At 44.2% G+C, this 401,671-nt stretch carries 334 protein-coding genes, 5 tRNA genes, 1 pseudogene and 2 riboswitches; of the genes and pseudogenes, 198 read left to right on the top strand and 142 right to left on the bottom strand.

All coding sequences use genetic code 11. The features are described from left to right. Positions 1–956: flagellin (locus tag CWO27_RS03525; RefSeq protein WP_107898540.1), on the top strand; the 956-nt coding region annotated here is incomplete at its 5' end. Positions 957–1,515: 559 nt separating this feature from the next. On the opposite strand, the gene crr is transcribed toward CWO27_RS03525, so the two are convergent. The 5 genes from crr to cysZ form a co-directional block, all read right to left on the bottom strand. After that, on the bottom strand, positions 1,516–2,025 hold the full coding sequence (crr, locus tag CWO27_RS03520) for a PTS glucose transporter subunit IIA (RefSeq protein WP_004737851.1): 510 nt from the start codon (positions 2,023–2,025) through the stop codon (positions 1,516–1,518). 106 nt (positions 2,026–2,131) lie between these two features. Next, positions 2,132–3,856: a phosphoenolpyruvate-protein phosphotransferase PtsI gene (ptsI, locus tag CWO27_RS03515; RefSeq protein ID WP_048660880.1), complete on the bottom strand. Its 1,725-nt coding sequence runs from the start codon at positions 3,854–3,856 to the stop codon at positions 2,132–2,134. A gap of 136 nt (positions 3,857–3,992) precedes the next feature. Continuing rightward, positions 3,993–4,250, bottom strand: coding sequence for an HPr family phosphocarrier protein (locus CWO27_RS03510; RefSeq protein WP_004734263.1), 258 nt, complete (start codon positions 4,248–4,250; stop codon positions 3,993–3,995). A 302-nt stretch (positions 4,251–4,552) separates the two neighbouring features. Further along, positions 4,553–5,521: a cysteine synthase A gene (cysK, locus tag CWO27_RS03505; RefSeq protein WP_107898539.1), complete on the bottom strand. Its 969-nt coding sequence runs from the start codon at positions 5,519–5,521 to the stop codon at positions 4,553–4,555. A 237-nt stretch (positions 5,522–5,758) separates the two neighbouring features. Continuing rightward, positions 5,759–6,517, bottom strand: coding sequence for a sulfate transporter CysZ (gene cysZ / locus CWO27_RS03500; protein ID WP_048660878.1), 759 nt, complete (start codon positions 6,515–6,517; stop codon positions 5,759–5,761). Between the two features lie 229 nt (positions 6,518–6,746). On the opposite strand from cysZ, the gene zipA reads away from it, so the two are divergent. The 5 genes from zipA to cueR all read left to right on the top strand — a co-directional run bounded on the left by zipA (position 6,747) and on the right by cueR (position 12,964). After that, positions 6,747–7,790 carry a cell division protein ZipA gene (gene zipA, locus CWO27_RS03495; protein ID WP_107898538.1) on the top strand — a complete coding sequence of 348 codons (1,044 nt, stop codon included), beginning with the start codon at positions 6,747–6,749 and terminating at the stop codon, positions 7,788–7,790. Between the two features lie 92 nt (positions 7,791–7,882). After that, the gene (ligA, locus tag CWO27_RS03490) at positions 7,883–9,895 is read left to right on the top strand and encodes an NAD-dependent DNA ligase LigA (protein ID WP_107898537.1); all 2,013 of its coding nucleotides are present in this window, start codon (positions 7,883–7,885) and stop codon (positions 9,893–9,895) included. Positions 9,896–10,420: 525 nt separating this feature from the next. Beyond that, positions 10,421–11,575: a porin gene (locus tag CWO27_RS03480; protein WP_107898536.1), complete on the top strand. Its 1,155-nt coding sequence runs from the start codon at positions 10,421–10,423 to the stop codon at positions 11,573–11,575. A gap of 99 nt (positions 11,576–11,674) precedes the next feature. Beyond that, the gene (locus CWO27_RS03475) at positions 11,675–12,478 is read left to right on the top strand and encodes a DUF2057 family protein (RefSeq protein ID WP_107898535.1); all 804 of its coding nucleotides are present in this window, start codon (positions 11,675–11,677) and stop codon (positions 12,476–12,478) included. A gap of 93 nt (positions 12,479–12,571) precedes the next feature. Next, positions 12,572–12,964, top strand: coding sequence for a Cu(I)-responsive transcriptional regulator (gene cueR, locus CWO27_RS03470; protein ID WP_048660873.1), 393 nt, complete (start codon positions 12,572–12,574; stop codon positions 12,962–12,964). Positions 12,965–13,028: 64 nt separating this feature from the next. Here the strand turns inward: cueR and CWO27_RS03465 are convergent, their stop codons facing one another. The 6 genes from CWO27_RS03465 to CWO27_RS03440 form a co-directional block, all read right to left on the bottom strand. Beyond that, positions 13,029–13,208, bottom strand: a complete 180-nt coding sequence (locus CWO27_RS03465) for a hypothetical protein (RefSeq protein WP_017061927.1) — start codon at positions 13,206–13,208, stop codon at positions 13,029–13,031. A gap of 319 nt (positions 13,209–13,527) precedes the next feature. Then, positions 13,528–13,977 carry an NfeD family protein gene (locus tag CWO27_RS03460; protein ID WP_048660872.1) on the bottom strand — a complete coding sequence of 150 codons (450 nt, stop codon included), beginning with the start codon at positions 13,975–13,977 and terminating at the stop codon, positions 13,528–13,530. Positions 13,978–13,980: 3 nt separating this feature from the next. Beyond that, positions 13,981–14,910 (bottom strand): SPFH domain-containing protein, encoded by a 930-nt coding sequence (locus CWO27_RS03455; protein ID WP_017063395.1) that lies wholly within the window; start codon positions 14,908–14,910, stop codon positions 13,981–13,983. 210 nt (positions 14,911–15,120) lie between these two features. Beyond that, on the bottom strand, positions 15,121–15,975 hold the full coding sequence (locus CWO27_RS03450; protein WP_107898534.1) for a co-chaperone YbbN: 855 nt from the start codon (positions 15,973–15,975) through the stop codon (positions 15,121–15,123). Positions 15,976–16,373: 398 nt separating this feature from the next. Continuing rightward, positions 16,374–17,201 carry an SDR family oxidoreductase gene (locus tag CWO27_RS03445; protein ID WP_048664658.1) on the bottom strand — a complete coding sequence of 276 codons (828 nt, stop codon included), beginning with the start codon at positions 17,199–17,201 and terminating at the stop codon, positions 16,374–16,376. Between the two features lie 43 nt (positions 17,202–17,244). Next, positions 17,245–18,159: a TIGR01777 family oxidoreductase gene (locus CWO27_RS03440; protein WP_102479481.1), complete on the bottom strand. Its 915-nt coding sequence runs from the start codon at positions 18,157–18,159 to the stop codon at positions 17,245–17,247. A gap of 288 nt (positions 18,160–18,447) precedes the next feature. On the opposite strand from CWO27_RS03440, the gene CWO27_RS03435 reads away from it, so the two are divergent. From CWO27_RS03435 to yfcE, 5 genes are read left to right on the top strand one after another with little or no spacing between them, the layout of a single operon-like run. Then, positions 18,448–19,182, top strand: coding sequence for a DUF1538 domain-containing protein (locus tag CWO27_RS03435; protein WP_048660868.1), 735 nt, complete (start codon positions 18,448–18,450; stop codon positions 19,180–19,182). Then, a complete protein-coding gene (locus CWO27_RS03430) occupies positions 19,179–19,973 on the top strand; it encodes a DUF1538 domain-containing protein (protein WP_102479480.1) in 795 nt (264 codons plus the stop codon). Before CWO27_RS03435 ends, CWO27_RS03430 begins: the two co-directional genes overlap by 4 nt. Then, positions 19,963–20,313, top strand: coding sequence for a P-II family nitrogen regulator (locus CWO27_RS03425; RefSeq protein ID WP_048660866.1), 351 nt, complete (start codon positions 19,963–19,965; stop codon positions 20,311–20,313). Before CWO27_RS03430 ends, CWO27_RS03425 begins: the two co-directional genes overlap by 11 nt. After that, positions 20,310–20,717 carry a CBS domain-containing protein gene (locus tag CWO27_RS03420; RefSeq protein WP_102432775.1) on the top strand — a complete coding sequence of 136 codons (408 nt, stop codon included), beginning with the start codon at positions 20,310–20,312 and terminating at the stop codon, positions 20,715–20,717. Before CWO27_RS03425 ends, CWO27_RS03420 begins: the two co-directional genes overlap by 4 nt. A gap of 47 nt (positions 20,718–20,764) precedes the next feature. Further along, positions 20,765–21,310: a phosphodiesterase gene (gene yfcE / locus CWO27_RS03415; protein ID WP_102432776.1), complete on the top strand. Its 546-nt coding sequence runs from the start codon at positions 20,765–20,767 to the stop codon at positions 21,308–21,310. A gap of 25 nt (positions 21,311–21,335) precedes the next feature. Here yfcE and CWO27_RS03410 read toward each other — a convergent pair whose 3' ends face one another. The 3 genes from CWO27_RS03410 to CWO27_RS03400 form a co-directional block, all read right to left on the bottom strand. After that, positions 21,336–21,647, bottom strand: coding sequence for a SelT/SelW/SelH family protein (locus CWO27_RS03410; RefSeq protein WP_048660863.1), 312 nt, complete (start codon positions 21,645–21,647; stop codon positions 21,336–21,338). 134 nt (positions 21,648–21,781) lie between these two features. Continuing rightward, entirely contained in the window at positions 21,782–22,297 is a 516-nt protein-coding gene (locus tag CWO27_RS03405) for a regulatory protein ToxS (RefSeq protein ID WP_017066005.1), read from the bottom strand. 1 nt (position 22,298) lies between these two features. Further along, positions 22,299–23,210, bottom strand: a complete 912-nt coding sequence (locus CWO27_RS03400) for a transcriptional regulator (RefSeq protein ID WP_048660862.1) — start codon at positions 23,208–23,210, stop codon at positions 22,299–22,301. A gap of 272 nt (positions 23,211–23,482) precedes the next feature. Here CWO27_RS03400 and htpG point away from each other — a divergent pair, with 272 nt between their 5' ends. The 3 genes from htpG (at position 23,483) to hemH (ending at position 27,663) form a co-directional block, all read left to right on the top strand. Beyond that, positions 23,483–25,387, top strand: a complete 1,905-nt coding sequence (gene htpG, locus CWO27_RS03395; RefSeq protein WP_048660861.1) for a molecular chaperone HtpG — start codon at positions 23,483–23,485, stop codon at positions 25,385–25,387. A gap of 389 nt (positions 25,388–25,776) precedes the next feature. After that, positions 25,777–26,421 carry an adenylate kinase gene (gene adk / locus CWO27_RS03390; RefSeq protein WP_048660860.1) on the top strand — a complete coding sequence of 215 codons (645 nt, stop codon included), beginning with the start codon at positions 25,777–25,779 and terminating at the stop codon, positions 26,419–26,421. Positions 26,422–26,700: 279 nt separating this feature from the next. Beyond that, a complete protein-coding gene (gene hemH, locus CWO27_RS03385) occupies positions 26,701–27,663 on the top strand; it encodes a ferrochelatase (protein WP_102479478.1) in 963 nt (320 codons plus the stop codon). 105 nt (positions 27,664–27,768) lie between these two features. On the opposite strand, the gene CWO27_RS03380 is transcribed toward hemH, so the two are convergent. Further along, complete coding sequence (locus CWO27_RS03380; protein ID WP_017629610.1) at positions 27,769–29,163, bottom strand: peptide MFS transporter; 1,395 nt, start codon at positions 29,161–29,163, stop codon at positions 27,769–27,771. A 503-nt stretch (positions 29,164–29,666) separates the two neighbouring features. On the opposite strand from CWO27_RS03380, the gene rfaH reads away from it, so the two are divergent. Further along, a complete protein-coding gene (rfaH, locus tag CWO27_RS03375) occupies positions 29,667–30,173 on the top strand; it encodes a transcription/translation regulatory transformer protein RfaH (RefSeq protein ID WP_102479170.1) in 507 nt (168 codons plus the stop codon). 81 nt (positions 30,174–30,254) lie between these two features. Here the strand turns inward: rfaH and asnB are convergent, their stop codons facing one another. The 4 genes from asnB to nagA form a co-directional block, all read right to left on the bottom strand. Beyond that, a complete protein-coding gene (asnB, locus tag CWO27_RS03370) occupies positions 30,255–31,925 on the bottom strand; it encodes an asparagine synthase B (protein WP_017062196.1) in 1,671 nt (556 codons plus the stop codon). Between the two features lie 235 nt (positions 31,926–32,160). Beyond that, positions 32,161–33,747, bottom strand: coding sequence for a cation:proton antiporter family protein (locus CWO27_RS03365; protein ID WP_065675885.1), 1,587 nt, complete (start codon positions 33,745–33,747; stop codon positions 32,161–32,163). A gap of 84 nt (positions 33,748–33,831) precedes the next feature. After that, positions 33,832–35,046, bottom strand: a complete 1,215-nt coding sequence (gene nagC / locus CWO27_RS03360; RefSeq protein ID WP_017629614.1) for a DNA-binding transcriptional regulator NagC — start codon at positions 35,044–35,046, stop codon at positions 33,832–33,834. Positions 35,047–35,048: 2 nt separating this feature from the next. Continuing rightward, positions 35,049–36,185, bottom strand: coding sequence for an N-acetylglucosamine-6-phosphate deacetylase (gene nagA / locus CWO27_RS03355; protein ID WP_019820501.1), 1,137 nt, complete (start codon positions 36,183–36,185; stop codon positions 35,049–35,051). A gap of 475 nt (positions 36,186–36,660) precedes the next feature. Between nagA and nagE the strand changes: the two genes are divergently transcribed. Both nagE and glnS read left to right on the top strand, forming a co-directional pair. Continuing rightward, positions 36,661–38,220 carry an N-acetylglucosamine-specific PTS transporter subunit IIBC gene (nagE, locus tag CWO27_RS03350; protein ID WP_048612171.1) on the top strand — a complete coding sequence of 520 codons (1,560 nt, stop codon included), beginning with the start codon at positions 36,661–36,663 and terminating at the stop codon, positions 38,218–38,220. Positions 38,221–38,522: 302 nt separating this feature from the next. Further along, on the top strand, positions 38,523–40,190 hold the full coding sequence (gene glnS, locus CWO27_RS03345; RefSeq protein WP_102478244.1) for a glutamine--tRNA ligase: 1,668 nt from the start codon (positions 38,523–38,525) through the stop codon (positions 40,188–40,190). 119 nt (positions 40,191–40,309) lie between these two features. On the opposite strand, the gene CWO27_RS03340 is transcribed toward glnS, so the two are convergent. Together CWO27_RS03340 and fcrX are read right to left on the bottom strand one after the other, a co-directional pair. Beyond that, the gene (locus CWO27_RS03340; protein ID WP_080967728.1) at positions 40,310–40,927 is read right to left on the bottom strand and encodes a prepilin-type N-terminal cleavage/methylation domain-containing protein; all 618 of its coding nucleotides are present in this window, start codon (positions 40,925–40,927) and stop codon (positions 40,310–40,312) included. A 54-nt stretch (positions 40,928–40,981) separates the two neighbouring features. Next, positions 40,982–41,431 (bottom strand): ferric iron uptake transcriptional regulator FcrX, encoded by a 450-nt coding sequence (gene fcrX, locus CWO27_RS03335; protein WP_048606469.1) that lies wholly within the window; start codon positions 41,429–41,431, stop codon positions 40,982–40,984. 207 nt (positions 41,432–41,638) lie between these two features. Here fcrX and CWO27_RS03330 point away from each other — a divergent pair, with 207 nt between their 5' ends. After that, the gene (locus CWO27_RS03330) at positions 41,639–42,145 is read left to right on the top strand and encodes a DUF4442 domain-containing protein (protein WP_019820496.1); all 507 of its coding nucleotides are present in this window, start codon (positions 41,639–41,641) and stop codon (positions 42,143–42,145) included. Positions 42,146–42,241: 96 nt separating this feature from the next. On the opposite strand, the gene fldA is transcribed toward CWO27_RS03330, so the two are convergent. The 3 genes from fldA to CWO27_RS03315 all read right to left on the bottom strand — a co-directional run bounded on the left by fldA (position 42,242) and on the right by CWO27_RS03315 (position 43,922). Then, on the bottom strand, positions 42,242–42,775 hold the full coding sequence (gene fldA / locus CWO27_RS03325; protein ID WP_010436745.1) for a flavodoxin FldA: 534 nt from the start codon (positions 42,773–42,775) through the stop codon (positions 42,242–42,244). Positions 42,776–42,833: 58 nt separating this feature from the next. Beyond that, positions 42,834–43,052, bottom strand: coding sequence for a DUF2788 domain-containing protein (locus CWO27_RS03320; protein ID WP_004737900.1), 219 nt, complete (start codon positions 43,050–43,052; stop codon positions 42,834–42,836). A gap of 108 nt (positions 43,053–43,160) precedes the next feature. Continuing rightward, positions 43,161–43,922: an alpha/beta fold hydrolase gene (locus CWO27_RS03315; protein WP_048660854.1), complete on the bottom strand. Its 762-nt coding sequence runs from the start codon at positions 43,920–43,922 to the stop codon at positions 43,161–43,163. A 93-nt stretch (positions 43,923–44,015) separates the two neighbouring features. On the opposite strand from CWO27_RS03315, the gene seqA reads away from it, so the two are divergent. Both seqA and pgm read left to right on the top strand, forming a co-directional pair. Next, the gene (seqA, locus tag CWO27_RS03310) at positions 44,016–44,555 is read left to right on the top strand and encodes a replication initiation negative regulator SeqA (protein ID WP_019820493.1); all 540 of its coding nucleotides are present in this window, start codon (positions 44,016–44,018) and stop codon (positions 44,553–44,555) included. 92 nt (positions 44,556–44,647) lie between these two features. Next, positions 44,648–46,294 (top strand): phosphoglucomutase (alpha-D-glucose-1,6-bisphosphate-dependent), encoded by a 1,647-nt coding sequence (gene pgm / locus CWO27_RS03305; protein WP_102478246.1) that lies wholly within the window; start codon positions 44,648–44,650, stop codon positions 46,292–46,294. A 126-nt stretch (positions 46,295–46,420) separates the two neighbouring features. Here the strand turns inward: pgm and CWO27_RS03300 are convergent, their stop codons facing one another. Next, a complete protein-coding gene (locus CWO27_RS03300; protein ID WP_102433586.1) occupies positions 46,421–47,179 on the bottom strand; it encodes a DUF1853 family protein in 759 nt (252 codons plus the stop codon). A 90-nt stretch (positions 47,180–47,269) separates the two neighbouring features. Between CWO27_RS03300 and CWO27_RS03295 the strand changes: the two genes are divergently transcribed. Beyond that, positions 47,270–48,028, top strand: a complete 759-nt coding sequence (locus CWO27_RS03295) for a Nif3-like dinuclear metal center hexameric protein (protein WP_019820488.1) — start codon at positions 47,270–47,272, stop codon at positions 48,026–48,028. Between the two features lie 103 nt (positions 48,029–48,131). Here the strand turns inward: CWO27_RS03295 and CWO27_RS03290 are convergent, their stop codons facing one another. Continuing rightward, entirely contained in the window at positions 48,132–49,421 is a 1,290-nt protein-coding gene (locus CWO27_RS03290; protein WP_019820487.1) for a citrate synthase, read from the bottom strand. Between the two features lie 417 nt (positions 49,422–49,838). Here CWO27_RS03290 and sdhC point away from each other — a divergent pair, with 417 nt between their 5' ends. The 8 genes from sdhC to sucD all read left to right on the top strand — a co-directional run bounded on the left by sdhC (position 49,839) and on the right by sucD (position 59,454). Continuing rightward, positions 49,839–50,231 carry a succinate dehydrogenase cytochrome b556 subunit gene (gene sdhC, locus CWO27_RS03285; RefSeq protein WP_019820486.1) on the top strand — a complete coding sequence of 131 codons (393 nt, stop codon included), beginning with the start codon at positions 49,839–49,841 and terminating at the stop codon, positions 50,229–50,231. Beyond that, complete coding sequence (gene sdhD / locus CWO27_RS03280) at positions 50,225–50,572, top strand: succinate dehydrogenase, hydrophobic membrane anchor protein (RefSeq protein WP_010436768.1); 348 nt, start codon at positions 50,225–50,227, stop codon at positions 50,570–50,572. Before sdhC ends, sdhD begins: the two co-directional genes overlap by 7 nt. Further along, positions 50,573–52,339 (top strand): succinate dehydrogenase flavoprotein subunit, encoded by a 1,767-nt coding sequence (sdhA, locus tag CWO27_RS03275; RefSeq protein ID WP_048606450.1) that lies wholly within the window; start codon positions 50,573–50,575, stop codon positions 52,337–52,339. It abuts the gene before it with no gap. A 12-nt stretch (positions 52,340–52,351) separates the two neighbouring features. Beyond that, positions 52,352–53,065, top strand: coding sequence for a succinate dehydrogenase iron-sulfur subunit (locus tag CWO27_RS03270; protein WP_010436773.1), 714 nt, complete (start codon positions 52,352–52,354; stop codon positions 53,063–53,065). A gap of 97 nt (positions 53,066–53,162) precedes the next feature. Further along, complete coding sequence (sucA, locus tag CWO27_RS03265) at positions 53,163–55,979, top strand: 2-oxoglutarate dehydrogenase E1 component (RefSeq protein ID WP_102478247.1); 2,817 nt, start codon at positions 53,163–53,165, stop codon at positions 55,977–55,979. Between the two features lie 21 nt (positions 55,980–56,000). Further along, a complete protein-coding gene (gene odhB, locus CWO27_RS03260; RefSeq protein ID WP_009847318.1) occupies positions 56,001–57,209 on the top strand; it encodes a 2-oxoglutarate dehydrogenase complex dihydrolipoyllysine-residue succinyltransferase in 1,209 nt (402 codons plus the stop codon). Between the two features lie 206 nt (positions 57,210–57,415). Beyond that, positions 57,416–58,582 (top strand): ADP-forming succinate--CoA ligase subunit beta, encoded by a 1,167-nt coding sequence (gene sucC, locus CWO27_RS03255; protein WP_010436793.1) that lies wholly within the window; start codon positions 57,416–57,418, stop codon positions 58,580–58,582. Then, positions 58,582–59,454, top strand: coding sequence for a succinate--CoA ligase subunit alpha (gene sucD / locus CWO27_RS03250; RefSeq protein WP_004734209.1), 873 nt, complete (start codon positions 58,582–58,584; stop codon positions 59,452–59,454). Before sucC ends, sucD begins: the two co-directional genes overlap by 1 nt. A gap of 116 nt (positions 59,455–59,570) precedes the next feature. Here the strand turns inward: sucD and znuB are convergent, their stop codons facing one another. Next, the gene (gene znuB / locus CWO27_RS03245; RefSeq protein WP_048660851.1) at positions 59,571–60,356 is read right to left on the bottom strand and encodes a zinc ABC transporter permease subunit ZnuB; all 786 of its coding nucleotides are present in this window, start codon (positions 60,354–60,356) and stop codon (positions 59,571–59,573) included. Continuing rightward, positions 60,356–61,135: a zinc ABC transporter ATP-binding protein ZnuC gene (gene znuC, locus CWO27_RS03240; RefSeq protein ID WP_048617861.1), complete on the bottom strand. Its 780-nt coding sequence runs from the start codon at positions 61,133–61,135 to the stop codon at positions 60,356–60,358. The genes znuB and znuC overlap by 1 nt, the downstream gene beginning before the upstream one ends. A gap of 83 nt (positions 61,136–61,218) precedes the next feature. On the opposite strand from znuC, the gene znuA reads away from it, so the two are divergent. The 5 genes from znuA (at position 61,219) to CWO27_RS03215 (ending at position 69,103) form a co-directional block, all read left to right on the top strand. Further along, positions 61,219–62,103, top strand: coding sequence for a zinc ABC transporter substrate-binding protein ZnuA (znuA, locus tag CWO27_RS03235; RefSeq protein WP_102433588.1), 885 nt, complete (start codon positions 61,219–61,221; stop codon positions 62,101–62,103). A 247-nt stretch (positions 62,104–62,350) separates the two neighbouring features. Next, positions 62,351–65,734: a helix-turn-helix domain-containing protein gene (locus CWO27_RS03230; protein ID WP_057622315.1), complete on the top strand. Its 3,384-nt coding sequence runs from the start codon at positions 62,351–62,353 to the stop codon at positions 65,732–65,734. Between the two features lie 646 nt (positions 65,735–66,380). Beyond that, a complete protein-coding gene (locus CWO27_RS23525) occupies positions 66,381–66,602 on the top strand; it encodes a FeoA family protein (RefSeq protein WP_004734203.1) in 222 nt (73 codons plus the stop codon). Continuing rightward, entirely contained in the window at positions 66,603–68,876 is a 2,274-nt protein-coding gene (gene feoB / locus CWO27_RS03220) for a Fe(2+) transporter permease subunit FeoB (protein WP_181359707.1), read from the top strand. It abuts the gene before it with no gap. Next, the gene (locus CWO27_RS03215) at positions 68,873–69,103 is read left to right on the top strand and encodes a FeoC-like transcriptional regulator (RefSeq protein ID WP_048660845.1); all 231 of its coding nucleotides are present in this window, start codon (positions 68,873–68,875) and stop codon (positions 69,101–69,103) included. The genes feoB and CWO27_RS03215 overlap by 4 nt, the downstream gene beginning before the upstream one ends. A 66-nt stretch (positions 69,104–69,169) precedes the next feature. Here CWO27_RS03215 and CWO27_RS03210 read toward each other — a convergent pair whose 3' ends face one another. The 3 genes from CWO27_RS03210 to argS all read right to left on the bottom strand — a co-directional run bounded on the left by CWO27_RS03210 (position 69,170) and on the right by argS (position 72,103). Then, positions 69,170–69,697, bottom strand: coding sequence for a YqhA family protein (locus CWO27_RS03210; RefSeq protein ID WP_102433590.1), 528 nt, complete (start codon positions 69,695–69,697; stop codon positions 69,170–69,172). Positions 69,698–69,834: 137 nt separating this feature from the next. After that, positions 69,835–70,263: an HIT domain-containing protein gene (locus tag CWO27_RS03205; RefSeq protein ID WP_048660843.1), complete on the bottom strand. Its 429-nt coding sequence runs from the start codon at positions 70,261–70,263 to the stop codon at positions 69,835–69,837. Positions 70,264–70,369: 106 nt separating this feature from the next. Beyond that, on the bottom strand, positions 70,370–72,103 hold the full coding sequence (argS, locus tag CWO27_RS03200; protein WP_107898533.1) for an arginine--tRNA ligase: 1,734 nt from the start codon (positions 72,101–72,103) through the stop codon (positions 70,370–70,372). Between the two features lie 347 nt (positions 72,104–72,450). Here argS and CWO27_RS03195 point away from each other — a divergent pair, with 347 nt between their 5' ends. Continuing rightward, positions 72,451–73,047, top strand: coding sequence for a VOC family protein (locus tag CWO27_RS03195; RefSeq protein WP_019826161.1), 597 nt, complete (start codon positions 72,451–72,453; stop codon positions 73,045–73,047). 288 nt (positions 73,048–73,335) lie between these two features. Here the strand turns inward: CWO27_RS03195 and purU are convergent, their stop codons facing one another. Continuing rightward, positions 73,336–74,169 (bottom strand): formyltetrahydrofolate deformylase, encoded by an 834-nt coding sequence (gene purU / locus CWO27_RS03190; RefSeq protein WP_048660881.1) that lies wholly within the window; start codon positions 74,167–74,169, stop codon positions 73,336–73,338. A gap of 281 nt (positions 74,170–74,450) precedes the next feature. Here purU and CWO27_RS03185 point away from each other — a divergent pair, with 281 nt between their 5' ends. From CWO27_RS03185 to rnd, 8 genes are all read left to right on the top strand, one after another. After that, the gene (locus CWO27_RS03185) at positions 74,451–74,651 is read left to right on the top strand and encodes a hypothetical protein (protein WP_107898532.1); all 201 of its coding nucleotides are present in this window, start codon (positions 74,451–74,453) and stop codon (positions 74,649–74,651) included. A 160-nt stretch (positions 74,652–74,811) separates the two neighbouring features. Next, positions 74,812–76,740 (top strand): ATP-dependent DNA helicase, encoded by a 1,929-nt coding sequence (locus CWO27_RS03180; RefSeq protein ID WP_048660840.1) that lies wholly within the window; start codon positions 74,812–74,814, stop codon positions 76,738–76,740. A gap of 59 nt (positions 76,741–76,799) precedes the next feature. Next, positions 76,800–77,501, top strand: a complete 702-nt coding sequence (gene tsaB / locus CWO27_RS03175) for a tRNA (adenosine(37)-N6)-threonylcarbamoyltransferase complex dimerization subunit type 1 TsaB (protein WP_048664625.1) — start codon at positions 76,800–76,802, stop codon at positions 77,499–77,501. 90 nt (positions 77,502–77,591) lie between these two features. Continuing rightward, positions 77,592–77,897, top strand: coding sequence for a hypothetical protein (locus tag CWO27_RS03170; RefSeq protein ID WP_017074520.1), 306 nt, complete (start codon positions 77,592–77,594; stop codon positions 77,895–77,897). Between the two features lie 39 nt (positions 77,898–77,936). Then, the gene (locus CWO27_RS03165) at positions 77,937–78,497 is read left to right on the top strand and encodes a Slp family lipoprotein (protein WP_048664623.1); all 561 of its coding nucleotides are present in this window, start codon (positions 77,937–77,939) and stop codon (positions 78,495–78,497) included. A gap of 47 nt (positions 78,498–78,544) precedes the next feature. Continuing rightward, positions 78,545–79,396, top strand: coding sequence for an alpha/beta fold hydrolase (locus CWO27_RS03160; RefSeq protein WP_048664622.1), 852 nt, complete (start codon positions 78,545–78,547; stop codon positions 79,394–79,396). Between the two features lie 106 nt (positions 79,397–79,502). After that, a complete protein-coding gene (gene fadD, locus CWO27_RS03155; RefSeq protein WP_048660836.1) occupies positions 79,503–81,197 on the top strand; it encodes a long-chain-fatty-acid--CoA ligase FadD in 1,695 nt (564 codons plus the stop codon). A 143-nt stretch (positions 81,198–81,340) separates the two neighbouring features. Then, on the top strand, positions 81,341–82,459 hold the full coding sequence (gene rnd / locus CWO27_RS03150; RefSeq protein WP_048660835.1) for a ribonuclease D: 1,119 nt from the start codon (positions 81,341–81,343) through the stop codon (positions 82,457–82,459). 113 nt (positions 82,460–82,572) lie between these two features. On the opposite strand, the gene minE is transcribed toward rnd, so the two are convergent. Genes minE through minC form a run of 3 tightly spaced genes read right to left on the bottom strand, consistent with a single transcriptional unit; the run spans position 82,573 to position 84,339 of the window. Next, positions 82,573–82,836: a cell division topological specificity factor MinE gene (minE, locus tag CWO27_RS03145; RefSeq protein WP_004737949.1), complete on the bottom strand. Its 264-nt coding sequence runs from the start codon at positions 82,834–82,836 to the stop codon at positions 82,573–82,575. A gap of 6 nt (positions 82,837–82,842) precedes the next feature. After that, positions 82,843–83,655, bottom strand: a complete 813-nt coding sequence (gene minD, locus CWO27_RS03140) for a septum site-determining protein MinD (protein ID WP_009848498.1) — start codon at positions 83,653–83,655, stop codon at positions 82,843–82,845. A gap of 21 nt (positions 83,656–83,676) precedes the next feature. Next, positions 83,677–84,339, bottom strand: coding sequence for a septum site-determining protein MinC (gene minC / locus CWO27_RS03135; protein ID WP_107898531.1), 663 nt, complete (start codon positions 84,337–84,339; stop codon positions 83,677–83,679). A gap of 220 nt (positions 84,340–84,559) precedes the next feature. Between minC and CWO27_RS03130 the strand changes: the two genes are divergently transcribed. The 5 genes from CWO27_RS03130 to CWO27_RS03110 all read left to right on the top strand — a co-directional run bounded on the left by CWO27_RS03130 (position 84,560) and on the right by CWO27_RS03110 (position 90,318). Beyond that, positions 84,560–84,850 carry a YcgL domain-containing protein gene (locus tag CWO27_RS03130; RefSeq protein WP_017062372.1) on the top strand — a complete coding sequence of 97 codons (291 nt, stop codon included), beginning with the start codon at positions 84,560–84,562 and terminating at the stop codon, positions 84,848–84,850. 30 nt (positions 84,851–84,880) lie between these two features. Further along, positions 84,881–85,879 (top strand): lytic murein transglycosylase, encoded by a 999-nt coding sequence (locus tag CWO27_RS03125; protein WP_102433616.1) that lies wholly within the window; start codon positions 84,881–84,883, stop codon positions 85,877–85,879. A gap of 134 nt (positions 85,880–86,013) precedes the next feature. After that, on the top strand, positions 86,014–86,934 hold the full coding sequence (locus CWO27_RS03120) for a LysR family transcriptional regulator (protein WP_080967320.1): 921 nt from the start codon (positions 86,014–86,016) through the stop codon (positions 86,932–86,934). Positions 86,935–87,139: 205 nt separating this feature from the next. Then, complete coding sequence (locus CWO27_RS03115; RefSeq protein ID WP_019826134.1) at positions 87,140–88,339, top strand: NupC/NupG family nucleoside CNT transporter; 1,200 nt, start codon at positions 87,140–87,142, stop codon at positions 88,337–88,339. A 164-nt stretch (positions 88,340–88,503) separates the two neighbouring features. Continuing rightward, entirely contained in the window at positions 88,504–90,318 is a 1,815-nt protein-coding gene (locus tag CWO27_RS03110; protein WP_107898530.1) for a cation:proton antiporter, read from the top strand. A gap of 117 nt (positions 90,319–90,435) precedes the next feature. Here the strand turns inward: CWO27_RS03110 and folD are convergent, their stop codons facing one another. Continuing rightward, positions 90,436–91,293 (bottom strand): bifunctional methylenetetrahydrofolate dehydrogenase/methenyltetrahydrofolate cyclohydrolase FolD, encoded by an 858-nt coding sequence (folD, locus tag CWO27_RS03105; protein ID WP_017629535.1) that lies wholly within the window; start codon positions 91,291–91,293, stop codon positions 90,436–90,438. 211 nt (positions 91,294–91,504) lie between these two features. On the opposite strand from folD, the gene CWO27_RS03100 reads away from it, so the two are divergent. Both CWO27_RS03100 and aroC read left to right on the top strand, forming a co-directional pair. Then, positions 91,505–91,581: transfer RNA gene (locus tag CWO27_RS03100), tRNA-Arg, on the top strand. A 270-nt stretch (positions 91,582–91,851) separates the two neighbouring features. After that, positions 91,852–92,937 carry a chorismate synthase gene (aroC, locus tag CWO27_RS03095; protein WP_004734182.1) on the top strand — a complete coding sequence of 362 codons (1,086 nt, stop codon included), beginning with the start codon at positions 91,852–91,854 and terminating at the stop codon, positions 92,935–92,937. A 112-nt stretch (positions 92,938–93,049) separates the two neighbouring features. Here aroC and CWO27_RS03090 read toward each other — a convergent pair whose 3' ends face one another. Next, positions 93,050–93,673 carry a trimeric intracellular cation channel family protein gene (locus CWO27_RS03090; RefSeq protein WP_004734183.1) on the bottom strand — a complete coding sequence of 208 codons (624 nt, stop codon included), beginning with the start codon at positions 93,671–93,673 and terminating at the stop codon, positions 93,050–93,052. 299 nt (positions 93,674–93,972) lie between these two features. On the opposite strand from CWO27_RS03090, the gene CWO27_RS03085 reads away from it, so the two are divergent. The 3 genes from CWO27_RS03085 (at position 93,973) to CWO27_RS03075 (ending at position 95,473) form a co-directional block, all read left to right on the top strand. Next, positions 93,973–94,503 (top strand): elongation factor P hydroxylase, encoded by a 531-nt coding sequence (locus CWO27_RS03085; protein ID WP_102433596.1) that lies wholly within the window; start codon positions 93,973–93,975, stop codon positions 94,501–94,503. A 9-nt stretch (positions 94,504–94,512) separates the two neighbouring features. Further along, positions 94,513–94,776: a YfcL family protein gene (locus CWO27_RS03080; RefSeq protein WP_017632537.1), complete on the top strand. Its 264-nt coding sequence runs from the start codon at positions 94,513–94,515 to the stop codon at positions 94,774–94,776. Positions 94,777–94,951: 175 nt separating this feature from the next. After that, a complete protein-coding gene (locus CWO27_RS03075) occupies positions 94,952–95,473 on the top strand; it encodes an NADPH-dependent FMN reductase (protein WP_017632536.1) in 522 nt (173 codons plus the stop codon). Positions 95,474–95,593: 120 nt separating this feature from the next. Here the strand turns inward: CWO27_RS03075 and mnmC are convergent, their stop codons facing one another. Next, complete coding sequence (gene mnmC, locus CWO27_RS03070) at positions 95,594–97,744, bottom strand: bifunctional tRNA (5-methylaminomethyl-2-thiouridine)(34)-methyltransferase MnmD/FAD-dependent 5-carboxymethylaminomethyl-2-thiouridine(34) oxidoreductase MnmC (RefSeq protein ID WP_102433598.1); 2,151 nt, start codon at positions 97,742–97,744, stop codon at positions 95,594–95,596. 56 nt (positions 97,745–97,800) lie between these two features. Between mnmC and fabB the strand changes: the two genes are divergently transcribed. Then, a complete protein-coding gene (gene fabB / locus CWO27_RS03065) occupies positions 97,801–99,027 on the top strand; it encodes a beta-ketoacyl-ACP synthase I (protein ID WP_057622324.1) in 1,227 nt (408 codons plus the stop codon). 79 nt (positions 99,028–99,106) lie between these two features. Here fabB and CWO27_RS23880 read toward each other — a convergent pair. Next, positions 99,107–99,400: pseudogene (locus tag CWO27_RS23880) on the bottom strand (hypothetical protein). An 86-nt stretch (positions 99,401–99,486) separates the two neighbouring features. On the opposite strand from CWO27_RS23880, the gene CWO27_RS03055 reads away from it, so the two are divergent. The 9 genes from CWO27_RS03055 to purF all read left to right on the top strand — a co-directional run bounded on the left by CWO27_RS03055 (position 99,487) and on the right by purF (position 112,787). Further along, positions 99,487–100,620 carry a 4-phosphoerythronate dehydrogenase gene (locus tag CWO27_RS03055; RefSeq protein ID WP_048660828.1) on the top strand — a complete coding sequence of 378 codons (1,134 nt, stop codon included), beginning with the start codon at positions 99,487–99,489 and terminating at the stop codon, positions 100,618–100,620. A 12-nt stretch (positions 100,621–100,632) separates the two neighbouring features. Further along, positions 100,633–101,646 carry an aspartate-semialdehyde dehydrogenase gene (locus CWO27_RS03050; RefSeq protein WP_052878954.1) on the top strand — a complete coding sequence of 338 codons (1,014 nt, stop codon included), beginning with the start codon at positions 100,633–100,635 and terminating at the stop codon, positions 101,644–101,646. A 207-nt stretch (positions 101,647–101,853) separates the two neighbouring features. After that, entirely contained in the window at positions 101,854–106,713 is a 4,860-nt protein-coding gene (locus CWO27_RS03045; RefSeq protein WP_107898529.1) for a FimV/HubP family polar landmark protein, read from the top strand. A 193-nt stretch (positions 106,714–106,906) separates the two neighbouring features. Further along, complete coding sequence (gene truA, locus CWO27_RS03040) at positions 106,907–107,701, top strand: tRNA pseudouridine(38-40) synthase TruA (RefSeq protein ID WP_004734161.1); 795 nt, start codon at positions 106,907–106,909, stop codon at positions 107,699–107,701. Positions 107,702–107,877: 176 nt separating this feature from the next. Then, positions 107,878–108,804: an acetyl-CoA carboxylase, carboxyltransferase subunit beta gene (gene accD, locus CWO27_RS03030; protein WP_010436898.1), complete on the top strand. Its 927-nt coding sequence runs from the start codon at positions 107,878–107,880 to the stop codon at positions 108,802–108,804. A gap of 42 nt (positions 108,805–108,846) precedes the next feature. Next, positions 108,847–110,109, top strand: a complete 1,263-nt coding sequence (gene folC, locus CWO27_RS03025) for a bifunctional tetrahydrofolate synthase/dihydrofolate synthase (protein ID WP_048662024.1) — start codon at positions 108,847–108,849, stop codon at positions 110,107–110,109. After that, positions 110,110–110,685 (top strand): SPOR domain-containing protein, encoded by a 576-nt coding sequence (locus CWO27_RS03020; protein WP_048660824.1) that lies wholly within the window; start codon positions 110,110–110,112, stop codon positions 110,683–110,685. 61 nt (positions 110,686–110,746) lie between these two features. Next, entirely contained in the window at positions 110,747–111,238 is a 492-nt protein-coding gene (locus CWO27_RS03015; RefSeq protein ID WP_009848678.1) for a CvpA family protein, read from the top strand. 34 nt (positions 111,239–111,272) lie between these two features. Beyond that, entirely contained in the window at positions 111,273–112,787 is a 1,515-nt protein-coding gene (gene purF, locus CWO27_RS03010) for an amidophosphoribosyltransferase (protein ID WP_048660823.1), read from the top strand. Between the two features lie 76 nt (positions 112,788–112,863). Here the strand turns inward: purF and CWO27_RS03005 are convergent, their stop codons facing one another. Continuing rightward, positions 112,864–113,739: a LysR family transcriptional regulator gene (locus tag CWO27_RS03005; protein ID WP_048660822.1), complete on the bottom strand. Its 876-nt coding sequence runs from the start codon at positions 113,737–113,739 to the stop codon at positions 112,864–112,866. Positions 113,740–113,967: 228 nt separating this feature from the next. Here CWO27_RS03005 and CWO27_RS03000 point away from each other — a divergent pair, with 228 nt between their 5' ends. The 7 genes from CWO27_RS03000 (at position 113,968) to recR (ending at position 119,910) form a co-directional block, all read left to right on the top strand. Further along, positions 113,968–115,071 (top strand): response regulator, encoded by a 1,104-nt coding sequence (locus tag CWO27_RS03000; protein WP_048660821.1) that lies wholly within the window; start codon positions 113,968–113,970, stop codon positions 115,069–115,071. Between the two features lie 148 nt (positions 115,072–115,219). Beyond that, the gene (locus tag CWO27_RS23520) at positions 115,220–115,357 is read left to right on the top strand and encodes a hypothetical protein (protein ID WP_017067606.1); all 138 of its coding nucleotides are present in this window, start codon (positions 115,220–115,222) and stop codon (positions 115,355–115,357) included. A gap of 74 nt (positions 115,358–115,431) precedes the next feature. Then, positions 115,432–115,803 carry a YbaN family protein gene (locus CWO27_RS02995; RefSeq protein ID WP_029225617.1) on the top strand — a complete coding sequence of 124 codons (372 nt, stop codon included), beginning with the start codon at positions 115,432–115,434 and terminating at the stop codon, positions 115,801–115,803. Between the two features lie 161 nt (positions 115,804–115,964). After that, positions 115,965–116,510, top strand: coding sequence for an adenine phosphoribosyltransferase (gene apt, locus CWO27_RS02990; protein WP_019823185.1), 546 nt, complete (start codon positions 115,965–115,967; stop codon positions 116,508–116,510). A gap of 18 nt (positions 116,511–116,528) precedes the next feature. Further along, a complete protein-coding gene (dnaX, locus tag CWO27_RS02985; RefSeq protein ID WP_057622326.1) occupies positions 116,529–118,751 on the top strand; it encodes a DNA polymerase III subunit gamma/tau in 2,223 nt (740 codons plus the stop codon). 152 nt (positions 118,752–118,903) lie between these two features. Continuing rightward, positions 118,904–119,233 (top strand): YbaB/EbfC family nucleoid-associated protein, encoded by a 330-nt coding sequence (locus CWO27_RS02980; RefSeq protein WP_017062338.1) that lies wholly within the window; start codon positions 118,904–118,906, stop codon positions 119,231–119,233. 77 nt (positions 119,234–119,310) lie between these two features. Beyond that, positions 119,311–119,910, top strand: coding sequence for a recombination mediator RecR (gene recR, locus CWO27_RS02975; RefSeq protein WP_019823189.1), 600 nt, complete (start codon positions 119,311–119,313; stop codon positions 119,908–119,910). A 99-nt stretch (positions 119,911–120,009) separates the two neighbouring features. Here the strand turns inward: recR and CWO27_RS02970 are convergent, their stop codons facing one another. The 3 genes from CWO27_RS02970 to CWO27_RS02960 form a co-directional block, all read right to left on the bottom strand. Next, the gene (locus CWO27_RS02970; protein WP_107898528.1) at positions 120,010–120,657 is read right to left on the bottom strand and encodes a porin family protein; all 648 of its coding nucleotides are present in this window, start codon (positions 120,655–120,657) and stop codon (positions 120,010–120,012) included. 229 nt (positions 120,658–120,886) lie between these two features. Next, a complete protein-coding gene (gene aqpZ, locus CWO27_RS02965; RefSeq protein ID WP_102433604.1) occupies positions 120,887–121,576 on the bottom strand; it encodes an aquaporin Z in 690 nt (229 codons plus the stop codon). Positions 121,577–121,669: 93 nt separating this feature from the next. Continuing rightward, positions 121,670–121,918, bottom strand: coding sequence for a YkgJ family cysteine cluster protein (locus CWO27_RS02960; RefSeq protein ID WP_017059389.1), 249 nt, complete (start codon positions 121,916–121,918; stop codon positions 121,670–121,672). 159 nt (positions 121,919–122,077) lie between these two features. On the opposite strand from CWO27_RS02960, the gene CWO27_RS02955 reads away from it, so the two are divergent. Beyond that, positions 122,078–122,515, top strand: coding sequence for a YcgN family cysteine cluster protein (locus CWO27_RS02955; protein ID WP_017059388.1), 438 nt, complete (start codon positions 122,078–122,080; stop codon positions 122,513–122,515). A gap of 159 nt (positions 122,516–122,674) precedes the next feature. Here the strand turns inward: CWO27_RS02955 and CWO27_RS02950 are convergent, their stop codons facing one another. From CWO27_RS02950 to rlmA, 5 genes are all read right to left on the bottom strand, one after another. Continuing rightward, on the bottom strand, positions 122,675–124,252 hold the full coding sequence (locus CWO27_RS02950; protein WP_102478344.1) for an alkaline phosphatase: 1,578 nt from the start codon (positions 124,250–124,252) through the stop codon (positions 122,675–122,677). A gap of 193 nt (positions 124,253–124,445) precedes the next feature. Further along, positions 124,446–126,332: a BCCT family transporter gene (locus tag CWO27_RS02945; protein WP_060982255.1), complete on the bottom strand. Its 1,887-nt coding sequence runs from the start codon at positions 126,330–126,332 to the stop codon at positions 124,446–124,448. A 128-nt stretch (positions 126,333–126,460) separates the two neighbouring features. Further along, the gene (locus tag CWO27_RS02940) at positions 126,461–126,814 is read right to left on the bottom strand and encodes a hypothetical protein (RefSeq protein WP_048611520.1); all 354 of its coding nucleotides are present in this window, start codon (positions 126,812–126,814) and stop codon (positions 126,461–126,463) included. 266 nt (positions 126,815–127,080) lie between these two features. After that, complete coding sequence (locus tag CWO27_RS02935) at positions 127,081–128,034, bottom strand: ChaN family lipoprotein (protein WP_107898527.1); 954 nt, start codon at positions 128,032–128,034, stop codon at positions 127,081–127,083. Between the two features lie 75 nt (positions 128,035–128,109). After that, positions 128,110–128,925, bottom strand: coding sequence for a 23S rRNA (guanine(745)-N(1))-methyltransferase (rlmA, locus tag CWO27_RS02930; protein ID WP_061038786.1), 816 nt, complete (start codon positions 128,923–128,925; stop codon positions 128,110–128,112). Between the two features lie 204 nt (positions 128,926–129,129). Here rlmA and CWO27_RS02925 point away from each other — a divergent pair, with 204 nt between their 5' ends. Further along, positions 129,130–130,098 carry a nucleoside hydrolase gene (locus CWO27_RS02925; protein WP_017063437.1) on the top strand — a complete coding sequence of 323 codons (969 nt, stop codon included), beginning with the start codon at positions 129,130–129,132 and terminating at the stop codon, positions 130,096–130,098. A gap of 86 nt (positions 130,099–130,184) precedes the next feature. On the opposite strand, the gene CWO27_RS02920 is transcribed toward CWO27_RS02925, so the two are convergent. After that, complete coding sequence (locus tag CWO27_RS02920) at positions 130,185–131,069, bottom strand: D-hexose-6-phosphate mutarotase (protein ID WP_107898526.1); 885 nt, start codon at positions 131,067–131,069, stop codon at positions 130,185–130,187. A 242-nt stretch (positions 131,070–131,311) separates the two neighbouring features. Beyond that, positions 131,312–132,307, bottom strand: a complete 996-nt coding sequence (gene gap / locus CWO27_RS02915; protein WP_017059382.1) for a type I glyceraldehyde-3-phosphate dehydrogenase — start codon at positions 132,305–132,307, stop codon at positions 131,312–131,314. Positions 132,308–132,626: 319 nt separating this feature from the next. Between gap and msrB the strand changes: the two genes are divergently transcribed. Next, on the top strand, positions 132,627–133,064 hold the full coding sequence (gene msrB / locus CWO27_RS02910) for a peptide-methionine (R)-S-oxide reductase MsrB (protein WP_080967323.1): 438 nt from the start codon (positions 132,627–132,629) through the stop codon (positions 133,062–133,064). A 179-nt stretch (positions 133,065–133,243) separates the two neighbouring features. Here msrB and CWO27_RS02905 read toward each other — a convergent pair whose 3' ends face one another. Then, positions 133,244–134,050, bottom strand: a complete 807-nt coding sequence (locus CWO27_RS02905) for a DUF2989 domain-containing protein (RefSeq protein WP_102478318.1) — start codon at positions 134,048–134,050, stop codon at positions 133,244–133,246. A 113-nt stretch (positions 134,051–134,163) separates the two neighbouring features. Here CWO27_RS02905 and CWO27_RS02900 point away from each other — a divergent pair, with 113 nt between their 5' ends. Further along, a complete protein-coding gene (locus CWO27_RS02900) occupies positions 134,164–134,445 on the top strand; it encodes a YeaC family protein (protein ID WP_010437067.1) in 282 nt (93 codons plus the stop codon). Between the two features lie 143 nt (positions 134,446–134,588). Here the strand turns inward: CWO27_RS02900 and ansA are convergent, their stop codons facing one another. After that, positions 134,589–135,605 carry an asparaginase gene (gene ansA, locus CWO27_RS02895; protein ID WP_019823767.1) on the bottom strand — a complete coding sequence of 339 codons (1,017 nt, stop codon included), beginning with the start codon at positions 135,603–135,605 and terminating at the stop codon, positions 134,589–134,591. 118 nt (positions 135,606–135,723) lie between these two features. Continuing rightward, on the bottom strand, positions 135,724–137,574 hold the full coding sequence (gene sppA, locus CWO27_RS02890; protein ID WP_102478319.1) for a signal peptide peptidase SppA: 1,851 nt from the start codon (positions 137,572–137,574) through the stop codon (positions 135,724–135,726). 279 nt (positions 137,575–137,853) lie between these two features. Between sppA and CWO27_RS02885 the strand changes: the two genes are divergently transcribed. From CWO27_RS02885 to CWO27_RS02875, 3 genes are all read left to right on the top strand, one after another. Continuing rightward, entirely contained in the window at positions 137,854–139,863 is a 2,010-nt protein-coding gene (locus tag CWO27_RS02885) for an NADPH-dependent 2,4-dienoyl-CoA reductase (RefSeq protein WP_165886704.1), read from the top strand. A gap of 206 nt (positions 139,864–140,069) precedes the next feature. Continuing rightward, the gene (locus CWO27_RS02880; protein WP_009848708.1) at positions 140,070–140,618 is read left to right on the top strand and encodes an NAD(P)H nitroreductase; all 549 of its coding nucleotides are present in this window, start codon (positions 140,070–140,072) and stop codon (positions 140,616–140,618) included. 115 nt (positions 140,619–140,733) lie between these two features. Then, positions 140,734–142,746 (top strand): DNA topoisomerase III, encoded by a 2,013-nt coding sequence (locus CWO27_RS02875; RefSeq protein WP_107898525.1) that lies wholly within the window; start codon positions 140,734–140,736, stop codon positions 142,744–142,746. 18 nt (positions 142,747–142,764) lie between these two features. Here the strand turns inward: CWO27_RS02875 and CWO27_RS02870 are convergent, their stop codons facing one another. Further along, positions 142,765–143,766: a DUF3080 domain-containing protein gene (locus CWO27_RS02870; protein WP_107898524.1), complete on the bottom strand. Its 1,002-nt coding sequence runs from the start codon at positions 143,764–143,766 to the stop codon at positions 142,765–142,767. Positions 143,767–143,773: 7 nt separating this feature from the next. Then, positions 143,774–144,460 carry an SDR family oxidoreductase gene (locus CWO27_RS02865; protein WP_107898523.1) on the bottom strand — a complete coding sequence of 229 codons (687 nt, stop codon included), beginning with the start codon at positions 144,458–144,460 and terminating at the stop codon, positions 143,774–143,776. Positions 144,461–144,721: 261 nt separating this feature from the next. Here CWO27_RS02865 and CWO27_RS02855 point away from each other — a divergent pair, with 261 nt between their 5' ends. Next, positions 144,722–145,642: a histone deacetylase family protein gene (locus CWO27_RS02855; RefSeq protein ID WP_102478324.1), complete on the top strand. Its 921-nt coding sequence runs from the start codon at positions 144,722–144,724 to the stop codon at positions 145,640–145,642. 65 nt (positions 145,643–145,707) lie between these two features. Here the strand turns inward: CWO27_RS02855 and CWO27_RS02850 are convergent. The 4 genes from CWO27_RS02850 to CWO27_RS02835 all read right to left on the bottom strand — a co-directional run bounded on the left by CWO27_RS02850 (position 145,708) and on the right by CWO27_RS02835 (position 148,539). Further along, positions 145,708–145,798: transfer RNA gene (locus CWO27_RS02850), tRNA-Ser, on the bottom strand. Between the two features lie 447 nt (positions 145,799–146,245). Continuing rightward, a tRNA-Ser gene (locus tag CWO27_RS02845) sits at positions 146,246–146,336 on the bottom strand. A 138-nt stretch (positions 146,337–146,474) separates the two neighbouring features. Then, positions 146,475–148,283 carry a DUF3413 domain-containing protein gene (locus tag CWO27_RS02840; RefSeq protein WP_102433622.1) on the bottom strand — a complete coding sequence of 603 codons (1,809 nt, stop codon included), beginning with the start codon at positions 148,281–148,283 and terminating at the stop codon, positions 146,475–146,477. Between the two features lie 28 nt (positions 148,284–148,311). Continuing rightward, positions 148,312–148,539, bottom strand: coding sequence for a YejL family protein (locus CWO27_RS02835; protein WP_017068253.1), 228 nt, complete (start codon positions 148,537–148,539; stop codon positions 148,312–148,314). Positions 148,540–148,623: 84 nt separating this feature from the next. Here CWO27_RS02835 and yejK point away from each other — a divergent pair, with 84 nt between their 5' ends. The 3 genes from yejK to CWO27_RS02820 all read left to right on the top strand — a co-directional run bounded on the left by yejK (position 148,624) and on the right by CWO27_RS02820 (position 152,386). Beyond that, on the top strand, positions 148,624–149,628 hold the full coding sequence (gene yejK, locus CWO27_RS02830) for a nucleoid-associated protein YejK (protein WP_017061190.1): 1,005 nt from the start codon (positions 148,624–148,626) through the stop codon (positions 149,626–149,628). 105 nt (positions 149,629–149,733) lie between these two features. Next, a complete protein-coding gene (locus tag CWO27_RS02825) occupies positions 149,734–151,131 on the top strand; it encodes an Hpt domain-containing protein (protein ID WP_102433623.1) in 1,398 nt (465 codons plus the stop codon). Between the two features lie 76 nt (positions 151,132–151,207). Next, positions 151,208–152,386 carry a chemotaxis protein gene (locus tag CWO27_RS02820; RefSeq protein WP_102433624.1) on the top strand — a complete coding sequence of 393 codons (1,179 nt, stop codon included), beginning with the start codon at positions 151,208–151,210 and terminating at the stop codon, positions 152,384–152,386. Positions 152,387–152,498: 112 nt separating this feature from the next. Here the strand turns inward: CWO27_RS02820 and nhaC are convergent, their stop codons facing one another. Next, complete coding sequence (nhaC, locus tag CWO27_RS02815; protein WP_017063453.1) at positions 152,499–153,935, bottom strand: Na+/H+ antiporter NhaC; 1,437 nt, start codon at positions 153,933–153,935, stop codon at positions 152,499–152,501. Positions 153,936–154,435: 500 nt separating this feature from the next. Between nhaC and asd the strand changes: the two genes are divergently transcribed. After that, positions 154,436–155,554 (top strand): aspartate-semialdehyde dehydrogenase, encoded by a 1,119-nt coding sequence (asd, locus tag CWO27_RS02810; RefSeq protein ID WP_107898522.1) that lies wholly within the window; start codon positions 154,436–154,438, stop codon positions 155,552–155,554. A 410-nt stretch (positions 155,555–155,964) separates the two neighbouring features. Here the strand turns inward: asd and CWO27_RS02800 are convergent, their stop codons facing one another. Beyond that, the gene (locus CWO27_RS02800) at positions 155,965–156,807 is read right to left on the bottom strand and encodes an ion transporter (RefSeq protein WP_102433627.1); all 843 of its coding nucleotides are present in this window, start codon (positions 156,805–156,807) and stop codon (positions 155,965–155,967) included. A 149-nt stretch (positions 156,808–156,956) separates the two neighbouring features. Beyond that, a complete protein-coding gene (locus CWO27_RS02795) occupies positions 156,957–157,595 on the bottom strand; it encodes a YchE family NAAT transporter (protein WP_004734056.1) in 639 nt (212 codons plus the stop codon). A 639-nt stretch (positions 157,596–158,234) separates the two neighbouring features. On the opposite strand from CWO27_RS02795, the gene adhE reads away from it, so the two are divergent. Continuing rightward, complete coding sequence (gene adhE / locus CWO27_RS02790; protein WP_048659757.1) at positions 158,235–160,940, top strand: bifunctional acetaldehyde-CoA/alcohol dehydrogenase; 2,706 nt, start codon at positions 158,235–158,237, stop codon at positions 160,938–160,940. Between the two features lie 191 nt (positions 160,941–161,131). On the opposite strand, the gene CWO27_RS02785 is transcribed toward adhE, so the two are convergent. The 3 genes from CWO27_RS02785 to sodB all read right to left on the bottom strand — a co-directional run bounded on the left by CWO27_RS02785 (position 161,132) and on the right by sodB (position 163,429). After that, a complete protein-coding gene (locus tag CWO27_RS02785) occupies positions 161,132–161,815 on the bottom strand; it encodes an SDR family oxidoreductase (protein ID WP_048659756.1) in 684 nt (227 codons plus the stop codon). A gap of 278 nt (positions 161,816–162,093) precedes the next feature. Next, positions 162,094–162,597 (bottom strand): VC2046/SO_2500 family protein, encoded by a 504-nt coding sequence (locus tag CWO27_RS02780; RefSeq protein ID WP_261378607.1) that lies wholly within the window; start codon positions 162,595–162,597, stop codon positions 162,094–162,096. 247 nt (positions 162,598–162,844) lie between these two features. Beyond that, on the bottom strand, positions 162,845–163,429 hold the full coding sequence (gene sodB, locus CWO27_RS02775) for a superoxide dismutase [Fe] (protein ID WP_004734050.1): 585 nt from the start codon (positions 163,427–163,429) through the stop codon (positions 162,845–162,847). 269 nt (positions 163,430–163,698) lie between these two features. Between sodB and CWO27_RS02770 the strand changes: the two genes are divergently transcribed. Continuing rightward, a complete protein-coding gene (locus tag CWO27_RS02770; protein WP_004741702.1) occupies positions 163,699–164,037 on the top strand; it encodes a Grx4 family monothiol glutaredoxin in 339 nt (112 codons plus the stop codon). Between the two features lie 98 nt (positions 164,038–164,135). Beyond that, positions 164,136–164,765, top strand: coding sequence for a DsbA family protein (locus CWO27_RS02765; RefSeq protein ID WP_057622342.1), 630 nt, complete (start codon positions 164,136–164,138; stop codon positions 164,763–164,765). Between the two features lie 42 nt (positions 164,766–164,807). Here the strand turns inward: CWO27_RS02765 and CWO27_RS02760 are convergent, their stop codons facing one another. From CWO27_RS02760 to rnt, 4 genes are all read right to left on the bottom strand, one after another. Then, a complete protein-coding gene (locus CWO27_RS02760) occupies positions 164,808–169,157 on the bottom strand; it encodes a transporter substrate-binding domain-containing protein (protein WP_102433625.1) in 4,350 nt (1,449 codons plus the stop codon). 46 nt (positions 169,158–169,203) lie between these two features. Further along, entirely contained in the window at positions 169,204–170,547 is a 1,344-nt protein-coding gene (locus CWO27_RS02755; RefSeq protein WP_240699570.1) for a response regulator, read from the bottom strand. Positions 170,548–170,959: 412 nt separating this feature from the next. Continuing rightward, positions 170,960–172,285 carry a Na+/H+ antiporter family protein gene (locus CWO27_RS02750; protein WP_048659751.1) on the bottom strand — a complete coding sequence of 442 codons (1,326 nt, stop codon included), beginning with the start codon at positions 172,283–172,285 and terminating at the stop codon, positions 170,960–170,962. Between the two features lie 65 nt (positions 172,286–172,350). Continuing rightward, the gene (rnt, locus tag CWO27_RS02745) at positions 172,351–172,995 is read right to left on the bottom strand and encodes a ribonuclease T (protein WP_017061178.1); all 645 of its coding nucleotides are present in this window, start codon (positions 172,993–172,995) and stop codon (positions 172,351–172,353) included. Positions 172,996–173,183: 188 nt separating this feature from the next. Here rnt and motY point away from each other — a divergent pair, with 188 nt between their 5' ends. Beyond that, positions 173,184–174,065: a flagellar protein MotY gene (gene motY / locus CWO27_RS02740; protein ID WP_004734048.1), complete on the top strand. Its 882-nt coding sequence runs from the start codon at positions 173,184–173,186 to the stop codon at positions 174,063–174,065. Between the two features lie 95 nt (positions 174,066–174,160). Here the strand turns inward: motY and CWO27_RS02735 are convergent, their stop codons facing one another. The 9 genes from CWO27_RS02735 to rsxA form a co-directional block, all read right to left on the bottom strand. Further along, complete coding sequence (locus CWO27_RS02735; protein WP_004734047.1) at positions 174,161–174,595, bottom strand: DUF2753 domain-containing protein; 435 nt, start codon at positions 174,593–174,595, stop codon at positions 174,161–174,163. Positions 174,596–174,796: 201 nt separating this feature from the next. Then, positions 174,797–175,213 carry a lactoylglutathione lyase gene (gloA, locus tag CWO27_RS02730; protein ID WP_004734046.1) on the bottom strand — a complete coding sequence of 139 codons (417 nt, stop codon included), beginning with the start codon at positions 175,211–175,213 and terminating at the stop codon, positions 174,797–174,799. A gap of 127 nt (positions 175,214–175,340) precedes the next feature. Further along, positions 175,341–175,976, bottom strand: coding sequence for an endonuclease III (gene nth / locus CWO27_RS02725; protein ID WP_010437137.1), 636 nt, complete (start codon positions 175,974–175,976; stop codon positions 175,341–175,343). 164 nt (positions 175,977–176,140) lie between these two features. Further along, complete coding sequence (locus CWO27_RS02720) at positions 176,141–176,833, bottom strand: electron transport complex subunit E (RefSeq protein WP_012603531.1); 693 nt, start codon at positions 176,831–176,833, stop codon at positions 176,141–176,143. Beyond that, entirely contained in the window at positions 176,833–177,462 is a 630-nt protein-coding gene (gene rsxG, locus CWO27_RS02715; RefSeq protein WP_048662060.1) for an electron transport complex subunit RsxG, read from the bottom strand. Before rsxG ends, CWO27_RS02720 begins: the two co-directional genes overlap by 1 nt. 12 nt (positions 177,463–177,474) lie before the next feature. Beyond that, the gene (gene rsxD, locus CWO27_RS02710) at positions 177,475–178,521 is read right to left on the bottom strand and encodes an electron transport complex subunit RsxD (RefSeq protein ID WP_107898521.1); all 1,047 of its coding nucleotides are present in this window, start codon (positions 178,519–178,521) and stop codon (positions 177,475–177,477) included. After that, entirely contained in the window at positions 178,521–181,091 is a 2,571-nt protein-coding gene (rsxC, locus tag CWO27_RS02705; protein ID WP_102431662.1) for an electron transport complex subunit RsxC, read from the bottom strand. The genes rsxD and rsxC overlap by 1 nt, the downstream gene beginning before the upstream one ends. Positions 181,092–181,098: 7 nt before the next feature. Next, positions 181,099–181,692, bottom strand: a complete 594-nt coding sequence (gene rsxB, locus CWO27_RS02700; RefSeq protein WP_017103577.1) for an electron transport complex subunit RsxB — start codon at positions 181,690–181,692, stop codon at positions 181,099–181,101. 2 nt (positions 181,693–181,694) lie between these two features. Beyond that, entirely contained in the window at positions 181,695–182,273 is a 579-nt protein-coding gene (gene rsxA / locus CWO27_RS02695; RefSeq protein WP_004734039.1) for an electron transport complex subunit RsxA, read from the bottom strand. An 874-nt stretch (positions 182,274–183,147) separates the two neighbouring features. Between rsxA and CWO27_RS02690 the strand changes: the two genes are divergently transcribed. The 5 genes from CWO27_RS02690 to CWO27_RS02665 all read left to right on the top strand — a co-directional run bounded on the left by CWO27_RS02690 (position 183,148) and on the right by CWO27_RS02665 (position 188,486). Next, positions 183,148–183,915: a winged helix-turn-helix domain-containing protein gene (locus CWO27_RS02690; RefSeq protein WP_240699189.1), complete on the top strand. Its 768-nt coding sequence runs from the start codon at positions 183,148–183,150 to the stop codon at positions 183,913–183,915. 145 nt (positions 183,916–184,060) lie between these two features. Next, positions 184,061–184,426 (top strand): hypothetical protein, encoded by a 366-nt coding sequence (locus CWO27_RS02685; protein WP_241902320.1) that lies wholly within the window; start codon positions 184,061–184,063, stop codon positions 184,424–184,426. 102 nt (positions 184,427–184,528) lie between these two features. Continuing rightward, a complete protein-coding gene (gene sph, locus CWO27_RS02680) occupies positions 184,529–186,016 on the top strand; it encodes a sphingomyelin phosphodiesterase (protein WP_240699191.1) in 1,488 nt (495 codons plus the stop codon). A 678-nt stretch (positions 186,017–186,694) separates the two neighbouring features. Further along, positions 186,695–188,026, top strand: a complete 1,332-nt coding sequence (locus CWO27_RS02670) for an excinuclease ABC subunit B (RefSeq protein WP_102530173.1) — start codon at positions 186,695–186,697, stop codon at positions 188,024–188,026. A 19-nt stretch (positions 188,027–188,045) separates the two neighbouring features. Then, entirely contained in the window at positions 188,046–188,486 is a 441-nt protein-coding gene (locus CWO27_RS02665) for a hypothetical protein (RefSeq protein ID WP_102286074.1), read from the top strand. Between the two features lie 205 nt (positions 188,487–188,691). Here CWO27_RS02665 and CWO27_RS02660 read toward each other — a convergent pair. After that, positions 188,692–188,767, bottom strand: a tRNA-Asn gene (locus CWO27_RS02660). Between the two features lie 509 nt (positions 188,768–189,276). Here CWO27_RS02660 and uvrB point away from each other — a divergent pair. From uvrB to luxU, 3 genes are all read left to right on the top strand, one after another. After that, on the top strand, positions 189,277–191,307 hold the full coding sequence (gene uvrB, locus CWO27_RS02655) for an excinuclease ABC subunit UvrB (protein ID WP_055319718.1): 2,031 nt from the start codon (positions 189,277–189,279) through the stop codon (positions 191,305–191,307). A gap of 302 nt (positions 191,308–191,609) precedes the next feature. After that, positions 191,610–192,998: a quorum-sensing sigma-54 dependent transcriptional regulator LuxO gene (luxO, locus tag CWO27_RS02650; RefSeq protein ID WP_004734031.1), complete on the top strand. Its 1,389-nt coding sequence runs from the start codon at positions 191,610–191,612 to the stop codon at positions 192,996–192,998. Between the two features lie 24 nt (positions 192,999–193,022). Then, the gene (luxU, locus tag CWO27_RS02645; protein ID WP_102433499.1) at positions 193,023–193,367 is read left to right on the top strand and encodes a quorum-sensing phosphorelay protein LuxU; all 345 of its coding nucleotides are present in this window, start codon (positions 193,023–193,025) and stop codon (positions 193,365–193,367) included. Between the two features lie 108 nt (positions 193,368–193,475). On the opposite strand, the gene CWO27_RS02640 is transcribed toward luxU, so the two are convergent. Next, positions 193,476–194,363, bottom strand: a complete 888-nt coding sequence (locus CWO27_RS02640) for a YvcK family protein (protein ID WP_107898520.1) — start codon at positions 194,361–194,363, stop codon at positions 193,476–193,478. A 194-nt stretch (positions 194,364–194,557) separates the two neighbouring features. Beyond that, positions 194,558–194,710: riboswitch (molybdenum cofactor riboswitch) on the top strand. Between CWO27_RS02640 and moaA the strand changes: the two genes are divergently transcribed. The 11 genes from moaA (at position 194,699) to CWO27_RS02580 (ending at position 205,164) form a co-directional block, all read left to right on the top strand. Continuing rightward, positions 194,699–195,688 (top strand): GTP 3',8-cyclase MoaA, encoded by a 990-nt coding sequence (gene moaA / locus CWO27_RS02635; protein WP_017632500.1) that lies wholly within the window; start codon positions 194,699–194,701, stop codon positions 195,686–195,688. It overlaps the preceding riboswitch by 12 nt. A 372-nt stretch (positions 195,689–196,060) precedes the next feature. Continuing rightward, positions 196,061–196,573, top strand: a complete 513-nt coding sequence (gene moaB / locus CWO27_RS02625) for a molybdenum cofactor biosynthesis protein B (RefSeq protein WP_010437177.1) — start codon at positions 196,061–196,063, stop codon at positions 196,571–196,573. Positions 196,574–196,585: 12 nt separating this feature from the next. After that, a complete protein-coding gene (moaC, locus tag CWO27_RS02620; protein ID WP_004734026.1) occupies positions 196,586–197,065 on the top strand; it encodes a cyclic pyranopterin monophosphate synthase MoaC in 480 nt (159 codons plus the stop codon). Next, entirely contained in the window at positions 197,062–197,307 is a 246-nt protein-coding gene (gene moaD, locus CWO27_RS02615; protein ID WP_065103215.1) for a molybdopterin synthase sulfur carrier subunit, read from the top strand. The genes moaC and moaD overlap by 4 nt, the downstream gene beginning before the upstream one ends. Before the next feature lie 2 nt (positions 197,308–197,309). After that, positions 197,310–197,783 carry a molybdopterin synthase catalytic subunit MoaE gene (moaE, locus tag CWO27_RS02610; protein ID WP_065103216.1) on the top strand — a complete coding sequence of 158 codons (474 nt, stop codon included), beginning with the start codon at positions 197,310–197,312 and terminating at the stop codon, positions 197,781–197,783. A 650-nt stretch (positions 197,784–198,433) separates the two neighbouring features. Continuing rightward, a complete protein-coding gene (locus CWO27_RS02605; RefSeq protein WP_107898519.1) occupies positions 198,434–200,065 on the top strand; it encodes an ABC transporter substrate-binding protein in 1,632 nt (543 codons plus the stop codon). Between the two features lie 114 nt (positions 200,066–200,179). Further along, complete coding sequence (gene oppB / locus CWO27_RS02600; protein ID WP_017062174.1) at positions 200,180–201,100, top strand: oligopeptide ABC transporter permease OppB; 921 nt, start codon at positions 200,180–200,182, stop codon at positions 201,098–201,100. Between the two features lie 12 nt (positions 201,101–201,112). Further along, complete coding sequence (gene oppC, locus CWO27_RS02595; RefSeq protein ID WP_048662067.1) at positions 201,113–202,015, top strand: oligopeptide ABC transporter permease OppC; 903 nt, start codon at positions 201,113–201,115, stop codon at positions 202,013–202,015. 42 nt (positions 202,016–202,057) lie between these two features. Next, positions 202,058–203,029: an ABC transporter ATP-binding protein gene (locus CWO27_RS02590; RefSeq protein WP_048659733.1), complete on the top strand. Its 972-nt coding sequence runs from the start codon at positions 202,058–202,060 to the stop codon at positions 203,027–203,029. Further along, on the top strand, positions 203,026–204,018 hold the full coding sequence (gene oppF / locus CWO27_RS02585; protein ID WP_017632507.1) for a murein tripeptide/oligopeptide ABC transporter ATP binding protein OppF: 993 nt from the start codon (positions 203,026–203,028) through the stop codon (positions 204,016–204,018). Before CWO27_RS02590 ends, oppF begins: the two co-directional genes overlap by 4 nt. 198 nt (positions 204,019–204,216) lie before the next feature. Then, complete coding sequence (locus CWO27_RS02580) at positions 204,217–205,164, top strand: glutathione S-transferase family protein (protein ID WP_102433495.1); 948 nt, start codon at positions 204,217–204,219, stop codon at positions 205,162–205,164. 103 nt (positions 205,165–205,267) lie between these two features. Here the strand turns inward: CWO27_RS02580 and pta are convergent, their stop codons facing one another. Next, a complete protein-coding gene (pta, locus tag CWO27_RS02575) occupies positions 205,268–207,433 on the bottom strand; it encodes a phosphate acetyltransferase (RefSeq protein ID WP_048659731.1) in 2,166 nt (721 codons plus the stop codon). 147 nt (positions 207,434–207,580) lie between these two features. Continuing rightward, positions 207,581–208,777: an acetate kinase gene (locus CWO27_RS02570; RefSeq protein WP_017107306.1), complete on the bottom strand. Its 1,197-nt coding sequence runs from the start codon at positions 208,775–208,777 to the stop codon at positions 207,581–207,583. 343 nt (positions 208,778–209,120) lie between these two features. Here CWO27_RS02570 and yfbV point away from each other — a divergent pair, with 343 nt between their 5' ends. The 3 genes from yfbV to CWO27_RS02555 all read left to right on the top strand — a co-directional run bounded on the left by yfbV (position 209,121) and on the right by CWO27_RS02555 (position 212,576). Continuing rightward, positions 209,121–209,573: a terminus macrodomain insulation protein YfbV gene (gene yfbV / locus CWO27_RS02565; RefSeq protein ID WP_048662069.1), complete on the top strand. Its 453-nt coding sequence runs from the start codon at positions 209,121–209,123 to the stop codon at positions 209,571–209,573. 317 nt (positions 209,574–209,890) lie between these two features. Continuing rightward, a complete protein-coding gene (locus CWO27_RS02560; RefSeq protein WP_107898518.1) occupies positions 209,891–210,856 on the top strand; it encodes an ABC transporter substrate binding protein in 966 nt (321 codons plus the stop codon). A gap of 253 nt (positions 210,857–211,109) precedes the next feature. After that, positions 211,110–212,576, top strand: a complete 1,467-nt coding sequence (locus tag CWO27_RS02555; RefSeq protein ID WP_107898517.1) for a GGDEF domain-containing protein — start codon at positions 211,110–211,112, stop codon at positions 212,574–212,576. A 30-nt stretch (positions 212,577–212,606) separates the two neighbouring features. Here CWO27_RS02555 and dusC read toward each other — a convergent pair whose 3' ends face one another. After that, entirely contained in the window at positions 212,607–213,563 is a 957-nt protein-coding gene (dusC, locus tag CWO27_RS02550) for a tRNA dihydrouridine(16) synthase DusC (protein ID WP_048659728.1), read from the bottom strand. Between the two features lie 178 nt (positions 213,564–213,741). Between dusC and CWO27_RS02545 the strand changes: the two genes are divergently transcribed. Then, positions 213,742–214,362 (top strand): YecA family protein, encoded by a 621-nt coding sequence (locus CWO27_RS02545; RefSeq protein ID WP_107898516.1) that lies wholly within the window; start codon positions 213,742–213,744, stop codon positions 214,360–214,362. 107 nt (positions 214,363–214,469) lie between these two features. Here the strand turns inward: CWO27_RS02545 and dsbB are convergent, their stop codons facing one another. After that, entirely contained in the window at positions 214,470–214,994 is a 525-nt protein-coding gene (gene dsbB / locus CWO27_RS02540) for a disulfide bond formation protein DsbB (RefSeq protein WP_240698793.1), read from the bottom strand. A 132-nt stretch (positions 214,995–215,126) separates the two neighbouring features. Beyond that, on the bottom strand, positions 215,127–216,719 hold the full coding sequence (gene nhaB, locus CWO27_RS02535; RefSeq protein WP_048659726.1) for a Na(+)/H(+) antiporter NhaB: 1,593 nt from the start codon (positions 216,717–216,719) through the stop codon (positions 215,127–215,129). 640 nt (positions 216,720–217,359) lie between these two features. Between nhaB and fadR the strand changes: the two genes are divergently transcribed. Further along, positions 217,360–218,199, top strand: coding sequence for a fatty acid metabolism transcriptional regulator FadR (gene fadR, locus CWO27_RS02530; RefSeq protein WP_017062161.1), 840 nt, complete (start codon positions 217,360–217,362; stop codon positions 218,197–218,199). A 187-nt stretch (positions 218,200–218,386) separates the two neighbouring features. Here the strand turns inward: fadR and CWO27_RS02525 are convergent, their stop codons facing one another. Next, a complete protein-coding gene (locus CWO27_RS02525) occupies positions 218,387–218,866 on the bottom strand; it encodes a DUF1456 family protein (RefSeq protein ID WP_010437231.1) in 480 nt (159 codons plus the stop codon). 220 nt (positions 218,867–219,086) lie between these two features. Next, positions 219,087–221,147 carry a methionine--tRNA ligase gene (gene metG / locus CWO27_RS02520; protein WP_060982307.1) on the bottom strand — a complete coding sequence of 687 codons (2,061 nt, stop codon included), beginning with the start codon at positions 221,145–221,147 and terminating at the stop codon, positions 219,087–219,089. A gap of 158 nt (positions 221,148–221,305) precedes the next feature. On the opposite strand from metG, the gene apbC reads away from it, so the two are divergent. The 3 genes from apbC (at position 221,306) to CWO27_RS02505 (ending at position 225,514) form a co-directional block, all read left to right on the top strand. Continuing rightward, on the top strand, positions 221,306–222,382 hold the full coding sequence (gene apbC, locus CWO27_RS02515) for an iron-sulfur cluster carrier protein ApbC (RefSeq protein ID WP_102432560.1): 1,077 nt from the start codon (positions 221,306–221,308) through the stop codon (positions 222,380–222,382). 257 nt (positions 222,383–222,639) lie between these two features. Further along, on the top strand, positions 222,640–223,281 hold the full coding sequence (gene udk / locus CWO27_RS02510; protein ID WP_004734002.1) for a uridine kinase: 642 nt from the start codon (positions 222,640–222,642) through the stop codon (positions 223,279–223,281). A gap of 106 nt (positions 223,282–223,387) precedes the next feature. Continuing rightward, on the top strand, positions 223,388–225,514 hold the full coding sequence (locus tag CWO27_RS02505) for an AsmA family protein (RefSeq protein ID WP_107898515.1): 2,127 nt from the start codon (positions 223,388–223,390) through the stop codon (positions 225,512–225,514). 221 nt (positions 225,515–225,735) lie between these two features. Here the strand turns inward: CWO27_RS02505 and cobO are convergent, their stop codons facing one another. Next, positions 225,736–226,341: a cob(I)yrinic acid a,c-diamide adenosyltransferase gene (gene cobO / locus CWO27_RS02500; protein WP_017070540.1), complete on the bottom strand. Its 606-nt coding sequence runs from the start codon at positions 226,339–226,341 to the stop codon at positions 225,736–225,738. An 84-nt stretch (positions 226,342–226,425) separates the two neighbouring features. Between cobO and CWO27_RS02495 the strand changes: the two genes are divergently transcribed. Then, positions 226,426–226,875 carry a low molecular weight protein-tyrosine-phosphatase gene (locus CWO27_RS02495; RefSeq protein ID WP_048659721.1) on the top strand — a complete coding sequence of 150 codons (450 nt, stop codon included), beginning with the start codon at positions 226,426–226,428 and terminating at the stop codon, positions 226,873–226,875. 114 nt (positions 226,876–226,989) lie between these two features. On the opposite strand, the gene CWO27_RS02490 is transcribed toward CWO27_RS02495, so the two are convergent. Further along, a complete protein-coding gene (locus CWO27_RS02490) occupies positions 226,990–228,537 on the bottom strand; it encodes a SulP family inorganic anion transporter (protein WP_060982310.1) in 1,548 nt (515 codons plus the stop codon). Positions 228,538–228,795: 258 nt separating this feature from the next. Continuing rightward, positions 228,796–231,912: a ribonuclease E gene (gene rne / locus CWO27_RS02485; protein WP_107898514.1), complete on the bottom strand. Its 3,117-nt coding sequence runs from the start codon at positions 231,910–231,912 to the stop codon at positions 228,796–228,798. A gap of 618 nt (positions 231,913–232,530) precedes the next feature. Here rne and rluC point away from each other — a divergent pair. After that, positions 232,531–233,475, top strand: a complete 945-nt coding sequence (gene rluC, locus CWO27_RS02480) for a 23S rRNA pseudouridine(955/2504/2580) synthase RluC (RefSeq protein ID WP_048659718.1) — start codon at positions 232,531–232,533, stop codon at positions 233,473–233,475. A gap of 210 nt (positions 233,476–233,685) precedes the next feature. Here rluC and CWO27_RS02475 read toward each other — a convergent pair whose 3' ends face one another. After that, complete coding sequence (locus CWO27_RS02475; protein ID WP_107898513.1) at positions 233,686–234,267, bottom strand: Maf family protein; 582 nt, start codon at positions 234,265–234,267, stop codon at positions 233,686–233,688. Positions 234,268–234,416: 149 nt separating this feature from the next. Between CWO27_RS02475 and yceD the strand changes: the two genes are divergently transcribed. The 15 genes from yceD to CWO27_RS02400 all read left to right on the top strand — a co-directional run bounded on the left by yceD (position 234,417) and on the right by CWO27_RS02400 (position 247,520). Continuing rightward, complete coding sequence (gene yceD, locus CWO27_RS02470) at positions 234,417–234,944, top strand: 23S rRNA accumulation protein YceD (RefSeq protein ID WP_046222705.1); 528 nt, start codon at positions 234,417–234,419, stop codon at positions 234,942–234,944. A 35-nt stretch (positions 234,945–234,979) separates the two neighbouring features. After that, positions 234,980–235,150, top strand: a complete 171-nt coding sequence (gene rpmF, locus CWO27_RS02465) for a 50S ribosomal protein L32 (protein ID WP_004737376.1) — start codon at positions 234,980–234,982, stop codon at positions 235,148–235,150. Positions 235,151–235,159: 9 nt separating this feature from the next. Continuing rightward, positions 235,160–236,185 (top strand): phosphate acyltransferase PlsX, encoded by a 1,026-nt coding sequence (gene plsX, locus CWO27_RS02460; RefSeq protein WP_017062152.1) that lies wholly within the window; start codon positions 235,160–235,162, stop codon positions 236,183–236,185. 5 nt (positions 236,186–236,190) lie between these two features. Beyond that, positions 236,191–237,141: a beta-ketoacyl-ACP synthase III gene (locus CWO27_RS02455; protein WP_010437276.1), complete on the top strand. Its 951-nt coding sequence runs from the start codon at positions 236,191–236,193 to the stop codon at positions 237,139–237,141. Positions 237,142–237,221: 80 nt separating this feature from the next. Beyond that, positions 237,222–238,145, top strand: a complete 924-nt coding sequence (gene fabD / locus CWO27_RS02450; protein ID WP_102478249.1) for an ACP S-malonyltransferase — start codon at positions 237,222–237,224, stop codon at positions 238,143–238,145. Between the two features lie 24 nt (positions 238,146–238,169). Further along, entirely contained in the window at positions 238,170–238,904 is a 735-nt protein-coding gene (gene fabG / locus CWO27_RS02445) for a 3-oxoacyl-ACP reductase FabG (protein ID WP_029235138.1), read from the top strand. 166 nt (positions 238,905–239,070) lie between these two features. Then, complete coding sequence (gene acpP / locus CWO27_RS02440; RefSeq protein ID WP_004737381.1) at positions 239,071–239,304, top strand: acyl carrier protein; 234 nt, start codon at positions 239,071–239,073, stop codon at positions 239,302–239,304. 93 nt (positions 239,305–239,397) lie between these two features. Beyond that, positions 239,398–240,642, top strand: a complete 1,245-nt coding sequence (gene fabF, locus CWO27_RS02435) for a beta-ketoacyl-ACP synthase II (RefSeq protein ID WP_019821243.1) — start codon at positions 239,398–239,400, stop codon at positions 240,640–240,642. A 104-nt stretch (positions 240,643–240,746) separates the two neighbouring features. Beyond that, positions 240,747–241,625, top strand: coding sequence for an aminodeoxychorismate lyase (pabC, locus tag CWO27_RS02430; protein WP_102432554.1), 879 nt, complete (start codon positions 240,747–240,749; stop codon positions 241,623–241,625). Then, entirely contained in the window at positions 241,622–242,638 is a 1,017-nt protein-coding gene (gene mltG, locus CWO27_RS02425; protein WP_107898512.1) for an endolytic transglycosylase MltG, read from the top strand. The genes pabC and mltG overlap by 4 nt, the downstream gene beginning before the upstream one ends. Before the next feature lie 10 nt (positions 242,639–242,648). After that, a complete protein-coding gene (gene tmk / locus CWO27_RS02420) occupies positions 242,649–243,281 on the top strand; it encodes a dTMP kinase (protein WP_107898511.1) in 633 nt (210 codons plus the stop codon). Positions 243,282–243,287: 6 nt separating this feature from the next. Next, entirely contained in the window at positions 243,288–244,253 is a 966-nt protein-coding gene (locus CWO27_RS02415; RefSeq protein ID WP_048659710.1) for a DNA polymerase III subunit delta', read from the top strand. Then, a complete protein-coding gene (locus CWO27_RS02410) occupies positions 244,244–245,011 on the top strand; it encodes a TatD family hydrolase (RefSeq protein WP_107898510.1) in 768 nt (255 codons plus the stop codon). Before CWO27_RS02415 ends, CWO27_RS02410 begins: the two co-directional genes overlap by 10 nt. Positions 245,012–245,456: 445 nt before the next feature. Then, positions 245,457–246,887, top strand: coding sequence for a PTS glucose transporter subunit IIBC (gene ptsG / locus CWO27_RS02405; RefSeq protein ID WP_017062145.1), 1,431 nt, complete (start codon positions 245,457–245,459; stop codon positions 246,885–246,887). 228 nt (positions 246,888–247,115) lie between these two features. Continuing rightward, positions 247,116–247,520 (top strand): hypothetical protein, encoded by a 405-nt coding sequence (locus CWO27_RS02400; RefSeq protein WP_048659708.1) that lies wholly within the window; start codon positions 247,116–247,118, stop codon positions 247,518–247,520. A gap of 93 nt (positions 247,521–247,613) precedes the next feature. Here the strand turns inward: CWO27_RS02400 and CWO27_RS02395 are convergent, their stop codons facing one another. Further along, positions 247,614–248,207, bottom strand: coding sequence for an outer membrane beta-barrel domain protein (locus tag CWO27_RS02395; RefSeq protein WP_048659707.1), 594 nt, complete (start codon positions 248,205–248,207; stop codon positions 247,614–247,616). A gap of 145 nt (positions 248,208–248,352) precedes the next feature. On the opposite strand from CWO27_RS02395, the gene cydH reads away from it, so the two are divergent. Then, complete coding sequence (gene cydH, locus CWO27_RS02390) at positions 248,353–248,442, top strand: cytochrome bd-I oxidase subunit CydH (protein ID WP_102432550.1); 90 nt, start codon at positions 248,353–248,355, stop codon at positions 248,440–248,442. Positions 248,443–248,483: 41 nt separating this feature from the next. Beyond that, entirely contained in the window at positions 248,484–249,698 is a 1,215-nt protein-coding gene (locus CWO27_RS02385) for a patatin-like phospholipase family protein (RefSeq protein WP_102432549.1), read from the top strand. Positions 249,699–249,845: 147 nt separating this feature from the next. Here CWO27_RS02385 and pyk read toward each other — a convergent pair whose 3' ends face one another. Beyond that, positions 249,846–251,291 (bottom strand): pyruvate kinase, encoded by a 1,446-nt coding sequence (gene pyk / locus CWO27_RS02380; RefSeq protein ID WP_048659705.1) that lies wholly within the window; start codon positions 251,289–251,291, stop codon positions 249,846–249,848. A 319-nt stretch (positions 251,292–251,610) separates the two neighbouring features. On the opposite strand from pyk, the gene mlc reads away from it, so the two are divergent. Together mlc and CWO27_RS02370 are read left to right on the top strand one after the other, a co-directional pair. Beyond that, positions 251,611–252,828: a sugar metabolism global transcriptional regulator Mlc gene (gene mlc / locus CWO27_RS02375; protein ID WP_102478313.1), complete on the top strand. Its 1,218-nt coding sequence runs from the start codon at positions 251,611–251,613 to the stop codon at positions 252,826–252,828. Between the two features lie 167 nt (positions 252,829–252,995). Beyond that, positions 252,996–253,937 carry a chemotaxis protein CheV gene (locus CWO27_RS02370; RefSeq protein ID WP_048662085.1) on the top strand — a complete coding sequence of 314 codons (942 nt, stop codon included), beginning with the start codon at positions 252,996–252,998 and terminating at the stop codon, positions 253,935–253,937. A gap of 337 nt (positions 253,938–254,274) precedes the next feature. On the opposite strand, the gene CWO27_RS02365 is transcribed toward CWO27_RS02370, so the two are convergent. From CWO27_RS02365 to CWO27_RS02350, 4 genes are all read right to left on the bottom strand, one after another. Further along, the gene (locus CWO27_RS02365) at positions 254,275–257,367 is read right to left on the bottom strand and encodes an error-prone DNA polymerase (RefSeq protein ID WP_107898509.1); all 3,093 of its coding nucleotides are present in this window, start codon (positions 257,365–257,367) and stop codon (positions 254,275–254,277) included. Positions 257,368–257,461: 94 nt separating this feature from the next. After that, a complete protein-coding gene (locus CWO27_RS02360; protein ID WP_102478311.1) occupies positions 257,462–258,931 on the bottom strand; it encodes a Y-family DNA polymerase in 1,470 nt (489 codons plus the stop codon). A 3-nt stretch (positions 258,932–258,934) separates the two neighbouring features. After that, positions 258,935–259,642 carry a translesion DNA synthesis-associated protein ImuA gene (imuA, locus tag CWO27_RS02355; protein WP_102432546.1) on the bottom strand — a complete coding sequence of 236 codons (708 nt, stop codon included), beginning with the start codon at positions 259,640–259,642 and terminating at the stop codon, positions 258,935–258,937. Between the two features lie 154 nt (positions 259,643–259,796). Then, the gene (locus tag CWO27_RS02350) at positions 259,797–260,537 is read right to left on the bottom strand and encodes a YciK family oxidoreductase (RefSeq protein ID WP_017629695.1); all 741 of its coding nucleotides are present in this window, start codon (positions 260,535–260,537) and stop codon (positions 259,797–259,799) included. A gap of 143 nt (positions 260,538–260,680) precedes the next feature. Between CWO27_RS02350 and sohB the strand changes: the two genes are divergently transcribed. Next, positions 260,681–261,742: a protease SohB gene (sohB, locus tag CWO27_RS02345; RefSeq protein WP_107898542.1), complete on the top strand. Its 1,062-nt coding sequence runs from the start codon at positions 260,681–260,683 to the stop codon at positions 261,740–261,742. Between the two features lie 185 nt (positions 261,743–261,927). On the opposite strand, the gene CWO27_RS02340 is transcribed toward sohB, so the two are convergent. The 3 genes from CWO27_RS02340 to CWO27_RS02330 form a co-directional block, all read right to left on the bottom strand. Further along, on the bottom strand, positions 261,928–263,490 hold the full coding sequence (locus CWO27_RS02340) for a SpoVR family protein (protein WP_107898508.1): 1,563 nt from the start codon (positions 263,488–263,490) through the stop codon (positions 261,928–261,930). An 11-nt stretch (positions 263,491–263,501) separates the two neighbouring features. Beyond that, positions 263,502–264,773, bottom strand: coding sequence for a YeaH/YhbH family protein (locus tag CWO27_RS02335; protein WP_048659698.1), 1,272 nt, complete (start codon positions 264,771–264,773; stop codon positions 263,502–263,504). Positions 264,774–264,875: 102 nt separating this feature from the next. Further along, on the bottom strand, positions 264,876–266,810 hold the full coding sequence (locus tag CWO27_RS02330; RefSeq protein ID WP_048659697.1) for a PrkA family serine protein kinase: 1,935 nt from the start codon (positions 266,808–266,810) through the stop codon (positions 264,876–264,878). A 354-nt stretch (positions 266,811–267,164) separates the two neighbouring features. Between CWO27_RS02330 and CWO27_RS02325 the strand changes: the two genes are divergently transcribed. Then, positions 267,165–267,920 carry a MipA/OmpV family protein gene (locus CWO27_RS02325; RefSeq protein ID WP_057621885.1) on the top strand — a complete coding sequence of 252 codons (756 nt, stop codon included), beginning with the start codon at positions 267,165–267,167 and terminating at the stop codon, positions 267,918–267,920. Positions 267,921–268,026: 106 nt separating this feature from the next. Here the strand turns inward: CWO27_RS02325 and CWO27_RS02320 are convergent, their stop codons facing one another. The 5 genes from CWO27_RS02320 to CWO27_RS02300 all read right to left on the bottom strand — a co-directional run bounded on the left by CWO27_RS02320 (position 268,027) and on the right by CWO27_RS02300 (position 274,981). Beyond that, positions 268,027–268,527 (bottom strand): YfbU family protein, encoded by a 501-nt coding sequence (locus tag CWO27_RS02320; RefSeq protein WP_017631241.1) that lies wholly within the window; start codon positions 268,525–268,527, stop codon positions 268,027–268,029. Between the two features lie 221 nt (positions 268,528–268,748). Further along, a complete protein-coding gene (pflA, locus tag CWO27_RS02315; protein ID WP_102432542.1) occupies positions 268,749–269,489 on the bottom strand; it encodes a pyruvate formate lyase 1-activating protein in 741 nt (246 codons plus the stop codon). 164 nt (positions 269,490–269,653) lie between these two features. Then, positions 269,654–270,655 (bottom strand): lipid A deacylase LpxR family protein, encoded by a 1,002-nt coding sequence (locus tag CWO27_RS02310; protein WP_107898507.1) that lies wholly within the window; start codon positions 270,653–270,655, stop codon positions 269,654–269,656. Positions 270,656–270,855: 200 nt separating this feature from the next. Continuing rightward, positions 270,856–273,132 carry a formate C-acetyltransferase gene (gene pflB / locus CWO27_RS02305; RefSeq protein WP_055319744.1) on the bottom strand — a complete coding sequence of 759 codons (2,277 nt, stop codon included), beginning with the start codon at positions 273,130–273,132 and terminating at the stop codon, positions 270,856–270,858. A 307-nt stretch (positions 273,133–273,439) separates the two neighbouring features. Then, complete coding sequence (locus tag CWO27_RS02300) at positions 273,440–274,981, bottom strand: DUF3360 family protein (RefSeq protein ID WP_048664665.1); 1,542 nt, start codon at positions 274,979–274,981, stop codon at positions 273,440–273,442. 792 nt (positions 274,982–275,773) lie between these two features. On the opposite strand from CWO27_RS02300, the gene CWO27_RS02295 reads away from it, so the two are divergent. The 5 genes from CWO27_RS02295 (at position 275,774) to CWO27_RS02275 (ending at position 282,055) form a co-directional block, all read left to right on the top strand. Further along, on the top strand, positions 275,774–276,544 hold the full coding sequence (locus CWO27_RS02295) for an ABC transporter ATP-binding protein (protein ID WP_004736532.1): 771 nt from the start codon (positions 275,774–275,776) through the stop codon (positions 276,542–276,544). Between the two features lie 136 nt (positions 276,545–276,680). Then, a complete protein-coding gene (locus CWO27_RS02290; RefSeq protein ID WP_107898506.1) occupies positions 276,681–277,451 on the top strand; it encodes an ABC transporter substrate-binding protein in 771 nt (256 codons plus the stop codon). 79 nt (positions 277,452–277,530) lie between these two features. After that, positions 277,531–278,271 carry an ABC transporter permease gene (locus CWO27_RS02285; protein ID WP_048659692.1) on the top strand — a complete coding sequence of 247 codons (741 nt, stop codon included), beginning with the start codon at positions 277,531–277,533 and terminating at the stop codon, positions 278,269–278,271. A 2-nt stretch (positions 278,272–278,273) separates the two neighbouring features. Beyond that, positions 278,274–278,951, top strand: a complete 678-nt coding sequence (locus CWO27_RS02280) for an ABC transporter permease (RefSeq protein WP_060982332.1) — start codon at positions 278,274–278,276, stop codon at positions 278,949–278,951. A gap of 227 nt (positions 278,952–279,178) precedes the next feature. Beyond that, entirely contained in the window at positions 279,179–282,055 is a 2,877-nt protein-coding gene (locus CWO27_RS02275; RefSeq protein ID WP_107898505.1) for an ImpA family metalloprotease, read from the top strand. Between the two features lie 37 nt (positions 282,056–282,092). On the opposite strand, the gene xthA is transcribed toward CWO27_RS02275, so the two are convergent. From xthA to emrD, 3 genes are all read right to left on the bottom strand, one after another. After that, positions 282,093–282,899, bottom strand: coding sequence for an exodeoxyribonuclease III (xthA, locus tag CWO27_RS02270; RefSeq protein ID WP_019824400.1), 807 nt, complete (start codon positions 282,897–282,899; stop codon positions 282,093–282,095). Between the two features lie 170 nt (positions 282,900–283,069). Then, positions 283,070–285,160 carry a S9 family peptidase gene (locus CWO27_RS02265; RefSeq protein ID WP_170960834.1) on the bottom strand — a complete coding sequence of 697 codons (2,091 nt, stop codon included), beginning with the start codon at positions 285,158–285,160 and terminating at the stop codon, positions 283,070–283,072. 336 nt (positions 285,161–285,496) lie between these two features. Then, complete coding sequence (gene emrD / locus CWO27_RS02260) at positions 285,497–286,702, bottom strand: multidrug efflux MFS transporter EmrD (RefSeq protein WP_048659687.1); 1,206 nt, start codon at positions 286,700–286,702, stop codon at positions 285,497–285,499. A 498-nt stretch (positions 286,703–287,200) separates the two neighbouring features. On the opposite strand from emrD, the gene CWO27_RS02255 reads away from it, so the two are divergent. Further along, positions 287,201–289,318: a methyl-accepting chemotaxis protein gene (locus CWO27_RS02255; protein WP_107898503.1), complete on the top strand. Its 2,118-nt coding sequence runs from the start codon at positions 287,201–287,203 to the stop codon at positions 289,316–289,318. A 127-nt stretch (positions 289,319–289,445) separates the two neighbouring features. Here CWO27_RS02255 and CWO27_RS02250 read toward each other — a convergent pair whose 3' ends face one another. From CWO27_RS02250 to dinG, 5 genes are all read right to left on the bottom strand, one after another. Beyond that, on the bottom strand, positions 289,446–290,579 hold the full coding sequence (locus CWO27_RS02250; protein WP_102480689.1) for a ribosomal protein uL16 3-hydroxylase: 1,134 nt from the start codon (positions 290,577–290,579) through the stop codon (positions 289,446–289,448). Between the two features lie 49 nt (positions 290,580–290,628). Continuing rightward, a complete protein-coding gene (rsmS, locus tag CWO27_RS02245) occupies positions 290,629–290,799 on the bottom strand; it encodes a pleiotropic regulatory protein RsmS (RefSeq protein WP_107898502.1) in 171 nt (56 codons plus the stop codon). Further along, a complete protein-coding gene (locus CWO27_RS02240) occupies positions 290,789–291,337 on the bottom strand; it encodes a primosomal replication protein (protein ID WP_102432534.1) in 549 nt (182 codons plus the stop codon). Before CWO27_RS02240 ends, rsmS begins: the two co-directional genes overlap by 11 nt. Positions 291,338–291,359: 22 nt before the next feature. Continuing rightward, positions 291,360–292,139 carry a sulfite exporter TauE/SafE family protein gene (locus tag CWO27_RS02235; RefSeq protein WP_048659683.1) on the bottom strand — a complete coding sequence of 260 codons (780 nt, stop codon included), beginning with the start codon at positions 292,137–292,139 and terminating at the stop codon, positions 291,360–291,362. 127 nt (positions 292,140–292,266) lie between these two features. Further along, positions 292,267–294,342 carry an ATP-dependent DNA helicase DinG gene (gene dinG / locus CWO27_RS02230; RefSeq protein WP_107898501.1) on the bottom strand — a complete coding sequence of 692 codons (2,076 nt, stop codon included), beginning with the start codon at positions 294,340–294,342 and terminating at the stop codon, positions 292,267–292,269. Positions 294,343–294,859: 517 nt separating this feature from the next. Between dinG and CWO27_RS02225 the strand changes: the two genes are divergently transcribed. Beyond that, positions 294,860–295,867, top strand: coding sequence for a porin (locus tag CWO27_RS02225; protein ID WP_048659681.1), 1,008 nt, complete (start codon positions 294,860–294,862; stop codon positions 295,865–295,867). A gap of 136 nt (positions 295,868–296,003) precedes the next feature. Here CWO27_RS02225 and CWO27_RS02220 read toward each other — a convergent pair whose 3' ends face one another. Further along, positions 296,004–296,732, bottom strand: coding sequence for a pseudouridine synthase (locus CWO27_RS02220; RefSeq protein ID WP_107898500.1), 729 nt, complete (start codon positions 296,730–296,732; stop codon positions 296,004–296,006). A 319-nt stretch (positions 296,733–297,051) separates the two neighbouring features. Between CWO27_RS02220 and CWO27_RS02215 the strand changes: the two genes are divergently transcribed. Next, complete coding sequence (locus CWO27_RS02215) at positions 297,052–299,277, top strand: NADP-dependent isocitrate dehydrogenase (RefSeq protein WP_048659679.1); 2,226 nt, start codon at positions 297,052–297,054, stop codon at positions 299,275–299,277. 329 nt (positions 299,278–299,606) lie between these two features. Here CWO27_RS02215 and cspD read toward each other — a convergent pair whose 3' ends face one another. Continuing rightward, entirely contained in the window at positions 299,607–299,828 is a 222-nt protein-coding gene (gene cspD, locus CWO27_RS02210) for a cold shock domain-containing protein CspD (protein WP_004736548.1), read from the bottom strand. Between the two features lie 585 nt (positions 299,829–300,413). Between cspD and clpS the strand changes: the two genes are divergently transcribed. Next, positions 300,414–300,734, top strand: a complete 321-nt coding sequence (gene clpS, locus CWO27_RS02205; RefSeq protein ID WP_004737430.1) for an ATP-dependent Clp protease adapter ClpS — start codon at positions 300,414–300,416, stop codon at positions 300,732–300,734. A gap of 39 nt (positions 300,735–300,773) precedes the next feature. Then, complete coding sequence (clpA, locus tag CWO27_RS02200; protein ID WP_102432692.1) at positions 300,774–303,047, top strand: ATP-dependent Clp protease ATP-binding subunit ClpA; 2,274 nt, start codon at positions 300,774–300,776, stop codon at positions 303,045–303,047. Between the two features lie 216 nt (positions 303,048–303,263). Here clpA and infA read toward each other — a convergent pair whose 3' ends face one another. The 3 genes from infA to aat form a co-directional block, all read right to left on the bottom strand. Further along, entirely contained in the window at positions 303,264–303,482 is a 219-nt protein-coding gene (gene infA, locus CWO27_RS02195; RefSeq protein WP_001040192.1) for a translation initiation factor IF-1, read from the bottom strand. An 81-nt stretch (positions 303,483–303,563) separates the two neighbouring features. After that, complete coding sequence (locus tag CWO27_RS02190) at positions 303,564–304,262, bottom strand: arginyltransferase (RefSeq protein ID WP_102432693.1); 699 nt, start codon at positions 304,260–304,262, stop codon at positions 303,564–303,566. Continuing rightward, on the bottom strand, positions 304,262–304,972 hold the full coding sequence (gene aat / locus CWO27_RS02185) for a leucyl/phenylalanyl-tRNA--protein transferase (RefSeq protein WP_048659672.1): 711 nt from the start codon (positions 304,970–304,972) through the stop codon (positions 304,262–304,264). Before aat ends, CWO27_RS02190 begins: the two co-directional genes overlap by 1 nt. 53 nt (positions 304,973–305,025) lie before the next feature. Here aat and CWO27_RS02180 point away from each other — a divergent pair, with 53 nt between their 5' ends. Together CWO27_RS02180 and aroA are read left to right on the top strand one after the other, a co-directional pair. Further along, on the top strand, positions 305,026–305,481 hold the full coding sequence (locus CWO27_RS02180) for a glycine zipper 2TM domain-containing protein (protein ID WP_102432694.1): 456 nt from the start codon (positions 305,026–305,028) through the stop codon (positions 305,479–305,481). 162 nt (positions 305,482–305,643) lie between these two features. Further along, a complete protein-coding gene (gene aroA, locus CWO27_RS02175; RefSeq protein ID WP_048659670.1) occupies positions 305,644–306,924 on the top strand; it encodes a 3-phosphoshikimate 1-carboxyvinyltransferase in 1,281 nt (426 codons plus the stop codon). A 45-nt stretch (positions 306,925–306,969) separates the two neighbouring features. Here the strand turns inward: aroA and CWO27_RS02170 are convergent, their stop codons facing one another. Further along, positions 306,970–307,215 carry a YciN family protein gene (locus CWO27_RS02170; RefSeq protein ID WP_017062104.1) on the bottom strand — a complete coding sequence of 82 codons (246 nt, stop codon included), beginning with the start codon at positions 307,213–307,215 and terminating at the stop codon, positions 306,970–306,972. Positions 307,216–307,654: 439 nt separating this feature from the next. Here CWO27_RS02170 and topA point away from each other — a divergent pair, with 439 nt between their 5' ends. The 4 genes from topA (at position 307,655) to CWO27_RS02150 (ending at position 314,566) form a co-directional block, all read left to right on the top strand. Next, the gene (gene topA / locus CWO27_RS02165; RefSeq protein ID WP_017062103.1) at positions 307,655–310,285 is read left to right on the top strand and encodes a type I DNA topoisomerase; all 2,631 of its coding nucleotides are present in this window, start codon (positions 307,655–307,657) and stop codon (positions 310,283–310,285) included. A gap of 523 nt (positions 310,286–310,808) precedes the next feature. Continuing rightward, complete coding sequence (gene glgC, locus CWO27_RS02160) at positions 310,809–312,038, top strand: glucose-1-phosphate adenylyltransferase (RefSeq protein WP_080582251.1); 1,230 nt, start codon at positions 310,809–310,811, stop codon at positions 312,036–312,038. Further along, positions 312,028–313,482, top strand: coding sequence for a glycogen synthase GlgA (gene glgA / locus CWO27_RS02155; protein ID WP_107898499.1), 1,455 nt, complete (start codon positions 312,028–312,030; stop codon positions 313,480–313,482). Before glgC ends, glgA begins: the two co-directional genes overlap by 11 nt. A 286-nt stretch (positions 313,483–313,768) precedes the next feature. Further along, positions 313,769–314,566, top strand: coding sequence for an alpha/beta fold hydrolase (locus tag CWO27_RS02150; protein ID WP_017062100.1), 798 nt, complete (start codon positions 313,769–313,771; stop codon positions 314,564–314,566). A 130-nt stretch (positions 314,567–314,696) separates the two neighbouring features. On the opposite strand, the gene CWO27_RS02145 is transcribed toward CWO27_RS02150, so the two are convergent. The 5 genes from CWO27_RS02145 to torD all read right to left on the bottom strand — a co-directional run bounded on the left by CWO27_RS02145 (position 314,697) and on the right by torD (position 318,818). Further along, positions 314,697–315,014, bottom strand: a complete 318-nt coding sequence (locus tag CWO27_RS02145; protein WP_102432938.1) for a putative signal transducing protein — start codon at positions 315,012–315,014, stop codon at positions 314,697–314,699. A 47-nt stretch (positions 315,015–315,061) separates the two neighbouring features. Then, on the bottom strand, positions 315,062–315,742 hold the full coding sequence (locus CWO27_RS02140; RefSeq protein ID WP_048664679.1) for a TVP38/TMEM64 family protein: 681 nt from the start codon (positions 315,740–315,742) through the stop codon (positions 315,062–315,064). Positions 315,743–315,876: 134 nt separating this feature from the next. After that, positions 315,877–316,467 (bottom strand): TfoX/Sxy family DNA transformation protein, encoded by a 591-nt coding sequence (locus tag CWO27_RS02135; RefSeq protein ID WP_102432936.1) that lies wholly within the window; start codon positions 316,465–316,467, stop codon positions 315,877–315,879. Between the two features lie 127 nt (positions 316,468–316,594). Continuing rightward, positions 316,595–316,680, bottom strand: a riboswitch (cyclic di-GMP riboswitch). Between the two features lie 170 nt (positions 316,681–316,850). Then, a complete protein-coding gene (purR, locus tag CWO27_RS02130) occupies positions 316,851–317,855 on the bottom strand; it encodes an HTH-type transcriptional repressor PurR (RefSeq protein ID WP_017062096.1) in 1,005 nt (334 codons plus the stop codon). Positions 317,856–318,170: 315 nt separating this feature from the next. Next, positions 318,171–318,818: a molecular chaperone TorD gene (gene torD, locus CWO27_RS02125; RefSeq protein ID WP_102432935.1), complete on the bottom strand. Its 648-nt coding sequence runs from the start codon at positions 318,816–318,818 to the stop codon at positions 318,171–318,173. A gap of 285 nt (positions 318,819–319,103) precedes the next feature. Here torD and torR point away from each other — a divergent pair, with 285 nt between their 5' ends. Then, positions 319,104–319,817, top strand: coding sequence for a two-component system response regulator TorR (torR, locus tag CWO27_RS02120; protein ID WP_048659668.1), 714 nt, complete (start codon positions 319,104–319,106; stop codon positions 319,815–319,817). A 115-nt stretch (positions 319,818–319,932) separates the two neighbouring features. Here the strand turns inward: torR and elyC are convergent, their stop codons facing one another. Next, positions 319,933–320,784: an envelope biogenesis factor ElyC gene (gene elyC / locus CWO27_RS02115; RefSeq protein WP_048659667.1), complete on the bottom strand. Its 852-nt coding sequence runs from the start codon at positions 320,782–320,784 to the stop codon at positions 319,933–319,935. 115 nt (positions 320,785–320,899) lie between these two features. Between elyC and cmoM the strand changes: the two genes are divergently transcribed. The 5 genes from cmoM (at position 320,900) to fdhF (ending at position 332,940) form a co-directional block, all read left to right on the top strand. Continuing rightward, entirely contained in the window at positions 320,900–321,685 is a 786-nt protein-coding gene (cmoM, locus tag CWO27_RS02110) for a tRNA uridine 5-oxyacetic acid(34) methyltransferase CmoM (RefSeq protein ID WP_102432934.1), read from the top strand. Between the two features lie 125 nt (positions 321,686–321,810). Further along, entirely contained in the window at positions 321,811–323,148 is a 1,338-nt protein-coding gene (gene mukF, locus CWO27_RS02105) for a chromosome partition protein MukF (RefSeq protein ID WP_102432933.1), read from the top strand. Further along, complete coding sequence (mukE, locus tag CWO27_RS02100) at positions 323,129–323,935, top strand: chromosome partition protein MukE (RefSeq protein ID WP_048664682.1); 807 nt, start codon at positions 323,129–323,131, stop codon at positions 323,933–323,935. Before mukF ends, mukE begins: the two co-directional genes overlap by 20 nt. After that, entirely contained in the window at positions 323,932–328,392 is a 4,461-nt protein-coding gene (mukB, locus tag CWO27_RS02095; RefSeq protein ID WP_102480695.1) for a chromosome partition protein MukB, read from the top strand. The genes mukE and mukB overlap by 4 nt, the downstream gene beginning before the upstream one ends. Before the next feature lie 318 nt (positions 328,393–328,710). After that, positions 328,711–332,940, top strand: coding sequence for a formate dehydrogenase subunit alpha (gene fdhF / locus CWO27_RS02090; RefSeq protein WP_107898498.1), 4,230 nt, complete (start codon positions 328,711–328,713; stop codon positions 332,938–332,940). A gap of 110 nt (positions 332,941–333,050) precedes the next feature. Here the strand turns inward: fdhF and CWO27_RS02085 are convergent, their stop codons facing one another. The 6 genes from CWO27_RS02085 to CWO27_RS02060 all read right to left on the bottom strand — a co-directional run bounded on the left by CWO27_RS02085 (position 333,051) and on the right by CWO27_RS02060 (position 339,465). Beyond that, positions 333,051–334,031 carry an alpha-L-glutamate ligase-like protein gene (locus CWO27_RS02085; protein WP_102432930.1) on the bottom strand — a complete coding sequence of 327 codons (981 nt, stop codon included), beginning with the start codon at positions 334,029–334,031 and terminating at the stop codon, positions 333,051–333,053. A gap of 3 nt (positions 334,032–334,034) precedes the next feature. Beyond that, positions 334,035–335,540 (bottom strand): inactive transglutaminase family protein, encoded by a 1,506-nt coding sequence (locus CWO27_RS02080; RefSeq protein WP_048659662.1) that lies wholly within the window; start codon positions 335,538–335,540, stop codon positions 334,035–334,037. Between the two features lie 17 nt (positions 335,541–335,557). Next, entirely contained in the window at positions 335,558–336,298 is a 741-nt protein-coding gene (locus CWO27_RS02075; RefSeq protein WP_102432929.1) for an ATP-dependent zinc protease family protein, read from the bottom strand. A gap of 314 nt (positions 336,299–336,612) precedes the next feature. Continuing rightward, positions 336,613–337,584: a tRNA 5-methoxyuridine(34)/uridine 5-oxyacetic acid(34) synthase CmoB gene (gene cmoB, locus CWO27_RS02070; RefSeq protein ID WP_102432928.1), complete on the bottom strand. Its 972-nt coding sequence runs from the start codon at positions 337,582–337,584 to the stop codon at positions 336,613–336,615. 107 nt (positions 337,585–337,691) lie between these two features. After that, entirely contained in the window at positions 337,692–338,420 is a 729-nt protein-coding gene (cmoA, locus tag CWO27_RS02065; protein ID WP_017062083.1) for a carboxy-S-adenosyl-L-methionine synthase CmoA, read from the bottom strand. Between the two features lie 139 nt (positions 338,421–338,559). Beyond that, positions 338,560–339,465, bottom strand: a complete 906-nt coding sequence (locus tag CWO27_RS02060; RefSeq protein WP_170960839.1) for a DUF72 domain-containing protein — start codon at positions 339,463–339,465, stop codon at positions 338,560–338,562. A 280-nt stretch (positions 339,466–339,745) separates the two neighbouring features. Between CWO27_RS02060 and aspS the strand changes: the two genes are divergently transcribed. The 18 genes from aspS to CWO27_RS01970 all read left to right on the top strand — a co-directional run bounded on the left by aspS (position 339,746) and on the right by CWO27_RS01970 (position 357,569). After that, the gene (gene aspS / locus CWO27_RS02055; protein WP_019821025.1) at positions 339,746–341,524 is read left to right on the top strand and encodes an aspartate--tRNA ligase; all 1,779 of its coding nucleotides are present in this window, start codon (positions 339,746–339,748) and stop codon (positions 341,522–341,524) included. 172 nt (positions 341,525–341,696) lie between these two features. After that, on the top strand, positions 341,697–342,218 hold the full coding sequence (ruvC, locus tag CWO27_RS02050) for a crossover junction endodeoxyribonuclease RuvC (protein WP_102432927.1): 522 nt from the start codon (positions 341,697–341,699) through the stop codon (positions 342,216–342,218). Between the two features lie 214 nt (positions 342,219–342,432). Beyond that, entirely contained in the window at positions 342,433–343,893 is a 1,461-nt protein-coding gene (locus CWO27_RS02045) for a methyl-accepting chemotaxis protein (RefSeq protein ID WP_107898497.1), read from the top strand. A 92-nt stretch (positions 343,894–343,985) separates the two neighbouring features. Beyond that, positions 343,986–344,597, top strand: coding sequence for a Holliday junction branch migration protein RuvA (gene ruvA / locus CWO27_RS02040; protein WP_017062079.1), 612 nt, complete (start codon positions 343,986–343,988; stop codon positions 344,595–344,597). Between the two features lie 103 nt (positions 344,598–344,700). Then, entirely contained in the window at positions 344,701–345,717 is a 1,017-nt protein-coding gene (ruvB, locus tag CWO27_RS02035) for a Holliday junction branch migration DNA helicase RuvB (protein WP_017062078.1), read from the top strand. A 552-nt stretch (positions 345,718–346,269) separates the two neighbouring features. Beyond that, positions 346,270–347,856: a cytochrome ubiquinol oxidase subunit I gene (cydA, locus tag CWO27_RS02030; protein ID WP_102432925.1), complete on the top strand. Its 1,587-nt coding sequence runs from the start codon at positions 346,270–346,272 to the stop codon at positions 347,854–347,856. A gap of 13 nt (positions 347,857–347,869) precedes the next feature. Then, on the top strand, positions 347,870–349,006 hold the full coding sequence (cydB, locus tag CWO27_RS02025) for a cytochrome d ubiquinol oxidase subunit II (protein ID WP_048659654.1): 1,137 nt from the start codon (positions 347,870–347,872) through the stop codon (positions 349,004–349,006). Positions 349,007–349,037: 31 nt separating this feature from the next. Next, complete coding sequence (gene cydX, locus CWO27_RS02020; RefSeq protein WP_000270284.1) at positions 349,038–349,145, top strand: cytochrome bd-I oxidase subunit CydX; 108 nt, start codon at positions 349,038–349,040, stop codon at positions 349,143–349,145. After that, a complete protein-coding gene (ybgE, locus tag CWO27_RS02015; RefSeq protein ID WP_017055065.1) occupies positions 349,138–349,440 on the top strand; it encodes a cyd operon protein YbgE in 303 nt (100 codons plus the stop codon). Before cydX ends, ybgE begins: the two co-directional genes overlap by 8 nt. A 172-nt stretch (positions 349,441–349,612) precedes the next feature. Continuing rightward, the gene (gene ybgC / locus CWO27_RS02010; protein WP_102432924.1) at positions 349,613–350,050 is read left to right on the top strand and encodes a tol-pal system-associated acyl-CoA thioesterase; all 438 of its coding nucleotides are present in this window, start codon (positions 349,613–349,615) and stop codon (positions 350,048–350,050) included. Next, a complete protein-coding gene (gene tolQ, locus CWO27_RS02005; RefSeq protein WP_010437896.1) occupies positions 350,040–350,723 on the top strand; it encodes a protein TolQ in 684 nt (227 codons plus the stop codon). The genes ybgC and tolQ overlap by 11 nt, the downstream gene beginning before the upstream one ends. A gap of 3 nt (positions 350,724–350,726) precedes the next feature. Then, positions 350,727–351,170: a protein TolR gene (gene tolR, locus CWO27_RS02000; RefSeq protein ID WP_048664689.1), complete on the top strand. Its 444-nt coding sequence runs from the start codon at positions 350,727–350,729 to the stop codon at positions 351,168–351,170. A 13-nt stretch (positions 351,171–351,183) separates the two neighbouring features. Continuing rightward, complete coding sequence (tolA, locus tag CWO27_RS01995) at positions 351,184–352,251, top strand: cell envelope integrity protein TolA (RefSeq protein WP_102432923.1); 1,068 nt, start codon at positions 351,184–351,186, stop codon at positions 352,249–352,251. 12 nt (positions 352,252–352,263) lie between these two features. Next, positions 352,264–353,616, top strand: coding sequence for a Tol-Pal system beta propeller repeat protein TolB (tolB, locus tag CWO27_RS01990; protein ID WP_048659648.1), 1,353 nt, complete (start codon positions 352,264–352,266; stop codon positions 353,614–353,616). A 111-nt stretch (positions 353,617–353,727) separates the two neighbouring features. Further along, positions 353,728–354,270, top strand: a complete 543-nt coding sequence (gene pal / locus CWO27_RS01985; protein ID WP_048659647.1) for a peptidoglycan-associated lipoprotein Pal — start codon at positions 353,728–353,730, stop codon at positions 354,268–354,270. 33 nt (positions 354,271–354,303) lie between these two features. Then, positions 354,304–355,092, top strand: a complete 789-nt coding sequence (gene ybgF / locus CWO27_RS01980) for a tol-pal system protein YbgF (protein ID WP_048659646.1) — start codon at positions 354,304–354,306, stop codon at positions 355,090–355,092. Between the two features lie 209 nt (positions 355,093–355,301). Continuing rightward, complete coding sequence (gene nadA, locus CWO27_RS01975; protein WP_107898496.1) at positions 355,302–356,363, top strand: quinolinate synthase NadA; 1,062 nt, start codon at positions 355,302–355,304, stop codon at positions 356,361–356,363. 174 nt (positions 356,364–356,537) lie between these two features. Further along, positions 356,538–357,569 (top strand): potassium channel protein, encoded by a 1,032-nt coding sequence (locus CWO27_RS01970; RefSeq protein ID WP_048659644.1) that lies wholly within the window; start codon positions 356,538–356,540, stop codon positions 357,567–357,569. A 76-nt stretch (positions 357,570–357,645) separates the two neighbouring features. On the opposite strand, the gene CWO27_RS01965 is transcribed toward CWO27_RS01970, so the two are convergent. Beyond that, entirely contained in the window at positions 357,646–358,215 is a 570-nt protein-coding gene (locus CWO27_RS01965; protein ID WP_048659643.1) for a UPF0149 family protein, read from the bottom strand. Positions 358,216–358,353: 138 nt separating this feature from the next. On the opposite strand from CWO27_RS01965, the gene CWO27_RS01960 reads away from it, so the two are divergent. The 6 genes from CWO27_RS01960 to CWO27_RS01935 all read left to right on the top strand — a co-directional run bounded on the left by CWO27_RS01960 (position 358,354) and on the right by CWO27_RS01935 (position 366,013). Further along, positions 358,354–360,840, top strand: coding sequence for an ATP-binding protein (locus CWO27_RS01960; protein ID WP_441351759.1), 2,487 nt, complete (start codon positions 358,354–358,356; stop codon positions 360,838–360,840). A gap of 248 nt (positions 360,841–361,088) precedes the next feature. Continuing rightward, positions 361,089–361,538 carry an L-alanine exporter AlaE gene (locus CWO27_RS01955; RefSeq protein ID WP_107898494.1) on the top strand — a complete coding sequence of 150 codons (450 nt, stop codon included), beginning with the start codon at positions 361,089–361,091 and terminating at the stop codon, positions 361,536–361,538. A 180-nt stretch (positions 361,539–361,718) separates the two neighbouring features. Further along, a tRNA-Ser gene (locus tag CWO27_RS01950) sits at positions 361,719–361,809 on the top strand. A gap of 253 nt (positions 361,810–362,062) precedes the next feature. Then, complete coding sequence (gltS, locus tag CWO27_RS01945) at positions 362,063–363,277, top strand: sodium/glutamate symporter (RefSeq protein ID WP_107898493.1); 1,215 nt, start codon at positions 362,063–362,065, stop codon at positions 363,275–363,277. Positions 363,278–363,529: 252 nt separating this feature from the next. Then, on the top strand, positions 363,530–364,456 hold the full coding sequence (locus tag CWO27_RS01940; RefSeq protein ID WP_102479774.1) for a LysR family transcriptional regulator: 927 nt from the start codon (positions 363,530–363,532) through the stop codon (positions 364,454–364,456). A gap of 303 nt (positions 364,457–364,759) precedes the next feature. Next, positions 364,760–366,013 carry a D-amino acid dehydrogenase gene (locus tag CWO27_RS01935; RefSeq protein WP_107898492.1) on the top strand — a complete coding sequence of 418 codons (1,254 nt, stop codon included), beginning with the start codon at positions 364,760–364,762 and terminating at the stop codon, positions 366,011–366,013. A gap of 117 nt (positions 366,014–366,130) precedes the next feature. Here the strand turns inward: CWO27_RS01935 and CWO27_RS01930 are convergent, their stop codons facing one another. Next, the gene (locus CWO27_RS01930; protein ID WP_107898491.1) at positions 366,131–366,910 is read right to left on the bottom strand and encodes an ABC transporter substrate-binding protein; all 780 of its coding nucleotides are present in this window, start codon (positions 366,908–366,910) and stop codon (positions 366,131–366,133) included. Between the two features lie 500 nt (positions 366,911–367,410). Here CWO27_RS01930 and CWO27_RS01925 point away from each other — a divergent pair, with 500 nt between their 5' ends. The 6 genes from CWO27_RS01925 to CWO27_RS01900 all read left to right on the top strand — a co-directional run bounded on the left by CWO27_RS01925 (position 367,411) and on the right by CWO27_RS01900 (position 376,545). After that, a complete protein-coding gene (locus CWO27_RS01925; RefSeq protein ID WP_017071752.1) occupies positions 367,411–369,045 on the top strand; it encodes an ABC transporter substrate-binding protein in 1,635 nt (544 codons plus the stop codon). A gap of 55 nt (positions 369,046–369,100) precedes the next feature. After that, positions 369,101–370,075, top strand: a complete 975-nt coding sequence (locus tag CWO27_RS01920; RefSeq protein WP_017071753.1) for an ABC transporter permease — start codon at positions 369,101–369,103, stop codon at positions 370,073–370,075. A 20-nt stretch (positions 370,076–370,095) separates the two neighbouring features. Continuing rightward, positions 370,096–371,073 (top strand): ABC transporter permease, encoded by a 978-nt coding sequence (locus tag CWO27_RS01915; RefSeq protein WP_371957688.1) that lies wholly within the window; start codon positions 370,096–370,098, stop codon positions 371,071–371,073. After that, entirely contained in the window at positions 371,073–372,026 is a 954-nt protein-coding gene (locus CWO27_RS01910) for an ABC transporter ATP-binding protein (RefSeq protein WP_048659634.1), read from the top strand. Before CWO27_RS01915 ends, CWO27_RS01910 begins: the two co-directional genes overlap by 1 nt. A 10-nt stretch (positions 372,027–372,036) precedes the next feature. Further along, complete coding sequence (locus CWO27_RS01905) at positions 372,037–373,026, top strand: ABC transporter ATP-binding protein (protein ID WP_061018419.1); 990 nt, start codon at positions 372,037–372,039, stop codon at positions 373,024–373,026. Between the two features lie 75 nt (positions 373,027–373,101). Beyond that, on the top strand, positions 373,102–376,545 hold the full coding sequence (locus tag CWO27_RS01900) for a hypothetical protein (RefSeq protein WP_055319761.1): 3,444 nt from the start codon (positions 373,102–373,104) through the stop codon (positions 376,543–376,545). A gap of 90 nt (positions 376,546–376,635) precedes the next feature. Here CWO27_RS01900 and CWO27_RS01895 read toward each other — a convergent pair whose 3' ends face one another. Beyond that, positions 376,636–377,631, bottom strand: coding sequence for a LacI family DNA-binding transcriptional regulator (locus CWO27_RS01895; RefSeq protein WP_019821076.1), 996 nt, complete (start codon positions 377,629–377,631; stop codon positions 376,636–376,638). 547 nt (positions 377,632–378,178) lie between these two features. Here CWO27_RS01895 and CWO27_RS01890 point away from each other — a divergent pair. Both CWO27_RS01890 and CWO27_RS01885 read left to right on the top strand, forming a co-directional pair. Next, a complete protein-coding gene (locus CWO27_RS01890; protein WP_107898490.1) occupies positions 378,179–379,777 on the top strand; it encodes a glycoside hydrolase family 16 protein in 1,599 nt (532 codons plus the stop codon). A gap of 456 nt (positions 379,778–380,233) precedes the next feature. Next, positions 380,234–381,565: a carbohydrate porin gene (locus CWO27_RS01885; RefSeq protein WP_102432912.1), complete on the top strand. Its 1,332-nt coding sequence runs from the start codon at positions 380,234–380,236 to the stop codon at positions 381,563–381,565. A 280-nt stretch (positions 381,566–381,845) separates the two neighbouring features. Here CWO27_RS01885 and CWO27_RS01880 read toward each other — a convergent pair whose 3' ends face one another. Then, positions 381,846–382,724 carry a helix-turn-helix domain-containing protein gene (locus tag CWO27_RS01880; protein WP_102432911.1) on the bottom strand — a complete coding sequence of 293 codons (879 nt, stop codon included), beginning with the start codon at positions 382,722–382,724 and terminating at the stop codon, positions 381,846–381,848. 142 nt (positions 382,725–382,866) lie between these two features. On the opposite strand from CWO27_RS01880, the gene CWO27_RS01875 reads away from it, so the two are divergent. Then, entirely contained in the window at positions 382,867–385,680 is a 2,814-nt protein-coding gene (locus tag CWO27_RS01875) for a glycoside hydrolase family 3 protein (protein WP_107898489.1), read from the top strand. A gap of 88 nt (positions 385,681–385,768) precedes the next feature. On the opposite strand, the gene CWO27_RS01870 is transcribed toward CWO27_RS01875, so the two are convergent. The 5 genes from CWO27_RS01870 to CWO27_RS01850 form a co-directional block, all read right to left on the bottom strand. Continuing rightward, positions 385,769–386,674: a MalM family protein gene (locus CWO27_RS01870; protein ID WP_061038885.1), complete on the bottom strand. Its 906-nt coding sequence runs from the start codon at positions 386,672–386,674 to the stop codon at positions 385,769–385,771. A 176-nt stretch (positions 386,675–386,850) separates the two neighbouring features. Beyond that, on the bottom strand, positions 386,851–387,588 hold the full coding sequence (locus tag CWO27_RS01865; protein ID WP_107898488.1) for a dienelactone hydrolase family protein: 738 nt from the start codon (positions 387,586–387,588) through the stop codon (positions 386,851–386,853). Between the two features lie 216 nt (positions 387,589–387,804). Then, positions 387,805–388,734 (bottom strand): pyridoxal-phosphate dependent enzyme, encoded by a 930-nt coding sequence (locus tag CWO27_RS01860; RefSeq protein ID WP_107898487.1) that lies wholly within the window; start codon positions 388,732–388,734, stop codon positions 387,805–387,807. A gap of 92 nt (positions 388,735–388,826) precedes the next feature. Further along, positions 388,827–390,125, bottom strand: coding sequence for a sensor histidine kinase (locus CWO27_RS01855; protein ID WP_102530469.1), 1,299 nt, complete (start codon positions 390,123–390,125; stop codon positions 388,827–388,829). Next, complete coding sequence (locus tag CWO27_RS01850; RefSeq protein WP_107898486.1) at positions 390,122–390,799, bottom strand: response regulator transcription factor; 678 nt, start codon at positions 390,797–390,799, stop codon at positions 390,122–390,124. Before CWO27_RS01850 ends, CWO27_RS01855 begins: the two co-directional genes overlap by 4 nt. 125 nt (positions 390,800–390,924) lie before the next feature. On the opposite strand from CWO27_RS01850, the gene CWO27_RS01845 reads away from it, so the two are divergent. Genes CWO27_RS01845 through CWO27_RS01835 form a run of 3 tightly spaced genes read left to right on the top strand, consistent with a single transcriptional unit; the run spans position 390,925 to position 393,885 of the window. Continuing rightward, positions 390,925–391,944 (top strand): glycosyltransferase family 2 protein, encoded by a 1,020-nt coding sequence (locus CWO27_RS01845; RefSeq protein ID WP_107898485.1) that lies wholly within the window; start codon positions 390,925–390,927, stop codon positions 391,942–391,944. A gap of 2 nt (positions 391,945–391,946) precedes the next feature. Then, complete coding sequence (locus CWO27_RS01840; RefSeq protein WP_107898541.1) at positions 391,947–393,434, top strand: ArnT family glycosyltransferase; 1,488 nt, start codon at positions 391,947–391,949, stop codon at positions 393,432–393,434. After that, positions 393,421–393,885, top strand: coding sequence for a GtrA family protein (locus CWO27_RS01835; protein WP_107898484.1), 465 nt, complete (start codon positions 393,421–393,423; stop codon positions 393,883–393,885). Before CWO27_RS01840 ends, CWO27_RS01835 begins: the two co-directional genes overlap by 14 nt. Before the next feature lie 100 nt (positions 393,886–393,985). Here CWO27_RS01835 and CWO27_RS01830 read toward each other — a convergent pair whose 3' ends face one another. Continuing rightward, complete coding sequence (locus CWO27_RS01830) at positions 393,986–396,295, bottom strand: YgiQ family radical SAM protein (protein WP_055319766.1); 2,310 nt, start codon at positions 396,293–396,295, stop codon at positions 393,986–393,988. 330 nt (positions 396,296–396,625) lie between these two features. Here CWO27_RS01830 and CWO27_RS01825 point away from each other — a divergent pair, with 330 nt between their 5' ends. After that, on the top strand, positions 396,626–397,306 hold the full coding sequence (locus CWO27_RS01825; RefSeq protein WP_048659617.1) for a hypothetical protein: 681 nt from the start codon (positions 396,626–396,628) through the stop codon (positions 397,304–397,306). A gap of 113 nt (positions 397,307–397,419) precedes the next feature. Further along, positions 397,420–397,620, top strand: a complete 201-nt coding sequence (locus CWO27_RS01820) for a DUF4250 domain-containing protein (RefSeq protein ID WP_107898483.1) — start codon at positions 397,420–397,422, stop codon at positions 397,618–397,620. Positions 397,621–397,775: 155 nt separating this feature from the next. Here CWO27_RS01820 and CWO27_RS01815 read toward each other — a convergent pair whose 3' ends face one another. After that, a complete protein-coding gene (locus CWO27_RS01815; protein ID WP_017111000.1) occupies positions 397,776–398,687 on the bottom strand; it encodes a LysR substrate-binding domain-containing protein in 912 nt (303 codons plus the stop codon). Positions 398,688–398,965: 278 nt separating this feature from the next. Here CWO27_RS01815 and metE point away from each other — a divergent pair, with 278 nt between their 5' ends. Together metE and CWO27_RS01805 are read left to right on the top strand one after the other, a co-directional pair. Further along, the gene (gene metE / locus CWO27_RS01810) at positions 398,966–401,314 is read left to right on the top strand and encodes a 5-methyltetrahydropteroyltriglutamate--homocysteine S-methyltransferase (RefSeq protein WP_107898482.1); all 2,349 of its coding nucleotides are present in this window, start codon (positions 398,966–398,968) and stop codon (positions 401,312–401,314) included. 166 nt (positions 401,315–401,480) lie between these two features. Beyond that, positions 401,481–401,671, top strand: a 191-nt coding sequence (locus CWO27_RS01805) for a transposase domain-containing protein (protein ID WP_181359706.1), incomplete at its 3' end; no start/stop codon positions are given.

Below are 401,671 nucleotides of genomic sequence, written 5' to 3'. Positions count from 1 at the left end.
GCCTTGATGTTGCTGTACGTAACGCGAATGACGGTATCTCTATTGCACAAACTGCTGAAGGTGCAATGAACGAAACAACGAACATCCTGCAACGTATGCGTGATTTGTCTCTACAATCTTCAAACGGCTCAAACTCAAAATCTGAGCGTGTAGCGATTCAAGAAGAAGTAACAGCACTGAACGATGAACTAAACCGTATCGCGGAAACAACGTCTTTTGGTGGTAACAAACTGCTTAACGGTACTCACGGTACTAAATCATTCCAAATCGGTGCGGATAACGGTGAAGCGGTAATGCTTCAACTGAAAGACATGCGCTCTGATAATGCTCAGATGGGTGGTAAGAGCTACCAAACTGAGAACGCGAAAGACAAAGATTGGAACGTTCAAGCAGGCTCTAACGACCTAAAACTGTCGTTCACTGATAACTTCGGTCAAGCACAAGAAATCGACATCAGCGCAAAAGCGGGTGACGACATCGAAGAGCTAGCAACGTACATCAACGGTCAACAAGACTCTGTGAAAGCGTCTGTAACTGAAGATGGTAAGCTACAAATGTTTACTGGTAACAACAAAGTTGAAGGCGAAGTGGCATTCTCTGGTAGTCTTGCTGGCGAACTAGGCATGCAACCTGGCAAAGACGTAACGGTTGATACTATCGACGTAACGTCTGTTGGCGGCGCACAAGAATCTGTAGCAGTAATCGATGCGGCACTCAAGTACGTAGACAGCCACCGTGCTGAGCTAGGTGCTTTCCAAAACCGTTTCGACCACGCTATCAGTAACTTAGACAACATTAACGAGAACGTTAATGCATCTAAGAGCCGTATTAAAGATACCGACTTCGCGAAAGAAACGACTCAGATGACTAAGTCTCAGATTCTTTCTCAAGCTTCAAGCTCGATTCTTGCTCAAGCGAAGCAAGCACCGAACTCGGCACTTAGCCTACTAGGTTGATCGATTAAAAAGCCACGTTGACCAAAAGTGTCAACGTTAGGCTTCCACAAATTAGCTCGTGGTGAGAGATGAGCGCTAAACAGACCCAGCTTCGGCTGGGTTTTTTATTGCCTGAAATTTGGTGAAGGTGTATTTGGAAAAGTGGAGTACGGGTAAACAGAAGCAAAAGCGAGATTCCCTATCACGCTTTTTCCTCACTGTAGGGAATGACGACTACAGGGTGGTATTGATCTTCTATTGCTTACCTGAATCGAAGTCTTTAGTCGTCATCTCAGAATCGAGTAGAACGAGATATCAGAGAACTGCTGTTTGTTACACATCACAAGTGTAATTTGATGTATAGGCGAAATGCATTGAATAGCGCTTAATAACGTTTAGTCAAAACCTAGTTGGGTAGTGGGGCGCAAACGGTCAGTGTGGTTGTGATTCTTTGAGGGAGCTTGGAGAAGAGTTTTGGTGTGATAGTCAGTATTGCTATCTGAGGTGTTGAAAAAAACAGCAGGCACAAAAAACGCCACCCTTAGGTAGCGTTTTCATTAAAGCAGATAAGTAATCGAGATTACTTCGTTACTTTAAGAACTGGAGTTTCGCCAACAGTTACAGAACCAGAAAGCTTGTTCAGCTCCTTGATTTCGTCCATGTTAGAGATAACAACTGGAGTAAGCGTAGATTTCGCTTTCTCTTCTAGAAGCGCTAGGTCGAAAGTGATGATAGTGTCACCAGCTTTAACAGATTGACCTTCTTCAGCTACACGAGTGAAGCCTTCGCCTTTAAGTTCAACAGTATCGATACCGAAGTGAACGAAAAGCTCAACACCGTCGTCAGACTCGATAGAGAATGCGTGGTTAGTTTCGAAGATCTTACCGATAGTACCGTTAACTGGAGCTACCATTTTGTCGCCAGCTGGTTTGATCGCGATGCCGTCACCAACGATTTTTTCAGCGAAAACTACATCTGGCACATCTTCGATGTTTACGATTTCACCAGAAAGAGGTGCGATGATTTCGATTGCACCAGCATCAGCGCTGTCATCAGATACAAGCTTTTTCAGTTTGTCAAACAGACCCATTGTGTCATGCTCCTAACGTTTAGTTTTATTCTGTAGAATATACTATACCAATCTAACAAATTAGACGACTATTTTTAGCCGTCTAACTTTATTAAGCATTTGGCGATTACTGAGTTTTCTCAGCGATGAATTTTTCTACGCAAGCTTCAATTTCTGCAGCTGTAGGTAGAGATAGTGCTTCGTCAGCCATAGCTTTAACTTCAGCGAAGTTAGAGTTACGAATTACCTTCTTAACTTTAGGGATAGAGATACCGCTCATAGAGAACTCATCTAGACCCATACCAAGAAGAAGTAGCGTTGCACGCTCATCACCAGCAAGTTCACCACACATACCAGTCCACTTACCTTCAGCGTGTGATGCGTCGATCACTTGCTTGATTACTGTAAGAACAGCAGGAGATAGTGGGTTATATAGGTGAGAAATCATTTCGTTACCACGGTCTACCGCAAGAGTGTATTGCGTTAGGTCGTTAGTACCGATAGAGAAGAAAGATACTTCTTTCGCTAGGTGGTGTGCGATTGCAGCAGCAGCTGGAGTCTCAACCATTACGCCGATTTCGATTTCTTCATCGAAAGCTAGGCCTTCAGCGCGAAGTTCAACTTTGTACTCTTCGATTGCTTTTTTCAGTTCACGGATCTCTTCAACAGAAATGATCATTGGGAACATGATACGTAGTTTACCGTGTGCAGATGCGCGTAGGATGCCACGTAGTTGGTCACGTAGGATTTCACGACGATCCAAGCTGATACGTACTGCACGCCAGCCTAGGAAAGGGTTCATCTCTTGTGGAAGGTCCATGTATGGTAGGTCTTTGTCGCCACCGATATCCATAGTACGGATAATCACTGACTCGCCTTCCATTGCTTCAGCTACTTCTTTGTAAGCAACGTATTGCTCTTCTTCAGTAGGAAGCGCGTCACGGTCCATAAATAGGAATTCAGTACGGTACAGACCAACGCCTTCACCGCCGTTACGCAGGATACCGTCACAGTCTTTTACTGTACCGATGTTGCCACAAACTTCTACACGGTGACCGTCTAGAGTTTCAGCATGCAAATCTTTTAGTTTTGCTAGTTCAGCCGCTTCTGCTTCGAAATCTGCTTTGATTTTCTTAGCTTCCGCTAATTCAGCTTCAGAAGGGTTGATGATGATCTTGTTGTTCATCGCGTCTAGCACAAGCATGTCGCCGTTCTTAACTTGCTTAGTGATATCGTTAGTACCAACGATAGCTGGAAGCTCAAGAGAACGTGCCATGATTGAAGTATGAGATGTACGACCGCCGATGTCACAAGCGAAACCAAGAACGTAGTCTAGGTTGATTTGTGCAGTTTCAGATGGCGTTAGGTCGTAAGCTACTAGGATAACTTCTTCATTGATGTCTGCTAGAGATACAATGTTGATGCCTAGAGCATTTTTAACGAAACGAGTACCGATATCACGGATATCAGTTGCACGTTCTTTTAGGTACTCATCATCAAGAGACTCTAGTGCAACAGCTTGCTCTTCGATCACAGTGTGGATCGCGTTGTCTGCGTGCATTTTGTCTTTCTTGATGAGTGCTAAAATCTCTTCTTCTAGCTCTTCATCTTCAAGCAGCATGATGTGGCCTTCAAAGATTGCTTCTTTTTCTTCGCCAAAAGTTTCAAGTGCTTTTTGCTTAACAACTTCAAGTTGCTGAGAAGATTTGTTACGAGCGTCAAAGAAACGCTGTACTTCTGCTTCAACTTGGTCGTCAGAGATAGATTGAGTGTTTAGGACAATTTCATCTTCTTGAAGTAGTAGTGCTTTACCGAAAGCAATACCAGGAGATGCTAGGATGCCTGAAATCATAGCCTTACCTTAGTTGTTCAACTGTAAACGGGAGAGTGTGTGACTTTAAGTCGTCGACTAATGTCGCGCTTATTCCTATCTATTTCGAACAAAGCCACTTTGCTATGCAAAATGGCTTTGAAAGAAGGAGACCGTATTAGTGTAGTTGATCCATAAGAGCAACTAGGTGGTCAACTGCTTGCTGAGCTTGAGGACCTTCAGCTGAAATAGTAACGTTAGTACCTTTTACTAGGCCTAAAGTTTGTAGTTTGAACAGGCTTTTCGCGCTAGCGCTTTTGCCGTTAGAAGTCACTGTGATGTCAGCGTCGAAAGATTTTGCTTCTTTAACGAACTGTGCAGCTGGACGAGTGTGAAGACCGTTTTCTGCTGTGATTTCTACTTGCTTCTCGTACATTTTATATACCCCAATTAATTTATTTTTTGTAAGTTTGTAACCAGATTAGCTTAACTGCTTTAGCCCAAATGCGCTAGAGGCTAGTACGCCATGTTCGTGTTAGAACTTAGACTGGTTATAAATTTTTATCCAGCCATGGTCGTCTTTTGTTGAGTACTCATGACTTTCAGAATTTGTTTATTGCTTCTTTTATTTTGAAGCGAAAAATAAAACAGACCCGATATTACCAAAGGTGGGGCAGGGATCAACAAAAAAGCCCCTAAACGGGGCTTTTTTGGACGAAAAATTGATTTGACCACATATTATTGTTGGTTCTCTTTTTCCGTAAAGATGCCAGCAAATAGGGCTGTACTTAGGTAACGCTCACCAGAGCTTGGTAGTACGGTAACGATAGTTTTTCCTGCAAATTCAGGTAGTTCTGCGATTCTGTTCGCAGCTACAACTGCCGCGCCAGATGAGATACCTGCAAGAATACCTTCTTCTTTCATTAGGCGTTGAGCCATCTCAATCGCTTCTTCAGAAGTTACCGATTCAACACGGTCAATAATCTCTAAATCTAGGTTTCCAGGGATGAAACCTGCACCGATACCTTGAATTTTGTGTGGAGCTGGCTTGATTTCTTCGCCTGCAAGCGCTTGTGCAATGACTGGAGACTCGGCTGGTTCAACTGCTACTGAAGTAATCGCTTTGCCTTTTTCACCTTTAATGTAACGACTTGTACCAGTGATAGTACCACCCGTACCAACACCCGCTACAAACACGTCGATTTCGCCGTCTGTTGCTTCCCAAATTTCAGGGCCAGTCGTCTGCTCGTGAATCTGTGGGTTTGCTGGGTTGTTGAATTGTTGAAGTAGTAGGTATTTACTTGAATCTGAAGCAACAATCTCTTCTGCTTTAGCAATCGCGCCGTTCATGCCTTTTGGTGCTTCAGTCAGCACTAGGTTTGCGCCAAGCGCTTTAAGCAACTTACGACGTTCTAGGCTCATTGACTCAGGCATAGTTAGCGTTAGCTTGTAACCGCGCGCCGCGGCTACGAAGGCAAGAGCAACACCAGTGTTACCACTAGTCGGTTCAACAAGCTCAATACCTGGCTTCAGAGTACCTGCTTTTTCTGCTTCCCAGATCATGTTTGAACCGATACGACACTTAACACTGAAGCTTGGGTTACGAGCTTCGATCTTAGCTAGGACGTTACCTTTGCTTACTTTGTTAAGGCGGACTAGAGGTGTGTTACCAATCGTTAGGGTGTTGTCTTCGTAGATCTTGCTCATGCGATATTCCTTCATTTAATGACAGAACTAAACGTAGTATATCAATCACTTTACCGTCTAGTGTCTTTCGATGTTTGTTAAGCTTGAATTTAGATTAAACAAGTTGAAAAAAAGGTAAAAGGATTAAAAAGTTATATCATATAGATATGTAGCAGAATTGACGCCTATCTTTATTGAAATCAGAACTTCAAAAAGATAGGCGAAACTAGGAAGTATAGGCAGGGTTAAAGACGAGAACTATAGACGTGAGCGTAGGGCTTGGTCTTTAAACTCAGCAACCCACATTGCTGTTGCGCCACAAACGGCAACGGGCATTACAATCAGGTTTAAAATTGGAATGGTCGTGAAAACAGAAACAAGCGCACCGAAGCTGTAGCTCTTACCTTGTTTTTGTTTCAAATTGTTTCTCATGTCATCGAACTTGATTTTATGATTATCGAACGGGTAGTCAGCGTATTGAATCGCTAACATCCATGCTGTGAAGATGAACCATAAAAACGGTGCAACGGTTTGCCCTAGTGCTGGAATTAACAAAAGTAGGAATAAACCGATCGCTTTTGGCAGAACGTAGACAAGCTTGCGCCATTCTCTCGCTAATATACGTGGGGTATCTTTGAGAACATCAAGTAAACCATCGTCATTCACTTTTTTACCGCTCAGCAACTCTTCAACTTTTTCCGCGAGCAAGCCGTTGAACGGTGCGGCAATGAAGTTAGCGAGCGTACTAAAGAAATACGAGAACGTGGCCAAGATGGTTAACACTAGTAATGGCCATAAAATGTATGACAACCACGATAAGAAGCTTGGTAACGCACCAATCCAACCTTCAATCCAAGTGTTTAGGTTGGAGAAGATATAAAACAAGGCACCACCAACGAGTAACACGTTCGCGATAAGTGGCATGAGTACAAACTTACGAATGCTCGGTGACAAAGCGATTTTTATTCCGAAAATAAAATAGCCAAAGCCGGAGCGGGGAACAGATTCAATAGTCATATTTAAATTAGGTCACATGTGAATTTGATTAAATAGCAAACATGTCTAGTGTACTCGACCAAAATTAAGAAAAAAAGCGTGGTGAAAATCACACCACGTAAGGAACTAATTGTATTAAGTTGTTCTAAAACAGTAGCTACTTTTGATAGAGTAGTGAGATTAGCCAAATTAACCCAACTTAGTGACAGCGTGTTTATCGCTAGTTGACTAAGAAAGCTGAGAGCGAAAAATGCAGGAATTGCGATTTGTACTCATTATTGTTGGCGCATTAGCTATCGCCGCATTATTGTTCCATGGTCTATGGACGAGTAAAAAAGAAGGGAAAGCAAAGTTTGGAGATAAGCCGCTTGGTAAGCTTGATAACGATAGCTTAGATGAAGCAGAAACTATCCCAAATCGTTCATTCGCCCCAGAAGATGATTTTGAGATAATCCGAAAAGAACGCAAAGAACCGGATTTTGCTGTTTCGCCATCTGCGACTGATCCTCTAATCGATTCAGATCCGCTTACAGCGCCACAAGTGAAAGAAGTTCACGAAGACGACATCGAATTGAATGATCTTCCTTCTTTCAGCGTTGAAGACCCAATCAAGGTTGAAAGTGAACCGGAAGAGCTTAAGGATGAGAAGGTTATTGAGCCTGAAGTTCCAAGCTTTGAGTTGACCGACGAACAAAAAGAAAACCATGCAGGCTTTAAAGAGCAGTACGGTTCGTTTGAAGAAACTTCTGAGACGGTTGATGAGCCACTTGTTCCAAACGAAACGTTCACCCCTGGTGAGCCTGTTGTTGCGAAAGAAGTTGTTACTCCGCAAAGTGCGCCTGTTGAAGAAGCGAAGTCAGATGAAGAACTTGGTTTAGAAGTTATCGTTCTTAATGTTCACTGTGCTGGAGAGATCCCATTCGTGGGTACTGAGCTGTTCCGCAGCATGGAAAACAACGGTCTAACTTATGGTGAGATGTCTATCTACCACTGCTTTGCACAAGCGAGTGACGAACCAAAAGTTATTTTCAGCGTAGCGAACATGATGCAGCCGGGTACTCTAGAACATGACGACCCTGCTGACTTCACGACGAAAGGTATTTCGTTCTTTATGACGTTGCCTTGTTACGGTCAAGCAGATCAAAACTTCAATGTGATGCTGAGTGCAGCGCAGAAAATTGCTGATGATATGGGCGGAAACGTTTTGGATGAGTCACGCAACCTAATGACACCAAACCGTTTGTCTGACTACCGCAAGCAAATCAGAGACTTTATGACGGCATCGAATGCCTAGCCGTATTGTTTAGCCTTGTAAATAATCTATATTTATAGAAAAGGGCTCCTAAGGGAGCCCTTTTTGATATTTCAATCACGACAGAGAATGATATGAAAGAATCGATTCAAGTTACCTTAGAGCAGTTAAGAGAAACTCTGCATTATCACGCCGTTCGTTATTACGTAGAAGATAGCCCTGAGATCCCTGATGTCGAGTACGATCGATTAATGCAGCAATTGCTAAAGATCGAAGAAGAGAATCCAGAGCTTGTTACGGTGGATTCACCAAGCCAACGTGTTGGCGGTCAGCCTTTAGATGGCTTCACGCAAGTGACTCACGAAATCCCAATGCTTTCTCTAGACAATGCATTCTCTGACGAAGACTTGGATGCGTTCAATAAGCGTATGTCCGATAGAGCACCAACCGCGAACCTTAAAACTTTCTGTTGCGAGCCTAAACTCGATGGCCTCGCTGTGAGCTTGCTTTACGTGAACGGGACATTAGTTCAAGCGGCGACTCGTGGTGATGGCGCAACGGGTGAAAACATCACGGAAAACGTACGTACCATCAGCTCAATTCCACTTAAGCTACAAGGCGAAGGTTGGCCAGAACGTATTGAAGTGCGTGGCGAAGTGTTTATGCCAAAAGCCGGCTTCGATAAACTGAACGAAATGGCGCTGAAGAAAGGCGAGAAAGTCTTTGTTAACCCACGCAATGCCGCTGCAGGTAGCCTGCGTCAGCTTGATTCTCGTATTACAGCGAAGCGTCCACTGGCTTTCTACGCATACAGTGTCGGTGTTGTACAAGGTGCTGAGCTATCAAATAGTCACTACCAACGCTTTTTACAGCTTAAAGGTTGGGGTCTACCTATGTGTCCTGAGACCAAGCAATTGAGCTCTCTTGAAGACGTAAAAGCCTATTACCAAGATATTATGACTCGTCGTGATGCACTAGCTTATGAAATCGACGGCGTGGTGATTAAAGTCGATGATATCGCGGCTCAAGAAGTACTTGGCTTTGTTGCTAGGGCTCCTCGTTGGGCGATTGCTTACAAATTCCCAGCGCAAGAAGAAATCACTCTGCTTAACGATGTTGAGTTCCAGGTGGGCCGTACTGGCGCTATTACGCCGGTTGCTAAACTGGAACCTATCTTCGTTGGCGGCGTGACAGTCAGCAATGCCACTTTACACAATGCCGATGAGATTGCTCGTTTAGGCGTGAAGGTAGGCGACAGCGTTATTATTCGCCGAGCTGGTGATGTAATTCCACAGATCGTTGCGGTTGTACAAGATCGTCGTCCTGAGACTGCGAAAGACATTGTTTTCCCTGATGCTTGCCCTGTATGTAGCTCTGCGGTTGAGCGTGAAGAAGGCGAAGCGGTAGCGCGTTGTACCGGCGGTTTAGTGTGTCAGGCGCAGCGTAAAGAAGCCCTTAAACACTTTGTTTCTAGAAAGGCGCTAGACGTTGATGGAATGGGCGTGAAAGTAATTGAGCAGCTTGTGGACCGTGAAATGGTCGAAACACCTGCTGATTTATTTAAGCTAAGTGCTGGCGTGATTACTGTTCTTGACCGAATGGGGCCTAAATCGGCACAGAACGTCGTGAGCGCGCTGAATAAAGCCAAAGACACGACATTAGCGCGTTTCCTCTATTCACTCGGTATTCGTGAAGTCGGTGAAGCGACAGCGATGAACCTAGCGCAACACTTTAAGACGTTGGAACTGGTTCAAGCTGCAACTCATGAACAGCTAGTGGAAGTGTCAGATATTGGTGACATCGTTGCTAGCCACATCACCAGTTTCTTCTCACAAGAGAAAAACAGAGCGGTTGTTGATCAGTTAATCGAGCTTGGTGTGAACTGGCCTGTGATCGAAGAAGCTCCTGATGACCAAGAACTGCCTTTGGAAGGTAAAGTCGTTGTGTTAACAGGTTCATTGTCGCAATTAGGTCGAAGTGAAGCTAAAGCTGCGTTACAAGCATTAGGTGCGAAAGTGACGGGTAGCGTATCGAAGAAAACGGACATCTTGTTTGCCGGAGAAGCTGCGGGTTCTAAATTAACCAAAGCACAAGATTTAGGTATCGAAATAAGAACCGAAGAAGATCTAATAGCCCTTATTTCGTAAGTAAATACAGATAAAAAAAGCTCAAAGGCACTTCTTTCAAGGGAGTGCCTTTTTTGTTTCTGATATAAAAATGAGGGCTTTTTAATTGTTGAGAATTTTGTTCCTATACGAACTCTAAAATCAGGACAGTGACGCTGCTCAACATTAATGAAATACCATTGTAGTTGTATCAAAAATGCGAGTCACTTCTATTTTTACAAGAGTGCACTCCATTCAAGTAATTGATATTTATTGTTTTTATTGTTTTTGGTTGTGAGCTTTACAATTTATCGATCTGGATCACTAAGTACCTACTAAATTTGCACCAACTCATATTTTTTTAGATGAAAATTAAGTTCTCATTGATCTTTTTGAGGGCGAAGTTAGTCTTAATGCCATGGATGCACACGATGTGTATAACCAGAAAGGAAATAGAGAATTCAGAGTTTAGGGTTCTCAAACAAGAAAAGGTATTTCTCTCTACGGCGGCCAACTTTAGGCGGGGAATATTCAAACAGCTATATCCATTTTTAGGAGTTTTATTCCATGGAAAACAAAATTTTCAAACGTACTCTACTAGGTGCATCCGTTGCACTTTTATCGACAGGCGTAATGGCGAAAGAAGTTGGTATCAACTCTGACTTCAACGTTGACGTATACGGTGTTGCAGCTATCTCTTTAGTTAACTACAACACAACTGACAACAATGACTCTAGCTCTGGTTACGCAGTAGAGAACGAATCTCGTATCGGCTTCCGTGCTCATAAAGATATGTTTGAAGACTTTACAATCACAATGCAGATCGAATCTGGCTATGTAGATAGCACAGACTGGTCTCACGGTGGCGTTTCAGGTGGTGTTCTAGGTTTCCGTGATACGTTCGTTGGCGCTTCAGGCTCTTGGGGTAACCTACGTGTGGGTCGTGTTCTGACACCACTATACGAAATCGTCGACTGGCCATTCTCTAACCCTGGTCTAGGTTCTGTATTCGATTGGGGCGGCATCAACGGTCACTACGATCGTCAATCTAACCAAGTACGTTACGATTCAGCTAAATTTGGTGGTTTCTCTTTTGCAGCTTCTGTTGGTCGTGATGATAACGACAACGGTGGTGGTGCAGCGACTCGTGATGCTAACTTCGTTGGCGCAAGTGCTAAATACAGCTTCGAAAAAGTAACATTAATGGGTGCGGTTGAATCTGGTACTCGTGTAGTGGCAGCAACTGAAGATCAGTGGGCTGTTGGTACAGCAGCTGATGTGGCTGGTGGTGTTAAAGATGCAAATGACCAATTAGTGACTGAAGGCGGCAACTACCTTAAATCTGAAGGTACTGCGGGCTACGATGATGATACGTTTGCGTACATCGTTGGCTTCGAAGCTAGTCTACCAGCAGGCTTTGGTTTTGCTGCAGCATATAAAGGCGAAGAGCTAGACAACGGAATCCGTAAAGTAACTCAAGATTCTTACTCTATCATTGGTCAATACTGGAACGGTCCAATCGGTTTCAAACTAGGTTACGCAGCGAACCTTGAGTCTGAAACAAACGGTTCTAAAGACGCTAACTCAGATAGCAACACTATCTCTGGTCAGCTAATGGCGGTTCACAATGGCTTCGTACCTTACCTACGTGTAGCGGGTCGTACAGTTGGTGACGCTGATACAGATATCGTAACTCGCGTTGGTCTTGAGTACGGTTTCTAAGCTAAAGTTATCGGCTTAAAAATAGTTAGATAAAAATCAAAACGCTGGTAAATTATTTTGCCAGCGTTTTTCCATAGTGAACATAAGGAATTAGTCATAATGAATAAAGTTAGTGTAGTTGTATTATCATTATTTTTGGGAGCTTGTAGTTCACTTGATTCAAAAAGTAATTTTGCAGATTCAGTAGCAGATGTACAGCCTAAAGGTGGTTACATTCAAGTGACTGGACAATCTTATGTGGCTGAAAGTAAAGCTAATGTAGGGGCGGATATCATGAAATCGTCACTTTACTTTACGTATAACAAAGAAGTAACACAGAATTCAGCTCCAGAATCTTCAATCACTATGGATGTAAGCTACTTCCAAAGTTATAAAGAGTACGAAACTGTTAGCTTTTTTGGTAAGACGATAGAGCTAGAAGAGAGACAAGTTCCAAGAGAAAGCTGCAGTGAGCACTGTACAAAGACTCAATATATTAAATTTCCATTAAGTGATGCTGACATTCAGCAATCAAGAGAAAAGAATTTAGAGTTTACGCTTGATGGACAAAACTCAACAATGAGTACAACTTTTATTGTGCCGAAAGCGTATATCGACACAATCTATAATGGCGCAAATAATCATACAGCTATCGCTGTTGCTCCAGTAGCGGTGCCTGTTGCGGCTGTAGTTGCTGAAGAACCCAAAGCATCACAAGCACAAGAGATGGTTAACTACTGGTACGGCGAAGCAACAAAAGAAGAACAATCTGCAGTGACAGATTGGGCATTCAAGAACCGTAAGAACGCTAACCCTGCATCACTAGAAGGCTCAAAAGAGATCGAAATGGTTTCATACTGGTTCAACAAGCTAGATAGTGAAGAAAAATCTCAAACTATTATTTGGTTGTTAGAGCAAGAGTAAGCCTTTAACGTTACGCCCTAACTATGTTTTTCAACCGCAGTATTGTATAACAGCAGTACTGCGGTTTTTCATTTTAGGCTTACAGGTAAGATTGTGAATATTGGTGAAGTAGCGAAGCGTGTTGGTACAACAGCGAAATCCATTCGTTTTTACGAAAGTAAAGGCATGATGAGTCCTCCACATCGTTCAGAAAACGGCTATAGGCAATACGGCGAGATTCACATCGAACAGTTGGAGTTTGTACTAAGAGCTAAAATGGTTGGATTTACCCTTGATGAGTGTAAAGCACTAGTTGATTTGGCAATGAACCCCGATAGAGAAAGCTACGAGGTAAAAAAGAAGGCAACGCAGAAGTTAGACGAAATAGAGTTGAAGCTTGCTGAATTAAATAAGATGAAAGCTCAACTGCAATCTTGGGTTCATGATTGCCCTGGTGATGCTTCAACGGAATGTCCTATCTTAAACAATTTATCTGGCCGCAGTTAGGTTATGTCAGCTAAAAAGAATCGTCAGGCCGCAATTACATTACTAGCCTGACTTTAGTCTCCTATCACAGCACTTTTCCGCCGTAATGTTTACAGATCAGCAATGGTACGTGAGTGACTGCATTACCATCTGAGCATTTTACAATTGGCCCCATGTTTCCGTTACCAGGAGACTGACTGCTCGCGAGAGCACTTCCGAATGATAAGCTGAAAATAGCCGTTAGAATGATTAAAAAATGTCTCATACAAACTCCATTAGGTTTATCTCTGATTGAGATAAATGAAAGTATGGACAAGGGAAAGAAAATTTCAAAAATTGGACGGACTTAACATTTTTAATAATTATAATTAAGCGAGAGTCAGGCTAATTATTCATATATATCTTGGGCAAGAAATCTGGCTTTCTTATACCTTTTTAGCTTAATCAAACTTTTTAGCTTTACGAAATAAGAACTTATTTTTTTTTCAATTCAATCTATCGCAATGATAATTCGAATATTATTAAGGTTCAAAAATAGAAAAAGCCTGCATTTATTGAAAATGCAGGCTCCATATAGCACTTGATTATAAAGGTTCTATTATTAGAACTATTCCGTCTAAAGCGACAATCTTAATTTCGGTGCCTGATGGGATATCTTGACTCGCCTTTGCAGACCAAGAAGAGTCACCGAACTTAATTCGACAGCTACCTTTCTTTACGTCTTCACTTAGAATAACGGTTTGACCTACCAGTTGCTTTTCTCTTTGGTTTAACTCTCGCCCTGCATCCGATTGCTTGTCATTCGAGAGTTGTCTTCTCCACCACAACCAAGTCGTGATAAGTGAGAAGCTTGCAAAGGACAGCCATTGCATCTGCCAACCAATTGGTAGAGCACCCAAAAGTGCACCGACCAACATGGCAGATATGCCTATCCATAAAAAGTAACCAGCGGTTCCAACCAGTTCAAGTGCAAGCAGTGCTAGACCAAATGCCAGCCAGTGCCAGTGGTTTACTTGTTCTAGTAATTCGACCATAAGTTAGTCCTTACTACCTTTGTCATTCTTATGTGCAAACATCTCTGCAATACCAGCCACAGAACCCATTAGGCCTGTTGCTTCAAGCGGTAGCATGATGATCTTGCCGTTTTCTGCTTGGCCAATTGATTTCAGTGCGTCGGTGTAGCCTTGTGCAATAAAGTAATTTACAGCTTGCATGTCGCCTTGAGCAATCGCCGTCGATACCATTTCTGTCGCTTTCGCTTCTGCTTCTGCAGCACGTTCACGAGCTTCGGCTTGAAGTATTGCAGCTTGTTTTTCACCTTCCGCTTTCAGGATTTCTGACTGCTTGTGACCTTCTGCTTTTAGGATCTCTGCTTGTCTTACGCCTTCTGCTTCTAAGATATCAGCACGTTTGTTTCGTTCTGCCTTCATCTGAGCATTCATTGCAGCGGTAAGATCGGCTGGCGGTTGTACGTCTTTAATCTCAATACGCGTAACTTTTACGCCCCAAGGATTAGTTGCTTCATCGACGATGTTAAGCAATTTGGTATTGATCATGTCACGCTGGCTGAGCATTTCATCCAGCTCCATCGAGCCAAGCACAGTACGGATATTGGTGAGGGTTAAGTTACGGATCGCGTGCTCAAGGTCATTTACTTCATAAGCTGCTTTAGGGGCGTCGATAACCTGAACAAAACACACCGCATCAATAACGACGTTCGCGTTGTCTTTAGAGATGACTTCTTGTGCTGGGATGTCGAGTACACGCTCCATCATGCTGATGCGCTGTCCAACTTTATCAATAAATGGAATGATTAAGTTAAGACCCGGTTTGAGAGTATGTGTGTATCGTCCGAAGCGTTCAACGGTCCAGTTGTTGCCTTGTGGAACGGTTTTTACACCAGCGAAGATAAATAACAGTGCGACGGCAGTAAAGACGCCAATAGTAATCAAGGTATCAATAGGCATACAAAGTCCTTTGCAAGTTTAAGTTTTTGAATGTTTATTACTCATACTGGCGCATATTTAAAGGCGGGGCAAATTTATAAATGAGAAATGGGCCATAAAACATTGATTTTATGGCCCATTGTGATGTTTTACATTCGAAAATCTAATAGGTGGATTTGCTTGAATTTAGATTTGATAGTTAACTTACGACTCAGCTGTTACAGAACCTGACTAGTAAAGCAGAGAGTACAACTGTCGACGGTATTTACTCGCAACCGCGTTACCTTGTCCAAGCGCACTCAAGATATCCATGAATTCTTTCTTCATGTCACCATCGAGAGTATTAAGATCTTTTGCTAGGAAAGACCACAGTAGATCCATTGCTTCTTCGCTACGGTTCACTTGGTGGTATTGCAGTGCTAATTCAGAGGCCGTTTTAGCATCGCTTGGGTTTTGCTGAAGAGCGGATTCTAGGGCTTGAATCTCAGGGCTGTCTGCTGCCTGTTTATGAAGTTCAAGCTTCGCAACTAAGCCTTTGTAGTAATTATCTTGGTACTCAAGAGGGATGGTTGCTAGCTGAGTTTCAGCAAGGTCAAACTGTTGTGTTTCTAACAAACACTCTGCTATCGCCAGTCTTACTTCACCTTTGCTTGTAAGCTCAGAAGGAAGTTGCTGCATTGCCGCTAGAGCTTGAGTGTGATCGCCTGCTTGCATTAACTCAAGAGCTTGGCGCAGCGCGAGTTCATCTTGACTAGGAAGGTGTTTGCTTAGCATCTCTACAATCGCGTCTAAGCTTTGAGGACCACCCAGTCCATCGACAGGTTGACCGTTAACAAACAGTGCAATCGTAGGCAGTGCTTGAACACCAAACTGGCTAGCAATCGCTTGTTCTTGCTCGCATTTCAGTAGGGCCAAAGTAAAAGCACCGTTGTATTGCTGAGTTAATGTTTGGAGTTCAGGAATGACTTGGGCGCTCTCTTGGCTCATTGGTGCCCAAAAATGGATGAGTACAGGGGTCTGCATCGAACCTTCTAATACTTGACGAAAGTTCTGCTCATTAAGTTCAACAATATGCGGAGATTGCATTTACGTTCCTTGAGGTTTGTTTTGTGGATACGTTGCAAATATGGGGTGAGAAGTCGGTAACTTCAAGATCTAACTCAGTTATCTCAGATAAAAAGCGCTAAAAATAGAAAAACGCCATGCTTCGATGTTGATAGAGTTGTTATCTCAACACGGAAGACACAGCGTTCTCATTGAGGTGGCCAGTGAGGTATTACTTAAGATATTCAAAACAGAATAAACAACGTAATAGCCAAACTCACACCTACCCAATTAAGGCGGTTTAAAGTCATGAAATATCCAGAAGTAGCTTCATCAATTGGGAATAATTGATGAGATAGTCTAAATCATGACATCTTATTGTTACGAATAAATTACATCGTTACATTAAAGTTTGCGACTGTGCATTCAAAGTTACTCATTTATGCTGCTTTTCTTAAAATAGGGTCTAGCAAGCGGCTTGGTAGGAGTCTTTTTAACACAGCGAATACCTTGGTTGGTGTCGTAACTCGGTACCTTAACTTAGGTTTATCGGCAGTCAGCGCATGAAAAACGGGTTCAATGCAGCTTGCAGCAGGCAGGACAAAAGCGTTGTTCGACGACTCTTTTTCAAGTCGGTCTTTTTGCTGTTGGTAAGCTTCTTGGTGGACACTGCCAGAAATGTTGATCCATTTATTGAACGCTTTCAGGGCGTTGGCTCTAAACTGGGTTTCGATAGGGCCGGGCTGAAGTAATGAAATGTGTATACCGCTGCCATGTAGTTCTAAACGTAGAGTATCAGTCCAACCTTCAATAGCGAACTTTGAAGCGTTGTAGGCGCCGCGATATTTCATAGCGGCGAAGCCTAACACTGAACTGTTTTGTACGATTCGGCCTTCGCCACGTTCACGCATATGCGGAAGGATCTGACAAACAAGATGGTGCCAGCCGAAGAAGTTGGTTTCGAATTGCTCTCTGAGGCCTTGAGTCGGTAAGTCTTCTAGCGCCCCTGCTTGGCCGTAAGCACCGTTGTTGAATAATCCATACAACCCGTCAGGTGCGAGTTCAATCGCAAGCTTGGCACCATTTTCAATACTTTCTTGGTTGGAAAGATCGAGTTGGATGCAGGTGAGACCTTCATCTTGAAGGCGTTGAACATCTTGTGGGTCACGACAAGATGCAATGACATGAAAGCCGCGCTTTTGAAGTGCATGGGCACATGTATAGCCAATACCTGTTGAGCAACCGGTAATAAGAATCGACTTGTTCACACTTAATCCTTTATTAGAGTCTCTATCGCTCTAGGGTAAAGAATTAGTCTTGATGTTGTAACAAGTTTTTTAATGCAGGTTCGATCCTAGAGTAACTAAAGTTGAATCCCGTTTCAGTGAGCTTCTTCGGTTTGGATCGAATGCTGTCAAATAGCAAACAAGATGATTCTCCCATCAGAAGCGACATAGCCCATTTCGGAGTGAACAAGAAATGCGGTCGGCGTAGTTGCTTGGCTAGTGTGCTGCTGAACAGTTTATTGGTGACAGGGTGCGGAGCACACATATTAAACTCCCCTTGAGCGTGAGGAATCGACAATAAGTGGTTGATGGCTCTCACCATATCAAGCATGTGAATCCAAGGCATGTATTGTTCCCCAGAGCCTAATGGGCCGCCTACTCCGAGCTTGTACGGCATAAGCATCTTCTTGAGTGCACCGCCATTTTCTCCCAATACAATCCCCGTTCTGAGTAGTATCACTCGCGTGCTATCTGATTGGGCTCGCTTAGCTATCTCTTCCCAGTGAGCACAAACTTTATGAGGGAAGCTCTCATCCTCCACTTGTAATGATTCATCAAATGGGTGTTGTTGTTGATCGCCATAATAACCTACGGCGGAACCACTAATGAAAACCTCAGGTGGGTTGCTGCTGGCCTGAATTAATTCGACCAGTTTTTCAGTGATGTGCCAGCGACTATTACAGATCCTCTCTTTTTGCTCTGTACTCCAACGCTTATCTGCAATCGGTTCACCTGCGAGGTTGACTACAACGTCAAAATCATTGAGATCACTGAGCTCATCAATGGATTGAATGTAATGAAGATTATTCTGGTTGAGGTGATTTAGGTTTTGTTTCGCATTTTCAGGACTCCGCGTCAGCAATGTTACGTCGTCAGTGTTCCAACTCTTGACCAATTCAGAGCCAATAAATCCAGTACCACCCGTTAACAATATCTTCATACCAATCTCCCTATTAAACATAATTATAGACACGGCTTGTTTTTAATCGCCAACCAATACGAAAAAATCACTATAACGATCAGTTGGTTTCAATAGTGTGATCCCCAAATTACGCCTTTTAAATTTAAGAATGAGTGAAATAAAATTCATTTGGCTAGGAAGTATACCGCTATCACATTTATGGGTTTTACTCGGATATGTTACCAACTGCGTAATATTTATCACATAAGGAATGATAAGGATTTGCCATGATTATTAGTAACTCATAATCAGCGACAAGGAATTGCGATGACGGCGGTGCTTGCTTTGTTTCGAGCCATGTTAGGTAGCCTGAGAGATCTATTGCCGATCGTGGCGGTGATCGCTTTTTTCCAGCTTGCTGTCTTGCAAGAGCCACTTCCTCATCTGTTATCAATTCTAACTGGCTTAGTGCTGGTGGTGTTTGGTCTGACTTTCTTTATCTTTGGCCTTGAAATGGGGTTGTTCCCGATTGGCGAATCGATGGCTCAAGCTTTTGCGCGAAAGGGCAGTGTGTTCTGGCTATTAACCTTCGCTTTCTGTTTAGGTTTTGGTACCACCATTGCCGAACCTGCGTTAACCGCAGTGGCGGCCGAAGCCGCGGAAGTGGCCGCCGAGGGAGGCGTCATCCCTAATACGTTAGATGAAATGGAAGAATATGCAGATGGTCTGCGTTTCACCGTAGCATTGTCTGTCGGTATCGCTATTTTACTTGGGGTGCTGCGAATCTTAAAAGGTTGGCCAATTCAGTACATGATCATCGGTGGCTATATTGGAGTTGTGGTGCTTACTGCATTTGCTCCGGAAAACATTATTGGGATTGCGTATGACTCTGGTGGAGTGACAACATCGACGATCACCGTTCCGTTAGTGACGGCATTAGGAGTGGGGTTAGCCTCGGCGATTAAAGGACGAAATCCTATGATTGATGGCTTTGGATTGATTGCATTTGCTTCGTTGTTGCCGATGATGTTTGTCATGGTTTATGGGATGGTGGTGACATGATCAGTGTGCAGCAATTTGTCGACACCTTTTTAGGTACCGTGGTGGATGTAATTCCGATTGCGGTGATCATCTTTGGTTTTCAGTTGGCGGTATTACGTAAGCCCGTGAACAATTTAGCTAAGGTGCTGATTGGTTTCTTTTACGTCATCCTTGGTTTGTCTCTTTTCTTGATGGGATTGGAACTTGCACTGTTTCCCTTGGGAGAGACGATGGCCATGCAACTGACCGAGCCAAGTTTCCTGACTGAGTTTAAGGTCAGCTCTGGCCTTACGTTGGTTTGGTTTGACTATTATTGGGTTTATCTTTTTGCATTCTGTATTGGTTTTAGCACCACAATCGCCGAGCCTTCGTTGATTGCTGTGGCAATTAAGGCGAATCAAGTCTCGGGCGGTAGTATCAGTGTTAATGGGCTGAGAATCGCCGTGGCATTGGGTGTCGCTATTGGTATCTCGCTTGGAAGCTATCGGATTGTTGCTGGAGACCCGATCCATTACTACATCATTTTTGGTTATGTCGTCGTGGTCATTCAAACCTTTTACGCCCCAAAACTCATTATTCCATTGGCCTATGACTCGGGCGGTGTAACCACATCAACGGTGACAGTCCCTTTGGTGACAGCGCTCGGGCTTGGGCTTGCTTCAACCGTACCAGGAAGAAACCCTGTCATTGATGGTTTTGGATTGATCGCTTTTGCCAGCTTATTTCCCATTATTTCAGTGATGAGCTATGCCCAAATAACACAATGGTTAAACCGTTTACACACCTCTAAGGAGAGCAAAGATGCGCTTTAAACTTATCTTAGCGTTTGTAGAAGAGAGCAAGACAGACAGTGTGCTCGATGCCGCGCGTGATGCGGGCGCAACCGGAGCAACCGTGATTAATAATGCCAGAGGGCAGGGCTTAAACCAAAAAACCACCTTCTTTGGCTTAACGTTAGAGGTGCAAAAAGATGTGTTGCTGTTTGTCGTCGAGGAGCATCTAGCAAGGCATATTCTCGAAAGAATTAGTGACGTGGGTGAGTTTGACCAAGAATCGGGACAAGGTATAGCAGTGCAGATTGATGTCGAAGATGCAGTCGGGGTAGCACACCAGGTCGAGACATTAACTAAGGTTGTGGAGGATGAACTATGAATACCAATGACAAGATTCGAGTCAGTGACGTGATGGCAAATACCTATGTGATTATTGATGGGCTAACCACAGTGTTAGAAGCGATAGAGATGGCTAAGAAGCATAAAGTGAAAGCCATCATTGTCGATAAGCGCCACGAAGGTGACGAATACGGCATCGTATTGATGAATGATATTGCTAAGAAAGTACTGGCTAAGAACCGTTCTCCGAAGCGAACCAATGTTTATGAGATCATGACCAAGCCAGCGCTAAGCGTGTCTGCTGAGATGAACGTAAAATACTGCGCTCGCCTATTTGAACGCTTTGGTATCAGTCGTGCGCCAGTCGTTTGTGACAACAAGATAGTCGGTATGGTTAGTTACAATAATATCGTAATCAACGGTATGGCGAGAGATGACGTGTAGCATTTTGATACGTACAATAGGCTGATAAATTTTATGGAGAAGTACGTGTGAAATTATTTTTTGCTTCAGACCTACACGGTTCGCTGCCAGCAACAGAAAAAGTATTAGAGCTATACCAAGCCTCTGGTGCACAATATTTGGTTCTATTGGGTGATATTCTGAATCATGGTCCAAGAAACCCGATCCCAGAGGGATACAACCCGCCGGCGGTTGCAGATAAGTTGAATGCGTTTTCTCAAGAGATCATTGCCGTTCGTGGTAACTGCGATAGCGAAGTGGATCAGATGTTGTTGTCTTTTCCAATGATGATGGATTACTCGTGGGTGCTATTAGAATCAGGCCAACGTATCTTCCTAACCCATGGTCATTTGTACAATACCAATAAACGCCCTGCGCTGAAGGCAGGCGATATTATTGCACACGGCCATACTCATATCCCAGTTGCTGAATACCAAGATAATATCTTTATCTTTAACCCTAGTTCGGTGACATTCCCACGAGATGGCCACGCAGCGAGCTATGGTATCTATGAAAACAATACCTTCAAAGTTATTAGCCTTGAAGGTGATGTTCTCGTGAGTGGCCAGCTTTAAACCATTGGATCGGCGGTTAAAGGGCTTATTTTGAGTCTACGTGGCCGAGGTCTCTGTCTGGAGCAATGATATTTCGCACTCTTTGTTTCAGAACTTTCGCCTCAGGAAAGCCGCCATCTGCTTTTCTTTCCCAGATTTGCACACCATTGCAAAAGATTTCGAACCTGCCTCCTGTGTCTGGATGTAAACTGACTTGTTCAATTTCTTCACTGAAGGTATGCAGTAGCTCTTGGCATAACCAACTAGAACGAAGCATCCAATTGCATTGACGGCAATAGTGTATGGTGATTGTTGCTCTAGTGATAGGGGAAGCTGTTTGATCTGACTCTGTACTCATGGGTAATCCTTTTAAATGCGAGTAAATTCTTAATACCAATATCACTGTATCAATGAAAAAACAGATGCTAAGGGTAATAAAAAAGGAGCATCATGCTCCTTTTTTATTACTATGCCGTAAAGAGCTATTCGATTTTAGTTCGAAAACAATACGGTAGAACCATGATTTAAGCTAGTCAGTAACAGTGCCTTCGGGTTAACAATGTCTATGCGGCGGCTTTGCTCTGCGTCCATCTTAATGACTTGAGTGATAAGCTCTAGTTGCTCTTCTGAAAAGTCTTGGCGCTGAGCCGAAGTCACATCTTTAAACTCTGTTGGCGAAACCAGTAAGTAGTTATCGTTAATATCCCACTGACCCGTTTCAGAGATGTTGATGACATTCGCAGGCTCAGTTTGATTACCGTAAAGTCTAACCACTGACATTCTCAAATATGTACCATTTGGCAGGTACTTCGCATTCGATGATAGTTCAACTCTACGAAGTGGGCCGATTGAGTCAGCTTGCTTGTTATCGCTAATCAGCGTCACCATCTTAGATTGCCATTCATGCTGAGTGAGCAAGCGCTCTACTTTTGCATCGCTGCCCCAATACAACCAACCACTCAAAAATGCAGATAGAACCAGTAAAATAATCGATACTTTTAATTTCATGTTACTGACCACCGTTACAAATGTCGTTTACATCCGACTGGTTTGCGTAAATTCTTAGAGTTACATTTTCGCTTGAGTATTCTTGCGGGTGAATGTAGTTGAGGGCAAGGTTATTGGTTTGCCCACCTGTTGCAATCACTTCAGTCGGCTTTAGCATGCCAGTGTGATTCGTGTTGTAACGTAATACACACTTCTCTATCGCTGGCAGCCAACTGCTAAGATCTGGGTGGTTAATCGGTGATTGAACCTTTACGCCATCTATTTCAGCCAATGTTTTGAACTCGGACTCTGCCGGGTTGGTAAACGTCAAAACGAGAATTGGCATGATGAAAGCGGCAAGCAGTAACCAAAATGTTAGCCACTTATTGGTGTTTTTAGCGGGAGCCGTAACAGGAGCGGTTGCTGGTTCTAGTTCTACCTTGGTCTCTTGAACTTTTGCAATTGGCTCTGATTCAACCGTTTCAGTGATCGTTTCTTCAGTCGCTGCAGGCGTTGCAAACGTCAAGATAGGTTCTACGTCATTTTCGGTAATTTCAGCAGCTACTGGCTGATCATTTGATGAAAGTGGGGCAGAGCGCTCAACGGTTGCAATAAATTGATAACCGCGTTTAGGCACGGTCTTTACGAATTCTGGAGATTTGGTCGAATCTTTCAGCATCTTTCTTAGTGTCGATACTGCTTGCGTTAAGCTAGAGTCATCAACCTCAAAGCCTTGGTCTCGCCAAACATACTCGTGTAATTCATTACGAGTGATAACTTCATTGGGTCTTTCTGACAGCATCAGGAGAATGCGGCTTTCATTGCTGCCAAGGCGTACGACTTCGCCGTCGCTCATTTGGTCAACAAGTGAGTTGCTGTTTGGATCGAAGACAAACCGCTGTGCGAGAATAAACTTTGTGCCGATATTGCTCATTGAATTCTTCTACTTTTGGATGATTTGGGGTGCGAAATAGACAAATCTCAGGTGAAGTTCAGTTAATTCTTCACCAAATCATGGCTTCTTTTATGTTCTTTTATATTTATCAGACTCAAGGATAATAAAAACAGATCAAAAAAACAGTGTTTTTATGATTTTTGACCTTGAATTTACATTTGTCATCCTCATGTTAATGAACATAAGAGTGGCATCAAGTGTTACTCCCCCTATGGTTATTCAACATAAAGTATAGATGTTTTGGAGTAAAAATGAGCGAAACGGCAACGCAAAATAAAGAGACTCGTGGCTTTCAATCTGAAGTAAAACAACTACTTCATCTAATGATTCACTCACTGTATTCAAATAAGGAAATCTTCCTACGTGAGCTGATCTCTAACGCATCTGACGCGGCTGACAAGCTTCGTTTTCAAGCTCTATCTAATGGTGACCTTTACCAAGGTGATGCTGATTTAGGTGTGAAACTTTCATTCAATGCTGAAGCAAACACCTTAACGATTTCTGATAACGGTATCGGCATGAGCCGTGACAATGTTATTGAGCATTTAGGTACGATTGCTAAATCAGGCACTGCAGATTTTTTCTCAAAGCTATCTGAAGACCAAAGCAAAGACTCTCAATTGATTGGTCAATTTGGTGTTGGTTTCTATTCTGCGTTTATCGTTGCTGACGCGGTAACGGTTCGCACTCGTGCAGCTGGCCTAGAAAACAATGAAGCCGTTCAATGGCACTCTGCTGGCGAAGGCGATTACACCATCGAAGACATCACTAAAGAATCTCGCGGTACTGACATCATTCTGCATATGCGTGAAGACGGTAAAGAGTTCTTAAACGAATGGCGCCTGCGTGAAGTGATTGGTAAGTACTCTGATCACATCGGCATCCCTGTTTCTATCTTCACAGCCGTGAAAGATGACGAAGGTAAAGACACCGAAGAGAAGCATTGGGAACAGATTAACAAGGCGCAAGCGCTTTGGACTCGTAACAAATCTGATATCGAGAAAGAAGAGTATCAAGAGTTCTACAAGCACGTATCTCACGACTTTGCTGATCCACTGACGTGGAGCCACAACAAGGTTGAAGGTAAGAACGACTACACAAGCTTGCTTTACATCCCAGCGAAAGCACCTTGGGACATGATGAACCGTGACCACAAGAGTGGCTTGAAACTTTACGTGCAGCGTGTATTCATCATGGATGACGCAGAGCAGTTCATGCCATCTTACATGCGTTTCGTTCGCGGTCTGATTGACTCAAACGATCTGCCATTGAACGTGTCTCGTGAAATCCTGCAAGACAACAAGGTAACTCAGTCTCTTCGTGGCGCATGTACCAAGCGTGTACTAACTATGCTTGAGCGCATGGCAAAGAATGACAATGACAAGTACCTAGAGTTTTGGAAAGAGTTCGGCCTAGTATTGAAGGAAGGCCCAGCTGAAGACATGGCGAATAAAGAGAAGATCGCTGGTCTACTCCGTTTCTCGTCAACGGAAGTGGATTCTGCTGAACAAACCATCAGCCTTGAATCTTACGTTGAACGCATGAAAGAAGGCCAAGATAAGATTTACTACCTAACAGCGGATAGCTACGCTGCAGCTAAGAACAGCCCACACTTGGAGCAGTTCAAAGCGAAAGGTATTGAAGTGGTTCTAATGTACGATCGCATTGATGAGTACGTAATGAACTATCTAACTGACTTTGATGGCAAACAATTCCAATCGATCACAAAAGCAGGCTTAGATCTAAGCAAGTTTGAAGGTGAAGAAGAGAAAGAGAAGCAGAAAGAGACTGAAGAAGAGTTCAAGTCTGTTGTAGAGCGCACTCAATCTTACCTAGGTGGTCGTGTTAAAGAAGTTCGTACGACCTTCAAGCTAGCAACAACACCTGCGGTTGTAGTAACGGACGACTTCGAAATGGGCACGCAAATGGCTAAGCTTCTTGAAGCTGCTGGTCAAGCTGCGCCTGAAGTGAAGTACATCTTCGAGATTAACCCTGAGCACGCTCTGGTTAAACAAATGGCCGATGAAGCAGACGAGCAAGCGTTTGGTCGTTGGGTTGAGTTGCTACTTGGGCAAGCGATGCTGGCTGAAAAGGGCTCAATGGAAGATCCGTCACAATTCTTGGGTGCAATCAACGAGCTACTGACAAAGCGTTAGTCTTTCGACTTTAGGTTAAGCCAAAAATTGTAATAAAAAGCTCGCAAATGCGGGCTTTTTATTATGAACGTCGCTGAAAATCTATTAAACGTGGTCAACGTCACCGTTATCGTCACAACAAATGTTGCCGATACATTCTTTAGTCGTAAATTCAGCCAAATTGAATATTAATGTGATAGAATGCTCGACCTAATCAGCTGGAGCTAGGAACCAATTTCTTCCAGTTGTATGATTTTTAAACGTTATACCGAAACTTACCGTTTTGCTTCTGTTTACAGTTTTGCTTAACCTCAGCTGTTACCTAACTTTTCCTGTTTATCTTAAATATGAACGAGGAAGGTGGGATAGTGAGCTTCGGTATAAATCATAATTTTATAAGAGGATTAAACATGCGCATCATTCTTCTAGGTGCTCCTGGCGCGGGTAAAGGTACTCAAGCTAACTTCATCATGAACAAATTTGGTATCCCTCAAATTTCAACTGGTGACATGCTACGTGCTGCTATCAAAGCGGGTACTGAGCTTGGTAAGCAAGCAAAATCAGTAATCGACGCTGGTCAGCTAGTTTCTGATGAAATTATCCTTGGTCTTATCAAAGAGCGTATCGCTCAAGATGACTGTGAGAAAGGTTTCCTACTAGACGGTTTCCCACGCACAATCCCACAAGCTGATGGCCTAAAAGAAATGGGCATCGCTGTTGATTACGTTGTTGAATTCGACGTTGCTGACGATGTGATTGTTGAGCGTATGGCTGGTCGTCGTGCTCACCTTCCTTCAGGCCGTACATACCACACTGTGTACAACCCGCCTAAAGAAGAAGGCAAAGATGACGTAACTGGCGAAGAGCTAGTTGTACGTGATGACGACAAAGAAGAAACCGTTCGTGCACGTCTAGGCGTATACCACGATCAAACAGCTCCGCTAATCTCTTACTACGGTAAAGAAGCTGAAGCAGGCAACACTCAGTACCTTAAGTTTGACGGTACTAAGCAAGTTGCTGAAGTTAGTGCAGAACTTGAGAAAGCACTAGCATAATTGGCTAACAGCCAGTTTTAGAATTTGATATATTGGAAGCGACCTTAAGGGTCGCTTTTTTTGTTTCAGTTTTTAGTACGATACCAATCTAGATAATTCGATTACACACCATTCAAGATGAAACCGTTTTTGATGAAGGTGGCTCACAATCGAGAGTAGATGTTGCGATATCCCATTTAAAGAATGATTATTCAGACATTTAGTGGGAACCAATGATCTTAAACTTATGCAGATTAGTATATTACTTTCCAGAAAATCACATATTGGTCTCAGGTATCTATGGAAAATAATAAAAAGCAGGGCGTTTTACTGGTGAACTTAGGAACACCAGATTCGGCGACCCCAGCTGGCGTTCGTCGATTTTTGAGTGAATTCTTACACGACAAGCGAGTAGTAAACCTAACCCGTTGGCTTTGGTGCCCAATCTTGCACGGGGTGATTTTACCGATTCGAGCACCCAAAGTAGCCAAGTTGTATCAATCTGTCTGGATGGATGAAGGCTCACCACTGTTTGTGTATTCTCAAAGACAAGCTGAAAAGCTCCAGAAGAAACTAGAGATGCCGGTTGCACTGGGTATGACCTATGGTAACCCAAGCATTAAGACTGGTGTTGAGCAACTGATGGACCAGGGCGTTGAGGACATCATCGTACTGCCTTTATATCCTCAGTATTCTGGCACAACCACAGCGGCAGTTTCTGATGGTTTAACCAAAGCCTTTAAACAGATGCCAGTTATCCCAAGCTATCGCTTTATTCGTGACTACTACTCACACCCTAGCTATGCCAAAGCATTGGCTGAAAGCGTTCGTAGCCATTGGGAACAAAATGGCAGAGCCGATCACTTGGTTTGTTCGTTCCACGGTATTCCGAAGCGCTTAGCTGATGAAGGCGATATCTACCCACAGCATTGTGAAGCAACGACAAAGCTGCTTGCTGCTGAGCTAGGTTTATCTGAAGAAGACATCACCATGACCTACCAATCGCGATTTGGTCGAGAGGAGTGGTTGAAGCCATACACTGACGAGACACTTGAATCACTGCCAAGCAAAGGTATCAAGAAGATCGACATCATGGCACCTGCATTTTCGGTTGACTGTTTGGAAACGTTAGAAGAGATTTCAGACCAGTGTAAAGATACTTTCATTGACGCTGGTGGTTCGGACTTTAGCTACATTATGTGTTTGAACGACAGAGACTCGCACATCGATATGATGGCAGAGTTAGTCGCTCTATATCGCTAACAGCTGCTGAGCCTTGATTACGTCTTATCGCATAAATAACAAAAGGGCTGCTCATTGAGCAGCCCTTTTTGAACTTGAAGTTTCTTCTTGAAATAGCTCTAGATATTAAGCAACAGACGTTTCTGCTGTCTCAGCTTTTGGCTCTGCTTCAAGCGTCATGTTGGTTTCTACACCATGCATCCAGGATACGAGCTTACCAGCACAAAGAAGCAATAATACGCCACTAATTGTTGCTGTAATCGCGATACCACCAAAGATAGACATCGCGCCAAGCTCACCAACGTGAGAACCCACTAGGCCTGCTACGTAGTTTGCAACCGCATTGAAGCCAAACCAAGCACCCATCATTAGTGATGCTAAACGAAGTGGAGCTAGCTTAGTGACCAACGACAGGCCAATAGGCGATAAACAAAGCTCACCAAGTGTATGGAAGAAGAAGGCACCTACTAGCCATAACATCGATGTTTTCACTGTTAGGTCACCACCTTGCTCCATTACCGCACCCATCATGCACACAAAGCCAAGTGCTAAGAAAAACAGCGCCATCGCAAACTTAACAGGTGAGTTTGGCTCACGCTTACCCAGTTTCACCCAGAACGCAGCAATGATTGGAGCAAGTGTAATGATGAAGAATGGGTTCAAAGATTGGAACCACGCAGCAGGAACTTCAAAGCCACCAATCATACGGTCAGTATATTGTTGAGTGTAGATGTTCATTAGGCCGCCAGCTTGTTCAAAGCCCGCCCAGAATACAATCACGAACAGACCCATAATCAGAATAACTTTTAGTCTGTCGAATTCTTCTTTAGTTAGTGGCGCTTTCTCTTTCGATTTGTTCAGTTCTTTTGCTCGAGCAGCCGCAGGTACAGAACCGATGTTGCCTAACCAAGATTGAGCCATCGTCATTTGCATGATCAAGCTAATAACCATACCGATACCAGCAGCCAAGAAGCCCGCTTTCCAACCGAATGAATCCACTGCTGCACCGGAAATCAAGCCACCAAGTAGTGCGCCTAAGTTGATGCCCATGTAGAAAATGGTGAAAGCACCATCACGGCGGTTATCACCTTCTTGGTACAAGTCGCCAACCATGGTCGAGATGTTTGGTTTAAACATACCGTTACCACTGATAAGCAGTGCTAAACCAAGGTACAGAGCGTTGACTTGGTCTAAGCCAATAAAGCCGTTAGGTAGAGCCAGTGTGAATTGGCCTAGAGCCATCAATACACCACCAATTAGGATCGATTTACGTTGTCCTAGGTAGTTATCGGCAATCCAGCCACCAATTAATGGTGTGATGTAGACTAAACCTGTGTAGATCCCGTAGAGATCGAGAGCGTCTTTTGTTGACCAACCAAGGCCACCATTAAGAGTGGTATCAGTTAAGAATAAAACAAGAATTGCACGCATTGCATAGTAGGAGAAACGTTCCCATAGCTCTGTGCTAAATAGTAGAAATAGGCCTCTAGGGTGGCCAAAGATGTTGTGAGTGCTTGGCATAAGTTTTACTAATTTTAGGTATTAAAAGATTTTATAGTCACTTATGTATACAGAGTGGAATAACCATCTGCAATAGGCGTCTTTTATGGTTACGATAACTAATTTTTTATAACTGCATGAAAATAAGGGGTTTTCTATGCAATGTTACCCAGATAATGCGTGCTGCAAACTAATTTTCCAGTTTTGGGCTGGATGCATAGTGAGCTTTTTAAAAGAATTACCGAATAATAAAAGTGAAATGCATTGACTTGTTGTATCATTTTGATCTTCATAGGGTATGGTGTGTTTTATTTATCTGGCATACATACGCTTACAAGAATGCGCCTTTTTATCTGTAAATGATCCCTGTACAATGCTTAACCACTTTTCGGACCTATGACTTTTTGTTGATAAGTTGGTCTGTTACGCATAATTTCTTGCTTATCAGTCTTCATTTTATTAACGGTGATTAAACCGTTTTAGGCTTGTGGTAAAATGTTCAAAAATAGAAAATGGCTAGTAAAATGAAACGTTGGTATTTGCTCTACTGTAAGCGTGGTGATCAAAAACGCGCTCAACAGCACTTAGAGAATCAAGGGGTAGAGTGCTTTTATCCTCAAATAGAAGTCGAAAAGGTGGTGAGAGGGAAAGAAAAGCAGGTCAAAGAGCCGCTGTTTCCATCTTACATCTTTGTTCGCTTTGACTATGAGCAAGGTCCTAGCTTCACGACTGTTCGTTCAACGCGCGGTGTGGTGGACTTTATTAAGTTCGGCACAAGACCGCATGAGGTCCAAGGTGACTTGGTTTTTGAACTCAAAGAGTTTGAGAAGTGCTACAGCATCGAAACTGAAGATTGTTGTGTTGAGTTTGAATCTGGGCAGGTGGTTAAGATTCAGAGTGGCCAGTTTGCCGGGGTTGAGGCTATTTTCGATCAGAAAGACGGTGAGGCTCGATCGATTATGTTGGTAAAAATGATCAGCCACGTGGTTCCTATCAGTATTGAGAACGAAGCACTACAAGCTCACGCATAACTGCAACAATAAAAAATAGGCTTAAAAATAAAAAGGCGCATCATGCGCCTTTTTTAGTCTTTAGGGTTTGTTCAAAACGCTCTAAGCGTTGTAAGCATCGTTGTGAACGGCTTGTACTGCACGGCCCGATGGGTCGACACAGTTTTTGAATGACTCATCCCACTCAATCGCTTTTGCTGATGAACAAGCAACTGAAGGTCCACCTGGTACACATTCTGCCGCTGATTCTAGAGGGAATAGCTCCTCAAAGATTTCACGGTAAGCATAACCTTCCTTGGTTGTTGGCGTGTTGTAAGGGAAACGGAACTTAGCAGCCTCCATTTGTTGATCCGTTACTTTTGCTTCAGCCGTTGCTTTCAATGTATCAATCCAATCGTAGCCAACACCATCAGAGAACTGCTCTTTTTGACGCCATGCGATTGAATCTGGTAGGTAGTCTTCAAAACACTCACGCAGGATGTGTTTCTCCATCTTACCGTTACCACACATCTTGTCTTCAGGGTTCAGGCGCATTGCGACATCGATAAACTCTTTGTCTAAGAATGGTACACGACCTTCAACGCCCCATGCTGCCAATGATTTGTTTGCGCGAGCACAGTCGAACATGCTTAGAGCAAGTAGCTTACGTACTGTTTCTTCGTGGAACTCTTTTGCGTTTGGCGCTTTATGGAAGTAAAGGTAGCCACCAAAGATTTCATCAGCACCTTCACCAGACAATACCATTTTGATGCCCATTGCTTTGATCTTACGAGCAAGCAAGTACATTGGCGTTGATGCACGAATCGTCGTTACATCGTAAGTCTCGATATGGTAGATAACATCACGGATCGCATCTAAGCCTTCCTGAATGGTGTAAGTCATCTCGTGGTGCACAGTACCGATCTTGTCCGCAACTTCACGAGCAGCGATAAGATCTGGTGCGCCTTCAAGGCCAACTGCGAATGAGTGTAGTTGTGGCCACCAAGCTTCAGATTGCTCATCATCTTCGATACGCATTGCAGCAAAGCGTTTAGCGACCGCTGAAGTAATTGATGAATCAAGGCCACCAGATAGAAGTACACCGTAAGGAACGTCAGTCATTAGTTGGCGTTTAACAGCTGCTTCTAGTGCTTCAGTCAGTTCTTCTTTGCTTGTGCTGTTGCCTTGTACCGCTGCGTACTCGTTCCAATCGCGGATGTAGTAGCGTTGAGGTTCTGCATCTTTCGAAGAGTAGAAGCTACCAGGAGGGAATTCACTGATCGTCTTACATACTTCAACCAATGCTTTCATCTCTGAAGCAACGTAGTAGTTACCGTGCTCATCGTAACCTTGGTAAAGCGGGATGATACCAATATGGTCGCGGCCCACTAGGTATTCGTCTTTCTCTTCATCGTATAAAACGAAGGCGAAAATACCGTTAAGCTCTTCTAGAAGGTCTGCACCCATCTCTTGGTATAGCGCTAGGATAACTTCACAGTCAGAATCAGTCTGGAACTGGTACTTATCTTCATAGCGTGCGCGAAGTTCTTTGTGGTTATAAATTTCACCGTTCACTGCAAGAATGTGCTTTTTGTCTTGGCTGTATAGTGGTTGAGCACCACTGTTCAAGCCAACAATAGCAAGACGTTCATGAGCAAGGATTGCTTTTTCACCAGCATAGATACCAGACCAGTCCGGACCACGGTGACGAAGCTTCTTAGACATTTCTAAAGCAATAGGGCGAAGTGCTGCGGCATCACTTTTAATGTCGAGAATGCCAAATACTGAACACATAGAACTTCCTTTTAAATAATTTCTAAATCAACTGCATTCAATTTGCCATTCTGGCTAAAAAAAGCAACCGGATGTGAGCAAAAAAATAATATAAATGGTGTTCTGTTAGAAATTATCTAATTTTTATGTGCTTTTGGTGTGTGATGTTTAATTGCGGTTGGTTTTTTAAACAAAAACCTCTCAAAAGTGCGAAAAATAGTCAGTTTTGAGAGGTTTAGTTGAACACGGTCTAATACTAGATTTTATTGATATTTGGATTTAACTGTTCGCAAACGTGGCGAGCAAAACCACTACCAGCCTCGCTGTAAATGTTAAATGCCGCATCAACGCCATTCTCTTTCAGTGTTTCGAGTTGATCTGGATATTCAGCAATAGCCGCAATTTGGCCTTTAAAGTTACGTGACTTCAATTGCTCTAAAGCGGTTTGATTACCTTGGTGGTGAGGCATAGCCAGGATCACTAGCTTTACGTTTGCTGTATCTAGAATTCGTTCCCAGAAATCCGGGTCAGTCGCGTCACCAGAGATCACGTTCCTGCCATGGCTTCTGTGATTGTGCGCGGCTTCTTCGCGAACTTCAACACCTAGGCTGACTTTGCCATAGCGAGTGCGTAATTCGTCATAAGCACCAGTACCAATTCGTCCCATACCAAGAATCAGCACTTGGGCCCGACCTGGGTCAATTCGCTTATCACGTCGGTGAAGCTTTTCTGACGCATGCTCTTTTAGCCATTTACCTGACTGCTGATAAAGCTTGTGACCAGCTCGGTTTAAAGGTGCTGCGATTAAGAACGACAGTGAAACAGCAATTGCCACAGCCACCAAGATGTCACCTGACATCCAGCCCATCTTGAAGGCGAGACCACCAACGATGAGGCCAAACTCGCTATAGTTAAACAGTGATAGCGAGGCAAGTAGAGACGTTCGAACACGGAACTTGAAGCGGTTGAGTACCAAGAAGTAGAGAACACCTTTCACTGGCAGCATCAGCAAGAACAAGATTGCGAGCATAAAGCCTTGAATGGTTGGTTGCTCTGACAAACCAATGTTCAAGAAGAAACAGACAAGGAAAAGTTCTTTAAGGTTAAACAGCGACTTTGATAATTCTGAGGCTTTTGGGTGACCAGCAAGTAACATACCTAAAACAAGAGCCCCCAAGTCTGGTTTCACACCAACCAAATGGAATAAACCAGCACCGACGACTAATGCGAAGAAGATGCCGGAAAGAACCAGCATCTCACCGTGACCAACCCAATCGAGCACTTTGTAGAACAGTGGGCGTAATAAGGGTAGGGCAAACAGAGCAATCGCATACCACTCAGGTATTTTGCCCGTAGAAGCCGTTAAGAATACTACGGCGAAGATATCCTGCATGACCAAGATACCAATCGCTAACGTTCCGTAGGTCGCATTCATTTCGCCTTTCTCTTGCAGAGTCTTAACCGCAAATACGGTACTAGAGAATGAAAGAGCAAAACCGAGCAGAACGATCTGTTCTACCGACATGGCAGCTAGCGATGAAATACCTAAGAACTTAAAGCCAAACAGGGCGACGGCGAAAAACAGAGTGGACAAAAGGTTGTGGATTGTCGCGCCAGCCCAGATCTCTTTAGAGAGTAGGGTTTTGATATCGAGCTTTAAGCCGATAGTAAATAGAAGCAGAGTAACACCAAGGTCAGCTAAAGTAATGATGGTGTCATTGGTTTCAAAGCCAAAGGCAAAAAGCCCAAAGCCTGCAACCAAAAAACCAACTAATGGGGGAAGGTGACACTTTAAAGCAATAAATCCTGCGATAAACGCAGTGGATATTAATATAAGTTCCATAACTTGTTGTTGTAGTTCCCTAGCTTAAAAAAACGGGCCGTGTTTATACAAACACGGCCCGCGGAAAATCAGAATTGTTTTTCTCTAGTCTTCGAGAAGCTTCTGCAGTAACACGCCGTTGAGCATGGCGCGCTTAATCATGGCAAAAGCTCCCATCGTAGGATGTTTATCGATCTGTGATGCTACAATAGGCAAGCCGCTATGGAAAGTCGTTAACGACTGATTCTCTACATTGCGCTTAATTGCAGGGAAAACAATCTCTTGTGCCTTGGTAATATCACCAGCAATGATAACTTTTTGAGGGTTAAATAAGTTAATCGTCATGGCGATAGCCTTACCTAACTGGTTTCCTACTCGAACTAAGCTTTGCTTCGCCAGTTCGTCACCATTGATTGCATGGTCACACACATCTTGAATCGTAATACGGTCAAGCTCTGTTAAAGAAGACTCATAGCCTTGTTTAATCAGTTTTTGAACTCGTTCAACGATTGCTGGGTTTGCCGCTACGGTTTCAAGACAACCGAAGTTACCACATTGGCATTGCTCGCCTAGCGGATCGATTTGGATATGGCCAATCTCACCTACGTTGCGGTTGTGACCTAAGAAAACCTGACCATTTACGATAATACCTGCGCCGGTACCACGGTGAACACTCACTAAAATAGAGTCTTGGCTGTCTTTACTTGCACCGAAGTAGTGCTCTGCAAGCGCCATTCCGCGAACATCGTTACCCACAAAACAAGCGACATGGAATGTGTCGCGAATAATGTCACTTAAAGCCAGGTTATCGATATCCGTGTTTGGCATGTACTCAACAACACCAGTCGTTGGGTTAACCAAGCCTGGAAGTGTGACACCAATAGCAATCAGCTGATCGATCTTTGGTTGGTGTTCAGCAATGAAAGCCTTCAAATTATTAACCAAGCCTTGGGTAAGGTCTGACTGGTCTGAATAATTCAGGTCTTGCTGTTGGAAAGCCAACTCACGACCGCCAAGGTCATGAAGGCTTATTTGAATGTAGTCTCGACCTAAACGCACAGCGACAGAATGAAAAGGTTCTACTTCTGTGGTTAGGGAGATAGCGCGTCTACCGCCAGTAGACGCTTGCTGCGCAACCTCTTTAATTAGGCCGCGCTCTAAAAGTTGGCGGGTAATTTTTGTAACACTTGCCGGTGCGAGTTGGCTTACATCAGCCACTTGTATACGACTGATAGGCCCTTGTTGGTCTATAAGTCGGTATACCGCCGCACTGTTTAGTTGTTTAACTAAGTCTACGTTACCTATTTGTCCGCCATTCATACTTAATTGTGCTCGTATTGTCCGTTAACAACAGTCGCTTTAACGTTAAAGTCTCGGTCAAATACAGCTAGGTTTGCAACCATGCCTTTTTTGATTCGACCTAGCTTGCTTTCTACACCGATAGCCGTAGCTGGGTATAGCGTAGCCATGCGAAGAGCTTCGTCTAAAGCGATACCAGCGTGCTCAACTGTATTCTGAACTGCTTCAATCATAGTCAGAGCTGAGCCGCCCAGTGTGCCGTTTTCATCAACACACTTACCATCACGGTAATATACTTTCTTACCGACAAAAATAAAGTATTCCATGTCAGCACCTGCAGGAGCTGTGGCATCCGTCACTAATACCAACTTTTCTCCCTTGATTTTATGCGCAATTCTGATGTTTGCGTAATCAACGTGGAAACCGTCGGCAATGATGCCAGCGTAAACCTCTGGTGTGTCGTAAATCGCGCCTACAACGCCCGGTTCACGACCGACCATAGGGGTCATTGCATTGAATAGGTGAGTAGCGAACGTGATACCAGATTCAAAACCTTGGCGTGCTTCTGCGTAAGTTGCGTTGGTGTGGCCGATAGAAACCACAACGCCAGCTTTGTGCAGGCGTTCAATGTGTTCAGGGTCGTTTAACTCTGGAGCTAATGTAACTTTTGCAACAAGGTCACTGTTGTCACAGATAAGCTCAATCATTTCGTTGTCAGACTTACGAATGTGATCGACGCTGTGGATGCCTTTTTTCGCAACGTTCAAGTACGGACCTTCTAGGTGCAGACCTAAAGATTGGTTTTGGTACTGGTTGTGGTACTCACGAGCTGCCGTAATAACCGCACGCATATCTTCGTCTGAAGAGGTGATAAGCGTTGGTAAGAAGCTAGTACAGCCAGATTTCAGATTTGCTTTGTGCATGATCTGCATGGTTTCTGCAGTGATCTCATCGTTAAGCATTACACCGCCACAACCGTTCAGTTGTAGGTCAATGAAACCTGGACTTAGGTTTGCTCCGTCTAGGTCGCGAACCTCGATTCCCTCTGGCAATTCAGAGATAGGACAGACTTTTTTGATCAGTTCGTTTTCGATTACAACAGCATGATCGGTCAGAACATCACTACCAGTGTAAATTTTACAGTTACTTAGCGCGTACATAGTCAGCTAATCCTTATTTCGTGAGATCTTTTAAATTCGTTCGTTACCTAAATGCGGACTTAGTTTGCGAGCATCATTTACGTAACGATTTATCTTTTATGGGCAAACGGCTTCAATATGGGAAGCTATTTAAGTATTTGAAAAATATATGAACAACTGATCATTATTATACATTTAGGTTCATTGTTAATGATTATTCATACGGCAATAGAAGCCCGCAGATACCATCTTTTTACCTAATGATTAGATTTGGATTTTATCTATAAATGTTCATTTTTTTGAATGATAAAATAAGTTTTATGATCTCGCTAGCAAAAACCTCTGGATTTGGTAAAAACTGGTGATTAGGATCACAAATGGTAAGGTTTTAATTTGCGGAGCAAAATTAATTGAATACACTGAATAGGACTAAATTGAGCGACTAAAATAAGTTTCTCAAACGAATTCTAAAAAATCCTATAGGGGGAAACAACTGGTGAATATTCTAGGATATGCACAGAAGCTTGGTAAGGCGTTAATGCTACCAATCGCAACGCTTCCGATTGCGGCGCTTCTTTTACGTTTAGGTCAAGGCGATCTACTTGATATTCCATTCATGGCGCAAGCTGGTGGTGCTATCTTCGGTAACCTACCATTGCTCTTTGGTCTAGGTATCGCGATTGGTCTTTCTAAAGACGGTAACGGCGCAGCAGGTCTTGCTGGTGCAGTTGCTTACTTCGTACTAACTGCTACAGCAACGACAATTAACGCAGACGTTAACATGTCATTCTTCGGCGGTATCTTCGCAGGTATCATCGCAGGTCACTCTTACAACGCTTTCCACGCGACACGCCTTCCAGAGTGGCTGGCTTTCTTCGCGGGTAAACGTTTAGTACCTATCATGGCCGGTCTATTTGCACTTGTTGCAGGTGCTGTGTCTGGTGTGGTTTGGCCTGGTGTTCAATCTGGTCTAGACGCACTGGCTCACGCAGTATCAACGTCTGGCGCTATCGGCCAATTCGTTTACGGTACTCTTAACCGTGCACTTATCCCTGTAGGTCTACACCACGTATTGAACTCATACTTCTGGTTCGGTATGGGTACATGTCAAGAGATCATCGTTGCTGGTCAAGGCGCATTCGCTAACATCACTCAACTTTGTGTTGACCCAGCACTGGCTAAAACTCTAGTTGTTGGCCAAGAGCACACATTCACATTCGCTAACTCTGTAACTCCAGAAATCACTACTGTAGTTAAAGAAGTGACTGAAACTGTTAAATCTGGTGACCTACACCGTTTCTTCGGCGGCGATAAAGGCGCTGGCGTATTCATGAATGGTTTCTTCCCAGTAATGATGTTCGGTCTACCAGGTGCTGCACTTGCAATGTACCTAGCTGCTCCTGCTGAAAAACGTAGCCAAGTTGGTGGCGCACTATTCTCAGTTGCATTCTGTTCATTCCTAACAGGTATCACAGAGCCGCTAGAATTCATGTTCGTATTCCTAGCTCCTGCTCTATACGCAATGCACGCTGTATTTACAGGTCTGTCTCTAGTAGTTGCTAACATGTTTGGTACTCTGCACGGTTTCGGTTTCTCTGCTGGTCTTATCGACTTCGTATTGAACTGGGGTCTAGCAACTAAACCATTCGTACTACTACTAATCGGTCTTGGTTTCGGTGCTCTATACTTCTTCACTTTCTCTTTCGCAATCCGCGCTTTCAACTTGAAATCGCCAGGTCGTGAAGATGATGACGAAGCTGTTGCAGCTCCTGCTGGCGACGCACCAAAAGGCGACCTTGCACGTCAATACCTGAAAGCTCTAGGTGGTCACGATAACCTAACTTCAATCGACGCTTGTATCACTCGTCTACGCTTAACTCTTAAAGACCGCTCTGTCGCTGATGAAGTTGTTCTTAAGAAACTAGGTGCTAAAGGTGTGGTTAAACTAGGTGAAAATAACCTACAGGTTATCCTAGGCCCACTAGCTGAAATCGTAGCTGGCGAAATGAAAGCTATCGGTGCAGGCGAAGACCTATCTGATGTAAAACTTCCATAGTAAAGGAAGTACTTAATTAAGACGTAAAGTTACTCTTAAGTAAGTGTCAAATTGAAAGCCTCCCACATGGGAGGCTTTTTTGTGCCTGCTGTTTAAGGCTAATGAACACGGTTCGTTCTATTCTTCATCGAATAGCAGAAATATTCGCAATTAACGGACGGTTCTTATTGTGCAAAGGCAAAGAATTGTGGATGATTAGCAACAATGATCTTTCAATCTTTGACCGGCGCTATAAGCGACCGTTTTCTTGGGGATGAAAGATAACTTTCTCTGACAATACTAAATACATAGAGGTGCTATAGATGAGTGAAGCTGAGGCTCGTCCATCGAATTTCATTCGCCAAATTATTGATAAAGATTTAGCGGATGGTACACACAGTAGCGTGCATACTCGTTTCCCGCCGGAGCCAAATGGCTACCTGCACATTGGTCACGCTAAATCTATTTGCTTGAACTTTGGTATTGCTCAGGACTACCAGGGACAATGTAATCTTCGTTTCGATGATACAAACCCTGAAAAAGAAGACGTTGAATACGTTGAGTCAATTAAGAATGATGTAAGCTGGTTAGGCTTCGAATGGTCTGGTGATATTTGTTACTCATCAAACTACTTCGATACGCTTTACGCTTATGCTGTGGAATTAATTAATAAAGGCTTAGCGTATGTTGACGAGCTAAGTCCTGATCAAATCCGTGAGTACCGTGGCACGCTAAAAGAGCCAGGTAAAGCGAGCCCATACCGTGACCGCAGCCCTGAAGAGAACCTAGCGTTGTTTGAAAAAATGCGTGACGGTGGCTTTGAAGAAGGTAAAGCGTGTTTGCGTGCTAAGATCGACATGAGCTCTTCGTTCATGGTTATGCGCGATCCTGTTATCTACCGTGTTCGTTTTGCTCACCACCATCAAACAGCTGACAAGTGGTGCATTTACCCAATGTACGACTTTACTCACTGTATCTCTGATGCGCTGGAAGGTATTACGCACTCTATCTGTACGCTTGAATTCCAAGATAACCGTCGTTTGTACGATTGGGTTCTAGATAACATCACGATTGATTGCCAACCTCGTCAGTACGAGTTTAGTCGCCTGAATCTTGAATACACAGTGATGTCTAAGCGTAAGCTGAACCAACTTGTGGTTGAAAACCTAGTTCAAGGTTGGGATGACCCACGTATGCCTACTATTTCTGGCCTGCGTCGTCGTGGTTTTACTTCAAGCTCTATTCGTGAATTCTGTAAGCGTATTGGCGTGACAAAGCAAGAGAACATGATTGAGTTCGGTTCACTTGAGTCTTGCATTCGTGATGATCTGAACGAAAATGCACCTCGTGCAATGGCCGTTCTGGATCCAGTTAAGATCGTTATTGAAAACTACGAAGCAGATGCAGTAGAAACGTTAACTGTTGCAAACCATCCAAACAAGCCAGAAATGGGAACTCGCGAAGTACCATTTACCCGTGAAGTTTGGATTGAGCGTGATGACTTCCGTGAAGAAGCAAACAAGAAGTACAAGCGTTTGGTTCTAGGCAAAGAAGTTCGTCTACGTGGCGCTTATGTGATCAAAGCTGAACGTATCGAAAAAGATGCAGAAGGCAACATTACGACTATCTTCTGCTCTTACGACAATGAAACATTGGGTAAGAACCCTGCAGATGGCCGCAAAGTGAAAGGCGTTATCCACTGGGTATCTGCTGATAAAGCGCTGCCTGCTGAGATTCGTTTGTACGATCGTCTATTCACAGTGGCAAACCCAGCCGCTGCTGATGACTTCGCTGCAACGCTAAACCCTGAATCACTTGTTACGCTAAATGGTTTTGTTGAACCTAGCCTAGCAGAAGGTGTTGCAGAGCAAGCGTACCAGTTTGAACGTACAGGCTACTTCTGTGTGGATTCGAAAGACTCTAAAGCAGATGCACTAGTCTTCAACCGCACGGTTGGTCTACGCGATACTTGGGGTAAAACTGAAGCTTAATGCTTGAGCATTTAGTTTGTTAAAAACGACCCAATAAAAAACCGGCTTAGAGCCGGTTTTTTTGTGTCTGCGGATATGTGCCTAGAGAGGACGTTGCTAATTTACTCTACTCGCTCAAGTTATATATCATCTGGTCGAGAGTTCGTGATTTCACCAGTGCGGGAGTTATACCAAAATACGTATTCAGCTCTGTCTGGATTTCTATGATGACCTTCAGCTGTGAAGATGTAATAGCAGAGCGCTTGAGCAGTAACAGAATCGCCCTCTTTAGTTAAAAAGGTTAGATTTTGGCGGCGCGATACAAAATCGAATCCATCAAAATTGTCTCGATCGGTTGTAACCGTAAGATCGCTGTTCATAATTGCGTCCCAGATAGCGACACAACCTTGATGGCCTTGACCTATATTGTAGGGCGCGCCCATTGGCGAATTTTTATCAACACCTAAAGGGTAACCCTCATCGTTGATATCTAGCTGTGGGTTACCGTTAGCATCCTCGCCGAAGCCTGGAAGGTCGTTCATTTCTGAATTACCGCCTCCATTCACTAGCCATTTACTATGCGCGAACGTTATCGCAGTTTGAAATTGAGATTGAGCAGCGTCAAACAGAGCGATACGGCCATCGGTTTGAATGTTAAGAAAACGGGGAAGGGCAACAACAGCAAGTACGGCGATAATCACCACAACAACCAACATCTCAATTAAAGTAAAAGCCTTAACTAGCGGGATTCTTTTCATGGATACTTTATGGAGCCCTATATAAAAAACGCCGGCCTAAGCCAGCGTTCTGTATTACTTCTTCGCTTTATGTGCGTCTGGATTGCCTTTGCAATCTCCGCTAATGCTTTTTCCGTACAAGTATAAACTGTGGTTTGTCAGTTGCACGTTGTAACGCTGAGCAATCTCTTTCTGTCTTTCTTCGATGATGTCATCAGAGAATTCGATCACTTCGCCACAATCTAAACATACAAGGTGGTCGTGGTGGTGCTGTGTAGAAAGTTCAAATACAGACTTGCCGCCTTCGAAGTGGTGACGAGTTACAATGCCAGCGTCATCGAATTGGTTAAGTACTCGATAAACGGTTGCAAGACCGATTTCTTCACCTAGGTCGATCAGCTTCTTATATAAATCTTCAGCACTAATATGTTGGCAGTCTGGCTGTTGTAATACTTCTAAAATTTTGAGCCGTGGAAGGGTCACTTTAAGACCTGCATCTTTTAGCGCTTGATTATTGTCTGACATATACTTTCCTGTTGATGATCTGCAGCAATTAACAGAATTCAATATTAATACCATTATAGTTTAGTCAGGCATAACAATAAACCACGAACTTCAAAGGGTTACTTACTGACATCACAATCTGTTTTGTAAATTGGAAGTATCTCACTTATAGTGGAGGTACGACCAGTCAAGGTGACGGTGTTTCTGATATGAACATGGAATGTTGTTATGAATAAGCAACTCGCAAAAATATATAAACCCAACATTGTAAAATTTGCTCTTAATATTTGGCCTCCCTTTTGGGGAGCGGGTATTCGAATAGCCCACATTAGCGCTGACTTTAGGGTGGTTAAGACGGTACTTAAGCTACGCTGGTGGAATAAGAACGCCAATCGTACTCAATATGGCGGCAGTATCTTTTCTCTTACCGATCCCGTTTACTCATTGATGTTAATGGGAATTTTAGGTGAGCGATATTATGTTTGGGATAAAGAAGCGAGCATTAACTTCATCAAGCCGGGGCAATCGGACTTGTATGCAGATTTTGAGATAAGCCAAGGGCAGCTTGACGATATCTATCGTCAGACACAGCTCGGTGAAAAGTGTTTTCCTGAATTTATTATTCACGTGAAAGATAAGCAGGGTAATGTGGTCTCAGAAATTCAACGCACCCTTTATGTAAGAAAGAAGCCGCAATTTAGAGATGATGATGAAGCATTAGAAGCTGAGTGCTAATTAATAGATTTTAAATAGCAAAAAACCTCCCATAAGGAGGTTTTTTCATATCTACATAATGGTTATTAATTGTAACAATTAACAACCACTAGAGAATTAGTCTTCTAGCTCTGCTAGGCACATCTCTTCGTGGATTTGTTTAACCCAGTTAGATACGCGCTCATCAGTTAGCTCAGGTTGACGGTCTTCATCGATACATAGACCAACGAATTGGCTGTCATCGCCTTCAACTAAACCTTTCGATGCTTCGAATTCGTAGCCTTCAGTTGATGTGTGACCTAGGATAGTACCGCCTTTCGCTTCAACGATGTCACGGATAGTACCCATAGCATCACAGAAGTATTCTGCGTAATCTTCTTGGTCGCCACAACCAAAGATAGCAACAAGCTTAGTTGAGAAATCAATAGCTTCTAGCTCTGGGAAAAAGTCATCCCAATCACATTGTGCTTCGCCGTAGTACCACGTAGGGATACCAAGCAGCAGTAGATCGAAGTTATCGATATCTTCTTTGCTGCTTTTTGCAATGTCTTGAACGTGAACGAGCTGTTTGCTCAATTGCTTTTGAATCATCTTAGCAACAGCTTCAGTGTTACCTGTATCGCTACCAAAGAAGAGACCTACACTTGCCATAGAATCATTACCTTTCATTTTGTCTGTTGTCGGTGTGATAAAGTTCGGAAGAGAATCGTTAGATCCCAGTTCCTTCCCAGCTTAGTTGGATTATCCCTTTGGCGATAAAACCCGCACAGCCAAGGAAAAGTACTAACCATACGATGCGACGACCAAATGGAGGAACATTTCCCTGCTTGAGAACGTCCTTAATTGCCATACCGATTAAAAAGAAAATCGCGGCAAACAGGAGATCTAAACCAACAGATTCAATGATGTTCATGTAGTCGTAAAGCATGGGAACCTTATATACCAATTTTGCTTGGGCGCACTATATCACTGTTGCGAGATAAAGTTAATCTGCAGTGATTACTCAGCTCTCATTTATCTGCATGAAAAAGCGCGCTTAAGCGATGAATTTTCGTATTGCTCTGAGTACTTCAGCTGGCTTTTCTGCGTGTAGCCAATGACCCGTATTGGCAATGACGTGCGCCTTTGCGTTAGAAAATTGCTGCTGAACTGCAGTTTGGTGCTCAGCCGTGAGGTAGTCAGAATCCCCACCTTTTATTAGCAAGGTTTTGACCGAGGTTTTGTCGATCGGTTCCCAGCCAATGATGTGAGCGTAGTTTGCAAGTAGTGACGCGACGTTAAAGCGCCACTCCATAATGCCTTGTTCTGACTTGAATAGTGATTTCGTTAAGAACTGGCGAACCCCGTCGATTTCAATATGTTTTGCGAGTACTTTAAGTGCTTCAGAGCGAGATTCTGGTTTTTCTTCTATCACGGCTTGAAGGCCTGCGAATACGTTATCATGGCGACTTTGGGTGTAAGCGACCGGTGCCATGTCCAGTACGATCAGTTTACGTAGCTCTAGGTGTTGGGTGAGTGCCATGGCAACCTTGCCACCCATCGAGTGACCAATCACAGTGACGTCGTCTAACTCGAGATCTTTCAACAGTTGAGAGACATCTTGCGCCATCGCTTGGTAGTCATGAGTGTCACTATGGAAAGATTGGCCGTGGTTACGTAGATCGATACTAAGCACTTGATGATCGGCTTTTAGATCCCTAGCGAGCAAGCCAAGGTTGTCCAGATTACCGAATAATCCATGGATCAAAACAATGGTGTGACCCTCACCTTCAATTTTATAGTTGAGCTGTACTGACATTTTTATCTTATTCATGGTGGGTTTGACGTAGAGTATCCGCGCGGATCTCGCTATAATCCCCCAGAGTTTAAACATTGAGATTGTGAAAAGCGAATGAAAACAATTGAGGTTGATGAGGACCTATACCGTTTTATTGCGGGTCAGACAGAACGTATTGGCGAAAGCGCTTCAGATATTCTGCGCCGCTTGTTACAGGTTGATAGCCAAGGCATGGCTCCGATCGAAGAGATCGTTGAGCCAAAAGGTATCGTTGTTAGCAAAGAGGTAGGCTTTACTCCAGAGAAGTTCGATGGCGTTAAAGAAATGCGCTCACTACTAATATCAGATGAGTTTGCATCACTAAAGAAAGCCATTGATCGTTTCATGCTTGTGTTATCAACACTGCATAAAATCGACCCTTTAAGCTTTTCAGAAGCAACTCAAGTAAAAGGCCGTAAGCGCGTTTACTTTGCAGATAACGAAGCGACGTTGCTAGCAAACGGCAACACGACTAAGCCTAAAGCTATTCCACAAAGTCCTTTTTGGGTTATTACTAATAACAATACAAGCCGAAAAAGACAGATGGTTGAGCAGCTTATGAGCCGCATGAGTTTCCAAGCAGAATTGATAGAAAAAGTAACAGGTTCAATTTAACGAAATCTGATTTAAACCTCATAATATCCATGGATAAGAAGATATTATGAGGTTTTTTTGTTTTTAAATTTTATATATAAGGATGTCGAAAAATGGCTATGCACCCTCGTGCTGGGCAGAAAGCTCAGCAGGAAGATCTTCATAATATCCCGGCTTTAGTTGCTAACTATTTCTTACAGCAACCGGATGCTACGAACCCAGATCATAAAGTACTTTTCGGTACTTCAGGTCACCGCGGTACAGCAGACAAATCAACATTTAACGAAAATCACATTCTAGCAATTGCACAAGCGGTTGCTGAAGTTCGTGCCGAGCAAGGTACAACTGGCCCTCTTTTCTTAGGTAAAGATACTCACGCTCTATCTGAGCCTGCGTTCTCTACGGTTATCGAAGTGCTTGTAGCGAACGGTGTTGAAGTTATTATTCAAGAAAACAACGGCTTTACTCCAACACCGGGTATCTCGCACGCGATTCTTACGCACAACCTAGTGAATGACAAAAAAGCCGACGGCATTGTTATCACGCCTTCACATAACCCACCTCAAGACGGCGGTATTAAATACAACCCGACACACGGTGGCCCAGCTGAAGCTGAATTGACTCAAGCGATTGAAGACCGTGCGAACGTGATCATTGCTGAGCAAATGCAAGGTGTTAAGCGTACGCCTATCGCACAGGCTAAACAGTCTGAGCTAGTAAAAGAAGTCGACCTAGTGGCGCCATACGTCGCTGATTTGGTTAACGTCGTTGATATGGAAGCGATCCAGAAAGCAAACATCAAGATTGGTGTTGATCCACTAGGTGGCAGCGGTATTGATTACTGGCGTCAAATTGGTAAAGCGTACAATCTAGATCTTACTCTGGTAAGTGAAGCGGTTGACCCTTCATTCCAATTTATGTCTCTAGATAAAGATGGCGTGGTTCGTATGGACTGTTCTTCCCCATACGCGATGGCAGGCTTACTGGCTCTTAAAGACGAGTACGCTCTAGCGTTTGGTAACGACCCAGATTACGATCGCCACGGCATCGTGACACCTAAAGGCTTGATGAATCCAAACCACTTCTTAGCGGTTTGTATTGATTACCTATACCGTAACCGTGAAGGTTGGGGTAAAGACGTTGCTGTTGGTAAGACACTAGTATCAAGCGCATTGATTGACCGTGTTGTTGCTGACTTAGGTCGCGAACTTTGTGAAGTGCCAGTTGGTTTCAAATGGTTCGTTGATGGTCTTTACAAAGGCCAGTTTGGTTTTGGTGGTGAAGAGAGTGCAGGTGCTTCTTTCCTACGTAAAGACGGTACGCCTTGGTCAACAGATAAAGATGGCCTGATTCTTTGCCTACTTGCGGCTGAGATCACAGCGGTAACGGGTAAGAACCCACAAGAATACTACGAAGAGCTTGCTGCTAAACACGGTGAATCTAAGTATAACCGTATTCAAGCGGTAGCAAATGGCGCACAAAAAGACGTGCTTAAAAAGCTATCTCCAGAGATGGTTTCTGCTGAAACACTTGCTGGCGATGCGATTACTGCTCGCTTAACGCATGCTCCAGGTAATGGCGCTGCGATTGGTGGCCTGAAAGTGACCACTGAGAACGGTTGGTTTGCTGCTCGTCCATCAGGCACTGAAGACATCTACAAGATTTACTGTGAAAGCTTTAAGGGTGAAGAGCACCTGAAAGCAATCGAAGCAGAAGCTCAAGAGATTGTGAACCAAGTATTTGCAGCGGCTGGTCTGTAATCGAAATTTGATTACTGGATATAAAAGCTAAATAGATAGAAGGGTTGATGTGAAAACATCAGCCCTTTTTATTTGTGCTGGTTGCGTGTAATAAGCGGGAAAAGGTAAGTGAGTTAGCTTAGACGACTAACCGTGTGGCCAACTTTGTGGCATCACAAACCAGAATTGCCCGGACTTGGTTTGCCCATGGACGAAGCGATCACCAAACTCGGTGATAGGCTTACTGCTGAAATCATCCGTCCCTGCCGCCCATTGTTCTTTGGTGAGAGGGTAGAGCGCTTCAGTGATTAGATGAGCTTGGTTTTGATAGCACCAAAAGCCGTTTACTTGGCTCGGGTTAATGTCGTAGCCCAAACATTCAGTAGGTACGTTTTGCTCTAAGAATGGGTTGGTGTATAGACGACCTTGCATGAGGAGATGTTTTGAGTCGACATCGATCTCTGGATACTGCTCAATAAAAGCGGATGAAGATGACATACCAAGCTGGTGGCTGAGCATCCTTTCGAGCTTCTTATCCAATTGATCGTGAGAGTTGGGGCCAAACCAAGTTTGTTCGTGGAGCAGATAAAACTTAATCGCCACTTCCCAGTGTTCTAACTTTTGGTCGTTCGCTTTTTCGAGAATAAAGTCGATTGCGCCGAGTGTTCTACCCTCAACATTAATCTGGATCTCATCGTGCTTGATTGAATAATTATCCGAAGCAGTGATGACTTGTTCACATAAGTGTTGGTAGAGAAAGCCTAATCTAGGATTACCATCATAAGTATGTGCGTCGTCGAGCTCTTGGTGGTTTGAGAATGCTGTGAGATCAGAAATCGGTGGCTTGATTTCTAGTAATGGTGGTGAGTCGATGACCCATTGGTAAAAACGTTGCAGTGCTGTCATCTCTTCCTCATAAACTCATCGTGGGGCTTTCGACATTCTACCCGTAAATTGATATAACGACGTTATTATAAAGGTAAGCTGGAAATAAAAATGAATAACTTACAATTAGAAAAGCTACTTAACGAAAAACTGCAGCCACAACAGATTAAAGATTACTGCCCGAATGGTCTTCAAGTCGAGGGTGCATCTGAAGTGAAGCGCATCGTTACTGGTGTAACAGCCTCTCAAGCTCTGATTGATAAAGCGGTAGAATTGAATGCCGATGCTTTGTTGGTTCATCACGGTTTCTTTTGGAAAGGTGAGTCAGAAGCGATTCGTGGCATGAAGGGCAAGCGCATTCGTACTCTGATTAAGAATGACATTAATCTTCTAGGTTATCACTTACCTCTCGATATCCACCCTGAACTTGGTAACAACGCCAAGCTCGCTGAGCTGCTTGATATTGAGGTAGAAGGTGGCTTGGAAGGGCACCCACAATCGGTTGCAATGTTTGGTAAATTAAAAAAACCAATGACAGGTGCTGAGTTTTCAGAAAAAATTGATCATGTTCTAAATCGTAAACCACTGCATATTGCTCCTGAAAACGCCGATAAAATGATTGAAACGGTAGGTTGGTGTACTGGTGGTGGTCAAGATTACATTGAGCTGGCGGCTTCTCAAGGTATTGATGCATTTATCTCTGGTGAAATTTCAGAGCGCACAACTTACTCGGCTCGTGAGCAAGACATCCATTACTTTGCCGCAGGTCACCATGCAACAGAACGCTACGGTGTTAAAGCATTGGGCGAGTGGTTAGCAAAAGAGCATGGATTGGATGTTGAGTTTATCGATATCGATAATCCGGTTTAAGAACAGATGCGAGATGAGGGATACGAGTCGATTGTATCCCGTAGAAAAGAAAAGGGGTTGATGTTCTTACATCAACCCCTTTTAACATTATGCTTTATAGCGACTATTCACGTTCGTAAAGTGCTTTAAAGTCACGTTGTTCTTCACCAGTATATAGCTGACGAGGGCGACCGATACGGTTCGTCGGATCGCTGTGCATCTCGTTCCAGTGTGCAATCCAACCGATAGTACGAGACATCGCGAAGATTACTGTGAACATAGACACTGGAATGCCGATTGCTTTCAGAATGATACCTGAATAGAAATCTACGTTCGGGTATAGCTTCTTAGAAACAAAGTACTCATCAGATAGAGCGATACGCTCAAGTTCCATTGCTACGTCTAGTAGTGGATCTTGGATGTTTAGCTCTTTAAGTACTTCGTGACACGCTTCGCGCATTACTGTTGCACGTGGATCGTAGTTCTTGTAAACACGGTGACCGAAGCCCATCAAACGGAATGGGTCATCTTTGTCTTTTGCTTTCGCAACGTATTCTTCAATGTTATCTACGCTACCGATCTCTTCAAGCATACGCAGACAAGCTTCGTTTGCACCGCCGTGAGCAGGGCCCCAAAGTGATGCGATACCTGCAGCGATACATGCAAACGGGTTAGCCCCAGATGAACCAGCAAGACGTACTGTAGACGTAGAAGCATTCTGTTCGTGATCAGCGTGTAGAGTAAAGATTTTATCCATTGCACGAGCGACGATAGGGTTCACTTCATACTCTTCACATGGGTTTGCAAACATCATGTGTAAGAAGTTTTCTGCGTAGCCAAGGTCGTTACGTGGGTAGATAAACGGCTGACCGATTGAATACTTGTAACACATTGCTGCCAGTGTCGGCATTTTTGAAATCAGGCGGTATGCCGCAATTTCACGGTGTGTATCGTTGTTTACATCAAGTGAGTCGTGGTAGAACGCCGCTAGAGCACCTACAACACCACACATTACAGCCATAGGGTGAGCGTCACGGCGGAAGCCGTGGAAGAAACTAGCAATTTGCTCATGCACCATAGTGTGACGTGTCACGGTAGTCTTGAACTTTTCGTACTCAGCTCGAGATGGGGCTTCACCGTAAAGAAGTATGTAACATACTTCTAAGTAATCAGCGTTATTGGCAAGTTGGTCAATTGGGTAACCACGATGTAAAAGAATACCTTTTCCACCGTCAATAAAAGTGATTTGAGACTCACAGGATGCAGTGGCAAGAAAACCAGGGTCAAAAGTGAAAAAACCATTAGAACCTAGTGTACGAACATCGATCACTGGAGTACCAAGTACACCTTCTGTAATCGGCAGCTCGATTGGCGCTTGACCTTCAATGTGAAGGGTAGCTTTCTTATCCGCCATAACAATCTCCTTTGTTTATTATTTAATCCGTCCAGGATGTTTATGTGCCATTTTTTTACTGGTCTTACGTGGGAAAGTCAATTTTTCTGCAGCTTTGTGTGCACTTGTTAGTGTTTTTTACATTAAATTCGTTAAAAATCTGGTCTGTGTAGCATTATTTGTTACATCAATTGTATTAGAATGTTGCCAGCCGTATAGTGGCGCTGAAAAGTTTGGTTAAAACCTTATAAATGCAAGGCTAAGAAGAAATGTGAGGTGTCTTTCTTAATCGAGCAGTTAACAATTATTTTACAATTATCTAAGGCTCAACTTCAGTTATTTGTTAAGTTAATGTTAAATTTTGAAGGTTAGCAATCAAATTTTGTCCATAACAATATCATAAGGTTATTTAATGACCATAATGCTCAATGGAGCTGAGTGAGCAAGCCCGTGAAAGAAAGAAAGACAAGACCTGTTAATTTAGATTTACAGACCATCCACTTTCCAATCACAGCAATAGCTTCCATCCTACACCGTGTGTCTGGGGTGATAACTTTTGTCGCGATTGGAATTTTGCTTTGGTTACTATCCATTTCCCTCTCATCCCCAGTAGGCTTTATGGAAGCTAGCGACATTGTCGATGGTTTCTTCGTGAAGTTTATTCTGTGGGGCATTTTAACCGCTTTGGCTTACCACATTGCTGGTGGTATTCGTCACCTTCTTATGGACCTAGGTCACTTTGAAGAGCTGGAATCTGGCGCTAAGAGCGCTAAGGTTGCATTCGCAGCAACAGCGGTATTGTCTCTACTAGCGGGGATCTTAGTATGGTAAACAACGTTTCTACTTTTGGTCGTAATGGTGTTCATGATTATCTACTGATTCGTGCAACTGCCATCATTATGACTCTTTACACTATCTACCTAGTAAGCTTCTGTGCTTTCTCTGGTGATATCTCTTACGCATCTTGGACGCAATTCTTTGGTGGAACATTCACTAAAGTCTTCACCATGTTAGCGCTTACTTCTGTTTTGGTTCACGCGTGGATCGGCCTATGGCAAGTACTAACTGACTACATCAAATGCGCAAAACTGCGTGTTGGTCTTCAAGTTGGTGTTGTTGCAGTTCTTCTTGGATATTTCTTCTCTGGTCTGTTTATTTTGTGGGGTGCGTAAGTGACTATTCCTGTTCGTGAGTTTGATGCCGTAGTTATCGGCGCTGGTGGTGCAGGTATGCGTGCCGCACTGCAAATTTCTGAGCAAGGCCTATCTTGTGCATTGCTTTCTAAAGTTTTCCCTACTCGTTCTCATACGGTTTCTGCGCAAGGCGGCATCACTGTTGCTCTTGGTAACGCGCACGAAGACCATTGGGAACAACACATGTATGACACAGTAAAAGGTTCTGATTACATCGGTGACCAAGACGCTATCGAGTACATGTGTAAAAACGGTCCTGAGTCGGTAATCGAACTTGAAAAAATGGGCCTACCTTTCTCACGTTTTGAGAACGGTACTATTTACCAACGTCCTTTCGGTGGTCAATCTAAAAACTTTGGTGGTGAGCAAGCGGCTCGTACCGCAGCTGCAGCCGACCGTACTGGTCACGCACTGCTTCATACGCTTTACCAACAAAACATTAAACACAAAACGACGGTTTTCTCTGAGTGGTATGCACTGGATCTTGTGAAGAACGAAGATGGTGCAATCTTAGGTACAACCGCGCTTTGTATGGAAACTGGCGAAGTTTGCTACTTCAAAGCGAAGGCAACAATCCTTGCTACTGGTGGTGCTGGTCGTATCTACGCTTCGACAACTAACGCACACATCAACACTGGTGACGGTGTTGGTATGGCGATTCGTGCTGGCGTTCCAATGCAAGACATCGAAATGTGGCAGTTCCACCCAACGGGTATTGCTGGCGCTGGTGTATTGGTAACGGAAGGTTGTCGTGGTGAAGGTGGTTACCTTCTCAATAAAGACGGCGAACGTTTCATGGAACGTTACGCACCAAACGCTAAAGACTTAGCGGGTCGTGATGTTGTTGCTCGTTCAATGATGGTTGAAATCCGTGAAGGTCGCGGCTGCGATGGCCCTTGGGGTCCACACATCAAGCTGAAACTTGATCACCTAGGTAAAGAGACGCTTGAATCTCGTCTTCCTGGTGTATGTGAACTTTCTCGTACCTTTGCTCACGTTGATCCAGTGAAAGAGCCAATCCCAGTAATCCCAACATGTCACTACATGATGGGTGGTGTTCCAACACAAGTTTCTGGTCAAGCTATTAAGCAAACTGAAGACGGAAGCGATGTTGAAATACAAGGCCTATTTGCTTGTGGTGAAATTGCATCAGTTTCTGTACACGGTGCTAACCGTCTAGGTGGTAACTCACTGCTTGATTTAGTGGTATTTGGTCGTGCGACAGGTCTACACCTAGGTGAGACACTGAAGAAGCAAGACGAAGCTAAGCCTGCAACTGAAGCTGACATTGAACGTTCACTAGAGCGTTACAACCGTTGGGAAAACAGCACAGACGGTGAAGATCCAGCGCAAATTCGTAAAGATCTTCAGCAATGTATGCAGAACAACTTCTCGGTATTCCGTGAAGGTAAAGCAATGGCTGAAGGCCTAGAAGAGCTTAAAGCGATTCGCGAACGTCTGAAGAATGCACACCTATCTGACAAGTCGACAGAGTTCAACACTCAACGTATCGAGTGTCTAGAGCTTGAAAACTTGATGGAAACGGCATTCGCAACGGCTGTTGCTGCAAACTTCCGTACAGAGAGCCGTGGCGCACACGCTCGATTCGATTTCCCTGACCGTGATGATGAGCAATGGCTATGCCACTCACTTTACAACCCAGAGTCAGAGAGCATGACTAAGCGTGGTGTAAACATGGAACCTATCCATCGTGAAGCGTTCCCACCAAAAGCACGTACGTACTAAGGAGATATGACCATGAAACTGAATTTCTCTTTATATCGTTACAATCCAGATGTCGACCAGAAGCCTTATATGAAGGAATACACTCTAGAAGTGGATGAAGGTTCAGACATGATGCTTTTGGATGCGCTTATTCTGTTGAAAGAGCAAGATCCAACAATCTCATTCCGTCGCTCATGCCGTGAAGGCGTATGTGGCTCTGATGGTTTGAACATGAACGGTAAAAATGGCCTAGCGTGTATCACGCCATTGTCTGCGCTTTCTGGCCAAGACAAGATTGTGATTCGCCCACTGCCTGGCTTACCCGTTGTTCGTGACCTAATTGTAGACATGACTCAGTTCTACGATAACTACGAAAAAGTGAAGCCATTCTTAGTGTCTGATGGCAATGTGCCACCGGCTCGCGAAAACTTACAAAGCCCTGATGAGCGTGCTCATTTAGATGGATTGTACGAATGTATCATGTGTGCATGTTGTACAACGTCATGCCCATCGTTCTGGTGGAACCCTGACAAATTCATCGGACCAGCAGGCCTGCTTGCAGCGTACCGTTGGCTAATTGATAGCCGAGATACAGCGACAGACGAACGTTTGTCCGATCTTGATGATGCATTTAGCGTTTTTCGTTGCCATGGCATCATGAATTGTGTAAGTGTTTGTCCTAAGGGATTAAATCCGACGAAAGCGATTGGTCACATCAAGACCATGCTAGTGAATCGTTCGGTTTAAGTTATATAAAAATTGCCGCCCTAGAAGTTTTGGGGCGGCCTTTTAATAGCTCGGCATAGACCGCAGCAAACGTGAAAACTACTGGTTAAGGGAAAATATGCACAACGGCGTGATGAAGGCATGGCTCGAGTCTTCACACTTGGCTGGCGCCAATGCAACGTACGTAGAAGAACTCTATGAACTGTATCTAAGTGACCCAGATTCGGTAAGTGACGAATGGAGAAGTGTTTTTGAAGAACTGCCTGTGCAAGCTTCAGAGACAGTGGAACAACCACACTCTCGTGTTCGTGAATACTTCCGTCGACTCGCTCAAGAAACAAAGCATTACAGTGTCCAAGTTAGTGATCCAGATGTCGATGCGAAACAAGTAAAGGTTCTGCAACTTATTAATGCCTATCGATTCCGAGGGCATCAAGCAGCAAATCTAGACCCCCTAGGTTTATGGAAAAGAGCGACAGTTGATGAACTGGACCCTTCTTTCCACACTCTTACCGAAGATGACCTCAATGAGACGTTTAACGTCGGCTCTTACGCCATTGGCCAAGAGACGATGGTGCTTAAAGATCTCTACAAATCTCTAAAGCAAACTTATTGTGGCTCTATTGGTGCAGAATACATGCACATGACAAATACAGAGCAAAAGCGTTGGATCCAACAACGTTTAGAGTCTGTATCTGGTCAACCCTCTTTCAACAAAGAAGAAAAACAAGCTTTCCTAGAAGAGCTAACTGCTGCTGAAGGTCTTGAGCGCTATCTTGGTGCGAAATTCCCAGGCGCAAAACGCTTCTCGTTGGAAGGTGGTGATGCGCTTATCCCAATGACGAAAGAAATTATTCGTCATGCTGGCGGACAAGGCATGCGCGAAGTTGTTGTTGGTATGGCTCACCGTGGTCGTCTAAACATGTTGGTCAACGTGCTTGGTAAAAAGCCACAAGACCTGTTTGACGAGTTTGCGGGCAAGCACGATGACACGTGGGGTACTGGTGACGTGAAATACCACCAAGGTTTCTCTGCGGACTTCGCAACGCCAGGCGGCAACGTTCACTTAGCACTTGCATTTAACCCATCTCACTTAGAAATCGTAAACCCGGTAGTTATCGGTTCAGTACGCGCGCGTCAAGATCGCCTTGGTGATAATGACGGTAGCCGTGTACTTCCAATTACTATCCACGGTGACTCAGCTATCGCTGGTCAGGGTGTAGTACAAGAGACGTTTAACATGTCTCAAGCGCGTGGTTTCTGTGTGGGTGGTACGGTTCGTATCGTTGTAAATAACCAAGTTGGTTTTACAACGTCTAACCCACGCGATACTCGTTCTACGATGTACTGTACTGATATCGCGAAGATGGTTCAGGCTCCGATTTTCCACGTTAACTCTGATGACCCAGAAGCGGTCGCTTTCGTCGCTCGTTTGGCATTGGATTACCGTAATACGTTTAAGCGTGATGTTGTTATTGATTTGGTTTGTTACCGTCGCCACGGTCACAACGAAGCCGATGAGCCGAATGCAACACAGCCTTTGATGTACCAAAAAATCAAAAAGCACCCAACACCACGTAAGCTTTACGCTGACGTGCTAATGGAGCGCGGTGAGTTTGGTATTGATACAGCAACTCAGCTAGTTAACGAATATCGTGATGCACTTGATCACGGTGAAGTTGTGGTTAAAGAGTGGCGTCCAATGGCACTTCACTCAGTAGACTGGTCTCCTTACCTAGGTCACGACTGGAACATCGAGTGGGATAACAAGATTGATATCGAGCGCCTGAAAGAGCTTGGTACCAAACTTTGCCAATACCCAGACAGCCACAAGCTGCAAAGCCGAGTCAATAAACTGTACAACGATCGTACTGCCATGGTGAATGGTGAGAAACAAGTCGATTGGGGTATGGCTGAAACTCTGGCTTACGCAACACTTGTTGACGACGGTAAGCGTATTCGTATCTCTGGCCAAGATTCAGGTCGTGGTACGTTCTTCCACCGTCACTCAGTACTGCACAATCAATCAGATGCAAGCACGTATGTTCCTCTTGCGAACATTCATGATAAACAAGGGCCATTCCAAGTGTTTGACTCTGTGTTATCTGAAGAAGCGGTACTCGCATTTGAGTATGGTTATGCAACAGCAGAACCAAGCGGTCTAACCCTTTGGGAAGCACAATTTGGTGACTTCGCAAACGGTGCACAAGTTGTTATCGACCAATTCATTTCATCAGGTGAGCAAAAGTGGGCACGTTTATGTGGTCTAACTATGCTGCTTCCTCACGGTTATGAAGGTCAAGGCCCAGAGCACTCTTCTGCACGTCTTGAGCGTTACCTTCAGTTATGTGCTGAACAAAACATGCAGGTTGTTGTTCCTTCAACACCGGCGCAGGTTTACCACATGATTCGCCGTCAGGTTGTTCGACCAATGCGTCGTCCACTGATTGTAATGTCACCTAAGTCATTGCTTCGTCACCCTCTGTGTACTTCTTCTCTTGAAGATTTGGCAGAAGGCACGTTCCAACCAGCTATCGCAGAAATTGATGATCTGACACCTGAGAACGTAAAACGCGTCGTGTTCTGTTCAGGTAAGGTTTACTTTGACCTGCTTGACCAACGACGTAAGAACGAGCAAGACGATGTCGCTATTGTGCGTATCGAGCAACTTTACCCGTTCCCTTACGAGGACGTGAGAGCTGCCATCGCACAGTACACAAATGTAGTCGATTACGTTTGGTGTCAAGAAGAGCCACAAAACCAAGGTGCTTGGTACAGTAGCCAACATAATTTCCGAGCTGCTATCCCAGTGGGTGCTGATATTCAATACGCAGGTCGCCCTGCATCAGCATCACCAGCTGTTGGCTATATGTCGGTACACTTGAAACAACAAAAAGCGTTAGTAGACGACGCTTTGACCCTACTTAAGAACTAGAAGTAAAAGGAAAATACAGACATGACAATTGAAATTCTGGTTCCAGATTTACCTGAATCTGTGGCTGATGCAACAGTAGCGACTTGGCACAAAAAACCAGGCGAAGCGGTTGCACGTGATGAAGTCATTGTAGACATCGAAACAGATAAAGTAGTTCTAGAAGTACCGGCTCCTGAAGCGGGTGTTCTGGAAGCTATCATCGAAGAAGAAGGTGCTACGGTACTTTCTAAACAGCTTCTGGCTAAAATCAAGCCGGGTGCTGTCGCTGGTGAACCAACGAAAGATACAACGGAAGATACAGAAGCTTCTCCTGATAAGCGCCACAAAGCGGCTCTTACAGAAGAGAGCAACGACGCACTAAGCCCAGCTGTTCGTCGCTTGCTTGCAGAGCACAACCTACAACCAGCTGACGTTAAAGGCACTGGTGTTGGTGGTCGTATTACTCGTGAAGACATCGACGCACATCTAGCAGCAGCGAAAGCGGCTCCGGCAGCAGCATCTGCACCAGCAGTTGAAGCGCCAGCAGCAGCTCGTAGCCAAAAACGCGTACCTATGACTCGCCTACGTAAGACAGTTGCAAACCGTCTTCTAGAAGCGAAGAACAGCACAGCAATGCTGACTACTTTCAACGAAGTGAACATGAAGCCAATCATGGACCTTCGTAAGCAGTACAAAGACCAATTTGAGAAGCGTCACGACACGCGTCTGGGCTTCATGTCTTTCTATGTGAAAGCAGTAACAGAAGCGCTAAAACGTTTCCCAGAAGTGAACGCTTCTATCGACGGTACAGATATCGTTTACCACAACTACTTCGACATCAGCATGGCAGTATCAACGCCACGTGGTCTAGTAACTCCAGTACTGAAAGACTGTGACACACTAGGTTTCGCTGACATCGAAAAAGGCATCAAAGAGCTAGCAATCAAAGGCCGTGACGGCAAGCTAACTGTTGATGAGCTGATGGGCGGTAACTTCACTATCACAAACGGTGGTGTATTTGGTTCTCTAATGTCTACGCCAATCATCAACCCGCCTCAAGCGGCAATCCTGGGTATGCACAAAATCCAAGATCGTCCAATGGCTGTTGATGGCAAGGTAGAGATTCTACCAATGATGTACCTAGCGCTTTCTTACGACCACCGTCTAATCGATGGCCGTGAATCAGTTGGTTTCCTAGTGACCATCAAAGAGCTTCTAGAAGATCCTGCACGTCTGCTGTTAGACGTTTAGTATCGCTAAAACGTCTAGTTAACCCCGTTAGCTAGACGTAAAAAGTTTCAAAGGCTAGGCTGCTCAACGTCTGGCCTTCACTTGAACTGTAAAGCCATTAGAAAATGGACAGCAGTTGATTTGAGAAGACCCTACAGACGTAACACAGGAAACTGTGTCGTTATGGAAATAATAATCCCTTAAGGGAAAATAAACGGAATATCAAAATGAATTTGCATGAATACCAAGCCAAACAGCTGTTTGCAGAATTCGGTTTGCCTGTACCAGAAGGTTTCGCATGTGATACTGCACAAGAAGCTTTCGAAGCTGCAGGTCGTATCAGTACAGCCAAGAAAGTCGTTAAGTGTCAAGTACACGCTGGTGGCCGCGGTAAAGCGGGCGGCGTAGAGCTGCATGACACCAAAGAAGGCGTTAAAGAGTTTGCACAAAAGTGGCTAGGTAAAAACCTAGTGACTTACCAAACAGACGCTAATGGTCAGCCTGTAACAAAAATCCTAGTTGAAGAAGCATCAAACATTGCTAACGAACTTTACCTAGGTGCTGTTGTTGACCGCGCAACGCGTAAAATTGTATTCATGGCGTCAACTGAAGGCGGTGTGGACATTGAGAAAATCGCTGAAGAAACTCCAGAGTTGATTCACCAATCAGCGATCGATCCTCTAGTGGGCCCTCAAGCTTACCAAGGCCGTGAACTGGCGTTCAAACTTGGTCTAGTTGGCGATCAAATTAAACAGTTCGTTAAGATCTTCATGGGTCTTGGCCAAATGTTCTCTCAGTACGACCTAGCGCTACTAGAAATCAACCCGCTTGTAATTACTGGCGAAGGCAACCTTCTTTGTCTTGACGGCAAGATCAACATTGACTCAAACGCAATGTACCGTCAGCCAAAGCTTCGTGAAATGCACGATCCTTCACAAGAAGATGAGCGCGAAGCACACGCAGCACAGTGGGAGCTGAACTACGTAGCACTAGATGGTAACGTTGGCTGTATGGTCAACGGTGCAGGCCTTGCGATGGGTACGATGGATATCGTAAACCTACATGGCGGCAAGCCAGCAAACTTCCTTGATGTAGGCGGCGGCGCGACGAAAGAGCGTGTAGCTGAAGCATTCAAGATCATCCTTTCTGATGACAATGTTAAAGCAGTACTAGTTAACATCTTCGGTGGCATCGTTCGTTGTGACATGATCGCTGAAGGTATTATCGGTGCGGTTAAAGAAGTCGGCGTAACAGTTCCTGTAGTTGTTCGTCTAGAAGGTACAAACGCAGACCTAGGTCGCGAAGTACTTGCTAATTCTGATGTTGATATCATTGCAGCTGAATCTCTAACAGATGCTGCTCAGAAAGTTGTTGCTGCTGCGGAGGCTAAATAATGTCTGTATTAATTAACAAAGACACTAAAGTAATCTGTCAGGGTTTCACTGGCGGTCAAGGTACATTCCACTCAGACCAAGCTATCGCATACGGCACGCAAATGGTTGGTGGTGTTTCACCTGGTAAAGGTGGTCAAACTCACCTAGGCCTTCCAGTATTCAACACAGTACGCGAAGCAGTAGAAGTAACTGGCGCAACAGCAACAGTTATCTATGTACCAGCTCCTTTCTGTAAAGATGCAATCCTAGAAGCAATTGATGCAGGTATCGAACTGATCGTAACGATCACTGAAGGTATCCCTACAACAGATATGATCGACGTTAAAGTGAAGCTAGAAGAAACTGGCGTTCGCATGATCGGTCCTAACTGCCCAGGTCTTATCACTCCAGACGAGTGTAAGATTGGTATCATGCCTGGTCACATCCACAAGAAGGGTAAAGTAGGTATCGTATCTCGCAGCGGTACTCTTACGTACGAAGCAGTTAAGCAAACAACAGATGAAGGCTTTGGTCAGTCTACATGTGTTGGTATCGGTGGTGACCCTATCCCAGGTTCAAACTTCATTGATATCCTAAAACTTTTCCAAGAAGACCCAGAGACTGAAGCAATCGTAATGATTGGTGAGATCGGTGGTACTGCGGAAGAAGAAGCGGCTGAGTTCATCAAAGCAAACGTAACTAAGCCAGTTGTATCTTACATCGCTGGTGTTACTGCTCCTCCGGGTAAACGTATGGGCCACGCTGGCGCAATCATCTCTGGCGGTAAAGGTACTGCTGAAGATAAATTCGCAGCACTAGAAGCAGCAGGCGTTAAGACTGTTAAGTCTCTTGCTGACATCGGTAAAGGCCTACGTGAAATCACGGGTTGGTAATCAGCTGGCTTTTATCGATTGAGATAGAAGTTAACTGAACGATATTAAAAAGGCTTGGTCACTGACCAAGCCTTTTTTGTCTGTTTTCAATCTTACGAGATACGAAAATCGTACGCTTAAGCGCGACTTCTAATCATTTGAGATAACATAAACATTGCTGCAGCACTAATAACAACAGACGGGCCTGCAGGCGTATCATAGAACCAAGACAAGCTTAGTCCTCCGAACACTGCGATAGAGCCAATAATCGATGCGATGAAGGCCATTTGCTCGGGTGTATTCGCGAATTTCCTTGCTGTAGCCGCAGGGATGATCAGCAGCGATGTCATGATTAACGCACCAACAAACTTCATACCGACAGCAATCACGATACCAACAAGCAACATCAAAATCAGACGCATTAAATCAATGTTGATGCCATCAACCGCCGCTAGGTCTTCGTTAACCGTTGTGGATAGTAGTGGGCGCCAAAAGATAGCAAGTACCAATCCAATCACGGCTGCACCCGCATAGATAAACACTAAATCAGTCGGCGATACCGCAAGCAAGTCGCCAAATAAGTAACTCATTAGGTCAACTCGAACGTTGTCTAAGAAGCTTACCGCTACAAGGCCTAAAGAGAGCGCACTGTGCGCCAAAATACCGAGTAGGGTATCGGTCGCGACCAGTTTTTGTTTTTGCAATGTTACGAGCAACACAGCCAGCATCAAACAACAGATCAGCAGCGCGAAGTACAAGTTAATGTTGAACAGGAAGCCAAGTGCTAATCCCATCAAAGAAGCGTGAGCAAGCGTGTCACCAAAGTAAGCCATCTTGCGCCAAACCACGAATGAACCTAGTGGGCCTGCAATCAGTGCAATACCCAAACCCGCCAAAATAGAGGGAAGAAGAAACTCAAGCATTAGTGGTGTCCGTGTTTATGGTTTGAACATTCATGTGCACCGCCCGTTACTGGTTGGCCTGCAAGATCATGATGGTGATGTTCGTGTTGGTGGTGATAAAACGCTAGTGTTTCTTGGGTCGCGGTGCCAAAGAGCGCAATATACGAAGGGTGGTGTTTGATGTCTGCAGGTGCGCCTGAGCAACAGATATGATGGTGCAAACAGATAACATCGTCTGTTTTTGCCATCACTAAATGCAGGTCATGTGAAACCATAAATACGGCACAACCAAAGCGGTGACGAATGGTGTCAATCAAGTCATACAGGTCAATTTGCCCTTGAACGTCGACTCCTTGAGCCGGTTCATCAAGAACCAGTAGGTCTGGTCTTCTTAGTAATGAACGAGCAATGAGCACACGTTGGTTTTCACCGCCTGATAACTGGTGCATGTTGCTCTTTTGCAGATGTTCAGCACCAACGAGCTTCAATGCTTCAAGGATTTCTTGCTGACTGAACTTGCCAGTGAGCTTTAGAAAACGCTCTACGTTGAGCGGTAGTGAGTCATTGAGCTTTAATTTTTGTGGTACATAGCCAATTTTCAGTTTTTTGGCTTTTGTTATTGTGCCTGAAAATTTGGTCTGTAAACCCAGTACCACTTTTACTAATGTCGACTTTCCTGCACCGTTTGGCCCAATCAGGGTGGTGATTCTGCCGCGCTCTAAATTTAGAGAGATGTTGTCTAGAACTTTTCGACCGTCAAATTCGACGCTCACAGAATCTAGTTGGATTAAGTTATCCATGAATAGAACTCATTTGCAATTCACTAATGTTATAATGTAACATTTACCTCAAGCCTAAGCTACTTTTCTATTATCGAGGGATTATGTCACGTTCATCTTTTATACTTGCTACTTTGCTTTTAGCGCCAAGTGTCGCAAGTGCCAATACTATTCTAACAAGCTTTAAACCAATTCAAATGATTGTGACGGAATTAACGCAGGGCGTTAGTGAACCGGATGTGTTGATGAACAGCAATGCTTCGCCGCACGATTATGCGCTTAAGCCATCTGATGTCAAAAAAGTTCACAGTGCCGATATGGTTATCTGGTTTGGCCCTGACCTAGAAGCCTTTTTGACTAAGGTGATTGGTTCAAAAGAAAACGTTATCAAGATCAGCGAGATTCCAGGAATTAACTTGCGAGAGTTCGGACACGATGACCACGATGCTCATGAAGGACATAATCATGGTAGCCATGACCCGCATTTTTGGTTAGGTATCGATCAAGTTGAAGTGGCCGCAAAATACATCTCAGCAAAGTTGATTGAATCTGACCCTGATAACGCAATGGCGTATCAAGAGAACCTAGATTCATTCCTGATTGCTTTAAAAGAAAAGCAGCAGTCTATTCATGAACAACTTGCGCCAGTGAAAGACAAAGGTTACTACGTATTTCACGATGCGTATGGCTACTTTGAGCAAGAGTTTGAACTAAATAACTTAGGCCACTTTACGGTGAGCCCAGAGCGTAAACCGGGCGCAAAAAGCCTGATTGCTATCAAGAAAACCTTGGTGCGTGACAATGTTCAATGTGTATTCGCAGAGCCTCAATTTACTCCGGCTGTGATCGAATCGGTGACTCGTGGAAGTAACGCTAAACAAGGCCAGCTTGATCCGATCGGTTCAACGGTTGAAGTGAAGAGTGGAAGTTATTTCGATTTTCTTCAGCAACTTACAGATAGCTACACAAGCTGCTTAAGTGGGAAGTAATTCATAACGAGTATTCTTTACTCTACTTTGCTCTCGTTAATTTATGAATGATGCCGCTTTTTGCGGCATTTTCGTGACCGTTAAGATAAAACCTCCTAACAAATAGCAAACCTCCTTTCTCCTTTTCTAATTTCCGCTAAAATAGAAAGATAATAATAATCACAAAAAAACTCAGTTTTTGGTTCAGCAACGATAAGACGTTGTGGTGCCCAAAATTTCATGCGTTGTTGCTGTTCAGGATTAAGAGTTGTATCGAATTATCTTTAAAATGTTCATGTTTATGAGCATTTCATTTAGCGTTCTAGCGGTAAATACATCACCCTCCGTTTTCTATCCTTTGCCCGTTCAAGCGCAAGGGAATTTTCTTGCGGCTAAAAACTTGTACCTAGGTGCTGGAGGTGGGCTTTGGGTTCATGATGTGCATGGAAAAATACTTTTTTACGATGGCCGAACCTTATTTCCTCGCAAAGGTAGCTTGCTGCAATTTTCTTCAGAAAGAGTCGCGTTTCTTAATGATGAGTTTTGGACATTTTTCGACAACGAGGTGTATCGACATAGCCCAGGAATTGGCAATGAATTGGCGTTTAGCCTAAGTCCCGGCGCTGAAATAACGAATATCGGTGCATCAGGCGATTATATTTGGGTCACTGACGGCAGTAATTTTTATACCTACAACACTCAATCTTTAGAATTCAACACGTACTCTTTACTTAAATTGTACCGATACAATAACAGTAGTGACATTGCGATTAACGATGCGGAGTGGGTGCTGTCAAAGTGGGTACTGGCGACCAGTTCAGGTGTTTACCTTTCAGAGAATCAAGAGTTTACCCATGTCACCGCATCAAACAAGAGCCATATTGAGACGGTTTATTTTTCGAATGCTCGACGTGAGTTAGTGATTGGTACCTTAAATGGTGCTGTGATTGTTGATCTCGCGAACCCAGATAAAGAGACCATCGTTAAAGGGTCGCATGTTCTCTCGTTGGCCGAAACTTCGGACCAGTATTGGATTGGTACAGAGCACGGCCTTATTAGCTACAATTTTATTACGGGACAAATTACTCGATTCAAACAAGCCGCCAATCAAGACTTCTCGTTACCGGGTGAGAAAATATATTCATTGATCAATGACCATGCTGGTGGCATGTGGATTGCGACAAACAACGGTATCCGATATTTCTCACTGTTCAGCAAAACTTTTTCGAGAACGCCCCTAACTGGTATGGGCATGCATTCGAGTAGTGTGGTGATCAACAAAGTACTGCCTGTCAGTGACCAGTTATCTTGGGTCGCGTCTTCAATGGGGCTCTACTTGGTTGATTCTGAAAGTGAAGAGAATCCAATTCGTGTTTACTCTAATTCCGTTAATGATTTTGAGATTTTTGGCTCGTCAATTTGGTTGGCGACCGAAGAAGGCATCATTAGTCTAAATACGGAAACGCTACAACCTGAAGCCCTTGATTTACCAAGGCCGATTAAGGGAGTACACGTTGAAAACTTTGCGCTTCAGGCAGACAACGTACTTTGGATGACTTCTGGGCAAAACCTTTATTCGTTATCTATCGAAACCATGAAACTAACGAGCTATGGCACTGACTGGTTAGTCGACAAGTTTTTGCCTGCGAAGATCACTGATCTCAATATAGGCTTGCTCGGTCGTATCTATATAGGCACTGACCATGGCTTCTACTCGTTCATTGATAAACGAATTAGTTTTAGTCGTTCCAGCGAGCGTTTTGGCAAAGTCGTCGATATTGAAAAAGCGAAGGATGGGGCTCAGTGGTTTGCAAGCAGTTATGGCGTGTATCGAATCCCTGATGACAGCTCTATTATTCAAGAAATCACGCTTGTTGAAGATAATATTAGCCCTAACTGCTTGATAAGCGATGATAATGGTGTGTGGTTAGGCTCTTCGAAAGGCATCAGTTATTACGGGTTGGATGGACAGTTGCATAAACACATCGGTTCACCATTTGGTTTGATCACCAATGAATTGGCGGCGGGAGCATGTGCTCTGTTTTACAGCGAAGAGAGCCAATCTTCGAGGTTGGTTTTCGGCTCAAAGTATGGCGTAGTCAGCGCATTATCCAACGAATTACTGGTATCAACAACACCTCATAGCCGTGCCTTATTGAGTAAGATAAGTGTCGATCAACAAACGGTATCTCTTGGCGGAAGAACGGCTGAACTGGATGAGATCCCTTATGGTTCCTCGATGGGTTTTAAGCTAGGCATCTTACCAGCAACGTTCGCGCCTGCGATGGAGTATCGACTGAGCGATGATGAACCTTGGAGTGAGTTTGAAGGGGGATTGTTAACGCTCGACCATCTTCTTCCTGGAGATTACACACTTGAAGTGAAGCCGGTTAAGGACTCCCATTACCGCTTTGTGTCAACGAACCAAAGTTTTTCGATTGCGGAGCCTTGGTATCTGACGAATTGGGCTGCAGCAAGCTCTCTGATGTTACTGATTGGCGTTGTAACTATCTTGGTGTTTTGGCGTTCGCGTTATGTCACTTTTGCCAACAGGCACTTAAAAGCGCAAGTTGCATTGAAGACGGATCAATTGAGACACCAAAGCCGTATACTACTTACGACCAATCAACAGCTTAAAAAGCAGCTATCGGTTAAGAATGCGCTTGTATCTCACACTGCCAATGAACTCTCTTCTGAAGTGAATCATATTGCTGCGATGATCCCTAATTGGAATGACGAGCACGGGAAGTCGCCAATTCTAACCTTGAAAAATGGCTTAGCTCAATTGAGTAATACCCCTCAAGGGGAAGGGCAAGTTTGTTACGATATAATTTTAATCTTAGAGGCGGTACTCAAAGCTTGGCAAGATGACTTAGCCAAAGCCGGTATTGAACTGGATATTAAAGTCGAAACAAAGCAACGATATGTCTCTTTGCTGTATTTTAATCTCGATATTATCTTCAATAGCTTGGTTGCGAGCATCATCAAGAGAAACTTTAAGTCTCAGAGTATGGTGGTTCTGGTTGAAGAGGTTAAGGAGCATCTTGTTGTTACCATTCGAGATCATGGGATGCCTTTCCCTAAACTGGCATCAAGTATGAGTGACAATACCGGAAAGTCGACCGATCTTAACATCGAAAAGCTGCCTCTATTGATGAATCAAAGCGGTGGCGAGCTTAACGCCTTTGTTTCGGAATCTCAAAATAAGGTTCAGCTTTCGTGGCCAATTGAATATCAAGTACTCGATAATCTTGAAGCCAGCACAATTGAACAGATTGAAACCATTAAACTTACCGCTTCAACGCCAGAGCAGCAAAAACTGACAGCGGAACAAGAGTGGAAGAACAGAGTGTCTCAGCTTGTGAGTGAAAACTACGCTGATGCTGAGTTCAGCACTGCAACTGCTGCCAAGTATTTGTTCATGTCTGAGAGAAGCTTGCAGAGGCGCTTTAAATTGGCTTACAACAAGACCTTTAAAGAGCACTTGAATGAAGTACGTCTAGAGCATGCGTGCGAGCGCTTACTCGCTGGAGAAAAGATATCTGACGTCGCTTTTGATTCGGGTTTCAATGACCCTTCCTATTTCAGTCAAAGGTTTAAGCACCACTTTGGTATGTCACCATCTAAATTTGCGGAAAACAACGAAGAGTAGTGAGCTGCAGATAATAGAACATAGATAAAGATACTTTAGCCTCGACATTCGTGTTGGGGCTTTTTTATGTTCCTACGAGATACGAGATACGAGATACGAGATACGAGATACGAGATACGAGATACGAGATACGAGATACGAGATACGAGATACGAGATACGAGATTAATATGGAGTGCAAAAAGGTTGTTGGGATAAAACAAAAGAGAAGAAAAAAAATATCGTGGTATAGCCGGGGGGACTATACCACGGGTGCCAATGACACCTTCGCTTGCTGCCGGAGTGATATAGCAAAGCCATATCACCTCTGGAATAAAATTAAAGAGAAGGAGTTTCTCTTCGATGGAATAACTATACGTTCAGGTACTTATTTTACTTATAAAATTAACGACAGAAGGCTATGAGAAAACCGACATTATTTTAAGTGATTGATAATTTTCAGTTTGTTTTTAGCGGGGGCGACTTGTACTAGTGAGGTAGTTCTCGCTAATTGTTGAAAGTAACGTTTTTGACGTAAACGTTTTTAACGAAATTTACGAGTATGTATTTTCGAAAACATTGATTTCACACAATGGAATTGTGGACATGTATGTGTATCATGGCGGTAATAACAATCTTTCTCATTATCAGTCACGAATTGGGTATTTATGAAACTCTCACAACTAGAGCAAGGAAAGGCGGCTTCTATTGTTGCACTAACAGGTTTAACTCCAGACGTAAGAAAAAAACTTATGGTCATGGGTATGTTGCCAAAAACCGAGGTGACGCTTATCCGCCGTGCACCTATGGGGGATCCGCTTCAAGTTGAAGTGAGAGGTGTTTCGATCGCCATTCGTGAAAGCATTGCAGAACAAATCGAGGTTATCTAAATGGATTATCAAGTTCTTACCGTTGGTAACCCGAATAGTGGTAAAACAACACTGTTCAATGCACTAACTGGTGCCAAGCAGCACGTTGGTAACTGGGTTGGTGTCACCGTAGAAAAGAAGACGGGTTTATACTCACACGCAGGTGATCAGTTCCAGCTTACCGACTTACCCGGTATTTACGCGCTAGACAGTGGTAATGACGCGAACAGCATCGATGAATCTATCGCGTCTCGCGCTGTTCTGACTCACCCTGCAGATGTGATCATCAATGTTGTTGATGCTAGCTGTCTAGAACGAAGCTTATACATGACATTACAACTACGTGAGTTGGGTCGCCCAATGATCGTTGTGTTGAACAAAATGGATGTATTAAAGCGCGAGCGTCAGGTGATTAACCTTAAAGCGCTAGAGAAAGAGCTAGGTTGCCCAGTTCTGAGCTTGTCCGCAAACGACAAAGGTCAAGTAGTTCGCTTTAAAGAACGCCTTCATAAACTGCTTGTTCAGGGTGTGAGTCTTGACCCTATCTCTATTGATTACGATGTCGCGTTAGAAGCTCTCATCCCTTCTGTTGAGTCACAATTTGATGATGCTGACGTATCTCACCGAGCGCTCGCGATTCGTGCTTTAGAAAATGACTACTTGGTATTGAATGGACTGGCTCCACAAACTCGCACTCAAATTGACAATGTGCGTCTAGGTGCCGATTTCGATATTGACCTTGCTGTTGCTGACGCTAAGTACACTTTCTTACATGACCTTTGTAAACGTGTTCGTCGCAGCGAAGGCAAACTAAGCCGAAACTTTACAGAGAAAGCAGACCAATTCATTTTGAACAAATGGGTCGGTATTCCTTTCTTCTTCGTCATCATGTACTTAATGTTCATGTTCTCTATCAATATCGGTAGTGCGTTTATCGATTTCTTCGATATTGGTGTTGGGGCAATATTAGTTGATGGTGGACACCACTTATTGGATGGTCATTTGCCGGTTTGGTTAGTTACTATACTTGCTGATGGTATTGGCGGCGGTATTCAAACCGTTGCGACCTTTATTCCAGTTATCGCAGCGCTTTACCTATTTTTAGCGGTGCTAGAAAGTTCAGGCTACATGGCTCGTGCTGCATTCGTACTTGATAAAGTGATGCAAAAGATTGGTCTGCCGGGAAAAGCATTTGTCCCACTTGTACTAGGGTTTGGTTGTAACGTGCCTTCAATCATGGCAACTCGTACTCTTGACCAAGAGCGCGAACGTAAATTGGCAGCATCAATGGCGCCGTTTATGTCATGTGGTGCTCGTTTACCGGTATACGCATTGTTCGCAGCGGCATTCTTCCCTGGCGCTGGCCAAAACGTAGTATTCGCTCTGTACATCATGGGTATCGTTGCTTCTGTATTTACGGGGCTGTTCCTGAAAAATACGATCTACCCGGGTAGCAGTGATAGCTTAGTGATGGAAATGCCAGATTACGAACTGCCGACAGTGCAAAACGTAATGCTGAAAACTTGGCAGAAGCTAAAGCGTTTCGTACTGGGCGCAGGTAAAACCATCGTGATGGTTGTGGCTATTCTTAGCTTCCTAAATTCACTAGGTATGGACGGTAGTTTTGGTAACGAAGACAGCGAAAATTCAGTACTTTCTAAGGCAGCTCAAGTAGTGACCCCTGTATTCCAACCAATTGGTATCACAGAAGAAAACTGGCCAGCAACAGTAGGTATCATCACTGGTATCTTCGCGAAAGAAGCGGTAGTCGGCACGTTGAATAGCCTTTACACAACACCATCAGCCGAAGAAGCAGCTGAATTCGATTTGGCAGCAAGCTTGCAAGAAGCGGTAATGACGATCCCTGAAAACCTATCAGGCTTGAGTTACTCAGATCCGCTAGGTATTGAGGTTGGCGATTTAAGCGATTCAGGCGCAGTTGCTGAAGAGCAAGAGGTAGACTCATCAATCTTCGGTAACCTAAAAGACAAATTTGTTTCTGGTCATGCTGCATTTGCTTACTTAATCCTTATCTTGCTTTACACGCCTTGTGTGGCAGCGATGGGTGCTTACGTTCGTGAATTTGGTCAAATGTTTGCACGCTTTATTGCGGTTTGGACAATGGCGCTTGGTTACTTTGGTGCGACCTTCTACTACCAAGCAGCAAACTTTGCTGCACATCCGGTGACAAGTGCAGTGTGGATGGTGGCAATTGCTGGTGGCTTTGTAATTACCTACCGCGTTTTCAAGAAAGTCGGTAGCAAGCAGAAAGCGCTAGAGGTGCAAGTCGTATGATTTTAACTGAACTTCATCAATACATTGATAGCCAAGGTGTTGCGGCTCGTAAAGAACTCGCTGCAAAGTTTGGCATGAGTGAAGATGGCGTCGATGCGATGCTGAGTGTGTGGGTTAAGAAAGGGAAAGTATCTCGCTTGGTCGACACCAACAAGCATGGTCATACAACACGTGTTCGCTACACCATCAGCAAACAAGATGGCCTGTCGCTGAATGTGATGATGTAGTTTGGTCAATATCTAATAAAAAACCGCAGCCTATGAACTGCGGTTTTTTTGTTTGTGTTTATAGACTTAAGACTCTTTGGTCTCACCTAACCCAAGAACTTTAAGGCCGATACTCAGTAACAGTATGGATACTGGAAGAACCAAAATGTCCCATCCAATGCTGTCGAAATTAACGAGCACAAGCTCCAAAAATTTCACGAAGAGAATGATGATAATCACTTCAGCCAAAATGTTTTTCAGGTGACCAATGTTGGGTGTTTTTATCCAACTCAGTACTTTGCTTTTATTGATTTGCTGGTCACTTTTCGCGGTATTACTTTTATCCGAGATGAATAAAGTGAACACACCGTGAGAAAAGATGAAGAGTACAAAAGCAATCAAGAATGTATCCAGAGACTTAATCAAGTACGAGATCGCGATATCTGTTGTGTCTAAATGCGCGAGCGATTCTGGTGGTACCTGATTGAGCATGAAGATCGCAAAAGCAGAGTAAGTCTTGGTTGCTCCCATAAAGAATAAGAGTAGGGAAGCGAGCATAGAACAGATGATGGCGATCCAGCTGATATGACGAAATAAGTTGAAGGTTTGTTTCATGATGCTCTCTCTATGTTGTGTGCAAGAGAGTATACGTGGGAGTCTATGTTGTGATAATTGGGTGTTTTTGTGAATCATTATTACGCAGTGGTAATAATGGTGATACCTAGCTAGGAGGCATCACCTGTGTCAGAAGGTTAAGCTTTCTTAAAGATAGAGCTTAGTGACAGAACGTTCTGAATACGAGTCAGAATAGCAGCTTGCTCTTCTTCACTACGTTGTTCACCTTTGGTGTTGCCCCATACAGGACCAGGCCAAGCAATGTCATCTTTGAAACGCGCAATATGGTGAATGTGCAGTTGTGGCACCATGTTACCCAGCGCGCCTAGGTTGAGCTTATCCGGTTGGAACGTTGCTTCTAGTGCTTGGCTTACCGCTTGAGATTCATGTAAGAACTGCTGTTGCTCTTTCATTGGTAGGTGGTGCAGCTCTTTCAGGTTGGCACGTTTTGGTACCAAGATAACCCAAGGCACTGCGTTATCTTTGCTTAGTAGTACTAGGCTCAGAGGAAACTCGCCGATAAGCGTGGTGTCTTTCGCTAACTGTGGGTGAAGTTCAAAGCTCATTATTATTATCCATTTCGATTTCTTGAATTCAGTATACGTTAGATAAAACAAAAGGTTGATGCTCTCACATCAACCTTTGTATTTATTCTTTGTAACCCTAAGGGAATTACATACGCTCTAGAGTATCGATACCTAGAAGCGATAGACCTTGCTTGATAGTCTTCGCTGTTAGTGCAGCAAGCTTCAGACGGCTCTGCTTAACAGTTTCGTCTTCAGCAACTAGGATAGGGCATGCTTCGTAGAAGCTAGAGAATTGACCCGCTAGTTCGAACAGGTAGCTACACATGATGTGTGGTTGACCTTCACGAGCAACAGACTGTACCGCTTCTTCGAATTGTAGAAGTTTCGCGATAAGTGCTTTCTCTTTCTCTTCAGTGATTTTAATTTCACCCTCAAGAGAGTCCATAGAAATGCCAGCTTTAGCAAAGATTGAAGCAACACGAGTGTATGCGTATTGCATGTACGGTGCTGTGTTACCTTCGAACGCAAGCATGTTGTCCCAATCGAACACGTAGTCAGTAGTACGGTGCTTAGAAAGGTCTGCGTACTTAACCGCTGCCATAGCAACCGTGTTAGCGATCACTTTCTTCTCGTCTTCTGCTAGTTCTGGGTTCTTAGATTCGATCAGTTGTGCTGCACGAACTTCTGCTTCATCAAGAAGATCAGCAAGACGAACAGTACCGCCTGCACGAGTCTTGAATGGCTTGCCGTCTTTACCTAGCATCATGCCGAACGCGTGGTGCTCAAGAGAAACAGATTCTGGGATGTAACCTGCTTTACGAACGATAGTCCAAGCTTGCATTAGGTGTTGGTGCTGACGTGAGTCGATGAAGTAAAGTACGCGGTCTGCGCCTAGCTCTTCAAAACGGTATTTTGCACAAGCAATGTCGGTTGTTGTGTATAGGAAGCCGCCGTCACGTTTCTGGATGATAACGCCCATTGGGTCACCATCTTTGTTTTTGTATTCGTCTAGGAATACAACTTGTGCGCCGTCATCTTCTTTAGCAAGACCTTGCTCTTTCAGATCCGCAACGATAGTTGGCAGCATGTGGTTGTACATGCTTTCGCCCATTACGTCATCACATGTTAGAGATACGTTTAGACGATCGTAGTTGCGTTGGTTTTGAATCATTGTAACGTCAACAAGCTTCTTCCACATCTCTGCGCAGAACTCGTCGCCGCTTTGCAGTTTCACAACGTAGCCACGTGCTTTAACTGCGAACTCTTCGTCTTCATCGTAAAGCTTTTTAGACTCACGGTAGAAGCCTTCAAGGTCAGCAAGTTCCATTGAAACTTCGCCAGACTCGGCCTGAACGCGCTCAAGGTTTGCGATAAGCATACCAAATTGAGTACCCCAGTCACCGATGTGGTTAGCACGGATAACGTTGTGGCCTAGGAATTCTAGAGTACGAACAACTGCATCACCGATGATAGTTGAACGTAGGTGACCAACGTGCATTTCTTTAGCAACGTTTGGTGCAGAGTAATCCGCAACAATAGTTTGCGTTTCAGCAACTGCAACACCAAGGCGAGAGTCAGCCAATGCTGCGTCTGCTTGTTTTGCTAGGAAAGCTTCATCTAGGAAGATGTTTAGGAAACCCGGACCTGCGATTTCAACTTTAGACGCGATACCGTCTAGGTTTAGAACGTCCAATACTTTTTGAGCAAATTCTCGTGGGTTAGTGCCTAGTCGTTTAGCAACGCCCATAACGCCGTTTGCTTGGTAGTCACCAAACTGTGGTTTTGCAGATTGACGAACAGCAGCAGGAGAGCCTGCAGGTGCGCCAGCGGCTTCTAGAGCCTGAGATACTTTGTCATTAATAAGTGCTTGGATATTCACACGCGTTTCCTTCAATTCAAGGATGATAAGAGTGGCCGTTAATTCTTGGTCATTAAACTGGTTAATTATGCTTCTAGTTAACGATTTAATGCCAAAATCAGCAGCAGACTCTGTTTAAGTTCACAGAAATGGCGGTAATCATACCAATTTTGTGGGGTTTCTTATAGGTCGAATTGATAGAAAATTAACATTTCCTGAGTGGTTTTTGACAATCGACTTTTACCAAGACGCGTTTGCATGTTTAAGGATCGGAAAGAACATAGTTATTGAGTATCTTTTGTAAAAGCAACGCTTGTTGCAAAAGGCAAAACTGATAACATGCAGCCATTATTTGGAGAACGCAGACAATGATGATGAGCCTGAAGCAAGCTGAACTAGAACCACAACAAATGATCGCCCGCCTTGATACCTTTATGGCAAAAATCGAGAACCTAGGAAATACATTAGGTTTGGATTTAAGCTTTGCTCAAGCGGATCATATTGCGCTGCGAATCAATGACACTGAGTTAGCCAAATCTGCTCATCAAGCATGGTCTGAGTACGGCTCTACCATTTCAGAGGCGATGATCAATGGTCGTCCAATTGTGGTGTTGGCTTTCGATGAACCCTTGCAAAGCCTTGGTTGGAAAATTGAATGCTTGGAGTTGCCATATCCAGCAGAAGGTAAGATTTACCCAAGCCAAGATTGGGAACATGTAGAGTTTGTGATTCCGTCTCATGCCCAAACGGCTGATGAGTATCTAGCGGATCTTAAAGAAACTTACCCGCAGTTCGCTGCTAACTTTGAAACGCTGGCTGAGCAAGGTATTAAGATCAAACTCTCTAGTCCGAAAGGCGAGGGGGAACGCTTGAATAACCCAACAGTGGCTTTTAAACATCAAGGGATTTGCATCAAGCTGCACCCACACTCACTTAAGCGTATTGTTGAATCTGAACAGGCTTAATTTGAGTAGAGAGTCGCTAGGAAAAGGTTCCTGAACTCGCCTAGGCTCGTCGGAATGACGGACGTGGGCTGGGCTTGAGCCTTACAATCATTCGGTTTGAGTGGATGTTTCCGAGCCATAGTTTTTGCTAGCTAGAGAACGACGTCATTCCCGATAGCGACGAAGGAGCGTAGTCGGGAATCTCTTAAAGTTACCCTGAACATTAAATATAAAAAAACGCGCAGTGGGTTAACCCTATTGCGCGTTTTTTATTGGATTCTAGCTGGAAGTCGAACTTAAATTAGCAACTTACAGAATCACAGTCTTGTTGCCGTAAACAAAGACGTGATCATTGATCACCTTGTTTAGCGCCTTACTCAATACGTTCTTCTCTACGTCACGACCCGCTTGCGCCATGTCTTTCGCGCTGAAGTTGTGATCCACTGGAATAACGTCTTGCTTAATGATCGGTCCTTCATCGAGATCATTAGTCACGAAGTGTGCCGTTGCACCAATGATCTTTACGCCACGCTCATACGCTTGTTGGTATGGCTTCGCACCGATAAACGCTGGCAAGAAGCTGTGGTGGATATTGATGATCTTGTGGTTGTACCTTTCAACAAACCCCGGAGTCAGTACTCGCATGTACTTAGCCAAAACAAGGTAATCAGCCTCGTATTGGTCAATCACTTCTAGCATCTTCTTCTCATGCTCTTCACGGTTTAGCCCTTCGTGAGAAACATGGTGGTAAGGGATGTCAAAACGCTCGGTTAGGCTTTGTAGAATGTCATAGTTGCCAACCACTGCTGCGATTTCCACGTCTAAACTGCCATCGAAGTTCTTCATTAGAATGTCGCCAAGGCAGTGCGCCTCTTTGGTCACGAGTATCACAACACGCTTGCGAGATGAATCAACAAGTTTACGCTTCGTATTTTGTGGCAGCGCCTGGTCTAAATCGGCAAGCAAGGTTTCGTCATTGAAATACCCTTCAAGCTCGGTGCGCATAAAGAAGTGGCCACTTGTGTTATCTACGAACTCATTGTTGTGAATAATATTGAGTTGGTGCTTATAACAAATGTTGGTGATCTTAGAGATGAGGCCCGGGGCATCAGTACAATGTGTTAGTAAAGTTTTTCTTTCCATTTGCATCTTACTTCCATGAAATATTTTTATTCTTCAAATTAAATGCAGGCCGTCGAACGGTGAACTGAGCCGCAATATCACCGTTATAATTAATCTATTATCAAGTTGGTTTCAACAAATTCTGCTGCTCATTTATCGCTTTGATAAATTGTTTGATGTGGAAATATCAGTTTTTAGATAGGAAAACAGGCAGAAGCTTCATTTTTAAAGTTTTGACCGTAGTACGCATTTGAACTTCAACCGAGGCATTTACGCCTTGGCCAAAAATAGAGGTGATACTTATGGATAAAGAGTTACTAGCCAAAAAACTGTACTGCCAACGAGTGAATTCATTGGCGAGAGGTACCGAGTTAGATGGTAATATTCTAGATGAAATGTGGGAAAGTAAGACCCCACCAACCGATGCAGTGAAGGCCATACAACTTTGTGATAACCATTTTGAAGGCGCCTCTTGGTTGTCACGTTATCTAAGTCGAAAATAAAAATGACTCTCTAATTCTTACTTCTTCAGTTCTTACCTTTAAGGTAACTCAAGTCACGTCAAACTAAACCAAACACCTCCGGTGCGAAGTCATTCTTGATTCGCGCCGGCTCACTAAACCTGCCATAATTCGTCTTCTATTTTTCTAAACTTCGTACTCTATGATATCTAAAACGTTTTCTGCTGATGGTGCTCTGGGTAAAGCGATCCCCGGGTTTCAGCCACGACAAGCTCAGCTAGACATGGCTGAAGCGGTTTCACAAGCTATTGAGCAACAGAGCCAATTAGTTGTTGAAGCGGGAACGGGTACCGGTAAGACCTTTGCTTACTTAGTGCCAGCGCTGCTTAGTGGCAAGAAAACCATCATTAGTACGGGGTCTAAAAACCTTCAAGAACAGCTGTTTCACCGAGATTTACCATTGATGGTCGATGCGCTTGGCTTTTATGGTCAGGTTGCGTTACTTAAAGGGCGTTCAAACTATTTGTGTTTGGACAGACTCAGCCGTCAAATGATCGAGAGTCATGGTGCTCATACCGATCCAACACTGCTGGCTCAGTTAGTCAAAGTTCGTAGTTGGTCGTCATCCACTCAAACGGGGGATTTAGGCGATTGTGATGATATCGCTGAAGACAGCCCAATCATTCCTACGATTACTTCCACTAACGACAACTGCTTAGGTAAAGAGTGCCCAAGCTACACCGATTGCTTTGTGCTTAAGGCGCGTAAAAAAGCGATGGATTCGGATGTGGTTGTTGTAAACCATCACCTATTCTTAGCGGACTTAGCGATTAAAGAAACCGGGTTCGGTGAGCTAATCCCAGAAGCAGACGTGTTTATCTTCGATGAAGCCCATCAGCTTCCCGATATTGCCAGCCAATACTTTGGTCAGTCCGTGTCGAGCCGACAGATTAATGAGCTCGCTAAAGACATCGAGATCGCCTACCGAACCGAAGCGAAAGACATGCGTCAGTTACAAAAGGTGGGGGACAGGCTTGTTCAGTCAGCTGCCGACCTACGCATTGTGTTGGGCGATACCGGCTTTCGTGGTAACTGGCGTGAAGCACTAAAGTCTGAGTCAATTGCACGAGAACTTGTTCGTCTACAAGATGCGTTGCAACTGGCCGTCGATGTATTGAAGCTAGCATTGGGTCGAAGCCAACTGTTAGACACCGCTTTTGAACGTGCGAACATGATTAAGTCACGCATTGAACGTGTGTGCGATGTGTCGATTACGGGTTACTCCTATTGGTATGACACAACACCAAGGCAATTCGCTTTGCACATCACACCACTGTCGGTTGCGGATAAATTCCATGAGCAAATCGAACTTAAACCGGGCGCTTGGGTATTTACCTCAGCAACCTTGGCGGTGTCAGATGATTTCGATCACTTTACCTCTCGACTTGGCTTAAAGCCGTCGGCTCAGTTTTCACTGCCGAGTCCATTTGATTATCCGAATCAGGCACGTTTATGTGTGCCTCGTTATCTTCCAGAACCCAATAGTCCGGGTTTGGCGGATAAGTTAGTTCGAATGCTGACTCCGGTGATTGAGCAAAACCAAGGCCGCTGTTTTTTCTTGTGTACTTCACACAGCATGATGAAAGAGTTGGGTGAGCGATTCCGAGAAACCCTCACTGTACCAGTCCTACTACAAGGTGAGACAAGCAAGCAAAAAACCTTAGCCGAGTTCATGGAATTAGGTAACGCATTGCTCGTAGCTACAGGTGCTTTCTGGGAAGGGATAGATGTTAGGGGCGACGCATTAAGCTGTGTTATCATCGATAAATTGCCCTTTACCGCCCCTGATGACCCTTTACTTAAGGCTCGAATCGAGGACTGTAAGTTAAAAGGGGGTGATCCTTTTGCACAGGTACAGTTGCCAGACGCCGTGATTACCTTGAAACAAGGTGTAGGCCGATTGATACGTGACAAGCGCGATAATGGCGCTTTGATTATTTGCGATAACCGATTGGTGACTCGCGATTACGGTGGCATATTTTTGGCGAGTTTACCGCCTATCCCACGTACCCGTGATTTAGGGGTCATTAAAGAATTCTTAGCTAAAGACCATTCAATCGCTGCTGAGTAATTGGCATTGTTGAGCTTAGCCATTATTTTTAGATTAGATAACAGATATTTGAGACACAAATGAGCGCGAAAATTCTTGCAGTAGATACCGCAACTGAAAACTGTTCAGTTGCATTAGTAATGGGTGACCAGGTGTTCGCACGTAGCGAAGAGGCTCCTCGAGACCATACAAAAAAAATTCTACCTATGGTTGATGAAGTACTGAAAGAAGCGAATGTCGCTTTAACCGATATTGATGCTATCGCGTTTGGCCAAGGTCCAGGCAGTTTCACGGGTGTACGTATTGGTATTGGTATTGCTCAAGGCTTGGCTTTTGGTGCGGATTTACCGATGATCGGTGTCTCTACACTGGCTGCGATGGCGCAAGGCAGCTACCGTAAATTTGGTGAAACTCATGTTGCGACAGCGATTGATGCGCGTATGAGTGAAGTGTACTGGGCTCGCTACAGCCGTGAAGAAGATGGTCGTTGGACTGCGGTTGATGCAGAGTGTGTTACACCACCGAGTGAGTTGGCAGCGCAGCTTGAAGCGGACTCTGAAACATGGGCAAAAGTCGGTACAGGTTGGGAAGCGTACGCAGAACATATGGATACTCTAGCGATCAACACCAAAGCATGTGAAGTGCTATTCCCAGAAGCTCAAGATATGGCTTTCCTTGCTCAATTCGCTTATGCAGAAGGCAAGGCGGTTGCAGCAGAAGAGTCTGAGCCTGTTTATCTTCGTGATAAAGTGACTTGGAAAAAACTGCCTGGCCGCGAGTAAATACATATTATTTTGGCTCTGCATTTACTTTGCGGAGCCGCTTTAAAGCCAGACACAAAGTCATTAAATTAGGTACAAAATTTCTTAAGCATGGTTTCAATAAACGGCTTACCTCCTTCTTCGATAGGCAATACATCCAAAACCAATCGAACCAATAAAAAGAATGAGGTAAAAAAAGGCGATGCAAAAACCTCAGTTGGTCAGCCAACTAAGGTCGCGAATGCTGTCTCGCATTCCATTCGCCAAGTCAAAGAATCTGAGATTCACAAAGCTCAGGTTCAGTATGATCTTCCAGAAGGGCGTGGTCGACGTGCGATGGAAGAGTATATGGATGTGATGAATCAAGCTAAAAAAGAGGAACTTGCGAAGCTTATTGGAGTCGATATTTACATCTAGCTTTGTGCTTTTATTTATCCTGTTCTAAGGACCAGCATTATGTTTTCTCTCATTTCTAAATCTCGCTTATTCTTCCTTATCGCTTTCTCTTCGATGGTGATGGGGTGCTCCTCGCTACCTCAAGAACTTAATGCAAACTCTGAACAAGTGGTCACCGATTACCAAGAGTGGGTTAACACAGTGCCTGATGCGGGTGACGTTCGCTTGGGTGGCGTGATTGCTAAAGTAACCAACTTGAAAGATAAGACTCGAGTTGAAGTGGTTAATTTACCTATTTCAAGCAATGGTAAGCCAGATATTGACGCCGAGCCAAAAGGACGTTTTGTTGGTTACATTGATGGCTACGTTGAACCATTGAGCTTTGCTGAAGGCCGCTTAGTCACTTTAGTTGGCACATCAAATGGCACTGAAGATGGCACCATTGGTGATTACCCTTACACCTTCCCAGTCATGAATGTCTACAATCAACGTTTATGGCAGATCACTGAGCGAGTGGTTATCAACGATTTTTCGCCGAACTATTACTCTTGCCGCAGTTTGCATTGTCGCAGTTTTCAAACCATGCCTAAGTCAGGGCGTGTGATTCAAGATGTGGAATAGTCGAACCTTACCCCGACACACTTAACGACAGGGACAACTTAAAATCAATGATTGAAAAGTCATACTCCCTTGCGAGCGGGACGCTTGCCACACAACAGATAGGCAACCCACAAACGACCGCAACGACGGTCGTTTTTATTCATGGGTGGTTGGATAATTCGTCCAGCTTTAATCAGGTTATACAGCAAGTCGCTAAGTTTGCGCCCAATGCTCACCTTGTTGCTATCGATCTCTTCGGACACGGCTTCTCGTCGCATAAATCGGGAAGTTATTACCCATTTCATGATTATATTGATGACTTGCATCAGTTGGTGACTAAATTATCGCCAAACAGACTGGTACTGGTAGGACATTCACTTGGTGCATTGATAGCAAGTTGCTATAGTGCCGCCTTTCCTGAAAAGGTGTCAGGATTAATTCAAATTGAAGGTCACGGACCTCTTTCTGAAGCTCCCCACGAAACAGTCTCTCGCTTGAGGGATGGGGTACTCAGTCGTCTTCGACAGCGAAGAAAGCCTTCACGTCCTTTGGCAAGCCTTGAGGATGCTATTAAGCTGAGAGCTCACGCCAACCAAATTAATGCTGAATTAATCGCTCCTATTGTTGAGCGAGGTATTGTCGAGTTCGAGAACTCTTGGCAATGGCGATGCGACCCTAATCTAAAATGTGACTCGTTATATCGAATGTCACAGGCGCACGCTGAAGCGATTATGGCGGCTATTGAATGCCCTCAATTAATAATCCTAGGGAATGGTGGATTCCGACATTTGCAGCATAATCGCTACAAATCAGTGCATAGTCCTCTGCATATAGAGACTGTTCCTGGCGGACATCATTGTCATTTAGAGAGCCCAGAGCTAGTTTCAGAGCTAATTCTTGGTGTAGTTAACAAAATTTAAACAAGTGTTTGAGCCTTTTAGTGCTCATGCACTAAAGCTGTGCTGTAATACCGCAATGATAAAAAGCGGCGAAGCAGTCGTCAGCTGATAAACGAGGAGTAACATCGTGGATAAACCTTGGCTTTCACGTTATCCAAGTGACGTACCAGAAACGATCAACCCAGATCAGTACCCATCTCTTGTAGAAATGTTTGAACAGTCGGTACAGAAGTACGCAGACCAACCTGCATTCGAGAACATGGGCTCGATTATGACATTCCGTAAGCTAGAAGAGCGCAGCCGTGCTTTTGCCGCTTACCTGCAGAATGACTTGAAACTGAAGAAGGGCGATCGCGTCGCGCTAATGATGCCAAACCTACTGCAATACCCAATTGCACTGTTTGGTGTATTGCGTGCCGGTATGATTGCAGTGAATGTCAACCCACTGTACACACCTCGTGAGCTTGAACATCAACTGAACGATTCTGGTGCAAAGGCGATTGTTATCGTATCTAACTTTGCGAGCACGCTAGAGAAAGTGGTTGATAACACGCCGGTTAAACACGTAGTTCTAACTAGCCTAGGGCAAATGCTGCCACGCGCGAAAGGTACAATTGTCGATTTCGTAGTGAAGTACGTAAAAGGCATGGTGCCTAAGTATGACCTGCCGGGTGCTATCTCATTCAGAAAAGCACTGCACAAAGGTCGCCGTCTTCAGTATGTGAAGCCGTTTATGGCGGGTGATGACATTGCATTCCTACAGTACACGGGTGGTACAACGGGTGTAGCTAAGGGCGCAATCCTAACGCACCGCAATATGATTGCGAACGTACTTCAAGCGAAAGGGGCTTACGGTCCTGTTCTGCAAGAAGGCCGCGAGTTGGTTGTAACAGCACTGCCGCTTTACCACGTATTTGCACTGACTGTGAACTGCTTACTGTTTGTTGAGATGGGTGGTCGTAACCTTCTAATTACTAACCCTCGTGATATTCCAGGTTTCATTAAAGAACTACAAAAGGTTCCGTTTACCGCGATTACTGGCGTAAATACCCTGTTCAATGCGTTGGTAAATAACGAAGATTTCCATGAATTGGATTTCAGTAACATGCGTTTATCTGTTGGCGGCGGCATGGCGGTTCAACGCGCTGTTGCTGAGCAATGGAAGAAAGCAACAGGTGTTCACCTATTGGAAGGCTATGGGTTAACCGAGTGTTCACCACTGGTAACGGGTAACCCATACGATCTAAAAGACTACACAGGTGCAATCGGCCTACCTGTACCATCGACAGAAGTTCGTATTGTTGATGATGAAGGGAAAGTAGTAGGCAATGACCAAGTGGGTGAGTTGCAGGTTCGTGGCCCTCAAGTGATGCAAGGTTACTGGCAGCGCCCTGAAGCGACTAAAGAAGTGATCGATCAAGACGGTTGGCTATCTACAGGTGACATCGTTAAGTTTGATGACGAAGGCTTGTTGTACATCGTAGACCGTAAGAAAGATATGATTCTTGTGTCTGGATTCAACGTTTACCCGAACGAGATTGAAGACGTAGTGGCTCTGCATGGCAAAGTGTTAGAAGTAGCAGCTATCGGCCAGCCTCATGAAGTGTCTGGTGAGCTGGTTAAGATCTACGTTGTTAAGCGTGACCCTAGCCTAACCAAAGAAGACATTATCGCGCACTGTCGTGAGCACCTAACGGGTTACAAGATCCCTAAATTAGTCGAGTTCAGAGATGATCTTCCAAAGACTAACGTAGGTAAGATCTTACGCCGCGTACTGCGTGAAGAAAACGATGCAGAATTGGCTAAACGCGCTAGCGAATAATTAGCCCGTTTACGCGAAAGTACTGCACCATAACCATTGAGGCGCTTAATCTAAGCGAGCGCTGAAAAATGGTGTTAGAATGCCGACAGTTAATGTCGGCATTTTTGTATCCGGCGATCAAATAGAAACCAGTGAGAGTTTTTGTGGATTATCAAATCATTACCCAATTGAAAGACCTTGAGCGAGTTTGCCAACAAGCACGTGAAGCCGATGTCGTTATGCTTGATACGGAGTTTGTTCGTACAAGAACCTATTACCCTCAATTAGGCTTGATTCAGTTATTTGATGGTGAAACGCTGTCACTGATTGACCCTATTGCTCTTGGTGAAATGACACCATTTGTTGGATTGTTGAAAGACGCCTCTGTTCTGAAAGTGCTGCATGCTTGTGGTGAAGATTTGGAAGTGTTCCAAAACGCATTTGGCTGCACACCAACACCAATGGTTGATACCCAGATCATGGCAGCTTTCTTAGGTCATGGTTTATCAACGGGCTTTGCTGCTCTGGTTTCAGAGTTTGTCGGTGTCGATCTCGATAAGAGTGAATCTCGCACTGACTGGCTAGCGCGTCCGCTTTCTCAAAAGCAATTGGACTACGCAGCGGCAGACGTGCATTACCTAATGCCAATGTACAACAAGCTTCTTGAAAAAGTGATGGAAGCTGGCTGGTGGGAAGCGGCGCAACAAGAGTCTGATTTACAAGTTGCCAAGCGCATCCGTAAAGTAAACCCAGATTCTGCCTACCTTGATATTAAAGGGGCATGGCAGCTTAAACCTAAGCAGCTAGCGATCTTACGACCTCTAGCAACTTGGCGTCTAAAAGAAGCAATCAAGCGCGATTTAGCGCTGAACTTTGTCTTCAAAGAACAAGATCTATGGGCTGTGGCTCGTTTCGCGATGAAAGATCCTAAGCACATGGAGCAAGAAGGTTTTGATTACCGCTCTGTACGCCGCCATGGTGCGAAGATCAGCTCAATCGTTAAGTTGGCGGAACACACGCCTGAAGAAGAGTACCCAGCACCAGTAGAACGTTTAATGGACTTCCCTGGCTACAAGCAACTTTTCAAAGTGCTGAAAGATGAAGTGAAAACAGCATCACAGCACAGCGGTTTGGCTACGGAATTCTTAGCATCTAAGAAGCAACTTAACCAAGTGTTAAGCTGGGTGTGGAAGCACGATCGTAACCCAGAAAAACTGCCTGATGTTATGCAAGGCTGGCGTTTAGATCTGGTTGGCGAAAAGCTGAATAAAGCGATTAAGTAGCCTGTTCTTGTTCTAAGAGTTAGCCAGTTACAGATATAAAATGCAGACACAAAAAAGAGAGCCTAGGCTCTCTTTTTTATTTAATCTGCTGACTACTTACAAGATAACGAAGATCACTTATCGTCTTCTGGTAGCTTAACATTCAGCTCTAATACTGAGATGTCGTCATCTTTGTGTTCGAACGTCAGATCAACCATTGATGGATCGACCTCAACGTACTTTGCAATACACTTCAAGATGTCTTCTTTCAGTTGCGGTAAGTACGATGGAGCAGGGTCGTCATGACTGCGGCGCTCAGCAACAATGATCTGCAAACGCTCTTTGGCTAGGTTTGCGGTCGTCTTTTTCTGTGGTCTGAAAAACTCTAGTAATGACATTGCGTATTAGCCCCCGAACAGTCTTTTGAAGATGCCTTTCTTCTGTTCCGTTAAGAAACGGAAGTCCACTTGGCTACCTAGTAGTCGCTCTACAGTATCATTGTAAGCCATACCTGCGTCGGTTGCTTCGTCAAAGATAACTGGAACACCCTTGTTCGATGCATTCAGTACCGCTTGGCTCTCTGGAATCACGCCCAGTAGAGAGATGTGTAGGATCTCTTCAACGTCTTCAACACTTAGCATCTCACCTTGAGTTACGCGTGCTGGGTTGTAGCGAGTCAGTAGAAGGTGTGTTTTCACTGGCTCTAAGCCGTCTTCTGAACGACGAGATTTAGAGTCAAGAATACCTAGAATACGGTCTGAGTCGCGTACAGAAGAGACTTCAGGGTTAGTCGTTACAATCGCTTCATCAGCAAAGTACAACGCCATTAGAGCGCCTTGTTCGATACCCGCAGGAGAATCACAGATGATGAAATCAAAGCCCATTTCATCTAGCTCATCAAATACGCGACGAACACCGTCTTTGGTTAGTGCATCTTTATCACGAGTTTGAGAAGCAGGAAGAATGAACAGGTTCTCTGTGCGCTTGTCTTTGATCATCGCTTGGTTCAGCGTAGCTTCACCATTGATAACGTTAACGAAATCGTAAACGACACGACGCTCACAACCCATGATTAAATCTAGGTTACGCAGACCGATATCAAAGTCGATAACTGCGGTTTTCTTCCCTTTTAAAGCCAGACCTGAGGCAATAGCTGCACTAGAGGTCGTTTTGCCTACCCCGCCTTTACCTGACGTTACAACGATAATGCGTGCCATTATTTTTTCCTTTTATTTCTCTTATATTGCGAGGACGTCAACGTGTAATACATCGTTTGCCATACTGAACATAGTTTTCTTCTGCCAGTACTCGCTTTCAATTTGATCGCTGAGCCAGTAATTTCCCGCAATGGAAACCAGCTCGGCTTGTAAATCATTACAAATTATTTTTGCTTCAGTTTGACCTCTTGCACCTGCAATCGCGCGGCCGCGTAATGTGCCATGTATATGGATGCTGCCATCGGCAATCACTTCTGCACCCGCACTCACATGGCTAAGGATCAATAGATCGCCATCTTTGGCATAAACCTGCTGACCAGAACGAATTGGGGTTCGAACCACCTTAATCGGCGCCATCTTAGCCGGTGCTTGCGATGGAGATTTACTTGCCGTCATGACTGCAAAGCCCGCTTCTTTCGCTAGATTTTGCATACGCTTATCAGAACAGCCAGCCACGCCAACCGGGATCATGCCCGCTTGAGATATACCATTTTTCAGTTGCACAAAATCGATATCACCAACGACTTTGCTGATGTTGATAACAACAGGTGCGGCAGCGAAAAACGTGGGTGCTTGGTCTACCTTCTCTTGAAGAAAAGACACTGCATTTTCGACTTGATCATCGGATAAGTGCAAAACAGATAGCGTAAAGCTGCTACCTTTTAGATCTGGGTTACTAGACATCGAAAAACTACAGGACCTCAATAGCGAATTGGTACAATTTCTTTATCAATAAAATAAAGGGCATTGCCTGAAACTAGGTTTATCATGTTATATTCCCAAACCAAGCACAGCAAGTAATCTTGTTGTCAAATGGACGTTTTGTTCCCAATATTTCCCTAACATAAACTATTGATCTCGCAAGTGAGAGTTTTGTAGTCATAATCAATTAAAAAGGTTTGTCATGCTGTGTTCTATATATAAAAGCTCAAAGAAAGAAGGAACATACCTTTATATCCCTAAGAAGGATGATTTTTCACAAGTTCCTGACGCATTGATGCAAATGTTTGGTAAACCTAGTTTTGTAATGGTAATTAAAATGGATGGCCGTAAACTGGCTCAAGTGAACATCGAAAAAGTGAAAGAATCACTGAATACCGATGGTTTCTTTTTGCAGGTTCCGCCACCACCAGTTAACGAACTTGAGCTTCATAAAGAGCGTAAAGCTCAACAGAAATCTCAAGACGAAGAGTGATAGCCACCTCAATTCAAGGAGGAGTGATTGTTGAGTAAATTTTCGAAAACCATATTGGCTGTGTCGGCATTACTATTGGGTAATAGCTTGACCATTAGCTCAGTGCACGCTGAAGAATTGAGCTTCGAACAATATGTAGAAAAACTAAAGCAACAAGGCCGTGAAGAAGGCATCTCTGAAACGATCATTGATGAAGCCTTTGATGGTGTAACGTTTAAGCCAAGAGCGGTGAAAGCCGACAAGAATCAACCTGAGAAAAAACTGACTCTGGATGAATACATTCCACGAGCAGTGCCTGATTGGAAAGTGAAGCAAGCCAGATCACTTTATAAGAAGCATTACACAGCGCTAAAGCGTATTGGTGATGAATATGGTGTTCAACCAAGATTCATTGTCGCGCTATGGGGTGTTGAGAGTAACTTTGGTAAGTTCACTGGTAACTACAGTGTTATCGATGCGCTAACGACCATGGCTTACGAAGGACGCAGAGAAGCGTTTTTCCGCAGCGAAGCGATGGCGGCGTTGAAGATTCTTGATCAAGGCCATATTGCACCAAAAGAGATGAAAGGCTCTTGGGCGGGCGCAATGGGTCAGCCTCAATTTATGCCAAGCTCATTCTTAGCATATGCGGCTGATGGTAATGGCGACGGTAAGAAAGACATTTGGGGCACTGAAGAAGACGTATTTGCTTCAGCGGCAAATTATCTCAGCCAATCAGGATGGGATGACAAATATACTTGGGGTCGTCAGGTTCATGTTCCGTCATCTGTGTCGATCGATTTACAAGGTCGAACTGAAGACAAAGCGAAATACTTAAAAGAGTGGTCTGAACTCGGTATTAAGCGTTATGACGATCGCCCACTGCCAACACTTGATGAAGACATTAAAGCTTGGTTAATCATGCCGGATGATGAAACCGGACGTTCGTACCTCATTTATAACAACTACAATGTGTTAATGAAGTGGAATCGTTCTTACTACTTTGCTTTGGCAGTAAGCCACCTAGCCGACAGAATTAAGTTTGATTAATTGGCATAGCTTGCTTTGATAGCATTTGGCCTACCATAGGCAGAACGAACTAAAGGACTCTTCGGAGTCCTTTTTGATTTTATATTTCAGAGAGTTAAGAAGGTGGTCTTGTGCTAACAGATAGAGCTGCACAGATGGTGATATTCCATGCGCTGATCAAGCACGAAGGTTTTACCAGTGCTGCAAAAAGCTTAAATGTTTCAGTGTCTCATATCAGCAAGCAAGTCGCTTTGCTTGAAGACTCGATAGGAATCAAGCTGGTGCAAAGGACGACACGAAGCCTCACGCTTACCGAAGCGGGAGACGTGTTCTATCAACACTGTGAGCAGCTGTTTAACACGGTGAAATCAGCTCAGATGGATATGGACAGCCAGCGCGATGATATCTCTGGAATACTGCGCGTCGGTTTGTCGCAGTCATTTGGCACGCTGCATATCATTCCCGCGATCGACCAACTCAGACAGCTTTACCCACAGCTGAGAATCGAGGTCCACTTGTTCGATTATAAGGTGGATATGATTGAAGAGCGCTTGGATCTCTGGATCACCAACAATGAAGACTTGCCTGAAGGTTACATTGCGCAGCGATTAGCCGACAGCCAGTTTGTGGTGGCTGCATCACCCGATTACCTGATTAAGGCCGGGACGCCGCATGTGCCTTCTGATCTGATTGACCACAATTGCCTTATCTATCGCAGCCGAGAGCGAGATTACACATCGTGGGCGTTTGATAACGGACAAGAAAACCTCAGTGTCAAAGTCGCGGGTGATTACTCAGTTGATTTGGCTGAGGCAGTTCGAGACGCAGCCGTATCAGGGTGGGGCGTGGCTTACTTAGCAACCTACTTAGTCAAAGAAGAGTTTAGAACGGGCAAGTTGATTCAAGTATTACCAGAGTGGAGAGCCAGTCAGCTGATGCCATTCTATGCTGTTTACCCAAGCAGAAAGAACATGCCGAAGAAGCTTTCAGCGGTGATTGAGTTCATTAAAGATCATATAGGGTCGCCGACGTATTGGGACAAAAACCTCAAAACTTGTGTTGAACTGCATCGTTAACTGTTTCCTAATCTATAAATATAATTTCCATATGGAAAAAGTACGCTTTTTAATCAAAGTTAATTATTAAAATTCAATAACTTAATTATACTCATAGTTAAATCGTGATTACCCCAACATCACGTTAACAACCTCAGCTTGCCGCAAACGATTTCCTCTATAGAATGCGTCGCCTTTCCTATCTATAACTTTTAGGTTGACGCACATGGCTTCCCTACTTGGAATTATCACTATTTTAGTTGCCGCTTGGTTACTATCTACGGACAGAAAAAATATTCCACTAAGAACAGTCTCTTTGGCTTTCTTATTACAAATCTCATTCGCGCTGTTGGTTCTGTATGTACCAATGGGTAAAGAAGCGTTGAATGCAGCCACAGGTGCGGTATCTAGCTTGATCAACTACGGTCAAGAGGGGATTAACTTTCTATTTGGTGGCCTAACGAATAACGGATTTGTTTTCGCGATTAATGTTCTTGGCATCATTATCTTTTTCTCTGCATTGATTTCAGGTTTGTACCACATTGGCTTTATGCCAAAGGTGATCAACCTTATTGGTGGTGCGCTACAGAAGTTCTTGGGTACAGGTCGTGCAGAATCACTGTCTGCGACTGCCAATATCTTTGTCGGCATGATTGAAGCGCCATTGGTGGTTAAACCTTACCTAAAGCACATGACGGATTCACAACTGTTTGCTGTGATGGTGTGTGGTTTGGCTTCTGTAGCTGGTGGTACGTTAGTGGGTTATGCATCTCTTGGCGTTGACTTAAACTTCCTGATCGCTGCGGCATTCATGTCTGCACCAGCCGGTCTACTGATGGCTAAAATCTTAGTACCTGGCAGCCCAGATGACGCTCAAGAAAATATTGAGTCTGATGTAGAAATTCCACGAGCAACAAACGTAGTTGAGGCAATGGCAGATGGGGCTATGTCTGGACTTCGTATTGCCGTTGCAGTGGGTGCAACACTTCTTGCCTTTATCAGTGTGATTGCAATGCTGAATGGCTTGCTAGGTATTGTTGGTGGCTGGTTTGGCGTAAACCTAAGCTTCGAACTTATCCTAGGTTATGTGTTTGCACCCGTTGCATGGCTAATCGGTGTACCGTGGTCTGAGGCTGTGGTTGCAGGTTCATTGATCGGTAACAAGATTGTCGTGAACGAGTTCGTGGCTTTCATCCAACTAATGGATGCTAAAGAGGCACTGAGTGAGCACTCTCAAGCGATCGTAACTTTTGCTCTATGTGGCTTTGCTAACATCTCTACCATGGCAATTTTGATCGGTGGTTTGGGTAGCTTAGTTCCAGAGCGTCGCTCTTTCATCTCACAATATGGCTTCAAAGCAATTTGTGCGGGTGTGTTTGCTAACTTGATGAGTGCAGCGATTGCTGGTGTTGTACTTTCTCTGTAGCTAACTGATCATGACTTTACTCTCCCTATAGTAAAGTGACTGATTAATCACAATAATATTCGGTTAGCGTGAAAAAGAGAGCCTATAGTGTAAGAACGTAGGCTTTCTTATTTCATTGAATAGTTTGTACCACAGGGTGTGGTGCAAACCTTTTAGGGGCACAAATGGATTTGTCGATTACTTCTTCTTTGGCGTTAATTGGACTCTTGTCTTTAGCTTGTCAGCTGCTCGGTTGGCGTTTACGTCTTCCCGCGATTCTTCCTCTCCTTATCGTCGGCCTATTGTTAGGTCCTGGCTTGAATATCTTAAATCCCGATGCCATTTTTGGTGATGTGTTGTTTCCTATGATTTCATTAGGGGTTGCCATCATCCTGTTTGAAGGGGCATTAACCCTAAATTTTAAAGAAATCAGAGGCCATGGCCGGATGGTGACTCACCTCGTGAGTTTCGGTATGTTGATTACCTGGGCCTGTATCGTGGTGGGTGCTTACTACTTTGTGGACTTTAGTTGGCCGTTAGCCGCATTGTTTGGTGCATTAGTCGTGGTAACTGGCCCAACGGTGATCGTACCCATGCTTCGCAGTATTCAGCCTAAATCTTCTCTAGGCAGTATCTTGCGATGGGAGGGTATAGTGATTGATCCCATTGGCGCTCTGTTTGCTGTTCTGGTTTATGAATACATCGTCTCTTCGGCCGACCCTACAGGACATGTACTTTCAGCTCTGGGACTAACCTTAACCATTGGTTTAGGTTTAGGGATCATCGGTGGCTATTTGATTGCCAAGATGCTGCAAGGGCATTGGGTACCGCACTATTTACGTAATGTGGCTGTATTGACGCTAATGCTCGCTGCGTTCTCTTTCTCGAATGACTTGAGTGAAGAATCGGGTTTATTAACCGTGACCATCATGGGGATCTGGCTTGCCAACGTGAAAGGCTTGGATATCGAAGACATCATCGAATTCAAAGAAACCCTGACCGTATTACTCATTTCAGCGTTGTTTATTCTGTTAGCGAGTAGACTCGATTCAGGAACCTTCCTCTCGATAGGTTGGGGCGGTATTGGTTTATTAGCGGTGGTTATGCTGGTGGCTCGCCCGTTAAGTGTGTGGATCAGCGGGATCGGCACGGATCTTACCTCTGCGGATAAATGGTTTTTGAGCTGGATGGCGCCGCGCGGGATCGTTGCAGCCGCGGTTTCTTCTCTGTTTGCAATCAAGCTTCAAGAAAAACAATTAATAGAAGGCGCAGACCTGCTGGTACCAATGGTGTTCTTGATCATCATCGGTACAGTTGTGATTCAAAGCCTCACCGCGAGTTGGTGGGCAAGAAGGCTAGGTGTGACTCAAGAGAAGGCACAAGGCGTTATCTTCTTTGGTGCGACTCAGTTTTCACGCCAGTTTGCCAAAGTATTGGCGACACACAACATCAATAGTGTGCTTGCCGATACCAACTGGGAAAGCATTCGCTTAGCACGCATGGATAACTTGAATGTCTACTTTGGTAACCCAGCTTCGAGTCACGCTGAAAATAATCTGGAATTGGATGGAGTAGGGCGTGCGATGATCGTCTCGCCTTATCGTCAAACCAACCCATTAGTTAGCATGCACTATCAAGACGAGTTTGGTGAAAATAAGGTGTTTGAGCTTGAGTCATCAGAGAATAAACATGAAAGGCATCAGGTGAACCGCGATGGCAACAGAAGCTTGTTTTCGGAAGGAGTTACCTATTCCAAGCTTAACTCGTTGATGGCTCAGGGTAGCCAAATTAAAAGTACAGGTTTGACCGAGGCATTTGATTTAAACGAGTTTAACGCGCTGTACCCTAAAGCCATTCCTCTTGGGGTGATTACTGGCGGTGATTTCCGTTTAATTACACAAGGATCTGAGTTGGAAAAACTCATATCAACGGAGTGTGAGCTTATTAGTTTATTACCGCCTTCTGAACAGACGGAAAAAGTCGAGAATCCAGATAAGTAGCGAATAGCAGTGCATCAAAAGCGAGTCGCCCTGTTTCAAAACGAATGTCTAAGTATCAAAAAAGCCGCAGCGTTCATCACGTTGCGGCCTTCTAATTTTATTTATATGCGCTGCGGATTACTTCGAGTGAAATTGCTCACAAGCGATCATGGTGTTCTCGATTAGGCTCGCCACCGTCATTGGACCAACACCACCCGGTACAGGCGTGATGAAGCTTGCGCTTTCTTTCGCTACGTCGTATTCAACGTCACCCACTAGTTTGCCAGATTCCAAACGGTTGATACCCACATCGACCACAACAGCGCCTTTCTTGATCCAAGCACCTGGAATGAAGTTTGGCTTACCTACTGCAACTACAACAACGTCTGCTTGACGCACGTGGCCTTCAAGGTCTTTGGTGAAGCGGTGACATGTTGTCGTTGTACAACCTGCTAGAAGGAGCTCTAGCGTCATTGGGCGACCTACGATGTTTGATGCGCCAACGACAACCGCGTGCTTACCACGTAAATCGATGTTGTAACGGTCAAGCAGCGTGATGATGCCTTTTGGCGTACAAGAGCGAAGCTTAGGCATACGCTGAGCCAAACGGCCGACATTGTATGGGTGGAAGCCATCAACGTCTTTTTCTGGCGTGATACGCTCAAGAACGTGAGTGCTATCAATACCAGCAGGTAGAGGCAGTTGAACCAGAATACCGTCGATCTCTGGGTCTTGGTTCAGTTGGTCTACCAGTGTTAACAATTCGTCTTCTGTCGCAGTGGCTGGCAAGTCGTAAGATTTAGACACGAAGCCAACTTCTTCACACGCTTTACGCTTACTTCCAACGTAAACCTGAGAAGCAGGGTCTTCACCCACTAAAACAACCGCTAGGCCCGGAGCGCGTAATCCAGCTTCAGTACGAGCTTTTACACGTGCAGCAACTTCGGAGCGAACCGTTTGAGAAATTAGCTTTCCATCAATATTTTGAGCAGTCATGAATTTCCTTAGTATTGATATTCAAGTTAGTGGCTGATGTTTTTGGCGCATTATTCCAGAAAATCTTTTTGATTACCATCAAGCAAACGTTTGCTTTGTTCTATTTTCCAACACTTATATGTTTGTTGCCCTTTTTTTACTCACTTAGATCAGAATGTTACATAAAGCCGTTGCTTTACTGATTCGAATTCGTATAATTCGTTCCTGTAGCGCGCCCTTAGCTCAGCTGGATAGAGCACCTCCCTTCTAAGGAGGTGGTCGAAGGTTCGAATCCTTCAGGGCGTGCCATTATTTAAAGAAACCCGATAACTCTCCGAGTTGTCGGGTTTTTTGCTTTCTTACCATAATAAAAATACTCTTCTCAAAGCGCCACTCATTTCCCCGCGTTATTCATTTCATTCGGCTCATGTAATAGAAAGTTAAAATTGTTCGTTTTTTGGGGTTTACATCATTTGGTAATAAAGCCACTATGAATTCACGAAGAATAGACAAGTAAAGCTGTTAGCCAGTCGGTTTCGGAATCAAACCTTCTGCTCAATAGCTGATTTAGAGGAAGTAATGGCAGGAAACAGTATCGGACAACATTTCCGCGTGACCACGTTCGGAGAAAGTCACGGTATCGCACTAGGATGTATCGTAGATGGGTGCCCACCAGGATTAGAAATTACCGAAGCAGACCTTCAAAGAGATTTGGATCGTCGTCGCCCTGGTACTTCTCGTTATACAACGGCTCGCCGTGAAGCGGATGAAGTGAAAATCTTATCAGGTGTATTTGAAGGCCAAACTACGGGCACTTCTATTGGTCTATTGATTGAAAATACAGACCAACGCTCTAAAGACTATTCCGAAATTAAAGACAAGTTCCGCCCAGGCCACGCTGACTATACGTACCATCAAAAGTACGGTGTACGTGATTACCGAGGTGGTGGTCGTTCTTCAGCTCGTGAAACTGCAATGCGCGTTGCTGCAGGTGCAATAGCGAAGAAATACCTAAAACAAGAATTTGGTGTTGAAATCCAAGCATACCTTTCTCAAATGGGTGATATCTCAATTGATAAAGTGGATTGGAACGAGATTGAAAACAACGCTTTCTTCTGCCCAGATGCCGACAAAGTACCAGAATTTGATCAACTGATTCGTGACTTGCTAAAAGAAGGCAACTCGATTGGTGCGAAGATTCAAGTGGTTGCGACTAAAGTGCCTGTAGGCCTTGGTGAGCCAATTTTTGATCGTCTAGATGCTGACATTGCTCACGCTCTAATGAGCATCAATGCGGTGAAAGGTGTTGAGATTGGTGATGGCTTTGACGTCGTTAATCAACGCGGTAGTGAACACCGTGATCCATTAACGCCAGAAGGTTTCAGCAGCAACCATGCTGGCGGTATCTTAGGTGGTATTTCTACTGGCCAAGATATTGTTGCAAGCATTGCGCTTAAACCAACATCAAGCATTACCGTTCCTGGTGACACGATCACTAAAGACGGTGAAGCAACGCAACTAATCACTAAAGGTCGTCATGACCCATGTGTAGGTATCCGTGCCGTGCCGATCGCAGAAGCGATGTTAGCGATTGTATTGCTTGATCACTTGCTACGTCACCGTGGTCAAAACTTTGGTGTGACAACTGAAACGCCAAAAATCTAGTTCTGCTTCGTTGTAATCAGAACAGATTTGAAACTGATTTGATAAAAACAAAGAGGGTTGCTTCGTGATGAAGCAACCCTTTTTATATTCTGCGTAATTGAGAATATATCATTTAATGTACCGAGCTTTCAGGATCAAGCTGGAACGAAGGTAAACGCCACTTGAATCGTACAGCTGCCATACGCAGCAAGTAACCAACTACAAGCGTCACAATCGTCGCGGTTACGTCGTTAATGCCAAGTTCAAGCAAACCTAGATATAAACCTGAAGCGACAAGTGCAACAGAGGCATACAGCTCTTCATGCAACACCAATGGTGTTTGACGACAGATAAGGTCGCGCAGTAAACCACCAAAGACACCCGTGACTAGCGCAGACACCATGCAGATCATTGGATGTAGACCCATGGTCATCGCTACTTTAGTACCAATGATACTGAACACGATAAGCCCTAGTGCATCTAAACGAATGAATAGCCCTTTGAGCTTGATAACCCATTTAGCCAGTCCGGTTGTAATAACACCTGCGATACAGGTGATTGCCAGATACTGTGGGTTTTCAACCCAACCTAAAGGGTAATGGCCGAGTAAGATATCTCGTACTGTACCGCCGCCAATTGCCGTTGCACTGGCAACCAACATTACACCAAACCAATCCATTTTTTGTTTGCCAGCACTGAGAGCGCCGGTCATGGCTTCTGCCGTGATGCCAATGATATACAAAACACTTAGTAGCATTGCTGTAGCTCTATAATATAGGTCTATAAATTGGAGTCTTATAGGCCTTAGGGATATAAAAATGAAGCGCGAGTGTAGTAGTAAAAACGCTGATTGACGAATGAATATTTGTACCGTGAATGGGTGTTTCAGATTAGCTAAACTAATCATTCGCCTCAAAGTAGTGTAATCTGGGATCAGCAATCGATTGTCACAGTAAAGTATTGGGGGCAACCTAATGCCATTGCTCGTGATAGGGCTTTACCGAGCGCTTAAAAAAACGCAAAATGCCCCGGTTCTTTTTACTTAAATTTGATTTTATGACGCACCAATACCCAGACATCATCGATATTTTCAATCAAACCTTTTTCGAGAGTTACAATACCAAACTCGAACTGGGTGCAGACGAGCCTATTTACCTGCCAGCCGATGGGGAGGTTCTTCATCACCGTATCGTATTTGCTCGCGGATTTTATGCGTCTGCACTTCACGAGATAGCGCACTGGTGTGTCGCTGGTCCTGAGCGTCGTTTGTTGGAAGATTTTGGCTATTGGTATGAGCCTGATGGTCGAACTGAGTCGGTTCAAGCTGAGTTTGAAAAAGTAGAAATTCGCCCACAAGCGTATGAATGGATCATTGCGATGAGCGCAGGCTTTCCTTTTAATGTCAGCTGTGACAATCTACACGGCGATTTTGAGCCAGATCGTTTGGCCTTTATGAATAAAGTACACAGCGAAGTCATGGGTATCTTTGAAGCTGGCCTTCCGCCTCGCGTAAAAATGCTCTCTGAAGCATTACGCAGCTTCTACGATGTAGAACCTTTATGTACTAGCCAATTTATTGTGAAATAAGAGAATATTATGATTATCGAATTTGAAGAAAAACTACTTGAAGTAATTGATGCTCGCATTGAAAACGCATCAGACGATGAACTGTTTGCTGGTGGTTACTTACGTGGTCATATTTCTCTGTCAGTGGCTTCATGTGAAGAAGAAGGCATTGAAGACGTAGCTGAAGTAAAAGCACGCATCGAGAAGAGCCTAGATGACGCTCGCTCTGAACTAACGCCAGCAGATCGCACCATCGTTAATGACCTTTGGGTTGAACTGCAAAACCAAGCTTAATAGCTAACAATTTATCACTATCCGCTCAGTCCCTTCCTTTCCATTTTGCTGAGCTGTTAATTATTTGAGACTCATTCGAAATTTTTGAATGAGTCCGTTCAATCCTTGTGATGGTTCCATTTTCTGACTACGTTATTCTAATCCCACTTAACGGATTTACAGAAAAGGTCACATCATGAAAGTTATCGCATTCGGCGCAAGCACAAGCTCTACTTCTATCAACAAAACTCTAGCAACTTACGCAGCTAACTTGATTGAAGGTGCTGAAGTTAAAGTTCTAAACATCAACGATTACAACGTTCCTATGTTCAGTGAAGACACTGAAAAAGAGATTGGCCAAGCGGAAGGCGCACAAGCATTCTTACGTGATTTAGCTGAAGCAGATGCGTTTGTTATCTCTTTTGCTGAGCACAACGGCCACTACCCAGCTGCGTACAAAAACCTATTTGATTGGGCGACACGCATTGAGCGCTCTGTGTTTGGCGAGAAGCCGGCGGTTTACTTAGCGACTTCACCTGGCCCAGGCGGTGCACAAACGGTACTTGGCGCAGCAACAGGTTCAGCGCCATACTTTGGCGGAAACGTAAAAGCGTCAGTTTCAGTACCAAGCTTCTACGATAACTTTGATTTTGAGTCTGGTTCTATCAGCAACGAAGAGATTGCTCAGCAGATCAAAGACGCGGTTGCTAAGCTGTAAATACAAGTTAGATCAACACGAACAACAAAAAGCCCGAGGGACATAATGTCGCTCGGGCTTTTTAGCTTTTAGTTTCAGGTATTTCCAATATTTAGATATTCAGAATAGTTGAACTAGAAACTACTGATTTGTTTTTGAGTGCTTATCTGCAACCCAGCCAGCGGTTAATGCTTTACCTTTACGCAGCCTGCGTACCCACATTCTGCTTGGGTGAATCGCTTCAAGCACATCGACAGGTAAGGGAAGCGGATCGCCACAAATTTGTGATGCTAACACTTCAGCCAATAATGGCGCAGAGCTCAAGCCACGTGAGCCTAATCCGATAAAACAGTATAGGTTAGGGAAGCTTGTCACCGTTTCAACATCATCAACCGAGTCACGCTGTGGGTTAAAGTTGTGTAGATCTTGGTACTGATCTTTAATGGCTTCGAAATCGCCCACATTGCCAACAAATGGCAAGTGGTCACGGCTCACGCTACGGATACCTTGGCGCGCTAGGTTGCTACTGGTATCGACATCTTTTGTCCATGCTTGGTCTGGCAGTGACCCATGCAGACGCTCGCCATTATGTTGCTGAACCTCAATATCAAACTCTTGGTCGATGTTGGTTTTGTCGTAGTTTGCGCCAATACAATGGTGTCCATTGTTTGGGTTTTGTGGTGTTAAGTAACCATCAAAGCACAACACGGTTTTTAGTTTACTGAGGTTATCCGTGGTCGGAATGTGGCTCACTTGACCTTTAACCGGTGTCAGTGGTACTGGCTGAGTCTGCTCAAACTGAGTGAACTTGTGGCCGTTCGCAACCACCACTTGGTCATGCTTGGTTTGAATCTCACCTTGTGGTGTCTCAATGATGAGCAACCATTGTTGTTCAGTTTCGAGCCATTCTAGTTGAGTCACTTGATGTTGATAGTGAGTGCTAACTTGGTGGGTCTCTTCTAACTTCCCGATCAGGCCTTGTGTCAGTTGCAGAGGGCTCAACCAACCACCCAGTGGGAAGTAAACGCTCTCTTTATCGACCGGTAGGCCAATCTTTTCATTCGCTTGTTCTGGCGATAAACGCTGAATCAAATCTGTATGGAAATTGCCTTCCAACATGCGGTTGAGCTTTTTAGTGGAGCCTTCGTCCCACATCAAAATGTTCACGCCACACCAACTGTGGTCAAACTGAATAGATTGCGCCGCCTGATTAATGAACTGGCGAGCAAACAGTAAGCCTGGTCCAAACACGCGAGACACGTTCGAGGTGGCTTCGCTTAACAATGGATAAATCGCACCTTGATTGTTGCCTGATGCATTACCCGCTGCTTGTGGGTGCTCACAATAAAGCGTGATGTCTTTACCACGGCGGCTCAGCGTTTTAGCGAGTGCTGCACTAGCAACACCACCACCGATGATAGCGATGTCTTGCGATTCGTTGTGCTGTGATAGGCCATACCAAGGTTTGATGTTGGTGTGAGCATGCTTTTCGCCAAGTCGGCCTGCAATCATTTCTCGCTTGGTGCCAAAACCTTTGACCTTCTTCATTTCAAAGCCAGCTTCAATTAAGCCACGGCGCACAAAGCCAGCCGCGGTGAAAGTCGCGCAACTACAATCTTGCTTGGCGAGCTTGGCCATACCGTTGAATAGGTTTTGATTCCACATCTCTGGGTTCTTGCTCGGAGCAAAACCGTCTAAGAACCAAGCATCAACCAAACCTTCACGTGGGGTTGGTACGTTAGGCATGCAATCTTTAATATCGCCAAACCATAAATCAAGCGTGATTGCACCGTCGCCAAGCACAATGCGGTGACATTCAGGCAGGGCGATAGGGTAGTGTTGTTGGAGTTGCGTCGCATACTCGGCTAATTCTGGCCACGATTGGTGTGCTTTGATGAGATCCTCTTTATTTAAAGGATATTTTTCAAAACTGATGAAATGTAACTCTTTGGTCATCGCTTGTGGGTTATCTTTAAGAAAAGCATCGAACCATTGCCAAACTGCAAGAAAGTTCAAACCTGTGCCAAAGCCGGTTTCTGCAATCACAAAACGGCGTTGTTCATGTTCAAGCCAACGCTCTGGAAGGTGGTTTTGCTTTAAAAAGACGTAGCGAGTTTCTTCTAAACCGTTAACATTGGAGAAGTAAACGTCGTCAAATTGGTCTGAAACTGGCGTGCCAGACTCATTCCATTCCAGTTCTGCATTAGTAATTGAAGTCATAAAATCTATCATTTTGTGATTTGAAGCGATATGTTGGTAGGGATTGTACGAATTTCTAGGAAAGCTGACCACTTTTGTTAGGCTTCTTAGTTATCATCTAGCTGAATTTAGAATTATAGGAATGTCACATGAAACGAGTCGTAATCACCGGTATGGGTATTGTTTCAAGTATCGGTAACAACGTCGAAGAAGTTTTAGCATCACTGAAAGAGGGTAAATCTGGTATTACCGCTTCAGAGCAGTTCAAGGAAAATGGCTTGCGCTCTCAAGTATGGGGTAACCTAAAAATGAACCCTGCTGACCATATCGATCGCAAAAAAATGCGCTTTATGGGTGATGCAGCGGCATTCGCTTATCTTTCAATGGAGCAAGCAATTGCTGATTCTGGTTTAACTGAAGATCAAGTATCTAATGACCGCACGGGTATCGTTGCGGGTTCAGGTGGTGCTTCATCTCTAAACCAAGTAAACGCGGTAGACATCATTCGTGAGAAAGGCGTGAAGCGCGTTGGTCCATATATGGTTCCACGTACAATGGCTTCTACGGTTTCTGCTTGTCTAGCAACTCCTTTCAAAATCCGTGGTGTGAACTACTCTATGAGCTCTGCATGTGCGACATCTGCACACTGTATTGGTCACGCAATGGAGCTTATCCAACTTGGTAAGCAAGACGTTGTATTCGCTGGTGGCGGTGAAGAACTGGATTGGTCTCTGACTATGATGTTCGACGCAATGGGCGCACTTTCTACTAAGTACAACGACACTCCTGAGCTGGCTTCTCGTACTTATGATGCAGACCGTGACGGTTTCGTTATCTCTGGTGGTGGCGGCATGCTAGTAATCGAAGAGCTTGAGCACGCAGTTGCTCGTGGCGCAAAAATCTACGGTGAGATCGTAGGTTACGGCGCAACTTCAGATGGCTACGACATGGTTGCTCCTTCTGGTGAAGGCGCGGTTCGTTGTATGAAGATGGCTATGCAAAACGTTGATGGCGTTGACTACGTGAACACTCACGGTACTTCAACTCCAGTTGGCGACGTGAAAGAGCTAGGCGCTATCCAAGAAGTTTTCTCTCAAGGTAATGGCGGCGGTAACAGCCCAGCAATTTCTGCAACTAAAGCGATGACAGGTCACGCTCTAGGTGCAGCTGGCGTACACGAAGCGATTTACTCAACGCTAATGCTAGACAACGGCTTCATCGCTCCAAGCATTAACGTTTCTAACCTAGACGAAGCAGCTGCTGGCCTAGATATCGTAACTGAAGCTCGTGAACAAGAGCTAACAACGGTTATGTCTAACAGCTTTGGTTTCGGCGGTACGAACGCAACGCTAGTAATCAAAAAGTACCAAGCTTAATTTAGGCTTGAGTCAGATATACAAAGGTTAATCGTTAAAGGGTTACGCGAGTGTAGATTCAACACGCACAGGTAACTCATTAATTATGAACCACAGAACAAAGCTTTATAAACATGGGTTTTAAATCTAGGTTTAAAAGTTGAAAGGTTTCCAGAGCTTGATCAGTAGTGACTTAGTTAGTACTGGTTGAACAGACGCAAGACTCTGTCTCCTGGAGAGCGAGATAGGATCCTTTTGTTCTGGATGTTTGCCCGATTGTTTATTCAATCGGGCATTTTTCGTTTTAGCCGTTTGATCTTGGGTGTTCACTTTGGTTTCGGTTCTTGTCTGTCAAGGCTAGCCGATTCAGCCCTTTATTTATAATGTATTCCAATTGCTACTCGACACCGTGTGTGGAATTTTGCACAATCATTTCAATTCACATTTAGGTCGATAGACCCCAACGAAAGTACTCGCCAAATGAAAATCTTAATCGACGAAAATATGCCTTACGCTGAAGCGCTATTTAGCCAGCTAGGGGAAGTGACAATGAAGTCTGGTCGCACATTAACAGCTGACGACCTAGTTGACGTAGACGCATTGATGATTCGCTCTGTTACCAAAGTAAACGAGTCATTAATCAGCAAAGCCAATAAGCTGAAGTTTGTCGGGACTGCGACGGCTGGTATGGATCACGTTGACCAAGAATTGATGAAAGAGCGTGGCATTTTCTTTACTGCGGCTCCTGGCTGTAACAAGGTGGGTGTTGCTGAGTACGCGTTCAGTGCGATGATGGTTCTTGCGCAGCAGCAAGGCTTCTCTGTTTTTGATAAAACGGTTGGTATTATCGGCTGTGGTCAAGTGGGCAGCTACTTAGCGAAGTGCTTAGAAGGCATAGGTATTAAAGTTCTGCTGAACGATCCTCTAAAACAACAAGAGGGTGATTCTCGCGAATTTACTGAGCTAGAGACTCTGCTTGAGCAATCAGACGTTATTACATTGCACACGCCAATCACTAAGACGGGTGAGTTTCCAACGCATCACTTGATCAATGATCAAGTGCTGAACAACTTACGTGCTGATCAAATTCTGATTAATGCCGCTCGTGGCCCTGTGGTGGATAACCAAGCGCTAAAAGCTCGTTTACAAAAAGCTGATGGATTTACTGCGGTTCTTGATGTGTTTGAATTTGAACCTGAAGTCGACTTTGAACTTCTTCCGTTACTCGCTTTTGCAACTCCTCACGTAGCGGGCTACGGTTTAGAGGGTAAAGCGCGTGGTACCACGATGATCTTCAACAGTTATTGTGAGTTTTTAGGTACTGAACAGCGTGCGTATGCAAGTGACTTATTGCCGACAGCGCCTGTACCTCAAATGAAATTAGATAGAGCTTGGGATGAAGCAACACTGCACAATTTGACTCAGTTGATCTATGATGTGCGCAAAGACGACGCCTTATTCCGTCGCAATATCGCTACGCCGGGTTCTTTTGACAAGATGCGTAAAGAATATTGGGACCGCAGAGAATACAGTGCAGTCGAGTTAACGGGCGACGAATCTTGTAATTTAACGCCGTTATCTAAACTCGGTTTTATGGTAAAGCCAACTTTATAAAAGAGAGAAACAATGAGCCAAGAATTTAATATTGCTATTTTAGGTGCGACTGGTGCGGTTGGTGAAACCATTCTTGAAGTACTTAAAGAGCGTAAATTCCCTGTCGGTGAACTGCACTTACTAGCAAGTGAACGTAGTGAAGGCAAAACTTCCCGTTTTAACGGCAAAACAATACAAGTACAAAACGTAGAAGACTTCGATTGGTCTCAAGTACATATTGCGTTTTTCTCTGCAGGTAGCGAACTTTCAGAGCGTTGGGCTCCAATTGCTGCTGATGAAGGTGTTGTTGTTATCGATAACACATCACGTTTCCGTTACGAATACGATGTTCCTCTGGTTGTGCCTGAAGTGAACCCTGAAGCAATTGCTGAGTTCCGTAACCGTAACATCATCGCGAACCCTAACTGCTCGACTATCCAAATGGTAGTAGCGCTAAAACCAATTCACGATGAAGTGGGCCTTGAGCGTATTAACGTTTCAACTTACCAATCTGTGTCTGGTGCAGGTAAGCCAGGTATCGATGAGCTAGCGGGTCAAACGGCTAAGCTTCTTAACGGCATGCCAGCTGAAAATTCAGCGTTCTCACAACAGATCGCTTTCAACTGTATTCCTCAAATCGATGAATTTACAGAGAACGGCTACACGCGTGAAGAGATGAAGATGGTTTGGGAAACTCAAAAAATCTTTGCTGATTCTTCAATCACAGTGAACCCGACTTGTGTTCGCGTACCAGTATTCTACGGTCACGCAGAATCTCTACACATTGAAACTCGCGCGCCTATCGGTGCAGAGCAAGTGGTTCAGCTTCTAGAGAACACAGAAGGTGTTGAAGTATTCCAAGCGCTAGACTTCCCAACTCAAGTTCGTGATGCCGGTGGTAAAGACCACATAATGGTTGGTCGTATTCGTAACGACATCAGCCATCACAGCGGCGTGAACATGTGGGTTGTAGCTGATAACGTTCGTAAAGGCGCGGCAACAAACGCAGTTCAAATCGCTGAAGTTCTGATTCGCGATTACTTCTAAGCTTTATTGCTTTGATAAACAAGCCTCACTCTTTAGTGGGGCTTTTTTAATCGATTAAAAATATTGTTAGTCAAATTGTGTGAAATTGCTGCGAATATTGTTGCTGCAACACATTTTTTGTTTTCATCTCTATAGTTTTACGTCATTTATCCGATATATTTAATAGATCATCACTTTTCCGAATTTAAGCACCTAGCTGAGCCTTTTATGTTTCAAATTTTCAAGCCGTGGTTAATGCCTTTTGCCTTTATCATTGCGACTCAGATTTCCGTTGTTCGTGCAGATTCCATTCGAGTTGTAGGGCCTAATGGTCAGATACAATCAGCGCCTACGTTTTCAGAACCTCTTCAAAGAGCGCAATCGAATAGCGCTGAGCCTTCACGTTTCTATGGTCCAACTCGCGGCTCAGAGACATTGTGGTCTATTGCTTCAAAGTTACGCCCTGATAACTCCGTTTCAGTCCAACAAACCCTGTTGGCTATTTATCGCTTAAACCCACAAGCGTTTGAAAACCAGAATATCCATAGTCTGCTGCCTGCCAGCAATTTACGTGTGCCTTCTTTAGAGCAAACACGTGCAAGTTCGACGCAGCAAGCTATCAACATCATGAACTCACATCTTGCTAAGCTTGATGCTCCTGCGAGCAAGCCTGTCGCTTCAAAACCAAAAACCTCGAGTTCTGATGCAAAAAATACTACTCCTGCCAAGCAAGTAAGCTCTGCTGAAACTGCAAAAAAACCATTGTCTCTAACTCAGTCTTCTCTAGAACAATCCGCTCCAACCCAAGAGATGAACAAGTTAGAGAAGCAGCTAGAGCTTTCAGAAACTGAACTCTTGTCACTTGAAGAGAAAAACCACCAACTTCGTTTGATGTTGTCGAATGTTCAATCGGAAGTTGATGAACTAAAAACTGAGCTCAGTGATGAAGACCGCATTCGTAGCGAAGTGGAAAAGCTGCTTGATGAAGAGCGCAGAAAGAACGCCGAAATTGAAAAGATGGCACCAAGTGCCATGGACGAATTGTTATCGAATGGTTGGTTAGTGGCGGCTCTTGCGATTATTCCAGGTCTGCTACTTGGTTTGATCATTGTGATGTTGTTAGGCCGTCGTTCTAAAAATGATGAGCAACAGCAAACTACTCAAGAGCAACCGATTCAGCCAGAACCAAGCGTCGTCGCGCCTATTGCATTGGGCGACGAGATGGATGACCTTAACGAGCTGTCGTTAGACGATGATTTGTTTGGTACGGAAGATGACGCCAACAAGTTGTTTGACGATCAAGCGCTAGCTGAAGAAGACGATGTCTTTGCCGGTTTAGATGAGTCGGATCTCGATTTTAACCTCGACGGTGAAGATGATGACCCGTTTGCCAGCATTGGCGAAAACGGTGATTTAGACACCAACTTCGATGATCTTGATTTAGACAGCAGTAACGGCATTAGTGTTAATGGCGAAGAGAAGGCTCTTGGTCTTGAAGAGATGGAGCGCGCGCTCGATAAAACAGCGGAAAGCGCACTTGATACAGATGAAGTCGACTTCGATCTTTCTGATAATAACGCGATGTCCGCTGATGACATTGAAGCTTTACTATCTCAAGAGTCTGAAACCGAAGATCTCGGCTCCAACGAGCTAGACCAGTCTCTGTTAGATGATCTGTTTGCTCTTGATGACGAAGATGATGACAGCTTTGATATTGATGCGTTGATTTCGGAAGAGCAAAGTAATTCGCCGTCTAACACTGAAGCACCAGCAAGCGATGATTTTGACATTGATGCACTTATCTCAGAGCAACAAAGCGATACCAAGCCTGCTGATTTGAGCAATGACGATTTTGATATTGATGCTCTAATCTCTGAACAACAGAGCCCTGAGCCTGCGTCACCGACAGCAAATGACGATATTGATGACATCTTTGCCCAGGTTGCCGCTCAGAACGATCAAGCGAATGACCCTTTCAACCTCGATAACGACGATGAGATTGCCACTAACCTAAACAGTGGTTTAGCGTCTGATGATGATATCGAAAACATTTTGTCTCAGTTCGATAAGCCAATCGTAGATGAAGAACCTCAAGACAGCGTTGATCTGCTTGATGAGCAATTGGCTGGGGATGACGTTGATCTAAGTAACTCGACCGACCTTCTTGATGAAATGTTGGAAGACGAATCGGGTGATGAGTCTGAAAGAGAGCCTTTAGGTTTTGATTCATTATCTGAACTTGAAGAGCTTTCTGGTTTGTCGACCGATGATGACCTAAACATCGCAGAAGACAGCACGGAAACCTTGGATGAACTGATAGGTGATTCTGACGATGATGATTTCGAACTTGATGCCGAAAGTACCGACTTATTGGATGACTTCCTTGATAGTGAATTGTCAGATGATGGGCTGTCAGCAGACGAAGCAGATGCCCCAAAAGCGGAATCTTTAGACCCGTTTGATGACTTACTGACAACTGGCATTGAAGACGAGCTTGAATCTGAAGAGAATGCGTTTGATAAAGAGCTAGACGCAGCCTTTGGTTTTGACAACGGCAACGATGAACCTGAAGTGGGCTCAGACGTTGACCTTACTCCGTTAACCTCAGAAAAATCTGAAGTTGAGCCTGAGCACGCGTCGGATATTAGTGAAACACCACAACCTGAAGCCGTTAGTGATGAATCGTTAGATTCGGAACTGATCCAAGAAAGTGCTGACGTTAAGCCAGAAAATGATGAAGACTTTAATCGTGATGACTTTATCGATGATTTGTTCGGTGTCGCACCGGCAACGGATGCTTTACTTGATGACTCGCTAGAAACGACAGACGAAGCGTTGATTGATGAGTTAATGACTTCTGATGACAACGATTCGCTGCCAGCGACAGAAGAGCCAGCTGAACCATCTCTTGAAAATACGGTTGAACCAGAGCAAACGTCTCTTTCAGATAGCAACCAAGTATCAGCGGAAGAAACTGAATCATCGGTTGAAGATGATGAACTGGATATCGACTCGCTGTTATCTGAGAATTCTGATTTTGACAAACCAGATTTTGAAGAGCGAGTTCAAGAAGAAACCGCACAACAAGAACCAGAGCCGAAAGAAGCCGACGTCCAAGAGCAACGTGAAGACATCGCTGCTAGCTTTGAAGATCAAGCTTCACCATCCTCTTTAAATGATATCTCTGACGATGATGAAGAGACGGTTGAAGATTGGTTAGCTGAAGCGATCGACGATGTAGAGTCGCCTGCGAACGTTACCTCTGATTTTGACTTTGAACCGAAGATCCAAGGTAGCGATCAGTTTGAAGATGTCGTTGAATCCTTGCCAGAGCCAGAGCCAGAGCCAGAGCCAGAGCCAGAGCCAGAGCCAGAGCCAGAGCCAGTTCGTGCTGCCAATATGCCAGAAATTATTCCAAATGAATTTGGCGTACCACAAGACGACGATTGGCTGATTGAAGATGAGACGTCTGCACCACAAGCATTAGCAGAAACTGACGCAACACCAGAACCTGTAGCACCTGTTGTTGAACCTAAATTAGACGCTGAATCGCAAGTTGAAGCTACTCCACAAGCGGAAGTAGCAGAACAAGAAAGCGAAGACGAATTCTCGTTTGATGACTTCGAATTACCTGAGTTTGGTGAAGAAGACGCACTGGCGGAAGCTGATGCTGAAGCAACACCAGAATCAGTAGTACCTGCTGTTGAGACTCAAGCTGAAGCTAAGAGTCAAGACGACGAAGAGTTTTCGTTTGATGACTTTGAGTTGCCAGAGTTTAGTGAAGAAGACGCACTGGCGGAAGCTGATGCTGAATCAACATCAGAGCCAGCAACGCCTGATATCGACTCTCAACCAAGTGTTGAATCGCAACCAACCGCTGAGCCTCAGCTAGAGGCTGCACCACAGGCTGAAACTGCGAAACCAGAAAGCGAAGAAGAGTTCTCGTTTGATGATTTTGAGCTGCCAGAATTCGGTGAAGAAGATGCATTAGCTGAAGTTGTTAGCGAACCAGACGAAGCTCAATTAGAACAAGATCTATCTGATGGCACTGAGAAGTTCGAATTCGATGACCTTGATCTGCCTGAATACGATGAAGAGAGTGCGAAAGCCGATTCTGTCTTAGATGATATTGAGCAAAGCAGTGCTGAGCCAGTAGCAGAAGATGAAGGCGTAGAGTTCAATGAACTTGATTTACCAGAATACGGTGAAGATGAAGCCATCTCTGATGCTTTTGCTGAGAAGCCAACACCGCTAACGTCTTTCAGTCCACAAGGCGAAGAGCAGGATGCGTTGCATGATTTGTTCTCAAACCCGCAGAGCTTCAGTCACGCTGAAGATTTCTCGAATGCACAAGATTCTGAGTTGGCTGGTTTTGCACAGCCAGAAGAATCACTGAGCGCTGCGTCAGAGCTAAACTCAACGCCTGCAGCGGTTCAAGACGAGCCACTAGAAGGCTTTGATGACTTTGATGAGACAGCATTAGCTGAGTTGCTTTCTGAAGATGTTCAAGACTCTGTCGACAACATGTTCGATAAGCCATTGGATGCAACATCGATTGATAGTGCAGGGCTAGATATTGATGCCATGCTAGAAGTTGGCGGCGAAGACTGGAAAGGCTTTAACCTAGCGCCAGAGCAACAATCGAGCATGCATAATGATGTGCCTGATGACCAACAAGAGATTTGGGCGTCGGCTGAACAGCAAGCTGAACCGAAGATCAAAGAAGAGAACTGGGCTCAACAAGACAACCTAACCGAATCAGGCAGCAGCCGTGATAAGCAATACATGACCATTGATGAACTGATGGCTCAAGTCGAGCAAGAAGGTGAAGAGGTCATTAATCCGGATGATGAAGAGCTTAAACTGGATGTTGGCCTAAATGAATTCCCAGACGTTATCGGCGACATTGGCAACTATGATGTTGATAGCAACGCAGAGGCTGCAGGTAAGCTTGATTTGGCTAAAATTTACATCGAGATGAGTGACTCGCAAGGTGCAATTAAGCTTCTAGAAGAGGCAATCGTTGACGGTAGCGATGATATTCGTCGAGAGGCAAAAAACCTGATCGATTCGTTAAACGGTCGATAAATTAAAAATCATAAAGGGTAGCGTTGGCTACCCTTTGTTTTAAGGCGATACAGAGCGCCATTGTATTATTTGGTTTCTTAAAAGTATCGTCTCGGTCGATGCTGATTGTTTATTGAAGTTTTAGCCCCATCCTATTTGGGCTAGCACTGATTTCCGTATATACTTCTCGCCCATTTTCAAAGAGAACAAGAACATGAAAATTGCTTTAGGTATTGAATATAACGGTACCCACTACTTTGGTTGGCAGCGCCAACGAGACGTGAAAAGTGTCCAAGAAGAATTGGAAAAGGCTCTTTCAGTTGTCGCGAATCACCCTGTAGAAGTTATGTGCGCAGGTCGTACAGATGCCGGTGTTCACGGTACGGGACAAGTCGTTCACTTTGAAACTAATGTCGATCGTAAAATGGTGGCATGGACAATGGGCGCGAATGCCAACATGCCAAAAGATATTGCGGTTCGTTGGGCGACAGAAGTGAATGAGGATTTCCATGCTCGTTTCTCAGCAACTGCCCGCCGTTATCGCTACATTATCTTTAACCATGCACTTCGCCCAGGCATTTTGAATTCAGGCGTGAGCCATTATCATGGTCATCTTGATGAGAAAAAAATGCACGAAGCGGGTCAGTACTTACTTGGTGAGAATGACTTCACTTCGTTCAGGGCAACACATTGTCAATCCCGTAGCCCATGGAGAAACATGATTCACTTGAATGTGACTCGCCATGGACACTACATTGTGATCGATATTAAAGCGAATGCGTTTGTTCACCACATGGTGAGGAATATTACTGGTAGCCTTATTGCCGTTGGTAAGGGTGAGCAGAAACCAGAGTGGATCCAGTGGCTTTTAGAAGCTAAAGATCGAAAAGTAGCCGGCGCAACTGCAAAAGCGGAAGGTTTGTATCTGGTGGATGTTGATTATCCCGAACATTTTGAACTACCACGAGAGCCAATTGGTCCTCTATTTTTGCCGGATAATTTGAACTAAATGTGAGACTTAGGTTCAAAAATTATTACGGTTTAGTGCGTAAGATAGTCCCAGAAAATAGGTACAACCAGTTTTTTATCTACAGTCGCTGTTTTATGTGCTTTAATTCCCACGCATAATTCCCAAATTTATTTCTTTCGCAATCAAGCGGAAGAATCGAAACAAAAAGGTCTTCCATGAGTTGGCTTGAAAAGATTTTAGAAAAAAGCAACATCGTAACATCTCGTAAAGCGTCTATCCCTGAGGGTGTTTGGACTAAATGTACTTCTTGTGAGCAGGTTCTGTACCATGCTGAACTAGAGCGTAACCTAGAAGTATGTCCAAAATGTGACCATCACATGCGCATGAAAGCACGTCGTCGTCTGGATACATTCCTAGACAAAGGTGAACGTGTTGAACTAGGTACTGATCTTGAGCCACAAGATAAGCTGAAATTTAAAGATTCTAAGCGTTACAAAGAACGTATCTCTGCTGCACAGAAAAACAGTGGTGAGACAGATGCACTAGTTGCAATGAAAGGCGAACTGCTTGGTTTACCTATCGTAGCGTGTGCTTTTGAATTCTCATTCATGGGCGGCTCAATGGGTTCTGTTGTAGGTGCTCGTTTCGTGAAAGCGGTAGATGCTGCTATCGAGAACAACTGTGGTTTAGTTTGTTTCTCTGCTAGTGGTGGTGCGCGTATGCAAGAGGCATTGATGTCTCTAATGCAAATGGCGAAAACCAGTGCTGCTCTAGAGCGTTTATCGGCGAAAGGCCTACCGTTTGTTTCAGTAATGACTGATCCAACAATGGGTGGTGTTTCTGCAAGTTTGGCGATGCTTGGCGATATCAACATTGGTGAGCCAAAAGCTCTTATCGGTTTCGCTGGACGTCGTGTAATTGAACAAACGGTACGTGAAGACCTTCCTGAAGGTTTCCAACGCAGTGAGTTCCTACTAGACCACGGTGCTATCGACATGATTGTTGACCGTCGTGAGATGCGTCAGCGCGTTGCAAGCCTTGTTGCTAAAATGACCAACCAGCCTTCACCATTAGTAGTTTCTGTGAACGATTCACCGAATGAAGCTACTTATGAAGTACCAGAAGCGCCAGAAAAAGGGTAAAGTACCTTCTAACAAACCAACTTAATTATGGTTATGAGTTAGATGAGTCAACAACCTATTCCTCAAGCCACATCCTCTTTGGAGATGTGGCTTGATTATTTATCAAACATCCACACAAGCGCTATTGATCTTGGATTAGACCGAGTTCAGGCCGTCGCCTCTAAGGCAAACCTCACCAAACCTGCTCAACATGTTATTACTGTTGCCGGAACCAATGGCAAAGGCTCAACATGTGCACTGATGGAAGCGATTCTATTGGACGCTGGTTACTCAGTTGGTGTCTACAGCTCTCCTCACTTAATTCGCTATAACGAACGTGTTCGTATCAACGGCCAAGATCTCTCTGATGAAAAGATGGTTCAGTCTTTCGATTTTATTGAGAAAGAGCGTGGCGAAATCAGCCTGAGCTTTTTCGAATATGGCACTTTAGCGGCGTTACGTGCATTTCAAACTGAAGCGGTTGATGTTGTGCTATTAGAAGTTGGTTTAGGCGGACGTCTAGACGCGACCAATATCGTTGAGCATGATGTTTCCGTGATTACTAGTTTGGCTGTCGACCATGTTGACTGGCTAGGTGATGACATCAATGTGATTGGTTTTGAGAAAGCGGGCATTTATCGTAGTGGTAAACCCGCTATTTGTGGTCAACCTAAACCACCGGCAACGGTTGCAGCGCACGCTGATGACATTAAGGCTGAGTTCTATCAAGTTGGTATTCAATACACTTATGATGTTGACGGTGATACGTGGAACTGGCGCAGTGGTGCATTCCAGCTGGAATCGCTACCTATTCCGAGCTTGCCGTTACCTAACGCTGCAACAGCGCTGATGGCATTGGGCACATCAGAGCTTAATATTAGCGACGTGAACGTTGTTAACGGCATGAAGAATGCGAAGCTTCCTGGGCGTATGCAGCAAATTAGTGATCAACCCGTGATTGTGCTTGATGTGGCGCACAACCCGCATTCCGCTGAATACTTTGCGCAGCAAGTTACGAAAAAGTATGCGGGTAAAAATTTACACGTTGTAGTCGCCATGCTTCATGACAAAGATATCCCTGCGACATTGGAAGTATTAGCGCCAATCGCAACTCATTGGTATCCAGCTTCATTGCAAGGGCCACGTGCAGCGACAGCAGCTGAATTGTGTCAAAGCCTGCCTGAAGGTGTAGAGCAGTATCTAAACCCTGTAGCAGCGTTTGAAGCGGCTTTAGCTTCTGTTAAAGGTGATGATGTTGTGTTGGTGGTCGGTTCTTTCCATACCGTAGGCGAAGTCTTGGAGCATTGGCAGAAAAAAGGAAACTAAATGGCAAGTAAATTCCAAAGCCGATTAGTCGGCACCATCATTTTAGTGGCCATTGGCGTGATTGTATTGCCCGATGTGCTAGATGGTAAGAAGCTCCACTATAAAGAAGAGTTTGCAAGCATTCCGATTAAGCCAGAGCTTGATAGTAATGTTGAAGTGTTTGAAGTACTCGATCCCGTTGAAGATCAGATAGCGCTACCGGATTCTCCAGTTGAGCAAGTGGTTGAAAGTGGTCGTACTGATAATTCAAACACGCAAACCGCGTCTTCTTCCAATAATAAAGAAGCTGACAAAGTGGCAGTAGTAGTTAAGCCAGTACCGGAAAAAAATGAATACCAAGACAGTGCTTGGATTATTCAATTGATGGCTTTGAAGAATGCTGACAACGCAAAAAACGTTGTTGAGGATCTGCAAAAGCGTGGTTATCAGGCTCACACCAAGCAAGAAAAAACTTTTACGCGAGTAATTATTGGCCCGGATGTCTCTAAATCCAAACTTGAGCGACAAATTAAGGAATTAGAAAAAATTACGGGTTCAAAAGGCCAATTGCTCAAATTTAAACCGTTAAATCCATAAGAAAACGTTTGCGTCAGCATTTTTTCTGTTAAAATGCGCGCCAACTTAAGATGAAGAATTCATGAATTGGTTAGATTTTGTCATTTTAGGCGTGATCGGCTTCTCTGCCGTGATCAGTTTAGTTCGTGGTTTCGCTAAAGAAGCCTTGTCACTCGTAATTTGGTTTGGAGCATTTTTTATTGCTAGCCAGTACTACGCTAAATTAGCGATGTACTTCACCAATATCGAAGATGAGATGTTTCGAAACGGAACTGCGATAGCAGCATTGTTTGTTGCAACGTTAGTTGTTGGTGCCTTAGTTAACTATGTCATCGGTCAGCTAGTTCAGAAAACAGGCCTGTCAGGTACAGACAGAATCCTCGGTGTCGTCTTTGGTGGCTTACGTGGTGTTTTGATTGTTTCTGCAGTGTTGTTTTTCATGGATGCGTTTACTGCATTCCCAAGTTCTGAGTGGTGGAAGAATTCGCAATTGGTTCCGGAATTTAGTCGAATCATTGCGCCGTTCTTCGAGCATTTACAAGCAACATCTAGTTTCTTATCTGGCGCGCTCTAGCGCCAGTTAATGTCGAAAAATCGAGGATTAGGACATGTGTGGTATTGTTGGAATCGTGGGTTCAACACCTGTAAACCAGTCTATTTATGACGCTTTAACGGTATTGCAGCATCGTGGCCAAGATGCCGCTGGTATTTGTACCATAGAAAGCAATCGTTTCCGTCTGCGTAAGGCGAACGGTTTAGTAAAAGATGTTTTTGAAGCAAAACACATGCAGCGCCTACAAGGTGAAGTTGGTATTGGCCATGTTCGTTATCCTACAGCGGGTAGTTCAAGTGCGTCTGAAGCTCAGCCTTTCTACGTAAACTCTCCTTTTGGCATTACGTTGGCGCACAACGGTAACCTGACGAACGCAAACGAAGTTCGTGAGAAGTTGTTCGAAAAAGACCGTCGCCATGTAAACACAACCTCTGACTCTGAAGTTCTACTGAACGTATTGGCTCATGAGATCGATACTGTTAAAGGTAACGTGACTTCGGATGATGTTTTCCGCGCTGTGGCAAATGTGCACCGCACAATTCGCGGTGCTTACGCCGTAACTGCGATGATCATCGGCCACGGTATGATCGCATTCCGTGACCCACATGGTATTCGTCCACTGTGTCTTGGTAAGCGTGAAGTTAATGGTAAAACAGAGTACATGGTTGCGTCTGAATCGGTAGCACTCGATGCTGTTGGCTTCGACTTCATGCGCGACGTAGCGCCAGGTGAAGCTATCTACGCAACATTCGACGGTGAGCTTTTCACTAAGCAATGTGCAGACAACCCACAACTAAACCCATGTATCTTTGAGTTTGTATACTTTGCACGCCCAGATTCATTCATCGATAAAATCTCGGTTTACAGCGCACGCGTTGAGATGGGTGAGATGCTTGGTAAGCGTATTAAAGAAGAGTACGCAGACTTAGATATTGATGTGGTTATCCCAATCCCTGAAACATCAAACGATATTGCGCTGCGAATCGCTCAAGCGATCAATAAGCCATACCGTCAAGGTTTCGTAAAAAACCGTTATGTTGGCCGCACGTTCATTATGCCTGGTCAGCAACAGCGTAAGAAGTCGGTTCGCCGTAAGCTGAACGCAATCCGTTCTGAGTTTAAAGGTAAGAACGTTCTATTGGTTGATGACTCTATCGTTCGCGGCACAACATCAGAGCAGATCATTGAAATGGCTCGTGATTCTGGCGCAAACAAAGTGTTCATGGTTTCAGCAGCTCCAGAGGTTCGCTTCCCTAACGTTTACGGTATTGATATGCCGAGCGCGACAGAGCTGATTGCTCATGGTCGTGATAACGAAACGATTTGTAAGCAGATTGGCGCAGATGCCTTGATTTTCCAAACACTACCAGATCTGATTTCGGCAGTGGGCATGGGCAATCAAGACATTTCTCGTTTCGATACTTCTGTATTTAACGGCGAGTATGTAACGGGTGATATCGACCAAGCGTACCTAGATTTCCTAGACTCTTTGCGTAATGACGACTCAAAGGTTCAGCGTGAGATTCAACAAGATCTAGCGAACCTAGAGTTACACAACGAAGGTGCTTAGTTTTCGTTAGTGGCAAGAATATAAAAAACCAGAGCATCGGCTCTGGTTTTTTTGTTTACGGAGAAGGGGATTGACCTTAATGAATGTGGTACGCGATCACAAAATCAATAAACAATCTAACTTTCTCTGGTAGATGGTCTTTGTGGTTATAAAGCATGTAAATATCACGAGGGTTAGCGCTCCAGTCTTCTAAGACTTGGACTAAGCTGCCATCTTCAATGTATTCACGGATCATCACGTCAGGCATTAGGGTGATACCTAGGCCTTCTGAACAGGCTTGTCTCACGACATTAAGCGCATTCGCATTGAAACGGCCTTTCTCGCTATTCACCACCGTCTCTTCATTCGAATTACTCAGCTGCCACTTAATCAGCGGGTAGCCTTTGAGTAGCGAATGGTTCGCTAGCTCTTCAGCATGGCTTGGTGCTGGGTTCTTCGCTAAATACTCAGGGCTCGCGATAAGAATATCTTTTACTTCACTGATTTTTCGAGCGATTAGGCTTGAATCACGTTGTGGGCCGACACGGAAAATCACGTCCCACTCAGTTGGGTCCAGCTGATCCGCTTGGTTGTTCATCATCAGCTCAATATTGATATCAGGGTATTGAGTCATGAAATCGCTGAACATTGGCATCATCATGCGCTTGGTCAGGTTGGAAGGTGCCGTAATACGAATCTTACCGGAAGCTCCTTTGCACACGTCAGTTAACTCTTCAGCAGTAGAAGAGAGACGCTGCAATAACGGAGAGCATTCATTGTAGAAACGTTCGCCAGCCTCTGTTAAAGAAAGTTTACGCGCGTGTCTATTGAGAAGCCTAAGGTTCAAAGAGTCTTCTAAGGCTTGGATGCGTCGTGTGATGGTCGCAACCGGAATCATAGTCTTGCGCGATGTTGCGGTGTAGCTCCCATTTTCAACGACGAGTCGAAAGAGGTTTAAATCATCTAATTTCATAAATCCAGACACATTTGTTTACAATCTCATCTAATTTATACGTAACAGTGAGATCAATGTTTGCGTTACGTCAACTCGTTGCACTATTTACAAGTATTCCAACCCTCGTCACGAATTACCAGCAAAGAGTGCAAATTTGTGTATTTAGCATTTTATTACTAAGTTTTATATTAGTTCTTAGAACAGATAACAATAATAATTCGACTTAGTTTTGTGAGGTTATAGATTATGTACAAAACTCACAGTCAGCCAGTAATGACCTCGGCTCAGGAAGTAATTAACCAAAAATGCGTGATGTTGGTTGATGATGATCCTATTTTTCGCCGGATAACCAGCGCATACCTAGACAAGGTTGGTTATAAAGTGGTTGAGGCTGAAAATGGGCTGGACGCTCTGCAAAAGCTTAGAGACTCAGCGCCAGATTTAATTGTGTGTGACTTATCAATGCCGATACTTGATGGCATCGAGCTTGTGGAAGAGCTCAGTTTAGAGTACCCGTCGCTGCCTATGATCGTTGTGTCCGGCACAGATGACATGTCTGATGTGGCGAAAGCATTGCGATTTGGTATTAAAGATTTTTTAGCGAAACCGTTAGAGGATCACGGTCACTTAGGAAGTGCGATTGCGAATACATTGACAGATTCGTTCGATAACATTTCAGACCAACGAGATTTTTCAAGCCAATGGTTCTGCGTTGATGACGGGGGAGAGATCCCTGAAGACCAAGAGCTACATTGGCACCTGAATTACCTGCAAGAGAACCCTAGTGCGGCAAGAGACTTATTGCACGCGTTGCTACCAGAGAAAGACACACGACAAGGTTCATGGCGTTGCAGTTACCGACTACTGCAATCAACAGAGATGATGCCACTCGTCTTTGATTATGCTTGGATGATGAATGGGCAATTTGCTTTTTACCTCGTTGATTCGTCTTCTGCCGATAATGGCAGTTCAGCGTCAACACTTCTGGTGAGAGCCTTATTCCACGATTACATAAGAAATCGAAAAGATTTTAATGTTGATCTCAAAGATATTGCCGAGATTTTAGAGAAGGGGATTGAGTGCTCGAAATGCGCAACGCCCGTTAACGCTTTGTTTGGTGTCGCCAATCTTGCCGAGGGTACTATCTCTATTTTGCCTGCGGGTTTAGATGGACAATGGTCTAATGGTGAATTGAATCAACATATTGCCGCGGGCGAACGCTTAGGTGAGAATTGTAAGAAGAACTTCATTACACGGGATCTGCCGATTGAACAGGGCTGCCAACTTTCGTTGAGCCTGCTTGGTTCGGCGAGTTTTAGCTTAGACATACATCAAGGGTCTACTGATTAACCCTATATTTCCTCGGTTTTTGTGAATAATTGATTAAGGTATAGTTGCGCAAATGGTGTTGCTATGCCTTTTTTGTTAAATGTCGATTTAGCAAAGCGGGTTTGGTTCGCCAGACACTTACCTTTACTAACAAAAACAAGAAGTAATCATGGCAGATAACAAAGACTTTCAAGACCCGTTTAATGTATTCTACTTTTTAGGATTTTTAGCCGCATTTTTAATGATTCCATTGCTACCAGCAACACTTACGTTGATCCGTGTATTCAATGGTTACGCAACATTCTAGTGACGTTATCGTCGCCAATTGGCGATAGCTAACTCAAGGAGGCCACAATTAGCGTTCGAGTTTTAAGCCTCAATATTGCTGGTGGCCTTTGTATATTTCTTGCAGTTTTAGGGATAGTTTTACCCGTTCTGCCCACAACACCTTTCCTCCTTCTTGCTAGCGCATGCTTCATGCGAAGTAACCCTAAAGTTCACAAATGGATGCATGAGCATAAAACGCTCGGCCCGTTACTGAACAATTGGTATCAGCACGGTGCTGTGACTAAACAAGTTAAAACGCGTGGCGTATTCTTTATCTTGTTGAGTTTTGCGTTATCGATCTACTTTGCCCCTATCATTTGGGTCAAGGCTTTCCTAATTTGCGTACTTGTTATTCTTCTCACATGGTTTATGCGACTTCCAACTCATGAGTTGGTTGCTGACAGCAAAGAAAATCACTACCATTAAGCCAGTGTGCCTGCTTGTATAGCGGGCGTTTATTATTTCAGCAACCAGAGTTATGACTCTCGTTGCAATGAATACCAATCGTACCTTTCCTTAATTTCGAACGTTGATGTTTAATTCGTTAACGAGAGTTTGGAAAGCGGCCTAATGAAGTGCATAAGATTATGAACACAGAAAAAATCTCTCTGATCAAAGCAAGCATCAAAAGCATTCCTGATTACCCTAAAGCGGGTATTTTGTTCCGTGACGTAACAAGCTTGATGGAAGATCCAGCAGCTTACAAAGCGACTATCGATCTGCTAGCGGAAACATACAAGGACATGGGCTTTACTAAGATCGTTGGTACTGAAGCTCGTGGTTTCCTATTTGGTGCGCCTTTGGCACTTGAGCTAGGTGTTGGTTTTATCCCTGTTCGTAAACCGGGCAAGCTGCCTCGTGAAACTGTGGCACAATCTTATGAGCTTGAGTACGGCACTGATACGCTAGAAATCCACACTGACGCTATCGTTGAAGGCGATAAAGTGTTGATGGTTGATGATTTGCTAGCAACGGGCGGTACGATTGAAGCAACAACAAAGTTGATTCGTCAGCTAGGTGGTGTGGTAGAACACGCTGCATTTGTTATTAACCTTCCAGAAATCGGTGGTGACAAGCGCTTACAAGGCTTAGGTCTAGAAGTGTTTAGCATCTGCGAATTCGACGGTCACTAATCCTTTTCGGAATTATTCATGAGCTATCTTGCGTTAGCGCGAAAATGGCGACCAACCAAATTTAAAGAAGTGGTTGGTCAAGCCCATGTTTTAACAGCATTAGAGAATGCACTTAGCCAAAACAGGTTGCATCATGCATACTTGTTCAGCGGGACTCGAGGTGTCGGTAAAACGACTATCGGCCGTTTATTTGCTAAGGGTCTAAACTGTGAAACAGGCATTACCTCTACACCTTGTGGTGAATGTGCAACCTGTAAAGAGATCGATGAAGGTCGTTTTGTTGACTTGCTAGAGATCGATGCGGCATCACGTACAAAGGTAGAAGATACCCGCGAGCTTCTGGACAATGTTCAGTACAAGCCGGCGCGTGGTCGCTTCAAAGTTTACCTTATCGATGAAGTACACATGCTTTCTAGGCATAGTTTCAACGCGCTTCTAAAGACGTTAGAAGAGCCGCCTGAGTATGTGAAATTCTTGCTCGCAACGACCGATCCACAAAAGCTTCCTGTGACTATCTTGTCGCGTTGTCTGCAGTTCCATCTTAAGCCGATCAGCGTTGATAATATTCACGAGCAGCTTGACCACATTCTTGAACAAGAGAGTGTGACGTCTGAGTCTCGTGCGCTTGGGATGATTGCTCATGCTGCTGACGGCAGTATGCGTGATGCGCTAAGCCTTACGGACCAAGCTATCGCATTAGGTAACGGCAATGTCGTGACAGACACCGTGGCTCACATGCTTGGCACGCTAGATACCGACCAAGCTATCCACTTGCTTGAAGCGATCAGCAGTAAGCAGCCACAACAAGCGATGGCGTGTATCCAAAGTCTTGCTGAGAATGGCGTAGAGTGGGATGGTTTGTTGAATCAGCTTGCGACTCAACTGCATCGTTTGGCGATGTTCCAAGCTCTGCCGTCAACCTTAGATAAAGCACAGCCGGATGCTGAGAAGCTAGAACTGTTGAGTAAAGCGCTAAGTCCACAAGACATTCAACTCTACTACCAGATCGTGTTGAAGGGTCGTGAAGACTTACCATTATCGCCAACCGCTCGCGTTGGTATTGAGATGGTGGTTTTACGCATGTTGGCATTTAGACCGGCTGAACAAGCGGTTGCTACGGTAATCTCGACTCAGTCAACAAGTCCAGCGCCAGCAGCTCAAGCTCAGAGCGTTGCTCAGCCTGTTAGCCAATCTGCGCCAATGGCAGCTCCGAGACAGCCTCAGATGCAACAACAGGCGCCTCAACAGCAGCCTATGCAGCAGCAACCCGTACAACAGGCTCCGCAGCAGAATCAAGCACAGTATTCAGATTCGCAAGGTTACGCTGATCACTCAGGCAACCAAGGTTATCCAGAGCAGGATTACCCGCATAGCCAGTATGACGCGCCTCCTGCTTATGATGAGCGTCCAAGTTACGGTGCAGAGCAGCCTCAGCAGCAACAAACGAATTATCAAAACCAGAGTCCGGTTCAACAGCCAAGCGCTGCACCTTCTGCTCCGCAAGAGCAGCCAGCGCGTGCAACTTCGCCTGTGAGTGGTTTACGCCACCAATTACGTTCTCAACGTAGAGGCAGTTCGGCAACAGAAAACAAAGGCTCGGCGCCAAAAAAGGCTAAAGCGACACCAGCTAAAACTTCAGTTCTTGATCGAGTTGCTCAGCAACACGGTGGTTCTGAGCGGGTGTCGCCAGCTTCTTTGTCAGCCTCTTCGACAGAAAATGTGACCAACGATAATGAACCTTATCGCTGGAAACCGTCTAAACCTGTAGTGAAAGAGGTGAGCAAAGAGCTTACACCTACTCAGATCAAGCGTGCGTTAGAGCATATTAAGACACCAGAAATGGTCGATAAATTGCTTCAAGAGTCGATTGCTCAAGATGAATGGTCCGCTACGATTCAAAAGCTAGAGACAGCCAAGCTTGTTGAACAGTTAGCATTGAACTCAGTGTTTGCTAAAAACGACACATCAATCACTTTAACGTTAAGGGCGAGCCAAGCTCACTTGAATACGGACCGTGCACAGAGTGAGCTATTGCAGTCTCTCAATACAGTGCTCGGAGAAGAGTGTCATTTGAGTGTTGAAATCGGTGATGGTGGAGAAACACCACTAGAATTACGAGAAAGGTTGTACCAAGGCAAGTTGAAAGACGCGTTTACCAGTTTGGAAAACGATGCCAACGTACAGTTTATCGAAAGACGTTTTGCTGCAGAACTCGACAGAGACAGCGTTCGTCCTATCTAGAACATTTTCTCGTTTAGTGACTTGCATATCATCCCAGATAAGCAAATCTGAGAACTGAACATCGAGGGGTTGAATCGCACTGGCTTAACCCCCATTTAAGCACGTATAGCTTAATTAATTTTAATAAACCAATTAGACCAGAGAGTATTAACATGTTTGGTAAAGGCGGTATGGGCAACATGATGAAGCAAGCCCAGCAAATGCAAGAGCGCATGCAAAAGCTTCAAGAAGAAATCGCAAATATGGAAGTTACAGGTGAGTCAGGTGCTGGCCTTGTAAAAGTAACGATCACTGGTAGCCACAGCGTTCGCCGTGTTGATATCGATGAAAGCCTAATGGAAGACGATAAAGAGATGCTTGAAGATCTTATCGCTGCTGCTTTCAACGATGCGGCTCGTCGCGTTGAAGAAACTCAAAAAGAGAAAATGGCTAGCGTAACTGGCGGAATGCAACTTCCACCAGGTATGAAGATGCCTTTCTAAGAAACTATTTCTAAAGGTTTATTCAAGCTGCGGTTTATCTTGAGTAAATCGTTACTTGAAAATTAGAACGGTTAAATATGCGTACCAGTCATATGCTGGAGCATTTGATGGAGGCCTTACGTTGTCTACCTGGGGTTGGCCCCAAGTCGGCGCAGCGTATGGCCTTTCATTTGTTACAGCGCGATAGAAAAGGCGGCCTACAGTTGGCTGAAGCTCTTAGCCAAGCAATGACCGAAATTGGTCACTGTAATGAGTGCCGTACTTTTACTGAAGAAGATACCTGCCACATTTGTACCAATCCCAAACGTCAGGAAAATGGTCAAATCTGTGTAGTAGAGAGCCCAGCAGACATTGCAGCTATCGAAGCAACAGGCCAATATTCTGGTCGTTACTTTGTGCTTATGGGTCACCTTTCACCACTTGATGGTATTGGTCCAAGTGATATCGGTCTCGATGTTCTGGACTACCGCTTACGCCGTGGTGATATCTCTGAAGTAATCCTAGCGACTAACCCAACAGTTGAAGGGGAAGCGACAGCGCACTACATTGCTGAGCTATGTAATGCCCATGAAGTGAACGCAAGCCGTATCGCTCATGGTGTTCCCGTTGGTGGTGAGCTAGAGCTGGTGGATGGCACCACGCTTTCGCACTCCTTACTCGGTCGTCATAAGATCTAAAAAAGCCGCTTGGTGAATCATCACTAAGCGGCTTTTTCTTTATTAAGGCAGTCTGAATATCTTCCCTATATTCACTTCAACTGAATATGACTAACCCAGTTAGAATCGGTAGTCGACAGACACGGTAAATTCGCTGTTATTTGGAACCGATAGTTTCACATCTTCTACTGACTCAGAATATGATTCAAACATATGGCGATATTGGAAATCGGCAGAAACGTTTTTCATGATCTTGTATTGAACACCTGCTTGAAGACCGAAAACAAAATCGGTTTCACTTCCACTTTCCTTTCCAAGCTCTGTATCTTTAATGGTTAGCTTATTTTTAACAAAACCTGTTGATGCACCACCGAAAACTGAGAAATCATTGTTCAGAGCATGAACATAGTCGTATGAAACTAAGAATTCAGTTTGGTTTAAGTCAAGAGTCGTAACATCTCCTTGTCCCCAGTTATAGTTGACCAGTTCATTGTCACCGGTGAAGTTAACTGTACCAGTAATTCGGTGATTTTCTTGAATATAAGCACCGCCACGAATGTGAAAAGCAGTGCCTTTGGCTGTTTCACTTTCTTTAAAGCCAGGCCCTGAAATTTGAGCTTTAGCAGAGTGGTAGCCTAAACCACCACCTACAAAAAACTCGGTCTTAATTGGTTCTGGCATTAATTCTGGGGTTGGTGCTGATTCACTAGCGAAAACTGTTGTTGCCGTTAAAGAAGAGATTGCTAGTACAAGTAATGTTTTTTTCATTGTTATGTCCATCGGTATAGGGAATGAGGTGCATTATGCGTAGCCCAGATACCTGCGGCTAATGATTCGATGGAATAGTCTTGTTAACCAAAAGTTATTAAGCTAATGGTGACAGGTGTGATAGGAAGATACAGATAGAGCTTGATAAGTAACTAAACGACATAAAACACAAAGCCGCTAATTTAGCGGCTTTGTGTTGATTGAATGTGTTTTTTGTGAATCAGAGAGCCTAATCAGAACCTCTTACCGCTTTGTAGATCATCGCGCCAATCACAGCACCAATAATCGGTGCCACCCAGAATAACCATAATTGCGAAATAGCCCAATCACCTACAAACACCGCCACACCAGTACTTCGAGCAGGGTTCACGGAGGTATTGGTTACAGGGATGCTGATAAGGTGGATCAAGGTTAAACAGAGACCAATTGCGATCGGTGCAAATCCAGCAGGTGCTTTCGAGTCCGTTGCACCCATAATCACGAAAAGAAACACCATGGTCATGACTACTTCACAAACGAGAGCTGCTGTGAGCGAGTAGCCGCCCGGAGAGTGCTCACCATAACCATTTGAAGCAAAGCCTGACGAGACAGCATCAAAACCAGCTTGGCCTGAAGCAATAACGAATAAAACGCCACCCGCAATAATACCGCCAATTACTTGGGCAATAATGTAGGGTGCAACATCTTTAGCATCAAAGCGACCACCACTCCACAGCCCGATAGTAACAGCAGGGTTGAGGTGGCAACCGGATATATGGCCAATAGCGAAAGCCATGGTGAGAACGGTTAAACCGAAGGCGAGGGAGACCCCGAGTAAGCCGATACCTACATCTGGAAAAGCAGCGGCCAACACGGCACTACCACAACCCCCTAATACCAACCAAAACGTACCGAACATTTCTGCGATATACCTATTCATAACTATCCTTATTAATCTTTACCAGTATCAATAAGATAGTTTAGATCTATCAAAGTTGTGAAATCTTGGGCATATATAAAAAGAAAAGTATTGTTAGGTTATTGCTTCGAGTTCAATCAGGTTATCAAGCGCTTCTTGATCTGTTTTACCACAGATGACAGGGCAAGCTTTAAATTGGTGACACACCTTAGGGCGTGAAGGTTGACCAAATAACTTACACAGATCTTGCTCATTTAATTGGATGCAGCGTACGCCAGCAGGCTTACCATTAGGCATTCCAGGAATTGCAGATGTAATACTTGGAGCGATACAACATGCTCCACAACCTAGGCGACATTCCATCAAATTAAACTCACTAAATAACAGGGTGCGCGATAGTAGCAAAAAATGATGAGAGTGACAGCTGTTGATTGAATCAAAGAATGAACAATTATTATCCTTGAACTTTTTATGGGCTAGCGGTATAACACGCACCCCAGTAAAAGAGTAAGAAGTAATCCTATGACGAATCCATTTTGGCAAGAAAAGACACTAGAGCAGATGACCGAGAACGAGTGGGAATCACTGTGTGACGGTTGTGGTAAGTGTTGCCTACATAAATTAATGGATGAAGATAGCGATGAAGTTTACTACACCAATGTGGCGTGTAGCTGGTTAAACGACAAAACATGTTCGTGTAAAGATTACCCGAACCGCTTCACTTCAGGTGAAGAGTGTTTAAAGCTGACTCGTGACAAGATCGATGAGTTTCACTGGCTACCAGACACTTGTGCTTACCGCCTTCTATCAGAATCTAAGCCGATCCCTGAGTGGCATCCATTGATCACCGGATCAAAAACGGAGATGCATGCAGCAGGTGAAAGCGTTCGTAATAAAGTGGTATACGAAATTGATGTTGTCGATTGGGAAGACCACATCCTGAATCACCCGAATCGCTAATTATTTTAAAACAGCCGCTCTTGAGCGGCTGTTTTGCTATTTGGCGTCGCCTAAATTTAAACTTACTTAGTTTAAAGGTTTAAAGGTTTTAAGACTTAAAAAATTAAAACAAAAAACGCCCCGAAGGGCGCTAAGTGAAACGAGCAAAAGAGATTCAGGCTAGTTTACTTGTTGTTTAATGTACTCACCCAGTTCTGAGTGGTGCATGATTTTTGAAACTGGCAATATCTTCTCTGCTGGGCCCCAAGCAAACACGTTCACTGGTGTGTGAGTATGTGTACCTGTACCCCAAACGATGTTTTGGCCTGTTGCTTGTTCGCGAGCAAGCAAGTTGCCACGGTCGTTATATGGGAAGAAAGCATCGAAATCGTTGATAGCAGGCACTTCTTCTGCTGATAAATATTTGTGTTGAGCCAATCGGTATGGATTCGGCTTACTCGCTAACACGTTTTTCGCTTGTTCCGCTGTGATAGGGAACTCACTACTTTTGTTAACGATTTCAGCGAGCTTTTCAGGTGTTTGCTGCGCTTTATCCAGCTTCTGAAATTCACTGATCATGCCGTAGTAGCTTTGCTTCTGATTATATAAACCATCAAGAATATTGAATGCGCCAAAGTTAAAGTTAGGTGCATAGTCGCGGTCGGCGAAGGCTTCACCAGAGCGTTTCTGTGGTTTTGGTAGGTCGTTAGAAGAGTAGCTGAAGCCAAAAGATCCTGTTTCGTGGTCTGCGGTCACAATCACGAGCGTGTCTTCACGATCTTTCGCCCATTCATACACAGTTTGGATCGCTTCATCGAACTTTAGTAATTCATGCAGCATCGTACCTGCATCGTTACTGTGGCCTGCCCAGTCTATTTGGCCACCTTCGACCATTAGGAAAAAGCCATCTTCATCTTTGGATAGGATGTTGAGCGCTTTTTGTGTCATCTCTTTCAAGCTTGGCTGAGTTCGTTCGCCACTCTTTTTCTTATTGCTATAAGCGATGCCATCGTCCATGCCTGAGTAGGCAAACAGACCAAGTAACTTTTCGCCTTTAGCGTCGTCTAGCATGTTGCGGTTAAACGCTAATTGGTAGCCGTCTTTCTCTGCTTCGGTAAGAAGGTTACGGTCGTCTTTACGCTTTGATTTTAGGTAAATGTCACCTTGAGTCAGTTGCTCAAGTTGCTTATAAGTTTCACCTTTGTCGTTGGTCGATTTAGGAATCCAATGACGTAGTCCTCCAGATAGCATCACATCGGCGCCCGTTGCTAGCATATCGGATGCGATTTGATTCTCTAAAGATCGGTGAGGTTGGTGAGCGGCAAAAGAAGCTGGAGTCGCGTGAGTTAAGCGCGTGTCGGAAACTAAGCCAGTCGCTTTGCCTGCTTTTTTCGCTTTCTCAAGTACTGTCTCAACATGGTTACCTTGGGAATCGATACCGATTACTTCTGAACCGCTGTAAATACCCGTTGCAAGCATGGTCGCAGAGCAAGCTGAATCCACTACGATTGCGTCTTCCGGATGTGTTAGGGATGAACCAATAACCCCTTCTTGAGCAAGTTGATAAAGGGCCGTTTTTTTCCCTTTATAGATGGAGTTTGGCGCTTGGTTTGCGTAGGTTTCCAATAAACCAACTTGCTGAGGTCCCATACCATCGCCAATCATCAGAATGACATTTTTGATTTCTGCTGAAAGTACGTTGAATGAGAGTGTAGAGGTTACCACTGCGGTAACAATTGGTTTCATAAAGTGCTTCATTAGTTATCCCTTTTTATATAAGCGGGATGATTAGAACACCGATTTGTGTCAAATTCGTTTCATATTTATTTCATCAATATGAAATTGAGCATTAACTCAAGTTTTTAGAAAAGCATAAAAAAAGGCTCACATTTCTGTGAGCCTTTGTCGTATTTAGGAGGGTCCAAATCAATGGACTGTGTCATGGCTAATGTCAAGCAAGCGGTAAGTCTGCAACCACCTGGTTGAACGTGATACGAGCATTCTGAGCTTGCTCAGATAACTCGATCTTTTTCGCTTGTGCGGCACTAAGATTACTCTCGGCCTGCTCAAGTGCTTGTTGTAGGTTCTCTGGTAACTCGTGAGTTTCCATTTGTGAACCTTGTTCTAACACATAAGCGCGAATTTCTTTCTTCACTGCGGCAAGTTCTGTGTAAGCAACACGCTCAAGTTCTGCGGCTTCTTGCGCAGCATCTTTTTCTTTCTCAAATTGAGCCAGTGCCATACCTTCAGCAGACCAAGGGTCCATGTCTGGTAGTTCTTCGATGTTGATCGTTGGCTCGATGTACGCATCTTGATGACGTAGGTCGAGGTTAGTCGCACGAACGGCTGAAATCATCAACATGACAGAGATAGCAAGCAGCGGTAGGCCACCAACAATCGCCGCCGTTTGTAGTGTACTTAGACCGCCTAGGAACATCAGGATCGTTGGCAAAAACGACAGAGTAAATGCCCAGAACATACGGTTCCAACGCATTGGTTCTTCAGTCACGTTGTTTTGAACCACAGACGCAAGAATGTATGAGATAGAGTCAAACGTCGTTGCTGTAAAGATGATACAAAGCAAAGTGAATACTGCGATAACTAGCGTGCTCATTGGCAGTTGTGCAAGCATCGAGAAGATAGCTTTGGTTGCGCCTTCTGCATTCAGGATGGCAACCACATCTAGCTCACCAGAAAGCTGAAGTGATAAGCCGTAGTTACCTAGAATCATGAAGAATAAGAAACAACCTAGAGAACCGAAGAAGATAGAACCTGACACCATTTGTTTGATGGTTCTGCCGCGAGAGATACGCGCAACAAACAGACCCATACTCGGTGCAAATACTAGCCACCATGCCCAGTAGAAAATCGTCCAGTCTTGTGGGAAGTGAGTGTTTTCGAATGTACCGTAGCCACCAAATGGTTCAGCCCACGTTGCCATCACGAAGAAGTTAGACAGTAGACGACCAATTGAGTCTAACCCCGTTTCTAACATGAAGATTGTTGGACCTGCAATCAGAACGAAAGCCAGTAGGCCCATCGCACCCCAGAAGTTGATGTTACTTAGGATCTTGATGCCTTTTTCCAATCCAGCATAAGATGAGTAAGCAAAAATCGCAGTACACACTAAAAGCACCATCACTTGCGTTAGGTTATTTTTAGGTAGACCAAATAGGTGATTCAGACCCTCAGTGATAAGAGGAGCGGCTAAACCTAGCGTTGTTGCAGCGCCGCCTAATAGACCGAAAATGAAAAGGATATCGACGATTTTTCCAGGTACGCCTTTACTGCGGTGTTCACCAAGAACAGGCATTAACGCACTAGAGATCTTTAGAACTGGCTGTTTACGTACATAGAAGAAGTAAGCGATAGGAATCGCAGGGATCAGGTAGATAGACCAAGCGATTGGTCCCCAGTGAAACAGACCGTAAGTTGCCGCCCAACGAACTGCTTCTTCACTGCCAGGTTCTAGTTGGAAAGGCGGTGATTGGTAGTAGTAAGCCCACTCAATACAGCCCCAGTACAAGATACTAGCACCGATACCGCCACAAAATAGCATTGCAGCCCATGATGCTGTTTTGAATTCAGGCTCTTCATCAGCTTCGCCTAGTTTAATTTGTCCCATATCACTGAACACAACGTAAACCATAAATGCACAGGCAGCGAGGCCTAGCGCAAGATATAGAAATCCTAGTTGATCCGTCATGAATGTTTTCGCAACCGCAATCCAGTCTGCGCCCTGAGCTGGGAACAAAATGAGCGGGAAAACTATCGTGAGTAGGAGTGCAATCGCACCAAAGAAGGTAGGCTTATCAATAAGCTCAAAAGTGTTTTTCACGAGTATTATTCCATTAAAATGAGAGCGGAATTATGGAATGAACTCGTTTTTTAGACCAAATCTGGTCTGTTGTCGTGACGACAAATCGCTTTAATGCAGAGAGGAAGGTGCAGTAACAGAGGGGGAAGTTAGATTAAGGCAAGTAGAATGCCACCCACGGTTGCCGCTGCGGATAAGTATTGCCCAGCTGAATAAGAACCATCGTCCTCTTCTTCAATCTTATCTGGATGATCCATACCTAAAGCGCCATGAGCAAATGACTCTACTTTATCGGTTACGGTCGCGTTTTCAGCTTCGACCTTCTTGGCTTCTTTATCGATTTCTTTAAGGGCAGATAATAGGGCTTTGCCTTCATCAGAAAGCTTGACGGTATTTTGTTCAACCTTAAGCGGTGCAGGCTTTTCAGCTTCAGTGCTTTTAGCTTGTGCATTCATTTGCGAAGGTGAATACAGCTGAGTATTACTCGTTCCTACTGGCGTCATATCGCTCTCCTTACCTATCCTTAAATATAGTATCGGCAGAGGTGTGAAAAACTTGTGCAATTAATCATCGGTAGTGATGTTTTTTTATTCGCACATTACATTTTCATCTGCTTGGTTAAATCGTCTATTTACTAAGCAAATTTTGTGCCGATAAGAATGTTTGATTTTAGATAGAGTTGGGATGAATGATGGGAACGTGATCAAGTTGTGACGATGGGCTAATTATCTAGGATTAGCCCACCGACTCTTCAGCTTAGAAGAGTGGTTTAGTCGCATTCTAGGCTAGCGCTGCGTTTTGATAGGTGCTTGTATGCCTTCATTCGGTTCTCTTTCTTAACAAAGCGAGCCGGTGGCGAAAGCACTTCAAGCTGATAATCGCTGCTATCCGATGAGATCTCTTCAACTGGGCTGATGATGGCGATTTTCAAATCAGGGTTACGACGTAGAATTGATGCCGCCGTCCCTAAACCACCTTCTGTGTGGAATTTACCGGCTACATGAATCACTTGTTTCTCTGGGTTTGATGCTAGGTAATCCACAATCGATTCGGCCATGGTCTCGTCCCATGTGACCTGAGCGGCAAACTGCTTTTCCGTTTGTTCTGGTGTACCGTGATGCATGGAAGCAATAAACTTTTCTTTGTAAGGGCTATCACCCGTATCGACTTCGGCGGCAATCCATTGGCGTTGCTCGGTCGATAACTGATCTAAGTAAGGTAACCCTTTACGGCCAATACACTGAACGAAAGGCTTTGGTGCGTTTGCTGCAATAACATCGATGTCGTTGGTTTTGGCGAACTCAACGAGCGCACGGTAATCACTTTCGTAGTTTGGCCACGCTGCCGCTTGAGACAGGAGAATTTGTTCGCCAATTTCACCGTTTAAGTATTGGTCGAGTGTGGCTTGGTGCTCTCGAGTAAACTGTTCCATTGAAAGAGCAATGTTTGATGTCGCGTTAAAGCGCGCTTTTAAAAAATCGGTTTGGAAGCGGTGAATAGCAGAATGAGTGTGCCATTCGCCAATAAGAATTACATCAGCGTCAATTAGCTGTTTAGGTAATGCATCGAGAGGAAGTATTTCGCCTTGTGGAGAAGCGAACTGGTAGTCATAGAATGTGGAAACGGATTCCGTTTGAGCCACTTTTTGAGAAGTGTCTTTTGCAGGTTGATTAGCACAAGCCGTGAGAAGAGTCGCTAATCCGATAAGAATAATACGTTGCATGAAATGCCTCCTTGAAGAACACGCATACTAAAGGAGGCAAGATAAGAATTCAATGCAAACGATAATCAATATCAATTAAATTTGTTTGCGATACACTCGCAGCATAAAGTCAGCTTCACAGTTGAATTGCTCAGCTTCGGTGAGTTGTTGTTTAAACTCTTCACTCGCCTTCCAAGCAAACGGCGTCATCTGTAGCAGGTCGAATGCATCTGACCCCGATAGTTCCATCATATAGTTTAGTTGCTCTTGGTGCTCAAGCGTAAAACCTTCGATCACTTCTGGATCTTCATCGTGCAAGCGAACGCCATCATAAATTGCATCACGCAGTTGATACAGGTGTCGGCTAGCGGGTGTCACGGTGATCACCACACCATTGTCTTTGATGGTGCGTTGTAACTCTTCAGCCTTGCAAGGCGCGTAAATGCGTAGAATACCGTCTAAGCTTTTTTCAGCAAAGGGTAGGCGATGGCTTGATGCAACTGAGAAATCGACAGCAGGGTAGCGTTTAGCGGCGTATTTGATAGCAATCTTAGAAATGTCTAGGCCAAAAGTAGCACCATTCTTTTCTTGAAGATTCACAGCAATTTCGTTGGTGTAATAACCTTCGCCACAACCAATATCTAATAGGCTAGGCGCCTCTTCTGGTAGGTAGCGAGAACACAACGTCACCACCGCTTGGCGCATTGGGTCATAGTGGTTACCTTCAAGGAAGCGACGACGTGCCTGCATCATCTCTTTGTTGTCACCTGGATCTTTTGAGCGTTTGTGGTGCGCAGGCATCAAATTGACATAGCCTTCTTTCGCTAGGTCGAACTGATGGTTCTTTTCACACTTAAACGTACGATCGTTTTGAGATAAAGGTTGGTGACACAAAGGGCATTGGTAAGTCATGACGATCTCAGAGGCATAGAGTTGGGCGAAGATTCTATCAAAAAGGTCTGCATCAGGCTAAATAAAAAGGCGAGAATATCCGCTTCTAGAATAGTGAGCTTATGGCTTATTACAATAAAAATCAGAGCTTAGGTTTAGGTCACGTTTATCTGCGTTTTTTCTGGGTATCGTCTACGCTTTCCTACTGTTTAATTAGAAGCTGATATGACAAAGAAAATCATTCTAGATACAGATCCGGGCATCGATGATGCAATGGCCATCCTATTTGCGGAAGCACATCCTGATATTGAGTTAGTGGGCATCACTACTGTTTATGGTAATGCGACGATAGACAACGGGACTCAAAATGCCCTTTATCTGAAGCAGAAGTTTGGAATGAAGGCGCTTGTGGCTAAGGGAACGGATAAGCCGTTAATAAGAGATCCTGTTGGAGCCACGGTTGTGGTGCATGGCGAGGCTGGATTTGGGGATGTGAAAGCGCCAAGTTCATTAGATGTTACAGCGCTTGATAAGCCGGCTTACCAGTTCATTATCGATAGTGTTCGAGCTGAACCGGGAGAGATCACTCTTGTGGCGGTTGGCCCTCTTACTAACCTCGCGCTCGCTCTGGAAGCGGACCCTGAAATTGTCGACTTAGTAAAAGAAGTGGTCATTATGGGGGGCGCGTTCGGTGAAAATGACCATCGAGGTAACGTGACGCCATTTGCTGAAGCGAATATCCATGATGATCCTCACGCTGCGGATAAGGTGTTTACGGCATCATGGCCTGTCGTGATTATCGGATTAGATGTCACTGAGGAGAGCTTCTTTACTGGTCAATACCTTGATGATTTACGAGATGATGCTGGAGAGGTAGGGCAGTTTATCTGGGATGTTAGCCGTTACTACTTAAAGTTCTATTCTGAAAAAGTAGGAATGGAGGGTTGTCATGTTCACGATCCTTCAGCCATTGCTTATGTTATCCAACCATCTCTATTTACCTGTCGTAGTGGCTCAGTCAGAGTAGTGACTGATGGCCCCGCTGAAGGGATGACAATTCAGAAAGTTGATCAACGTAAATATATGAATGATGAGTGGAGTTCATTCCCTGCACAAAAGGTCGGCGTTCAAGTGGACAACAATGCTCTATTGTCACTCTATAGAGAAACTTTAGTTCACTATTCACAGCAGTAAAGCTAACTAATCGTCATCGTAGTGTTGTAAAAAATAGCTGTAAAAAAGGCCGGATAAACCGGCCTTTGAAGAGTTTTTTGAGTCGCTTACTGAGCTGAAATCACCGTAATCAGCTGGTGGCTTTCGCCAGGCTGTAATGTTTTTCCTGCTTCTAGGCTTGGTGCGTGCAGCGTTGATTCAACACATAACATGGTTAGGTAACCGTCGTCTTGCATATCACCCATACCAGCAGCACCTTCGGCCCACGGGTTCCACAGTACTGCAGAGTTATGACCGTGGTTTTCAACTGTTAGCGTGCGATCCAGCTTCTTGTCAGCAACAAAAATTTGCGTTTCTGGTTGCGTGTAAACACGGTCAATCGTGTCGGTTAGTACCAGTTCATCACCGCCTTGGCAGATCTTGCTACCTTGCAGGCTATCGATGTACTCAGCGCCCATACCTGTGGTGGTGGTGTTATGAATGTCAGCAACGTTTAGGTAAGTGTGCAGCGCACCAGAGAAAGTCCATGGTTGTGAATCTGTGTTCTTCACGTCCAGGGTTACTTTTAGTTGCTCACCGATCTCAACATTCAAACGTGCATCGAACTGATGAGGCCATACTGCTAGCGTCTCTTCGCTTGGCTTCAGACCTAAGCTAACAATCACGCCAGCTTCGCTTTCACGGTGCTCAACCAATTGCCATTCACTTGAACGAGCAAAACCATGTGCAGGTGCTGCAATGCGACCAAACCAAGGCCAACATACTGGAATACCACCACGCAGAGCCGTTTTACCATCGAATTTAGCTTGTTGGCTCATCCAAATCAGGTCTTCTTGACCTTGCGGTTGGAATGACACCACGTGGCCGCCAAACAGTGAAATCGCTGCGTTTGCTTTATCGTGGATAACGCGAACCAGTTTTACACCTTCGTGTTCAACGATAGTGACGTTGTCAGAAAGTACCGCCAGTGCAGGTAGAGTAGATAAATCCATTACATGATCCTTCTAAGGAAATTGAATTCAAATGCTGACTAGAGTGATGCTTGTGTTTTCATAAGTAACAAGCAGAGCCAGTATTAGAATTGAATTTTGCATTTGGGCTATCTTTATGAGCTTAGATAGACGCGGTTTAAAAGATAGCAGGTATTAAAAAGGCGACACTAAGGTCGCCTTTTTCAAAGTCTGCTCAAAACAGTCTTCGCTAATGCTTATCTAAAGCTATTTCTAAAAAGAAATTACTTAGAGATGTGAGCGATTAGGTCTAGAACTTTGTTTGAGTAACCGATTTCGTTGTCGTACCAAGATACAACTTTAACGAATTTGTCAGTTAGAGCAACACCAGCTTTAGCATCGAATACTGAAGTTTGAACTTCACCGATGAAATCTTGTGATACTACTTGGTCTTCAGTGTAACCAAGAACGCCAGCCATTTCGCCTTCAGAAGCTTCTTTCATTGCAGCACAAATTTCTTCGTAAGATGCAGCTTCTTTTAGGTTAACTGTTAGGTCAACTACAGATACGTTAGCAGTTGGTACACGGAAAGCCATACCAGTTAGAAGGCCGTTTAGTTCTGGAAGAACAACGCCTACAGCTTTAGCAGCACCAGTTGAAGATGGGATGATGTTTTGAGAAGCACCACGGCCACCGCGCCAGTCTTTAGCAGAAGGGCCATCTACAGTTTTTTGAGTTGCTGTAGTAGCGTGAACTGTAGTCATAAGACCAGACTCAATGCCCCACTTATCGTTAAGTACTTTAGCGATAGGTGCAAGACAGTTAGTAGTACAAGAAGCGTTAGAAACGATGTCTTGACCAGCGTAAGATGCTTGGTTAACGCCCATTACGAACATTGGAGTTGCATCTTTAGAAGGACCAGTAAGAACTACTTTCTTAGCGCCAGCAGTGATGTGCTTACGTGCAGTCTCGTCAGTTAGGAAAAGACCAGTTGCTTCAGCAACTACGTCTACGTCGATAGCATCCCACTTAAGATCTTCTGGGTTACGCTCAGCTGTAACACGTACAGTTTTACCGTTAACGATTAGGTTACCGCCTTCAACTTCAACAGTACCGTTGAAACGGCCGTGAGTTGAGTCGTACTTAAGCATGTATGCCATGTACTCTACGTCGATTAGATCGTTAATACCTACTACTTCGATGTCTGCACGCTCTTGAGCTGCGCGGAATACGAAACGGCCGATACGGCCAAAACCGTTAATACCTACTTTGATAGTCATTGTAGTTGCTCCACAACTTAATTTCTGATTAAAGATAACTGGTAGTAAAATTACAGAATCCAGTATACATCTGCAATAGATAATCCGACTTAACTTGTTTAATGTCAAAAAAAAGCGACGCTTTTCTTAACAATTGGGTGTAAGTGGTTGAAAATTGACCATTGCAAGTGGCTCTGTACCCTTCCAGTTGGGTAAAATACCCCTAAATGATGATTCACTTATGAGTGTATATGTACAATGTTTCCTGGTGAGAAAGTATGTGCTACAAAACGACTGATATGCAAGCCTTTATAGAAAAAAGTAAATATAATAACTGAGAATGTGGAGAAATATTAACGTGATTCAAAAGGGAGGAAATATGATAAAGCCTGATGAATACTGGCGTGAGCGCCTAACAGACGACGAATTTGCAGTGTGTCGTGAACGTGGTACTGAAGCCCCATATAGCGGTAAGCTACTGCACAACCATAAGACTGGTGTCTATAGCTGCACATGCTGTGAAAGCCCTTTGTTTCTGTCGGATAACAAATACGACTCTGGGTGTGGTTGGCCAAGTTTTGATGCCCCAGTGAATGATGAAGCAGTACGCTATATAGAAGATCTAAGTCACGGAATGAAGCGTGTAGAGATCCGTTGTAACGCCTGTGATAGCCATTTAGGTCACGTTTTTCCTGATGGTCCGAAGACCACAGGTGAACGATTCTGTGTTAATTCGGTGTCGTTAATTTTCAACAAAAATGACGAAAGTACGAAATAACTTGTAACTATTGTCTAATCCTTACAGGTCGCATTTGCCGATTTAGGAATGCTGAATGACCCAAGATTTCAGAATTAACTCTAGTACAAATAAAAACAGCTACCAGAAAGGTAGCTGTTTTTTTTTGAAAGCGGGTGAATGAATCGGAAGCTTAGGTTAGAACACACTAAATGGTGCGCTCAGTAACTCGGGACGATTGAAGGGCTGTAAACTCCATCCTCAATAGCTTCGACGATCTTGTCTGCGTCTTTATTTAGCTTCTTATAGGTTGCCTTGTCGAAACGGTACAGCACAGTTAGCTCTGCTTCAGAAGCAATCGGCACGTCAAAGTCTTTGGCAACCATCGCCCAAATGTACGCTTTTTCCATATGGCCAAGGCTATGGTTGATACTTGCCATCGACTTGAAGATTTCAGTGTTGGCTACTGAGCCATTAGAAAGCGTTAGCGCATTATTGAGTAACTTAAGTGTCTTTGCATGATCGCGGGTGGTGTAGAAGGTTGCCAAGGCATATTGCATCTCTGCTGTATTTAATGCTTCTTTTCCTTCTAGCTGTAGGAAACTGCGTCTGGCGTTGGTGTCCCCAGTTTGCGACCACAAGAAGTAAAGCGTTTCTGGTGTATCGGATTTCGATAGCTCATCAACAATGCGCTCAGACTCTTCGATACTGTGCATTAAAGAGGTAAAGCGACGCTCTTGCAGCTTAGATTGATCGATTGTTTCGATCTGCGCCGCGAGTTCTAGGCACTTTTTGTAGGCCGTGACTAATTCGAATTCTTTAATTTTGTTTATTTCGGTGGGTTGCTTCTGAACTTCAAATCGATGCCAGATAAGATCGGTACGTGCTACGCGACATTGCCCATCGTTCATATTCAATTGTTCACACTGAAGGCCCGGGTTGCTTTGGCACAGTTGATCGGTATTTTTGTTCCCTTCAAGACACCCAACCAGAGTGAAAGGCAATAGGCTAATCGCCAACCATTTCATAATTTTCATATTCCTTCACTTGTGATCAAATGCACTTATTATCGGTCAGGTTCTTGACTCAATTTTGTTACGGGTTATTTTCTGGTGAAAATTGTTAAAACTAAGGCTTTACCATGGATGCAGAACAACTTCTTAGCGCAATGACTCCCGAGGTCTACGAACGTTTAACCTACGCAGTTGAAACGGGTAAATGGCCAGAAGGTACGGCGCTCTCAAAAGAACAGCGTGACTCGTGTATGCAAGCGGTTATGTTATATCAATCTAAACATAACTCTGAAGCTCAACATATGACAATTGCAGCTGGTGGTGAAATTAGCTTTAAATCTAAGTCTGAACTAAAGAAACAGTTTAAGTCAGATCAAGAAGACATTGTTAGGGTTAACCCGAATCATTAAGCTTAAATTACAACAAAGGTGTGGCAATGTGCCACCCCTTTTAGTTTAACTCGTTTATTTATAAGCAATAAAACGATTTAGTTCACGTTAAGCCGCCGTTGCTATCATCGAATAACTGGGTTTAACATGAATCTGTGAACTGGTTATAAACTCATCTCGCCACGCAACACTTGTTGCATTTGAGCCTTCACTTCTTCGTAGCCTAGGTTTTGGCTTAGTAGATAATGTAACTTCGCCAGTGCCGCTTCCGGTGTCATATCATAACCGCTGACAACGCCAGCTTCTGCCAGTGCACAACCTGTCGCGTAACCCCCCATATTCACTTTACCCGCTAAACACTGAGTAAGGTTCACCACGATAACACCACGCTCTGATGCGTCTTTAAGGTGTTGAAGCAGTTCTGGGTTTTGTGGTGCATTACCAACACCAAAAGTAAGCAGAATCATTGCGTTCACAGGCTGCAATAACGTGTTGCGAATCACTTCGTGTGAGATGCCAGGGTACATTGTGATTACGCCAATAGGTTGCGGAGTAATGTTATGAACCTTGAAAGCGCCTTCAGGTTGTTCGTTTACCTTTACGTTATTGCTAAGTTGGATATTGATACCCGCTTCTAGCAAAGGATTCAGGTTTGGAGAAGTAAACGCATTGAAGCCATCTGCGTGTGATTTTGTGCTGCGGTTACCACGCATCAACTTGTTGTTGAAGAACAGTGTCACTTCGTTGATAGGGTAGTTTGCTGCAATGTGCAGTGCATTCAGCAGGTTTGCTTGTCCGTCTGAACGAAGCTCTGCTAGGGGGATCTGAGAGCCCGTAACAATCACAGGTTTGCCGAGGTTTTCAAGCATGAAAGACAGTGCAGAGGCGGTGTATGCCATAGTGTCTGTACCATGCAGGATAACGAAGCCATCGTACTTATCGTAGTTCGCGCGAATGTCATCAGCGATGGTCTGCCAATCAAGTGGCGTCATATCTGAAGAGTCCATTAATGGAGAGTATTCGTGAATGGTGTACTCAGGCATCTCTGGGCGATGGAATTCAGGCATGCCGGCTAGCTGCTTATCCATGAAACCTGCGACAGGAACATAGCCGTGGTCAATAGACTTCTGCATGCCAATTGTGCCGCCGGTGTACGCGATATAGATGTGTTTTCTTTCCATGGCGATTAATACTTAGTGTGATATAGGGAACAGGGGGGCGATTATAGCGAATTATCATGCAATAAAAAGAGGCGCCTCACACAGAGGTGCCTCTTGATAATAAAGCGTTGAGCTTATCTTATTGAACTTGGCAGTTTAAGCAGAAAGCGTATCGGCCTTGTGGGTCGTTAAAGTTGCCTAACAGCTGGCTATCTTGAGCTAACTGTTGAGTAACGGGCTGTAAACTGCTTGGAATCATTGACTGAATATCAAGGCCTATCGACATCTGAATTTGGTTCATAAATTCTTGAATAAATTGCTCAGTCGCCGAAAGTGGTTCTTCAACCCAGTAGATGTTGTAACTTTCAAGCTCTGCAAGTGAAGCCGCCGCTGCAACCGCATCATCGAAATCGCCAATCTCATCGACTAAGCCTTTCTGAATCGCATCTTGACCTGTCCAAACTCGACCTTGAGCAATCTTGTCGACCGCATCGACTTCCATGCCGCGATTTTCTCCAACTAGGCTGATGAATCGACGGTATCCGTTTTCAATGCCCATTTGGAACGCGTCTTTCGCGCCATCGCTAAGTCCAGTTGTAATCCCAAGACCTGAGAAAGGTGACGTACCAACGCCATCTGTGTAAACACCAATATCATTCAGTCCTTTTTCGAAGGTAGTGATAACACTGAAGATACCAATCGAACCCGTTAGTGTGGTTGGCTGAGCTAGGATCTTATCTGCGCCCATCGAGATCCAGTAACCACCTGAAGCAGCAAGACTCGACATCGACACAACAACTGGCTTACCCGCTTGCTTGATCGCTTCTATTTCATTACGAATAACTTCAGAAGCAAAGGCACTGCCACCTGGGCTATCTACACGAAGTACAACGGCTTTCACTTTATCGTCGTTACGTGCTTGGCGGAGTAGGGCTGCAGTGGTATCTCCGCCAACTGTGCCACGTGGCTGCTTGCCATCCATAATTGCGCCGCTGGCAACAATCACGGCAACGTCGTGTGATTCACTGGTCATGTCGGGAAGCATGGTTGCACGGTATTCGTAGTAACCAAACGCGTTGTAGCTGTCTTGACCGTCACTGCCGAAAACATCTGCAAGCTCTAGGCGAACTTGTTGGCGTGTCGCTAACTCATCCACTAAGCCAAGTTTTTCAGCCAGTTTTGCAATGTCACCATCGACAGACTCAAGTTCTTTCAAGAAGGTGTCCATGCTTGGGTTCAGTGTTTTAGCATCGATCTGACGGTTGTTACTGACGTCATCAACGTACGCACCCCATAGTTGGCTTAACCAACGAGAAGCGGACTCTTTCGCTGCATCTGACATGTCGTCACGAATGAAAGGCTCAATAGCTGACTTGTAAGTACCAACGCGGAACACATGAGTGTTCACATCGAGCTTCTCTAACAAGGTTTTGTAGTAAAGCGAATAAGCGCTGTAACCTTTAAGAAGAACGCCGCCATCTGGTGATAGGAAGACTTTAGTTGCGTAGCTTGCTAGGTAGTATTGGCTTTGGTTGTAAAAGTCACCCACCGCATAAATAGGTTTGCCTGCCGCTTTGAACTCATTCAACGCTTTAGCGATGTAGCGCAGCTTGGTTAGGTTGGTTTCTGGCAACTCTTTGAGTGCTAAAACGATACCTGTAACCTTGTCATCGTCTTTTGCGTAGCGAATCGTTTCAACGATATCAAACAGGATGTTCTCTTTTGGAAGGTCTTTGCCAAGCAGCGAACCCGTGACCGAATCCATCGGATTGATATAGCGACTTTGTTCTACAATAGGACCAGACAGGTTAAGCACCAGAGCTGAATCCTGTGGAACCGTCGGTTGAGCCGTATCTGAATGGAAGTACACAAAGTAGATGATGGCGATACTGAGTAAAAAGACTAGGTTAACCAGCGCAAGACGTACAAACGTAATGAGCTTCCAAATCCCTTTAAAGATCATACCTATAAATTTGAATATTTTTTTCATTCTGTCTCCGCAGTGAGATCACGTCGCTTTAACAAGCCGTAGTACCATTAATCTCAATCATATGAACTGCTTAGTATCCTACGACAATTCCCAAGCTCAAACTACACCAAGAATTGTTAATCGATATATATTCTCATTAAGTGTAGTCAAATTAAGGGGTTCTGAACGATTAATACCTTCAGCATTATGATCGGTGTTACAAAAATGTAAACGGTTGTTTGAACTTTTGGTGATTGAACTATACTGTGGTCAGACCACAAGGATAAAATAATAGAAGTGATGTCTGCCATGTACCCACATTTACTTGAACCACTCGATCTTGGATTTACTCAGTTACGTAACCGTGTATTGATGGGATCAATGCACACAGGTTTAGAAGAAAATAAAGAAGGCCTACACAAACTTGCCGCGTTTTATGAAGAGCGAGCAAAAGGAGGCGTTGGTCTTATTGTTACCGGTGGTTTCTCTCCTAATTTACGTGGCAGATTAACCCCATTTAGTGCTGAATTCAGTAAAGTAAAGCACGCCAAAGCGCACCAAGTTGTTACCGAAGCCGTCCACAAGCACGGCGGTAAAATTGCGCTTCAACTATTGCATGCCGGTCGTTATGCGATGCACCCATTCGCGCAAAGTGCTTCTGGCATTAAAGCGCCAATCGCTAAGTTCGCACCCAGTGAGATGAGCCCTCGTCAGATCAAAAAGACCATCGGTGCCTTTGCCAATAGTGCAGAGCTCGCTCAGGTTGCTGGTTATGACGGCATTGAGATCATGGGCTCGGAAGGTTACTTGATTAACCAATTCATTTGTAAGCGTACCAACATGCGTTACGACGAGTGGGGCGGTTCTTACGAGAAGCGTATGCGTTTCCCGCTAGAGATCGTCAAATCGATTCGCGAAGCGGTGGGTAAAGATTTCATTATTATTTTCCGACTGTCGATGCTGGATTTGGTTGAGCAAGGTAGCACCTTTGAAGATGTTGTTCTTTTGGCTCAAAAGCTAGAAGAAGCGGGCGTGACTATCATCAATACTGGTATTGGTTGGCATGAAGCTCGTGTTCCGACTATCGCGACGCAAGTACCACGCGGTGCATTCTCTTGGGTAACCGAGAAAGTGAAACCATACGTGTCGATCCCAGTGGTGACATGTAACCGAATCAACACGCCAGAAGAGGCCGAACGTATCCTCAGTTCAGGGCAGGCCGACATGGTTTCAATGGCGCGCCCATTCTTGGCAGATCCGGACTTTGTTAATAAAGCCGCTCAAGACCAAGCGCAGTTCATCAATACCTGTATCGGCTGTAACCAAGCTTGTCTTGATAACGTGTTTAAGGGTAAGCGAGCGAGCTGTTTGGTTAACCCACGAGCTTGTTACGAGACTGAAATTGTTGTTCAGCCAGCGCAAGCGACTAAGTCCATTGCGGTTGTCGGCGCAGGCCCAGCCGGTTTAGCCTGTGCAACGACTTTAGCGCAGCGTGGACACAAGGTTGACTTGATTGAGAAAAATGACCGTATCGGCGGCCAGTTTAGATTAGCAATGCAGATACCGGGCAAAGAAGAGTTCAGAGAAACGATTCGTTATTTTGCTAACCAAATCGATGCATCCGGCGTGAATCTGAAATTGGATACCGAAGCAACGTTTGAGATGTTGTTGAAGTACGATGAAGTGGTGATGGCTGCTGGCGTAGAGCCAAGAAAGCTCGATATTGAGGGCATTGACCAAGAAAACGTGGTCGATTACCAAACCTTGATTCGCGAAAAGACACCAGTCGGCGAAAAGGTCGCGATTGTTGGTGCTGGTGGTATCGGTGTCGATGTGGCAACCATGCTGACAGAGCCGACTTCACACAGCCTAGACGATTGGCTGCATGAGTGGGGTATCGATAAGAACATGGAACACCCAGGTGGTTTGTATCCTTACCCGGATTCATTCAGCGACAAAACGGTTTGGGTGATGCAGCGTAAAGCGGGGCGCGTTGGTAAAGGTCCGGGCAAAACTACAGGCTGGATTCATAAACGTACGCTAGAAAAGCGCGGCGTGAATCTACTGGGCGGCGTGAGCTACAATAAAATTGATGACCAAGGTCTGCATATCAGTATTGGCAAAAAAGAACAGGTCCTCGATGCCGATTCCGTTATCGTGTGTGCAGGTCAGGTGTCAGTTCGTCCATTTGAAGATATGTGGCAAGAGTTTGGTGGCAAACTGCACGTGATAGGCGGTGCCGATTATGCCGGTGAGCTGGATGCAGTACGTGCTATCCGTCAAGGTGTTGAACTGGCTATTAAGTTATAGAATCAGCCATCAAACTGTAATCTTACCGGTAGATATTGTTACTTAATTTGCTGAGCTAGATTTTGAACAAGGCTCCTAAGTCATAGATTTAGGGGCCTTTATTGTTTTTAATCTAGCCCAAATTGACAGTGGTTGAGATTTATTATCGTTTGTATTCTGTGCTAAAGTTCAACTATACAAACAATAAAAATTAGTAAGGACTTCAAATGGATGCTTTGGATCTATTGCTCAACAGACGCTCAATCGCAAAACTCTCTGATCCAGCACCTGAAGGTGTGGCGTTAGAAAACATCATTAAAGCAGGGCTGCGCGCTCCAGACCACGGTGCACTAACACCTTGGCGCTTTGTTATCGCGCAAGGTTCTGGTCTACAAAAGCTTTCAGACATATTGGTTCGTGCGGCACAAGCTGACGAGAGCGAAGAAGCGGTCATTGAGAAAGTTAAAAAAGCGCCGTTTCGAGCACCAATGGTGATCACTATCATCGCAAAGGTAACTGAGCACGAAAAAGTGCCCGCGTTCGAACAACACCTATCTGCGGGTTGTGCTGCACAAGCCATGCAAATGGCTGCCGTTGCTCAAGGTTTCCAAGGTTTTTGGCGCTCAGGTAAGTGGATGTTCCACCCTGAGGTTCACCAAGCTTTCGGCCTAGAAGGCGACGACGAAATTGTTGGCTTCCTATACCTTGGTACTCCGGGCTGTACGCCAATGAAAGTGCCAGAGCGTGACTTCTCAAAGTTCGTCGAGTTCTTATAAAGAAAGCTGAAGCTTGAATAGTGGAATGCTAACTGTATAAACAACCAGTTTTTCTTGATTTATTAGGGTCACATTAGATAATGTGGCCCTAATTGTTTGTAGCATCTGGAAAAACATGTCTCGCCTTATTATTGCTGAAAAACCAAGCCTCGGCCGCGCGATCGCCGCTGCACTGCCTAATCCACAGAAGAAAGACCAAGGGTTTATCAAATGTGGCAATGGCGATGTGGTGACTTGGTGTATTGGACACTTATTGGAGCAGGTTGAGCCAGACGCTTATGACGACCGCTACAAGAAATGGAACTTGGCCGATCTTCCTATCGTGCCAGAGCAGTGGCAGCTAAGACCTCGTAAGACATCCAGCAAACAGCTTACGGTGATCCGAAAGCTATTGAAGGACGCGACCCAAATTGTTCATGCTGGAGACCCAGACAGAGAAGGACAGCTTCTGGTTGATGAAGTGATTGATTACTGCAAAGTATCCAAGGCTAAGAAAGAGTCGATGGACAGGTTATTGATCAGCGACTTGAACTTACCTGCCGTAAAACGTGCACTTTCCCAAATGCGCAGCAACCGTGACTTTATCCCACTATCAATTTCAGCTTTGGCACGCTCTAGAGCCGATTGGCTGTATGGCATGAACATGACCCGAGCTTATACCTTGCTGGGTCAAAAGGCTGGCTACCAAGGCGTGTTGTCGGTAGGGCGAGTACAAACACCTGTACTTGGTTTGGTCGTAAGGCGTGATGAAGAGATCGAAAACTTCATCCCTAAAGATTACTTTACTCTGCATGCGCTGATCCCATACCAAAACAACGGCCATAGCTTTGATATTCGTGCGCGTTGGAAACCGAGTGAAGCATGTAAGCCATGGCAAGATGAAGAAGGGCGCGTGCTCAATCGAAAGTTGGTTGAGAACGTTGCTAACCGAATTGCGAACCAACCTGCAACGGTGACAGAATCAGAGCAGAAGCAAAGCAAGCAAGCCGCGCCACTGCCTTACTCGTTGTCTGCCTTGCAGATTGATGCCTCCAAACGTTTTGGCATGAGTGCTCAGCAGGTGTTGGACACCTGTCAGTCTTTATATGAGAAGCACAAACTTATTACTTACCCACGTTCTGATAGTCGCTATCTTCCTAAAGAACACTACTCTCAGCGAGAGTCGATCGTAGACGCCATCGCCAATAATGCGAAAGAGCTGCAAAGTGGCGCTCAAGGTGCGGACCTTTCTCTTAAATCAAAAGCATGGAACGACAGTAAGGTGGATGCTCACCACGCAATAATCCCAACACCGAAGAAGTCATCGGTGAATGGTTTATCTGCCAATGAGATGAAAATCTATCAGCAAATCGCTCGTCAGTATCTAATGCAGTTCTACCCACCTGCGGTTTTTGCCGATGCTAAGCTGGTCTTTGATATAGCTGGTGGTGTGTTCATTACGAAAGGACGTCAGCTTATCAACCCAGGTTGGAAAGTGTTGATGGGCAAAACGGACACCGAAGAGCAAGGTGATGGCACGGATACGGTTCCTCCATTGGATAAAGGGACTGTGTTGACGTGTCGTGAAGGCGTGATTGGTGATAAAAAAACTGAGCCACCAAAACACTTCACAGAAGCGACATTGCTCCAAGCGATGACAGGTATCGCCCGTTTTGTCGCGAACAAGGACCTGAAAGCTATTTTGAAAGAGACTGATGGTCTTGGAACAGAGGCGACTCGTGCGGGCATTCTCGATACGCTATTTAAAAGGCAGCTGCTAACGCGCCAAGGTAAAAGCATTCATAGTAGCCCAGCAGGTAGAGGTTTGATTCATGCTCTACCTGAGGATTCGACCTTCCCAGACATGACAGCGCACTGGGAGCACCAGCTGCAAGGTATGGCAGAACGAAATCAAGCATACCAACCTTTTATGCAAGCGTTAGAAAGCAAGATTGATGGTTTGATGGGCAAGGTAAAAACCGGTGAAGTTCCTGAGTCTCTGCGCCATCTTCCTAAAGTTGAGAGACCTGCCTTCAAACGCCGTAAAGGCGGTGGTGCGAAGAAGTCTTATGCCAAGAACGGTTCGTATGCTAAGAATGGTTCCTATGCTAAGAAAAGCACTTCCGCTAAAAAGGGCACTAAAAGCTAAGACTTATTGAGGTTAGGATTAACGTCCGACTTTACGCCCACAACGTTTAAACAGTTGCTGCCAATAGTCCACATGGCGGCGAGTTGATGCGCGAAAGGCTTGGTGCGTATCTTTGATGGGAAAATAATAGCTGTGAAGTTCTGGCTGAGCATCAAACATAACAAGCTGCGATGCTAACTGCTGATAGTAGCCATCCAGCTGAGCCATGTAAGGCTGAACCTTGCCAATATACTGTTGTTCGAAGACGTTGTTGAGATAACGAAATTTAGTGGTGTCTCGTTGCTTACCACAGATGATATTGGCATCAAAGGTGGTGAGTTGCTTAGTAATGGTATCCAATTCTGCCGAAGCACGAGCGAGCGAGTAGTACAAATCTCCAAGCGTAGAACTCTTCTCCAATACTTCTTGAACCTCAATGGTTTTGCCCGAAACGAGCGATGTGTTTAACGCTTGATTGATATGTTCTAGGGCGTCGTTTGTCTGTCTCACTTGATCGCTAATATCAGCACGTAACCACTGACTCCCCCGCATTTGCGACTGCATGGCATCACTGGCATAGATGAGATTCCATTGATGTAGCGGAAACTGTGCGAGTTTTTGTTGCTCAATTTCTTTTAGTAATTCTACGATCTCTGGGTCTAACTTGTGATTAGCTAAACATTGACCCACGCCTTCGAGTAGAGCAACTTGATAATCGTAATTGCGGAATTCGTCCGCGACTTTTCCGAGTACTGAATTTCTCTCGGCAATTAGATTAAATAACCCACACTGACGAAGCTGGTAGCTGTCGATGAGGCCGATAGAGAGTGAGGGCACGTCAAGCAGCAGCTCTCGTTTTCTCGGTAGGCTTTCAAATTCCCATTTCTCTTTTATCTCGTCAGCGTCTTGTACCCTGGCTATTTTAGTTTGATAGTCGTCAAATAAGTCTCCAGGGCCTTCCCCAAAACACCCACCGAGCACCACGGTTAACAAAACCAGTGGCGAACGTCGCAGTAAATTTGCAAGAAGGCGAGGATTCATGGGGAGCCTACCAGTCTATCTCGGTGCCATCGAAATTGAAGAAGTGACCACTTACTTCGGTATTGGCAGATTCGATGACTTTGATAAGGCCTGATGCCGAAGTGTCTGTATCGATTAGAGCATTTGGCCCCCCCATTTCAGTCTGTACCCAACCTGGGTGCAGCGCTAACACAGTAAAGCCATTATCGGTTAGGTCGTTGCTTAAACTCTTCACAACGGAGTTAAGAGCCGCTTTAGAGGAACGATAGATGTAGCCACCGCCGGAGGTGTTCTCTGTCATGCTGCCTACTCGAGAAGACAAGCAAGCGACCTTTTTCACGTCACTGTTTTCTAGAACAGGTAATAGCATTTCGACAAGCTTCAATGGCGCAATCGTATTGACTTCAAAAACACGTCGCCACTCTTCTACATCGGTGTTACCCAGTCCGTAACCTTTTGGCCCATAGTAGCCAGCATTGTTAATTAAGATATCTATCGACGGAATTTGAGAGGGAAGTTGGCTAACCGCTTGGTAATCGGTTATTTCTAACTGAATGCAGGTTAGGTTGCTGTTGTGGTCTACGAGTGAGAGCAGTTCTTTTGCTGAAGAGGCGTCACGGTAAGTTGCGTACACCTTGTGATTACCTTTCAAGTATTGTTGAGTCAAACTTAAGCCAATGCCGCGGTTCGCTCCGGTAATAAAAATAACGCTCATGGTGATTCCTTTTCAGTTCAATTAGTTAAGTTTGATGGCTTAACACGAGAAAATCAACGGTCCACCAACTGGCCATTAGCATTCCTACAAAAATCATTACTGCAGCCATCGAGCCGCAGATCACCCCAAGGATGAGTATTACGTTTTTCATTGTTGCCTCTAAAATGGATTTAAGGTAATGATAATTGTTATCATTAATTAAGGTTGTCGCCAAGTCTGAGGCTGTTATGATTTTGAGAAAGATACGCAATTAACTTGATTATGATTCCTTTAATTTACCACCCAATCTATTCGCAACTGCCTTTACCTGAAGGTCACCGTTATCCGATTAACAAATATCAGTTGTTACACAGTGCTGTTGAGGCGCTAATGGATAGCGAACCCTTGTGGAAGAGCAAGTTTGAAGTGTTCCAACCAACGCCCGTTTCGGTTGAGCAAGTAAAACAGGTACACGATAGCGAGTATGTCGATTTGCTTGTTTCTGGAAACCTGCCTGCGGCAAAGATGAGGCGTATCGGCTTTCCGTGGAGTGAGCAACTTATTGAAAGAACGCTCTATTCCAGCGGAGGAACTTGCTTGGCCGCAGAAATGGCGATAGAGAGTGGTTTAGCGATTCATTTGAGTGGTGGCTACCATCACGCGCATCATGACTTTGGCAGTGGCTTTTGTCTGTTGAATGATCTTGTGCTGGCAGCAAAGCACGCGTTGACCTTTGAGCACATAGATAAAGTGTTGATTGTCGATAGTGATGTTCATCATGGCGATGGCACTGCGACGCTTTGCCAAGATAGCGATGAGATTATTACTCTGTCTTTCCACTGTGACAAAAATTTCCCTGCACGAAAGCCATTATCGGATTTAGATGTGCCATTAAGCCGTGAAACTGAAGATGAAGAGTTTCTAAGGTGTTTCGAACAAGTCACTAAGCTGGCGATTGCCCATCATCAACCTGATCTCATCATCTATGATGCGGGTATCGACATCCATCAAGACGATGAACTGGGCTATTTGAATGTGTCTACTCAAGGCATATTTGAACGCGACTGCTTGATGATCGGCTTAGCGAAATCAGACTCCATTCCGATGGCGTGTGTTGTTGGTGGTGGCTATCGAACACAGCATCAAGATCTGGTTCCTATTCACATGCAGTTATTGAAAGCGGCACTAGCCGTGAATAGTTGACCTGCTGAACTAGGTTTTCTCCAGATACAAAAAAGCCGCTGATTTCTCAGCGGCTTTCTTTAATGTGGTGGAGGGATAGGGATTTGAACCCTAGAACCGCTATTAACGGTTGCCGGTTTTCAAGACCGGTGCTTTCGACCACTCAGCCATCCCTCCAATGGCGCGTATAATATAAGGGTGGCTTTCGCTTGTAAATACCCTTATCAACTGACTGCTTTTTTTATGAACGCTTTTTGGTGTTTTTGTTCTAAATGATTATTTATTGTTCGGTTTATTAAGAAACCGACAAAATCTAATACTCAATAAGCCAAGTATTCCTAACTTTCGTTGTACGCGAAGTGTTTCTGTACCATTAAAAAAAGAAAGTATCTAATTGGCTTGCAGGTAAAGTTATGAGGGAAGTGGTTTAGGCATAAGAACTTTCAGCTAGGGACTCTTAACTAGGAGCTTTTAGCTTAGAACTCTGAGATCGGAATTTAAGAGTAGGTATCAAGTGAATGGGTTTGAAAATGAGAGTGGATAGAGTCTTGTTAGATGAGCTTTATATTTTAAAAAGCTTCAGATGCAAAAAAGCCGCTGATTTCTCAGCGGCTTTCTTTAATGTGGTGGAGGGATAGGGATTTGAACCCTAGAACCGCTATTAACGGTTGCCGGTTTTCAAGACCGGTGCTTTCGACCACTCAGCCATCCCTCCAGTGGCGTGAATAATATAAGGGGCAGAGGATCTTGTAAACCCTTAATTTTCATAATTTTGTTTTGTTGCTTGTTTTCTAATCACTCACGGCAATAAAAAAGGGAAGCGCTTGGCTTCCCTTTTCTGTGTGCTGATTATTTAGTCATTTTTTGTGTAGAAACGCTGTAGCTCGGTTAGGCCTTGCATCAACACAGGTAAGCGAGGGCTTACGTTTTTCAAGCGTTTGTAATTCTGGTCGTACAATTTGTAGTTGCCAAATTTATCTAATACCGTTGTTTGTTGGTCAGTAACAAGAGCAAGTTCACGAGAGTCGCCCGCTAGGATCCACTTTCTCTTACGCTCATTAAACAGGCTGCGACCACTACTGAAGTCCGTTGGGTTCGAAGATACGCCCAATAGCTCTTGCATCAGTGTTACTGATACGTCTAGATGACTAGAACGGTGCGTGTATTCAGAAGCAGACTTACCTGGCCAGCTGATAAACAGCGGTACTTGTAACTGATAACGACTGTAGTTGGAGTTTGCACCCCAGCTGTTGGTTTTGGTTTCGTTAAACTCAGTACCGTGGTTAGAGGTAATGATAACTACTGTGTTGTCGGCGAGCTCTAAGCGTTCCAGTTCAGCGTAGATAGTTGCTAACTGAGCATCGGCCGCTGTTGCTGACTTTTGATAATCTGCAGCAAAACGTTCTGCTGTTGTTAACGTTGAGTCCGACTCTGAACTTGAATCGTAGCTGGCGAAGTTATCCAGTGTAGTCAGTTCAATAAAGTTAAACCAAGGGCGTTTAGCTTGTGGTGATTGAATCCAATCAGACCAAGCTTTGATTGCACTCTGGTCATCATAAGTTGCTTGCTGTGGCATAACATCACGGCCTCGGAAGATAATATCCGAGTAAAGTGTATCGCTAAAGTTGTCGCCGCTGAAAGCAGCAAACTTATAATCGTGATTATCTAATACATCCAACAGTACTGCGCTTGACCCTTGAGCTTCGATGCTGCTTGCGTAGCTGCTCGGCAGGCCGTAGAACAAGCCGAAAATACCAAACATATCGTTACTTGAACTGTAGTGGTTGGTGAAGTTGATCGACTGTTGTGCGTAAGCATAGCTGTTTGGCATCGCTGTCGCATTTAGTGCGTCAGCGCGAAGGTTGTTCACACTCACCATCAGGATATTAAGATCATCACTGCGGCGGTTGTATTGAATTTTTTCTAGCGGATAGCTAACTAGGTTTACGTTCTCTTTGTTCGCTTCTAAACGCTCAAGGTACTCTTCACGATCTAATAGGCCATGTTTTTCCATAAAGCTTTTCGCTGTCATTGGGTAAGACAGTGGGAAGTTCGCTTTCTGGCTAGTAATTGGGTTATAGAAATACGCATCAGCCCACATGTAGGTCAAGTGGCTGCTGATGAAACACAAGAAGAAGACGGCAGTAATCGGACGGCCAATGTGTTTATGAGACAGTTTACGCTGCTTACGCCAAACCCACTCAGACAGACCAAGCTGTAGTAAGAAGATAAATGGCATAACAATGAAGAGGTGCTGCAAATCAGATGTGAATGCAGATTCCTCTCCACTGAATAAAACCTCCCACACGACAGGTGTCAGGTGGAGGTTTATATTTTGATACGTTTGGGTATCAATCAGTAGGACAGTTAAACCTATGGTCGCAAAACAAACCGCAACCAAACGTAATAACTTCCTCGACGGAAGAATAAAAGTGAGCGGGAACAGCACTAATAGATAGAGCGCGAACACTAAAAAGCCAAAATGACCAACCCACGATGCAGCCAAATAAAATTGACCTAGCAAGGTTTCTGGCCAAGCAGATTGAGTAATATAACGAGTACCAATCAACATCGCAGCAATGATGTTGAAAAATGCAAACCAGTGACCCCAACCAACCAGTCGAGATACACGATCGCTATATGAGTTTGCGCTGTCTACCATTTATAATTCTTTTATCCGTCAATCAAATTTAGTGAGACTTTTTATCTTCAAGAGAAGAAATTAAAGCCTCGGCAAATTTTTCAGCAATTCCTTTGCGTTGTGAAGCAGCAACATTCTGATTTAAGACATTGGTTGCGATATTTCCAGCGATCATCAGTGAAAGTTCTGGCGAAGCTTTGTGCTTAGATAGTACAGCACCTACTTCAGCTAGGATTTTTTCAACTTGATCATCTGTGTATTTAGATATAATCGGCATAAGGACTCTAATAATGATAGTAAAAGCGGCTTATGATAACCTACTATGCACGACAACTGAAACCTGAACGGTAATATTTTCACTATGAGCCTTCACCTTTCCAACGTAATTTTACACCAGCTGAGTAAGAACGATCAGGATGAGCTGATTGTTAACTATCGTGCTGAATCTCTAGAAAACGATGCTTCATCTGAAAGCCTAGTTGCTGAACTTCACCGTGTTTTTAATTCAAAAGCAGGCAAAGGGTTTGGTTCTTTCAAATCTGACAGCGAATTCCAGCAGTGGTTGCATCAACTTCGTGCTGGTGAGACAAACTTTTACGATTTTTCTCAAAAGAGTGCGCAACGTCTAAAAGACGAACTATCAAAGTACCCATTCGCTGACGAAGGTATCTTGGTAATGGCCGAATATCAGTCACTTGCAACAGATTACCTTTTCATTGGTTTATTGCCTTCAAACCAAAGCCTAAAGGTAACTGAAGGGCTTGATATTAGTGCGACTGACTACCTTGATATCTCAAAAATGGATATCGCGGCTCGCCTAGACCTTTCTACTTATGAGACTGACAAAGAGTCAAACCGTTACTTAACTTACATTAAAGGACGTGTTGGCCGTAAAGTCGCGGATTTCTTCTTAGATTTCTTACAAGCTGAAGTCGGTTTGGATGCAAAACAACAAAACCAAGTACTGATGCAAGCGGTAGAAGACTTCGTTTCTGACTCTAAATTGGAAAAAGAAGAAGCGATCAGCTACAAAAAGCAGGTTGCGGATTACTGTAACGAGCAGCTTAAAGCCGGTGATGAAGTACAAGTGCGTGAACTTTCTGGAGAATTGCCAGCAAGCACAGATGGTACCAGCTTCTTTGACTATACTAGTGAGCAAGGCTACGAGCTAGAAGACAGCTTCCCAGCCGATCGCGCAACTATGCGTAAACTAACAAAATTTGTTGGTGCTGGTGGCGGTTTGAATGTTAGTTTTGATAGTCTGCTTCTAGGCGAACGTATCTTTTACGATCCGGAGACAGACACGCTTACGATTAAAGGCACTCCACCGAACTTACGTGACCAACTGACTCGCAATAAGTCATAGTCCGAAGTTAACGGATAAAAGCGGCAGCAGGATGTTGTCGCTTATTTTGTGCTCAATCTTTTAGTAAGTGTCATGGCTTCAAGTTAACACGCACAAGGAATATAGATGGAACAATCAGTAGCAAAGCCCAAACGCTTTAAAAAACCAGCGACCTTCTTGGTTGTGCTCTTGGCTCTGTGGCTACTTCCTTCATTGGCTCTTCTTAATCTAAGCCGTTCCTACACCAATTCTCTTGCTCAAATCGAAGAGCTCGGTATTCGAGTCAACGAATTGAGGCAATCGCTCTATTTCTCAGAACCGCTTCGAGTCTCTCGTATCAATGATCTCGCACTCGACGCTCAGTTGGTTTATTCGATCCGACTGCAGATTGAATCTGATTTCCAACACGCCTTGTTTCGTCCTGATGTGAACCAACTGTTGTACGTAGCCGATCAGTTCCTAGAAAAGTTCGATGAGTTCATTCCGATCGAAAGCCAAGTTCAAGACATTGTTGATAACATTAAGATGTTGCGTGCTGATAAAGAGCTTTCCCCTAAGCTAAAGCCACTACTAAATGAATTCGGAGTTGTGGTATTTGAAGCAATGTACTCTGACAATCAAAGTTCGTCAGCGACTTATCGATCCTTTGATTCCATTCTAGAAAAATCTTATTCATTAGAAACCGAAGAACAAGATGCACTCCAACAACTACTGGCTGATGCGTCAGCATTGTTGAGTGATTATGCTCAGCTTAACTATTTGGTCGATAAGATTAAGAAAAACTCAGTGAATGAACAGATCATTAAACTCGAAGCTGAGTTCCACGATCGTCAGTTCAACTTATTGTTGGTGATGCTAGGTCTAAGCTTAGTGGCAATGAGCGGGATAGTGTTGTGGGGCGTTAGATCCAAAAAAACGATTACAGAAGCCGGTCACGAACTCAGTTCTGAGCCTGAAATTGATTCCAGTAAAGAAAAGGCTTCTTCAAGCGACGTGGTTTCCTCAGCCGTGAAACAAGCAGATAATGACGCTTATGTGCCCGAGAACACGTCAACGAACCAGTATTCCGACCCTCAACCTCCGCAGAGTGTTAGCGTCTCAAGGCATGTTCAGCAACACTCTGTAGAGCAAGGCCTTGAACCGACGCCAGTAGAAGAAAAGCACATTGCTAGTGTGACAGATTCAAAGCCTGCAATTGATATCGAAGACATGTTAGAAACACTCGATGGTGATGCTGAATCTGTCGAACTGTTGCTTGGTGTGTTTGTACAAGATCATGCCGGTGACTACGAGAAGTTTAAATCTTTGCTGACCAAAGATGAAACCTCTGCCGCTCGCATTGTACATAGCTTAAAAGGTGTGGCTGGCAGTATCAAAGCGTCTCGGTTGGCGATTATTGCCGCGAGTATTGAAATGACAATGAAGCAGTCCAGAGCCATCAGCGAACACGACTTAGAAGAACTAGAGCAGGCAATAAAAGCCTCTGTGGATTCTGCTCATGAATATTTAGACAGTCAGCGTTAACTTTTACAGGAATTTTGACAATACTCTGACGAAGCGCTCATACAATCCGCGCCCTTAGTCTTTGTCAGAGGTTTATATGTTACGAGTTTCGAGTCGAAGTTGGATGGTGTTGGTGCTTAGCATTGTGCTAAGTGGTTGTTCTCTCTTAGAAGTTAAGTTAGATAGTCAAACGACGCCTCTCACTCAACAAGAGTTAAATGCTCGGATCATGACGCGTGAATATGCCAAGATGTTTTTTACACGAGTAGAAGACTCGGCTGATTTAATCGCGCAATCTTATCCTGCCGATGACACTTTACATCAATCTTATGTGTTGCTTTGGAAGATCCATGCAGAGCAGGGATTACAACAAGCGGCTTACCAAACTTCCCCAATGTCTGCGTTAATTGACTCGTGGGTTTTCACTGCCCAAATGAATCAGTTTTATAGCCAAGGCGATGGCGCGGACCTGTTCGCGACGGATGATGCGATAGAGACTGCTCGTTTTCTTGACCAAGAAGCAGAGAAACTGGCAAAGGGTGTATTGAGCTCCAGTGATTTCAAAAAAAGCAAAGCGTTCGTTGCTCAGTTTGCCGCTAGCCACCCATTTAAAGACCTCACATTCAGAAGCACGCCTGCTTACCGTGAATGGCTAAGTTACCTTGGTAAAGACGAGTCGCAAATCGTCCAGAGCTTAGGCACCATGCCAGAAGCAATGAGCGATGCATCAGACCGCTTAAGCTTAATGGCTGACCAGACCCCGAAACTGATGACGTGGAAAGCCGAGTTGGTTGCATTGAATAGCTCGCTAACGGGTGAAGACCTATCGATGACGCTAGAGAGCCTTCGTCAAACATCAGCAAGCATGCAAGACTTTATTGAGAACAACCCAGAATACATGCAAACGCTAGCCTCTATTATGTCGACAGAAATGCAGCCATTGCTCAATGATCTTAGTGACAAAACAGACCAAAAACTGGCGATGTTGAGCGATGAACGTGTGGCACTGGAAAAGATGGTGACACGTGAGAGAGAAGCCCTGGTTGAGATGATAGCCAAAGAGCGCATCGAGATTGCGGGTATTGTGACTTCAGAGAGAGAACTGTTCACACAAGACCTTGATCGCGTCTCTCAAGAGGTGGTGGTACTTGCGATTGATAAACTGATGGAGTTAATAAAAGGTGTGATTATCTACTTCATCCTGTTTATCTTAGTGGTGTTCTTTGCTCCGTTAGGTATCGGTTACTGGTTGGGTAAACGAACCGCCAATAAATAGATAAATAGATAGATAAGTAAATCAGCAGATCAAAAAAGAGCGCTCTAGGGCGCTCTTTTTGCATTTAACCATTAACGTTTTGAGTTACGTTCGAAAGCGTTAGCTCCTGAACTTAAGCTTGTTGCTTGCTTAACTCTGTTGCTTCTTCAGCTTCAAACGCTGGTGCTGTTGGTTCACACTTATCAACGAACCAACCCATGTAAGATGTCACGATAGTCACGATGATACAGATGAAGCTTAACCACATGAACGGTGCGTAAGACAGCGTCGCAACACCAAGAATGCTCGCCATGTAGATACCGTTATCACTCCACGGAACCATACCCGACGTTAGCGTGCCACCAAACTCAGCATTACGAGATAGATTCTTACGCTTGTAGCCTAAACGGTCGTAGTTTTTCGCACAGATTTTTGGCGTAAGGATTAACGATACGTACATTGCAGAACCGAACACGTTACCCATGAAGGCCGTACCAATTGTGCTAGTCGCTAGTGAGCCTGCGCTGTTTACGCGGCGCTCAAACACCTTAGCGATTGTCTCTAGTACGCCCACTTTATCCAGTAAGCCACCGAAACCTAGACCAAATACGATAACCGCAACTGAACCCAGCATTGAAGACATGCCGCCACGGTTAAGAATCGAATCAATAAACTCTACGCCAGATGAGATTGAGAACGGTGCCCAAGCCGTATTGAATGCCGTTAGGAAGTCGATATCTTGGATCATGACCGCCCAGATAATACCCAGCAGAGAACCAAAGCTGATTACCGGGAATGAAGGCATACGGAAAGCCAACAGACCAAGCACGATCAGTACCGGAACGAATGAGTAAGGCGTGATGTAGAACTGAACTTCCATTGCTTTGATTACAGAGTCTACTTGGCTCATGTCCACGTTACCCGCATAGTGGAAACCAAACGCAGTAAACATGATGCCTGTAATCACGTAGCTGATTAATGCAACTGGAAGCATGCCCTTGATGTGTTCAACTACTTCAACACCAGACATTGAAGAAGCCAGAATCACTGAATCAGAAAGCGGAGACATCTTGTCACCGAAGTAACAACCTGACAGCACTGCACCTGCAGTAATCGGTGCTGGAACACCTAGGCCTTGGCCGATACCCATCATCGCGATACCTGCTGTACCCGCAGCTCCCCAAGAAGTACCGGTCGCCAATGCGGTTAGAGAACAGATAATCATGGTCGCTAAAAGGAAGATAGAAGGGTGGATAGCTTTCAGACCATAGTAAATGATAGTAGGTACGATTCCGCCTGAGATCCAAGTACCAACAAGAGCGCCAACGGCTAAAAGTATTAAAACCGCGCCTAAGCCATTGGATATTCCTTTGAGTGCTGCTTTTTCTAAGTCTTTGTATTGGTGTCCAAGACGAATACCAAGAACCATGATAATGAACCAGCCAATATACAAGGCAAGTTGAATTGGAAGGTCAAGCTTTGCAGTAAAGGAAAAAGCAAGGGATAGAAATAGTCCTAACGCGATGAATACCTGTAATAGGTTCGGTAGGCGAGTTTTACTCTGCTTCATAAAAGCCTCTTGTGATTTCGAGCATTTATAGTGCTTCGTTATAGTGTGTGGTGCAGAACGGACACTACAGTAATTAGTTTATTATATCGAAAAAATACGCCCAAGTTGTGATATTTGACTATTAAACCAATCAGTTGTGGTTTCATAATCTGAAATATTGTTAAATTCATGATTGTTACATGTTGAAATCTGTCGCACGTTGTTTTCGTTTTGTAAAATAAAACTCTGATTAACCTTGGTTTGAAAGAGGGATTTACTGTTTGTGATGGGCGTCGACTCAATCGGTTTTGGCGTTGTAAATGTTTGAATTTGTCGATAATGAGCGCTTAATCAATGAGGTGGAGATGGAATGCCGATACAGAGATAACTGCACGATTCATTACGTTCACTTAAAAGAAACGAAAAAGTTACACTTTTTGACAAAAAGCACTTGAGTTCTGTTTCTGAAAAACTTATAGATGGGGGAGAGCAATTTTTAATTTATACATGGAGAGTGAGCGATGAGAGTAGGTCTAGTTGGTTGGCGTGGTATGGTTGGTTCTGTACTGATGCAACGTATGGTTGAAGAGAAAGACTTCGACTTGATTGAGCCTGTTTATTACAGCACATCTCAGATTGGTATTCCTGCCCCTGTTCTAGGCGGCAAAGATGCGGGTCTACTTCAAGACGCTTTTGATATTGATAGCCTAAAACAGCTTGATGCTGTGATTACCTGTCAAGGTGGCGATTACACATCAAAAGTATACCCAGCGCTGCGTCAAGCTGGTTGGAAAGGTTACTGGATTGATGCGGCTTCTACCTTACGTATGGATGCTGATTCAATCATCACTCTTGATCCTGTTAACTTGGCTCAAATCCAGCAAGGCATTCACAGCGGCACCAACACTTTCGTTGGCGGTAACTGTACTGTGAGCTTGATGCTTATGGCACTAGGCGGCCTATATGAAAAAGGCATGGTCGAGTGGATGAGTGCGATGACTTACCAAGCGGCATCGGGTGCTGGCGCTAAGAATATGCGTGAGCTGATCTCACAAATGGGTGTGATCAACGACAGCGTAAGCTCTGAGTTAGCAAATCCTTCAAGCTCGATTCTTGATATTGATAAGAAGGTTGCGGATACGATTCGTTCATCTTCATTCCCAACAGACCAATTTGGTGCTCCTCTTGCTGGCTCATTGATTCCTTGGATCGATGTGAAGCGTGAAAACGGCCAAAGCAAAGAAGAATGGAAAGCGGGCGTTGAAGCGAACAAGATTCTTGGCCTAGATGGTCAGCCAATCCCTATCGATGGTACTTGTGTACGTATCGGTGCAATGCGTTGTCACGCTCAAGCGCTAACGATTAAGCTTAAGCAAGACGTTCCAATGGACGAAATCGAAGAGATCATCGCGACACACAATGATTGGGTTAAAGTGATTCCTAATGACCGCGACATCACAGCACAGGAGCTAACACCAGCGAAAGTAACAGGCACTATGTCTTTACCAGTCGGTCGTCTGCGTAAGATGTCGATGGGTAACGACTTCCTAAACGCATTCACTGTTGGTGACCAACTGCTTTGGGGTGCTGCAGAACCACTACGTCGTACTTTACGCATTATCTTAGCTGAGAAGGCGTAATCGAAAGCTCTTTCTATTCAGAAGTTAAAGCAGGCGCCACTCTTTGTGAATGCTTAGCTTCGTGAGATACAAAGGCCGGTGTTAATACATCGGCTTTTTTGTTCGCGGAAGGTTGATTAATTTCACTCGAGACTTCACTTAAATCTTCTCATTGGAATGGGACAAGGAAGAGATCCCCAACTCGTTCGTTCCTCACTCTTGAGGATGACGTTTTTCTCCTAACTTAAATTGCGTCATTCCCGATAGCGACGAAGGAGCGTAGTCGGGAATCTCGTTTTGGCTCAGTGAACCAACATCAAAAAAGGTGACGATAAACGCCACCCTTTTAGTATTTTTGTGTCACATACTCAAATCACGAAACTGCTATTAAATCTTTTTCGTATCTCGCTACCCGAATCTCGCATCTGCTTTTATTTCTCTTCAGTGACGACACGCTTGTCTGGATCTGCCAATTCGCTTGCACAGTGTTTGCAATATATGGCGTCAGAATCATGACCCGCTCGGTTGCAGTTAGGACACTTAACCAACTCTTTGTGTGAGTTCATTTCATTACTGAGTTCCGCAGTAATAATTCCTGTCGGCACCGCCAAAATTGAGTAACCCAATAGCATGGTCAGTGATGCTATGGCTTTGCCAAGCGCGGTCTGCGGCACCATGTCACCATACCCCACTGTCGTGATAGTTACGATTGCCCAATAGATGCTGTGAGGAATACTGGTGAAGCCATTTTCTGGGCCTTCAATAACAAAGATCAGAGCACCAAAGATAACGACTAAGATCCCAACTGTGCTGAAGAAGATAAGTATCTTTCGTCTTGCCATTAACAGTGAGCGCAACAGAATATTGGAATCTTGCAGGTAGCGAACCAGTTTTAGGATTCGGAAGATACGCATCACACGAAGCAGCCTCACCACACCCATAAACGAAGCACCAGGGAAGATGATCGCTAAGTAGGTTGGAAGAATCGCTAATAGGTCAACGACACCGTAAAAGCTGGTGGCATAAGATTTTGGTTTTGGAGAGCAATAGAGCCTCAACAGATACTCAAGCGTAAAGAGGGCAGTAAAGCTGTATTCAATGTAACGCAACTGCTGTGACCACTCGGTCATCACATTAGGGATCGACTCTAAGATAAGCACCAACAGCGAAGCCAAGATTGCAACGATCAGTGAAATATCAAATGCGCGTCCGGCTGGAGTGTGAGTGCCAAAGATAATGACGTACAAATGATGCTTAAGTGGCTTACGTGACATAAGGAGAGATTCATCTTCTGTTAAATGCATTAACAGTCATTATACTAGCTTCATAATAACGAGGCGAGTGAAAGCCCAATTGCTTTACTCGCCTCATCTATATTTCAATATTGCTGCCCTTTATAGAGCAACCGAAATGCCGTTAAACGTCATGCCAAACCTGGGAACAAATTACGTAAGCCATTGGCGATGAACTCGATGCCCAATGCGCCAAGAATCAAGCCCATGATACGTGTAATAACGTTGATACCGGTTTGACCAAGGAAACGAACGATAACTGGCGCTGAACGGAACAAAAGCCAAGAGCAAGTTGCGAAGGCAATAATGCTAATGCCGATGCCTACCGTATCAATAGCAGCAGGGTAGCGAGAACCGTAAACAATGGTCGAGCTGATTGCTCCCGGACCTGCCATTAGCGGCATAGCCAGCGGAACAACGCCGATCTGCTCTTTACTGATGTATTCCGATTTTTCTTGTTTGTTCTGCTTATCTTCACCGAGCTTACCGCTCATCATCGAAAATGCGATGCTTAATAACAGTAAGCCACCTGCAACGCGGAATGAATCTAACGAGATGCTAAACATATCAAGCAGCATTTGCCCCGCAACAAGCGACACAATCAAGATAACGGCAACAGCAATGTTGGCTTGTAAGGCTGTCCTGTTTCGCTCTTCTGGTGGCATATGAGCAGTTAGAGAAACAAAAACAGGCATGATGCCGATTGGGTTTACGGCTGCAACAAGCCCAAGGAAGAATTGCATAAAGATTGCGAGTTCTAAACCTTGCATGAGAGCGATCTCCAGTAACGTTAAGTAGGATAGTGGGTTTGATCTGACCTTTGTCAGAGTGCGTAATGTAAGGGACAAATTCAATGAGAGCGAATGAAAAAAACTAACTTGAAGAAGGGGCTATTTTTTAGAAAAACTAATTGAGTGTGAGATGTGTAATGTCAGTGTTACAAAGTGTTTTCTCGTGTTTCGTGCTGTAACGCAATTTGAACTAAATGTTATCTCACGCACGCTTTTAATAAAAATTATGACAGTTTCTAGCTCGTTGCAACGGTATGGATATACTCTCAGTAGCACGAATATAGCTGTATACATGTAATTTAACGGACTAAAAATGAAACTTTTTTACAGTTTATGACGCAATGTAGAAAAAAGCCGTCTGTTTGCTTGTTTTTTGTTCTGATGGAAAATGTGATTTTAATCTATTTAAATCAGCATCTTAGGTTCATTTTTGCGATTGCCTTACTACTTTTTGGTTAATTCTTTTTGGGTAACTGATCTGGGTCAATTTTTTTCATACAGTGAAATAATATACTCAGTCCTGAAAGCAATTTACTAAGAACGTTGTTGTTTGAGGTTAAAAGCAAGCAGCGAAATTAATAAAAAGTTTTTAATATTTATTATTTTAGGAGATCCACCATGCCTGTAACTAACTTAGCGGAACTTGATGCTCTAGTAGCTCGCGTTAAAGCAGCACAAGAAGAGTTTGCAACATTCTCTCAAGAGAAAGTAGACGCAATCTTCCGTGCAGCTTCTCTTGCTGCTAACCACGCTCGTATTCCACTAGCACAACAAGCAGTTGCTGAATCTGGAATGGGTATTGTTGAAGATAAGGTTATCAAAAACCACTTTGCATCTGAATTTATCTACAACAAATACAAAGACGAAAAAACATGTGGCATCTTAGAAGAAGATGACAACCTAGGCACAATGACTATCGCCGAGCCTGTAGGTATCATCTGTGGTATCGTTCCAACAACGAACCCAACTTCTACAGCAATCTTCAAATCTCTAATCTCTCTTAAGACACGTAACGGCATCATCTTCTCGCCACACCCACGTGCAAAGAACTCAACTAACGACGCAGCGAAACTGGTTCTAGACGCAGCTGTTGCAGCTGGTGCTCCAAAAGACATCATCGGTTGGATCGACCAACCATCTGTAGAGCTTTCTAACGCGCTTATGAAGCACGACGGTATCGCACTTATCCTTGCTACTGGTGGTCCAGGCATGGTTAAAGCAGCATACTCTTCTGGTAAGCCTGCAATCGGTGTTGGTGCTGGTAACGTTCCTGTAGTTATCGATGAAACAGCTGACATCAAACGTGCTGTAGCATCTATCCTAATGTCTAAAACATTCGATAACGGCGTTGTATGTGCTTCTGAGCAAGCAGCAATCGTTGTTGGTGAAGTATATGACGAAGTTAAAGAGCGTTTCGCTTCTCACAAAGCTCACGTTCTATCTAAAGCTGACGCTGATAAAGTACGTAAAGTGCTTCTTATCGACGGCAACTTAAACGCTAAAATCGTAGGTCAACCTGCTCCAGCAATCGCTGAAATGGCTGGTGTTAAAGTTCCTGCTGATACAAAAGTACTTGTAGGTGAAGGTCTTGGTAAAGTTTCTTACGATGACGAATTCGCTCACGAGAAACTATCTCCAACTCTAGGTCTATTCCGCGCAGACGACTTCGAAGACGCTGTTGCTCAAGCGGTAACTATGGTTGAAATCGGTGGTATCGGTCACACATCTGGTCTTTACACTAACCAAGATACTAACGCAGACCGCATCCGTTACTTCGGTGACAAGATGAAGACTGCTCGTATCCTAATCAACATCCCTACTACTCACGGTGGTATCGGTGACCTGTACAACTTCAACGTTGCACCTTCTCTAACTCTAGGTTGTGGTTCATGGGGTGGTAACTCTATCTCTGAGAACGTAGGTCCTAAGCACCTTATCAACAAGAAAACTGTAGCGAAGCGAGCTGAAAACATGTTGTGGCACAAACTACCTAAGTCTATCTACTTCCGTCGTGGTAGCCTTCCAATCGCAATGAGCGACCTAGAAGGTAAGAAACGCGCATTCCTAGTAACTGACCGTTTCCTATTCAACAACGGTTACGCTGATGACGTAGTTAGCCTGCTTAAAGCACAAGGCATCGAAGTTCAAACTTTCTTCGACGTAGAAGCAGATCCAACGCTATCTGTTGTTGAGAAAGGTGCTGAAGCAATGAAGAGCTTCCAACCTGACGTAATCCTAGCTCTAGGTGGCGGTTCTCCAATGGATGCTGCTAAGATCATGTGGGTTATGTACGAGCACCCAGAAACTCACTTCGAAGAACTAGCAATGCGCTTTATGGATATCCGTAAACGTATCTACAAGTTCCCTAAAATGGGTCAAAAAGCTGAGCTAGTATGTATTACTACTACTTCAGGTACGGGTTCAGAGGTTACTCCATTCGCTGTTGTTACAGACGACAAGACTGGTGCTAAGTACCCACTAGCTGACTACGAAATCACGCCAAACATGGCTATCGTTGATGCGAACCTAGTAATGAACATGCCTAAGTCTCTAACAGCGTTCGGTGGTTACGATGCAGTAACTCACGCTCTTGAAGCTTACGTATCTGTTCTAGCGAACGAATACTCAGACGGTCAAGCTCTTCAAGCTCTTAAGATGCTTAAAGAATACCTACCATCAAGCTACAAAAATGGTGCGGCTGACCCAATCGCTCGTGAGAAAGTACACAACGCAGCAACTATCGCTGGTGTAGCATTTGCGAACGCATTCCTAGGTGTGTGTCACTCAATGGCTCACAAAATTGGTGCTGAGTTCCACCTACCACACGGTCTTGCTAACGCACTACTTATCTCAAACGTTGTACGTTACAACGCGAACGATAACCCAACTAAGCAGACTGCATTCTCTCAGTACGACCGTCCACAAGCACGTCGTCGTTACGCTGAAGTTGCTGACCACCTAGGCCTAAGCCAAGCTGGTGACCGTACTGCTCAGAAGATTGAACGTCTACTGACTTGGTTAGAAGAGCTTAAGAAAGACCTAGACATCCCACTATCTATCCAAGCTGCGGGTGTTAACGAGTCTGACTTCATCGCTAAACTAGACGAGCTAGCTGTTGAAGCGTTCGATGACCAGTGTACAGGTGCTAACCCACGTTACCCTCTAATCACTGAGCTAAAAGAAGTGCTAACAACTTCTTACTTCGGCCAACCATACGTTGAAGGCGAAACTTTCGAAGGTACTACAGTTATCCTTAAGAAAGCAGACCAAAAGCCAGCTGAAGCGAAAGCGCCAAAAGCTAAAAAAGAAAAAGCTAACGCATAATAAGTAAGCATTAGTTTTGAGATAAGTTTTCGCTAGCACGATACTTATCTATCGGGAAAAGATGAAAGCCCCAGTCGAGAGACTGGGGCTTTTTTTATGTTTGGTTCGTTTATAAACAGATTGAAAGGCGATAGCTCTTGTACTCAATATGAGCTGTGTTCGTCACTATATATTTTGGAGTCGGGAACGGGTTAAACCTCTGCCGCCACAACTCGCCCACTGAAGTAGTCGTTCGAGACAATGTATTCGGTTGTTCTAGTAAGTTCATCTTGCAGCTGCGCCCAATGGCATCGGTTGAGTTTGCCATCAGAGTTATGAACAGCGGGGACAACACCCCCGACTCGAATACCATATGGAGTCAGTTCTTTAGCCCAACTATGGGTAAAGCCAGTGATCATAGAGTTTGCGCTCTCTAAACCGGACATATCGTGAAAGTCATCATGAGATATCACATTCACAATCACGCCTTCCTTGTCTTCCTCTCGCAACCTCTCGGCACTAATTTGCCCAAATGCGAAAAGGGTCGATGCCATCGATGAGAGATCATTAATAAAGCTGCTGACAGGCTGATCACCAATTAGGCTTGGCATTGGGGAGCTTATCCAATTGTTGACCAGCACATCAGGTGTAGTGTTGAAGGTCGATTGAATAAAATCATATACGCTGATAATCGCTTGGTTGTCATTGCCTTTGAGCGGGTAATGGTAAACAGAGTCAGAAAATCGGGCACATTGTAAATAAGTTGCCTGAAGTGCTTCTGAGTCCTTATCACAAAGGATGACTGTGGCTCCAAGGTTAACAAAGTGGTTCGCAATCGTCCCTCCCAGCCGCGAGCCAGCAGATGTCACCAATATGATTGAGCTTTTTATTTTCATCCCAGTGCCTAAACAAATCGTCCATGTCGAACAAGGATGGGTTAAATTTCATACAATGGGTGTGAATTGGTTCAAACTAAGCTGTACCCATTAATAAGTTTTTATGAACTTAGTGGCACGTCACATTTTGTAGTAACTTCAAGCGGTAACCGACATCTAGTGTTTTTAGCTTGCCTAAGGCTAGTGGTTCATATCACTCGCATGAATGCTTTAATGTGCGCGAGTTAATTCAAGAAGAGCGGTGGATAGACAGCGAAAAAGGGAAAGCTAGGTGACCGCTATACTTGAGCTTGAATTTGATACTGACGTTGCGCGGTAGTTAGATCATTGTAGAGCGTGGCATGTGGCAAATCAGGTGAATCCTTGCTTGCTAGTTTGCGTCGGTCATGACCAGAAAGATTTTGATAAACCTCTTCGGGTAAGTCGCCCGTATCTTCAGGCATGAAGGCAAGCGCTTCAGGCTTTAAGTAATGGCTGAGCTTGGCGCTGGCAAGGCTGGCTTGATGAAAATGATTAGATTGTTGAGCTGAAATTTCATACGACGACTGGTTTGAACGCAGTTGTTGAGGTTCTGCTACGCCGAATTGTTTACGGAGGCGATCTTCATTGGTCTCTGTGATTTCAATGGTGTCAATCGGCGTGCAATCACGAACATCATTAGAAAACATAGATAACAGCAACGCGAAATCTGCACGGCGACCTTGCTCAACCGCTTGGCTGATCCCGATGCCGAACTTCAGTTCGTTGATGATTCCTGCTTTGTCTAAAGTATGTATTTGCATGTCGCCTCTCATTGGATACACCTTTAACGGCATGGAGTCGGCAAACTTTAGTGTTTAATGACAGGCAAATAGAGAATTTATACAGCGGGGGGAAGAACGCTATCAATAGGTCGAGAAGTAATCTCTATTGGCAAGTTGATTACGAAATGTCGAGATTTTGTGGAATACGACAGATACAAAAAAGCTCACGCCGAAGCATGAGCTTTCAATAGATAACTCGCTAAAAACAGCGCAGCGTAAGTAATAATTACTTAGCTAGGTTCTCTTCTACGAAAGACCAGTTTACTAGGTTCCAGAATGCAGCCATGTAGTCAGGGCGAACATTGCGGAAATCGATGTAGTAAGCGTGTTCCCATAGGTCAACAGTTAGAAGTGGAGTAACACCTTCTTCTGTTAGAGGAGTAGCAGCGTTAGAAGTGTTAACGATGTCTAGAGAACCGTCAGCTTTCTTAACTAACCAAGTCCAAGAAGAACCGAAGTTGTTGATTGCTGAATCAGTGAACTTCGCTTTGAATTCTTCGAAAGAACCGAATGCAGCGTTGATAGCTTCTGCAACAGCGCCAGTTGGTTCGCCGCCTGCTTTAGGAGCAAGACAGTGCCAGTAGAACGTGTGGTTCCAGATTTGAGCAGCGTTATTGAAAACACCACCAGTAGAAGTCTTAACGATCTCTTCTAGTGTTTTGCCTTCAAACTCAGTACCTGGGATAAGACCGTTTAGCTTAACAACGTAAGTGTTGTGGTGCTTACCGTGGTGGAAATCTAGCGTTTCTGCTGAGATGTGTGGTTCTAGCGCGTCTTTCGCGTAAGGAAGAGCCGGTAGTTCAAATGCCATTGCTCAATTCTCCATTGATATGAAAGAGTTAACTCTTTCGATTGCTTCCAGTGATATTATTATTCATGGCTCGTTATACTGCCAACCATGGTCAATTTGCTGACTTGCGATATAGTTTAGCAAGTTTTTACTTTATTAAAAGCTTATTTCATCACTTTTGTGTGAATTGTTAGCTTAGCTTGTTAACCGCTTTTTTTATATGGTTTTTATTCTTTTGGTTTGGGGTAGAATAAAGGCAATAAAAGCCGTAATCCATTAACGAGGAAGCAATGGAAACTATCGATAAAATCAAACAGCAAATTGAAGAAAACACTATTCTACTGTACATGAAAGGTTCTCCTAAGCTACCTAGCTGTGGTTTCTCTTCTCAAGCCTCTCAAGCTCTAATGGCATGTGGCGAGAAATTTGCTTACGTAGATATTCTACAAAACCCTGATATCCGTGCAGAGCTTCCAGCTTACGCACAATGGCCAACTTTCCCACAACTTTGGGTTGAAGGTGAGCTAATCGGTGGTTGTGACATCATTCTTGAGATGTTCCAAAAAGGCGAACTTCAGCCAATCATCAAAGAAGCAGCGGCTAAAGTTGCTGGCGATGACGCTGAATAAGTTCTAGCCTTTGCGCTGAATAGTTAAAATGAGGGGCCTTAATTAGGCTCCTTTTTTGTTTGAATTGATCGAATCATTGACTCGATAAGGAATGAACAATGAACGTAAAACTTCATTATGTGCATGATCCAATGTGCAGCTGGTGTTGGGGTTACAAGCCAACACTTGAGTTATTGAAACAACAATTGCCTGCGAGCATTGAGTTTAACTATGTAGTGGGTGGTTTGGCCCCGGATTCTGATGAGCCAATGTCAGAAGAGATGAAAGGCAAGCTGCAAGCGATTTGGAAGCAAATCGAAGCTAAACTAGGGACTGAGTTTAACCATGAATTTTGGACTGAGTGCCAACCTGTTCGTAGTACTTACCCTGCATGCCGTGCTGTGATTGCCGCTGGTTTTCAAGACCACTACGAAGCGATGCTTGAAGCGATTCAACATGCTTATTATCTTCGTGCGATGTTGCCACATAGCCAAGAAACGCATCTGCAGTTGGCTGAAGAGCTAGGTATGAATGTTCAACAGTTTGAAAATGACCTTTCTAGCAAGTTATTGGAAAGTGAGTTAGATGACCAGTTAGGCTTTAAAGAAGCGATGGGAGTATTCTCTTATCCGACTTTAATGCTTGAAGTGAACGGCATCTTTAGTGAAGTTGAATTGGATTACCATTCAACGGAAGCAACGCTTAAGTCTATTCGCGAAATTCTAGTGAGTAATGCTCCCGCTGCGTAATTCAGCGAGAGTTGTCTGTATTGGCGCAATGACTTCTAAGGCTTACTCATAAGAGTAAGCCTTTTCTTTTGTCTGACGTAGTTGGTTTATTTCCTCAGTAAATCGTTCAAATGTGGAATTCACTTCCTCGATTGACGCTTCAATTTTTGATTCGACTTGCTCTAAGTCCGTGTCTTCGGTTACCAGGTCGTTTGCTCGTGCCTCAATGATTGCGAGCGGAGAAGCAATCCTGTCACATGCGACCATTTTCGCTGCGCCTTTAAGTCGGTGCGCTGTGGTTTTTAGTTCCTTGTATTCCTTGCTCGCCCAATATGTTTTTATCCGTTCATTATCTTCAATAAAGCTTGCGGCAAACTCATCGAGTAAGGTCATTACGACATCGTGATCTTCAAATAGGTCGTAGAGCGCGGCGTAGTCGATAACTTGATTGTTAGTAAGATTGAATGAGTCTTGAGGGCTAGCAGGAGTAACCTCTTGGCTAGGCTCTGATGGGTTACTGATCTCCACTTCCGCAAAGCTCTGTTCAATATCTTGGAACAGCATCGAAAATTCATTGGCTTCTTCGTCTTTAGGTGAGGAGTTTGATGAAGCACTGACTTCCTGATTCTGTGCCTTTAATTCCTTTGCATCGTAAACATCAGTTTCACGAACCGGGTTGGAATCGTCGATTGCGGGCAGCCACTTCTCAATGGTTAATCTCATCTGTTTAATAGAAACGGGTTTGACCAAGAAGTCATCCATGCCGTGAGCATAACAGTTAGCATCCTCACCTTGTACGGCATTTGCTGTTAATGCGACGATAGGCAACCTTCGAGTTTCTTGAGCAAGTTCTTCGCTGCGTTGTTCTACCTGACGAATGCTTGAAGCAAGCGTGTATCCATCCATTTCCGGCATGTGGCAATCGGTGAGAAGCAACCCATAGCGTTTATCTTTCAAGGCGTTCAGAGCCAGAACTCCGTTATCAACTATGTCGGCATGGACACCAATATTTTCAAGTTGCTTAGCGATGACTTGCTGGTTGATAGGGTGATCTTCCGCGACCAGAATCAGCCTACCATTGTTCTCAGCTTGTTCGCGAGTCTCTTCAGCGATAGGCGCTTTAGCTTCGCTATCCACTGGTGAGATTAGATTGTCGTGACTGACGGGTTTCGTTAGAACATGCACAAGGTTATCGGGTAGCAGCGGATTGACCGACAAGCACCAAGAGTTGCCTAAAGGCTCAGGCGAGAGCATTGGATTTTGGTTGATCACCGTGAAGCGTGTTGAGCTTGTATGTTGTTGAATCCATGCATCGGTAATCGCCAGTTGCTGCCATACAGACATCGTAACAAAGATGTGTTTTGGCTGATGTTTGACGACCATCTCTTTGAGCAGGTGCTTTTGATTAATATGCAGAACCTTTGGTTCAAGGCCGAAGTGTTTCAGATATCGGCACAGCTCTTCTTGTTGCAGAACGTAACCAACCACATACACCTCGTGAGAGTGATTGCCCACACCTAGTTCAATAGTATTTTCAACATCCGAAGTGCAGAGTAAAGTTTGTGGCAGAGCCAAAGCGTTGTTGACTGCCTGTTCAGGAGTACAAGTTGGGAGGGTAACGGTAACCGTAAAGTGGCTGCCTTTTCCTTCTTCACTCGACAACTCTATGGTGCCATTCATCTGTTCAATCAACTTCAAAGCGATAGACAGCCCAAGCCCTGTGCCCCCAAAACGGCGGCTGGTGGTTTTGTCGGCTTGTTCAAAAGGCTGGAATAAACTTTGTTGTCTGTCTTTCGGGATACCAATACCTGTATCTGAGACAGTGAGGCTAATTTTCTGCTGATGTTCGTTCTGTCCAATCACATCAACATGTAACGATATTGTCCCATGCTCGGTGAACTTAATCGCATTATTGAGGAAGTTATTCAGAATCTGGTGGAGTCGTATGTCGTCTGCAAACAACCACTGAGCGAGGTTTGGGTCTTGCCAATAGTGGAAGGCCAAGCCTTTTTGTTGTGCATGAATGGATTGCGGTTGTACGATGCGCGCTAATACTTTGCCTAATTCAATCTCGGTAGGGTTAAGTTCTAGTTTTCCCGCTTCAATCTTGGAGTAATCGAGTACGTCATTAACGATGTGCAGTAAGTTACGAGCAGACTGATTCAATCCACCGTGTAAGTTCAGCAACTCTTCACTCAGCTGATGTTCCTGCATTAACTCTAATAGCCCTAAGATCCCACTGATTGGGGTGCGAACCTCATGACTGATAGTTGCTAGGAACTGAGACTTAGCGGCGGTGGCACTTTCTGCTTTCTGGCGAGCATTGTCTAAAGCCTGTTGCTGTTTTTTCAGCAGGGTGATATCTGTTATCACCGTGTTCCACTCAATGGCTTGGCCGCTCGATACTTGGCTATTAAATTTCACCCATTTCGCTTCACCTGATTCTAACTGCACTTGCTGTTCATTTTCCCAATGCCCGGATTCAATGGCATCGAGCATGCTGGTTTTAAACTGTGGCAAGCCATCTTTCGAGATAAGCTCAAAAAGACGTTGAGGATGCTCTTTTACGCTATCAACAGATAAGCCGAACATATCGGTTACACCGGCACTGACGAAGCTAAACTGGATATTCAAAGGCTGCCCGAGGTTTGTTTGAATATGTTTAAGCACAACCCCATCAATGTTGTCGGCCAGGGTTTGTAAATGGGCTTCCGCTGCTTTGGCCCGTTGTTCTGCGACTTTTCGCTGCTCGATTTCCGCTGCCATCTTGCGATTCCAGAATACGATCACGAAGATGACTATAAAGATCCCAAGCCCGATGATCACCGACCATTTAGCCACTTCACGTGGCGACAAGCCTTCTTGGTATTCATAGGTCAGCCATTTATTTTCCAAGCGCTCAAGTTCATTGGCAGGCAATGCGCTAATGGCTTTGTTGATAATACTCAGTAGCATGGGATGGCGGAAGTTGACCGCGAGAGCTAAAGGAGCGCTGTTTTGCTCATTAATGGTGCCAGTGATTTTAAATTGCCCAACATAGTCTTGATGCAATAAAGGTGCAGCATGATGAAGTGAAGCGAGCGCGAAACTGATCTCGTCTTTCTGTAATGCTTGGAAAGTGCTCACGTGATTGATGTAAGGGACGGCTTGGCAAGTCAGGCAGAGAGAAGGTAGAACTGTTGTGCCTCCAGAATCTTCAATCACACCAATCGCTTCGTTGCCACTTGGCGCAAAGTTGCCTAAGCGATCAGAGCGACTCAATAACACCCATGGTTCAAAACTGTAGGCTTGAGTGAAGTCCATGTATCGCGCTTTATCTGTGGTTGGCGTGATGTTGGTTAGCACCATTGTCTCACCATTATTGAACGCGACCTCGGCTGCTTCTGGAGTTAGGTAAGTGGTACTTTCAAATGACACGCCGAGCACATTACTTATTAGATTTAAGACGTCAGCAGATAAGCCTGAGTGTTGCTGTTGCTCGTTAGTAAAATCGTAAGGGTACCAATTGGCGTGTGTTCCTACTGGGATGCTAGGATTTCTATCGAGCCAGTTCTTTTCGTCTTGGGTTAAGTTCAGTGCTCCGTAGTCCAGCAACATCGAGTGTTGAGATGGGGCAAGCCATTGATTGTAAATCGATTGCAGCGAACCTTGCTTGATGTCCTCTAAAGCAAAGTTGATTCGGCTGAGTAGTTTATGTTTTCCTTTTTTGACGGCGAAGTGCAAGTGGTCAGCTGGCAGATCAGGAAGGACGGATAGTGTGAGTGAGTCTTTAGGCTGTTCACGTAGCAGCGCAGAAAGGGCAAGCGCATCCCCAATGTAAGCGTCGACACGATTATCTTCAATCGCAGTGAAGGCCGCTTGTGTGCTGTCCAAGGTGGTAATTCGACTCTCTGGAAGCAAGCTCGGAAGAAGGTCATTGAGCGCAAACCCTTTCTCTAGCGCTAAGTTTGCGGTTGCCAGTTCACTCAAGTCGTTTATTTTCAGATTTTGAGTAATGACCGCTCGTCGAATCGAGAACATGGGTTCACTAAAGGTCATGTATTCTTGGCGCTCTTTGGTCGAAGAGACGCCGACCAACAAATCTAATTCACCCTTTTCAAATGCACTGAGTACGCCGCTAAATGTTGGGTACAGCTCAATCTGATATTTGAAGCCTGCGTTTGCCGATACCTCATCCAACATGCTGATAAGTAGCCCTTCTGAAACTCTGTTCCCAGAGGGAGTTTGATGTTGATAGCTATAAGGAACCATGTTGTAAGAAGGCAGGCCGACACGTAATACAACTTGGTTATTCGACGAGTTTTCTAAAGGTGTGCTTTCAGCAAGGCTCTGCAGTGGCCACATGAATACCGTAAGGCAACTCAATAGAAAGGCGACACACCCCGTTTTCGTTTTTGTAGCATTGTTCTGCATAAAGACATCCTGTCGTTTACGTATTCATTTGGGTTTGACGGTGTGCTCAACTAACGGCGGCCAAAGGCTTTTTGGTTAGTGTGGGTAATGCAAAATTGTCTGCTCGCTGTAATGCCATACGCTGCAAAAGGGCGAGGCTGGTGTGGTCTGCTTTTAGGTGGATCTCAATTTGGCGCTTTACTTGATCGATCTTGTCTTGTCGACCCAAGGCTTGATAACACAATGCCAACAAGAAGAAGGCTTCGACATCATTGTCTGAGAACTCATTCATTGAAATGCTCTCAATACGCTCTTTCGCAACCTCTTGCTGATCAAGTTGAATGAGCTGCAAGGTACGGCAAAGCTTCAATAGTGGTTTACTAAGCGCATTCGATTTTTCGGAGTGAGAGAGCCTTTGCCAAGCGGCTTCTGGCTTCCAGTTTACTAACTCTTTTTGAGAGAGGGTTAAACTGTCTACCCACAAGATAAGTGCTCGCTTACCTGCTGAGTCCCAAATCGAATGCGGGACTAGTTGGGCTAGCGATTTGAGGTACAGAGTCGCTTGTTCGACATTGTTATCGAGCAATTGAAGCCAAACCATGGTGTTGGTCAGTTCGATGTTGCTGCCATTGACGGTGAGCACTTGCTCAATGAGAGTGTTAGCTGACTCGAAGTCACTGGTATTTAAGCAGATCTTAACCTTAAGCTGTTGTAGCTTGATATTGCGAGGGTTGTCTTCAATCAAGCCATCTATTTGACTGAGGGCGTCGTGATAATGCTGTTTGGCGATATGGATTTCAACGAGCTTGATCTTTGCAGGCTGGTAATCATGAAGCTGCAGCAGTCCATTCAACATGGCTTGTGCTTCATCGAGGTGTTGGTTTTTTATCAGAATGTTCGCCATATAGATGATGGCATCTTTCAATGTCGACGAGTCAGGGGCTTGTCCAAAGAGTGGCTTTACCGCGTTGAGTCCGTTCTTGAGATAGGCCTGCTCTAATGTTGAAAAGTATTGTTGTCGAGAGAGTGCCGACGTAACTCTTTTTATTATGTCATCGGCACGTATTGGTTTAATCAAGTAACCATCAGGCTCGAAGTTAGCATAACCAAAGAAGGTATCTTGGCTGTCATTACCAGTGACGATAAAGACAATCGTTTGTGGCTTGATCAATTCTTTTTGCTGCAAAAACTCAAGCAGTTGTAAGCCATTACTTCCTGAGCCTAAATCGTGGTCAATCAATAAGATATCGAACCGATGTGTGCGGCAAGCCCCAATCGCATTTTGTGCATTGGAAGCACTAATTACATTGTTATTTGGTACGCCTAACTTGATAAGCAGTGCGCGTGTTGCACTTTGAATCACACTGCTGTCATCAATGATGAGATAGCGCGAACGGGCGAGTATATCCATATAGTAGCCTTCTGACGTATTGAGTCTTGCCACTTTATTACCCCAATCGTAGTAAACAACTAATCATCCTAGCTGGTTAAAACGCTCGATAACTGCGTTAGAATTTTTGATTGTAGAATAACTACTTACCAAAAAATCTGCCTTGTTCTCGAACCTTTTTCCTGCGCTATTTCTGATCATTTACTTACTGTGATTGGTATTCTCTATGAATTAGCGGCTTATTTATTAACCACTTAAGTGTAGAAGTGATTTCAATGAATAGCCATAAGTTGCATATGAATGCGCACGGGGTAATGTATAGAAAGTGACGTTGGTTCAGAAGGTTAGCGTGTTTGAAAATATAGGTAAGAATCCAGATACAAAAAAGACCGCACGAGGCGGTCTTTATAAAAGATAGCGTAGGACTCTTTAACTACAGAACCATAGCTGCAATCCAACCGAATACGATCAGTGGGATGTTGTAGTGCAAGAACGTCGGTACTACGGTTTCCCATACGTGCTCATGTTGACCATCAGCATTTAGACCAGACGTTGGACCTAATGTTGAGTCAGAAGCCGGAGAACCTGCATCACCAAGTGCTGCTGCTGTACCTACTAGAGCGATCGTTGCCATTGGTGAGAAACCAAATGCTGCTGCTAGTGGAACGTAGATAGTTGCAAGGATTGGAATCGTAGAGAACGAAGAACCAATGCCCATTGTTACCAGTAGACCAACCACTAGCATAAGTAGCGCTGCTAGTGGTTTATTGTCACCGATGCTAGTTGAAAGAGCTTCAACCAGAGATTCAACGCCACCCGTTTGCTTCATAACTGCCGCGAAACCTGCCGCTGCAATCATGATGAAACCGATCATTGCCATCATATGAACGCCCTTGGTGAAAACATCTTGTGTCTCTTTCCAAGCAATGACGCCACCGAAGGTAAATACCATGAAGCCCGCTAGAGCACCGATGATCATAGAACCCGTCGACAGTTGAACTGTTAGCGCTGCTACGATACCAGCCGCTGCAACTAGGATGTGCTTCTTGTTGATCTCTTTCACTTCTGTTGAAACAACAGTGTGAGAGGTTTCTTTGTATTGGCGAGGCTTACGGTAAGTAAAGAATACTGCGGTAAGAAGGCCGAAGATCATGCCTGCTGCTGGTAACAACATTGCCATAGGTACTTGGCTCGCTACAACGTTTTCAAGACCATTGTCGTGAAGGTTTTTAAGCAGGATGTTGTTTAGGAAGATGCCGCCAAAACCAATCGGTAACACCATGTAAGGCGTAATCAGACCAAAAGTAAGCACACACGCAACTAGACGACGGTCTAGGTTCATTTTTGCGAATACGCCTAGTAGAGGTGGGATTAAGATTGGGATGAAGGCGATATGTACAGGAATCACGTTTTGTGAAGACATGGTCACTAAGATCAACGACGCAAGGATGCCGTATTTAAGACCAGTCGATGCTGCACTGTTCTCTTTACCGTGAATGCGTTTGATAACACTTTGAGCAAGGAGATCTGTGATACCAGAACGTGAGATAGCAACAGCGAATGTACCAAGCATAGCGTAGCTAAGTGCGATAGTTGCACCGCCACCTAATCCACTTTCGAAAGCCGCGACTGCGTCGTTCAAGCCCATACCAGAGGCTACGCCACCGATAATTGCGCTGAACGTGAGAGCAACGACTACGTTTACGCGCATCAAAGCTAAAACAAGCATGATGCAAACTGAAATTACAACAGGATTCATATTATTCTCGGGATGTTGTGTTTTTTATGAAGGCAATACGAGTGAACGTTTACCGACTCTATTTTTTATTCTTCGTCAACAAGAGGCCAACCACCAAGGGCTTTCCATTTGTTTACAATGCCGCAAAATAACTCTGTGGTTTTTTGCGTATCATACAAAGCAGAGTGTGCTTCTTTGTTGTCAAATTCCATCCCTGCAGTGCGGCAAGCTTTAGCCAAAACGGTTTGACCGTAGGCAAGACCACTAAGAGCTGCAGTGTCAAAAGTAGCAAATGGATGGAAAGGGACGCGTTTAAGCTTACAGCGCTCACTTGCCGCATTAACGAAGTTCAAATCGAATGTAGCGTTGTGAGCAACCATGATTGCGCGACTGCAATCTGAAGCTTTTTGTTCTTTTCTCACTAGCTTGTAGATTTCTTTAAGGGCTTCTTGTTCCGACACAGCACCACGTAATGGGCTAAATGGGTCTTTAATTCCGTTAAAGTCTAATGCTGCCTGCTCTATATTTGCGCCTTCAAAAGGCTCAATGTGAAAATGAAGCGTTGATGCAGGGTGCAGATCTCCGTTCTCATCCATTTTTAACGTAATGGCACAGATTTCTAATAATGCATCGGTTTCAGCGTTAAACCCTGCGGTTTCCACGTCGATGACCACTGGAAAATAGCCACGAAAGCGTTTTTTTAGGGTCAGAGCTTCGTTTTCTACAGTCATGTTAGCCCAAATAAGTGTGATTAAGGCTGCATTATTGCAGATAATAGCAGTGATAAAAACTAGGGAAGGGCAATAAATCATAAATTACCTAATCCATTGCGGCTTGATAATTGCATATTTAAACGTGAGAGAAAAATGCGGCAATTGGCTGCATTGTTAAACGAATTGCTTAAGAGATACTCCACTTTATGAAGAAACAACTCATAACAGGTTCAATGCTATTTTCGCTACTTATGTCGTCACCAGTAATGGCACAAGAAAAGCGTTACGGAGCATCTCCTCAACAGTCAACGTGGGAGATGGTGGCCAACACGCCACTCGAATGCCGCTTGGTTCACCCTATCCCAAATTTTGGTGATGCTGAGTTCTCATCTCGCGCGAGTAAAAAAATCATTTTGGACTTTGAGCTTAAAATGCGTCGCCCGATGGGTGCTACGCGTAATGTCAGCTTGATTTCGATGCCGCCACCTTGGCGTCCGGGTGAAAGTGCTGATCGCATGACAACCATTAAGTTCTTCCAACAATTTGATGGCTACGTTGGCGGTCAAACGGCGTGGGGAATCTTGAGTGAGTTGGAGAAAGGGCGCTACCCGACATTCAGTTACCAAGAGTGGCAGAGCCGCGACCAGCGAATCGAAGTGTCGCTGTCATCGGTGTTATTCCAAGAAAAATACAATGTGTTCAGTGACTGTGTTGCTAACCTGCTGCCTTACAGCTTTGAAGATATCTCTTTCACTATTTTGCACTATGACCGTAACAGTGATCAGCTGAACAAGTCGTCGCGCAAAAGGCTGAGCCAGATCGCCGATTACGTTCGCTATAACCAAGACATCGATCTTGTGCTGGTGGCAACGTACACCGATTCTGTCGACAGCAAAGGTATTAGCCAAAACCTTTCAGAGCGCAGAGCGGAATCGTTAAGAGAGTACTTCAAATCTTTAGGCTTGCCAGAAGATCGTATCCAAGTTCAGGGCTATGGTAAACGTCGCCCGATTGCAGACAACAATTCGCCAATTGGTAAAGACAAGAACCGACGCGTTGTTATCTCTTTAGGTCGTACGCAGGTTTAAGCAGAATAATTGCTTGTTTTGAAATCAGATAGCCCGTCGTAATGACGGGCTTTTTTGTCTTTAAAATTTGGAGCCATTGTCTAAACGCAACTCGTTTAGTTCAAGCGGAAACGAGCGATCATTTCACAGTTGGTCGCGGTATCGATCTTTTCTACCATAGAAGCAATTTTAGGATTGGGATGGCGTTTCATGAAATCGATCAGCGCTTTCTTACAGCAACCAATAGAATCGATAAAGCTGGAACATTGAGTGTTTGGGCACTGCGGGATCAGTGTCAGCACTTTTTCTGAAGCCAATTGAAGATACTTGAGCTCGTATTCGGTATCACCAGCCCATCGCCAGAATTGCGCGAGATTGTGGCAAGAGATCACAGAGATCAGTAGGCGTTCGTCAGCCTGAATATCGGTACGCTCAGTGATTTCTTCGCTCAAGTTCAATGCTTGCTGATAGTGGAGAATACTTCGTACAGGATCGTCGAGCTGCAATGCAGTATCGGCAAGTAACGTGTGTTTTTCCCATTCGCTAATCATTGTGTTACCTCACTAATCAATAGGTGTTTAATTTAAATGATAATCATTATCATGTAAAGTTTCATTGGTGAGATTGTTAATAATAATTGGTGAAGGGTATTGTTCGTGCGTGGAAACATAAAAAAGAAGCGAGCACAGTGCTCACTTCTTTTTTTCATTTCATCAGGCGTTCAAGCCCAAATTCGCAAAGAGGTTGAGGAATTAACCTTCTAGACCGGCACTTGCTTGTTTGTTCTGAATAAGCTCAATCATGTAACCGTCAGGATCTTTAACGAATGCGATGTGAGTAGAGCCGCCTTTAACCGGGCCAGCTTCACGTGTCACATTACCGCCTGCTGCTTTAATCGCATCACACGTTGTGTAGATGTCATCAACACCGATAGCAACGTGACCAAAAGCTGAGCCAAGGTCATATTCAGTCGTGCCCCAGTTGTAAGTCAGCTCAATCACAGCACCTTGAGATTCGTCACCAAAGCCAACGAAAGCCAGTGTGTATTCGTACTCTTTGTTTTCGTTCTTACGTAATAGCTGCATGCCCATTACATTGGTGTAGAACTCGATAGACTTGTCTAGATCACCAACGCGTAGCATGGTGTGTAAAATACGACCGTTTGACATGATTTGCTCCTAGCTTTAATTATGTATACGTTTTTGTAATTCTGTTTTATGCCGCAGGATAAACGCGGTGCTTTTTTGGCCAATAGGCTTGTTAGCTTCTTTCGCTTAGGGCTAACAGCTTATGAGCCTAGACGTCCGTTTTCTCTTTGAACTCACACAAGTCTTCAATGATACAGCTGCCACAGCGTGGTTTACGCGCGACACAGGTGTAACGACCATGAAGAATGAGCCAATGGTGGACATCCAGTTTGAATTCTTTGGGAATAACTTTGAGCAGCTTTGCCTCGACATCGTCGACGGTTTTACCCATCGCTAACTTAGTGCGGTTTGATACACGATAGATGTGTGTATCAACGGCAATGGTTGGCCAACCAAAGGCTGTGTTCAATACTACGTTTGCTGTTTTACGACCAACGCCTGGAAGGGCTTCTAATGCAGCGCGATCTTCCGGTACTTCACCATTGTGTAGGTCAAGCAGCATACGACACGTTTTGATAGTGTTTTCTGCTTTTGAGTTAAATAAGCCGATAGTTTTGATGTACTCTTTTAAGCCATCAACACCTAAGTCGAAAATTGCTTGTGGAGTATTAGCCACAGGGTAAAGCTTATCCGTGGCTTTGTTGACGCTGACATCGGTTGCTTGCGCAGATAACAGCACAGCGATCAGCAACTCGAAAGGGCTGTTCCAGTTAAGCTCGGTTTCTGGTTTTGGGTTGTTTTCTCTTAAACGCTCAAGTATTTCTACTCGTTTTACATTGTTCATAGCGACATTACTTTCAAATAGTTAGGGCATGAAGCTTGGATTGCTTCTTCTTTATCATCGGTTACGCGCTCTTATGAGCGTCATTATTATATATAATGTTTAGATCTGATTTTCCCCGCTGAGTGATTGAGCTAGATCAGCGGAGTTTAAGCTAATTTAACTTATTAGGCATTGGTAACGCGAGCGCGTTCAATGACTGGTTTCTCTTGTTTTGGTTGTCTAGATTTTGCTTGGTTATCGATGATGTTTTTCAAAGCAATTAAGAAACCAACACCAATAAAGGCACCCGGTGGAAGCAGGGCTAACAAGAAGCTGTTATCAAATTGGAATATCTGGATTCGTAACACAGAAGCCCAGTCACCAAGCAGCAGGTCTGCGCCATCAAATAGGGTCCCGTTACCAATAATCTCACGCATCGCACCTAACACGACCAATACTGATGTCATGCCTAGACCCATCCAAAAACCATCTTGAGCCGCTGGTAGCACTTCATTTTTTGAAGCGAAGGCCTCTGCACGACCGATGATTATACAGTTGGTTACGATCAGCGGGATAAATATACCCAAAGATAGGTAAAGCCCATAGGCGTATGCGTTCATCAGTAGTTGAACACACGTTACTAGCGATGCAATGATCATTACGAATACTGGGATACGCACTTCTTTTGGTACATGGTTACGAACCAAAGAAACAGAAACGTTTGAGCCGACCAGTACAAGTAAGGTAGCAATGCCGAGCCCAAGCGCGTTAGTGACTGTTGACGATACAGCCAGCAGTGGACATAACCCAAGAAGTTGCACTAGGGCGGGGTTATTGGCCCACATGCCATTTTTGATCAGTGTTTTATGGTCACTCATTATTCACCACCACAATTTAGAGGTTGAGCAAGCAATGCTTGGTTGTTTTGGTTAACGTACTGAACCGCTTGTTTGACAGATTTCACGACCGCTCTAGGAGTAATGGTCGCGCCAGTAAACTGGTCAAAGTCACCACCGTCTTTACGAACCTTCCAACGGTCAAGATTAGAATCTGTTACTTGTTTGCCTGCAAACGAAAGAATCCAATCACTTACACGCAAATCAATCTTATCACCCAAACCTGGAGTTTCTTGGTGAGAAAGCACACGAGTACCTAAAATAGTACCGTCGATCTTCATTCCAACAATGACTTTAATCGCGCCATTGTAGCCGTCTGGTGCAATCGCTTCGATCGCAATCGCGCTTGGCTCACCGTTAAGTTTAGCGATGTAAGCTGGCATCGCTTGCTCAGTACCAAGCTCTTCTGCTTGTACTAAAGTACAAGACGAAAACAGTTCGTTGTCGTGAAGATCGTGCGGGATCACTTGGTTAAGAACAGACAGTAACTGAGCTTGTTCTTGCTGTTTGATCTGATCTTTTGTTAGGTAGTGGGTTACCGCCACTAAACCTGTCGATGCACACGCAAAAATCGCGAGTACAAGGCCGTTTTTCTTAATTGCATTTAGCATGGCATCCGCTCCTTAGTGACCGTATGTACGAGGTTTGGTGTAGTAGTCAATCAGTGGAACACACATGTTGGCTAACAATACAGCAAACGCCACGCCATCAGGGAAACCACCCCAACTGCGGATGATAAATACCAAACCGCCGATCAGAGCGCCAAACACTAAGCGACCTTTCACTGTTGTTGATGCTGAAACTGGGTCGGTCGCAATGAAAAATGCGCCTAGCATAGTCGCACCAGACAATAGATGAATGGTTGGAGAAGCAGTTTCACCTGGAGTTAAGATTAAGAACACTAGGCTAAACAGCGCAAGGCTGCCGATGAAAGCCACAGGAATATGCCATTGAATCACGCGTTGCTTAATAAGTACCAAGCCACCAATTAGGTAGGCAAGGTTCACCCACTCCCAACCCACGCCAGCTAGCCAGCTGAATTGCGGTTGAGACAGAGCTTCATAAGCGGTGTTGCCTGCCGTTAATGCGGTTTTAAATGCATCAAGCGGCGTCGCCATTGTGGTGCCATCTATACCTAAACGAGCTTGCTGTAGAGACAGCCCCTCATTGTTGAAGCCTGTAAAGATCATCAAAAATGAGTCAACAAAACTTGTTGCTTCAGCTGTTAAACTGCTCGGTGCATTCCAACTGGTCATTTGAACAGGGAATGAGATCAACAAAACAACGTAAGCGATCATCGCTGGGTTAAATGGATTTTGCCCAAGGCCGCCATATAGGTGCTTAGCGATGATAATTGCGAAGAACATACCTATCACTAGAACCCACCACGGTGAGTGTGGAGGAATAGCGACACTGAGTAGCCAAGCAGTAACAACAGCACTGTAATCACGTAGCGCCATTACTGGTGGACGTTTTCTCAACAGCATTACGGCAGCTTCAAAGGTAACAGCAAGTGCGATAGCAAATACTAACTGGATGAGCGTACCCCATCCAAAGAAGTAGGTTTGAGCTAGTAGACCTGGCAATGCACAAATAGCCACCCATTTCATGAGATCTGGGGTGCTTCTACGATTGTGTGCGTGCGGTGAGCTGGCGATAAAGAAGGCCACTACTCTTTCTCCTCATTGTTCTTTTTATCTTGCTCTTGCTGCGCTTTTCTTGCTTTAGCACGAGCAATTGCGGCAGCAATGGCTGCTTTCTTAGGGTCGGCGGGTTCTGATTGAGCCTCAGCTTCAACCACAGTCTCTTTTTCAACTAAAGGTTCAGCCACAGGTTCGGGAGCGACTTCTTGAGCTTCGACCTGCTTAGCTTGCTGTGCTTTCTTCGCTTTAGCGCGTGCGATAGCGGCAGCAACAGCAGCTTTCTTAGGATCGACAGCTTCTGGTTGAGTTTCAGCTACCACTTCGAGTACTGGCTTAGGAGTTTCTACTGTCTCAGCCTGTTTCGCTTGCTGCGCCTTCTTCGCTTTGGCACGAGCGATAGCTGCAGCAACGGCGTCTTTCTTAGCGTCGCCAGAGCTTTCAACCGGAGTTTCACTTTCTGTTTGAGTAACGGCTTCAGCTTGTTGCGCTTTCTTCGCTTTAGCGCGAGCGATAGTGGCAGCAACTGCATCTTTCTTGGCATCGCCAGTACTTTCAGCCGGAGCATCAGAAGCTGACTCCGCTTGTTGAGCTTTCCTGGCTTTAGCACGAGCAATGGCCGCAGCAACTGCGTCTTTCTTAGCATCGCCAGAGCTTTCAGCTGGAGCGTCAACAGCCGATTCAGCTTGTTGAGCTTTCTTCGCCTTGGCGCGCGCAATAGCGGCAGCGACCGCATCTTTCTTGGCATCGCCAGAGCTTTCAACCGGAGCGTCAGCAGCAGATTCCGCTTGTTGTGCTTTCTTGGCTTTAGCACGAGCAATGGCCGCAGCAACGGCATCTTTCTTGCCATCACCAGAGTTTTCGGCTTGAGTCTCAGCTGAAGCTTGTTGTGCTTTGCGTTCTCTAGCTTGTCGTTTACGCTCTTCGCGCAGTTTTGACATTTCAGAATTGTCAGGTTCAGTGCTATCCGCTTTCTGAGCCGCAGCTTGTTTCGCTTTTGCCTTCGCAATTGCAGCGGCTACCGCAGGTTTCACTGCGGATTCCGTATTAGGAGCTTGGTCTGCCGCAGCTTTTTGCGCTTTAACGCGAGCAATTGCAGCTGCAATCGCATCATCCCCATCCGCAGACTTCATATCTTTACGACGGTTGTCAGCAGCTTTCTTGAAGCGGTTTTCACGTTCTGCTTTGTCACGCTCCATACGAGCGTTTTTCTCTTCGAAACGAATCTTGGCGCGCTCTGCAGCAGCGGCTTCATCTTTTCGAGTTTTGATTTCGGCTTTCGCTTGGCGATAGTACTGAACAAGAGGGATTTCACTTGGGCAGACAAACGCACAAGCACCACATTCAATACAGTCTTTAATATTCAGCTCTTCACACTTATCCAACTCGTTGGCTTTGGCATGCCATTGCAGTTGTTGAGGAAGTAGAGACGCAGGACAAGCTTCAGCACACGCGCTGCAACGAATACATTCCATCTCGTAAGTGCTTGGTGAGATCTCACGACGCGTTGGCGCTAAAATACAGTTCGACGTTTTAGTGATTGGCACATTGGCATGCGGCAAGGTAAAGCCCATCATCGGGCCGCCCAAAATCAAACGTGGCAGTTTTTTATCCGCTTTGTAGCCAAACTCTTCTAGTAACTCGTGTACTGGTGTACCTAATAGTGCCCACACGTTACGAGGTTGCTTAAAGGTTTTACCGGTTAAAGTCACCACGCGGTTGACCACTGGTTCACCGTCGATTACCGCTCTCTTAATTGAGTAAAGCGAGCCGACGTTTTGAACCAAAACACCAATGTCTGCAGGAATGCCGCCAGCCGGAACCTCTTTGTTGGTGAGGATCTTGATCAGCTGTTTCTCACCACCAGAAGGATACTTAGTTGGGATAACACGAATGACGATATCTTTGTCTTTCGCTGCAATCTCAAGCGCTTTTATCGCGTTTGGCTTGTTGTCTTCAATACCGATAACCGTCAGCTTTGGCTGAAGGATGTGTTCAACGACTTCGATGCCTTTTAATACTTCGTCGGCATGTTCTTGAAGCAACTTGTCATCAGAGGTGATGTAAGGTTCACATTCCGCAGCGTTGACGATCAAAATGTCGGTACGACCAAGGCCTGATTGAAGCTTCTTAGCCGTAGGGAAGCCTGCGCCGCCCATGCCTGAAATACCGGCTTGGCGAATCACATCAAGCAGTTCGTCAGAAGTCTTTGTCGAGAAATCTTCAACTGGATTTTTTTCAATCCAAGTGTCTAAGCCATCAGGTTTAATAACTACGCACATTTCGCTCAAGCCTGAAGGGTGAGCGGTAGTTCTTGGTTCGATAGCGGTAATCACACCTGACGTTGGTGCGTGTACAGGTAACGTAAAACCAGTATCTAAGGCAGTAAGTTGTTGGCCTTTTAGCACGGTGTCACCCGCAGCAACCAATAAGTTACCTGGCTTACCGATGTGTTGTTTTACAGGAAGAACGATTTCCTCGGGAAGTCTGGCATGAACGATGTCAGTGGTATTGGACTGTTTCTTGTTTTCAGCAGGGTGCACGCCGCCCGGAAAGTTCCAAATAGAGCCCGTGCGAATTTGTTCAATTAAAGAGATCATACTAACCCTATGCCTTAGGCTCTGACGCAGTCGCATCAGTCGCTTGGTTAGTGATGTCAGTAACAGGAATGATGTTCATCTGCCATTTCCAATTTTCAGTCGTTGTTGCCACTGGAATCATTTCGATACAGTCAGTAGGGCACGGTGCGACACATAAGTCACAACCTGTACATTCGTCTTTGATTACTGTGTGCAGAGCCTTGGTACCGCCAACAATAGCGTCGACAGGGCAAGCTTGAATACACTTAGTACAACCGATACACATGTCTTCATGAATGAAAGCAACAGTTTTTACTTTGTTATCTAAGTCGTGAGCGGAATCTTCAACTTCTACGCCCATTAAGTCTGCTAGCTTCTCAATGGTTGCTTGGCCGCCAGGAGGACATTTGTTGATCTTGTCTCCGTTAGCGATCGCCTCTGCGTATGGGCGACAACCTGGGTAGCCACATTGGCCACATTGAGTTTGCGGTAAAATGGTATCGATTTGATCAACGATAGGATCGGCTTCTACTTTAAAACGGATAGAAGCAAAGCCTAAAATAGCGCCAAAAATAGCGGCTAAAACGGCTAGCGCAATGATCGCAATTAAAATGGTACTCATGCTTATTTCACCAACCCAGTAAAGCCCATAAATGCCAGAGACATTAGGCCTGCTGTGATCATCGCAATCGAAGCACCTTTGAATGGCATTGGAACATCAGCAACCGCAATACGCTCACGCATCGCAGCAAACAGGATCAGAACAAGAGAGAAACCCACCGCTGCGCCGAAACCATAGATGATCGACTGAATGAAGTTGTGGTTTTCATTGATGTTCAAAAGTGCCACACCTAACACCGCGCAGTTGGTAGTGATAAGAGGTAGGAAGATACCCAATAGGCGATAAAGAGTCGGGCTGGTTTTGTGAACCACCATTTCCGTAAATTGAACAACCACCGCGATAACCAAGATGAAGCTCATGGTACGCAGGTATTCAATACCCAGAGGGGTAAGGATGTAGGTTTCTACTAGGTATGCAGAGACCGACGCTAACGTCAGAACGAAAGTCGTCGCGAGGCCCATGCCAATCGCAGTCTCCAGTTTCTTGGAGACTCCCATGAAAGGACATAGCCCTAAAAACTTCACTAGCACAAAGTTATTGACCAGCACTGTGCCAACCAACAACAAAAGGTATTCGGTCATAATGGATTAATTCTTGAGATTCCGATCCCGATATTATCCTGCTTTGCTCACCTAATAACAACCAGTGAACGGTGTGGTTTTGTATGTCTGATGGAAATTTATACGCTTAATAAGAGGATAGCAGATGTAATCGCAACAAATCGGTTGGGCTAAAACCTACGACAAACGCTCGCGGCATGGAAGTACAACGGCTGTTGGGTATGGTTTTCTTGAGCATGAAATTAACAATTTTAACGAGTATGTTGTCAATCTTTCTTGTTTAAAGCTAGGAGTTTTACTTTGATTTAGGACTTATACGCATCAGCTTTTAAGAAATCGGTTTCACGATAGAGATGGTGGTGATAGCCAATATAGTCAGCCTAAAATGAGCCTAACGTGCGCAAAAACTTAATCTGTAAACATTAATTTGTTGTAAGTGAAACCTTTAGTGAACGTAGATAACCGGATGTGCTTATAAGTAAGAAAAAAAATTAAAAGACATTTCTTGTCATTATTAGTCAATTTTTGAACTAAGTTTAAATATTTCTTAATAATCCAATGTAATTATCTGTTATTTTTTTATGAATTAGTTGTCAATTTTTAAATATCTGTATTTTAGTTTTTTTTGTTTCATGACGGTGTTTTTTTTATATATAGTTGCGTTTACAAAAAAGTTACTTATTTTGCCTTTTTAAATAACCATTTAATTAATCCTGTTAACGTTCGGTTAGTGGTAAATGGTTGAATGAATCAAGTGACATATAAAAATTATTTTAAATAACCCCAATATTTATCCATGGAAAATATATTTGTATAAATATTATGGTTATTCATTTTTCAAGGCTAATTTATGTACAAAGTAAATGATTGGTTAATCCACTTAGACCACCCGTTAGTGACTGATTTACTCAAAAATGAAGAAAAGCGCATCGGCTATCACGATCATCTTGTGATTCTAATGTTGTGTGAAAACGCTGGAAAAATTAATACTAAAGAAGATTTGTTGAAAAGAGCTTGGCCAGGAAAACATGTCTCTGAAGGCTCACTGACACAATCGATCAGCGCGATACGTACTTTGCTTGAGGATAATGGGAAGCAACAAAAGTATCTAAAAACGGTCGCTAAGGTTGGTTATAAACTCGAAAGTGAGGCGGTGTTGTGGCTAGAAGACGATGATGATAAATCAGATAACCAAGACAACTTATTAGCTGGAGACCCAAGTTGTAAGACTGAGAGCTTTGAAGAGAGTTCCGAAAAAAACACACGATTCACATTCGGACGTAATCAAATCTATATTGTTCTAGGCTGCTTATTCATAGCGATTGCGGCATTGTTTCCGTTGGTGTTCACTGCAAAAGCCCCTAAGTTAACGAGCTGGCTTCCACTGACTAAAATGTTTTCTAGCGAAGCTTTAACTGTCTATTGTGATAATGAAGAAGAGGCCAAATTGGTTGCAAAAGGCGTTAAGCTTTTGGTTTCTCAAGAAGTTAAACAAGGTAGGTTAAGCCGATTGATCCTTGCTCATTCTCAAGAAAGTTTATCTATTGTAATACTCAAGCCACTGGCACCGCCTGTCAATTTAGTGGTTTTGTTTGAATCTCCTCAATCAACGGATGATCTGGTTGGTATGGTTAAAGCGGAGCTTAGTCGCTATGTTCACTAAAAATAAAAGTGTTTACTTTCTTCTGTGTTGTCTTTGTTTAATGCTGGTTTCCATTGCATATAGTCTACGTTCGAAAAATAATGTTTTGGTCAACTCTACGACCCTTTATATGACAATAGATGGTGACTATATGGCCACGGAGCACATGGACGTCGTGATCAGTGATGAAAATTTTGAGGCGGTTACGATTATAAAAGAAGCTGGACTCAATAACACCTTAGATATTTACACAAAAGGAAAATTTATTCGCAAGAGTAATGGGCTATTTAATGTAAGCTTGCGTGAAGAACGCGTTGATCATGGAGACATTGATTTTGAACATGATGACGACATGCTCGTTTATGATAAATATATTGAAGCGCGAAAAAAGCTATCGTTTTTTAAATCGGTTCAAGTTGTTGAAGAGTTGCCGAACCAATATATGCTTATCATTTCAAATAGTCCTGTAAAGAAAATGGTTGCTGTAAAAGTTGAGGATTTACCAATTGAAGGTTTTTATGATGACTATTAATATTTTAACTATGGTTTGATATTTTTTTTAGGTCTATTTCATTATTATCAATTGTGTCATTATGGGAGGATGCATCTCAGTTTAATAGGAGATGCACTAACCATGACTAAATATCTAATATCAGTCTTGCTCATACTGATCAGTCTTAATTCGCTAGCTGAGGAGATCAGCTCACCCCCCAAGATAATGAATTATAACGTTTATATGCTGGATCATCGTCTCGGCGTTTTCGTTGGTGGGACTAATCCAAATAAACGAGCACAGTTATTGGCGAACTCTTCGGTTTTTGATGATACTGACGTGGTTATATTTAACGAAGTGTTCGACAACCAAGCGAGCCAAATACTTATCGATGCACTCGCTCAGAAGTTTGGATATTTAACTCCTGTCTTAGGCCGTACAAAAAATGGCTGGGATCACACTGAAGGTTGGCGATCGACATCTCTTGATGATGGCGGCGTGATTGTATTCAGTAAATATCCGATTGAGTACAAGTCACAAGTGATCTTCAGAGATGGGTGCGGTGCAGACTGGGCATCTCAAAAAGGTTTTATACATACCGTCATTAATAAAGGTGGAGAGAGATACAATATTATCGGCACTCACGTTCAAGCTGATGATGATACCTGCAAAACTCCTCCCTCTGTGGTTAGACAAGACCAGTTTGCACAAATAGAGAATTATATTTTCGGGGCAAATCGCTCAGCTGACGAAATGTTTTTTATTGCTGGTGATCTAAATGTAGCAAAAGAGTCACAAGAGTTTTCTTCAATGCTCGAGACCTTAAATGTAGCAGAGCCGACCAATTACGCCGGTGCGCCTTACTCATGGGACCCTGCAGTAAATGGTTTAGCACACGCAAACTATTCTGATCTAAAAGGGCAATTACTTGACTATGTTCTGGTCGAGCGTAGTCACAAGCAACCCAAGAACTGGCACAACCAAGTGTTAGATATCGCATCGGATAGAGTTGCTTTACCTGGCACACAGGAGCCGTATTACTTTTATGAGTATTCAGACCATTTCCCTGTCGCTGCGTTTGAGTATGCAGATGAAAGCACGCCAATTCATAGTGTGCGTCCAATCAATAAGCCATATAACTCAATCAGGCTAAAGCATCGATCGACTGGTGAATATGTTTACGCGGATCCAAATGTGCCTAATGGCTGGCTTACCTACGGTCGCGATGGAGAGCAATCCAACGCTAAGTTTAAGTTAGATAACTGGCATCCATATAATGGTACTTGTATTCACGACAATGACTATGTTCAGATCTCAAGGAAAGATGATTATAAAGATTACTACTGGACCTATAGTAGTAATACGTATTATACCGAAGATCACGACTCTTCTGACTTCATGAAGATCAGCCGCCCAACAGAATCCGAAAGCTGCATCCAGAATGGTGATGTCGTATATATTTATGATCATGCGCATCATTTGTGGACATCAGCGGACAAATATCTTGAGCCTATAAATACGTACATCAAAGCGACTAAGGAGCTGCCAGTTAGCGAAAATGGGCTGTTCATTATTGAGATGGATAACTTTGAATTCTCTGACTGGGAATTGAGTCTAACTTATAAATGAACATATTCTAAATGTTGATTTTTCTTGAAATTACTTGATTTTCAGTACTACTTGACTCATTTGGTTTATTGTAAATAGTGAAACATTAGAGTGTGTTTGGTGATAGTAAGCTGTGAGGTTGATTAGCCATCAATGCAGCCCAGAGGTCACCATCGTTAAATAAAAAGCCACTTTAGTGTGGCTTTTTACATTATAAAAAAATAATTCTCTCAATTATCGGTTGGTTAGTGATTGGCTAACCGAATTTTTGAAATTTGGTTTTTATAAGTACCTTAATTATAAAAACTAGTTGGTATGGTTTTTGGCTTTGGTAAGATGTTGAATTATGAACTTTGATGGATACTTTGAAAAAATACAAATTCAAATAGAGAAGGTAGATTCACTTGAAGACCTACTAATATGGCGGAAGAGAATTAACATAGGACATTCAGGCCTCTCGTATCGTGTAGAACAAGGTCGGCTTATTTCCCATTGTTATCGGAGGTTTAAGGACGAAGAATCTAAAATGAACGGTCTTAACTTCTCCTGCGATATATAAAATGTCCAATTTGGTATTTTCAGGTATATTCAACGATAAATAGATTTTTTTATTACAACTTTATTGTGAATATATTTTTTTTACTCGCTAATTTTAAAAGGCATCGATATTGGTGCAAATGCAGTTAAAAGGAACGAGTGATGAAATTAAAACACTTCAGTTTGAGCTTGATAACAGTCTCTATGTTATCTGGCTATGTTAATGCATCTCCTATCCCTGGAATTGATGATGCCTACTTCAAAGGGGCTGATGAGTATGTTGCGTACGATGATCCTGCGACAGCCTGTGATATCTTTAATGCCAAAGTAGAATACATTAACAATCACCTAGAGCAGCAGGGTTTACCTGGAAAAATTGCGAACCTCTGTCAGCATGCCAGAATAGAAGATGGTCAAATTGAAGAGCAATTTATTATCACTTCTCAGAATGGTGCTTATAGCTATGGTAAGGAGAAGTACAAAATTCATGAACAGGTTGATGTCGCACGTACCATCGATTTGTTGATGTTTTCTCAGTCAAATAAGACTAACTATATTATGGCGGTTGACGGTAGCATGAATGTCACGCGTCAAACCCTTGCCGACGGAGGCTATTTTTTCGAGTGGGAAGATGAGAAAGTTGCGCCACACTTTTATTACCCAGAAGGATACTTAGGTCAGATCTTCCATGGTAATTCTCAATTTAATTTCATGTCAGGTGACAATGCCTACAATTGGGCTCACAAGAAAGCCGTTGATGAGGCTCCTAATAATGCGAAAGAGCAATCAAGGCTGACTTGGAAGTACTTGTCTGAAGAGTGTGAAAACGATAAAAACAACGATTACTGTCTCCCTCAAAGACGACATGGAAATCTGTTTGTGAACCAGCAAAGCTTTCCAAGTTCGAGTAATTTGAACAAAGAGATTTCGTTAGCTGAGAGTACGTCTTTTAGTTTCGATATTACTGGCTCTTTTGAAGCGAGCAAATCAGATGGTCCGTCTGCTGGTCTGGGTGTTGGGTTTGGTTTTAGCCAAACTAAAGAATCGAGTCAGACACACAATATGTTGAATTACACCTCGGTTGATGAAGGCAATGATATCGGCCACTCGGTTGTCCAGACTATTAATACAAAAGCTGTGGGAGAAGCTGGGTATTACAGAGATGCTCCATCTGCAGAATTTTGGCATGTAAAGAACGCTGCTGAAATTTGGGGTGAAGACCTGTACCGAGTTTACGACCTAAAGAGCTATGAGACGTGGCAAGAAAACTACACTGCTGATTGGAATACTTGTGTTGACCAAAAACTGGTATTCGGCAATGCGGTGACGGTTTCGCGCGCCTATCTCAATATGTATGGCAGTAGTTGGTCAATTAATGAGAATGAGTCAACTTTATACCAAAGAGATTCTAACTACGGCATTACGATCGATACCGATTGCGATATTGACGATAAAGGTCAAACGTTCCGCATCATGAAAGAAACAATTCTTTAGTTATTAGAGGGTAAAGAGAATGAATTTTGTTAAAAGTACTGTTTTTGCTAGTACACTGCTATTGTCTTTGGCTTCTAATGCTGCGAGCCTATCTACCATTGGAACGCAAGATAATGGTGTGTTCAATGAGATGCAGCAAATCCAACTGAAGTCTGCTGGAGAGCGAAGCTCTGCGAAATCTGCGGATATCTTTTTTATTAATAGTAATGATGTTCAAGTTGAAGATCTGACTAAAGAGCTACTGAAAGATTTTAACTCTATCGTGATCGTTGGCGACTCATTCAAAAATAAAGAATTGATGATTAAGTTGGTTGGATTTGGTATTGAGAGAGAAGTGGTAGCCATCACTAATATCCACGATTCATCGAAGCGTCAGATCAATACCTACAGTAAAGGCGATCAAGCTGGCGATGATAAGGTAGCTGCGGTTTTGACGGACACGATCGCTCGTCACCTATAATGCAATATAAATGGATTCTACGAGATACCCATTACTTCTCGGGTAGTTTGTAGTCTCAAAAGTTAAGTGAGCCACGGATTAGTTCGTGGCTTTTTTGATCAACGATGAACGTGAGCGGCTAAGTTTGTGACATTAACTTGGAACAAGTTAGTCGCAGTTACATACGAAAAAAGCCCAATCGAAAGATTGGGCTTTTTTCTGAATTTGGCTCCCCTTGCAAGACTTGAACTTGCGACATACGGATTAACAGTCCGCCGTTCTACCAACTGAACTAAAGGGGAATTGCTTGTTAGCGACGCGAATTCTAATAATTGTCCGAATTTCTGTCAATAAAAAATATCAGAAAAAAGTAAGATAAAAAACTTTACTTTCTTGAACACCTTATTGGATTTAGCTTTGCTTTAGTTATCCACCAAAATTGTGGATAAGTGTGTGTGTGAAACTTTAACAACAATCATTGGGATAAATCGAAAAATGTAAAAATTTTATCTAACTCAATGTATTTAAAAGATTTATATCAAAATATCGCGATTGTATAACTTTTGTAGATTATAAACCGAACAGTAAAACAAGCGGTATTTTTAGATTTTTTGGGGAAAAGTAGTGGATTAAAAATCGAGTAATTTAGCTGAAGAGATCTTGCAGGGGCACGGATAATACCAAGTTCTAAAAATAAAAGCTATAACTGATATCTGATCTTAAGATGCATTTCTCTAGATAATAGTTGCAACGACACTCCACCTAGAGTGACAATGACCTGATTAAAAAAACAGTATGGAAATGGCGACCTATGAGCAAACTCTTTGACTTGGTATCGGACTACAGCCCGTCCGGTGACCAGCCGACGGCGATAACCAAATTATTAGATGGACTAGATTCTGGTTTGGCACATCAAACTCTATTAGGGGTAACGGGCTCTGGTAAAACCTTTACCCTTGCCAACGTCATTTCCCAATCTCAAAGACCTGCGATCCTATTAGCGCCTAACAAGACATTGGCGGCTCAACTTTACGGTGAGATGAAATCTTTCTTTCCAAACAATGCCGTTGAGTATTTCGTTTCTTACTATGATTACTACCAACCTGAAGCCTACGTTCCAACCACGGACACGTTCATCGAGAAAGATGCGTCTGTGAACGCTCATATTGAACAGATGAGGCTCTCGGCAACCAAAGCCTTACTAGAACGAAAAGACGCCATCATTGTGGCTTCTGTGTCGGCGATCTACGGTCTTGGTGACCCTAAGTCGTATTTGAAGATGATGCTTCACTTGAGTCGTGGTGAGGTGATGGATCAGCGTGATATTTTGCGCCGTTTGGCTGAACTGCAATATTCAAGAAACGACGTCGCTTTTGAACGTGGTCAGTTTCGAGTTCGTGGTGAAGTGATCGATATCTTTCCGGCTGAATCTGACCAAGATGCGGTTCGAATTGAGATGTTCGATGACGAAGTCGATTGCATTAGTATCTTTGATCCACTGACTGGTGCGATTAAGCAAAGAGACTTACCGCGCTTTACCGTTTATCCAAAAACTCACTATGTAACCCCAAGAGAAAAAATCCTCGAGGCGATTGAGAACATCAAGGATGAATTGCGAGATCGTGCTCAATACTTAAAAGACAACAATAAGCTTCTCGAAGAGCAGCGTATTTCTCAAAGAACTCAGTTTGATATTGAAATGATGACTGAGCTTGGCTTCTGTTCCGGTATCGAAAACTATTCACGATACTTGAGCGGCCGTGCGGAAGGGGAAGCGCCTCCAACGTTATTTGATTACCTGCCTGAGGATGGTTTGCTGATCATCGATGAGTCACACGTGACTGTGCCGCAAATTGGTGCGATGTATAAAGGTGACCGTTCTCGTAAAGAAACCTTGGTCGAGTTTGGCTTTAGATTGCCTTCTGCATTGGATAACCGTCCAATGAAGTTTGAAGAATTTGAGTCTATAGCTCCACAAACGATTTTTGTGTCGGCAACGCCGGGTAATTACGAGATTGAAAAATCAGATGGCGAGATTGCTGATCAAGTGGTGCGTCCTACTGGCCTGTTAGACCCGATCATTGAAGTAAGACCGGTCGCGACTCAGGTGGATGACTTGTTGTCTGAAATCAGAATCCGTTCAGTGAAAGAAGAGCGCGTGTTGGTCACAACATTAACTAAGAGAATGGCGGAAGACTTAACCGAATACTTAAGTGAGCATGGCGTTAAAGTGCGTTACTTGCACTCTGATATCGATACCGTTGAGCGTGTCGAGATCATCCGAGACTTACGTTTGGGCGAGTTTGACGTGTTAGTGGGTATTAACTTACTTCGTGAAGGTTTGGATATGCCGGAAGTATCGTTGGTGGCGATTCTTGATGCAGACAAAGAGGGCTTCTTGCGTTCTGAGCGTTCTCTGATCCAAACCATTGGTCGTGCCGCGCGTAACCTCGAAGGTAAGGCGATCTTATATGGTGACTCGATTACTAAGTCGATGAGAAAAGCGATTGATGAAACCGATCGTCGTCGTGAGAAACAACAGGCCTACAACGAAGAGCAAGGTATTACACCACAAGCGCTGAAACGTAATATCAAAGATATTATGGAGCTGGGTGACATCACCAAGTCGAAACAGCAGCGTCAATCTAAGCAAGTTCCACTATCTAAGGTGGCTGAGCCATCTGAAAGTTATGCAGTGCTTACGCCACAGCAGCTTGATAAAGAGATCAGTAAGCTAGAAGCTGCGATGTATCAGCATGCTCAGAATCTGGAGTTTGAGTTGGCGGCGCAAAAGCGTGATGAGATTGAACAGATGAGAAAGCAATTCATTACCAACAGCTAGTCTCACTTCTTACTCAAGAAGTTCATACCCTCAAGATAAGAATTGAGAGTGGTTCAGACAAAAAAACAGCCAGTAGTAATTGTTCTACTGGCTTACGTTTGTGAACACTCGGTTCACTAACAACGTCAGTTGGCTAGGTGACCCGAAGGTCATTTATATTACTGCATCGTTCGTGCCAGATAGATAAAACATTGATTGTTTGAAGTAAGTAAAAAAATACATCACAAATATTGTGGCTAATTTGCATAATGCAAAGCGGAATGCGACTATAATAAGAAATGCAAATTATAAATGGCTAGGATATGCAATCAAAAACGTTAGATAACAAATCAAAGTATTTGTTGATGGTGGAGGATACGGCTTCAGTCGCAGCGTTATATCGCTCGTATCTTACACCGCTCGAAATTGATATCAACATTGTCGGCACTGGCCGCGATGCAATTGAGAGTTTGAATCATCGAATCCCTGACCTTATTTTATTAGATCTACGTCTGCCTGATATGACGGGTATGGATGTGCTCTTTGCTGTAAAACAAAAGTACCCTGAAGTGCCCGTTATCTTCATGACAGCGCACGGCTCTATCGATACCGCCGTAGAAGCAATGCGTCATGGTTCTCAAGATTTCCTTATCAAGCCATGTGAAGCCGACCGACTTCGTATTACGGTGAACAACGCAATCCGTAAGGCTACCAAGCTTAAGAACAGTTCGGAACATCCGGGAAACCAGAACTATCAAGGTTTTATTGGCAGTAGCCAAACTATGCAGCAGGTTTACCGAACTATCGATTCCGCCGCATCGAGTAAAGCGAGTATTTTCATTACCGGTGAAAGTGGTACGGGTAAAGAGGTATGTGCAGAAGCGATTCACGCGGCGAGTAAGCGTGGTGATAAGCCTTTCATCGCCATCAACTGTGCGGCAATTCCTAAAGACTTGATTGAAAGTGAGCTGTTTGGCCACGTAAAAGGTGCCTTTACTGGCGCGGCAACGGATCGCCAAGGTGCTGCTGAATTGGCTGACGGTGGAACACTGTTCCTCGATGAGTTGTGTGAGATGGACCTTGAACTGCAAACCAAGCTTCTGCGTTTTATTCAAACCGGTACTTTTCAAAAAGTCGGCTCTTCGAAGATGAAGAGTGTGGACGTTCGTTTTGTGTGTGCGACCAACCGTGACCCTTGGAAAGAAGTACAAGAAGGTCGCTTTAGAGAAGATTTATACTATCGTTTATACGTGATTCCGCTGCACTTGCCGCCATTACGTGAGCGTGGTGAAGATGTCATCGAGATTGCGTACTCGTTACTAGGCTATATGTCGGTAGAGGAAGGGAAGGCGTTTGTACGTTTTGCTCAAGAAGTACTTGATCGCTTTAATCAATATGAGTGGCCGGGTAACGTTCGTCAGCTACAAAACGTGTTGCGAAACGTGGTGGTTTTGAATAACGGTAAAGAGATTACTCTAAACATGCTTCCGCCCCCATTGAACCAACCGATTGAAAACAGCCTGCGATTGAAAGAAAAGCAGAATGAAGACATCACGGTAAAAGATATTTTCCCATTGTGGATCACTGAGAAAACGGCCATCGAACAGGCCATTAAAGCGTGTGATGGCAATATCCCCCGAGCAGCAGGCTTCTTAGATGTGAGTCCTTCGACCATATACCGTAAGTTGCAAACGTGGAATGCGAAGCAGTAATCACCAAACAATAAGAAAATAATAATGACGAAAGTATTAAATCAGCAAAAAGTTGATGAACTTGCCGGCGAAATAGGGCAAGAGAATGTCCCAGTATTACTGGAAATATTTTTAGGTGAATTGAAGGGATACCACGAGCACCTAGAGCTAAACAAAGATACCGATACGTCTAAGTATTTGGCCGATATCAGCCATGCGTTGAAGAGCAGTGCTGCGAGTTTTGGTGCCGATTCTTTGTGTAGTTTTGCTATTAGCTTAGACGCAAAAGTGAAGCAAGCATTGCCTGTGACAGATATTGATTTTCAAGATATGCAGGAACTTCTACTATCGACTTATACTGAATATCAGCAGTTGATGACTGATCTCTAAAGCGGTTAATCGCTAAATCTACAGGTAGAGATACAGAGACTAAAAAAGGAGCATGATGCTCCTTTTTTGTTTTTACTGGTTTCTGTGGTTTAGCCTAGGCTGCAAGCATTAAGCGAGTTGAGCCCGAATTGCTTGTTGAAGTTTTAAACGGTCATGTCGCCAATCTCGGTTAGGAGAGGCAAGGTCAGTGGTCACGCAGTTCCAAAGACCTTCAAGTTCAGGGTGCGGCGCATTGCCCAGCACAACATCAATTTTTCTCGCTTTGCAGGTACGTTCACACCATTCAAGCTGTTCTTGAAGCGTCATTTTTCCTGCAGGGCCATGCTCTGGCGAAAGGTTTTCGATGAAAATAACCTTAGCCTTGGTGTTCTCAGCGATGGCTTTCCCAATCTCAGGAAGGAGAAGAGGGGGCATTACACTGGTCAGAAAGCTGCCAGGGCCAAGAACGATACAGTCGGCTTGTTCGACGGCTGCAACGGCTTCTTTGGTAGCAGGCACTTCTGGAGACAGATCCATCATGCGCAGTTTTTCTGTCATGTCGTCAACGTTGGTTTCACCCGTAACCCAACGACCATCCATTGATAGCGCGGTGAGATCGGAAGGGTGCTCGGTCATCGGGACGATATTCACATCGACCTTGAGCATATTTCGAATTAGGTTAATGGCTTCCAATGGGCGAACGGAAAGGTTATCCAATGCCGTCAGCATTAGGTTACCTAAGTTATGGCCGTCTAGCTCACCTTGGCCGCGAAAACGGTACTCAAACATCATCGAACTGATGGAAGGTTCAGTGATCAATTGGTTGATACAGTTACGAGTATCTCCCCAAGCGATACCACCTTGGCAGTCTCGAATTCGTCCGGTTGAGCCACCGTTATCTGTTGTTGCAACAATGCCAGTTGCATTGCTACCAAAGTCTTTTAATGCAGCAAGCATACGACCTAAGCCATGGCCTCCACCGATTGCGACGACTTTCTTTGAAGCGTAAATTTTCATTTTTTGTTCTTGTTAGATTATTACCAACTATAATTTAGGTTAAATGCTTCTCGTCAGATACTCAACAAGAGTTATTTTGAGGGTTTGATACGTTTTTTTTGCCGATGTGACCCGTTTTTTGTCATCAGAGCTAGATTCACGTACAAATATTAAGTATTTTATTACTCAGCTACTGCGCGTGTGAATATAACGAGCAGTTGCCATAACTCCGAGCTCTCGCATGCTAAGTCGCACAGTGGTATTTGCTGTACCGATACGCATCAAGAGCCAGTGACATGTTGTCACAAGGGCTTAATTGGAAATGATTATGCCTCCCGTGTTTGGAAAGGTGTTCCGTGGCGCAACAATTCGAAGATAGATTCCATCGCAAGTTTTATTACTTGCGCTTGTCGGTTACAGACGTCTGTAACTTTAAATGTACTTACTGCTTGCCGGATGGTTACAAACCGTCAGGGCAAAAAAACTCGTCTTTTTTAAGTGTTCCTGAGATCAAACGCGTTGTTAAAGCGTTTGCAGATTGTGGTACCTCAAAGATCCGCATTACAGGCGGAGAGCCGAGTCTGCGTAAAGACTTTCCTGAAATCATACATACCGTTGCTTCTACTCCAGGCATCGAAAAAGTAGCCACGACAACGAATGGCTACCGCATGGAGAAACAAGTAGGGCAGTGGCGTGATGCTGGTTTAACCCATATAAACGTGAGCGTGGATAGTTTAGATTCACGTATGTTCCATCAGATCACTGGTGAGAATAAGTTTACTGAGGTTATGCGAGGCATTGATAAAGCGTTTGAGGTTGGCTATGAACAAGTCAAAGTCAACGTTGTATTGATGAAAGACCTCAACAGTCAGGAATTACCAGCCTTCCTTAATTGGATCAAAGACAAACCTATTCAATTACGTTTTATCGAGCTGATGAAAACCGGCGAGATGGACGAGTTGTTCGATAAACACCATGTATCTGGCGTTGCGATTCGCAATCAGCTTATTGCTAACGGTTGGCTGTTAAAAGTCAAAGCGGTTAACGATGGCCCAGCACAAGTGTTTGTCCACCCAGATTACAAGGGTGAAATTGGTTTGATCATGCCTTACGAGAAAGACTTCTGTGAGAGTTGTAACCGACTGCGTGTTTCTGCGACCGGTAAACTTCACCTATGTCTGTTTGGCGACCACGGTGTTGAACTGAGAGATCTGATTCAAGAAGATCAGCAAGAGCAAGAGCTCATTGATCGAATTCAGGCTCAGCTTCAAACCAAGTCCGTTAGCCACTTCTTGCATGATGGTAACAGCGGCATGACTCCAAACTTGGCGTCAATCGGCGGTTAACCCGCTATACATACTCTAAAGCATTTTATCGCTCAGCTTCTTTAAGCTGGGCGAATCAGTCTAGGGCGTGTTGCTCTTTCGAGCTGATTTTTGCAGCGAGTTGCTGGGTATTTATATAAGGCAGAGGCTTTGATGTGTAGCTAGCCTACATGAGAAGCCGATAACGTAGTAGAAATGACCAGCAAACGCTGCCCGAAGGGTTCGAGCTGGGCGCCCCCGCAAAAAGCGTTTTACTCTTTGTTGAGGGAGATTTGCTTAGAATGACTAGGCTACTTCCCCCTCGCCGCGATTAAAACGCTTTTATCTCGAACAAAATTTAATCACGAAAGGTCAACACGCCCTCATAATTGAAAAATTTACATAGGTGAACAAATGGGTCACGCAGAAAGCAAATTCCAAGCAGCAAACATCGCAGTACTAACCGTTTCAGATACTCGTACTGAAGAAAATGACACGTCAGGTGGTTACCTAGCTGAACACGCTAAAGAAGCAGGCCACAACGTGGTTGATAAGCAAATTGTTATCGATGACATGTACAAAATCCGTGCGATCGTATCTCAGTGGATTGCTGATGACAGCGTTCAAGCGATCATGATCACTGGCGGTACGGGTTTCACATCTCGTGACAGCACCCCAGAAGCACTTAAGCCACTATTCGACAAAGAAGTAGAAGGCTTTGGTGAGCTTTTCCGTCAAGTATCTTACGAAGAGATCGGTACGTCGACAATTCAATCTCGTGCGATTGCGGGCTTTGCTAACCACACAGTAATCTTTGCGATGCCAGGCTCTACAGGTGCTTGCCGTACAGGTTGGACTAAGATCATCAAGCAACAGATGGATGCTAGCCACCGTCCTTGCAACTTCATGCCACATCTTTCTGTATAAGGTGGTTTGAGCATGAGCCAATTTACCCATATTAACGCGTCTGGCGAAGCGAACATGGTCGATGTATCGGCTAAAGCAGAGACAGTACGTGAAGCGAGAGCAGAAGCTTTCGTCCAAATGTCAGCAGAAACGCTAGAGCTGATTGTTTCTGGTAGCCACCATAAAGGTGATGTTTTCGCAACGGCACGTATTGCTGGCATCCAAGCGGCGAAGAAGACGTGGGACTTGATTCCACTGTGTCACCCTTTGTTGCTGACTAAGGTCGAAGTTCAGCTTGAGGCAATCGAGTCTGAAAACAAGGTTCGCATCGAATCAGTATGTAAGCTTGCAGGTAAGACAGGCGTAGAGATGGAAGCGCTAACGGCTGCTTCTGTCGCTGCGTTAACGATTTACGATATGTGTAAAGCTGTTCAGAAAGACATTGTTATCGAGAATGTACGCCTATTAGAGAAGACCGGCGGTAAATCAGGTCACTTCAAGGTGGAATCATGATTACTGTACTGTTCTTTGCTCAAACTCGTGAACTTGTCGGTGTTGATAGCGTTGAAGTTGATACGCAGTTCAAGACGATTGAAGCGATTCGCAGCCACCTTGTAACACAAGAAGGCAAATGGGATATCGCATTGGAAGAGGGCAAGCTTCTGGCTGCGCTTAACCAATCAATCGTACCTTTGACGACTGAAGTGAAAGACGGCGACGAAGTGGCTTTCTTCCCACCTGTTACTGGAGGTTAGCCATGAATGACTCTCGAGTTATTGATCCAAGAGTATTAGTTACTGCTGAAGATTTTTCTGTGGGTGGCGAATACGATTATCTAGCTCAAGGCACATCTGCGGGAGCGGTTGTGACGTTTGTAGGTAAAGTTCGCGACATGAACCTTGGCGACAACGTGATTGGTTTGTCTCTAGAGCACTATCCGGGTATGACAGAGAAGTCGCTGAGCGAGATCTGTGACCAAGCTGAAGCGCGCTGGCCTATCCAGAAGATGCGAGTGATTCACCGCGTGGGTGACCTAGATATCGGTGACCAGATTGTTTACGTTGGCGTATCGAGTGCGCACCGAGGTGCTGCCTTCGAAGCGTGTGAGTTTGTGATGGACTTTCTGAAAACCAAAGCGCCATTTTGGAAAAAAGAACGCACCACCGAAACAACTCGCTGGGTTGATTCTCGCGATTCAGATACTAAAGCTGCGGATCGCTGGGAGAAATAATTCTCGCAATATGATGTTGCTTCAAAAATTCACTCTGTTGATTGAGACAGTAAAAAGCCGACTATTAAGGTCGGCTTTTTTGTGGATGCTACAAAGCTATTTATAAATAAAAGGTGCATTAATAAATGGTTAGTCACTCAAGTTGCATATAAATTCGGCGAGTGATTTTGTCTGTCTTGGTGCATTTCTAAATCTGTTTTGGTGCAGTGCATTATGCTGTTTTGTATAAAGTGATAACCCTCACAAATAGTGGAGTCTATTTAGGGGATATGTGATGTGCAATTAGATTTCATGTGGCATTAATGTTAATTTGCCGACAGTGTTCTAGCATAAGATGCTAAAAAAAAGTATCAACACAGATACATCAACACTAAAGGCTGTTTTTTAATTAATCCCTATGTGTAACTCACTATGCATTAGGTTTTTATTAGAGATTTACACTATTACCTTGAGTTAATCGGAGAATTATCCGATTTTTTGCGACTTGTTTATGGCAAATTACTTCAATGGTTGATAGTGTGTGCCTCAATCTTTGTAAGGTTTTAGATTTTTATGCTTAAAATTTGAGCTAAATAAATCTAAATCACTGCCGTTCAGTGAACTTAGCAAAGAAGTCATGGATGCAATACGTAAAACTTGGAGTTTATTAAATGTACAAGAATAAAATCACTCAGGCCCTTCTTCTAGGTGCTGGTTTGGCAGTGGCTGCCACTTCTACTCTTTCTATCGCTGCTGAAGTTCCAGCAGGCACAGAACTAGCAAAAGTTCAGGAACTTGTTCGTGGTAACGGTACTGAAGTTGCGACTATCGACCCACACAAATCTCAAGGTGTACCAGAATCTCACGTAATTCGTGATCTTCTAGAAGGTCTAGTGAACCAAGATGGCGACGGTAATACTATCCCTGGTGTTGCTGAAAGCTGGGAAACGACAGACAACAAAACATTCACTTTCCACCTACGTAAAGACGCAAAATGGTCTAACGGCAATCCTGTAACAGCTGAAGATTTCGTTTACAGCTGGCAACGTGCAGTTGATCCTGCAACGGCTTCTCCATACGCTTGGTACATGGAATATACCAAGATGGCGAATGCGAAGGACATCGTAGCGGGTAAGAAAGACAAGAGTGAGCTAGGCGTTAAAGCTGTAGATGCAAACACGCTTGTTGTTGAATTAGAAACAGCGGTACCATACTTCGTAATGATGATGGGCCACACAACAATGAAGCCAGTACACAAGGCTACTGTTGAAGAATTCGGTGATCAATGGACTAAGCCTGACCACTTCGTTGGTAACGGTGCATTCTCTGTTGATAAATGGGTTGTTAACGAGCGTTTAGTTCTAAAGCGTAACGACCAATATTGGAACAACGATAAGACGGTTCTAAATAAAGTAACCTTCCTACCAATCGAAAATCAAGTAGCGGAAATGAACCGCTTCCTATCTGGCGAAATCGATTTCACAAACGAACTTCCAACTGAGCACTTCAAGCGTCTTCAAAAAGAGTACGCGGAAGATGTATCTGTAGCGGGTAACCTATGTACTTACTACTACATCTTCAACACGAAGAAAGCACCATTTGATGATGTTCGTGTTCGTCAGGCAATCTCTTACGCGATCGACCGTGATATCGTAACAGGTGCTATCCTAGCGCAAGGTCAAAAACCTGCGTATTTCCTAACGCCTGAAATCACAGCTGGCTTCGATCCTGAGCTGCCTGCTTACGGCAAGATGTCTCAGAAAGAGCGTAACGCAGAAGCGGAACGTCTTCTTGAAGAAGCGGGTTACGGAAAAGATAACCCACTTAAATTCAACCTACTTTACAACACTTCAGAGAACCACAAGAAGATTGCTGTAGCGCTAGGTTCTATGTGGAAGAAAACACTGGGTCTTTCTGTAACACTTGAGAACCAAGAGTGGAAAACGTACCTATCTTCTAAAGATTCTGGTGACTTCGAAGTAGCACGTGCTGGTTGGTGTGGTGACTACAACGAAGCGTCTTCGTTCCTAACGCTAATGAAGAGTAACAACACTACCGGTGGTGTTCACTACGACAGCGCGGCTTACGACCAAATCATCGATAAAGCACTTAACTCAACTTCAGAAGAAGAGCGTAAAGCACTTTACCTAGAAGCTGAGGCGCTAATGGCAAACGACATGCCAATCGCTCCTATCTACCAATACGTTAAATCTCGTCTACTTAACCCGCATGTTGGTGGTTTCCCAATCAACAACGCGGAAGATAAGATCTTCTCGAAAGACCTATACATCAAAGCTCAATAATAAGCTTCGATTCTAAAAAGTTAATATAACTATAACGATACAGACACTACATGCGCAGGGCGCGCATGTAGCGTCTTTCTAATTTTAATTGTCACAGACTGAAAGAGTGAGTTTATGCTTAAATTCATTATGAAAAGGATATTTGAAGCGATTCCAACCATGTTGGTGTTGATCACTATATCTTTCTTTCTCATGCGTTTCGCACCGGGTAACCCGTTTTCAAGCGAGCGTCCATTACCGCCAGAAGTTATGGCTAACATCGAAGCTAAATACGGCTTAGATAAACCAGTATTTGAACAATACACCACGTATTTGACAAATATCTTACAAGGTGACTTCGGTCCCTCTTTTAAATACCAAGATTACACAGTAAATGAGCTGATCGCGGTTGCACTTCCAGTATCTGCGAAGGTAGGTTTCGTTGCCTTTATTTTCACACTATTGATGGGGGTCACCGTCGGGACGATTGCTGCCTTGAAACACAATACCTGGGTCGACTACACCATAATGTCGACCGCCATGCTCGGGGTGGTGATGCCATCCTTCGTGTTGGCACCGGCGCTTATTTACCTTTTCTCCCTGCACTGGAACATATTCCCAGCAGGTGGTTGGCATGGCGGTACATTCATGTACATCGTGCTGCCTGTTATCGCGATGTCTCTTCTTTACGTAGCAACCTTTGCTCGTATTACTCGCGGTAGCATGATTGAAACGCTAAACAGTAACTTTATCCGAACTGCACGTGCAAAAGGCCTAAGCTACCGTTACATCATTCTAAAACATGCACTTAAGCCAGCAATGCTGCCTGTTGTTTCTTACATGGGCCCTGCGTTCGTAGGTATCATCACAGGTTCAGTTGTTGTTGAAACCATCTTCGGCCTACCAGGTATCGGTAAGCTGTTTGTTAACGCCGCGTTTAACCGTGACTACTCGCTAGTAATGGGTGTAACCATCTTGATTGGTTTCCTATTCATCTTGTTCAACGCAATCGTTGATATTTTGCTAGCGCTGATTGACCCGAAAATTCGCTACTAACAGGGACTGGTTATGTTGAAGAAAAAAGAAAATTTAGAAGCGATCGAAAAGTTCTCTGAGAGTTTAGAGATTGAAGGTCGTAGTTTGTGGCAGGATGCTCGCATTCGTTTTATGCGTAACAAAGCTGCGATGGTCAGCCTGTTCATCCTTACTATTATGGTACTGGCGGTTATCTTCTTACCGATGCTAGCTCAGTATACTTATGATGATACTGACTGGTACGCAATGCACGTGGGTCCTAATGCGGATCACTGGTTTGGTACTGATAGCTTAGGCCGTGACTTGTACGTTCGTACGCTTATCGGTGGCCGTATCTCACTGATGGTTGGTGTGATGGGTGCATTCGTAGCGGTACTGATTGGTACGCTTTACGGTGCCGCTTCTGGCTTCATCGGTGGTCGTACTGACCGAGTGATGATGCGTATCCTTGAGATCTTGTACGCGGTTCCATTCATGTTCCTAGTTATCGTTCTAGTAACATTCTTTGGTCGTAACATCATCCTAATCTTCGTTGCTATTGGTGCGATTGCTTGGCTAGATATGGCGCGTATTGTACGTGGTCAAACGCTGAGCTTACGTAGTAAAGAGTTCATTGAAGCAGCACACGTATGTGGTGTGAGTAAATGGAAGATCATTACACGTCACATCGTACCTAACGTACTGGGTATCGTAGCGGTTTACTCTACGCTGCTTATTCCAAGCATGATCCTTACAGAATCATTCTTATCTTTCCTTGGTCTTGGTGTTCAAGAGCCTATGACAAGCTGGGGCGCATTGCTTCAAGAAGGTTCGCAAACAATGGAAGTTGCAATCTGGCAACTGACGTTCCCTGCGGCATTCATGGTAGTTACGCTGTTCTGCTTTAACTACGTAGGCGATGGTCTGCGCGACGCGCTTGATCCAAAAGACAGATAAAGAAATAGCAATTAAAAGCTATAAAAGATTAAGGAAGCAATAATGAGCTTATTAGATGTCAAAGATCTGCGCGTCGAATTTACCACGCAAGATGGTATCGTAACCGCAGTAAACGATCTGAACTTCTCACTCAACCAAGGCGAAACGCTGGGTATCGTGGGTGAGTCAGGTTCAGGTAAATCACAAACTGTATTCTCTATCATGGGTCTGCTGGCTAAGAACGGCATCATCTCGGGTAGCGCGAAGTTTGAAGGTAAAGAGATTCTTAACCTTCCAGAGAAAGAACTGAACAAAGTTCGTGCTGAACAGATCGCGATGATCTTCCAAGATCCGATGACATCACTGAACCCTTACATGAAAGTAAGTGATCAGCTGATGGAAGTACTTATGCTGCACAAAGGCATGGGTAAAGCAGAGGCGTTTGAAGAATCAGTACGCATGCTTGAAGCGGTGAAAATCCCTGAAGCACGCAAGCGTATCACCATGTACCCACACGAGTTTTCAGGTGGTATGCGTCAGCGTGTGATGATCGCAATGGCACTATTGTGTCGTCCTAAACTGCTTATCGCTGATGAACCAACAACCGCTTTGGATGTAACTATTCAAGCGCAAATCATGGAATTGCTGAACGAATTGAAAGATGAGTTCAACACGGCAATCATCATGATCACCCACGATTTGGGTGTAGTTGCAGGTTCATGTGACAAGGTACTTGTGATGTACGCTGGTCGTACAATGGAGTACGGCACGGTTGATGAAATCTTTTACGAGCCAAGCCACCCATACGCAGAAGGCCTACTGAAAGCGATTCCTCGTTTGGATACAGAAGGTGAAATTCTACCGACGATTCCAGGTAATCCACCAAACTTACTTCGCCTGCCAACAGGCTGCCCTTACCAAGACCGTTGTCACCGTGTAATGGACCGTTGTAAGCAAGAAGCACCTATTTTGACGCCATTTGGTAATGACCGTCAGCGTGCTTGTTTTTCTGACTGGGAGACTTGGACAAAATGAGTGTAGATAAGCAGTTATTATTAGATATTAAAGACCTGAAAGTTCACTTTAGCATCGCAGCTAAATCAGCGTGGCCTTGGGCAAAACCGTCAAACCTGAAAGCTGTTGATGGCGTTGATATTCACCTTTACGAAGGGGAGACGCTGGGTGTAGTAGGTGAGTCTGGTTGTGGTAAATCGACATTTGCTCGCGCAATCATTGGTTTGGTTGAAGCGACAGACGGCGAAGTCATGTGGTTAGGTCAAGACCTAACTAAAATGCAGGAAGTACAGCGTCGTGAAACTCGTAAAGAGATTCAGATGATCTTCCAAGACCCACTAGCATCGCTTAACCCGCGTATGTCTGTTGGTGACATCATTGCTGAGCCTCTAGAGACTTTTTACCCAGAACTTTCTAAACAGGAAGTGAAGGACCGAGTTAAAGAGATGATGGCAAAGGTTGGTCTACTACCAAACGTAATCAACCGTTACCCGCATGAGTTCTCAGGCGGTCAGTGTCAGCGTATCGGTATCGCACGTGCACTTATCTTAAAGCCTAAAATGATCATCTGTGACGAACCTGTTTCGGCATTGGATGTATCTATCCAAGCTCAAGTAGTTAACCTTCTGAAGGAGCTACAAAAAGAGTTAGGTTTGTCTTTGGTATTCATCGCACACGATTTGTCGGTTGTTAAACACATTTCTGACCGCGTGTTGGTGATGTACTTAGGCAACGCGGTAGAACTTGGCGAGTCAGATGCCTTGTTCTCTGATCCTAAGCACCCGTACACCAAAGCGTTGATGTCTGCAGTTCCAATTCCAGATCCTCGCTTAGAGCGCAGCAAAACCATTCAGATGTTGGAAGGTGATCTACCATCACCAATAAATCCGCCATCAGGTTGTGTGTTCCGTACTCGTTGCCCACAAGCAACAGAGGCGTGTGCGCAAACTAAGCCAACGATTCAAGGCGATGACGTTCACGCAGTATCTTGCTTGCACGTACAAGTCTAGAGCCTATTTAAAACGGTTCAGCCTGTGACAGGCTTAAGCGCGACTAGTTATTAGAGTCGCGCTTTTTTTGTCTTAGGCTTATTGGTCCGCTCAACAAGCTTCATCAAAATATTCGAACAACTAAGCCAACTTCTTCTAGTTTTGAAAAAGTTGGCTTTTTTTATACTAGAGAAAAGTAAGCATCACAGAGGTTTGGATATGGGCAAGTTAGTTGAAGGTGTTTGGCACGATGTGTGGTACGACACCAAAGAAAGCGGTGGTAAGTTCGTTCGTGAAGATGCGGGCTTTCGCAACTGGGTTGAAAATAAAGCCGGAGCGCAATTTGAGCCAGAAAGTGGTCGTTACCACCTATACGTATCGTTAGCTTGTCCGTGGGCGCATCGCACGCTGATCTTCCGTGAACTGAAAGACCTAACCGATCATATTGATGTGACGGTGGTTTGCCCTGACATGATGAGTGAAGGTTGGCAAATGGGCTTGCCTGAGCCTCTGTTCGGTCACACTCGAATGCACCAAATCTACACCCAAGCCAAACCGGACTATTCAGGTCGAGTCACGGTTCCTGTTTTATGGGATAAGAAAACCAATACCATTGTGAGCAACGAGTCGTCTGAAATCATCCGCATGTTCAACTCAGAGTTTAATGAGCTAACGGGCAACACTGATGATTACTACCCATGGGAATTGGCGAGCAAGATTGATGAATGGAACGACTACGTCTATCCGAACATCAATAACGGCGTTTATCGTACCGGCTTTGCGACCACACAAGAGGCCTACGAAGAAGCGTATGACGCGTTATTTGAAGCGTTAGACAAAGTGGATGCCCATCTTAGCGAACACCGTTATCTGGCGGGTAACGAGATTACAGAAGCGGATTGGCGGTTGTTTACGACTTTGGTTAGATTCGATGCTGTGTATGTGGGTCACTTCAAGTGTAACAAGCAGCGAATTGCGGACTATGCAAATATCCAGGGTTACCTAAAAGAGTTGTATCAGATCGAAGGTATTAAAGAGACGACCGATTTTTACCATATCAAGCGTCACTATTACTATAGCCACACAGGTATTAATCCTACTCAAGTTGTACCCAAAGGACCGGAGTTAGACCTTGAATCAGCGCACGGTCGAGAAAAATTGGGCTAATTTCCCGATGACCAAACCGCCGTAAATCAAAAAAAACATATCTGTCAGACATAAAAAAACCCTAGATAAAAATCTAGGGTTTTTGCTTTCTACAAAAGAAAAATTAGTTAATTACTTTTTCTTCAGCTTGTGCAGCTTGGTCTGCTTGGATAGCTGTTAGAGCTACTGTGTAAACGATATCGTCTACTAGAGCGCCACGAGACAAGTCATTTACTGGCTTGCGCATACCTTGAAGCATTGGACCGATAGATACAAGATCTGCTGAACGCTGTACCGCTTTGTAAGTCGTGTTACCCGTGTTTAGGTCTGGGAATACGAATACTGTCGCTTTACCTGCAACTGGAGAGTTAGGCGCTTTAGAAGCGGCTACGTTTTCCATGATTGCTGCATCGTACTGTAGAGGACCGTCGATCACTAGATCAGGACGTTTCTCTTGAGCAAGTTTGGTTGCTTCACGTACTTTATCTACGTCTGCACCCTTACCAGATTCACCAGTAGAGTAAGAGATCATAGCAACACGTGGGTCGATACCGAATGCCGCAGCAGAATCTGCAGATTGGATAGCGATTTCAGCAAGCTGTTCAGCTGTTGGATCTGGGTTGATCGCACAGTCACCGTATACAAGAACTTGATCAGGCAGAAGCATGAAGAAGATTGAAGATACGATAGAAGCATCAGGAGCAGTCTTGATGATCTGGAACGGAGGAACGATAGTGTTCGCCGTTGTGTGAACAGCACCAGAAACTAGGCCGTCAACTTCACCAGCTTCAAGCATCATAGTACCTAGGAATACTGAATCTTCTAGCTTCTCACGAGCTACAACTTCAGTCATACCTTTAGCGCCACGAAGTTCTACTAGACGAGCTACGTAGTTTTCGCGAACTGATGCAGAATCGATGATTTCAACGCCAGCGCCAAGCTCAACACCTTGCTGTGCAGCAACACGACGAATTTCTTCTGGGTTACCTAGAAGTACACAAGTCGCGATACCGCGCTCAGCACAGATAGCCGCAGCTTTAACTGTACGTGGCTCGTCACCTTCAGGAAGAACGATACGCTTAGCTGCTTTACGAGCGAATTCAGTTAGCTGGTAACGGAATGCTGGTGGACTTAGACGGCGGATGCCTTGAGTACCTTCAGATAGAGAATCAATCCAAGGGCCATCGATGTGGCTTGCAACGTGATCGTTAACGAACTCGATACGCTCTTTATCGTCTGCAGGAACTTCTAGGTTGAAGCTCTGTAGGTTTAGAGACGTCTGCCAAGTGTTACCTTGAGCTTTGAAGATTGGTAGACCTGAAGCGAATGCCGGCGCACAAAGGTTAGCAATGCTTTCTGGAATGTCGTAACCGCCAGTAAGTAGGATTGCGCCAATCTCAACACCGTTTTTCGCAGCAAGAGCCGCAGCAACGATAACGTCAGGACGGTCTGCAGAAGTTACTAGCAGTGAACCTGGCTTAAAGTGCTCAATCATGTGCGGTAGAGAACGTGCACAGAAAGTGATGCTCTTAATACGACGAGTCGCGATTTCACCTTCGTTGATGATTTCAGCGTTAAGGTGCTTAGCCATATCAACCGCACGAGTTGCGATTAGGTCGATGCTCCATGGCACGCAGCCAAGAACACGGATAGGGCTAGAGTTGAAGATTTGCATTACTTCAAGGTTCGCTTGCTGAGCGCTGTCTGCATCATCAAAGATTTCAGATAGGTCAGGGCGAGTACGGCCAGCTTCATCAACAGGAGCGTTAAGCTTGTTGATGATTACGCCTTTGATGTTCTTGTTCTTCGTACCGCCGAAGTTAGAACATGCTACTTCGATACGCTCTTTAAGTTGCGTAGGGTTGTCAGTACCAGGAGTCGCAACGAATACGATCTCCGCGCCAAGTGTTTTCGCGATTTCCGCGTTCACTTGGTTAGCAAATGGGTGCTTACGAGTAGGTACTAGACCTTCGATTAGCGTTACTTCTGCGTCTTTGTTGATCTTGTTGTATTGCTCAACAACAGACTCAAGAAGTTCGTCCATTTTTTCGCTACCGATCAAAGCTTCAGCTTTAGTCATTGCGATTGGCTCACCAATCTTAATGTCGCTGTTTGCGCTGATGATAGTAGACGTTAGATCTGGCTGGTTACCACCGCTGCGAGGCTGAGCGATTGGCTTGTAGAAAGAAACACTTACGCCCTTACGCTCCATAGCGCGAAGAACACCCATGCTAACACTAGTAAGACCAACACCAGCGCTTGTAGGGATAAGCATAATAGTACGTGACATTGACGAACACCTTTGACTATTGGAAATAAAAAAAGCTCAACTGCTATTCCCACCGATATTTAAATTGGGGTAGGAATAGAAGTTGAGCCCCATTTTCTTGATATGTAAAACTGACTAGCTTCGAGTGAAGCTAGTCAGGAAAATCAATTAAAGACCTGCTAGTTTCGCAGTGTCTTCAGCAATTACTAGCTCTTCGTTAGTAGAGATAACCATTGCAGGGATACGGCTGTTAGCTGTAGTGATAGTACCTTCGCCGCCGAAACGAGCTTTAAGGTTAGCTTCACCGTCAACTTCGATGCCGAAGATGCCTAGGCGGTTAAGAACCATTTCACGGATTGGGCCAGAGTTCTCGCCGATGCCGCCAGTGAAAGTGATTGCGTCTAGACGACCTTCTAGAGTTGCAGTGTAACCAGCAACGTACTTAGCTAGACGGTGACAGAACACGTCCATTGCACGAGTTGCTTCTTCTTTCTCACCGTAGTTGTCTTCAACGAAACGACAGTCAGAAGTCACTTCAGTTAGACCAGCAAGACCAGACTCTTTAGTTAGCATGTTGTTGATTTCTTCAACAGAGTAACCAAGAGCGTCGTGTAGGTGGAAGATGATCGCAGGATCTAGGTCACCACAACGAGTACCCATTACAAGACCTTCAAGAGGAGTAAGACCCATAGAAGTATCTACAGATTGACCGTTCTTGATAGCACATACAGAAGCGCCGTTACCTAGGTGACAGTTGATGATGTTAACTTCTTCAACTGGCTTGTTTAGTAGACCTGCAACTTCACGAGTGATGAATAGGTGAGAAGTACCGTGCATGCCGTAACGACGGATGCCGTGCTCTTTGTACAGGTTGTACGGTAGAGCGTATAGGTAAGACTCAGAAGGCATTGTTTGGTGGAACGCAGTGTCAAATACAGCAACGTTTTGTAGACCAGGGAAGTTCTGTTGAGCCGCTTCGATACCGATAAGGTGAGCTGGGTTGTGAAGAGGTGCGAAAGTCGCAGCGTCTTGAATACCCTTAAGTACTTCATCAGTGATAAGTGCAGAAGAAGTGAACTGCTCGCCGCCGTGTACGATACGGTGACCGATAGCGCCAAGGTTAGCTTTAAGCTCAGGCTTAGAAGCAAGAATAGTTTCTACCATGAAAGATAGTGCTTCTACGTGAGCTGCGCCCGCGCCTAGTTGTGCTTCATGCTTGCCATCAAGTTTCCACTTCATACGAGCTTCTGGAAGACCCAGACACTCAGCAAGACCAGTTAGGTGCTCAGCACCTGTTTCTGCATCAACCACAGCGAATTTAAGAGAAGAACTACCACAGTTTAAAACTAAAACTAGCTTAGACATTAATGACTACCTGTTAATTTTTCTGATCGAAATCAGTTAAGGATGAAAATTAATCTCAAGAATAGACGAAGCACGGTAGCTTGCGTACTAACCTTGGTCAAAAAAACGTTAATTTCCGTATAAAGTGAAAGCGCACTTTTTCAAAAAAAGAGGCTTGTGCATTCCTTGCAGAAGTCTTCTCAAAGTTGCTTAAATTGTAAATAAGGGCAACAATGAGATTGAGGTCTGCAAATAATAGCGATATTGTGCAAATATAACAAAAAAATTTGAAAGAATATTATTTTTCGTCAAATTTTTGTGTTTTTAGTTGATGGTTTCAACTTTTTTTTAATGGGAGACTCATATGAGCAATAGAGTTGGTTTAGCGAGCAGTTTAAAAGATGGCCAAAAGTACATGGATCTCTGGCCTGTTCGAAAAGAGTTAAACGCTATTTTCCCTGAGCAACGCATCATTAAAGCGACGCGCTTTGGTGTTAAGGTGATGCCCGCGATAGCTGCTATCAGCGTTCTTACGCAAATGGCCTTTAATAATTACCAAGCGATGCCACAAGCTGTGGTTATGGCTTTGTTTGCTATTAGTTTGCCGCTTCAAGGCATGTGGTGGTTAGGTAACCGCTCAAATACACAACTTCCGCCAGCGTTAGTATCCTGGTACCGCGAACTGCACGAGAAGATCACTGAAACGGGATTTGCGTTAGAGCCAATGAAGCCACGCCCTCGTTATAAGGAATTGGCGATCATTCTGAATCGTGCATTCCGTCAGTTAGACAAATCTTCAATGGAACGCTGGTTCTAAGAAAACCTCACTTCTCCCTATCTTCTGAGAACAGCTGTACATTGTGATGGCATGTTCTCAGATTAGTTCCTCTTGATCCTGTTGGTTCATCTTACTCTTTGTTGATCGTTTCATTTACCTCTTGTTATTCACTTCGTTTCTTACCTACGGATTCAACCCAACTAGCCTTTTGACGCATAATTCGAGCTTTGTTGTGTTTTTGTTAAATATCACTTCAAGTCATCAAAGCTTACTGGTAATAATGTCAATAGTGAGTTTAATGTTGTGTTCTCTCTAGAGCGAGCAATAACAATGAGCGCTTGATGAAGGAAGTATTGATGGGTTTTGTAAGAAAAGTATTAACGACGGCGTTGAGTGGTTGTCTGTTGTTGTGGGCTAGTAGTGCGGTAGCAAATATTGCCAAGGTATCGGTGTCACAGGTCGTAGACCATCCAGATTTGAATGCGACACGTCTAGGGCTTCTTGAAGGATTAAGAGCTAAAGGTTATGAACCCGGTAAGAACTTAGAGTTTTCTTATGAAATGGCGGACGGAAATCCAGCGCAAGCCGCCAAAATTGCCAGAGAGCTTGTCAGTGAAAATCCTCATGTATTGGTTGGTATTGCAACACCGACTTCACAAGCCCTAGTTTCGGCGACTCGCTCTATTCCTATCGTGTTTACTGCGGTTACCGATCCTATCGGCGCTAGGCTAGTTAAACAACTGGAAAAGCCGGGGCGCAATGTTACGGGACTTTCTGATTTATCTCCGATCACTCAACATGTGTCATTAATCAAAGAACTGCTTCCTGAAGCTAATTCAATTGGTGTGGTGTACAACCCTGCAGAGGCAAATGCAGTTGCCTTGGTTGGGCTGTTAAAGAAAGCGACGCGAGACTTTGGTTTTACTCTTTACACAGAAAGAGCACTCACCATTGATGATGTGGAATCAAAAGCAGAATCAGTGGCAAAGAAATCGGATGTTATCTACGCCTTAACGGACAATACTGTTGCGAGCGGCATGGAAGGTCTTATCAACGCGGCTAACCAAGCGGATACACCCGTCGTCGCAGGTGCCACATCTTATGTCGGAAAGGGCGCGATTGCAGGTTTAGGCTTAGATTACTATGACGTTGGTGTACAAACCGCAGACTATGTGGCTGCCATTCTGAACGGACAGAAGCCCGGGAAGCTAAGTGTCAAAACTGCGCAGAGTTCTCAGCTGGTGGTGAATTTAGAAGCTGCTCGTGAGCTTGGCGTGACAGTGCCTCAGTCTGTGATTGATCGTGCAATCGTTAGCCGGTGAATTGAGTTTGGTGTTAGGTGAACTAATAGGTCATAAGTCATATTATTAACAGCATAGGAATGGGCTCAGATAAACAGGACTAACCTGCTCTATATGTTCGCGCTTCTCTATTTTATTCATTTGTAAGCGGTTATTTGACCGTTAGGTGTGTCGTTAATATCAATTTACATTATTTTACGTCGAGCGAATTGCCGATTAATGTAATAATATTAATGGGACAAATGAAAATAGCTGAACGCTAAGAGCACACTATATGAAAGTAAATAGGCACTTTAGCCTTACCTTTGTCTTCGGGTTTCCCGCAGTGATCGCCGCGATGTTACTTGGCCTAATAGGAAAGAATCATTTTGACGCGGTAGAAAAAGATATCAGTAGTGAGTTTCATCGTATTGAAGATGTGTTCAAAAGAACCACAAAAGTGGTGACTGCCCTAGACTACAGCTTCTCCAACTACTACAAATCTGGAAACCCTCTCTTTCTCGATCACAACAAACAAGTTGTGGATGGGCTTTGCCAAATCTGGCCTATTGATGTGTTACTCCTCGCAGATGGTAAAACTTCAGACATTCCTTCTGTCGATATCGACTATATGCTAATCGGTCAAGAGTCTCTTTGTTCTGAAAGCAGTGATAGTTATAAGAGCGCGTCAGAAAAAATAGCGTTAGCTCCTATTCTTTCATTTTTATCCCAGCTTGATGAATACCATGACGGCGTGCACTTTATTGATACGAGCGGCTATGTGATCTCTTCACCAGAAGATTTTGCCAAAGGGCTGAGCAAAGAGCTGCTCTCGACTATAAAGAGTCGTCCTTACTGGCAGAAAACAGCCAACAACCCTGACCAACTCACCCTTTCAGGCCCTGGTTATCGTTTTGATTCCCTTGACCGTATAATTAGTATGACGATCCCTGTATTCCATAAAGGCGTTCACCAAGGGATGCTGTCGGTGGATATTAATGTTGGCAGGCTGCTTGCTAATTCGAACCAACATCTAGCAGGTCGGATCGATATTATTGACACCACTTTAGCTACCCCGATAGATTCTGCAGCTTTCTACTATGAGATCAAACTAGATGGTGTCGCGTCTCACCATGCGATGTATTACGAGTTAGACATCGAGAAAGAGGTTGAGCACTTTTTCGTTTATGAGAAAGACAGTCTTATTGTTGCCATCATTGTCTATCTGTTCTCTGTAACTATCTTTTTCTACGTCAATTCCAATATTGAACGTGGTTACTTCAAAGATCTCGCGGCCAAAGACCCAATGACAGGTTTATTGAATCGTCGCGGCTTAGAAGCATTCTGGCGCAGCGTAGAGCACGATCAATTGTTTGCCTTAACTGTATTTGATATCGATGATTTTAAGTCAATTAACGACACCTACGGCCACGACAAGGGTGATGATGTGATTCGTTATATGTCACGTCAGATAGGTAACAGTGTACGAAGCAGTGACGTAGCAGCACGATTTGGCGGTGAAGAGTTTGTCGTTTATATGAAAGGCGAAGATCGTGAAACTTTGATGAGAACTTTAGAGCGGGTGAAGAATGCGATTTGTTCCACTTCAGCCGACATTATTCCAAATGGATTTACGGTATCTGGCGGTGTCTGCATTGTTGAAACTGAGCAAAGTAAGCTTAACTTCGATGAGATATTTAAGTACGCCGATGAAAAGCTGTACGTGGCTAAGACGACGGGTAAAGATCGTCTCGAATTTTAGCCACGTTGTTAAATCATTAAGTGCTTCGTCTTAAACAGGTTGACGGCGTTCTTCTTGATAACGTTGAAGACGTTCTACAATCGGCGGCGCCTTCTTGAAAGTGCGAATTTCTTTAAATAGTTCGTTCGCTTCAGGGTAGCCTTTACTTAAATAAACAAACCACTGCTTCACTCTATTGGGGTAGTACATACCTTTGTCCCCTTTAATTTGAAACTCTGAATAGCGCAGCAAAAGTTCAATGACTTTATCCCACGGCATTTTCTGGTGGTTGTGCTTAACGACGTTACCAAGGTTTGGAATATTGAAAGCACCACGGCAGACCATCAATGAATCGACGCCTGTTGCTTCTATGCAATCTTGACCATCTTGATAGTTCCAGATTTCCCCGTTAGCAATCAATGGTAGAGATGTTTTCTCTCTTATTTGATTGATGTAATCCCATTTAATTTCGCTGGCTTTATAGCCGCCAACTTTGGTTCTTGCGTGCACGGTGAGTTCGTCAGCTTTAGCTTGTTCGATGGCGTCGACAATTTCAAAGCACTCTTCCGGATGCTCCCAACCTAATCGGATCTTTGCGGATACAGGAATGTGTGCAGGTACCGCTTCTCGACAAGATTTCACCACTTGATAGATGAGTTCTGGTTCTTTTAGCAATGAAGCGCCACCATTACTTTTGTTTACCGCCTTTGCTGGGCAACCAAAATTAAGATCGATGCCTTTAGCGCCTAAGCTAGCAGCTTGAAAAGCATTCTCGGCCATCCAATTTGGGTGTTGACCTAGAAGTTGAAGATGGATTGGCACACCAGCCATGGTCTGAGAACCTTGGTGCAGCTCTGGGCAAATACGGTGGAACACATGTGGAGGAAGAAGTTGATCCACGACGCGAACAAACTCTGTCACACAGAGATCGTAATCATTTATCTCTGTGAGAATTTCACGCATTAGGTGGTCTAGAACGCCCTCCATAGGGCCAAGTATTACGCGCATGTTGCTTTACCTAAACTGAGTGAACCGAAAAAATCGAGGCGTGATTGTACGGTTTGCTTACAGGATTGTCACTATGAGTGTGGTGTGCCTACCTTAATGATGGTTTCGTCTCTTAATAGCGACATCTTGGGGAGTATGGCGTTATAATATCGAAAATGCCCAAATATCCAGAGCTTTCATGACATACCAATTATTAAGCCTACCAGAATTTATTTCAGACATTACGCCGCAGTTTATTGAAGGTGCAATCCTTGCGTCTAACTTAGCGACCAAGCCACTCGATCCTGAAGAATGGATTGCTATCGTAGCACCTGAAGCGGGCAAAGAGCTTGTAACATTAGTGACGGAACAGATTAACCGCCAGCACAATCTGATTCAGCGTAGTGAATACTTACTGACTGATGTGTTTGCAGAAGGCGACTTCAATGAGCAGTTCGCAGATTTTGCGGAAGGTTTTATGATGGTTTGGCCGACAGTGGAAGAGCAGTGGCAAAGCATTACGGTTGCGGACGGCACTCTGCGCATGCTGCAAGCTCTGCTGACTACATTAATGCTCGCGATTGATGAAGAGCAAACTCAACAACAAATGGTTGCGGCTGGGCTTCAAAACCCACCATCGCTTGCTGATTTAGTGGGCCAGGTCGATCTGATGATCTCAGAAGTGGCAATGGCAGCGGATGAAGCTATGTTGGGCAATAAGTCCCAGAGCGTGAACCCGTTTAAAGATATTGGTCGAAACGACCTTTGTCCTTGTGAAAGCGGCAAGAAGTTTAAACAATGCTGTGGTAAAAACAGCTAATTACGGCTTGTTGAGTAACAGACTTTCTTTAAGTGATAAAAAGTTTAAGTAATAAAAAGTCGACCTTTGGGTCGACTTTTTTGTTTCTGAAGATGATGAGCTAATTGTTAGTCATTTTTTGATTTAACGAATTGAGAAAGCGCTACAAAACCGAAAGCAACTAAGTTACCCGCGAAGATAATCACAAGCCATTGTGGCATCGAAAGTTCTAAGAACTGCCACACAACCTTGCTACAGTCGCCGTAAGCTTCAAACATCCATGGAGCCCATTGGTTTAAAGGTGCCCAACTTGGGAAGGTCACGAACAGGTCACAAGTAGCAAAAGGAGACGGATTAAACTGGTAGTCAACGTGCTCTAAAGCCAACGTCAAACCTTTGTATGCGCCAAATCCCCAGCCAGCAAGGCCTAACCAACGTGACATTGGGTTATTCGGGGAAATAGCACCAATCATGGCTGCAACACCGATAGCAAGCATCGCAACACGCTCATAGATGCACATTACGCAAGGGCCAAGCATCATCACGTGTTGAAAGAAGAGAGCACATGCCTCAAAAAAGACAATAAAAGCCAGCAGTAAAAGCCAAGATAAACGTCCCTTAGAGAAGTCTTTGATCATTGCTAAAAAGTTCACGAATTTAATCCCGTCTATAAAATAAAAAAGCCCTGATTACTCAGAGCTTTTTATCTTGGATAAGTTTCCTAATCAACTAATATTTTTGATTAGTTAGTTATAGTTATTTTGGTTTGCGACACAGTGTTTAGCTTAGTGACCACCAGAGATAACTGGAGCAACGACTTCACCAGTGCGTTGAATGATCCAACCTGCGTCGTAGAACCATGCTGTCATTGGCTCTACGAAGAACACGATACCTGCAAGGCCAACCAGTGCTAATACGATGGTGTATGGCAGTGCCATGATAACCATGCGGCCGTAAGACAGTCGAATTAACGGAGCAAGTGCTGATGTTAATAGGAATAGGAATGCAGCCTGGCCGTTTGGCGTAGCAACAGAAGGTAGGTTAGTACCTGTGTTGATAGCAACAGCAAGTAGGTCGAACTGGTCACGAGTGATGATGCCTTCTACTAATGCAGTTTTCACTTCGTTGATGTAAACCGTACCGACGAATACGTTATCTGAAACCATCGATAGAATACCGTTGGCAACATAGAAGAGAGCGAGTTGTGCACCTTTATCTTCAACGTGAAGTACTGCATCGATTACTGGCTTAAATAAAGCTTGGTCGATGATTACAGCAACAACCGCGAAGAAAACGGCAAGAAGTGCAGTAAATGGCAGAGCTTCTTCAAAGGCTTTACCCATAGAGTGCTCTTCTATAACACCAGTAAATGCAGTTGCTAAGATGATTACAGAAAGACCAATTAAACCTACTTCAGCAACGTGAAGTGCAAGGCCAACAATCAGCCAAACTGCGATTGCACTTTGAACCCATAGCTTTGCTACGTCTTGCTTTGTACGGTTTGCACGTTCTTTGTTGTCAAATTCAACCAAGATTTGGCGAACATTCGTTGGTAGCTCTGCGCCGTAACCAAACACTTTGAATTTCTCTACAAGTGCACAAGTTAGAATGCCGCAGAAGAAAACAGGCAGTGTTACTGGCAGCATACGGATGATAAATTCACCGAACTCCCAACCCGCTTGCTTAGCAATTACCAAGTTTTGTGGTTCACCTACCATGGTCATTACACCACCCAGTGCAGTACCAACACCGGCATGCATAAGCAGTGAACGTAGGAAAGCACGGTAGTTTTCTAGGTCATCACGAGTTAGCTCAGAGATCTCTTCATCATGAGTATGATCGTGTGCAGACGTCGTGCCCTTGCCCGATGCAACCTTGTGGTAGATAGAGTAGAAGCCTACCGCAACGCTAATAACTACAGCGATTACTGTCAGCGCATCTAGGAAGGCAGACAAAAACGCTGCAGCGACACAGAAAGCGACAGAGAGTAAGATTTTTGATTGGATGCCGAGCAGGATCTTCGTGAAAATGAACAGAAGTAGTTCTTTCATGAAGTAGATACCAGCAACCATGAATACAAGTAAGAGTAATACTGGAAGGTTTGCTTGTAGCTCGTGATAAACCATTTCTGGTTTGGTCATGCCAATGGCGACGGCTTGAATTGCCAATAAGCCACCCGGTTGAAGAGGGTAGCACTTTAGAGCCATAGCTAGAGTGAAAATAAACTCAACCACCAACAGCCAGCCCGCAACAAATGGGTCAACTAGGAAGAAAACAAACGGGTTGATGATTAAAAAGGAAATGATGGCAAGTTTATACCAATCAGGAGCTTTACCAAGGAAGTTCTTGATAAAAGCGTTTCCGAGAGACATCGGCATGTTAATACTCTTTTATGTTGATTATGAATAGACAAGCAATACAACATTTTGAGAATCGAGCTATAGAAATTGTTAAAAACTATAACTAACAGTGACTTAGAAAAACTACATTCCATGTAATGTTCTGTGGTCTTGCCAAGTCACTCCCTTAGAAACTCAAGCACTGCTTATTTTTGAGCGCAACTCTACTCTTCGATAACATTTAGTCAACAGGAAAAGCCCTGTAGCACTAAAAATACCTCTTTTTTGTTGAGAAACGCGATCAAAGTAGCGCAAGCATACCACTTAAAATGTGATAAAAACCGACTAGAATCAATATTTCAGCGAAATGATTGAAATTTACAGAATAACGACGGTTTATATATGATTATTACAACTTAATATTGCAAATTAATAACTTTGAAAATATGACTAATCTCATTGATTTAAAAGAAAATTTATTGTGTTAATGGTTTGTTGAAATGGTGATTTATAGTCGCTTGCTTTCCAAACCTAGGGTGCAAACGTGTGCTGAACTTTAGAGTTTTAACTCTACTGCTATTTTGAGTGAGTAAAATTTTTGCGGGTGTTTCCGCTAGGTGTGAACTAGTGGTATGATGAGTAAATTAGAACAGAATAATTAAATTGGATTGAAGTGTAGATGGTCATTAAGGCGAAGAGCCCGGCAGGATTTGCAGAAAAGTATATCATTGAAAGTATTTGGAATGGCCGTTTCCCTCCAGGTTCTATCTTGCCCGCAGAGCGTGAGCTTTCTGAGCTGATTGGTGTTACACGTACTACGCTTCGTGAAGTACTACAACGTCTTGCTCGTGATGGTTGGTTGACAATCCAGCACGGCAAACCCACTAAAGTTAACCAGTTTATGGAAACCTCAGGTCTTCATATCCTTGATACGCTAATGACGTTGGACGTTGATAACGCAAGCAAAATGGTAGAAGACCTACTTGCTGCCCGTACTAATATCAGCCCGATCTTTATGCGTTATGCATTTAAAGCAAACAAAGAAGCTTCAGAGCGTACTATCAGCAACGTGATTGAATCTTGTGAAGCGCTACTTGCGGCACCGACTTGGGATGAGTTCTTAGAATCGTCGCCATACGCTGACAAGATCAAGCAAGCGGTAAAAGAAGATTCAGAAAAAGATGAAGCGAAACGTCAGACGATCTTAATCGCGAAGACTTTCAACTTCTATGATTATATGCTTTTCCAACGTTTGGCATTCCACTCAGGCAACCAGATTTACGGCCTAATCTTTAACGGTGTGCGTAAACTGTATGACCGTATCGGTAGCTACTACTTCTCTAACCCAGAAGCACGACGTTTAGCGATGGACTTTTATAAAGAGTTGTTCATTATCTGTGAAAGTGGTGAGCGCGAAACTTTGCCATTAGTGATTCGTAACTACGGTATTGCAAGTGCACAAGTTTGGAATGAAATGAAAACGACATTGCCAACGAACTTCACTGAAGACGACAGCTAAGCTATAGGTTTACTATTGTTGCTCCTGTTTAGTCAGTGACGTAAAGAAAACGAAAAAGCGGCGAGATAATTCAATTATCTCGCCGCTTTTTATTTATCTGTCGTTGCTAGAAAATTACCCGTGGGGCATTAATTTACCTACGAGTAGTTACTTACCTATGACGAGTAATTTATCTATGAGTAGCGACTTAACCCGCAAACTCTTCTGAGTCTGGACGGTTGGTAAATTGCACACCGTTTAGAAAATCGCAAAGTAGTTGGTCTTCGCACACTTTGTAGTTTTTGTTTTCTGGCTTGCGGAAGTAAGCGCCGATTTCGTACTTGCTCAAGCTAATGCCAACCACTTCTAGTACATCCAAAACATCTTCTGCTTTCATGTTTAATGCGATACGAAGCTTCATGAAGATCATGTTGTTCGTCAGTGCAACTTCAGGTTTAGGTTGCTCGCCCTCTTTTTTGCCACGCTTAAGGTTGATGAAACCATTTAGGAATACCGCTAACTCTTTGTCTTTCATCTTAGAGCATGACTTGTCGTTGTCGTCTTTTAGCCAGTTAATCACTTGGTCATGAGCAACGGTCACATCAGCTTGTTCGATAGCTTTGATGATTTGTGCATTTTTAAGGTTTAGTGCGTGTTGAATACGACGCAAGATTTCGTTGTTAGTCACTGGGGATTCCTAAAAAGGGTTTTAGAGTAAAGAGGTGTTGGTTAGTCCATTATCGTCGACAAACCAATTTCTACTCTACATAGCATAGTTGACGGCGACTCTAACAGAGAACGTAAATTTTCGGTAGATATAAAAAATCCCCAATGCTTATTAACTCTTTCAAGTTATAAGTGCATTAGGGATTTAGCGATGAGTGCTTGTTATCTGACTGAAATCAGAATTACATTACACGCATACCAGGTTGTGCACCTTCGTGTGGCTCAAGGATCCATAGGTCGCTGCCGCCAGGGCCCGCGGCTAGGATCATGCCTTCAGACATACCAAACTTCATCTTACGAGGTTTTAGGTTTGCTACCATTACAGTTAGCTTACCTTCTAGCTCTTCAGGTTTGTATGCTGATTTGATACCAGAGAATACTTGGCGAGTCTCACCACCGATGTCCAGTTGGAACTTCAGTAGTTTGTTCGCTTTTGGTACTTCTTCACAAGAGATGATACGAGCAATACGCATGTCTACTGCAGCAAAGGCATCGAACTCAATCTCGTCTGCGATTGGCTCTTTGTCTAACTCAGTTTGGCTTGCTTGCTCTTTTTCAGCTTCTGCTTTTTCTTTCGCTGCTGCTTCAGCGGCTGCATCTTCTTTAGAAGACTCAACCATTGCTTCCACTTTCTTAGGATCAATACGGCTGAATAGCGCTTTGAACTTAGTGATCTCGTGATCAGTTAGCGGAGTAGCAATCGCTTCCCACGTTAGCTCTTCGTTTAGGAAAGCTTCAGTGCGAGCCGCAAGCTCAGGCATCACAGGTTTCAGGTAAGCCATTAGTACGCGGAATAGGTTGATACCAACAGAAGAAACTTCTTGAAGCTCTTTCTCTTTACCTTCTTCTTTTGCAAGAACCCAAGGTGCTTTCTCATCGATGTACTGGTTAGCTTTGTCTGCTAGTGCAGTAATTTCACGGATAGCGCGGCTGAACTCTCGAGTTTCGTATAGCTCACCGATACGCTCAGCAGCAGCAACGAATTCGTTGTAAAGTTCTGGTTCGGCAAATTCAGCAGAAAGCTTGCCTTCAAAACGCTTAGTGATGAAGCCAGCGTTACGCGAAGCTAGGTTAACAATCTTGTTTACTACGTCAGCGTTTACACGTTGAGTGAAGTCTTCAAGGTTAAGGTCTAAATCATCGATACGGCTGTTTAGCTTAGCTGCGTAGTAGTAACGTAGACACTCTGGGTCTAGGTGGTTTAGGTACGTGCTTGCTTTGATGAATGTACCTTTTGACTTAGACATTTTCGCGCCGTTTACAGTCACGTAACCGTGTACGAATACGTTGTTTGGCTTGCGGAAACCTGCGCCGTCTAGCATTGCTGGCCAGAATAGGCTGTGGAAGTAAACGATGTCTTTACCGATGAAGTGGTAAAGCTCAGTTGTGCTGTCTTTCTTCCAGTATTCGTCGAAGTTTAGATCGTCACGCTTGTCACATAGGTTCTTGAAAGAAGCCATGTAGCCAACAGGTGCGTCTAGCCATACGTAGAAGAACTTGTCTTTTTCGCCTGGGATTTCAAAGCCAAAGTAAGGTGCATCACGTGAGATATCCCACTGTTGCAGGCCAGACTCAAACCATTCCTGCATTTTGTTTGCAGTTTCATTCTGTAGAGAGCCAGAACGAGTCCACTCTTTCAGCATGCTTTCGAACTGAGGTAGGTCGAAGAAGAAGTGCTCAGAGTCTTTCATTACTGGAGTTGCGCCAGAAACCGCCGATTTAGGGTTAATCAGTTCAGTTGGGCTGTATGTCTCACCACAGTTATCACAGTTATCACCATACTGGTCTTCTGACTTACACTTAGGGCAAGTACCTTTTACGAAGCGGTCTGGTAGGAACATCTCTTTCTCAGGGTCGAAAAGCTGAGAAATAGTACGGCTAGAAATGAAGCCGTTCTTTTTAAGTTCTAGGTAGATGTGAGAAGCCAGTTCACGGTTCTCTTCGCTGTGTGTGCTGTGGTAGTTATCAAAGCTGATATCAAAGCCAGCGAAGTCTTTTTGGTGCTCTTCACTAACAGCAGCGATCATCTCTTCTGGTGTGATACCCATCTGTTGAGCTTTAAGCATAATTGGCGTGCCGTGAGCATCGTCAGCACAGATGAAGTTTACAGTGTTGCCACGTAGACGCTGGTATCGAACCCAGATATCAGCTTGGATATGCTCAAGCATATGGCCAAGGTGAATAGAGCCGTTAGCGTACGGAAGCGCACAAGTTACCAAAAGTTGTCTTGGATCAGTTGCCATACTTAATAATTCGCTTTTTTGATAGGTATAAATTTTGAGAGGTAATACTACTTTATAACGTGTGATACGCCAAGGTATCAGACAAAGGATTCCCCTAGTTTTTTAGGGGTTCAGTCTTCATCTCGTGGGTGATAGCATAAATAAAAAAAGGAGCCTCAATGCGTAACTTTACTTCTAAGCAAGATTTCTGTTCATGGTTGAATGAGTTCGAGTCACCAATCCTCATACCAGAGTGGGCGCTACACCAAAATATTGTATCGGTTGATCCGCGTGGATCATTTGTTATTACCTTGCCTTTTGCTGCCAATCAGCTTGCTGTTGATCTTGAAGATTGGATTAATGCCCAGATTGAGCAAAAGCTTGTGAGTGCTTTCCAATTTGAAGTGAAGGTGAAGCCATCTGCGTTAGAAACAACCGTCACGACACCTTTGAAGGGCGTTAAGAACATTATCGCCGTGACGTCGGCAAAGGGTGGGGTAGGTAAATCCACAACCTCTGTAAACCTTGCGCTTGCTTTATCTAAGTCTGGTTCAAAAGTGGGCTTATTGGATGCAGATATCTATGGTCCATCAGTGCCTATGATGCTCGGCCAATTAGACGCAAAACCAGAAGTACAGAACAATAAATGGATGATGCCAATCGAGGCTCATGGCATTTTCACTCACTCTATTGGCTATCTTGTGTCGAAAGACGATGCGGCAATCTGGCGTGGCCCTATGGCAGCGAAGGCTTTGGGGCAGCTAGTTAATGAAACTGTATGGCCAGAGTTGGATTACCTTGTTATCGACATGCCACCGGGCACCGGTGATATTCAGCTGACGTTGTCGCAACAGATCCCAGTGACGGGCGCAGTAGTGGTGACCACCCCTCAAGATTTGGCATTAGCGGATGCGCGTAAAGGCGTAGCGATGTTTGATAAGGTGAGTGTGCCAGTCGCAGGCTTAGTTGAAAACATGAGCTATCATATTTGTAGTCACTGTGGTGAGAAAGAGCATATCTTTGGTGCTGGTGGTGCAGAAGCGATGTCAGAAGAGTTTTACCTCGATATCTTGGCCCAAATCCCTCTTCATATTGACGTGCGAGAAGATATCGATGCTGGTTGCCCGACGGTGATTCGTCGTCCTGATAGTGAACATACACGTCACTACCTAGAGCTCGCAGAAAATGTGGCTGCGAAAATGTTCTGGACAGGGAAAGCAAGGCCAGAAGCGATTAACTTCTCTATGGTTGAATAGCGCAAGTTAATTACTGGGTCGTTTAAATACAGTTTGGATTAGATAAACAACGGTTGGATTGGGCAGATAGCCATTGGGCTTGTGCAAATAGTTGTAGGCAAGTTATTTGAAAGCAAACGATTGTTTTAAGTAAATGTATTGAGATCATCAATTTGACTGCAATTAGCTAAAATCGCGACTAGAATCTATGTGCTTTAGCCCCTATAATCAGGCGGTTTATCTCTTCCCACCACCAAACCATATCGGGTGCAAAATTAATGTCTGATAATAATCAATGTGTCATCGTAGGTATCGCTGGCGCTTCAGCTTCAGGAAAAAGTCTGATTGCTAGTACAATTTATAATGAATTGCGCGAAAAAGTAGGCGACCATCAAATTGGTGTTATCACGGAAGATTGCTATTACAGCGACCAAAGCCACTTGAGTATGGAAGAGCGTGTTAAAACTAACTACGATCACCCAAATGCACTAGATCATGATCTTTTATGTGAACATCTACAGCAGCTAATGAGTGGCAACGCCGTAGAAGTTCCTGAATACAGCTACACAGAGCACACACGTACTTCTGAAACGACTACACTTACTCCAAAGAAAGTGATCATTTTAGAGGGTATTCTGCTTCTAACAGACCCGCGTCTTCGTAAACTAATGCACGCAAGTGTGTTTATGGATACACCATTAGACATCTGTCTACTACGCCGTGTTAAGCGTGATGTAGAAGAGCGTGGCCGTACAATGGACACTGTACTTAAGCAATACCAAGAAACAGTACGTCCAATGTTCATGCAGTTTATCGAGCCTTCAAAACAACATGCAGACATCATCGTTCCTCGTGGTGGTAAAAACCGTATTGCGATTGATGTACTAAAAGCGCACATTGCGAAGTTGTTGAAGTCTTAATCGAATAAAATTTTGCCTAAGTGACTCACTTAGCTTTATTTTTTACCGAATCAGTGGCACTTTTATAGTGCCACTTTCTTTTGGAATCTAAGCAAGGAATATGCGGATGAAGAAACTACTCATTTTCATAGCTGTACCAGTGTTTGTTGTCGTTGCAGCAATTCTGGCACTAGTGCTGTTAGTGAATCCCAATCAATTTAAGCCATTAATTGTCGAACAAGCTCAAAAACACACAGGCCTAGAGCTTGTGATTGAGGGGGATATCAGCTGGCAATTCTTCCCATCTATTGGCTTCGAACTTGGTCAAACTGAATTACGTAACCCTGAAGGGTTCACCCAACCAAACCTATTTAAGGTTGATACCGTTGGCGTTGATGTTTCGGTTACTCCGCTATTTAGCAACCAACTAGAGATAGGCAACATTACTCTAGATGGTGCAGAATTTTACTTAGAAACGCTTAAAGATGGTCGTAAGAACATTGATGCGCTAACGCAAGCGTCAGCGCCTCAAGAGTCTGAGCCTGTCGCTGGCGCAAGTTCTGAATCAACACCTGCACCTCAAGAGCAAAGTGCTACAGACGCATCTGCTTGGACGATCAACCTTGCAGGTGTAACTGTCTCAAACGCATTGTTTGAAATGGACGACAAGCAAGCGGGTTCATTCACTAAGCTATACGATGTGTCTTTGAACCTTTCTGAGTTTGCCGTTGATATATGGACAACCGCGACATTTGCGGCTTCTGGTGAAAACAACCAACAGAAGTTCTCAGCGGAGGGCAGTGCCGAATTCAAATTAGCTGAAGGCTTTGCAAGTTACGCACTTCGTAACATTGATTTAAACGCTAAGTTCAATGATCCAGCGACGTCGATTGAGTCAGCAAAAATTGGCTTGAATACGTTTGAGTTCGATAAGGTCAACCAACTGACTTACGCTGTAATCGGTAATGCAGCGGGTCTTGACCTTGATCTTAAAGGTGGCGGTGAACTTACGGTTGATAGCGCGATCTCAAAAGTAACGTTGAACAAATTGACGTTAGACTCAACATTCAAAGGCGACACGCTTCCTCAGTCTCCAATGAAAGTCGACATGCTGTCTGACTTAAGCTTTGATCTTAACAAGAGCCACCTGAGCTTTGTGTTAGAGAAGCTACAAGCTAACGCTATTGCATTAGACGGTAAAGCAGACGTAACCCTATCTGAAATACCAAAGGTGCGTTTCTCTCTTCATAGTCCGAACATCGACCTTGATGAGTTCTTAGGCTTAGGTAATACAACAGAAACGGCGAGCACGGCTCCCTCTGAGTCTGCTGGTGGTTCAACGTCAAACTCAGGCAGCTCTGCACCTGCGAAAGAAGTAGAACCTGATCTGTCGGCACTGAAAACATTAGATGTGAAAGGTGACATCACGATTGATAAGTTTAAGGCGAACAATGCGAAAATGCAGAATGTTAAAACAGCATTCTCGGTTAACCGTGGTATCGCAGAGCTTACCTCATTCACATCGAACCTTTACCAAGGCTCTATTTCTGCGACAGCTAAGTTAGACGCACGTAAAACACCAGCGACTTACACAGCTAAGAAGAAAATCAAAGGTGTGAAAGTTCAGCCGTTACTGGTTGATGTTGCAGATAACGATATGCTGGAAGGTACCGGTAATATCGATGTCAACGTGAAAGGTAAGAGTCTGACTCCGACGGGTATCAAGAAAAACCTAGTCGGTACTATCGCGATTAACTTTGAAGATGGTGCAGTTAACGGCATCAACGTAGCTCAACTGATTCGTGAGAATTACGCGAAGATCAAAGGCGAAAAAGTTGAAAGCACAAATGAAGCTCAAAAAACGGACTTCAGTGCAATGAAAGCGACGCTGAAGGTCAACAAAGGTTGGGTTTCAACAAACGACTTATCAGCACAGTCGCCACTGTTACGCGTGACAGGTCAAGGTAAAGCAAACTTCATCAATGAGACGGTCGACTTCCTTGTACGTACATCAATTGTGGGTTCACTTGAAGGTCAGGGCGGTAAGAGCATTGACGACCTGAAAGATGTGACCATCCCAATTAAGGTAACTGGCCAGTGGGCTGACCCGAAATTCGCACTTGTTTTTGATGATGTGTTGAAACAGAAAGCACAGAAAGAAATTGACCGTGGTGTGAACAAGCTAACGGACAAGATCAAAGACGAGAAAACTAAAGAAGCAGTCGATGGTTTATTGAAAGGTTTCTTTAACTAAACGTTTCTAACTCGTGTATAAAAGAAGCGCCATTCCTGTTGTAGGAATGGCGCTTTTTTTTGGATGCTTATAATACTTTCGAGAGATTCCCTATGACACTCGGCCCTCGTTCTAGGGAATGACGACAGGTACTCGTCCTTTGTTTAAGGGCGTGCCAGTCTAGTGGTCGTCATCCTCGAGAGGGAAGAGTGGCCGAGTCGGGGATCTCTGGTTGAATGTGATTACCAGTCAACGCCTTGAAGCGCTTTAACACCAGATTCGAATGCGTGCTTCACATTACGAACTTCAGACACGGTATCGGCCATGTCCGTTAAAGTGCGGTGCGCTCCACGGCCAGTAATGATTACTGATTGCATTTTCGGACGGTTGTTTAGAGCTTGTACCACTTCATCCAGTTCAATGTAGCCATAACTCACCATGTAAGTCAGCTCATCAAACAGAATTACATCAATCGACTCATCGGCTAGCATGCGCTGACACTCTTTCCACACGCGCTGTGCGGCTTCGATATCTTGAGCCTTGTTTTGAGTTTCCCAAGTAAAGCCGGTACCCATCACTTGGAATTCTACGTCGAGCTTTTGGAGAACGTTCTTTTCGCCGTTTTCCCAAGTGCCTTTAACAAACTGAGCGACGGCACACTTCTTACCATGACCGACTGCACGTGTAATCGTACCAAAACCGGATGTTGATTTACCTTTACCGTTACCCGTGATGACCAACAATAGGCCTTTGACTTCTTGGGCAGCAGCCACACGTGCATCGACTTGTTCTTTTACTTTCTGTTGTCTTGCTTTGTGGCGTTGTTCTTTGTTGTCTTCAGTCGACATAACAAATCCTTTTAAGTTGTGATTGCGCCTATCATAGCCTAACTTAACGATAGCAAAAACCATCGGAAGAACAGGTGATTAGGGATGAAAAAGATACTCGTAGTTTGTATGGGGAATATTTGCCGTTCGCCAACAGGTGAAGCGGTGCTAAGGAAGAAAGCGCAACAGCTGGATATTGACGTTGTGGTCGACTCTGCGGGGACGATTGGTTTTCATCAAGGTAACCCGCCAGACTCGCGTTCGAAATCTGCAGGAGAGAAGCGAGGCTATAGCTTTAAAGGGATTACTTCTCGTAAAGTGGTTGGTCATGACTTCGAAGAATTCGACCTGATACTCGCGGCAGATAGGGCGAATTTAGACGACTTAATGAGCCAGTGCCCCGCCCACCTCCAATACAAGCTAGCGTTATTTTTAAGCTTTGGAGAGTCACAATATCAAGAGATCCCCGATCCATATTATGGTGAGGGAAATGGTTTTGAATTGGTGTTGGACTTAATCGAAGAGTCTAGCGAAGCGATATTACGTTCAGTGTAGTGTGGAAACAATGTACGTCGTTGGGTTATAAGTCTAAGGGCTGAGCGACAGGTATAAAAAAGGCCGACATTGAATGTCGGCCTTTCTAAATCTAACTTTAAGCTACAGCTAAGATTACTTAGACATTACTTTGTAGATTGGGTCTTCTGCAACGTTCGCTTCAACTAAGCTACCTGCTTTGTGCAGCATAGCAACACAGTCTTGGCTTAGGTGGCGAAGGTGAAGTGTTTTACCTAATGCCGCGTAACGTTCAGCAATCGTATCGATCGCTTCAATTGCAGAGTGGTCGGTAACGCGTGAGTTTGCGAAATCAACGACCACATCTTGTGGATCGTTGTATGCGTCAAACAACTCTAGGAAGTTAGCCGTTGAACCAAAGAAGATTGGACCGTTAACTTTGTACTCTTTAGAGCCTTCAGCGTTTACAGACGTGTCGGCGTAGATGTGTTTAGCATGTTGCCAAGCAAACATCAGCGCTGAAGCTACAACACCAACGCCCACTGCTACAGCAAGGTCAGTCAGTACTGTTACTACGGTAACAAGAACGATAACGAAGAAGTCTTGCTTAGGAACGCGACGTGCAAGCTTGAAGGTTGCCCACTCAAATGTACCGATAACAACCATGAACATTACGCCCACAAGTGCTGCTAGAGGAATCATTTCAATCAGTGCAGAACCGAACAGGATGAACATCAGTAGTGCAACTGCCGCTACAATACCTGAAAGGCGACCACGACCGCCTGAGTTTACGTTGATCATCGATTGACCGATCATCGCACAACCACCCATCGCGCCAAATACTGAACACGTTACGTTAGCCATACCTTGACCAACACATTCACGGTTAGATTGACCACGAGTGTTTGTCATTTCATCTAGTACTGTCAGTGTCAGTAGAGACTCGATCAGGCCGATAGCCGCAAGGATAATTGCGTACGGTAGGATGATCTGTAGTGTCTCAAAAGAAAACGGAACAGCAGGAATAGAGAACGTTGGTAGAGAACCCGCTAGCGTTGCAGCTTCGTCACCAGACATTGTACGTAGGAAGTCGACAACAGTTCGAGTTTCAAGGTCAAGACCGACAACCAAAGCCGTCACTGTAACAATAGCAACCAGTGAAGATGGTACCGCTGTTGTTAGCTTAGGTAGGAAGTGGATGATAGCCATTGTAAGGGCTACTAAACCCAGCATGAGTGTCATTTGACCGCTTGGTAGCCAAGTTAATGCACCTGTTACGTCTGGCGCTTTAAACTGACCAAGCTGAGCTAGGAAGATAACAATTGCCAAACCGTTCACGAAACCAATCATTACTGGGTGTGGAACGATACGGATAAATTTACCCAACTTGAATACACCCGCCGCAATTTGCAGAAGGCCCGCGAGCATGACTGCTGCGAATAGGTATTGAACGCCATGGGTTGCTACTAGGCTAACCATTACAACGGCCATTGCACCGGTAGCACCAGAAATCATACCTGGACGACCGCCGAAGACAGAAGTGATTAAACCTACGATGAATGCTGCGTAAAGACCAACCATTGGGTCAACGCCAGCAACAAAGGCGAATGCTACGGCTTCAGGTACCAGAGCTAGGGCTACTGTAAGACCTGAAAGCACGTCATTCTTTACAGAGTGCTTTGAAAATTGTGGGAATTCGAACATGTTTGCTCAGCTATGCTTAAGATGGATTTACCGACACGGGTGTATTGCGTAGCCAAACAGTGATGGAAAAGAGCGGCAATAGCGAAGTGTCGAAAAGATAAGTGCGCGAATGCTACCCAAAAATGTGATTAAGTTCAAGGTTGAACCTAACTTTGAGTAATATATCTGTTAATTTTTATTCGATTAGTAGATATGAAAAAGGCTGCTTTAATAAGCAGCCTTTGATTCTATTTACTTGCGATTATCTATCAGTAATCACTAGTAGTTTGGCTTAGTCATCGCCGCGCCAGCTTTGCTCGACGCTGCCTGACTGCCTGCACCTTTCGATACAAAACGTTCAGTGCGGAACGGAGCTGCAATCACTTCAATCTCTTTGATCTCTTGAGGACCAGGAGCTTTAGTCATTGGTGAACCGGCTTGCTTCTTAGCAACTGCTGCCTTTGGTGCCGCTTTAGGAGCTTCTGCTTTTACGACAGGTGCTTCTTCAACTTTTGCACTTTCAGCTTTAGGTGCTTCAACTGCTTTTGTTGGTTCAACCACAGCAGTTTCAACAACTGGTGCTTCAACTACGACTTCTTCTGCTTTCACAGTTTCAACCGGAGCTTTAACTTTTTGTGCTTCACCAACTGGTGCTTCTGCAACTACAGCAGGAGTCTCAGTTACTTGAGCTTCAACAGCAGCATCTTCACGGCGGATGATAACTTTACCCATTGCAAGTTCAGGACATGCGAAACCGCCTGCCATTACTACTGTGCTTTGTGGTGCCGTCTCGAGAGCAACATTCTGATCTTGAACAGATGTTTGAGCTTCAGCTGCTACTTGAACTTCAGTCACTTCAGGTTTTGCCTGCTTGTGGTGAGGTTTTGGAATGAAGCGAGGCATCACTTTACCCATAGCCATCTCAGGAGAAGCTACACCACCTTTACGTAGGCGGAATGGGTTAGGGCGACGATCACGACCGCGACGACGACGCTGACCACTTGCACGTAGGTGACGTGGAGAACGACGGTTACGACGTTGTTTCGGCTCTTCCTGTTCAGTTTGCTCTGCATTCGCTTGAGTTGCTTCTACTTGTTCCGCAACTTTTTGCTCTTGAGCTACTGACTGTTCTTTTGAAACAGATAGTTCTTTAGCAACAACTTGCTCTTTTGAAGCGTTATCTTCAGCTTGAGCTTGTTGGTCTTTAACGCGAACTTGCTTGTTCAGTTTACGACGCTGACGACGCTCTTTAATCTTAGCTGCTTTCGCTTCAGGCTTAGCCTTAGGCGCTTCCGGTTTTCCAGCTTGTGCTTCTGCCGCTAGCTGTAGACCTTCTTCTGCTAATTTAGATGGTGCTTGCTCTTCGCGTTGCTTCTGCTCATCACGTGGCTTGTTGCGACGGTCTTGCTTTGGCTTACGAGGCTGACGAGTTTGCTGTGGAGCTGTTTCTTTTTGCTCTTCAGGCTTCTCATCACGAGCTGGCTTACGACGGCGCTTGTTGTCGCGGTTTTCGTTACGATTATCACCACGTTCACCACGTTGGTTACGACGACGGTTATCGTTACGATCACGGCGTTGACGGTTGCCGTTGTTGCGATTGTTCTTAGGTTTTTCTTCTTCTTTCTTCTCTTCTTCTTTCTTCTCTTCTTGAGTTGAAGAGCCGAATAAGAAGCTACCGATAGCTTTGAAGAAACGACCAATTAGACCTGGTTCTTGAGTCGCTGCTGGCTCAGCTTTCTTCTCTTCTACAGCTTTAGGTGCTGGAGCAGGAGTTGGTGCTGATTGAGCAGGAGCTGCAAAGCCTTTCAGAGCAGGTTCTTCGATCTTCTTAGGACGAATAGTCTGTTCAGCTGGCTCTTTGCTTTCCGCTTCTTTTAGAGCTTCTAGCTTGTTCGGCAGCAAGTAAGACAGTAGATCGAACTCTTCACCTTCACGAACACGGATAACCTCAAAATGCGGCGTTTCCATGTCTGAGTTAGGAACAACAGTGATCTTAACTTCTTGGTTCTTCTCGATGTGGTTTACTGAGCGACGTTTTTCGTTCAGAAGGTAAGAAGCGATTGGCACAGGCACAACTGCAAGTACTTGCGCTGTGTTGTCTTTCAGAGCTTCTTCTTCGATCAAACGTAGAACAGACAGTGCTAGAGATTCGTTATCACGAACAACACCAGTACCTGTACAACGAGGACAAATGTGGTGGCTTGCTTCTGCTAGTGATGGGCTCAAACGTTGACGAGACATCTCTAGAAGACCAAAGCGAGAAATACGACCAATCTGAACACGTGCGCGATCTAAACGAACGGCATCACGTAGACGGCTTTCTACTTCACGTTGGTGGCGAACCGGAGTCATATCGATGAAGTCGATTACAACAAGACCACCTAGGTCACGTAGACGTAATTGACGTGCAATTTCATCGGCAGCTTCTAGGTTAGTATTAAGTGCTGTTTCTTCAATATCGCCGCCCTTTGTTGCACGAGCAGAGTTGATATCGATAGAAGTCAGTGCTTCTGTTGGGTCGATTACGATAGAACCACCAGATGGAAGGCGAACTTCACGTTGGAAAGCAGATTCGATCTGGCTTTCAATCTGGTAATGGCTGAATAGTGGTACTTCACCATCGTATTTCTTAACGCGATTCATGAAATCTGGGCGTATTAATTGAATGTGCGCTTGTGCACGTTCAAAAATAGTATTGCTGTCGATTAGAATCTCGCCAATATCACGACGTAGGTAGTCACGAATCGCACGAACGATAACGTTACTCTCTTGGTGAATTAGGAAAGGAGCCGCATTTGAATCAGAAGCTTGCTTGATAGCGCCCCAGTGATTCAATAGAACATTCAGGTCCCACTCTAGCTCTTCTGCACTTTTACCAACACCCGCTGTACGCACGATTAGGCCCATACCTTGAGGAAGCTCAAGAGTGCTTAATGCTGCTTTCAGTTGAGTGCGTTCATCACCTTCGATACGACGAGAAATACCGCCAGCACGAGGGTTATTAGGCATAAGAACTAAGTAACTACCAGCCAAAGAGATGAAAGTTGTCAGTGCAGCACCTTTGCTACCACGTTCTTCTTTCTCTACTTGCACGATTACTTCTTGGCCTTCTTTTAGCACTTCTTTAATGCTAGGACGGCCTTGGTATGTATAACCTTCAGGGAAGTATTCGCGGGCAATTTCTTTAAGAGGGAGGAAACCGTGACGTTCTGCTCCGTAATCAACGAATGCCGCTTCTAGGCTTGGTTCAATACGGGTAATACGTCCTTTGTAGATATTCGCTTTCTTTGACTCGTGACCTGGACTTTCGATATCTAGATCGAACAGTCGCTGGCCATCAACCAAAGCGACACGCAACTCTTCTTTTTGAGTTGCGTTAATTAACATTCTTTTCATTTAGAAATTCTCATTGTCTTTTCTTATTTTCATCATTGTTCTTATCGCTTTATTTCGTTTCTCATGGTGCCAGATCCCATGGCTTTATCGGTGCAGCCTCCCGGCTGGAGAGGGATGCTCTGGGGCACGTCAGTCATCATAGGGAGTTAGCCTATAATCCGCGATGTGGCGGTGAATACTCAACATGAGCGTACGTGAGTAGAGCGATAAGGAACTCAGTTGACCGTGTCTTACGCCGATTGCAGCACTGTCTAATCTGAGTTATCTACTCATTTACTTGCTTATGAATGGTTAGCTGTTTAAATAATAGTCAAACCACTGATAGCAGCTGTGAACTATAGCAGCGGTCGGTAAACACAGCAATCTGCTTTGTCGGAATGCTGTAAAAAAAACAGTTTTTGTTTGGGTTTTGATAGCTCTAACTCACTGTCTATAAATAATTTATCAATTGATATTTTAATTTGCAGGAATCTTGGTGCTTTTTTGTTCGAAGAATCAAAGAAATATAGAACTTCATTGAGCATTTGAGGATAGATCGGCAGGGATTATGAATAAATAAGTTCGGAATAGAGCTAAGAAAATCTCAATTATCAAAAGTGACAGTGATACAATAGCCCAATGAGCGAAATTAGAACCCAAGTCCAATTCGTCGACATTGACGAAGATATGGCTGGTCAGCGTATTGATAACTTCTTACGCAACCAATTAAAAAACATCCCGAAAAGCATGATTTACCGAATCGTGCGTAAAGGCGAAGTCCGCGTTAACAAAAAACGTATCAAGGCTGAGTACAAACTAAAAGCTGGCGATTTAGTTCGTATCCCTCCGGTTACTATTGAAGAGAAAACAGAAGAGAACGTGCCAAGCACGAAACTCAACAAGGTCTCAGAATTAGAACAGTGCATCATTTATGAAGATGATCACATGCTGATTCTAAACAAACCTTCGGGTACTGCCGTTCATGGTGGCAGTGGGCTGAAGTTTGGCGCAATCGAAGCATTGCGTGCACTTCGTCCTGATGCTCGTTTTCTAGAGTTAGTGCATCGTATCGATAGAGATACATCTGGTATTCTGCTTGTTGCTAAGAAGCGCTCGGCGCTAAGACACCTTCAAGCACAGTTCCGTGAAAAAACGGTTCAAAAATATTACTTCGCTCTAGTTATGGGCGAATGGAAGAACAGCTGTAAGGTTGTTAACGCTCCATTATTGAAAAATGAAGTGAACAGTATTGTTCGCGTGAACCCGAACGGTAAAGCCTCTGAGACGCGTTTTCGAGTTTTAGAAAAATTCAAAGATGCGACGTTAGTTCAAGCAAGTCCAATTACGGGGCGTACACACCAAATCCGTGTACATACTCAATATACTGGCCACCCAATTGCTTGGGATGATCGCTACGGTGATCGTCGTTTTGATGCTTACACGGGTAAGGTTGGTCTGGATCGTTTGTTCCTACACGCAGCAAACATTAAGTTCACGCACCCAGGTAGTGAAGAGAAGATGGATATCTCTGCACCAATGGAAGCGAGACTTGAAAAAGCTCTGACCGGATTACGTAAGATCTAAGAAGATACGAGATACGAGATACGAGATACGAAGCTATAGCGTGTTCTCTAAATTTACTATTCAGTATCCATAAATGAGAGAGGTTGACGAATTTCGTCAACCTTTTTTGTTTGTGCTTGTTGCAAGAGATCCCCCAACTCGCTCGCTCCTCACTCTTGGGGATGACGAAGGAAGGAGTAGGGAACTTCCAATCGAGGTGGCGGATACCCGTTACAAGACATTCATTCCTTGTACTTCAAGCATATCGACCAAGTCGATCAGCGGCAGACCAATAAGCGTGTTCGGATCTTTTCCTTCCATCTGTTTAAACAACGCGATACCTAATCCTTCACACATAAAACTGCCCGCGCAGTAATAAGGTTGTTCCTTCTCAACATAAGAGATGATCTGTTGTTCTGTTAAATCGCGGAAATGCACAACAAAGGTGTCGAGACGCGTGTCAGCTTCATTGGTTTCGTTGTTCCAAATCGAAAGCCCGGTATAAAAAGTAATGCTCTTGCCGCTTTGGCGAGATAATTGCTCGATTGCTTTTTCTCGAGTATGAGGCTTACCTATGATCTCTCCATCAATGACACAAACCTGATCAGAACCAATGACCAAGCTTGGTTGTTGTACCATGCACGAATTAGCTTTGGCCTCGGCAAGACGCATCACTAACTGTTGAGGTGTCTCTTCTGGAAGCGGCGTTTCATCGCAGTCTGGCTTGGCTGTAATGAAGCTCAACTGTAGTTTTTTGAGGATCTCTTGCCTAAATGGTGATGTAGAGGCTAAAACTAGTTGGTAATTTCTCATTTTAATTTACAATTCAAGGAAGCATTTATCTCAGGATAACGTAACTTGTCCTGCTATTCATAATGCTCTGAATAGGAAAGGCAGGAAAGTACATTTTTTTTGCCATTTCCTTTGACTAAACATGATTTGGAAGATAAGATTCGCGCCCTATGCAAAAGGAAAAAATACCGCGTACAGTTGATCCGGCAAGAACGGCTCAAAAACGACTCGATGTGAATGGTATCATTCAGGTCAGTCTTTTAAAGCGTTTAACCGAAGCAACTGAAGGCGTAAAACGTGACGCGCAAGTCTCAATGTCATTTGGGCTTGATGAACAACGATTAGTCGTTATCTCTGGTAAAGCTAACGTCGAAGTCGATTTAGAGTGTCAACGTTGTAATGAGGTTTTCGCACATGAGTGCGATGTCCAATTTACTTATACTCCTGTTTACAGTGAGAAAAGTGAAGAAGAAGCACCGGAAGAGTACGATTTGGTAGATCTGAACGAGTACGGTGAGTTAGACCTGATTCAATTAGTTGAAGACGAGTTCATCCTTGGATTGCCACAAATAGCAATGCACGACGATGCGGACTGTAGCGTTAACTCAAATAATTTGGTATTTGGTGAACTTCCTGAAGAAATTGAGGAAGATAAAAAGCCGAATCCATTTGATGTTTTAAAAAGCTTAAAGAAGTAATTGCTTCTTTAAGAATTTACATAGGAGTAGGGTCAATGGCCGTACAAAAGAGCAAGAAATCACGTTCAATGCGTGGCATGCGTCGTTCACACGATGCACTAACTACAGCTGCACTTTCTGTAGACGCAACTTCAGGTGAAACTCACCTACGTCACAACGTGACTGCCGAAGGTTTTTACCGCGGCAAAAAGGTTATCAACAAGTAAGGTTGACCTTTGCAAAATCTAACCGTTGCGCTTGATGCAATGGGCGGGGACTTCGGTCCTCGTGTAACAGTGCCTGCCGCCGTGCAGGCACTGTCGTATTTCCCAGAGCTAAAAGTCATTCTCATAGGTGATCGAAACGCGATCACATCTCAATTATCTTCATTAGGTCGAATGCCTGATTCTCGTTTGAGTATCCAGCATTGTGATCGAGTTATTTCCAATTCTGAAAAACCTTCACTAGCCTTACGTAATAGTCAGGGTAGCTCTATGCGTGCCGCTATCGATCTAGTTGCCGAATCACAGGCTGATGCTTGTGTGAGTGGTGGTAACACTGGCGCACTGATGGCTTTATCCCGTTTCCGACTCAAGCTCCTCCCCGGTATTGATAGACCTGCATTGGTTTCAGCTTTGCCTACCGCATCAGGGAATCGCACATGGATGCTTGATTTAGGGGCAAACGTGTCTAGTGACGCGGATTCACTCTTTCAGTTTGCTGTCATGGGCAGTGCATTAGCGGAACAACATTTAGGTCGCGCTCCACGTGTCGCTATCTTGAATATCGGTGCAGAAGAAATCAAAGGTAATGACCTTGTAAAACGATGCGCTGAAATGTTGTCGAACACTCAGTCTGTGAACTTCATAGGCTATATTGAAGGTAATCAATTACTTCAAGATGCTGCTGATGTCGTCGTATGTGATGGTTTTGTGGGCAATGTCTGCTTAAAAACGTGCGAAGGTACAGCTCAGCTCTTTATTGATAAGCTAAAAACGCGCATGATGGCTTCAACAATAAAGGGTTGGATAGCCAGAATGTTGTTTTCTGAGCTATTTACTGAATTAAAAACCTTGAACCCCGACCAGTATAACGGCGCAAGTTTGTTAGGATTGCGCGGCATTGTCATTAAAAGTCATGGAAGTGCTGATGTGTCTGCAGTCGTCAACGCGATTGGTGAAGCAGTACACGAGGTCAAACGACAAGTCCCCAGCCGCATTAGCGATCGTTTGGAAGCGGTTTTACTCGAGAGGCATTATTAGTCTTCATGTATAGCAAAATTTTAGGTACTGGCAGCTACTTGCCATCTCAGGTGCGTACAAACGCAGACTTAGAGAAAATGGTAGAGACTAGCGATGAGTGGATTGTTGCTAGAACAGGTATTAAAGAGCGTCGCATTTCAGCGGAAAACGAAACCGTTGCTGATATGGCGTTTTACGCTGCTGAAAATGCCATTGAAATGGCAGGTATCGACAAAGAAGATATTGATTTAATCATCGTTGCGACAACCAGCAGTAGCCACACATTCCCGTCTTCGGCATGTCAGGTACAAGGTAAGCTTGGTATTAAAGGCTGCCCTGCGTTTGATTTGGCTGCAGCGTGTTCTGGTTTTGTTTACGCACTGTCTGTTGCTGATCAACACATCAAGACTGGCATGTGTAAGAACGTTTTGGTAATTGGTGCGGATGCACTGTCAAAAACCTGTGATCCGACTGACCGCTCTACTATCATCCTATTTGGTGATGCAGCAGGGGCGGTGGTTGTAGGCGCAAGCGAAGAGCCAGGTATTTTGTCTACTCACATTTACTCTGACGGTAAATACGGTGAGCTTCTAAGCCTAGAAGTACCAGAGCGCGGCGGTGATGCAGACAAATGGCTGCACATGGCGGGCAACGAAGTCTTCAAAGTGGCGGTAACTCAGCTTTCTAAGCTAGTTAAAGACACATTAGCTGCGAATAATATGGATAAGTCAGAGCTTGATTGGTTAGTTCCACACCAAGCGAACTACCGTATTATCTCGGCAACGGCTAAAAAGCTGACGATGTCGCTTGATCAAGTAGTTATTACCCTTGATAAGCACGGCAACACTTCAGCAGCTACCGTACCAACGGCCCTTGATGAGGCTGTTCGCGACGGGCGAATTAAGCGTGGTCAAACGCTTCTTCTTGAAGCCTTTGGTGGCGGCTTCACTTGGGGTTCTGCGTTAGTTAAATTCTAACCTCAAGCGATAATCAACAAACAAGGCACATAACTTATGTGCCTTATTCAATTTTTTGCTTTGCTTAAAGGATAATTACAATGAGCAAGTTTGCTATCGTATTCCCAGGCCAAGGTTCTCAAGCTATCGGTATGCTTGCTGACCTAGGCGAACAGTATGATGTTGTTAAACAAACATTTGCTGAAGCTTCAGAAGCACTTGGTTACGATCTATGGGCATTGGTTCAAGATGGTCCAGTAGAAAATCTAAATGAAACTTTTCGTACTCAACCGGCTCTATTAACAGCGTCTGTTGCAATTTGGCGTGTATGGCAAGAGCTTGGTCTAGAGCAACCTGTAAACTTAGCAGGTCACAGCCTAGGCGAATACTCTGCACTCGTATGTGCGGGCGTTATCGACTTTAAAGAAGCGATCAAGCTGGTTGAACTACGTGGCCAACTGATGCAAGAAGCGGTTCCTGCTGGTGTTGGTGCAATGTACGCAATCATTGGTCTAGACGATGAAGCGATTGCTAAAGCGTGTGAAGAAGCTGCGCAAGACGAAGTTGTGTCTCCAGTTAACTTTAACTCTCCTGGCCAAGTTGTTATCGCGGGTAACAAAGCAGCAGTAGAGCGTGCTGGTGCACTTTGTAAAGAAGCGGGCGCTAAGCGTGCACTTCCGTTACCTGTTTCTGTGCCGTCTCACTGTGCACTGATGAAGCCAGCAGCAGACAAGCTAGCAGTGGCTCTAGAAGCTCTAGAGTTCAACACGCCAGCACTGCCTGTTATCAATAACGTTGATGTTATTGCTGAAACAAACCCTGAAAAAATTAAAGACGCACTTGTTCGTCAGCTATACAGTCCAGTTCGTTGGACTGAAGGTGTACAAGCGATGAATGAACAAGGTGTCGAGAAGCTACTTGAATTAGGCCCTGGTAAAGTTCTTACTGGTCTAACAAAACGAATCGTAAAAACTATGACAGCTGCTGCAGTTAATGACACTGCATCACTAGAAGCTGCTAAGTAATAACCACTTAATAGAGAAGTTATGATGAATTTAGAAGGCAAAGTTGCACTAGTTACAGGCGCAAGCCGTGGCATCGGTCGTGCAATCGCTGAACTTTTAGTTGAGCGTGGTGCTAAAGTTATCGGTACTGCTACATCTGAAGGCGGCGCTGCTGCAATCAGCGAGTACCTTGGTGAGAACGGTAAAGGTCTTGCTCTTAATGTAACGGATACTGACTCAATTGCTGCTACACTGAAAACCATCAACGATGAATTCGGTGCGATTGACATTCTAGTTAACAACGCAGGTATCACTCGTGATAACCTACTTATGCGTATGAAAGACGACGAATGGAATGACATCATCGACACTAACCTAACGCCTATCTTCCGCATGTCTAAAGCTGTATTGCGTGGCATGATGAAGAAGCGTCAAGGTCGTATCGTAAACGTTGGTTCTGTAGTCGGTACTATGGGTAACGCTGGTCAAGCTAACTACGCAGCTGCAAAAGCTGGCGTAATTGGTTTTACTAAATCAATGGCTCGTGAAGTTGCGTCTCGTGGCGTTACAGTGAACACTGTAGCTCCTGGTTTCATCGAAACTGACATGACTAAAGCGCTAAATGATGACCAACGTGCAGCAACTTTGGCGAATGTACCAGCAGGTCGACTAGGTGACCCTCGCGAAATCGCTGAAGCTGTGGTATTTTTGGCGTCACCTGCGGCAGCTTATATCACAGGTGAAACACTTCACGTCAATGGCGGTATGTACATGGTGTAAATTATGTGCAACATTTGTGCATGATTTAAGTCAAGATCATACGTAATTTCGGTTAAAATCGTGAAAATTGTGGTTTGACCAGAAAAGTTGACCTTGCAACTTTCAATAGATTGAATAAACTACGGAAAACATCGCATAAAGCGAACTCTGTAAAGGAAAAGAAAAAATGAGCAACCTCGAAGAACGCGTAAAGAAAATCATTGTTGAACAGCTAGGTGTAGACGAAGCTGAAGTTAAAAACGAAGCTTCTTTCGTTGATGACCTAGGTGCAGATTCTCTAGACACAGTTGAGCTAGTAATGGCTCTAGAAGAAGAATTCGACACTGAAATCCCAGATGAAGAAGCTGAGAAAATTACTACTGTTCAAGCAGCTATCGATTACGTAACTAGCGCTCAGTAATAATCTCTCCCAGGCGGTCACCTCGACCGCCTGTGTTTTATCTAACTCATCTATCCTCATCTTAAATCACCTCAATCCCCGGAGTGTAAAATCGTGTCCAAGCGTCGTGTAGTTGTCACTGGCATGGGTATGTTGTCACCGGTAGGCAACACTGTAGAATCTTCTTGGAAAGCCCTGCTAGCTGGTCAAAGTGGTATCGTTAATATCGAGCACTTTGATGCAACCAATTTCTCAACTCGTTTTGCAGGTCTAGTTAAAGACTTTAACTGCGAAGAGTATATGACTAAAAAAGATGCTCGTAAGATGGACTTGTTCATCCAGTACGGCGTCGCAGCAGGTATTCAAGCTTTAGATGATTCAGCCCTAACTATTACTGAAGAAAACGCTCCACGTGTGGGTGTTGCTATCGGTTCTGGTATTGGTGGTCTTGGTTTGATCGAAGCCGGTCACCAAGCTCTAACTGAAAAAGGCCCTCGTAAGATCAGCCCGTTCTTCGTACCGTCGACGATCGTGAATATGATTGCTGGTCACATGTCTATCATGCGTGGCCTACGCGGTCCAAACATCGCGATTTCTACTGCATGTACGACTGGCCTACATAACATTGGTCACGCGGCTCGTATGATTGCATACGGCGATGCAGACGCAATGCTAGCGGGTGGTGCTGAAAAAGCATCTACACCACTAGGTATGGGCGGTTTTGGTGCGGCTAAAGCACTGTCTACTCGTAACGATGAGCCTCAAAAAGCTTCTCGTCCATGGGACAAAGGCCGTGATGGTTTCGTTCTTGGTGACGGTGCCGGCATGATGGTTCTTGAAGAGTACGAACATGCAAAAGCGCGTGGCGCTAAGATTTACTGTGAGCTAGTTGGCTTCGGTATGTCGGGTGATGCTTACCACATGACATCTCCAAGTGAAGATGGCTCTGGTGGCGCACTAGCGATGGAAGCGGCTATGCGTGATGCTGGCATTACTGGTGAACAAATCGGTTATGTTAACGCACACGGTACGTCGACTCCTGCGGGTGACGTAGCGGAAGTTAAGGGCATTAAGCGTGCTCTTGGCGAAGCAGGCAGCAAGCAAGTATTGGTTTCTTCTACGAAATCAATGACTGGTCACCTTCTAGGTGCTGCAGGTTCTGCTGAAGCTATCATCACGGCTATGTCTCTGGTTGACCAAATTGTTCCACCAACAATCAACCTAGATGATCCTGAAGAAGGCTTAGATATTGACTTAGTACCTCACACTGCGCGTGAAGTTAGCAACATGGAATATGCTGCATGTAACTCATTCGGTTTCGGTGGTACAAACGGCTGTTTGATCTTCAAAAAGATTTAATCATCTTATTAAAGACATAAACACTCGTAGATAGTCACAATTAGACTTGTTTTTAAACGGCTTGATGCTTTAGCATTGAGCCGTTTCTTTTTATGGGGAAAAACATGTTTTGGGTTGATGGAGAAAGCCAGCAAACTGTCGATATATTGGATCGCTCATTTCAGTACGGAGACGGCTGTTTTACAACCATGCTTGTAAAAGGTGGCCAGATTCAACATTTTCACGATCATCAGCATCGTGTAGATGAATGCCTGAAAGCGCTACGCATTTCTGCTCTTGATTGGGATGTTGTTAGTCCTTGGCTCGATACTGCGCTTCAACACATCCAACATAACGCTCTTCATGGCACAAAGAACCTTTCTGGCTCAAAGAAGTTCCATAACGCAAACAAACCTCATAATGAAAAAGCAGGGATTAAGCTGCACGTTAGCCGTGGAGCGGGTGGGCGTGGCTACAGCACCAAGAATATCGCTAAACCTACGGTCACCATCAGTACTTTTGATTTCCCAAGCCATTATTCAGCGTTGCAAGATTCTGGTGTTGAACTCGGTGTTTGCCATCAAGCGCTAGGTTTGAGCCCACTACTTGCTGGCCATAAGCATAATAATCGTCTTGAGCAGATTTTGATGAAAGACGAAATGGACCAAACCAATGAAGTGGATGGTGTGGTTCTTGATATTTCAGGCAATGTGATTGAAACCACAATGGCCAACCTGTTTTGGCGCAAAGGTCAGGCGATATACACACCTCAACTCACTCAAAGTGGTGTAGCAGGGGTTATGCGTAAGCAAGTGTTAACCGCGCTGAATCAAGCTGAACTTTCCGTTACAATTAGTGACTACTGCTTATCTCAACTCATGCAAGCTGATGAGGTTTTCATGACCAACTCCATTTTAGGGGTTGCCCCAGTTACCCGTATTAGTGATACCCAATTTAACATTGGAACCGTTACTCGTAGCCTTCAAGGACAACTAAACTCGTGATCAAAAAGTTATTTATTTTTATTATCTTGTGCTTAATCGCAGCTGGTGCTGCTGGTTTTTATGTTTACAACCAAGCACAAGATAACCTGAAACAAGTTATTCAATTAGAAAAACCACAAGTCGTGACTGTTGCTTCAGGTAGCAGCTTTAACCGCGTTCTAGCCCAGTTGATTAACGAGGGGCTTTTTGAGGCTTCTCCTTACGAGAAGTTAATTCGTAAATTACACCCTGAGCTTGTAGACGTAAAAGCGGGGACTTTCCTGCTTGAACCGGGTTTAACATTAGAGCAGGCACTACAAGTGCTTGTTGAGGGCAAAGAGCACCAATTCACTATTACCTTCGTTGAAGGCAGTCGCTTTGATGAATGGCTTGTCCAGCTAAAAGACAACGAATTCATTCAACAGACGTTGGACGGCGTTTCTGAAAAAGAGATCGCTGAAAAGTTGGGTATTGAAAACGAGAAGCTAGAAGGTCTTTTCTTAGCAGAAACGTATCATTACACCTACGGCACCACTGATTTAGATTTGTTGAAGCGCGCGCATCGCGACCTAATGAGCGTGGTGAATGAAGAGTGGGAAAATCGAGCGGATAAGCTTCCTCTTAAATCGCCATACGAAGCGTTAATTCTTGCGTCTATCATTGAGAAAGAGACCGCTGTTGCGTCAGAACGTGAGCGTGTCTCTTCTGTATTTGTTAACCGTCTGAACAAGCGTATGCGATTGCAAACTGACCCAACGGTTATCTACGGCATGGGTGACAGCTACGATGGCAATATCCGTAAAAAAGACTTACGCACGCCAACGCCATACAACACCTATACAATGAGTGGCTTGCCACCAACGCCGATTGCCATGGCAGGTCGAGCGTCAATTAATGCGGCTCTGAATCCAGAAAAGAGCAACTATCTCTATTTTGTCGCGAGTGGAACAGGTGGGCACGTATTTTCAAAGAGTTTGGCTGAGCACAACCGTGCAGTACGAGCTTACTTAAAACAATTAAGAAAAAACAGATAAAGAAATAATTATGAATCAGTCGAAATTTATCGTGGTTGAAGGCCTTGAAGGCGCAGGCAAAAGTACAGCGATCAATGCCATCGTTGAGACATTAAAAGCATCGGGTGTTGAGGATATTATTAATACTCGCGAGCCGGGTGGTACTGTCTTAGCTGAAAAGATGCGTTCATTGGTTAAAGAAGAGCACGCAGGCGAGAAGCTTCAAGACATGACTGAGTTGCTGCTGATGTACGCAGCACGTGTTCAATTAGTAGAAAACGTTATCAAGCCTGCACTAGACAGTGGTCAATGGGTATTGGGTGATCGTCATGATATGTCTTCACAGGCATACCAAGGTGGTGGTCGCCAGATCGCACGCACTACTATGGAATCACTGAAAGCAACCACGCTAGGCGGCTTTAAACCCGATCTAACGCTATATTTGGACCTAGACCCTAGAGTAGGGCTAGAACGTGCTAGAGGCCGTGGTGAGCTTGATAGAATTGAAAAGATGGACATCTCATTTTTCGACCGCACGCGTGAGCGCTATCTAGAAATTGCAGAACAAGATGATTCTGTACTTGTGATTAACGCGCAGCAAGAAATTGAGCAAGTAGCCGCTGATATTAAAGTCGCGCTAACTGCTTGGCTCGATAAACAGTAGGTAGTCATGGCTGAAGTATATTCTTGGCTCACACCGGTATGGAGTGAGTGGAAAAAAAGTCTCGATGCGGAGCGTTTTCCTAACTCTGTAATTGTTAATGCGCCGGAAGGGCTTGGTGTTGATGCGTTGATTAGCCAACTTACCGACGCATTGATGTGTACGAACTATGAAAGCGAGTCGTGCGGGTTTTGCCACAGCTGTGAATTGATGAAGTCGGGCAGTCATCCTGATTTTCATGTGATCTCACCAGAGAAAGAAGGTAAGTCGATCACGGTTGATCAAGTGCGTGCCAGTAATCGTTGGGCTCAAGAGTCTTCTCAGTTAGGTGGTTTGCGCGTTATCTTGCTTAACCCTGCTGAAGCAATGAACGAATCGGCTTCCAACGCACTACTGAAAACTCTGGAAGAGCCATCAAGTAAGTGCATCTTCATTCTTTCTACTCGTAACAGTAACCGTTTGATGCCGACTATCATTAGCCGTTGCCAACAATTTAATGTGGTAAGCCCACAGTTGGAGGTGGGGTCTGCTTGGTTAGATGGTGAAGTTGGTAAGGCTGTCCCACAATATATTTTAGCGCTTAATGACAACGCGCCTTTAAAAGCGAAGGCGATGTTCGAGCAGGGTGGAGTAGAGGCTTCGACCAAAGCGCTCGATGGCTTTGTTAATGTCATCAAGGGCACTCAACCTGACATGCTAAAATTCTCGACAGAGCTTAGCAAAGACCCTTTGATTCAATTGGGTTGGCTATGGCACTTATTGTCTGACGTACAGAAGCTGCATTTTGGCTTGTCGAATCAGGCTATCACTCCTAGCGCGAAAGCACTGGTTGAGGTGATGTCTTATCAAAGTGCTTACGCAGCATCGAATAAGCTGCTCACATTGATTGAGCAGTTAAAGCAACACCCTGGGCTCAATACGGAGCTACTCATAATGAATTGGCTGATAGCCACTTGCGAGGAAACATGTTCGTAGATTCCCACTGTCATTTAGACAAATTGGATTACCAAGATTTACACACAAACGTAGAAGACGTTGTGAACAAGGCGAAAGCAGCAAACGTAGACCAGCTGTTGTCTGTCGGTGTGACACTAGATTCGTTTGAAAATATGCTCGAGATGATCTCGCCGTTTGATAACGTTAAAGCGTCTTGTGGCGTTCATCCTCTCGATGTAGAGAGTGACTTCTGTTTAGAGAGAATGCGTGATTACGCGAGCAACCCAAAAGTCGTTGCGATTGGTGAGACAGGCTTAGATTACCATTACCAACCTGAGACGGCTGAGTTGCAACAACTGCGATTCAAGCAACATGTCGCGTTGGCCGTAGAGCTGAACAAGCCTTTGATCATCCATACTCGTAACGCGCGTGAAGATACTCTCGCGATTCTACGTGATGGCGGAGCGGAGAAGTGTGGTGGTGTGATTCACTGCTTTACTGAAGATCAAGCGTTTGCTGAAGCGGCAATGGAACTGGGTTTCTATATCTCAATTTCAGGTATTGTGACCTTTAAGCAGGCTACAGAACTTAAAGAAGTTGTTAAGAACCTACCGCTAGACAGGTTGCTTATCGAGACGGATTCTCCATACTTGGCGCCAATTCCATATCGTGGCAAGCAGAATCAACCTGCATATGTCGTGGAAGTGGCGGCCTATATTGCGCAATTAAAAGGTATGTCGATGAAAGAGGTTGCTGAACAAACGACCAAAAATTACCAGAAACTTTTTTTGCGATAAAAATCTAACTAAACAAATAAAAGGGAGCGAAAGCTCCCTTTTTGTGTTTTTGATCACCAAAAATGCGTTTTTTTTTAATGTTTACGAATTATGTTGAACTTGAGAGCGCTAATTATAACATTTGTAATTTTGTTACTAAAAATAACATTAGCTCCTATTTTATTTACCCAGTAAAATAATAGGGCTCTTGAAAAATATCTATGTATTTCAATTAATTAAATAATTGTAAAGCATTGCATTTCTAGATTTGACATGTGATCCAAGACGTGTTTTGAAACTAAATTTCGTAAGTGACTAGAAAGTTAGTTCCCCATCAATATATATTTAGCGGCAGAAAATATAATGCAATACATGGTTACATTTTCGCAGGGTGCTAACATATAGGCTACGGGGGTGTGCCGTTAGAACCCAATATAATTATTTTATCTTTATCAGGAGCATAAACATGTTTAAGAACCTTTTTGCTAGCCTGCAGAAAGTTGGTAAGTCTCTGATGCTTCCAGTATCAGTTTTACCAGTTGCGGGTATTTTGCTAGGTGTCGGTGCAGCAGATCTTCCTTTCATTCCAGAAATCGTTTCAAACTTAATGGAACAAGCTGGTGGTTCAGTATTTGGTCAAATGGCACTACTGTTCGCAGTAGGTGTTGCACTTGGCTTTACTAACAACGATGGTGTGGCTGGTCTAGCTGCTATCGTTGGTTACGGCATCATGACTGCTACACTTGGCGTAATGGCTGGTGTAATGGGCGTTGATAAAATCGATACTGGTGTACTAGGTGGTATCCTAGTCGGTGGTGTTGCTGCTTGGGCATTCAACCGTTTCTTCCGTATTCAACTACCAGAGTACCTTGGCTTCTTCGCTGGTAAGCGTGCTGTGCCAATCATCACAGGTTTCTCTGCGATTGGTCTAGCAATCCTACTATCTGTAGTATGGCCACCAGTTGGCGGCGCTATCTCTGCGTTCTCTGATTGGGCTGCTCACCAAAACCCACAAGTGGCGTTTGGTATCTACGGTATCGTTGAGCGTTCTCTAATTCCATTTGGTCTTCACCACGTTTGGAACGTACCTTTCTTCTTTGAAGCTGGTACTTGTGTAAACGCTGCTGGCGAAACTCAAAACGGTGTTCTTACTTGTTACCTAGTTGCTGATGACGCATCTCGTGCAGCGGGCAATGGCTTCGGTCAGCTAGCTGGTGGTTACATGTTCAAGATGTTCGGTCTACCTGCTGCTGCAATCGCGATTGCACACTCAGCTAAGCCTGAAAACCGCGCTAAAGTAATGGGCATCATGGCTTCTGCTGCGTTGACTTCATTCCTAACGGGTATCACTGAACCAATCGAATTCTCATTCCTATTCGTTGCTCCTGTTCTGTACGCAATCCACGCTCTACTAGCTGGTTCTGCTTACGTTCTTGCGAACACTCTAGGTTTTGTACACGGTACATCTTTCTCACACGGTCTAATCGACTTCCTAGTTCTATCTGGCAACGCGTCTAAGATGGGTCTAATGGTTGTATGTGGTATTGCTTACGCTGCAATCTACTACATCGTATTCCGCACTGTGATTAAAGCTCTAGACCTTAAAACTCCAGGCCGTGAAGACGAGACTGAAGAAGAGTCAGTTGCGACTGGTTCTGAACTTGCTGGTGAGCTAGTTGCTGCATTCGGTGGCAAAGCGAACATCACAGGTCTTGACGCTTGTATTACTCGTCTACGTGTTGCAGTAGCTGATACAGCTCTTGTTGACCAAGACAAACTGAAGAAACTAGGCGCTGCAGGTGTTGTTGTAGTTGCTGGTGGCGTACAAGCTATCTTCGGTACTAAGTCTGACAACCTTAAGACAGACATGGATGAGTGGATCCGTAACAACGGTTAATTCACTGATTCAATAAATTGAAAGGAGGCCGAAAGGCCTCCTTTTTTATTTTCAGCTCTATGAAAGACCTATTATGCTTAATCTCCATTAACTCAGATACTTATCATTCAACTCGATCAGTTGATGGTTGCTCTTAAATTTTTCGTGTCTTTTATCTTTTACCTAGCGATGACACCTTTCGTTATTATTCCAGTAAACTACCGCTTTTAAACACAGTCTGAGAATATTATGAAACATCGTTACTTGATCGGCCTTATGTGCTGCAGCGGAGCCTCGTTTGCTCACGCTTCTGAAGCTCCAGCTTTGGAAGTTGGACTTGCCATTGACCAAGACCTGAGTGTCGTTGTGGAATTTGATCAGAAATACCGTGCTACGATTGGGAATGACGGTGCTGCATTTGACTACATTTGGAAGCGTGGTCAGTTCGAGACTGAAGCTCCATTGAGTTGGTACGTCGGTGCTGGTGCTTGGGCTGAATGGAATGACGACTTTGGCTTACGCTTGCCGTTAGGCGTAAAAGTGAACTTCTACGAAGGTTGGAATGCTTACGCACAAGTGCACCCTGAGCTCGATATGTATAAAGGTGTTGAGTTGCAAGTAGGTGGCGCTTTAGGTGTTACCTACAAGTTTTAATCTGAACCGAAACCGTTTTAATAATGAAAAAAACCAGCACTTAGCTGGTTTTTTCATTTGGGCCGATCTTATATTTTTGCTTCATTGAGCCGCTTAGAAAGTAAAACTGAGTCCGATATTGGCTTGGAATTGGTTCATCCAGTCGGTATCAAAGCGAATAATGCACTCTTGTCCATTGCTTGGGATGTTACACACGCCAGTTGTGTCGTTATCCACGACGGTACCTAACCAACGTACTTGTGTGTTCAACGCTAATCGATCACTAAATTTGTACTCTAAGCCACCAAAGATTGAGGTTGAGAACCCATACTTATCTTTTGCCCAGTCTACATCGACGTAAGAAGCCCCAAGACCTAACCCTAGATAACCCGACAACACGGGGGAGGCCGGGTAGTAGATGCTACTTTGAAAGTGTAGGTATTGGATGGAGGAGCTTAGGTTGAGTGTTTCTAATTCCGAGCTCTGATTGGAATAGAAGAAGCCGATGCGTCCTTTTTCAAGTGGCGTTTCAATTGCAAAGGTGTAGTTTTCAGAGCCTTTCATGTCATAGGTTTTACCGTCCTGGTCTTCGACACTGCCACCGCCGGTATAACCCACCATCGGAGTAATGATGATCTCCGGCGAAGCATGTGCGCTTGAAACGGAGAGAAACGCAATCAGTGCCATCATATTTGCTTTGTTATTCATGAGTATATCCTTATCCATACACTTACTAATTGTGATGGTTACATCAATATTGTGCGACTAATTTCGACGATTCTTGAAGATACTTCACACACCTGATAGTACTTAAATAGAGACTCGACAAATTAATAATAAGCCAGAGGTGTCTATGGACCATAATCTGAAAAATGCCCTACAAATAACAGCGTTTATCTACACAGTCATTCTTTCATTTGGCTTTATTGCGATTGGTAGTTAATACCTTCCAATTCGAGGCTGAGTTTTTATACTCAGGGAATAATGAATAGTGGGATTATAACCAATCTTGATACAGCAATAGACTTAGACTATTACGCTAAGTTTATTGCTGGAAAAACAGCACTGGTCGCTCAAGGTGGCGGACAGAGAAGTATTTTTACTTCTGGAGTGCTGGATGCCTTTCTTCTTTCTAATTTTGACCCCTTCGACGAATTTTTTGGCACCTCAGCAGGCGCTCTTAATTTATGTGCTTATCTGTGCCGCGATAAAGGCCTTGGTCGTTCTTTCGTTCTCGACCTCACTACTGCACCGGAGTTCTTTAATCTCTTTTCCTATATACGCCACAGAAAGAACCTTGGATTAGAGTGGGCCTTAGAACAAATCATGGCTTATCCATACAAACTCGATCTGGATTTGGGACGACAAACGCTAGGTGATCGCCACTTCTATGCGGCTGTAACGGATTCTAAAGATCTGCGAGATCACTACTTTCCGTTATTGGGCGAAGATTGGTATAAGGTGATGATTGCGACCTGCGCCATTCCTCGTTTGTACAATGATGAAATTTATATTGGTGACAGTGCTTATGTGGACGGTGGCGTATCAGCATGCATACCGGTCCAAGAAGCATGGCGCAGGCAAGCTCGTTCCATTGTTGTGATTCGTACTGAGCCCGTGCTAGAGGATGAAGATGTGGATTTAGCTGAAGCTCAGGTGACTAAGTCTTCAATTAAAGCACCTAAACCGATATCTGCCGAAGAATTGGAATGGTTCCGCGAATCTTTTGACAGTGTTCAAGGTCATTGGCAACAGAAAGTGGAACAGTGGAAAAACGACTGGGCCTCTTTCTTCCAACAACAAATTATGCGCTCAAAAGAGCAGAAGCGTGACCGTGGGCATTTGGACCTGCTGAACGGTGGTCGCTGGCTATTTGGAGCGGATGACATTTATCGTTTGAGTCATTTAATTGGGGATAAGTTTGATTCAGGCTTAGCTGATATGTTGATGGTGCATTACCAAACTTATTCATTAACTCAGGACTTTTTGAATTCGCCACCGGACGATGCGTTTGTGGTGCAAATAGCGCCAAGTCAGCCGCTAAAATCGAGTTCATTAATGAGTGACAAAGAAGATCTGTTGCACGATTACGAATTGGGCTTAGAAGCCGGTTACCGATTTGTAGAAACCTACACTTCAACGGAAAACGCTCGCAATTCACACATGCCACAGTTGGCCACCATTGCTGCTGACAAGTAGTACTCAATCTTGATGAGTTAGCATACCGCGAGTTAGCCGTGTCATTAACGAAGAATGTTCTGAAATGAAAAAGGGTTATTGAACGTGGTTCGATAACCCTTTTTTGCTTTTGAGACTAGGCAAATCGTTTCGCCTTACGGCCACACACTAAGTGACAGGCAAGATTCTCATACAGTTGGTTGAGCCTGCTACATCCATGATATCACCTTGAGTGACGATCACTAGGTCGCCAAACTTAAGGTGTCCTTTCTCCTTCAGGCAAGTGAGTGTTGATAGCGCAATATCAAAGCTGTCTTTGGCTTCTGTCTCAAAGTAAATAGGTGTAACACCTCGGTACAAGGTACAGCGATTGAGCGTTCCTTCGTTACGAGACAGCGCGTAGATAGGCATGTCAGCACTTAAGCGAGACATCATCAACGCAGTACGGCCAGATTCGGTGAGAGTGACTACACCTTTAATGCCTTCCATATGGTTTGCCGAATAGATGGTTGCCATAGAAACGGTTTCTTCAGCGGTAACAAAGGTGCGGTCAATACGGTAATTCGATTGGTTAACCCCCGCCATCTTCTCAGCTCCAATACACACTTCTGCCATCGATTTTACGGTTTCGACTGGGTAATCACCGGCAGCAGTTTCACCGGAAAGCATGACTGCGTCGGTGCCATCGAGTACTGCATTGGCAACGTCCATCACTTCGGCACGAGTGGGCATTGGCGCAGAAATCATTGATTCCATCATTTGAGTTGCGGTGATCACCGTTCGGTTAAGCGCTCTGGCACGGCGTATAAGCTGTTTTTGTACACCGACCAACTCAGGGTCACCAATTTCCACTCCGAGGTCACCACGAGCCACCATGACCACATCTGAGGCCATTATGATGTCATCCATGTTCTCAACAGTGGCGACTGTCTCTGCTCGCTCCACTTTTGCGACGAGGTGAGCTTCTAAGCCGGCTTCTCGTGCAAGCTGACGAGCGTAGTGCATGTCTTCACCATTACGAGGGAAAGACACCGCTAGGTAATCCACTTTGATTTGTGCGGCGGTGACGATGTCGCGTTTGTCTTTTTCTGTTAGCGCTTCTGCGGAAAGGCCGCCGCCTTTTTTGTTGATGCCTTTGTTATTTGAGAGTGGGCCGCCAATGATAACTTCGGTGTGAACACGGCAACCTTCGACCTTGGTTACTTTGAGTTGAACACGACCATCGTCAAGCAACAAGATATCGCCGGCGGATACGTCGTTAGGCAGTTCTTTGTAATCAAGGCCAACGGCTTCTTGATTGCCTTCGCCTAAACCTAGGCTGCTATCGAGAGTGAACAGGTCGCCTACGGCAAGTTGGATTTTGCCATCTTTGAATGTCGACACACGAATCTTGGGACCTTGTAAGTCTCCGAGAATGGCGATTTGAGTACCGTGTCTTTTTGCTATTGCTCTGACTTTTTCTGCGCGTTGTATATGGTCGTCGCTGGTGCCGTGAGAGAAGTTCATACGGACGATATTGGCACCTGCTTTGATGATTTCTTCAAGCACGTTACCTTTATCTGTTGAAGGGCCTAGCGTTGTGACGATTTTCGTTTTTCTTAATTCGGCTGTCATGAATACTCCTAGAGTGAGACCAAGTAATCTTTTACAAGACTGAATTAAGTATATGCATTAATTGATAATTTATTGGGAGCTAGGAAGATATTTCTGTATTTACTGATATTTATTGTATTTAGCACTCAAGCGCGATGTTTTTTTATGAAAATTAAGTCTCGATTTATCGATGTGGGTGTTAATTTTCCTCGAACAATTTGACTCGATACACAAAGATTCATGTATATACGTGATACTGGTCACGGCGATATACCAAGTGACTTCACAATTACTTCGCAAAGTAAAAAAATTACCTCGTTGATGATTTCTGGAGCGTAAAATGTACATGGCTCAACCGGGCCATATTGATCATATCAAACAGGTCAATGCTGGTCGTGTATATAAACTAATTGACCTTAAAGGTCCTATTTCTCGTATCGATCTGTCCAAGCAAAGTGAGTTGGCTCCGGCGAGTATTACTAAAATTACCCGTGAACTCATTGAAGCTCACCTTATTCACGAAACCACGGTTCAAGAAGCCACGACTCGTGGACGTCCTGCTGTCGGTCTACAAACCAATAACGAAGGTTGGCAATTTTTGTCGATGCGTCTTGGTCGCGGATACTTGACGATCGCGCTCCATGAATTGGGCGGCGACGTGCTTATCGATACCAAAATTGATATCCACGAACGTGATCAAGATGATGTGCTGGCGCGTCTTCTTCATGAAATCGATGAGTTCTTCCAAACCTATGCTGAGCAACTCGACAGGGTGACGAGTATCGCTATCACACTGCCAGGCCTTGTGAATTCAGAGCAGGGTATTGTGTTGCAAATGCCGCACTACAACGTTGAAAATTTAGCGTTAGGGCCGGAGATCTACAAAGAAACCGGTCTGCCAGTTTTTATTGCCAATGATACCCGAGCATGGGCATTAGCAGAGAAGCTGTTTGGTAACTCACAAGATAACGACAACTCTGTTCTTATCTCTATTCACCACGGTTTAGGTGCCGGGATCATTCTCGATGGTCGCGTTCTGCAAGGGCGTCACGGTAATATCGGTGAACTGGGTCATATCCAGATCGATAAAGAGGGTAAGCTTTGTCATTGTGGTAACCGAGGCTGTTTAGAAACGGTGGCGAGTTCTCAGGCAATCCGTGAGCAAGTCAAAGAGCGACTGGTAAATGGTGAAGAATCAACGCTAACTGTGTTTGAAGACGTCACTATTGAACAGATCTGCGCTGCCGCTGCTGATGGTGATCCATTGGCTGTCGAAGTGATTGAGCAGTTAGGCCGTTATCTAGGCTCTGCGATTGCGATTGTGATTAACCTATTCAACCCAGAGAAAATCTTGGTGGGTGGTGTTATCAATCAGGCGAAGAGCGTGTTATACCCAGCGATTCAAAAGTGCATCGAAGAGCAGAGCCTATCGGTTTACCATAAAGACTTAGAGCTGGTGGAATCTCGTTTTTATAAGCAGGCAACCATGCCAGGTGCTGCTCTCATCAAGCAGGCTTTATATGATGGTCAACTGCTAATGAAAGTTATTGAAGGCTAACTCTTTTTCTCTTCTTTAAGCCTTACCCCGAACCTTTCCATGTACTTAAGCTTTGTATAACATCATTTGTTGTACTTAGTTTAAGCATTCTGTGCATTAGCGCTTTGCTTTAACCTATTGAAGTAGGCTATTGTAGCCACAGTTATTATTTGTCACTAAGGTGTTGTATGTCTGGCGTTTTAAATTCGGTTGATCAGAGAACCAAGCTAGTCGGTGAAAACCGTCTGGAACTCTTATTATTCAGCTTAAATAGTCGTCAACTATTTGCGATTAACGTATTTAAAGTGAAAGAAGTCCTAAAAGTGCCAGTACTTACTCGCTTACCGGGCTCTCACCACCATATTACGGGTGTTGCTTCTCTACGTGGTGAATCGGTACCTGTGATTGATCTGCGAAGTGCCATTGGCTTTCCGCCATCTCGTGCGGAATCTCAAGAGAGTAACCTGATCATTACTGAATACAACCGAACCGTACAAGGTTTCTTGGTTGGGCAAGTTCGTAATATCGTCAATACGACATGGACAGAAATCCAGCCGCCGCCAAAGACAACAGGCCGCGCAAACTACCTAACCGCTATCACGCATATTCAAGAAGAAGAGCAGCACAAGATCGTCGAGATCATCGATGTTGAGAAAGTGTTGGCTGAGATCATTGATTACGATGTATCGATCTCTGAAGGTGTGTTAGATCAGCAGTTAGCCCAGGAAATGATAGGACGTAACGTGCTTATCGTTGATGACTCTTCAACAGCGCGTAATCAAATCAAAGGCACCTTGTCGCAGCTTGGGTTGAATATTATTGAGTGTTGTGATGGCTTAGAAGCACTGACCTTACTTAAGAGTTGGTGTGATGAAGGCAAAGACATCAATCAAGAAATATTGTTGATGATCACCGATGCTGAAATGCCTGAAATGGATGGCTACAAACTGACTCACGAAGTACGTACTGATCCTAGAATGCATGACCTATTCATTACGCTAAATACCTCATTAAGTGGAAGTTTTAATGAGGCGATGGTGGAGAAAGTCGGGTGTAATCGCTTTATTTCTAAGTTCCAACCAGATTTACTGGTTGAGGTAACTCAAGAGCGTATGCGTCAGATCCTGTAATTTATACCGACATGCAGTTTGTTTTGAGTGACCTTATAGAAAACGTTTGCTATTATTGATGCGGCATATTTCTCGTAACAAAATATGCTCAATTACTCACGTAACTTTTCACACACAATCTAAGGTAGTTCCTTTTAATGATATGGTTAACGTCTAAAGTCGTTATGACTTTGAGCTTATTACTATATAGGGAATTTAAGAAAAGACGTACGGAAGCTGACGTTGAGGTGTAACTCAACAATTTGAAATGAAGGGAAGCAGATGCTTCCCTTTTTCGTTTCTAGCGTTTCTAGCGTTTCTAGCGTTTCTAGCGTTTCTGGTAGGGCGATTTGAATCGTTAATGAAAATCTCGTGATTTGGTTTTCAAACCAACAATTTCATCGGTAATATCGATAAGTTTCCCCGCGATAACATGCACGACCTCTCCTTCTTTTTCTAATATCCCTTGTACTTTTAACGCCTTGGCTGTGAGGTAGGCTTGCTGTTGAGCGCGCGCGGTTGCTCCCCATACCACGACATTAATATTACCAGTGCTATCTTCTAGCGTGACAAAGGTGACACCTGCCGCGGTTCCGGGAGATTGTTTTCCTGTGACTAATCCGACAACGGTGACCATAGATTTGTGTCTTTGTTGTATTAAATCTTTCATGTGTGTGAATCGACCTAATCGTCCCGCTTCTTCGAGCAAAGTGATTGGGTGCTTGTTCAATGAAACTCCGACACTGGTGAAGTCTTCGAGTAGATCTTGCATTTCGTTGGGCTTGTGCAGTGTGTGTTCGCCATGCTCATCCTCAGTATCGTCATAGGCTTGGCTAAACAGAGGTAGATCAGACGCGGAATCCATTATCGCCCAGCGAGTTTGGAAGCGGTCTCCAGAGACGTTATGTAGCGCATTGGCCGATGCCAGTAGCTCGATATCTTTCTTATTCATCGATAACTGTTTCACCTGGCTAGGGTGGCGATAACCGGATGGTGGACGATTGGCGATCACGCTTTGAATCCCATGCTCGCTGAACCCTTTGATTTGTCGCAGCCCTAAGCGAATCGCTAGACCATTCTGATGAGAGACAACCGTGTGGTCGTTTTGAGAAGCGTTCACACATACCGGAAGTATCACCACATTATGTCGCTGTGCATCTTGTACCAACTGTGATGGGCTATAAAAGCCCATGGGTTGGCTGTTCAACAAAGAAGCGTAGAAACATTCAGGGTAGTAGCATTTCAACCAAGCTGAGCAATACGCTAACACCGCAAACGAAGCCGAGTGGCTTTCCGGAAATCCGTACTCGCCGAAGCCGCATATCTGTTTAAAGATCTGTTCGGCAAACTCTGTCTCATAGCCGCGCTTTTGCATTCCCTCGATGAGTTTGTTTTTAAACTTAAAGACGTTGCCATTTTTCTTCCAAGCGGCCATTGCGCGTCTGAGTTGATCTGCTTCACCACCAGTGAACCCTGCAGCCACCATCGCGAGTTTAATCACTTGCTCTTGGAAGATAGGTACACCTAAGGTGCGCGACAGTACTGATTCCACGTCTTTAGATGGATAACTGATTGGCTCAATGCCATCTCGACGCTTGAGAAATGGATGCACCATATCGCCCTGAATAGGACCTGGGCGTACGATAGCGATTTGAATCACCAAGTCGTAATAAGTTCTCGGTTTAAGCCTTGGCAGCATGCTCATTTGCGCGCGAGACTCAATTTGGAATATCCCGACGGTATCTGCTCGCTGAATCATGCCGTAAACCTGAGGGTCGTCTTTAAGGCGAGTGATCTCAGCAATAGTCAGTGATCGCCCGTGAATGCGTTTGATCAGGTCGAAACATTTACGAATCGCAGACAGCATACCCAACGCGAGCACATCCACTTTTAGTAGCCCCAAGGTTTCAAGATCATCTTTATCCCATTGAATAATGGTGCGATCGTGCATAGCAGCGTTCTCGACAGGAACCAATTCATACAAGGGCCCAGAAGAGATCACAAAGCCGCCCACATGCTGAGACAGATGACGTGGGAAGCCGATGATCTCATTGACTAAGTGGATAAACTGTTGCCCTTTCAAAGAATCAGGTTGTAGCCCCAATTGAGTTAACTGAGCTTGCCAACCTAGGTTTTTGTCCCTGCGATTGGTATTCTTGATGAAGTAGTCGAGCTGAGTTTCTTGTAGTCCCAATGCTTTACCGACATCTCTGACCGCACTTTTGAAGCGATAAGAGATGACAGTTGCAGCAAGTGCAGCCCGTTCTCTGCCGTATTTCTGGTAGATGTATTGGATGACTTCTTCACGGCGTTCGTGTTCAAAATCGACATCAATATCAGGCGGCTCATCACGCTCTTTACTGATGAAGCGTTCGAACAGTACTGAGATCTGCCTTGGGTCAACAGAGGTGATTTCTAGGCAGTAACAGACTACAGAATTGGCCGCTGAACCTCGACCTTGATAAAGAATGCCTTGGCTTTTGGCAAACATGACGATGTCGTGAATGGTGAGAAAGAAGAAAGGGTAGTCAAGCTCACCAATCAGCCCGAGTTCTTTATCTATGATTTGTTGAATGTCATTAGGCACACCTTGTGGAAAGCGAGCCTGTTTCCCTTTCTCGACCAACATGCGCAGATAACTCATGGGTGTCTCACCCTGAGGAATCAGTTCACTTGGGTATTCGTAGCGTAGGCTACCTAAATCAAATTCACACAGCTCAGAAATTCGGTTGCTCTCTTCCAGCCACTCAGCTTTGAATATATGAGAGAGCTTATTGATGCTTCGTAAACAGCGCTCGGCATTCGCCAACAGATGGCTTCCCACTTCGGTTATTGGCTTTTGGTATTTAATCGCAGTGAGTGAGTGCTGTAAGGGCAGGCGGTTAGCATTGTGCATCAACACGCCACCGCAAGCTGTAATAGGCAGTTGGTGATGTTGTGACAGAACAACGCAGTAATCAATGTACTGTTGATCGGTCTGTTTCAGGTGTCGTTGTAAGCCAATCCATAACCGACCTGAGTGGTGCTGAGAAAGCCACTGCCCCCAATGTGCGTCTTCATTTTTCTGTTGAGGCAACCACAGGATGAAGCAGTGCTTAGCCGACATGATATCCCACTCAGAGAGCTGATAATGTCCCTTGCTGCTACGACGTCTAGCGTTGGTAATAATACGGCACAGTTCGGCATAGGCTTGTCTATTTGGACATAACAAGACAACTTGGCACTCTTCATTTAACCAAAACATGCTTCCGACAATCTGCTTGAGCGACAGTTTGTGTTGCTTGATTGCAGAGTGAACCTTAACGATACCCGCGACCGAGCACTCATCAGTGACCGCGAGTGCTTTGTAACGTAAAAAGTCGGCCTGTAAAACCAGCTCTTCCGCGTGTGAAGCTCCCTCAAGAAAGGAGTAATTACTTTGGCAGAAAAGCTCTGAGTACTGCTGAGACATAACGTAATCTCACTTAATCATTGTGAGTAAACATGATTGAAAAAGGGGCGTTTAAATGGGACAAGTGGCAAGAACGACTTACCAAACTGCCTTACTAACTGAACAAACCGTGCAAGAACCACTGTTTATCGGGTGTTCTGAATACCCATAGCCATCGACCGTTTTCACTGTGAGCAATAAAGTAGTCACGAATGATTTTCTCGCCATCCCACCAGCCAGAAACAATACGTTCAGGGCCCTGAGATAAGGTAATTTTCTCGGTTAAGGCTTCTGGCTCCGGCAGCAAAATACTGGGCCTGAGTCGCTGCTGATTGACGCTGAGAACTGTGGTTTGTTGCTCGAACTCTGAGGGAGTTTTACTCTTTGACACAGATTTACTCAGTGTTGGGATCGAGTACTGATTGGCTTTTTCTGGCCTTGGGTCATGCTGTATTTTCGGTGTTTGAATACTGGCCTGCCCAAGCTTCGCTTGTAACAGTGAAAGCAGGTCTAGCGCAGCAAGTGTTCCGGTATTGCCATCAAAAAGATCATGGTAGGCCATTTGAGGCTCACCATGACGAGTTAACGAGAGAGTGAGCCCTTGAACCGGCGCTGTGAGCTTTAGTGATTCTAAAGTTAGATGGGTAAGGTTCGCCCATTTTCCAGCAAGGTAATCACCTTGTGCCGAATAAAAAGAGACAGGGTGGTCGTCTTTATCTCTTAGGTGCAAAGTCAGTGTTAACTCGAAAGCCACTCGGTCGCGTAGCTTCAAAAAACACTCGAGTTGATTTAGTAATTTCAGTAACGGCTTTTCAATGAACAGAATATTTTCAATATCAAACAACAGCTCCAGATATTGTTGGAAATTCTCTGGCGGGTGATAAAAATCAATCGGGTGCTTGAACTGTCCATTAAGACGACCAACATAATTGACCAAGTCGATGTCAAAGCGACGCGCGACCTCTTGCAAAGGCAGCTTTAATAGGTCTTCAACGATATTGATACCGACACGGTTCAGGCGTTCAACTTGCTTGGTCGGTAGTTCACTGGAACTCAATGCTTGCTGATTGACCCAAGCTTTCATTTGCTCAACATTGTTTGTTGCTTGGTTGATCGCTTGCTTACCCAAAAGGGTCGCAGCAAGCGGCGAGTAACCTGTGGCAAAACTGAACTTAATGTTGAGGGCTGCAATATGGTTTTTGAGTTCATGCCAGTAGTTATCTAACCCGTCGTAAAGTGACAGCATGTTAGAGGCTTTAATCAATAAACCATTAGGTGGCAATAGTGCCATGTCGGAAGTGACTAGATAAGCCCATTGAGCGATCTCTTTGAGCTTACTTTTCTCCAGTTCAATACTGTAAGGGTGGACGTGTAAATTGTGACACAGCGCCGCCGCAGAGCCTAAGCCCATACCAAGCGAAATTCCCGATTGCAGCGCAGCTGGATTAGCTTGCAGCACACGATGATCTTTTTCATCCACGATGATAATAGGTTGTTCGCGTGAGTCTTCGCTCGAACCCAATTCATTAGAGTTAAACAAGGTATCCAGCTGCAGAGATGGAAAGTGAATATAAAGCCACAACATACGCTAGCCTTGCTTCGCAATAGGAAAAGCCAGCACAGTGTTACCAGACAAAGTGCGGTCTGAACTGTCTTCATAAACGACTTTCTCTGTGAGTAACGGCCAGTTGTGTGTCATGTCTAGAATAAAGCTGCCATATGACCAACTGCCTTTTCTTTTTGTTACCTCTACCTTCAATCCTTGGGCGTGAGAAGACAGCTTCATGCTCAAAGAAACGGGTAGGGATAGTTGATTATGGCTGGTGGCTTTAAAGTGAAACTGCAGGCACTTACCGGTTTCACTGGCTGCTTGTAAGCGCTTGGTTTGGTGGATTTCTAGATCGGCTCCCCATAGCAATACAGAGTGACAAGCGCCGCTTTTGAGGCACTGCTCAGCCGCCCACAACGCATCGAGTTCGCGTTGCGGCTGGATAATGAGAATGTTCTCTAATTCAATGCCTTGGCTGCTAAAAAACTCGGCACAAATCTTCCCTGGCGGGTTAATGAATATGGCCAGTTTTTGCGAGTTTTTCTGAGCTAAATAGGGCGTAAGAAGGCGAAGTTCACCGATCCCTTGCTGTGATTCAACTTCAATAACGCCGTGTGTCGGAAAGCCACCATCAAGCTGTTTATCCAATTGCGGATAGCCTGTAGAAGTGGTACTTCCTAGCGTTGTTGATTGTAGCCCTTTCCAGATTAGCTGGCGGTCTTGTAAGTTTTTTATGAGTTCATGCATAATTAAATACCTGTATATTTATACAGTATATTTAACAATGAAAAAGATGCAAAGCAAAATGATGAAAATCAGAGGAACTAAGTTTTAGGTGCTTGATTTAGATACAAAAAAAGCCGCTATTAAAGCGACTTTTTACGATTGGTTATAATATCAACTACTTAGGTTGAGCATCGATACATTGGCCATTAATGTCCGTCACACTTGGGTTCATTAAGTGTAGGTACAGCGGTATGATGTCGAGTGGCGTTTTTAGCTTATTCGCATCTTCTCCAGGGTACGCTTTTGCACGCATACGTGTTTGAGTGCCACCTGGGTTGATTGCGTTAACACGGATATTTGTGTCTTCAAGCTCGTCCGCTAGGATTTGCATCATACCTTCGGTAGCAAACTTAGAAATTGCGTAAGTGCCCCAGAATGCACGGCCAGAGTGACCAACCGTTGAAGAGGTAAATACGATACGACCCGCTTCTGCTTTCTTAAGTGCAGGCAGTAGTGCTTGAGTCATCAAGAACTCAGACTTCACATTGATCTGCATAACATCATCAAAGGTTTCTTCATCAATCTGCTCAAACGGGCTCAGAGTACCGAGAACGCCAGCGTTATGAAGTAGGCCATCTAAACGACCGAACTGTGACTCAATGGTTTCAGCCATATCAATGTAGTTCTGCTTTGTCGCGCCTTTTAGATCCAATGGGATGATCGCAGGCTGTGGGTAACCAGCACTTTCGATTTCATCGTAAATGAATTCAAGGTTTTTAACATTGCGGCCTAACAGAATGACAGTTGCACCATGTTGAGCGAAGCTTAGTGCTGCTTGGCGACCAATGCCAGCACCGGCACCTGTAACCAAAATTACTTTATCTTTGAGGGCATCTGTAGAGATTGGGTAATCCACTGTGCTTATCCTTCTTTCTTTTATTATGTTCGTCATTCCATTGATGTTTAATCACACAGATAACCGCAGGAATGATGAGAAATTCTTGGTAATCGTGACAAGATGGTTACAATACACTAATTCATACAATAGGGGATATGACATTGGAATTTTTGTTGGACTACGGCTTGTTTTTAGCCAAGATTGCGACCGTTGTAATCGCCATCATCGCAATTTTAGTGATTGCTAAATCTGTGGGTGGGAAATCAAACGCAATTAAAGGTGAGCTGGAAATCACGAACCTATCTGAACACCATAAACAGACGATTGAACAACTAGAGCACCATCTACACGATGATGCTTTCATCAAAGCCCGTGATAAAGCAGAAAAGAAAGCGGAAAAAGAGAAAGTAAAATCACGTGGCAAAGAAGTGAAGAAAGCAGCGAAAGAGGGTGAGCTTGATAGCAAGCGTGAACCACACCTATTTGTTCTCGATTTTAATGGCAGCATTGATGCTAAAGAAGTGGCTTCTTTACGTGAAGAGGTAACTGCGGTTTTGGCTGTTGCTCGCGAAGGTGATGAAGTGTTGCTTAAACTGGAATCTGGCGGTGGTATGGTTCACGGCTATGGTTTGGCGTCTTCTCAACTTGACCGTATCAAAGCGGCAGGTCTTCCTCTGACTATCTCGGTAGACAAAGTAGCAGCAAGTGGCGGTTATATGATGGCATGTATCGCAGACAAAATCGTATCTGCACCTTTTGCTATTGTTGGTTCTATTGGTGTTATCGCTCAACTACCAAACTTCAACAAACTGCTTAAAAAGCACGACATTGAATTCGAACAGCTAACAGCAGGTGAGTACAAACGCACGCTTACTATGTTTGGTGAGAACAGTGATAAAGCACGCGAGAAGTTTAAAGAAGAGCTAGAGGAAACTCATGGTTTGTTTAAGGACTTCATTCGTGACCATCGACCAGCGCTAGATCTTGAAAAAGTCGCAACGGGTGAGCACTGGTTTGGTACACAAGCGCATGAACTTGGGCTGGTGGATGAGATTAGCACTTCTGATGATTTAGTCGTAGCGGCATGTAAGGACAAGACGGTTCTAGCGATTCACTACGTACAGAAGAAAAAACTATCAGATAAGCTAGCAGGCGTTGCAGGTAAATCTGCAGACAACGTGCTGATGAAGCTGATTGAACGTGGTCAAAAGCCGATTGTTTAAGCTTATTCTGTTTTAGCTCTAGGTTTAGTGCCTTACGTTCATTTGCAGACGTTTGAGCTTTAAAAAGAAAGCGCATAAGTCATCAGACTTATGCGCTTTTTTATTGCTCCACTTCCGAGCGGGTGACCACTATGTTGTAGGGGGAGCGGAGTTTTATACCAATCACTTACTTATTGTGATTAGCATTAAATCTTGGCTCCATAATCATTTCGTTTCGGACAGGTGGTCAATATTTCTCTATGACCTGTGTCTTTGAGCTCTTCCAAAATCACATCAAAGCCCCATAAGCGATAAAGGTGTTTTAATACTTCATCGTAGCCTTTATCTAGCGGGATACGGTCATGAGGCACATATTGCAGTGTCATTGAGCGATCACCACGAACATCAACATTAAATACCTGAATATTCGGCTCAAGGTTGCTTAGATTGTACTGCGCCGCGAGTTTTTCTCTAATCAGGCGATAGCCCGGATCATCGTGAATCGCACTGACTTCAATGGTATTTTTACGGTCGTCGTCGAGTACTGAGAACAGCTTAAAGTCACGAATGATCTTTGGAGAAAGGTACTGGCTGATGAAGCTTTCATCTTTGAAGTTGTGCATCGCAAAGTGCACCGCTTCTAACCAATCACTTCCGGCTAATTCAGGGAACCACTCTTTATCTTCATCGGTGGGCTCTTCGCAGATGCGTCGGATGTCTCTAAACATCGCAAAGCCAAGTGCATAAGGATTTATCCCACTGAAATAAGGGCTGTTGTAGGCGGGTTGAGCAACCACACTGGTGTGACTGTGTAGAAACTCTAAGATGAACTTATCACTCACCAAGCCTTCGTCGTAAAGGTGGTTAAGAATGGTGTAATGCCAGAAGGTTGCCCAACCCTCATTCATTACTTGAGTTTGTTTCTGAGGATAGAAGTATTGGCTTACCTTGCGAACAATACGAACACACTCACGTTGCCAAGGTTCAAGCAGTGGGGCGTTCTTCTCAATAAAGTACAGAATGTTCTCTTGAGGTTCGCTAGGAAAGCGGATTTTGGTCTCTTTTTCCTTGTCTTGATTTTTTGGCACAGTTCTCCATAGCTCGTTGACTTGAGATTGCAGATAAGCCTCTCGCTCTTCCTGCCTTGCGGTTTCTTCGGCAATGGAAATCTTCTCAGGACGTTTGTATCGGTCTACGCCGTAATTCATTAATGCATGGCAAGAATCAAGGAGTTGCTCGACCTCAGCGACGCCATACTTCTCTTCACAACCACTAATGTACTTCTTAGCGAACAGTAAGTAATCGATGATAGAACTAGCGTCTGTCCAGGTCTGGAACAGGTAGTTGCCTTTAAAGAAAGAGTTGTGGCCGTAACAAGCGTGCGCCATTACCAGTGCCTGCATCGTGACCGTGTTCTCTTCCATCAGATAAGCGATACAAGGGTCTGAATTGATCACAATTTCGTATGCTAAGCCCATCTGACCATGCTTATAGTTTTGCTCAGTTTGAATGAATTTCTTACCAAATGACCAGTGGTTGTAATTGATAGGCATACCAATGCTTGAGTATGCATCCATCATCTGCTCTGAAGTGATCACTTCAATTTGGTTCTGGTAAGTATCTAAACGGTAATGCTGCGCCACACGCTTAATTTCGACGTGATATTGTTCCAAGAGATTGAATGTCCAATCTGGACCATCAGGCAGCATCTTGTTGTTTTTCTTTTTTGCAGCTTTGTCTTTCTCTGCAACGTTTGATTTCGCTGTCATGGCAAACTCCCTTACGCTGTCTCTTTCTGGAACAGTTCTCTAAACACAGGAAAAATATCATCCACCGTTTTAATGTTTTTCATTGCGAAGTTGTCGAAGCTTGCTTCTAACTTCTCATACTCGTGCCAAAGCGTTTGGTGAGAGCGGCGTGTGATTTCGATGTAAGAGTAATACTGACAAGTTGGCAGAAGCGTATTCACCAATAGCTCTTTACAACGAGGCGAGTCATCAGCCCAGTTATCGCCATCAGAAGCTTGTGCCGCATAGATGTTCCACTCGTTAGCTGGGTAGCGATCTGCAACAATTTCTTTCATTAGTTTCAATGCACTAGAAACGATGGTGCCGCCGGTCTCTTGCGAGTAGAAGAATTCATGCTCGTCGACTTCTTTTGCCTGAGTATGGTGACGAATAAACACCACATCGACATTCTCATAGGTGCGATTGAGGAATAAGTAAAGCAGTACGTAGAAGCGTTTTGCAATGTCCTTGGTGGCTTGATCCATAGATCCGGACACATCCATCAAACAGAACATCACGGCTTGGCTAGATGGAATAGGGCGCTTCTCATAGTTTTTAAAACGTAAGTCGAAGGTATCAATGAATGGAACGTTTTCAATTTTTTTGCGTAGCTCGGCAATCTCTTCTTTTAAGCGACTCTCTTCGAAGGGTTGTGCCGGTTCCGTCATTTTAACTTGGTCAAGTTGCTCCATCAGTAGGTTAAGCTCGCGCTTTTTACCTGCTGTCATCGCGGTTCTACGAGCTAGAGATTGCTGAAGTGAACGAACGATAGCGATGTTGGATGGAATCCCCGCGCTTTGATAACCAGAGCGGTGCGTTTTCCATTCGGTGATTTTATTGACCTGATTTTTCTCTAGATTAGGTAGAGCTAAATCTTCAAAGAGAATATCAAGATACTCATCTTTTGAAATTTGGAAGGTAAATTCATCTTGGCCTTCGCCATCAGGGCTTGCGTCACCTTGGCCTGAGCCACCACCTTGACCGCCCCCTTTGGGACGTTCGATTTTATCGCCAGTGATGAACTGATCATTACCTGGGTGAACGCGTTCTCTTACGCCGCCTTGACCTTGGTGAAAGCTTGGCTCTTTGATGTCTTTATGGGGAATAGTGACGTCTTCACCAGTTTCAGTATTGGTGATTGAGCGTCGGTTAACTGCATCGGCCACAGATTCTTTGATTTGCTCTTTATGGCGTCGTAAGAAACGCTGTCTATTCACAGCACTCTTATTCTTGCCATTGAGCCTCCGATCGATAAATTGTGCCATAAGAACTCCCTCTCAGATGATGTCACGATCCTACTTTTTATTAGGGTATAAGAGTTATTGCTTTGTACGAGCTGCTCACTTGAGCAGCTCAATACAGTTTGGTTATGAGGATTTACGAACTCTTAGGTACCACTCGGATAGCAGTCTCACTTGTTTCTCGGTGTAGCCTTTTTCCATCATACGAGCAACGAAGTCGTCGTGTTTTTTCTGATCATCCGTTGAGGTCTTAGCGTTGAATGAGATAACAGGAAGTAGCTCTTCTGTGTTAGAGAACATTTTCTTCTCAATCACAGTGCGCAGTTTCTCGTAGCTCGTCCACACAGGGTTTTGACCGTTATTGTTGGCTTTGGCACGAAGCACAAAGTTCACAATCTCATTTCGGAAGTCTTTAGGGTTACTGATACCGGCTGTTTTCTCTATTTTCTCAAGTTCACCATTCAGAGAAGCGCGGTCAAATAGCTGGCCTGTTTCTGGATCGCGGTACTCTTGGTCTTGAATCCAGAAGTCAGCGTAAGTCACGTAGCGGTCGAAGATATTTTGACCGTACTCAGAGTAAGACTCTAGGTAAGCGGTTTGAATCTCTTTACCGATGAACTCTACGTAGCGTGGTACTAGGTATCCTTTCAAGAACTCTAGATACTTCTCGGCGGTTTCTTGAGGGAACTGCTCACGTTCGATTTGCTGCTCAATAACGTAGAACAGGTGCACTGGGTTGGCGGCCACTTCGGCTTGGTCGAAGTTAAACACGCGAGACAGGATCTTAAAGGCGAAACGTGTCGATAGCCCAGACATACCTTCGTCAACGCCTGCGTAGTCTCGGTACTCTTGGTAGCTCTTCGCTTTTGGATCGGTGTCTTTTAGAGTCTCACCATCGTAAACCCGCATTTTTGAGAACAGAGAAGAGTTTTCAGGCTCTTTCAGTCTCGATAGGATGCTGAATTGCGATAGCAGGTCGAGCGTGCTTGGTGAACAAGGGGCTTTGGATAACTCACTGTGTTCAAGCAGCTTCTTGTAGATCTTGACTTCTTCAGAGACGCGTAAACAGTAAGGGACTTTTACAATGTACACACGGTCGAGGAAGGCTTCGTTGTTTTTGTTGTTACGGAAGGTCTGCCACTCAGATTCGTTCGAGTGAGCCAGAATCATACCGTCAAATGGCAGTGCAGAAAGCCCTTCGGTACCGTTGAAGTTACCTTCTTGTGTTGCCGTTAGTAGTGGGTGTAATACCTTGATTGGCGCTTTAAACATCTCCACGAATTCCATCACACCTTGGTTGGCTTTACATAGCGCACCAGAGTAGCTGTAGGCATCAGGATCATCTTGAGAGAAGTGCTCAAGTTTACGAATATCCACTTTACCAACCAGAGACGAAATATCTTGGTTGTTTTCATCACCAGGCTCTGTTTTAGCGATCGCAACTTGATCGAGAATAGAAGGGCGTAGTTTGATGACTTTGAATTTGGAAATATCACCGCCAAAATCGTGCAGACGTTTTGCAGCCCACGGAGACATAATTGAGCGAAGATAGCGTTTCTCAATGCCATATTCGTTCTTCAATAAGTCACCGTCTTCGTTGACATCGAATAGACAGAATGGGTGATCGTTTACTGGGCTTCGTTCACCGTCAGCAGACAATACATAGATTGGTAGTTTCTGCATCAGGGCTTTGAGTTTTTCAGCAAGAGAAGATTTACCACCGCCCACAGGGCCAAGTAGGTAAAGGATTTGTTTGCGTTCTTCTAAACCTTGTGCTGCATGTTTTAAGTAAGACACAATCTGTTCAATCGCATCTTCCATGCCGTAGAAATCTTTAAATTCGCTGTAGCGTGAGATGACACGGTTCGAGAAAATACGACTCAGTTGAGGGTCTTGAGCGGTGTCAATGACCTCAGGTTCGCCAATGGCTAGTAATAAGCGCTCGGCAGCATTCGCGTAAGCACTTTTATCGTCTTTACACAGCGCTAAGAACTCTTGCAATGTCAGCTCTTCTTCCTTGGCTGCTTCATAACGTGATTGATAGTGGTCAAAAATACTCATAGTCACATTCCCCTTGTTAACCAGTCAAAACTGACGAGCGATTGAAAAATAGGCTCTCCCTACATTTTAAGGTTAGACCCGCTTCGACAATTTTGCTTAACAATTATGTATTTATTTACAATTTTGTGTGTGAAAAACGTAGCGAGCTCAATAGGCAACTTGAGGCGTGTAGAATCAAATTATTTTACATTCGAGGGGATCTAGCCGTTTGTTTTGTGATTTTAGGTCGCTTAATAATACTCACAATGGATTTATGTGTATTAGATGTATAATTGGGCTCTATTGATTTTCCGGAACGAAGTACCATATAATGCGCGGCGTTATCAAAAATTGCTCAATAAATAGGTAGATGTAGTGAAGAACAATGGGTTAAAAATAGTGGCTATCAGTGCTGCGTTACTGGCTTCGACAGCAACACATGCAAAAATCTCGCAGTGGTCACTAGGCGTTGCTGCCTCTTATTCTCCTGCTGTTTACAAAGACACTCCGTCAAACCGTGCCGTGATCCCTATGATTGGTTATGAAGGTGAGCACTTCTTTATGCGTGGTTTCAGTGCAGGCTATCGCTTATTACCTGCAGGTTCACCGCAAAATATTGTGTTTCGAGCCGTTTATGATTCAAGAACATTAAAGCCGGGTGACTCTGATAACGTTGATATTCAAAAGTTGGATGAACGTGATGCCTCTGTATTGGGTGGTATCAGTTATCAAGTGATTACTCTGGTTGGGATGTTTGAAGCGACTGCAGGTTCGGACTTAGGTTTTAAGCATAACGGTATTTACGCAGAAGCGGCATGGCGCCTACCTATTCGCCGAAATGGTTGGGCGATTACTCCTTCTATTGGTTACGCCTATAACAGTGAGCGTTTGAACAATCACTTATATGGTGTGAGTTCAGCTGAAGCGGCAAGAACAAACCTCAATGAATTCGACGCAGACTGGGATGGCCAGTACTTTATTGGTTTAGGTGGTTACTTGCATGTGACGCCAAATATCCGAGTGACGGGTGGCGTTCGTTATACCAATCTAGAAGGGGATATTGAGAACAGCCCAATACTTGAAAGTGGTATCAACATGGCTGCAAACGTCGGTGTTGCTTACGTTTTCTAGTTACTTTGGTTTTCTCTTTGTATACGAATATTAAAAAAGGGTTACTCGTGATGAGTAACCCTTTTTTGAAATTTTTTAAGCCAGCTGAGGCTTATCTTTTGATGCATTAAGCACTGAAGATTTGAGATAGCTCTGTCGCACATAGGTGGTACTGACGAGGGCAGTTGCGCCATGTTGTTAGCATGCGACGGTATTTGTCTAGCATTGGCATTTGGCTATTGAAGTGGTGATCCGCTTTGTCGAACTGAGGGTAAAGACCTTCAGAATCTACAAGGAAACGCACGTAATGTACGATCTGCGCTTCAGAAGCGATATCAAAACCTAAGAACTGTAGGCGACGTTGGTCTACTTCAGCACGTTCTTGCTCTGCAAGCATTTTGTTTGACTCTTGCATTGCATGATACATCTCCATGATGTCGATAATTTCGCGACATTCTGCTTCAGTCAAACAACCAAACTCTTTGTTAAGTTCACGCATTTGGAGTTCGTAACCACGTTCTACAATCGTTTGTAGACGTTGGTATTTAGCGGAGTTCTCAGGATCCATTTGAGACATTAGGTAGTATTGATTTGATAGAATTAGACGCTGAGCATTGGTCATTTCCATGGGAGAAGCCTCACTAAAAAACTAAATTTTGTATTTTTTTGTTGCAGTAAGAGTAACAGCATTCCTAAGAGTGGAAACATGATCTCAACACGGATTTAATATGATTTTTTGAATTGATAAACAAAAGTTGTAAAGAAAAGTGAAAGGATTGTTTTGCTCGAAAAAGAAAACGCCCCAATCGAAATTGAGGCGTTTGAAATCGCTATGGACGTAAGTCTAGATTAGTATTTTACGTTTGAATGGTACTGGCTTAGAACCTCAACAATCTCGTCCATTTTTTCTTTGCTTGGTGGGTTTGTTCCTTCAAGCGGGTAGTCAAAACCAAGCGCTTCCCATTTATGAGCACCAAGCTTGTGGTACGGAAGCAGTTCTACTTTCTCGATGTTATCCATATCTTTGATGAATTCACCTAGAAGATGAGCATCTTCAGGCGTATCGGTGTAGCCAGGAACAATCACATAGCGAATCCAAGTTTTCTTACCGATTTTGTGCAAGTAGCGCGCAAAATCCAGAGTACGTCGGTTTGATACTCCAATGAAATCGTGGTGAATTTCATCTCGCATGTGTTTAAGATCTAGCATTACTAGATCAGAGGCTTCTAGTACTTCATCGACCACTTCAGTGTGCTTACGAATGTAGCCATTAGTATCAAGACAAGTGTGAATGCCTTCAGCTTGAGCTGCGCGGAAAAAGTCACGAACAAACTCAGGTTGTAGCATCGCTTCACCACCAGAACAGGTGATACCACCGCCCGATGCTTTCATGAAATGACGGTATGATTTTGCTTCGTTGATGATCTCTTCGACCGTTACTTCCTTTCCGTCATGAAGATCCCATGTATCACGGTTATGACAGTACATACAACGCATTAAGCAGCCTTGAAGAAACACAATAAAGCGGATACCAGGGCCATCGACAGTACCACAAGATTCGAATGAGTGAATGCGACCAGTTGTAGACATGAGCTATTCTCGTAGAGGAATTTATACCCTTTATTTTATTACAAAAACGGTACATAAAATAGGGTCAAATGGTAACGAGGTCTTTAAAAATAAAGGCAATCACCCGTTAAGATGATTGCCTTTATTAAACTTGGAAAGTAAAGGACGAAAGCTCTTACTGGTGGCTAGAAGAAAGCAAACATTGTGATACCGCCAGTGGTGTACACTGACTCTTTTGCTTCTTCGTAATCTGGTGTTTTTGCTGTTAGTGCGAAAGAGGCACCAACGTATCGGTTATACCAAGCGACACCCAATACAGCAGTCGCTTGAATATTCTCTAAAGTCACATCATAGATAGCGGGATCTTCGTTGTTTTTATGAGCGTACTCATCAACACCTGAGCGAGCGCCTTCAATTGTTAGGTCGTTGAATCGGTAACGACCTTCAAGGCCTGCATAGGTAAACCAACCAGCGTTTGATGCGCCGATCATGCCAGGTTTGAATGGGTTTTCTGTGGTGATGTTGGCTGCACCAAAGTTGCCACCTAAGTCTGTACCCCAACGGAACATGAAGCCTGTTGAAATGTCACTTCTAAAGTTACCCACGTTGATTTCTGAAACGTTAGAGATTTCGTAGTCAGTATTCGCTAGAGCTTGATTACGCATTAAGTTGAAATGGCTTAGGTAGCCAACGCTTCCCGCCCACTCATCATCAACTTGATATTCCCAGCCCATAGGCTCATCTGATTTTGTGATTGAGTGAACCAGCTTTTGAGCATCTTCTGAAAGTGCACGCTCACCAGTCGTACCAAACGTGATGTTAAAACGCTGAGCTTGTTGTGGATTTAAGCTGATGTAGTTGAATTCGGTGTGTAGGTAACCTGCATACGGGCGATCATTGGCAGATGGTGTTTCCAATTCAATATCTGAAGGCGTATACATTTTGTGGCCAATGGTGATTTCCCACTTATCTAGAGAGCTTGCGCCCCAGTAAGAAAGGCTCAGTGGTTTTACCCAGTTGTATGGTGTAATACTTGATGATGTGTAACCCAGAAATAAGCCGTTGGTATAGTCTTGGTCGACACCAAAAATACCATCGTTATCTAAAGCGAAAGTTAACGTAGAACGATCAGATGCCAAAGATGAAAAAGAAAGGAGAATTAGGGGTAAACAACGCAGGTATTTCATGGAGCAGTTACTCTTAAATTATGAACCGCGATATTACCGTAATTTGACAGGATTTGTGGAAAAAAAGTGAATGGCAGGGTGCTTTTTTGCTCAATCTAACACTTCGAGGGATGGGTTAAGCTTGTGCGATTTACAACGGATATAAAAAAGCCCCGCACATTGGCGAGGCTAATATTATTTACTGTCTATTTAGCGTGAGCTTATAGAGACTCAGTAAATGTACGTGCGATTACGTCAGCTTGTTGCTCTGCAGTTAGAGAGTTAAAGCGAACAGCGTAACCAGATACACGGATTGTTAGCTGAGGGTACTTCTCAGGGTGCTTAACTGCGTCTTCAAGAGTTTCGCGGTTAAGAACGTTAACGTTAAGGTGTTGACCACCTTCAATGCCAGCTTCGTGGTGGAAGTAACCATCCATTAGGCCTGCAAGGTTAGCACGTTGGCTGTCTTGTTCTTTACCTAGTGCGTTTGGCACGATAGAGAACGTGTAAGAGATACCATCTTGTGCATCAGCAAACGGTAGTTTACCTACAGACGTTAGTGAAGCTACTGCGCCTTTCTCATCACGACCGTGCATTGGGTTAGCACCAGGAGCGAAAGGAGCGCCAGCACGACGACCGTCTGGAGTGTTACCAGTTTTCTTACCGTAAACCACGTTAGACGTGATCGTAAGAACTGACTGTGTAGGGATTGAATCACGGTAAGTCTTAAGCTTACGGATCTTGTTCATGAACGTAGAAACTAGTTCACAAGCAATGTCATCTACACGAGAGTCGTTGTTACCGTATTTAGGGTAATCGCCTTCGATTTCGAAGTCAGTTGCGATGCCATCTTCGTCGCGGATTGGTTTAACAGTCGCGAATTTGATTGCAGACAGTGAGTCAGCTGCAACAGATAGACCAGCAATACCACAAGCCATAGTACGACGAACGTCACGGTCATGAAGAGCCATTAGAGAAGCTTCGTAGCTGTACTTGTCGTGCATGTAGTGAATGCTGTTTAGTGCAGTCACGTATTGCTTAGCTAACCAGTCCATGAAGTGATCTAGACGGTCCATTACTTTATCGTAATCAAGAACAGCGTCAGTCATTGGAGCTTCTTTAGGACCAACTTGCATCTTAAGTTTTTCGTCCACACCGCCGTTGATTGCGTAAAGCATTGTTTTCGCAAGGTTAGCACGAGCACCGAAGAACTGCATTTGCTTACCAACGATCATTGGAGATACACAACAAGCGATAGCGTAATCATCAGACTCAAGGTCAGGACGCATTAGGTCATCATTTTCGTACTGGATAGAAGAAGTATCGATAGATACCTTCGCACAGAAACGCTTGAAGCCGTCAGGTAGTTGCTCAGACCAAAGAACAGTGATGTTTGGCTCTGGAGAAGGCCCCATAGTGTATAGAGAGTTTAGGAAACGGAAGTTCGAACGCGTTACTAGCGTACGACCGTCGATACCCATACCACCCATAGATTCTGTTGCCCAGATTGGGTCGCCAGAGAATAGCTCATCGTACTCAGGAGTACGTAGGAAACGAACCATACGCAGCTTCATTACGAAGTGGTCGATCATTTCTTGTGCTTGGTCTTCTGTGATTTTGCCAGCAGCGATATCACGTTCGATGTAGATGTCTAGGAAAGTCGAAGTACGACCTAGAGACATTGCAGCACCGTTTTGAGATTTAACAGCAGCTAGGTAGCCGAAGTAAGTCCACTGGATAGCTTCTTGAGCAGTTTGAGCTGGCTCAGAGATATCGAAACCGTATTTCTCAGCCATTTGCTTGATTTGACCTAGAGCACGATGTTGCTCAGAGATCTCTTCACGCAATTGCATTGTTGCAGAAAGATCTTCGCCGTTCTCGAAACGCTCTTGTAGAGAAGCGAATTGAGCAGCTTTGTCTTTCATTAGGAAATCAATACCGTAAAGTGCAACACGACGGTAGTCACCAATGATACGACCACGGCCGTATGCATCAGGAAGACCAGTCAGAACACCAGACTTACGACATTTTAGGATATCAGGAGTGTAGATATCGAAAACGCCAGCATTGTGTGTTTTGCGGTATTCTGAGTAGATTTTTGAAACCATTGGGTCAAGAGTTTCACCGTATGCTTTACAAGAACCTTCAACCATACGTACACCACCGTTAGGGATGATTGCACGTTTTAGTGGCTTCTCAGTTTGTAGACCAACGATAGTCTCAAGATCTTTCTCAATGTAACCTGCATCGTGAGCAGTAATGGTAGAGATAACAGAAGTATCGAAATCTACAGGTGCTTTAGTTGCGTTTTCCTGTTTGATACCTTCCATTACCGAAGACCAAAGCTTGTTAGTTGCTTCAGTACCCTCAGAAACTAGGAAAGACTCGTCGCCTTCATACGGCGTGTAGTTCTTTTGAATGAAATCACGAACGTTTACTTCGCTTTGCCACTCACCTGCAGCAAAATCTTCCCAAGCTTTAGCAAATTGCTCTGCCATGACATACCTACCTTTTTAGTAGAAAAAATACGTACATTAACACTGTTGAGCCAGCGCCCCTCGTAAGGGTAGTACACTCTTATTAATAACAATATATATGAGCATATAAGCGTCATATGGTTATATATATTGTCACTACTTTTTACATGTTGTCTTTACTCTATGAATTCAAGACTACGCTAAAAAATTCCTGCAAACCTTAAACTAAATCAATAAATGCCAAAAAAAGTTGAAAAAATTTGAGTGACAGGGGTTGCCACCCAAACTTTTTTTTAATCCGATTACTACTTTTGTGTAGTAAGGACCATTATAGCCAAGCTTTTAGACCATATTGGCTTTCTAGCATACCAACTGCAAGCATTGCTACTAGACAGATAACTAAAACACCAACTGGGATAACAATCTTGTCTACAAATGATAGACGCTTCGCACGCTCTTTATCACCAATTAGGCCGTTGTTATCAAGAAGCATAGTCAGTGCCCATGCTAATACCGGGTTAACAACCGCAGAACCGAAGATACAGATACCAGCCGCTTGAGAATCTTTTGAATCCTTAACCATTTGCATACCCGCTTCAAGTAGAGGTAGAGATACACCTACAAGTAGCGCTACACGCATCACTGGTGGCCATACCGCAACGTCCATTGGGAAACCAAGAATCGCAACAATAATACATAGAGAACCAAGTAAGATTGCGCCGCCGGGAATTGGACGTTTCGCGATTGCAGCTGGGATCATGTAAGTACCCCAAGAAGATGTGATGTTACCACCACCAACCGCAGTACCAACCATTTGACGAACTGAACACATAGTCATTGTGTCATCTACGTCCATAAGTACTTTTTCAGACTTTTTAGGGTAGTTCAGTTCTTGGAAGATACGGTGACCTAGGAAGTCAGGTGACCACATCGCTACTGCAAGAATTGCAAATGGTAGAGAAGCGATGAAGTGTTCAACGTTTGGTAAGCCAAGCATCCAACCTTCAGAAGTAGAACCCCACCAGTAAACTGGGTTTAGGTTTGGAATACCCATTTCAGTTTCGAACACGATATCGAAACCTGCACCTAGTGCTAATGCAATAGCAAGGCCTGTGAATGCACACACTGGGATAGCCAACCAACGCTTGTTTACTTTTGCTAAGAAAGCGTAGATAGCAATAGTAATAGCAAGAACAATTAAACCAACGTAACCCATACTGCCCGCTTCAACAGTAGAAGATTGAAGACCAACCGCCCATGTTTGAATTGAGTTAATTTGGCTCATGGTGCCCGTTAGGCCTAAGAAAATGAGCAAGCCACCAGCGGTACCTTCCGAAGTTAGGTTAACCAGCTTGGAGCCGCCTTTTAGGAAACTTAGGATTAGACCGAAAACACCAATAAGAATTGCCAATGCAAGAGGGTGAGCACCAGCTAAAGCAATGGTACCAATAAGAGGAATCATTGGGCCGTGGTTACCGGCAAGGTTTGCTTTAGGGTTAAAGAAACCAGAAGCAAGGATACAAAACAGCAGTGCAGGGATAAGCATTTCTACACGAGCGACTTCAATCGCAAACTCTTTACCTAAGTTTACGTGATCCCAAGCTTGAGTTAGGCCATCAGCCCAAGACATCATTACTGCTGAGTACATCGCGATGATACCAATGGTACCAGCAAGTGCAGGAACAAGGTCTTCAAGTTCAAAGCGGAAGTCACGACCAGGAAGGTTTAAACCGAAGCGGCGAGGCTTCATGATTTGAAGCTCATGATCTAGATAATCTGAGCGGCTCTCAAATTCAGAAGCAGGGCGGTGTAGCTCTTTATAGCTTTTCTCTTCTACTTCAGAGTTCGCATTGTTCACAACGTCTGACATAGATTCCTCATATTTTTATGTTAGTAATTCTAAAATTGAATTCTATAAGTTCGCGTAATTGCGTTATTTCTTAGTTATAACTCATTAACATTATGTTGCACGGTCTTGATGTGCTTTATGCAGCTAAGTTAAAAGAAATGTTTGGCATTTTTAATGCCTTATTCTTTGCTGAGGAGTCTAACAAGCTTACCCTTTAGGGTGATTGATCTTGATCACTTTATGAGTGTATGTGAAAGAAAGCTACAAAACGCAGCGATTCATTAACTTTCCATTGATGAATCGTGTAATTAGTTTTCACAAATTGACGTTTTCTTATCTTCTCCGAGCCTTTACCGCTATGGAATTGGCTGAATGCTTTATGTTTACTGAGTTATCTCACTATTACTCGCTTGCCCCACGCTCTGAGTAAAATACTTACAATGTAATAACCTTAAAATAATTGTGAATTATGGTGAGGATGGTGTGCTGAATGTTCGCGCTATATTTTGTGGGTCGCGATGTTTCTAAGTTCACAAAACCTGTTTTTCTTGTGAGACATCAAGCTACGAGAATCTCATTTTGGTTAACTTTATTTAAACAATGTAAGGGGTGTAATTACAGCTTATTGATAGAACTCATTCATTAAATTGAGGCGAAAACGCTACCTTTTGCATAATAAGTCAGAGTGAATCGCTATTTATTCCAATTTATTAGGTTAATAATTTGTTGCATGTTTTTTCGTGTGGTGCTAGTTTGTATCGCATGAAAAGGTCGGAGTACCTTGCATTTTCACAAACTTGGGAGAGAAAGCGCATGAAAGATGTACCAGCGCTGGACATAAAGGATCTACACAAAACGTTTGGTCAAAATGAAGTTTTAAAAGGAATTTCACTTTCTGCGCATAAAGGCGATGTTGTATCGATTATCGGATCTTCAGGGTCGGGTAAAAGTACTTTCCTTAGATGTATCAACCTTTTAGAGACACCAACCGCAGGCGAAATTTGGGTTAATGGCGAATTAATTCAAATGAAAAACAACCGCCAAGGTGTATCTGTTCCTGCTAATGAAAAACAAGTACAGCGAATCCGTTCTCGCTTAGCGATGGTTTTTCAAGGCTTCAATCTTTGGTCTCACCTGACCGTTCTCGAAAATGTTATCGAAGCGCCTGTTCACGTCTTAGGTGTACCTAAAGCTCAAGCGATTGAAAATGCAGAACTACTACTTAAAAAAGTAGGCCTGTATGAGCGTAAAGATTACTACCCAGGTCATTTATCAGGTGGGCAACAACAACGTGCGGCAATTGCTCGAGCGTTAGCGGTTGATCCTGAGGTGATGCTGTTTGATGAACCAACATCGGCACTTGACCCTGAGTTAGTTGGGGAAGTACTTGGTGTAATGCGTGATCTAGCAGAAGAAGGAAGAACCATGCTTGTGGTAACACATGAAATGGCTTTTGCTCGTGACGTATCCAACCATGTGATGTTCCTGCATCAAGGCTTAGTGGAAGAACAGGGCGATCCAGCTAAACTGTTTACTGAGCCTGAATCTGAGCGATTACAACAATTTATCTCATCGATTTACTAATCAGAATTGAAATGCTGTTGCTAAGGTAAATGGCGACAGTGTTAACAATGAAACACAACAAGTAAGTTAATAAGTAACAACAAACACAATATTAAAATTAGCAAAACATAAAAACCTAAATCACAGGAGTAGGGATATGAAAAAGTGGTTATTAGTCGCGGCACTTGCTGCAACTGCTGCAACGGGCGTAGCTCAAGCAAAAGAATGGAAAACAGTACGTTTCGGTATTGAAGGTGCTTACCCTCCATTTAGCTGGACAGAAGCTGACGGTTCACTAAAAGGCTTCGATGTCGATATGGCTAACGCACTTTGTACTGAAATGCAGGTGAAGTGTAAGATTGTTGCACAAGACTGGGATGGCATTATCCCTTCTCTACTTGCTCGTAAATATGATGCGATCATCGCGGCAATGTCTATCACGGAAGAGCGTAAGAAAAAGATCGATTTCACTGGCAAATACGCACTTATCCCAAACAAGTTCATCGCTAAAAAAGGTGCAGGTCTTAACTTCGATGATCTAAGCGGTCAAAAAATTGCGGTTCAACGTGCAACAACTCACGATAAATATCTAACAGACAACTACGGTGACACAGTAGAAATCGTTCGTTACGGTTCATTCGATGAAGCTTACCTTGATCTAGCTAACGGTCGTGTTGCTGCTGTACTGGGTGATGCATCTGCTCTAGAAGAAGGCGTACTAAACAAAGCTGGTGGTGAAGACTACGAGTTTGTTGGTCCATCACTAACAGATCCTAAGTGGTTCGGTGAAGGTTTTGGTATTGCTCTACGTAAGCAAGACAAAGATCTGACTAAGCAATTAGATGCTGCAATCCTTTCACTACGTGAGAAAGGCATCTACCAAGATATCGCTGCTAAATACTTCAACTACGACGTATACGGTCAGTAATTTCTAGCGTCACTTCTTAAGGGAGAGGTTCTCCTCTCCCTGTCTTACCAACTTTTTCGCAGTTCTGTTGGAATTCATTATGTTTGATTTACAAGGATATGAAGCTTCGATCCTGAAAGGGGCGGTGCTTACAATCGAAGTTGCCTTGCTGTCGCTAATTTTAGCTATGGTTCTTGGTATGCTAGGTGCCTTAGCAAAACTAGCGCCTTATCGTTGGGCTCGTGCTATTGCAACCCTCTATACAACTGTTATTCGAGGCATTCCTGATCTCGTCTTGATGATGCTGATTTTCTTTGGTGGACAAATCCTTTTAAACAACAGTTTGTATTCCATCAATGAGTGGCTCAATGAGTGGTTCACCTCAAGTGATCCTAACCACGAATGGACCTCTTACTTACCAGATTATATTGATGTCAGCCCATTCATTGCTGGTGTCTTAACCATTGGCTTCATCTTTGGCGCTTACATGGCTGAAACCTTCCGTGGTGCAATCATGGCTGTTGACAGCGGTGAGATGGAAGCCGCGAAGGCCTACGGCATGGGACCCGTTTTAGCGTTCCGTCGTATTCTATTACCGCAAATGATTCGTCACGCACTGCCGGGCTTTGGTAACAACTGGTTAGTTCTGCTTAAGACGACTGCGTTGGTATCGATTATCGGCCTAGAAGACATGGTCCGCGTTAGCGCATTAGCGGCAGGTTCAACCAAAATGCCATTTACCTTCTATATGACGGTGGCGCTGATCTTCTTATTCTTCACCAGTGTTTCGACGGGCTTACTTAAGTTGGTTGAACGTAAATTCAGTATCCACGCGAGGTAGTTATGGACTTTTCATTGATAATTGAAAGCCTGCCGATTTACCTTGGTGGTTTATGGACAACAGCTTGGATGGTTTGCGTCGCTTTGATTATTGGCTTATTCGTAGCCATACCATTAGCTATCGCTCGTAACAGCCCAAATATGATGATTAACGCTCCGGCTTGGTCGTTCATCTATTTCTTCCGTGGTACGCCGTTATTGGTGCAGTTGTACCTGATTTATTACGGTATGGATCAATTCTTCCCAGTAAAAGATACGTTATGGGAAAATGCATGGTTCTGTGCTCTGGTGGCATTCATTCTTAACACATCAGCATATACAGCAGAGATCATTCGCGGTGCCATTAACGGCTTACCTAAAGGTGAAGTTGAAGCCGCAAAAGCGTACGGTATGAGCACACCAAAGACTTACCGCCGCATCATTCTGCCAAGTGCTTTACGTCGCGCACTGCCAGCTTACAGTAATGAAGTCATCTTCATGCTTCACGGCTCTGCGGTAGCAGGTATCGTAACCATTATGGATCTAACTGGTGCAGCTCGTTTGGTTAACTCACGTTATTACGCTCCATTTGAATCTTTCCTAACGGCAGGTCTGTTTTACATGGCGCTCACGTTTATCATCATCGCGATTTTCAAATTCGCAGAGAAACGTTTCCTTGCTTACCTAAGGCCTCTTAGTTAATCGCACCCTGTACAAATCATATTAATAAAACGGCGCTTCTATAGCGCCGTTTTTTGTATCGAAAAGGTAACACAGTCATGGTTTGGGCAGAGGCTCGTCAATACGAACTATAGATTTTTAAAAACAGTTAACTTGCTTCAAATTGCGTTCACGCATTCATTAGAATAATTGCTTTAGACTTAACTATAGATAGACTCGGAAAGATTTTGTTGTTGTACGGAATAATGATGAAAAAGAGTAACTTACTAGCGAACTTGGTTCTTTGTGTTATCACGTTATCACTTTTAGGGTGCGGAGGTGGTAGTGGCGGTGAAAGTGCCCAAACTGGTTCTGGAGGTTCTGGAGGTTCTGGAGGTTCTGGAGGTTCTGGAGGTTCTGGAGGTTCTGGAGGTTCTGGAGGTTCTGGAGGTTCTGGAGGTAATGACGGTGATGGAAGCGGTGAGCCAGATATAAACCCAATTCCGCAAACCGCAGTTCAAAAAGCCTTGTCGACTGGTAATGCTTCTTATGTTGATAATTCCTTGGAGTTTATTGAGGCAAGCCAAGCATTAGTTGCTCAATACAACGAGGACTACAATCATATTAAGCAAGCTTTATCCCAAAACTTTGAAGGGGAACCTCTACGTAATCTTCATTGGGATCCAACACATGACACGGCAATCATCTTACCTACCTATGGCTTTAACGATGTCATCTTAAAAACCAATAAAGCGATGCAAGATGGCTATGCCAACCAAGAGCTTGTCATTGGTATTGCGGGTTATACGTCAGACGACAACCGCTATGCAGCATTAGCAAGTAACCCGTTTCGAACTAAGCAGCGCTTTCCTGATTCTGTCAACGAAGAGATGGATACTTGGTTGAAGAACTTAGTTAGGTGGACTTCTAGTACTGACTCGCCACAGAATGTTGTGTTAGCTCAGCTTGATCAGTCTCATTATTTTCCTGATGATCAAGCGACACGAAACTGGTTAAACGACAATGTTAATGCTTCTATGGTTATCAACGCTGACAATACTTGTGATGGTAGTAAATTAAGTCAATGTATTGAAGCCAATAACCCTGACTTGCTAGTTTTGTCTCAAAAGTTAAATGATGGTGATGACATTGAAGATGTGATTTCAGGGTTACGTTTGGCGTTCACCAAAAATATTCCAGTGTTATATCTACATCTTGATGGCGGTATGACGGACTTAGGTAATGCCTTGTTTGCTGAAATGCACATGACCTACGTTGGTGATAACTATTGGCGCAAGCTTGGCCTGTCTAATTGGGATTCTACACAGCTCATTAATCAGGTACCGGATAACATTGTTCAACAACAAGCGCTTTTACAGAGACTGAAAGATGATAGTTTTACCGTTGACTTGACTACCTGCGATGACAAATCTTGCCCTGATGAATCCAATATGGATGAAGAGTTCTATACTGCAGCAAACAGTATTCGTTCGCACTTAACATCACTTGATAGTAACAAAGTTGACCTATTTTCAACCGATGATTACGAATATGAAAAGTTGTTACTGTTACTTGCGGATCGCTATCGCCAAGACGTTCAGTACCCAATGGGTAAGGGCGTGACAGAGAGAATTGATTTTCTTCGCTCTTATTACAGTGATTACGCGACCTACAACAGTCGCGTGTATAACGCGGCGCAACCAAGTCTAGGCAATTTCAGTACCAAGAGTTTTGAAAACGTACCGCTCGTCACCAAAACAATTGCCTTTGAGTCCAAGAGACACTTTCGATCAGCTGGAGTGTACGCATTGCCAGGTGAGACGATTAAGGTGACTCGCTTAGACAGTAACGAAGTGGCTACGTCTATTGCATTTAATACATTGCGTAGTGGCGCGACACACGAGTTTTCAGGCAATGACGGTTACGCTCGGCCGAAATTTTTAACCTCGGTAACTTATCCAGTGAAACCAGGCGAGACGATTTATCTCACTTCAGCCTATGGTGGAACATTACAGGTTCATTTTGATACCAATGATATCGATGTGGAGTTGTGTTTTGAAAATGTTGCTCAACACCCGGTTTGGCGAAGTGAGGCGGACAACGATAGTTTTGTGGCACAACTTGAAGAAGGAAAGTTTGACTGGGCAGAACTGGTAACACCTGGATTTGAAGTCCACTCTAAACTAGACAAAATGAAAGAGTCTATCAGTGCTGCTGATTGGGCTCAGCCTCATGATATGGCTCTTGCCACAGAGCGTTATGTACATAACTTTCCTCATGCACTTGCAGGCTTTAAAGGGCCGGGTATTGATGAAATTGCTGAAATACACCAATACGGGGAAGACAAGGGCTGGGAAATTGCAACCATTGACATTGTAAAGCATATGAATGCAGACCAAGCTAACTGTGGCTATGGTTGTTCAGGAAACCCGTATGATGCCTATTGGTCGTTTCATCCATTAGGGCATGGTGATCTTCACGAGTTAGGGCATGGTTTAGAGCGTGGTCGATTTAGGTTTAGCGGCTGGGATGGGCACTCTACAACGAACTACTATTCGTATTTTAGTAAATCAAAATATTATAAAGACACCGGAAAAGTATCGTCTTGCCAAGGCTTAGATTTTAAAGGGCAGTATGAACTTTTGCAGCAGAGCCGAGCTCAATCTGACCCAAATGCTTTTATGGCAGCTCAGAATCAAACCGGTTGGAGCTGGGGAGCGAGAGTCTTCATTCAAATGATGATGTTAACTGAGCAGCAAGGTGTATTGAGTTCTGGTTGGCATTTGCTAGGGCGTTTACACTTGATTGAGCGTGAGTTTAATCGTTTAAAGTCGAGTGACGAGTTGTGGGTTGCAAATAGGCAAACCATTGGCTTTGACAGCTATTCAAGAGAGGAAGCAAATCAGATCACGAACGACGATTGGCTGTTGGTTGCGCTGAGTTATGTCAATGAGCGGGATATGCGGAATTATCTAGATATGTGGGGCTTTAGTTTTACGGATAAAGCAAAACAACAAGTAGTGACACTGAATTTGCCACCAATGCCACTAACGTACTTCGCGAGCTCAAACCAAGGTTATTGTGTCGATGAGTTTGCCACAGCACCTATTAGTATCGACGGGACAACCCCTTGGCCAATCAACTAATCTAAAAAGTAAATAGGGAGCATGAGCTCCCTATTTTCTACTTAAACGTCGACCAAATTGGTGCGTGGTCAGATGGCTTTTCAATGCCACGTAGTTCGTAGTCGATGCCTGCTTCAGTACACTTATCAGCAAGTTTCTGAGTTGCTAGGACTACATCAATACGTAGGCCGCGGTTGTCTACGAAACCTTTTGAACGGTAATCAAACCACGAGTATTGATCATTCACTTCAGGGTGCAGTAGACGGAAGCTATCCACAAAACCCCAATCCATTAGAGTTTTTAGCCATTCGCGTTCTTCAGGTTGGAAAGAGCACTTACCGGTTTTCAACCAACGTTTCGCATTAGGTTCACCAATGCCGATGTCTGCGTCGATAGGGCTGATATTAATGTCGCCCATCACGATCACTTGTTCATCTTTGTTGTGGTGATCGTTTAGGTAAGTCATCAAGTCTTTGTAGAACTCGCGTTTGTACGGGTATTTTGTTTCATGCTTGATGTTGTCCCCTTGAGGGAAGTAGCCATTTAGCACGGTAACCTTTTCACCATTTTCATCTTCAAACGTCGCCATGATCATGCGTTTTTGATGGTCTTCATTATCTGTTGGGAAACCCTTCTGAACTGAGATTGGCTCTTGCTTACACAACATTGCCACACCGTAGTGTGCTTTTTGGCCGTGGAAATAAACCTTGTAACCCATTGCTTCAACATCAGCAATTGGGAAGGCTTCATCGTGTACTTTTATCTCTTGCAGACCAATTACGTCCGGTTGGTGTTTGTCGATAACAGCTTGCAGTTGATGAAGGCGGGCTCTCAGGCCGTTGATGTTGAAGCTAATTACTTTCATTTGTTTTTATACCTCTCGTAAACCTTTGTCACTGCGAGTTTTCAAAGATTTTTTGATTTGGTGGATTTCATGGTTAATCGTATTTAACCATGCTTAATAATTTCTGTCGCCATTTTGTCGAGACTAAATGGCGACGTTAAGTTGTGTGAATACCTACAGTTACGCTGAGTCTACTGAGTTTTTAATAAGTCTAAAAAGAAGGCGTATTCAAGAGCATCTTCTTTTAATCGCTTAAATCGACCAGAAGCGCCACCGTGGCCGGCTTCCATATCGGTTTTGAACACCAGTACATTGTTGTCTGTTTTCATTTCACGCAGTTTCGCCACCCACTTCATTGGCTCAAAGTATTGTACTTGTGAATCATGTAGGCCTGTTGTCACCAACATGTTCGGATAGTTTTGTACCTTAACGTTGTCGTACGGTGAGTAACTTAGCATGTAGTCATAGTAGGTTTTATTGTTAGGGTTGCCCCATTCGTCGTATTCGTTAGTCGTAAGAGGGATCGACTCATCAAGCATGGTTGTTACCACATCGACAAACGGAACATGTGCTCCAATGCCTCTATATAATTCAGGAGCTTGGTTGATGATCGCTCCCATAAGTAGACCGCCTGCCGAACCGCCTACCGCAAATACTTTATCTTTAGCGCCATAACCTTCTTCAACTAGGCCCTTAGTTACATCGACAAAGTCATTAAATGTGTTTTGTTTGGTCAGCTTTTTGCCGTCTTCATACCAAGGGCGCCCTAGCATTTCTGAACCGCGGATGTGAGCGATCGCAAAAACGAAGCCTCTATCAAGCAGGCTGAGACGAGTCGAGCTGAAGGTCGGTTCAATGGTTGAACCGTAAGATCCGTAGCCGTATTGGTAAATTGGGTTAGTGCCGTCTTTTTTGAATAAGTCTTTGCGATAGACCAAAGAGACAGGTACTTGCTTACCATCGCGAGCCGTTACCATGATTCGCTCTGATTGATAGTTATCCGCTTTGAAATCACCTAATACGGGTGTTTGCTTCTTGATTTCAGACTCACCTGTACTTAGGTCGAAATCATAGTAAGTTCCAGGCGTAGTCAAGCTGCTGTAATAGATTCGAACTTTTGAGTTATCTAACTCATAGTTACTCGTTAAGTAAGCGGCAAAAGCGGTGTCGTTAAATTTAAGTGGGAACTCTTTACCTGTTGAGAGTTGGCGAACCGTGACTTTAGACAAGCCATCCGCACGTTGCTCGTAAACAAGATGGTCATCAAACAACTCGAAATCAACAAGCTGAGTGTTATCGTCTGCTGTAATGACATCGACCCATTTTGAGCGGTCATGCATCTCTTCGGCTGCGACTTTCATTAAACGAAAGTTGACCGCTTGGTAGTTGGTATAAATGTAATACCAATCACTCAATTTAGCGATGCTGTACTCTATGCCTGTCTCTTTTGGGTAAAAAGCTTCGGCTTTAGCCTTTGGGTTGTTGGCATCTATGACTGAAACACCACTGGTTTCTGTGCTCGAGTGCCAAATGTAGACCTGTTCACCATCTTTGCTTTTACTCAAAGAGGTGTAGTAAGCGCTGTCGGTTTCTTCGTAGATTAACTCATCGCTTGTTTGAGGTGTGCCTAATACATGGCGGTAGACTTGGTAACCCAGCAGCGTTTGTGGATCTTTCTTGATGTAGTAGAAGGCTTGGTTATCGTTTTGCCACGCGATAGCACTCGAAGCACCTTCAATTTCATCTTTTAGGTATTCACCAGTGGTGAGGTCTTTGATCTTGATGGTGTAAATGCGGCGGCTCAGCGTATCTTCGCCATAGGCCAACAAGTTTTCGTCTGGGCTGATCGTTAAGCCACCAATACTGAAGAATTCATGTTCTTTTGCTAGTTCGTTAACGTCTAAGATGACTTGCTTGTCTGTGCCTAAAAAGTCTTTTTCACGCAAGTGAACTGGGTATTCGTTGTCACCTGTAACTTTATTCGAGTAGTAGTAGCTGCCTTTGCGCACCGGTACCGAATAGTCGTCTTTCGCGATTCGACCTTTTATCTCTTCAAATAACTGTTTTTGTGTTGATTCTGTATGCTTCAGCACGGTCTCTGCGTACTGGTTCTCTTGTTCAAGATGTTGCAAGATCTCTGGATCTTGGCGTTCATCATCACGCATCCAGTAGTAATTATCGATTCGAGTATCACCATGAATCGTCATTGCATGAGGGACTTTCTTAGCAACAGGAGCTTGTGTCTGCTGAGCGACGAGTTGCGATGGAGAGTAGTGTTTCATGGTTGTTATTCCTTGATTGCTGCATCCGGCGACAAACGCGGCCGATACGGCTAATGTGGTTAAAGCGAAACGCATCTGTAGATCCTTAGTGTGCACCTTACTCGTTTTAATGCCAGCATCCTTTAGTTAGTGGTTAGTTTTCTTCCAGTGATGTTATTTATAATTGGATTCTGGATATGCACTTTCAACGTAAGTGTCTGTTATTGTTTTCAAAAAATCAAAGTAATGTTAAATGAAATTTAGGCAGGCGTGAGGTGAGGGAAAACGGGCAACAAAAAAGGGACACACTTATCAGTATGTCCCTTTTCTTCGTTTGGGCTGGATTCGAGCTTTACTTTAGATAGCCAATGGCATTTCGTTTGAGTGGTCAGGCTTGCGATTGACCCAACGTAAACCAAGCATCACGATAAATGACATAGCAATCATCAGGCAACCGAGCGGCAGTTGATCTTGAGCTGGGAAGAACGATGCCAATAGTGTTGCGATACCAGCACCTAGGTTCTGCATACCCCCTAAGATCGCGCCTCCTGTACCTGCGTGGTATGGGAATGGCGAAAGTGCTCCCGTTGTTGCTGCTGGGAATAAGATACCAGCGCCCAAGAAGTAAATGGTTGCACCGCCAATCAAAGTTAATGCTGTTGTTTGACCAAACAGACCCGGTATCAGCACCACGGCTGAACCGACTAAGATCGACACTAGGCCAACATTCAGTGCGCGACGCTCAGAGCGACGTTGTGCGATGTAACTCGATAGACCAGCACCCACTAAGTAACCCGGAATAGGCAAAACAAACAACAAGCTGACTGTGGTTGCAGGTAAACCCAGTACGCCACCAAGTAATACACCAGCCGCGGCTTCAAATACTGCGACCCCCGCGAATGTTGCTACTAGAACTAGTAGGAAACCTTGGAAGCGTTTGTCAGACAGAACGAATTTGTAGCTGTTTACAACAGACTCATTTTTGCGTCGTTCTTTTGGCAGAGTTTCCATCATGCTCGTCATCATGGTGATCACAACCGCGATACCAAACAGCGCGAGGAACAAGTAGCTAGAACGCCAACCGAAAGCTTCTGTTAAGTAACCGCCCAAAACAGGAGCCATCAATGGTGAGAAAATCACACACATGCTGATTAAGCTATTTGCACGATGCAGTTCTGCGCCTTCAAAACAGTCACGAGTCAATGTTCGAGACATCGCACCGCCACAACCAATGCCTAAGCCTTGGATAAAGCTACCCGCTAGGAACCATTGATACTCATGAGCGAATAAGGCTACCAAAGTACCTATGATGTAGATGATCAAACCTACTACGATGATAGGTTTACGACCTAGGCGATCAGAAAGCGGGCCGTAGACAAATTGCGACAGACCATAAGGGATCAAGTAGCACGCCATCACAGCTTGAAGTGAAGACGCAGAAACCAAGAACTCACCCGCCATATGACCGATAGAAGGCACGTACATCGTTTGAGTCATTTGACCTACGGCTGTCAGAATAGCGATTAAAAAGGTAAGTTTCGCTAATGGAAACGAGGCAGACATTTGCGTATCTCTCCAAAAATTAAAGACGTAAAAAGCCTTAGCACTCCATTAAGGAGAGCCAAAAGAATAAAGTGTTCAGGGAATCTAGGCGCGAGATATTAGAGCTTGATTGCCGACTTAGCAATCAAAAAATGTGAAGTTGATCAAGATAAAAATCTATAACTTGGATTAGAAAAAGTAATCCAAAATTACGGCGTTTTAAAGATGTAGGGAGAGTCAGCTTCCTTGAAATATCGATGCTAGGTTATACCCAAAATGTTAGAGCAATAGGCCTATTGGCAATGATTGTATGAGTAGATTATTTTGAAATCGCAGAAGCAATAGGTAAAAGGCATGGCTTGTTAACATTTATGTAAACTTTCGTTTTATATGTAAGCGATTTGTGCTGTAATTATTCGCTAAGCTATTCGTCTAACTCATTTACATTGTGTACAGCAATTTGTTGTCGGTGTGATAGTTATGGTTATGGAAGTCTTTTGGCTTAAATAAGGATATTAAATGCGCTCTCTATCGGTACAGTGGAAAATAACCCTCTTGGCAGGTTGTTGTTTAATCATTACGTCACTGTCTCTTATTGGTTTCTCGATCTACAACGCGACGAGTAATCAACAAGTCATCAAATCTCAAAGCTCAGAATCAGTTATCAATAAAACTCAGCAGTTGCTGGCGTCTGTTTCTCAGCTCAATGCTCAAGAAACTCAACGTTACGTCGACGAAGCTATTTATCGTGCTGAGATGCTAGCGGCGAATGCTCAGTTTCTAAAGAACAATGCCGATGAAAACTTTACCCCAAGTGAAGAACTTCGTACTGCGTTGGATGAAATGGTGCGTCGTTCAGTTTTAAACTTTGATTCGATCCAAGGGGCGTATTTAGTCTTTAAACCAGACTTGCTCGATAGTGAAGACGCGAACTATGTGGATGCCGATTATGTCGGTTCTAACGAAAAAGGCCGTTTTGCACCTTATTGGAAGGTGGCAGACAACGGTGAGAATGTTCTGCCGAACGTGCTTTCAGAATCGATTTTGAGTGATGATAGCAACAGTGAGCGTTTCTACTGTCCTTTGTCATCAGGGCAAACATGTATCAGTACGCCAAGAGTCGTAAATAGCGGGGGTAAAACCTTACTTACTTCTTCAATCTCAGTGCCAATCTTAGTCGATGATATGGCGATTGGTTTCTTAGGAATCGACCTAAGGTTAGATGGCTTAACCAATGTAGTGACTCAATCTGATCAAAGCTTGTTCGATGGCGCAGGTGCAGTTTACGTGGTGAGCCTAGACGGTTCTGTTATTGCTTCTGATGATTCAAGCATTGCAGTTGGTTCGAGCTTCCAAAGTAACAACACAAACAGCGACTTGATGACCGATTTTATCTTTGGTGGCGAAGTGACAACGCAATGGAGTGAGAACGGTGAGTGGTTACTCGCATTTGCTCCAGTTGTTGCGGCTAACCAAACTTGGGGCGTGTTGTTCGAGATCCCAAGAAAGAGTGTTGTCGCTGATGCAAATAAATTGGATTCCATCATTAGCACTAAGTTAAGTGAAGGCATTAAGACGGAAGTAATTGCCGGTACCGTGTTCACTTTCTTTGGTCTAGCCATTATCGCATTTGCTTCACTTTCAATTGTTAAGCCTATTCGACAAGTGGTCGAACGACTTAATGATATCGCTTCTGGTGAAGGTGATTTGACTCAGCGTTTGGAAGTGAAATCTCAAGACGAAATTGGTCAGTTATCTAAAGGGTTTAACTTATTCTTAGATACGCTACAACACACGATCAAAGAAGTTATCCATACCACTGAACAAGTGGCGAGTACGACCAGTCAGGCTAAAGCATCGGCATCAAGCACTCGAGAGAGTAGTGAATCTCAGTTTAAAGAAGTCGATCTGGTAGCAACAGCGGCAGAAGAGATGACTCAAACTGCGGGCTTAGTGGTACAAAATGCAGAAGTGGCGGTTGATGCAGCGTGCGAAGCGAATCGTTCAGCTCAACAAGGGCAACAAGTTATTGAGCTCTCAGCTGGTGAAATGAGAAAGCTGGTGGAGCGTATGTCGAGCGCTGTACCTATTGTTGAAGAATTGGCAAAAAATAACGGCAACATCACCGAGATATTAAGTGTTATTGAAGGGATCTCTGAGCAAACTAACTTACTGGCATTGAATGCGGCTATTGAAGCGGCGAGGGCGGGTGAACAAGGTCGAGGTTTTGCTGTTGTTGCGGATGAGGTAAGAAATCTCGCAAGTCGCACACAGTCATCTGTTGGTGAGATCAGAGCGGTGATCGATAAGGTTCATGCTGGAACTCAAGATGTCGTTGAAGCGATACAAGAAGGCAATATACTTGCAAACGACACAGCACTCCACGTTCAGAAAGCAGTTGAAGATCTGGGTTCGATCTTTACTTCTATTGAGGCGATCAGTGATATGAACAGTCAGATCGTTCGAGCAGCCGAAGAGCAACAATCGGTTTCCGGTGAAGTAAATCAAAGCGTGGTTAATATTCGCGATTTGAGTGCGAAGATCTTGGAGCAAGCCGCAGCTTCTGAGCAAGTCGGTAATGAGATTGACGAACTGTCTCAACAACAACAGAAGTTGGTTAATCAGTTCAAGGTATAGTTTTTCAAGGTATAAGCATTAAGCCTTAACTAATTCTTGAATAGAAAAAGGGACAAATGAAGATTTCATTTGTCCCTTTTTTATTTGTTGCTTTAGAAGATGGTCAATAACCAGCGGTTGACGCTGCTTACTCTTCGATAAACCAGTAGCCTTTGTTCACCAGTTCAGTCACGACCGTTACGCCCGAAGGAGATAGAGCAGCAGCTGAAGTAATCAAGGTTTCATCGCAAAGTGTGTTGAGTAATGAAGAGTCCGCTTCATCAACCTTAACCACTTCGCCATTGATGTAAGCCGTGTTGTTTTCATTTTCGTGGTAGAGCGCCTTTAAGCCAGATACACGGTGGATTTCACCTTCAGACTCTAAATGTTGAGCAATCTCTTCTTGAGTCCATAATGGCTCAGGAGCGACGATATCAAGTTGGTGGCGTGATTGGCTTAGCAGACAACCCATGAATTCACTGATGGTTTCAGGTTGCTCTAGTGCAGATTTCAACATGTCAGTGAGATTGCTTAAATCCGATGAACGAATTTTTCCGTAGCCTTCTTGCGTTTTGAATTCTGGATCGTGCAGGTGTACGTCACCCATATCATGAGCAAGCACAAAATCGGCAAAGTTGCTGATTAGCTCTTGTTCTTTAGGGGAACGGTAGCCAATAGAGTAGCTCATCGACGGCTCTAATGTGTTCCCTTCATGTGGGAAACCTGGCGGGATATAAAGGATATCGCCCGGCTCTAAGGTTTCATCAATGATTGGCTCAAAGCCTTCTATTTGGCGTAGAGCAGACGCTTGAACGGTCTCTTTGTACTGACCAACATCTTTCGCGCCCACTTTCCATTGACGTTTACCTTGGCCTTGAATGATGAATACATCGTATTGATCAATATGAGGGCCAACACCGCCTTCAGGTGCTGAGTAGCAAATCATGAGATCGTCGAACAACCAGTTTGGTAATTGTTGGAACGCTTCAGTCAGCTGATTTGCACCTTGATGCCAATGGTTGGCTGCTTGAACGATCAATTGCCAATGTGTTTCAGTGAGTTCACCAAACTTCTCTTCAGTGAATGGACCGTGTTCGGCTGTCCATTTGTTGTCGAGGTTAGAAACAAAGCGAGAATCCACTTCTTCTTCCATCGATAAACCAGCAAGTTCTTCCGGCGAAATTGGGTCGACGAAGTTCTGGAAGCCACCTTTTAAGATGGTTGGTTTCTTATGCCAGTAATTTTCAAGAAACTCGGGCATAGAAAAGCTAAGTTGGTACATGTGAATCCTGTATATTTTTTGCTAGATGCTAGATGCTAGATGCTAGATGCTAGATGCTAGATGCTAGTTTGGCTTGTAAATTTTGCTGGACAATCTTAATTGCTTCTAACGCCACCTTTGGGTCGATCTCGTTGCTTTCGAGTAAGTAGATCAAGTCGACAGCTAACTTAACTTCTTCAGGTGCGTTATCCAGTGGTGATGATGTGTTATCAGTGCTCATTTCGCGTAGGGTTCTCTAAGTTAATCAATCTCTCAATGTTCTTCATTGAGTCCTCACAGCGTTCCAATCGTTCTTTTGCGAGTTGCCAAGCCTCTTCCGCTTTTTTCTTATGGTGGCGTGGCGCTGAATCAAACGCTAACTTTCGTGTTTGAACTAAATCGACGAGCCGCTTTTGCCAATCTTGGTGTTGTGCGAGTTCGTTGTATAAGTCGTTTAAGCTTTTTCCTGATTTACTTTTCCTGTCTAGGCGCAAATCGTGATTGGCTAACTCTCGTTGAATCGCTGCAATCTGGTTGGTCAGCCTTTCAGTCAGGTAATTCGCTCGTGATGAAGTGAGTTGATTGGTGCTCTGTTCACGAATAATGGTGTTATAAGTTGCCTGAGTTTCAAGGGCATAAGGAAGAAGAGTCGATGCTCCACACTTAAACAAGGCTCTATCAAACAGTGCTTGATGATAAGCGCCACGAGACTTATCGACCTGAGAGCAATGGCCAATCAAGGTATCAATAACGCTTTTTAGCTTTGAAAACTGATTCATTTTGCTTCTCGTTTGTTGGTGGCTATAAGTTTACAAACCACGCTTCGTAAGCCAGTTTAATTGCAAGTACGCTTACAACTGTAACAAAAACCGGTCGTATAAACGTCGCACCAAAACGAATTGCAGAGTGTGCCCCTACAAACGCTCCGGCCATTAAGCAAACACCCATGGTTAAACCAAGAACCCAATCAATATGACCAAGAATTGCAAAGGTCACTAAAGAAGTGAAGTTACTGGTAAAGTTCATTGCTTTGGATAGGCCTGAAGCAAGCAAGATATTTAGGCGGTAAAGAGCCATAGAACTTACTGTCCAAAACGCGCCAGTTCCCGGGCCTGCGACGCCATCGTAAAAGCCCAGAATGAATCCTTGGTACTTTTGCTTTTTCTTCAGCACAGGACAAGGTTTCGGTGACACGTTGTGATTGGCATTCGGCGTCTTGTGAAAAATGGTATAGACCGCTGCAGCAAGAATAACTAATGGTAGTACTTTCTCTAACCACTCAGTGCTGATTGCATCAACTGTTAAAGTACCAATTGTTGCACCTATCAAGGTGGCGATGAATGCATTGATCCAACATTCTGGCTTAAATAGCTTTTTGCGATAGTAAGTAAAAGCCGCTGTCGATGAGGCAAACGTTGCAGCGAGCTTGTTCGTCCCTAGCGCGATATGTGGCGGCAGGCCAAGCGACAGTAAAGCTGGAACGGTTAACATCCCACCACCACCGGCGACGGCATCAATAAAGCCCGCTGCAAATGCAACCAGAGCGAGGATAACCAACATGGTTGGCTCAATCATTTCCATAAATAGCTAGTGTTCTCGTTATCGGCTGTTAGGGCAGCCACACGAATAATCGATGGATTAATCATGTTGGGTTGTGAATGCAGGGCCTAGCGATAACTGGCCCATAACTACCTTTCGGGTAGGAAAATTAGTATTTTATTGTTCTTTTAAAAGGCGGTAGTGAGTCGAGTAGGGATTTCCCGTATCGCTTCGTGACTATGCGTCTATCAAGGATCGTGACTTTACCAGAATCTCGTTCCTTACGCAGTAGTCTACCGACAGATTGAATAAGCTTTTTACTCGCTTCTGGAACAGTAATCTGCATAAAAGGATTACCGCCACGTGATTCAATATATTCTGAATGTGCTTGTTCTACAGGTGACGTAGGAACGCCAAAAGGAATCTTAGTAATAACTAGGTTTTCAAGAAGCTCTCCAGGTAGATCAAGACCCTCTGAAAAGCTGCCAGTTCCAAAAAGAACGCTTGTTTTACCTTGGTCTATGAGTTTTTTATGTTTTTTTAGGATTTCGGTGCGTGAAGTATCACCTTGAACCTGTAAAGCCCATGACTTTTTAACGAAATCTATTGCCAAAGCTTCTGCAACTTTATTCATTTGCCAGTAAGAAGAGAATAGAACGAGATTGGCTTTGTTGTCTTCTATTACCTTAGGCAAAATTTCAATAAGATATTCGGTAAACTGAGGCGCTTGCGGTTCGTATTTCATAGCTGGCACGATCAGCTCTGCTTGATTCTGATAATCAAACGGTGATGCCAAAGCCAGAAACTGCACGCCATCGTCTTCTTTTTGACTGATTCCTGCTTGGTGACAGAAAAAGCTGAAGGAGTTGAGTGCTCTCATGGTCGCGGAAACAAGCACCGCACCGACACAACGGCTCCAAATCTGTTGGTCAAGCTGCCAGCCAACTTCGAGTGGTGAAACATTGACAACAAAATCGCCTTCGCTCTCTTTATTGAGTTCAAGCCAGCGCGCCAAAGGGGCTCCTTTTTCTCGTTTAGGCTCGGCCATTAAGCGCCAAACCTGCGCAAGGTTTTCTGTTCTTTGTATATAGAAGCCGATTTCAGCAAGTGCGGGCTCGGCTAATTTTGCTGAAAGTTCTCCATCTTTAACACGTTCAGCAATAAGGTCTGCAATCTTCGCAACCGCTTGGCTCGCCTTTTGTGTGAGTTGCTTGAGATCTTTAGATTCATTCTCTAGCCACTCAGGTAAGTCACCATGTTCAAAACGGTACAATCCATCTTCAAAATGGGTGGCGTCAAACTGCTTGCTTAGCTGAGTCAGAGTAGGAATCAGCTGTTGTACAGAATCCTGCAATTCATTTCTAAATCGACCCACTCGCTTTTCGTCCGCTAAGCCTGAAAGTTTGGTTATCGATTGGTTTAAACGCTCTAACCATGAAGCGGCACCTTTTAGACTTGCCGCCGCAGAAGAGTGATCTCGGGCTACGTGTGGTAAGTGGTGTGCTTCATCGAAGATATAGATGCTATTTTCAGGTTCTGACAGTATCACACCGCCACCTAGATCTGCATCAGCCATCACTAAACTGTGATTAGCGATGATAACGTCTGCTTTATCTAATTCTGAGCGTGCTTTTTGGAAAGGACAGTCTCTGTGAGTTGGCATGCTGTTGTTACAACTATGCTTATCACTGACAATCATTTGCCAAATCATGTTATCAATCGGCTTTGGCCATGAATCACGGTCACCATCCCATTTACCTTGGGTTAGGCTACGGTACATGGTTTGTAATTGTTCGATGTCCTTTTGCTTTGGCTTGGATTCGAACATAGCCATCTGACCACCATCAACCCCACAAGCAGCGGCTAGTTTCTCGGCACAGCAATAACGCTGTCTGCCTTTGGCGAGTATAAAAGAGAACTCTCTATCAGTCAGTCTTCTATATAGAGGGAGATCTTTATTTACGAGCTGTTCTTGAAGTGCAACCGTCGCCGTTGAAATGACGATTTTTCGATTGTTGAGTACTGCAACAGGAATCGTTGCCATTAAGTAAGCCAGTGATTTGCCGATCCCTGTCCCGGCTTCTGCAACGATCATGCGATTACTTTTGTGGTATTGACCACAAAGTGTCTTCGCTATTTCTGCAACAAGGTAATTTTGAGCACGTCTAGGTACAAAGTTGTCCAACTGATCTTGGAGGTTTTGATAACTGGTGCGAATAGAATTTTGAATTTTAGTAGTTAGCATACTGTGACCTACGTAGCGGAGCGAGGATAGTAGCACATATCACTAGTCGGTACATTTACGGCGAAATAGCTTGCTTTTGAATCAAAGGTAGATCTTGTTCACAAAAAAAAACTGAACCATCAGGAACTTAACTATTTTATTTATGTTGCGAAATATAAATATTAAAAAAGACTGGCTTGTAGGTGTTAAATTCTGAAATTTGGCTTCATTGTGAACTATTTGTGGTTTTAAGTTCTGTTTGTTACATTTTTTGGATTATTATATTTGCTGATAAAACTAAGGATAAGCTGCTCGTAAAATGATGAAAAAAAATGTAAGTTATTGATTTTAATTGTTTTGTGTTTTTTTTAGGTTTGTTTTTAGTTTATTTGACACGCAGGATAATCTTTTGCAATCTAGACCTCGAAATTTAGTGACGGTGATTAACCAACAAAGAGTGGTAATGACCAGTCGCAAAAAATAAAAAAAGGGAACCGGGCAAGGATCTCCCATTCTTAGAAAAGGCAGTGGATTTATTATGAAAAAGACTCTATTAGCGCTAACAATCGCAGCAGCTTCAACTTCAGCTTTCGCGAACGTAGGCCTAGGCAACGCAAAACCAACATTTGAATTTGACCCAATGCACAAAGAACAGTTCTCTGTTTCTGGTTCACTTGGTCTTGGTGGTTACTACGATACTAAAACTAACGCTATGTATGATGACTGGGCAACAGCTCTTACTCTAGCAGTTAGCTACAAAAACAACCGCCTAGTTGGTTACTTCGAAACTGATTTCGAACTTAACTGGACAACTGACGAAAACGACAACGGCTTCGGCGTTAAAAACGAATTCGGTACTGACGTTGATAAAGCATGGCTAGGTTTTGACACTGGTGTTGGTGTTGCATCTTTCGGTTGGGAAAACGACACTGCTCTTGATAAAGTTGATGGCGCTGGCGACATGACTTACGAGTTCGGTTCTTCTGCTGGTGATGCTTCTGATGCATTCAACGTAGTTAAGTTCCAAGGCGCTACTTCAGGTTTCGCTTACGGTATCTCTTACTTCGAAACTGATGACGACCACTCTGCTGCTGATAAAGGCGTGAACGGTTACGTTGGTTTTGAAAGCGAAGTAGTAAATGTTTACGGTGGTTACGAAACTCGTGACGAAGCTGATTACCAAGTTTACTCTGTATCTGGTAACTCTAAAGTTGGTGAGCTAGACCTAGGTGTTAACTTCTGGATTAACGATGGTTCAGACGACAAAACAGCTACTAAGAACACTACTAACCTAGAAACAGTTGGCTACTACCTATCTGCCGGTTACCCAGTAACTGAGCAACTAACTCTTGCCGCTGGTTACAACGCTAACTCTACTACTGAAGATGGCAAAGCTGACAAAGACATCTCTCGCGTAAACGTTGCTGCAATGTACACACTTAACGACCGCGTAGATATGGGTATCGATATTCTTCAAGACCTTGATGCTGGTGACGGTAACGACGAAGAAACTTACGTATTCGCTGCTGCATTCTACAGCTTCTAATAGTTACTTAATTAGTAATTGTTAAATGTTGATAAAAGCCAGTCTGATGACTGGCTTTTTTGTGTCTGATATTTATCAACGCATATAAAAATGGCCGCTAACTTAGCGGCCATTTTACATTCTCTGTACTGTAATTTTAGATTTCTTTCCACTCACCAGGCTGAAGTTGCTCCACGTTCATGTTGCCCATTGAATAGCGAATAAGTCGCAGGGTAGGGAAGCCGATATTTGCTGTCATTCGTCTTACCTGACGGTTACGCCCTTCAATGATAGTAATCGCTAACCATGTTGTCGGTATTGCCGCTCTGAAACGCACTGGCGGGGTTCTTTCCCACACAACAGGTTCAGACATCACCTCAACCTGAGCAGGCAGTGTCATACCGTCTTTTAGCTCGACACCTTTTCTCAATTTATCTAAATCTTCCTCAGAAGGTGCGCCTTCAACCTGTACCCAGTAAGTCTTTGGGGATTTTGAGTTGGGTTGAGTGAGCTTCGCTTGAAATATCCCATCATTGGTCAAGACCATTAACCCTTCGCTGTCGCGGTCAAGGCGACCTGCAGCATAAACGTCTTTCACTGGAATAAAGTCAGCTAGCGTTTTTCTCCCTTCGCCATCTGTAAATTGGCTGAGAGTATCGAAAGGCTTGTTGAACAGAATTACTTTGCGATCTTCGAGTGCCACCTTAGGTTTCGCATTGGTAGGTTTACCTTTATATCGGTGCTTACTGGAGTGCGTTTTTTTGTACGAACTGCCAGTGTTATTTTTATCACTGCTTCGGTTCTGTCTATTACCGCTTTGTTTTAATTTGGCGTCAGAACGAGCCGGTTTGTCTGAATGAGATGCGCTGCGTGAGCGAGTAGACATGTTAACTACCTTGCAAAAATGTAAACGAAGTGTGCTGAAAAGTTTTCACTGAAACGGAATTGAGCTATCATTTGCGCGCCTAAAAGACACAAAATAGAACAAGTTTATGGACTCTTGAGCCTGATTTGTTTAATTATACCTACGTGTTTTATTATAACAACGCACTCACGGATTTGGTTCATGCGGTCATTAGATTGCATGAAAAATAAGATAGAGTACGACTATCGAGTAAGCAGTTTTCACTTTTAGAGTGGCTTACTGGTCAATTTATAACACTCTCACTATTCAAGTGAGCTTGTAAGAACTATAGGGAAATTTCATGCCTACTGAAAAACCAACGATCATCTATACCATTACAGACGAAGCTCCGGCGCTAGCAACTTACTCTCTGCTGCCAATCATTCAATCTTTTACGGCTTCTTCTGGTATTAACGTTGATACTCGCGACATTTCACTTGCAGGGCGCATTATTGCCAACTTCCCTGACTACTTGAACGAAGAGCAACGTATTGGTGATGCATTAGCAGAACTAGGTGAATTGGCTAAGACACCTGAAGCGAATATTATCAAGCTTCCAAACATCTCTGCATCTGTACCTCAGCTGCAAGCAACAATCAAAGAACTACAGTCAAAAGGCTACGCACTTCCAAACTACCCAGAAGAAGCAAACACTGACGAAGAGAAAGCAGTAAAAGCGACTTACGATAAGATCAAGGGTAGTGCGGTAAACCCAGTATTGCGCGAAGGTAACTCAGACCGTCGTGCACCACTTTCAGTTAAAAACTACGCGAAGAAGAACCCACACTCAATGGGTGCATGGTCTGCAGATTCTAAGTCGCACGTTTCAAGTATGGACGACAAAGACTTCTTCGGTAGTGAAAAGTCAGTAACCATTGAAGGTGCTACAGACGTTAGCATCGAATTCGTTGGCAAAGATGGCGCAAAGAAAACACTGAAGCCAGCTTTTGCACTGCAAGATAAAGAGATCATTGATGCGTCAGTGATGAACAAGGCTGCTTTAGTTGCATTCTTTGAAAAAGAAATCGCATCGGCTAAAGAGCAAGGCGTACTGCTTTCTCTTCACATGAAAGCAACCATGATGAAAGTATCTGACCCAGTGATCTTTGGTCACGCGGTTAAGGTTTACTACAAAGACGTATTCGCTAAGCACGGTCAGTTATTTGAAGAGTTAGGTGTTGATGTTAACAACGGCATCGGTGATGTCTACGCGAAGATTGCAGCGCTTCCTCAAGAACAAAAAGAAGCAATCGAAGCTGATCTACAAGCGGTATACGAGACGCAGCCACCATTAGCGATGGTTGATTCGGACCGTGGCATTACTAACCTACACGTACCAAGCGACATCATTGTTGACGCATCTATGCCTGCAATGTTGCGTTCTTCTGGCCAAATGTGGGATCCAGAAGGTAAGCAAAAAGATACCAAAGCAATGATCCCAGATCGTAGCTACGCGAGCATTTACCAAGCGGTTATTGATTTCTGTAAAGAGAACGGCGCGTTCGATCCAACAACGATGGGTAGCGTACCAAACGTTGGCTTGATGGCTCAAAAAGCCGAAGAGTACGGTTCTCACGATAAGACTTTCATCCTTGAAGCTGCTGGTCAGGTTCAAGTTGTTGACGCTGCAGGCGCTGTGCTTCTAGAGCAAGACGTAGAGGAAGGCGATATCTTCCGTATGTGTCAGGTTAAAGATGCACCAATCCAAGACTGGGTTAAGCTTGCGGTAACGCGTGCTCGTGCATCGGGTGTTCCAGCGGTATTTTGGTTAGATGCGTCTCGTGCACATGATGCTCAGCTTATTAAGAAAGTTGAAGCGTACCTTCCTGAATACGATACCGATGGTCTTGAAATTAAGATCCTTGCTCCACTTGAAGCGACTCAATACTCACTGGTTCGTATCAAAGAAGGCCTAGATACAATTTCGGTTACTGGTAACGTATTACGTGATTACCTAACAGACTTGTTCCCGATTCTAGAGCTTGGTACATCAGCTAAGATGCTATCGATTGTTCCACTAATGAACGGTGGTGGTCTGTTTGAAACAGGTGCTGGCGGCTCTGCTCCTAAGCACGTGCAACAAGTAGAGAAAGAAAACCACCTGCGTTGGGATTCCCTAGGTGAATTCTTGGCATTGGCTGCATCTCTAGAGCACCTGAGCGTAGTAACAGGTAACGCTAAAGCACAAGTTCTTGCTGATGCGCTTGATAAAGCAACGGGTGAGTTCCTTGATAACAACAAGTCTCCTTCACGCCGAGTAGGTGAGCTTGATAACCGTGGTAGCCATTACTACCTAGCAGCTTACTGGGCTAAGGCGCTTGCTGAGCAAACGGCTGATGCTGATCTTGCTGCTGAATTCGCAGGTGTGGCAAGTCAACTAGCTGAAAGTGAAGAAGCTATTGTTGCAGAGCTGAACAACGCTCAAGGTGTGGCTGGCGACTTAGGTGGTTACTACCTACTTGACGATGCATTGGTTTCAACACTAATGCGCCCAAGCTCAACGCTAAACGCGTTTATTGATGCATAGTGATTGGGTTCACCGTTAGTCAGTCATGAACGTGATTTGCGAACGAGTTGCTTAGTCTGACAGATAAGTCATAGATAAAGTCAAAACCAAAGACGCTTTAACGACAACGTTAAAGCGTCTTTTTTGTTCATCTATAATACTCCTAAGATCTAACTTAATAAGAGTACATCCTCAAACGAATTGTTTAGTGAGCAACTTTAGAGATCCCAAAACGAAAAAACCGCTCACGTAATCCTGTATTACAGGTATTAAATGAGCGGTTTCAATATTCTGTTTACCAGTCAGCCTTTAATGAAGATTGACGGAGGTTAACATGAGTTGGCATTCGCCTATTTTGCGGCGCTGCCTTCTACAGGAACAACGGAGCTAGCATGCGAGCCTTTAGGTCCACTTTCTACTTCATAGTCGACCTGCTGACCCGCCTTCAAGGTTCGATAACCTTCCATTTGTATTGTGGAGTAGTGCGCGAAAATATCGCCGTCTTCACCTTCTGGACAAATAAAGCCAAACCCTTTGGCATTGTTAAACCATTTTACTGTACCTGTAGCCATGCTATACATCCCTCATGCATTTTGTTACTAACGTTGTTATATCAATTGTTGTAAGTGCGATTGATATCATTCCTACCAGCTAAAGAATTTCAGCTAATAGCTTGAATCTCGTACATTGCTTACGGAAATTAACGCTACCCTGCGTAATTATTCCTTATTGTTAATTTTTGAAGCGTGTTACTGATCTTAAATCATGTTGCAAAAATGTATTAAAAAACCTTTTAGCTCCAATGTAGCTAATGATTGAGCACAGTCAATAGTAAATTGGTATAAAAGTGATCAATTTTAATAACAAATCACATTCGAGATTAACTGCAAACTATTAACTAAATAGTAACTTAGCAGTGATCTTATCGTTAGTATCAATAGTTATGGCGTCTTTTTAATCAATCACATATGTTAATCCTGTTAATCGAGATCTTTTATTTGCAGCGATGGAAATGGTGGATTAGGCTCAGTATAGAGGAATATTTTTTGGTACTGTTTCTCGGTGCAGTTTCTTAGTACACCGTAAAGCGTGAATGTGGTAAATTTGAGTTAGGTAAACACTCACGACTTCCGAAAAATAACCCTTAGCAAAGCGATATGAGCAGAAACTTTGAATGGGCATCTCCAGGCTCAGATTTACTGGAGAAAGAAGCAACAAAAGTAAAGCCACCGGCGATGTATAACGTTGTGTTAAATAACGATGATTACACGCCCATGGACTTTGTAATCGAGATCCTAGAGCGATTCTTCTCACTAGATATCGAAAAAGCAACGGAAGTGATGCTCAAGGTTCATTATGAAGGTAAAGCTATATGCGGCACATACAGTGCTGAAATAGCGGAAACAAAGGTAGCGCAGGTCACGATGTACTCAAAGGAAAATGAGCATCCGCTACTATGTACAATGGAGCAAGTATAAATTGCTCGAACAACACTGTTGTTCCCTTAGGAGGTACTTATGCTAAATAAAGAATTAGAGACGAGTTTAAATGGCGCATTTGCTCGTGCGCGAGACAAGCGACATGAATTCATGACTGTCGAACACCTCCTACTAGCATTATTAGAAAATGATGCGGCCAAGGAAGCGCTCAAAGCTTGTCAGGCTGATCTCGATGCTCTTCGCAATGAGCTCGATATTTTTATCGATCAAACGACCCCACTTATCCCTGAAAGCGACGAAACTCGCGAAACTCAGCCTACGTTGAGCTTTCAACGAGTACTTCAACGCGCTGTTTTTCATGTTCAATCTTCAGGTCGCAGCGAAGTAACAGGTGCTAATGTACTTGTGGCTATTTTTAGTGAGCAAGAATCTCACGCGGCATATCTTCTTAAGAAAAACGACATTAGTCGCTTAGATATTGTTAACTTCATCTCACACGGTATTACCAAAGCGAGCAACGAAGGCGACAGCCCTTCATCATCTGATTCATTTGGTGGTGCAGAAAATGCTGAAGAAGCTAATTCTGAAGACCGTTTAGAAAATTTCGCGACCAACCTTAACGAAGTAGCGAAGCAAGGTAATATTGACCCATTAATCGGTCGTGACAAAGAGCTAGAGCGTACTATCCAAGTTCTGTGTCGTCGTCGTAAGAACAACCCTCTGTTAGTGGGTGAAGCGGGTGTAGGTAAAACTGCCATCGCGGAAGGCCTTGCATGGCGCATTGTTGAAGGACAAGTGCCTGAAATCATTCAGAGCAGCGTAATTTATTCTCTAGATATCGGTTCACTGTTAGCAGGGACGAAATATCGCGGTGACTTTGAGAAACGTTTTAAAGCGATTCTTAAGCAACTCGAGAAAGAAGAAGACGCGATTCTGTTCATCGATGAGATCCACACCATTATTGGTGCTGGCGCTGCCTCTGGTGGTCAGGTTGATGCGGCAAACTTAATTAAACCGCTACTAAGCAGCGGCAAATTGCGCTGTATCGGTTCAACAACGTACCAAGAGTACAGCAGTATTTTTGAGAAGGAGCGTGCTTTAGCTCGTCGCTTCCAGAAAATCGATATTATTGAACCATCGCTAGATGATACGACTAAGATTCTGATTGGCTTGAAGCCAAAATACGAAGCTCACCACGAAGTGCGCTACACCAACAAAGCGTTGCGTGCTGCTGTGGAACTGTCAGCTAAATACATCAATGAACGTCACCTTCCTGATAAGGCGATTGACGTAATCGATGAAGCGGGCGCTCGCAGTCGTTTGGCACCTGCAAGCCGTCGTAAGAAAACGGTAAGCGTGGCTGATATTGAGTCAATGGTTGCGAAAATGGCGCGAATTCCTGAAAAATCAGTATCATCTTCAGACAAAGATACGCTGCAGAAACTGGATGACCGCATGAAAATGTTGGTGTTCGGACAAGACCCAGCTATCGACGTATTGAGCGAAGCGATCAAGCTGACCCGTGCTGGATTGGGTGCTGACAATAAACCGGTTGGTTCATTCCTATTCGCAGGACCTACTGGTGTAGGTAAAACCGAGGTTACCGTTCAGCTGTCTAAACTGATGGGTATTGAGCTTCTGCGCTTTGATATGTCTGAGTACGGTGAGCGTCATTCTGTGAGCCGCTTGATTGGTGCTCCTCCTGGTTATGTCGGTTACGATCAAGGTGGTCTGCTAACTGACGCCGTAATCAAGAACCCACACTCTGTTGTGTTACTGGATGAAATTGAAAAAGCTCACCCAGATATCTTCAACCTGCTACTGCAGGTGATGGATAACGGCACACTAACAGATAACAACGGCCGTAAAGCGGATTTCCGTAACGTGATTCTAGTGATGACAACCAACGCGGGTGTGGCTGAAACTGAGAAGAAATCGATCGGCCTGATCCAACAAGATCATGCACCAGATGCGATGGGCGAAATCAAGAAGGTGTTTACTCCTGAATTCCGTAACCGTCTTGATAACGTCATCTGGTTCAACAGCTTGGATCCAAGCGTGATTAGCCAAGTAGTCGACAAGTTCATTGTTGAGCTTCAGGTTCAACTGGACGCACGTGGCGTATCTCTAGAGGTTTCTGAAGATGCTCGTCACTGGCTGGCAGACAAAGGCTACGACAAGACCATGGGCGCTCGTCCTATGGGACGTGTGATTCAAGAGAAGCTTAAGAAGCCCCTTGCGAATGAATTGCTGTTTGGTAGCTTGGTTGATGGCGGTACGGTGAAAGTATCTCTGAAGAAAGACGAGCTTGACTTCATCTATGTTGGTGCAAAAGAAGAGGTTATGCACTAACCGATTGTTAGAACGTTCAAGAGTTTAACTATAAAACGCATGACTTAGGTTGTGCGTTTTTTTTATGCTTGCGAGATGCGAGATGCGAGATGCGAGATGCGAGATGCGAGATGCGAGATGCGAGATGCGCGAGATAGGTTTTGCTAAAGGGCGATGTTCAGGCGATAAAAAACGGAGCATTAAGCTCCGCTTCTTATTGTATTCGCTAATTAATAATTAACGAGCACGGAAGACGATGCGGCCTTTAGAAAGGTCGTATGGAGTCATCTCAACAGTTACTTTATCACCAGTAAGAATACGGATGTAGTTCTTACGCATTTTACCAGAGATGTGTGCTGTCACTACGTGACCGTTTTCAAGCTCAACACGGAACATTGTGTTTGGTAGAGTATCAAGGACAGTGCCTTGCATCTCGATTACGTCTTCTTTAGCCATCTAATCCTCTTTCGAAATTTGGCGGTTTTCAACGGCTTGATTGTGCCGTTAAAATCAAAATATGTAAAGTTGTCGCGTATTCTACCCTTGCCACCGCTGATTTACTAGCCTTTGATGACGTTGAAATCGTACTTTATAGTTCATCGCAGGGCATTCATCGATTTGATAACCCAAATATAACCATTGTTTTTGTTCTTTCTGGGCATGTTGGATCTGAAATAGAACGCCAAGTGTTCCCATCGAAATGTCGATATCAGGATCGAAGAAAGTATAAAACGCGCTCGTACAGTGAGACATGATGTCGGTTACGGCGATACCGACCAACTTGTTCTCGTCGTAGATATGCATAAACTTTGTTGTAAGCCACTCATTTTGTGAGAATTGTAGAAATTCTTCTTTCTTAGGTGGGTACATGGTTCCCGAACGGTGACGAGCGGTGATATAGCGGCTGTATAAGTCAAACCAGTTGTCATCCATTTCATCTTTCAGCTCCCAACGCAGTGATTTTCCCTTGTTAAGGATTCGTCGCTGGCTTTTGGAAAGCTTGACCTCTGGGATTGAAAGCCGAATAGCTTGGCATGCTGAGCAATTATCGCAATGTGGCTTATAAATGGTTGCTCCACTGCGGCGAAATCCATTCGCAAGCAGAACTTCATAGTTATCTGAGGTGTGCATGTGTTCGTCAAGCGTAACCGCCACTCTTTCTTCTAGGTGAGGTAAGTAGCTGCAAGCGTGGTTGTCTGTTAATCCAATTCTGATTTGTTGTAAATCTGGATTCATTAAGGCATTTCCTTTAGCCATTGGGTTTGAAAGCATGCATCGTCAACGGAGAACTCTTTGAGCAATTGCAGAGAACCTAGGAATTCATCCCTATCAACCTCGATAGCGCCTAAGGATTCCAAGTGAGGGTTCATGACCTGACAATCAATCAGTTGTCCGCCGAATTGTGTAAAGTGTTCACAAAAATACCACAGCGCAATTTTAGAGGCATTGGTCTTCAGGCTAAACATCGATTCACCGCAAAAGACTTGGCCTCTTTGTAAGCCGTAAAGCCCGCCGATCAGTTTATCGTCTTGCCAAACCTCAACCGAGTGGCAGAAACCTAATGAAGCGAGCTTGCGATAGGCTAACTGCATGTCGCTGTTTAACCAAGTTTCTTCTTCGGGTCTTAGTGAAGAGCAATAACCAATTACTCTGTCCGTCGCTTGGTTGATGCTGACACGATAATTGTGTTTTCTTTGAAACTTTTTAAGACTTTTTGACGGTTCGAATGTCTTAGGATTAAATACCGCTCGCGGTGCAGGGCTCCACCAAAGTATAGGCTCACCTGGGCCATACCATGGAAATATCCCTTGGCTATAAGCGTTTAAAATTCGCATTGGTGATAAATCACCACCGAAGGCGAGCAGACCGTTGGGTTCATCAAGCGCGTCGAAGGGCGAAGGAAACTCTATACTAGTAGTATCAAGTTCGGTTAGGTATATAGTCATAAGTACCGCATTACAGATTAATCACTGACCAAGAGGTCTTTAGGAGTTTTACCATGAAGAAGTTGCTTTGGATTTTACTTGTTTTGCCTATGTTGGCAAATGCAGCTTACAACAGAAACGAAGCTCGACCAGTGAACGAAGTAGTTTATGGTGAGATCGATACGGTTAGATACATCACTCAACAAGAGATCGTTGAATCGAAAGCGAATGGTTGGGAAACCTTATTAGGTGCGGCGATTGGTGGCTTGATTGGTAATCAGTTTGGCGGCGGCACCGGTAAAGAAGTGGCGACAGCTGTCGGTGCAGTAGCAGGTGCGGGTATTGCTCGTAACCGAGGTAACACACAGTATAAAGTTGAGTACAAACTGGTCGAGTTACTGGTCAAAACCAAAGACGACAAGTTGGTCAACATCATCCAAGATGTCGATAACTCGATGTTGTTCAACCGAGGCGATGATGTACGAATTCTCTATTTTTCAGATGGTGTTCGAGTTGACATCGCGTACTAGTATGTAAATGCAATTGATTGGCTAATTAATCATCGGTTTGAGCGGGATTAGCTCTGGAGTTCGTTGGAAAAGTTCGTTAGTCTGCAAGTACGAAGAATTATTCATCACCCGAAAATAAATACGCGCCAGTGACTTCGGGTGGTACAAGGACTATAAGATTTAATGGAAAGCCTTACGTTACAACCAATTCAAAAAGTGAACGGGGAAGTTAACCTACCTGGTTCAAAAAGTGTTTCCAACCGTGCACTTCTTTTGGCTGCACTTTCTACGGGAACCACTCGCCTAACAAACTTACTAGACAGTGATGATATTCGTCATATGTTGAATGCATTGACGCAGCTAGGTGTTGATTACCAGTTGTCTGCAGACAAAACCGTTTGTGAAGTGACAGGTGTTGGTGGTGCATTCTCAAGTGATAAAGCTCTAGAGCTTTTCTTAGGTAACGCGGGTACGGCGATGCGTCCGCTGGCGGCTGCACTATGTTTAGGTCGCGGTGAATACGTTCTGACTGGTGAGCCGCGCATGAAAGAGCGCCCAATTGGCCACTTAGTAACGGCACTGAGAGAAGCCGGTGCCGACGTTGAATACTTAGAGAACGAAAACTATCCACCATTGAAGATCACAGGTACAGGCCTGAAGAGTGGTACGGTTTCAATCGACGGTTCTATCTCTAGCCAGTTTTTGACTGCATTTTTGATGGCTGCACCTCTGGCGGAAGGCGAAGTGACCATCAAAATTGACGGTGAATTAGTTTCTAAACCTTACATCGATATCACGCTACACATTATGAAACAATTTGGTGTGGACGTGATCAATAATGACTACCAAGAGTTCGTGATTCCGACAGGGCAATCTTACACAGCTCCGGGCGACTTCTTAGTAGAAGGTGATGCATCATCTGCGTCATATTTCCTTGCAGCTGCTGCTATCAAAGGTGGTGAGATTAAGGTCACTGGTATTGGTAAAAACAGTATCCAGGGTGATATCCAATTCGCTGATGCGCTTGAGAAAATGGGTGCGGAAATCGAATGGGGTGACGACTATGTTATTTCTCGTTGTGGCGAGCTGAAAGGCATTGATATGGACTATAACCATATTCCAGATGCTGCGATGACTATTGCGACAACAGCATTGTTTGCGAAAGGCACAACGGCAATCCGTAATGTCTACAACTGGCGTGTGAAAGAGACAGATCGCTTGGCGGCAATGGCAACAGAGCTACGTAAAGTCGGAGCCGAGGTTGAAGAGGGTGAAGATTACATCATTGTTAACCCTGTGGCTGAACTGACTCACGCGGCGATTGATACTTACGATGATCACCGTATGGCTATGTGTTTCTCGCTGGTTGCTTTGAGCGATACGCCTGTGACGATTAATGATCCAGGTTGTACGTCAAAGACATTCCCTGATTACTTCGATAAGTTGAAAATGCTGAGCCAGTAAAGGTTCAGGAACTAAAAAAGCTTGCCTAAATGGCAAGCTTTTTAATTATTGCTGAATTGTAAATTCTTTCGAAAGGTGGTGCGCTAAGTATTTAAACATGTTAAATACCGCGGTTGTATTCTCGGTCGGCATTCCATTGCTATCTAAGAAGTATTCACCTTTGAAGACGAGTACATCGTCTTTTTCTACTACGCTGTTTGCGCGCATGCCTTCAATGTAGTCATCATGTGATTGGATAATTTGGTTTGCGATAAGCAGTAAATCAAATTCTGCTATTACTTTCTTTGTCATGAGTTTATCTCTGATAACTGAATATAACGTTGAGTTTATGGTGTCGAACTAGAAATTCAATGATTTCACAACCGATTAAGAGAGTCTTTTCAAACATCCACAATTTATTTTGTGATTTACGGCAAAAATAATTGAATGGGGCTCGCGTTAGATTCGCGGACAAGCTTAGTATGAGCCCGTTTAGACGTAATGCCTGATGAATAGGCTCTTGCAAGTATTCTTAGTGAGTACTTTATAGCTTCTTTATATTGTGACCCTTTTATCTGTGAGTCGTCGAATTGTCGAGCGATCAGATCCAATTTTGAAAAAAGCGGTTGATCTTCTAGTAATCTCGCACAATAGTAAAAAAAGAAGCAATGAATTTAGAATATCATGCGTAAAAGCCCACAAGCTAAATTGTTGGTGCTGAAGCATCGTGATTAAGGACGTTAGAGTCAATATGGGTAAATCGCTCGTTATAGTGGAGTCGCCAGCCAAGGCTAAAACTATCAATAAATATCTTGGCAAAGACTTTGTCGTTAAGTCGAGTGTAGGTCACGTTCGTGATTTACCAACGGCGGGTCAAAGTACTGGTCAAAAGGCTGCTGCAGTTTCAACCAAGGGTATGAGCCCAGAAGATAAAGCTCGTATCAAAAAAGAAAAAGATCGCAAAGCTCTTATCAAAAAGATGGGTATTAACCCGTATAAAGAGTGGGAAGCGAACTACCAAATCCTACCTGGTAAAGAAAAAGTCGTTGCTGAATTGCAAAAACTTGCTGAGAACGCAGACCATGTTTATCTCGCAACCGATTTGGACCGCGAAGGAGAAGCTATCGCATGGCACCTTCGTGAGATCATCGGCGGCGATGAAACGCGATACAAGCGAGTGGTTTTTAACGAAATCACCAAGAATGCTATTCAACAAGCTTTCGAAACACCAGGCGAGCTAAACATCGATGGCGTAAACGCTCAACAAGCACGACGTTTTATGGACCGTGTTGTTGGCTTTATGGTGTCACCTCTGCTTTGGAAAAAAGTAGCACGAGGCCTATCCGCTGGCCGTGTTCAATCAGTAGCGGTAAAACTACTGGTAGAGCGTGAGCGCGAGATCAACGCCTTTATCCCTGAAGAGTTCTGGGATGTGCATGCTGATACTAAAACAGCAGAGAAAACCGATTTTAGACTGCAAGTAGCGCAGAAAGACGGTGTTGCGTTTAAACCTGAAAATGAAGCGCAAACACAAGCTGCTGTTAGCGTTTTAGAAAAAGCGCAATACGAAGTATGTAAACGTGAAGACCGCCCAACCAAGAGTAAGCCGTCTGCACCTTACATCACGTCGACGCTGCAACAAGCTGCGAGTACCCGTCTTGGTTATGGCGTAAAGAAAACCATGATGCTGGCTCAACGCTTGTATGAAGCGGGTTACATTACTTATATGCGTACTGACTCTACTAACTTGAGTTCAGAAGCTGTAGAAGCCGCTCGTGAATACATTGGTTCTGAGTACGGCGCGCAATATCTTCCACCTAAAGCACTTGTATACGGCAGCAAAGAGGGCGCTCAAGAGGCCCACGAAGCGATTCGTCCTTCAAGTGTAGATGTTAAGTCGGAAGACCTAAACGGCGTAGACGCAGACGCACACAAGCTTTACTCGCTAATTTGGAATCAATTCGTAGCGTGTCAAATGACGCCAGCTCAATACGATTCAACGACAGTAAGCGTTAAAGCAGATGAGTACACGTTAAAAGCGAAAGGTCGTATCCTTAAATTTGATGGTTGGACTCGTGTTCAGCGTCCAATGGGTAAGAACGAAGATACGATCCTTCCAGCAGTTCAGATCGGCGATAAGCTTGACCTGATCGCGCTAGACCCTAAACAGCACTTCACCAAGCCACCGGCTCGTTTCACTGAAGCGGCGCTAGTTAAAGAGCTTGAGAAGCGTGGTATTGGTCGTCCTTCAACATACGCATCAATCATCTCGACGATTCAAGACCGCGGTTATGTAAAAGTTGAACAGCGTCGTTTCTATGCTGAGAAGATGGGTGAAATTGTTACTGACCGTCTAGATGGTAGCTTTAACGACCTAATGAACTACGACTTCACTGCTCGTATGGAGCAGAAGTTGGACCAAATCGCAGAAGGCGAAGCAAGCTGGAAAGGCGTGCTAGATAACTTCTTCGAAGACTTTACTGGCGATTTGGAAAAAGCTGATTTAGACGAAGACGCTGGTGGCATGAAGCCAAATCATATCGTGGAAACTGATATTGAGTGTCCGACTTGTAGCCGTAAAATGGGTATTCGTACGGCTTCGACAGGCGTATTCCTTGGTTGTTCTGGCTATGCACTTCCACCAAAAGAGCGTTGTAAGACAACAATCAACCTTGGTGATGAAGAAGGCATTATCAACGTGCTTGAAGAAGACGTTGAAACAGCAGCACTTCGAGCTAAAAAGCGTTGTCCTATTTGTGAAACGGCAATGGATGCTTATCTAATCGATGATAAGCGTAAGATGCACGTATGTGGTAATAACCCGAACTGTGAAGGTTATGTGGTTGAGCACGGCGAATTTAAAGTGAAAGGCTACGATGGTCCACTTGTTGAGTGTGACAAGTGTGGTTCTGACATGGTTCTGAAGAACGGTCGTTTTGGTAAATACATGGACTGTACGAGTGAAGACTGTAAGAACACTCGTAAGATTCTGAAAAATGGTGAAGTTGCGCCACCGAAAGAAGACCCGGTACATTTCCCTGAACTTCCGTGTGAAAATTCAGACGCGTACTTTGTTCTTCGTGACGGTGCTTCTGGTCTATTTATGGCTGCGAGCAACTTCCCTAAATCACGTGAAACGCGTGCACCGTTAGTGGAAGAGCTGGTTCGCTTTAAAGACCGTATCTCACCTAAGTTTCAATACCTAGCATCAGCACCAGTTGCTGACCCTGATGGTAAGCCGACAGTGGTTCGTTTTAGTCGTAAGACCAAAGAAAACTACGTTCGTACTGAAGTAGATGGAAAACCGTCCGGTTGGACTGCGTTGTACATCGACGGTAAGTGGGAAGTTACGGATAAGCGTAAAAAACCTAAAGAGAAGTAACTGAACGTTATTGATGAAAAAGCAGCCTAATGGCTGCTTTTTTTGATCTCAATATGACTAAATATGCAACGTGTTGATTTGGTGTTTCGTCGACGAGAATTTATTAAATTCACACTGTAAAATAAATAAAGGTAATTAATCACATCTTCTTATGTAACTTTAACGAGAATGTAACTTAATTAAAATATTGTAACTCACAGATCAGTGTTTAGTTGTATACCTGATGTGTGTCGGGTGTTAATGTAATGTTTCGCCCGCACGGTGTAATGTGAGCTGCTTTAAGTCTTAGGAAAGCAATCAGCTTACGTACCACAGAATGGCGTATTAAAAATTGAATTCGGCCGAAAAGTCGATAACGTATATAAAACCAAGTGCAAAGAATAGTGCACACATAACAACGTTTGGCTTAGGATATTGTCACTGTATGTGAATGGATATTCGCTAAATACCGAAATAAGTGTTGGTGCTCATCCCCCAGAGGAAGATACCTCTACGAGTACTAACATCGACAAGCTATAGATATATGGAGAATAAAATGGCTGGTGTATTGGGAATGATTCTTGCTGGTGGTGAAGGCTCACGCTTAAGACCTTTAACTGAATCTCGCAGCAAACCCTCGGTTCCTTTCGGTGGTAGTTACCGCTTAATTGATTTCGCTCTGAACAACTTCGTTAATGCTGATCTGATGAAGATCTACGTATTGACACAATTTAAGTCACAATCACTGTTCCACCATATGAAAAAAGGTTGGAATATCAGTGGTATAACAGACCGTTTTATCGACCCAATTCCTGCGCAAATGCGTAAAGGAAAGCGTTGGTATGAAGGCACAGCAGATGCTATCTACCAAAACATGGGCTTTATGGAGCTGGAAGAACCAGATCAAGTTTGTATTTTTGGTTCAGACCATATCTATAAAATGGACATCAAACAGATGCTTGATTTCCATAAAGAAAAGAAAGCAGCGCTAACAGTATCAGCTTTGCGCATGCCGCTTGCTGAAGCATCAGAATTCGGTGTTATCGAGGTTGATGCTGATGGCCGTATGATTGGCTTTGAAGAGAAACCTGCAAATCCGAAGTCGATTCCGGGCGATCCAGAATCAGCGCTCGTTTCAATGGGCAACTACGTGTTCGAAGCGAAAGAGCTTTTTGCTGAACTAACGGAAGATGCTGATAGAGAAGGTTCGACACACGATTTCGGTAAAGACATTATTCCAAACATGTTCCCACGTGGTGATGTGTTTGTTTATGACTTCAGCACCAACCGTATTACTGGTGAGAAAGAAGAAGTTTACTGGCGCGATGTAGGTACGATTGACGCGTACTGGCAAGCGCATATGGACCTTCTTAAGAAAGATGCGCCATTCTCGCTATACAACCGTAAATGGCCTCTACACACTTATTACCCGCCACTGCCACCAGCTACGTTTACTGATTCGGCAAATGGTCGAATTCAGATCATTGATAGCCTTGTGTGTAGCGGTAGTTATGTACGTGGTTCGCGTATTGAAAAGAGTGTATTGGGCTTCCGCAGCAATATCGCATCAGCGTGTGATATTAGCGAAAGTATCTTACTCGGTGATGTAAAAGTGGGTGAGGGTTGTATCCTGCGCCGCGTTATCATTGATAAAGATGCAGATATCGCACCGGGTACACAGATTGGTGTGAATCTGACAGAAGACAAAAAGCATTACCACGTATCTGACGATGGTGTTGTAGTGATTTCTAAAGGAGCACGAGTTGGTTACTAAGACTCTCTCGGTACTTTTTGTAGCGTCTGAAGTTGAAGGCTTGATTAAAAGTGGTGGCTTGGCTGATGTAGCCAAGGCACTACCGAAAGCGTTGCAAACACTCGAACAGGACGTTCGAGTGACTATCCCCGCATATAGAAATATTCCAAACATTGATTCAGCAGAAGTTATTTTATCGACTGAACTCGATCATTGGCCTCATACGGCTTACCAAGTTAAAAAACTGAGCGTAGAAGGCGTTCCAGTTTTTGGTATTGAATGTGCCAAATATTTCGACCGTCAAGAAATGTACGCAGAAAACAATCAAGCTTATGCTGATAACGGAGAGCGCTTCTCGTTCTTCAGTGCAGCCTGTCTTGATATGCTTCCTAAGCTTGGTTTTCAACCGGATATCATTCATGCAAACGACTGGCATACTGGTTTTGTACCTTTCTTGCTTAAATCGCGTTATCAACAACACGATTTCTTTGAAAATACGCGCAGTGTTATCTCGATTCACAATGCGGTTTTCAAAGGTGTGTTTGCATACGACGAACTGCAATTCCTACCTGAGATGCACAGCTACAATGTGCCGGAAGCTTCAGTAAGTGACACTCATGTCACTATGTTAAGAGCTGGCGTGATGTGCGCAGATAAGGTGAACGCAGTAAGTCCTACCTATGCAGAAGAGTTGAAAACGGAGTTAGGTAGCCATGGTATGGCAGCAGAATTCCAACACAGATCTGCGGATCTTTTCGGCATTTTGAATGGTTGTGATTACGGTGCTTGGAACCCGGAAACAGACGCTTTCCTTCCTCGTAAATACAAAGCGACCAAGCATAGTATGGCTCGCGGAAAATCAGCTTGTAAGCAAAAGCTGCAACAAGACGTGGGTTTACCCGTTGCCGATTGCGCGGTTTATGGCATGGTTTGTCGCCTGACGAATCAGAAAGGTGTTCATTACTTACTGCCTATCATCGAACAGTTTTTGAAAAATGACCTTCAGATCGTGATTGTCGGTACTGGCGATCCGGTTTTGGCGAGTCAATTGAAAGAGGTATCAGCACTTCACTCAGATAAGTTCTCGTTCGTAGAAGCGTACAATAATGAACTTGCGCATTTGGTTGAAGCGGGCTCTGATTTCTTCTTGATGCCTTCGGAATTTGAACCGTGTGGTTTAAACCAAATCTACAGCATGGCTTACGGTACTTTGCCGATTGTTCGTTCTGTGGGAGGTTTAAAAGACAGCGTGAATGATTACGATGAGGATCCTGAAGTCGCGACTGGGTTTGCTTTTGAAGAGCCAAAACCGCAAGCGCTATTAGCTGTGTTACATCGTTCATTATTGCTTTATGCACAAAACCCATCTGAAATTAAGCGTGTCCAGCTTTATGCGATGCAGCAAGATTTTAGTTGGGAAGATGCGGCTAAAGAATACCTCACTATGTACCATTCAGCACTTTAACTTGTTGACTTAGCATTAAAATTAGCTAGCGGACAACAACAGCTCGCAATAAATGAAGGCGCTCTAATCGTAGAGTGCCTTTTTTATTTCCTGGTCAGAGCACATCACGTTTACGAAGACAAAGCTTGCAAACTCATTTTAGTCAGGTAGAAAAGGTGGGGTAGGTATTCACATGACTAATGATAGGTTTGACACTATTATCACTTAAAGTTCTTAATAGCGTGATATCCTTAGTCATCGCCTCATGATGAGGCACAGCTCCATTCCAATAATTAAAGCGATAGGTATGTCTGAGAGTTTACTATTTCATAAAACATTTACTCACCCTACGAGCGATGAGTGGGTTGTATTTGTGCATGGCGCAGGAGGTAGTTCCTCCATCTGGTTCAAGCAGATCAAAGCGTATAAACAGCACTTCAACTTACTTCTCATTGATCTGAGAGGGCATGGTAAATCAGACAATATACTTAAAGGGCTGATTTCGAATCGTTATACGTTTAAATCGGTGACGCTTGATATTCTTAAAGTGTTAGACCATCTTAAAATCCGTTCTGCACATTTCGTCGGCATGTCTTTGGGTACGATTATTGTGCGTAACGTTGCAGAATTAGCGGCTGGTCGTGTACGCTCAATGGTGCTGGGTGGTGCCGTGACTAAACTCAACACTCGTTCTCAAGTCTTAATCAAGCTGGGTAACCTCAGCAAGCACATCATTCCTTATATGTGGTTATACAGCCTTTTTGCTTACGTTGTTATGCCACAAAAAAGCCAGAAAGAGTCTCGTCACCTGTTTATCCGTGAAGCGAAAAAACTGTGTCAAAAAGAGTTTAAACGATGGTTTATATTAACGGCTGATGTAAACCCATTGATGAAATATTTCAAAGACAGAGAGTTGCCGATTCCGACTTTGTATTTGATGGGTGAGCGAGATTACATGTTCATCAAACCAGTTAAAGAAATGGTCGCAGCGCATGAGTCGAGCGAGCTAGTAGAGATTCCGAATTGTGGGCACGTATGTAACGTGGAAAACCCTGAAGAGTTTAATCAGCGTTCGATTGCGTTTATTCAAAAACAAATCCAGTGATTTTCTAGGCGCGAAATCAAAGATAATGATTGAATCGAATTGAAATAAAAACGGGAAGCTAATTTTAGCTTCCCGTTTTTATTTGGAGGAGGTATCGGCCTAATTGTCTTATAGGGTCATTGAAACTCTGCTATTCGGGTGAAGCAGCACCGCACTGCCAACAAGAGCCGAATTGCGCTTCGTTGACTTCATGACACTCACCACAACGCCACTCTTCATAGATGATAGAATCTTGCTGTTTTTGGTAGTCATTGACGATCGTGCGAGCTTTACTGGCCAATTCTGGCTCATATAACCACACGTAAGGGTCAGTTTCTTCCGTAAATGGGATTTCCCCTTTCAATCCGAATAACCCCTCACCACGGACTTCACAGGAAATATTCTCACTTTCTAACAATCCACAGATGATATGAGCTTCTGTCGGATTCGATGCACTGAAGATTTTCATTGAAATAGAACCTTATTCGGCTATCTGTGTTGTTTGGCTATTATAAATTATTCAGCTACGGGTGCTGAGCGAAACTTACCCATCAACCATTTAGCAACTATTGGGAATATCCCCAATAACGCAAATGACAATAGTACTGAAGGGGAGACGATGCCTGAAAGTGAATCAATTTCTGCGAGCTGAGTACCAGCATTCAAGAAAACCGCCGTCCCCGGTAACATCCCGATCTGACTTGTAATGTAATAACGACTCACTGACATCGGTGTTAGACCCATCAATAGGTTGATAAGGAAAAATGGGAATACAGGAATCAGACGCAGAGAAAATAAGTAAAATGCGCCGTCTTTTTCAACTCCCTTGTTAATTGTCGCCAATTTGTCACCAAACTTGGTTTGAATCCAGTCACGCAACAAGTAACGGCTACTTAAGAAGGCTAAGGTCGCACCGATCGCACTTGCGAAAGATACTAGCAGCAAGCTATTCCAGAAGCCAAATAGCGCAGCCCCTAATAGGGTCACAACAGCGGCTCCGGGAATGGAGAAAGCTGTAATCATTACATACGCGACAAAATAGATAGCGGCAGCAGCAATAAAGTTGCTGTCAATATAGTCATTTAACACAGCTTGTTGGGCCTTAGCATTTTCAAGCGTTAAGTACTGGCCGAAATTGATGCCTAACACCACGATGGTTACGACCAACACAATACCCAATATCATTTTCTTACTCATTGATACTTCCTCTAAATTTTCAATGCATACCGATAGTATAGATAGACAGGCAAAGCATAGATTAACTTTCATCAGATATAAAAAAAGCCGCAGTAAATGCGGCTTAGTTATGTATATAGATTGCACTGACAATGTTAATTGACCCGATTGATAAGCTCTTCGCGACGCTGCTGCGGTATAACAGACCAATGTGTACCATTGATCGCGCCTTCTAGCGCCCAAAGTAGTTCAATACTGACAGAAGACGCATGCGATTCTTTGATGGCGTTAAATGCGTTTACAGAGCCAGATTCATATAAACGTTCTACAGAATCGATCCCTGCCTTTTTCAACATACGCTCGGTAGCGAGTCGAAGATTAGGCAGATCTTTGAGTCGGGTCGGCTTAGCAGAAGACTGCTCAGCTTTTTCTTCTTTAGCAAAACCTAGAGACGTGGTTGCAAGTTGCAAGATTTTTTCTTGGTCTTGCCATAAGCTTTCAGGTAAAGCGAAATATTTAGTAACGACAGGGAAACCACGTTTTTTGTAGACGTATGGTTGAAACCCTTGTTGTTCGAATTGTTTCGTTGTGCCTCTGTCTGCGCGTATGTGCAACTGGTCATTTACAACCAGAGCAAACATAGTGTCATCAGCAAAAAGACCGAAGCCACCAAACATTGAGCGTGATTTTATTTTTCCTAGGGACTCAAATAACTTCATCGAGTCCTTTAGTATCGGTTTATCCATGTTATTTATCTCGGTGTATTTGAACTACGCCACCAAATAAGCAGGTCCGAGAGATTAGCAAAATGTTGCAATTACATTGTCAATAAGCCGTAAATTACTAAATTATTAGTAGTTACTGCATTTTGCCATCGGTAACCCCGCTACCATACCAACGAGTGGTTTAGGCCGGAAGCTTTGCGTCTCACTCTTTCGAGTGGTTTGCCCTGTGCGTGACTGATTGAATAGAATAAAGTTTTTGTTGAATGAAGCTCACAGTTGATATTTCAAAATGTGACATTGCTTCAATTAATGATCTTTCCATTGTGCATATAGGTTCATTATAGTTGCTGATAAAAAAAGCGCACCTAAAGGTGCGCTTGATGACATTAAACTTGAATTATCAATTAATTTAACGTTTTAACTGTACTTCGCTCAACAATTTCAGGGTGCATTTCGAAGACGCGTTTTTCGTGGTCTTTGTCTTTGATGCGCTCTAATAGAATTTCGAATGCATTCTTACCAACACGACGTTTTGGTTGGTGAACTGTCGTTAACGGCGGAGAGAAGTATTCAGCCAGTTCGATGTTGTCGTAACCGATCACTGAGATATCTTCAGGAATGCGAATGCCTTTTTCTTGCAGGCGGCTCATTAGGCCGAGTGCCATTGTATCGTTAAAGCAGAATACCGCCGTTGGGCGATCTTCCATCTCAACGATTTGTTCTGCAGCAAGTACTGCTGTATCACACTCGAAGTTGCCTTCGATGATCATATTTTCATCGGCAGAAATCTTAGCTTCGTTGAGTGCGCGCTTGTAACCGGCAATACGTTCAACACATGCTGCTTTGTCTAAGTGGCCACTTAAACATGCAATCTTAGAGTGACCGCGTTCAATAAGGTATTTGGTCGCTAGGTAGCCACCTTCTTCAGAGTTATCGATGATCTTATCAGCCTGAGAGCTCTCAGGGCCCCAGTCCATGATAACTTTAGGGATGTCAGCGTGACGGTCTAACATCTCTCTTAGTTCTTCAGTTAGGTCAGAACACATAACTAAGATGCCATCTACACGTTTCTCTGCAAGCATTCGAATGTAGTCACGTTGCTTCTCATAGATACCGCCCGTATTACACAGGATCAAAGTGTAACCTTGACGGTAGCAGTAGCTCTCAACACCATCGATAACTTCAGAGAAGAATAAGTTAGTTGATTGAGTCACAAGCATGCCGATAGTGCGTGTGGTATTACACTTCAAACTACGAGCAACAGCACTTGGTGCATAGTTTAGTTCATCTACGGCTTTGTTTACTTTTTCTTGAGTTGCTTCTGCAACAAAGCGAGTTTTATTGATTACGTGAGAAACGGTTGTTGTTGATACGCCGGCTAAGCGAGCGACATCTTTTATAGTGGCCATGGTTTTATCCTATTAGAAGCTACTTTCCCCAAGTACGGAATAAAGTAGCCGTTAAGCTACCTAACTAAGAGCTTAAATTTGTAGGGCTCTTTGGGTACTAAAGTGCTAAAAAACAAAAAACCGCTATTGAGCGGCTTGTCTTAACACCGAAATGCTCTGAACTTTAATAAGCATAGCATTTCGTGAATGTTTCATATTTTATCGTTTGCGGTCACAATTTTAGACTGACTAGAAATTACTCGCAATAAAATTCACCCAGAAATCCGGGTGAATTGTCACATTCTACTGAATTTATTTACCTAGTCATCCAATAAGCTATTCACCAGCTAAATATTGAGTGTCTAATTGACAGAATGCGAGTAGCAAAGATGAGACGGAGGCGTAGAAACCGAATTCATCAACGTCATGACATTTCACGTTGAACTTTGGTACCCAAGTCAGCAGTTGTTGTTCGATAAACTGCTGTTGAACGGCAAATGAATTCTCTAGCTCTTCTTCAATATCCGTTTCGTTTGAACTAATGATCAAGTTACCAAGGAAATCGAGTTCGATAGCAATGTGGTCTGCTGGCTCTTTTAGATCTTGGTTCACCACTAAATTGTGCTTAGCCATGATCTCTTCCATATCTTTTGCAGGCTTATCATTCAAAAGGCCAGTTTCACCGATATACATAGAAGCGTAAGGAAGAGCACCGTGTTTATCTGTTTTTAAGAAAAGATCGCAAAAGTCTGCAGACAATTCTAGTTGAGCATCTTCACGTGTTTGTAGGCGGTTAAGCGCATCCACTAGCTTATCAATCGCTGGCTTTAGTGTTTCATTTTCGCCTAAACCAGTCAGGAAAGAACGAATTTCAACAGAGTGGTAGTGATCGAGTTCTTCTTGAGTGAGCTCTTTGGCAAATAAGCTTGATAGCCACCAGTATATTTCTGCTCTTTGCTCGTTGAACGCTTTCGTATCTTTCATTTGTTAGATCCTGACTTAGTCTTGTGATGTTACTTATATGCATCTTGAAGTCACTTGGGCATAAGCACACCAAGGCTGAATAACAAGGTTATTTGCGAAACGCAAAGTTACTCGTTAGTAGTAATGCCTATATTGAATTGCGATGGACGATAAATAGCAAGGTTTAAGATTGTCTTGTATCAAAAAAAATCCATGTTTCTGGCTTTTATCTTCTGTACTACTAGAATTGTTACGAGTTATGAATAGAATAGTCACTGAAACTATTAAATAAGAAAAGTGGTGTAGATGAGCTATCACGTATTAGTCGTAGAAGATGATGTGGTAACCCGCAGTAAACTGGTTGGATACTTCCAGAACGAAGGTTACACAGTGAGCGAAGCGGAAAGCGGCGCTCAAATGAGAAGCGTGTTAGAAGAAAACAACGTTGACCTCATTATGCTGGACATCAACTTACCAGGCGAAGATGGATTGATGCTAACTCGCGAATTACGCAGTCAATCAGACATTGGAATTATTTTAGTTACTGGACGCACGGATAGCATCGACAAAATCGTTGGCCTTGAAATGGGCGCGGACGATTACGTTACTAAACCCTTCGAACTCCGCGAGTTATTGGTTCGAGTTAAAAACCTACTTTGGCGTATTTCTGCCGCTCGTAAAACGGCAGCTGGCGCAGTAGAAGAAACATCAGACGAGTCTGTGGTTCGTTTCGGTGAGTGGACATTTGATATTCCTCGTCGTGCGCTAAGCAAAAATGGCGAGCCAGTGAAGCTGACTAAAGCTGAATACGAACTGTTGGTGGCTTTGTCTTCTTACCCTAACCAAGTATTAAGTCGCGAACGTATTCTGAATATGATCAGCCACCGAGTGGATGCACCGAATGACCGTACGATCGACGTACTGATTCGTCGCATGCGTGCAAAAATGGAATTCGACCCTAAGAACCCACAAATCTTTGTGACGGTTCACGGTGAAGGTTACATGTTCGCTGGTGACTAATGTTCTTCGTGAACTTCTAGTCAGCAACGACATATGAACGAAAAAGCCGAGACATCATTGATGTCTCGGCTTTTTTTACTTAATTGTACCGTCCTAAATGTTTTATGCGGTTTGATTATTGAGGCTGCGCTGCAGAAACGTCACCGCCATCAACTAGGCTGGACGCCTCTGGAACAACAATAGGATCTTGAATAGGGTCATTACTTGTATCAAGCCAATCGCGTAGGCTTTGCCAAACCAATCCCATGGTTTCGTGCCAATAGCGCTCAGTCTGCTCAAGGTAAAGAGCTTTTGGCATGTACTTATTCCAAGGCTCAACAATCCCTTCTTGTGCAAGGTAGTTAGTTGGTGCTGGTAGAGGTTTCATGCCGGCAGCATTGAATTCGTTCAGTGCACGAGTCATATGGCTAGCTGAAGTCACTAGCACCATTCTTTTATTCTTAACAAACGCAGCAGCTTGGCGGGCTTCTTCCCAGGTGTCTTTTGCTGTTTCAAGTAGAATGATATCAGGCTTCGCAACACCAAGTGCTAGTGCAACTTTAGCCATCATTCTTGCGTTACTTACTTCAGTGCCTGCGCCATAGCCAGACAAAATGAGTTTTGCACCAGGGTAAAGACGTAGAATACGAATCCCTTCACTTAAGCGCATCAGGCCGGTGCGGCTCAGTTCTGATGTCGGTGGAATTTGGTCATCTACGACGTGACCACTTCCGAGAACCATTACGTAATCGACGGTTTCATCGACAGGTAAAAAAGCGGTGTGTTGCCTTTCCATTGGCATTAAAAGTTGACTAGAAACTGGTTGGAAAGCGATTAGGAAAATACCACATAGGGCTGAAAGGGTGATTAGGCAACCCGTCTTCCTTTTGGTAGTAAACATCACTAGGGCTAAACCCAGAAAAGCGAGAATTAACATTGCTGGTAGTGGCATCAATAGCGAAGACACTACTTTTTTCAGCTCAAACATATCCGAATAGTCCGAAAAAACATCACTTAGTAGTAAAAAGAGACATCGCCTCTTTATTCCTGAAATTCCTGTGACAGAATAGCAGGCACGATAGGACATAATAACTCAAGTAGCCGTGACTGAAGACCGTAATTTCGACGATATTGCCCACAAATTTGCAAAAAATATTTACGGCTCTGACAAAGGAGAGATCCGTCAGATCATCGTATGGGAAGATTTAGAACAAGCTTTGAGCAAATTTGAGCATTTAGCATCACCACTGCATGTGCTTGATGCTGGAGGTGGCCTTGCGCAGATGTCGCAAAAAATTGCGTCGCTTGGGCATAAGGTTTCTTTGTGTGATCTATCTTCTGAGATGCTGAAGCTAGCAGAAGAGAGTATTAGCGAAGCGGGTTTGTTAGAGCAGTATCGATTTATCCATTCTCCGGTACAAAAAGTTGCAGAACATCTCGATGAGAAAGTCGATTTTGTGATGTTTCATGCCGTAATGGAATGGTTAGCCGATCCTAAAGAAGCGCTTGATTTATTGCTTGAACAAGTCAAACCGGGTGGCGTTGCCTCGATAATGTTTTACAACCACCACGGATTAGTCCTGAAAAATGTGATTTGTGGCAACATTCCTCATGTATTGAATGGGATGCCACATCGAAAACGGTTTAAGCTGCAACCACAAAAAGGCTTAAAGCCAGAAGAGGTTTATCAATGGGTAGAAGACGCTGGTCTAGAAATCTGTGGTAAATCAGGCATTCGCTCTTTCAGTGACTACATAGGTAATATGGAGTACATGGGCGATTACCAATTTGAAGATGTATTGGAACTAGAAAAACAGCTATGTCGCCAAGAGCCATACCTGTCGCTAGGCCGTTATATTCACGTTTGGGCTCAAAAACCTGCGCAATAATAGCGGTGAATGTGGTAAAAGAAGCCACAGCATGCGCTATGCAATCGCAAGAAGCCCGCGTCATAAAGAAATAGGCGTCATATCTAACATGTTCGATATGACGAAGAACAGTAACAGGAACCACAATGAGTGAAATGACTCAAACTGCCGAAGAGCAGCCAATTGATGAGTTGGTGGGCTGGGTCAAGCAGCATGATTTTTCATTAAATTTGCCACCAGAGCGCTTAGCATTTTTGATTGCTATCGCAGTACTAAGCAATGAAAGGTTCGATGAAGAGTTGGGCGAGGGTGAACTGCACGATGCATTTACCATCGTCACTCGACTGTTTGAAGATACTGGTGAAGCGTCCGCGTTTCGTGCCAACAATGCCATCAACGAGTTAGTTAAACAGAAGTTGATTAGCCGCTTTACCAGCGAAATTACCGATGGTGCGAGCATTTACCGTTTGTCGCCATTAGCGATTGGTATCTCAGATTATTACTTACGTCACCGTCAGTTCTCTAAATTAAAATTGTCTATCCAGCTTTCTATGGTTGCAGACGAGATGGCTAAAGCCATTGAAGCTGCGCAGAAGGGCGGAACTCCAGGACATTGGAGAAAGAACGTTTACGGCGTGCTCAAGTATTCTGTTGGTGAGATTTTCGATCAGATAGATCTTAACCAACGTGTTATGGATGAGCAGCAGCAAACCGTTAAGCAGCAAATTGCCGACCTTCTTAACAAAGATTGGCGTGAGGCGATCAACAACTGCGAAACCTTGCTATCAGAAACCTCCTCCACGCTAAAAGAATTGCAAGACACCTTGCAAGCGGCGGGTGATGAACTGCAAACACAGATCCTCGATATTCAAGAAATTGTTTACGGTGACGATGAACTCGAGTTCGTTGGCGAAACCCTATTCGGCTTGCAGATGAAGCTCGACCGAATTACTAGTTGGGGTCAGCAAGCGATCGATTTGTGGATCGGCTACGACCGCCATGTTCACAAGTTTATCCGTACCGCGATTGATATGGATAAAAACCGTGCCTTTAGCCAACGCTTGCGTCAGTCGGTTACCGACTACTTTGATGCGCCTTGGTTATTGACCTACGCCGATGCTGAAAAGCTTACCGATTTGCGTGATGAAGCCTTAGTACTTCGTGATGACGAAGTAATGGGCCAAGCACCAATCGACGTAGAATACGAAGAATTTGAGCAAGTGAATGATCTGCTTTCAGACCGAATAGCAGAGATGTTGAAAGCTCACAAACAGCAAGGTGCGCCAATTGATCTTGGCCTTGTGCTACGCGATTACCTCGCTGAACACCCTCGCACACACCATTTTGATTTAGCCAGAATTGTTGTCGACCAAGCCGTGCGCTTAGGTTACTCAGAATCTGACTATCAGGCTATTCAGCCAGATTGGCAGGCAATCAACGATTTCGGTGCAAAGGTACAAGCAAATGTCATTAACAAGTACTGATGATTACATGCCAGAGAAACTGGTAAAAGCGATAGCGAACCCATTGTTCCCTGCGCTAGACAGCATGCTGCGTTCAGGTAAGCATATTTCAACAGAAGACTTAGATAACCACGCGTTACTTTCTGATTTTGAAGTTGAGCTTCAGCATTTCTACCAACGCTACAACACCGAGCTTGTGAAAGCGCCAGAAGGCTTTTTTTACCTGCGTCCGCGTTCTACGTCGCTAATCGGTCGTAGTGTTTTGTCTGAGCTAGACATGCTTGTTGGTAAGGTACTGTGTTTTTTGTACCTAAGCCCAGAGCGTCTAGCACACGAAGGTATCTTTACTAACCAAGAGCTGTTTGATGAGTTGATGTCGTTAGCGGATGAGAAAAAACTCATGAAGCTTGCGACAAACCGTGCGTCGGGTTCTGATTTAGACAAAGAAAAGCTGTTTGAAAAAGTGCGTACTTCTCTACGTCGCTTACGTCGTATCGGCATGTTGATTGCGATTGGCGAGACGGGCAAGTTCCGTATCAGCGAAGCAGTATTCCGTTTTGGTGCTGACGTACGTGTTGGCGATGATATGAAAGAAGCTCAACTGCGTCTTATCCGTGATGGTGAAGCTGTGGTGCATACTCAAGAGCCTAACCAAGGCAGCTTGTTGAATGAAGAACAAGCGGAAGCCGTATCAGAAGTAGATGCAGGCGTAGACGAAAACGGTCAACAAGACATTTTTAACGATCAAGCTGACTTTGACCTTGAGTCAAACGACGGCGAACCAACAAAAGTAGAAGGTGAAGCATGATTGAAAGAGGTAAGTATCAATCATTAACCATGGTCAACTGGAACGGCTTCTTCGCGCGTACTTTTGATATTGATGGATTGGTTACAACGCTTTCTGGCGGTAACGGTGCAGGTAAGTCGACCACTATGGCGGCATTCATCACAGCGTTGATTCCTGACCAAAGCCTTCTGCATTTCCGTAATACAACGGAAGCGGGTAGCTCACAGTCATCTCGTGACAAAGGTCTATACGGTAAGCTTCAACCTGGCGCATGTTACGCTGCGCTGGATGTGGTGAACTCTCGTAACCAACGCCTACTGTTTGCAGTAAAACTGCAGCAAGTTGCGGGTCGTGACAAGAAAGTAGACATCAAACCGTTCGTAATCCAAGGCCTTCCAAGCCATGTGAAACCAACGGATGTGTTGATTCAGAACGTTTCCGACAGCCATGCTCGCGTATGTCAGTTGAACGACGTAAAAGCCGCGGTAGCACAGTACGAAGGCGCGCACTTCAAAGCCTTCTCTTCGATTGTTGATTACCACTCGCAAATGTTTGAATACGGTGTGGTACCGAAGAAACTGCGTAACAGCAGCGACCGTTCTAAGTTCTACCGTTTGATCGAAGCATCGCTTTACGGCGGTATTTCTAGTGCGATTACGCGTTCTCTGCGTGATTATCTCCTACCGCAAAACGGTGGTGTGAAGAAAGCATTCCAAGACATGGAATCAGCACTACGCGAAAACCGTATGACGTTAGAAGCGATCAAAACGACTCAGTCGGACCGTGACCTGTTCAAACACTTGATCACTGAATCTACGAACTACGTGGCAGCAGATTACATGCGCCATGCCAACGATCGTCGTAACAAGCTTGATCAAACCATGAAGTTTCGTGGTGAACTGTTTGGTTCGCGTGAAACCTTGCATGATCAAAATAACTTGTTGAACCGTGTTCAAGAAGAATTAGAGCTGTTGGTCGATCAAGAGTCGGCACTAGAGCAAGATTATCAAGCGGCTTCGGATCATCTTCAATTGGTTCAAACTGCACTTCGCCAGCAAGAGAAAATTGCACGCTACAGTGAAGATCTAGAAGAGCTTAATGAGCGTCTAGAAGAGCAGATGATGGTGGTTGAAGAAGCTCAAGAGCGAGTACTTCTTGCTGAAGAGCAGGCAACCATTACCGAAGAAGAAGTGGATAGCCTGAAAACTCAGCTTGCTGATTACCAACAAGCGTTAGACGTTCAGCAAACTCGTGCGCTGCAATACCAGCAAGCCGTTCAAGCATTAGAGAAAACCAAACAGTTACTTGGTGATGAGTCTATTACGGCAGAAAGTGCATTAACTCTTGTTTCTGAGCTAAAAGCACAAGAAGAATCAAGCACTCAAACGCTACTGTCTACTAAGCACAAGCTAGACATGTCTTCTGCAGCTTCTGCACAGTTCGACAAAGCACTGTCTTTAGTTAAAAGCATCGTTGGTGACGTTGAGCGTAAAGAAGCGTCTAGCAGCGCTAAGCAAGCTCTAGAAAAAGGCCGTAACGCAAAACACGTTGTTGAGAACGAACAGCAATGGCGTGCTCAGCACCGCGACATGGCTCGTGATGTGGCTCAGCAGCGTCAAGCAAAAGAGCTTGCGACTGAATACCAAAAACAACACAACATCTCACTGACTGATGAAGCGGTTTTCGATGAAGAACGTGAACGTCACGCTATGCAGATCGAGTCCCTTGAGTTCGCTCAAGAAGAGCTGCGTGAAGCGAAGAGTGAGCAACGTCGTGTACAACAAAACCACGACCAAGAGATTCAAAAACTTGAGTCAATTGCTCCTGCGTGGATCACGGCAAACGATGCACTTGAAGCTTTAAGAGATCAAACAGACGCTGAGCTAGAAGATAGCCAAGCGGTAATGACTCAAATGCAGCAAGTACTTGAAGACGAGAAATCTCAAGCGGTAGCAAAAGATCAGTTGGCAACGCGCCGAGCTGAACTTGAGCAAGAGATTGAGCGTTTAGCTTCGCCAGGTGGTTCTAACGATCCTCGCCTGAAAGGCCTGGCGGATACGCTTGGTGGCGTACTGCTTTCTGAGATCTACGATGACATCACGATCGGTGATGCGCCGTACTTTAGTGCGATGTACGGCCCAGCTCGTCACGCGATTGTGGTTTCGGATCTTGATGGTATTAAAGAGAAGCTGGTGGATCTTGATGATTGTCCAGAAGACCTTTACATCCTAGAAGGCGATGTAGACGCGTTTGATGACAGCTCGTTTAATGCCGATGAGCTTGAAGGCGCGGTATGTGTTCAGCTGAACGATCGCCAAATGCGTTACTCTCGTTTTCCTGAGATCCCACTGTTTGGCCGTGCGGCTCGTGAACAGCGCCTAGAGAAATTGCGCGAAGAGCGTGATGTTGTCGTTGAGAACCACGCGAAAGCAGCGTTTGACTCTCAAAAACTGAATCGCTTATACCAAGCATTCAACAGCTTTGTTGCGAAGCACCTACACGTTGCGTTTAACGCAGACCCAGAACAAGCACTTACTGCGATTCGTGATAAGCGCAATCAAATTGTTCGTTCTCTGGCTGAGCTTAACTCTAAAGAGCAGCAACAACGTAGCCAGCTTCTACAAAGCAAGCAGGCACTTGGTGCATTAGATAAATTAGCGCCAATGGTTCGTATTTTAGAAGACGAAACATTGGCTGAGCGCTTAGCTGAATTAGAAGCGCAACTAGAGCGTTTAAGTGAAGCTAAGTTTTATTTGAATACTCACGGTAAAGCGCTTACTTCTCTAGAGCAAATCGTATCTGCACTAGACGCTGACCCAGAGCAGTTCGAAGCTTTGGAAGCCGAATATCGTCAAGCTGATAACGCGCTACAAACTCTAAAAGGTAAAGTGTTCGCGCTGTCTGATTTGATTGAGCGTCGTCACTACTTTGCTTACGCGGACTCTGTTGATTTGCTTAACAAGAGCAGCGAACTGAGCGAACAACTGAAAGCAAAACTGGTTCAAGCGGAACAAGCAAGAACCAAAGGTCGTGATGGCTTGAAGCAAGCTCGTGAACAGATGAACCAATACAACCAAGTATTGGCGGCATTGAAGAGCTCACATCAAGCGAAGCAAGAAACGGTTCAAGAGTTCAAGCAAGAGCTTCAAGAGTTCGGTGTAAACGCTGATGAAGGCGCAGAAGAGCGTGCTGTACGTCGCCGTGACGAGCTTCAAGAGCGTCTACACACATCTCGCAGCCGTAAGAGTGAATACGAGCGTACGATTACGTCAACGGAACTTGAGATGAAAGCACTGGCTAAGCGTCTTAAGAAAGTACAGAAAGAGTACACAGAACTTCGTACCTTCGTAGTTGCAGCAAAAGCAGGTTGGTGCTCAGTACTTCGTTTAGCTCGTGAAAATGATGTTGAACGTCGTCTGCACAAGCGTGAACTGGCTTACCTAACGGCGGGTGAACTTCGCTCAATGTCGGATAAATCATTGGGTGCGCTACGTCTGGCTGTAGCTGACAATGACGACTTACGTGATTCGCTGCGTCTATCGGAAGACAACGCACATCCAGAGCGTAAAGTTCTGTTCTATATTGCAGTTTATCAACATCTTCGCGAGCGTATTCGCCAAGACATCATTCATACGGATGATCCGGTTGAAGCAATCGAAGAGATGGAAGTTGAGCTCGCTCGATTAACAGAAGAACTGACGCAGCGTGAAAATCGCTTAGCGATCAGCTCTGAGTCGGTAGCAAGCATCATTAAGAAGACGATTCAGCGTGAGCAGAACCGTATTCGAATGCTAAACCAAGGTCTGTCTAACATCTACTTTGGTCAGGTTAAGGGCGTGCGTCTAAACGTTAAGATCCGTGAAAGCCACGAAATCTTGCTGTCAGGGCTAGCGACTCAGCAAGAGCAGCACAAAGACTTGTTTGAATCAACGCGCTTCACCTTCTCAGAAGCAATGGCGAAATTGTTCCAACGTGTGAACCCACATATCGATATGGGTCAACGTTCTCCGCAAGTTCTGGGTGAAGAGTTGCTGGATTACCGTAACTACTTAGAACTCAGTGTTGAAGTTAACCGTGGTTCAGATGGCTGGCTACAAGCGGAATCAGGAGCACTTTCTACGGGTGAGGCGATCGGTACCGGTCAATCTATCCTACTGATGGTGGTTCAGAGCTGGGAAGAAGAGTCACGTCGACTTCGTAGTAAAGACATCGTTCCATGTCGCTTGTTGTTCCTCGATGAAGCAGCACGTCTGGATGCGAAATCTATCTCTACGTTGTTTGAACTGTGTGACCGTCTAGGTATGCAGCTTCTGATTGCAGCCCCTGAGAACATCAGCCCAGAGAAAGGTACAACCTACAAACTGGTACGTAAGGTCTTCAAAGATCACGAACATGTACACGTTGTTGGTTTGCGAGGTTTTGCTCAAAACAAACCTGCATCTCCAGTGCAAGAGCTTATCGAAGAAACTGAGCAATAAGCTCGATAGCGATTCAACGATACTAATTCATAGCCCCTAATCATTAGGGGCTTTTTAGTACCTAAGTCTAGCGTTCTGCAATTGTTCTAACTCCCTTTGTGCAATCCACTTAATATACTTCGTGTCTAGCCCTCTTTGACTTACTGATAAGACCACTCATACATTAGGGTTAATCTCAATAGAACTTGTTTGAAGTCACACGCACAAAACCACAATTAATGTATGGTAATGATATGACAGTAGTGTCTGCACACTGCTGAACGACTTATTAGTATTTTTGAGCGTGACTATTACGCAAACTGGAAGGTAGGACTCAATATGATTCAAATCGTTATTGATGGGAAATTTCGAATCGTCGAACAAGGACAAACCGTACTTGAAGCGGCAAAAACATGTGGTTTAGAGATCCCATCTCTATGTGGTTTGAACAAAACAACTGATAAGATTCCATGCGATTTATGTGTCGTCGAGATTGATGGTGTGGGTATGAAGCGCTCGTGCGAGCTTGAAGTGTCCAATGGGTTGAATATTACGACTCAGTCAAAGCAGTTGACCAACCATCGACAAGAAGCGTTGAACCGCATCATGACAGACCACTATGCAGATTGTGAGGCACCATGCCAAACTGCGTGCCCTGCAGGAGTCGATATTCAATCTTACCTGTATCATATTGCTCAAAATGATCATACCAAAGCCATCGAAGTGATTAAGAAAACACTGCCGATGCCGCTATCGATTGGCCGTGTTTGTCCTGCCTTTTGTGAAACAGAGTGTCGAAGAAACTTAGTCGATGATTCGATTGCGATTCGCCAACTCAAGCGACACGCAGCCGATGCCGATTTGGCTGCTCAAGAGAGCTACATGCCAGCGAAGAAACCCAATAAAGGTAAAAGCATTGCGATTGTTGGCAGTGGCCCTGGTGGCTTAACAGCAGGCTATTACCTATCTAATGAAGGTTATGATGTCAGTGTTTATGAGTCGATGCCCCAAGCTGGTGGCTGGCTGCGTTACGGTATCCCAGAGTATCGCTTACCTAAGTCGATTCTAGATAAAGAAATCGAACTGATGTGTCGTAATGGGATGTCGGTAGAGTGCGACAAGAAGCTCGGTGTTGATTTTACACTGTCTGATTTGAGCAACGATTTTGATGCGGTTTGTTTAGCCGTTGGTGCATCACAAGCTGTCGAGATGAATTATCCCGGTAGCGAGCTTGGCGGCTGTTATCTAGGCGTCGATTACCTTAAAGATTACGTGACCGATCAACAGTATGTCACCGGTAAAAAAGTTGCAGTGATCGGTGGCGGTAACACCGCGATTGATTGCGCTCGAACCGCAGTGCGTGATGGTGCGGATACCACGTTGATTTATCGTCGTACTCGAGAGGAGATGCCAGCAGAAGATTACGAAATTGAAGAAGCTGAGCATGAGGGTGTGAAGTTCCACTTCTTGACTAACCCGGCCGAAAATATAGCTGATGACAATGGTCATGTATCTAAGATTCGATTAGAACGTATGGTACTGGGTCCTGCTGACGCTTCTGGTCGTCGTAGCCCTAAACCAACGGGTGAGTTCTTTGTTGAAGCGTTTGATACGGTTATCGCTGCGGTGTCACAAAAGCCCGACCTAAGCTTCATGGATAACGAAGAGATTGATATCCCTCTAACACGTTGGAACACCGCAGATGCTGATCCGCAAACCATGCATACCGGAACCGGAAATATTTTCAGTATTGGTGATTTCCGACGCGGCCCCGCAACCGCAGTCGAAGCCGTTGGCGATGGACGCATTGCAGCGCAGGCTATCGATCGTTTCTTCCACGGCGACATGGATAACATTCCGGCTAAACCGTTTAACTCTAGAAAGCACAAGCAGCTCAAAGGGATCGATCCTGAGCAGTACAAATCTATTCAGCGCATAGCGCGTAAGATCATGCCAGAGCTAACTCCTGAGCAGCGCGAGCAAAGTTTTGAGGAAGTAGAAACAGGCTTTGATAATGCTGATGCAATCGCTGAAGCTGCAAGATGTCTAGAGTGTGGCTGCCAAGCCAATACCGATTGCGACCTGCGAGACTACTCGACTGAATACAAGGCAACGCAAACACACCCAGAATACAAAATCGATGTGACTTCGAATGAGAGTTGGCAGGCGATTCGTGCAGAAGAAGCGAAGATCGGTTTAACCAGACAAAAATTCGCGGTTGATGATAGCTCTGAATTCATTATCTTTGATGCTAACCGCTGTATCAGTTGTGGTCAGTGTATCCAAGCATGTCGCGAGCAGAATGTTCATGGCGTTCTTAGCTTCATGAATCAATCCGATGGAAAGCCAGCTTCAAGGCCTGAATGTCGTCCTAATTTTGGGGCAGACAAAACGTTAATGGGCGACTCTAACTGTGTTCAATGTGGCTCTTGCATTCAGGCGTGTCCAACCGGTGCAATGGTCGATGCGAGAGATAGAAAGCAAGGCGACACAGACGTACTTAAGAAAGTCGATACCATCTGCACCTACTGTGGTGTGGGCTGTAAACTGACCATGCATGTAGACGAAGCGAAGAACAAAATCCGTTATATCGAGGGCGGTGATTCTCCGGTCAACGAGGGCATGCTGTGTGTTAAGGGACGTTTCGGTTTCGACTTCGTCGGCAGTGATGCCCGCCTTACAACACCGTTAATTCGTAAAGATGGCTGGTTACAACCAGCGAGTTGGGAAGAAGCCATTACGCTGATTGCCGATAAGTTCACGGCTATTAAACAAGGTTTTGGTAGCAATGCTCTAGCGGGTTTCTCATCGGCTAAAACCACCAACGAAGATAACTATGCCTTCCAAAAATTCATACGTCGCGAACTAGGCACCAATAACGTCGACCATTGTGCTCGCCTTTGTCATGCCTCGACGGTGACTGGACTTGAAGCATCGTTAGGCAGTGGAGCGATGACCAATGATATTCCAAGTATCAAGCATTCTGATGTGATCTTTATTATTGGTTCGGATACCACGTCAGCGCACCCAATTATTGGTTCGCACATTAAGCAGGCGGTGAGACATGGTGGAGCGCGATTGATCGTTGCCGATCCAAAACGAATAGATATTGCTGACCATGCTGAGCTTTACTTAGCGCACCGACCGGGTACCGATGTAATGCTGATCAATGGTGTGATGCAGCAGATCATCAAACATGGTTGGTATGACCAAGAGTATATCGAAGATCGTGTGGACGGCTTTGATACCTTGCTTCAAGAGGTGATGTCACCAAGCTATTCGCTAGAAAAAGTGGAATTGGTGACTGGCGTTAAAGCGGAAGACATCTTCGCAATGGCACGATTGATTGGTACTGCAGAACGAACAGCGGTGTATTACTCGATGGGTATTACCCAGCACACTACTGGGCATGACAACGTACGTTCAATCGCCAACCTGCAACTCTTGTGTGGCAACATCGGTATTGAAGGTGGTGGTATCAACCCGCTGCGTGGCCAATCGAATGTGCAGGGTGCATGCGATATGGGCGCGTTGCCAAATAATCTTCCGGGTTATCAGAAAGTGTATAACCCAATGGTTCGTCAAAAGTTTGCGATGGAGTGGGGCGTTACTGATCTACCCGCTGAAACGGGGTTAACGCTGACCGAGATTATTGATGGCGCGTGTCATCGAGATGTTCGTGGTCTGTACGTAATGGGCGAGAATCCAGTGCTGAGTGACCCGAACCAAGCGCATGTGATTGAAGGTCTTGAAGCGTTAGATTTCTTAGTAGTTCAAGATATTTTCTTAACCGAAACTGCTCAATATGCCGATGTGGTTCTTCCGTCTTGCTCGTTTGCTGAAAAGTCTGGTCACTTTACCAATACCGAGCGTCGTGTTCAGCGTATTAACCCGGCGGTATTGCCTCCAGGTGAAGCGAAAGAAGATTGGGTGATTATCCAAATGCTAGCCAACGCAATGGGCGGTGGTTGGGACTATAACACCGTTGCCGATATCACCAATGAGATAGCACGTGTAACACCACAGTATGGTGGTTTACGTTGGGAGAACATTACGGTCAATGGCGTGCAATGGCCGAGTAATAAGAATAACCCTGATGGCACTCGTATCATGCACCAGACCCAATTTACCCGTGGGCGTGGTCAAATGGAGGCGATTCCGTTTAGATACGCTGCTGAGCTACCGGATGAAGAGTATCCGTTAGTTCTAACGACAGGGCGTATCTTAGAGCAATTCCATACAGGCACTATGACGCGTAAAACCAAAGGCCTGGATAACTTAGCGGGGCCACGTGCAATGGTCAGTGTTCACGATGCTGAAGCGTTAGGAATCTCGAATGGTCAGATGCTCAAGGTGTCGACACGTCGTGGTGAAATAGAAATCGCGGCGTTTGTGACTAAGCGAATGCAAAAGGGTGTGGTGTTCATTCCATTCCATTTTGTTGAATCGCCGGTTAACCGTTTGACGACCACAGCGACCGACCCACACGCTAAGATCCCTGAGTTTAAGGTGGCGGCGGTGCGGATTGATCCAATTCGAGAGCCTGTAATTGAATCTACAGAGACTTAACCTAATCCGCTAATTTAACCGCAGATACTAAAAAGCCGCGTAACTCTCAGAGTTATGCGGCCTTTTTTATAAGCTCTATTAGGTATCAAGTGACCTAGTCAGCAAATCGCTTAGTTTGGAACAATCTCGTTACCGTGAACACCGAATTGCTTGGCAGCGTATGCAACGCGCTCTGCTGGTTTCGGGTATTCAGCCGGTGTACCAAGGTTCTCAATATGGTGCAATCGAGGCAATAAACCTGCGCCGTTCGCGATTTGGATAGCCAAACCTGGACGTGCGTTAAGCTCAAGTACCATTGGGCCTTCTTCTTGGTCTAGAACCATGTCAGTACCCATGTAACCAAGACCTGTCATTTCCCAAGCGCTTGAAGCTAGTGTTAGCAGTTTTTCCCAGTGTGGTACCTGAAGTAGCGCCAACTCTTTACCCGTATCTGGGTGGTGAGTTACTGGGTGGTCAAATTGAACCGCACGAACGGCTTTACCCGTCGCAATACAAATACCTACACCTACAGCGCCTTGGTGTAAGTTAGCCTTACCGTCGGAAGCCGAAGTAGATAAACGCATCATCGCCATCACAGGGTAGCCCTTGAATACGATGATTCGTACATCTGGCACACCTTCGTAACTGAAGCCATCAAAACACTCATCAAACTTGATGAGGTTTTCAACTACCGCAACATCGTTCTTACCACCAAGTGAGAAAAGACCGGCAAGAGCGTTACTTATGTGACGCTCTACGTCTTCTTCATTGATAGTAGCACCCGATGGCTTAGTGTAAACGCCGTCCTTGTGAGAAGTCACAACAAGGATTCCTTTACCGCCGCTGCCTTGAGCTGGCTTGATTACGAAACCCGGCCACTCTTTTACCATCTTGTGGATTGTTTTTACTTCAGCTTGATGACCAATAACGCCAATCAGTTTTGGCACAGTAGCGCCAGCCTGTTCAGCAATGATTTTAGTCTTAAGCTTGTCATCAACGAGTGGATACTTGGAACGATCATTGTAGCGACCAATATAACTATGGTTACGCTTGTTCATTCCCATTATGCCTTTGTCTTTCAACCTAAACGGTGAAGTAAACTGATCAAACATAACTTAGTCCTCCGCTAGCGGTTTAAAGCGACGAAGCTCGGTTAGACGGTATCCTGTGTAGTTACCTAGTAGCAAGATGGTCGCTAGAATAACAAGTTGTAAACCAATAAAGTTAAACGTTAAGTGCTGAATGAACGGGTTAGTCATGCCTAAGTAAACAAGAACCGCAGTAAATAGAGAACCACCACCTTGCAGCATTACTTCTTTCGCGCCTTCTTCTTCCCATAGGATAGACATACGTTCGATAGTCCAAGATAGGATAATCATTGGGAAGAACGTAATGGATAGACCTTCAGTCAGACCCACTTTAAACGCGACCACAGTGAATACAGAAATAATCATGATTACCGTGATGATTACGGCGGATATCCTGGCGACCAGTAGCAAGTTGAGTTTGGACAAGTAACTTCGAATAATCAGACCCGTACCTACGATAAGTAGGAAGCCGACAATACCCGTTACCAATTGTGTTTGCACAAAGGCTACCGCAATCAGTACTGGCATGAAGGTACCAGATGTTTTCAGACCGATGATGACACGGAGGAACACAACAATCAGAGCACCGATAGGAATCAGCATGATGGTTTTAAACATCGCTTGTTCTTCTAGCGGTAGGCTGTGAATCGATAGGTTCAATAGCTGGTCTGCAGATACCTTACTGTTGGTTGCTTCCGTTGGTGAAACCTCTTGAGCAATCATAGAGAAGTGAACTTTACTGTTCTGACCGCCAACAACATCCAGTAGAGAAACGTTTGATTCGTCCCAGATGAGTAGGTTTGGTTGAACTTGTTGTTCGCTTGATTCCGGAGAGAACAGAATCCACTGGTCGTTATCCCAGATCTGAATCATGTTTTGAATCGACTGACGACGACGGCCGTCTTCTAGCTCGATAACACCAACGACTTTGTTGTGTATTTTCGCTGCTGAAAGTAGCTTGTGTGTCGCTTCCACTTTAGTCATGTTATTCAGAATAAGCGCTGAGTTTTGGCTGTCTGGATCGTTAAGTGTTTTGATGAGCTCACGGGTAAAAGTGAGGTTGTCTGCAGAACGCTTTGTCGCTCTATCAATCAATGCAAAAGAAGCGGCTTCTTCAGGGCCGTCGAAGCTTGGCTGTGCGACTTCGCCTTCTGGCGGTATAGCATCAACTTTTGCTTGGTTGTCGACTAGGAATTGTGTTTTGTAGTAGATAGTTTGAGGGCCATCTGCGTATCGAATAGACCACTCTGCGCGGCGACCTGATTCGGTATTCAAGTAAGAGATACCATAACCTGGCGATGAAGCCGATTCGCCGATAAGTGTGTAGTTAGACTGAGTATGAGGAGCCGCTAAGGAAACTTTTGCTTCTTTGCCTACTGCGTTGAACTCGATGCGAGCTTCAACGTCCCAAACCTGTCTGGTTTCCCCTGGAGTCCAAGGTACACCGTAGGTCGTATGTCTGAACATACTCAGTGTTATACCTGCCACGATAAGCAGGAATATAGAGATATAAAATGGAATTCTTGACGTCATAGCTTACCCTACTATTGTTATTTAACTTCCGTTTGTACGTACTTTTTACTTACATCTACTAGCGCTATGTCTTTGATAAATTCGCGCCCTAATAGTACAGGGTGACTCATTTGAGAGCGATCCGCCAATGTAAATTGCGCTTTTTCATGGATTTTTCCAACTTTCACCCATAATTCGATCACAGCTCGACGTTCTGCCTGATCATTGGTTGATTGACGGATTTTTACATAACGTACAACAGGCGCTTCAATCCATTTCTGGTCTTCTTCCGCTTGGGCTTTATCGTCTAGGTGGAATTTAACCCAGTTCTTGCCGTTACGTTCGAATTCTTTGATATCGACAGCGTTTAAAGAAGAGGTGGTTGCGCCTGTATCCACTCGTGCATCAAAGCTTTGCTTAATAGAGTCGATAGACACTTTTTCAATGCCGCCAAGGATAGTCGGTTGTGATGTAGGAGCGATAGGGGCCGCTGCAACTGCTACGGGTTCTTCTTCCTCTAGCTGTTCAATAACCTTGTGTTCCATGCTCGTTAGATGGACATCTAATTGGCTAGAAAGGGTAGTAATTTCGTCTTCTAAGCTTTCAATATAATCACTTTGATTGCTTAGTTGCAGTTCAAGATTTTGAACCTTATTTGCGATGTTTGTCTCTGAGCGGGCAATAGCATCGAGAGTTTCTTGGTGGTAGGTGGCACCGTTAGTCAGGGTACAACCAGAGAGCAAACCAACCGCCACAATCGGCGATAATCGCTTAAACATAAAAAAACCTTTGAGAATTAGAGAATAGTTCAGACTATTTAGAAGTTTAGCCCACAAAAAAGGATGCGTGAAGCATCCTATTGTAAGAGTCTGGTCATATTGAATCGCAATGTGAGCGCTACGCCAATTATTGCTATTTGAAATAGCTCACTTATTAAACATAAGTCAATTTTTGTTCAATTTGTGAGCTCAGGAAGAAAAGTTCATCGCGAAATCAACGGTGACTTTTTGACCATGGCAAGCCATTGTTTTGCTGTCTTATATAGGCTTGTGTTTTATTTACTCAATATGCCACTGCTTTGTGGGCAGAGATTCTATGGCTTTGTTGCTACCAAAATCGCACGTCTTGGCGCTGGGTGGCCTTCAACCGTTTTACCTGGATCGTTCGGATCTAGATAATCTGGTAGAGAGTTGTGCGTCATCCATTCTGTGGTGCGTTGTTCACCAATTGTCGTGACATTTTCATCAACGATACGTACGTCTTCAAAGCCAACTTGTTCCAGCCAGCGTTTTAGTGCGCGAGCTGAAGGGAAGAAGTACACGTTTCTCATCTGTGCGTAACGGTCAACAGGGACCAGTACCGCATTTTCATCGCCTTCAATTACTAAGGTTTCAAGAACCAGTTCACCGCCAGACACCAATTGGTCTTTTAGCTGAATCAAGTGGTCAAGTGGCGAACGACGGTGGTAAAGCACACCCATGCTGAATACTGTGTCGTAGGCTTCTAGCTTTGGCAGCTGCTCGATACCTAGAGGTAATAGGTGAGCACGTTGGTCATCGCCCATTAACTTACGAATTGCTTCAAACTGAACCAAGAATAGATGAGAAGGGTCGATACCAACCGTTAAGCGAGCACCTTCACCGAGCATGCGCCACATGTGGTAACCATTACCACAACCTACATCGAGAACCGAACGGTTTTTCAATGGGGAGATATGTGGAAGCACACGATCCCATTTCCAGTCACTACGCCACTCAGTATCGATATGAATATCGTGAACCGTGTAAGGGCCTTTTCTCCATGGGTGGAACGTCTTTAATAGGCTTTCTAGCTTTTTAAGCTCACCTGTGTGAAATGGTGTTGAGCTGCCAATCGTCACTGAGTTCTTCAGGTCAACTTGGTCTGGTACACCTTGTGGAATCTTGTTTAGTGCACGTAACCAACGGTCGAAGTCACCGTGCTCTGCATTTTGCCAATCTGTCAGTTGCTGTGGCAGAACATTGAGCCACGGCTGAAGGCGAGTGTCTTGGGCAATAAGTTGATAAAAATTGGCAAAATTAAACATAGTTTTTCACTGAGTTAATAGGGGCAATAAACCCTAAAATAAAAATTAAATTTGTCATTTCCTACAGTGAGGATGACGTTCTAATACGAGCTGACCAGGTTTGTAGGCTACTTAATCGCGAACATTGAACCAAAGTTGAAACATTGGAACCAAACTTCGCTGCTTGAGAAGCCAATCTTATCAAATCGTTCTCTGTGAACAGGGATCGAGTCTGGGCGCATTACGTTTTCAATTGCGCTGCGTTTCTGGCTGACTTCCAGTTCGCTGTATCCGTTAGCACGCTTGAAATCGTGGTGCAGGTCGATAAGCAGTTCGTTTGAGCTTTCGTCTTCGAATACGTATTTTTCTGACAGGATTAAGATCCCGCCAGGGCGCAGGCCTGCATGAATTTTTTCAAGTAGAGCGTATCGATCGTCTGGCGACAGGAATTGCAGCGTGAAGTTAAGTACCACAACCGAAGCGTCTTTGATCTCCACTTCACGAATATCGGCTTCAATCACCTCTACTGGTGTGTCACTACGGTAAGCATTAACGTGCAATTTACAGCGCTCAACCATGGCTTCTGAGTTATCGATAGCGAAAATCGTGCAGCCTTCTTGCTGAATGTGACGACGCATAGAAAGTGTCGCCGCACCAAGCGAGCAGCCAAGGTCGTAAATATTTGAATGTGGCTTTACAAAGCGCTCAGCCAGCATGCCGATTGCAGAGATGATATTGCTATAGCCAGGCACCGAGCGTTGAATCATATCCGGAAATACTTCAGCAACCCTTGCATCAAAGGTGAAGTCTCCAATTTTATCAATAGGAGCGGAAAAGATATTGTCTGTGTTGCTCATGGCATTTTCTCTCGACAGTCAGCGTAATTGGCACAAAATTCATACCAAATAAAAGGGGACGTATTTTACGTAAAAAAAGCGCCACTGTCACGAAAACTGAGATTTAGCTCAAGGTTCGAAGTTGCTGATAGGTGATGGGTTAAAACATCGAGATTTGATTATTGCCTTTCTGAGCCGGAAACTGAGCCAGATCAGGTAATAATAATGATGTACTTTCAGACACTTGCTTTTGTAGTTGTTTATAAATTGCGATTGCAAGTTCGGGTGCGTGATTATTGTCTGGTGTGTGGATCATTAAATAGGGCTGCTTGCCTTCATTAAGCCAGTTTGGGATTTTGGCAAACCAAGGCTTAAAAAACTCAATATTAGGTTCTTGGTCTGGGTGACCAATAAATCGAATCATTGGGTTATTGGCGGTCGCAATGGCATGAACAGGAACACGGGGTTTTTTCTGGTGTGCATCGATCACCGCTTCTGTGGTTGGTGGCGCAGAAAAAACGGGGCGGCTGTCCATAATGATGCGATTGATGCCTTCCTCTACCAGCCATTGATTGAAGCGCTTTTCCGCATCGCCTTTATCAAAGAACCCCAAGTGGCGAACTTCGACGCCAAGCTGCATATCTTTTGGGAACAAGGTACAAAACTTTTGTAGGGCAGGCAGCATGCTGGGTTCAAAACTGTGTGGTAGCTGAATCGTCCATTGACCAATGCGATCATGCAGTGGCGACATAGTCATTAAGAACTCTTTGAGTTCTGCTTGGCAGTGCCTGAGTTGTTGCTGGTGGGTGATGAATTTAGGTAGCTTGAAAGTGAACTTGAAATCATCATGACTGGCGGCTTTCCAGTTATGAACTGTCGACATACTTGGCGTCGCGTAAAAGGTCGTGTTGCCCTCAACGGTATGAAAAACTTGCGCGTACTTCTCTAAGCGTTCAGCAGGCTTTGTTCCTTTTCCGTAGAACTGACTTTGCCACTCAGAATGAGACCACATGGTTAATCCAAGTCTTAGAGGTAAAGTGTCCATCGTTTTTGCACCATTGGTCATCACATTACTGCTTTTAATCGAAATGAAAATCTACTGTACGAGAGTTTTGCTGATTAAGGTACTTTCGAGATATAATTATCGCAATTTTTTCGGTTTTGATGAATCTTTGCGCACTTGATGGGCTAAAAAGCAGCAAAGCCAGATAAAACACAATAAATTCGAATGTGGAAGGTCGATTTTAAGCGAGTTTCCGCGTATAAATGTTCCTTTGCTCTGTTGTGTGGAATGACCACTGACAGCCTGGAAATTAGTAAATTATTAAGAGATTGGGAAATTCATTATGCGTACCCATTACTGTGGTAACCTGAACAAGTCCCTGGCGGGACAAACTGTAGAATTGTGCGGCTGGGTAAACCGTCGCCGTGATTTAGGCGGTCTTATCTTTATTGATATGCGTGATCGTGAAGGCATCGTTCAGGTTGTTGTCGATCCAGATATGAAAGATATCTTCCCGATCGCTAACCAACTGCGTAATGAATTCTGTATCAAATTTACTGGTGAAGTACGTGTTCGTCCTGATAGCCAAGTAAATAAAGACATGGCTACTGGTGAAGTAGAGCTTTACGCGACTGGTCTAGAGATCATCAACCGTTCAGAAGCGCTTCCACTAGACTTCAACCAAACGAACTCTGAAGAACAGCGTCTTAAGTACCGTTACATCGATCTTCGTCGTCCAGAAATGAGCGACCGTATCAAGCTTCGTGCACGTGCTTCTAGCTTCGTTCGTCGTTTCCTTGATGAGAACCTATTCCTAGACATCGAAACGCCAGTACTAACGAAAGCGACACCAGAAGGTGCTCGTGACTACCTAGTACCAAGCCGTGTTCACAAAGGCAGCTTCTACGCACTTCCTCAATCTCCTCAGTTGTTCAAGCAACTGCTGATGATGTCTGGTTTTGACCGTTACTACCAAATCGTTAAATGTTTCCGTGATGAAGATTTACGTGCTGACCGTCAGCCTGAATTTACTCAGATCGATATCGAAACATCTTTCATGACTTCTCAAGAAGTACGTAACGTGACTGAGAAGCTTGTTCACGATATGTGGAAAGAACTTCTAGATGTTGAACTAGGCCAATTCCCAGTAATGCCTTTCTCTGAAGCGATTCGCCGTTTCGGTTCTGATAAGCCAGATCTACGTAACCCACTAGAGCTAGTTGACGTTGCTGATTTAGTTAAAGACGTTGAGTTCAAAGTATTCTCTGGCCCGGCTAACGACGAAAAAGGTCGTGTAGCGGTTATCCGTGTTCCAGGTGGTGCTAAGCTAACTCGTAAGCAAATCGACGGTTACGCTGAACACGTAAACATCTACGGCGCGAAAGGCCTAGCATGGATGAAGGTGAACGACCGTGCTGCAGGCATGGAAGGTATTCAATCTCCAGTTGCTAAATTCCTAAGCGAAGACGTAATCAACGGTATTCTAGATCGCACTCAAGCTGAATCTGGCGATATCATTCTGTTCGGCGCAGACAAAGCGGGCATCGTTGCTGAAGCAATGGGTGCACTTCGTCTTAAACTAGGTACTGATCTAGAGCTAACAGACACATCTGCTTGGGCTCCACTGTGGGTTGTTGACTTCCCAATGTTCGAAGAAGACGGCGAAGGTAACCTACACGCAATGCACCACCCATTCACATCGCCACTAGGTGTGAACGCGGAAGAGCTTAAAGCAAACCCAGCAGCAGCAAACTCTGATGCATACGACATGGTAATCAACGGCTACGAAGTAGGCGGCGGTTCTGTACGTATTCATAACGCAGAAATGCAAACAGCGGTATTCGGTATCCTAGGTATCGAAGAACAAGAGCAACAAGAGAAGTTCGGCTTCCTACTTGAAGCGCTTAAGTACGGCACGCCACCACACGCTGGTCTAGCATTCGGTCTTGACCGTCTAGCAATGCTACTTTGTGGTACTGAGAACATCCGTGACGTTATCGCATTCCCGAAAACGACAGCTGCAGCATGTCTACTAACAGACGCGCCAAGCCTAGCGAACCCAGCATCACTGGAAGAGCTAGCAATCGCAGTTAAATTGGCAGAGAAAAAAGAGCAAGCGTAAGCCTGTTATCTTTTCTTGTTGATGAAGAGATCCTAGTTGGTAGAGAGCTCTTAATTAATTAGCCAAGACTTGCCAGTAAATTAGAAAATGCCCGTTAATTTGACGGGCATTTTTTTTTGCGTTCGATATACTAAGCTCATAAAGCATGTATAAATAATCAGTATTTGAAGTTATGTCTATTATCTTAGGGATTGACCCTGGCTCACGCATTACCGGTTACGGTGTTATTCGTCAAAATGGCCGCCATCTATATTACTTAGGGAGTGGTTGTATTCGCACCTCAGAAATAGAGTTACCGGGTCGACTTAAGCAGATCTATGCAGGTGTGAGCGAAATCATCACTCAGTTTCAGCCGGATGTGTTTGCTATTGAGCAAGTCTTCATGGCGAAGAATGCGGATTCTGCACTTAAGCTTGGACAAGCTCGTGGCAGTGCGATCGTAGCGGCTGTAAATGCGGATTTGCCTGTTCACGAATACGCGGCTCGTTTAATTAAGCAAGCCGTGACAGGTAATGGTGGTGCAGATAAGTCTATGGTTCAGAACATGGTGATGAGTATGCTTAAGCTACCTGCTAAGCCACAGGCCGATGCAGCCGATGCTCTAGGCGTAGCGATCACTCACGCTAACACCAACAAAACATTGATAGCACTGGCTGGTAAGGCGACAGGCGCGAGAAAAGGGCGCTACCGTTAAACCTCGCTCTCTTGTTAGCTCCTAACATACAGCCTTTAGACCTATTCTATTGATGAGCCTTACACCCTGTTTGGCTCATATCAAAATACTACGCCGCTAAATCCTTGATGAAATGAGATCTTTCGAACAGAACCCAGATAATAACATTGCGTATCATTTAACATGTTATTAACATTGGTCGGAGGTCTAACAAGTTAATCAAGGATGATCACTGATGAACCCAATCAAGCTGTGGCGTGCGCTGTTTCTACCTAAAAGTAATGGGTGGAGTAACAACGAAGTCAGACAAGCCGATATCTTATTACTCTTCACTTTTATCGCCTTCTTTGTTGGTGTCTACAGCTTAATCAAATGGACCAAGCACGAAGAGCAACTTCTGATCGCTACATCTGTATTCCTTATCGCGTTTGAACTGATCTCCGCACTGCTGTTGCGTGTTACCAGTAAACCGAGCCTTGCACTCAATTTTGGCTTTGTTGGTATGGCAGTACATGCGCTGAATATCATCTACCAAAGCGGTGGTGTGGTGGCATCGACGCAGGCGTATTGGGTTCCTTTGTTAGTGGTCGCTTTTTTCTTGTCAGGAACACGTATTGTCGCCTTGGTATGGAGTGGGTTAGTGATTGGCGTTTCATTGATGATGACGTCAGCTCACCTTAATGGATTTGAATTTCCGCAGTTAGTACTTACTCCGGAAGCGGTGGTGGTTGAAACCTGGTCTGGTGTGATCATGCCGCTGGTGGTGATTTGTATTGCTCAAGCGTTTACTGCGAAGCAAAAAGAGGTTGCAATCGAAATGGCGGAAGAAGCGATTTCAGAAAGCCAACAGATTGCTAATCAAGCGACACAGAGTGAAGGGCGACTCTCGGTGGTGCTTGACCAAGCTAATTCGAATTCGGAAAGCTTACAGGGCGTATCTGTGCATCTAGACCAACAGTCGCGAGATTTACATTCGCAAGTTGAGGTGCTGAATATCAATTGCGAATCTCAGGCCAGTGCGGCAGAACAGATGAGCCAACAATTGCACCAAATGACTCAAGGTATCGAAGAATCAAACTCATTTGTGGGTGAGTTGAAAGAGCGTAGTGAAGCGGTCGGAGAGAAAGCGCAAAAGAGCTCTGAGTCATTAGAAGCCTCAACCAGTGCTATCACTCAGATCATTCAAAGTAATCAAGAGATCATGAAAGTCGCTGACTTGATTACTTCAGTAGCGGAACAAACTAATTTGTTGGCATTAAACGCGGCAATAGAAGCGGCTCGCGCAGGTGAGCAGGGAAGAGGCTTTGCAGTAGTCGCCGACCAAGTAAGAGAGTTATCGGCGAAAAGCAGTCATTCCGCGATAGAAATTCGAACCTTGTTGGACCGTAGTAAAGACGAAGTGGAACATGGTCGAGCGATAATTGAAACCACGGCGAATGAGATGAACGGCATCATCTCAGAAGTTCAAACTATCTCGACTGACGTCAATCAGCTCACCAACATTATGGCGATGCAGATGAGTTCTTTGAAAGAGCTCGATCTCGCGAGTTCAGAAGTGGCACAGAGCGTTGCGGAAACCAAATCCGTGTCCGGCTTAGTCGCCAATTATGGTTCTGAACTCACAGGGCATGTTACCTCTGTCAAAGAGCTGGTCGAAAGCTTAAATAACGTGGTTTCACAAGCCAAACAAGCGTAAATAAATCACCCGAATAAACACAAAGAACTGGATAAGCATCCAGTTCTTTTATATTCTGTCCCTCAAATTATATTCCATCAAGAGAGTGAATTGTGATCGGACGTCTACGCGGTACATTAATAGAAAAACAGCCACCAGAATTACTAATCGAAGTGAGTGGCGTTGGCTATGAAGTTCAAATGCCAATGAGCTGTTTTTATGAATTACCAAATGTGGGCGAAGAGGCAATTATCTACACTCACTTTGTTGTTCGTGAAGATGCACAACTGCTTTACGGCTTCAATACAGTTAAAGAGCGTGCGCTGTTCCGTGAAGTTATCAAAGCAAATGGTGTTGGTCCTAAACTTGGTCTTGGTATTCTTTCAGGTATGACGGCGAGTCAGTTTGTTCAGAGTGTTGAACGTGAAGATATTTCTACGCTAGTGAAACTGCCGGGTGTCGGTAAGAAAACCGCAGAACGTCTGGTTGTTGAAATGAAAGACCGCCTGAAAGGGTGGGGCGCGGGTGACCTATTTACTCCAGCGACGGATGCAGCACCAATTGATTCTATGCCAACCGTTCACGACGCTGAAGAAGAAGCGGTAAGTGCGTTACTTGCATTAGGTTACAAGCCGACTCAAGCTTCTAAGGTGGTTTCTCAAGTGGCTAAAGATGGCATGACCAGCGAGCAGTTAATTCGCGAAGCACTGAAATCGATGGTTTAATACCTCATATACTTGTTCTACAAAACAGGCTCATTCACTTTGCCTTTACACAGAGTCAAGAAGCGCAGAGTCAACAAGCGCATAGTTAGGAATAGCAGAATTTATGATTGAAGCCGATCGCCTTATTGCACCGGACAACCCAGTATTCAAAGATGAAGATGTCATTGATCGTGCAATACGCCCTAAAGCACTTGCTGACTATCAAGGTCAGGATCATGTTCGTGGCCAAATGGAAATTTTCATCAAAGCGGCGCAATTGCGTAATGAGGCCCTCGATCATTTGTTGATATTTGGTCCTCCAGGCTTGGGGAAAACCACGTTGGCGAACATTGTTGCTAATGAAATGGATGTAAACATTCGCACCACTTCAGGCCCTGTACTGGAAAAAGCCGGCGACCTAGCGGCGCTGCTGACTAACCTTGAAGAAAATGATGTCCTATTCATTGATGAGATCCACCGCCTTAGCCCTGTGGTTGAAGAGGTGTTGTATCCAGCAATGGAAGATTACCAATTAGATATCATGATTGGTGAAGGCCCTGCGGCACGCTCTATCAAGATCGATCTTCCACCTTTTACGTTGATAGGCGCAACGACTCGTGCTGGCTCGCTTACGTCTCCGTTACGTGACCGTTTTGGTATCACTCAGCGTCTTGAGTATTACAAAGTTGAAGACTTGCAAAACATCGTGCAACGAAGCGCTGATTGCCTTGGTCTTTCTATGGAATCAGAAGGGGCGTTAGAAGTTGCTCGTCGTGCTCGTGGTACACCACGTATTGCCAATCGTTTACTGCGCCGTGTACGCGACTATGCGGAAGTGAAAGGAGATGGTCATATCTGCCCAGAGGTTGCCGATAAAGCGCTTAACATGTTGGATGTCGATGCTAAAGGTTTTGACTACATGGATAGAAAGCTTCTGCTTGCGATCATGGAAAAGTTTGGTGGTGGCCCAGTGGGTATCGACAATATGGCTGCAGCGATCGGTGAAGAAAGAGACACCATTGAAGACGTGTTAGAGCCTTACTTGATTCAGCAAGGTTACCTACAAAGAACGCCAAGAGGTCGAATCGCGACCGACAGAGCTTATTTACACTTCGGAATAGATAAGCCGTCTAATCGTTAAATTATTCATTTTTAAAGATCCCAGTTGCATAAGCGCTGGGATTTTTTGCATTTTACTGAATAACAACTCTTTGCGCTAATCGATAAAAAGGCTGAATAGCGGGTTTCAAAAATGAAAACTTTGATTTCAGGTTTGATTTAGCTAACAAAAATTGAAATAAGTTGTCATAACTTTTGTTAGTACTTTATGGGTAGTTGTAATTTGTATGTTGAAGTGGTGCTGAGCTTTTGTCACAGATATCATGCGCTGTTATTAACAGAGCTCAAATTGGTGTGATTTTAATCATGATTGTTCAAAAATACCTCTAATTTGCGTGAATAAAATTGATACAAATCAACGCAGGCTTCTCCTATAAATCTTTTGAAACATACTGATTTTACCAGTAATATTAGCGCCAGCTATATTAGCTCATGCTTAACAATAATCTAACTATAACGGTACGTTTTTGCTACAAATTTCAATTTGTAATAACAATTACATAAATTGTTTTAACATGGATTTTTGCGGTGAATAATCACACAAGTGTCATTCAGCCGACACAAAGGAGTTACCATGATTGATGTTGTTGATCTGTCGCGATTGCAATTTGCATTTACAGCGATGTATCACTTCCTATTTGTTCCACTGACACTAGGTATGGCATTTCTACTTGCCATTATGGAGTCAGTTTATGTAATGACTGGCAAGCAAATTTACAAGGACATGACTAAGTTCTGGGGTAAATTGTTTGGTATTAACTTTGCTCTTGGTGTAGCGACAGGCTTAACCATGGAGTTCCAGTTCGGTACTAACTGGTCTTACTATTCTCACTATGTTGGCGACATCTTTGGTGCACCGCTGGCTATCGAAGCGCTTGTTGCATTCTTCCTAGAGTCTACTTTTGTTGGTCTTTTCTTCTTCGGTTGGGACAGATTGTCGAAGCGTCAACACTTAGCGGTAACTTGGTTAGTAGCACTTGGTTCTAACTTCTCTGCGCTTTGGATCTTGGTAGCTAACGGCTGGATGCAAAACCCAGTGGGTGCGGAATTTAACTTTGAAACGATGCGTATGGAAATGGTGAGCTTCGCTGAAGTTGTACTAAACCCAGTAGCACAGGTTAAATTCGTACACACAGTAGCGTCTGGTTACACAACGGGTGCAATGTTCATCCTTGGTATCAGCTCATACTACATTCTTAAAGGTCGTGACCTTGCCTTTGCTCGTCGTTCTTTTGCGATTGCAGCATCTTTCGGTATGGCGGCGATCCTGTCAGTAATCGTGCTAGGTGATGAATCTGGTTACGAGCTTGGTGAAGTTCAAAAAGTGAAACTCGCTGCTGTAGAAGCAGAGTGGCACACTGAAGAAGCACCAGCTGCATTCACTGTTTTTGGTATTCCAAACCAAGAAACAATGGATACTGACTACGCAATTAAGATTCCTTACGTAATGGGTATTATCGCAACACGTTCTCTTGATAAAGAAGTAACAGGCCTGCGTGACCTGCGTGATGACCACGTTGATCGTATCCGCACGGGTATGTACGCATACGAGCTGCTTGAAAAGCTACGTTCAGGCGATAAGTCTGAAGAAAACATGGTGGCATTCGACGAAGTGAAAGGTGACCTAGGTTACGGTCTACTTCTTAAGCGCTACACAGACGACGTTGTTGATGCAACAGAAGAGCAAATCCAAATGGCTGCGGATGATTCTATCCCAACAGTTTGGCCTCTATTCTGGTCATTCCGTCTGATGGTTGCTTGTGGCTTCATCATGTTGTTTGTATTCGGCGCAGCGTTTGTTCAAACGTGTCGTCAAAAGATCGAACAGAAACCATGGGTACTTAAAGCGGCGCTGTTCTCAATCCCACTTCCTTGGATTGCGATCGAAGCGGGTTGGTTCGTTGCTGAGTTTGGTCGTCAACCATGGGCGGTTGGTGAAATCCTACCGGTTAACGTTGCAGCATCAGCACTAACTATTGAACAGCTTTGGACTTCTCTATTCGCTATTCTGGCACTGTACACAGTGTTCTTGATTGCTGAAGTTTACCTAATGCTGAAATTCGCACGTAAAGGTCCAAGTAGCTTAAAGACAGGCCGTTACCACTTTGAACAAAACGATAACTCTGTTGAAGACAAAGTTAGCCGTTCAGTCGAAGTATAAGTGAGGGAATATTATGTTTGATTACGAAAGCTTACGACTTATTTGGTGGGTATTGATCGGTGTTCTACTGGTTGGTTTCGCCGTAACTGATGGCTTCGATATGGGTGTTGCTGCTCTTTCACCGGTTATCGGTAAGAGCGACACTGAACGCCGTATTATGCTAAACACGATTGCCCCTCACTGGGATGGTAACCAAGTTTGGCTTATCACTGCGGGTGGCGCATTGTTTGCTGCGTGGCCACTGGTTTACGCAACATCGTTTTCTGGCTTCTACTTCGCAATGTATGCGACGTTAGCAGCGCTTTGGTTACGACCACTTGCTCTTGATTACCGTTCTAAGATCGAAGATCCAAAATGGCGCAAAACTTGGGACTACGCACTTTGCTTTAGTGGTACAGTTCCACCAATCATCTTCGGTGTAGCATTTGGTAACCTATTACAAGGTGTTCCATTTGACCTGAACGAATTTATGATGTCTAAGTACCATGGCACGTTCTTCGCTCTGCTAAACCCGTTTGCATTGCTTTGTGGTGTATTAGCTCTGATGTTGTTCGTGATGCAAGGTGCAACATGGCTTCAAATGAAGACTACAGAAGAGCTGCACGCTCGTGCTCGTAACGTTGCTCAGATCACTGGCCTAATTGCTATTGCTCTGTTCGTTATTGGTGGTTTCTGGGTTCAATCTATCGAAGGCTATGTTATTACAAGCACTATCGATACGTTTGCTGATTCAAACCCTCTAAACAAAGAAGTATCACTTCAAGTGGGTGCTTGGATGACAAACTTCGAAACGTATCCAGCAATGTGGGCTGCACCGATCCTTGGGGTAGCGATGCCACTGCTTGCTGTGATTGCATCTCGCTTTGAGCGTGGTGGTTTCGCATTCTTGTTCTCAAGTCTATCGAACGCAGGTGTTATTTTAACGGCTGGTTTTGCAATGTTCCCATTCGTAATGCCATCAAGCCTGAATCCTAGCCATAGTTTGACTATGTGGGATTCAACAGCGAGTGAGCTTACGCTTGGCCTTATGACTGCTGTTGCGGCGGTAATGGTTCCGGTGATTCTTGGCTACACAACTTGGACATATTACAAAATGTTCGGTCGTCTAGATAAGAAACACATCGAAGATAACGACGTTTCAGCTTACTAAGCTAGAAGTTAAATAACTTAGGAGAAATTTTATGTGGTATTTCGCATGGATTTTGGGTGTACTTCTAGCATGTGCATTCGGCATCATTAATGCTCTTTGGCTAGAGCATTCAGAAATGATGGACAAAGACAGTGAGTAATCTCGCAGAGCAAATCGCTAAACTGCATCAACCAATGGATAAGACTCTATTAAGAGCTTTATCCTTGGTATTGGGTTTCATGCATGTTGGTTTAGTGATGTGGGATCCTGAAGCGTATGCGACAAGCATCGGGGGCTTTAACGCGATCATCGGGCCAATGTTTATCTGGGCTGTTTGCTCAAGCATGGTTTACGGTATTGGATTTAAGCCAAGAGCTTGGATGTGGCAGCTACTGTTTAGCCCATACGTTTCACTCACAATTTTGCTCTACCTAACGGTGCTGCGCCTTCTATAAAAGGCAAAGGATTTAGGTTCATAACGATGTGAATCTTTATACTTGTTGGGTTTTTAGCCAAAAAGAGGTCATCTTATACAGATGGCCTTTTTTTTCGTCTGTTAAATCAAAAAATTCACAGCGATATACTATTAATGATAAGGAGTTAGGTTATAGTGAGATCTTTATCGTTTTGGGTTGTGGTAGCAAATTGCAGGGATTATCTAAGCCATTTACGTGGCCAGTGACAGTGTATTACGAAGACACCGATGCAGGTGGTGTTGTATACCATTCAAACTATCTTAAGTTTTTCGAACGCGCTCGAACTGAGATGTTGCGCTCAATTGGCGTTTCTCAGCAAGTCTTGTTAGAACAAAACATCGGTTTTGTAGTCCGACATATGGACATTGATTTTATTCAAGGTGCGCGCCTTGATGATTCTTTACAAGTCATTACAAATATTTACGAGTTGAAGCGAGCTACCTTGGTCTTCTGTCAAGAGATCGTAAATCCTGATGGCAAAGCATTGTGTAAAGCAATGGTTAAGGTAGCATGTATCGACAATCAAAAAATGAAACCAAAGGCAATGCCAACATTTATTCTTACGGAGCTAACGAATAGTGACTGCTGAAATCTCAATCTTAGGCCTAATTTTAGAAGCTAGTTTATTAGTTAAAATGGTCATGCTAGTTCTTATGGGCATGTCTGTTGTTTCTTGGGCGATGATCATCAAAAGAAGTAAAGTATTATCTCAAGCTTCGAAACAAACAGAAGTGTTTGAAGACAAATTTTGGTCAGGCGTTGATCTTGCAAAATTGTACCAAGAGAGCAATAAACGCAAAGACGAGCTTTCTGGTACTGAAGAAATTTTCTACGCAGGCTTTACTGAGTTTGCTCGCCTTCGTAAATCGAATGCAACATCACCTGACTTCATTATGGAAGGCACTGGCCGTGCGATGCGCGTTGCTGTTGCTCGTGAAGTCGATGAACTAGAAACTAACTTACCTTTCTTGGCGACCGTTGGTTCTATCAGCCCATACATCGGCCTATTTGGTACGGTTTGGGGCATCATGCACTCATTCATCGCATTAGGTGAAGTGAAGCAAGCGACACTCGCTATGGTTGCCCCTGGTATTGCAGAAGCACTGATCGCAACCGCAATGGGTCTATTTGCTGCAATTCCAGCAGTAATGGCGTACAACCGCTTCAGCAGCCGAGTAGGCAAGCTAGAGCACAACTACGCGACTTTCTCTGAAGAGTTCCACAGTATTCTTCACCGTCAAGCGATGGCTGGCAGGGAATAATAGATGGCTGGATACCAACCTAAAAAACGCAAAATGACAGCAGAGATTAACGTTGTACCTTACATCGACGTTATGCTTGTTTTGCTGATCATTTTTATGGTGACTTCGCCGTTTGTTACTCAAGGCGTTGACGTTGAATTGCCTCAGGCTTCAACGGCTAAATCGGCACAAGACCTACTGGGGGACGACAACGCAAGTTTCATCATCGTTGAAGTGAACAAAGACGGTGAACTTGGCTTGAGCGTTAATGACGAAGAAGTACAGCGTGGTTTATCTATGGAAGATATTATCATCCGAGTGAAAGCTGAGTTGTCTTTGAAGCCGAATTCTCCAGTGGCGGTTGGCGGTGATGCCGCAACGCCTTACGCTGAAGTGGTTTTATTACTTGATGAATTAAGCCGTGCAGGTGTGCCAAAGGTTGGCCTTTTAACGGATATAAGGGAATAGCTCCGTAGCATTCATGAAAGCGACTAATAAAAAATCCAATAGTTTCAGAAAACCGCTTCTTATTTCACTTGGGCTGCACGTCATTTTATTCGTTGCGCTTATTTGGGGAGCGGATTTCACGATGTCAGAACCTAAGCCGACAGGGCAGATGGTTCAGGCTGTGGTGATTGATCCTCAGTTGGTTCGCCAGCAAGCTCAACAGATTCGTCAACAGCGAGAAGCCGCGAGCAAGAAAGAGCAAGAGCGTTTAGACAAACTGAGACGTGAAAGCGAACGACTTGAAAAGAATCGTAAAGCTGAAGAAGAAAATATTCGTAAGCTAAAAGAACAACAAGCGAAAGAGGCTAAAGCGACTCGTGAAGCTGAAAAGCGCCGAGTTGAGAAAGAGAAACAACGCAAAGCTGAAGAAACGCGTTTACAGCAAGAGAAAAAGAAAGCCGCTAAAGCCGAAGCTGATCGCAAGCTGAAAGAAGCTGCGTTGGTGAAAGCCGAGAACGAGCGTAAGGCCAAAGAAGCGGCAATCGCAAAAGCTGAACAAGAACGCGTGGCAAAAGAAAAAGCGGCGAAAGAGGCAGCAGACAAAGCTCGTAAAGAGAAAGAAGCCGCTGAACGCGCTGAAAAGCAACGCATAGCGAAAGAGAAAGAAGCGGCAGCCGCAGCAGAGAAAGCCCGTAAGGCAAAAGAAGCTGCAGCTAAAGCAGAAAAAGAGCGTAAACAACAAGAAGCAGCATTGAACGATATCTTTGCTGGTCTTGAAACTGAAGCGACTCAAAACTCTTCAGCAAGACAACAATTTATTAGTGATGAAGCACAACGTTACGGGGCTATCTATACCCAATTGATTCAACAGAATCTGTTGTTAGAAGACAGCTATCGAGGGCGCTCATGTCGAGTGAACCTTAAGCTGATTCCAACGGGCTCAAACGCTATTTTGGGTAGCTTAAGCATCTTAGATGGCGATAGCCGTTTATGTGCAGCAACCAAGCGTGCCGTGGCACAAGTGCAATCTTATCCATTGCCTAAAGACCCAGACATCGTGAAATCACTAAAAGACATTAACTTAACTGTATCACCAGAGTAAAAGGACGAACTTGTGTTAAAGAAACTACTACTGAGTTTTGTTTTCTTAATAGCTACAAGCAGCCAGTTTGCACATGCGGCACTGGAGCTGGTTATTACAGACGGTATTAACTCTGCACGACCTATCGCTATTGTACCTTTCCGTTGGGAAGGCGCAGAGCCATTGCCACACGATGTATCAGCAGTTATCGCTTCTGACCTACAACGCAGTGGTAAATTCAGCCCAGTTGCGACAAGCAAAATGCCTCAAACGCCTTACAGCGAAACTGAGGTGAACTTTGATGCTTGGACTAACCTAGGCGTTGATTCATTGCTAACAGGTAGCATCACTAAAAATGCCGAAGGGCAGTACGTGGTGAACTACCAATTGATCGACATTGTTCGTGGTCAGCTGACTAAAGGACAAAGCCGTGCATTAAGTGATGAAGGCCAATTGGTGCTTTCTAAAGACCACGTGTTGTTCAACAAAAAAGCAACGGTTCCTGGCAAGCGCTTGAGAGAATACGCACACCGTATTTCTGACTTAGTGTATGAAGAATTAACCGGTGAGAAAGGCGCGTTCTTAACTCGTATCTCTTACGTAGTTGTGAACGACAAAGATAAGTACCCATACCAACTTCGTGTTGCTGACTACGATGGCTTTAATGAGCGTTTAGTACTTCGTTCTAAGCAGCCTCTTATGTCTCCAGCATGGTCACCAGATGGTAAGAAACTTGCGTATGTGAGCTTCCAGAATGGCCAAGCTGAAATATTCATCATGAATATTTACACCGGTGAACGTGAGAAAGTGACGTCATACCCTCGTCACAATGGTGCGCCAAGATTCTCGCCAGATGGTAAAACATTGGCATTGGTATTGTCGAAAACAGGCAGCCTTCAGGTGTACACACTTGACCTTGCTAGCCGTAAGCTGACTCAAATTACCCGCGGCCGTTCGAATAATACTGAACCATTCTGGCACCCAGATGGCAAGTCTCTTATTTTCACATCGGATCGTGGTGGTAAACCTCAGATTTATAATGTAAATTTGTCCAATAATTCGACTTCTCGTATTACTTGGCAAGGTAGCCAAAACTTAGGTGGCCAGATCACCCCTGATGGTCGATTCCTTATCATGGTGAATCGCAGTAACTCAGGTTTTAACTTGGCTAAGCAGGATTTGGAAACCGGTGCGGTTCAGGTGCTAACAAAAACATTGTTAGATGAATCTCCAAGCATTGCGCCGAATGGAGGTATGGTTATCTATAGCTCTATTTACAATAAAACTAACGTACTATCGATGGTTTCTATCGATGGCCGTTTTAAAGCTAGATTACCGGCAACCAACGGACGTGTAAGAGCGCCTGCGTGGTCACCGTTCCTCTAGTTCTCTTGATACATTCTTTTAGCTATTGATAGTGTTAACTATTGTGGCAATTAACTATCTATAGCACTTAGTCGCTGTAGAAACTAAGTTTGATAACGTAAGGAAAAAAAGATGCAACTTAACAAAGTTCTTAAAGGCTTGATGATTGCACTACCAGTGATGGCAGTAACGGCATGTAGCTCAACTGATGAAGCAACATCTGCAACATCTGGTACAGAAAGCAACCAAACAACTTCAGGTTCAGAAAGCAACGTAGACACAACTGTTGTAACGCCAATTGACGCTAACGGTCAACTGTCTGAGCAAGAGCTTAAAGAGCAAGCGCTACGTGAAACTCAAACAATCTACTTCGCATTCGATAACTCTACTATCGCTGGCGATTACGAAGAAATGCTAGCAGCTCACGCAGCATACCTAGTTAAGAACGTTGACATGAACGTTACTATCGAAGGTCACGCTGATGAGCGCGGTACTCCTGAGTACAACATCGCACTTGGCGAGCGTCGTGCACAAGCTGTAGCGAAATACCTACAAGCTCTAGGTGTTCAAGCTGACCAAATCTCTATCGTAAGCTACGGTGAAGAGAAGCCACTTCTTCTAGGTCAATCTGAAGATGTGTACGCTAAAAACCGTCGCGCAGTACTAGTTTACTAATTTTAGTAGACTATATAATTGAGGAATTGCCTCATGTTCAGTAACACAAAGCGAGTCATTTTGCTTTCGTTACTGGCAAGTGCAGCGAACATCGCGTTCGCTGCACCAGCTCCAGTATCCGATCTCAATAGCACCGCAACCAATTCATCATCTTCCTCTCGAGCAGCGTCTGCATCTAACGAATCAGATATTGAGCGTTTAGAGCGCCTGCTTCAAAATCGCAACCTTGTTCAGCTTCAAATGCAACAGCAAATCGACGACATGGCACTGGAGATCAGTGAACTTCGTGGTGAGCTGGAACGAAACAGCTACGATATGAAGCAAATGCTAGAGCGCCAGCGTGAACTGTTCATTGAACTGGATCGCGTTAGGGGCGAGGTGAAAGCAGCAGGAACCGCAACGGTAGCAGTGGCAGCGAGCGAAGGCTCTAAAGATGCTTCTGGTACGTTCAGTACTGATGTCGATGAGCAAACCGCTTATCAAAATGCTGTAGATATGATTCTAAAGCAACGAGACTACACGGGTGCGATTGCCGCATTCCAAAAGTTTCAAAAAGACTTCCCAGATTCAACCTTCACACCTAACTCACATTACTGGTTAGGTCAGCTTTATTTCGCTAAGAAGCAAGATAAAGAAGCGGTGAAGAGCTTCGCAGCTGTTGTGTCTTACAAAGACTCCAACAAGCGAGCAGATGCACTGGTTAAGCTTGGTGACATAGCTGCGCGCAACAACAACGCGACGCAAGCTAAGAAATATTACCAACAAGTCGTAACCGAGTACCCAAACAGTGCTTCGGCTAAAGTGGCTAAAACCCACTTGTAAACAAAATAGAGGTGCTTAGGCGCCTCTTTTTTATACCTGTTCACTTCCGTTTAGTGTTTACTTCTCTTGCTAGTGATGTCAACGCATCGCCTTGTTTATGCGTTTTAAGCATTAGCTAGCCACCGCTTGCAACCAATCCTTTTTGATCCCAATCGCTGTCCTGTGTAGAATACTCGGATTCTCGGAAGAAGTTGCGTAGAGCAAGAGCAATGAGTCATATACTAGATAAAATCGATACAGTTTACCCGTTTCCGCCTAAGCCAGTTCCATTGAGCGACGCTCAGAAACAGGCCCACATCGCAAACATCAAAAAACTACTTCAAGAAAAAGATGCAGTTCTAATTGCACACTACTACACAGATCCTGAAATTCAGGCTCTGGCAGAAGAAACTGGTGGTTTCGTTGGCGATTCATTAGAAATGGCTAAGTTCGGTAACCGTCACTCAGCAAGCACTTTGATCATTGCTGGTGTTCGTTTCATGGGTGAGTCTGCAAAGATTCTTACTCCCGAAAAACGCATTCTAATGCCAACACTTGAAGCTGAATGTTCACTTGATCTTGGTTGTCCTGCTGACAAATTTACAGAATTTTGTGATGCTCACCCTGACCACACCGTGGTTGTATACGCGAACACCTCTGCGGCTGTTAAAGCTCGTGCAGACTGGGTGGTTACGTCGAGTATCGCTTTAGAGATCGTTGAAAGTCTAGATGCTGAAGGCAAACCCATTATTTGGGGCCCAGACCGTCACCTAGGTTCTTACATCGCAAATCAAACCGGCGCTGACATGTTGCTTTGGCAAGGTGAGTGTATCGTTCATGATGAGTTCTCAGCTGATGCTTTGAAGAAAATGAAATCGGTATACCCAGAAGCGGCTATTTTGGTTCACCCAGAATCACCAGCAAGTGTCGTTGAACTGGCGGATGCTGTAGGTTCAACAAGCCAATTGATCAAGAAAGCAAAAGAGCTTCCTCATCCACAGATGATTGTTGCCACTGACAAAGGTATCTTCTTCAAGATGCAGCAATTGGTTCCTGAAAAAGAACTGATTGAAGCGCCAACGGCTGGTGCTGGTGCAACTTGCCGTAGCTGTGCACACTGTCCTTGGATGGCGATGAACGGCCTTGAAGCGATCGAAAACGCGCTTGAGAATGGTGGTAAGCAACACGAGATCTTCGTTTCTGACGAGCTACGTGTAAAGTCTCTTATCCCATTGAACCGCATGCTAGATTTTGCAGAGCAGTTAAACGTGCAGGTAAAAGGTAACGCGTAAGCCGTTCTTTTATCTAATCAACAAAAAACCAGCCAATAGTGCTGGTTTTTTTGTACGTGAGTATAGGCCGCCAATATCAATATTGTGATCATGTATCTTTTTCTGATGATACATCTTGTTGATATCGCGTATTTTTTCTAGCATGTAAGTAAGAGAAATGAGGCAGAGGCTCGAATGATAATCTGGTTACAACTCAAACGCTGGATCAAAGCAAACATCTTTGTTTTGAATGGCAAAAACTTACTGTTCACTTTCCTTGGTTACATCGCTCTATCGTGGCTGATGCTGTATTTGGCGGGTGAAACAGATTTAACCAGTTCGGTTACCGTATTCGCTTACTACTTGGTGGTAACGGCTTCTACAGTTGGTTATGGTGATTTATCACCGACCACGGTAGCGGGGCAGTGGATCGTTATTCTATTTGTGATTCCAGGCGGGTTGAGCCTTTTCGCCGCACTACTCGGTAAAGTGGCGACAGAAGGCGTTGAATATTGGCGAGCGGGCTTGTTAGGAAAAAGGAGAGTTAGAGTGGACAACCACATTTTGATGCTTGGATGGAATGAGCAAAGAACCATTCATCTCATCCGCATGCTGCAACACGAAGAAACAGGTAAGCGACCAATCGTATTATGTACGCGTTCAGATATCGAGAACCCGTTACCCGGTGAAATCAATTTCGTTAAAGTAAACAGCTACACCGATGGCAAAGAGATGGAGAAAACGGGCATTGAGTCTGCAAGTTGCATCTTGATTGATAACCCAGAAGACGACATTACGCTATCTGCGGCGCTTTACTGTGCCAACCGAAACCCTAAGGCACACCTTCTTGTTTACTTTAAAGACGAAGCGCTAAGCGATTTATTGCACAAGCATTGCCCTAACTCTGAATGTATTCCAGCGGTGGGTGCAGAGATGCTAGCAAAGGCTGCGGTAGACCCAGGATCAAGTGCGCTTCATCAAGAGTTATTGAGCTCAACAAGAGGCATGACACAGTATTCAACGTATTTCCCTGAAGACGCCGAGCCTGTCACCGTTGCGCCTATTTTCTCTGTGTTTAAAGAGAAGTATCAAGCAACGCTGATCGCGATTGATACGGGAAGTGGTATTGAACTGAACCCAGAACTAGACCAAGTTGTCAGCAGTGGTACTAAGCTGTTCTATATTGCTGATGAGCGAATTGATGATTTCGATTGGAAAGGCTTCTAAAGCTTCTATTTTCATTTCGTCTAAAAACTAAAAAGGCCTCATAGCGAGGCCTTTTGGGTATGCATAAAACTAACTGTTATTGAGCTTCAGCCAGTGCAATACCACGCTGAGTTAGACCGCAAAGCATGACAGGCACAGCGTTAAAGATCTCTTCGAACTGCTCTAGACCTTCAATCCCTTGCTCAGCAAGCGTTGCGATTGAGGTTTCTGGATCGTAAAGCATGCTCAATGAAAGTAGGACGCCGCCAACAAGCGCGTTGTCTTCGCTCTCTTCAGGCATTAGCGTTTCCCAATCATCACGAGCAATCTGCCAGCCTTGAAGCAAGCCTTCACAAAAATCACGAGCGGCAGTGTTAACCACTTCTTCGTCGTCTAATTGACAAGCTTCAGGCCAAACCCAAGTACCTTCAATCAGTTCTGGGCGAGTTTTATTCCAAAGCTCGATGATAACTTCAATGTAGCTTTCTAGCTGTTCACCATCCGTAAAAGGCGCGACTTCTTCGCCACCCCATAAGAACGGTAGCCACTCATGCGGGGTTAACACATTGGGTGCCGCTGCCATTGCAGTGACAAATCCGATGGTTTTGTGTTCTGTGATTAGCTTTCCTTCCAACTCTGGAAGCGCAAGAATATCTTGTAAAGTCAAAGTGAGGTACCGTAAAAGGGAACATATTTGCGCTTATAGTACCAATGAACTTGTGCCAATCAAGCTTCAATCTAAAAAGGCTTGATGTCATGGATGATAAACACTAGTTTTAACAGAAAAGAAAACAATAAAAGAATTATGCAGATACGGTCGTCTTTAAAGAAAAAAAGCATGGTAGCGCTTGGGCTGTACCTTGCTATGTTTATTGCCATTGTCGGTAGTGTGACGTATTACGTCGTAGAATCCCCTGTGCGCGCCAAATTACAACAAAACCTCGACTTACGTACGCAACTGTTATCCGCATTGATTACAGAGCCACTCAGTAGCTCTCAAGGCTTTGTTGATAGTTTAGTTGGTTTTGCTCAAGCACATCGCAAAGGTGAAGATGTCATCCCGCTATTCAAGTCGATGTTAGCCGCGAGCGATGACACAATTGTTAGCGCTGGTATTTGGCCAGAACCGTATGCGTTGGATTCCGACAAGCTCTTAAACAGTTATTTTTTCAACAAAGCTGACGATGGCACGATTGATCAACTGTTCTCTTACAACAATCCTAAAAACGCCCCTTATCACGAAGAGTATTGGTATACCTCGGTTGTAGACAAGCCACAGGGAACCATCTCTTGGAGCGATGTCTATATTGATCCCTATACTCACGTTCGAATGATTACGGCTTCGTCACCTTATTACTATGACGGCACCTTTGCTGGTATTGCGACGGTGGATCTCTCGCTCGAAGAGTTGTTGGGTTTCATTAAAAACCACGCCGAAGAGTACAATCTTGGTATCACCCTGAGAGATAAACTCAACCAAGTGTTGGTTTCTTATAACTTCAATCTTGTTGAAGGCATCTATATCAGTAGCAACCAATTTGGTGATTTCGGCTGGCAAGTGGATGTGGTGAACTCAAAAACACGTGTAGCAGACGAAGTATTTCGCCAGGTGATGAGCATTGAAGGCGGTATTGTTCCGCTATTGCTACTTTGTGTGATGGCGGGATATTACTTATTGAATCGTTATTTGATTAGTCCAATCACAAGGATTGCTGCACAGGTTGATAGCTCGAAAGCCGGCGAAATCATTGATGTGGATTACTCGAGTGACGACGAAATCGGCCATTTAATTAAAACCTTTAACGAAAAGACTATTTATCTCGAAGCGGAAAAGGTTAAAGCTCAGGCATCCACCAACGCAAAAACCGCTTTCCTTGCAACCCTATCACATGAAATACGCACCCCTATGAATGGTGTGTTGGGTACCGCTCAGATCCTATTAAAAACGCCTCTAAACTCCGAACAAGAGAAGCATCTTAAGAGCCTGTATGAGTCCGGCGATCATATGATGACTCTACTCAACGAGATCTTAGACTTCTCGAAGATCGAGCAGGGTAGGTTGGATCTTGATGAAACGCGTTTCCCGCTTGATTCGATCATCGGCAGTATTAACAGTGTTTACTACACATTGTCTTCCGAGAAAGGGCTTCAATTCAAAGTGTACTCCGAGGTGCCTTCTGGTCGTTGGTATTTCTCAGATAAAGCTCGCCTGCGCCAAATTTTGTTTAACTTGTTGAACAACGCGGTGAAGTTCACCTCCAGAGGCTTTGTTGAGGTGTACTTGAAAGAAGTCGTAGAGGGAAGTGACACCTACCTTAGTATTCGAGTTCGTGACACCGGAATTGGCATCTCTAAAGAAGCTCAAAAGCGTATTTTTAAACCGTTTGAACAAGCGGAGTCTTCCACTACAAGGCGTTTTGGCGGTACGGGTCTTGGCTTAGCGATTGTGAAGAAAATTGCCCAACTGATGGATGGCAGTATTACCGTCACCAGTGAAGAAGGGATAGGCACGAGCTTTGATGTTCGCTTGAAGATTCGACCTTGCCAGCCTGGCGAAATCGAGAGCTTGCCACATAAAAAGCTAGACTACTCAGGCTTAAAGGTACTGATCGTCGAGGATAACCGAACCAATACAGTGATCATTGAAACCTTCATGAGCAGTAAAGGATTCATTTGTAAGAGCGTCGAGAATGGTGAGTTAGCGATACAAGCCGTGGTTGCTGAGCGCTTTGATTTGATACTGATGGATAACCACATGCCTGTGATGGATGGTGTTGAATCAACCACTGCGATTCGTGCTTTGATAGGCGATGTGTCATCGGTATTGGTGTTTGGTTGTACGGCTGATGTCTTTAAAGAGACTCGCGAGCGTATGCTGGGAGCGGGTGTGGATTATATTATCGCTAAGCCGATTGATGAGCGTGAACTGGATGATGCTTTATTCCGCTATTCAAATAAGCTTTACCAATACCATGAAGTAAAAGCGGATGATCTCGAAAGCCAAGATGTAAAAAAACACGACTCGAAAAGTAAAAGCGAGTCACTGCCTAAACCTGATCTGCGAAATAAAGATAACACCGAAGAGCTATTGGTGACGCTGTATGTGGCGCTAGAAGACAACAACCTAGAACTGATTCAATTTGCACTAGAGAGTCTACGTGCCCACGTTGAACCTATGAACAACGCTGAACTTACTGAACAAGTCGATAAAGCGCTAGAGCAGGTTTCTTTAGGAGCACCACCTACACAAGATGTCATTAATATCATTACCGTAAATCTACCGATGGCTTAAATGTTGTTTAATTACGGTAAGTAAATGACGAATTGTCCAATATTTGACCTTGGTTTGATTTTTTGGTGGAAGCTACTGCTTTTGAAGAGGTTTTTGGTTGTTAATTTACAACTTGATTTTTAATTTGGAATGTATGACTGCTAATCTTATGATTTAATAGCGACATTATCTGGTAGGGTGTAAATACACCTTGTTTATATGTTACTAATTCACTCAATAGGTAGTGATATATTTTAGGTTTGGCGTCAATGAAGTCTCGTGGTCCATTTTGTATTCGAAACGCAGCTGCGGATACATTTGCTATGGTCGTTTTCTGTTTTATTTCAGGCATGATCGTAGAAGTGTTTATTTCTGGTATGACATTTGAGCAGTCTCTCGCTTCTCGAACGTTATCTATCCCAGTGAACATTGCTATTGCTTGGCCTTATGGTCTTTTTCGTGATTGGTTTTTACGTAATGGTGCAAAGCTTTCACAAAGTTCGTTGATGAAGAATATTTCTGACCTTTTAGCTTACGTGTTGTTCCAGTCGCCTGTGTATGCCGGTATTTTATTGGCGGTGGGTGCTTCAAGCGACCAGATCGTTACGGCTGTAACCAGTAATGCGGTTATCTCGTGTGGTATGGGCGTACTTTATGGCTACTTCCTAGATACGTGCCGTAAATGGTTTCGAGTTCCGGGCTACTATCAACAAGCTTAAGAAAAGCAACAAGCGCAAGTGCAGCGAAAGAATGAAATTTGGTTTGTTTTTGATCTAATGAGTTAATTTGTAATCGAACAAACCGAAAAAGGCACTTTTTTTGAGAATGCCCCTTGACCAAAGCAAGCAGAATCAATAAAGTAGCGCCTCGTTGAGTGACATGCTCAACACACAATTTGTGGAAGGATGGCTGAGTGGCTTAAGGCGCTCGCCTGGAAAGCGAGTATACGTTTATAGCGTATCTGGGGTTCAAATCCCCATCCTTCCACCACTATTCAAAACCCTAGCAGAAATGCTGGGGTTTTCTCGTTTTAGAGCCCCTATATTCACGTAATCTGCCTCCTTCCATGACGTCGCCTTTTCAAATCCTTTTCGTGATGGCCTTTTCTCTGTTTATGTGAAACACATTGATCCAGATTAGCGATTGATGTCACCGATAAACGCTTGATTTCTTGGTCTGGATCTACAAGATTAAGAGTAAGCAACATTTTGAATAATCTTAACTCTTAGGAATCTATAGCATCATGACAGAAACCCTCGTTTCTCCAATGCTCTCCTTTACTATTGCGATCTCATTACTGTTTATTGGTAAAGGTTTAATCGAGCGCTCTGAAGTATTAAGGAAGTACTCTCTGCCAGAGCCAGTTATTGGTGGCTTTGTCTGCGCAGCGACCGTAGCGGCGCTTTACTATATTTTTGAAATCCAAATCACCTTTAGCCTAGATGTTAGAGACTTTTTGCTTCTCTACTTTTTTGCTGGCATCGGGCTACAAGCGGATATTAAAACATTGATTAAAGGTGGGCGACCGTTGTTCATCCTGCTCTGTCTGGCTTCGGCTTTTATTGTCCTTCAAAACTTAGTTGGCATGGCTGTCGCGTCGGGTTTTGGTATGGATGCGAAAGCGGGTTTGTTGTCAGGTTCTATCAGTCTGATTGGCGGTGTTGGTACGACACTAGCTTGGGCGCCAATGTTTGTTGAAGAGTTTGGTATTGCTAACGCGCTAGAGCTTGGTGTGGCTTCCAACACAGTTGGTTTGATAGCGGCGTGTGTGATTGGTGGTCCAATTGCTAACTACCTACTCAATAAACACAAAGTAAGTCCTTCTAATGAAGAAGAGGTCACCGTTGGTGCATTCCAAGAGAGTGAAACAAAAACAGAGCTAAGCCACTACGGCGTTCTATGGGCATGGTTGATTCTAAATCTGACGCTGATGCTGGGTTATAGCTTGAGTGAAGTTATCGAATCAATGGGTTTGAAACTGCCGTTATTCGTTAGCTGTTTGATCGCGGGTATCTTAATCGGAAACGTTGGTAGGGCTCTGTTCAGGAAGCGCCGTACACAAGAGAAAATTGCTCAAGGTCGCAAAGGTTTAGCGATGATCTCTGACATATGCTTAGGCATGTTCTTAACCATGGCTTTGATGGGACTACGAATCTGGGATCTTGACGGGCTGTTTGGCTACATCTCTGTGGTCATGAGTATCCAGATTCTACTTTCACTACTGTTTACTATCTTCGTTGTTTATTACTTGATGGGAAGAAACTACGACTCCGTGGTGATATGTTCTGGTTTCGGTGGTATCACTCTAGGTTCAACAGCAACTGCGATTGTTAACATGACAGCGGTAACTCATCGCTATGGCGCAAGCCCACAAGCATTCATTGTGGTGCCATTAGTGTGTGGATTCTTTGTTGATTTGATCAACGCGCTAGTGATCAGTTTCTTTGTTGGCCTGTAAGTGAAGTGACGGATTGTTAACTGCTTGAGACTAGCATCTGATTCATGACCACAAAGGTGATGACGAAAGTTGTCGCCTTTGTATTATCGACAGCAAGCTAAAACACGTATATCAGCCTTTGATGTAGTGCCTTGAAGTGACTCGGTGCACAAGTTAGTAAGAGCAATTACGATCTTGATAAATTGGGATATATGTTCGCAGCAAATTTGTGAGACGCTTGATCAAGTGTCAGTTGAATCACAAGGAAGTTGAATGCACCACTTTAATATCCGCGCGCTGGAATACCTTAATGCTTTATCGAAATATGGGTCGTTACGTAAGGCATCTAAGATGATGAATGTTGACCCTGCCGCGATGAGCAGAATGCTGACACAGTTAGAAGCGCAAGCGGAAATGAAAGTATGGGAGCGCAACAACCGCCAATCACTGTTAACCGAAGCAGGTAATGAACTGTTGAATTACTACCGTTCCATAGTTCGTAGTGAAACGGCGGTACTGGCTCGTCTAACTAAGTTGAAAAACCTCAAGGGCGGTAACGTTAGCATTGCGATTGGGGAAGGTTTTATCACTAACTTGGTTTCTAAACCGATGCAAACCTTCATGGCTCGATACCCTGATATCAATTTATCGATTGAAATTGCAGGTGCATTGGATGCCGTGAAAATGTTAGAAGATCAACAGATAGATTTCGCGATCACCTATGCGTCTGCACCTCATCCTAAACTGCACTCCCATGTTGAACGTAGCCATCCGCTCGAATTGATTGCTCCGAAGGGGCACTTCCTTACGATGAAAGAAGCGCCTGTGGCACTGCAAGATGTTAGAGAGGCCTCTGTTGCTTTGATCGACAACTCGACAGGTATGGGGAGGTTAGTAAAGCAGGCTGAACAAAACTCTCATCTCACTTTGCAACCTAAGCTTCAAACTAACTCGGTTACCGCGCTAACTAACTTCGTTTCGGCTGGGTTGGGCGTAACCTTTATGCCCAAGCTCACCGTGATCGATGAGATAAAGTCAGGGCAGATTGAAGTGGTGGCGACCGAGTTGGAGATGCTATCGAAGGCGACGGTGAAAGTTCAATCTCTCAAAGGCCGCGGGCTATCATTGCAAGCCGAAACCTTTTTAGACTTTCTCATCGAGAACGCCACATTCTTGAGCCACGACGCCCATAATATTTAGATTGAAGTAGGTTGGTGCACATAATCACATCACCTAACTTCATTCCGCGATAGTTCAGTATTCCTATCCTCGTAGAGGGCTTTCTCTTAGTAATAAACCGATCCCTTGAAAGCTTTATAACCATCCAACATCACACTTCCCATATTCATTCTCCCGATTTACGACTGAATTGACTTTTTATCAACACTGTATGCATTGTTAAGTCAACGTGTGCTGAATAAGTTACAAATTATTAACGAAGGTAGTTTGAAACAGACAGCTGTGTTCGGCATGTTTTGCTGTGTCGGGCATTAGGGGAAGAGAATGGAAGTAATTGTAATTGGCAGCGGTGTTATTGGGTTGACCAGTGCTTGGTATCTGGCGAAAGAGGGCCACTCGGTGACGGTTATTGATCGTCAAGATAGTAGTGGCAAGGAAACCAGCTTTGCGAATGCAGGGCAGATTTCTTACGGTTATTCTTCACCATGGGCGGCGCCTGGGATTCCGTTGAAAGCAATGAAATGGCTTACCCAAGAGCACGCTCCTCTCAAAGTAAAGCCTTCGCTTTCTCCCGAGTTAGTTTCTTGGGCAACGAAGATGCTCGCCAACTGCAACGAAGCTAAATATGCACAGAACAAATCGCGGATGTTGAGAGTCGCGAACTACAGCCGAGATTGCCTGACTGAGCTAAGAACCAGTGAGCAATTGGCTTATGAAGGTAGGCAGAAAGGGACGCTACAAGTGTTTCGAAGCGAGAAGCAATTGGATTTCATTCAGCAAGATATGAAGCTGCTTAAAGAAAGTGGAATTGAGCACTCGTTGTTTGATGTTGAGCAGTGCCTATCCATCGAACCTGGTTTATCAGACGTGAAAGATAAGCTCGTAGGTGGCCTGTATTTACCACATGATGAAACCGGTGATTGCCATCAATTCTGTTTAACCTTAACTGAGAAAGCCAAGCAACTCGGTGTTAGGTTCGTGTTTGATACTGAAGTGGTCAAGCTCAATCATCAGAATCAAACCATTGAAAGTATTACCACGACTCAAGGTGACTTCAAAGCGGACGCTTACGTAGTCGCGTCTGGCAGTTATTCTCGTGATCTGTTGAAGCAAGTAGACCTGTCTATTCCTGTCTATCCAGTCAAAGGGTATTCGCTGACATTGCCTATCGTGAATGCTGATAAATCACCGACCTCTACCGTGATGGATGAAACCTACAAAGTGGCGATGACTCGTTTTGATGACCGCATTCGCATTGCGGGTACGGCAGAGCTTGCTGGTTTTGATTATCTCATTCCTGAAAAACGTAAAGCCACGATTGATATGGTGATAAAAGATCTTTTCCCACAGGCGGGGGATTTCTCTAAGGCAGAATACTGGACAGGGTTAAGACCGATGACTCCGGATGGTACGCCTATAATCGGCGCGACGCCTATCAAGAATCTATTTACCAATACAGGCCATGGAACTCTAGGTTGGACAATGGCATGTGGCTCAGGAAAGATCTTGGCAAGCGTGGTCAGTGGCTCTGCTAGTGATATAAAAACTGATGACTTGAGTATCCACCGCTATATGTAAAAGCAAGCCGTTAGTTATCTTGCCTATGGTTTGATGATATCGACATTAGGAGCATAAAGCGGATGCACCTAATGTTGCAAATCTAGGTGCATGGTTTTAAGTCTCCTCTATTTATAATCACGAGATGAATTGAGACTTAAATGACCTTAGCTCTGGCGGTAGCTCCTTATTTACGAGGTTAATAGCTTTGCGATGTTCTAATCCAATGGATCTAACTACGTCCCCGAAATGTTGGTTAAACAATAGCTCGAAATCACCACTGAGTTTGTAGTCTTGCAGTTTGTCCTCAAGTAATTGAGCCAGTTGAGCCTTGTCTGGGTGGACATAGAAGACCAGAGGAAGAGGGTAGTAAAGCATAATACTTTTTTCTATGACTAACCCATCCAGGGAATAGGTATGTTCTTGGTATATGCTTTCAACTTCATTGGCTCCGAGTGACACATAATCACATTTTTTATCTGAGAGAAGTTTCAGAATCTCTGGTAACGTTCCTTGCTCTAGTACTCGATATCCATTTGCTCTAAACAGCTCAGCATCAGCCCATGTCGCAGGAATTCCAGCGATAAGTGATTTCAGTTTATTGCTGTTGATATTATGGAATGTGGGTTGATCTTGTTCCCTAATTATCAGGATACGGTGTCCTAATAAGCCTTTACAAATTGGAGAGTTGAGTTTGATTGCAGGCTTATCAGCAAATTTACGGTTTCCCGCCACCGTGACGAGTACATCATAATTCTTGCGGAATATATTTCCTTCATCCTCAGCTCTTGGAAAGTCTGTATTATCGCTGTGAACGACAATAGGTTCGTTCGGATCCCAATTCAACAAGCTATGAATTAGCTCCAACTCATAGTGCTGTCTTTTACCTGATTTATTGCCATTCCAAAAGTTAAACATAGTTGTCCTAAGGGGGAACTTACATTTTATGACTGGTATGCTGACATAGGTTTAGCGGTCAAGAAAGCGCTTTCTTTTGTTTTTGAGAGAATCATACATAGATACAGTCTATGTATGTTGAGAATCGCGACGGAAAGGCTATTTTAAAGAAAGCACATAAGTTCATTGATGGGTTAGAGGTTCGACGATTAGGAAAGACCATGTGGGCACTATTAGTGAATTTTAACTTATTGTTTTTAAATTGTTTTTCGTGTTAGTGAACAATTAATGTGACGAATGGCACTGTTGTGTATTTCTATTCTCAATCTATTCTAAATTTGTGATCTATGGTTCGTTTCACCGAAATGTAAGTTGAAGAATCATTCTATCGGCTTATTATCCACCTAAAGAAAGCGGTTTCTTGATGCGAGTTGCCGATAGTGAATACGAAAACACCCCCTTTTTTTAAAGTTAAAAGAAAGCGCTTTCTTTCTGGTTATTATCATTAAAAGGACAACGTGATGCACAAAAAGACATTGATTGCTTCGCTCGCCATTGGAGCTTTATTCGGAGCCTCTGTACAAGCAGATGAAGTTAAGCAGGGTGGCACACTAACGGTGCCAATTATCAATACTGGCTTTGTTGAAAACTTTAACCCTTATACAACTAAAGACTTGCTGCATGGGGTAATGTTTGAGCCATTGGTCGTATTCAACAACATGACAGGTGATGTTGATTATCGCCTGGCTGAGTCGGTTGAGTATTCAACTGACCTGAAAACATTGACGCTTAAGTTACGAGAGAATTTGAAGTGGTCTGATGGTTCAAAGTTAACTGCAGACGACGTTGTTTTTAGCTTTATGTTGACTAAAGAGGCACCAGCTTTTGACCAGAAAGGTATTTGGTCTTCAGGTAATTTAAAAGAAATCAAATCTATTGACGCGCGAACCGTCGTGTTTGAGCTGACGGAAGCGGATTCTACATTTGCTTGGAACTTAGAGCGTTACCATATTGTACCAAAGCATATTTGGTCGAAAGTTGAAGAGCTGACAACGTTTACCAACCTTAACCCGGTAGGTAGTGGCCCAATGACGACGGTTAAATACATTAAACCGCAACAGATGGAGCTGTGCCGAAACCCAAATTACTATTTAGAAAATAGACCTTATTTAGATTGCATCAACTTCCGTTCTTACAATGACAACTCTCAGATCCAACCTGCCTTAATCAAAGGTGAGATCGATTGGGGTTCAAATTTTATTGCTGACGTTGAGTCAACATTTGTCGATATGGATAAAGAAAATAACCATTTTTGGTATCCAGCGAATGATGCTATCCACCTTTACGTAAATACCAAAGAAGCGCCATTTGATGACCTAAGAGTACGACAAGCACTTTCTATGGCTCTTGATCGTGAAACCATCGTTGATATTGCTGCTTACGGTTATCCGACCGCAAACTTCAATGCTGGTGGCATCGGTGAGCTATACGAAACGCACATTGATAAAAATGTATCTAAGAAATATGGTTATCTAACTAAGTACGATGTTGAAAGAGCAAACGCTTTACTAGATGAAGCGGGCTTAGTTGACAAAAACGGTGATGGATTCCGCGACAAAGCAAACGGGGAAACGGTTGAGTTTGATATCGAGGTTGTAAACGGTTGGACCGACTGGATCCAAGTGGTTCAGATGGTATCTGAATACTTTGAAGAAGTGGGTGTGAAAGCAAACGTTAAGACTGTGGATTGGGCGGTATATGACAGCAATTTGAAAGAAAGCAAATATACCATGTCAATTAACTGGTCAATGGTCGCGACAAATCCAATCTTGGCGTACCAAGAGTACTTCTCAACGTCTCGAATCGGAAAAACTTGGCATGCTGGTCACGGTGTTAATTCACCAGAAATCGACGCATTGATCGACAGCTTCGGCAAAATTGGTGATGCAGAGCAGCAAGAGAAAGTGTTGAGTGAACTTCAGGAATTTACGGCTGAAAACCTTCCCTTTATCCCTCTATTTTCTAACCCAACTTGGTTCCAATACAGTACTAAACATATTGTTGGTTGGCCAAGTGAAAAAGACCCATACGTACAGCCAGTATGGTACGACGGTGGTAAGAGAGTAATAATTCTCAACAATCTACACCTTAAGTAAGTTATTTTTGAGAGGGCTACAGCTTAGGTTGTAGCCCCTAGGTTAAAAGATTTTTATGTCGTTTTTAATTCGCCGATTTGGCTTCTATTTTACCGCTTTCTTAATCGCTATCTCGTTTAATTTCATGTTGCCTCGCCTAATGCCAGGAGATCCTGTTGATGCTCTTTTCGCTGCAGCTCAAGGTCGAATGGATCCTGCTCAAATGGATGCTGTTCGTGAAATGTACGGTTTTGTTGATGGCAATGTTTTCGAACAATACTTCGCGTATATGAAAAGCGTATTCACTCTTGATCTGGGACCTTCAGTGCTTATGTTTCCTGTAAGTGTTTCAGATGTCCTTGCTATGGCACTGCCGTGGACTATGTTCCTAGCGCTTGGTTCGCTGATTGTTGCTCTTATCATTGGTGTCAGTATTGGTACGTATGCATCGTATCGACGTGAAGGGCTATTTGGACAAATTGTTCCGCCAGTTTTGGCATTTATTAGTAACTTCCCGTACATCGTGACCGCGTTACTGTTGTTCTATTTCTTCGGTTTAAAACTCGAACTATTACCTTTGGCATACACCTATGACCCATCGCTAGAGCCAGGTTTTACATGGGAGTTTATTTCTAGTGTGGCTAAACACGCTGTGTTGCCTATGGGCTCTATGGTCCTGGTTGGGATCGCAACATGGGTCTTCAATATGCGTAATGCGATGATCAATGTGTTGGGTGAAGATTACGTAACGATGGCTGAGGCCAAAGGCTTGAGTAGTTATCGTGTTATGTCTCGCTATGCTGGTCGAAATGCCATCCTTCCTGTTGCGACCGCTATTGCAATGGCAATCGGATTCTCATTCGCAGGCTCAATCATGACCGAAGTGGTTTTTAACTACCAAGGCTTGGGGAACATCCTTCTTAAAGGCATAGTTGCTCGTGATTACCCACTTATCCAAGCCATTCTTCTTATCTTGGTGACAGCGGTACTGACCGCTAACTTTATTGCCGACCTTCTATATGTCTGGCTTGACCCTAGAATCTCGAACTGAGGCGCATGATGGATAATTTAATGGATACTCAAAAAACCGCTAACCAGCCGAATATGCCAGTACGTGAGCCAAAATGGTCGTGGAAAAACGTAAAGAAAACTCTCGGTAAAGCTTACGCATTTTTCTACGGTAACCCTCCAGCCATTGTAGGTACTTTTTTACTTACGATTGTCTTAGCTGGGGCGTTATTTGCGCCTGTATTATCGACTCATAATCCAGAAAAGCGCGTAGCACGTCCACATATTGCACCAAGTTCTGAGCATATTATGGGCACTACTCGTAGCGGGCGTGATGTATATAGCCAGGTTCTATTTGGAGCAAGAAAGTCGCTTACTGTTGCGATCTCTGCGGGCGTAATCGCGATGACAATAGCAGTGCTCGTCGGGGTTTCATCTGGTTACTTTGGTGGAAAAGTCGATGAACGCTTGAACTTCGTTACTAACGTATTTCTTGTGTTTCCACAGTTGCCCTTGCTGATTGTTCTCGCCGCATTCTTAGGGCAGGTCGGTTCGCTGGTTATTACCGTGTTGTTAGGAATAACCTCCTGGCCTTGGGGAGCTAGGGTGATTCGTGCACAGACCATGGCAATTAGAAGCAAAGAATTCATCATTTCTGCAGAAGTTATGGGTGAATCAAAAATCCGCATTATTTTAGTAGAGATCTTACCAAACTTAGTTTCGATTGTTTTTGGCGGCTTCCTAGGCACGGTTATCTACGCAATGGGCTCTGAAGCTGGTCTAGGTATTTTAGGTTTAGGTGATGCAACAGAAGTGAGTTGGGGCTCTATGCTGTATTGGGCACAGACCTCTTCATCGTTATATACCGGAGCATGGTGGGAAATGCTGGTTCCTGCATTGGCGTTAGCGATTACTGGTGGTGGACTCGCATTGATTAACATGTCAATTGACCAAGTGAGCAACCCTAAATTACGTACGGGCCCACACATCAAACTGTGGCACAAACTTAAAAAAGAAGCAGATAAACGCCGAGGCCTATAATGAGCAATCTATTAGAAATTAATAACCTGTGTGTTGATTACGTTTCTCCTAATGGCGTAGCAAGAGCCGTTAATGACGTTAGTATTTCCATTGCGCCCGGTGAAACGCTCGGTATTGCCGGTGAGTCTGGTTGCGGTAAAAGTACATTGGCTTTTGCTATATCACGCCTACACAAAGCACCAGCGCTTATCTCTGAGGGTGAAATACTCTACAAAGGGCAGGATGTTTTAAAGATGAATAACAAGCAGTTACGTGACTTCCGTTGGAATGACGTTTCTATTGTTTTTCAAAGCGCAATGAACTCACTTAACCCTGTCATTACCATCGGTGAGCAGCTAACGGACGTTATTCTAGCGCACAGAAAAATACCTTATAAACAGGCTCACGATCGTGCGGTCGAGCTGTTAGGAACGGTTGGGATTCATGGCGACAGAATGTCGAGCTTTCCCCATCAACTGAGTGGAGGTATGCGTCAGCGAGTTGTTATTGCGATTGCTTTGGCGCTGGAACCTAAACTGATCATCATGGACGAGCCAACAACGGCACTTGATGTAGTGGTTGAACGTGAAATCTTGAATGAACTGTATGAGCTTAAGAGTAAGTTTGGCTTCTCTATTCTGTTTATTAGTCACGACTTAAGCCTCATGGGCGAAATTGCTGATCGAATTGGCGTGATGTATGCGGGTAACCTTATTGAATTAGGTGATGCGAAAACGGTATTTAGTGAACCTAAGCATCCTTATACAAAAGGGCTTATCTCTTCATTCCCGACTATTCATGGGCCAAAAGAACGTCTCTACGGGATCCCTGGGAATCCTGTCAACCTTTTGGATACACCTCAAGGATGTAACTTCCAAGAGCGATGTGGCGAATGCATTTCAATGTGCATTAAAAGTGAGCCTCGTTTGGGCGCTATTGCGACTGGGCATCACGTATCTTGTCACCTAGTTTGAGCGAAAGATTATGAATACTTTAAAGAACGTTGATAAAAGCGAAGTTATCTTATCAGTTAAGAATTTGGTAAAAGATTTCCCACTTGGCCAGTCAGTCAAAAGCAATATGATGCGAGCCGTAAATGATGTTTCATTTGATCTACGTAAAGGAGAAGCATTAGCGATTGTTGGCGAATCTGGCTCAGGGAAAAGCACAGGAGCTCGAATTCTTACCCGAATTTACGATAAGACGGCTGGAGATATCGAATTCAAAGGTGAGCCTCTGTCTGACTATATTGAAAAATATGGTGAGCTTGAATATGCACGCCAGGTGCAAATGATTTTTCAAGACCCGTTTGGCTCGTTGAATCCTGTACACACGATTTACCACCATATTGCGCGACCATTACTTATCCATAAACGAGCAGAAAAAGAAGCGATTCCGAACCTCGTTTATGAATTGCTTGAAATGGTTGGGCTTACACCAGTTAAAGAGACAGCAGAGAAGTACCCGCATGAATTAAGTGGTGGACAACGACAGCGTGTCGCAATTGCACGTGCAATTGCTGTTAGCCCGGAAGTTATCCTAGCTGATGAACCCATTTCTATGCTTGATGTGTCTGTGCGATTAGGAATCCTAAACCTAATGGCTGACTTGAAAGATAAGCATGGTATTTCGTTCATGTACATCACTCATGACATTGCGACAGCGCGTTATTTTGCTGAGAAAACGGCGGTGATGTATGTAGGACATATGGTCGAATGGGGCAATAGCGACAACGTCACTCAGAACCCGCAGCATCCGTATTCTCAGCTGTTGTTGTCAGCAGTGCCAGAAGTCGGTAAATCGGGCAAGCGTGACATGAACGTGAAAAAAGGCGATATCCCTTCTTGGAAACCAAGTAGCGTGGGCTGCCCGTTCGCAAGCCGTTGTCTGAAAGCCGATAAACTTTGCACGCAATCAATACCAGAACCGACTCAAATTGCAGAAGAGCATTTTGCTCGTTGCCATCATTTGTAAACTTTAAATCCTTTTTTGAAACGCAAAAGAAAGCGCTTTCAAAGTTTAAGTGTAAGAATTTTTTGGAATTTTGATATGAAACAAGACTACAACTCAACACCAGAGGTCGATGGCAAGTTCGTTGATTTAGATGGTGAGCGTTACTACCAAATCTCTAATGTTGACCAAATGACGCCATTCTTTATTAGCGTTGTATCGTCGAGCGATCACTGGTTATTTATTTCATCAACAGGCAGCCTTTCAGCTGGACGCATTCGTCCGGAAAATGCGCTTTTTCCTTACAAGTCTGTTGACCATATTCATGAAAATGCGGAAAACACCGGCTCAAAATCCATCTTCCGTATTGAACATGGCGACAAGGTTGTACTTTGGGAACCGTTTAATACATTCCATGATGGTATTTTTGATGTTGAACGCAATCTTTATAAAAATACGATTGGAGACAAGATTGTATTTGAAGAGATAAACCATACTTTGCAACTACAGTTCCAATACAGCTGGAATACGAGTGAAAAATACGGCTTTATTCGTCGTTCAAAACTGACCAACCTCGCGAGCTTTGAGCGTAAAGTCGAAGCACTAGATGGCTTACAAAATATACTTCCTTCAGGCGCTCCGTTATCAGCTCTTCAAACAAGAAGTGCATTAGTTGATGCGTACAAGTGGAATGAACAAGTTGATGGTAGTTCATTAGCTCTGTTCAGCATGTACGCGAAATTGAGCGATAGAGCCGACCCTGCTGAATCTTTGCTAGCGACGACAGTCTTCAGCTTAGAAACGGAAAGCAGCCAAATTTTATTGACGAGTGCTCAAGTTAATGCGTTCAGAAAGGGTCGAGCGGTTAAAAGTGAACCTTTAACGAAAGGGGTTAGAGGGAGCTATTTAGTTCATAAGTCTCTGACGCTGCGAGCACATCAAACCAAAGTTTGGTCGATTGTCGCTGATATAGACAAGACTCATTCCGATATCTGTCAGCTTCAATCTGAGCTCTCTGTTCCTGCTAACCTAGCACTAGCTTTAGAAAAGAGCGTTGCAGATAATCAAGATGAATTGATCACATTAATGTCTGGCGCGGATGCGTGGCAAATAACAGCTGAAGAAAATACCAGCGTTCACCATTATGCCAATGTGTTGTTCAATAACATGCGTGGTGGCGTGTTTGAAAACGGCTATATGTTAGAAAAGGCTGACGTAGTTAAAACTATGGAAAAGGCCAACTCTCAGGTAGCTGGCCGCCATCAAGACTTTTTTGATCAGTTAGGGGATGTTTTCAGCCATTCTGAATTAGTTTCGCGCGCTAAAGCGACAGGGGATTCTCAATTAGTTCGATTGAGCTACGAGTATCTACCGCTTACTTTTGGACGTCGTCATGGTGACCCTAGTCGCCCTTGGAACCACTATGAGATTAAGCTCAAAGATGAAAATGGCGAACGCTTACTTTCTTATCAAGGCAACTGGCGTGATATTTTCCAAAACTGGGAAGCGATGGCTCTTAGTTATCCAGGGTTCATCAAATCATTCATCTCTAAGTTTGTTAATGCTTCAACAGTGGATGGTTACAATCCGTATCGAATTACTAAAGATGGTGTAGATTGGGAGCTGTTAGAGGCGGATGATCCTTGGAGTAACATTGGTTACTGGGGCGATCATCAAATCATTTATCTATTAAAATTCCTTGAGTTGGCAGACAAATTTGAGCAAAGCGATCTTATCGAATTACTAGAGAGTGACATTTTTAGTTATGCCAACGTGCCTTACGAGCTTTGTGGAGTTCAAGGCCTCTTTGATAACCCTAAAGATACCGTAGAGTTCAACCAAGACTTGCAGGAATTGACAGAGCAACGTGTAAAGAGCTTAGGCAGTGACGGTCGCTTGTTGATGACGGGTGACCAAGAAGTTTATATGGTCAACTTAATGGAGAAGATACTCGTCCCTTTGTTGGCGAAATTGAGTAACTTAGTGCTTGATGGTGGTATTTGGCTCAATACACAACGTCCAGAATGGAATGATGCAAACAACGCTATCGTTGGCAATGGCCTCTCAATGGTAACCTTGTACTACATGCGTCGCTATGTTGCCTTTATGCAGCGCCTGTTAGAGAAGTCACCATCGTCATACAGTATTTCCAAAGAAGTGTTTGAGTGGATGTCTTCTGTTACACAGATCGTTTCAGAGGCAAATACAGAGATTCGTCAAGATACGGTCACTCGTCAAACTCGTAAAGCAATGCTGACTAAGCTGGCTAAATCCGCTGCTAATTATCGTGAGCGCGTGTACCGAGTAAATGGATTCTCAGGGAAAACGAAAGTTGAGAAAGAAGCGATTGTTCAATTGATGGGCGCGAGCTTAAAAGTCCTAGATTCTACGATTGCAAACAACTTGCGTGAAGACGGTTTGTACAATGCGTATAACATCTTGAGTTGTTCTGGTGAGAGCTTAATGGTTGAAGAGCTTTACCCGATGCTAGAAGGGCAAGTTGCAGTATTGAGCTCGGGTCTATTATCACCTAAACAAGCGGTTGAGTTGTTGGATAAATTGTTTGCCAGTGACATGTATCGTGCTGATCAAAATAGCTTCATGCTTTACCCTGACCGTGAGCTGGCTTCTTTTATGGACAAAAACTGTTTAGACGCTAAAGACATTGACCAGAGCAAATTGTTAAGCATGATGGTTGTTGCCAAAGATAACCGATTAGTAAACCAAGACAGCAAAGGTTCTTACCACTTCAATTCAAGCTTTGAAAACAAAGGTTTCCTTCAGGCTGCGATTGATGAAATTAAAGCCGATTACCCGTCAATTAGTGATGATGAATTTTGTCATGTATCTAGTTTGTATGAGCGTGTATTCAACCATAAAGCCTTTACTGGGCGTTCGGGAACCATGTTTGGTTATGAAGGTTTAGGTTGTATCTATTGGCATATGGTTTCTAAGTTGCTGCTAGCTGTGCAAGAAAACTATCAGCATGCTTGGAGTATGGACTCTAATAGCCAGGAAACTCTTAAATTAGCGGATTACTATTACAAAGTGAGAGCTGGTATTGGTTTCAACAAAACGCCGGAAAACTACGGTGCGTTTCCGACGGATCCGTATTCTCATACGCCAAAGCACTCTGGAGCACAGCAGCCAGGGATGACAGGGCAAGTTAAGGAAGAAGTGATTACTCGTTTTGGAGAGCTAGGTCTAGAGGTCGTTGATGGCACAATTGTAATTAACCCTTCACTTCTTAGTCCTAAAGAGTTCTTACAAAAAGCGGCGACTTTTGACTGCCAAAATATTGAAGGACAAATGCAGAGCTTTATTGTTCAGGCTGGGCAACTGGCTTTTACTTACTGTCAGGTACCGTTTATTTACCAACTCAATGATGAGCCAACACAGGGTATTGAAGTTCAGTTTAAAGACGGAACAAGTGAGGCATTTGCATCGTTAACGCTAAACCATGAAATGGCTTCACAGCTCTTTTCTCGTAGTGGTCTTATTGAGAAAGTCGTTGTCGTGTTGTCAAAGCACCAGTTACTCTAATTCTAATTTAAAGTGAAATAAAAAGGCTCTAAGTGAATACTTAGAGCCTTTCTTTTAAGTGTAAAAAATGGGGTGCTTGATATACAAAAATCAAAGCTTAGCCACGGACTCTCTTACAATCAATGTCGGGGTTAGTTTGTGCTTCAATGGGTAGTCGCGTTTATTAATTAACGATAAAACACCTTTTGCAGCTTCTTCTCCCATCTCATGAACTGGAAAGTCGACCGTCGATAAGCGAGGACGAATATGCTGGCTATGAGTATCGTTATCGAAGCCTACGACTGAAAGGTCTCGCCCAATAATGAGGTTTCGCTCTGCTGCTACGTCATATACAGCAAGCGCGATATTGTCATTTTGACAGAAAATCGCGGTGATCTCAGGGTCTCGGTCTAACAAGCGTCGCGCAGCTTCGTGGTTGCCTTGATGATCAAAGCGTCCCTCTACAAACAGCCCTGCGTCGTATTCGATACCGAACTCTAACAAGGCATTTCGATACCCTTGAAAGCGATCTCTACTATCAACTTTACTCAACTGGCCTGTGATACAAGCGACTTTTTTATGGCCGTTCTCAAGTAAGTGCTTCGTTGCAAGGTAGCCACCAAGCTCATTATCAATGTAAATACAGCGATCAGAAATCTCAGGAATAAAACGGTTGAGAACAATCATTGTTTCACTGTCTTTCGCTATTTTGATCAGTTCGTCATCACTGAGCTTGTCTGAGTGAACAATGAGGCCATCCACAAGTTTAGATTGCAAAAACTGGATAGAATCGAGCTCTTTGGTTCGTGATTCCTGGCCACTTGTAACGATTAAGTGAATATTATTTTGGCGAACGGTATCTTCGGCTGTATGCATTAATGGTCCATAGAAAGGCCCATCAAGCGAACCAACTAGCATGCCAATGCTATTTGAACGACTGGAGGCTAGAGCTTGTGCAAACGCATTAGGCTTGTAGCCCAGTTGCTCAATAGCTTTGAATACTTTTTCGCGATTGGCTTCCTTTACCGTAGGGTGACCATTTAATGCTCGTGAGACAGTTGATTGAGAAACTTGAGCAAGTTCAGATACTTCTTTAATGGTGATCAATGGTAGTGGCCTTATCTCTACAAGGAGTGAACTAAGCTATATTACCTTCGTGATCAATAAGAGCCTAGCAATCCAATGATTAATATTTAAAAACTCTGAACTGCTTAACGCTAAATTTGAAGGTTAAGCATACAAAGTAAGGTCACGAATATTTCCATATACTCGTTCAAATATCAAGCAAGCGCTTTCTTTGCGTTGTGATAAAAGTGAATCTGTTTTTCTGAGCTTCGTTGTAAGCTAGAAAAAATAGAAGCCTGAGAATAAAAGGGATTCTAGGGTGTTATGCAGATAATCAGGTCAAAAAATTCTTGAGAATCTACACAAACCACAACGAATTTTAGCAAAATGTGAAATCCAACAAGAAAGCGCTTTCTTAAGGTGAGCGTTGTCTCTTTTTTGAACTATGCACTTTTATATACTCATTTTGAAACAGTCGTGCATGGCATATTGGGTCCATGCTCGCGGACTTATTCATTTATCGACTTTCTGTTATGGGCTCCGATATTACGTGTCGCCTGCTTAGAAAGTCGTGATACAAGGAGTTGTAATGCAAGATCTAACCAATCAGGTAAAGATATTAACGTCTTTTATTTCTGCCGCTTTGATGTCTGGCTGCACGGCGATAGAGCTGCCGGTATCCGAAAGTGCTGACTTAGCTCAAACTGAAAAAGCGATTGTGCTATCCCATGCTCCAGTTACTTTAAGTTCAGACTGGCAATTGGTGTGGGAAGACCAGTTTGAAGGCGAGCAAATAAATAAACGTAATTGGTCATTAGAAGTGAACTGTTGGGGAGGAGGGAACAATGAACAACAGTGCTACACGGATGATCCTAATAACGCATTTGTTAAAGATGGCTTTTTACACATTGTCGCGCTGAAGCAAAGTCATACTGGGCCTGACAATGCCGAAGGTACGATTGGCGGAGCAACTAAAACACTCCCTTATACTTCTGCGAGGCTAAGTACAAGAGACAAGCGTGACACCAAATATGGCCGTTATGAAATCAGAGCAAAGTTACCCGGTGGACAAGGTTCATGGCCCGCGATTTGGATGCTGCCAACCGACAATAAATATGGTACATGGGCTGCTTCTGGCGAAATCGATATTATGGAAGCGGTTAACCTAAACACACTTTCAGATGCGGCGGGAGCGAAAAATGATGCTCTAGAGAGCCGGGTCTACGGGACGTTACATTACGGACGAAATTGGCCAGACAATGTTTATAAAGGGCAAGCCGCGACATTGCCAAATGGTGTGAACCCTACTGAGGGCTTCCATACATACGCGATTGAGTGGGAAGAAGGTGAAATTCGTTGGTATGTAGACAATATTCATTACGCGACTCAAACTCAAGAGGGCTGGTACAGCCAATATGAAGCGGAAGAAGGGAAACTCATTAATGCGAGTGGAGCAGCTCCGTTTGATGAAAAGTTTCATTTGTTATTGAACTTGGCCGTCGGTGGGGCGTGGTCAGCAAACGCAAATGATAAAGGCATCGACGAAGGTTTGTTTCCGAAAACAATGCTAGTTGATTCAGTAAAGGTTTACCGTTGTAAGGTTGATCGTTGGAAAGGAAAAGGGTGTGCAAGTCGTTCTGAACATGCAATACAAGTGATAGGGCACGAAGCTCCAGAGATCTTAGCAACCGATGATAGTTATGCTGATGGACCAACGTTGGAGATTTTTACCGAAACTCTTAACGCAAGCTTGGCTTATGCAAGTTATGACCCATTGGATATTGTTGACTATCAAGAAGTGACCGAACCAGATCGTGGAACAGTGCTACAAGTGAATAAGAATCAAGGATCAGGAAATATCTATTTTCGTTCTCCTGTAACAGATGTGACACATTGGCAAGAAACGGGTGAACTGGTCTTTGATTTGAAAGTTGAGAGCATGGCCGACGGGGTTGAACTATTGGTTAAGGTGGACAGTGGCTGGCCGAAAACAAGTGACTATACCGTGCCGCTATCAGCAATCAATGAATGGAAGACGGTACGTATTCCAATCGCTGACATTTTAAAGAGAGACAACCGTTTTGCTGGTGGGAATCAAGCTGATCCAACAACGATCACTAACCTTTTAGTGTTTGAGCCTCAAGGAGAAATGAGTTTTAAATTAGACAATATTCGATTTGAAAAGTAAGCTTTTTAACAAAAGGGTTTGAATAAAATTCTGAATATAAAGGGAACATACGATGTATGTTCCCTTTTTTATTTCGACGAGCATTCCAGGAAGATAATCGACGATGTATTCCGAAACAGGTTCTGAGTGATTGAACGGAGTAATTCGTCCTTAATATGTGAACAGTGATATTTTACTTGGTTCCATGATTGTTCAAACAAAATACTTAACATCTCTATTTTTGTGACTTATGCATAAGAAAGCGCTTTCTTTGGTGGGGTTGATCACGGTTTATATTCACAAGATCCATTTATACTCTTTCCATACCAACTGAGCGGTTAAAGCCAATAAGGTTAAGAGTGCATAGTGAATGTGGGCTTAGATTTGATCTTCTTTAAATCTGTTCGATTGGTTTTTTTAAGAAAAATAAAGAAAGCGCTTTCTTTTTGAAAGTATAATTTGGAACATGGAGTTATTATGAAACTTTCTAAGCTTACCCTTGCTTGTTTAGTCGCTACTGCTGGCTTGTCTACTGTACCTGCTGCATATGCCGAAAAATCGGATGGATTTGAATTTCACGGCTATTTCCGTGCTGGTGTTCTATTCAGTGAAAATGACGATTTTAAACGTGCAAAGTTCCCAGCATCTAAAGAGCGTTTAGGTCGATTGGGTGTTGAGTCGGATAGCCACTTTGAAGTAGCACTGCAGAAAAATTTTGAGAATGACGGTGGTCAGAAAATTCGAATCAAAACACGAGCTGCAGCCAATAATGCGGAATATGCAACTAACCAACTTGGTGCCAATGCCGATGCAACCAACAGCGAAATTGGTATGGCAGAAACTTTTGTCGAGTTTGAAGGTGTATCTGAAACCGGTGTTGTATGGGGTGGTAAGCGCTTTTATGGTAAAGATAATTACATCTTTATGACCGACTTTTTCTACACGGATATGTCAGGTACTGGTGTTGGTATTGAAGGTGTTGAGCTAGGTGGCAATAAGTGGGACTTTGCTTATATTGCAAGCGATGACTCTGGCGATACAAGTTTCTGGGGTGACAGCAATAACATCATGCATGCACTTCATGCTGGCGTGAACTTTGGCAGTGTTGAGCTTCACGCTATGGCTAAGTATATGCCAGACAATATGGTCGATTTAGGTTTTGGTAATGGCCCAGAAGCATTCGCTGAGAATGGCTATGAAATGACGGCAATTGTTCACACTGAGTCTGTCTTTGGGTTGTCAGATAAAGGTTTTACAAAATACATCGCGCAGGCTGGTAAAGGCTTAGGTTCGGGTAACCTTTTAGGCGGTACTCTTACGACTTACAACACGTACAAGCCTGGTAGTGACTATCAAAGTTGGTTAACGACAGGCACGGGTTGTGGTACGTCTTGTTTGAAGGCTGTTGATGAAAACGATGTATCACTACGTGCTTTAGCATGGGGTGGGTACTTTTTTGAAAATGGTGTGAATATTTTCCACTCTCTTCAAACCCAGTACAACGATTTTGACAATGGTGACACAGACGGCTGGGTATCAGCAATGGTGCGACCAACGTTCCCAATTTCAGAAAACTTCTTTATCGCTACCGAAGCTGGTTATATGTACAACTACGAAGACCGTAATGGTGAGTCAAAGAATTCTTATGATTACAAGCTAACAGTAGCACCGACTCTAGTTGTGCATTCTGGCTTCGGTCCATCTCCAGAAATTCGCTTCATGGCATCTTACCTTGATGGTGAAATGCAAGACGGCACGGGTAAAGAGGGTGACTTTGTTGTAGGTATTCAAGCTGACATGTGGTGGTAGAATTTTTACCTTCGGGTCTTAAGTGATATCGAGTATACCGGGGGAGTGGTATGACGGCCTTGCCTTTAGGGCGGGCAAGGCTCTCGATATCCCTATTTATTGCAATAGTTGAGCTCTTTCCTAGCAGCACAAAGAGTTTCATTTTTATTGCTATGAGTCTTCCATATTTGAATGTCGTTTCAAGTGTGTTCTTGCCAAAGATACTCATCGACCGCTTCGAAAGAAGCGGTTTTTTTATGTGTGACATATCTAATCTTTTTAAGGCTTAAGGGGGAAAGGATTATGAATTATGGCAAGCATGTTGCTTTCTAAATTCGCGAGGGCTGCATCCATTTTTGGCCTTAAAACACTTGGAGAAATAGTTGCTGTCAGAAAAGCCGCAAGACTCAGCAATGTGTTGGATGCTTTTGTTGTCGTTTAATAATAAGGTTGCCGAGTGTCGAATTTGAAGGTCTTTGACGTATTGGTTTGGGGATGTATTTAAAAACTGCCTGAATAACCTTTCTAGTTGCCGCTTGCTGATATACGCCGCTTGCGCAATGGTTTCTGTATCTAATCCTACTTCTTTGTAATGACGGTCAATATGTGCGAGAGCACGGCTCAATGCCAAGGTTGTTTTTGGTAAGCTATGGGTCTGTTCTTGATATCGCCGAGAAAGTTCTATCGCAAGTTGCTGCATTGTGCTCGTCAATATGATTTCAAACCCCTGTTCTGCGTTGTCGTATTCCGATTTGATTTGTTGTAGAAGTCCATTAATTCGTTTCAACTGAGAAAGTGATAACGTAAGCTTTGCTTGATATTCAGATGCTTGTCGAGCAATGGGTTCTACCTTGAAAAGCGCTTGATAGCCTGGCATTTGACGCATTGAAGGGACCTCAAAAAAAGGCAATGCCGTATCAAACATCAAGTTTACAATCTTCAGTTTATTTACTTCGCAAAATCCATGTTCAATATCCCCATTAATAACAAATACATCTCCTGTACTTAAAGGGTAGGTGTGGCTAGCTACCGTATGCTTTCCACTACCGCTCACAACTAAGAAAAGTTCAGAAAAGTCATGGCTATGTACGTCAAAGTCGAAATCGTGATGACCATCGACATAGGCAAATTTTATCTGAGGATATCTCTGATGACTTTGGAGTCTAAACTTGGTTTTCATGTCGCTATTTTACCTACTTCTGTCGCTTATTTGGTAGTTACACGCCGTAGTTAATATTACTATTTTTTGAACAAAGACAATATTAACTTTTAGAGCGAGAGGCAAAACTTTTGCTCTAAGTAAAAAAATAGTAGGACTCAAAATGAATACTGTGGAAACTCTCGAAGCACAGAAGCAGCTTGCACCCATAAGTCGACAAGCGGCTGCTGAGGGCATTGTGCTACTAAAAAATAGTGATTCAATATTGCCATTGCAGGCTAGTGATACGGTGTCTCTTTTTGGTCGCTGTCAGATTGATACCTACCGAAGTGGCACTGGATCTGGTGGAGCGGTGAATGTGCCTTATTCCGTAAATGCATTACAGGGCTTGTATGAAAATCCAAACATCAATCTTAATCTCAGTTTGGTGGAGGTATACCAACGTTGGATCAAGGACAACCCGTTCAATGACGGCGGTGGTGGTTGGGCAGCTGAACCTTGGTTTCAAGATGAAATGCCTCTTTCAACTTCTGTTGTGATGGATGCCGCCGCCAAATCTAACAAAGCTATTATCTTTATCGGTCGAACGGCGGGTGAGGATCAAGATAATGCACAGCAGCAAGGCAGTTACAATTTAACCGCGCTCGAAATGCAAATGTTGGAGAAAGTGACGGAACATTTTGATGATGTCATTGTGATACTGAACGTGACCAACATTATTGATATGTCATGGACAACTTCACTTAAAGGTGCTGCTGCGATTAAGGCTGTTCTGTATAGTTGGGCCGCAGGTATGGAAGGTGGGCATGCTCTTACGGATGTCTTATCTGGTGATGTTAGCCCAAGTGGCCGTTTGACCGACACGATTGCGCACTCTTTATCTGATTACCCTTCGAGCCCGAATTTTGGAAACAAAGACCGGAATTTATATCAAGAAGATATCTATGTCGGGTATCGGTATTTTGAAACTTTCAATCCTAAAGCTGTTCAATTTGAATTTGGTTTCGGGCTTTCCTACACCCGCTTTTCCAATAAATTAAATGCATTGACGATTCTTGGTTCCGGCTCTGAACAAGAGTTGGTCTTCGATATTGAAGTTAAAAACATAGGCGAGAAATACAGTGGTAAGGATGTTGTTCAACTGTATGTTGAATCACCTCAAGGTCAACTGGGTAAGCCATCTAGAGCACTTACAGGCTTTGCAAAAACACCCACTTTGGATCCAAACGAAACAGCACGTGTGAAGGTTTCATTTCTTCTATCTTCGTTAGCTTCATTTGATGATAGTGGTAAGACAGGTTACCCAAATAGCTATGTGCTTGAAGCTGGGGAATATCAGTTTTATCTAGGAGGCAGCGTTCGACAAGCAAGGCTAGTTGACGAAAGCATAAAAGTGGATGAGCTAATAGTTGTTGAGCGACTAACGGAAGCTCTGGCACCCGTCACCGCTTTTAAAAGGCTCGTTCCAAAAGAGATAGGGCAAAATGGGGTTTACAGTTGTGACTATGAATCTGTACCACTACGAACTATAGATTTGAGTAAACGTATTCTGAGTGAGCTTCCAAGCTCTATTCCTCTTGGTGAAGATACGGGCATTCGTTTACTGGATGTTAAGCAGGGGCGAGCGAACATTGACGAATTTGTCTCGCAAATGAACGTAAAGCAGTTAGCGACAATTGTTCGTGGGGAAGGTATGTGCAGCCCTAAGGTGACGCCAGGTACTGCTGCTGCTTTTGGTGGTGTTTCGCCGAGCTTATTTGATTTAGGCATCCCTGTCGTTGCAGCTGCTGATGGTCCGTCTGGTATCCGAATGGACAGCGGACATAAAGCATCTCAAGTCCCAATTGGTACATTATTAGGCTGTACATGGAACCCGGAACTGAATGAGAAACTATTTCATTTAGTGGGGAAAGAGATGCAAGCCAATCATATTGATACGTTGCTTGGTCCTGGGATTAACATTCACCGCCACCCTTTGAATGGTCGAAATTTTGAGTATTTCTCAGAAGATCCATTTCTCTCAGGGGTAATGGCAGCATCTCAAACTCTTGGTCTTAAAGCTGCAGGAGTATCTGGCACAATCAAGCATTTGGTGGCGAATGATCAAGAAACGTCACGGTTTGATGTTGATAGTGTTGTATCTCAGAGAGCGCTTCGTGAGATTCATCTGAAGCCTTTTGAAATAGCGGTAAAACAAGGAGGAGCTTCGAGTGTTATGACCTCCTACAATCCTATTAATGGTCACTGGGCTGCGTCCAATTACGACCTCAATACCACGATTCTTCGTGGGGAGTGGGGTTATAAGGGGATAGTGATGACGGATTGGTGGGCAAAAATGAATGACCCAATCAAAGGTGGTTCTGAAAGTCGAAGTTACACATCCTTTATGCTTCGCTCTCAAAATGATCTGTATATGGTTGTTGAGCATGATGGTGCTGAAAATAACGTGTCGAATGACGATACGTTACAGGCGCTTGAAAACGGAACGTTGAGCTTAGGGGAGTTGCAACGAAGCGCGATGAATATTTGTCGTTTTATTATGGACTCTCCAGCAATGGGTCGCCCATTAGTCGCTTTTGATCCAGTTAAGAGCTTTGAGGCGACCCAAAATTTTAATAAACAACAGAGTAAAACTGATGGAGACTTTTGCTCTCTGACGGCAGAGCAACATGCAATAGTATTACCACTTAATATCAGAGAAAACCGTAGCATTGTTTTGGAAGTTAAACAGGCTGGTGTGTATCGATGTGCAGGTATTGTTAACTATGATAGCGGCACTTTGGCTCAATCTGCGTGTAGTTTAAGTCTCAATAACGTGTACGCGATGTCTCTATCAGTGAATGGTACTAATGGCGAGACAGTTTCAGTTGAGGGGCTCTCCGTTAAGCTTGATAAAGGCTTTTATTCTTTGGATATTGAATTCATCAAATTAGGCTTAGAATTGGAGCAATTAGTATTTTCGTTTATGCCTGAATAGGGCTAAGGGATAACAGTCGTTTATTTAACTCTCGTTGCTCAAAAAAGAGGTAAAGTGAGAGAAAATAAACGACTACTTTGAGGTTGAGTTATTGTGCTTTTTGATATTGCTTCATCGCGTCAACAAAGGAGTTTCGCATCCCTTCGATTCCTAATCGCTCAGATTCTTCAACGTAAGTCAGTGCTGCACTAAAATCTCCAGATGAAACCGAATTTTCTATAAGAGTTTGATAAACCTCTTTCTTATTCAGTGTATTTTCCGTTAATAAATCTGATTGGGCTACGGTTGATTCTGGAATAATTTGTTGAACTCGCTTTTGACGGTTTTGTTCTTCAACAACGGTGGTTACCGCTGTGAATTTAAAATCAAAGGAGACTTTCCCGATTGCAGAATGAGGGATGGCGTAGTCCGTGTTATGAGCGATGTTTGCCTGGATATCACCAGAACGTATCGCCATATCACTTGGTTTTTCGACAGGAGTTGTTTCCGCGAGTGCTTCGCTGGTTGTGAATACGACCAAGTAAGCAGGAGCCTCGCCATTTAAGTAACGTTCTTGCAGTTCGATTTGCGCGCCATATTGTGCACCATCAAGCAGGCTAAGTGGTTGGTACTTAATACTTTCATTGCCAATGACATCTAGCGGCTGGTAATTTTTGTCTAAGACTAAAAGTGACGGAACGAATGCTGAATAACTAGCATTTGAAGTCACTGAAAAACGAATAGCATCTAGTGTTGCAGGAAGCTTTAGCCCTCCAGCAAAGGATCGGCCCGATTTGAACTCGATCTTAGGGCTTGCTGTGGTGATCGAAACAGATGTTTCTTCTGGGTTCGTAACGCTTTGATATTGAATTGTACTCAGGTTTTCACAGCAGTTTTCGTTGTTCTGTAGTGACTCTAGCCCCGGAGAAGTTTTGTGGTAGCTAACCGGTGACTCTGTCACTGTTGAACAGGCGCTTAGTGCGAATACCGCTGGTAGAATTGCTAAATATTTCATAATTTCTCACAGTTAAAAAAGCATATCTGATTCAGAGTGCCTGATTGATAATAGAGACACACTACAAGAAAGCGCTTTCTTTTTGAGTGACGAACACCAAATTTAAAGAAATACTCGCTAATAATTAGTACGAATTAGGTAACAGGCTGCCGTTGGGCTGTTACCTAGATTGAAAGTTAACGAGATACCGAACTTAACAACTGAGTAAAGCGTTGCCATGATTTTTGGTCAGCTTCATGTTGATAGTTATTCGATCCGAATACTGTGAAGGCGTGTGGCGCACTACTATAAGTGATCATCTCATGCGGAACTTTGGTTGATTCAAGTTGAGCGGCGAGGCTTCCAAAGTCGTGCATTGAAATCATGGCATCAGCCGTACCGTGGAACACGACTACGGGAGCTTTAGTCTGCGAGTAGTCTTGGCCTTTTGGTGTTGATAAACCGCCATGGAAGGTTACGTAAGCCTTCGAAGGAATTCCCGCACGAGCAGCTTCCAATACAGCAGCTCCACCAAAGCAGTATCCCATTATTACGTTGTTATCTAAGTTGCCGCCAAGTCTTTTCGCTTCCATGGCTCCTGCGTTGAGTAGCGCACGCATTTTCTCTCTGTCTTTGTACAGTTCACCTGTGTGTTGTTTTTTGTCTTTCACTTCGGTTGGGCGAATGCCTTTACCAAACAGGTCGATAGCGAACACGTTGTAACCGAGTTCGTTGAGCATCTCAGAACGCTTCTTTTCGTAATCGGTTAAGCCATCCCAATCGTGAATTAGCAGTACCAAAGGCGCTTGGTCACTGGCTTCACTCCAATAACCTTCGTAGTCCATCCCGTCGACTTGGTAAGTGACGTTTTCTCCAGAAATAGCTGAAAAGGGTAGTAAGATTGAAAACAGGCCGAGTGTAGTGAGTTTTCGCATGCGTTATTCCTTCAGAAGACAATGACGTTCCAATCGAAAGTATAGATAACGCGATGATTCTCGCCAGATTACTGTCTTTAATTTGAAGTGTAAGAGTAGAGGTAAAATATGAAAGTGAAACGCTAAAACAGCCATCACGATCAAGTGTGATGGCTGTATGACGGTGTTCTCAGATTACGGAAATTCGAATATCCAGAGCTCGGTGTGACGGGGCAATTACCAGGAAGCGTTAGTCGTGCTACGGCACATATCTGGATATTTTCGCTGATAGCGTGGCAGCATCGATTCGTTACCTAAGATACCGCCTTGGTGAATGTAGATAATGGTTTTAGTTGGGTTATCTTCTTGCCATTGTTCTAAGCATTGCCACATCAATGGGTCATAAAGTAGGTCAAACTCGATGTCGGTTTGCTCTTGTAGATCCAACCAAGTTTGATAATCCTGTTGATACAATTTTCCAAAGTGGTGTTTGGTTTCGAGCGATAAGATCTGTGGATGTTCGGTTTCACCTAGCTCATTAAATTGCTGCGTTAAATAGTCGCTGCCACCAACACAAGCACAGGTTAATACCGGGATGTTGTGCAGCTTTAAATGCTTATGAAGATAGAGAGCTGTGCTACCTGTCCCTGCGGGGAGTGCGATCACAAAATCGTGTTGGTTTTCGAAGCGAGTCCAGCTCAGTATTTCCATTGCCAATTGCTTAACACCATACTCAGCAAGCTGAGAGCGGCCACCCTCTGGTAACACAATGCAGTGGGAGTCAGGTTGTCTTACTTGCTCAATATACTCTTTAGGATGAAGCTCAGAGCCTGTCTCTTTGACTGAAATCACCTTAGCGCCAAGGTCTACTGAACCACGGTAATTACCTATTGGGCGTTCTAGTAGCCACTCGGGAAGATGATCGACGTAGAACTCAAACGTCCAACCTTTGATCTTTGCCAGTGCCGCGAGTGAGAACAGAGAGTTAGCCTGCGCAGAACCATAGCTGATCAAGGTTGTTGTCTCTGGGTGCTCGTCTTCAAGCAGCTTCATGAACTTGCGGGCTTTGTTACCGCAAAAGTGTGAGTGAAGTTGATCGTCACGCTTTAAGAAAAAGGCGTGGTCGTTAAATTGATGCTGAGTTACAGGGCTATTATTTAGTTTCATCGCACTTAAACAAAATGCTGACTAAAGAGCCAGCATTTTTAAATCAAATAGGACGGACGAGTATCTAGTAGCCAGAGGCGGCTGTAAACCAACTAAATCAAGTTTTCGTTCGATATTGACTCGGATGAATCGGCTTGAAAGGTGATCTTGGCTGTGCATCCACTACAGCTGCGATTGAACAATTCAAAGTCCCAATGAAAACGCTGACACAAGTCATCGACAATCAACAAACCTAGCCCATGTCCATTCGGGTTGTATTGCTCCTGCAGGCCTTCGCCTTGATCTTCAATAATAAGACTGTCTTGAGAAAGGGTGATAGTTACTGTACCGCTATTAGTTGCTGCAATCGCGTTTCTTAACAAGTTACCGACCAACATATTCATGATCGCGCTGGTGGCTTGAATGGTTGGTTCTGATTGAACTTGTAAGGTTATCGCGACTTCCTTCTCGTCAGCCTGCAACGAATTTTTAGAAACGATAGTCTCTAGCTCTTGCTGGCTGAATAAACGTAGAGGTGCATCGTCACTGTTTCTTTCATAGCGAACGAGACCAAGCAGTGCATCGACCATTTCAGACATTTGAACAATGGCTTCATCAATACGTTCAACCTGACGAGATTGAAATTCGGTTGTTTCGCTTCTCAGTAACAGTTTGTTGGCACCACGAGCAACAGTCAACGGAGTTCTTAGTTCATGACTTGAGTAGCGTGCGAAAGCTTGCTCGCGTTTTACTAGAGAATTGATTTCTCTTCTGTATTGATTGAGTTGATCCGTCAACTGACGAAACTCCACCGCCGCATCGTCATTCACTCCAAACTCTTCGTTTAGATTGAGCTTATTGGATTCAAGCTGTTCAGACAGGGAGTTGAAGGGCTCAATCAGCCGTTTAGACAACCGATAGAGCAGAGCTCCGAAGCTGAATATTAGAATAGAGAGAAGGGCTAATACAAATGTGGTGGCATAAACGAGCTCAAAGACACTAAGCTCGACACGGTCTATTTCAGAAAGCAGAACAATAGGGTGAGTTCTACCTTCATGAGTATACTCGCCTACATAGACCATGCGAGATTCTGGATCTTCACCGACCTCACCAATGAAATTTTCTTTGCCTTCAATATACTTTAAATACTTTTTCGGTAGATAGGAAAGATCGTTGTAAGCGATAGTCAGGTCATCAATACGAAGCTCTCCACTTTCGCCTGACTGGAATAACCCGACTGCATAGTTCCGGTCAATTAGGATGCGTCTTTCACCCACGCGGTCTTCCGACAAGTACAGGGCTGTGATAAATACCACATAGACAAATGCCGACACAATTACGGCCATTAACCCAAAGAAAACCGCTAAGCGGCCCGTTAGGGTTTTTGTGCTTGTAAGAACATTTGAAATCAATTCGATGGCTCCAATCGGAAGCCAACTTTAGGCACCGTAATTAACATCTGAGTGTCAAAAGGCTTGTCGAGTTGATTACGTAACTGATAAATGTGACTGCGCAACACATCATTGTTGGGCTCGTTTTCTTCCCATAACTTGTAGGAAATAGCTTCACGAGTGACTACTTCAGGTGCGCTTTGGCACAGCATCTCAAGTATGGTGTAAGTGGTTGGATTGAGCGCTAGTAGTTTATCTTGGCGGTAAGCTTTACGGGTTTTTTGGTCGATGGTGAGTTCATCGAACTGAAGTTTTGAAGAGGCGACTTTTCCGCGGTAACGACGGTCTAACGCGTTCATTCTTGCTTCTAGAATATCCAAATCAAAAGGCTTGGTGAGGTAATCATCGGCACCGTGTTCAAAGCCTTTCAGCATATCTTCTCGGCTATCTAAGGCGGTCAGCATCAAAATAGGTGTCGCGTTACCTTGGTCTCGCAGTTTATTACAAACCGTTAGGCCGTCCATTCTCGGTAACATTAGATCCAATATGATGATATCAAATGAGTTTTCCAATGCGAGTTGTAGGCCAAGTTCACCGTTGTCTGCGTAATCGAGTTCCATGCCAATACACTCAAAATAATCAAACAAGACACCTGCAATTTCACGGTTATCTTCGACTAATAGAACTCGTTTCATTTTGATTCTCATACAGAAATAGACAGTAACATTATCCTGAGTGAGCGTGAAAAATATGTCAATAACATAACTTTCACTTATGGGAGGGTAGATTGGCTTCAGATTAAAAAATAGAAGAACGTATTATGTCTGAACTTCATATTAGCCGCCCTAAGATATCTACATCGCAGATCAATCCTGCGGTCTCTTTGTCTATCATTGTGCCTTTTTACGATGAACAAGAGGTATTGGAAGAGTTCCACTCTCGCCTTACCAAGGTGCTTAATAGCTTACCGATCACGAGTGAGATTGTTTATGTCGACGATGGCAGCAAAGACAACAGCTTGGACTTGGTGAGTTCATTCACTTCAATCAACAGCTCAATCTCGGTGATTGGTTTAAGCCGTAACTTTGGTAAAGAGTCAGCCATGAGTGCTGGCCTTGAGCATTGCCGAGGACAAGCGGTGATCTTGTTAGACGCAGACCTGCAAGATCCGCCGGAGCTGATCCCACAAATGGTTGCCAAGTGGCGCGAAGGCTATGACGTTGTGAATATGCAGCGCAGCCAGCGTGATGGTGAAACGTGGTTTAAGAAGTTTTCAGCGGCGAGCTTTTACAAAGTCATGAATGTGGCTGCGAAAATCGATGTTCCTGAAAATGTCGGTGATTTCAGACTGTTGAGCCGTGAAGTCGTCGACCATATCAATCAACTTCCTGAACGTAATCGCTACATGAAAGGTATTTTCTCATGGCCGGGTTTTAGGCAAGCAACGATTCAGTTTAAGCGCGACGCGCGCTTTTGTGGTGAGACCAAGTGGAACTACTTGAAGCTGGTTGGCTTGGCGATGGATGGCATCACTTCATTCTCTATCCGCCCACTGCGTATTGCGACGGCCGTTGGTGGCTTAGTGGCACTTACTGCTTTCGTGTATGGCGTCTTCATCGTGTTCAAAACCATGATGTTTGGTGAGCCCATCACGGGCTATCCGTCAATGATGGTCGTACAGCTTGCCCTTGGCGGTATCCAACTGTTGTGTATTGGTTTAATGGGAGAGTACATAGGTCGTATTTTCATTGAAACCAAGAATCGTCCTTTGTATCTGATCCAATCGGTGGTCGATACACCGGCATTAAAAACACATTTTAAATTAGAGGAGTCAGCATGAGCCTGAACCTGAACCGAACGCACCTATGGTACTTGTTGGCTTTTGCATTGGTTTTAAGGCTTTTATCTTTGGCAACCTATCCATTAATGGATACCACAGAAGCGCGCTATGGCGAAATGGCACGTCTGATGGTGGAAACTGGGAATTGGTTAACGCCTCAGTTTGATTACGGTATTCCTTTCTGGGGTAAGCCACCGTTGTTTACATGGATGAGCGCTGCCGGTATTGAGTTGTTCGGCCTGAGTGAGTTTGCCGTTCGCGCACCACATTGGTTAGCGGGTGTAGCAACGATTTTGTTGACCGCTTACATGGCGAAACGAACAGGGCAAAGTGCGTTGGTTGCCGCGGTAGTGTTGGCGACATGTGGTATTTTCTCTATTGCGGCAGGTGCTGTGATGACAGACATCGCGTTAACCTTAGCGATGACTATTGCCATGCTGGGTTTCTACCTATGTTGGCTAGGAGGAGAAGCGGGGAAGGGTGAAGGGAGTGCGAAGACTAATCGATCTTGGGGTTACGTTGGTTTCATTGGTTTAGCACTAGGCTTGCTGGCAAAAGGGCCGGTAGCGATTGTCATCATGGGTATCGCAGTTTTCCCTTGGTTGGTATTACAACACGGCTTCTTTGGTGCTTTCAAAGCGCTTTGGCAACGTTTCCCATTGTTGTCTGGTTTAGGTGTGATGTTAGCGATTGCTCTACCTTGGTACATCATGGCTGAAATGGCAACGCCGGGCTTCATCGACTACTTTATTGTTGGCGAACACTTTAAGCGTTTTGTTGTGAGTGGCTGGGAAGGTGATCTGTACGGTTCTGCTCATGACCAAGCACGAGGTATGATCTGGGTGTTCTGGATTCAAGCCGCTGCGCCTTGGTCAATTGTTTTGCCTATATTGGCATTTGTTCGCCGTAAGAAAATTGCAGAAATTAACAATGAGAATAGTGGGCTGTTTTCATTTCTTGTCTGTTGGTTGATTTCACCTCTGATTCTTTTCACTATGGCGGGCAATATTCTCCCAGCTTACGTCCTACCAGGTATTCCGGCTCTTGGCTTGTTGATTGCTATACTCGTAGTGGAAAAAGATAAGAAGTGGTTCTCGAGCGTGGCTTTGGTTCTGCCTGTGTTGCTAATGATTGCGATGGTCTACCTGAATCTCGGCAAGGCGAACGAGAAAAGTGACCGTATTATTTTCGAACAGATTACGGATTCTGCGCCAAGCTTTTACGTGGGTAAACGACCATTCTCTGGGCAATTTTACAGTCATGGTCAAGCGAAAAGACTTCTCGATATCGAGCAGATAGAGGGCATTGATAAGTTCTATCTGATTGGTAAAAGATCTGAAGTGGAAACCAAGATTAAAGACAACGCGTTAACTTGTATTTTGGAACCAACGGTGAAAATAAAGCGTGCTTTGTTCAGCTGCCATAGCCAAAACATCAAACCAAATTTGTCGTTGAGCCACATTCGAAGTGAAAGTGATGTCCAGCGTTAACTCAAGGCTAAGAATGTTCAATAATAAGCTTCAAACACACAGCCAGAGGTTACAGTCTCACCACAAGGTGGTTCGATTTGCGGTGGTTGGCGTTGGGGGATTTGTTGTTGATTGCGCGGTATTTACGTTGTTGCATTACGTTATTGGACTGCCGTTGATGAGTGCTCGAATTGGTTCTTTCATCGTAGCCGCAACGACAACCTGGTTTGGTAATCGAGTGCTGACTTTTGAATTTAAAGGTCAGGGGAGTTGGTCCGAAAAGTTGATCCAGTGGCAGAAATTCATGTTTTCCGCATCGATATCGGCGATTCCTAATTTGTTGTGCTTTAAGTTGATGACGGAACTGTTGCCTGCATTTACTGGGGCCGTGTTTATCGCAATGGCGGTTGGTATCTTAGTGGGTATGGTCACCAATTATTTGTTTAGTCAGTATTGGGTATTTACTCGTTAGACAACTCAGTAAGATTTTTGATGAGTTGGCAAAAAAAAAAGCGCAGCTAAATAGCTGCGCTTTGTGTTTTTACGATAACAGAATAAATTGGCTTGCGATATTAGCGTTGTGCTGCGCGCTGGCGGTTCTTGCCGTTACTTGCAGGTTTGCCACCTTGACCATTACCGCCTTTATTGCGGTTTGGTTTGCCGTTTCCGCTGCCATTACCTTGTGATTGCTGACTACCAGGACCTTTCTTAATGAAGCCTGTCGCTGGTTTACGACCGTTACCGTTGTTACTACCACCAGCGTTTTGCTTTCCGTTACCTTGGTTAGCATTGCCTTGGCTACCGTTACCAGTAGGCTTCTTGCCACCAGATTTAGAGTGATTACGTGGCTTCTCGCCGCCTAAACCCGGTTGAGATTTGCTGTGTTTAGTCGCAAAACGTTGTGAACCGTGACGACCAGACTTACGACGTTGTGCTGGCGTTTGAGCATCAAAGTCTTCTGCTGGTACTAGGCAGTTTACTTTGTCGCCGATCAAGTGCTGTTTGCCCATACTGATCAGCGCTTCACGGATGATCTTCCAGTTTTCAGGATCGTGGTAACGTAGCAGTGCTTTATGGAGACGACGTTGACGATCACCTTTAGGTACAGGAACATCTTCACGCTTCTTATATTTCACGCGTTTCAGAGGGTTGGTCTCTGAGTAGTACATCGATGTTGCATTACACATTGGCGATGGGTAGAAGTTCTGTACTTGGTCACACTCGTAGTTATGCTTTTTCAGCCACATTGCAAGGTTAAGCATATCTTCGTCTTCTGTGCCCGGATGAGCAGAGATGAAGTAAGGAATCAGGTACTGTTTCTTACCGGCTTCAGCGCTGTACTTCTCGAACATCTCTTTGAAACGATCGTAAGTGCCCATGCCCGGTTTCATCATCAGGTCCAACGGGCCTTTTTCAGTATGCTCTGGAGCAATCTTCAAGTAACCACCAACGTGGTGAGTCACAAGCTCACGAACGTATTCTGGAGACTCAATCGCTAGGTCGTAACGAACACCAGAAGCAATCATGATCTTCTTAACGCCCGGTACTTTTCTTGCTGAGCGGTACAGGTCGATGGTGTGTTGATGGTCTGTGTTTAGCTTTTCACAGATTTTCGGGAACACACATGATGGACGACGGCAGTTAATTTCTGCTTTTGGATCTGAACAACCTAAACGGTACATGTTCGCCGTTGGACCACCTAAGTCAGAAATAGTACCGGTAAAGCCCGGTACTTTATCTTTAATGTCTTCGATCTCATCCAAGATAGATTCTTTCGAACGGTTTTGAATGATACGACCTTCGTGCTCTGTGATTGAACAGAAAGAACAACCACCAAAACAACCACGCATGATATTAACTGAGGTTTTGATCATGTCGTATGCTGGGATTTTCGCTTTACCGTACATCGGGTGAGGAACACGCTTGTAAGCAAGGCCAAACACGTAATCCATCTCTTCTGTAGTCAGTGGAATTGGCGCTTGGTTAACCCAGAGCTCACGATCACCGTGACGTTGAATCAGAGCACGACCCGAGTACGGGTTTGTCTCAAGGTGTAGAATACGGCTAGCGTGAGCGTAAAGAATACGGTCATTGTTTAGCTTTTCGTAACCTGGGATACGAACTGCTGTAGTTTTTGCATCGTGACGAGAAGGGCGAATAGTAATAGGCTGCGCTTTTACTTCTTCTTTTTCGTCTTTCTTGGTATCACACTGGGTTTCAACTTCGTATGGGTTAACGGGAACATACGCTTTGTTCGGCTTTTCGATACGAGAAGAGTCAATGATTTTGAAGCCTTCAGGCGCTGCTGGAAGATTGATAGCAGTACCGCGGATATTGGTTAGCGTAGACATGTCTTCGCCGTCGGCAATGCGATGTGCCACTTCAACCAGTGCACGTTCAGCGTTACCAAAAAGAAGAATGTCGGCTTTTGCATCAAACAATACAGAGCGACGAACTTTATCCGACCAGTAGTCGTAGTGAGCAACACGACGCAAGCTCGCTTCAATACCACCAAGAACGATTGGCGTGCCTTTGTAAGCTTCACGACAGCGTTGAGAATAAACCAGAGTTGCACGGTCAGGACGCTTGCCACCTTCATTGTTTGGTGTGTAAGCATCATCGTGACGTAATTTGCGATCAGAGGTGTAGCGGTTGATCATGGAGTCCATGTTACCCGCTGTGATGCCGAAAAATAGGTTAGGTTTACCTAGCTTCATGAAGGCATCTTTATTGTCCCACTTTGGTTGAGCAATAATGCCTACGCGGAAACCTTGAGCTTCAAGCAGACGGCCGATGATAGCCATACCAAAGCTCGGGTGATCGACATACGCATCACCAGTTACAATAATAATGTCACAGCTATCCCATCCAAGAGCATCCATCTCCTTTCTACTGGTAGGCAAAAAGGGTGCAGTTCCGTAGCACTCGGCCCAGTATTTTTTGTGTTCGTGAATAGGAGTGATATCGCTGTACATATTTCAACCTCTGATTTTTGAGGCGGGAATTATAGCGGCATGAGACTAGACTAGCCAGTAGAACATGCCCCTGTTAGTTCTGGTGTCTTTCGCTATATCGCTTTTAAAAGCATCAAAAGAGCCATACAACAGCATAGTTGAAGCCTTGAATAACGTCGCTAATTTGTGATTTTGATTAGTGTTCGCAGCAGTTTTTGATATTATTCGCGAAAATAAGTCTGAAGAAGTAGATCCACAATGGTCGAAACGTTATTAGTACAATTTGCTCCGATGCTTTTAGGAGCCCAACTGATCTTAACCCTCATCTTGGTGAAAGGGGATATTTGCCCGGGACAACGTGGCCGTATTCACAAGATGTTACCTGCAATTGGCGTGCTTTGGCTGGCGGTTGCCTCAGTAAAAATTGAAGCCTTTCTGGTCGTGTTCGCAATTTTTTATTTCTATTCTCAAGTTCAAACTAAGAAGACTCGTGATTCTGGCCCTATCTGGGTTATGTATTTGGCGTGTGGTTTGGCGTTATCTTACGTTGCTATTCAAGCGACGGAGCAAGCAACCACAGTCGGCATCATTACGACTCTGCTGTTGGTCGTATTGTTAGGTGCTGCGTTTGGTCATTTACTGCTGACGATCGCAAGAACGCGTTTGCAAGCTTTCCACCGTGTTTTGCCAGTGGTGGGTGTATTGGCGGGTATGTTGGTGGTACTGGCAACAGTCGTGAATGTTTACTCACTCTCTGAAGCTCAGTTAGAGCCAGTAATTTCCACGTTACTATTTAGCTTCGCTTTGTTGATCTCTTCTATCGTGGTGTGGTGTTGGCATCTACTGTTCGTTAAGACACCTGAAAAGCTTCAACTTACGGTTTCATTGTTGATGTTATTAGCGGCTGCTGTTGGTTTAACGCCAGTTTGGGCATTGTAACTTCGGGCATTGTAACCACGTATATGATTTAAGAAGTGTGATCTGTTTTTTAGCGTGACCTTGGTAAGCGTTCTAAACTTAACTCTAGTCAGTGTGTTCGTAAGGAGTACGAGATGGATTTAAGCAACGTCAAAAGTCTGGATAGCATTATCTTGCTGGGAATAGTGAACGAAAAACTGCGCTTAGAGTGCGACAGTTTTGAAGAGCTGGTCAGCATGTATGAAATGGATATAGAAAGTGTCGTCGGTAAGCTCGATATGCTTGGCTATCAATACGACCCACTGACTAATCAATTCAAGTCTTACTCAAGATAAGCTCACAATGAGAGTTTCTTCTATCGTGAATTAACACTCATTGCCTGTTGTCGGTATGGGTAATAAAAAAGTCACAGATAATCTGTGACTTTTTTGTTTCTGGCGTTTACTTATTATACTTCACACAGGCTTGAATTCACCCAGTAATGAATCACTTAAACGACCTCAATCCCATCTAGGTGACTCTTACTCTGCTGTCTTGCCGTACTAAAGAAAGCCTGCAGATAACGTTTGTCTTTCTCAGAGTTTCTTACCGCAGCAAACAATCGTCTTGAAAGCCCGTTGCCCAATGGTTTACTGGCGATTAACCCTTGTCTTGAAAACTCACTGATCGCCCAATTAGGTAAGGCTGCAACCCCTAGACCTGCTGACACCATCTGCACCAACATCAATGTGTTGTCTGCCTGTTTCCATTTCTTAGGCTCTACGCCTGCCGGCTGCAAAAAGTGCTTCACAACATCAAGACGCTGCTTTTGAACCGGATAAGAGAGCATCGTGATATCGCTAAGATCTTGCGGATCAATGCTTGGCTTTTCCGCCAAAGGGGAGTTAATGGCGGTGATTAAACGCATTTCAAAATCAAAGAGCGGTTCGTAATGGACCTCTGAACGCGGCTGAATGTCTGAGGTGATCACCAAGTCCAATTCCCCAGCCATCAAAGCTGGTAAAGGTTCAAAACCAAAGCCTGATGAAAAGTCGAGCGTCACGCTTGGCCAAGCAACTTGGTATTCCTTTAAAGCGGGCATTAGCCATTGGAAGCATGAGTGACACTCGATCGCCATGTGCAATCGACCATTCACATCCTCTTTTAGGCTCGCCAGTTCGTTCTCTGCTTTTGCGATTCGTGGTTGTATCTCATCTGCGAGCTTAAGCAAGATCTCACCCTCAGAGGTGAATTTTACGGGCCTAGTTTTACGCAGGAAAAGCTGACCGCCAATACGAGCTTCAAGGTCTTTCAATTGATGCGAAAGCGCCGACTGAGTCAGGTGAAGAGAGGTTGCGGTCGCAGTCAGTGAGCCGCTGTCTCTCAAGGTGGTCAATGTTCGAAGGTGTTTAAGCTCTATCATGAGTATTCCTCATATTCCCTAAGCCAATTCAATATTTCTTAATAATCACCCTACGGTGTTTTTGTTCTTTTGTAAACGTCTAGATGTCCAGATGGATTTAATCTGTTCATCTTTGGATGATTCAAGATGAATATTATTAATAAACAAGATGAATATTTGGACGTTGTCCATAGATCGGATTAAGGCGATGGTTTAGCCATCCAGACGCCTTTGTAAAAAATGAAATCATCACAGGCAGTCTGACCGGAAATTAAAATTATCGAATAAGGAACAGACTCATGACTACGACAACTCATATTCTTGGTTACCCACGCATCGGTGAAAAACGCGAACTTAAATTTACACTAGAAAAATACTGGCGCGGTGAGATTAACCAATCAGAGCTCAAGCAGCTCGGCAGCGAGCTAAGAAAGCGTAACTGGAATGTACAAGCCGACGCGAATCTTAGCTTTGCAACTGCGGGTGACTTCGCATGGTACGACCATGTGTTAACAACGACGCTACTTCTAGGCCACGTTCCCAAGCGCCATGCTGGTGGATCAGAAGATGAAAAAGCCTTCCCAGATTTAGATACCTTGTTCCGAGTTGGTCGTGGTCAATCTCAAGTTCAATCTACTTGCTGCGGTGGTACGCATACGTCGAATGATGTCACGAAAGACAGTTCAGCTGCTTCTGACATGACCAAGTGGTTCAACACCAATTATCACTACATTGTTCCTGAGTTCAGCAAAGATGACTCTTTTGAAGTAAGTTGGCCGCAACTGTTTGATGAAGTGAACGAAGCGATAAAAGCAGGACACAAAGTTAAGCCTGTACTTCTTGGGCCACTGTCTTACTTGTACTTAGGCAAAGAAGTAGAAGAGGGCTTTGACCGCTTATCTCTACTTCCACGTCTTCTGACCGCTTACCAAGCGATTTTGGCAAAACTCGCCAAGCTGGGTGTTGAGTGGGTTCAAATCGATGAACCCATTCTCTCTCTGGAACTTGAGACTAAGTGGGTAGATTCATTCAAACTGGCTTATCAAGTGATTCAAGGCGATGTAAAACTGCTGCTTACCACTTACTTTGATTCGGTGACTGACACGTTAGATCAAATCATAGAACTGCCCGTCAATGGTTTACACATCGATTTGGCTGCTGCGCCACAACAACTCGATGAAGTCGTGAGTAAACTACCTGAAGAGTGGGTGCTGTCTGCAGGTGTCATCAACGGGCGCAATGTTTGGCGAGCAGACTTGGCTACTCAGCTAGCGAAACTGCAACCAGTGAAAGAGAAGTTAGACGATAAGCTTTGGGTCGCAAGTTCATGTTCGCTGCTGCACAGCCCAGTTGACTTAGAGTTAGAAGATTCACTTAGCGATGAAGTGAAAAGCTGGTTTGCTTTCGCGAAACAGAAAGTCACGGAAGTTAGCTTATTGGGTGCTGCGCTTGACGGCGATCAAAATGCCATATTAGCGTGTGAGACTTATAGCCAACCTATTGTTGCACGTAAGAGCTCGACTCATGTGAACAAGCCTCAAGTACAGGCTCGTCTTAGCACGATTACCAAAGCATTAGCAGAGCGTAGTGCTCCTTATGCAGAACGTGCGGTTCATCAGTCTGAGGTGCTGGGTTTACCACTATTGCCAACCACAACCATTGGTTCGTTCCCACAAACAGGGGAGATCCGAATTCAGCGTAGTGCTTACCGAACCGGCAAACTGAGTGAAGCGGAATACACAACCGCATTGAAAGGCCATATTGCGGATGCGGTGAAACGCCAAGAAGCGCTAGATTTGGATGTGTTGGTTCATGGTGAAGCGGAACGTAATGATATGGTGGAGTACTTTGCAGAAAATCTAGCGGGCTTTCAAACCACTAAATTTGGTTGGGTGCAAAGCTACGGTTCTCGCTGCGTGAAACCAGCTATTGTAGTCGCGGATATCGAGCGTGAGAAACCGATGACGGTGGAATGGTCGACCTATGCCCAATCTCTAACTTCTAAACAAATGAAAGGGATGTTAACTGGCCCTGTCACTATCTTGTGCTGGACGTTCCCACGTGAAGACATCTCACGCAAAGAGATCACTAATCAATTGGCATTTGCGCTGCGTGATGAAGTGTCTGACCTACAAGATGCAGGAATCAATATTATTCAGATTGATGAACCAGCGATTCGTGAAGGTTTACCATTGAAAAAACGTGACCACGCAGAATATTTAGAATGGGCCGTCGATGCCTTTAAGATCTCGGCCGCGAGTGCTAAACCAGAGACGCAAATTCATACTCACATGTGCTACAGCGAGTTCAACGAAATCATTGATTCAGTGGCCGCATTAGACGCTGATGTGATTACCATTGAAACCTCTCGTTCAAATATGGAACTATTGAAAGCGTTTGAAGAGTTTAACTATCCGAATGCGATAGGCCCCGGTGTTTACGATATTCACTCGCCGAATATTCCTTCAGAAGAGTGGATTGTTGATTTACTTAAGAAAGCGGCAGAAAAAATCCCAGCAGAACGTTTGTGGGCGAACCCAGATTGTGGATTAAAGACACGCAACTGGGCAGAGACAGAAGCCGCACTAACTAACTTAGTTTCGGCGACTAAGACACTGCGTAAAGAGTGGGAAGCCGCAGAAGCTTGAGCATAACTAATACTAGGTTTTGATTACCCGCTAATCCACGATGAACTACAAAAAAGGCCTCGCAAATGCGAGTAATGCCGATCAGTTAAGAAATTTGTGAGATCATTTGACCGATCCTCAAAAGGCTTCAAAATCCGATATTAGGAAACTAATATCGGATTTTTTTATGTCTTTAGAAAGCCAACTTGCCAATACTTTTCGGTCATGTAATACCTTCCATCACTTTGATAAATACTCTGACATCCTTAGTCCAGAGCTTATCCAACAAGGCTTTGAGCAAGCTGGCGTAGCAACCGTTAGAAGAAGGCGGTTACCTTTAGAAGCAGTACTTTGGTCTGTTGTTGGAATGAGTCTCTT

This window comes from Vibrio sp. 10N.286.51.C3 (genome assembly GCF_003050065.1).
In the GTDB taxonomy this organism is placed as follows: domain Bacteria; phylum Pseudomonadota; class Gammaproteobacteria; order Enterobacterales; family Vibrionaceae; genus Vibrio; species Vibrio crassostreae.
Note: the sequence above shows the minus strand (reverse complement) of the source record. Positions and strands in the feature narration are given on the sequence as shown.

Bases quoted from the DNA above. Each gene is read 5' to 3' on its own strand.
- crr (WP_004737851.1), bottom strand. From the start codon at position 2,025: ATGGGTCTGTTTGACAAACTGAAAAAGCTTGTATCTGATGACAGCGCT.
- ptsI (WP_048660880.1), bottom strand. From the start codon at position 3,856: ATGATTTCAGGCATCCTAGCATCTCCTGGTATTGCTTTCGGTAAAGCA.
- CWO27_RS03510 (WP_004734263.1), bottom strand. From the start codon at position 4,250: ATGTACGAGAAGCAAGTAGAAATCACAGCAGAAAACGGTCTTCACACT.
- cysK (WP_107898539.1), bottom strand. From the start codon at position 5,521: ATGAGCAAGATCTACGAAGACAACACCCTAACGATTGGTAACACACCT.
- cysZ (WP_048660878.1), bottom strand. From the start codon at position 6,517: ATGACTATTGAATCTGTTCCCCGCTCCGGCTTTGGCTATTTTATTTTC.
- zipA (WP_107898538.1), top strand. From the start codon at position 6,747: ATGCAGGAATTGCGATTTGTACTCATTATTGTTGGCGCATTAGCTATC.
- ligA (WP_107898537.1), top strand. From the start codon at position 7,883: ATGAAAGAATCGATTCAAGTTACCTTAGAGCAGTTAAGAGAAACTCTG.
- CWO27_RS03480 (WP_107898536.1), top strand. From the start codon at position 10,421: ATGGAAAACAAAATTTTCAAACGTACTCTACTAGGTGCATCCGTTGCA.
- CWO27_RS03475 (WP_107898535.1), top strand. From the start codon at position 11,675: ATGAATAAAGTTAGTGTAGTTGTATTATCATTATTTTTGGGAGCTTGT.
- CWO27_RS03465 (WP_017061927.1), bottom strand. From the start codon at position 13,208: ATGAGACATTTTTTAATCATTCTAACGGCTATTTTCAGCTTATCATTC.
- CWO27_RS03460 (WP_048660872.1), bottom strand. From the start codon at position 13,977: ATGGTCGAATTACTAGAACAAGTAAACCACTGGCACTGGCTGGCATTT.
- CWO27_RS03455 (WP_017063395.1), bottom strand. From the start codon at position 14,910: ATGCCTATTGATACCTTGATTACTATTGGCGTCTTTACTGCCGTCGCA.
- CWO27_RS03450 (WP_107898534.1), bottom strand. From the start codon at position 15,975: ATGCAATCTCCGCATATTGTTGAACTTAATGAGCAGAACTTTCGTCAA.
- CWO27_RS03440 (WP_102479481.1), bottom strand. From the start codon at position 18,159: ATGAAGATATTGTTAACGGGTGGTACTGGATTTATTGGCTCTGAATTG.
- CWO27_RS03435 (WP_048660868.1), top strand. From the start codon at position 18,448: ATGACGGCGGTGCTTGCTTTGTTTCGAGCCATGTTAGGTAGCCTGAGA.
- CWO27_RS03430 (WP_102479480.1), top strand. From the start codon at position 19,179: ATGATCAGTGTGCAGCAATTTGTCGACACCTTTTTAGGTACCGTGGTG.
- CWO27_RS03425 (WP_048660866.1), top strand. From the start codon at position 19,963: ATGCGCTTTAAACTTATCTTAGCGTTTGTAGAAGAGAGCAAGACAGAC.
- CWO27_RS03420 (WP_102432775.1), top strand. From the start codon at position 20,310: ATGAATACCAATGACAAGATTCGAGTCAGTGACGTGATGGCAAATACC.
- CWO27_RS03410 (WP_048660863.1), bottom strand. From the start codon at position 21,647: ATGAGTACAGAGTCAGATCAAACAGCTTCCCCTATCACTAGAGCAACA.
- CWO27_RS03405 (WP_017066005.1), bottom strand. From the start codon at position 22,297: ATGAAATTAAAAGTATCGATTATTTTACTGGTTCTATCTGCATTTTTG.
- CWO27_RS03400 (WP_048660862.1), bottom strand. From the start codon at position 23,210: ATGAGCAATATCGGCACAAAGTTTATTCTCGCACAGCGGTTTGTCTTC.
- htpG (WP_048660861.1), top strand. From the start codon at position 23,483: ATGAGCGAAACGGCAACGCAAAATAAAGAGACTCGTGGCTTTCAATCT.
- adk (WP_048660860.1), top strand. From the start codon at position 25,777: ATGCGCATCATTCTTCTAGGTGCTCCTGGCGCGGGTAAAGGTACTCAA.
- hemH (WP_102479478.1), top strand. From the start codon at position 26,701: ATGGAAAATAATAAAAAGCAGGGCGTTTTACTGGTGAACTTAGGAACA.
- CWO27_RS03380 (WP_017629610.1), bottom strand. From the start codon at position 29,163: ATGCCAAGCACTCACAACATCTTTGGCCACCCTAGAGGCCTATTTCTA.
- rfaH (WP_102479170.1), top strand. From the start codon at position 29,667: ATGAAACGTTGGTATTTGCTCTACTGTAAGCGTGGTGATCAAAAACGC.
- asnB (WP_017062196.1), bottom strand. From the start codon at position 31,925: ATGTGTTCAGTATTTGGCATTCTCGACATTAAAAGTGATGCCGCAGCA.
- CWO27_RS03365 (WP_065675885.1), bottom strand. From the start codon at position 33,747: ATGGAACTTATATTAATATCCACTGCGTTTATCGCAGGATTTATTGCT.
- nagC (WP_017629614.1), bottom strand. From the start codon at position 35,046: ATGAATGGCGGACAAATAGGTAACGTAGACTTAGTTAAACAACTAAAC.
- nagA (WP_019820501.1), bottom strand. From the start codon at position 36,185: ATGTACGCGCTAAGTAACTGTAAAATTTACACTGGTAGTGATGTTCTG.
- glnS (WP_102478244.1), top strand. From the start codon at position 38,523: ATGAGTGAAGCTGAGGCTCGTCCATCGAATTTCATTCGCCAAATTATT.
- CWO27_RS03340 (WP_080967728.1), bottom strand. From the start codon at position 40,927: ATGAAAAGAATCCCGCTAGTTAAGGCTTTTACTTTAATTGAGATGTTG.
- fcrX (WP_048606469.1), bottom strand. From the start codon at position 41,431: ATGTCAGACAATAATCAAGCGCTAAAAGATGCAGGTCTTAAAGTGACC.
- CWO27_RS03330 (WP_019820496.1), top strand. From the start codon at position 41,639: ATGAATAAGCAACTCGCAAAAATATATAAACCCAACATTGTAAAATTT.
- fldA (WP_010436745.1), bottom strand. From the start codon at position 42,775: ATGGCAAGTGTAGGTCTCTTCTTTGGTAGCGATACAGGTAACACTGAA.
- CWO27_RS03320 (WP_004737900.1), bottom strand. From the start codon at position 43,052: ATGCTTTACGACTACATGAACATCATTGAATCTGTTGGTTTAGATCTC.
- CWO27_RS03315 (WP_048660854.1), bottom strand. From the start codon at position 43,922: ATGTCAGTACAGCTCAACTATAAAATTGAAGGTGAGGGTCACACCATT.
- seqA (WP_019820493.1), top strand. From the start codon at position 44,016: ATGAAAACAATTGAGGTTGATGAGGACCTATACCGTTTTATTGCGGGT.
- pgm (WP_102478246.1), top strand. From the start codon at position 44,648: ATGGCTATGCACCCTCGTGCTGGGCAGAAAGCTCAGCAGGAAGATCTT.
- CWO27_RS03300 (WP_102433586.1), bottom strand. From the start codon at position 47,179: ATGACAGCACTGCAACGTTTTTACCAATGGGTCATCGACTCACCACCA.
- CWO27_RS03295 (WP_019820488.1), top strand. From the start codon at position 47,270: ATGAATAACTTACAATTAGAAAAGCTACTTAACGAAAAACTGCAGCCA.
- CWO27_RS03290 (WP_019820487.1), bottom strand. From the start codon at position 49,421: ATGGCGGATAAGAAAGCTACCCTTCACATTGAAGGTCAAGCGCCAATC.
- sdhD (WP_010436768.1), top strand. From the start codon at position 50,225: ATGGTAAACAACGTTTCTACTTTTGGTCGTAATGGTGTTCATGATTAT.
- CWO27_RS03270 (WP_010436773.1), top strand. From the start codon at position 52,352: ATGAAACTGAATTTCTCTTTATATCGTTACAATCCAGATGTCGACCAG.
- sucA (WP_102478247.1), top strand. From the start codon at position 53,163: ATGCACAACGGCGTGATGAAGGCATGGCTCGAGTCTTCACACTTGGCT.
- odhB (WP_009847318.1), top strand. From the start codon at position 56,001: ATGACAATTGAAATTCTGGTTCCAGATTTACCTGAATCTGTGGCTGAT.
- sucC (WP_010436793.1), top strand. From the start codon at position 57,416: ATGAATTTGCATGAATACCAAGCCAAACAGCTGTTTGCAGAATTCGGT.
- sucD (WP_004734209.1), top strand. From the start codon at position 58,582: ATGTCTGTATTAATTAACAAAGACACTAAAGTAATCTGTCAGGGTTTC.
- znuB (WP_048660851.1), bottom strand. From the start codon at position 60,356: ATGCTTGAGTTTCTTCTTCCCTCTATTTTGGCGGGTTTGGGTATTGCA.
- znuC (WP_048617861.1), bottom strand. From the start codon at position 61,135: ATGGATAACTTAATCCAACTAGATTCTGTGAGCGTCGAATTTGACGGT.
- znuA (WP_102433588.1), top strand. From the start codon at position 61,219: ATGTCACGTTCATCTTTTATACTTGCTACTTTGCTTTTAGCGCCAAGT.
- CWO27_RS23525 (WP_004734203.1), top strand. From the start codon at position 66,381: ATGAAACTCTCACAACTAGAGCAAGGAAAGGCGGCTTCTATTGTTGCA.
- feoB (WP_181359707.1), top strand. From the start codon at position 66,603: ATGGATTATCAAGTTCTTACCGTTGGTAACCCGAATAGTGGTAAAACA.
- CWO27_RS03215 (WP_048660845.1), top strand. From the start codon at position 68,873: ATGATTTTAACTGAACTTCATCAATACATTGATAGCCAAGGTGTTGCG.
- CWO27_RS03210 (WP_102433590.1), bottom strand. From the start codon at position 69,697: ATGAAACAAACCTTCAACTTATTTCGTCATATCAGCTGGATCGCCATC.
- CWO27_RS03205 (WP_048660843.1), bottom strand. From the start codon at position 70,263: ATGAGCTTTGAACTTCACCCACAGTTAGCGAAAGACACCACGCTTATC.
- CWO27_RS03195 (WP_019826161.1), top strand. From the start codon at position 72,451: ATGATGATGAGCCTGAAGCAAGCTGAACTAGAACCACAACAAATGATC.
- purU (WP_048660881.1), bottom strand. From the start codon at position 74,169: ATGGAAAGAAAAACTTTACTAACACATTGTACTGATGCCCCGGGCCTC.
- CWO27_RS03185 (WP_107898532.1), top strand. From the start codon at position 74,451: ATGGATAAAGAGTTACTAGCCAAAAAACTGTACTGCCAACGAGTGAAT.
- CWO27_RS03180 (WP_048660840.1), top strand. From the start codon at position 74,812: ATGATATCTAAAACGTTTTCTGCTGATGGTGCTCTGGGTAAAGCGATC.
- tsaB (WP_048664625.1), top strand. From the start codon at position 76,800: ATGAGCGCGAAAATTCTTGCAGTAGATACCGCAACTGAAAACTGTTCA.
- CWO27_RS03170 (WP_017074520.1), top strand. From the start codon at position 77,592: ATGGTTTCAATAAACGGCTTACCTCCTTCTTCGATAGGCAATACATCC.
- CWO27_RS03165 (WP_048664623.1), top strand. From the start codon at position 77,937: ATGTTTTCTCTCATTTCTAAATCTCGCTTATTCTTCCTTATCGCTTTC.
- CWO27_RS03160 (WP_048664622.1), top strand. From the start codon at position 78,545: ATGATTGAAAAGTCATACTCCCTTGCGAGCGGGACGCTTGCCACACAA.
- minE (WP_004737949.1), bottom strand. From the start codon at position 82,836: ATGTCATTACTAGAGTTTTTCAGACCACAGAAAAAGACGACCGCAAAC.
- minD (WP_009848498.1), bottom strand. From the start codon at position 83,655: ATGGCACGCATTATCGTTGTAACGTCAGGTAAAGGCGGGGTAGGCAAA.
- minC (WP_107898531.1), bottom strand. From the start codon at position 84,339: ATGTCTAGTAACCCAGATCTAAAAGGTAGCAGCTTTACGCTATCTGTT.
- CWO27_RS03130 (WP_017062372.1), top strand. From the start codon at position 84,560: ATGCTGTGTTCTATATATAAAAGCTCAAAGAAAGAAGGAACATACCTT.
- CWO27_RS03120 (WP_080967320.1), top strand. From the start codon at position 86,014: ATGGTGATATTCCATGCGCTGATCAAGCACGAAGGTTTTACCAGTGCT.
- CWO27_RS03115 (WP_019826134.1), top strand. From the start codon at position 87,140: ATGGCTTCCCTACTTGGAATTATCACTATTTTAGTTGCCGCTTGGTTA.
- CWO27_RS03110 (WP_107898530.1), top strand. From the start codon at position 88,504: ATGGATTTGTCGATTACTTCTTCTTTGGCGTTAATTGGACTCTTGTCT.
- folD (WP_017629535.1), bottom strand. From the start codon at position 91,293: ATGACTGCTCAAAATATTGATGGAAAGCTAATTTCTCAAACGGTTCGC.
- aroC (WP_004734182.1), top strand. From the start codon at position 91,852: ATGGCAGGAAACAGTATCGGACAACATTTCCGCGTGACCACGTTCGGA.
- CWO27_RS03090 (WP_004734183.1), bottom strand. From the start codon at position 93,673: ATGCTACTAAGTGTTTTGTATATCATTGGCATCACGGCAGAAGCCATG.
- CWO27_RS03085 (WP_102433596.1), top strand. From the start codon at position 93,973: ATGACGCACCAATACCCAGACATCATCGATATTTTCAATCAAACCTTT.
- CWO27_RS03080 (WP_017632537.1), top strand. From the start codon at position 94,513: ATGATTATCGAATTTGAAGAAAAACTACTTGAAGTAATTGATGCTCGC.
- CWO27_RS03075 (WP_017632536.1), top strand. From the start codon at position 94,952: ATGAAAGTTATCGCATTCGGCGCAAGCACAAGCTCTACTTCTATCAAC.
- fabB (WP_057622324.1), top strand. From the start codon at position 97,801: ATGAAACGAGTCGTAATCACCGGTATGGGTATTGTTTCAAGTATCGGT.
- CWO27_RS03055 (WP_048660828.1), top strand. From the start codon at position 99,487: ATGAAAATCTTAATCGACGAAAATATGCCTTACGCTGAAGCGCTATTT.
- CWO27_RS03050 (WP_052878954.1), top strand. From the start codon at position 100,633: ATGAGCCAAGAATTTAATATTGCTATTTTAGGTGCGACTGGTGCGGTT.
- CWO27_RS03045 (WP_107898529.1), top strand. From the start codon at position 101,854: ATGTTTCAAATTTTCAAGCCGTGGTTAATGCCTTTTGCCTTTATCATT.
- truA (WP_004734161.1), top strand. From the start codon at position 106,907: ATGAAAATTGCTTTAGGTATTGAATATAACGGTACCCACTACTTTGGT.
- accD (WP_010436898.1), top strand. From the start codon at position 107,878: ATGAGTTGGCTTGAAAAGATTTTAGAAAAAAGCAACATCGTAACATCT.
- folC (WP_048662024.1), top strand. From the start codon at position 108,847: ATGAGTCAACAACCTATTCCTCAAGCCACATCCTCTTTGGAGATGTGG.
- CWO27_RS03020 (WP_048660824.1), top strand. From the start codon at position 110,110: ATGGCAAGTAAATTCCAAAGCCGATTAGTCGGCACCATCATTTTAGTG.
- CWO27_RS03015 (WP_009848678.1), top strand. From the start codon at position 110,747: ATGAATTGGTTAGATTTTGTCATTTTAGGCGTGATCGGCTTCTCTGCC.
- purF (WP_048660823.1), top strand. From the start codon at position 111,273: ATGTGTGGTATTGTTGGAATCGTGGGTTCAACACCTGTAAACCAGTCT.
- CWO27_RS03005 (WP_048660822.1), bottom strand. From the start codon at position 113,739: ATGAAATTAGATGATTTAAACCTCTTTCGACTCGTCGTTGAAAATGGG.
- CWO27_RS03000 (WP_048660821.1), top strand. From the start codon at position 113,968: ATGTACAAAACTCACAGTCAGCCAGTAATGACCTCGGCTCAGGAAGTA.
- CWO27_RS23520 (WP_017067606.1), top strand. From the start codon at position 115,220: ATGGCAGATAACAAAGACTTTCAAGACCCGTTTAATGTATTCTACTTT.
- apt (WP_019823185.1), top strand. From the start codon at position 115,965: ATGAACACAGAAAAAATCTCTCTGATCAAAGCAAGCATCAAAAGCATT.
- dnaX (WP_057622326.1), top strand. From the start codon at position 116,529: ATGAGCTATCTTGCGTTAGCGCGAAAATGGCGACCAACCAAATTTAAA.
- CWO27_RS02980 (WP_017062338.1), top strand. From the start codon at position 118,904: ATGTTTGGTAAAGGCGGTATGGGCAACATGATGAAGCAAGCCCAGCAA.
- recR (WP_019823189.1), top strand. From the start codon at position 119,311: ATGCGTACCAGTCATATGCTGGAGCATTTGATGGAGGCCTTACGTTGT.
- CWO27_RS02970 (WP_107898528.1), bottom strand. From the start codon at position 120,657: ATGAAAAAAACATTACTTGTACTAGCAATCTCTTCTTTAACGGCAACA.
- aqpZ (WP_102433604.1), bottom strand. From the start codon at position 121,576: ATGAATAGGTATATCGCAGAAATGTTCGGTACGTTTTGGTTGGTATTA.
- CWO27_RS02960 (WP_017059389.1), bottom strand. From the start codon at position 121,918: ATGGAATGTCGCCTAGGTTGTGGAGCATGTTGTATCGCTCCAAGTATT.
- CWO27_RS02955 (WP_017059388.1), top strand. From the start codon at position 122,078: ATGACGAATCCATTTTGGCAAGAAAAGACACTAGAGCAGATGACCGAG.
- CWO27_RS02950 (WP_102478344.1), bottom strand. From the start codon at position 124,252: ATGAAGCACTTTATGAAACCAATTGTTACCGCAGTGGTAACCTCTACA.
- CWO27_RS02940 (WP_048611520.1), bottom strand. From the start codon at position 126,814: ATGACGCCAGTAGGAACGAGTAATACTCAGCTGTATTCACCTTCGCAA.
- CWO27_RS02935 (WP_107898527.1), bottom strand. From the start codon at position 128,034: ATGCAACGTATTATTCTTATCGGATTAGCGACTCTTCTCACGGCTTGT.
- rlmA (WP_061038786.1), bottom strand. From the start codon at position 128,925: ATGACTTACCAATGCCCTTTGTGTCACCAACCTTTATCTCAAAACGAT.
- CWO27_RS02925 (WP_017063437.1), top strand. From the start codon at position 129,130: ATGACAAAGAAAATCATTCTAGATACAGATCCGGGCATCGATGATGCA.
- CWO27_RS02920 (WP_107898526.1), bottom strand. From the start codon at position 131,069: ATGGATTTATCTACTCTACCTGCACTGGCGGTACTTTCTGACAACGTC.
- gap (WP_017059382.1), bottom strand. From the start codon at position 132,307: ATGACTATCAAAGTAGGTATTAACGGTTTTGGCCGTATCGGCCGTTTC.
- msrB (WP_080967323.1), top strand. From the start codon at position 132,627: ATGTGGAGAAATATTAACGTGATTCAAAAGGGAGGAAATATGATAAAG.
- CWO27_RS02905 (WP_102478318.1), bottom strand. From the start codon at position 134,050: ATGAAATGGTTGGCGATTAGCCTATTGCCTTTCACTCTGGTTGGGTGT.
- CWO27_RS02900 (WP_010437067.1), top strand. From the start codon at position 134,164: ATGGATGCAGAACAACTTCTTAGCGCAATGACTCCCGAGGTCTACGAA.
- ansA (WP_019823767.1), bottom strand. From the start codon at position 135,605: ATGGAAAGAAAACACATCTATATCGCGTACACCGGCGGCACAATTGGC.
- sppA (WP_102478319.1), bottom strand. From the start codon at position 137,574: ATGAAAAAAATATTCAAATTTATAGGTATGATCTTTAAAGGGATTTGG.
- CWO27_RS02885 (WP_165886704.1), top strand. From the start codon at position 137,854: ATGTCTGCCATGTACCCACATTTACTTGAACCACTCGATCTTGGATTT.
- CWO27_RS02880 (WP_009848708.1), top strand. From the start codon at position 140,070: ATGGATGCTTTGGATCTATTGCTCAACAGACGCTCAATCGCAAAACTC.
- CWO27_RS02875 (WP_107898525.1), top strand. From the start codon at position 140,734: ATGTCTCGCCTTATTATTGCTGAAAAACCAAGCCTCGGCCGCGCGATC.
- CWO27_RS02870 (WP_107898524.1), bottom strand. From the start codon at position 143,766: ATGAATCCTCGCCTTCTTGCAAATTTACTGCGACGTTCGCCACTGGTT.
- CWO27_RS02865 (WP_107898523.1), bottom strand. From the start codon at position 144,460: ATGAGCGTTATTTTTATTACCGGAGCGAACCGCGGCATTGGCTTAAGT.
- CWO27_RS02855 (WP_102478324.1), top strand. From the start codon at position 144,722: ATGATTCCTTTAATTTACCACCCAATCTATTCGCAACTGCCTTTACCT.
- CWO27_RS02840 (WP_102433622.1), bottom strand. From the start codon at position 148,283: ATGGTAGACAGCGCAAACTCATATAGCGATCGTGTATCTCGACTGGTT.
- CWO27_RS02835 (WP_017068253.1), bottom strand. From the start codon at position 148,539: ATGCCGATTATATCTAAATACACAGATGATCAAGTTGAAAAAATCCTA.
- yejK (WP_017061190.1), top strand. From the start codon at position 148,624: ATGAGCCTTCACCTTTCCAACGTAATTTTACACCAGCTGAGTAAGAAC.
- CWO27_RS02825 (WP_102433623.1), top strand. From the start codon at position 149,734: ATGGAACAATCAGTAGCAAAGCCCAAACGCTTTAAAAAACCAGCGACC.
- CWO27_RS02820 (WP_102433624.1), top strand. From the start codon at position 151,208: ATGTTACGAGTTTCGAGTCGAAGTTGGATGGTGTTGGTGCTTAGCATT.
- nhaC (WP_017063453.1), bottom strand. From the start codon at position 153,935: ATGAAGCAGAGTAAAACTCGCCTACCGAACCTATTACAGGTATTCATC.
- asd (WP_107898522.1), top strand. From the start codon at position 154,436: ATGAGAGTAGGTCTAGTTGGTTGGCGTGGTATGGTTGGTTCTGTACTG.
- CWO27_RS02800 (WP_102433627.1), bottom strand. From the start codon at position 156,807: ATGTCACGTAAGCCACTTAAGCATCATTTGTACGTCATTATCTTTGGC.
- CWO27_RS02795 (WP_004734056.1), bottom strand. From the start codon at position 157,595: ATGCAAGGTTTAGAACTCGCAATCTTTATGCAATTCTTCCTTGGGCTT.
- adhE (WP_048659757.1), top strand. From the start codon at position 158,235: ATGCCTGTAACTAACTTAGCGGAACTTGATGCTCTAGTAGCTCGCGTT.
- CWO27_RS02785 (WP_048659756.1), bottom strand. From the start codon at position 161,815: ATGAAAATAAAAAGCTCAATCATATTGGTGACATCTGCTGGCTCGCGG.
- CWO27_RS02780 (WP_261378607.1), bottom strand. From the start codon at position 162,597: ATGCAAATACATACTTTAGACAAAGCAGGAATCATCAACGAACTGAAG.
- sodB (WP_004734050.1), bottom strand. From the start codon at position 163,429: ATGGCATTTGAACTACCGGCTCTTCCTTACGCGAAAGACGCGCTAGAA.
- CWO27_RS02770 (WP_004741702.1), top strand. From the start codon at position 163,699: ATGGAAACTATCGATAAAATCAAACAGCAAATTGAAGAAAACACTATT.
- CWO27_RS02765 (WP_057622342.1), top strand. From the start codon at position 164,136: ATGAACGTAAAACTTCATTATGTGCATGATCCAATGTGCAGCTGGTGT.
- CWO27_RS02760 (WP_102433625.1), bottom strand. From the start codon at position 169,157: ATGCAGAACAATGCTACAAAAACGAAAACGGGGTGTGTCGCCTTTCTA.
- CWO27_RS02755 (WP_240699570.1), bottom strand. From the start codon at position 170,547: ATGGATATACTCGCCCGTTCGCGCTATCTCATCATTGATGACAGCAGT.
- CWO27_RS02750 (WP_048659751.1), bottom strand. From the start codon at position 172,285: ATGAATCCTGTTGTAATTTCAGTTTGCATCATGCTTGTTTTAGCTTTG.
- rnt (WP_017061178.1), bottom strand. From the start codon at position 172,995: ATGACTGTAGAAAACGAAGCTCTGACCCTAAAAAAACGCTTTCGTGGC.
- motY (WP_004734048.1), top strand. From the start codon at position 173,184: ATGAAGAAACAACTCATAACAGGTTCAATGCTATTTTCGCTACTTATG.
- CWO27_RS02735 (WP_004734047.1), bottom strand. From the start codon at position 174,595: ATGATTAGCGAATGGGAAAAACACACGTTACTTGCCGATACTGCATTG.
- gloA (WP_004734046.1), bottom strand. From the start codon at position 175,213: ATGTCAAACGGTCGTATTTTACACACCATGCTACGCGTTGGTGATCTA.
- nth (WP_010437137.1), bottom strand. From the start codon at position 175,976: ATGAACAATGTAAAACGAGTAGAAATACTTGAGCGTTTAAGAGAAAAC.
- CWO27_RS02720 (WP_012603531.1), bottom strand. From the start codon at position 176,833: ATGAGTGACCATAAAACACTGATCAAAAATGGCATGTGGGCCAATAAC.
- rsxG (WP_048662060.1), bottom strand. From the start codon at position 177,462: ATGCTAAATGCAATTAAGAAAAACGGCCTTGTACTCGCGATTTTTGCG.
- rsxC (WP_102431662.1), bottom strand. From the start codon at position 181,091: ATGATCTCTTTAATTGAACAAATTCGCACGGGCTCTATTTGGAACTTT.
- rsxB (WP_017103577.1), bottom strand. From the start codon at position 181,692: ATGAGTACCATTTTAATTGCGATCATTGCGCTAGCCGTTTTAGCCGCT.
- rsxA (WP_004734039.1), bottom strand. From the start codon at position 182,273: ATGACCGAATACCTTTTGTTGTTGGTTGGCACAGTGCTGGTCAATAAC.
- CWO27_RS02685 (WP_241902320.1), top strand. From the start codon at position 184,061: ATGGACGTCGTGATCAGTGATGAAAATTTTGAGGCGGTTACGATTATA.
- sph (WP_240699191.1), top strand. From the start codon at position 184,529: ATGACTAAATATCTAATATCAGTCTTGCTCATACTGATCAGTCTTAAT.
- CWO27_RS02670 (WP_102530173.1), top strand. From the start codon at position 186,695: ATGAAATTAAAACACTTCAGTTTGAGCTTGATAACAGTCTCTATGTTA.
- CWO27_RS02665 (WP_102286074.1), top strand. From the start codon at position 188,046: ATGAATTTTGTTAAAAGTACTGTTTTTGCTAGTACACTGCTATTGTCT.
- uvrB (WP_055319718.1), top strand. From the start codon at position 189,277: ATGAGCAAACTCTTTGACTTGGTATCGGACTACAGCCCGTCCGGTGAC.
- luxO (WP_004734031.1), top strand. From the start codon at position 191,610: ATGCAATCAAAAACGTTAGATAACAAATCAAAGTATTTGTTGATGGTG.
- luxU (WP_102433499.1), top strand. From the start codon at position 193,023: ATGACGAAAGTATTAAATCAGCAAAAAGTTGATGAACTTGCCGGCGAA.
- CWO27_RS02640 (WP_107898520.1), bottom strand. From the start codon at position 194,363: ATGAAAATTTACGCTTCAAAGAAAGTCGTCGCAATCGGTGGAGGCCAT.
- moaB (WP_010437177.1), top strand. From the start codon at position 196,061: ATGGGTCACGCAGAAAGCAAATTCCAAGCAGCAAACATCGCAGTACTA.
- moaC (WP_004734026.1), top strand. From the start codon at position 196,586: ATGAGCCAATTTACCCATATTAACGCGTCTGGCGAAGCGAACATGGTC.
- moaD (WP_065103215.1), top strand. From the start codon at position 197,062: ATGATTACTGTACTGTTCTTTGCTCAAACTCGTGAACTTGTCGGTGTT.
- moaE (WP_065103216.1), top strand. From the start codon at position 197,310: ATGAATGACTCTCGAGTTATTGATCCAAGAGTATTAGTTACTGCTGAA.
- CWO27_RS02605 (WP_107898519.1), top strand. From the start codon at position 198,434: ATGTACAAGAATAAAATCACTCAGGCCCTTCTTCTAGGTGCTGGTTTG.
- oppB (WP_017062174.1), top strand. From the start codon at position 200,180: ATGCTTAAATTCATTATGAAAAGGATATTTGAAGCGATTCCAACCATG.
- oppC (WP_048662067.1), top strand. From the start codon at position 201,113: ATGTTGAAGAAAAAAGAAAATTTAGAAGCGATCGAAAAGTTCTCTGAG.
- CWO27_RS02590 (WP_048659733.1), top strand. From the start codon at position 202,058: ATGAGCTTATTAGATGTCAAAGATCTGCGCGTCGAATTTACCACGCAA.
- oppF (WP_017632507.1), top strand. From the start codon at position 203,026: ATGAGTGTAGATAAGCAGTTATTATTAGATATTAAAGACCTGAAAGTT.
- CWO27_RS02580 (WP_102433495.1), top strand. From the start codon at position 204,217: ATGGGCAAGTTAGTTGAAGGTGTTTGGCACGATGTGTGGTACGACACC.
- pta (WP_048659731.1), bottom strand. From the start codon at position 207,433: ATGTCACGTACTATTATGCTTATCCCTACAAGCGCTGGTGTTGGTCTT.
- CWO27_RS02570 (WP_017107306.1), bottom strand. From the start codon at position 208,777: ATGTCTAAGCTAGTTTTAGTTTTAAACTGTGGTAGTTCTTCTCTTAAA.
- yfbV (WP_048662069.1), top strand. From the start codon at position 209,121: ATGAGCAATAGAGTTGGTTTAGCGAGCAGTTTAAAAGATGGCCAAAAG.
- CWO27_RS02560 (WP_107898518.1), top strand. From the start codon at position 209,891: ATGGGTTTTGTAAGAAAAGTATTAACGACGGCGTTGAGTGGTTGTCTG.
- CWO27_RS02555 (WP_107898517.1), top strand. From the start codon at position 211,110: ATGAAAGTAAATAGGCACTTTAGCCTTACCTTTGTCTTCGGGTTTCCC.
- dusC (WP_048659728.1), bottom strand. From the start codon at position 213,563: ATGCGCGTAATACTTGGCCCTATGGAGGGCGTTCTAGACCACCTAATG.
- CWO27_RS02545 (WP_107898516.1), top strand. From the start codon at position 213,742: ATGACATACCAATTATTAAGCCTACCAGAATTTATTTCAGACATTACG.
- nhaB (WP_048659726.1), bottom strand. From the start codon at position 216,719: ATGCCGATGTCTCTCGGAAACGCTTTTATCAAGAACTTCCTTGGTAAA.
- fadR (WP_017062161.1), top strand. From the start codon at position 217,360: ATGGTCATTAAGGCGAAGAGCCCGGCAGGATTTGCAGAAAAGTATATC.
- metG (WP_060982307.1), bottom strand. From the start codon at position 221,147: ATGGCAACTGATCCAAGACAACTTTTGGTAACTTGTGCGCTTCCGTAC.
- apbC (WP_102432560.1), top strand. From the start codon at position 221,306: ATGCGTAACTTTACTTCTAAGCAAGATTTCTGTTCATGGTTGAATGAG.
- udk (WP_004734002.1), top strand. From the start codon at position 222,640: ATGTCTGATAATAATCAATGTGTCATCGTAGGTATCGCTGGCGCTTCA.
- CWO27_RS02505 (WP_107898515.1), top strand. From the start codon at position 223,388: ATGAAGAAACTACTCATTTTCATAGCTGTACCAGTGTTTGTTGTCGTT.
- cobO (WP_017070540.1), bottom strand. From the start codon at position 226,341: ATGTCGACTGAAGACAACAAAGAACAACGCCACAAAGCAAGACAACAG.
- CWO27_RS02495 (WP_048659721.1), top strand. From the start codon at position 226,426: ATGAAAAAGATACTCGTAGTTTGTATGGGGAATATTTGCCGTTCGCCA.
- CWO27_RS02490 (WP_060982310.1), bottom strand. From the start codon at position 228,537: ATGTTCGAATTCCCACAATTTTCAAAGCACTCTGTAAAGAATGACGTG.
- rne (WP_107898514.1), bottom strand. From the start codon at position 231,912: ATGAAAAGAATGTTAATTAACGCAACTCAAAAAGAAGAGTTGCGTGTC.
- rluC (WP_048659718.1), top strand. From the start codon at position 232,531: ATGAGCGAAATTAGAACCCAAGTCCAATTCGTCGACATTGACGAAGAT.
- CWO27_RS02475 (WP_107898513.1), bottom strand. From the start codon at position 234,267: ATGAGAAATTACCAACTAGTTTTAGCCTCTACATCACCATTTAGGCAA.
- yceD (WP_046222705.1), top strand. From the start codon at position 234,417: ATGCAAAAGGAAAAAATACCGCGTACAGTTGATCCGGCAAGAACGGCT.
- rpmF (WP_004737376.1), top strand. From the start codon at position 234,980: ATGGCCGTACAAAAGAGCAAGAAATCACGTTCAATGCGTGGCATGCGT.
- CWO27_RS02455 (WP_010437276.1), top strand. From the start codon at position 236,191: ATGTATAGCAAAATTTTAGGTACTGGCAGCTACTTGCCATCTCAGGTG.
- fabD (WP_102478249.1), top strand. From the start codon at position 237,222: ATGAGCAAGTTTGCTATCGTATTCCCAGGCCAAGGTTCTCAAGCTATC.
- fabG (WP_029235138.1), top strand. From the start codon at position 238,170: ATGAATTTAGAAGGCAAAGTTGCACTAGTTACAGGCGCAAGCCGTGGC.
- acpP (WP_004737381.1), top strand. From the start codon at position 239,071: ATGAGCAACCTCGAAGAACGCGTAAAGAAAATCATTGTTGAACAGCTA.
- pabC (WP_102432554.1), top strand. From the start codon at position 240,747: ATGTTTTGGGTTGATGGAGAAAGCCAGCAAACTGTCGATATATTGGAT.
- tmk (WP_107898511.1), top strand. From the start codon at position 242,649: ATGAATCAGTCGAAATTTATCGTGGTTGAAGGCCTTGAAGGCGCAGGC.
- CWO27_RS02415 (WP_048659710.1), top strand. From the start codon at position 243,288: ATGGCTGAAGTATATTCTTGGCTCACACCGGTATGGAGTGAGTGGAAA.
- CWO27_RS02410 (WP_107898510.1), top strand. From the start codon at position 244,244: ATGTTCGTAGATTCCCACTGTCATTTAGACAAATTGGATTACCAAGAT.
- ptsG (WP_017062145.1), top strand. From the start codon at position 245,457: ATGTTTAAGAACCTTTTTGCTAGCCTGCAGAAAGTTGGTAAGTCTCTG.
- CWO27_RS02400 (WP_048659708.1), top strand. From the start codon at position 247,116: ATGAAACATCGTTACTTGATCGGCCTTATGTGCTGCAGCGGAGCCTCG.
- CWO27_RS02395 (WP_048659707.1), bottom strand. From the start codon at position 248,207: ATGAATAACAAAGCAAATATGATGGCACTGATTGCGTTTCTCTCCGTT.
- cydH (WP_102432550.1), top strand. From the start codon at position 248,353: ATGGACCATAATCTGAAAAATGCCCTACAAATAACAGCGTTTATCTAC.
- CWO27_RS02385 (WP_102432549.1), top strand. From the start codon at position 248,484: ATGAATAGTGGGATTATAACCAATCTTGATACAGCAATAGACTTAGAC.
- pyk (WP_048659705.1), bottom strand. From the start codon at position 251,291: ATGACAGCCGAATTAAGAAAAACGAAAATCGTCACAACGCTAGGCCCT.
- mlc (WP_102478313.1), top strand. From the start codon at position 251,611: ATGTACATGGCTCAACCGGGCCATATTGATCATATCAAACAGGTCAAT.
- CWO27_RS02370 (WP_048662085.1), top strand. From the start codon at position 252,996: ATGTCTGGCGTTTTAAATTCGGTTGATCAGAGAACCAAGCTAGTCGGT.
- CWO27_RS02365 (WP_107898509.1), bottom strand. From the start codon at position 257,367: ATGTCTCAGCAGTACTCAGAGCTTTTCTGCCAAAGTAATTACTCCTTT.
- CWO27_RS02360 (WP_102478311.1), bottom strand. From the start codon at position 258,931: ATGTTGTGGCTTTATATTCACTTTCCATCTCTGCAGCTGGATACCTTG.
- imuA (WP_102432546.1), bottom strand. From the start codon at position 259,642: ATGCATGAACTCATAAAAAACTTACAAGACCGCCAGCTAATCTGGAAA.
- CWO27_RS02340 (WP_107898508.1), bottom strand. From the start codon at position 263,490: ATGACAGCGAAATCAAACGTTGCAGAGAAAGACAAAGCTGCAAAAAAG.
- CWO27_RS02335 (WP_048659698.1), bottom strand. From the start codon at position 264,773: ATGGCACAATTTATCGATCGGAGGCTCAATGGCAAGAATAAGAGTGCT.
- CWO27_RS02330 (WP_048659697.1), bottom strand. From the start codon at position 266,810: ATGAGTATTTTTGACCACTATCAATCACGTTATGAAGCAGCCAAGGAA.
- CWO27_RS02320 (WP_017631241.1), bottom strand. From the start codon at position 268,527: ATGGAAATGACCAATGCTCAGCGTCTAATTCTATCAAATCAATACTAC.
- pflA (WP_102432542.1), bottom strand. From the start codon at position 269,489: ATGTCTACAACTGGTCGCATTCACTCATTCGAATCTTGTGGTACTGTC.
- CWO27_RS02310 (WP_107898507.1), bottom strand. From the start codon at position 270,655: ATGAAATACCTGCGTTGTTTACCCCTAATTCTCCTTTCTTTTTCATCT.
- pflB (WP_055319744.1), bottom strand. From the start codon at position 273,132: ATGGCAGAGCAATTTGCTAAAGCTTGGGAAGATTTTGCTGCAGGTGAG.
- CWO27_RS02300 (WP_048664665.1), bottom strand. From the start codon at position 274,981: ATGTCAGACGTTGTGAACAATGCGAACTCTGAAGTAGAAGAGAAAAGC.
- CWO27_RS02295 (WP_004736532.1), top strand. From the start codon at position 275,774: ATGAAAGATGTACCAGCGCTGGACATAAAGGATCTACACAAAACGTTT.
- CWO27_RS02290 (WP_107898506.1), top strand. From the start codon at position 276,681: ATGAAAAAGTGGTTATTAGTCGCGGCACTTGCTGCAACTGCTGCAACG.
- CWO27_RS02285 (WP_048659692.1), top strand. From the start codon at position 277,531: ATGTTTGATTTACAAGGATATGAAGCTTCGATCCTGAAAGGGGCGGTG.
- CWO27_RS02280 (WP_060982332.1), top strand. From the start codon at position 278,274: ATGGACTTTTCATTGATAATTGAAAGCCTGCCGATTTACCTTGGTGGT.
- CWO27_RS02275 (WP_107898505.1), top strand. From the start codon at position 279,179: ATGAAAAAGAGTAACTTACTAGCGAACTTGGTTCTTTGTGTTATCACG.
- xthA (WP_019824400.1), bottom strand. From the start codon at position 282,899: ATGAAAGTAATTAGCTTCAACATCAACGGCCTGAGAGCCCGCCTTCAT.
- CWO27_RS02265 (WP_170960834.1), bottom strand. From the start codon at position 285,160: ATGAAACACTACTCTCCATCGCAACTCGTCGCTCAGCAGACACAAGCT.
- emrD (WP_048659687.1), bottom strand. From the start codon at position 286,702: ATGTCTGCCTCGTTTCCATTAGCGAAACTTACCTTTTTAATCGCTATT.
- CWO27_RS02255 (WP_107898503.1), top strand. From the start codon at position 287,201: ATGCGCTCTCTATCGGTACAGTGGAAAATAACCCTCTTGGCAGGTTGT.
- CWO27_RS02250 (WP_102480689.1), bottom strand. From the start codon at position 290,579: ATGTACCAACTTAGCTTTTCTATGCCCGAGTTTCTTGAAAATTACTGG.
- rsmS (WP_107898502.1), bottom strand. From the start codon at position 290,799: ATGAGCACTGATAACACATCATCACCACTGGATAACGCACCTGAAGAA.
- CWO27_RS02240 (WP_102432534.1), bottom strand. From the start codon at position 291,337: ATGAATCAGTTTTCAAAGCTAAAAAGCGTTATTGATACCTTGATTGGC.
- CWO27_RS02235 (WP_048659683.1), bottom strand. From the start codon at position 292,139: ATGGAAATGATTGAGCCAACCATGTTGGTTATCCTCGCTCTGGTTGCA.
- dinG (WP_107898501.1), bottom strand. From the start codon at position 294,342: ATGCTAACTACTAAAATTCAAAATTCTATTCGCACCAGTTATCAAAAC.
- CWO27_RS02225 (WP_048659681.1), top strand. From the start codon at position 294,860: ATGAAAAAGACTCTATTAGCGCTAACAATCGCAGCAGCTTCAACTTCA.
- CWO27_RS02220 (WP_107898500.1), bottom strand. From the start codon at position 296,732: ATGTCTACTCGCTCACGCAGCGCATCTCATTCAGACAAACCGGCTCGT.
- CWO27_RS02215 (WP_048659679.1), top strand. From the start codon at position 297,052: ATGCCTACTGAAAAACCAACGATCATCTATACCATTACAGACGAAGCT.
- cspD (WP_004736548.1), bottom strand. From the start codon at position 299,828: ATGGCTACAGGTACAGTAAAATGGTTTAACAATGCCAAAGGGTTTGGC.
- clpS (WP_004737430.1), top strand. From the start codon at position 300,414: ATGAGCAGAAACTTTGAATGGGCATCTCCAGGCTCAGATTTACTGGAG.
- clpA (WP_102432692.1), top strand. From the start codon at position 300,774: ATGCTAAATAAAGAATTAGAGACGAGTTTAAATGGCGCATTTGCTCGT.
- infA (WP_001040192.1), bottom strand. From the start codon at position 303,482: ATGGCTAAAGAAGACGTAATCGAGATGCAAGGCACTGTCCTTGATACT.
- CWO27_RS02190 (WP_102432693.1), bottom strand. From the start codon at position 304,262: ATGAATCCAGATTTACAACAAATCAGAATTGGATTAACAGACAACCAC.
- aat (WP_048659672.1), bottom strand. From the start codon at position 304,972: ATGACTATATACCTAACCGAACTTGATACTACTAGTATAGAGTTTCCT.
- CWO27_RS02180 (WP_102432694.1), top strand. From the start codon at position 305,026: ATGAAGAAGTTGCTTTGGATTTTACTTGTTTTGCCTATGTTGGCAAAT.
- aroA (WP_048659670.1), top strand. From the start codon at position 305,644: ATGGAAAGCCTTACGTTACAACCAATTCAAAAAGTGAACGGGGAAGTT.
- CWO27_RS02170 (WP_017062104.1), bottom strand. From the start codon at position 307,215: ATGACAAAGAAAGTAATAGCAGAATTTGATTTACTGCTTATCGCAAAC.
- topA (WP_017062103.1), top strand. From the start codon at position 307,655: ATGGGTAAATCGCTCGTTATAGTGGAGTCGCCAGCCAAGGCTAAAACT.
- glgC (WP_080582251.1), top strand. From the start codon at position 310,809: ATGGAGAATAAAATGGCTGGTGTATTGGGAATGATTCTTGCTGGTGGT.
- CWO27_RS02150 (WP_017062100.1), top strand. From the start codon at position 313,769: ATGTCTGAGAGTTTACTATTTCATAAAACATTTACTCACCCTACGAGC.
- CWO27_RS02145 (WP_102432938.1), bottom strand. From the start codon at position 315,014: ATGAAAATCTTCAGTGCATCGAATCCGACAGAAGCTCATATCATCTGT.
- CWO27_RS02140 (WP_048664679.1), bottom strand. From the start codon at position 315,742: ATGAGTAAGAAAATGATATTGGGTATTGTGTTGGTCGTAACCATCGTG.
- CWO27_RS02135 (WP_102432936.1), bottom strand. From the start codon at position 316,467: ATGGATAAACCGATACTAAAGGACTCGATGAAGTTATTTGAGTCCCTA.
- purR (WP_017062096.1), bottom strand. From the start codon at position 317,855: ATGGCCACTATAAAAGATGTCGCTCGCTTAGCCGGCGTATCAACAACA.
- torD (WP_102432935.1), bottom strand. From the start codon at position 318,818: ATGAAAGATACGAAAGCGTTCAACGAGCAAAGAGCAGAAATATACTGG.
- torR (WP_048659668.1), top strand. From the start codon at position 319,104: ATGAGCTATCACGTATTAGTCGTAGAAGATGATGTGGTAACCCGCAGT.
- elyC (WP_048659667.1), bottom strand. From the start codon at position 320,784: ATGTTTGAGCTGAAAAAAGTAGTGTCTTCGCTATTGATGCCACTACCA.
- mukF (WP_102432933.1), top strand. From the start codon at position 321,811: ATGAGTGAAATGACTCAAACTGCCGAAGAGCAGCCAATTGATGAGTTG.
- mukE (WP_048664682.1), top strand. From the start codon at position 323,129: ATGTCATTAACAAGTACTGATGATTACATGCCAGAGAAACTGGTAAAA.
- mukB (WP_102480695.1), top strand. From the start codon at position 323,932: ATGATTGAAAGAGGTAAGTATCAATCATTAACCATGGTCAACTGGAAC.
- fdhF (WP_107898498.1), top strand. From the start codon at position 328,711: ATGATTCAAATCGTTATTGATGGGAAATTTCGAATCGTCGAACAAGGA.
- CWO27_RS02085 (WP_102432930.1), bottom strand. From the start codon at position 334,031: ATGTTTGATCAGTTTACTTCACCGTTTAGGTTGAAAGACAAAGGCATA.
- CWO27_RS02080 (WP_048659662.1), bottom strand. From the start codon at position 335,540: ATGACGTCAAGAATTCCATTTTATATCTCTATATTCCTGCTTATCGTG.
- CWO27_RS02075 (WP_102432929.1), bottom strand. From the start codon at position 336,298: ATGTTTAAGCGATTATCGCCGATTGTGGCGGTTGGTTTGCTCTCTGGT.
- cmoB (WP_102432928.1), bottom strand. From the start codon at position 337,584: ATGTTTAATTTTGCCAATTTTTATCAACTTATTGCCCAAGACACTCGC.
- cmoA (WP_017062083.1), bottom strand. From the start codon at position 338,420: ATGAGCAACACAGACAATATCTTTTCCGCTCCTATTGATAAAATTGGA.
- CWO27_RS02060 (WP_170960839.1), bottom strand. From the start codon at position 339,465: ATGACCAATGGTGCAAAAACGATGGACACTTTACCTCTAAGACTTGGA.
- aspS (WP_019821025.1), top strand. From the start codon at position 339,746: ATGCGTACCCATTACTGTGGTAACCTGAACAAGTCCCTGGCGGGACAA.
- ruvC (WP_102432927.1), top strand. From the start codon at position 341,697: ATGTCTATTATCTTAGGGATTGACCCTGGCTCACGCATTACCGGTTAC.
- CWO27_RS02045 (WP_107898497.1), top strand. From the start codon at position 342,433: ATGAACCCAATCAAGCTGTGGCGTGCGCTGTTTCTACCTAAAAGTAAT.
- ruvB (WP_017062078.1), top strand. From the start codon at position 344,701: ATGATTGAAGCCGATCGCCTTATTGCACCGGACAACCCAGTATTCAAA.
- cydA (WP_102432925.1), top strand. From the start codon at position 346,270: ATGATTGATGTTGTTGATCTGTCGCGATTGCAATTTGCATTTACAGCG.
- cydB (WP_048659654.1), top strand. From the start codon at position 347,870: ATGTTTGATTACGAAAGCTTACGACTTATTTGGTGGGTATTGATCGGT.
- cydX (WP_000270284.1), top strand. From the start codon at position 349,038: ATGTGGTATTTCGCATGGATTTTGGGTGTACTTCTAGCATGTGCATTC.
- tolR (WP_048664689.1), top strand. From the start codon at position 350,727: ATGGCTGGATACCAACCTAAAAAACGCAAAATGACAGCAGAGATTAAC.
- tolA (WP_102432923.1), top strand. From the start codon at position 351,184: ATGAAAGCGACTAATAAAAAATCCAATAGTTTCAGAAAACCGCTTCTT.
- pal (WP_048659647.1), top strand. From the start codon at position 353,728: ATGCAACTTAACAAAGTTCTTAAAGGCTTGATGATTGCACTACCAGTG.
- ybgF (WP_048659646.1), top strand. From the start codon at position 354,304: ATGTTCAGTAACACAAAGCGAGTCATTTTGCTTTCGTTACTGGCAAGT.
- nadA (WP_107898496.1), top strand. From the start codon at position 355,302: ATGAGTCATATACTAGATAAAATCGATACAGTTTACCCGTTTCCGCCT.
- CWO27_RS01970 (WP_048659644.1), top strand. From the start codon at position 356,538: ATGATAATCTGGTTACAACTCAAACGCTGGATCAAAGCAAACATCTTT.
- CWO27_RS01960 (WP_441351759.1), top strand. From the start codon at position 358,354: ATGCAGATACGGTCGTCTTTAAAGAAAAAAAGCATGGTAGCGCTTGGG.
- CWO27_RS01955 (WP_107898494.1), top strand. From the start codon at position 361,089: ATGAAGTCTCGTGGTCCATTTTGTATTCGAAACGCAGCTGCGGATACA.
- gltS (WP_107898493.1), top strand. From the start codon at position 362,063: ATGACAGAAACCCTCGTTTCTCCAATGCTCTCCTTTACTATTGCGATC.
- CWO27_RS01940 (WP_102479774.1), top strand. From the start codon at position 363,530: ATGCACCACTTTAATATCCGCGCGCTGGAATACCTTAATGCTTTATCG.
- CWO27_RS01935 (WP_107898492.1), top strand. From the start codon at position 364,760: ATGGAAGTAATTGTAATTGGCAGCGGTGTTATTGGGTTGACCAGTGCT.
- CWO27_RS01930 (WP_107898491.1), bottom strand. From the start codon at position 366,910: ATGTTTAACTTTTGGAATGGCAATAAATCAGGTAAAAGACAGCACTAT.
- CWO27_RS01925 (WP_017071752.1), top strand. From the start codon at position 367,411: ATGCACAAAAAGACATTGATTGCTTCGCTCGCCATTGGAGCTTTATTC.
- CWO27_RS01920 (WP_017071753.1), top strand. From the start codon at position 369,101: ATGTCGTTTTTAATTCGCCGATTTGGCTTCTATTTTACCGCTTTCTTA.
- CWO27_RS01915 (WP_371957688.1), top strand. From the start codon at position 370,096: ATGGATACTCAAAAAACCGCTAACCAGCCGAATATGCCAGTACGTGAG.
- CWO27_RS01910 (WP_048659634.1), top strand. From the start codon at position 371,073: ATGAGCAATCTATTAGAAATTAATAACCTGTGTGTTGATTACGTTTCT.
- CWO27_RS01905 (WP_061018419.1), top strand. From the start codon at position 372,037: ATGAATACTTTAAAGAACGTTGATAAAAGCGAAGTTATCTTATCAGTT.
- CWO27_RS01900 (WP_055319761.1), top strand. From the start codon at position 373,102: ATGAAACAAGACTACAACTCAACACCAGAGGTCGATGGCAAGTTCGTT.
- CWO27_RS01890 (WP_107898490.1), top strand. From the start codon at position 378,179: ATGCAAGATCTAACCAATCAGGTAAAGATATTAACGTCTTTTATTTCT.
- CWO27_RS01885 (WP_102432912.1), top strand. From the start codon at position 380,234: ATGAAACTTTCTAAGCTTACCCTTGCTTGTTTAGTCGCTACTGCTGGC.
- CWO27_RS01880 (WP_102432911.1), bottom strand. From the start codon at position 382,724: ATGAAAACCAAGTTTAGACTCCAAAGTCATCAGAGATATCCTCAGATA.
- CWO27_RS01875 (WP_107898489.1), top strand. From the start codon at position 382,867: ATGAATACTGTGGAAACTCTCGAAGCACAGAAGCAGCTTGCACCCATA.
- CWO27_RS01870 (WP_061038885.1), bottom strand. From the start codon at position 386,674: ATGAAATATTTAGCAATTCTACCAGCGGTATTCGCACTAAGCGCCTGT.
- CWO27_RS01865 (WP_107898488.1), bottom strand. From the start codon at position 387,588: ATGCGAAAACTCACTACACTCGGCCTGTTTTCAATCTTACTACCCTTT.
- CWO27_RS01860 (WP_107898487.1), bottom strand. From the start codon at position 388,734: ATGAAACTAAATAATAGCCCTGTAACTCAGCATCAATTTAACGACCAC.
- CWO27_RS01850 (WP_107898486.1), bottom strand. From the start codon at position 390,799: ATGAAACGAGTTCTATTAGTCGAAGATAACCGTGAAATTGCAGGTGTC.
- CWO27_RS01845 (WP_107898485.1), top strand. From the start codon at position 390,925: ATGTCTGAACTTCATATTAGCCGCCCTAAGATATCTACATCGCAGATC.
- CWO27_RS01835 (WP_107898484.1), top strand. From the start codon at position 393,421: ATGTCCAGCGTTAACTCAAGGCTAAGAATGTTCAATAATAAGCTTCAA.
- CWO27_RS01830 (WP_055319766.1), bottom strand. From the start codon at position 396,295: ATGGATGCTCTTGGATGGGATAGCTGTGACATTATTATTGTAACTGGT.
- CWO27_RS01825 (WP_048659617.1), top strand. From the start codon at position 396,626: ATGGTCGAAACGTTATTAGTACAATTTGCTCCGATGCTTTTAGGAGCC.
- CWO27_RS01820 (WP_107898483.1), top strand. From the start codon at position 397,420: ATGGATTTAAGCAACGTCAAAAGTCTGGATAGCATTATCTTGCTGGGA.
- CWO27_RS01815 (WP_017111000.1), bottom strand. From the start codon at position 398,687: ATGATAGAGCTTAAACACCTTCGAACATTGACCACCTTGAGAGACAGC.
- metE (WP_107898482.1), top strand. From the start codon at position 398,966: ATGACTACGACAACTCATATTCTTGGTTACCCACGCATCGGTGAAAAA.